The sequence below is a fragment of the Agrobacterium sp. El2ro-1b genome (assembly GCF_048298475.1).
GTDB classification, from domain to species: Bacteria; Pseudomonadota; Alphaproteobacteria; order Rhizobiales; family Rhizobiaceae; genus Agrobacterium; species Agrobacterium fabrum.
In genome coordinates, this window is the sequence record NZ_CP103459.1 from 1,115,001 (window position 1) to 1,576,373 (window position 461,373).

Consider the following 461,373-nt stretch of genomic DNA (forward strand, 5'->3'; position numbering starts at 1 on the left):
CGGCCGGGCGCCGGAAAAGGCGAGCGAATCCTCCACTTCCTTGGTCTGTTCCGCCACATGAATATGGATTGGTCCACCCTTTGCCAGCGGCTCGATGGCGGCCAGCTCGGCGCCGGTCACGGCGCGAAGGCTGTGCGGCGCGATACCAAGGACGGCACCCGGCAGCCTGTCAACCACGGCCTGCGCGCCCTGCATCAGCTTTCCGTAACTGTCGAGCGAATGGATGAAGCGTTTTTGCCCGTCAATTGGGGGCTGACCGCCGAAACCGGAATGGGCGTAAAAGACCGGCAGTAATGTGAGACCGATGCCCGTTTGCGAAGCGGCCGCGCCGATACGCTCGGCCATTTCGGCGATATTGCCGTAATGCGAGCCGTCCCTGTCATGATGCAGATAGTGGAATTCGCCGACCCGGCCAAAACCGGCCTCGAGCATTTCCATATAAAGCTGGGCGGCAACCGCCTCGACATGGTCAGGCGTCATGGAGAGCGCGAATTTATACATGACCGTGCGCCAGCTCCAGAAACTATCATCACCGGGACCGCGAATTTCGGCAAGTCCGGCCATGGCGCGCTGAAAGGCGTGGCTGTGGAGATTGGGCATGGCCGGAACGATGACGGCGTGGCGCTCATCCTGCGGCTGCGGGGAAACGCCGGTTTCGACGGATGAAATAATGCCGTCTTCGCAGATGATGCGAACATCCTTCGCCCATCCACCAGCCAGAAGCGCCGCGCCCGCGTGAATTGCCGTCATGCCACCCTCTCCTTTGGTTCCTCCCGGCAAGGCCATTTCAAACCCGAAATTGCAGCTTGCCAAGCCGATTATTATGTATATACATTTAACTCACAAAGGAAAGGCGAAAAGCAATGCCAGGGAACAATTCTACGACGGGAACGGCGACGAATAACGCCTCGGCTTTGTGGCGCAACGCCCGACTGGCGACCCTCAATCCTGCTATGGATGGCATCGGCGCTTTCGAAAACGCCGTTATTGCCGTGCGGAACGGCCGCATTGCCTTTGCCGGCCCGGAAAGCGATCTGCCCACCGATCTCTCGACAGCCGATGAGACGACCGATTGCGGCGGCCGCTGGATCACACCGGCCTTGATCGACTGCCACACCCATCTCGTCTTTGGCGGCAATCGCGCCATGGAATTCGAGATGCGGCTGAATGGCGCCACCTACGAAGAGATCGCCAAAGCGGGCGGCGGCATCGTTTCTTCGGTTCGCGACACGCGCGCGCTTTCGGAAGATGCTCTTTTGGCGCAGGCTCTGCCGCGTCTCGACACGCTTCTTTACGAAGGTGTTTCCACCATCGAAATCAAATCCGGTTACGGTCTCGACATCGAAACCGAGCTGAAGATGCTGCGCGTCGCCCGCAGGCTCGAGACGCTGCGGCCCGTGCGCATCGTCACCAGCTACCTCGCCGCACACGCCACACCCGCAGACTATAAGGGTCGCAATGCCGATTACATCACCGACGTCGTTCTGCCCGGGCTGGAAAAAGCCCATGCGGAAGGACTGGCGGATGCCGTGGACGGTTTTTGCGAAGGCATCGCCTTCTCCGTCGAAGAGATCGACCGGGTTTTTGCGGCAGCAAAGCAGCGGGGGCTCCCCGTCAAACTGCATGCCGAGCAGCTTTCCAATCTCGGCGGCGCAGAGCTCGCGGCCTCCTACAACGCGCTTTCGGCCGATCATCTGGAATATCTCGATGAGGCCGGTGCGAAGGCTCTTGCAAAAGCAGGAACCGTGGCCGTGCTTCTGCCCGGCGCCTTTTATGCGCTCAGGGAGAAGCAACTGCCGCCGGTTCAGGCGTTGCGTGATGCCGGAGCCGAGATCGCGCTCGCAACGGATTGCAACCCCGGCACCTCGCCGCTTACCTCGCTGCTGCTGACCATGAATATGGGCGCCACGCTTTTCCGCATGACCGTGGAGGAGTGCCTGACGGCAACGACACGCAATGCGGCAAAGGCGCTCGGACTGCTTGCGGAAACCGGCACGCTGGAAGCCGGAAAATCCGCCGATTTCGCCATCTGGGACATCGAGCGCCCGGCTGAGCTTGTCTACCGCATCGGCTTCAACCCGCTCCATGCCCGTATTTTCAAGGGACAGAAGGTTTCTCCATGACCATGAAGACCATCACGCTTCATCCCGGCGCCGTGACGCTTGCCGACCTTGCCGCCATCTACTGGGAAAACGCCACGGCAAAACTCGACCGTTCCTTCGATGCCGGCATTGAAAAAGCCGCCGCTCGCATCGCCGAAATCGCCGCCGGCAATGCGCCGGTCTATGGCATCAATACCGGTTTCGGAAAGCTTGCTTCCATCAAGATCGACGCCGCCGATGTGGCGACGTTGCAGCGCAATCTCATCCTGTCGCATTGCTGCGGAGTTGGGACACCGCTGCCAGAAAATGTCGTGCGGCTGATCATGGCGTTGAAGCTGGTTTCGCTCGGCCGCGGCGCATCCGGCGTGCGGCTGGAACTGGTTCGGCTGATCGAGGCCATGCTGGAAAAGGGTGTCATCCCCGTCATTCCCGAAAAGGGTTCGGTCGGCGCCTCCGGCGATCTTGCGCCGCTTGCCCATATGGCGGCCGTGATGATGGGCGAAGGCGAGGCCTTTTATGAGGGTGCGCTTGTTACAGCCGGCGAAGCGCTGGCGAAAGCAGGGCTGACCCCGGTGGTGCTTGCGGCAAAAGAAGGGCTGGCGCTGATTAACGGCACGCAGACCTCGACTGCTCTGGCGCTGGCCGGCCTGTTCCGCGCCCATCGCGCCGCACAGGCGGCGCTCATTACCGGTGCGCTTTCAACGGACGCCGCCATGGGCTCATCCGCGCCCTTCCATCCCGATATTCACACCCTGCGCGGCCACAAGGGCCAGATCGATGCGGGAGCGGCGCTTCGTAACCTGCTGGAAGGTTCGGAAATCCGCGTCAGCCATATCGAGGGCGACGAGCGCGTGCAGGATCCCTATTGCATTCGCTGCCAGCCGCAGGTCGACGGCGCCTGCCTCGATCTTCTGCGCCAGGTGGCCCGCACGCTGGAAATCGAAGCCAATGCGGTGACCGACAATCCCTTGGTGCTCTCGGATAATTCCGTCGTTTCCGGCGGCAATTTTCATGCCGAGCCGGTCGCCTTTGCCGCCGACCAGACGGCGCTCGCCATCTGCGAAATCGGTGCGATTGCCCAGCGCCGTGTGGCGCTGCTGGTTGATCCGGCACTTTCTTATGGCCTGCCGGCCTTTCTTTCCAAAAAGCCGGGGCTTAATTCCGGCCTGATGATCGCCGAAGTCACCTCCGCCGCGCTGATGAGCGAGAACAAGCAGATGGCGCATCCGGCCTCGGTCGATTCGACGCCGACCTCGGCCAATCAGGAAGACCATGTCTCCATGGCCTGCCACGGCGCGCGGCGACTGCTGCCGATGACCGACAATCTCTTTGCCATCCTTGGAATCGAGGCGCTTTGCGCCGTTCAGGGTGTGGAACTGCGCGGGCCGCTGAAAACCAGCCCTGAATTGCAAAAGGTGATTGCTGTGCTGCGCGCTGTAGTCCCGTCGCTGGAAGAGGACCGCTATATGGCGCCGGATTTGAAGGCAGCGGCGGAACTGATTGCTTCCGGGGCTTTGGTCTCGTCGATTTCGGGCGGCATTCTGCCGAGGCTGGAGGCTTGAGATGATGGGCATGTTTTCCTCGTCCAACTCCGTGAGTGCCTTGGGGCTACCCCCCACGACAGAGAGGCGCGATCGATGAACACGCCCTTCACGCTTCACCAGGGCACATCGCCGGTCATTCTGGCTTTTCCGCATACCGGAACCGAGGTTCCGCCCGCGATATGGGAACGCCTCAACGACAACGGCAAAATTCTCGCGGATACGGATTGGCATATCCATACGCTTTATGCCGGTCTGCTGGATAATGCGACAACCGTGCGGGCTACATTCCACCGCTACGTGATCGATGCAAACCGCGATCCGGCAGGCGTCAGCCTTTATCCGGGCCAGAACACGACCGGCCTTGTCCCGGAAACGGATTTCGACGGAAAGCCCATCTGGAAAGAAGGAGCGGAACCGAACGAAGCCGACATCGCCCATCGATTGGAGACGTTCCACGCGACCTATCACGCGGCCCTTGCGGCGGAAATCGAACGGGTGAAATCCATCCATGGCCTCGCCATTCTCTATGATTGCCATTCGATCCGCTCGCATATCCCCTTCCTGTTCGAGGGAAAGCTGCCGGATTTCAACATCGGCACGGATATGGGCAAGACCTGCGATCCGGAGATCGAGACAATCGCCGTCGAGGCAACCGCCGCGGCGCAGGGCTATGACAGCATTCTGAACGGCCGCTTCAAAGGCGGCTGGACGACGCGCCATTACGGAAAACCGCAGACCGGCGTGCATGCCATTCAGATGGAGCTGGCGCAGTCCACCCATCTTCAAAACGAGCACCCGCCTTTTGCCTATGACACGGGCAAAGCCGAACGGCTTCGCACCCATCTCAAGACCATTCTCACGCGCATGGAAAAATTTGCGCTCGAAACGAAATGATAAGGGGAAAGCATATGAACAATCCACGCCACAATATTCGCGACGTCCGCGCACCGCAGGGCACTGAACTCAATGCCAAAAGCTGGATGACGGAAGCGCCGCTGCGCATGCTGATGAACAATCTCGATCCTGATGTCGCCGAACGGCCGCACGAACTGGTGGTTTATGGCGGCATCGGCCGCGCCGCCCGCACCTGGGACGATTTCGACCGGATCGTCGCGACGCTGAAGGACCTGAACGAGGATGAAACCCTCATCGTGCAGTCCGGCAAGCCGGTCGGCGTGTTCCGCACCCACAAGGATGCACCGCGTGTGCTGATCGCCAATTCCAATCTCGTGCCGCATTGGGCGAACTGGGATCATTTCAACGAGCTGGATAAGAAGGGCCTTGCGATGTACGGCCAGATGACGGCCGGTTCGTGGATTTACATCGGCACGCAGGGCATCGTGCAGGGCACCTATGAAACCTTCGTCGAGGCCGGCCGCCAGCATTATGACGGCAACCTTAAGGGCAAATGGATCCTCACCGGCGGTCTCGGCGGCATGGGCGGCGCACAGCCGCTGGCAGCCGTCATGGCCGGCGCCTGCTGCCTCGCCGTCGAATGCGACGAGACCCGCGTCGATTTCCGCCTGCGCACCCGTTATGTCGATGCGAAGGCGCATACGCTTGATGAGGCGCTGTCGCTGATCGAGCAATGGACCAAGGCAGGCGAGGCGAAATCCGTCGGCCTGATCGGCAATGCCGCGGAAATCTTCCCGGAACTTTTCCGCCGCGGCGTCCGCCCTGACATCGTCACCGACCAGACCTCGGCGCACGATCCCATCCATGGTTATCTTCCCGCCGGATGGACCGTTGCCGAATGGCGCGTCAAGCAGGAAAGCGATCCGAAGGCCGTTGCCGCTGCCGCCCGCGCCTCGATGAAGGTGCATGTTCAGGCCATGGTCGATTTCTGGAATGCAGGCGTTCCGACACTGGACTACGGCAACAATATCCGCCAGGTCGCCAAGGATGAGGGACTGGAAAACGCCTTCGCCTTCCCGGGCTTCGTGCCGGCCTACATCCGCCCGCTCTTTTGCCGCGGCGTCGGCCCGTTCCGCTGGGCGGCACTGTCAGGCGATCCGGAAGACATCTACAAGACCGACGCCAAGGTGAAGGAACTGCTGCCCGACAACAAGCACCTGCATAACTGGCTGGACATGGCGCGCGAGCGCATCGCGTTCCAGGGTCTGCCGGCGCGCATCTGCTGGGTCGGGCTTGGCGACCGCCATCGCCTCGGGCTTGCATTCAATGAAATGGTCAGGAACGGTGAACTGAAGGCGCCTGTCGTCATCGGCCGCGACCATCTCGACAGTGGCTCCGTCGCTTCACCGAACCGCGAGACAGAGTCCATGAAGGACGGCTCGGACGCCGTTTCCGACTGGCCGCTCCTCAATGCGCTGCTCAACACCGCATCCGGCGCCACCTGGGTTTCGCTGCATCACGGTGGCGGCGTTGGCATGGGCTTTTCGCAGCATTCCGGCATGGTCATCTGCGCCGACGGCACCGACGATGCCGCTCGCCGGCTGGAGCGCGTGCTGTGGAACGACCCAGCAACCGGCGTCATGCGCCACGCCGATGCCGGTTACGACATTGCTGTTGAATGCGCCAAAGAGCAGGGCCTGCGCCTGCCCGGCATTCTCGGCAATTGATTATCGTGCCGCGCGGTCTATCGCCGCGCGGCTTTCCACCCTTTCCGGAGCAGAGGCGGACGTCATTATCCAGACCGCTCCTTATCTGAAGCTTCCGGCATCTGAAACTTCCGGCTCGATTTTCTCGTTGTTAGCTGTTGATCAGGCATACGGATCATTTTTCGCGCCTGATAATGACACGGCAAGCTTTGATGGAGTGTGGACGACAGCATGGCACCACGGCGTATTTCACTTGCCCTCACCTTTTTGATTGGTGCAATTTCTCCCGCTTTTTCTTTGACCGTCCCTGCAGCCGCCCAAGGCCAAAACGCCGTGCCGGTGAGAATCGATGTCGGCGGATACAAGCTCAACAGCCTGTTGATCGAACCACAAAAACATGCAGACCTGCCGCCGATCGTTTTCCTGCATGGCGCGAGCGCAAGTCTTTATGACCCACTGTTTTCCTTTGGGGAAAAACTTCGCGGCCGCGCAAGACTGCTATTCATCGACAGGCCGGGCCATGGCGGCTCCGACATTGGCGGCAAGGACAACATACTGCCAGATGGGCAGGCCGATGCGGTGGCCGAGCTGATGAAAAAGCGCGGCATCCGAAAGGCCATCATCGTCGGCCATTCTTTTGGCGGCGCCATCACCGCGGCATTTGCGCTTCGCCATCCTGACATGGTGTCCGGCCTGGTGTTTCTTTCTCCTGCCGTCTACCCCTGGCCGGGAGGCATCGCGTGGTACTACACGGCAGCAAACGCTCCCGTGACAGGCCCGCTCTTTTCGACTTTCATAGCCCCGCCAGCAGGTCTTTTTGCGCTCGATCAGGCGACACGTGGGGTGTTTGCGCCCAATGAACGTCCCTCTGGCTATGTGCAGGCGACCCATGCATGGGCGGCGTTGAGGCCGCAGGCTTTTCGCCACAACGCGCAGGAAGTCGCAGCGCTGAACGCGTGGGCGCAGAACGCCGCACCGAATTATTCCAGAATAAAGGCACCCACCATTATTATCACCGGCGATACCGACAATATCGTTTCACCGGCGATTCATTCGCGCCAGCTTGCACGCGACATCGACAAATCAACCTTGATCGTTGTGAAAAATCTCGGACACAAATCAGACTATGTCGCGCGTGGCCTTGTTGTGGAAGCGATCGAAAAACTCGCCGGTAAAAGGGTCGATCTACACGCGGCGCAAAAAGAGCTTGAACACCTTATCGCCGGCGACGGCATCAAGTAGTGCCATTCTATCCCGCTGAATGCCCAAGGAATGCAGAAGATGAGACACCTTCAAAATAGTAACTACACATCAATGCCCTGGAAAAATGGCGGCGGCATAACGACTGAGATCATCGTCCATCCCGCAGAAGCCTCGATGGCGGATTTCGACTGGCGCATGAGCATGGCTGACGTGGCGCAGGACGGGCCCTTTTCCATATTTCCCGGGATTGACCGCACGCTCTGCATCCTGGAAGGGGCCGGACTGAGCCTCAGTATCGACGAACGTCAACCGGTGGTGTTGGCGATGGATAGCGATCCCCTACCCTTCCCGGCCGATGTTCCGGTCAACGCCGTTTTGACGGGTGGTCCCATCGTTGATCTCAATATCATGTCCCGTCGCGGACACTACGCACATCGCGTCAAGAGACATCGCGGCGCCCTCACTGTTCGTTCAGCGGCGTCAACGATGACGATCATTTTTGCAACAGAACCTGTCACTGTCTCATCGGGCGGCGAAATCATGCATTTGCAGCGACGCGACAGCCTCCTGCTTGAACGCGGTACCGGATTTACCGCGCAGGCCATTGAAAAAGATGGTCGTTTCTTTGTCGTAACGTTTGATCAGGTCTAAAACTACTTCTTCTCAATCCAGACCCAGTGGATCGGCCACCCGGGGCCAGAGTTCAAGGCTCGCCTTGCGATAGGGCGTTTTAGCGGGATCGGTGGGATAGGACGTCGGTGCCGCGATATAAACGATCTCGGATGCGACCGGTGCAAAGCCCGCATGGAAGTGGTTGGTCGACTTGACCAGAAGCACATCCTTCTTCGCGAAATCGATGCCCAGATTGGAAAAGATATCCGGCTCATAAGTCTGCGTCCGGCTGGTGATGAGGATGATATCGATGTCAGTGCCGAGTGGGCGGACGACTGCGGCCCGACCCAGCGTCACCCGGCTGTTGCGGAAACTCTGCCAGCCTGCCTCGGCCGTGCGCATCACCTTGATGCGGAAATCGAGCGGCTCGCCGCCCTCGGGGCTGGATTTTCCGCCGATGCGCAGATCGATCTCGGCCCCCTCGCCTGCTGCGTGACAGAAAGACACCGCAATCGGATCCCAGATCGTCGCGACGGCAAAATTGTCCATGCCGCGCGCCACCATGCGCCGTAAAATATGAGTGGCGTCGCCGGCGACACCGCCGCCGGGATTATCCCATATATCTGACACAACGACCGGCTTTCCCGCATTGTTGCTGCGGATAGTGAAAACGAGGTCGAGGCCCGATTCCGTATCCAGCATCGGCATCGCGGTCAGCTTGCGCATGGCATAAAGCTCATGGCCAAGTTTTTCGGCCAGCGCATCACCCTTTGCCTTGTCATTGTCGGTGACGACGACGATCCGCGTTCCCATATCCGGCACGTCGCCAGCCATGAAACCATGAATGACGGAAATCGACAGGATGCCGTCCTTACCCTCCATCGCCTTCAATCGGTCGACATAAGAACGCATCGGCTCACGACTGGTCGGATATATGGTAATCATGCGGCAATCAAAAGTGGAGATGACCGGGTTGATCTCTCCGCGAAGCGTGCGCAGCGCCATTTCCACGACATGCTCGCCGCGCTCTTCGAAATCCGTATGCGGAAATTCCAGAAACGTCGCCATGATATCGAGATTTTTGACCCGAAGCGCCGTCAGATGACTGTGGGGATCAAATTCCGCCGCGACGAGCACATCCGGCCCGACCATGGCCCGGACGAGCGACAGGAAATCCCCTTCCGGGTCGTCATAACCCTGCGCCACCATGGCGCCGTGCAGTCCAAACACCACCGCATCCACCGGCAGGGCAGCAGCAAGCTCGGCAAGAATGGTATCCCGCAGCGTTTCATAGGTCTGGCGCTGGATGAGGCCCGCCGGTTCCGCCCAGCAGGACGTCCCTTCGATCACCGTAAACCCTTCCGCCTTGCCGCGGCGGCGCAGAATAGGCACCGGCGAGGAGCAGAGCGTCGGCGTTTCCGGATGCTCGCCCGGGCCGGCATAAAAGGCGGCGCGAAATGCGTCCATATCCGTTGGGACAGGCGAAAACGTATTGGTTTCAGTGGCGAGCGACGCCGTGAAGATGCGCATGTTTTTCGATTCTCGTTGCCGGTATCCGCATTCGCGCAGCTTCCGATTCATAATTTAATTAGCCGGGTAATTTTACCAGACTGTTCCCCGAGCCGCGACCTCTTCAACCCGCGTTACAACGCCGTTTCGATGGAACACCATCCGGTCGAAAAGATTGCTGACGACGCAGGTGTGGTTCGGTACGACCTGGACCACATCGCCGATTTCAGGTCGGGGCCCGCTGCAGCCTGACAGATCGACAACCGCATGTTCTTCCGAAAGCGAGATGATTTTTGCGCCCTCATAACCCTCGATCAACCCATAATCACTGAAACCCAGAAGATCCGAGGTCAGGGCCTTCGAGCCGCTATCAAGCACGGCCCGGTCGGCCGTCGGTTTTGAGACGACGGTCGCGAGAACATGCATGGCGAGATCGCCAGCGCTGCAATGCCCTGCACGCAGCATCGATCGGTCATTATAGACATAAGTACCCGCCCGATGTTCGGTGGCGGAGGATACAAGATGGGCGGAATAGAAATCCGGCGAGCCGCCGCTGGATCGTACCGGGCAATCTATGCTCTTTGTCTCGAGTAACGCTATGGTCTCGCGAATGAACTTCTCCACCGTCTCGGCGCCACCCGGTGCCGGATAGGTCAAAATGCCCCTGAATATGAGGCCCGATGCCGCGACGATCTGTTCCGCAAGCGCCAAGGCCGCTTCCGGCGTCTGCACACCGCAGCGTTTGCCGCCCGTGTCGCACTCAACCAAAACGGCGAGCGGCCTTGCCGCATCAAATGTATCGGCAAGGCCAGCAATCGTCACGGCGCTATCGGCCACGACGCTCAGCCTGCCGATGCGTGCATTTAGCGCCTTCAGCCGCGAAAGCTTTGCCGCACCGAGAATATTGTAGGTGATCAGGATGTCCTCGAAACCGGCATCCGCGAAAACCTCCGCCTCGCTGACCTTCTGGCAGTTGATGCCGATCGCACCCGCCTGAAGCTGCTGTTTGGCAATGGCTGGTATCTTGTGTGTCTTGATATGCGGCCGAAAGGCTTTGCTGTGCTCATCCAGATAGGATTGTGCCCGGAGGATATTGGCGGCGAGCCTGTCCTCATCAATGACGGGCATTGGCGTCGAAAGCGCATTAAGGGCTGTGCCCGCATCAGGCCAGGGATAGCTCATTATCTACTCGCAGAGTTCAAAAAATCAGAGGCTTAAGCCAGCGGCTTATAAGCGATAACGTCCATTTCCACTTTGGCATCAACCATCAGCGGTGATTGCACGGTCGAACGCGCCGGCGGATGATCGATGAAATATTTCTGGAAAACAGCGTTGAAGCTCGAGAAATCCCGGGCATCGTCCAGCCAGACATTGACCTTGACGACATCGGCCAGCGTACAACCGGCGAGCGCCAGGACATCCCTGATATTCGCGACGACCTGCTCGGTCTGTGCCACGATCCCGCCGGTCACGACCTCGCCGTCGACGGTTGGCACCTGGCCCGAGACGTAAACGAAATCGCCCGCACGCACGGCTTTGGCGAAGGGTCGACGCTGTCCACCAGCCTGATTATCCGCCGTCTCGTATCTTACCAGCTTTTGATTTTCCACGCGCCCTCGCAAATTATTTTCATAGAGACCAAATATTTGGAGCTTTATAGCCGCTTTGGCGACGTATTTCCACAAGCGATGTAAATTATTTAGCAAATAGGCTTCGTATACGCTATTCTAACACCGACGCGGGCCCCTCATTTGCAGTCATGGAATACGGCGGTACGCCTGCTGCAAGCGGGCTCTATCTCAAGGGAATGAGACTTTTTGCAGCGCGCAGCCTGCCTGATATCTTCGCGTGCCGCTCTCTATTCCCCGACCGGTATCTTGCCGGTATCCATAAGCACGAAAAGTTTGCCGCGGCTAACAGGGTGCGAGATACTATTCGGTCGTCGCCGGCGCATATATGTTCAAGCTGACCCTTAAGCCACTCAACCCCGCGCGGAAATTCGATCAATTGTTGAGGCGACTCTTTCGGTCACGATCTGCGCAATCTTTTGCGCCTGCACGCGAATATCCGGAACAGCGGTTATTTCCCAGAAGCGGCCCGCGGTCAGCGCACCGGCAGCGAAAAGACCGGGCCAGCTTTCCCCATCCTTCCGTAACAAATGGGACCGCTCATCCACCTCGACGCCCAATCCGAAGGAATCGAGCAAAAGAACCCCATCATCACGCATGGTTTCGAGAAGCCGCGAATGGCCGATACCTGCCCGCTCCATTCCCGTGCAGTTAATGACCCAATCGACCTGCAGCTCTTTCAGTATCTGTGTATGCCTGCGGCGATAACGCACCACCATGCCCTCTTCCTGTTTGTCGATGGAACGAAGGTAGCCAGCATGGATTTCCAGAATACCGTCCGAAAGCAGTTTTGCGAAAGCACCGGAAACTTCGGGCGCGATGCGGTGCCGGTGGATATTCCACCATGGCAAGGCATGTCGAAGGAAGCGGCTACGCTGCGCAGGGGTAAGGCTGTGCCAAAGAACCTGCGTTTTTGGCCGCAAACCATCCATCACAGCGCGCCACTGCGTACCCTCTCTCACCAGCCTGCGCAGGGTCTGCAATATTGCGCTGATTTCCATTGCACCGTTGGGCAAGTTCGGATCCGCAGGAGGTGTTGGTGGGCTGATATGTGGGTGCGGCACCAGTCCACGACGGGACAGGACATGGATCGGCCCCTGATGCCCCTTCCCGCGCAGGGTCAGAACCTGATCGATCATCGTCAGGCCCGAACCCAGAATACAGATGCGATCACCCGCTTTCACTTTGGAGAGCCATCCCGGCTGCCAGCAATGGCTGACGATACGGTGTGCCTCACCTTCGTCCTTCGCGACAGTTTGCACCGGCAAACTGGCCGAGCCCAGGCCGAGACATAAAATTACATTCTTCGCATGCAGCTGCCCGTCATTTTCCAGGACAAAAGAAAAGCCACCAGCACCATCGGGCCGACAGCCAGAAGCTCTGGCCCTGATGAAATCCACTCTAGCCCGCTGCTCCCTGCTTCGCAGCAGGTTTGCCAGCCTGTCTCGGAGATAGAGGCCGTAGTCGCCGCGCGAGGCGAAAGCCAGGGGGTCCGTGGTGATACCGTTCTCCGTCAGCCAGTCGATGAAGTCATTGGGTCGATCAGGGAAAACACTCATTTTTCCCGCTGGCACATTTAGCCGGTGATAGGGCAATTCCGTGCGATAGGCAGTGCCACGCCCAAAATCCGATTCATCACCGACGATGGCAATCGAAGCCTCTGCCGGCAAAGACGATAAAAGATGGGCGGCGGTACAGATGGCCGAGAAACCCGACCCGACAAGAGCGACATCATAGGACATCCATTCCTCCAACCTGCGACAGTTTAAGACAACCGGGCGGCGGGCGCCCAACCGAACAATACCCTAGTCAACAAGTAGAGATTAAACGCCTCCCAATGTCTACCCCGCACTTTCCGCCATTATGATTCTTGGGGCTGGCAGACAGTTGGACCTGAAGTTAGCCGCGGCTAACTTTAAAAAAGGACGCGGAGAGCGTCCTCGAAATGGTTCTATTTTCACTCCTCCATATGCTCAAAAAAGAGGAGTTAGCCGCGGCTAACCGTCAAACCGTCACAAAAAGCAAATGTGATTCTTCCACAATGCTTTAGCGGCGGTTTTGCACCTGAGAAAAAAGCCTATTGCACCAAAAAGAGAATCGGCGCTTATATCTCAGTTGCGGAAAAAACCGCCTTTTTCGAAAAAAAACGCTACTGCAATTTCGAGCGAAAGAAGACCGATGACACAGAGTGCCGATTTAAGACGTGCCGCGGGAGCACCCGACCTGACGAGTCTTATACAACAGCATTCGGCTGCGTTGTCAGCCCAATTGCAGGCTCATAACGCAAATACATTTTCCCCGCACACCGAAAAGAGCATGCGGCATTTTTCGCCGGCGGAAACCGCGCGGTTGATCGGCATTGGCGAGGCCTATCTTCGCCAGATCGCCGCAGAGCGTCCGGAGCTCGATGCCGCGCAGGCCTCCGGTCGTCGTTCTTATTCGGTCGAGGATATGGATGAGATCAGGAAATTCCTGGATCAGGGCGCCCGTGGCACCCGCCGCTATTTGCCCCACCGCCGGGAAGGCGAAGAGTTGCAGGTCATCGCAGTCATGAACTTCAAGGGCGGTTCGGGCAAAACCACGACCTCGGCGCATCTGGCGCAATATCTGGCGCTGCGCGGTTATCGCGTACTCGCCATCGATCTCGATCCGCAGGCCAGTCTCTCCGCCCTCTTCGGCCACCAGCCTGAAATAGATGTCGGACCGAATGAAACGCTCTATGGTGCGATCCGTTACGACGACGAGCGTCGGCCGATCGCCGAGATCGTTCGTGGCACCTATATTCCCAATCTCCATATCGTTCCCGGCAATCTGGAACTGATGGAGTTTGAACATGATACGCCGCGCGCGCTAATGCGCCGCGCCCCTGGCGATACGCTGTTTTTCGCCCGCATTGGCCAGGCCATCGCCCAAGCGCAGAACTTCTACGATGTCGTCGTCATCGATTGCCCGCCGCAGCTCGGTTATTTGACGCTTTCGGCACTGACGGCGGCTACATCGGTTCTCGTCACCGTTCACCCGCAAATGCTCGACGTGATGTCGATGAACCAGTTTCTTGCCATGACCGGCGATCTTCTCGCCGAAATTGGCAGGGCCGGGGCGCGTTCCGATTACAACTGGATGCGTTACCTGATTACCCGCTTCGAACCGAGCGACGGGCCACAGAACCAGATGGTCGCCTTTCTGCGCTCCATCTTCGGCGAAAACGTCCTCATCCACCCCATGCTGAAAAGCACGGCGGTTTCGGATGCCGGATTGACCAACCAGACACTTTTCGAAGTGGAAAGAACCCAGTTCACCAGGTCCACCTATGACCGTGCGCTGGAAGCCATGAACAACGTAAACGCTGAAATCGAAGGACTGATTAAAAAAGCGTGGGGTAGGGCAGCATGAGCAGAAAACAGATCTTCGCCAATCTTGGCACTCCCGCCGCCGACAGCAATGAGACTGGCTCCGAGCGGTCACGTCCGCGTATCAGGCCCATCCTTGGCTCTCCGGACCTTGTCACGGATGTTCTGAATTCCCCTGTTGGTATGATCGGCCAGTCGCTCAGCGAAGTATCGGAACGCGCCAAGCGGGCGGAAGAGATCGAAAGACAGCTCGCGGAAGGTCTGACGATCGTTTCCCTGAACCCTTCCGATATCGATCCATCCTTCATACCGGATCGCATGCCAGCCTCCGAAGAAGCGGATGCGGGCCTTGTCGAGGCCATTCGCGAACAGGGCCAGCAGGTTCCCATTCTGGTGCGCCCGCATCCTGATTTTCAGGGCCGTTATCAGGTCGCTTTCGGCCATCGTCGTCTGCGTGCCGTGTCAAACCTTGGTATTCCGGTCAAGGCAGTCGTTCGTGACCTCAGTGACGAGCAGCTGGTGGTCGCCCAGGGCCAGGAAAACAACGAGCGCCGCGACCTTACCTATATCGAGAAGGCGCGTTTTGCCCAGAAACTGCAAATGCGGTTCCCACGCGATACGATCATGGCCGCCATGTCTCTCCACAAGGGCGATCTCTCCAATATGCTGTCGGTTGTTGGCCGCATTCCGGAGGATCTCGTCGATCTCATCGGCCCGGCCCCAGGCGTTGGCCGTCGCAACTGGATGGATCTTGCCGATCAGCTTTCCTCCTCTCAGGTCAAGGAAGCGGCCCGCGCCTATGTGAAGGATACATCCGTTGCCGCCCTCACATCGGAAGAACGGTTCAAATCGCTGCTCGATTTTCTAAAGCCCAAGGCACAGGCCAAAAAAGCCGGCGTCTGGTCATCGGAAACCGGCGGGCGACTGGCAAAGGTGGTCGAGAGCGACCGCAAGCTGGATATTTCTATCGACAAGAACGAAGCACCGGAATTTGCCGAATTCGTTCTCGAACATCTTCAAACACTGTTTGCCGAATACCGGTCCAAGCAGTGAGTTTTAACGCGAACCACTAACAGGAGACGCATCACAAAAGAAAAAAGCCCCCGAACGTTGCCGCACGGAAGCCTTTCTTTGATCTAAGCAACCAAAGAATCTCATTTCCGCGAATCATAGTCAAGAGTCTTGGCATCGAATTTTTCGGTGAGCGATTTTCTTTTGCCTTGTGAAAGGTGAAAGACATGGACAGCACATGTGTAACGACGCCCTTTGGGCGGCGAGCGATGTCGTTTGGCGTACTCGCAACTCAGTTTGCCGCGCAGAAGACCAGAAAGGTCGAAGCGGTCGACAAATGGAAACTCTATCGTTCGGTCTGTGAAGCCCGGCCTTTGCTCGGCGTGACCGATCGCTCCCTTGCGGTTTTGAACGCACTTTTGAGTTTTTATCCGAAGAATGAGCTTTCCAGCGAAGCCGGTCTGGTGGTGTTCCCATCAAACACGCAATTGTCGCTGCGCGCGCATGGCATGGCCGAACAGACATTGCGCCGGCATCTTTCGGCGCTTGTCGAGGCCGGTCTCATCATTCGCAAGGATAGCCCGAACGGAAAACGTTACGCCCGCAAACACAGGGGAGGCGAGATCAGCGAAGCCTATGGTTTCTCACTGGCTCCGCTTCTTGCCCGCAAAACTGAAATCGAGGAACTGGCTGAGCGTATCATCACCGAAAGGCTCGATCTTCAGCGTCTTCGTGAGAGCATCAGCCTTTGCCGCCGCGATATCCAGAAACTTTGCGAAATGATCGCCGCGCGTGGTGATGTCAAAACCTTCGACGGGTTTCAGACCCGATACAATGCCATCGCAAACTCTCTTGGTCGCAATTCGAAGGCCGCGGAACTCAAGGAAATCGCCGGATTTCTGGCCTCTTTGCGTGCAGAAGTGACCAACTATCTGGAAAATATTGAAAAATCGGAAAAATCGGGCGGCAATGACTGCCAAAATGAGCGCCTCATAAAGAATTCAGAATCCGAATCCATATCTGAACGGCAGGATTTGCGTGACGCGGTTACCGTTGCACCTGCCAGCACCGCCATCGCCCAACCGGCATATGTGGCGCCCATCAGTGCGAAACCTGTACCGCCATCGCCAAAGGCTGTTCTTCATAAGCAATTTTTTGTTCCTGATATTGTTTTGGTTTTGAAGGCTTGCCCTGACATTTCGCTCTACGCACCGGGTGGAGCCATCACCGGCTGGCGTGATCTCGAAGTCGCGACCTCCGTGATCAAAACCATGTTCAACATCAGCCAGTCCGCCTATCAGGAGGCACTCACCGCCTTCGGCCGGCAGGGAACGGCGGCCATCCTCGCCTGCCTCCTGCAGAAGGCCGACCAGATAAGCTCGCTCGGCGGATATCTGCGCAATCTGACGCGTAAGGCCCAGGAAGGTGGTTTCGATTTACAGACCATGCTTCTGGCGCAGCTGCGCGGGCGTCAGGACAAGATGGAGGCCGGCATGGCGGGGTAGCTTGCGGAAAAACCGGTCCGACGGTACATTGACGCTGCTTCGGCAATTACCGCGAGAATCGCTTGAGGCCGCTGATATCTAACGTCAAACGGGCTTCCTATGGTTAATGCAAAGTAATGAAAGTTAAACGCTAGTTAGCTTTCGTTTGCATTTTTCCGTGATTGGTTTCAATCGTTTGAGTCCGCTTGGTTTTTTCCAGCAATCGCGCCGTCAGTGGCAAAAAAAGCAGTGTGCGGTATCGATCGCAATCTCGAACTCGCACATGATTCCGGTTGAAGCGTAGGCCGACCGCCATAAGCACCCGGATTTGATCGTCGGAAAACAGCCCTTCAATATGAAGGTAATTTGCTTTTCGTCCCAGCAGGCTGGTTGAACCTTCTACAAGGTTTCGCGTTTGCCTTGATTGTTTCGAAGGATCGCTGAGCTGATGATTTTTCCGGATGATGTGGAACTGGCTATTGCTCTTTACATGGCGGACCACGCTTTGCCACGGCATGGGGCCATTGAAAAACTCGTGAGAGCTGAGCTTGAAAAGACTGGCCATCTGCCGGGTGGTGAGGGTCGTCCTCCGGAAATCATCGACGGGAGGCCGAGCGCGGACTATGTCCAATATAGATCCTATCTTGAGGGAGACGGTTGAGAGGCGTCGGAACCAAAGCAGCGGCAGGCTGTTTATGCGCAAATTAATGTGCCCGGATATTTGCCCATGCGTCTCAAATCATCTCTTCTCGTCCCCGCTTTCGCCCTTGCGACGGCTATGCCGGTAGAAGCCCAGCCAATCGAGGTCAGCACGCTCGAAGCGTCGAAAACCCCGAGCAGCCAGATCGTCGCCACAGTGGCTGGCCCGAACTACATCACCGATGTTTCCGGAAAGAAAATCCGTCTGGTAGGACCGCGCTTTTATCCCGACAGTGCGCGGGCGCTGGAATTTCCGGGACGACGGGTGCAGTCCTCCGCATCAGCAAGCGAAGAAGCACTGTCGCAACGATGAGGGATGGTAGTGAGGAAACGGTTCTCACCGACCGGCATCAGATGGCAGGTGCGGAATGAACACGGGAAGCAAGACGTCCAGAGCCAAACGGGAGGCCGACAGCTGGATAAGGCAGGAGGGGGAGGATGCCGAAAAGGCGAGCTTTCCCGAACTATTCTTCGACCTCGTTTTTGTCTTTGCGCTCATCCAGCTTTCCCACGCGCTTGCCAAGGATTTTGGGCCGACAGCGGCGCTTGAGGCCGGCATCCTGATCCTGTCGCTGTGGTGGTTATGGATACACACTACCTGGATCACCAATCTCCTGAATACCGAGAAGGAGCCGGTCCGGCTGCTTTTGTTCGCCCTGATGTTCGGCGGGGTTCTGCTGGCCATCGCCTTGCCAAAAGCCTTTGCGGAACAGGGGCTCGTCTTTGCGCTGATCTACAGCGCAATGCAGGTGGGCAGGAGCCTTTTTGCGCTCTACGCCTTCAGGGGTGAAGATCGGCAGTCCTTTCTGGTATTGGTGCGAGTGACGATCTGGCTCACCCTATCAAGCCTGTTCTGGCTGGCTGGCGGTCTGGTCGATCTGGCGGATCGCATTCTGCTCTGGGGCATCGCCCTTGCCATCGAATATGCCGGTCCCGCTTGCCGTTACGTCGTGCCGGGCGTGGCCTCGAGCAGTGAGGACAGGCTTCATGTTTCCGGCGAACATCTGGCGGAGCGCTGCGCGCTCTTTGTCATCATCTGCCTGGGGGAAACAATCCTCACCACGGGCCGCACGGCGACCGAATATATGAATTCGGCTTTGACCTTTCTTGTCTTTTGCTCTGCTTTCGTCAGCACCGTGGTGATGTGGTGGATCTATTTTCACCACGGGCAGGAAGAAGCGTCCCGAAAGGCCGAGAATGCCGAAGAAAACACGAAGATCGCGCAGAACCTTTTCAACTATGGGCATCTGCCCATCGTCGCCGGCATCATCCTGACGGCAGTGGGAGAGGATTTCAGCCTTTCTCACGCGCGTGAGGGTGCAACGATGCGGGAGGCGATCGCCATTCTTGGCGGCCCGGTTCTGTTTCTGGCCGGCAATATTGGCGTCAAGATCGCCGCCGCCTATCAGCGACCCGTTTCACATTTCGCCGGCGTTGCGGCGCTGTGCCTGCTTTTGCTGGTGCCGGGCATCCCGCTTTTCATGCTGCAACTGGCCAGCACGGCAATTCTGCTCGCCGTCGCCCTGTGGGAATATCTGGCGCTGAAAAGGGCAGTTGCCAATGCCTGATCAGGATCAGGCGTGGGCCAGATTGCGCGCCCTGTCGTTCCAGAGCTGCAGGCTGCGGGCATAAGCCTCTTCGATAGACAGGGCCATATCACTGACCAGCATCAGCGCGATGGCGGCCGTGGAAATGACGATGGTTTCCGCCCGCTCGTCCCTGGCCGCACCCGTCCAGACGGCGCGCCAATATTCGAAGGTGGTGAACATGGTCGGCATTTCGGCGGGCGGGGTTTCGCGGGCGGGAATGAGTAATTCGACATCCCTGCCTTTTGAAAGACCGAAAATCCGGGTGGTGCGGAACGGCGTGAACTGCGCAAAATCCCGAGTATTGCCGAGAATGGCGAGGTTCTCCACCGAAAGCAGCCGTGCGGTATCGCGGTGAAGTTCTTGATAGGAGGGGCGGGCCACACCGATCATGGTGCTTCTGGCGCGAAGCGGATTGAGAAGATGGACGACCGTGTTGAGCGGCAGGCGCATTTCCAGAATGCCATGCAAGCCAAGCAAGCTCTGGAATTGCGGAGATAAGCCGCCGATTGGCAGATAGGTGATGCGCTGCGAAGAGGTGGCCTCCATCGCTTCGGAAAGAGAATGGCAAAGGGGAATGCCGCAGGCCCGTGCGGCGAGTTCCAGCTTGCCGCCATTGTCTCCCTCACCGACATGGCCGTGCAACAGGACACTATGGCCCGCCATGGTAACCAGACGGGCGGAATGCAGGAACCACGGCGCATCACGATGTTTCGGCGACATATAGGCCGGCCAATCGAGATCGACGGATGCGGGGCGCTGCCGATCCCTGTCGATATGCTGCCACATGGCTTCGATGAAACCCGCAAGTTCCGCCGCGGTCACGCCGCGATAATGCATGGTGGCGAGCAGCGCGCCGACCTGTATGGGGTCGGCTTCGCCCTCGAGAATGATCGACAGCGCATCCATCGCCTCCTCCTGGGCGAGTGGGCGGCTGTTGCCGATGCCCATTGCCGATGTCGCGATATATTTTGCGAGCCGGTGCCGTGGATCTGCATTGTGGCCGATGCGGGCGAGCCGGTCGGCAATATGCTCCGGTGTCGGCTGGCCTTCCAGAAGAACGCTGGGACGGAGAGAGAGCGGCGGTGCTTTCATCAGCACCGGCTGTTCCCAACCGCTTTTATCCGGGGCGGCTGGTCCTTCCGGTTTGTGCTGCGAATAATCCATCAGATTTTCGGCTTCCGCCGCCAGCGAGCGAATGCGCAACCGCATGTTTTCGGCAAAGGGGGTGGGGCGCAGGCCCTGGCCGGTGCGCAGGAAAAGCTGGTCGCCATATTTTTCCCGGAGCTGCTGCAATATCCGGCTCATGGACGATGTCGGCAGTCCCATGCCGGCCGCAGCCCGGCTGACGCTGCCTTCCCGCAACAACGCATCGAAAGCGACAAGTAATTTCAGCTGTCCAAGCCTGTCGGGTTTTGTCGTGGAGGCTGGTTCTTCTTTTCTCTTACCGGTTGTCATCTTGCGATTTTTTACTCCCCCGGAGCATTCGGGAAGCCCTTTTTGCAATTTCTGGAATTTAGAACTGTTCGAAAACAAACGCGTTGCGCCCGCACCCCCTCCTAAATAAGTGGTGCATAATTCTCAAGTTAAATGCGGGGGCGTAACATGGAATTGAAGTACCGCGGCCAGAACAGGACTGCGACAATAATAAAGGCCGGCGTTTCGGCAGCAATGGCGGGAACGGCGTTGGGCTTTGCTGCGCCGGCTTCCGCGCAGCAGGCCTCCGAGGGAAACACGGTTCTTCAGCAGATCGTTGTCACAGCATCCGGCTTCGAGCAGAATGTGAAGGACGCGCCTGCCAGCATCACGGTGGTCACGCGCGAGGATCTGGAAAAGGGGTCTTATCGCGATCTGACGGATGCCCTGCGGGAAGTGCAGGGCGTGTCCGTCACCGGCATCGCCAATGAAAGGGATGTTTTCATTCGTGGCCTGCCCGGCGCTTACACGCTGATCCTCGTTGACGGCAAAAGACAGAGCACGCGCGATGCCCGCACCAATGGCAATTCCGGTTTCGAACAGAGTTTCGTGCCGCCGGTCTCGGCAATCGAACGCATCGAAGTGGTGCGCGGTCCAATGTCCTCGCTTTATGGTTCGGATGCCATGGGCGGCGTCATCAACATCATCACCCGCAAGGTCGGCGATGTCTGGTCCGGTTCCGTCACCACCGAGGGTACGGTTCAGCAGCATTCCAAGTTCGGCAATAGCGGTCAGGTCTCTTGGTATGCCAACGGGCCGATCCTGAAGGATCAGCTCGGTCTGCAGCTCTGGGGCAGGGGTTTCACGCGGGGTGAAGACCGTATTCTGAACGGTACCACGGGCGCCAAGGAATATGATTTCAACGGCCGCCTGACATTTACGCCGACTGAAGACCACGATATTTATCTCGAAGGCGGCAAGACCCGCCTGCGCCGCGATGCCGAACCCGGCGATACGCTGGCGGCGACGGATGCCAACAGCACCTACAACACCAATACCCGGGATCACTGGTCGCTGTCGCATACCGGCCGCTGGGGGCCGACCACGTCCGAATTCTCGTTCCAGCAGGAATGGGCGGAGCGTACCACCTTCACCAGAAACACCCGCACTGGCAGGGTTACCGAAAATCCACGCTCGCCGGAGGTCCGCAACACCGTTCTCGACGGCAAGTTCACCACGCCTTTTGAGCTTTTCGGCAACCACACGCTGGTAACGGGTGGGCAATATTTCGAGGCCCGTCTGACGGACCAGAACCCGGGCCGCCGTACCGGTCTCGACGAAACCTTCTCCGCAACGCAATGGGCGCTTTTCCTCGAAGATGAATGGCGCATCGTCGATGATTTCGCGCTGACGGGCGGTCTCCGTCTCGATAATCACGAGAAATACGGCAATCATTTCAGTCCGCGGCTTTATGGCGTCTGGAGCGCCACCGAAGAGCTGACCATCAAGGGTGGTGTTTCCACCGGTTTCCGCGCCCCGGAAATCCGCCAGGTCGCGCCGGGTTACGCCTATACCACGGGTGGTGGGGGTTGCAGCTATGGCCCGAGCGGCACCTGCGGCGTGATCATCGGTGATCCCAATCTGGAGGCGGAAAAAAGCACGAGTTACGAAATAGCTGCCCTTTGGGAGAATGGCGACATTGCCCTCGGCGCCACCTATTTCTACACCGATTTCAAGGACAAGATTTCCAATGCGCTGGTGCTCAATCCGGATGGAACGCCGGCCCGCTGGAGCGAGGACCGTAATTATCGTCTCTGGTACAACTACAATATCGACGATGCGATCATTCAGGGCGTGGAGCTGACGGCGACCTGGTATGCGACGTCGGAACTAACGCTGCGCGGTAATTACACCTATACACATTCTGAACAGAAGACCGGTGATTATGAAGGTTTCCCGCTGGCGCGGACGCCCGAACATATGGCCAATCTGCGCGGCGACTGGGTAACCCCGATCGATGGGCTGGAAGCCTGGGTTTCACTGAATTACCACGGATCGGAAACAAATGCCGGCCCGCGCATCGGCACCAACGGCACGCCGGTGACGATCAACGGCAAGTCCGGCCGTAAATACGATGCCTACACCACGCTGGATATTGGCGCGAAATATTCGGTTGCCGAGAACGTCGACCTCAATGCCGCAGTCTATAATGTCTTCGACAAGGACGTCGGCACCGACGATTTCAACACGGTCATGGAAGGCCGTCGTTTCTGGATCAGCATGACGGCAAAGTTCTGACTTAGCCTTAATGACTGGGCCTTAGTAGCAGAATTTCAGGGGCGCCTGCCGGGCGCCTCTTTTTTTGCCCATACGCCTATTGACCTCAACTATAGTTGAGGAATTATACCGGCTGCTCTTCGACGCTTTTCCGCATTTTCCGAGCGGAAATCGTTCCGGAAGCAGGAGCCAGAATGGAAAATACCATCTTCAAACACAGCCTGTCCGTGGGCGATGTTGCGCGCCGCAGCGGTATTGCCGTTTCAACCATCCATTTTTACGAGGCGAAGGGGCTGATCGAAGGCTGGCGCACCGCCGGCAACCAGCGTCGTTATCATCGTGCCGTCCTGCGGCGCATCGCCATCATCCGCATCGCGCAACGCGCCGGCATCCAGCTCAGCATCATCAGGGACGCGATGGCTGATCTGCCGCAGGACCGGGTGGCGACGACCACGGACTGGCGCAGGTTCTCCCAGTCCTGGCGGGAAATGCTCCAGACGCGTATCAACAATCTGGTCATGCTAAGGGATCAGTTGACCGGCTGCATCGGTTGCGGTTGCCTGTCGCTAGATGATTGTCCGCTGCGTAATCCGAACGATGTTCTGGCCGATGACGGCGCCGGTCCGCGCCGCCTCGTATCCGCAGAATGAGCGGCTGAGCCGCCCCTTATTCGGAATCGGCGGGAACCCAGACGCTGACGCTGCCGCCATTTGTCGGGAAGGTGCCTTTGCCGCTCTCATCGAGGGTGATGTGTTCCTCGCGGTGACCGAGAAAATCGCGCCAGACCGATCCCGCACGCTCGGGGCCGAGGTCAGCCTGTTTTTCGCCCGGCTCGCCATTCGACATCACCACCACGCAGCCCGGCGCATCGGCAGTGCCGTGGCGGATAAAGGCGATGCAGCTGGCGTCGTCGAAAATATCCGTCTGGTGACCGTTGGCAAAGTGGCTGCGAGCCTCGATGAGCTTCGGCAGGCATTCGATGGCGGGCATATCGATCTTATACTCGTTGCCGTCATTGCCGGTGTCGGTATAGCTCGTGCCGAACAGATCGGGATAAAAGACGCAGGGAACGCCCTCTTCGCGCAGCAGGATGATCGCGTAGGCGAGAGGTTTGAACCATGGCTCGACCGGCGCTTCCAGCGATTGCAGCGGCTGCGTGTCATGATTGTCGACCAGCGTCACGGCATGATCCGGAACGGCCGACACAAGCGAGCCGTCGAAGATGCTGCGCATGTCGAAATCGCCGCCCTGTTTTGAGGCGTCATGGAAACTGTGGTGAAGCGCGACGTCAAAGAGCATCAACTGTTTGTCGACCAGCTCGAGATAACTTTTCAGCGCCTCAAGGTCGGGGTGCCAATATTCCGCCACGACGAAAAGATCGGGATCGACCGTCTCGCGCATATGCCCGACCCAATCGCGGAAGAACCATGCCGGAATATGTTTGGCAGCATCCAGGCGGAAGCCGTCCACCTGCACCTGCTCGGAGAGCCAGCGGCCCCAATATTTGAGTTCCTCGTAAACCGCCCGGTTTCTGAACTCGACATCAGCGCCCATCAGATAGTCGAAATTGCCGTTTTCCTGATCGACTTCCCCATTCCATTCACCATCGCCATATTCATTGACGAGGCGGAATATGCCGTCTTCGGTCGGCTCCTCAATGTGGTCGACGCCGCTGAAACACTTGAGGTCCCAGATAAATTTGGAATGTTTGCCGTTGCGGCCGGGAAAGGTGAAGCGCGTATAGGCGAGCGCCGGGAAATCCTCATCGTCAATATCGGTGCGATCGTCTGGATTGACGCGGCGAACCCGCACTTTTTCCTTCTCGTCGGCACCCATCTTGTGATTGAGAACCACGTCATGGATGACGCGGACGCCATTGTCTTTCAGCGTCTTGCCCGCATGTTCGAGCGCGGCGCGATCACCATATTTGGTCGCGACCGTGCCCTTCTGTTCGAATTCGCCGAGATCAAAAAGGTCGTAAGTGTCGTATCCCACCGAATAACCACCGGCGGCGCCCTTGTAGGCCGGCGGCAGCCAGACGTCGGTGATTCCCATTTTGGCAAGGCTTTCGGCCTTTTCGGCCACCTCGCTCCATAATTTCCCTCCGTCCAGATAATACCAATGGAAGAATTGAAGCAAGGTGCGTCCGGCCATATTTCCCTCACGATGGTTAGCAGGTCGCGCCATAAACGGCCCGGCGGCGAAAGGGTTCCGCCGCCGGCGCCGCGCGATCTGCGATTGTGAGGCCGGCGCGCCGGCTGTATATTAGCCGGCTATATCGATAAGGGTTGCTCCCGCCTGCAGATAGTCGCCTTCCTTGACGATCAGGCGGACCTTGCCGGCTCTGGTGGAGACAATCTGCGTCTCCATTTTCATGGCTTCCATGACCGCCAGAAGATCACCTTCGGAAACCGTGTCTCCGTCCTTCACCTTGAAAGATTGCAGGGTGCCGGAAACGGGGGCGGTAATTTCGCCTTCCTTTTTCTCGACCGCAGCACCCGAAGTGGACGCATTGCCACCGCTGACAGTGCCGAGGCTGGAGAGCAGAATGCTGGGCAGGCCAACCGAAACACGCTTGCCATCGATCTCGAGATAGGTGCGGGTGATAGAAGGGTCGTCGGCCGGTGCCGGTCGTTCCATCGCATCCGGCATGGCAGCGAAATCGGTCTCGATCCACCGGGTGTGAACCTTGAACCCGTCAGTGCCGATGAAATCATCCGTCTCGATCGCGGCGCGATGGAACGGCAAAACCGTGGCGATGCCCTCGATGCGGAATTCCCTCAGCGCGCGGCGGGCACGGCGCAGGACCTGATCGCGGTCTACGCCAGTGACGATGAGTTTTGCCATCAGCGAGTCAAACACTCCCGGCACGGTGGAGCCGCTGACGACGCCGCTATCCATGCGAATGCCGGGGCCGGAAGGCGCATCGAAAACAGAGATCGAACCGGGCGTTGGCAGAAAGCCGCGGCCCGGATCTTCGGCATTGATACGGAATTCCATCGAATGGCCACGCGGCTCCGGCGTTTCAAGCACACGAAGCTTATGGCCTTCGGCAATACGAAACTGCTCGATGACGAGATCAATGCCGGTGGTTTCTTCGGTAACGGGATGTTCGACCTGCAGGCGGGTGTTGACCTCGAGGAAGGAAATCGTGCCATCGACACCGAGCAGGAATTCGACGGTGCCGGCACCGGAATAATTGGCTGCGGCGCAGATCGCCTTGGCGGCATCATGGATTTTCTGCCGCTGTTCATCTGACAGAAAGGGGGCGGGCGCCTCTTCGATCAGCTTCTGGTTCCGGCGTTGCAGCGAGCAATCGCGGGTGCCGAGCACCAGCACATTGCCATGTTTGTCAGCGATAACCTGCGCCTCGATATGACGCGGCCGGTCGAGGAAACGTTCCAGAAAGCACTCGCCCCGGCCGAAGGCGGCGGTCGCCTCGCGCACGGCGGATTCGTAGAGATCTGCGATCTCTTCCATCTTCCACGCGACTTTCAGGCCGCGTCCACCGCCGCCATGGGCCGCCTTGATGGCGACGGGCAGGCCGTGCTGTTCGGCAAAGGCGGTGACTTCAGCGGCGGAAGAGACGGGGCCATCGCTGCCCGCAACCAGCGGTGCGCCGACGCCGGTGGCGATGCGCCGTGCCTCGACCTTGTCGCCCAATGCCTCGATGACATCAGGGTCGGGGCCGATCCAGATCAGTCCGGCATCGATGACAGCCTGGGCAAATTCGGCACGTTCGGAGAGGAAACCATAACCGGGATGCACGGCATCAGCACCGGCGCGCTTGGCAGTCGCGATCAACTTGCTGATATCGAGATAGGTCTCGGCGGGACGCACGCCCTCCAGCGCATAGGCCTCATCCGCCAGCCGGACGAAAACCGCGTCCTGATCGGGGTCGGCATAAACGGCGACCGATTGCAGGCCGTAATCGCGACAGGCGCGGATGATGCGCACCGCGATCTCGCCGCGATTGGCAATCAGCACTTTTTTCATCGCTCTTCTCCTCCGAATTCTGTGTTTTTGGCCGCGATTTCGGCAAAGGGGCCGATCGGGCGGAATTTAATTTTGGCGTTGACCGGGATTTGACCGGCAAGATCGAGATGATATTCCGCTACCGCGCCGATGACGGGATAACCGCCGGTCAGCGGGTGATCGGCAAGGAAAAGAACCGGCTGGCCGCTGTGCGGAATCTGGATCGCCCCCGTCGCCGTGCCTTCGCTCGGCAATTCGGCGCTGTCTTTGCGTTCCACCGGCACGTCTCCGGCAAGGCGGATGCCGACGCGGTTCGATTGCGGGGTGACCTGCCAGAGCTGGCCGGTCAGCGTCTCGATACCCTTTTGCGTAAACCAGTCGGCTCGGGGGCCGAGGACGACGTCCAGTGTCACGACCTCGCCGGTTGCCGGCGGTTGAAAAGCCGGAACCTCGTCGATCGATACGCTGGATAGACCGGATTTCTCACCCTTGAGCGGCAGAATGGTGCCTGCACCCACCGGATCGGGGCCGACGACAGCCAGTGTATCCGTCGCAAAACTGCCGAGCACCGGCTCGATATCGAACCCGCCACGGACGGCAAGATAACAGCGCATGCCCTTCGGCGGCTGGCCGAAAGTGACGACATCACCAGCCTCAAGGGAGACCGGTCCATCAGTCTTTGCGACGAAGCTGCGATCCGCCGTCTTGATCGTGACGCGGCAGGGGGCGCCGGTTATGCCGATGACGGCGCGGCTTGTGCTTTTAAAGGAGAAGCCGCCGAGGGTCAGTTCAAGGCACGGCGTATTGACCGGATTGCCGACGATGCGGTTGGCGGCGTTGAACGCGCCGCGATCCAGCGCGCCGGAGGCGGAAACACCCTGACCGGTCTGGCCGAAACGGCCGAGATCCTGAAAGATGGCGGGCATCGGCGCGGCGAGCACCTCGAAATGCGGGCCGTCCTTTTTCGGTTCTTTTTTCTCCGGTGCCGGTGCGGGGACATCGACCGGTCTGCCGGCCTTGTCCATGTCTAAGAAGCGCACCCGATAGCCCGGCTGGAACAGCGCGCCGGGATCGCGGTCGATATCCCACATCTTCACCGGCGTGGTGCCGATGATCTGCCAGCCGCCGGGGCTGTTTTGCGGATAGACGCCGCTGAAGGCGCCGGCCAGCGCCACGGAACCGGCTGGAATGCGGGTGCGCGGGCTTTGCCGGCGCGGCACATGCAATGCGGGATCGCCGCCGGCCAGATAACCGAAACCGGGTGCGAAACCGCAGAAGGCCACGGTGAATTCGCTTTCGGTATGGCGGCGGATGACCTCTTCGACGCTCATGCCGGTCAGTTCGGCGACGTCGGCGAGATCCTCGCCATTATAATGGACGGGGATTTCCACAAGGTTGTCCGAAGGAGCGATCTTTGCCGAGAGATCGCGGCTTGCCAGTTGTGCGACCAGTGCTTGAACATTGATCTTCTCAGGGCGGAAACGGATCATCAGGGTGCGGGCAGCCGGCACCGTTTCTTCGATGCCCTCGACGGGATCACTCTGAAGCGAGGCGAACAACGCCAGCGTTTCATCGAGATCGGCGAGTTCGACAAGAATGGTGGTGAGGCTGACTGGGAGAAAACGCATCATATCCTCACGCGTGATAGGCGGAATCGGGAATATCGGTGATGAACATGTGGCCCGGCGCATGGGTGATGGCAAAGGGTACGCCGGATGCCATCACGGCCGCCTGTGGAGTGACGCCGCAGGCCCAGAAGACAGGAACTTCACCCGGCTCGATCCGCACCGCATCGCCGAAATCAGGCTTGGAAAGATCGGCAATGCCGATCTCTTCGGGATCCCCCACATGCACGGGCGCACCGTGCACCGCCGGAAAACGCCCGGAAATCGTCGCTGCATCGGCGACGCGTGAAGCCGGGATCGGCCGCATGGAAACGACCATATTGCCCTTCAGCCGTCCGGCCGGGCGGCAGGGCCGGTTGGTGAGGTACATCGGAACGTTGCTCTTGTCGGTCATGTGGCGGATTTCGATGCCCGCCTCCACCATCGGCGTCTCGAAGGTGAAGCTGCAACCGATGAGGAAAGCGACGAGATCATCACGCTCCGCCCACGCAGACGTCGCATCCGCGGTTTCCTCGGAAAGCTTGCCGTCCCGCCAGATGCGGTAAAGCGGCAGATCGGTTCTGAGATCGGCACCGGGCGCCAGAAGCGTGGTGGGCGAGCCGGGATCGGAGACATCAAGCACCGGGCAGGGTTTTGGATTGCGTTGCGCATAAAGCAGGAAATCGAAGGCCCAGTCACGCGGCAGCACGATCATGTTCGCCTGCGTGAAGCCGGGTGCAATTCCGGACGTGGGGGCGACAAGGCCATCGCGATAGGTCGCACGGGCCTTTCGTGCGGCCTCGGCATCGGTGTGGTTGAGATAGGATGTTGGTATCGTCATCGGCTACCCTTTCAGCGATCGGATGCGAAGGAGCGGATTGCGATACCGTCAGCTTCGAAACGGCGGCGGATTTCCTGGGCGATGGCGACCGCACCGGGGCTGTCGCCATGCACGCAGATGGATTGCGCCTCGATTTTTATGATGCTGCCATCGATCGCCTCCAGCGTGCCTTCGCGGGCAAGCTGCACCATGCGGTCGGCGATTTTTGCTGCATCATGCAGCACGGCACCGGCTTCGCGGCGGGAGACGAGCTGGCCTTCAGGCGTATAGGCGCGGTCGGCAAAGGCTTCGGCAACGACGGCAAGACCGGCCTTGCGGGCAAGATCGAGAATGGGCGCGTTGGCAAGGCCCATCAGCACCAGTGAAGGATCGATGGCCTTGATGCCGTCGATGACGGCCTGCCCCTGTTTCGCGTCATTGGCGATGCGATTATAAAGCGCGCCATGTGGCTTGACGTAACGCACCGTGGTGCCGGCAGCAGCGGCAACGCCTTTCAGCGCGCCGATCTGGTAAATGACATCGGCGATCAGTTCTTCCGAGGTGACGTCCAGATCGCGACGGCCGAAGCCGACGCGATCAGGATAGGAAACATGGGCGCCGACGACCACGCCTTTTTCGGCAGCGGCCTTGACGGTGCGGTAGATGCCGGCCGGGTCGCCTGCGTGAAATCCGCAGGCAATGTTGGCGCTGGAAACGATGGCGAGCATCGCCTCATCATCTCCCATGCGCCACGCGCCGTAACTTTCGCCAAGATCACTGTTGAGATCGATAGCGGCCATGTTTGCCTCCCTTTGGTGTTTACAGGCCGAGCAGGCCGAAGATGGTACCGGCGGACTTGTAGCCCATGTACCATGTCAGTGCGCAGGTCAGAACGCCAAGCCCGAGCAGAATGCGCGAGTAGCGATGGCCCCCCATCAGGTCTTCGCGTTTCCACGCGGCAAACAGGAAAATGCTGAGGCCGATGGGCAGGATAAGACCGTTCAGGCCGCCGACGAAGACCAGCATTGCCGCGGGCGGGGTGGTGATCAACAGGTAGCAGACGAGCGAGACGGCGATGAAGATGACAGTCGCCATATTGCGGGCCCGCTCGCTCATGTCCTGCTTGAAGACGGGCAGGAACGAGACGGAGGTATAGGCCGCGCCGATGACGCTGGTGATGGCCGCAGCCCAGAAGATGATGCCGAAGAGGCGGAAGCCGAGATCGCCCGCAGCCGACCGGAAAGCCTGTGCGGCCGGATTAGCGGCCTGGCCCGATGTATCGATGACGACGCCGCTGGCGACGACACCGAGAATGGCGAGGAACAGCACGTAACGCATGATGCCGGTGACGGCGATGCCGGTCAGCGCGGCGCGGTTGACGGCTGGCAGGTTTTCAATGCCGACCATTCCACGGTCCAGCAGGCGGTGCGCACCGGAATAGGTGATGTAGCCGCCAACGGTGCCGCCGACGATGGTGGTGATGGTCGCGAAATTGATCGTATCGGGCAAGAAGGTCTGGCGGAAGGCATCACCCACCGGCGGGGCCGAAACGAATGCCACATAGAGCGTCAGCACGATCATCAGGATGCCGGCGAAGATGATGAACCGGTCGACTGCCAGCCCTGCGCGCTTGGAAACGAAGATGGCGATGGAGAATATCGCGCTGATGGCGCCGCCTATTTTCGGGTCCAGCCCGAAAATGGCGTTCAGGCCAAGCCCGGTGCCGCCGATATTGCCGATGTTGAAGAACAGGCCGCCGATGATGACGAGAATGGCCAGGAAATAACCGGCGCCGGGAATGGCGGCATTGGCGATATCGGATGCGCGCATACGCGTCAGCGTCACAATGCGCCAGATATTCAGCTGCACGACGAAGTCGATGAGGATGGAGGCGAGAATGCCGAAGGCAAAGGCTGCGCCAAGCTGGGTGGTGAATGTCGCCGTCTGAGTTATGAAGCCGGGACCGATGGCGGATGTCGCCATCAGGAAGATCGCTCCCAGAAGAGATGCGCGTTTTGACATTTTGAGATCGGCAGTCGGGGTGAGCTTTTTCTGCTCCATGGATTTTCTCCGCTCCACTCGCTATCCGCCCCTCGCGGATGCTTTATGCGAAGAAGTTTGTCCTGTTCCGTGAAATTGTCAATATTGTTCAACAATAAATAATAATCGTTCTCTTATTTTGTTCATTTGTTGGACGTTATGCGCATGAATTCATCACGTTTTTTTCGTGCTTTGCTAATGCTTTGTGCTATGGGCAGAACATGCCGTGTCCGAACATGCCTGTCACGGAATTCCCGATGCTGCATTGCTCTTCAGAAAGGAGCGCCATGACGGAAACGATAGAGGGTCTGCCGCTTGCGGATAGATTGGCCAAGGGTATCCGCACCCTGCTGATATCAGGTGAGCTGGCGCCGGGGCAGCGCCTTTCCGAGGCAGCCTTCAGCGAGCGTTTCGACGTCTCCCGCAACTCTCTGCGCGAAGCCTTCCGGCTTCTGACCAAGGATGGGTTGCTGCGCCATGAAGCCAATCGTGGCGTGTTCGTCGCCGTGCCCACCATGTCTTCGGTCATCGATATCTATCGCGTGCGGCGCATGGTGGAATGTGGTGCGCTGCGTCAGGCCTGGCACAAGCACCCCGCCATCAAGGCGATGCGCGCAGCCGTCGAGGATGCAAAGATCAGGCGTGAAGAGGCCGACTGGCTGGGCGTGGGAAGCGCTAACATGAAATTTCATGCAGCGGTTGTCGATCTTCAGGACAGCGCCCGGATCAGCGATTTTTATGAGCGTATCGCCGCGGAACTCAGGCTTTGTTTCGGGCTCTTGAAAGATCCTGAACAGCTTCATTCGCCCTTCGTGGACATGAACAGCAAGATTCTATCGCTGATGGAAGAAGGCAAGGCAGCCGAGGCTGGCAGCGAGATGGAAATCTATCTCAATCTCTCGGAGCGGACGGTTTTGAAGGCGCTCGAACGCGCCGTCGAACACGCATCCTGATAGGGCTGGCGGCAGGGGATACAACGTCCCTTGTTGCTCCATCCATTTTTGCATCGGTAGCCGATTGCCAAGTTTGCTGCGCTGCGTCATCAATGCTCACATGACGCTTCGTGACCTCACCATTCTTGTCATAGACGAAAACGCCATCCGCGCCTCCATCATCGAGGAGGGGCTGCGCGAGGCCGGCTATCAGCGCGTCACCGTCATCCACGAAGTGATCGGGGTGGCGCGCACTATCGAGACGCTGCAGCCCGACGTTATCTTCATCGACCTTGAAAATCCCAACCGTGACATGATGGAGCATCTGTTCCAGCTCACCCGTACGGTCGGACGCCCCATCGCCATGTTTGTCGATCGCTCCGATACGGCCTCCATCGAGGCGGCCGTCGAGGCAGGCGTTTCCGCCTATGTCGTCGACGGGCTGAAGAAAGAGCGGGTGAAACCCATTCTCGATATGGCGGTCAGCCGCTTCAACGCTTTCAGCCGTCTGCAGCGGGAACTTGCCGATGCCAAATCGGCGCTGGAGGAGCGCAAGGTCATCGAGCGGGCCAAGGGCATTCTGATGAAGATGCGCGGTCTTTCCGAAGAGGAGGCCTTTGCGCTTCTGCGGCAGACGGCGATGAACGAGAAAAAGAAGATTTCCGAGATCGCGCAAAGCGTGGTCACCGCGGCGGGTCTGTTGATGTAACGACACCGCCGGCCGGACAGTGTGGAGTGTAAGATATGGCGGCACCGGAAAAAACCGCAGGATCGAAGGGCGAAGCAACGCAAATGCGCGACGCACCCGCACTGGTGGGCAGCGACCGGCAGAAGATTCTGCGTGCGGGCTTCATTCCGCTTGTCGATGCATCCGTGCTGATTGCCGCTGCCGAATTTGGTTTTGCCGAACGCGAAGGGCTGGTGCTCGATCTCGTCAAGGATGTGTCCTGGGCCAATGTGCGCGACCGGCTGGCCTTCCGGCAATTCGATATCGCCCATATGCTGTCGCCGATGCCGGTTGCCTCCATGCTCGGACTGGGTTCCAATCCGTCACCGACGATCACACCCTTTTCGCTCGGGCGCGGCGGCAATGCGATTACGCTTTCGACCCGGCTTTTTGCGCGGATGAAGGCATTGACAGGGCTTTCGGAGACGGCGGGTGCACTCGAAAATGCCAGGGCCCTGAAGCTTGTGCTTGACGATATGCGGGCGCGCGGCGAAGCGCCGCCGACGCTCGGTATGACCTATCCGTTTTCCTCGCATAATTACGAGTTCCGCTATTGGCTCGCCGCCGGTGGCATTCACCCTGAACATGACGTCAAACTGGTGGTGGTGCCGCCGCCCATGACCTCGGATGCCCTGGCCGCAGGCGCCATCGATGGCTTCTGCGTCGGTGCGCCATGGAACATCGTCGCTGCCGAGCGTGGTGTCGGCCGGATCGTCGCCGCCAAGCAGGATTTATGGCCTTCTGCCCCCGAAAAAGTCATCGGCATGCGGCCCGAATGGGCGGAAAGCCAGCAGGAAACGGTGGGAAGACTGCTGACGGCACTCGATGCCGCGGCAAGCTGGTGTGATCTCGCGGATAATCACGACGCGCTGAGTGGCGCACTGGCGGATCCACGTTATATCGGCGCGCCGCAAAGCATCATCCGCCGCGTGCTTGCGGGAGAATTCAGCATCGACAGCCAGGGCAACCGCCGGGTCATCGACAAATATTTCACCTTCCATGGCGACCACGCCAATTATCCGCGCCAGAGCCAGGCCTTGTGGATTTACAGCCAGATGATCCGCTGGGGGCAGGCGGAATTGTCTGAGACCGGCGTGAACGCCGCTCTCTCCGCCTATCGGCCGGATATTTATCGGGCGGCCTTAGGCGACGGGAAAGCGCCTGGTGATGCCGATATCCGCATCGAGGGGCGGGACGAGGGAGACCGTTTCGTGGATGGCGTCGTGTTCGACCCTGCCGATATCGCCGGTTATGTGAACAGCTTTGCCGTGCGCACATCTGTACCCATTTCCGCTCCTTCGGGTGAGGCATGATTGGCTTTCCGCCTTTCAGACTGCGCAAAATTCAAGCGCGAATTTTTCCGCTCTGCACAAAAGAAAGACGAAGAAACGGCTGATTAAAATTTAATCGGGCGCTTTATTTTTGTGAATTAGTTTTTATTTTCAATAGTTTATATTTGTTTTTGTTAACTGGCACGTCTCTTGCCTCCTATTTTTTGCACCGGTCAACGGCGATCGGGGCAAGCAGGGCGCGGCATAGGCGCTTTCAGAGACATAGACGTCGCAAGGTTTTGCTGCCCGGAACACCTCCTGTTCCGAAGGCGCAAACACCGAGCGGCGTTTTTTTATTTTCAGGTTTTTTCGCAAGCGAAGACGTCATCCAAAGCGGTGGCTCAATAAGGGGAACATGCGAATGAAGAAGATATTTTTCGGCACCGTCAGCCGCCGCACGATACTGAAGACGACAGCCACCGCAGCTCTCGTCACTGCCGTTCGCACCGCGTTTCCGTCAGGCGCTTTCGCGGCCACCGCAGAGCCGGAAGTGAAGGGTGCAAAACTCGGTTTCATCGCGCTCACCGACGCCGCGCCGCTCATCATTGCGGCCGAGAAGGGACTTTTCGCCAAGCACGGCATGCCTGAGGTCGAGGTTCTGAAACAGGCCTCATGGGGGGCGACACGCGACAATCTCGTGCTCGGCGGCGCCTCGAACGGCATCGATGGCGCGCATATCCTGACACCGATGCCCTATCTCATGCATACGGGCAAGGTGACGCAGAACAACGTGCCGGTGCCGATGACGATCCTCGCGCGCCTCAATCTCGACAGCCAGGGCATTTCCGTCGCCAAGGAATATGCAGAGACCGGCGTCCAGCTCGATGCTTCCAAGCTGAAGGCGGCTTTCGAGAAAAAGAAGGCCGAAGGCAAGGAAATCAAGGCCGCCATGACCTTCCCCGGCGGCACGCATGATCTCTGGATCCGCTACTGGTTGGCTGCTGGTGGCATCGATCCGGACAAGGACGTCTCCACCATCGTCGTTCCGCCGCCGCAAATGGTCGCAAACATGAAGGTCGGCAATATGGACGTCTTCTGCGTAGGCGAGCCGTGGAACGAGCAACTCGTCAATCAGGGCATCGGTTTTACCGCCTGTACCACCGGCGAACTCTGGAAGGGCCATCCGGAAAAGGCGCTCGGCATGCGCGCCGACTGGGTGGAAAAGAACCCCAACGCCACCAAGGCTTTGCTGATGGCCGTGATGGAAGCGCAGCAATGGTGCGACGAGATGGCGAACAAGGAGGAGATGTCCACCATTCTCGGTAAACGCCAGTGGTTCAACGTGCCGCCGAAGGATGTTCTCGGTCGCCTCAAGGGCAATATCAATTACGGCAACGGCCGGGTGCTGGAAAACACCGGCCTGCAGATGAAGTTCTGGCAGGACCACGCCTCCTATCCCTTCCACAGCCATGACAGCTGGTTCATCACCGAAAACATCCGCTGGGGCAAATTTGCGCCCGATACCGACGTGAAGGCGCTGGTTGCGAAGGTCAACCGCGAGGATATCTGGCGCGAAGCGGCCAAAGATCTCGGCGTTGCCGATCTTCCTGCCTCCACCTCGCGCGGCAAGGAAACCTTCTTCGACGGCAAGGTCTTCGACCCTGAAAACCCGTCCGCCTATCTCGAAAGCCTTTCCATCAAGGCGGCCTCCTGAGGAGGAGACCGGGTATCGCCCCTCATCCGCCAGTTGCCGCCGTCCACCGGCTGAGACTGAAGACCGGATGAGGGGTGAGCCCAGACCGCAACCGACATCAAGAGGAAATGCCCATGTCCGCATTGGCCCGAAAATTCAACGAAGAGCCGCAGCAGCAGGCGGTGCAGAAGGCAAACGTCGTGGCACTTTCGCCCAAACATCTGCCGCGGATCGATCTGCGCAAATGGGGTGCTGCGGTGGCCCGCAACACCATACCGCCGCTTGTCGTCCTTGCCGTCCTGCTCGGCGTCTGGCAGCTGCTCTGTTCCGCCCCCGGCTCATCGCTGCCGCCGCCGAGCCAGGTTTTTGAGGAAAGCTACGATCTCATCGTATCACCGTTTTTCCATAATGGTTCCCAGGATATCGGCCTTGGCCTGCGTGTGCTGGTCTCGCTCGAACGGGTGGCTTACGGTTTCGGTCTTGCCGCCATCGCGGGCATCATCCTTGGTGCTGTGATCGGCCAGTCGGTCTGGGCGATGCGCGGTCTCGACCCTATCTTTCAGGTGCTGCGCACTGTGCCGCCGCTTGCCTGGCTGCCGCTGTCGCTCGCCGCCTTTCAGGACAGCAACCCGTCGGCCATTTTCGTGATCTTCATCACCTCCATCTGGCCGGTCATCATCAACACGGCGGTCGGCGTGCGCAACATCCCGCAGGATTATCGCAATGTCGCGAAGGTGCTGCGGCTGAACCAGCTCGAATTCTTCTTCAAGATCATGCTGCCATCGGCAGCGCCCTATATCTTCACCGGCCTGCGTATCGGCATCGGCCTCTCCTGGCTCGCCATTGTGGCCGCGGAAATGCTGACTGGCGGCGTCGGCATCGGCTTCTTCATCTGGGATGCGTGGAATTCCTCGCGCCTGCCCGACATCATCGTAGCGCTCGCTTACATCGGCGTTGTCGGCTTCATGCTCGACAAGCTGGTAGCGGCGCTCGGCAAGGTCATCACCCGCGGCGCTGCGGCCAACTAAAAGGGCGACCATCATGAACGCTTATCTGAAGCTCGATCATATCGACAAATATTTCGACAAGGGCGGTTCGCGCGCCGAGGTGCTGAAAGGCATCAACCTGACCATCGAGAAAGGCGAATTCGTCTCCGTCATCGGCCATTCCGGCTGTGGCAAGTCCACCATGCTCAACCTCATCGCCGGGCTGACGAAGGTTTCGGCCGGTGCCGTTCTGCTCGAAAACCGTGAGGTTAACGAGCCGGGTCCGGAGCGCGCCGTCGTGTTCCAGAACCACAGTCTGCTGCCGTGGCTTTCGGTTTACGAAAACGTCAATCTTGCCGTCGCCAAAGTCTTCCGCAACACCAAGACGCGGACTGAGCGGCACGACTGGGTCATGCGCAATCTCGACCTCGTGCAGATGGCCCACGCCAAGGACAAGAAACCGTCCGAAATTTCCGGCGGCATGAAGCAGCGTGTCGGCATTGCCCGCGCGCTCGCCATGGAACCGAAGATTTTGCTGCTGGACGAGCCTTTCGGGGCGCTGGACGCCCTGACCCGCGCCCACCTTCAGGATGCGGTGATGGAAATCCACGCCCGGCTTGGCAATACCATGGTGATGATCACCCATGATGTGGACGAGGCGGTGCTGCTTTCCGACCGCATCGTGATGATGACCAACGGTCCCGCCGCCCACATTGGCGAAGTGCTTGACGTGCCGCTGCCGCGCCCGCGCAACCGCATCGAGCTTGCATCCGACAAGATCTACCTTAAATGCCGCGAGGCCGTGCTGAAGTTCCTTTACGAACGTCACCGCTTCGTCGAAGCCGCGGAGTAATCACCATGACGCAAAAACTCGTCATCATCGGTAATGGCATGGCGCCGGGGCGCATGCTGGAAAACCTGTTCGAAACCGCACCCGGCCTCTACGACGTCACCATTTTCAACGCCGAACCGCGCGTCAATTACGACCGCATCATGCTCTCGCCGGTGCTCTCGGGCGAAAAGAGCTATGAAGACATCGTTATCCATAATGACGAATGGTACGCGGCCAATAATGTGACGCTGCACAAGGGCGCAAAGGTCACCGGCATCGATCGTGACAGGAAGACCGTCACCAGCGAAAACGGCATCACGGCTTCCTACGACAGACTGGTGATCGCCACCGGCTCTCTTCCCTTCATCATCCCCGTTCCCGGCCATCAACTGCCGGGCGTGCTCGCCTATCGCGATCTCGACGATGTGACGAAGATGCTGGAGATCGCCAAAGGCAAGGGCCGCGCCATCGTTATCGGTGCCGGGCTTCTCGGGCTGGAAGCCGCCTATGGCCTGAAACGGCAGGGCATGGATGTCACCGTCATCCATCTGATGCCGACAATCATGGAGCGCCAGCTCGATCCGGCGGCCGCCTATCTTCTGGAAAAGGCGCTGAACGAGCGCGGCATCGACATCATCACCAAGGCCAATACCAAGTGCATTCTTGGTGAGGAGAAGGTAGAGGGCATCGAGCTGGAGGACGGCCGGATCATCAAGGGTGATATGGTGGTGATGGCGGTCGGCATTCGCCCCGCCTCCGGCCTCGCAAAGGAGGCAGGCATCGCCGTCAATCGCGGTATCGTCGTGGATGACGGCATGATGACCTCGGACGCCTCGATCTACGCTCTCGGCGAATGCGCTGAACATCGCGGCATGTGCTACGGGCTGGTTGCGCCGCTTTATGAATCGGCGCGGGTGCTGGCCGACCGGCTTTGCGGCGGTTCTGCCGAATATCACGGCTCCGTCACCAACACGAAACTGAAGGTCACCGGCATCAATCTGTTTTCCGCCGGTGATTTCGCGGAGGGCGACGACCGCGAGGAAATCGTGCTGCGCGACGCCACCGCTGGCGTCTACAAGCGCCTGATCCTCAAGGAAAACCGCATCATCGGCGCGGTTCTTTACGGCGAGACGGCTGATGGCTCGTGGTTCTTCGACCTGATGAAGAAATCGACCGACATTTCCGCCATGCGCGAAACCCTTATCTTCGGCCAGGCCTATCAGGGAGGGTCCCCATTGGACCCTATGGCGGCCGTTGCAGCCTTGCCGGATGATGCGGAAATCTGCGGCTGCAACGGCGTTTGCAAGGGTAAGATCACCTCGGCCATCACCTCCAAGGGGCTGACCTCGCTGGATGATGTGCGCGCCCACACCAAGGCGTCCGCCTCCTGCGGCAATTGCACCGGCCTTGTCGAGCAGTTGATGACGCTGACGCTCGGTGATACCTACAACCCCGCCGCCGTGCAGCCCATGTGCAAATGCACCGATCTCGGCCACGACGATGTGCGTCGTCTCATCAAGGCCAAGGGCTTAAAGACCATTCCCGCCGTGATGCAGGAACTGGAATGGAAAACCTCCTGCGGCTGCGCCAAGTGCCGTCCGGCACTCAATTATTACCTCGTCTGCGATTTCCCGGACGAATATGCCGACGACTACCAGTCGCGTTACATCAATGAGCGCGTTCACGCCAATATCCAGAAGGACGGCACCTATTCGGTCGTTCCGCGCATGTGGGGCGGCGTCACGAACGCCGACGAGCTTCGCGCCATCGCCGATGTCGTCGACAAGTTCGAGATTCCCCTGGTGAAAGTCACCGGCGGCCAGCGCATCGACCTCCTCGGCATCGAGAAGGAAGACCTGCCAGCTGTCTGGGCTGATCTCGGCAAGGCCGGCTTCATCTCCGGTCAGGCTTATGCCAAGGGCTTGCGTACAGTGAAGACCTGCGTCGGCGAACAATGGTGCCGGTTCGGCACGCAGGATTCCACCGGGCTTGGCATCCGCATCGAAAAATTCATGTGGGGCTCGTGGACGCCGGCCAAGCTGAAGCTCGCGGTTTCCGGCTGTCCGCGCAACTGCGCCGAGGCCACCTGTAAGGATATTGGTGTCATCTGCGTCGATTCCGGTTTTGAGATCCACTTCGCCGGTGCCGCCGGTCTCGATATCAAGGGCACGGAAGTGCTGGGGCTCGTCCACACCGAGGATGAGGCGCTGGAGCATATCGTCGCGTTGACCCAGATGTACCGTGAGCAGGCGCGGTATCTTGAGCGCATCTACAAATGGGCCAAGCGCATCGGTTACGACGAGGTTCGCCGCCAGATCATGGGCGATACTGACAAGCGCAGGGCCTATTTCGAGCGCTTCGTCTTCAGCCAGAAATTCGCGCAGGTCGATCCCTGGTCGGAACGTGTGTCCGGCCACGACAAGCACGAGTTCAGGCCCATGGCGGCAATCGGTTTCAGCGAGGCAGCGGAATGAGAACGATGGACAGCAACTGGATCGATATTGGCGATATTTCCGACATCCCGCTGCGCGGTGCGCGCTGCGTAAAAACGCCGATGGGCAAGATTGCGGTGTTCCGCACGGCAGAAAATCAGGTCTTCGCGATTGAGGATCATTGCCCGCACAAGGGCGGGCCGCTCTCCCAGGGCATCGTGCATGGGGCGTCGGTGACGTGTCCGCTGCACAATTGGGTCATCTCGCTGGAAACCGGCAAGGCGCTGGGGGCGGATGAGGGGGAGGTGCGGACGATTCCCGTGCGTAATCTGGATGGGCGGCTGTCCATTGCGCTTGAAACTCTGATGATTGCGGCGGAGTGAATGGCGATGGCGGCGAAGATACCCCCCTCTGCCCTGCCGGACATCTCCCCCTCAAGGGGGGAGATCAATTGCGGCACGGACTTCGTTTCACAGTTTAGGTCGCCGACCGTAGAGATGAAGCGGAAAGCCCGCCGCTTGTCGATCTCCCCCCTTGAGGGGGAGATGTCCGGCAGGACAGAGGGGGTAAACGCCACGCCCCGAGAGGGCAAATAAGAAGGCAAACCCATGCCCGCTGAAACCAAAACCACCTGCCCCTATTGCGGCGTCGGCTGCGGCGTCATCGCCACCGTCAATGATTCCGGCGTCGTTTCCGTCAAGGGCGACCCGGACCACCCCGCCAATTTCGGTCGGCTATGCTCCAAGGGTTCGGCTCTCGCCGAAACCATCGACCTCGAAGGACGTCTGCTTCACCCCGAGATTAATGGCAAACGGGCGGCATGGGACGAGGCGCTCGATCTCGTCGCTTCCCGTTTTTCCGAAATCATTGCCGAGCACGGCCCGGATTCGGTCGCCTTTTACGTTTCCGGCCAGTTGCTGACGGAAGATTATTACCTGGCGAACAAGCTGATGAAGGGTTTCATCGGCTCGGCCAATATCGACACCAATTCAAGGCTCTGCATGTCGTCCTCCGTCGCCGGTCACCGCCGCGCCTTCGGCGCGGATACGGTGCCGGGAACCTACGAGGATATGGAGCTTGCCGATCTGGTGATCCTCAGCGGTTCCAATCTCGCCTGGTGTCATCCTGTTCTTTATCAAAGGCTGGCGGCGGCGAAGGCGGCGCGGCCGAGGATGAAGGTCGTCGTCATCGATCCGCGCCGGACGATGAGCGCTGATATTGCCGATATGCACCTTGCGATCCGCCCGGATGGAGATGTGGCGCTGTTTACCGGCCTGCTGGCGCATCTTTTCGCCGGCAGCGCAATAGACCGCGGTTACGTTGAAAACCATACGGCCGGTTTCGAGGCCGCCACGCAGGCCGCAAGTGAGCATAGCCTGCCGGAAATTGCCGAGGCCACCGGCCTGACCATCGCCGAACTGATTTCCTTTTATGAATTGTTCGAGCGCACGGAAAAAACCGTCACCTGTTACAGTCAGGGCGTCAACCAGTCTGAAAGCGGCACCGACAAGGTCAACGCCATCATCAATTGCCACCTCGCCACCGGCCGCATCGGCCGGCCGGGCATGGGGCCGTTTTCGCTAACCGGTCAGCCGAACGCCATGGGCGGGCGCGAGGTTGGCGGGCTGGCAAACATGCTGGCCGCCCATATGTCCATCGAAAATGCTAAAGATCGCGACCGCGTGCAGCGCTTCTGGGCCTCGCCCGCCATCGCGCAGAAACCCGGCCTCAAGGCGGTGGATATGTTCCGGGCGGTGGCTGATGGCCGCATCAAGGCGCTGTGGATCATGGCCACAAACCCAGTCGTCTCCATGCCGGATGCCGGTGTCGTCGAGGCAGCGATCAAGGCCTGTCCTTTCGTCGTCGTTTCCGATGTCATGGCTAATACAGACACGGCCCGCCATGCTCATGTTCTTCTGCCATCGCTTGGCTGGGGCGAAAAGGACGGCACGGTTACCAATTCCGAACGACGCATTTCCCGTCAGCGCAGCTTTCTCGATGCACCCGGCGAAGCGAAAGCCGACTGGTGGCAGATGGCGGAAGTAGCCCGGCGCATGGGCTTCGACGCTGCTTTTGCTTACCAGCAGCCCTCGGAGATTTTTGCAGAACACGCGGCCCTTTCGGGTTTCGAGAATGCGGGCCGTCGGGATTTTGATATCGGCGGAATCGAACGCGATTCCTACGAGACGATGGCACCCGTCCAGTGGCCGAAAGCCGGGGCCGGCGAGGCCGAGGTGACGCGCTTTTTTGCAAATGGCCGGTTTTATCATGCCGATGGCAAGGCACGCTTCATCGCCACCGCCCTGCCGGAGACGGACAGAACATCGGCGGACTATCCGCTGACGCTGAATACCGGCCGCATTCGCGATCAATGGCACACGATGACCCGCACCGGCAAAAGCGCGCGCCTCACCGCCCATATTGCCGAACCTTTCGCAGAGCTTCACCCGCGCGACGCACAGGCACTAGGAATAGAAAGCGCCGATCTGGTGGAACTGGAAAGCCCGCACGGCAAGGTACTGCTGCGGGCCCTGATCAGTGAAAGGCAGGCGCGCGGGTCGGTTTTCGCGCCGATGCACTGGAACGATCAGTTCGCCTCGCGGGCGCGGATCGACGTCGTTGTCGCGCCGGTCACGGACCCGCATTCCGGCCAGCCCGCTTCGAAAAACGTGGGCGTGAGGGCAAGGCGCTTCGAGGCGAGCGCCTATGGTTTCGCCATCTGCCGCAGCCGGCCGGATGCGCCGGATTGCGCCTATTGGGCCATCGCCAAGGCCGAGGGCGGCTATCGCATGGAGCTTGCCTTCGCGGAAGCGCCTAAAGACTGGACGCTCTGGGCGCGGCGGGTCTTCGGCATCGATGTCCGGATCGAGCCGCTGGGCTATAGCGACCGGCAGACGGCTGATCTGCGCCTTGGCTTTTTCGACGGCGATACGCTGCTTGCAGCGCTGTTCATCGCGCGGGAGCCGGTGGCGGTCGCCCGCAACTGGGCGATATTGCAGCTTTCCGAACGGCATGAGGATTTGCGCATGCGTTTTGCGCTGGTCGCCGGTCGTCCGGGGGCCGGGCGGGCCGATCCGGGCGCCACGGTCTGCTCTTGCTTTAATGTCGGGGTGAACCAGATCACCGCTGCCATTCGTGATGGTTGCCACAGCGTCGAAGCCATCGGCAAGACGCTGAACGCCGGAACCAATTGCGGCTCCTGCCGCGCCGAAATCAGGGGAATCATCGATGGATGCCTTAAAACCGCAGCGGAATGAACCGGCCCGCATGGAAAAGCTTGCCAAATTGCCGGTCTTCTGGGGGCTCGAGGGTAAGCGCGTCGTTCTGGCAGGCGGGTCGGACGGAGCCGCCTGGAAGGCGGAACTGCTGTTGGCCTGCGGGGCGCAACTTGATCTTTATTGCGAGGAAAGCGGGCTTTCGGAAAGCCTCGCGACGCTCGTCGCAAAAAGCCCGATGCTGACATGGTATGACCGTTGCTGGGATGCAGATATTTTCAAAGGGGCGGAACTGGCGCTGGCAGATTGCGAAGCTGAAGAGGAAGCCGGAAGATTTTATCATGCCGCGCGCGCAGCAGGCGTGCCGGTCAATGTCATCGACAAGCCTGAATTCTGCCAGTTCCAGTTCGGCTCCATCGTCAATCGCTCGCCGGTGGTGGTGTCGATCTCCACCGATGGCGCCGCGCCCATTCTGGCGCAGGCCATCCGCCGGCGCGTCGAGACATTGCTGCCGCTTTCGCTGAAGGATTGGGGCGTGCTTGCCCAGGCGATCCGCGAGCGTGTTAATCTGCGGCTTGCGCCTGGCGCGCCGCGGCGGTCTTTCTGGGAAAAATTCGTCGACCGGGCTTTTACCGAAAGACTGGACGAGGGTAGCGAAGAACGGCTGCTGAAAGATGTAGCGACGCGGACGGGGCTGGCAGAATCGGGACGCGGACTTGTGACGCTCGTGGGCGCGGGACCGGGTGATGCCGAGCTTTTGACCCTGAAAGCAGTGCGTGCCCTGCAGGCGGCCGATGTCATCCTGTTTGATGATCTCGTCTCGGCAGACGTGCTGGAATTGGCGCGGCGGGAGGCCAAGCGCATGCTGGTCGGAAAGCGCGGCGGACGGGAAAGCTGCAAACAGGAACACATCAACGAAATGATGATCCGCTTCGCCAAGGCCGGCAAACGGGTGGTACGGCTGAAATCCGGTGATCCGATGATTTTTGGACGCGCCGGCGAGGAGATCGCGGCGCTGGAAGCCGAAAATATCCCGGTCGAGGTCGTGCCCGGCATCACCGCCGCAAGCGCCATGGCCTCACGCCTCGGCGTTTCCCTGACCCATCGCGACCATGCCCAGTCGGTCCGGTTCGTCACCGGACATTCGCGGCAGGGAAAGCTGCCGGAAAATATCGACTGGCAATCCCTGTCGAATTCTTCGGTGACCACCGTGTTTTATATGGGCGGGCGAACCGCCGCGGACATCCAGTCTTGCCTGCTCGCCCACGGCATGCCCGCGTCGACCCCCGTGGTGGTGATGATTTCCGTCAGCCGGGTGAATGAACAACGCTGGTGCGGTTCGCTCGCGCAACTGGCTGCGGCAGTCGAGAGGTTGGGCGTGAACGAACCCGTGCTGATCGGTGTCGGGGATGCGTTCCGTTCCGCTTCGGTCAACCGTGGAGAGCAGACCGCTGCTGCGCCTTTTCAAAAAGCCGGCTAATTAGCTTTTTGATCGGACCCATGCATTCTTCAAGCAAATCAGCAAAGTGGTTGCCATCGCCGCTATAACCTTCCCTTGACATTGGTTTTTCGTTCGCTCTTCAATAAAACGAAAAAATTGGAAGAGGAGGGAGGCTGGAATGCTGCTCACACCGCGTCAGGATGAAATCGTTACGCTGGCGAAAGCGAACGGCCGGGTGCTGGTCGACGAACTGGCGGCGCGGTTTTCGGTGACCCCCCAGACGATCCGCAAAGACCTGAACGATCTCTGCGATACGCGGGTGCTGACCCGCATTCATGGCGGCGCGCTTTTTCCGAGCGGCAATGAAAACGTCAAATACGAGGCGCGGCGGGCGATTGCTTCTGTCGAAAAACAGGCGATCGGGGCCGCCGCCGCTGCCCTCATCCCCAATAATTCGTCGCTTTTCATCAATATCGGCACGACCACCGAAGCGGTGGGTGAAGCGCTGGCGGATCATCATGAATTGATGGTGATCACCAATAATATAAACGTCGCCAACAGGTTAAGGGTGTTCCCGGGCATCGAGGTGGTGATTGCCGGCGGCGTGGTGCGTGGTTCCGATGGCGGTATCGTCGGTGAGGCGGCGGTGGATTTCATCCGTCAATTCAAGGTCGATTTCGCCGTCATCGGTGTTTCGGCGATCGATGAGGACGGGGCTCTGCTGGACTTCGACTTCCGCGAGGTCAAGGTGGCGCAAGCGATCATCTCTAACGCACGCCATGTCATTCTGGTGTCGGATTCACTGAAATTCGAACGCACCGCCCCGGTGCGCATCGGCCATCTTTCGCAGGTTCACACCTTCATCACCGATCATTGTCCGGTTGATTCCATCCGCAGCATCTGTGCCGATCATGATGTCCGGCTGATCGAAACCGAGGCCCGTAACGCCTGATTGAGCGGTGGCGGAATTTCGTTTGACATTCGTTTTGTCTTCGAATTAGATGGCCGTGCTTTCAATATATCGATGGGGAGAGCGTCGATGAAAGCGCGGGAGGGTGCATGTCTGACGAGGCAATTCACGATATTTTCGTGATCGGCGGCGGTATCAATGGCTGCGGTATTGCGCGCGACGCCGTCGGCAGAGGCTATTCCGTCGCACTTGCGGAAATGAACGATTTCGCCTCCGGTACATCATCCGCCGCCACCAAGCTCATCCATGGCGGTTTGCGGTATCTCGAACATTATGAATTTCGTCTGGTGCGCGAAGCCTTGATGGAACGCGAGGTGCTGTGGGCCATGGCGCCGCACATCATTTGGCCCATGCGGTTCGTGCTGCCGTTCCAGAAGGGCGGGGTGCGCCCGGCCTGGCTCGTGCGTCTCGGGCTTTTCCTTTACGATCATCTCGGCGGCCGCAAGCTTTTGCCGGCCACCCGCTCGCTCGACCTGCGCCGCGATCCCGCCGGAAAACCGCTGAAGCCGATTTTTGCCCGCGCCTTCGAATATTCCGATGGCTGGGTGGATGATGCCCGTCTGGTGGTGTTGAACGCCCGCGATGCGGCCGATCGTGGCGCCCTGATCCTTAACCGCACGCAGGTGGTTTCCGCGCGGCGGGAAGGCGCCTTCTGGCGGGTCGAAACGAAAAATGCCGCCGGCGAAAGCAAGACCTACCGGGCGCGCATGCTGGTAAATGCCGCCGGCCCTTGGGTCGACAAGGTTCTGGCTGCGACATTCGGCAAGAACAATGTCCACAATGTCCGCCTCGTGCAGGGCAGCCACATCATCGTGCGCAAGAAGTTCGCCGATCCGCGCGCTTATTTTTTCCAGAATCCGGACGGTCGCATCATCTTCGCCATTCCCTATGAGCAGGATTTTACCCTGATCGGCACGACGGATCGCGACTATACCGCCGATCCCCGGGCTGTTAAGATCAGCGATGAGGAAATCAGCTATCTCTGCAATGCCGCGAGTGAATATTTCGCCGAACAGGTAAAGCCCGCCGATATCGTCTGGACCTATTCCGGCGTGCGGCCGCTTTTTGATGACGGCGCATCGAAAGCACAGGAAGCGACCCGCGACTATGTGCTGAAAACCGAAGGGGCGGAAGGCGAAGCGCCGCTCCTCAATATCTTCGGCGGCAAGCTCACCACCTATCGGCGGCTTGCCGAACATGCTCTTGAAAAAATCGGCGATGCGCTGGGTGAAAAGGGTGCGCCGTGGACGGCGGGTTCGCATTTGCCGGGCGGAAATTTCGGTGCCGAGGCCTATGCGGAAGAGGTCAAGGCCTTACGGTCGCGCTATCCCTTCCTCGATGAGCGTCATGCCGAGCGGCTCGTTCGTTGTTATGGAACGGATGCGATGGCGATAATCGGCTCCGCTGCGGATACGACGGCGTTGGGCCGGCATTTCGGCGGCACGCTTTACGAGCCCGAGGTTCGGTGGCTAATGGCGCGGGAGTGGGCGCTGACGGCGGAAGATATTCTGTGGCGCCGCACCAAACAGGGGCTTTTCCTGACGCCTGAAGAGGTGTTTGGGCTGACGGCTTATATCGATGACATTGCAGGTGAACGCTTGAAGGCAATCTGACGATCCGATCAAAAAGCGGAGGAGGCTTTGGATCACCATGCTTGAATTGCGAAACGTCTCGAAGATGGTGGGTGGTGACTATCATATTCACCCGACCGATCTGACGTTGCAGCGCGGAAGCCTGAACGTCCTGCTTGGACCGACGCTTTCGGGCAAGACGACGCTGATGCGGCTGATGGCCGGGCTGGACAAGCCGAGCGGCGGCTCGATCCTTTTCAACGGCGAGGATGTGACCGGCTGGCCGGTGCAGAAGCGCAACGTCGCCATGGTCTACCAGCAATTCATCAATTATCCGGCGCTTTCCGTTTATGAGAACATCGCTTCGCCGATGCGGGTCGCCGGCAAGGACCAGTCGACCATCGACCGGGAGGTGAAGAAGGCGGCCGAGCTTCTGAGGCTGACGCCCTATCTCGACCGCACACCGCTCAATCTTTCCGGCGGCCAGCAGCAGCGCACGGCGCTTGCCCGCGCCATCGTCAAGAACGCCAATCTGGTACTGCTCGATGAGCCACTCGCCAATCTCGATTACAAGCTGCGTGAGGAACTGCGCGAGGAGCTGCCACGCATCTTCGCCGAGTCCGGCGCGATCTTCGTTTATGCCACGACGGAACCTTCAGAGGCGCTGCTTCTAGGTGGTAATACGGCGACGCTCAACGAAGGAAGGGTTACGCAGTTCAACCGCACGATCGAGGTTTACCGGCAGCCGGTGGATATCGTGACCGCGGAAATCTTTGCCGATCCGCCGCTCAACACCCTCGAGGTCATCAAGACGGGTAACGCTTTCACGCGCGCCGACAAGGCGGTGGTTGCGGTGCCGGCGCATCTTGCCGCCGTGCCGGATGGACCTCTGACCATTGCCTTCCAGCCGCATCATCTTTTCCCCTATGCGAAAGGTGAGGCGCGGCAATCCATCCGGGCGCGGACGCTGATTTCGGAAATCGCGGGATCGGAAAGTTTCGTGCATGTGGAATTTTCCGGCCGGCGCTGGGTCATGCTGGCACATGGTATCCACGACATCGAACCCGACAGGGATATCGAGCTGTTTCTTGATACAAAACACCTGATGGCCTTTGACGCGAATGGTCGCGCCATCGGCAAAGCGGCCTGAGGGGAGATCGGTCATGGCACGCATCACGCTCGATCATATCCGCCACGCCTATAACGCCAAGGCGCAGGCTGCCGGCGATTATGCGCTGAAAGAAGTGCATCACGAATGGGAGGATGGCGGCGCCTATGCGCTGCTCGGCCCCTCCGGCTGCGGCAAGACCACGCTGCTCAACATCATTTCCGGCCTGCTGCGCCCCTCCGAAGGCCGCATCGCCTTTGATGGAACCGACGTGACAGATTTCGCCACCGAGGACCGAAATATCGCTCAGGTGTTCCAGTTCCCGGTCGTTTACGACACGATGACGGTTTACGACAATCTCGCCTTTCCGCTGCGAAACCGGCAGGTGCCGGAGGCCGAAGTGGATCGTCGGGTGCGGGAAATTCTCGAAATGACCGATCTTTCCGGCATGGCCAAACGCCATGCCCGCGGATTGACGGCAGACCAGAAGCAGAAGATTTCGCTGGCGCGCGGTCTTGTGCGCTCCGACGTCAACGCCATTCTCTTCGACGAGCCGCTGACGGTTATCGACCCGCATATGAAATGGGTGCTGCGCTCGCAGCTGAAGCGCCTGCACCGCCAGTCCGGTTTTACCATGGTCTATGTCACGCATGACCAGACCGAGGCACTGACCTTCGCCGACAAGGTGGTGGTCATGTATGACGGGCAGATCGTTCAGATCGGCACGCCCGCCGAGCTTTTCGAGCGGCCGGGACACACATTCGTCGGTTATTTCATCGGTTCGCCGGGCATGAATGTGCTGCCCGCCAACATCGAGGGGACGACGGCTGTGGTCGGCGGTCTTGGTGTACCGCTGGCAGGTGCGCCGAAACTTGATTTGGGTCAGCGCATAGAGATCGGCATCCGCCCGGAATTCATCCGGCTGGAGCGCGGCGGCATGCCGATCAGCATCGACAAGGTTGAGGATATCGGCCGGCAGAAGATCGTCCGTGCCCGGTTTGCCGGCCAGAAGCTGGCGATCGTTGTTGCCGAAGACGAGGAAATTCCGGCGGAAGCGGGTGTCCGTTTCGACCCGGCTGCGGTCGGCGTTTTCGCCGATTCCTGGCGCGTGAAGATGGGAGCCTGACCATGGAAAAAAGCTGGAATAACAAGGCGTGGTTCATGGTGCTGCCGGTGCTGGTGCTGGTCGCCTTTTCCGCCGTCATTCCGCTGATGACCGTCGTGAATTATTCGGTGCAGGACACCTTCGGCAACAACCAGTTCTTCTGGGCAGGAACACAGTGGTTTCAGGAAATTCTGGCATCGGACCGCTTCTGGAACGCTCTGGGGCGCAATCTGGTCTTTTCCGGCATCATCCTGGCAATCGAAATTCCGCTCGGCATCTTCATCGCACTCAAAATGCCGAAATCCGGCATCGGCGTGCCGGTCTGCCTCGTGACGATGGCGCTGCCGCTTCTGGTGCCGTGGAATGTCGTCGGCACCATCTGGCAGGTGTTCGGCCGCAGCGATATCGGGCTGCTCGGTTATTATGCCAATCAGCTCGGGCTTGATTATAACTATGTCAACGATCCCGTCGATGCGTGGATTACGGTCGTCATCATGGATGTCTGGCATTGGACGAGCCTTGTCGTGCTCCTGTGCTACGCCAGCCTCGTTTCCATTCCGGATGCCTATTATCAGGCGGCACGGATCGACGGCGCGTCGCGTTTTGCAGTGTTCCGCTATATCCAGCTGCCGAAGATGAAGCGGGTGCTGCTCATCGCCTTCCTGCTGCGTTTCATGGACAGTTTCATGATCTATACCGAGCCCTTCGTCGTCACCGGCGGCGGCCCGGGTAACTCCACTACTTTCCTGTCCATCGATCTCGTGAAGATGGCGCTCGGCCAGTTCGACCTCGGCCCGGCGGCGGCCATGTCGCTGATCTACTTCCTCATCATCCTGCTGTTGTCTTGGGTGTTCTACACCGTGATGACCAGCCACGACGCGGAGACCTGAGACATGAGCGCCTCCAATGTCACCACCGGCGTGGAACGGAATGGCTTCGGCACTGGCTCAGCGAACGTTGCGGCGTCGGCACGGCCCAGCTTTGCCGGAACAGCACGGTCACGCCGCCACCATGGGCCATCCAGGTTTTCCTGGCTGGTGCCGACGATCTACATCATCCTTCTGCTGGTGCCGATCTATTGGCTTATCAATATGAGCTTCAAGACGAATGCGGAAATCGTTTCGTCGATGACGCTTTATCCGCACCAGCCGACATTGCAGAACTACCGGACGATCTTCACCGATTCCTCCTGGTATTCGGGCTATATCAATTCGATCATCTATGTCGTCATGAACATGGTGATTTCCGTCGCGGCCGCGCTTCCGGCAGCCTATGCCTTCTCGCGTTACCGTTTCCTGGGCGACAAACATCTGTTCTTCTGGCTCTTGACCAACCGCATGGCGCCGCCGGCCGTCTTCGCATTGCCGTTCTTCCAGCTCTATTCGGCGTTCGGGCTGATCGACACGCATATCGCGGTCGCGCTGGCGCATTGCCTGTTCAACGTGCCGCTGGCGGTGTGGATCCTTGAAGGTTTCATGTCCGGCGTGCCGAAGGAAATCGACGAAACAGCCTATATTGACGGTTATTCCTTCCCGAAATTCTTCGTGAAGATTTTCATGCCGCTCATCGCCTCCGGCATCGGTGTCGCCTGCTTCTTCAGCTTCATGTTCTCATGGGTCGAGCTTCTGATCGCCCGCACGCTGACGACGACGGACGCAAAGCCTATTGCCGCGACGATGACACGCACCGTTTCCGCCGCCGGCATGGACTGGGGTCTGCTTGCCGCTGCCGGTGTGCTGACGCTAATACCGGGTGCGCTGGTGATCTGGTTCGTGCGCAATTACATCGCCAAGGGCTTTGCGCTGGGGAGGGTTTGACCATGATGAAGATGCCCGATTTTACCTGGATGGCATGGACTTGGGCTACGGCGGCCTTTTTCGCTGCCATTGCTGTGCTGCTGGTCGGCATGTGGGTCTGGGAACGTCTCTCGCCTGGCGGCAATCCCCGCTTCGGCCTGTTGCGCTTCGAAACGACGCGCGGTGACAGGCTGTTCATTTCGCTGCTCGGCAGCGCCTTCATTCATCTCGCATGGCTCGGGCTGGTCGGCCCGAACCTGTGGTGGGCTCTCGCTCTATCCTTGGTCTACGCCATCGGCGTTTTCCGTTTTGTCTAGAGCAGGAAAAAGGTGCGGCGGAGGAAAACCGCACCCGCAGACTTCATGCAATCGCAACCCTTGGGAGGACTGATATGCGACGGCATCTGATGACGACGACGGCAGCCATGCTGCTGGCAATGACAGGCTCCGCTTTCGCCGGAATGGAGGAGGCAAAGCAGTTTCTGGACAAGGAAATCGGCGACATGTCGTCGCTTTCCCGTGCGGAGCAGGAAAAGGAACTGCAATGGTTTGTCGATGCGGCAAAACCCTTTTCGGGCATGGAAATCAAGGTGGTTTCCGAATCCCTGACCACGCATGAATATGAATCCAAGGTTCTGGCTCCGGCCTTTACCGCCATTACCGGCATCAAGGTCACGCATGACATCATCCAGGAAGGTGACGTCGTCGAAAAGATCCAGACCCAGATGCAGACCGGCCAGAACCTCTACGACGGCTGGGTCAATGACAGCGACCTTATCGGCACCCATTGGCGTTACCAGCAGGTGCGCAACCTGACGGACTTCATGGCCAATGAAGGCAAGGACGTCACCAATCCCGGTCTCGACCTGAAGGACTTCATCGGCAGCGCCTTTACCACTGCGCCGGACAAGAAGCTCTACCAGCTTCCCGACCAGCAATTCGCAAACCTTTACTGGTTCCGTTACGACTGGTTTAACGACGACAAGAACAAGGCCGATTTCAAAGCCAAATACGGCTACGACCTCCGTGTTCCCGTCAACTGGTCGGCTTATGAAGATATTGCCGAATTCTTCACCGGCCGCGATGTCGGCGGCAAGAAGGTCTTCGGCCATATGGACTACGGCAAGAAGGACCCGTCGCTCGGCTGGCGCTTCACCGATGCCTGGCTTTCCATGGCCGGCAACGGCGACAAGGGTCTGCCAAACGGCCTGCCGGTCGACGAATGGGGCATCAAGGTCAATGACAAATCGCAGCCGGTCGGCTCATGCGTCGCGCGCGGCGGCGATACCAATGGTCCCGCTTCGGTCTATTCCATTGAGAAATATCTCGAATGGCTGAAGAAATACGCGCCGCCGGAAGCACAGGGCATGACCTTCTCCGAGTCAGGTCCGGTGCCGGCGCAGGGCAACGTCGCCCAGCAGATATTCTGGTACACGGCCTTCACTGCCGATATGGCCAAGCCGGGCTTGCCTGTCGTGAACGAGGACGGTTCGCCGAAATGGCGCGTCGCACCTTCCCCGCATGGCGTCTACTGGAAGGACGGCATGAAGCTCGGTTATCAGGATGTGGGTTCGTGGACACTGATGAAATCCACCCCCGACGACCGCGCCAAGGCCGCATGGCTTTATGCGCAGTTCGTGACTTCCAAGACAGTGGATGTGAAGAAGAGCCACGTCGGTCTCACCTTCATTCGTGACACCACCATCCATCACAAGAGCTTCACGGACCGGGCTTCCAAGCTCGGTGGTTTGATCGAGTTCTACCGTTCGCCGGCCCGCGTACAATGGTCACCGACCGGCACCAACGTTCCTGATTATCCGAAGCTGGCACAGCTATGGTGGCAGGCAATCGGCGATGCGTCGTCGGGTGCCAAAACCGCTCAGGCTGCAATGGACTCACTCTGCGCCGAGCAGGAAAAGGTCATGGCCCGTATCGAGCGCGCCGGTGTGCAGGGCGATATCGGCCCGAAACTGGCGGAAGAACATGATATCGACTACTGGAACAAGGACGCCGTTTCGAAGGGCAATCTGGCACCACAGCTGAAGATCGCCAACGAAAAGGAAAAGCCGGTCACCGTCAATTACGACGAACTGGTCAAAAGTTGGCAGAAGTAATTTCTGCATCAAATCTGAACAAACCGGGGCGGCTTTGCCGCCCCGTCATTGCGTCTGAAAGGGAGTGACATAATGGGCGGTTATATTCTGGCGATCGATCAGGGGACGACATCGACGAGGTCGATGGTCTTTGATCGCGACATGCGGGTGATCGGTGTCGGCCAGCGAGAATTTCCGCAGCATTTCCCGGCCTCGGGCTGGGTCGAACACGATGCCGAAGATATCTGGAAAAGCGTGCTCGAAACCATCCGGCTGGCGCTTGCCGATGCCGGCATCGCCGCTTCCGATATTGCGGCAATCGGCATCACCAACCAGCGTGAAACGACCGTGCTCTGGGACCGCAACACCGGCGAGGCCGTGCATCGCGCCGTGGTCTGGCAGGATAGGCGCGCCGCGCCGGTCTGCGAGGACCTGAAGCGCCGAGGGCTGGAGCCGCTGTTTTCGAAAAAGACCGGGCTGCTGCTCGATCCCTATTTTTCCGGCACCAAGCTGAAATGGCTTCTCGATAGCGTCAGCGGCCTTCGCGAAAAAGCCGTGAAGGGAGAAATCTGCTTCGGCACCGTCGACAGTTTCCTGATCTTTCGCCTGACTGGCGGCCGGCGTCATGTGACTGATGCCACCAATGCCTCCCGTACCTTGATCTACAATATCGAAGACAACGCCTGGGATGACGAATTGCTGTCTATCCTCGACATTCCCCGCGCCATGCTGCCGGAGGTGCTGGACTGCGCTGCCGATTTCGGCGTGACGGATAAGGCGCTTCTCGGTGCGGAAATTCCGATCCTCGGTGTGGCCGGCGATCAGCAGGCCGCCGTCATCGGCAATGCCTGCTTTGAGCCGGGCATGATGAAATCCACCTATGGCACCGGCTGCTTTGCCCTTCTCAATACCGGCACAGACCGGGTGGCATCCACCAACCGGTTGCTGACGACGATTGCTTACCGTCTCGATGGCGTGACGACCTATGCGCTTGAAGGTTCGATCTTCATCGCCGGTGCCGCCGTGCAATGGCTGCGGGATGAACTCGGTTTCATTTCGGTTGCGTCGGAAGTCAGCGCGCTTGCCGAAAAGGCCGATCCCAAGCAGCGTGTCTATCTGGTGCCGGCCTTTACCGGCCTTGGTGCGCCTTATTGGGATGCCGAGGCCCGCGGAGCGATTTTCGGCCTGACGCGCGGTACGGGACCTGCGGAATTTGCCCGCGCGGCGCTGGAAAGCGTTGCTTACCAGACCTTTGATCTTCTTGATGCCATGCGCAAGGACTGGGCGGGTGACAATGGCAAGACGGTGCTGAGGGTCGATGGCGGTATGGTTGCTTCCGATTGGACCATGCAGCGGCTGGCGGATATTCTTGCCGCCCCGGTCGATCGTCCGGTCTTTCTGGAAACGACCATTCTGGGCGCAGCCTGGCTTGCGGCCTCCCGCGCCGGCATCTGGCCGGACCGCAAGGCCTTTGCCGACCACTGGCGCCGTGACCGCCGCTTTAGCCCCGACATGGAAGAAGGCGAGCGGAAGAACGCGATCGCGGGCTGGCGTGACAGCGTTGGCCGTTGCCTCTCGAAACGGGACAATTGAGACGCGTTAGACGAAGCTGCCGGGTGCGATGCTCTTGCTGGACACGAGATCGGAAAGGGCGCGCACCAGCTTCGTATCCGTACCCTTGCTCGGCTGAAGCACGAATTCCACATCTTCCAGAGCTGGCAGCACACCCGCCGCAATTTCCTTGAGACCGGCGGGCGCCATGCTGCGGGGCTGCACCAGAATGCCCATGCCCGCTCTTGCCGCAGCGGTCAGTCCACTCAGACTGCCGCAGGTGCAGACGATCCGCCAGGAGAGGCCGGCCCGGTCCAATGCTTCCTGCGCCGCCTTTCTGGTAATGCTCGGCGGCGGAAAGGCGATGAGCGGCAGGGCATCCGGCTGGTTCAGCATGCGTTCTGGGTCGCGCGCCAGCCACACCAGCGGTTCGCGGTAGAGGAAATGGCCGAGCTTGTCGCCAAGACGGCGTTTGGCTAGCACCACATCCAGCTCGCCATTGTCCTGCATCTGGTAGAGTACGCCGCTCAGCGAAACCGTCAGTTCCAGATCCACCAGCGGATAAAGGCGGATGAATTCCTCCAGAATGGCTGTCAGCCGGCTGGCAACAAAATCTTCCGACACACCAAGCCTTAAGCGTCCGCGGAGGCGGTTTTCGCTGAACAGCGATGAAACCTTGCTGTCGATATCAAGCATGTTGCGGGCGTAACCGAGGAGCGCCTCACCCTCGCCGGTCAGTTTCACCTGATGGGTGCTTCGTGCGATCAACCGGCGGCCAAGAGTGGCCTCAAGCCTTTGGATATGCTGGCTGACGGTGGATTGGCCAATGCCGAGCCGCTCGGCAGCAAGCGTGAAACTGCCGGTTTGCTGAAGCATGACGAAGCTGGCAAGATGTTGAAGGTTCAGCATTATCTCAAATCATGATAACTGTTAATCTTTGCATCGGAAATCATGATGAGCGATAGTGACGCGCGTTTCAAGCAAAACCGATGCCGGAAAGACCTCCAATGACCCGCTTTTTGCCCGACCGTTTCACCATGATGCTGGTGGCCACCGTGATTTTGGCTTCCATTCTGCCGATCAGCGGCGAGCCAGCGGTGTATTTCGGACTTGCGACAAAACTCGCGATCGCTTTGCTGTTCTTCCTGCACGGCGCGCGGCTTTCGCGGGATGTGGTGATTGCAGGCATCTTGCACTGGCGGCTGCATCTGGCGATCCTTCTCGTCACCTTCGGGCTTTTCCCACTTCTCGGCGTAGCGATCGGTTTCATTCCCGAAAGCATCCTGCCGGCCCCGCTTTATATGGGTGTGCTGTTTCTCTGTGTGCTGCCGTCAACAGTGCAGTCCTCCATCGCCTTCACCTCCATGGCGGGCGGGAATGTTCCGGCGGCGATCTGTTCGGCCTCGGCTTCGAATATTTTCGGCATGTTCCTGACACCATTGCTGGTCGGCCTGCTGTTTACGGTCGGCGGCCATGGCGGCGGATTTTCGCTGGATGCATTCCTGCAAATCTTCCTGCAGCTGCTTTTGCCCTTCATTATTGGCCAGGCGCTGCAGCCGTGGATCGGCGAGTGGATCCGAGCGCGCAAGAAGCTTTTGTCGCCCGTCGATCGCGGTTCGATCCTGATGGTTGTTTATCTGGCATTTTCCGATGCCGTCATCGAGGGTATCTGGCACACGTTTTCTCTCCGCGATATCGGCGTGGTCATCCTCATCAACATCGTGCTGCTGGCGATTGTTCTCTGCGTGACGATGTTCGGCAGCCGTCTGCTCGGTTTCGACAAGGCGGATGAAATCACCATCACCTTCTGCGGCTCGAAGAAGAGCCTTGCCAGCGGTGTGCCCATGGCGGGTGCCATTTTCGCCGGCCAGAGCATTGGCGCGATCGTGCTGCCGATCATGCTCTTCCACCAGATCCAGCTGATGGTCTGCGCGGTGCTGGCCCAGCGTTATGCCCGCAAGGCGCATGAAAAGGCGGCGATCGCGGAAACGGCGGCTGCGGAAGGTGCGGCGGCGTCTGCTCGCTGATATGATCTCCGCAAACAAAAACGGCCCCGTAAAGGGGCCGTTCGTTTTACATGTCAGAAAGCTTAGTTGACCTGAGCCGGGGTAATCTGGGCTTCGATCGTCTTCGGCGCCTCGGCGCTGTCGGACGAGATCGCGATGCGGCGTGGTTTCATCGCTTCCGGAATATTGCGGACGAGGTCGATGTGAAGCAGGCCGTTCTTTAAGGAAGCGGTCTGGACTTCGACGTGATCGGCAAGCTGGAAGCGGCGTTCAAAGGCGCGGGTGGCGATGCCGCGATACAGGAATTCGCCCTCGGTCGTTTTTTCGTCCGTAGCCTTCTCGGCCTTCACCGTCAGTGCATTGGCGCGGGATTCGATGCTGAGTTCGGTTTCATCGAAACCGGCAACCGCCATGGTGATACGATAGGTGTTTTCACCTGTTCGTTCGATATTATAGGGCGGATAAGACTGCGCCTGTTCAGGCTGGCCGAGGCCGTCGAGCATCGAAAAAAGACGGTCGAAGCCGACGGTGGAGCGATAGAGGGGGGAAAAATCAACGTGACGCATGGTGTCCTCCTTGAGAAGCGACTGTTTGCGGTTAAGTCCGGCATCCCATTCTGGCGATGGCCGGACATTTCATGCGGTCCCGTTCTGGCGACCGCATGAAGAAAATGGGAATGGTCATGCGCGGCGTCAAGGGGCATGAAAAGACGAAGGCAACATGAACCATGGCTGAACATCCGGTTCCGGCATCGTTCAGTTTGAGAGCCATAAAACTGCGGTCATCGGAGGCATTCTCCGCCGGCAGAAGCAATAACGTCCCTTCTTCTTCTGTCTTATTCGCCGGAACCGCGACTGCTTTAACCGACGGTTCCGGCAATTTTTTCTTTGACCTTCCCGCGCCGCCGACCTATCCCGAAAGGGCAGAAAAGCCGGAAAAGACCGATGATTGAAGCCACATTGCGCGCCAGCGAAGACAACCCGGTTCCCGGCAACCACACCGTCGGATATTTTACCGGCCACGGCGGCAAACAGCTTCGTTATGCGATCTTTCGCGCCACCCGCTCCATTGCCCGGGGAACAGTGGTTCTGCTTCACGGCAGGAACGAATGTATCGAGAAATATTTCGAAACGGTCGCCGATCTGACGGCCATGGGCTTCTGGGTCGCGACATTCGACACGCGCGGGCAGGGCGGTTCCGAAAGGCTCCTGAAAAAGCCGGGCGTCGGGCATGTGCGGCGCTTTTCCGATTATCAGCGCGATATCAGCCTGTTTCTCGAGCAGGTGGTGCTGCCGGATACGCGGCTGCCATTCTTCATGATCGCGCATTCGACCGGTGCGCTTGCGGCCCTTGCGGCCGCGCCGGGCCTGTCGAACCGGATTGACCGTCTGGCGCTGTGTTCACCTTTCATCGAGCTGGATAGCCAGCAATCGGTTCCACCGTCCGTCATCCGGCTGGTTGCGAAGGCCTTGAGCCTTGTCGGTCTCGGCAGGGTTCAGCTTGGCAGGGACCAGCGCGAGCGGGATTTCGATGGCAATCCATTGACCTCGGACGCGAGGCGTTTTGCCAGGAATCTCGCTTTGCACCGGCAGTTTCCGGAACTGTTCATCGGCGCGCCGACGGCGCGCTGGGTCTATGAAGCGCTGAAGACCATGGGCCGCGTGACCCGTCAGGATCACCTGACGAATATTACCGTTCCAACCCTCATACTGGCGCCGATGCTGGATACGATTACGCCCTATAAGGCGCAGGAAGAGCTTTCGCGCAATTTCCGGGCAGCACAGCTTCTTCCGATAACCGGCGCGCGCCACGAATTGCTGCATGAGCGCGACGTTTTCCGCAAACAGGCGCTGGCGGCCATCGACGCGTTTTTCGCGCCGGAGTGATGGCCGCTTGAGCCAAGCTGCCTAGAGTTTCGAGAGAATGGCTAGGGCTTCTTCGTGCACGGCCTTGGAACCGGCGGCCAGAATGCGCCCACCATTTTCCGGGCGCCCGCCATCCCAGGTAGTCATGATGCCGCCCGCCTGTTCGATCACCGGGATCAACGCACCGACATCATAGGGCTTCAGTCCGGATTCGATCACCAGATCAACATGGCCGGCCGCGAGCAGGCAATAGGCGTAACAATCCACGCCGTAACGGAAAAGGCGGACCTGATCCTGCACCTTTTCATAAAGGGGCTTTTCTTCCGTGGTGAAGATATGCGGGGTGGTGGTGAACAGCACCGCATCCGAGAGAGACGCGCAATCACGCGTGCGGATTTTCTTTTCACCGTCGGGTCCGAAATACCAGGCGGCTTCGCCATCGGCGAAATAACGCTCTTTCGTAAAGGGCTGGTCCATGATGCCCATCGTGGCGCGGCCGGCCGACTGGAAGCCGATCAGCGTGCCCCAGACCGGCACGCCGGAAATGAAGGCGCGGGTGCCGTCGATCGGGTCGATGACCCAGATATGGTCGCGGTCGAGACCGACATTGCCGTGTTCTTCGCCAAGAATGCCGTGCTGCGGAAACCGTTCTTCGATGAGCGCGCGGATCGCGGTTTCCGCTGCCTGATCGCCTTCCGTCACCGGATCATAACCACCATCTTGCTTATTGGTGACGGCAATGCCCGTGCGGAAGCGAGGAAGCGTCTCGGCGCTGGCGGCATCGGCAAGTTTGAAGAAGAAATCCCGGTCGGGCAGCATGCGAAACCTCATCGCGTGGAATGGTGGCCTGAATTCTGTGGGCAATGCATAGACTGGAATCACATCCGCCGTCCACTCATACGCATACCGGAGCCCGCGTTTCCATATTTTCGGCATAAGCCTAAAAAATATGCAAATAATAAAATGATTGACAATTGTGCAGTTACTGCGTAGCGTGACCCTGCAGTCTTTGACTGTAAATACCCTCCTTGGGTGTTTCCTCCCTAGACTTGACCGCGCTCAGGCGCGGTTTTTTTTGCCCGGCGCGCGGCCAGGCACTCCAGGGAAGGTGTTGAAATAGCGCATAATTCGAGGTGCTATTCGGCGGCGAGCGAGGTTTCGATCGCGTATTCCGAAACGAAGGCGCCGAGCTGGCGCATGAAGATTTCCAGCGATGCCTGAATGGCGGGGAAATCGGCTTTTTTCAAAAGCGTCTTTTCATCCACGTAAAGCGCCCGGTTGACCTCGATCTGCAGCGCATGCAGCGAACGGATCGGCCGGCCATAATGCTCGGTGATGAAGCCGCCGGCATAGGGCTTGTTGCAGACGGCGACGAAACCCAGTTCCTCGAGAAAATGCAGGGCGGCGCGGGATACTTCCTGGGAAGCGCTGGTGCCGTAGCGATCGCCGATGATCACATCGGGCTTCAGGTTCGATCCGGCGACGCGGATATTGCCGGGCATGGAATGGCAGTCGATCAGCACCGCCATGCCGAAATGGGCGTGGGTGCGCGAAAGCAGTCGGCGCAGGCAGGCGTGATACGGCTTGTAGATCGTCTCGATCCGCGCCAACGCCTCGTCCACCGGCAGGCGGTGGGCATAGATATCCATATTCTCCGCAACGATCCGCGGCACGGTTCCAAGTCCGCCGGCAACACGCATGGAGCCGATATTGGCATAAGGCGGCAACGTGCCCTCGAACATGCGGGGATCGAGCTCATAAGGCTCGCGATTGACGTCAAGATAGGCCCGCGGAAAATTGGCCTTCAGAAGCGGCGCGCCGATCTCGGGCGCTGCGGCGAACAGCTCATCGACGAAATGATCCTCGGAGCGGCGAATCTCATGCGAATCGAGCCGTGCCGATTCCAGGAAGGAGATGGGATAGCAGCGGCCGCTATGTGGGGAATTATAGACAAATGGCAGGGTTTGAACGGCAGGTTCCGTTACTTCGAACAGCTCATATTCACCCGTCACCCAGTCCATTCAGTGCTATTTACCATGTCGCAAACTATCAGGATGTTCATGTTGCCAGTTACGGTGCGGCAAGTCCATACTATCGCCCAAACAGCGCTATACCGATTCACGCGTTCACAGGATATTTACCGTGAAAATCCTATAATCGGGCTAGGATATTCCAAACATTGAGCAGTTACGGTCACTTATGATGAATCAGAAAATTCTTCTCGCTGAAGACGACAACGATATGCGCCGCTTTCTCGTGAAAGCGCTGGAAAAAGCCGGTTACAAGGTTTCTTCCTTCGACAACGGCGCCAGTGCCTATGACCGGCTTCGCGAAGAGCCTTTTTCGCTGCTGCTAACCGATATCGTCATGCCTGAAATGGATGGCATCGAGCTTGCGCGGCGCGCCACCGAACTCGACCCGGACCTGAAGGTGATGTTCATCACCGGCTTCGCAGCCGTTGCGCTCAACGCCGATTCGAAGGCTCCGAAGGATGCCAAGGTGCTTTCCAAGCCGTTCCATCTGCGCGATCTTGTGGATGAAGTGAACAAACTCCTTGTGGCGTAAGGCCTCTCAAAAAACCTTCACAAAACCGAAAAAAAGCAGTTGACGCATGAACCGGTTTTGTGGTCTATCCGCCGCCACGGAGGGCGTGTAGCTCAGCGGGAGAGCACTACGTTGACATCGTAGGGGTCACAGGTTCAATCCCTGTCACGCCCACCATCCGAATTCATGAAAAGGGTTTCTGAGCAATCAGAAACCCTTTTCTCGTTTCTGGTTCAGCCATGGCCCAGACTGTCATATCCCTGAGCTATTCAAGTCATCGATTGCGCATGTCGTCATTTCCGCGGCCAGTGTCTGTAGCGGGTAGCCCGGTGCACTCCGTGTACCGCAATAAATTTCATCACTAAAAATAAAATTCAAAGCTGTTGACGCAGCCGGGTTTTCCGGCTACCTCAAGTGACATGCAATAAATTACGAACATCGAAATTTATTGCGATTAAGTCATTGTCCTTGGGAGGGGAATATGTTGGCTTTTCTGAAATCGACCGCTGCTGCGAGTGTTCTGGCCGTAGCGATGAGCGCTGCTGCAACAGCGCCGGCCACCGCTGCAGGTAAACTCGCCTGCGAGCCGGGTGAGACCTATGTGATGAACGTCATGGTTTCCAGCCACCCCTATTGGGTGCCGGTCTTCGAGGGGTTCAAGCAGGCCGCCAAGGCGCTGGGCTGCGAGGCTGTCTTCACCGGTACGCCGGAATATGACATCACCAAGCAGATCGCGTCCTTCGAGCAGGAACTGGTGAAGAAACCGAAAGGCATTCTGCTGCACCCGATGCAGGCTGATCCCTTCATCGAGCCCATCAACAAGGCAATTGCATCAGGTGTTTCCGTGACGACCTTCGCGGCGGATTCTCCGAAGTCGAAGCGCACCGCCTATATCACTTCTGATAATGTTGCCGAGGCGAAATTTGCGGCTGACGAGATCGTCAAGAAGCTCGGCGAAAAGGGTGAATATGCAGTTCTGGAAAATCCGGGCCAGAGCAATCATGATCTGCGCGTCACCGCCCTTGTCGACTATATGGGGCGCACCTATCCTCAGATGAAGCTGGTCGGCCGGCAGGCGACGAACCAGGACGCCAACGTCGCCTATCAGGCGGTCGGCGCTCTCCTGCAGGCAAACCCCAATCTGGGCGCGCTCTGGATTCCTGAGGCCGGCTCCGCCGAAGGTGCGACGACTGCGGTTCTGGAAGCGAAAAAGAAGGTCCTGATCCTGCACGCGGATATTACGCCGGCAACGCTGGAACACATCAAGCAGGGCAATATCTATATGTCCATCAATCCCAACCAGGGGGTTCAGGGTTTCATGGGTTTCATGAACACGTTTCTGGGCGCCCATTCGGACCTGATCGACCCGTTCAACGACTATAAGGTCTCCGGCTTCAACCCGATGCAGGTACCATCGATGGATAATGGTTTCGCTGTCATCACCAAAGCGAACGCCGCTTCCTTCGATCTCAATGAGTATATGAAAGGACGCTGAGGCGTCGCTCAAAAAAACCGGCGAGGTTTTGGCCTCGCCGGTCACGAGGGAAGCAGGTTCGGGAGGGCGTTATGGGTGAGGTCATTCTCAGCATGACGAATATTCACAAGGCGTTCGGGCCTGTGCGGGCATTGCGGAGTGCCGCACTCGAACTGCGGCGCGGCGAAATCCACGCGCTTGCTGGTGAAAACGGTGCGGGTAAGTCGACGCTGATGCATATTATCGACGGCATTCTGCAGCCGGATGGCGGGGAAATCCTGCTGGATGGCAAGCCGGTTCGCATATCGTCGCCAAATGCGGCAAACAGGCTCGGCATCGGTTTTGTGCATCAGGAGATTGCACTCTGCCCGGAGATTTCGGTTGCCGAAAATATGTACATGTCGGAGACCGGCCAGAGCCGCTCCTGGTTCATGAATTATCGCGATCTGGAAAAACGGGCGGCAACGGTGCTGCGGGAGATCGGCGATATCGATCCTGCCCGCCGAGCCGGTGACCTGTCGATTTCGCAGCAGCAGATCGTCGAGATCGCCAAGGCACTGACGCTCGATTGCCGTATCCTGATCCTCGATGAGCCGACGGCGGCGCTGACCGAGACCGAGGCCCAGACGCTTTTCAAGATCATGCGCCGGCTGGCGGCGCGCGGCATCGCCATCATCTATATCTCCCACCGCATGGCGGAGATTTTCGAACATTGCGACCGCATCACGGTCATGCGCGACGGCTGCCATATCAGGACGGAAAATATTGCCGAAATCTCTCCCGAAGAGGTCGTCAACAGCATGGTGGGGCGCGTGCTCGACAAGCTCTATCCGGCGAAACTGGCGGATGATGAAAAATCGGATGAGGTCATTCTTTCGGTTCGGGGACTGAACGAAGGAAAGCGTGTTTTCGACGTCGATTTCGATCTGCGGCGGGGCGAGATCCTAGGGTTTGCCGGGCTGATCGGTGCGGGCCGCAGCGAGATTGCACGTGCCGTCTGCCGGCTGGAAGGAAAGCCGAAAGGTGAAGTCGCGCTGCGCGGCCGGTCGCTGAAGCTCAGGGATTATCGCGACAGCATCCGCGAGGGGATCGTTTATCTCTCCGAGGATCGCAAGGGCGACGGATTGTTCCTCAACATGTCCATCGCTGCCAATGTCTCGGCGCTCGATATTGGCAGGATATCGAACGGCATGGGTTTCATCGAGCGGCGTAAGGAAATGAAGCGCGCCGATGAGTTGGGACGCCGGCTGAAACTGCGGGCGAACAGCGTCGGTGACGCGGTATCGACCTTGAGCGGCGGTAACCAGCAGAAGGTAGCGCTGGCCAAGATGCTGTCGGTGGAACCCCAGGTCATCTTTCTGGATGAGCCAACCCGCGGGGTGGATGTGGGCGCCAAGGCGGAAATCCACCGTCAGATCCGGGAGCTGGCGCGTGAAGGCGTTGGCGTGGTTGTCATCTCCTCGGAGCTGCCGGAACTCATCGGTGTCAGCGATCGTGTGCTTGTCGTGCGCGAGGGGCGCATCACCGGCGAGGTCGAAGGGGACGACATGACGGAGGAAAAGATCATGCAGTTCGCATCGATCACTATCATGCAGAATGCGGCGGAAGCCTGAGGGAGCGGGAAAATGGCAACATCGGAAACACCTTCAAGCCTTGCCGAGACGGCGGTTCGCCGCACGGCCTGGTGGGAGCCGGCGATCAAGGCGCGCGAAACCGGGCTGATCGTCATCATTCTCGCCCTTTTTACAGTGATGTCGTTCATATCGCCCTACTTCCTGACGGTGGACAATCTGCGGGCCATGGCCATGGTCTTCGCCATCGAAAGCATCGTCGTGGTGGGCATGACGATCCTGCTGATCTCGGGTGGTATCGATCTTTCCGTGGGGTCCGTTACAGCACTTGCGATGGTGGCGGCCGGCTGGCTGTTCCTCAACGGTGTCGATCCCTGGGTCGCGGCAGGTCTTGCAATCTGCCTCACGACATTGGTCGGCATGGCAATGGGATTTCTGACCACCGTCGTTGGCCTGCATCATTTCATCGTTTCGCTCGGCGTCATGGTGATTGCGCGCGGTGTTTGCCTCCTGGCAACCGGCGGGCGGCCGCTGGGGCTCTATTCCCTGCCGCCGGAATTCAAGTTCATCGGCCAGGGCGCGCTTGGCGGCATTCCGCTGGTGCTCATCATCTTCTTGGTTGTGGTCGTTGTCTTCGACCTGCTGCTGCGGCGCACGACCGCCTTCCGCAAGGTGTTCTATACCGGCAGCAATCCCAAGGCAGCGGCCTATTCCGGCATTTGCGTCGGCCGGGTGGTGTTTGCCACGACCACGCTTTGCTCGATGTTGTGCGGCGTTGCCGGCGTCATCTACATGGCCCGCTTCGGGTCCGCCCAGCCGAGCTTCGGCGTCGGCATGGAACTGAATGTCATTGCAGCGGCGGTCATCGGCGGCGCGAGCCTTTCCGGTGGCTCGGGCACCATTCTAGGTGCCATCCTCGGCGCGATCCTTTTGTCCGTCGTTTCCAGTTCGCTTGCCTTGCTCAACGTGTCTGTCTACTGGCAGGACATCATCAGGGGAAGCATATTGCTGGCCGCGGTCCTGTTCGACCACTATCTGGTCAGGCGCCGCCGTTGAGCGCCCTTCGTGCACCCGAGGGTAACTGGAGAAAGACGATCATGCTGGATATCAAGGACGACTTCGACCAACAGCGGCAGATGTATTCCGTCCTGGTGCTGCATTTCATCGAGGGGGTGAAGCAGTCGGAGATCGCCGAGCGTATGAATCTTTCCCATACCAAGGTGAACCGCATGATCGCGGCGGGCCGTAAGGCGGGCATGGTGAAGATCACCATCGCCAGTCCCTATCAGCGGCTGGTGGACCTCGAAAACGAGATCAGCCGCCGTTTTGGCCTCACGCAGTCGGTGGTGACGCCAACCGTCTCCGACAATCCGGAAACCGTCTTGCAGATGGTTGGCCGGGTGGCCGCGAACCATTTACTGGAGACAATCCGGGATGGGGACGTGATCGCGATTACCGGCGGCAAGGCGGTCAGCGCCGTCGTTGATAATCTGGAGGCGGAGCGGCGCTTCGACGTGCGGGTGGTGCCGCTGACCGGCGGCGTGCAGGGCAAGCATTATACCGATGTCAATCATCTCGCCACGCAGCTTGCGGAAAAGCTCGGCGGCAGCGCCTCTCTCCTGCATGCGCCGCTGTTTGCAGAGGATGAGGAACAGCGCGATCTGCTGATGAATGTCGCGTCGATCCGCGAAGTGTTCGACTTAGCGCGGCAGGCGCAGGTCGCACTGGTCGGTATTGGTTCGGTGGAGGCGCCTGGCTCTGGGTATTACGATCTTCTGCCGGATGCGGCCCGTGGCGGGCAGGCGCTGATGGATGTGGGCATTGCCGGTGAATTCCTCGCTCATCTCACCATGGCGGACGGGCAACTGGCGCGGATCGATCTCAATTCGCGTGTGGTGGCGCTGGACCCCAGGCAGCTTGCCCGGTGCCCGAACATCATCGGCGTGGCGGCTGGCGCCATCAAGGCCGGACCGGTGGCGGCCACGCTTGCCGGTCGTTATCTGACCTCGCTCGTCGTGGATGAGGCGATTGCCAGTTATTTATTGAATCAAGGGGAAGGGGAAACGTCGTGACGGAGAACGCAATATTGACCCGGACGATCGGCGGCAGCGGCATCAGCGCATCCGCCGTGGGGCTTGGCACCTGGGCCATTGGCGGCTGGATGTGGGGCGGCACCGATGAGCGGCAATCCATTGCCGCCATCCAGGCCTCCATCGATGCCGGCATTTCCCTGATCGATACCGCCCCGGCCTATGGCATGGGGCTTGCGGAAACCATCGTAGGCAAAGCGATTGCCGGCCGGCGCGACAAGGTGGTGCTGGTCACCAAATGTGGTCTCGTCTGGCATGTGAACGAGGGTGCCTATTTCTTCCATCAGGATGGCAAACCTGTTCACCGTTATCTCGGTGCTGCTTCGATCCGTTACGAGGTCGAAGAAAGCCTGAAGCGGCTCGGAACCGATTACATCGACCATTACGTCACCCATTGGCAGGACGCCACGACGCCCGTTGCCGAGACGGTCGAGGCTTTGGTACGGCTGAAGGAGGAGGGGAAGATCCGCTCCATCGGCGCCAGCAATGTCTCGCCTGATGATCTGGAGGCCTATATTTCCACCGGCGCGCTGGATGCCATTCAGGAAGAATATTCCATGGTGAAGCGTGATATCGAGAAGACGCTTCTGCCGCTTTGCCGGAAGAATTCTGTCTCCGTCCTCAGCTATTCGTCGCTGGCACTCGGCCTTCTCTCAGGCAAGGTCGGGCCGGAACGGGTGTTTGCAGAAAATGATCAGCGCCATGGCAATCCCCGTTTCAGCCAGGCGAACCGTCAGAAGATCGCGCGGTTGATGGCGGTGCTGGAACCACTGGCGGCCACGCATGGAGCGTCGGTCGCGCAGGTGGTGATTGCCTGGACGATTGCCCAGCCGGGCATAACCTTCTCGCTGTGCGGCGCGCGCGATCCGGCGCAGGCTGTGGAAAACGCCGCCGCCGCCCGCCTGCGACTTAAAGAGAGTGAGCTGGCCCTCATCAGCGCTGGCGTTACCGAACATCTTGTCGGGCTCGATAGCTGAAACATCCCGGTAAGGCGGGGCTCCTGGCGAACAGCACATAATTTTCGCCTCCCGTCTTCTCCGTCGCACTAAACGATCAACACCATTGGGACGCTGGTCATTAGCCAGCGAACGGTATTCCTATGCCCAGTTTTCGCGAGGACGCTCTTAGCCGTATCCGGCACGACGGTGATTTCGACGCCGTCGTCATCGGTGGCGGTATCAACGGCATTGCCGCCTATCGCGATCTCGCCCTGCAGGGGTTGCGGGTGCTGCTGGTCGAGCGCAATGATTTTTCCTCCGGCTGTAGCGCAGCGCCCTCGCGCATGATCCATGGAGGCCTGCGTTATCTCGAAAATGGCGAATTTGGCCTCGTGGCGGAATCCCTGCGTGAGCGCGATGCTCTTTTGATACTGGCGCCGCATATGGTGCAGCCGCTGCCGACGACGATCCCGATTTTTTCGATGTTCAGCGGCCTGTTCAACGCGGCGGCCACATTTTTCGGCTCCGGCGGCAAACCCGCTAGCCGGGGAGCGCTCGCCATCAAGGCGGGCCTTACCCTCTATGACTTCGTTACCCGGAAGAACCGCCTCCTGCCCCGCCACGAGTTTCGCGGCGCCGGCAAGACGTTGAAGCGCTGGCCGGGCCTGACGCCTGACATCAGATATTCGGCCACCTATTACGATGCGTGGATAAGCCAGCCGGAGCGGCTTGCCCTGGAACTGCTGATCGATACCTCGGCCGACGCGCCGCAAAGCATCGCGCTCAACTATGCGGAGCTTATCCGCAACGGCGACGAATATCATCTCCGGGCAGAGGAAACGGACGAAACACTGCCCATCCGGCCGCGCATCATCGTGAATGCCACGGGCGCATGGATTGACGAAACGATCGGCACGCTCTCCGCCGCCCCGGCTGCGGAAAAGCAGAAACCAACCGTTTCCGGCACCAAGGGATCACATCTCATCATCGCCAATGATGCGCTCCTCAAAGTGTTAAACGGTCATATGATTTTCTTTGAGAACGCGGATAACCGCGTCTGCATTCTCTTTCCTTATCTCGGCCGTGTGCTCGCGGGGTCGACCGATATCAAGGTGGATCGCCCCGAGCGGGTGCGATGCGAACCGGAAGAGCGGGATTACATTCTGGACGCGATCCGACAGGTCTTTCCGGATATCACCGTCGATCCCTCGGACATTGTCTTCAGCTTCAGCGGCATACGCCCGCTGCCGCGCAGCGATGCCGCTTTTACCGGGAGAATTTCCCGCAGCCATTTCATTCACCGTGTCGCCGGTGATCCACCGCAGCTTTGCATGATCGGCGGCAAGTGGACGACCTTCAGGGCCTTCGGCGAACAGGTGAGCGATGAGGTTCTGACGTTCTTCGGGCGCAAGCGGTTGACCGGCACGATGAACCGCCCGATCGGCGGCGGCAGGAATTTCCCCATCGGTGCAGGACGCCTGCCCGCTTTGCTGTCGGAGCAGTTTTCAATCGACCGGCCCCGGGCGGAGCATCTGGCCCTGGCTTATGGCACTCGTGCCTTCGAATTGATGGGTTTTTGCCGGGGACGGGTGGATGACGCGCCGCTTTCGGAAAAATCGCCGATAACGGTCGCTGAAATCCTCTGGCTGATCCGCTGCGAACATGTGCGGTACCTGACGGACCTCATTCTACGACGCACGACACTCGCTATCACCGGCCTCATCGATGCCGATCTGATCGACGCTATCCTGGGCGTCGCCGCGCGCGAATTGGGCTGGACATCCACCCGGGCCGCCGTGGAACGGCAGCAGCTCACTCAGGAGCTGGAAACTTTTTACGGGGTCACCCCGGCAATGCTTCAAAACAGATGCAAGGAGAATGCATGATGATGCGGATTTCGAAAAAGGCGCGCATGAACCGGCTGTTCCGCAATGGCGGTTGCCTTGATGTGGCGATCGATCACGGGGTTTGCAACGAACCGAGCTTCCTTGTCGGGCTGGAGGATATGGCGCAGACGGTAGAGAAGCTGGTGGAGGCTGGTCCCGATGCGATCCAGATGACCTACGGGCAGGCCGATCTGTTGCAGCAGAGACCGGAGCGCGACAAGCCGGCTCTCGTCATGCGCATCGATATGGGCAATCCCTATAATTCCACCCGTCACAGAACCATGTGGTCGCAGCTTCAGAACTATCATGATCCGATTATCGGTGCGCTGGAAATGGATGCAGCCTGCGTCGTCGTCAATCTGTTCATGCTGCCCGACGAGCCGGAACTGTTTCGCCAATGCGTCGAGAATATCAGCCGGGTGCGGGCCGATTGCCATCGTTTCGGCATGCCGTTGATGATCGAACCGCTGGTGATGCTGCCCAACGACGTGCGCGGTGGTTATCAGGTGGATGGCGACGCCGAGAAGATCGTCACGCTGGTACGCCTTGCCTCGGAAATGGGAGCCGATATCATCAAGGCCGATCCGACCAGCAACCCGGAGGATTTCCACAGGGTGATCGAGGCGGCGCGCTGCCCGGTGCTGGTGCGGGGCGGAGGACGTGAGGACTTGCGCAATGTGCTGGCAAAATCGGCGGCCTTGATGGCACAGGGTGCAAACGGCATGGTCTATGGCCGCAACATCTATCAGCATGACAATCCCAAGGCCGTGGTGGCGGCCTTGATGGGCATCATCCATCAGGGTGCGAGCGGCGAAGAGGCATGGGATATCTATAATCGTGGCTGAGAAAAATCTTATATTGGGTCTCGATGTCGGCAACACGGTCATCAAGGCTGTGCTGTTTGACATGGCGGGCCGGCAGATCGCCCAGCACGCCATCGACGGGCATTCGACATTTCCGCAGCCCGGCTACGTCGAGCGCAATCTCGAGGAATTGTGGCGCAACGGCTGTGAGGCGATCCGCCAGCTTCTGGTCAAATCGGCGGTAGATCCCCACAGCATTGCGGGCGTGGGCTGCGCCGGCCATGGCAATGGTCTCTATCTTCTGGATAAAGAACAGCAGCCGCTGCTCGGCATTCAGTCGCTGGACAGCCGCGCCGCCGATATGGCGACCGAGCTTGACCGGAAAAGCGGAGACCTGCTGCAGGCGCGTTGCCTGCAGCGCCCTTGGCCCGCGCAGACGCCCACGCTTCTCGCTTGGGTGAAACGGCACGCGCCCGATCTTTATGCGCAGACCGGCACAGTGCTGTTCTGCAAGGACTTCGTCAATTTCCGCCTGACGGGCTGCCTTGCCAATGATATTTCCGACCTCAGCGGTGCGGGGCTGCTTGCCCTGCCGGAAGTGCTGCTCGACCGCGAGCTTCTGTCACTCTATGGCCTTGAGGATGCCTTGGCGTTCTTCCCCCGTCTCGTGGAATCGGCTGACATTGTCGGCGAGGTGACGCGGGAGGCTGCCGGCCTGACCGGGCTTTCGGAAGGCACACCGGTCATTGGGGGTTTCTTCGATGTCGTTTCCAGCGCCATGGGTTCGGGGGTTATCAATGCGGGTGAAGCCTCCGTCATTGCCGGCACCTGGAGCATCAATCAGGTATTTGCGAACAAACCGGTGATCAGCCCCGATGTCTTCATGGTCACGACATTCGGTCGCGACCGCTATGTGAATATCGAATCCAGCGCCACCTCTGCCGCCAATCTGGAATGGTACGTGCATCGTGTCCGCGCCGACCATGGCGACCATGCCTTCGAGCGCTGCAACGAACTGGTCGGTTCCGTGACTCCGCAGGCAGACGATCCGTTCTTTCACCCCTTCATCTTTGGCTCACGGCTCGGAGCGGAGTTTCGTGGCGGGTTTTATGGTCTCGCCGGCTGGCATGGTGAAGGCCACATGGTGCGGGCCCTGTTCGAGGGCGTGTGTTTCGAGCACCGCCGCCACATCGGCGTGCTGCGGGAGGCGGGGCTACCTGTTGAAAGCGCTGTTATGTCCGGCGGCGGTTCCCGTAGCCAGCACTGGCCGCAGATCATGGCGGATGTTCTGGAGATTCCCCTTCGCGTCGCCGAGGCCAAGGAAACGGGCGCGCTCGGTGCGGCGATCGGCGCAGCCGTGGCGACGGGGCTCTATCCGAATTACGAGGAGGCCGTTGCTGCGATGACGCGGGTTCAGAGTGCCTATCAGCCCGATACAGCGCAGGTCTCGCACTACAGACGGCGCTACGGTCTCTATCAGGAATTGACCGGACAGTTGCGGAGCTTCTGGAGCGCTTTGCGGTTACCTCAACAACGAGATTCGGCATCATCGGGATGATCGGCGTGATAGCCTTCCAGAGGAATTTGATGGCGCTCAACGCTGGGGTAGAAACGGCGCGGGCCGACGAGGCGGGCAACGGTTTTTCCGCCGTGGCGCAGGGGACGTGATTGCGGATGCATATCACCGCTTGAGGGAGAAATCTCGCGAGAGTGCCCTATATGCTGCATGCCGCCGGCCGCCTCCGAGCCAATGACTGGTCCATTCGGGCGGCTATCACCTCTGGAGGGTCATTCGGGCCGTGGCCGGATAAAGCGCTGTTCCAGAACCTCGCTTCCCCATTGGCTGCCCGGATATTCCTCGGTGCATGTGAAGCCATGGGTTTCGTAAAGATGCCGTGCGGCCAAAAGGCCGTTGAATGTCCACAGATGGGTTTCGGCAAAGCCCGCCTGGTCGGCGAAGGCGAGGGCGGTTGCGAGTAGCCTGCGTCCGACACCGCCGCCACGGATGCCGTCATCGACGATGAACCAGCGCAGATGGGCAATATCCGCTCCGAGATCTTCACCGTCGATGGCGACAGAACCGATGATTTCCTGTCCGCGCATGGCGACCCAGATCGCATTTCTCGGGTTTTCAAGCCGGTTGCAGAAAGCGGCGAGGCCTTCGGCCACGACGGATTCGAAACGCTGGCCGAAGCCGGATGTCCGGGCATAATAAAGTGCGTGTATCTGGGTGATACGGGCAATGATGCCAGGCCTGTATCCCTGTTTGATGTCGATGGCGGGAACCGGCGTGTCGGCCCTCGCTCCCAACGCATCGGCATAAAGACGGAGCCCTTCGAGAATGGTATGAGCATCCTTCGACGTCAGTTGCGCCAAAGCGCCCGATACCTGACGGTTCGCAAAGCCATTGATTGCACTGACCTTCTCCCGGCCCTGTCCCGTGAGACGCAGCCGCTTGATACGGCTATCCACATCGTCCGTTTGTTCGACAATATCGCCGGACAGGATGAGTTTGCGCAACATGCGGCTGACGCTCGATTTCTCGAGCCGCAACAGCTTTCCAAGATCCTTTGCGGTGATGCCGGGGCATGACTCGATCTCGATCAGCGCATGCACCGACGAGGGTGGCAAATCGGTGCCGGCAAAATCGCCACCCATGAAACCAAGCTCGCGAACAAGCTGGCGTGAGGTGGAGCGGATGTCACTTATGGGCGGAAATTGTTCGGGCACGTTCGATCCATTATGGTTGCATCTTGCAACCATAACCTTATTGCCCCTGCCTTGCCAAGATTGCGGCCGGCGTAAAAAGCTGGCTTTCTGCGCAAAAGCGGGCAATCTGCTGGCCGGGACACTGACAATGGCGGCGAAACCGACCTTGTTAGTAAGGTGGGTGTTCTCCGAGGTCGTGCCGTGGAGCTCTCCTGCGGTATTCGCGAGCGTTTATTATCCGGCTATGGAGAAGTCATGCCTGATACGCCTCGATTTTTCCGCTACGCGGTTTTGGCCGCCATGTTTCCCATCGCGGTTCTCGGCCTGGTGGGAACACCGAATGAATATCGGGCGATCGGTATCGATGCCGTCGATTGCGACGGGCCGATATCTGTCCTGATTGCCGCCGCGCCGGCATTTGTCGCCTATGCGGCCATCGGCTCGATGTTCATTTCCGGGGCCAAGCATCACCGCTCACGTGTCGCAGCCATTTTCTGCGGACTTGTCTGCCTGGCACTCGCCTGGAATATCGGCATGGCGCTTCGGGAGAATCAAAGGAACGCGGCGGAGACGGTGTGCGGTTCCAGCAGTCGATTATGACCGGACACCGCCCTTTGCCGTTCGGTGTGCTTAGTGGAAGCGCAGATTTCGTCGCGTGAGCTGATCGACGGTGGTGCAGCCCATCAGTTTCATGCCGCGCTCGATTTCGATCCGCATTGTTTCCAGCGCCCGTTCCACACCCGGCTGCCCGGCGGCGGCAAGTGGGAAAAGGTAATAACGGCCAAGGCCCACGGCTTTTGCGCCGAGGGATAGTGCTTTCAGAACGTGGGTGCCACGCTGCACGCCGCCGTCCATCATCACGTCGATCCGGTCGCCGACCGCATCGACGATTTCGGCCAACTGGTCGAAGGCGCTGCGGGAGCCATCGAGCTGACGGCCACCGTGATTGGAAAGCACGATGCCGCTGCAGCCGATCTCGACCGCGCGGCGGGCGTCGTCCACGGACATGATCCCCTTCAGGCAGAAAGGCCCACCCCATTCGCGCACCATCTGCGCCACATCGTCCCAATTCATCGAAGGGTCGAGCATCTCGGTGAAATAACGGCTGATGGAAAGAGCGCCGCCGTCCATTTTGATATGGTCGTCGAGTTGTGGCAGGCTGAAGCGCTCATGCGTCAGGTAATTGATGCCCCAGGCGGGCTTCATGGCAAATTGCGCGATGCCGGAAAGATTGAGCTTGAAGGGAATGGCAAAGCCGGTGCGCTTGTCACGTTCGCGGTTCCCGCCGGTGATGCTGTCCACCGTCAGCATCATGGTCTCGACGCCGGCGCTTTTCGCCCGGGCCATCATATCGCGGTTGAGGCCGCGATCTTTGTGGAAATAGAATTGATAGACCTGCGGGCCGCCGCTGATCCGGCGTGCTTCCTCAAGGCTGGTGGTGCCGAGTGAGGAAACGCCGAACATGGTGCCGAATTTCCCCGCGGCGGCAGCGACCGCCTTCTCACCCTGATGGTGAAAGAGGCGTTGCAGCGCGGTCGGGGAACAATAGACCGGCATCGCCAGCTTCTGCCCCATGACCGTGACCGACATATCCACATCGGCCACACCCTGCAGCACATCGGGAACGAGATCGCAGTTTTCGAAGGCGGCCGTGTTTCGACGATAGGTCACCTCGTCATCGGCAGCGCCGTCTATGTAATTGAAGATCGGTCCGGGAAGGCGCTGTTTGGCCATGCGGCGGAAATCGTGGAAATTATAGCAGTCTTTGAGTTGCATCTGTCGCTCGGCCAGTCCGGTTTGAAAGCTCGAAAAAGATGGATTGAAACCTATACCGGGGATTGGGGCCGGGCAATTCTATCACCGGCGATTTTTACCGTTCTCAGCTACGAAACTGCGCCGGCAAGCTGCTCCGTGGAGACGGCGTGCAGGGCTTTGCCGGTATCGACAAAACTCTCGATATTGCCGATCGTCGTGTCCGCAATGTTCTTCAGCGCTTCCTGCGTGAAGAAACCCTGATGGCCGGTGACAAGAACATTGGGGAAAGTCAGCAGTCGCGCGAAGACATCGTCGCGCAGCACGTCATTGGAAAGATCTTCGAAAAAGAGGTCGGCTTCCTCTTCATAGACATCGATGCCGAGAGAGCCGATCGTGCCGTCCTTCAGACCCGTGATCGCGGCCCGGGTATCGATGATGGCGCCGCGGCTGGTATTGATGAGCATCACGCCCTTTTTCAAAAGCGGCAAAGTCTCCCTGCGAATAAGGTGCCGGGTCTCGCGCGTGAGCGGACACATCAGCGCGACGATATCCGATGTCCGGAACAGCTCCTCCCGCGTTACATATGTCATGCCCAGCGCCTCGCAATCGGGATTGGGATGAAGATCGTGACCGATGAGACGGCAGCCGAAGCCGGCCGCAATGCGTGCAAAAATCGCGCCGATCTTGCCCGTGCCGACGATGCCCATCGTCTTGCCATACAGATCGAAGCCGAGCAGGCCATCAAGGGCGAAGTTTCCTTCGCGGACGCGGTTATAGGCCCGGTGAATCTTGCGGTTGAGCGACAGGATGAGCGCCATTGTGTGTTCTGCGACCGCATAGGGTGAATAGGCCGGCACGCGGGCAATGGTGAGACCAAGTTTTTCGGCAGTGGCGAGATCGACCTGATTGAACCCGGCGCAGCGAAGAGCAACCAGCTTCACGCCCATCCCCGCCAGTTTCTCGAACACCGGCCGCGACAGATCGTCATTAACGAAGGCGCAGATCGCCATCGCTCCATCCGCCAAAGCGACCGTTTCAGGCGACAGGCGGGCTTCGCAATATTGCAGGCGCATGCCCGGCCTGGCGGCCTCGTCGAGAAACTGCCTGTCATAGGGTTTGGCGCTATAGACAACGATCCGCATCTGTCTCTCCAGTTTCGAAACGAAAGCTGCCGTTACAGGGCGATGTGTCCGGCAGGCATCTTAGCTGCGAAGGCCCGGCGCTTCCTGTCCGGTGCTTTCGACATATTCGGTATATCCGCCGCCAAACTGATGGATACCATCAGGCGTCAGTTCCAGCACCCGGTTCGAGAGCGCGGCCAGGAAATGGCGATCGTGCGAAACGAACAGCATGGTGCCTTCATAATCAGACAGGGCTTTGATCAGCATTTCCTTGGTGTCGAGATCGAGATGGTTCGTCGGCTCGTCCAGCACCAGGAAATTCGGCGGATCGAACAGCATGGCCGCCATGACGAGGCGGGCTTTTTCACCACCGGAAAGAACACGGCAGCGTTTTTCCACGTCATCGCCCGAGAAACCGAAACAGCCGGATAGGGCGCGCAGCGGCGCCTGGCCCGCCTTCGGAAAACGCTCTTCCAGCCATTCCAGAATGGTGCTGTCACCGTCAAGAACATCCATGGCGTGTTGGGCGAAATAACCCAGCTTGACGCTGGCGCCGAGGGTGACATTACCGGAATCCGGCGCAGTCGTGCCGGTCACGAGTTTCAGCAAGGTCGATTTTCCGGCGCCATTGACGCCCATGATGCACCAGCGCTCCTTGCGGCGTACCATGAAGTCCAGTTCGCCATAGATCGTGCGGCTGCCATAGGCCTTGTTGACTTTCTTCAGCGCAACGACGTCCTCCCCTGATCGGGGTGCCGGGGCGAATTCGAAAGCCACCGTCTGGCGCCGTTTGGGCGGCTCGACGCGGTCGATCTTTTCAAGTTTCTTGACGCGGCTCTGCACCTGCGAGGCATGCGAGGCGCGCGCCTTGAAACGTTCGATGAACTTGATTTCCTTGGCAAGCATGGCCTGCTGGCGCTCGAACTGTGCCTGCTGCTGCTTTTCGTTCTGTGCCCGCTGCTGTTCGTAAAAGCCATAATCGCCGGAATAGGTGGTGAGGCTGCCGGCATCGATCTCGATGATCTTGGTGACGATGCGGTTCATGAATTCGCGGTCATGCGACGTCATGAGCAATGCGCCGTCATAATTCTTCAGGAAGTCTTCGAGCCAGATCAGGCTTTCAAGATCGAGATGGTTCGACGGTTCGTCGAGCAGCATCACATCCGGGCGCATCAACAGGATGCGGGCGAGCGCCACGCGCATCTTCCAGCCGCCGGACAGTTTCGAAACGTCGCCGTCCATCATTTCCTGGCTGAAGCTCAGCCCGTCCAGCACCTCACGGGCGCGGCCTTCCAGCGCGTAACCGTCCAGCTCTTCGTACCGCGCCTGCACTTCGCCGTAACGTTCGATGATGGCGTCCATCTCGTCCATCCGGTCGGGATCGGACATGGCGGCTTCCAACTCGCGAAGTTCCGCTGCCACTTCGCTGACCGGGCCTGCGCCCTCCATGACTTCGGCCACGGCGGAGTGGCCGGACATTTCACCGACATCCTGATCGAAATAACCGACCGTCATGCCCTTTTCGACGACGACCTGTCCCTCATCGGGCTGGTCTTCCCCCGTTATCATCCGGAACAGCGTGGTCTTGCCGGCGCCGTTCGGGCCGACAAGGCCAATCTTTTCCCCACGATTGAGCGCGGCGGAGGCCTCGATATAGAGAATGCGGTGACTGTTCGACTTGCTGATATTTTCGATGCGGATCATGACAGGGCCTGTGAATGGGAGCGGCCCTCCTATGCCACGGGCCGCCGCCGCTGTCACCTGCCGTGCTTGTCCTGCCAGCCATGCAGGGAGGACAAGCTTCGCTCCGAAGCCAGACAATCCGGAGAAAGGAGGATTCCGGCCTTAGCCGTCAGTTGGTGAGCGTGGCTACACTGCCGGCGGCCTTGCGGGCGATTTCACCAAAGGCTGTCACGATCTGCTCCATATTTTCAGGCGCATAATAATTATCGGCGCTGGAAGCGCAATATTGCAGCAGCGACTTGCCCTTGTCCGGGGCCATGAAGGCGACGCTGAAAATCTTGATGCCGTCTTTCTTGGCAGTCTCGCAGGTGGTGCGCACCGACTGGTCGATGCTGGAATTCCAAGCGGCGCTATTTCCCGTCATTTCACCATCGGTCATGAGGACGATATAGCGTTCGAAGGATTCACTGCCTTTCTCTTTGTGGTATTTCGCTTCGTCGGGATTGGATTTTTTAAGGGCATTATAGGCGGCGGTGAGGCTGCTGCGAGCATCCGTGCCGCCGGATGGAAATTCCGGGATCTGCTTATCTACATAGCTGACGACGCTGCTCGTACCCCAGCTGATGGGCTGAGCGGCGTAGGTCTCGTGTGTATAAACGGAGGCACCGGTACGGACGAGTTCTGAACCGCCATTGGCGGTGTAGGTCGGATCAGCCTTGTTCAACGTCGCGACGAGGAAGCCGACGGCAGTTTTGAGCGATGTGGCCTTGTTGACGTAGCAAGGGCTAGATGTGGCCTTCGCTTCGCTGTTACCCCAATTGGCGGCTGTGTAGACCGGGCAGGATTTTTTTGCCGTATTGATTGTGTCGGTCTTGAAGGACATCGAACCCGAGCGGTCGAGCGCGAGATACATGGAGATCGGCGCGCCCTTGTTGACGGTGCTTTTTGCGGTGCCGGTTACCGAAAGGTCAAGCGTTTTTGCGCCGATAAAACCGAGCATCGGATTGAGCTGTATCTGGTGTTTGATCGTGGTTTCAACGGAGTAGGTCTTGCCGCGTGCATTTTCCGTGGCCGTGACACGGGTTGGAGAATTCTTCTCCAGTTCGATTTTCTCTTCCGCGGTCAGATTCTTTTCCATCTGGGCCGCAATGAAGTTCTTGGCAATTTCCTTGATCTGTTCGTCGCTGAGCTTGCCCTCTCTCAGACGCGCTTCGGTGGCGGCCGCGAGTGCTGCAGAATCCGCAGTATTCTGCATATCCGCTTTTACCTGCATGACATTCGCAAGCTCCATGCCGGCACCGGCGACACCCAGCAAGACCGGCAGCAATATGGCCGTCATCATGCCGAAATTGCCGCTGGTATCGGCAAGGAAACGGCGCTTGGGTTTGTGAGGTGCGGATACGGTCATTGGAGGCTCACCGATTAGAATATTCTACTAAGCGCAGGAAACCCGCAAACGATGTAGAATACGCTAACGCGATCGGTTCAAATTTATGCAGCGTTCAAATTGACGCAGTTTTCGAAGTATTTTCAAGAATTGTTTGGCGCGAGGGTCGCAATAATACACATCGTGTCATTATTGGACGGGAATGACGTCGACGGCCTGTTTTATCTGCTGGTTACCGTAACTCTTCAAGACGCCGATAACAGGCGCGACATCGGAGTAGTCCCGCCCATAACCAACGACGATGTGGTCACTTCCGGCGACGATATCGTTTGTCGGGTCGAGTTCCAGATAACCGGTTGCCTCGCCGCACCAGATGCGAACCCAGGCATGCATGGCATCGGCGCCTTCCAGCCGCTCCTTGCCCGGCGGGGGAATGGTGCGCAGGAAGCCGCTGACGTAACCGGCGGGAATGCCGAGGCTGCGCAGCGCCATGATCATGATGTGCGAAAAATCCTGGCACACGCCGCTCTTCAGCTTGAAGGCTTCCGACGGTGTCGTATCCACTGTCGTCGCCTCGGCATCATAGGTGAAATCCCCATGGATGCGTTTGCACGTCGCCATTGCGATTTCGCGAATGGTCATTCCCGGCTTCAGCAACTCCCGGGCATAGGCTGATATCGCCGCGTCCGTGCCTATTCTGGGACTGGTGCCAACGAAATGGTGCGGCGACTGGAAATCGAGCGACCAGACCTCGGCAAGCTCCTGTGGCAGGCGGGAAAGCTCGGGCGAAAAATCGGCCGTCAAAGCCGGCGCCTCCACCATCACGCGGGCCTGCATGCGGATGTCGAGTTTCTCATGCGGGGCGCGCAGATGCACCGAGGTGGCCGACTGGTGAAAGAAATCCTCGAAACCGACACGTTCTTCGGGCGCGGGTAAAACGTCGATGGAACCGGCAACAAGCCGCTGCCGCCCGGGGATGGAGAGCGGCAGAACGCGGATGATGTGGCGCGCGCCGTGGGCCGGCGTGTCGTAGGTGTAACCCATATGCAGGGAAAGATCATAAAGCATAGGATTATCCGAGATAGGTTCGGGCCAGGACATCGGAGAGATGTTCCATGTCGGTTTCCAGCTGGCGATAGATCGCGCCGTTCATGTTTTCCGGCGTCATCACGGCGAGCCCGGAATGCAGACGCATCGCCTCGCGATAGAAGGGAGACATCTGGCCGTTGACGAAGGCATTCGGAAGCTGCTCCACCTCGGTGCGGATTTCGTTTAGCTGAAACAGGATCGAGCGGGGATTGAGCGGATCGAGCGCTAGAAGGTCGGTTACGGTCAGACCCGCCGTATTGACGTTGTAGCGGCGGCGATGGGTCATGACGCTGTCGCCGATTTCAAGCAGCATGTCATAGGAACCATCAGGTGCATCCGGCCCGGTCATATGGCCGAGAAGCCGTGTCATATGCAGGCCGCGTTCGAGATAACGGCCTATCGACAGGAAACGCCAACCGGTGAAGCGATACATGTTTTCGTGCACAAGACCGGCAAAACCGGCAAGCTTGCGCAACAGGATCGTCATGGCATGGGTGGCGTCATCACCCGGCGCCACCTTGGCATGGAAACGGCGGGCGGTCTTGGCAAGATCGTTCAGCGCCAGCCATCCGTCCGGCGAAAAGCGGTCGCGAATGTTGCTGGCGGAGTAGAGCGCGCTGTTGATGTTGTTGAGCAGGCTTTCCGGCACGGCATCGTTCATCTCCACGTCGAGCGCTTCGAGATAGCCCGTCACATGGGCGAGCAGCGGCTGGCGCGGATCGGCGGATTCCGCATAACGTCCATGCCAGGCGCGCAGGATGCGCAGCGCGCCTTCCGAACGTTCGATATAACGCCCGAGCCAGAAGAGATTGTCGGCAGCCCTGCTTGGCAGGCTGCCCGGCATGTTGCGGATAAAGCTTTCTTCCGCCGGCAGAAGCGTAGTGCGTTCCACGGGTTTGTCGCTGACGATCCAGACATCCGCCGCGCTGCCGCCTGATTGCATGGCGATGGCGGACACATCGTCACCGCTGCCGATGCGGGCAAAACCGCCGGGCATGATCTGCCAGCCATCCTGGGTACGGGCGGCAAATACACGAAGGCTCATCGGCCGCGGCACGAGCTTGTTGTCAATGTAGGCCGGCGTGGTTGAAAGCTTCACGACTTCCTGGCCCACCAGCCTGTGGCCGTCGGAGGCAAGCCAGTCGCTGATCGATTCCTTTGCCGTTTCGCGAAGCGAGGAGCCAAGCACGGATTGGCCGTTATCGTCAAAGAAAGGCAGCCGCGAATAGGCCGGGCCGATGACCATGCCTTCAATATTACCGGCAACGTGGCGGCGTTCGGATTCCTGTCCGCACCACCAGGTGGCGATGGAGGGCAGTTTCAGTTCCTCGCCCAAAATGTGGCGGCAGACGCGTGGCATGAAGGCGAGCAGCGCCCGTGTTTCGAGAATGCCGCTGCCAAGCGCGTTGACGACGGTGAGCGCCTCATTGCGCAGCGCCTGCACCATGCCCGGCGTGCCAATATGGGAGTGCTGGTTGAGTTCCAGCGGATCGGAATAGGAGGCGTCGAGACGTCGCCACAACACGCCGATCGGTTTCAGTCCGGCCACGGTTCTAACCATGACGCGGCCGTTGACCACGGTCAGGTCCTCGCCTTCCAGCAACATGAAACCGAGATAACGGGCGATATAGGCGTGTTCGAAATAGGTCTCGTTGGCGGGGCCGGGCGTCAGAACGGCGATCCGTTCGTCGGGATGTTTCCTGTGCGCCTGCAGTGCATCGCGGAAAGCGCCGAAAAATGAAGCGAGACGATGGACATGGGTTTCCGCGTAGATATCGGACAGCGCGCGGGTGGTCGCTACCCGGTTTTCAAGCGCAAAACCCGCGCCGGAAGGTGCCTGCGTGCGGTCGGCCAGCACCCACCAGTTGCCGTCAGGTCCGCGGCCGATTTCAAACGAACAGAAATGCAGATAATGCCCGCTTGCCGGCTTCACCCCGACCATTGGCCGCAGATATTCCGGATTGGAGGCGATCAGCGCCGGCGGCACGTAACCTTCCTTCACCAGCCGGTTCTCGCCGTAAAAATCGGCAACCATGGCTTCGAGAAGATTGGCGCGCTGCTTCAGCCCTTCGGAAAGAACCGTCCATTCCCGGTCGTCGATCAGGACAGGAATATGCGAGATAGGCCAGTTTCTTTCGCTGCTGCCCTTGCCGTAGTCGCGGTAGAACACGCCTGCATCGCGCAGATAACGGTCGGTGCGGGCAAAACGCTCGTGCAGTTCCCGCTCCGACATGCGTGACAGGGCGGCTAGCAGGGTCTTCCAGACCGGCCTCACCTCACCGTTGGTGTCGAGCATTTCGTCGGCAACGCCAGGCAAGGTAGAGTAATCCAGCCCGCGCGGTCGCGCGGTCGTTTCCGTCTTGCGTTCCGTTGCCGGGGCTTTGGACAATTTACACTCCGTATGGCCGGCGCAGATCGAGCGTCAGCGGAAATTCTGGCGACACGGTTTCCGCCATCAGCGGATATTGCCCGGCCGTATGTCCCCATGGTTCGAAACGGGCGAGGCGGCGTGCCTCGGCCTCATTGCCGTTGACGGGAAACGTCTCGTAATTGCGCCCGCCCGGATGAGCAACATGATAGATGCACCCGCCGATCGATCGCCTCGACCATGTATCATAAATGTCAAAGGTCAAGGGTGAATTGACGGGCAGGACGGGATGCAGACCGGAAGAGGGCTGCCACGCCTTGAAGCGCACGCCGGCGACCGCGACACTGCGGTTTTCCGTCGGGGTCAGCGGTACGGCACGGCCGTTGCAGGCGACGGTGTAACGAGAAGGGTTGGAAGTTTCCAGCCGCACCTGCAGGCGCTCCACGGAGGAATCGACAAAACGGACGGTGCCGCCGATCGCGCCCTGTTCGCCCATCACATGCCAGGGCTCCAGCGCCTGGCGCAGCTCAAGCTTCGCACCCTCATATTCTACTTCGCCGAAGAAGGGGAAACGGAATTCCTGTTGGGCGGTGAACCATTCCGGTTTCACGTCGAAGCCGTTTTCCCTGAGGTCGGCGAGCACATCCTGGAAATCCGTCCAGATATAATGCGGCAGCATGAAACGGTCCGCGAGCGCGGTGCCCCAGCGCACGAATTTGCCGGCGGCCGGATTTTTCCAGAAGCGGGCGATCAGCGCGCGCACCAGCAATTGCTGGGCGAGCGACATGCGGGCATTCGGCGGCATTTCGAAACCACGGAATTCCACGAGACCAAGGCGGCCGGTCGGCCCGTCAGGTGAAAACAGCTTGTCGATGCAGATCTCGGCGCGGTGCGTATTGCCCGTCACATCCGTCAGCAGATTGCGGAACAGCCGGTCGACCAGCCATGGCAAAGGCGGAGCACCGTCGCCGGGGGCGGGCACCTGCGCCAGCGCAATTTCCAGCTCGTAGAGACTGTCGTGGCGGGCCTCGTCGATGCGCGGCGCCTGGCTTGTCGGGCCGATGAACAGGCCGGAGAAGAGGTAGGAGAGCGACGGATGCCGCTGCCAGTGCAGCACGAGGCTTTTCAGAAGATCGGGCCGGCGCAGGAAGGGGCTGTCATTCGGGTTCGCCCCACCCACGACCACATGGTTGCCGCCGCCGGTGCCGGTGTGGCGGCCGTCGATCATGAATTTGTCGGCGCCGAGACGCGTCTGGCGTGCCTCCTCATAAACTGCCGTGGTGATATCGACGCAATCCTCCCAGCTTGCGGCGGGGTGGATGTTGACCTCGATCACACCGGGATCGGGCGCGACGCGGATGACATTGATACGTTCGTCATGTGGCGGCGCATAACCTTCGATATGGACCGGCAGTCCAAGTTCGGTGGCAGCCGCTTCCGCTGCGGCGATCAGTTCGAGATAGTTCTCGATGCGCTCCACCGGCGGCATGAAAACGCAAAGTCTTCCGTCACGCGGTTCCACCGACAGGGCGGTCCGCACCGCGCCGCCGATTTCGCCGAGCGTCTGCTCGATGCGCTCTTGCCCGGCTCCTTCGTTTGCATGGAACGAGGCTTCGGGCATGGCGCGGCTGGACGGCGTTAAGACATCGGGAAGCGGCCCTCTCGGGATCGAAGGGTCGGCCTCATGGATATAGGGGTAAGCCGATGGCGGCACATAGGGCAGGTTTCCGAGCGGCAGGCGGTAACCGACCGGACTGTCGCCCGGAACGAGAAAAATCTTGCCGCGGCGCGTCTGCCATCTTTCGCTGATCCAGCGTTCGCCGGTGGCGCGCGCATTCCACGCCTGCACCGGCAGGATGTAGCCGGTAGGCGTTGTCAAACCGCGTTCGAAGACGCGGGCGATGCGGTTGCGCTCTTCTGGATCTTTCAGTCTGGAGTTTGACGGGTCGACATTATCGGGGAGGCTGCCTTCCTTGATGATCCATTCTGCAGGATCCTCATAGGCCGGCAGCACCAGATCAGGCTCAATGCCGAGCTGTGTGGCGATCCCACCCAACAGCTTCTGCGCATCCTCGGCCTTGACGCCGGTATTTGCGCCTTCCTCGGCTATCAGCTCCGGGTTCTGCCAGATCGGCAGGCCGTCTTTCCGCCAGTAGAGCGAAAAGGTCCAGCGCGGCAGAGTTTCACCCGGATACCATTTGCCCTGACCGTAATGCAGAAAGCCGCCGGGGGCGAAACGCTCGCGCAGACGGCGGATCAATTTGTCCGCCTTCTCTCGTTTCGTCGGCCCGACCGCGCTGGTGTTCCATTCATCGGCCTCGAAATCGTCGATGGAAACGAAAGTCGGCTCGCCGCCCATCGTCAGGCGGACGTCCTGCGCGGTCAGAACCCCGTCGACCTTTTCACCGAGGGCGTTGAGGCTCTCCCAGCTTTCATCCGAAAAGGGCTTGGTGATACGCGGTGTCTCGGCAACACGCCGGACCTGCATGTCAAAGGCGAATTCCGTATTGGCATGGCCGAAATAACCGCCGGAAATCGGTGCGGCATTGCGATAGTGCGGCGTTGCCGCCAGCGGAATATGGCTTTCACCCGTCAGGAGCCCGGAGGTCGGGTCAAGACCGATCCAGCCGGCGCCGGGCATGTAAAATTCGGCCCAGGCGTGCAGATCGGTAAAATCCACCTCGGTACCCGAGGGGCCGTCTAGCGCCTTGAGGTCGGGCGTCAGCTGGATGAGGTATCCCGACACGAAACGGGCGGCAAGGCCGAGATGCCGCAGCACCTGCACCAGCAGCCAGCTGGTGTCGCGGCAGGAGCCCTTGCCGGAAGCGAGCGTCTCCTCTGGCGTCTGGACGCCCGGCTCCATGCGGATGACGTAACCGATTTCCTGCTGCAGGCGGGCATTGAGGCCAACAACCATGTCTACCGTCGGCTGCTCCGGGGTCTGGTCGACGGTGGCCATGAAGGCGGCGAGCAAAGGGCCGGTCGGCTCCGGCTTCGTGTAGATGGAGAGATCGTCGCGCAGTTCCTGCGGATAATCGAAGGGCCATTTTGTCGCCTCTTCCTCCACAAAGAAGTCGAATGGATTGTAAACGGTCATATCGGCGACAAGATCAACCTCGATCTTGAACTCCGTTGCCGGCTCGGGAAAAACGAAGCGGGCGAGGTAATTGCCGTAGGGATCCTGCTGAAGGTTCACGAAGTGATTGGAGGGTGAAACCTTGAGCGAGTGGCTGATGACGTGGGTTCTGGAGTGCGAGGCGGGCTTTAATCTGATGATTTGTGGTCCAAGGCGGACCGGATTGTCATATTTATAATGCGTCAGATGATAGATGCTCGCTTTGATCGCCATTAATCTGCCTTGCCCGGTTTTCCGGTTTATGCGGTTGTCCGCCCCTCTGAAATTACCGGGATTTTGTGCAATGCAGGAAAAGAAAGCAAGGATCATTTCCGAGGGTAATACATTGTTGGTTGAGGCCGCGCTGTCTGCCCCAGGAAGAATGGTCCGGGCTTATCAATCATCGCCGCTGAGATTTCGCCGGGATTGTGGACAAGGTCGAACGGCGTGTTATTGCTTGGCATCGCAAGGCGCAGAATCGCGACCCGCTTTCTTTGCCGATTGACGTTTCGGAATGGAATGAATGGCAACAACGGTGACCGACGACCAGCGCAAGAGCGCGGCGAACCTTTCGGGTTTCGATCTCGATTTTCCGGCGCAGCTGCGGATGATGGGGAGTGCCTTCTGGACATCGCCGGTGCGCAACCGGCTGATCTTGCTGTCGTTTGCGCTGCTCACGGTGATATTGCTCACCGCCTACGGGCAGATCAGGCTCAATGAATGGAATGCGCCGTTTTACAACGCGCTCGAGCGGCGCGATCTCGATGCCTTCATTCATCAGCTCGAAGTTTTCGCAATCATCGCCGGGCTGCTGCTTCTCCTCAACGTCATCCAGACATGGCTCAACCAGATGACGGCGCTGAACATGCGCGAGGGTCTGGCCAAGGATATGGTCGATCAATGGCTGAAACCGGGTCGCGCCGCGCGTCTGGCCGGTTTCGGCACGATTTCGATCAATCCGGATCAGCGCCTGCATGACGATGTCCGCAATCTTGCGGAAAGCAGCACGGCGCTTTCGATCGGTCTGGTGAATGCGACTATTATTCTCGTCAGCTTTATTGGCGTCCTCTGGTCGCTCTCAGCCGGTTTTGCCATCACCATCAGCGGCGATACCTATGCGATCCCAGGCTATATGGTCTGGGCGGCGATCTTTTACGCCGGGTCCGCCTCGCTGCTCAGCAACCTCGTTGGTTACCGGCTGGTGGGGTTGAATGCCGAGCGTTATTCCAAAGAGGCGGAACTGCGCTTTTCCCTGATGCGGGCCAGCGAAAATCTCGCCGCCATTGCGCTTGCTCGCGGCGAAAAGAATGAAAGGCGGCGGATCGGCATCGATATCGATGCGGTGCTCGGCGTCATTCGCGGGCTTGCCATGGCGCTGACGCATCTCACATGGGTATCGGCGGGTTACGGTTGGCTGGCGGTGGTGGCGCCGATCCTGATTGCCGCGCCGGTCTATTTTTCCGGCAACCTCACCTTCGGCGGGCTGATGATGGCCGTCGGCGCTTTCAACCAGGTCAATACGGCGCTGCGCTGGTATATTGACAATTTCGGCCCGATCGCCAGCTGGAAGGCGACCCTGCAGCGTGTTTCGGTGTTTCGCAATGCGCTTATCCAGATGGACAGCGTGGAACAGCACGGCCTCGCGATCGACCTGCAGCGCAGCGTGGAGAATGAAAAAATCCGCCTGCAATCGGTGATCATCTGCCGTGATGCGGGCGGGCAGGATGTGGAGCGCGGCTTCCGGCTGCGGGAGAACGAGGTCGGGATCGGGCCTGGCGAACGGCTGATGATCAACGGCGAGCAGGGCGTGAACCGGCGGCTGCTGTTTGCCGCCTTGGCGGGCCTGTGGCCCTGGGGGCAGGGCAGGATCGAGATGCCCGAACAATCCGACACGCTGTTCATTGCCCAGCACGGCTATCTGCCGGCAGGTTCGCTGCGTGAGATCCTGGCCTATCCGCGTGCGCCCCAGCGTTTCACCGATGCGGATTACCTCGCTGCACTGACCGCATGCGGGCTCGGGGAAATGACCTCCCGTCTCGACGAAAATATCCGCTGGGACAAGAAACTCGATTCGGATGAGCAGGCCAGCATCCGCATTGCCAATGCCCTGCTTTTGAAGCCGAAATTCGTTGTGATCGACGATTTGCTGGAAGGTCTGGAAAAACAGACGCAGGATACGTTGGCGCAGGTTCTGAACGGGATGGAAGGCGCGGCGATCATCTATATCGGCCGGTCGGAGACTTTTCTTTCAGTCCTTGCTCCGGCTGTGGCCCATCTTGACCACGCCTCCCAGAAGGAAACCAGTCCGAAGCAGGACGACACGTTGCAATAGGCCGCGATGCCGGGGCTTTTAGTTCGGGTCATGGCTGCTGATCAGAGCCGCAAATGCCATTTTTCAGAGTTAAGCCGCGGCTGTTTGTCGAGGCTTACCGTGGTTGTCGGCTCCATCTGCGGTCGTAGCGCAAGGGTGCCTGTCGCCAGGCTGATGGCGAGGATGCCGGCGACCGCCAGGACAATCCGGTCGTAGCGCCGCTGTATCGTGTTATTTCCACTCCAGTCATAGGCCATTTGCACGCCCCCGCGTTTTTTGGAATCGTGCCCCATCATGGTTAACCGAAGCTTACGGTGGTGCTGTTATTCCTTGCTGTTTTGGAGGGGCTGCCGCGACAAATCGGCTATTGGCTGAAAGGACGGGGTTGTTTAAGCCCGGCAGCGGGAGGTTTGTGAAAGGAATTCGAGATATGGACCAGCAACCGCCCGCCGATATGGAACTTACGCTCAGAACGCTTGCCATGCCCGCCGATGCCAATCCGGCCGGCGATATTTTCGGCGGCTGGGTCATGTCGCAGATGGACCTTGCCGCTTTCGTCCGCGCCAATGATGTCGCCGGCGGCCGCACTGTCACCGTGGCGGTCCATGAAATCGTCTTCAAGAAGCCGGTCAAGATCGGCGATACGCTGTGTGTCTACACGCGGATCGAAAAGATCGGCCGCACGTCCGTCACGCTCAAGATCGAGGCATGGACCCGCAGGCACTATCAGGATTCACGCGACAAGGTCACGGAAGCCGTCTTCATTATGGTTGCCGTGGATGAGAATGGCGAGCCACGCCCGGTGCGCAAGGAGGCGTGAAGCCCCCGTTTCTTTTCAAAGCAAATTCCCAAGCGCCGGCTAAAAGACCGAAGAGCATGGCGCTTTTGCCTTCTCGAGAACGGATAATCATTCACTCTATACTTTAGAAATATCCAATTTATTTATCAATTTTTGCGATCAAGATGTGGAATAGGACGGGGATCAGGCTTTGACCATTCCAGGTGTTGTTATTATCGGCGGCGCTCACGGCACGCTTGCCCTTGCCCGTAGTCTCGGCGTCCTGAATGTGCCTGTCTATTACCTCACCCATGATTCACCGCTGCCGGGCTGGTCGCGCTTCGTGCGGGAAACAATCCGCTGGGTTGGTCCGCATGATGACGGGGCAATGGCATTTCTGCGTGAAATGGCTGAAAAACCGGGCCTGAAAGGCTGTCTGCTGGTGCCATCGGGCGATGGTGAGGTTCAGCTTGTTTCGCAGTATCGCGAGGAGCTTTCGGCGCTCTACAAAATCATTCTGCCCGAATGGACGAACCTGCAATGGCTGTGTGAAAAACCGCTGCTCTATAAACGTGCGGCGGAACTCGGCGTCAGCATCCCCCGAACCTATGCGCTGACGTCGGCTGCCGATATCGATGGGCTGGATGTGATGTTTCCCGTCATTCTCAAGCCGAATATGGGGGGCGGCAACACCTCGATCGCCCGCGCGAAAGTTATTCGCGCCGATGACCGCGAGGGGCTGAAAGCCGCTTTCGCCGATGCGAGTGGAGAGATCGGCCCCGACAATGTCGTCGTGCAGGAACTCATTCCGGGTGGAGGCGAAAGCCAGTTTTCCTATGCGGCCCTGTGGCTGAACGGGGAGCCGGTTGCCGAATTCACCGCGCGGCGCGCAAGGCAATATCCCGTCGATTTCGGTTATACCAGCACCCGTGTCGAGGTCGTTGATAACCGCCAAGCGATCGAGGCGGCCCGGAAAATATTAAAATCGGCCGGCCACAGCGGGCTGGTCGAAGTGGAATTCAAACTTGACGGCAGGGATGGGGCGCTGAAACTTCTCGATGTCAATCCACGCCCATGGTCGTGGTTCGGCCTCTGTTGGGCCGCCGGCATCGATCTTGGCGGGCTGCTATGGCGAGTGGTCAATGACATGCCCATCGGGCAGGCGATCACCGCGCGGCAGGGTACGTCCTGGTCCTATCTTGTCCGCGATGCCGTTGCCGCTTTCACATTGGCACGAAGAGGGCAGGCGGGACTTGGCGATTATCTCGCCTCCCTTGGCAAGATCCGCAGCTGGGCCGCTTTTGCGCCGAACGATCCTCTGCCGGGCTTGATCGACCTGCCGCTGACGGCCTTGCGGGTCTTAAAAAAACGTATCCTTCCCGGTCTGGCGTCGGGACAATCGGCAAGGACCATATTGCCGCTGGTCAAACGCTTTGTGAAATATGGGGCCATACGAGCAGGGCTGGAGGTGAGTTCTATTCCGGCTGTCCGTTCGGCATTTCCATCCCTTGCCGGGCGGGGTGTGATCTTCACGCTTCACCATGTGCGGCCGGGGCGGCCGGTTTCGGCTTTTGCGCCGAATGTTCAATTATCCGTCACGCCGCAATTTCTGGAAGAGGCCATAAAGGCCGCACTCGAATCCGGTCTCGTGCCCATCCATCTGCATGATCTGCCGGCTCTGCTTGCCGACACCAGCGAAGTCAGGTCGTTTTGCGCCTTCACGCTTGATGACGGCTATCGCAACAATGCCGAACATGCTGCGCCGATCTTCCGCAAATACGCCGTTCCCTACACAATTTTCATCACGCCGGGTTTTGTTGAGCGGAGCCGCAGTGTGTGGTGGGAAACGGCGGCGGCTCTGACGAAGAAGGTCACATCGTTCGAATTTGATTTTGGCGCAGGACCGGAGCAGGTGGAATGTGCCACGCCGTCGCAGAAGGTGGAGGCATTCGCCCGGCTGGAAAACTTCGTCCAGGAATCCGCAGAAGACGACGCGGTGGAAAGGATCGATCGCGTCGCGAGGCAGCATGGCATAGACCCCATCGCGATCGTGGACGAACTGGTCATGGATGCGGCCGAACTCAGAACGTTGTCGAACGATCCACTCGTGCATTTTGGCGCGCATACCATGACGCATGTGAATATGCGCAAGATCGACGCGGCGCGCCTCGCCCATGAGATCGAGGAATCGACGCGCCGCGTGGAAGCTTATGTCGGCAAGCGGCCGCAAACCTTCTCTTATCCCTATGGCTGGGTCAGGGCCGTGGGTGAGCGCGAAGCGAAAGCGGTTTCGGATGCGGGCTTTTCCGTGGCGGTCACCACGCAGGCCGGTGTTCTCGGTCCGCACAACCTCGAAAAGCCGGCGCAACTGCCGCGTGTTTCGTTGAACGGGCGCTTTCAGAAAAAGCGCTTCGTCAAGGCTCTCATCTCGGGCCTGCCTTTCCGTTTCATCTAGCAGCCAAATCCGCTTTTCTTCTTTCGTCCGCCCCATAGCGATGTGAGGCTGCGGTCGGTCTTTGCGTGCGTATGATATTTTTGTTATTCACATCCTTTTATCTATTGATTATAAATAAATTTATCGAGGTAAAACATTACAACTTTTTTGAAGGCTCCGCCCGTGCTGCTGATTTTCGCCGATGATCTGACCGGTGCGCTCGATGCCGCAGCCCCCTTCGCCGGGCGCGGGCTGGCGACCGAGGTTGCGATCGGGCTTGACGGTGTTGGCGAAGCGCTTGTGGCTGCGCCCGCGGTCCTCAGCGTCAATCTCGGCTGCCGCGATGGCGAAGCGGAGGAAGCCCATCGCCGCACGCGGGACCTGATGGCAATGGTTCCGGCCGGGACGATGTTTTTCAAGAAGATCGATTCCCGATTGAAGGGACATATTGCGGCGGAAATGGACGCGATTTCCTATCGGCAGGCGCTGGTCGCCCCCGCTATTCCCGATTTTGGGCGCATCGTCACCGGCGGGGCCGTTTCCGGTTTCGGCGTCCAAATCGCCATTCCGATTGCTGCGAAACTCGGAGTGCATGCCGCTCGTTGTACGATACCGGATACGCTGTCACAGGCCGATATACGGGGAGCGCTTGTCGCCGCGCAGGCAGACGGGGTTGACTTTCTGGTGGGTGCGCGCGGGCTCGCCGAAGCGCTGGCGGAGACGATGGTGGCTGAACGTCCTCCGCAGGCGGTGACCGTTCCACCCGGCAAGGGTGTTTTTGTCATCGGCTCGCGCGATCCGATTACGGTCGGGCAGATCGACGTTCTCAGGCGTGTCGGGAATGTCTCGATCATCGAGGCGCCCAATGGCACCGTGCCGCATCAAGCCAGCGGTGAGGCTGATCTGAACCTGGTTCAGGCAACGCAGGGGGCGGACGATCTCTCGCCGCTTGCGGTTTCCGATCATCTGGCGGAAAGCGTCGTGCCGCATTTCACCGCCGGGGCGAAACGACTGCTTCTGTCGGGCGGCGCGACTGCCGAAGCCGTATTGCGGGCCATGGGCATTTCGCGGCTGCGTCTTGCCGGCGAATGCCTGCCGGGTCTCGGTGTCGGCTGGGCCGGAGACCAATGCATCATTGCGAAGTCCGGTGGTTTTGGGCAAGCTGACACGTTGAAACGGATTGCGAAAATGATGCTTGGCGAAAACGACGCTGGAGAGAGCTGACCAGATGGGGCTGATGAAAGAAACGGCGCGCAAAGCACTTCCGGACATTATTTTCGAGAGAATGCACCGGGCGATCAAATCCGGTGCCTATAAGCCGGATGAGCGGCTGCCGACGGAACATGAACTCGCCATGGAATTCGAAGTCTCGCGCCCGGTCGTGCGCGAGGCGCTGCGGCGCTTGCGGGAACAGGGGTTCATCTATTCCCGCAGGGGTTCCGGCAGCTATGTCCGGGCGTTCGGCCTGCGCGAGCCGCTCGGTTTCGGCCAGCTGGAAAATGTTGCGGACCTTCTCAACTGTTATGAATTCAGGCTGACGCTGGAGCCGGCTGCGGCCGCTGCGGCGGCATTGCGGCACGATGCCGAAAGGCTGGCGGCGATCAGGAAGGCGCTTGAACTGATGCGGGACGCCACCAATCGCCAGTCCCACCGCGAGGACGCCGATTACCAGTTTCACCTCGCGATCGCGCGGGCGGCCAGGAACAGTTATTTCTCCACCGCCATGGAGGCACTTAAGGACCATATTGCGGTGGGCATGAAGTTTCACGGCATGTCGGTAAAGCGGGAGGCGTCCGGGCTGACGCGTGTTTTCGCCGAGCATGAGGCGATTGCAAAAGCTATCGCAGATGGGGATGCGGAAGCGGCCCGTCAGTTGATGCTCCAGCACCTGACGGGATCACGAGACCGCCTGTTCGAGTCGTCCCACGCGGATTAAGGCCGAGTCCCAGGGCCGGTGCGCCTGACCCGCGCACCGGTTTGTCCTCAAAAGGCGTGGCGGTAGATGCCGAGCACGTCCTCAAGGCTCATATCAACAGGGTTATTGTCCATCAGCCGGCGGATGGCATGGGCGTCCTCGGCATAACGGGGCAGATCGCCCTCCGTCGCGCCATGCCGCGCGAGTGACATTTCAATGCCGAGCCCGGCGCAGAAACCCGCCGCCGCCTTGCGAAGATCGTCCTGCGAGAGATGATCGCTCAGACCGAGCGCGCCGGCCACTTCCGCCGTCTTCTCCGAAACGGCGGGCTGGTTGAAGGCCAGAACATGCGGAAAAACGATGGCATTGGCCAGCCCGTGCGGCAGGTTGAGAAGCGTGCCGAGCGGATAGGCAATGGCGTGGCCGGCGGCGGTATTGACCGGGCCGAGGCAGATGCCGCCATAATAGGAGGCGAGCATCATGCCTTCCCGCGCTTGCATATCCGCGCCATCGCGAACCGCGCGTGCCAGATATTTGCCGACCAGCGCAAAGCCCATGCGGGCAAAACCGTCGATCATCGGATGGGCCTTACGGTTGGTGAAGGCCTCCACGCAATGGGCCATGGCATCCACCCCCGTCGCTGCGGTCACGGCCGGTGGTACGGAATAGGTGAGTTCCGGATCGAGAACGGCAAAATCGGCAATCAGATAAGGGCTTTCGACCGCGATCTTGCTACCCTTGACGGGGTCGGTGATGAGCGAGCGGATACCGGCTTCCGAACCGGTGCCGGCGGTGGTGGCAATCTGCACGAGACGTGTATCCCGTCCGGCAACCCTGTTCGGCCCGGCGACGTCTTCAAGCTTCTGGCCGGAGTTCCACAGCGCTGCGACAAGCTTTGCGACATCCATGACAGAACCGCCGCCGAGGCCGACAACAAGATCCGGTTGGGCCGCGCGCGCGGCAGCAAGTGCTGCATCGAGTGTAGTGGTATCCGGTTCGCCAGGGATGGCATCGAACACGGTGAAAGGGCCCTGCAATTGCAGCCGGTCGACAAATTTAGCTGTCAAAGGCGTGGCGATCACCAGGGTCGAGGCGTTTTTGCCGGCGAAGGCGCCGACCTGCGCAATCGTGCCAGCACCGACGGCAAGTCTGCGCGGCTGGTGGATGAGAATGGGAGCTGTGGACATGGTGCTCATCCCTTCCGGGCCTTGCCCGCCACGAGCTTGCGCGCATAGGCGATGGCCTCATTCATGTTGCCGTGATTGGCGATGCCCTTGCCGGCGATATCGAAGGCAGTACCGTGATCGACGGACGTGCGGTCAATCGGCAGGTCGACGGAGACGTTGACGGCGGTATCGAAGGCAACAAGCTTGATGGGGATATGGCCCTGATCGTGATATTGCGCGACGACGAGATCGAAAGCGCCGGAATAAGCCCTGTGAAACACGGTATCGGCGGAAATCGGCCCCTGCACCTCGATGCCTTCGGCGCGTGCGGCTGCGACCGCCGGTGCGATGTGATCGTCATCCTCGGTGCCGAATAGACCGTTTTCGCCGCAATGTGGATTAATGCCGGCAACGGCGATGCGCGGCCGTTCGTAACCGATGCGCTTCAGATGTGCATTGCCGGCGCGAATGGTCGCCAGCACCCGCTCCGTCGTCGCCCGGCGAATGGCGTCCTGCAGGGAAACATGGGTTGATACATGGATTACCTTCAGCCGTTCGGAAGCGAGCAGCATATAGGCGGCGGATGAGCCGGTCAGGCTGCGCAGCATGCCGGTGTGACCATCATAATGGTGGCCTGCCAGATTAAGCGCTTCCTTGTTGATCGGCGCGGTGACGATGCAGCCGATTGCGCCGGCTTCGGCATCGCGCACGGCTTTTTCGATGAAACGGAAGGCGGCGTCGCCCGCGACCGGCGACAGCGTGCCCCATGGGAGCGGCGCGCCTTCCACCGGCAGGTCGACCACATGGGAGGTGAGATCGATATCGACACCCAGCGCGTCCCGTGCGGCTTCCAGTGTGGGGAGGTTTCCGTAAATCCGCGTTGCGGCGCGATCCGCAGCGGACATGTCCGAAAGCGCCCGAACGGTGATCTCGGGGCCGACGCCGCACGGGTCACCCATGGTGATGCCAATGATGTTGCTCATCTTTTTCCCTCGTCCTTAACCTCGGCCCAGCCGGGCGCCAGCCGGACATATTTGATTGCGCGGCGATGATAGGTGTAGCTTGCGTGCAGCGTACCGTTCGGCGCTTCCAGAAGCCATGGATAGGACATTTCCAGATTGCGGCCATCCGTCGAATCGTTTGAAAGGCAGGTGCCCGGCCCATCCTCGATCAGGATGCGGGTGGGGAAGCTCAACCCGTCGTCGGTGGAAAGGCAGATGGAAACCGGAGCCCGCGGCACGCCCCAGATCGGCACGCATCCGCCGCTCGGATCGGCATCCGGCCTGTCGTCCTCCTCACCCAGCTCGTCATAGAGCGAGGCGCGCCGGTCGCTGGATTCCTGTGCGCTAACGGGATTGCAGATCATCGCCAGCCGGCCGTCAGCGAGCCTGATGACGGCAATGGACGAATTGTTGTTGGGCACGTCGGTCGGCTGCGGTTTCGACCAGGAGCGGCCGCCATCAGCACTCTCCGTGCGATAGACGAAATCCGCCTGGCGACGACGGAAGAAGGCGGCGTAGCGCTCCCCTTGTACCGCGACGGGGCTCATATGCACACAGCCGGTCGAGTCGGGCAGTTCCTGCAATGTCCATGTCGCGCCATTGTCCGTCGATATGCCAAGCGCGGCCATGTCGTGACTGCCGTTCCATTTCTGGCCGGGACGCTGGATGCAGCGGAAAATCGGCAGGAGCCAGGCACCGTCATCGCGGAGGCGAAGCGGCGCGCGGATGAAGCAGCCCTTGGGAAGATCAAGGAAGCGCCCTTCCTCGGATGTGAGTTTTTCCGCTTCCGCCGCGTCGCGGTGAATACGCGCCATGCGGATGCGGCATTCATCCTGATTGCCTGAAGGCTGGGAGGTGTGAAACAGCCATAACGCGCCATCCGGCGCGGTGAAGAACACCGGGTTCTGTTCGGAATGGGCAGGATCGTGGCTCAGACGCTGCGGAGCTCCCCAACTGGTCGCGCCTGATATGAGCAGGGAAGCGAAGATCGAAATATCCGACTTTCCTTCCAGTGTGCCGCCGAACCAGGCGCAGAGCAACGTGCCATCATCGAGAAGATGCAGGAAGCTCGCATGGTTCTGAATCATCGGCGATGGCAGGAACGCTTCCTGCCGGTTTTCCGACACGGCGTGCATGGCTCCGGTCATGGCGTGAGCGATGTCATCAGGGGTCATCGTGGTCTCCTCTTGTCCTGATGAAAATGACATATTCGAAAAGTTGTCAAGTTTATTTGATGGAAAAATAGAATGATTAGTTTTTGATTTTTAAGATTAAATAATTGTTTTTAAATGATAAAAATGAGAGCTTTGGTGTGAATAAAAAATGCCTTCGAAAAATAAATTGACAAAAAATACGATAACGCCGATGCTCTGTTCACGGGTGGAGGAGACAGTCATCCGCACGCCATGCTCCTCAATGCAGGAGACGGGGCTTTTCACAATGCCCCTTGCGGTGCGCCGCCATGTTGCTGAATTTCTGATCTGGGAGGAGAACGGAATGAAGAAGTCATTGATTGCGGGCGCCCTTGTTCTGGGTTCCCTCAGCGCCGCGGTTTCGCCGGTGCTTGCGGCATCGGGGCCGATCAAGATCGTGCTGGCGGAAGAAGCGGACCTGCTGGAGCCGTGCATGGCCACGCGGTCCAACATCGGTCGCATCATCATGGAAAATGTCAGCGAGACGCTGACCGAGCTTGATGTGCGCGGCAAGAATGGCGTGCAGCCGCGCCTTGCCGAAAAATGGGAACAGAACGCGGATGGTAGCTGGCGTTTCCATCTGCGTCAGGGCGTGAAGTTTTCCGATGGTACGGGTTTTGACGCCAAGGATGTGAAGCACAGCTTCGAGCGCATCATGAGCGACAAGAATGCCTGCGAGTCCCGCCGTTATTTCGGTGGCATGACAGTGACGCCTTCGATCGTTGACGATCACACGATCGACTTCAAGACCGACCCGGCGCAGCCCATTCTGCCTTTGCTGATGTCGCTGGTCACTATCGTTCCAGAAGAAACCAAGATGGAGTTCATCCGCGAACCTGTCGGCACCGGTCCTTACAAGCTGACCAACTGGACGCCGGGCCAGCAGATCGTTCTGACGGCGCGTGATGATTATTGGGGCAAGAAGCCGCAGGTAACGGAAGCGACCTATCTCTTCCGCGCCGATCCCTCGGTGCGCGCCGCCATGGTGCAGACGGGTGAGGCCGATCTGTCGCCTTCCATTTCCCAGCTCGATGCCACGAACCCGAAGACTGATTTTTCCTATCTCGACAGTGAAACGGTCTATATGCGCCTCGATCACAATATCGCGCCGCTGAACGATGTGCGGGTGCGCCGCGCACTCAACCTCGCCATCGACCGGCAGGCCTTCCTGGGCACGCTTGTGCCCGAAGGTGCGGTGCTGGCAACGGCGCTGGTTCCGCCGACCACTCTTGGCTGGAACCCCGACGTCAAGGTCTTCCCTTACGACCCTGATGGCGCAAAGAAGCTGCTCGAGGAAGCCAAGGCTGCCGGCGTGAAAGTGGATACGCCTATCACCATCATCGCGCGCACCGCGAATTTCCCCAATGTCACTGAGATCATGGAGGCTATCCAGCAGCAGCTGCAGGAAGTCGGCTTCAAGATCGATCTGAAATTCGTTGAAGTGGCCGAGCACGAGAGCTATTATTCCAAGCCTTTCAAGGAAGGTCGCGGGCCGCAGATCGTTGCCGCCATGCACGACAATTCCAAGGGCGACCCGTCCTTCACCATGTTCTTCAAATACGCCACCAAGGGCACGCAATCCGGCTTCTCTGACCCGAAGGTGGATGACCTGATCGAACGTGCTTCGGCTGCCGTCGGCGACGATCGCGCCAAGCTTTGGTCCGAACTCATCGCCTACCTGCATGATGACGTGGTGGCGGATGTGCTGCTGTTCCACATGGTCGGTTTTTCCCGCGTCGCAGAACGTCTGGATTTCAAGCCCACCATCGCCACCAACTCGATGCTGCAGCTTTCGGAAATCGGCATCAAGTAAAGCCTTTGTCCTATCAAGCGAAAAACGGCGGCGAAGCTGAAGTTTCGCCGCCGTGTTGAAAAACCGGAGGCAACCATGCTGAGCTTCATCCGAAAACGTTCCGTGGCGAGCCTGATCTCCCTGATCGGCCTCATCGTGATGGTTTTCTTCCTCTCCCGCCTGACGGGAGACCCGGCCGCGCTGTTTCTGCCGGTTGAGGCTTCGGAGGAATTGAAGCAGCAGTTTCGTGCGCTGCACGGCCTGAATGATCCGCTGATGGTGCAGTTCCTGCGTTATGCTGGCGATGTGATGACGGGGGATCTGGGAGAATCACTCCGAAAAGCCCGTCCGGCGCTGGATGTCGTGCTCGAAGCTTTCGTGTGGACGCTCTGGCTGGCGGTCATCACCATGGCGCTGGTCACCACCGCGGCCATCGTTGTCGGCTCGCTTGCCGCCTTCCGGTCGGGGGGCTTCTTCGACCGCATGGCCTCGACCATTTCACTAATCGGTGCATCGGTTCCGGATTTCTGGCTGGCGATCGTGGCGATCGTGGTCTTTTCCGTCAATCTGGCCTGGCTGCCCACATCGGGGACCGGCTCTGTGTTGCACTGGATCCTGCCGATTTCAGTACTTTTCGTGCGTCCCTTCGGCATCATCGTGCAGGTCGTGCGTGGTTCGATGATCGGCGCTTTGTCGTCGGCTTATGTCAAGACGGCGCGCGCCAAGGGCGTAAAATCCGGGCCGATCATCTTTATCCATGCTTTGCGCAACGCCATGCTGCCGGTCATCACCGTCATCGGGGATCAGGCAGCAAGTCTTCTCAACGGTGCGGTCATCGTCGAAACCATCTTCGGTTTTCCCGGTATCGGCAAGTTGATGATCGATTCCATCCTCCAGCGGGATTTCAATGTCGTGCTGGCCGCCATTCTTGTCACCGCGCTGGCCATCTTCCTGATGAACCTTCTGATCGATATTGCCTATGCGCTGCTCGATCCACGTATCCGGCACTGAGGAGGTCGTTCAGCCATGAGCCTTTTGAACGCCGATACCCAGATCATCGACGAGCCCTCCTTCGCAACACGCATGCTGCGCATGTTATGGGCGGATAAATTCGCGTTCTGCGCCGCGATCTTCCTCGTTATTGTCGTTGTCCTTGCCGTCGTTGGTCCGGCCTGGCTTGGTGATCTCGCGACGAAACAAAACCTGCGCGGACGCAACCTTGCGCCCTTTGACTGGCAGCGGGAATGGTATTTCTGGCTGGGGGCGGATGCGCTTGGCCGCTCGCTCTTGGCGCGCATCGTCGCCGCAACGCAAAATACGCTGATGATCGCTGCCGGCGCCGTCCTTCTCTCCGCCGTCACCGGCACCGTGCTTGGTCTAATCGCCGGTTTCTCCTCCAATCGCGTCGGTCAGATCATCATGCGGCTGGCGGATGTTATCATGTCGTTCCCCTCGCTGCTGATCGCGGTCATCGTGCTTTATCTGCTCGGTTCCTCCATCCTCAACCTGATGCTCGTCCTGGCGATTACCCGCATTCCCGTTTACATCCGCACCACAAGGGCGGAGGTGCTGGAGGTGCGCGAACGCATGTTCGTGCAGGCCGCCCGCGTCATGGGCGCATCCGGCAAACGCATCCTGTTTCGCCACATCCTGCCCGTGGTGCTGCCGACGCTGACGACACTTGCGACACTCGATTTCGCCTATGTAATGCTGGCGGAAAGCGCGTTGTCCTTCCTCGGTATCGGCATTCAGCCGCCGGAAATCACCTGGGGCCTGATGATTTCGCAGGGGCGGCAGTATCTCACCAATGCGTGGTGGCTGTCCTTCTGGCCGGGGCTTGCCATCATTCTCACCACCCTGTCGCTCAATCTGCTGTCCAACTGGCTGCGCATCGCGCTGGACCCCGTGCAGCGCTGGCGGCTGGAAATGAAGGGCCGCAAAAATGGCTGACCATCTTCTCGACGTGCGAAATCTCTCCGTGGAGTTCCACACCGCAAGCGGTGTCGTCCATGCGGTAAAGGACATTTCCTACCATATTGACCGCGCCGAAACACTGGCGATCCTCGGTGAAAGCGGTTCGGGCAAGTCGGTGTCCTCCTCGGCCATCATGAACCTCATCGACATGCCGCCCGGCCGCATCAGCGGCGGCCAGATATTGCTCGACGGCAAAGACCTGCTGACGATGCCGGATGAGGCCCGCCGGGAGATCAACGGCCGGCGCATCGCCATGATCTTTCAGGATCCGCTCAGCCATCTCAATCCCGTCTATACCGTTGGCTGGCAAATCCGCGAAGCGATGACCACCCACGGCATGGGCAAGACGGAAGCCGAGGCCGAGGCGAGGCGGCTCGTTGCACGCGTCGGCATTCCCGATCCCGACGGTGCCCTGAAGAAATATCCGCATGAATTTTCCGGTGGCCAGCGCCAGCGGGTGATGATCGCCATGGCGCTGGCACTCCGGCCCGATCTCCTGATCGCCGACGAGCCGACCACCGCGCTCGACGTGACGGTGCAGGCGGAAGTGCTTTCACTGCTCAAGGAATTGCAGCAGGAAACCGGCATGGCCGTACTCATCATTACCCACGATCTCGGCGTTGTCGCCGAAATTGCCGACCGGGTGGTGGTGATGGAAAAAGGCGTGCTGGTGGAAGCCGGCACGGTTCGCGAGGTTTACCGCAATCCGCAGCATCCCTATACGCGCAAGCTCATCAATGCTGCTCCCGGAAAGGGCGACATGCATCAGCCAGAAGCGACGGGCGAACCGCTGCTCAGCGTGCGCGATGTGCGAAAGCGTTACGGCGCATTCGAAGCGCTGAAGGGCGTTTCCTTCGACCTGATGGCAGGCGAGACGATCGCCGTCGTCGGCGAAAGCGGTTCCGGCAAATCGACGCTGGCGCGCATTCTGCTGCGGCTTGATGAGCCGGATGCGGGTAGCGCCGTCTGGAAGGGACGGGACCTGTTCAAGCTGTCGCCGGCGGAACTGTTTGCGCTCCGGCGTGATCTGCAAATGGTGTTTCAGGATCCCACCCAGTCGCTCAACCCCCGCATGACGGTGTTCCAGCTGATCTCCGAAGCCTGGGTCATCCATCCCGACATATTGCCGAAAGCGAAATGGCGCGAACGGGCCGGAGAATTGCTGCAGCAGGTGGGCCTTTCGCCGGAACATATGCGCCGCTATCCGCACCAGTTTTCCGGCGGCCAGCGCCAGAGGATCGCCATTGCCCGCGCGCTGGCGCTGGAGCCGAAGCTCATCATCTGCGACGAGGCGGTCTCGGCGCTCGATGTTTCGGTTCAGGCGCAGGTCATCGCGCTCCTGGACAGGCTGCGCCGCGACATGGGTCTCTCCTTCATCTTCATTGCCCATGATCTGCCGGTAGTTCGGGATTTTGCCGATCACGTCATGGTCATGCAGCGCGGAGAGGTGGTGGAATTCGGTACGGTGCGGCAGGTGTTCGAGGCCCCGCGTGAGGCCTATACCCGCGCGCTGCTTGCCGCCAGCCTCGATCCCGACCCCGATATGCAATCCCGGCATCAAGAGACAGCCGGCCACACCATTGAAAATTCCAGCGGAGTTCTCCCATGAGCAAACAAGCTTTCGTCGCGCTCGTCACCTGTTTCAACGAGGACGAAACCATCAATTACGAGGCGACCCGCGCGCAGGTGCGCCGCCAGGTGGCGGCCGGCAACAACATCATGTGCGCCGGCACAAACGGCGATTTCACCGCACTGACGCACGAGGAAAAAATTCGGCTGACGGAAGAAGTGGTGGACGAGGTGGCCGGCCGCGCCAGGGTGATCGTTAATGCCGGCATGCCGGCCACGTTCGAAACCCTGCAACTTGCCAAAGCCTTCGACCGCATCGGCGTCGATGGCATTGCTGTCATTACGCCGTTCTTCATCGCCTGCACGCAGGACGGTTTGATCGGGCATTTCTCGACGGTGGCCGATGCCGTGGAAACGCCGGTCTATCTCTACGATATTCCCGCCCGCACCCAGAACCACATCGAGCCGGAAACCGCTCGCAAACTTGCAACTCATGGCAATATCGCCGGCATCAAGGATTCCGGCGGCGCGCAGCAGACGCTCGAGGCCTATCTCCAGGTGGCGAAGGACATGCCCGGTTTCGAGGTCTATTCCGGCCCAGATCACCTCGTGCTCTGGTCACTACAGAACGGTGCCGCAGGCTGCATCTCCGGCCTCGGCAACGCCCTGCCGGATGTGCTTGCCGGCATTCTCAACGCATTCAACGCCGGCGATATCGCCAAGGCTGAACGCCAGCAGGCGATCTATGCCAATTTCCGCACCGATCTCTACGCCCTCGGCTTCGCACCCGCCATGGTGAAGCGCTCGCTCTACCTGCAAGACCCCTCCGTCGGCGCCAGCCGCCAGCCGGCCCTTCTGCCGAATGAGGAACAGGACGGAAAGATTCTGGAAATCCTGCGGCATTATAAGCGGCTCTGAAAGTGCTGCATGAACGCGGCGTGCACCTGATAGTGCCGAGGCGCGCCACCTGAAAAATACTCACCAAACAGCCAGACTCACAAGCCTTCTTCCTGACCTCGTGCATGACGAATAATTTGTGACACAAACACCAAATTCCGCTTGTCAGCCCGGCCATTGATGTTTAAGAGGAGCGCGCAACGCAAGCGTTCGCGCATGCGGAGAGGTGGCAGAGTGGTCGAATGCACCGCACTCGAAATGCGGCATACCTGCAAGGGTATCGTGGGTTCGAATCCCACCCTCTCCGCCATAAATCTCAAGCTATTGAAAATAAAGCACTTTTAAAGCCGAGGTTGAGGCTGTGTGTACCACAATTGTGGGCCACGGTTTATCCGTAACATTCGGTACGACGCCTATTTTGAGGTGTCAACAATTTGGAATGCCTCGACGGAGGCAGTCGATCCCAGTCCCCGCCGAAACGGCGGCGCTATGCTGGACTTCCTGCGGCTGCCTCAGGAACCGACGAAGCATGCGCGAATTCCCGCCGTCCCGCTTCCAGCGGCGCTATGCTGACGGCTCCGATATGCTCATCGATTCACCTAATCCGGCACGGGTAGCCTCGCTCTCTTCCACGACGAATCTCCACCCCTTCGGATCGAGCCGCCTGTCTCGATCCGATCCCCTACGGCGACCGGGCTTCCCGATTAGTCGCGGAACCTTTTCGCTCGGTGACATCCGACCGGGCGGCTCTTCATGCCCTACGGGCACCGCCATGCCCATTCTGGCCAAGGCGGGACAAGAGCCTATGCCGCCCGGTCGAACGTCAACCCCTGCCTAGCCGTCGTGCCAATCTGAATCACGTTAACGACTTCGACGCCCTGTTTCCGGGAACCTGGAAATCATTTCCGATCGTCCTGGGCTCGACTCCCGAAATCTGCTATAAAATTCGTGTTTTCAATGAGTTATGGAGATTTCGGATGAAGACGACGACCACCGTAATTCGCGGGCTCGCGATCGATGTCCTCATCATCGAAACCGTACATACAGATGGTGTCGGCACTCTCTTTTACCGTGCTGAAATCCTGATCCGGGAGCGGAAGTCGGGCGCGCAACGCCTCGTCCGCCGCACTCGCATCCCCGGCACCGCGAAGGAACTGGCTCAGGTCGTCCAGCAGCGTGGCGTTCGTGCTCTGGAAACTTTTTCGCGGACTGCCTGAAATATTTTTCCAAGGACTCGCCAAGGACTCGTTTTGCCCTCGCAAGGATTCGATGCCCTTCGAGTCCTTTCCGGCAAGGATTCAAGACCGCTGCGAAGCCAGACTGGACACGCCTCAAGGATATGAAATTCCTCGATTAATCCCGAGAAATTCGCCACGCTCTCCAGCGTCATGGATGATCGACAGACAGAAAAGGAGACCGTCATGTCACATAATACGAACTGCATCATCGCCCACCACATCGTTGCCGAGTTCAAAGCGCTCAAGGAGACCTACGACCGCTACCTCGACCGGATGGATGACCTCGTATGCTCACTTGATGAGGATTGTGAGATCCGCAAGAAGGCGCGTTTTCTTGTCGTTGGCACCGACCATGTGACGCGCTTCACCCTCAGCGGTAGCCACGTTGTCAGTGCCATTGAGGCAATGCTGAAGAAGGAGGAGGCATGATGCAGGCTCCTCGACTTCTCCAATGGGAGCGCGACGACACCGTCGCCGGCAGCCATACTCACAGCACATGGACGAACCTCCTCATCGTCGGTGACGGCGAGGAGGACACCTACGACATGCTGGTGATTGGCGAGCCGGGGCGTACCGGACCGACGCACTACAGCGTCACAGGCACCCGCAATAGGACCGGCGTGACCTTTGCGGAGGGACGCTCATCATCATGGGATGAGGCTTGCCGCCTTGCTGTGATCGCAGCCCGTCGAGCGGCGATCAGGGCAGTTGAATGAATGAAAGGAAGAACATGACCGACATCACGAACATCCCGACAGCCGAGTTCCCACTGAACTTCGAACGCTACAATCGCCTGATGGATGAAATCCGGGACGCCGCCAGAGGATTCGAACGGCTGGGCGCACTTGGATGGCCCGGCGGGAAGGATCTCGATAAACGCCTCATGGAGATTCGGGCCGACTTGCTCGGCGTGTGGGAAACCATTCAGGAAACCGAGCGTGGGATGCGTGCCCGCAACATTCCGAATCAGGACGTCGAAACCACCCATCCAACGATCGCCGCCGCCCACATTCATGAGTTTGTGGGCTCCGACGGTTGGGACGACGACTTCGCGGAAAGAATGTCTGACCTCGCCGCTCGGGCTGGTGGCGACTCGGACTGGGGCGATGGCGAAATCCGATGATCGGCGCGGGGGCGGGTATAGATACCACCCAACGCGCTAGAAGCGCTGTACGACCCCTTAGAATGCATTAGAAAGTGGACATCGGGGCCGATGGGCCCCGTTTCCATGTCATCAGGTCACGACGATCACAATCTCCGCCGTTAGCGCCGTGCCGCTTGAATCCGTCGCGGACATCCATACCTCAAAGCTTCCCGCGATCAGTGCCCGTCCGGCGACCCTCCCTGTCGCAACGTCGAATGTCGCTCCGAGCGGCAGTCGGCCGTAATATGAATACGACACCAAGCCGGAAGCTCCGGATACGACCGGACGCAGATCGAGCGCCGCGCCCGCTGCCACAGATGTCTGACCAGTCATGGATAACAGGAAGCCCGCTGGAGACTCCGGCGGCAGCGGTGTCGTCGGCTCCTCAGGAGAAGGAACCGCGACCGGGGCGGCGATCACGCCCGTCGTCGACGAGCGCAGCACGAACGTCCCGGCCGACGCTTCGTTCGAGAGAGCCGCGAGAGCGGCGAGAATGACAACAGCCGTCCTCATACCTCGCCCTCCGGCAGTTCACATGCCGGGTAGCGAGAAAGCGTCTCGCTGTCACATGGCGGACAGACTTCCGGGAGCCCTGCGAACGCATTCATCGAAGCGCAAGCTTCTGGAGTCTGGATGCTCAGCGGATTCCAAACCTGCTCTCCGCCGCGCCGGATGCGCCATGTCCCGGGAGGGGGTGCGTGCAGGAAGCCGGATTCCAGGAGCCCGGTGAGAGCCGCCCCGTCATTGCCGAGGGACGACACGCGGCCGCCGTCCGTCTCGTAGAGATCGAGCGCCGCCGCAATCTGCTGCTGCTGTCCAACGACGGCCACAAACTCGGATCGGAGCCGTGCTCGCTCGTAGACCGCGCCGCCATACCAGACCCCGGCGACTGACAGCACGCCGAGGATGATGCCCGCGACCACTCCGATGACCAGATTATACATGGTCGGTCTCCTCCTCTTCCGGGTACTCGGTTGGATCGTCGTCGCCCCAGCCGGACCAGTCGAAGCCGAGCGGGCCGCCATATGCGATGAGGTCCGCCGCTTCCAAGACTAGGGACGCGCAGCCATCCGTGTCCGGGTGGTCGCTTTCAAGTTCGCGGGCAAGTTCCCGGTCGATGGCGATCACACGATCCCGAGCGGATGCGGGAAGTCCAACCCGATCCAGGAAGGCGACGAGGCTGGAGCTAATGATTTCGTTCGTCATGGGTTCGGTCCTTTCTTGTCGTCGGCTGTGTCCTCCGGGGGTTCCGTCTCTGGAGCCGCAGCGTGATGCCGTTCGGCCTTCCAAGCGTCGGATGCGTCCAGCGCGGCGACGGCGATTTCGGCATCCGTCGAGCCTTGCCGCCCGACCTTGTAGAGCTGCCAGTGTTCCCCGGTATCGATCGCCTCGCGCAGCCAGTCGAGCGCGGCCGGCGGCACTCTGGATTCGATTTCCGCACGCGCTTTTTCGGCGGCGCGAGGGCGCTTCAGGTCTCGCACCAACCGCGTCCAAGACGGACGTGGTTTCGGCCTTGGGCCTGTGGTCTCGTAGTATGCGGGGTCAATCCCGCGCTCCATAGCGTAGGCGGTCGGTCCCCTGTCCTCGTCGATCGACGAGGAGGGCTGCCGGACCGGACGGGAGGGAAACGAGAAAGCCGGCATCGGTGTCGGTGGGATCATGGCGAGCGCTCCCGACAGCAGCGTGACCAGTTGGAGCAAGACCTTGCCCGCCGGATCGCCACCCCGGCGTTGCCGCTGGCGTTCGGCCAGAGCGCGGCGCATCTCATCCAGACATGTCCGGCGACGGCGCTTTTTGTCATTCATCGGCGGCCTCGACATCACCCGGGCGGACTTTTTCCCGCCACCGTTTCGACATCGCCAGAAGTTCCCGCGTGCGATGCCACTCCTGCGCAGCCTGTGCAATCTGCTCCGCTGGCCAGCAGCTCTCGCAGGCATCGATCAGCACGCCTTCGGCGAGCCAGAGCGCGGACTGATAGACGTACTCGATACGCTCGTTGACTTCCGACATGCCCGGTCCTCCGTTGCCTTGTGCACCCTTTCAGGATGCGAGGCGGCGAGGACCGGCGCAAACGCGGAGCGGGCGCCGCGACTACCGGGAGCAGGATTCGACGTCGAAATCGGACGTGTCCGAATACGTCCGGACGCGCCGAACGCACTGTGCGGCCTTCTCTGACGCACGAATTTTAGGCAAATCGGGATTTTCGGAGGTTTCCGGAACAGAAAGGGGCAGCGCCGCCAGAAGCCCGGCGGTCGCCGCCTGTCGATGTGCAGCCGTTGCAGAGGCGAGCGTTAGGCCGCGAGCGGCAGCCCACGCATGCGCGTGAACTTCGCCGCGAGCGTTTCGCCCATGTTGGTCTGGACCTGAACATTGGCACTCGTGACGTTGTTCGGAAGGGTTGCCTTCGCGATCACAGTCCAGTCGAAGGGCTGGACGATGCCGCGGATGACGGAAGGGCTACCCGCAGGCATCTTCACGACGACTTCGACTTCGGTCGTACCCGGCTGCGCTCCTGCGCGGTAGTGGCCATCGTAGATGCCGCCGCCGAGATCAAAGCCGTAGACCTTGCCATCCTTGAAGGTGAGGGTCGCGCCGCCAACGCCAGCCGAACCCGCGAATTCAATTACGTACATGCCTTCCATATCTGAATGTCCTTTCACTTGAGATAGTTGGAGGGTTTGCAGAGACGACGGCAGGCTTTCAAAAAGCTTGATGAAGGCAACCACCGGCCCCGGAATAGCTCGCGTTTCCGCAAGCCATTGGGTGACCGCACCAGGTGAAACCTGGAGCCATTGCGCGAATTCCGTCTGAGAAAGATTCCAAGCGGAAACTTTCGCTCGAAGCTGACTGCCATTCATCACATTGAGTTCCTTATACCAATCGATGTGAATATTAACAGCTCATTGAGCTGTTGTAAACACTCATCGTGAATATGCGCTGGAACATCCGAAACGGCACATCACTGCCGCCGAAGAGCGGGCGTCGAAATCCCCGGCGCTCGTTCCGGCTCCGGCGGACGGAGCGCGGCAAGCTCACGTCTGGCCGTCGCCAGTTCGCGCCCGGTCTCTGTAAGGTTCTCCCGCAGGCTCTTCGCCCGCGTCTCAGCCGCCTGCTGCGCGGCGCTGGCGGCGCTAGCCCGATCGGCGGCATCGGCTACGGCTCGCCGTAGCGCTTCCATCTCGGATTCGACGGCAGCGCGAATGCGGGCCGCGACCTTCGACTTCCTGAAGCCGTCGAAGATGCTACGCAGCGCGCCCGGCAGCCGCTGGAGCCTTGCCTTCGCTTCGCGGACGCGAGCGGCCTCTTGACGCGCACGAGCCATCATGGAACGCGCCTTCCGCTGCTCGGCGACGGCCTTGTCCTGTGCCGCAAGGGCAGCCTCCCGGGCAATCTTCGCGGCCTCCATCTGACGGGCGGCCTCGGCCTGTGCCGCAGCCGCTTCAGCCTTCAGCGCGGCGACATCTTCCTTTGTCGCCGCGACAAAGGATTCGCCCTTGCGCTTCATCTCTCTGGCCCGATCGAGGGTGATGCGCAGCGCCTTGGCCTGGACTTGCTCGGCCTGCCATTCGACGCGCGACAGGCGACGGCGCTGTGGGCCGAGGCGCGTCAAACCGCAGGGGATAGCGACGGTTTCGTGATAGGAATCCTGCCATTCCCGCATCGCCTGCCTATATGCCGCATCGCCGCGCTTGTTCAGGGCCTTGGTGTCCTCGCCTTCGGCAGGACCGGCCGACATCACTGCGGCCTTGGCCACCTGCCCCGGGTGCAGTGCCGCTGCACGCATGGCCGGATCGTCTGGCACGACATAGGCGTGGATATGGAAATGCGACTCGTCTTCGTGGCGGATCACTGAGACGAGCTTCTCGTCGTACACTGACCGCAGCCACGCCACAGTTCGCCGCTCCCATTCCTCTGCCTCACGTCGCTTTTCCGGATCGGCGTAAACCTCTTCCATCGAGTACGGATGCGAGGCAACCACGGTCATGAGCGTGTGCTGGGTCTTCTGGATACGGCGGGGCTTGCCGCCCTTCGGGGTTGTCGTCGCGGCATCGGCGGTAGCATCGTGCAGCCGTTCCACCTCGTCGATCGTTGAGCCGAAAACAACGGCGGGCATCGCTGGATTCGCAACGTGGACGGAAGCAGATAGATCGCGCCTGGCTTCGGCGAGGACGAAGCCAGTAGAGCGGCCCTTGCCGTCGCCCTTGCGGGAGAATGCCTCAAGGTGAACGAACTGGAAGGACATCAGTCTTGCCCTGGCACTTCGCGCCATTCAGCGACGAGGTCGCGACCGTCTCGCGTGACAATCTCGATCCGCTTCGCCGTCAGGCTCTTCCGGACTATCTTTCCCGATCGTGGATGATAGACGAGAACACGATTGCGCCCGACGTGCTCAACAGTCGCGCCCTTGATCTGTTCGTAACTGACAAAGTGCGGCGGCCAAGCACGATAGAAAACGAAGCATTTCTGAACGACATCACCGTAGGCCATGACAACCCTCCCTGCTTCAGAAGATGGTCAGCGCCGGCGGAGCCGAAAACAACCCATTAGTGACCGACTAATGACTTTCGATTCTCTCAAGTCGTCGGCCCTTCGGGGAGGCTTCCGCCGGACCTAGCGGGGGCCTTGTCGTCGCCGGATGCGACGAGGCAGTCGGAGACTGCCGCTCGGTGACTTCGCCTCTGGACGCGGCTCGGGGGCGTTGCCCTTGGTGATGACGGGGCTACCCGACATCACGCCGCTGCGCGGCAATCGTGGGCGGCGGCAGATGCCCGCCATTCCGCCCAGCGGGCCTCGCTCCGGGCAAGGCTTTCCCGCACTGCGGCCTGTCGCTTCTCACGCTCCGGCGACTCGAACGGGATTTCGTCGTCTTCGGTCGGCGGTCGAGGCTTCAGCCGGACGACGGTGCCGCCGAATATCGCCGCAATCTCCTTCAAGTCGGTGTCGTCGATGTCATGCACGGTTTCGTCGGGCAGCTCCGCCTGTCCCGTTTGGACAGTTGAGCTACATGTGTGAACGATATAGGGTGCTGCTTCCGCAGCCGCCCTGATATCGTCCGCCGATGCGACCGCATCCATGGCCATCCTCGCCACGCGCAGCGCCTCTTCCGGCTCTGGCGCGAACGCGTCGTCCCACCATTCGCGCGCCTGCCTCTGCCACTCGCGGATGTCAGCCCCGTCTTCGGTGGACAGCCGTAGCGGGTCATAGTTCTGGACCATGATCATGGGCTCAGCCCACGGCGTGTGCCGCCACTGCGGCAGCGCGAGGCCGATGACGACGTTCGCCACTGGACCGCCGTCGCCCAGCCGCGTTGGCCTCTCCAGAGTCGACTCCGGAGCTTCGTCGGAACCCTTGTCCGTCGCTTCGTCGGCGGCCTGGTCGTCATCGCGCTCGATGACATTGCCATCCTCGTCGGCAGGGTTCTCGTCGGCACCGCCGCGCCTGCCCTTCTTAACACGCATCAACGTGCCGTCGCCGTGTCCGACATGGACTCGGACGGCCTTCTCGCGGCGATCCTTGAGCCCCTTCATCCATGTCTTGAACTCTCCCAGCGGCTGGCAGATTTTCAGCAGCCGCGTCTGTCTGTAGAGCCAGACGAGTTCGTCGTCCGTTGCCGCAAGCGTATCCGCTGGCTTGCTACAATATTTGACAATCTCCTCGACTTTCTCGACACGACCGTTGTCACGCCAGTGCGCGTCCATGAATTTTTCGGTGTAGCGAAGGAATTCCGGCCACAGCTTGGAGATGTTGCGCTTCGGCCAGTACAGGACGTTGGCGTGGACGTGATACAGCACCGTGTCCGCACCGTACCGTGCCGACAGGTCCGATGTCTTCCCGCGCTCAGCAGCGTCAGCATCGCGTTCGGCAGCGGTCGCGCGGGTGAATTCGATGCCGCGATACAGGACTTCGATGTCGTAGCACTCGCCGTTCTTGTCCGGCGTGCTCACTTCATAAGCCCACGACGATATACGACGTGACAGCTCCTGAATGGCTCCCCGAAGATCGCCGAAGGCGGGAACCGGCTCGGCGCACGTCATGACCGCGTAGCGGAAGTACCTCGCGCAAGGATGCTCGTGAATGAAAAGCTTCAGCCCGTTCACCGTTGGCCGTCTGTCGCGGGCGGCGACGACTGGCAGGAAACGGACGGCACGGAAGACACGCTGCGTCTCGATGACGTTCGTGACAGCGGAAATCAGCGTCACTCCGCCGGGCCGGATGACATCCTCGCCAGCGCGCTGCAGCGCCTCGGCGATGCGGTCGTTCTGCTCCATGAGTTTCGCCGTCGCCGCAGCACGCCGCGCCCAGGCGACTGGATCGATCGCCCAGCCCGAGTTGGACTTCAGCACCGAATTGTGCGTCTTCACACCGCGTCCAGACGCGGTCGCGGCCCTGGAAACGCCCGCCAGTGCGCGCGCAGCAATCCCGCCGGGATTGCAGCGTTCGATCTGCACAACCACGTTGTCAACAATTAGATTTTCAAAAGAGGAGCTTGCGAGGTCGTCCGGAGCGAATATTTCGCCCCCGGCCCTCAAGCCGTTGTCAACGGCGGCTTTACAATGTCAGCAATGTCGTTCAACATTTGAGAACATCTCCAAGAAAAACCGCCGGAGGGCTCGCAACCCATTGATGGCGGTTTTTCTATGCTCATCTGACGGCGGGTGCAGGTCAAGCCACCGGAATGCTCAGGCATGCAAATATCAAGAAAACAGCCTAGAGTCGTAGAACTGATTCGGGAACATGAACAAGATGCCGTTTGACCTATCCTTGCCTTTGCCTACCGGGCAGCCTTTAAGCTTCACTGTCGATGTCGGCCAGGTTCTCTACATCCTCGGCGCGAATGGCACCGGGAAGTCTAGCTTGCTGCAACGCTTCTACTCTACCCATCGGCAAAATGGTCGAAGGATTTCGGCGCATCGCCAGACCTGGTTTGAATCCAACGCGATCACCCTGTCAGCACACGACAAAAAGAACACTGAGTCGTATATCCTCAATGAGGACGCGAACCCACAGTCGCGATGGAAGGATCCTTACTCGGCACAGAGGGCGAGTGTTGCGATCTATGACCTCATTGATGCTGAGAATGTCAGAGCACGTTCAATCGCGGGAGCAGTCGACAACAAGGATGTGGACCTCGCGGTGGAGTTGTCGAAGAAGGACGCGCCGATCAAGATTATAAACGAGCTTCTTCGCCTCTCGAATATCCCGGTCGCGATATCTGTCCGGGAGGCGGAACAGGTCATGGCGTCACGAAATGGCGGGCCGCAATACAGTATCTCGGAACTCTCGGACGGGGAGCGAAATGCCCTTCTGATTGCGGCAAGCGTTCTTACGTGCAAGCCTGGATCTATCCTGTTTATCGATGAGCCTGAGCGCCATCTTCACCGTTCCATCATATCGCCTTTGCTCACGCTTCTCTTCTCGAAGCGAACTGACTGCGCCTTCGTCATCTCCACTCACGATGTCATGCTGCCTCTGGATAATCCGGAGGCAAGAACACTCCTGATTCGAGGATGCACATATCATGACTCGAATGTGGCGAACTGGGATGCAGATCTACTGGAAGCAAGCGACGAGATTGATGACCACTTGAAGCAGGATGTGCTTGGCAGTCGTCGAAAGTTGCTCTTCGTTGAGGGGACCGAAAGCAGCCTCGATAAGCCCCTCTATAGCCTGCTGTTTCCTCAGGTCTCGGTCATCCCTAAGTCGAGCTGCCGTGACGTTGAACACGCCGTGTCAAGCATCCGCGACGCGGACAATCTTCATTGGTTGCGGGCGTTTGGCATCGTGGACAATGATCGTCGGCCGGAAGACGTGATTGCCGAACTGAAAGCTAAGGGTGTCTACGCAGTACCAGTCTATGCTGTCGAATCCCTCTATTACCACGCCCTGGTTCTGGAATATCTTGCGATCCGGCAGCACGAGATGACCGGCGCAGACGCTGGTGAGTTGCTTGCACAGGCCAAGGAGGCCGCTGTTGATGCGGTTCGACCGCATATTCAACGCCTCTCAGAACGGGTGATCGAAGCCGCTGTTCGGCAGACCATGATGAGCAGGCTGCCGAAACGTTCTGACATTGCTCAGGCGCAGCCGATCGAAATCACGATCGACGTACAAGCGATTGTCGCAGAAGAGGTCGCGCGCTTGACGCAAGCATGCAACGACGGCGACCTTGAATCGATCATAGCAAGATATCCAGTGCGCGAGACGCCCGCACTGCGGGAGATCGCGATCCGGCTCGGGTTCCAAGGGCGAACACAGTACGAAAGCGCGGTCAGGAAACTGCTGATGGACGATGCCGAAGCACTGGGGCAGATTCAAGCCCTGTTCGGATCACTCGTCGCTGATATAGCTGCAGCATAGCGGGATTATCCGAGCTCAAACCGTGGCAGCTTGGCGATCTCTCGTGCCAGCGCCTCCGGAGGATACTCGCCATACCCTTCGCCCTCGGTTCGCGGCACATGTCCCTGCATGTAGTCGCGGATGCTGACATCCATTCCAACCGCGCGCGCCCGCGTCTTGAAGGTGTGCCGCCAGCCGTGATTGGGCTGGACGCGCTTATCCGTCACGCCGACCTCCTTGCTACGTATCCACTTGCATAGCTTCTCGCCGACCTTCTTGTGCTGCGGATGCGTAGGGTTCTGTGTGCGGGCCAACCCCTTGTCCCAGAAGAGAGGCCCAGCCTTATGGCGTTGGACGAATTCGACGAATCCTTGCTCGAAGAGATGAGGATGGAGTGCGGCGAAGCGAGGATTGCCGTCTTTTGTCGACCCGGCCTCTGGCGTGATCCATAGGAGCCAGTGTCCCTCGTGCAACTGCACGTCCTCCTTCCGGAGCTGCGAGATTTCGCCGACGCGAGCACCTGTGTAGGCACACAACCACGGCACCCATCTGTGCGCTGCGCGCATCGCGCTCGTCATCCGATCGGACATTGGTCGAAGCGTGGCCGCGAGGATGCTGGCGGCTTCCGGCGCTGTGAAGCTCTTGCTGCGCGTCACGATCCTGCGAGGAACCGAGACAGTCACCGTCGCGCATGGATTTTCCGACATACGCGCATTCGACACGCCCCATGTGCATACCGCTTTAAGCGCGGCGATGTGCCGATCCCTGATGGTCTTCTGTTGCAAGCCTTGCACAAGAAGCTTGTCTTTCCAGTCGATCACCCATTCCTTCGTGAGTTCGCGACAATCCGGAACCTCAGCAGCGATTTTTTCGATGATCGCCTTCCACTGGGAATATGTCGTCGGGGAGATCGACTTTTCCTTCGCATATCCCTCGAAAACTTGGACCAGATGGAACTTCGAATTCGAGTCGATTCGTGCTGGCTTAGATTGCGGTTGCTGCGGCATATCGAAATGCGGGAAGCGGTTCGCGTTTGGATCAGGGCTGTAGTCGCCGCCAGCCATTTTCCAGATATGCTCCCGCGCCTGAATTGCGGCCTGTGTCACGCGTGCCAGCACCATCTTCATGCTCGGCTCGTCAATGCGTAGTCCCTTGCCCGACAAGAAGTCGTCGGCGAACCTCCGCATTCGTTCGTCGCTGCGTTCCAGCATCGCCTGGAATGCCTGCCGGGTTTTCTCAGCATCGCTCCCCAGCAGTGTGACCTGCACCTTCTTCGGCTGATGTCGCGCCTGATCGAGCAGGAGCATCGATAGCGGCATTCTGGACGGATTGTCTTCGTGCTGCGCGACAAGGTGCCTGTATATCTCGCCACCGATCGCAGCCGCCTGCTTCTCGTTCAGGCTCTGTACTCCCGCGCGCAGCAGCCGCCACCGCTCCTCGACCTCCGCCAGCATCTGCGCATGGAGAATCTTCGCCTCGGCAGGGTCGCGAGTGCCGAGGCTGACTTTCTCCTCAATCTTGCCTACCAGAAGCTGGAGAGCATCTGGAACGCGCTTCCGGAACTGAAAGATACCTGTCTTGGGATGCTTAGATGGACGCGACATTGAAAGAACCATGTGTACTACCTTTGTGTACCCCTAGGCCCCTTAAAAAATGCTTTAATATCAATAACATTAGTATTTCCAGACGGTTACTAGATGGCCCCACCCCAAGTCCCACCCTCTCCGCCATTTGACCGAAACTCCTTTAATACACTAGCGTAGAAATGAGGCGGGGCCTCATGATTGGCCCGGGCAATAACAAGACCGATGCCACCTGATACGGGGAGACCGCGGGCGCTTGCCTGAATACAACCGCCTTCCTCCGTGCGTGGCTATAAACTTCAAGATCCTATCTCACGGCGAACCGGTTTGAGTTTTCGGCAGGCGTGGTGACGAGATGGCCAGCGGTATCGCGGTCACGACTACCGGCACGATCAGCGCTGACCATGCTGCACCATAGCCAAAACTGTCGGCCAGGAGCCCGAACAGATAGGGGCCAATTGCCATGACAGCCAGACAGATCGTGGATGCGAAGGCGATTGTAGAGGCTATCGAGCCTTTCGGCGCGCTCTCGGCGATCTGCAGAAGGTAAAGCGGAAACCAGCCTATCCCGAATATCCCCAATATGACGAGCACGAGCAGGATAACCGGTGATGGCGTGCCGATGGGAAGAAGCGCGAGCAGTGCTGCCGCGCCCGCAGCAATGATGGATACCTGTCCAAACGATTGGCCGCGAAGACCCGGCCGGAAGCGATCGCTGAGCCAGGGCAGGAGAATGCGGCCGGGAATGCCCGCAAGCTGTGTTGCGGCAAACATCGAGGAGGCGACAAAGAGACCAAGCCCCAGGCCGTCCGCCATGAAGCCGATGACGTGTGCGGTCAGGGTGAATTGAAACGCCGACATGGCAATACCAAGTCGCAAAACGGGCCAGAAGCTGCGATCCTGCCCGACGATGCGGGCGAGTTTCGCCAAGGGGAGCGGACGCTCTGTTTTGGCCGCAACGTCGCCTCCCTCGCGGTATAGCCCCCAGAAAAGTGCTGCGCCGACGATGGAAACACCGGCGCACAGCCATGCAGCCGCATGCCACCCGTAACGAACTGCCATGAATGGCAGGAGGGCCGCTGCGATCATCGTTCCGAAGGGAACCGCGGCCTGCCGAAACCCGGTGGCTATTCCGCGTTTGGCGGGCGGGAACCAGCGCATGATTGCCCGCGTGCCGCCCGGTTGGACAGCTGCATAGGTGCCGCCCAGAAATGCGATGCATACCAGCAGCGCGGGCAAACTGTTTGCGAATATTGCCGCGCAGGCCATGGCGATCGCCATACCGAGCATGGCAATGCCGACGATACGACGCTCGCCGTGAATGTCGATGGCACGGCCAAGCGTGAACATCGTTGCGATCTGGACACCGTTCATGACGGTGACGGCAAGCGACGCGGATGCTAGCGAAACGCCGAATGCTTCCCGCCAGAAGGGCACGAGAATGTAAATTCCCTGCGATACGAACGAGCCTGCGGTCTGCGTTCCGACCGCCACGGCAAGCACTGCCCATATGCGGGGGTCGGCGGCAGGGGCAGGGCCTGGCGACGACGAAGAAATCTGTGACGACACGAAAAACTCCTATCAAGATTTTCGTGGAATAGCGGTCCTGATGGGTCGATAGAATTAGGGGCTTGCAAGTTTCAGCGATAACAGTTTGTTATGAGCGCCATGCGCTCATTGGATCCCGAGGCCGTCGAGGCTTTTCTTCTTGTTGCCGAACTGCAGTCGTTCACGCAGGTTGCTGGCGTGATGAATACGTCGCAGGCGGCAATATCCCTGCGTCTACGCCGGCTCGAAGATATGCTGGGACATCGCCTGGTCGAACGGACGCCGCGTCGCGTGCGGTTGACGGCTGCAGGCGAACGCTTTCTGGAGCCCGCGCGCGCCTATGTCGCTGCCGGCCGCCGTGCGCTTGATGTCTTTGGTCAGGAGCCGACGCGGCTGGCGATCGGTGTCACGCATCATCTGATTGGGGCAGACCTGCCGCGGATACTTCGGGTGGTCAGCGAGCGCGTGACGAGCGTTACGCTTCATCTTCGCACCGCCGGCACCAGAACGCTGCTTGAACTCTATGATGCCGGAGAACTCGATGCGATCGTCGTGTTGCGGCACGATGATATCCGCCGGGATGGAGAGCCGTTGTTTCAGGAGAGCTTTGGCTGGTACGGCAGTGCGGATTTCGATCTGCGTTCAGACGTTCCCGTGCCTCTTGTGCTTCAGCCGGAACCTTGCAATTTGCGAGCCATGGCCCTTCGGGCGCTGGAGAGCGCGGATATCGCCTGGCGCGAGGTATTCGTCGGCACCGGGGCAACGGCAGTGGGAGCCGCTGTCGAAGCCGGAATTGGTGTCGGGCTTCTGGCACAAAGTGCTGCTCCCGCCAGCGTGCGGCAAGTCAGGAGCCGCTCGCTACCCGAACTTCCGAAGCTGGATGTCGTGATGATTTCCACGGTCACCGGCGACCATGCGAACGCCGTGCTTCGACGGATCACGGGGGCATTTCGTCCGTCCTGAAGCGCTGGGCGTTTTGCGGCCTGAGGCGAAACGGCTTCGACTAAAACACAAAGACATGTTTGTGTTTTATTGAATATCCTCATGGAGCGACTTCTCGAAATCCACACTCCTATCCATCCCCTTTGGTGACGGATAGGAGAACCGGCCGAACTCGCTGTATCCCTGGCTTCTCCAGAAGCGAAGGGTGTCAGGTGTTTCTGTATCTGCATGAAGATAGGATGTGATGTAGCCCAGTTCGCGTGCCCTAGTCTCCAAAGCTGCCACGACCAATGACCCCAGTCCTTTCCGCCGAGCACCTGGCTCCAGATAGACCCGGGCGATCTGGCACACCCCGTTCGCGTCGCGGTAGCGATCTTGCAAGCGCTCTCTCGTGGATGGCTTTTTTTCCAGACCGTAGAGACCTCCAGAGGCGATGATGTGTCCTGCGTCGTCCCGGACGAGAAGAAAACTTCCGCGCTCCACATTCGAAAACCAGTTTTCGGGTGCGGTTTTCAATAATGAGTCCAGATCCGAGTGCCAGGCTGGCGTGTAACCGATCCCATAGAATTCATTGATCATCCGTAGACAGAAAGCGCGCGCTTCTGCTTTTATCTCACTTGCAGTGTCATCTGCCAGCCATGCCGACGATGAGTTCTCAACATGCATATAGGTGCTTCCTCCTGCCAGGGCTGGCAAATCGATCGAAGTCGGCGCGTCAGGCTAATGTTTGACGCGACGTCTCAAGAAACCCGGCAATGAAATCGACAGTATCGTCACCCTCTCTTAAACCGAGATGGATGCTTTTCTGGATACCGCTCTGACCGATGCGGACGGCGCGGACACCCAGTGCCGCCGCTTCCCGTCGCACCAGCCAATCGGGAATGGCGCTGACCCCGCGGCCTGCCGCCACGAGCTGGAGCATCATTTCCGTCGTTTCGATATTGCGGTGATGACGCGGGCGGCAATTGGCAGGCACCAGGAATTGCGAGAACACATCCAGCCGCTCCGGCGGTACCGGATAGGTAAATAGCGTCTCATCCAGCAAATCCGTAGGCTCGGCATGGCGTTTCAGCGCCAGCGGATGAACGACTGGTACCGCAAGCACCAGTTCGTAGTCGAATACCGGCAAATAGTGGACTCCGGCCATCTCGATCGGATCCGGTGTGATCAGGATATCGATCTCATATCCAGCCAGCGCTGCCACGCCGCCGAAAGCGAACGAGGTCGTCAGTTCCAAGCCCACATCCGGCCATTCCATGAGGTAGGGTTTTGTGACACTCATCAGCCACTGGTGGCATGGATGGCATTCCATGCCGATCTTGAGCGAGCCTCGCTGCCCGTGGCGATAATCCGACAGAACATTTTCAGCCCTCTCGATCTGGGGCAGAACGCGCTGTGCCAGCGTCAGGATGTAGCGGCCTGCGTCGGTGAGACGAAGGTTGCGGCCATCCTTTTCCCACATCGCCACGCCGTACCGATCTTCCAGCTTGCGGATTGTGTGGCTGAGAGCAGACTGGGATACATTCAGCCGCTCGGCCGCGGCCGTGAGGCTGCCCATGCGATCGACTTCACGCAGGATCGAAAGATGTTGCCTGTCCAGCATGGCTATGCTCCTCCCTTGTCTAGGGAAACGACTTCGGCCGGGTCGCGAATGGGAGCCGGCCGGTGGTCCTTGTCGACCGCCACCATGGTGAAGTGTCCGGTGGCCGTGATGTTTCTCTCGCCGTTCAGAAGATTTTCGGACCAGAGTTTTGTCTGGATAGACATGGAACTGCGGCCCACGCGTTCGACGTGTGCCTGCGCCTCGACAATTTCGCCGATCTCGATTGCCCTTGCAAAATCGATGCGCTCAGATGAGGCCAGCACCACCAGCTTGCCGCAATAGCGCGACGCTGCAACAAAAGCGGCTTTGGTCATATAGGCAATTGCTTCGCCGCCGAACATCCGGCCGGCGCTGTTTGCCTGATCCGGAAACACGATTTCGACCATGGTAACGGCATCGCTTGGATCGGGCGTCTTTTCTGGGAGGAGTTCGGGCAGGGCATAAGACGCGGCATCCTCACCTTCCGGTGTGGCCACCATATGGAAGATGCCCCGCGTACAGGTGTGCCGCTCACGACCGACAATGGTTTCCGCCACCATTTCGACCTCGACCGTCAGGGAACGGCGTCCAGCCTTCACGGGTCTCGCCGTGAATTCGACGATATGCCCGATGCGTGCGGGTTGTCTGAAATCGATACGTTCGCAGGAGGCAGTCACGAAAGGCGTCCGTCCGAAGCGGGTCGCTGCAATGAAGGCGACGCGATCCATAAGGGCAAGGCCGGTCCCCCCGAAGAGAGTGCCGTGATGGTTGGTATCTCCAGGAAAGACGATATCGATAAGACGGGTTGTCGCGCCGCGCTGGGCAGGCTTTTCCATCGTTGCGGTGTCTGTCATCGGCTCTGCCTCAGGTTGCGGCAGGGCGGGACATGACGCAGAGGCAAAGGCACGGGAATGCCTATCGCGAAAGCGGCACTCCGGGACACCCCGCCCGTGGACGTTATCTATCGCGGCAGGTCTCCTGGCTTGCGGGTCATAGCTTTGGTCCGTCTTCCCGAGGCAGGCCTCAGTGACATGATGGACTTTCGCTCGTCGCTTACAGTTGCGGGGGCAGCTTCGGATTCAGGCTGTGATTAAAGCCCTCACCGAATTCCCTCTTAGCTCCGGACCTTCGTCCGCAGAACCACGATGGCTAACCAATGTCGCATGTCGTTGAAGTGGTCAAGGCGTCTGTCACTGGAACGTCATGGAAGCGCTGAGGGGTTCGCAGGGATGATCTTCAGTCTGGCGCTACGCCAAATCATGAACGTGGCTCATGCTCCAATGAGATAAAACCATTGTTACTCAATCAATGTCTCAGGCATATATCACGCACCGTCTCAAGTATGGGCAGCATGAATGTTGCAGGCTGGAGATAATCGAAGATAATATTCCGTATATCCTGAAGCATAAGTCAGAAATTTCAGGTTTATATCGGGAGACAGGACGTCGGACCGCAATGAGTAGAGACTTTAATTTTGATATTAAGAGAGTTTCTTTTAATGAGGATTATCATCCTTCAGAAAACACGCGTGTTACGACCAACTTCGCCAATCTGGCTAGGGGAGAGAACCGTCAGGAGAACCTGCGCAATGCCCTGAAGATGATTGACAATCGTTTCAACACCCTGGCGCATTGGGATAACCCTGAAGGCGACCGCTATTCTGTCGAGCTCGAAATCATATCCGTCGAAATGAATATTGGTGCTGAAGGCAGGAATGATGCTTTTCCGCTGATTGAAATCCTGAAAACGAACATCGTTGATCGAAAAACCAACGAGCGCATTGATGGCATTGTCGGCAATAATTTTTCTTCCTATGTCCGCGATTACGACTTCAGCGTCTTGCTGCCGGAGCACAACAGGGACCGGCCCCAATTCAGCACGCCAGACAAATTTGGCGATCTGCACGGAAACCTGTTCAAGTGTTTCCTGAACTCGGCTGCTTACAAAGAGAATTTCAACAAGCCGCCAGTCATATGCCTGAGTGCATCAAGCAGCAAAACCTATCATCGGACTGACAATCGACATCCCGTATTGGGTGTCGAATACCAGCAGAATGAGTTGTCTTCGACCGACCAATATTTCAAAAAAATGGGGTTGCGGGTCCGCTATTTCATGCCTCCGAATAGCGTTGCACCATTGGCCTTTTATTTTGTTAGTGACTTGCTTGGCGACTACACCAATCTTGAGCTCATCAGCACCGTCAGCACGATGGAGACTTTTCAAAAGATTTATCGGCCAGAGATTTATAACGCCAATTCTGCGGCGGGTGCACGCTATCGGCCGGACCTGAAACACCAGGATTATTCACTCACTCGAATTGTCTATGATCGGGAAGAACGTAGCCGGCTAGCTATCGAGCAGGGCAGGTTTGCTGAGCAGCATTTCATCAGACCATATAGGTCCATTCTCGAGAGATTATCTTCTGATTGCGCCCGTTGACGACCAAAACACAAGGTAACCTATCATGAAAACACTGTTGCCCACGTCAACCGCCGGCAGCCTGCCAAAACCCTCTTGGCTTGCACAACCTGAAAAACTCTGGTCACCCTGGAAATTGCAGGATGAGGAATTGATTGAGGGTAAAAGAGATGCCCTGCGTTTGTCCCTCAACGACCAGCAACAGGCTGGCATAGATATTGTCAGTGACGGCGAGCAGACGCGCCAACATTTTGTCACGACGTTTATCGAGCACCTCAGCGGCGTTGATTTTGAAAAACGTGAGACCGTCAGAATTCGTAATCGCTACGATGCCAGTGTGCCGACGGTCGTTGGCGCAGTGTCTCGCGAAAAGCCGGTTTTTGTTGAAGACGCCAAATTCTTGCGTCAGCAAACCAGGCAGCCCATCAAATGGGCCCTGCCAGGTCCGATGACCATGATCGATACGCTTTATGACAGCCACTATAAAAGTCGCGAAAAACTGGCCTGGGAATTTGCCAAAATCCTCAATCAGGAAGCCAGGGAACTGGAGGCTGCTGGCGTCGACATCATTCAGTTCGACGAGCCCGCATTTAATGTCTTTTTTGACGAGGTGAATGATTGGGGCGTTGCCACTTTGGAAAAGGCAATCGAAGGGCTCAAGTGCGAGACTGCCGTGCATATTTGCTATGGTTACGGCATCAAGGCCAATACGGACTGGAAAAAGACTCTCGGGTCGGAGTGGCGGCAATATGAGGAAGCTTTCCCCAAACTGCAGAAGTCCAATATCGATCTGATCTCGCTGGAATGCCACAACTCCCGTGTTCCGATGGATCTCATCGAGCTCATTCGCGGTAAAAAAGTGATGGTTGGCGCCATTGATGTGGCAACCAGTGCAATCGAGACCCCCGAGGAAGTCGCGGATACCCTACGAAAAGCGCTTCGGTTTGTGGATGCCGACAAGCTTTATCCCTGCACCAATTGCGGCATGGCCCCCCTGTCGCGTCAGGTCGCAAGAGGCAAGCTGAATGCTTTGGTTGCAGGAGCGGACATCATCCGCAGGGAGCTTTCGGCCTAGTGTTCGCTGATGCAGGCCAGCTCACCCCTTAGGGGCGAAGACCAAATTGGAGGACTGAGGGAATGCCGGTAAGTGCGGGGTCATATCCGCCATTGCCTCTCACGGCAGAGGCGTTATCATGGTCGTGCTGTAAGATGGTAGGCTTTGGGAGGAGCGATACGTGAGACGGATGTGGCCAGACGAATTTGCCTTTCTGCTTGATGATGCGGAAGAGGTAGACCTTCATATTCCACCGGTAGAACATGACGATGGTTCGCCCGGCAAAGCGGTATCCAGAAGGGCCCTGAAAGCCCGTATCAGCCAGCAGGATTTTGAGAAAATCTGGCCTCTCGCAGAGGTTCGCTATCGGTTGAACGGCAGGTTTACGGGCAAGGCGATTACGCTGATCGCCAACAACCCTCATTACCAGAAATGGCACCCCTCCGATGGTGGCAGCGTCGAGAACGTGTCCGATAGCGGCCAGAAACACACGACGCCCTATGTGATCGTGCACTTTCTTCTGGATGATGTTCGCGAACATGCTGAAGCTTGAAGTCCGCGGAGCGGTTTCTTGGCGATGACGATGGAATAAGCCGCGCAACCCAGATAGTTGCGCGGCCTGCTTTACATGCCGGCGTGTGACGCCAGCTTACGTCCGATGCTCCATCGTTCAGAAGGCGGGCTTTTCCTTGTCCACATTTGCCTTCGTCACAACCGTCAGCGGAATGGGCAGACGGGCCTCGATTGTCTTGCCGTTCAGGACATCCGCCATGGCGTTGATTGCCAGCAGGCCATCCTCGATCGGGGATTGCACGATGGTGGCGTACATCTCACCGTTCCTGATCGATTCGAAGGCGTCTTTCTGGCCGTTGATGCCGACGACCGGTGGTGTCGCCTTGCCGGATTTTGCTTCTTTCCAGGCGTCGATGAAGCCGCGCGCCATGGTGTCGTCATTGGCATAAACGCCGGCGATCTTGTCGCCGAAACGGGTGATCAGGTCACGGCTGGCGACGAGCGCCTTCTGCTGGTCGAAATCCGCATTGACGGTATCGAGAACTTCGATCTTGCTGCCGAGCGCCTTCAGCTTCGCGTTGAAGCCGTCGACGCGGCCGATGGTGGTGCCGTTGCCGGCCTGGCCGGCGATGATGACGATGGCGCCCTTGCCGTCCAGCGCCTTTTGAAGCGCCTCGGCCGCCATTTCACCTTCGGAATAGACGTCCGGGCCGGTAAAGGAGGTGATGAAGGGTTTGGCCGCATCATTCATCGGCGAATTGATGAGATTGACGGGAATGCCGGCCGCCTTGGCTTTTGCAAGACCGGGAATATAGGCCTGCGGATCGAGCGGCCATAAAATGATGCCGGCCGCCTTGCGGGCAATGCAGGTGTTGATCTGCTGCACGCCGGTCTGGACATCAAAATTCTGGCTGAGGCTGAGAACTTCAACGCCGAGTTCCTTGGCCCGCGCATCGATGGCCTTGTTGGCCGGCGTGACATAGGCGTGGGAATCGGCGGCCGTGACGTAACATACCGTCTTGGCCTCGGCGAAGCCGGCCGAGGCGATAAGCGCTGCCATGCATGCAAACAGGGTCTTTTTATTCATGATCACAAACTCCTCCTTAAGTGACATGTCTGGTTAAAGGGATTTCAGTATCGGCATTGCCGGGCGTGGACTTGCGCGCACGGTACGGTCGAGCACGACCAGCAGGATCAGGATTAGGCCGTTGACGATTTGCTGGACGTAAGCCGGCACGGACTGGAACTCCATTGCCGTGGTCAGTGCCGCAATCGTGAGAACACCGCCAAGCGTGCCCAGCGCCGACCCGCGGCCGCCTTCCAGCCGGGTGCCTCCCACCACGACGGCGGCAATGATGACGACGGTGATTTCCGCACCGAAGACCGGCGAACCCGTATTGGTCGTCAGGCTTTCGAAAACACCTGCCAGGCCGGAGAGCGCACCCGCGAAAACGAAGCCGAGGAACAAGGTTCTGCCCGATGATATGCCGCTTGCCTCGGCGGCAACGGGGTTCGATCCGACTGCGAAGAGGTTGCGGCCTGAAACGGTGCGTCGCAGCCAGAAATCGAGCATCACGATGCCGGCCAGAAACAGGGCGCTGCGGGCCGTGAAAATTTCCGCATAGACCTGCGACAGGGTGACGGCGAAGGTAATGTCGGTGCCGGACACCGGCTGGCTGCCGGTGACCCAATGCGCCAGGGAGCGGAAGATCAGCATACTGGCGAGCGTCGCGACCAGCGCATTGATCTTGAGGACAACGGTAAGAAAGCCGTTGAAGACACCTGCGGCGATACCGGTCAGCACTCCGAGAGCTGCTGCCGGCCATATGCCAAGCTCCGCCTGCAATGAGATCGCCACGATACCGGAGAGGGCGAAGACCGCGCCAACGGAAAGATCGATCTGCCCGGCGATGAGCAGCACCGTCAGGCCGATGGCGACGATGCCGATCGATGCGCCGCGATCGAGACCGAGGCTTGCGGTGGTGAGGCTGACAAAGCCGGGAACGGTCAGCGCGGCAATGGCCAGCGTCGCTCCCAATATGATCGTCACGCGATAGCGCGACAGTGCAGATAATAATTTGTTCATGCCACGGCTCTCCGGCGAAGCGCGACGTCGAGGGCGACCGCAAAGGCGATGAGCAGCCCGAGGACGAAACCCTGGATCGGGGTGGGAACACCCTGCAGCACCATGACATTGGTCAAGAGCTGGACGAGGACGAGGCCGGCGATGGCGCGCGGCACCGAGCCGAAGCCGCCCATGATCGAGATGCCACCAACCACGACGGCGGTGATGGCGCTGAATTCATACCCCGTTCCAACCAGTGGACGTGCGCTTTGCAGGGTGAGGCCGAGCAGGCCGCCGCTGAGGCCGGACGCCAGCCCGGTGATGACGAAAGCGCCGGCCTTGACTGCCCGGACCGGCACGGTGCTGGCCCGCGCCGCTCGGTAATTGCCGCCGGTGGCGAGTGTCCACCGGCCCCAGACGGTGCTCGACAGGACGAAATGGCCTGCCACCGCGACGGCGAGAAACACCAGCACGACCAGCGGAATGCCGAGAATGCGGCTTTTGACGAAGGCAGCGATGGTCGGATCAGTCCCATAAACGATCACGCCGCCGACCACCGCCTGCACGATGCCGAGAATGATGGTGCCGAGGCCAAGGGTCGCGATAATCGGATTGACGCCGATATAGCCAATGAGCAATCCGTTGATGAGACCGCAGGTTCCCGCAAGTGCGATAGCGACCAGAAAGGCCGGAACCGCACCGATCTCCGGCTGCAACGCCAGAGACAGGATCGCGCCGCAGGCGATGGTCGCCGGCACGGAGAGATCCGCGAGCCCGCCGGTGACGAGGACGAAGGTCATGCCGACGACCACGATGCCGACAATGGCCATGGATGTCAGGATATTGATGAAATTGCCTGTCGTGAAGAAGACCGGGCTTGAAAACGAGCCGTATAGGATCACGAGAAGAATGGCCAGCAAAAGGCCGCCTTTGGCGAACAGGCCGGCCAGTCGCCCGCCGCGATGAAAACGCGGGGAGACATTGTGCTTTTCGGTGATAGCGGTGATGTCGCTCACGCGGGTTCTTCCCCTGTTGCAAGCGCCATGATGCGCTCTTCCGTCAAGTCTCCGCGTGCAATCGGGGAGGAGGCGCGCCCATCGCGCATGACCACCACCCGGTCGCAGACCCCCATCACTTCAGGCAGTTCCGACGAGATCATCACCACCGCCATGCCGCCGGCCACGAGTTCGCCGATGATGCGGTGTATTTCCGCCTTCGCGCCGACATCGACGCCGCGTGTCGGTTCGTCGAGGATCAGCACCTTCGGCCCCGCCGCCAGCCAGCGCGAAATGATCGCCTTCTGCTGGTTGCCGCCCGAAAGCAGGTTGATGCGCCGCTCCGGATCGGGCGGGACGATGGAAAAATCGCGCGTATATTTCGCCGCCAGCCCCCGATCCCTACTCATGCCGATGCGGCCAAGACGACTGAGACGCCGCAACACCGGCAGGCTGATGTTTTCGCGCACGCTCATGGACGGCACGATGCCATCGCCTTTCCGATCTTCGGGAACATAGGCGATGCCCGCCTTGACGGCCGCTGCCGGTGAACCAATCCTAACGGCCTTGCCGTTTATCTCGATCCTGCCCGTGGCCAGCGGCGCAAGGCCGAAAATCGCCTGGGCGACTTCGGTGCGGCCGGCGCCCACCAGGCCGGTCAGCCCAAGGATTTCGCCCGATCGGACATCGAAACCGATGTCATGGAATTTTTCGCCGTCGCTCAGCCCCGTGACCCTGAAAGCCACCGGGCCGATCTTCGATGGTGTTTTGGGAAAGACATTGGCAACTTCGCGGCCGACCATGAGGCGGATCATTTCGGCGGCGGTGATGCCGGCAGCCGGTCGGGTGTCGATCATGCTACCATCGCGCAGGATGGTCACGTCATCAGCGATATCAAGCACTTCTTTCAACCGATGGCTGATATAGATGATGGCGATGCCCTGGCTTTTCATCTTGCGCAGGATAGAAAACAGTGCCGCGGTCTCATGCTCGCTCAGGCTGGATGTCGGCTCGTCAAGGACGATGATACGCGGATCGGCGGAATATGATTTGGCAATCTCGACGAGCTGCTGCTGACTGATCGTCAGATCACCGAGCCGCGCCTTCGGGTCGATCGCCGCTTCCAGTTCTTTCAAAACCGCAGCCGCTTTGCGCAACATGGCCTGCCTGTCGACCAGGAAGCGGCGGCGCGGCATGCGGCCGAGATAGATATTTTCCGCAACGGTAAGGTCCGGAACAAGGTTCAACTCCTGATGCACCATACGGATGCCGAGTTTCTGGGCGTCGGCCGGTCGGCGCATCTGCACCTCCACGCCGGCGATTTCCGTCGTGCCGGTGGTGGGAGCATAGCTGCCGCTCAGGATTTTCATCAGCGTCGATTTACCAGCGCCGTTTTCGCCGACGACGGCGTGGATGCGACCGTATTCGACCGTGAAATTGACGTTGGACAGCGCTTTTACACCGGGAAATATCTTGCTGATCCCCCGCATGCGCAGCGCGCTCGCCGTTGCTGTCATATTCTCCTCCCAGAGCACTCCAAGTTTTGTTACATTAATATAATAGTTGTGGCAAGCGAATGCCCCTTGTGTCTTTCCTTGCTGCGAGGCCTTTGGCTCAGGCGTTTCCCGAAACCCCGGGCCGGTCGCTTACATCGTCGCGCCGATGGACCATGGGACGAATTCATTGTCGCCATAACCCAGAAGCTCGGATTTCGTGCGCTCGCCGGAGGCGACGGCTAGGATTCTGGTGAAGATTTCCTCGCCCTTCTGCTGCAGCGTCGTTCCGTCCAGTACGTCACCACAATTGATGTCCATATCCTCTCCCATTTTCTCGAAGATGTAGGAATTGGAAGCGAGCTTGATCGAAGGGGTGGGCTTGCAGCCGAAAGCGGAGCCCCGCCCGGTGGTGAAACAGAGAATATTGGCGCCACCCGCCACCTGGCCCGTGGCCGAAACGGGGTCGTAACCGGGCGTATCCATGAAGACCAGTCCCCTGGTGTCCACCTGTTCAGCGTAATTGAATACTGCCGTCAGATTGGTCGAGCCGCCCTTCATCGCCGCTCCCAGCGATTTTTCGAGAATGGTCGTCAGGCCGCCCGCCTTGTTGCCGGGGGACGGGTTGTTGTTCATCTCCATGTCGTGCCGCCGGGTATAGTTTTCCCACCAGCGGATGCGTTCGGCCAGCTTCTCGCCGACCTCAGGCCGCTCCGCCCTGCGGATCAAAAGATGCTCCGCGCCGTATATTTCAGGGGTTTCCGAGAGGATCGCGGTTCCGCCTTCGGCGATCAATATATCGGCGGCAATGCCGAGCGCCGGATTGGCAGTTATGCCGGAATAACCGTCCGAGCCGCCGCATTGCAATGCCAGCACTAGCTCAGAGGCGGGGGCGGGGACGCGAATGGCCTTATTGACCACCGGCAGCATCTCGCGGATGGCCGCGACGCCGGCCTCCACTGTTTTGCGCGTGCCGCCAAGCTCCTGAATGGTAAGCGTGCGAAAGGTCTCGCTTTCCCTCAATCCATAAGCATCCATCCATCGCGGAATCTGAAACGCCTCGCAGCCTAGCCCCACCATCAACACGCCGCCGACATTCGGGTTCTGTGCCACGCCCCATTGGGTGCGCTTCAACAATTCGTAGGCCTCGCCATGGATATCCAATCCACATCCGGTGCCGTGGACGAGCGATATGACACCGTCCACATTCGGGAACCCGCCGAGAATGCCGGAGCGGTTGATCTCATCGGCGATAAAGCGCGAGGCGGTGGCGGAACAGTTCACCGAGGTGAGAACGGCGATGTAATTACGGGTGCCGAAGCGTCCGCTGGCGCGCCTGAAACCGTTGAAGCTGTGGCGCTTCTCCGGCTCGACATAGCGCGTCGGCCTTGCTTCTTCGCCACTTGCATAACCGCGTTCGAAGCTCTGCATCGTCACGTTATGTTCGTGGACCCATTGCCCCGGCTCGATGTCCTGCGTGGAAAAGCCGATGATCTGCCCATATTTGACGATCGGCGTCCCGTTTACGATCGCCCGCAGGGCCATTTTGTGACCGCGCGGAATACGTTCGCTAGCCGCAACCTCTGCCACGGTCTCGCCCGGCGCGATCGGTTCGACGGCGACGATGATGTTATCGGTTTCAGTCAGTTTGATGTAGCGAGCCATGATTTCTCTGCGTGAAACAGGCGGAAGCCAGAAATTCGTTGTTTGCTGTATATTGGAATACTAGTATAATGAATCGTGGTCAAGGGACTTGAAGAGTGTTTGATTGCGAGCATTTCAGGAAATGGAAGTTGGGCTCCGCATCTCAAAATGTGTGAAACCATGAGAGCGAAATTTGCGCCGGAGGAAGGCTCAATCCGCCCGGGGGGCATGCTGGACCGGTTCCCAATAAAGGGCTGTCCAACAATCTTGATTGATCATTATATTAGTGTAATTGTCGGCGAATGCAGGGGAGATTGCGATGCGGGCAGGAGATAAACGACGTCTGGGAACTACAAATCTGTCGGTAACGGCGCTCAGCATGGGCTGCGCGTCGCTTGGCGGGCTTTATACGCCGGTGAGTGCCGCAGACGCGCTGGCGACGCTTCAGGCGGCATGGGATAGCTGCATCCGTTATTTCGATGTGGCGCCGATGTACGGGCTTACCCGGGCCGAGCATCTGCTCGGGCAGTTTCTGCGCGAAGAACCGCAGTGCCATGAGGCCGTCGTCAGCACCAAGGTCGGCAGGCTTTTCAGCAATGACCGTCCGGGTCACCGCCTGCCGCCGGAGCCGCCGAAAAACCCGTTGGATCCGGGCTGGCAGAATGGGCTACCGTTTCGCGAAACCTTTGACTACAGCTATGACGGCATCATGCGCAGCTTCGACGACAGCCAGCAGCGCATGGGTACCAACAGGCTGGATATTCTCTTCATCCATGATATCGGCGTCCTCACCCATGGTGAAAGAAATGCCGCGCTCTGGCGGCAATTGACGTCGGGCGGCTTCAGGGCACTCTCGGAATTGCGTGAGGCTGGCCTGATCGCCGGTTTCGGGCTGGGCGTCAACGAGGCGGAGGCGATCGCCGCCGCCATGGATGAGGTTCATCTCGATTGCTGCCTGCTGGCTGGCCGGCACAGCCTGCTGGAACAGGATGCGGTGCCGTTGCTTGACCGCGCCCATCGGCAGGGCACGGCCATCGTCATTGGTGGCGTCTTCAATTCCGGCATTCTTGCCACGGGCACGGCTTCTAACGCCAAGTTCAATTACAAGGATGCGCCCGCCGAAATCGTACGGCGCACGGAGGAGCTGGCGCGGGTCTGCGCTGCCTTTGACGTGCCGCTGGGGGCTGCGGCGGTGCAGTTCCCGCTGTTTCATCCAGCGGTCGCTTCGGTCCTGGTGGGAGCCAAACATCCCGATAAGCTGCTGCAGTCGGTTGGATGGTTCGAGGCGGGCATACCGGAAGAATTGTGGCAGGCCTTGCAGGAAAAGGATCTGCTGGCGCCGATGCCGGTTTTGATGGAAACATGAGGATCATTAAAGCGAGTAGTCGTAACCGAGCCGCACAGCTCTGCGACGATGGTGGCGGCGAAAGTCAAAAGCCGTCGATTGACTGGCTCTTTCATGTCCGGCTTGCTTCGAAATCGTGCGGGAGGTTGGTTGCGGGCCAGAAACCGGCTAAAGAAATTTCTGCCGGTGAGTCCGGTTTTTGATGGGAGAATACGGACGTGTCAAAAGAAGCGGCGAGTGCCGGCCATTCCGCGCAGGACAAATCCGATCTGACTGGATTTCTCAAGGGCGTGACGATCACGCGGAATATGCCGCTTCGCGACCAGATCTACCAGCTCGTGCGCCGTGCCATCGTGACCGGCAGGCTGGCGCCCGGCTCGCCGGTCAACGAGATCGAGATCGCCGAGCGTCTCGGCACCTCCCGCACGCCGGTGCGCGAGGCCGTCAAACGTGTTGAAGACGAAGGACTGATCGACGTGCGGGCGCAGGCAGGAACCTTCGTCACACCCATCAGCCGCAGGCAGGTGCAGGAAGCCTATATCATCCGAATAGCGCTGGAGCGGGAAAGCGTTCGCCATGCGGCGGAAACGATCAGCGCGGATGGAGTGCAGCGCCTGCGCGACATCATCGATCTTCATGCCCTTTCGGTCAAAAGAAGCCGCTTCGAGGATGCGATCGATCACGATGACGCTTTTCACAGGGTCATTGCCGAGGTCAATGGTTACTCCATGCTGTGGCGCGTGGTGGACATTACCAAGGCGCAGATGGATCGCTGCCGCCTTCTGTCGCTGCCGTCGCCGGGTGCGGGTGAAACGACGATCGAGCAGCACAGCGCCATTGTTGACGCTCTGGAGGCGCATGACCCGGAAGCGGCCGAAAGGGCGATCAAGGAGCACCTGGAGACGTCGCTCAGCAATACGCTGAAACTGCTCGGCAGTATCGAAGCCAGCGGATTTGCCGGCGTTTAAAGCGCCCGGCTAGGGAAGGACCAGCGCGGTCACTCCAGGTGGAACACCTCGGTCATCCGCGCCCACCACTCGTCCGGCCCGCGGGTCGGGAAGGGCAATTGCAGAGGTTCGCAGATTGCCCACCATCGCCGCATCCGCTCGCTCTTGGCCATCTCCGCCATATCGGCGGAGAAATCTTCTCCCGTATATTCCCAATAACCAAAGAGCAGGTTTTCCGGCTCTTTCAGGAAAATTGAATAATTGGTGATGTTGGCGCGGGCGATGGCGTCGAGCACCTCCGGCCACACATTGGCGTGCAGCCTTTTATATTCCTCGACCGCGCCGGGCCTGAGCTTAAGGCAGAATCCCATGCGTGTCATCGGACTGCTCCTCAATAGGTCGTCCGGCCACCGGAAAGGTCGAAAACCGAGGCGGTGGTGAAGCTGTTTTCGCGGCTCACCAGCCATGCGACCATTGCCGCAGCCTCTTCGACCTCAAGAAAACGGCCACGCGGAATACGTGTCAGCATGTAATCGATAAATTCCGGCGTCAGGGTTTCGAGGATCCGGGTGCGTGCCGTCGCCGGCGTAATCGCGTTGACGGCAATATCGTGTGCCGCGAGTTCCTTGCCGAGCGATTTGGTCAAGCCGATCACGCCCGCCTTGGCTGCGGAATAGGCTGAGAGCTTGGGATTGCCCTCTTTGCCGGCAACCGAGGAGATATTGACGATCCTGCCATAATTCCTCGCCTTCATGGAGGGGATCACTGTCTTGTTGACATAAAAGGTGCCGTTCAGATTAATCTCGACGACGCGCCGCCATTCCTCGATGTCATAATCCTCAAGGGTCGCATTGCCGCCCGCAATTCCGGCGGAATTGACGAGGATCGACACGGGTCCCGTCTCGGCTTCGACCTCGGCGTGAACACGGGCGAGGCCGGCAAAATCGGTGACGTCAACGACCTTGCCGCTGGCGCCGTCGCCAAGCACGCCGCAGGCCTGCTCAATCGCCGTCTCGCTCATATCCCAAAGGCTGACTTTCGCACCGGATTCAATAAGCCGCCTTGCGATGGCGAGGCCAATTCCCTGTGCGCCGCCGGTCACCACTGCAACCTCTCCGTCGAGATCAATCCTGTTCATGTCATTCCTCCGTCTGAGTTTCGATACACTATTATACTAGTATTTCTATTCTCAAAAGAGGAAATAGCAATCGCGCTCTGATGAAAGATCCGAGGTGATTTCTGTCTGGCATGGCGTGGAAATGAGCGGGACAGCGGCTTGGCTTGGCTTGGCATGGCGATGGCGTGCCGTCTGTTCCGAGCGGATGGGGCATACTTTCGTCACGACCGGGCAGTTGGTCCTCTACGATCCGGGCCGGCAGTATCCGGCGCGGCATAGCCTGTGTTTCGGAACCGACGGCTCTTTCCCCCGAAACTGTGGAGACTTCATCCGCCGATCGCCGCAAGCGCGGTCATGGCACTGTCCGGAAGATCAAGAGATGCAGCCGCAAGGTTCTGGCGCAGATGTGCGCGCGAAGACGTTCCGGGAATAACCAGAATATTGCTGGATCGCTTCAGGAGCCAGGCGAGAGCCACCTGCAGCGGCGAGGCGTCCAGCTGCGTTGCGACGTCTGAGAGCACTGTCGATTGCAGGGGAGAAAAGCCACCGAGCGGAAAGAATGGAACATAGGCGGTGCCCTGTGCTGCGAGCGTGTCTATCAGGGCATCATCCTGTCGATGCGCCAGATTGTATTGGTTCTGCACGCAGACGATCTCCACGATTTCACCGGCTTCCGCGATCTGCCGCGGCGTCACGTTCGATACGCCGATATGCCGGATCAACCCCTGCCGTTGCAGGTCTGCCAGAACTTCAAGCGGTGCCGCGAGCGATCCCTCGGCGGGGCCGTGAACGTTGAACATGGCCCGGAGATTGACGACATCGAGTACCTCCTTACCCAGATTACCAAGATTGTCGTGAACGGCCTGGGTCAGCTCTTCCTTCGAGAAAGCCGCATTCCAGGAGGCATCGTCACCACGGGTCGCACCGACCTTTGTGACGATCAGAAGGTCGTCCGCATAGGGATGCAATGCCTCGCGAATAATCTGATTGGTAATGTGGGGGCCGTAGAAATCGCTCGTATCGATATGATTGACGCCGCTATCCACGGCCTCCCGCAGTACCGCGATCGCTTCCTCGCGATCTTTCGGAGGGCCGAAGACGCCTTTACCGGCTAACTGCATCGCGCCATAGCCCAGCCGCCTGATATTGCGGCCTGCAAGGTGAAAAGTTCCAGACTGATCGAGTGTCGACATTTGAGGTTTCTCCGCTGTGTCTGTCACCACTATAGAGGCGATATCATTGAAGCCACAATTCGCTATAATCGGGACAGCCTGTCCGTCATTTCGGACAATACACCTGCTGCAGAGGGGTAAAGTCATGCCGGACTTCAACGATATCGGCGCATTCCTGCTGGTCGCCCGCGCCAGTGGTTTCCGCCAGGCTGCCCGTGCGAGTGGTATGAGTTCGTCGGCGCTGAGCGATGCGATTAAGCGTCTTGAAAACGAACTCGGGGTGCGCCTCCTCAACCGCACGACCCGCAGCGTTCTGCCAACCGAAGCCGGCGCAGAACTGCTTCGCCGGGTGGATCCCGCCTTTGCCGAAATCCGCTCGGCGCTCGACCAGATAAGTGGCGACCGGGACCAGGTGGCCGGCTCACTGAAGCTCAACGTTCCCGTCAGTGCCGCCCGGCTGGTTCTGCCTGACATCGTGCCGCCTTTTCTGGCAGCCTATCCGGATATTCGCCTGGAAATTGCCACCGACGAAAATTTTGTCGACATCATTTCCGCCGGCTGCGACGCCGGTATCCGCTACGATGAGCGGCTTGAGCAGGACATGATTGCCGTGCCGATTGGTCCGCGCACACAGCGCTTCGCCCTTGCCGCAGCACCGGGCTACATTGCAACGCGAGGGCGCCCCACCCATCCGCGGGAACTGCTTGAGCACGCGTGCATCCGGGGCCGTTTCGCCGGCCGGGCCATCCCGCCGTGGGAATTCGAGCGCGACGGCGAGACGATGATCATCGATCCGCCGGGGCAGCTTCTCGTGCAATCGGGTGGAGGCACGGATCTCGGCGTCAGCGCCGCCATTGCTGGCATGGGCGTCATCTATCTCTTCGAGGACTGGCTGGAACCGCATCTGGCGAGCGGCGCACTTGAGCCATTGCTGGAGCCCTGGTGGCTGAGCTTTTCGGGTCCCTATCTCTATTACCCCGGTCGCCGCCTGGTGCCCGCACCTCTTCGCGCCTTCATTGATTTCGTCAAAAGCGGAAGAAAGGTAGAATAAGGATCGGTTCAGCAGCCGTAGTGATACGTTTCACATTTGCCAAGCCGGAGCGCCGGAGATCGGCGTCAGATGCGACGCGCCTTAATCGTGTTCATCACGAAGCTGGTCTCAATCGTGTCGACGCATTTCAGCTTTGCGATCTTTTCCTTGATGAAACGCTCGTAATCATCAAGCCCGCCGCACATGATCTTGAGCATGTAATCCCTCGAGCCCGTGACCAGATGACATTCGAGAACCTCCGCCCAGTCAAGAACGGCCGCCTCAAACATCCGGATTTCGTCATCGTGCTGGCGGCTGAGGCGGACGGACGCGAGAGCCGTCATGGTCCATCCCTCGAACGCCGGATCGATGATGGCGGAATAACCCTTGATAATCCCGAGTTCCTCCAGCCGCCGAAGCCGTCGCAAACATGCCGATGCTGACAGGCCGACCCGCTCGGCGAGTTCGTTGTTTGTGATTCTCGCGTCAGCTGACAATTCCCTCACTATCCGCCTGTCAATCGGATCTGCAATTTTCTGCGACATAAACGTTCATTCTCCGCAATATCTTGCTTCAGGAGACATTTTCACGCTCCAGAATGCAAGATATTTTGGTTCTACCGCGTGTAACCTGCAAATAGTCCAACGCCAGCTAAGGGATCATCGGAAATGACCGCGCCGCATCCGTCCAAAACCCATATCGGCAACCACGCCCTACATCCTGAAACCCAGATGCTCAATTACGGGTATGATCCGGAATTGTCGGAGGGTGCCGTCAAGCCGCCGGTATTCCTGACGTCGACCTTCGTCTTCAAATCGGCAGAGGACGGCCGTGACTTCTTCGACTACGTTTCCGGCCGCAGGGAGCCGCCGGCGGGCAGGGGTGCAGGTCTCGTCTACTCGCGTTTCAACCATCCCAACAGCGAGATTGTCGAGGATCGCCTTGCCGTTTACGAACGCACGGAGAGTTGTGCGCTTTTTTCATCCGGCATGTCCGCCATTTCCACGACGCTTTTCGCATTCGTCCGGCCCGGCGACACCGTGCTCCATTCCCAGCCGCTGTATGGTGGCACTGAGACGCTGCTGGCAAAGACCTTCCATAATTTTGGCGTCTCGGCGGTCGGTTTTGCCGACGGTGTCAGCGAGGCATCGGTCATGGCTGCGGCAGAGACGGCGATGGCGAAGGGCAGGGTATCGGTCATCCTGATCGAAACGCCGGCTAACCCGACAAACAGCATTGTCGATGTTGCGATGATGAGGCGTGTCGCTGACGTGATCGGCGAAAAACAAGGCCACAGGCCGATCATCGCCTGCGATAACACCCTTCTCGGCCCGGTTTTCCAGCAGCCCATCGAGCATGGCGCCGATATTTCGCTCTATTCGCTAACGAAATACGTCGGCGGGCATTCCGACCTCATCGCCGGGGCGGCGCTCGGGCGGAAGGATATCATGAAGCAGGTGAAGGCGCTGCGTGGAGCGATCGGCACGCAACTCGATCCGCACTCCTGCTGGATGCTCGGACGTTCCCTTGAGACGCTGCAAATCCGGATGGAGCGGGCAAACAGCAACGCGAAAATCGTTGCGGAATTCCTGAAAGCGCATCCGAAGGTCGAGAAAATTCATTATCTGCCGTTCAGCGATCCGGCATCCGCAGTCGGCAAGGTGTTTGCCGCTCAGTGTTCCGGTGCGGGATCGACCTTCTCGTTCGACATTGTTGGCGGGCAGCCGGCGTCTTTCAAATTCCTCAATGCGCTGAATATATTCAAGCTCGCCGTAAGCTTGGGCGGTACGGAATCCCTTGCGTCTCACCCCGCAACGATGACGCATTCGGGCGTTCCCGCCGATGTCCGCCAACGCATTGGTGTGCTCGATTCCACGATCCGCCTGTCAATCGGCATCGAACATCCCGACGACCTTATTGCCGACCTGACCCTCGCTCTGGACATGTCCTGACGGCGGGCCTTCAGCGCGCTGGCCATGACGGTGTCAGATGGTTGCCATCCGCCTGAAAAGAACAGGACGGCAACCGTTTAGCCTGTGCGCAATGTTATTTCTTCGCCGCTGTCATCTGCGATGAGGATAGGGCTTCTTTCACCGCCAGTTCCGCCATGGCCAAAATCGCCTCGCGGGTTTTGGCGGCGGCGATAAAGCGGCCATTGTGGCAGAAGCTCGCGCCTTCGACGCCACAAACCGCCTCCAGCTCTTTGCCCGTCAGGCCGGCCCAAGCCGCTGGCAGGTCGGCGCGCAGTTCAAAACCTTCATCCGCGCGGCGGATGCCGGTAAGGCACCAGTCGTTGTCCCGGGGATGGACGACAAAGAGCAGGTGGTCGGCGCCGGCTTTTACGATGGCGGACCGAAATGGCATGCCCATCGGCAGCTCAAGGATATGCCCTTCGCCAGTATCGGCGATCGCCTTCTGCACTAGAGCTTCGGCGCGCAGTTTGGCAGCGCCTGTGGCCAGTTTCGCCTCGACGAAGCTGCGGGCAACTGCCAGCGCGGCCATAAAACTGCGATCATCCGCTTCGGGATCGGTGTCATCGAAGACAGGCTTCAAAGTCTCCAGCAGGACGGGCAGCGTGAGCCCGGCAAGGGATCCGGCAATGGAGGGGCTGAGGGCGCCGTTATCGACCAGATCCACCGGCAATACAAATCCTGCATCGAAAGACGCGTGCAGAGTTTCGATATGGTCGCCAGGAATGCCTGATGCGGCAAGGTAGTCGCGTCCGAAATGCTTCCAGATCAGGCCGAACGAACTATAGGGCTGACCGTCCTCGCGCAGCGGCGCACCACGCTGATGGTGATCAAAAATGCCCTTTGACGCATCATAAGCGCCGCCTACGTCGTAGATGATGCGGTCTGCACCAGGCGTTATCCATTCGGGGGCTCTGCTGCGGACGAGCCGGGCCTGCGGAAAAAGCCGTGTCAACACGACGCTGGACAGCAGTTCGTCGGCGTGAAAGCCGCCGGAATGGGTGACGAGGAAGTCGGGGGTCATGTCAGGATGTACCTTGTTGCTTGCCGAAGGTCCGGCGAGGACCGGAGCACCTGATACCCTCTGCCGGACACCATCTCAAGCCGGCAGTAGCGCCTCGACATCCTTGTGGGAGAAAAAAGCAGCGGCTGGGCGATAGAATGTCGTTCGCCTGCCCGTGATGGCGCGAGAATATCCTGAATTCTCGCGCCATCACGGGCAGGCGTTGGACACTATACATTTCATCGGCGATCATCGCCGGGAGATCAGCGGCGCGGCTGCACCAATACAAGGGCAAGCGTTGCTGCAGCCAGAACCGCAGTCAGAGACAGCGGGGCGGTGGCGCCATAATAATCAACGATGTAACCACCGAAAACTGCACCAATACTGATGGCTACCTGAAAAGACACCACCATCAGGCTGCCTGCTGCTTCAAGCGCATCCGGCGCGCCGCGAGACAGGTTCGTCGGCAGGACCACCGGCGCCATGCCAAAGGCAAAACCCCAGAGTGCGACGAGCGCAAAAGCGGCACTGGTATGCGCGCCCCAGAAAACCAGGAAGAGCGCGGCAAAGCCCATCAGAGCGGCAGTGACCGCAAGTGCTAGACGAATGCTGTTGTCGGCCATCCGGCCGCCGGCGACATTGCCGAGCACCGAGGCCACGCCGAACCCGAGCAGGGCGAGGGCGATCGGCGTAGTATCGAGATGTGTGACCTGTTCGAGGAACGGACGGACATAGACGGAGCCGGCGAAATGGCCCGTCATCAGCAGCAGGATGGCAAGCATCCCAAGCTGAACGCTCGGCCGCCGCGTCAGCCGGAAAACATCGGCGAGACTGTTGCTTGTGCTTGCCGGCAGCGTTGGCAGGCTCAGGATCTGCAGCAGCATGGCAATGGCGGCAAGTCCCGCCGTCATCGACATGGCGACACGCCATCCCACCCAGTCGCTGATCAACGCCCCCATGGAAGGCGCCGCTATCGTGGCGAGCGAGACGCCGAGGGTGACGATGGCCATGCCGCGACCGGTTGCGTTCGCCCCGACGAGCCGCGCCACAACCGCAACCGAGAGCGCCCAGAAACCGCTCAGCGCGATGCCAAGTCCTGCCCGACCGACCAGCAATAGCCAGAAATCGGTCGCGAATGATGCAAGGATATTGGAGCCGATTGCCAGCGCGCTAAGACCGACAAGCACGGTTTTGCGGTTTAGTTTGCCGATGAGAACGTTGCTGAACAGGGCCGTCACGGCGCCTACCGAGGCCGTGGCCGTGACGACCTGCCCCGCCGTTCCCTCGGTAATTCCAAGATCGCGCGCCATGGGCGTCAGAAGGCCCGCCGGCAGGAACTCGGCCGATACAAGTGCAAAGCTGGTGGCCGCCATTGAAAGGACCGCGAACCATGTCGCTGCGGTCCATGCTGGCTCCTCGGCGGCCTCCAGCACGATCTCTGCCCCATCGAACTGTGATGTTGTGTCCGTCATGGTGTCTCTCCTTGAGTTGAGAGAGTTTTAGACGAATTTCTCTGGATGATATGTATCTAAAAATCCGAATTTCATGCCTATTCCTCCGAAATTTGTGCGGCGCACATTTTTCGTCAGGGACATCGGGCGCCTTTCACGGTGTGAAGACTGCTTTGAAAGCGGCCGTCACACTCCCATGGCACGCCCGTTGTCGGGAAGCCTCAAGAAGAATTAGGGGTGTGCCGGTAGAGTATTCAGCGAAAGATCGAGGATGCGATGGTCGCCTTCAGGGAAGGCTTTCAATCGCATCCGCTCTTTGCAGCATCTCCTGCACTGCTGCCACCATATCGTTGAGCGGGCGGTCGTCGCGGTAAAACGGCGTCGTCGTCCGGACGCGGTGGTAGAGTATGTCGGTGCCGGGCGCGCGGCCGCTCTCATCGGGCTGCATATCGTAAGCCTGTGCCGCACACATGATCTCGATCGCCAGAATGGTTTCCAGATTGCCGATAATCGACAGTGTCTTGTCGGCAGCGGCGGTGGCGTGCGTCAGTATATCCTCCTGTAATGCTGAGGTGATGCCGCCATCGAGGCTGGCGGGGGCGGCCAGGCGGCGGTTTTCCGCGACAAGCGCTGCCGCCGTATACTGGATGATCATGAAACCGGAGCAGATGCCGTCACCATCCGCGAGAAAAGCGGGCAGCCTGCTGACAAGCGGATTAACGAGCCGGTCGATACGACGCTCGGAAATCGCGGCGAGTTCGGCCGCCGCCGTTGCCAGCCCATCCATGGCGAGCCCAAGTGCCGCACCCACGGCATGGGCCTGGGAATGAACCTCGGGTGCCTGCGGTGTCCCGGCGACGACCGGGTTGTCGGTGACGCTTGCGAGCTCGCGGTTCACGACATCAGCACTCTGCGCCATGCTGTCGCGCACGGCGCCATGCACCTGTGGCACGGCGCGCAGGCTGAGCGGGTCCTGGGTGCGCGACCCGGCTGAGCGGGTGAGAAGCGGGCTTGCCGCTAAAAGGCGACGCAGGTTTTCGCCAACGGTCTGGATACCGGGCGAGACGCGCAGCGCCAGCGGCCCGGCGGCGAAGGGATCTGCCTGTGCGCCAAGGTTTTCATAGCTCATGGCCGCTGCCGCATCGGCCCAGTCAAGCAGGCGGGTCGTGCGGGCAAGCGCAAGGCTGGCAAGGCCGGTGGCGCAGGGTGTGCCATTGACGAGGCTGAGGCCTTCTTTCGCTCGCAGAACGATGGGTTCAAGGCCGAGTGCTTCGAGCCCCTGCCGGCCGCTGATCAATTCTCCCTGATGGCGGACCCGGCCTTCGCCAATCAGCACAAGGCCGATGGCCGCGGCATGGGTGAGGTAACCCACCGACCCCTTCGAGGGAATGACGGGAAGAATATTGCCATTCAGCAGGGCCAGCAGCGTTTTCACCGTCTCCACCGGCACGCCGGAGTAACCGTGCGCGAAGTTGTTGATCTGGGCGGCCATGATGGCGCGTGTTTCTTCACGCCCCAGCGGTTCGCCGACGCCGCAGGAATGGCTGAGCAGGATATTGCGGGAGAGAGCCTGCTGCTTGGGAATATCCACGATCACATCGCAGAGCGCACCCACACCGGTATTGATGCCATAACCGCGCACGCGCTTTTCGACGAGGGCATCGACAATGGCGCGCGCCCGGGCAATGCGTTGCCAGGCATTATCCGACAGGTAAAGCGTCGCACCCTTTGCGACGGCGGCGATTTGCTGCCAGGTGAGGGGGCGATCGATGGTGACCGTATCAGCCATGCCGGCTTTCTCCCGCCGCACCCGCGCGGCGTTCGACGAAACGGGCGACATAGTCGTTTGCGGGGCTGTTGAGAATCTGGTCCGGAGTTCCGACCTGAACCAGCTTGCCATCCTTCAGGATCGCGATCTGCGCGCCGATGCGAAGCGCCTCGTCGAGATCGTGGGTAATGAACATGATGGTCTTGTGCAGGTTCTTCTCAAGCTGCAGCAGCTGGTCCTGCATGTCGGCGCGGATCAACGGGTCGAGCGCCGAAAAGGCCTCATCCATCAGGATGACATCGGTATCGGCCGCGAGCGCCCGGGCGAGGCCGACACGCTGTTTCATACCGCCGGAAAGCTGGTGCGGAAACTTGTCCTCATAGCCGGAAAGGCCGACGGTCTCGATCCATTTCATCCCGATGGGCCGCGCATCCGCCTTGGTCAATCCGCGCACGCGCTGGCCATAAACCACGTTCTGCAACACGGTGCGGTGCGGCATCAGGCCGAAATTTTGGAACACCATGCTGACGCGACGGTTGCGGAAATCCCGCAGCTCCTTCGCCTTGAGGGCGAGAACATTGTCTCCGCCGACGAGAATCTCGCCGCTTGTCGGTTCGATCAAGCGGTTGATGTGACGGACCAGCGTCGACTTGCCCGAGCCGGACAGACCCATGATCACAAAAATGCGGCCGGCTTCGATGTCGAGGCTGACATTGTCGAGGCCGACACTGCATCCCGTCTTTGCCAGGATTGCACTTTTTTCTGCACCCTGCTGGGCCATGCTCAGCGCAGCTTTCCAGTTGCCGCCGAATATCTTGGACACGTTGCGGATATGGATATCAGTCATTGCCCATTTCCTTCCGGCTGGATTGGCCAAAACCCTGCGTGATGCGATCGAGTACGATTGCGAGAATAACGATGCCGATACCTGCTTCGAGGCCCTTACCGACATCGAGCGTCTGGATGCCGTTCAGCACTTGCTCGCCAAGGCCACGCGCGCCGATCATCGAGGCGACGACGACCATGGAGAGTGCCATCATGATCGTCTGGTTGAGACCGGCCATGATGGTCGGTGTGGCAAGCGGCAATTCGACACCGAAAAGGATCTGTCTCGGGCTGCCGCCAAAGGCGGTCGCGGCCTCCACCACTTCCCGGTCCACCTGCCGAATACCGAGATCGGTCAGGCGGATCAGTGGCGGCGCGGCATAAACGATGGTGGCAAGCACGGCCGGAACCTTACCGAGGCCGAACAGCATGATGGCGGGGATGAGATAGACGAAGCTCGGCATGGTCTGCATGACATCGAGGATCGGCAGGGTGATGCGCCGCGCCCATTCGCTTTTCGCAAGCAGGATGCCGATGGGCACGCCGATGACGATGGAGATGAGGCTGGCAATCAGCATCAGCGCCAGTGTCTGCATCGTCAGGTCCCAGAGGCCAAGCGCGCCGACGATGAACAGCATGATGGCGACCATGATGACCAGCGAAATCTTTTTCGCGGCAAACCAGGCGAGCACCAGAAAGACCAGAAAAATGGCCCACCACGGCAGCCCGCGCAGGGCCCATTCCACGAAGAGGATCGCCTGCAGGATCGTCTGCGAGATCGCCTTGAAAACGTAGCCGTAATTCACCACCAGCGAGCGCACGATTTCATTGATCGGGCCGCGGATGGAAATATGGAAAACTTCAGGAAACATCGGTGTAGTCCTCGCGCATGCCGGTCCCTGTTCCCGGAACTGGCCCCTGTCCTGACGGGAAAATGCGCGCCGGAAGCCCGGCGCGCCTGCCATCCTTACTTGACGGCGGCTTCGATACGCGCCTTGGCGTCGGCCGAAACCCAGCCACCCCAAATATCGGACTTGGTCTGCAGGAAGGTCTTGGCGGCGGCCGTCGCATCGACCTGCTTGTCCGTCATATAGGCGAGGCTGGCGTTGATTTCCGTCAGCGGGAAGGTCGCCTTTTCAAGGATCGCCATGATTTCCGGCGCGTCCTTCGCAAAGGTGCTATTCACGCCATAGGCCACCTCGACGGAGGGGAAGGCGCAGCCGGCATCGCGTTTTCCATCCGCACTTGTCAGCTCTTTCCAGCAAGCCTCGCTATAGGCGGGCTCCTGCAGCTGAATGAGCTTGTATTTGCCCATGATCGCCGTCGGGCTCCAGTAATAGAACAGCATCGGCTCACCCTGGAGGTAGCCAGCGGCGATTGCGGCATCAAGCGCTGTGCCGGTGCCGGGGCGGAAGTTCACATAATTTCCGTCAAGTTTGTAAGCCTGAAGCTTGGCCGTGTTGACGCCTTCGCAGGTCCAGCCCGACGGGCAATTGAGGAAGCGGCCCTTGGTCGGCTCTTCCGGATCCCTGAACAATTCGACTATCTTCGGATCGGAAAGCTGGTCGACGCTCTTCAGATCAGGGGCCTTCGCTTCGATACCTTTGGCGGGGTCGCCCTTGACCAGATATTCCGGCACGAACCAGCCTTCAGCCGCACCCACGAAGGTCTTGCCGACCGACGTCACCTGACCGGCTTCGGCGGCCTTGTTCCAGACATCGGAGCGGCCGATCCATTCTTCGGCGAAGATCTGCACGTCGTTATTGGCGGTCGCCTGTTCAAGCGTCACGGAATTGCCGGGAATGGAATCGACCTTGCAATCATAGCCCTTCGACAGGATCTCCTTCATGACCTCGGTTATGAAGGAGCCGCTTTCCCAGTCGATGCCGGCGAAGGTGATGGTCTTTCCAGCGCTGCAATAGCCTTCCGCCCTGGCGGCGCCGGCATATGCTCCCATGACAAGCGCGGTCGTGGCCAGCGCGATTTTCAGTTTTGAATTCAGCATTGCATTCCCCTTTTGGTTTGATGATTGGCAAATTGCTGGCATGCGTTTTTGAGATTTAGCAGGGCGCTCCGATCAGACGATTGTCGCGGAGGCCGCGCGTCATCGAATCAAGGTGTAATCCGCTGCTTGCATTGAAGCGGCTTGTTGAAAGTTCACTATACAACTTTGCGGTATTCGAGGTGCTCGGGTATTCAAGGAATGCCGCATCTGCGGCGCATGCGGCGGGCCGGCTTTGAAGAGAATGATCTTTGCGCGCGCGTCGACCCTGCTCGCCCTCTTGCGCCGCGCTGGCTTTGTCAGGAAAGCTCCTGCCAAGGCGCTGGGCAGGCGCGGGGTTATCGCCCCGACCGTCAGCGGCTGACTTGCGGCTGCTAGAGATCGAGTCTTCGCTCGCCATTATTTTCCCCTCAAGTTGTATATGTAACTTCACACATTTACAAAAGACAAGCAAGATAGGATGTGATAATTTTGTGCTCGTGCGGATTCTGGCTGCGTTTTGTGCAGTCGCCCGATTTTTAGGAGTTTCAATGCTGCCCGTCATCGAAAGCGAATTTCCTGTTTCGGGTGATCGCTCCTCCCTGCCGCTGTACGAGCGCGTGAAAGAACAGATCAAGGAAAAGATCGCCAGCGGACAGTGGTTGACGAACCATAGGATACCTTCGGAAAACGAAATCGTCGACATGCTGGGTGTCAGCCGCATGACGGCAAACCGCGCGTTGCGGGAGTTGGCAACCGAGGGAGTGATCGTTCGTGTTCAGGGGCGTGGATCCTTCGTCGCCCCGAAAAAACGAAGCGCCGGTATGATGGGTGTGCGCAACATCGCTGACGAGATCAAGGAGCGCGGGTCGACGCATCGGCCGAGCCTGATACTCGCCCAGACGGAAGTTTGCGGCCCCGATCTCGCAACGGCGCTGGAGATTGGTGTGGGAACGAAGGTCTTTCATTCCATCATCGTCCACCACGAGGACGACGTGCCGATCCAGTTGGAGGATCGCTTCGTGAATGCCGAGATCGCACCGGATTATCTGATGCAGGATTTCACGACGCTCACGCCCAATGCTTATCTGACGGCGGCGGCACCCATTTCCCGGACGGAGCAATTCATTGAGGCAGCGTCACCCCAGCCCTGGGAATGCAAATTGATGGCCATTAGCCGAAATGAGCCTTGCCTTCTCGTGCGCCGTCGAACCTGGTCGTCGAGCCGCGCAGTGACGTCGGTTCGGTTGCTGTATCCCGGTTCGCGATACCGGCTCGAAAGCCAGGAATAGCTCCAATACTGGGATGCGATGAACGGTTGTCGCGATCAGGCCAGTAGCCCGCGCATGATCAGCTCCAGATGGATCGTCAGGACGGCGCGCTTGTCCAGGCTGCGCCTGTCATCGAAGATCAGCCGGAATACTAATGTTCCGACCATGGGCGACATCACCACCTTTGCAAGTTCAGGGGGATTGGTCCGGAATCTTTTCTTCGCCACGCCTTCATCCAGGATCGTATTAATGCGCGCGAAGACCGGCGCCATCAGCGTGTCATGATGCTCATCGATAAGTTCAGGGAATTTTGCGCCTTCCGCGACGATCAGGCGGAACAGTTCGCGCATTTTTCGGTTGTCGACCAAGGCATCGAACAGGAATTCGAGCAGCGCGCGAAGTTCCTCGACGGGATCGTCGGATTTATGCGTATAGGCCTTGAAGGCCTCCTGAAACGGCACCGAGGCATGTCTGACCATCGCCTCGAACAGCGCCTCCTTGGTCTCGAAATAGACGTAGACCGTGCCCTTCGTAACTCCCACCCGTTCGGCAATGTCCTCCACCCGCGTCGCCGTGAAACCTCTTTTGGTGAATTCCTCGAATGCAGCGTCGAGAATTTGCAGCGGACGTTGTATCTTCTGTTCAGCGCGTGTCAGTTTTGCTTTCGCCATGGCCCCGGAATCCTTCTTTATTTTTGGCGCGTGCCTGTCTGTCCGTCGCGAGTGGCGGCAATGAGTGTTTGGTTGCCTATAGCACCGGCGCAAAAACCGGAACGGATTTTTGTGAAGGCGCACGCATGCTTCAATATGCCGGAACATTGCCGATACGCCCGCTGGGATGTGCCGGACGAACAGGGAATGATCACTTGGGGGAGCTGGCCCGATACCCCGGACAAATCCCCGATCAGCGGCATGAAAATTTCATTGACTATTCGGTTAGTCAAATATTATAGGATGAGGCGAAGATCAAGAGGTCACTATGAAAACCATCCTTATCGCGGCGGCGCTTGGCGGCATTTTCGCCCTGGCATCCTGCAGTAGTGAAGAACCGCCTGCCGAAAAGCCGCTGCGCACAGTCGATGTGGTGGCGGCCGAGAAAAAGCCCGTCGATCGCGGCAGCCTCATAACCGGCGAAGTGCGCGCAAGGGTCCAGACGGATCTGTCATTCCGGGTCAGCGGCAAGATCGTCGAACGGCTGGTGGACGTGGGTGCCCGGGTGAAGACCGGACAATTGCTCGCCCGTATCGATCCCGAAGAGCAGAAGGCCGACATTGATGTCGCCTTGGCAAACTTGCAATCGGCGGAAGCGCAGCAGACGCAGGCACAGCTGACGTTTGACCGTCAGCAGAACCTGTTCAAGACGCAGGTGACTTCGCGCTCGGCGGTCGACAAGGCTCAGGAAACCCTGCTTACCACGCAAGGGGCGGTGCGATCGGCGCAGGCCCAACTCGATACTGCGCGGGATGCGCTGTCCTATACCGAGCTCAGGGCCGATGCGGATGGCGTTATCACGGCGCGCAATGTCGAGGTTGGCCAGGTGGCGCAGGCCGCCCAGCTTGTTTTCACGCTGGCGCATGACGGGCCGCGCGATGCGGTCTTCGATGTCTACGAATCCCTCTTCCTCGAGCGCGATATCGACAATCTCGTCAATGTCAGCCTTCTGTCGGACCCTGCCCAAATCGTTGCGGCGCCCGTGCGCGAGATATCGCCGACGATCGATCCGGATAATGGAACGATACGGGTCAAGGTCGGTCTGAACGGCGACATGACCATGCCGCTCGGCGCGCCCGTCTCCGGCCATTTCCGCTTCAGGCAGATTGATGCTTTCGAGCTTCCGTGGTCCGCGATGACCTCGCAGGATGGCGCCCCCGCTGTCTGGCTGGTCGATCCGCGATCGTCGGAAGTCGCCATGCGCCCGGTTCAGGTCGCCGATTACGAGACCGGTCAATTCGTCGTCACGGAGGGGCTCAATCCGGGTGATCTCGTCGTCACCGTCGGGACCAAATTTCTCCGCACCGGCGAAAAGGTCGCCTATGAAAAGGGGCAGGCACAATAATGTTCAGGATAAACAGAAGCTTGTTTTTATTGCTCCCCGCCATCGCGCTTTCGTCCTGCCAGGAAAAGCAGGAGGCGGCGGCTGAAGCACGACGCCCGGTGCTTTCCGTTGTCGTGGAAGAAAAGTCGGCCGATGCATTACGGCTGACGGGCACGGTGGAATCGCGCATTAAGACCGATCTTGGTTTTCGCGTTCTCGGCCGCATCATCGCCCGTAATGTCGATGTGGCCGATCTTGTCAAGAAGGGCGACGTGGTGGCCTCGATTGATCCGCTGGCGCTGGAACTGTCGGTGAAAAGCGCGCAGTCCGAACTTTCCAACGCCGAGGCGCAGCTCGCCAATGCGGTGACGACGGAACAGCGCCAGCGTGTGCTGGCCGAAGCCCGCAGCGGCACGGAAGCGGCACTGGAAGAGGCGGAACAGGCCATGCGCACGGCCGATGCCTCCGTCGCCAAGGCCCGCGCCAATCTTGACAAGGCTGAGGAGCAGCTGGGTTATGCGCAGCTTCGAGCGGAATTTGACGGTGTGGTGACCGCCACCTCGGGCGAAATCGGCCAGGTCGTTTCCGCCGGCCAGACGGTGGTGACCATCGCCCGCCCGGAAGTGCGCGATGTGGTGGTGGATGTTCCGCAATTTGCGGCGCAGCGGCTGGAAATCGGCTCGACCTTCGAGATTGCCCTTCAGCTAGATCCGAAAATCCACATGACTGGCGTGGTGCGCGAGATCGCTCCGGAAGCCGAAACGGCAACGCGAACTCGCCGCACGAAGATCAGTCTGCAGGATGCGCCACAGGCATTCCGGCTCGGCTCCGTTGTCACGGCTCTGGCGCTTGCCGCCTCCGAACCGCAGATCACGCTTCCCGCCTCCGCACTGTTGAAAACCGATACTGGCTGGGGCGTCTGGATTGTTAATGCCGATACGGCAACGGTGACCTACCGCCCGGTCACGATAGACGGCGAGCCCGCCGAGGGCGCCAGCGTGCGCGTTACCGGCGGCGTCAAGCCCGGCGAGCGCGTTGTCAGCGCCGGTGTGCACAAGCTTAAGGATGGACAAGCCATCAGGATCGATCAGGAGGTCCGTCAGTGAAGAAATTCAATCTTTCCGACTGGGCGCTCGAACACCGTTCGCTCGTCTGGTACTTCATGCTGGTCTTCGTTCTCGCCGGCGTTTTTTCCTATCTCAACCTCGGCCGCGAGGAAGATCCGAATTTCACCATCAAGACCATGGTGATCAGCGCGCAATGGCCGGGCGCTTCCGCCGAGGAGGTGGCTCGTCAGGTAACCGACAGGATCGAGAAGAAGCTCGAGGAACTCGACAATCTCGATCATCTGCGCAGCCAGACGGTGGCCGGCCGCACCACGATTTTCGTGGAACTGGTGCCTGAAACCAAGGCGCGCAACGTCGAACCCACCTGGGTGCGGGTGCGCAACATGATCGGCGATATCAAGGGAGAGTTTCCCTCTGGCGTCGTCGGCCCCTTCTTCAACGACCGCTTCGGCGACGTCTATGGCAATATCTATGCCTTCACCAGCGACGGTCTCAGCCAGCGGCAATTGCGCGATCTGGTGGAAGATGCCCGCGCGAAGGTGCTGACCGTTGACGATATTGGCAAGGTCGATGTCATCGGCGCGCAGGATGAGGCAATCTATCTGGAATTTTCCACGCGTCAGATCGCGGCGCTCGGCATCGACCAGCAGTCGATCATCAAGACGCTGCAATCGCAGAACGCCGTCACGCAATCCGGTTTCGTTAATGCCGGGCCGGAGCGCGTGGCCCTGCGCGTCAGCGGCCAGTTCACCTCGGAAGACAGTCTGCGGTCCATCAATTTGCGCGTCAACAACCGCTTCTTCCCGCTGACGGAAGTGGCGACGATCCGGCGCGGTTATGTCGATCCGCCTTCCTCGCTGTTCCGTTTTAATGGCCAGCCGGCCATCGGTCTTGCAATCGGCATGAAAACCGGCGCGAACCTCCTGCATTTCGGCGAGGCGCTGGATGCGCAGATGAAACGCGTCGTGGCAGATTTGCCTGTTGGCGTCGATGTGCACCGGGTATCCGACCAGCCGGCCGTCGTCGATGAGGCTGTTTCCGGCTTTACCTCCGCGCTTTTCGAGGCCATCGCCATTGTTCTCGTCATCAGCTTCATCAGCCTTGGCCTCAGGGCCGGCATGGTGGTTGCAGTCTCGATCCCGCTCGTGCTGGCGATTACCTTCGTCTACATGGAATATACGGGCATTTCGCTGCAACGCATCTCGCTGGGTGCGCTCATCATCGCGCTTGGGCTTCTGGTCGACGATGCGATGATTGCGGTTGAGATGATGGTGGCGCGGCTCGAGGTGGGAGACGACCTGAGGAAAGCGGCAACCTATGTCTACACCTCCACCGCCTTTCCGATGCTGACCGGCACGCTGGTCACCGTCGCCGGCTTCATACCCGTTGGCCTCAACAACAGTGCGGCCGGCGAATTCACCTTCACGCTTTTTGTGGTGATCGCCGTTTCGCTAATCGTGTCATGGATCGTCGCGGTTTTGTTCACGCCATTGCTCGGGGTGACGATCCTGCCGAAGACGATGAAGTCTCATCATGAAAAGAAGGGGCGATTTGCCTCTGCCTTTTCCTGGCTTCTCGGCCGGGCGCTGCGCTGGCGCTGGGTGACGATTGTCGCCACGGTCGCGTTGTTTGCCCTGTCCATCAGCGGCATGAGCCTGGTGCAGCAGCAGTTCTTCCCGTCATCCGACCGCGTGGAACTTATCGTCGACTGGAACCTGCCGCAGAACAGCTCGATTGCCGAAACCAACCGGCAGATGGCACAGTTCGAACAGGAAATGCTGGCGAAAAATGCGGATATCGATCACTGGACGACCTATGTCGGTGAAGGCGCGCCGCGTTTCATCCTGTCCTTCGACGTGCAGACGCCTGACGTGACCTTTGGCCAGACGGTTATCGTCACCAAGGGGCTGGATGTGCGTGACAAGGTGCGTACCGAGTTGCAGGATTACCTGGACCGCACATTCATCGGTACCGACGCCTTCGTGAAATTGCTCGATATCGGCCCACCGGTCGGCAAACCGGTGCAATATCGCCTGAGCGGCCCCGACATCCAGAAAGTCCGTGAGCTCGGGCAGCAATTGTCGGGCATTGTCGGCGAACACCGGCTGCTGTCCAATCTGGTCATGGACTGGAACGAGCCGACGCGTGTGGTCAAGGTCGATGTTCTCCAGGACAAGGCCCGCCAGCTCGGCGTTTCCTCGGAAGATATCGCCAATGCCATGAACAGCATTGTCGAGGGCTCCACCGTTACCCAGGTTCGGGATGACATCTATCTCGTCAATGTGGTGGCGCGGGCGCAGCTGGGGGAGCGCGGTTCCATCGAGACCCTGCAGAACCTGCAATTGCCGGCGACCAACGGCAAGGCCGTGCCGCTCTCGGCAATTGCCAATTTCCGCTACGAGCTGGAACAGCCGACCATCTGGCGTCGCGACCGAATCCCGACGGTCACCGTCAAGGCCGCCATTATTGGCCCGACCCAGCCTGCGACGATTGTGGAACAGCTGAAGCCGAAACTCGAGGCTTTCGAGAAGATGCTTCCCGTGGGTTACAAGCTGGAAACGGGTGGCTCGGTTGAATCCAGCGCGGATTCACAAGCGCCGATCGTTGCGGTAGTGCCCCTGATGCTATTTGCAATGGCAACGATCCTCATGGTTCAGCTGCAAAGTTTCAGCCGGTTGTTCCTGGTCTTCGCCGTGGCGCCAACGGCCTTGATCGGCGTGGTGGTGGCGCTGCTCTTCTCCAATGCGCCGATGGGGTTCGTCGCCATTCTCGGCGTGCTGGCGTTGATCGGTATTCTCATCCGCAACTCGGTCATCCTCGTGGTCCAGATCGAGCATCTGAGAAGCGAAGGCGTCTCGGCCTGGCATGCCGTCATCGAGGCGACCGAGCACCGCATGCGGCCGATCATGCTGACGGCAGCGGCAGCCACACTTGCCCTCATTCCCATCTCCCGGGAAATTTTCTGGGGGCCGATGGCTTATGCCATGATGGGCGGTATTGTGGTGGGCACGGCGCTGACGCTGCTTTTCCTGCCGGCGCTCTATGTCGCATGGTTCCGTATTCCGCGTGAGGACGACAAGCCGGAAGGACACGACGTCACGGCCTGATATCGGAAACAGTGTGAGGGCGTCATGTCCTCACTCCCATAAAAATATCCGCCGTCGTTGTTCCCATGGGCAGGATAATGTTAGGAAAGTCGGCTTAGCTGCGAGAGCGGCGGCCGTCCTTTCGTTTTCGGACAGCCGCATGATCTTGTTTATCAAATCCGTATGTCGCCGATATTGCGGATCACATTGGGGTGCCGGAGGGTTTGAAGATGGGCGAGTTGTCGGATTGGCTAACGGAGGCACAGCCGATCAATCGCAAGAATGCCGCGGAAGCGGTGTTCGATGATATCCGTTCCGCCATCACCTCAGGTCAGCTTGCGGTCGGTACCCGATTGCCTGCCGAGTCCAATCTGGCAGTGCGATATGGTGTCAGCCGTCCGATCATCCGCGAGGCGTTGCGCTCGCTTCAGACCCTGGGCCTGACGCAGACACGCACCGGCAGCGGCACCTATGTGATGACGCCGACACCGCCTTCCGAATTGAGTTATGGCGCCTATTCCGCCCGCGATCTGATCGAGGCCCGGCCCTTTATCGAGGTGCCGGCCGCCGGCTGGGCGGCAGTGAGGCGCACGGATGCACAACTGGCCGCCCTGCTGCACCTCTGCGACCGGATGGACGCCGAAGAGAGGCCGCATCCCTGGGTGTTGCTCGACGGGCAATTTCACTGCGCTATCGCGGAAGCTTCGGCCAACGGACTATTCGCCAAGGTGGTGGCCGATGCCCGCGAGGCGCTTTCCCAGCAGTCGGAGATGGTCAATCTGATGGCGGGCCGCCGTGTCGCCTCGAATTTCGAGCACCGCCGGATCGTCGAGGCGATCCGGCGGAATTCAGCACCCGAGGCGCGTGAGGCGATGGAGCTTCACCTCGGCCAGGTGAAGCAGGTAGTGACGACGATCATCGGCGAAGATCGGCTTCGCCAGCCGTAGCTGTAAGGGCGGGCAGGTTGGCAAGATGACGCGGGCTCAGCGCCTGCTGCAATTGCGCTTCCGTCAGATAACCCCGTTCCAGAACCACCTGCGGCACGGTGCGGCCGCTGGCAAGCGCTTCCTTCGCCACTTCCGTCGCGGCGTAATAACCGATCAGCGGATTGAGCGCGGTGGCGAGACCGATCGATTCTTCCACGCGCTGCGCCATGATGCCGGGGTTTGCGACGATGCCCTCAACGCAGCGTTCCGCCAATGTGCGGCAGGCGGCGCTGAGCTGGCTGATGCTCTGCGACAATGCCCGCACGATGATGGGCTCGAAGGCGTTCAACTGCAGCTGCCCGGCTTCGGCCGCCATGGTTATGGTGATGTCGTTGCCGATCACCGCATAGGCGACCTGGTTGACCACTTCGGGAATGACCGGGTTGATCTTGCCCGGCATGATGCTGGAACCCGCCTGAACGGAGGGCAGGGTGATCTCGCCGATGCCGGCGCGCGGACCGGAGGAGAGCAGGCGAAGGTCATTGCAAGTCTTGGACAGCTTGACGGCAACGCGCTTCAGCACGCCGGAAAGGTGCACGAAGGCGCCGGGATCCTGTGTGGCTTCGATCAGGTCTGCTGCCGTGACGAGTGGCCGTCCGGTCAGCGCAGCCAGATGCTGGCAGGCAAGCTCGGCATAACCGCGCGGCGCATTGAGCCCGGTGCCGATGGCGGTGGCGCCGAGATTGATCTCGTGCAGCAATGCGGCGGACTCGATCAGGCGGGCCTGATCTTCGCCGAGCATCACCACAAAAGTGCGGAATTCTTGGCCGAGCGTCATCGGCACGGCATCCTGCAACTGCGTGCGGCCGATCTTGATGAAGCCGGCAAATTCCAGCGCCTTGCGGTCGAAGGCGTCTTTCAGCACGCCCATGGAGACCGCCAGATCGTCGATCGCCTCGATCAGCCCGACATTGATCGCAGTCGGATAGGCGTCGTTGGTTGATTGGCTGAGATTGACATGGTCATTCGGGTGAAGACGGGCATAATCGCCCTTTTTGTGACCCAGCAATTCAAGCGCGCGGTTGGCGATCACCTCATTGGCATTCATGTTCGTGGAGGTGCCGGCTCCGCCCTGGATTTCATCGACAACGAATTGCTCGTGCAGCGCGCCGGCGCGGATTTCGCGGCAGGCTTCCGCGATCGCTTCCATGCGCTCCTTGTCGAGCAGGCCGAGTTCGTGATTTGCGCGTGCGGCCGCCTCCTTCACATAGGCCAGTCCCCTGACGAGATAAGGGTTGTGGCCGATGGTTACCCCGGTGATCTTGAAGTTTTCCACGGCGCGCGCCGTGTGCACGCCCCAATAGACATCAGCCGGAATTTCCTTCGTTCCGAGCAAATCATGCTCCCTGCGCGTCACACTCACTTTTTCCTCCACTGGCTTTTAAGTGTTGTAATATCTGTAAAGCTGTCTTACAGATTTTTCGACCTTAATCTTGGTGGAGGAGAAGGTCAATCATATCGAATACCCTTGACGAACGGCATTATCTGCCATTATGAGGGCGAAAATCTGTCATGCAGCTTTACAGCACGCATGTATTCGCTGGCCATATTTCCAGCCTTGGGGACGACGCCAGTTCCACTTTGATTTCCGGCTTATTGCCGATTACAAGCGTTTTATCGGGAGGATAAATCCATGCATTCTGGAAAAACGGCACCCGCCGAACGTGAGGTCTTCGTCGAAGAGGATCTCGGTTATCATAAAGCCCTGAAGCCGCGCCAAATCCAGATGATCGCCATCGGTGGCGCCATCGGCACGGGGCTCTTTCTGGGTGCCGGTGGGCGTCTCGCGCAGGCAGGCCCGGCGCTGGTTTTCGTTTATGCGCTCTGCGGTTTCTTTGCGTTTCTGGTACTGCGCGCGCTCGGCGAGCTGATCATGCATCGCCCGAGCTCCGGTTCCTTCGTCTCATACGCCCGTGAATTCTACGGTGAGAAAATGGCCTTTGCGGCCGGCTGGATGTATTGGCTGAACTGGGCCATGACCTCGGTGGCCGACGTGACCGCCGTCGCGCTCTATATGAATTTCTTCAAGCAATATGTTCCGTGGCTCGCCGGTATCGACCAGTGGGTATTCGCGATGACGGCACTTCTGGTCGTGCTGGCGATGAACATGCTGTCGGTGAAGGTCTTCGGCGAACTGGAGTTCTGGTTCAGCCTGATCAAGGTTCTGGCTCTCGCCATTTTCCTCGTCGTTGGCGTCTATTTCGTTATTTTCGGCACACCCATCGAAGGCCATGTCACCGGCTTCAGCCTGATTACGGACAATGGCGGCTTTTTCCCGAACGGCATTCTACCGGCCTTCGTGATCATACAAGGTGTCGTCTTCGCTTATGCCTCGATCGAGCTGATCGGCACGGCGGCGGGTGAAACCGAAGACCCGCGCAAGGTCATGCCGCGCGCCATCCGCGCCGTGGTTCTGCGCCTCGTCGTCTTTTACGTCGGCTCCGTGCTACTTTTCACGCTGCTTCTGCCCTACACCGCCTACAAGGCCGGCGAGAGCCCCTTCGTCACCTTCTTCGGCTCCATCGGTGTAGAGGGTGCTGACGTGATCATGAACCTCGTGGTTCTGACCGCCGTATTGTCCTCGCTCAATGCCGGCCTTTATTCCACTGGTCGCATTCTCCACTCCATGGCGGTCTCCGGCTCGGCGCCGGCAGCGCTCGCGAAGATGAACAAGAACGGTGTGCCCTATGGCGGCATTGCGGTCACCGCCGTCGTCACGGTTCTCGGCGTGGCCTTGAACGCGGTCGTCCCATCCTCCGCCTTCGAGATCGCGCTCAACCTTTCGGCGCTCGGCATCATCTGCGCATGGGCCGTCATCGTGCTCTGCCAGCTGAAGCTCTGGCAGCTGTCGCAGCGCGGCGAGATCGTGCGTCCGGATTTCCGCATGTTCGGTGCGCCCTATACCGGCATCCTCACCCTCATCTTCCTGTTCGGCGTGCTGGTGCTGATGGCCTTCGATTATCCCGTCGGCTCATGGACGATCGCCTCGCTGATCGTCATCATCCCGGCTCTGGTCATCGGCTGGTATCTGCTACGCGACCGCATCTATCGACTGGCCGCCGAACGGGCAGGATCGGGAGTGTCGCATTGAGTGGGCAGGGTGCAGCCCCGCTGGTGGCGGTCATCGCCACCGGTGGCACCATCGCCAGCCGGCGGGGCGCCGATGGCGCCAGCACCCCCAGCCTTTCCGGCGAGGACCTGCTGGCGCTGGTTCCGCAGGTCAATGCACGGCTGAAGCCCGTCGATCTGATGGCGAAGGATTCGTCCAGCCTGACCTTGGCCGACATGCAGCGCATCAGCGATGCCGTTGGCATCGAACTCAACGATCCCGCCGTGGCGGGCATCGTCGTTCTGCATGGGACGGATGCGATGGAAGAATCCTCGCTTCTGGTCCATGTGCAGCACACCCTTGCCAAGCCCGTGATCTTCACCGGCGCGCAATTTACGGCGGACCACAGGCAAGCGGACGGACCGGCCAATCTGGCCCGGGCCATAGAAAGAGCGCTAGATCAGCGGAATGCAGAAAAGGGTGTGCTGCTTTCCTTCGGTGGCCGCTGTCTGCCGGCCTGGGGGCTTTACAAGCTGAGTGCGGATGCGGCGGATGCCTTCCGTTCGGCGCGACCGCAGGTCCAGGCCGTAGCGCCGAAACTTGCCGCTCCCGTCACGGACATCAGGGTTGATATCGTCGCCATTCATCCCGGCTGCGACGCGACCCATATCGATGCCAGCCTTGCAGCGGGTGCAAAAGGTATCGTGCTTGCTGCACTCGGTTCCGGCAATGCCAATCCTCTCATCGCTGAAGCGGTGAAGCGCTGCGCAGAGCGCCGCGTTCCGGTCGTGGTTTCCAGCCGTGTGCCGGAAGGCCTGCTGGTTGCAAGTTATGGCGGCGGTGGCGGTGGGCATGATCTCGTCGCTGTGGGTGCCGTGCATTCATCCACGCTTCGGCCGGGGCAGGCCCGCATTCTGCTGGCGGCGCTGCTCGCCGGTAACAGCTCGGCCGAAACCATCGTATCCGCCTTTGGCGAGCCGCTCTCTCAATAAGAAGCGGATTAAGACACGGAAACGGTGCCTGTCTTCGCGGGCATCAAAATTCCTATAGGATTCCTATTTTATTCCATCTGTGGCCGTCTCGAACCTTTATGCGGTTCGGGTGCATTCTTCTGTTCGGGAAGGGATGGTGTTCCCTTCTCAGCCAGAAAGATTGAAAAGCGACGTCCCACATGACGGCGCTTTTCTTCCTGTCCGGCTCCCAGAGGAAAAAGGAGTCCTATCGATGATGGACGTTATTCTGATTGGCGCAGCGACGGTATTTTTTGCTCTCTGCTTTGCCTATACCCGCGCCTGCGACCGGCTTTAGAAGGAGGCCGCGATGATATTCGATTATGTCCTGAGCGGTGCGGTTACCGTCTTTGTCGCCGCCTATCTCACTTACGCTCTCATTCGCCCCGAACGCTTCTGATCGGGAAGCGGCGGCTATTGAAAGTTAAATACCATGACCCTCAATGGATGGTTTCAGATTCTGCTTTTCTGCGGGATCGTTTTTGCGCTGGTGAAGCCGCTCGGCTTCTATATGGCGCGTGTCTTTAGTGGCGAACGCACCTTGCTGTCGCCGGTTCTCGCACCCGTCGAGCGGGGTCTCTACGCCCTTGCCGGCACCAGCGAGCACGAGGAGCAGCACTGGACGACCTATGCCTTCTCCATGCTTCTCTTCAACCTTCTCGGTTTTGCCCTGCTTTATGCGCTGATGCGCTTTCAGGCCGTGCTGCCCTATAATCCGCAGGCGATGCCGGCCGTCGGGCCAGAATTGTCCTTCAATACGGCGGTCAGCTTCGTTACCAATACCAACTGGCAGAATTACGGCGGGGAAAGCACCCTGTCCTATTTGACCCAGATGTCCGGTCTCACCGTGCAGAATTTCGTTTCGGCCGCCACGGGCATGGCGATCGCGATTGGCCTCATCCGCGCTTTCTCGCGTGCCTCCGGCAAGGCCATCGGCAATTTCTGGGTGGATATGGTCCGCTCCACCCTCTACGTGCTTCTGCCGCTCTGTATCCTGCTGACGCTCGTTTACGTGTGGATCGGCGTGCCCCAGACGCTTGGGCCCTATGTCACGGCGCAGACGCTGGAAGGCGCGCAGCAGACGATTGCCGTCGGCCCCGTGGCGTCGCAGCTGGCGATCAAGATGCTCGGCACCAATGGCGGCGGTTTCTTCAACACCAATTCCGCGCATCCCTTCGAGAACCCGGACGCCATCTCCAACATGATCCAGATGGTGTCGATCTTCGCGATCGGCGCAGCCTTCACCAATGTCTTCGGCCGCATGGTCGGTAACCAGCGCCAGGGCTGGGCGATCCTTGCCGCCATGGGTGTGCTGTTCATCGCCGGCGTCGCCGCCACCTATTGGGCGGAAGCGGCTGGAAACCCGCTGATGCACGGCTTTGGTCTCGCTGGTGGCAACATGGAGGGCAAGGAGGTCCGCTTCGGCGTGGCGCTCTCGTCGCTCTTTGCGGTGATCACCACGGCCGCATCCTGTGGCGCGGTCAACGCCATGCACGGCAGCTTCACGGCGCTCGGTGGTCTTGTCCCGCTCATCAACATGCAGCTGGGTGAGGTGATCGTGGGCGGTGTCGGCGCGGGTTTCTACGGCATTCTTCTGTTCATCGTCATCGCCATTTTCGTGGCGGGTCTGATGGTCGGCCGCACGCCGGAATATCTCGGCAAGAAGATCGAGGCCAAGGAAATGAAGATGGCGGTTCTGGCCATTCTCTGCCTGCCGCTCGCCATGCTGGCATTTACGGCAACGGCCACGGTGCTGCCCTCGGCGGTGGCATCGATCGGCACGGCCGGACCGCACGGCTTCTCCGAAATCCTCTATGCCTATACCTCGGCAGCCGCCAATAACGGCTCGGCATTCGGCGGTCTGACCGGCAATACCACCTGGTACAACATAACCCTGGGTTTCGGCATGCTGATGGGGCGTTTTCTGGTCATCATCCCGGCGCTCGCCATCGCCGGCTCGCTGGTCACCAAGAAAACCGTTCCCGCCTCGGCAGGCACCTTCCCGACGGATGGTCCGCTATTCGTCGGCCTGCTTGTCGGCACGATCCTGATTGTCGGCGGTCTCACCTTCCTGCCTGCACTCGCGCTCGGCCCCGTTGCCGAACACCTGGCCATGGCGGCAGGCCAGCTCTTCTGAGGTGATGCCATGAATGACGACGTATCTGGACGTAACCGCATCGTTCCCGCCCGCAAAGGCGCTCCCGTTAAAGGGAGCGCCACGCCCGGCGGCTGGTGCGCCTCCAATCTCATTCTTGCGATGATGGCGGCTCTGTTCGCCGCCGTTGTCGCTCTCGAAGTTATCACGGGCTGATCGACCTCCTCGGTCGCCCTGTTTCAAACGCTGGAGCCTCTTCATGAGCCAGTCCAAACAAGCGAGCATCCTTGATTCTCGCATTCTCGTGCCGGCCATTGCCGACGCATTCAAAAAGCTCAACCCGCGCACGCTTGCGCGCAACCCGGTCATGTTCGTGGTGGCGACGGTGTCGGTGCTGACAACGGTGCTGTTCATCCGCGATCTCATCACTGGCGGCACCAATCTCGCCTTTTCCTTCCAGATCAATCTCTGGCTCTGGTTCACCGTGCTGTTTGCCAATTTCGCCGAAGCCGTCGCCGAAGGGCGCGGCAAGGCGCAGGCGGATTCGCTACGCAAGACCCGCACGGAAACCCAGGCGAAACTTCTGAACGGCGATGATCGCAGCCAGTATAAAATGGTTGCGGGCGACAGCCTGAAGGTGAACGATGTCGTTCTTGTCGAGGCAGGCGATATCATCCCCTCCGACGGTGAAGTCATCGAGGGTGTCGCCTCCGTCAACGAGGCGGCGATCACGGGTGAATCCGCCCCCGTCATCCGCGAATCCGGCGGCGACCGCTCAGCGGTTACCGGCGGCACGCAGGTGCTGTCGGACTGGATAAGGGTTCGCATCACCGCCGCTGCCGGCTCCACCTTCCTCGACCGGATGATTTCACTCGTTGAAGGTGCCGAGCGCCAGAAGACGCCGAACGAGATCGCACTCAACATTCTGCTTGCGGGCATGACGCTGATCTTCGTTCTCGCCACAGCGACCATTCCAAGTTTCGCGGCCTATGCCGGCGGTTCTATCCCGATCATCGTGCTGGTGGCGCTGTTCGTCACGCTTATCCCGACCACCATCGGCGCGCTTCTGTCCGCCATCGGCATTGCCGGCATGGACCGTCTGGTGCGTTTCAACGTGCTCGCCATGTCCGGCCGCGCCGTCGAGGCGGCGGGTGATGTCGATACGCTGCTGCTCGACAAGACCGGCACGATCACGCTTGGCAACCGGCAGGCGACCGAGTTCCGCCCCATTCCCGGCGTTTCCGAGCAGGAACTTGCCGATGCCGCCCAACTCGCCTCGCTCGCCGACGAAACCCCGGAAGGCCGCTCCATCGTGGTTTTGGCCAAGGAAAAATACGGCATCCGTGCCCGGGATATGCAGAAGCTGCACGCCACTTTCGTGCCCTTCACAGCCCAGACGCGCATGAGCGGCGTCGATTTCGAAGGCGCCTCCATCCGCAAGGGCGCGGTTGATGCGGTTCTCACCTATGTCGATGGCGGCGCTCTGCAGCACGGCAATCAGGCGCTTGCCCTCAAGACCGAAACGGATGCCACACGGGCTATCCGCGCAATAGCGGAAGACATCGCCAAGGCCGGCGGCACACCGCTTGCGGTGGTGCGCGATGGCAAGCTGCTTGGCGTGGTGCAACTGAAGGATATCGTCAAGGGCGGTATTCGCGAACGTTTCGCCGAGCTTCGCCGCATGGGCATCCGCACCGTGATGATCACCGGCGACAATCCGATGACCGCCGCCGCCATCGCAGCGGAAGCAGGTGTGGATGATTTCCTCGCCCAGGCGACGCCGGAAAACAAGCTGGAGCTCATCCGCGAGGAGCAGGCCAAGGGCAAGCTTGTCGCCATGTGCGGCGACGGCACCAATGACGCGCCGGCGCTGGCGCAGGCCGATGTCGGGGTCGCCATGAACACCGGCACGGTCGCGGCGCGCGAAGCCGGCAACATGGTCGATCTCGACAGCGATCCGACCAAGCTCATCGAGATCGTCGAAATCGGCAAACAATTGCTGATGACCCGTGGTGCGCTGACGACCTTCTCCATCGCCAACGATATCGCCAAATATTTCGCCATCATCCCGGCGATGTTCCTGGCGCTCTATCCGCAGCTTGGCGTCCTCAATGTGATGGGGCTTTCGACACCGCAGAGCGCCATTTTGTCGGCGATCATCTTCAACGCACTCATCATCATCGCGCTCATCCCGCTGTCGCTGAAGGGCGTCAAATACCGTCCGATCGGCGCCGGCGCGCTTCTGTCGCGCAATCTGGTCATTTATGGCCTCGGCGGCATCATCGTTCCCTTCATCGGCATCAAGCTCATCGACCTCGCCGTCACGGCGCTCGGTCTCGCCTGAGGAGTAAAGACAATGTTTAGACAGCTTCGTCCCGCACTGGTGCTGATCCTCGCCACCACGGCCATTACCGGCCTTGCCTATCCGCTGGGCATGACGGGTCTCGCGCAGGCGCTGTTTCCTATTCAGGCCAATGGCAGCATGATCGAAAAGGACGGCAAGATCGTCGGCTCGCAATTGATCGGTCAGGCCTTCACCGGCGAGACCTATTTTCACGGGCGCCCCTCCGCCGCTGGCGACGGATATAACGCCGCCTCCTCGTCCGGATCCAATCTCGGCCCGACGAGCGCCAAGCTCATCGACCGCGTGAAGACGGATTATGAGGCCGCAAAGGCCGAAAACCCGGCGGCGGAAGTTCCGGCCGATCTGGTGACGGCATCGGGCAGCGGCCTTGATCCGCATGTCTCGCCCGAGGCTGCCTACTTCCAGGTGCCGCGCGTTGCCAAGGCAAGGGGCATGGATGAAACCGCACTGCGCGCCCTCGTCGAGCGTCATGTCGAAGCGCCGGAACTCGGCTTCATGGGTGAGCCCGTTGTAAATGTGTTGGCACTCAATATGGCACTTGACGCAGCCGGCTCATAAACTGAAATGGCTATGGCTTCTTCGGAAGCCATAGCCTCGACCACTGGTGGTTAAATGCCTGACGATATCAGCGATATGCCAAGCCGACCGTCGCCCGATGCGCTGCTGGAAAATGCCCGGCGCGAGGCAAGAGGCCGGCTGAAGATTTTTTTAGGCGCCGCACCCGGCGTCGGCAAGACCTATGAGATGCTGATGTCCGGCCGGGCGAAGCTCGCGGATGGTGTCGATACCGTTATCGGTGTCGTGGAAACCCACGGCCGCCGGGAAACCGAGGCGCTGGTCGAAGGGTTGAGCGTGATCCCGCGCAAGCGCATCGATTATCGCGGTCAGGTACTGGAGGAGATGGATATCGACGCCATCCTCGCCCGTCGCCCCGCTCTGGTCCTGGTCGATGAACTTGCCCACACCAATGCCGCCGGCAGCCGCCACCCCAAGCGCTATATGGATGTTCAGGAAATCCTCGCGCAGGGGATCGATGTCTATACGACCCTCAACATCCAGCACGTCGAAAGCCTGAACGATGTGGTGGCGCAAATCACTCGCATCCGCGTGCGTGAAACGGTCCCTGACAGCATCATCGACCGGGCCGACGATGTCGAAATCATCGATATCACCCCCGACGACCTGATCAAGCGGCTACAGGACGGCAAGGTCTACCTGCCGCGTACCGCCCGGCGTGCCATCGAGAATTATTTCTCCCGGGGCAACCTGACGGCACTGCGCGAACTCGCGCTGCGACGCACGGCGCAGCGGGTGGACGAGCAATTGCTCAACCACATGCAGTCCCATGCCATTTCCGGCCCGTGGGCGGCGGGGGACCGGGTTCTGGTCTGCCTCGACCATGGCCGCAACGGGCCGGGTCTCGTGCGTTATGCCCGAAGGCAGGCGGACCGACTGCGCGCCCCTTGGACCGCTTTGCATCTCGACACGCCGCGTTCGCAGCAATTGTCGGAGGTGGAGAAGGACCGGCTGGCGGGCACCTTGCGGCTCGCCCAGCAGCTTGGCGGCGAAACGGTAACCCTGCCGGCGCTTGATCTCACACGCGAAATCATCGCTTACGCCAATGCCAATAATTTCACCCACATCATCATCGGCCGCCCACGAAAATCCTGGTGGCAGCGGATTTTTCAGCGCTCGCTGACCCATGATCTGATCGATCACGCCGGCGATATCAGCGTGCACGTCATTTCGGGCGACAAGAACGAGGAAAAGCCGGGTCAGGCTGTGAAGCTCGCACCGGCACGGTCCCCACAGTCCTTCCGGTCCTATCTCAACAGCACTTTGTTCGTCGGGTTGGCGATCATCGTTGGCATCGTACTCGATCAGACGCTCGACGTTCAAAATCTTGCGCTCGTCTTCCTGATGGCCGTTCTGGCTGCCGCCGTGCGCGGGGGGCTCGGACCGGCGCTTTATGCCTCCTTGCTCGGCGCCCTTGCGTTCAATTTTTTCTTTCTGGAGCCGCGTTATACGCTGACGGTCAGTTCTCCGGACAGCCTTGTCGCCCTGCTGTTCTATTTCGGCGTGGCGCTGGTTGCTTCGAATCTCACTGTCGCGGTGCAGCGGCAGGCGGCCTCTGCACGCTCGAGGGCACGCACGACCGAAGACCTCTATCTGTTTTCGAAAAAGCTGGCTGGCACGGGTACGCTCGATGATGTGTTATGGGCAGCTGCATATCAGATGGCGTCAATGCTGAAGGTGAGGGTCGTCCTGCTCATGCCGGAAAACGGCGCCATTGCCGTCAAGGCGGGTTATCCGCCCGACGACACATTGGTGGATGCCGATATCGCCGCCGCACAATGGGCATGGGAACATAACAAGGCGGCAGGTCGTGGCGCGGATACTCTGCCGGGTGCCAAAAGGCTTTATCTCCCGCTTCGCACCGGCAGTGGTGCGGTGGGTGTGGTGGGCCTGGATGACGACCGAAGCGGACCGCTTTTGACGCCGGAACAGCAGCGGCTTTTTGATGCGCTGGCCGACCAGGCCGCGCTGGCGGTCGAACGTATCCAGCTTGCCTCCGATGTGGACCGGGCAAAGCTGGCGGCTGAAACCGACCGCCTGCGCACGGCACTTCTGACCTCCATTTCCCACGATCTTAAAACCCCGCTTGCCGCTATTCTGGGCTCGGCCGGAACGCTCAAGGATTTCGCCGATGACATTCCGCCTGATGCGCGCGCCGAACTGCTGTCGACGATCGTGGAGGAATCCGAACGGCTGAACCGTTTCATCTCCAATCTTCTCGATATGACAAGGATCGGGTCGGGCGCGATGGAGCCGAATTACGGGCTGCATTTCCTCGGCGACATGGTCGGAACGGCGCTGTCGCGCGCGGCGAAGATCGTTGTCCGCCATGAGGTCGTTCTCGATATCCCCTCCGACCTGCCGATGCTGAAGGTTGACCCCGTGCTTTTCGAACAGGTGCTGTTCAACCTGATCGACAATGCGGCCAAATACGCTCCCGAACACACGACCATTGCGATACGTGGCTGGCGGCAGGGAAAAAATATCTTCCTGTCGGTCGCCGATGAGGGGCCGGGCATTCCGCCCGATGATCTCGAGCGGGTCTTCGACAGTTTTTACCGGGTGCGCAAGGTTGATCATGTGCAGGCGGGAACGGGGCTCGGCCTGTCCATCTGCAAGGGGTTCATCGAGGCGATGGGGGGCTCGATCCGCGCGGAAAACAGATCGGATCGCGGCGGAGCGCAATTTACCATAGGCCTGCCCGTCGCCGTCGATACCCCGGTGCTGGATCATGATTAAGGCGCTATTGCCGGCGAGAGAGGGTTACGCATTGCGCCGTGCCGCTGAAGGAGATCGGGAATGACCAATTCCGCCGTTCGTATTCTGATCGTCGATGACGAGCCGCCGATCCGCAAGCTCCTGCGGGTGGGCCTGTCGACCCAGGGATATGCGGTGAGCGAGGCGATGAATGCGAAGGTGGCGATGGAGCTGGTCCGGGAAGACAAGCCGGATCTTGTGGTGCTTGATCTCGGGCTCCCGGATTTATCGGGACATGATCTTCTGGAGAAGTGGCGCAGCGAAGGTCTGGCGTTGCCGGTCATCATCCTCTCCAGCCGCACGGATGAGGCAGGTATCGTCAGGGCGCTGGAACTGGGGGCGGATGATTATATCAGCAAGCCGTTCGGCATGAACGAACTTGTCGCCCGCATCCGTGTGGCGCTGCGCCATCGCCTGCAAACACAGGGCGAGAAGCCAGTCTTCCAGACCGGCGATCTCTCGGTCGATCTTGTCCGGCGCATCGTGAAGGTGGAGGATCGCGAGGTGAAGCTCTCGCCGAAGGAATACGATATTCTGCGGGTTCTGGTGCAGCATGCCGGCAAGGTGCTGACACACCGTTTCCTGCTGGAACATGTCTGGGACGAGCTGACCGACGTGCAATATCTCAGGGTCTATGTGCGCCAGCTGCGCCAGAAGATCGAAAAAATCCCGGATCAGCCGCGTTATATCCTGACGGAAACCGGGGTCGGTTACCGGTTGCAGGAGGTTTGAGGGCACCGCAAGGCGACGCCCTCCGATCGGTGTCAGACGGCAGCGCAGATCGACAGGAATTCGTCCACATCGGCCTCGGTCGTCGCAAAGCTCGTGACCATACGGATCAGCACTTCGTCCTTGCCGACATTTTCCGGCATGTCACGCGGCTCCAGCCAGTCATAGAACTTCGCGCCTTTTTCCGTCGCCGCTTCGGCCGCTGCCTTGGGCAAAATGGCGAAAACTTCGTTGGCCTGTGTCGGCCATGCCAGGCGGGCGCTGTTCAGTGAGCCGAAACCGGCGCGCAGCCGGTTGGCCATGGCATTGGCGTGGCCGGCGAGACCGAGCCACAGATCGTCCTGCAGGTAGGCTTCGAATTGCGCAGCGATGAAACGTGATTTCGAAAAAAGCTGGGCGGTGCGCTTGCGCAGGAAGGAGAAGTCCCGGGCGAGCGAAGGATCGAAAAACACGATCGCTTCGGCACACCAGCAGCCGTTTTTCGTGCCGCCGAAAGACAGGACGTCGACGCCGCGTTTCCAGGTCATTTCAGCCGGGGTCGTGCCGAGTGCGGCAAGCGCATTGGCAAACCGCGCGCCATCCATATGCAGTGGCAGGCCGTTGTCTTTTGCGATTTTGGCGATGGCGTCGATTTCATCAAGCGTATAAACGGTGCCGGCTTCAGTCGCCTGCGTCATGGTGATGGCTGCGGCGCGCCCATGGTGCACGGCATCCTGCGGATAACGCGCAATGCGCTCGATCAGGTTTTCCGGCAGCATCTTGCCATCAGACCCCTCGACGGCGACCATACGCATGCCTGAAAAGAAATCCGGCGCGCCGCATTCGTCCTCGATCACATGCGCTTCCGAATGACAGAAGGTGAGGCCGCCGGGGCGGGCGATGCTTGCCAGCGAAAGCGAATTGGCCGCCGTGCCGGTGGCGACGAAAAATACCGCGACTTCGCGTTCGAAGATTTCGTTGAAGCGTTTTTCGATGGAGAGATCGAGTTCACTGGTGCCGTAAGCGGCGGCAAAACGCGTGGATTCCCGCGACAGCCGTTCATTGACGGCCGGATGGGCGCCAGCCCAATTGTCTGAAGCAAAAAACATCTCTGAAGGCTTTCCGATAGCTGAGGGTCTGTGTTGGGCTGCGTGAAGCTATGACGAAGAAAGTTCTAGGACCTAAGATTGCGATTGGCAAATCGGGCAATGAAAGCAATGGCGCAGCGGCTCTTTCGACAAGAAAGTTTCTCACAATAGGTCAGTATCGAAACTTCGCTGCAAACAGCGGTATTCACTAATTGGATTCGGACCCTTGCTAAATTCAGCCGTTTCTGCCAAAATCAGCAGGAATTGAGACAGTCTTGCTGTCCTAAATTTGATCCAGCCGGCCTGAATGCGGATTTTGCGGGAAGCAGAAATTTGTATCGAGCCGGATCTTCGCATGAAACCATGCAAGTAATTTTGCAGGAGGGACAAACATGACGCACAAGCCGCAGGCAGAGATCGCCGCCGCAACCCTGACCACAGACTGTCCCACCGCGGCTGCGGCCGCGCCCGTTTCTGCGAAAGCGCGTTTCGCGGGCGGCTTGCCGGAAAGGCAGGGTCTTTATAATCCCGCCAATGAACATGACGCCTGCGGCGTTGGCTTCGTCGCCCATATGAAGGGCGTCAAGTCGCACCAGATCGTCAGTGACGGCCTGTTCATCCTTGAGAACCTCACGCATCGTGGCGCGGTGGGCGCTGACCCGCTGATGGGCGATGGTGCTGGCATTCTCGTGCAGATTCCCGACCGTTTCTTCCGCGAGGAAATGGCGCTACAGGGCGTGACGTTGCCGAAGGCTGGCGAATACGCGGTCGGCCACATCTTCATGCCGCGCGATCCTTCCCGCATCGAGCATTACAAGAAGGTCATCGTCGATGTCATCGGCGAAGAGGGGCAGCAGTTCCTCGGCTTCCGCGACGTGCCGGTTGATAATTCCTCGCTGTCAAAGGCGCCGGATATTGCCGCCACCGAACCGCACCATGTGCAGGTTTTCATCGGCGCCGGCCGCGATGCCGCGACCAATCATGATTTCGAGCGCAAGCTGTTCCTGATCCGCAAGGTTCTCTCCAACCGCATCTATGATGAGGGCGGCGGTAAGGAAACGCAGGATTTCTATCCCGTTTCGCTGTCGTCTTCGACCATCGTCTACAAGGGCATGTTCCTCGCCTATCAGGTTGGCGCTTATTACAAGGATCTGGCGGACCCGCGTTTCGAATCCGCCGTTGCGCTGGTGCATCAGCGTTTCTCCACCAACACCTTCCCCTCCTGGAAGTTGGCGCATCCTTACCGCATGGTTGCGCATAACGGTGAAATCAACACGCTGCGCGGCAACGTCAACTGGATGGCGGCGCGTCAGGCGTCTGTTTCGTCCGCTCTGTTCGGCGATGACATTTCCAAGCTCTGGCCGATCTCCTACGAAGGCCAGTCAGATACCGCCTGTTTCGACAACGCGCTCGAATTCCTCGTGCGCGGCGGTTATTCCATGGCCCATGCCGTGATGATGCTGATCCCCGAAGCCTGGTCGGGCAACCTGTCCATGTCGGCGGAACGCAAGGCGTTTTACGAATATCATGCTGCGCTGATGGAGCCGTGGGACGGCCCCGCCGCCGTTGCCTTCACCGATGGCAAGCAGATCGGCGCGACGCTCGACCGTAACGGCCTGCGTCCGGCGCGTTATCTCGTCACCGATGACGACCGCGTCATCATGGCGTCTGAAGCCGGCACGCTGCCGGTGCCGGAAGAGCGCATCATCAAGAAGTGGCGTTTGCAGCCGGGCAAGATGCTGCTGATCGACATGGAAAAGGGCGCGATCATTTCCGACGAGGATGTGAAGCACGAGCTTGCCGCCAAGCATCCTTACCGCACCTGGCTCGACCGCACCCAGCTCATTCTTGAGGATCTGAAGCCGGTGGAGCCGCGCGCTCTGCGCCGTGACGTGTCGCTGCTCGACCGTCAGCAGGCCTTCGGTTACACCACCGAAGACACCAAGCTCCTGATGTCGCCGATGGCGACGACCGGCCAGGAAGCCATCGGCTCGATGGGCACCGATACGCCGATTTCGGCCATGTCGGACAAGTCGAAGCTGCTTTATACCTATTTCAAGCAGAACTTCGCGCAGGTCACCAACCCGCCGATCGACCCGATCCGCGAAGAACTTGTCATGAGCCTCGTCTCGTTCATCGGCCCGCGCCCGAACCTTCTCGATCACGAAGGGGCAGCCCGCGCCAAGCGTCTGGAAGTGCGCCAACCGATCCTGACCAATGGCGATCTGGAAAAGATCCGCTCCATCGGTCATACGGAAGACCGGTTCGACACCAAGACACTCGACTTCACCTATGATGTGGAGCGCGGTGCCGAAGGCATGCCCGAGATGCTCGACCGCCTGTGCGAGCGTGCGGAATCGGCCGTTCGCGGCGGTTACAACATCATCGTTCTTTCCGACCGTCAGCTTGGCCCTGATCGCATCGCGATCCCGGCGCTTCTGGCGACGGCCGCCGTGCATCACCACCTGATCCGCAAGGGTCTGCGCACTTCGGTCGGTCTCGTCGTCGAAACCGGTGAGCCGCGCGAAGTCCATCATTTCTGCCTGCTCGCCGGTTATGGTGCTGAGGCGATCAACCCCTATCTCGCCTTCGACACGCTGCTCGACATGCACAAGCACGGCGCCTTCCCGAAGGAAGTGTCCGACGATGAAGTTGTCTATCGCTACATCAAGGCGGTCGGTAAGGGCATCCTGAAGGTCATGTCCAAGATGGGCATTTCCACCTACCAGTCCTATTGCGGCGCGCAGATTTTCGACGCCATCGGCCTGTCTTCGCAATTCGTCGAGCAATATTTCTTTGGTACCGCCACCTCCATCGAAGGTGTGGGACTGACGGAGATCGCCGAAGAAACCGTAACACGCCATACCGCGGCTTTCGGTAAGGATCCGATCCTTGCCAATACGCTCGATATCGGCGGCGAATATGCCTATCGCATGCGCGGCGAAAGCCACGCCTGGACGCCGGATGCCGTCGCCTCGCTGCAACATGCGGTGCGCGGCAACAGCCAGGATCGCTACCGCGAATTCGCCGGCATGGTGAATGAGACGGCGCTGCGCATGAACACCATTCGTGGCCTGTTCAACATCAAGTCTGCGGAAGCGCTCGGCCGCAAGCCTGTTTCCATCGATGAGGTCGAGTCGGCCGCCGATATCGTCAAGCGGTTCTCCACGGGCGCCATGTCCTTCGGCTCGATCAGCCGCGAGGCGCATACGACGCTCGCCGTCGCCATGAACCGCATTGGTGGCAAGTCCAACACCGGTGAGGGCGGCGAAGAATCCGACCGTTATCTGCCGCTTCTGAACGGCAAGCCGAACCCGGAACGCTCCGCCATCAAGCAGATCGCGTCTGGCCGTTTCGGTGTGACGACGGAATATCTCGTCAATGCCGACATGTTGCAGATCAAGGTGGCGCAGGGCGCAAAGCCCGGCGAAGGTGGTCAGCTGCCCGGCCACAAGGTGGATGCGACGGTTGCCAAGACCCGTCACTCCACGCCGGGCGTCGGCCTCATCTCGCCGCCGCCGCATCACGATATCTATTCCATCGAAGATCTGGCGCAGCTCATCTACGACCTGAAGAACGTCAATCCGGAAGCCGATGTTTCGGTAAAGCTGGTGTCGGAAGTTGGCGTCGGTACGGTTGCGGCCGGCGTTGCCAAGGCACGTGCGGACCATATCACCGTTTCCGGTTTTGATGGCGGTACGGGCGCTTCGCCGCTCACCTCGCTGAAGCACGCCGGTTCGCCCTGGGAAATCGGCCTTGCCGAAACCCAGCAGACACTGGTGCTGAACGGCCTTCGCTCCCGCGTCGCGCTGCAGGTGGATGGCGGCCTGAAGACCGGTCGTGACGTCATCATCGGCGCGCTTCTGGGTGCGGATGAATTCGGCTTTGCCACCGCGCCGCTGATTGCGGCCGGCTGCATCATGATGCGCAAGTGCCACCTCAACACTTGTCCCGTCGGCGTTGCCACGCAGGACCCGGTTCTGCGCAAGCGCTTCAAGGGTACGCCGGAACACGTCATCAACTATTTCTTCTTCGTCGCCGAAGAAGTGCGCGAAATCCTTGCCTCGCTTGGTGTTACCAGGCTGGACGAGATCATCGGCGCTTCCGAACTGCTCGAAAAGGATGAGATGCTGGCGCACTGGAAGGCCAAGGGGCTGGATTTCAGCCGCATCTTCCACAAGGTCGAAGCACCCAAGGAAGCGACTTTCTGGACCGAACGTCAGAAGCATCCGATCGACGACATTCTCGATCGCAAACTGATCGAGAAGTCTCTGCCGTCGCTCGAAAACCGCGAGCCTGTCGTGTTCGAAGTGCCGATCAAGAACGTCGACCGCTCCGCCGGTGCCATGCTTTCGGGCGCGCTTGCCAAGCGTTGGGGCCACAAGGGGCTGAAGGACGACACGATCCATGTGACGCTGCGCGGCACGGCCGGGCAGTCCTTCGGTGCGTTCCTTGCCCGCGGCATCACCTTCGATCTGGTGGGTGACGGCAACGACTATGTTGGCAAGGGTCTTTCGGGTGGCCGCATCATCGTGCGCCCGCCGGAAAACACCCGAATCGTGGCGGAAAACTCGATCATTGTCGGCAACACCGTTCTTTACGGCGCCATCACCGGCGAGTGCTATTTCCGCGGTGTTGCGGGTGAGCGTTTCGCGGTTCGTAACTCTGGTGCCCTCGCTGTTGTCGAAGGTGTCGGCGATCACGGCTGTGAATATATGACCGGCGGCATCGTCGTTGTTCTCGGTGAGACGGGCCGTAACTTCGCGGCCGGCATGTCCGGTGGCGTGGCTTACGTTCTTGATGAGAAGGGCGATTTCGCCACCCGTTGCAACATGGCGATGGTCGAGCTGGAGCCGGTTCCGGAAGAAGACGACATGCTGGAAAAGCTGCACCATCACGGCGGCGACCTCATGCACAAGGGACGTGTCGACGTTTCCGAAGACATGACGCGCCACGACGAGGAACGCCTCTACCAGCTGATCTCCAACCACTTCCATTACACGAATTCGGCGCGCGCCAAGGATATACTCGATCGCTGGAGCGAGTTCCGTCCGAAGTTCCGCAAGGTCATGCCGGTCGAATACCGTCGTGCGCTTGAGGAAATGGAGCGCATGCGCATGGGTGTGGCGGCGGAGTAATCCGCCGCATGAGAACACTACACCAACTGGTCTCGCTGATAACAGCGGTCGCCGTTCCCACGGCAATCTACTGGACGAGCGGCGAGACCGGATTTGAGTTCATCGTGTTGGGGGCGGCTTTCGGTTTCGCCACCTGGTACTGGGGCCCGACAGGCGCTCCGCTTTGATGTGAGGACATAAACGTGGGCAAGGTTACAGGTTTTCTGGAAATCGACCGTCAGGTGGGCAAGTATCAGCCCGCATCGGATCGTATCCGCCATTTCCGCGAATTCACCATTCCGATGTCGGATGCCGAGGTGCAGAAGCAGGCGGCGCGCTGCATGGATTGCGGCATTCCCTACTGTCACGGCGATACGGGCTGTCCCGTGCACAACCAGATCCCCGACTGGAACGATCTGGTCTATAACAACAACTGGGAAGAGGCGATCCGCAACCTCCATTCCACCAACAACTTCCCGGAATTTACCGGCCGCGTCTGTCCGGCACCCTGCGAGGAAGCCTGCACGCTGAACCTCGAGGATGCGCCGGTCGCCATCAAGACGGTCGAACAGGCTATCGCCGACAAGGCCTATGAGCTGGGCTTCATCGTGCCGAAGCCGGCGACGATCCACACCGGCAAGAAGGTCGCTATCATCGGTTCCGGCCCCTCGGGCATGGCGGCTGCGCAGCAGCTTGGCCGCGCCGGCCACGAGGTTCACGTTTATGAGCGTGAATCGAAGGCTGGGGGCCTGCTGCGTTATGGCATTCCGGACTTCAAGATGGAGAAAAACTTCATCGACCGCCGCGTCGAGCAGATCAAGGGCGAAGGTGTCACCTTCCATTGCGGCGTCAATGTCGGTGTGGATGTGACGGTCGAAGCGCTTCTGGCCGATCACGATGCGGTTCTTTATTGCGGCGGTTCGGAAACCCCGCGCCCGGCCGGCATCGGTGGTGCCGATTTCAACGGCGTTTATGACGCCATGCCTTACCTCGTGCAGCAGAACCGCCGCGTCGGCCGTGAAAACATCGACAGCGTCGGTTGGCCGGCCGATCCGATCCTCGCCGGCGGCAAGCATGTCGTCGTCGTTGGCGGCGGCGATACGGCGTCGGACTGCGTCGGCACGGCGTTCCGTCAAGGTGCTGTGAAGGTCACCCAACTCGACATCCGCCCGATGCCGCCGGAAAAGGAAGACAAGCTCGCGGTCTGGCCTTTCTGGGCAACCAAGATGCGCACCTCGTCCTCGCAGGCCGAAGGAGCGGCGCGCGAGTTTCAGGTGGCGACGCTTGAATTCGTCGGCGAAGACGGTGTGCTGACAGGCGTGAAATGCTGTCAGGTGGATGATCGCCGCAAGCCGATCGCTGGCACGGAATTCATCATCAAGGCCGATCTCGCCTTCATCGCCATCGGCTTCTCCGGTCCCTTCACCGACGGCGTGCTGAAGGAAATGGAAGGCAAGCTGACGCTCAACACCGATCGTCGCGGCTCCACAAATGTTGTCGCCAACGAAACGGACTACAGGACCTCGGTCGACAAGCTGTGGACGGCGGGCGACGTTCGCCGTGGTCAGTCGCTGGTGGTCTGGGCGATCCGCGAAGGCCGCCAGGCTGCGCGGGCGATTGATGAGGCGCTGATGGGCGCCACGGTTCTGCCGCGCTGAGCAGGCGGAATCGATAGGAAGCGGAAAGGCCTGTTGCAGACGCAACAGGCCTTTTTTGTTTGACTGCCGGGGCCTCAGCAATAGGGAAGCGCGATGCGGAAGCAGGCGCCGCCGGTGGGGGAATCGCTGATGCTGATTTCGCCGCCGTGATAACGGACGATCTCCTGCACGAGGTTGAGCCCAAGGCCGGTGCCGCGATCCTTCGGTCTCATCCGGTGAAATGCATCGAAGACGAGCTCCCGTTCCGTCTCGGGAATACCATCGCCGTCATCGGCTATTTCGATCACCCGGTTTGAGGCCACCCTTATGGTGATGGTTCCGCGATTGCCGCCATGTTCGATGGCGTTCTGTACGATGTTCATCAAAGCGCGCTGCAGCGAGGCGTCATCGGCAAGGGCGAGGATCGGTTCTTCTTCCGGCTCGAAGGACAGATTATATCCTTGTGAGATCGCAAGCGGCGCCATATCCGCGACGACGGACCTGCACAGGCCGACGATATCAAGCGGAACAAGCGGTGCTTTCTGCCCTCCAAGGCGTTGCAGATCGAGCAATTGTTCGGCCAGCACGGCAATGCGGCTGGCATCCGCCAATATCCTGCTGCGGGCCGAGCCTTCCAGTAAGGTTTCAACGCGGGTCTGGAGAATGGCGACGGGGGTTCGCAATTCATGGGCGGCATCGAGAATGAAACGCTTGTGCCTTTCATAGCCATCATCCAGCCGCTGCAATGCGCCGTTGACGGCATGCACGAGCGGCTGCACCTCCCTTGGAATATTGCCATCCGGTAATCGATATCCTCGTTTGTCGATATCGATGGTTTCGGCCGTTCGGGCAATGGCGGAGAGCGCGCGAAATTCCCGGCGGATGATCCAGGGAATCGCCGCGATGGTCGCAATTGAAACAAGAGCGAGAACCGGCAGGATAAGAATGTTGGAGAATAGCAGAATTGGAAGGGTCATGCTGAAGGGACCACCGTGTCCGATCATCGCAAATTCTCCGGCTGGCCCGGATACGCGGCGGACGATCGCGACGTACAAAACGGCGAAATAAGAATAGGACATTCCCGCGTCGCGTATATTGGCGATTCTAACGTCGTTCAGCGTTTGACCCATATCGCTGAAGGCTTCGGGCACCGGTCCACCCTGGATAATATCGTCATTTTCAGTCAGCGCAACGAACCAGAAATCCGGAGTCTCCCTGCGCAATTTTGCGTATTCAGGCGTCTCCTTGAGCACAATTTTTCCATCTGGTTCGCGAATGAGAGCGTTTGCTGTTATTTGCGCCGCCTCAGAGCTGAGGAGCGCGCTTCCGGTGCCGTCGGACAGCATATAAACGAAGAATGCGAGTGTGACGATGACGATGCTGCCGATCTGGAACAGCAGCAGTTGAATGGTCAGGCGCCGTTTGAGTGATCTCCTTTTGGCCGGCTTCATACGGTCGTCCTCATAAGGTAACCAACGCCCCTGATACCGTGAACCTCGACACCCGCATCCGCGGCCGCCAGTTTGCGGCGCAAGCGGGAGATATGGGAATCGAGTGCATTGGACTGGATTTCATCATCGAAATTATAGACGGCTTCCTCGAGCATTGAGCGCAGCACCGTTCTGCCCTGTCGTCGCAACAGGGCCTCAAGGATTAGCAATTCCCGTCTCGTCAGCGGAAGAAATTCCCCCTTGATGCGCACTTCACGGGTTTCGAAGCAGAATTCCAGCCCGCCCAGTCTCGCCGTCATCTTTAAGGTGCCGGCCGGCCGGCGCATCAGGGCGCGGATGCGGGCAAGCAGCTCCTCAACGGCGAAAGGTTTGGCCAGATAATCGTCCGCGCCGAGGTTCAGGCCATTGATCCGGTCCGCAAGCCCCCCCTGCGCCGTCAGTACGATGACGGGTGGGGTGACGGGCAGGAGACGCAGATCCTCGATAAGCTGGAGGCCGTCGCCATCGGGCAATTGCCGGCCAAGCACGACGAGGTCGTGAACACCGTCCATGATGGCGTGACGGGCCAGATCGAGCGTGCCGACCGTATCCACGATAATATCGAACCGGTGGAGCGCGGCGGACAGGGCTGCTGCCATTTCGCGTTCGTCTTCAACAAGCAGCAGGCGCATGAAATCGTCTCGGTAATATCCGGCGCCGTCTCGCGGAGAGAAGAGCACACCTGAAATCAAAAAAGACGGCGCCGTTCACGCTCAAGGGAAGCGACGCGTCGCCGTCAAGTCAATACCGCCTTGCGAGGAGGGGGATCGGAGATGACTGATGGGGCCACCTTCGCATTCCTGCAAAGCGGCCTTCAACCTGTCATGGGGGGATTGCCTCAACATTACGCCGATCACGGCGTGGCATTTGCTGCCGTTTTCAGGTGTCTATTGTTTCGCCTGCACGGTAGCCGGCACAAGGCGATAGTCATCGATACGCCCCGCCGGGGCATCAGACATTTCTCCCCGCTTGGTCAGTCTTTCGCGGGGAGATTCCACCACGGAAACGCGTGAGGGTCCAGCCGCAAGAGGTGTATCGCCCAGCAGCTTGTCGCCACCATCGAGATTGGGATCGGTCAGGCTGATTGGCTGGGTGCGAACCAGACCTGCGTCAATGCCGAGCGCCGGCAGGGAGGTGAGGGCGGGCAGATTGCTGCCGTCCAGTTTCACAAGATCCGGCCCGGCGCTATCGAGGTGCCGGCGCACGAATTTCTCGACGTAAAAGGCGAGCTTGCGTTTGCCGGCCTGGGTCATGCCGATGCCGTCAGCCTCACGCAGACGGGCCTGCTGGCCGTTCATGTCGTAGCCGGTAATGACGAATTTCCCGGCCTCGTCGACGAAACCGTCCCACACATCCACGAATTCACCGCCATATTTTTCGACATGGCTGCGATAAAGCCGGTTGAAGCTGACGAGATCGGCTGAAAGTGAGGGCGACTGGAAGGCGGGCACGCCAACCCAAAGCACCGGCACCTTCGGGCGACCGGCAAGGGTCAAAAGCTCGTCGATCCGCCGTTCATATTCCTTGAACCAGACTTCCGTGCCGAATTTTTCCCTGACATCACCGATCTGCATCTGCTGGCGATCGTTCGACCCCATCATGATGACGATGGTGGCCGGATTGGTCTCGCTTATGAATTGCGGCAGATTGGCGAACCAGTCGTAATAATCCTTGCGGACGAGGCCGGAAGAACTGTTGGCACGTACATCGACGGTGATCGCCGGCGAGCTGGCAAAGGCATTGACCAGCTCTTCCCCCATCCCGCCGGCCAGGAAATCGCCGATGACCAGAACGCGTCTCGCATTTTCAAGCTTGGCGGCAGGTTCCGGTTTTGCGGTTCGCATCTGAACCACCGAGGGGGCTTTTCTTGTGGGCTGTGGGCGGGTGACCGATCTTTCCCGCGGAGCAACCGGAAAATCCCGGCGGCTGCGGGGCTGATATTCGCGGCCAGAGCTACCATCGCGGCCCACCGGCTTGCCAAACAGCATTTCGAAAAGGGTGCGCCGCTGCTCCTGTGCGAAGGTTTCTGAAGGAACGAGCGGCACACAGAGGACAGCGGAGAGAACAATGGCGCAGAAACGCCAACCCGTCTTTCCGTTTCTCGCCGCAGGTTTCCTACTCATCACATCAACCTTTCCGGATGCATCGGCGGCGTCCGTGACGTCGCCGAATTCGCCGGCACATTATCAATTGCGCAGGGCTCTCAGCAATCGCTGCGACGGCTCGCCGTCATTTTGCATGCCCATGCGGGACTGGATGGCGCTGATGGCAGCTTTCGAACCGGAACCGAAATTGCCATCGATCTCGCCATCGTAATAACCGAGTTCCTTCATACGCGTCTGGAGCTCGAATTTTTCGCGAATATCCAGCGTACCGTCCGGGCGCGGCCATTTCTGCTGCATGCCGCCATAACCGGCGATCTCATCCGCGAGCAGGCCAACGGCCAGGGCGTAGCTGTCGGAGGCGTTGTATTTCTTGATCGTGAAGAAGTTCTTCATCATCAGGAAACCAGGGCCGTTTGCGCCGCCCTGCAGTTTCAGCATGGCGCGATCGGAACCGCGGGTGAAAGTCTTGCCGTTGGGGCGGGTAAAGCCGAGCTTCGACCATTCCGCAATGGACTTTGTCTGCCCTTCGTAACGCGCGCCGCCACGCGGCACGGCGGTTTCGTAACCCCAGGTCCGGCCAGGTTCCCAGCCGTTCTTGGCCAGAAGATTGGCGGCCGTCGCCAGGGCGTCCGGAACAGAATGCCAGATGTCGCGCTTGCCATTGCCGTCAGCATCGACCGCATAGAGCAGGTAGCTCGTGGGAATGAACTGGGTGTGACCCATCGCGCCAGCCCAGGAGCCCGTCAGCTGTTTGGGGGTGACATCGCCGGACTGCAGAATCTTGAGCGCGGCGATCAGCTGCGTGCGCGCGAATTTCGCGCGTTTCGGATCGGAATAGGCGAGTGTCGCCAGCGCCTGCGGAATGTTGTGCAGTCGCTCCGGCTTTTCAAGAACCGCGCCGTAATTGGATTCCATCGACCAGATGGCAAGAATGATGTGTTTGTCGACGTTGAAGTTACGCTCGATCCAGTTGAGCGTCGTCGCATGTTTCATCTTCATTTCGCGACCGATCCGCACCGTATACGGATTGACGCGGGAATCGACATAATCCCAGATCTGGGTGGTGAATTCCGGCTGGAAGGTCGCCTTGCGCAGCGCGTCCGGATCCGGCTCGCTGACACCGGCAAAGGCCTTCTGGTAGGTCGCCTTGCTAATGCCTTCTTTGGCGGCTGTTGCGTAGAACTGGTTGATCCACTGCTTGAACCCCTGATCGGCCCGGGCCGAGACGGGGGAAAACGAGATCGCCAGGCCTGCAAACATCATGCAACCGAATTTGCGGACATTTGAAAGGGTCTTTGTCATCGTCAGTCTTTCGTTCTCTCGAATATCATTTCGATTGCGAAAACGCATCGGGCGTCGTCATGGATAACAAAAGAATGTCAACAAATTCTTTACCATTAATAGATGGTAGCGTCACCCTTTACAAAACGTTGTTATTTTTGAAATAACAACTGTGTGCGGGGATTGTGATCAAGTTTTATCTCTCAGGAGGGATATGTGGTAGAACAGAAAAAAATTCGGAAGGCCGTATTTCCGGTCGCAGGTCTCGGTACACGTTTCCTGCCCGCCACCAAGGCAGTTCCGAAAGAAATGCTCACTGTCGTTGACAAGCCGGTCATTCAATATGTCGTCGATGAGGCGGCAGAAGCGGGCATTGAGCATTTTGTGTTTGTCACCGGCCGCGGCAAGGCGGTGATCGAAGACTATTTTGATATTCAATTTGAACTCGAACAAATGCTGCGTGAGCGCAACAAGAATGCCGAGCTGACATTGCTGGCCGGCCTTCTGCCCAAAGCGGGCACAGCAAGTTTCACGCGCCAGCAGGTGCCGCTCGGCCTCGGCCATGCGGTCTGGTGCGCGCGTGATATCGTCGGCGATGAGCCTTTTGCCGTGCTTTTGCCCGACATGATCATGCATTCGCAAAAAAGCTGCCTGAAGGGCATGGTCGAACTTTACGATCAGACCCAGGGCAACGTCATCGCGGTGCAGGAATGCGCTCCCGACCAGACGCATAAATATGGCATTGTCGGCGTAGGAAATGCCGTCGGCGAAGGCTTCAAGATTACCGAAATGGTCGAAAAGCCAGCCAAGGGGACGGCGCCGTCGAATTTCTACATCAACGGTCGTTATATCCTGCAGCCGGAAATTTTCGATATTCTCGAAAATCAGGAACGCGGCGCCGGCAACGAGATCCAGTTGACGGATGGCATGCTGACGCTCGCCAAGTCGCAAGAATTCTCCGGCTATCATTTCCGCGGGCAGACCTTCGATTGCGGCGCCAAGGATGGTTTCATCCTGGCAAACGTCGCTTTCGCACTGGAACGCGGCGATATCCGTCCAGCGATCGAGGAGCCGATCAAGGCTCTGATCGAGGGTCTGAAATAATCGACCGGAATACACAAGGAAATCCCGGCCTTCGCGCCGGGATTTTTGTTTTGGGGCTCATTATCGTTTCAGGATGAGTCCCGCGCCGACACGCAGTTCATTGCTGTCATAAACCGGGGTCCACTGGTAGCTGACGTCTGCGGTCAGGTCGAGATAGCGGTTCAGCCCCCAGGTCAGGCCGGCGCCAGCCGTGTATTCCACGGCGTCTTCTATGTTGGAGGACGGGAATGTGCGATGCACGATCTGTCCTGTCAGGCGCGCGACCAGGTTGTTGCGCAATTCATGGGTCAGGCCGGCATCCAGGCGGTAGGAAATCCAGCCGCCCTGCGGACCGCCGGCAAAGTCCTCTATTGTCGTGCGCAGTCCGAGATTGACATTCGTGCCGCGCTGGGGAGACCAGTTGAGTTTGCCATCCAGCGTCAATGCGCCGATTGCGGCCAGGCGATCATCGTCATATTCCTTGCGCAGATAGCCGATCGCAGCCTCGCCGCGGGTCTTTTCGCCGAGGTCGACTTCTGCGCCGACCTTCGCTCCATAGGCATTGGAGGAACGGGCATAGCCCGAATTGTCGAGGCGACTATCATACTTGGTCGTCCCCACATTCAGTTCGAGGAACGGGATCAAAGCAGGCGACAGTTCATAACCGATGCGTCCGCGCAGGTTCGCCCCGTTCTGGTCGCGATCGCTGAGGCTGATCGGCCGGCCATCGAGGCCCTTTGCATCCGTATAGACGGTGCGTGATAGATCGAGCGCTGCAAGCCCGCGCAGCTTGCCGAAATCCCGCTCTATCGATGCGCCGGCGGTAAAGCGATGCTCGCCACCCTGCACGGCAGCACCGGTCAGAGCATTGGGGTCCGTGGTTCCTTCACGGCTGAATTCATAACCCGCCTTGAGATTGGCGGTCGTTTGCGCAGTGAGATCGAGGCGCAGATTGGCCTCAATATTTGCTCGGGGTTCTTCGCCATTCTTGTTGCCGCCGAAGTTTCTCTCCCAGGCGCCATCGCCGGTCACCGTCAGCGCGTGCCGGGACCAGTCGCTGGTGAGCGTACCGCGTATGCCCGTCGTCAAATAGTTGCGCCTGGAGGGGCCGCCCGTATTCGTCTGTTTTTCCGTATTTACCGTCTGGCTGATCGAAGGCCTGAGCACGAATGTGCCGAGCCGGATGCCGGGTGTCTGTCCGGGTTCGGTTGCTATCCGCGGATTTTCCCCGCCGTCCATTGTCGGTGCATAGGGGTTCTCAGCCTCGGCAGAGGTTTGGCCGGCTTCTTCCGGCTGTTCGTAGATCGGGTCGCCGGGATTGCTGGAGGGGCGCCAGAGTTGCGGAGCGGGAGCGGGTGTGGCCTGAGCCTTACCTGTGCCCGTCACGCCGTCGGTCGCCGGGATGGTTGAAAGCGTCTCGTCAGCAGCGGAAGCGGCGCCCGGCACCATTGGTGTGGCTGTCGCTGCAGTCTGCGCGAAGGCGCTTTCGTGTGGGTAAAAAATCGTGCAGGCAAGCAGCAGGGTTGCTGCTTTCCGCGACGTCGGCAGACGTGTGGCGGTGCCCTTCACGCTCATTCCTTTTCACCCGGCGAGTTTGGCCGATGCCGGATCGAAAGCCCACCAAGGCATCTCTTCAGACCCGATGATTGGCAGGCCGATGAAATGACGTGAAGAAACCAGGGACCAGACAGGCGACGCAAGTTTTAACATCGCTTTAACAATAGGTTTTTTATGGTTAACAGTTGATAAAGATCGGCGGAGATTTCGGCGTTGGGGCGTGGTTGAAAAATCAGCCGCGCCTGCCGAGCGAACTGGCACCCCGAATTGTGCCGATGCGGATCGCCGTGCGGACCCGCCGTAACAGCAAAATATTTCTAATATGCGAAGATTAAAACGTTTCAATTTGGCACGGAATTGTCCTATGCTTCCACAGAGCGCTCGTAAATCGTTCAACAAATCGTATTGAATTTTATTTTATGTGACAGCATCGTTTCATGACTCGCGTTTTGAACATCCGGAAAGTCGGTTTTTATTGTTGGGATATTACCAATGACCGCTTCTATCTCGATGAAATATGCGCGGAATTCTTCGGGGTTTCGCTGAAACAGGGGATGCAGGGCATCAGTATTTTTCAGATGCTTGAAAAAGTGGATATCGATCATCGAAACCGTGTGATCGAGACGGCGCTGCTCACCCTCAAGGCCGCGAGCTTTTACGACCAGGAATATGCCGTGCGCCGTAGCGATGGTTCCATCTTATGGGTAAGGACGCTCGGGCGATATCTGGTCGATGAGGAAAACATCCCCTTCAAGCGGCTTGGAACGATGGAAGAAATTTCCCCGCCCGATCTGCGTCACTAATAAAGAGGAGTGGATGGCGGGAGAGTGGACTTATCCCGGCTGAAAGAGTAACAGTCGGCCATGATTACGCGCGCCGTCAAACTGGTCGAAGACAATGCCATCGAATCCGCCGTGCGGACGATTTCGATGGAGCGGGCTGGCCTTGCCGCCCTTGAGGATGCCCTGAGAAACGGCCTTTCCGCGCCCTTCTGCAAGGCGATCGAGACCATCGGCCAGTCGAATGGCCGTCTCATCATTACCGGGGTTGGGAAAAGCGGCCATATAGGCGCAAAGCTTGCCGCCACCTTCGCCTCTACCGGAACGCCTGCTTTTTTTGTGCATGCGGCGGAGGCAAATCATGGCGATCTGGGCATGATCGGCGGCGATGATGTGGTGCTGGCTATTTCCAAAGGTGGTGAAAGTGCTGAATTGCGCAGCATCATCAATTATTCCCGCCGTTTCTCCATCCCGCTGATCGCGCTCACCTGTTCAAAAAATTCATCGCTGGCACAGGCCTCCGATATCGTGCTTCTGGTGCCCAATGAGCAGGAAGCCTGCCCGCTGGGCCTCGCACCCACCACCTCCACATTGATGCAACTGGCGCTGGGCGATGCCCTTGCCGTTGCTCTTCTGGAGGCGCGCAATTTCACCGCGGGTGACTTCAAGGTGTTCCATCCCGGCGGCAAGCTGGGTGCGAGCCTGACGCTGGTCAGCGATATCATGCATACCGGCGATCGTGTGCCATTGGTCAAAAAGGGAACGGCCATGCCCGAGGCGGTGGGCGTTCTCTCGCGCAAGCACTTCGGCTGCGTTGGCATTCTGGATGAGGATGGCCGTCTGTGCGGCATCGTCACCGAGGGCGACATGGCGCGCAACCTGTCGCGCAACCTCGCCGAGCTGGTGGTCGACGACATCATGACCCGCAGCCCGAAAACCGTCAAAAAGTCGGTGCTGGCGACCAGTGCGCTGGCGACGCTGGAAAAATTCCACATCGGCGCGCTGATCGTCGTTGATGACGACAACCGGCCGATCGGGCTGGTACATTTCCACGATCTCCTGCGGATCGGCGTCGCTTAAGCCCTTTTTTCGGAAACTGGACACCGGTTTTCCGTCTGGAAATGCGCCACCAATGCCGCCGACCAGCCTCCGCGCTTATCTGTCTATCGGTTCGATTGTCAGCGTGCGCCCGCGTGCCGAGGCAATCCTGACGCGGGTTCCGGCCGGCAGGTCTTCGCCATTCACCGGCCACCAGGTATCATCAAGCCTTATCCGGCCTCGACCCTCGACGATCGGTTCCTGCAGAGTTGCGGTGCGGCCGACAAGGCTTGCTTCGCGCTGGTTCAGGAAGGGCTCGTCGCTTACCGCGCGGTTTCGGCCGAAATATCTCCGGCCGAGCAGGGCGAACACCACGGAAAGTGCGGCAAACAGCACCAGCTGCAATTGCCAAGCCCAGAATGCCGCTTCCCAGAAAAACAGCGAAAACGCACCGATGACAAGTGCGGCAAGCCCGATCCATATCAGGAAAACGCCGGGCGCGATGAGTTCGGCGGCGAGCAGCACGAATCCGACGATCCACCAGCTCCAGGGTCCCAGCTCAGTGGCAAGCCGTTGCAACATCGTTACTTCTCCGATGAAGAGCCGAAGGGATTACCCGGGATGGTAACGTTGATGCTCTGGCCGGAAGACCGGGTCGGCGGCACGGAGCGTGATGAGGTGGAGGGGGCAGGCGCGCTCGGAGCATCGCCCTTGTCGCCGAACACTTCTCTCGCGATCGTGCCGATGCCGCCGAGAGAGCCGATCAGCGCCGAGGCTTCCATCGGCATCAGCACGATCTTGGAATTCTTGGCCGTGCCGATTTCGGCAAGCGCTTCGGTATATTTCTGGGCGACGAAATAGTTGATCGCGTGGATGTTACCGGCGGCAATGGCTTCCGAGACCATGCGGGTGGCGTTGGCTTCGGCCTCGGCCAGACGCTCGCGCGCTTCAGCATCGCGGAACGCCGCTTCGCGCTGGCCTTCCGCTTCCAGAATGGCGGATTGTTTTGCACCTTCCGCGCGCAGAATCTGGGCGTTACGGGCGCCCTCTGCCTCCAGCACCTGTGCGCGTTTTTCGCGCTCCGCCTTCATCTGCCGCGCCATGGAATCGACGAGGTCTTTCGGCGGCGCGATATCTTTGATCTCGATGCGGGTGACCTTGATGCCCCATGGTCCCACGGCCTCATCGACCACGCGCAGGAGGCGATCATTGATGGCATCGCGGTTCGACAGCAACTCGTCGAGGTCCATCGAACCCATCACCGAACGGATGTTGGTCATGGTGAGGTTCTCGATCGCCATTTGCAGATTGGATATCTGGTAAGCGGCCTGTGCGGCGTTCAATACCTGATAGAAAGTGACGGCATCGGCCGAGACGCTGGCATTGTCGCGGGTGATGACTTCCTGCGTCGGAATATGCAGCACCTGCTCCATCACGTTCATCTTCGAGCCGATGCTTTCGAAGAACGGTATGATGAGGTTCAGGCCGGGTTCGAGCGTGCGGGTGTAGCGCCCGAACCGTTCAACCGTGTAACGATGCCCCTGCGGCACGGTCTTGATGCCGGCAAACAGCACCAGAATAACCAGAACAACCGCCGCTATGACGACGATGTCGAAACCGCCCAATGCAATCATCACTTTCCTCCTAGGATCAGAACGTCCGGGTTTTATCCCAACAACCTTATGGCAAGATTACACCCAGCCTTGCAACTCCCGTCTTACAACCTTTTCGAGAACGTTCATGCCTTCGATGCTGTCGTTCAGACAGGGGATATGGGTGAATTTCTCTCCGCCATTATGCAGGAAAATCTCCCCGGCTTCACCGGCAATTTCTTCCAGCGTCTCAAGACAATCCGATACGAAGCCGGGATTCATGACGGCGATGCGCTTGATGCCCTCAGAGGCCAGTTTTTCCATGGTCTTGTCGGTATAGGGCTGTAGCCATTCTTCCGGCCCGAAGCGGGACTGGAAGGTGATCATGAAATTCTTCTCGGTCCGCCCCAGAGCCTCCCGCAGCAGGCGGGCGGTTTTCTGGCAATGGCAATGATAGGGATCACCCTTTTTGAAATAGGATTGCGGAATGCCGTGGAAGGAGGTGATCAGCATCTCCGGCTCCCAGTCCAGCGTCGCCAGATGGTTTTTCACGGAGGCGGCGAGCCCCTCGATATAGGCCGGATCGTCATGATAGGGCGGAACGGTGCGGATGGCCGGTTGCCAGCGCAGCTTCATCAGATGCTCGAAAGCCTTGTCGTTCACGGTTGCCGTGGTCGAGGCGGCATATTGCGGATAAAGCGGGAAGAGCACGATTTTTTCGCAACCTTGTTCCTTCAGCGCATCGATCTTGGAAGCGATGGAGGGCTGTCCGTAACGCATCGCCCAGTCGACCACGACATTGGGCAAGTCCTTCAGCGCCGCAGCCATCAGCTCGCCCTGGCTGCGGGTGTAGGTGCGCAGATAGCTTTCATTGCGCTCGTGGTTCCAGATTTCCTCATAGGCCTTGCCGACCTTCTGCGGGCGCTTGTTGAGGACGATGCCGTAAAGGATCGGATACCAGTAGAGACGAGACCATTCGATCACGCGCTTGTCGCTCAGAAACTCCGCCAGATAACGGCGCATCGGCCAATAATCCGTGCCGTCAGGCGTGCCGAGATTGACGAGCAGGACGCCGACCTTGCCAAAACTTACACGGGGATGGTTTGCGGGGAGTGCGGATAGTTCTGTCGCCATGAATGACACCCTGAAACTCGGACTGGTTATGTGAGGAGCGGTTCCGCCTCTGAAAGGCCTGAACACTCCATCTTCTGTTTAGCGCCCAAACACAAACCGTGACGTGGTTTGGCCGGAAACGGCCGAGCTATACGCCCGGGCCGCCATTTTGTTCACGTGTTCTAGACGAAATTCTTCAGGATTAAACCACCAGCGGAGGCTATTTCCGGGGCCGGCGCAGCCGTAAGCTGTCTTTTGGCAGAATTTGATCTGTAGGTACTTGTTTTCATAGGAAAAACAAGAAACCGGCCCCATTGTCCGGGGCCGGCGTTATGTGTGCGGCAAATTGCCCTGTCCGTTCCCGTCCGGCTTATTGAGCCGGCAGTTCCAGCTCTTCGCCGATCTCGATGTGGTTCGGCTGCTTCAGTGTGTTTGCCTTGGCAATTTTATGCCAGAGAGCGCCGTCGCCATATTTCTCGGCAGCGATCTTCCAGAGCGAATCGCCTTTTTCGACGACATATTTGCTAACGGCGGCAGAGGCCGCAGCAGGTGCCGGGGATGCCGGCGCCGTTGCAGCCGGTGCGGTAGCGGCGGGCGCTGCAGGAGCCGGAGCAGCCGCTGGGGCAGGTGCGGTTGCAGCGGGCGCGGGTGCCGCAGGTTTTGCCGGGGCTACGTAACCGGCAGGCGTCACTTCGCTGATGCGGCCGTCGGTATAGGGCTTATAGGGGCTGTTGGCGGTGATATAGGCCGCAACTGCGTCTTCGAGATTGGGGCCGAAGTCATAGGCGTTGATGGCGTTGGTCGCAAAGACCTTGAAGCCATCACCACCGGTGCGCACGTAATTATTGGCTGCGACGGTATAGGTCTTGGCGGGATCGAGGGGCACGAAGCCGTCGCCTTCCTTGACGTCGACCGAAACGATGCGGCTGCCGGCCGGCTTGGAACGGTCGAAGGAATATTTCATGCCGGAAACCTGCATGAAGCGGCCCGCGACATCATCGATCTGGCTGACGCCGTTTTCGAGGGCGGCGCGAATATCCTCGCCCTTGAGCTGGAAGGTCGCAATGGTGTTCTGGAACGGCAGAACCGTGAGCACTTCACCCATCGAGACATCGCCGCCATCGATGGAGGAGCGCAGGCCGCCGCTATTTGCAAAAGCGATGGTGACGCCCTGATCCTTGACGCGCGCCAGCGTCGCATCCGCAACCAGATTGCCCATGGAGCATTCTTTCACGCGGCAAACCTTGCGGTCGCCTTCGATCGGGCCTTCCGAGGTACCGACGACCTTGGATTTCAACGCCTCGATCGGCGCCTTCAGCTCATCGATGCGCTTCAGGGTGGCTTCGTCGGGTTTGAAGCTGGAGTCGATCAGGATTGGGTCGCCCTTGCTTTCCTTGACCACGCCACTGTCGTCGAAGACCACTTTGAGGTCACCGAGATATTTGCTGTACTGACCGGCCTGAACCACCGGAACCTTGTAACCGCCGGGATTGTCGACGAGGGTCGGGTAGGGGCCTTCGGCCTTCTGGTCGGTGTTGGACAGCAGCGTATGGCTGTGGCCGCCGACCACGACGTCGACATCAGGGATTTTGGCAATGAATTCGAGGTCACGCGGATAACCGACATGGGTGAGCGCGATGATCTTGTTGACGCCGTCCTGCTTCAGCTTCTGCACCTGTTCGCTGATCTTGGCGACATCTTCTGCGATGGTGATATTGGGACCGGGTGTTGCCAGTTCCGCCGTGTCGTTGGCGACGGCGCCGACGATGCCGATTTTCTGGCCGCCGACTTCAAGCACGATGGAGGGCTTGACGCGGTCGCCGATTTTCGAGGCGGCGGTCGCCACCACATTGGCGGTCACGACGGGGAACTGTACCTTGTCAAGGAAGCCGGCAAGGCCGTCTTCGCTATCGTCGAACTCGTGGTTGCCGACGGTCATGGCGTCGAACTTCATGGCGTTCAGCACTTCCGCTTCCACCGTACCCTTGTAGGTGGTGTAGAACAGCGAGCCCTGGAAATTGTCGCCGGCATTGAGCAGGAGAACATTTTTCCCGCCTGCCTTCAGCGCGTCACGCGTCTGGTTGATTGCGGTCAGCAGGCGCGCGGCACCGCCGAAGCACTCGTTTTTACCTTCCTCTTCCGCCGAGCAGGTCGAATCGAATTTGTTGATCGATTCAATACGGGAGTGAAAATCGTTGATGTGAAGAATGTTGAGCTCGTAATCGGCAAGAGCCGCTCCGGCCGAAAGCGTGATCGCCGAAACGCTCAGCATGCCCAGTCCCAATATTTTCTTCATGGTCCCTCTCTCCTGTTCAAAGCGGAAGCCCGTGCCGGTTGATCATCCGCCGGCCGTGCTCATTCTCTAATCCAAAATCATGTCAGTCTTTCAAAACGGGATGTTTCCATTTAGCGGCAGTTGCCGCAAGCGAAATATGACAGTGGTGCAATAAAGAAAAACGCACGCCGAAGGCGTGCGTTTCAGAAGGTCATCTCATTGAAAAGGCGAGGTTATCAGCCTTGGCGTGTCAGCGAGAACTGACTGTTTGTGTCCGTCGTGCAGTTCAATTGTGACGGGGAGACGAGCGCGCAGTTGACGCGCGACTGCGTGTTGCGCACCAGCGAGGTCATGTTGATTTCGTAAAGCGTCGGCGAAATCGTGACATAGGTGCCGGATGCCAGAAGCGTGTTGGTGTCGGTCGAACGGGTGGAGAAGGCGCCGTTCTGGAAGGTCGATATGATGCCGTTGCGGTCGATCCAGCGGCCGTCGACAGCCGGTCCGCGGGAAAGCGAAGGCGCCATTGAGGTCTGCTGCGAGGGTCCCGGTGCGACGCATGAAGACACCGCGATGGCGGCACTAAGCAATGCAGCGCTTGTCTTGAAGTTCATGAGCCTGTTCTCCTGCGATTCGATGAAACCTTCTATGCTTCGACCATGCCGTGAAGCGTTCTTTATTTCAAGGCAACGTTGTTCGCTCTCCCCGGTTCCTGTCGTCGCTTAAGGAAAGCCTCGGCGTGACAAATATGGAACGCCGATCCCTCAGCGCACCAAGATATTGCGGAACTGCCAGGGATCGGACATGTCGATATTGTCGGGGAACAGTCCCGGCCGGCCGTCAAGCGGTGTCCAGTCGGTGTAATGCCCCTCTACCGGGCCAAGATAGGGGCGCTGCACTTCGAGGCAACGGCGATAATCCATCTCATCCGCCTCGACGATGCCGGCCTCAGGGTTTTCGATCGCCCAGGCCATGCCGGCCAGAACCGCCGAACTAACCTGCAATCCGGTGGCATTCTGACTGGGGGCAAGCGAACGCGCCTCCGTGAGGCTCAACCGCGAACCGTACCAATAGGCATTCCTGTCATGGCCATAGAGCAGAACGCCCAACTCGTCCGCGCCGTCAACGAGTTCGTCTTCGGCAAGCACATGCTGGATCGGTTGCGGATTGCCGCCATTGCCGAAAAGTTCGTGCAGGGACAGAATGGCGTCGTTGCAGGGGTGGTAGGCATAGTGGCAGGTGGGCCGATAGGTCACGTCGCCATCATCGTTGCGGACTGTGAAGTAGTCCGAAATCGAGATCGCCTCATTGTGGGTGACGAGAAATCCATATTGTGCTCCAAGCCCCGGGCACCATGTGCGCACCCGCGTGTTGGCGCCGGGCTGGTCGAGATAGATCGCCGCCTTGTTTCCCTTCTTCTGCTTTTTCGCGTTTTTCGGCATCCAGTTTTCATGCGTTCCCCAGCCGAGTTCGGCCGGCTGAAAACCTTCGGCGATAAAACCTTCCACGGACCAGGTGTTCCAGAAAGCGCCGAAGGGTTTCGGCTCCTTCGCCCGCTGGGTATCGCGCTCGGCCACATGTACGCCCTTGACGCCAAGCTGCTGCATCAGCTTTGCCCAGCCTTCCCGGTCGTGCGACTGCGGTTCCTCGATGTCGAGGCCGGTATCCTTTGCGAGATTGACGAGTGCCTGCTTCACGAACCAGGACACCATGCCGGGATTGGCGCCACAGGTGGAAACCGCGGTCGTGCCGCCGGGCTTGCGCGCCCTTTCCTTCAGCATGGTCTCGCGCAGCGAATAATTGGTTCTGGCACGATTGTCGGCATCGGCGTCGAAATAGAAGCCGGGCCAAGGCTCCACGACGGTGTCGATGTAGAGCATGCCATGCTTGCGGCAGATCCGCATCAGATCGACCGAGGCGGCATCGACCGAAAGATTGACGCAGAAGCCCTTACCCTGCACGCCTTTGAGAAGCGGCTTGAGAACTTCCTTATAGTTCTCCTTGGTCAGATGTGTCTGGACGTGACGGATATTTCTCTCCGCCAGAAACGCAGCGATGTCCTCGCGCGGATCGATGACGACGAGCCGGGTTCTGTCGAAATTGAAATGACGCTCGATCAACGGAAGAGTGCCGCGCCCGATGGAGCCGAAGCCGATCATCATGATGGGGCCGTCAATATCGCCGTAAATCGGGTAGTTTGCGTCCGTCATTCGTCAATTTTCCTTTTTCAGCCAATAAGTAAGCTAGATCATAAAAGCGTGCCACAATAAAGGGCAGGTGGATGACGGACATATGACGGTGATGACGCCGAGATGGGTCTACAGATTCTTTCCACCATATTCTGCCCCTTCGCATTTTAGAGAGTACGGTTATAATTAAGCCCTTCTTTTCGTACAGGCATCCAAAGGCTTGGAGGCTTGGGCAGCATGACGACAGGGAAATTTTTAGCCATCGCAGGGGAGCTGCCTGTTGAATGATCTTGTAGAGCGTGTCGCAGCGCTTCAAAGTGCCACCCCCGTTCTTATCGCCCTTTACGATTCCAGCGACCGGCTGCGCCATGCCAATCCGTCGTTTCGGGAGAGCTTTCAGCTTGCCGATGATGATTTTCCGACCTGGGCGGAAATCATGCGGCTTAACCACCGGCTGCGCTCCGGTGTCGTCATCCGCAACGATGATTTCGAGGGATGGCTGCTCTCGGCACAGTCCCGGCGCGGCAAGCTGCCCTATCGTGCCTTCGAGATGGACCTTTACGACGGTCGCTGGTTCTGGATGACGGAAACGGTGCAGCAGGATGGCTGGATGCTCTGCGTCGCAAGCGACGTTACCGAATTGCGTCAGGGTTACAGGACGCTACGGCAGGACCGCGATCTGGCGGTGCGTGCCTCGCAGACGGATGAACTGACGGGCACGGCGAACCGTCGTTTCGTTTTCGCCAAGCTCGCCTTGCAGGTGGAACAGGTTTCCAAGGGGCTTGAAGCGCCCTTTTGCCTTTGCACGCTCGACATCGATTTTTTCAAGCAGATCAACGATCGTTTCGGCCACAAGTGCGGTGATGCGGTGCTGCGCGATTTTGTCGGTATCGCCCATTCCGTCATCCGGCGGGTGGATTGTTTCGGCAGGATCGGCGGGGAGGAATTCATGCTTATCCTGCCGCGCAGTTCGATTGCCGAAGGCCGGGAGATGGTCGAACGGCTGCTGCAGAAGGTGCGCTTTTCCAGACCGCTCTCGGAATTTCCGGATTTCTCCTATAGCTGTTCAGCCGGCATGACCGTTTTTCGGGTGATGGAAAGCGCCGACGATGTTTTCATGCGCGCCGATCAGGCTCTTTATGCTGCTAAGGAAAAAGGCCGCGACCGGCTTCTGGCGGTCACGGTTTAAATCAGTTCCGCTGCAATCAATCCCTGCAGCGAATTGCCGACGAAGAGCTTTCGGCCGGCAATATCCTCCGGCTTCAGCGTCTGTCCGCGTGCCCGGCGTTCGCGGATAAGATCAGCGCGCAGCACACCCGGCAGAATGCCGCTGTCGAGTGGCGGCGTCAGCATCGGCCCTTCAGGCATTTCGACGAAAATACTGGTCGACGATCCCTCGCACAATTCGCCGCGTTCGTTGAGCAGCAATACCTCGTCTACCTCCTCGGCTGAAAATTCGGCGCGGGCGGCATCATAGGGCTCCCGGCGAGACGACTTGTGGCGATAGAAGGTATCGGCGGAATCGAGTGTGGTCTGTCTGGCAATTCGGACGCGCCAAACGGCACTTTCCTGCAGCGGATGGAATTCCGTCGTATGGATATCCAGTTCGCCCTTGTAGTTCATGACCAGTCTGACGCAGAGCGGCGCGTCGCCGCCCACCTGTCTTTCCAGCACCTGAACCGCATTGACGGGCGCGCGAAAACCCAGCGCATCGGCGGAGCGCAATAGCCGGCGCATATGCTGGTCGATGCGCTGAAAGCCGGTTTGCGGCTCCCATCGCAGGGTTTCCCTCAAGGTCAAATCGGCGGGTTTGCGTTTCATGGCCTGTGCTCATCGCCTGGAAGGTTCACCGGTCTCTCCGCCGGCCGTATCGACCGGCAAAGCCTCCCAAATAGGATAGCTCTGCCGGTGGAAGAGATTAAGCCTGCTTCCTGTCCAGTTCTTCCAGCTCGTCGATCAGCCCCTCGATCATCGAAAGCCCCTTGTCCCAGAAGGAAGGATCGGTCGCATCGAGGCCGAAGGGTTTCAGAAGCTCGGAATGGTGTTTGGTGCCGCCGGCTTTGAGAAGTTCGAAATATTTCTCCTGAAAGCCCGCCTCGGCCTTCTGGTAAACCGCATAGAGGGAGTTCACCAGGCAATCGCCGAAGGCATAGGCGTAAACATAAAAGGGCGAGTGGATGAAATGGGGGATGTAGGTCCACCATGTCTCGTAACCTTCGGAAATCTGAATGGCCGGGCCGAGGCTTTCGGCCTGGACGGAGAGCCACAACTCGCCGATCTGTTCCGAGGTCAGCTCGCCCTCCTTGCGGGCGGTGTGTAGTTTGCGCTCGAATTCGTAAAAGGCGATCTGGCGCACGACCGTATTGATCATGTCCTCGACCTTGCGGGCGAGCATGGCTTTGCGCTCCCGGATATCTTTCGTGTCGTCGAGCAGCTTGCGGAAGGTCAGCATTTCGCCAAAGACGGACGCGGTCTCGGCAAGTGTCAGCGGCGTTGCGCACATCAGCGCGCCCTGCTGGCCGGCCAGCACCTGGTGCACGCCATGGCCAAGCTCATGGGCGAGCGTCATCACGTCGCGCGGTTTGCCGAGATAGTTGACGAGCACGTAAGGATGGGCTGAAGGAACGGTCGGATGGGCGAATGCGCCGGGCGCCTTGCCGGGGCGGGCGGGCGCGTCGATCCACTCTTCATCGAAGAATCTGCGGGCGATATCGGCCATTTCAGGGGCGAAATTGCCATAGGCGGAAAGTACGGTATCCTTTGCCTCATCCCAGGGGATGATCGTATTGGACGTATCGGGAAGCGGCGCGTTGCGGTCCCAATAATTCATCTGCTCCATGCCGAGCCACTTCGCCTTCATGGCATAATAACGATGCGAAAGGCGCGGATAAGCTTTTTTGACGGCCGCGGCCAAGGCATCGACCACGTCGCGCTCGACACGATTGGCGAGATGGCGGCTATCGGCAATATCCTCGAACTTGCGCCAGCGGTCGGAAATATCCTTGTCCTTGGCAAGCGTATTGGTGATGAGGGTGAAGACCCGCAGATTGTCCTTGAAGGTCGCGCTCAAGGCCTCTGCCGCTTTTCTGCGGGTTTCCGGCTCCGGCTCCTGCAGCATGTTGAGCGTCACTTCCAGCGGGAGGCTTGCGCCATCAATGTCGAAACGCAGATCGGCCATCGTTTCATCGAACAGGCGGTTGAATGCTGCCGCACTGGTCATCGATTTTTCAAGGAACAACTGCTCCAGCTGATCGTCCAGCTGGTGCGGTTTATCCTTGCGCAGGTCTACCAGCCAGGGACGGTAGTGGCCTGCTGCGGCATCGTTCGCCATACAGGCATCCATCACGGCATCGTCGATGCGGTTGAGCTCCAGCGTGAAGAACAGCAGGTGTGCGGAAATCTCAGTCAGTTTTGCCTGGGCATCACCGTATAGCTTGCCATTTGCCGGGTTCGACGTATCGGAAAAATAGGTAAGGCCGGCAAAGGAGCCGATGCGGCCGATCAGATCATCCAGCGCTTCATAGTCCTTGAGCGCCGCGCCGATACCGTCTTCGCCTTTGGCCTTTGCGGCGGACTCGAGCTTGCCCTTCCATTTTGCCTCGAAAGCCGCTGCCATCGAAGCCGCCTTTTCGAGATCGCCCTTATATTCCGGCGAATCCCCCGACGGATAGAGATCCGAGAGCTTCCAGCCGGGCAGATCGCCGAGCGCCGGGCCGGATGTTTCGGCAAGCGAGAATACGGGTTGCGGAGCGGGGCGGTCGAGGGTCATCGGACGTATCCTTCTGGTTATGCTTTCAAAGCATATGGGGACCCTGTTTCCCGCGGCAATGGATAAAATGCAAGCAATTCTCAAAACTGGATATTCAAATTTCCCGTGCCAGAGTGCGGCATAAGGGACCGCATGAAGCAGGTCCATAAACCGGAAACCGGAGCTAAAAATGACCGCGCATGTTCTCGTGATAGACGATGATCCCGTCCAGCGCCGCCTGCTCAAAAATGCGGTGGAACGTTATGGGCATCTGGCCTTGCTTGCTGAAAACGGCAAAGCGGGGCTGGAATTGCTCAAGCAATATAGTGGCGAGATCAACGTCATTGTCCTCGATCTGATGATGCCGGAAATGGACGGGCTTGCTTTCCTGAAGGCTGTCGGCGAACTCGGCACGGATGTTCCCGTCATCGTACAAACCGGTCAAGGCGGCATCGACACCGTCGTGCAGGCCATGCGCGCCGGCGCTTTCGATTTCGTCGTGAAGCCGGTTTCGCCTGAAAGGATCGGCGCCGCCATCTCCAATGCGCTCAAACTCGACAGGAGAGAGGCAAAGGCCCGCACGGGCAGGCGCGGACGGAGCAATGCAGTGAATTTTACCGATATCGTTTCCGCAAGCCCGGCAATGCTGAGGGTTATCGAACTGGCGCAGCGCGCCGCCCAGTCCAGCATTCCCGTGGTGCTGGAAGGCGAATCCGGCGTCGGCAAGGAAATGGTCGCCCGTGCCATCCAGTCGGGCGGCGACCGGGCGAACAAGCCGTTCATAACAGTCAATTGCGGTGCCATTCCCCATAATCTCGTGGAAAGCATCCTTTTCGGTCATGAGAAGGGCGCCTTCACGGGGGCGACGGAAAAACACGTCGGCAAGTTCATGGAAGCGGATGGCGGCACGCTGTTCCTCGATGAAATCGGCGATCTGCCGCTCGACGTACAGGTGAAGCTGCTCCGTGCCGTGCAGCAGGGCGAAATCGAAACCGTCGGCTCTGCGCGTGTTCAGAAGGTCAATGTGCGGCTGATTTCGGCCACCAACAAGAACCTTATCGAAGAGGTGAAGGAAGGCCGCTTCCGCGAGGACCTCTATTATCGCCTCAACGTCTTTCCGATCACCATTCCGGCGCTGCGCCGCCGCAAGGAAGATGTTCCCCATCTGGCGCGGGTTTTTGCCGAACGCTTTTCGGCGGAGCAGAAACTGCCCAATCCCGTCGGCCTCGATGCCAGCGCATTGGCGCTGCTGACGGCCTATGACTGGCCGGGCAACATCCGCCAGCTGGAAAACGCCGTTTTCCGCGCCGTGGTTCTGGCGCAGGGTGCGGAACTGTCGGATTCCGATTTTCCGCAGATCGCGCTGCAGCTGCCGGAGTTTGCGAACGGCGATGATGGGGACGATATCATCCGCTCGCCATCCGGATCGTCGTTGAAGCTTGCGGCCTATTCGCCACCGCCGGTTGCCGAAAGCCATGCCGTCATCGAGGAGCCGTCGGATATCTCCACCACGATCTATCGTGGCGGAAACCTGATTTCCAGCACGGACGATTCGGGCAATATCCGGAAACTGGCAGAGATCGAGGAGGAGCTCATCCGTTTCGCCCTGCGTTTTTATCGCGGTCAGATGAGCCAGGTCGCGAGAAAGCTCGGCATTGGCCGCTCGACGCTTTATCGCAAGCTCAAGGATTATGGCATCGATCCGGATGATCCGCTTCGAGACGTCGCATGAGGGTCCAAACAGTTTATTCCAAGGCAGATCGTAAAATTCGTTAACTTCTGAGCAAGGATATCCGCTTACCGTCTATAAACCTCTTGTTAGTGGCTGATTCACTATATAGAGGAAGGTTGCATCTGTGTGGTAATTTTGCCATCGTGTCACCGTATTTGACGTTCATTTGAGGCAATGTGACAGAAATTGTCTTCCAGGCGGGGATCGAATTGCCATATCTGCATCGGAATAACGCGCTTTCGACAAAGATCGCGCGCGGCTTGATCAAGGATATATGCACGAAGCTGTCGGCACGCGCTGTCACCTTTGCCTGCCTGATGCTCGCCGCTATGCCTTTCGTGGGTGTTTCGGCGACGGAAGCCGCCGCCGAAACGCGCAGCCTCAAACTGTATTACATCCATACACGCGAGAAGGCGGTCATCACCTTCAAGCGCAATGGCAAATACGACCAGAAGGGCCTGCAGGAACTGAACCGCTTCCTGCGTGACTGGCGCCGCAACCAGCCGACGCGGATGGACCCGCGACTTTTCGATCTTGTCTGGGAAGTCTATCGCCGTAGCGGCGCTACCGATTACATCAATGTCGTTTCGGCCTTCCGTTCGCCTGAGACCAATGGCCTGCTGCGCACGCGCACCAAGGGTGTAGCGGAAAAAAGCCAGCACATGCTCGGCAAGGCCATGGATTTTTACATTCCCGGCGTGAAGCTTGCCACCTTGCGTGAAATCGGTATGCAGATGCAGATCGGTGGTGTCGGCTTTTATCCTACCTCCGGTTCTCCGTTCGTGCACATGGATGTCGGCGGCGTTCGTGCCTGGCCACGCATGAGCCGTCAGGAACTCGTGCGCATCTTCCCGAAGGGCAATACACTGCATGTGCCCTCCGACGGTAAGCCGCTGCCCGGTTACGAGCAGGCGCTCGCTGACTACAAGAAGCGCGTTAACTCTTCGTCGATTCAGGTTGCTTCCAGCGCCGGTTCCGGCCCTGCTTCCTCCGGTGGTGGTGGCAAGCGCAAGACCCTGTTGCAGGCCCTCTTTGGTGGCGGTGACGAGGATGAAGATCCCGATAGCATCGCAGCGCCGGAGCCCGCAGAGCGTCCAGCTGTCGCTCGCCCGGCTCCGCAGCAGGCGGCTCCCGAGCCTGAACCCACCATCGCTGTTGCTTCGGCGCAGGCCCTTCCCGGCGTGACTGATGCGCCGCTGCCGACGGCTCGTCCCGCATTCGGCAACCAGCCTCCTGCCAATGCCGGCCTTGCGACCGCGCTTTATTCTCCGGCCCGCAATGCCGCGCAGGATGCCCTTCAGGCGGCGACGATGCCGACACCGACCTCAGCTCCGGCCGAGCGCCAGCAATTTGCCGATCTGGCCGAAGTTTCCGTGCCTGTACCAACACTTCTTGGCCCGCGTGGCATGAAGGGTGATGCGGAAGGATCGATCCTGACGGCTTCCGCCGATGGTGCGACACCGGCCGCGTCCGGCGAACTCGCTTCTATCCCGGTTCCGGCCAATCGCCCGGCCGTGGCGGAAGCCCTGCTGGCGGCAGCAAACGCTGATCAGGAAGGCGAAGACGATCTGGCCGAGGCGCAGCAGAATACGCTTTCGCCGACCGTGGTTGCGGCTCTCGAACAGAGCGGCCAGGCTGCCCGGTCGCAGGTTCAGTCCGCGGCTATGCCGACTGCGGCTCCATTCCCGGCTGCCGTCAACCACAAGGTTACCGTCGCGCCAGCTGAAACGGCCAAGGCCGCTCCGCAGCCTGGTTTTGGGGATGCTTTCGATCTGAAGCCCGCCATCAATGGTGGCCTCAGTGCCGGCCTTCCAACCAAGGGTTCGCGCCCGAGCAAGCAGGATGCGGTCGTTTCCGAGCAGGCCATGGTGGGTGGTGGACGTCTGACGCAGGATCTTATTTCGGATTGGGCGCTCAACCAGAACAAGGGCACGACCGGACGCTCGGTAAAGGCGCCACGCGTTGTCGCCAACCGTATGCTCAGCAAGGAGATGTCGGCTTCGGCCACCTCGGCGAGCTTCAAACCGGGTGCCGTGGCGATCGAATCCAGCCGCTTCAGCACGCCGGTGAAGATGCACTGAGCCAGTTTTATCAGACGGCCGAAAGGCCAACAAAAAACCCGCCGGTAACGGCGGTTTTTTTGTTGCTTGGTATTTGTATATCAGACGCCGCTTTGGCCGTCCGAGCCGATATAGGCGATGCGCACCATGTTGGTTGCGCCGGGGGTGCCGAGCGGCACGCCAGCGGAAATGATGATGCGATCACCCGGCTTGCCGAAACCTTCGGAAACAACGATGCGACAAGCGCGGTTCACCATGTCGTCCAGATCGCTGGCATCGCCGGTGACGACGCAGTGCAGGCCCCAGACGACCGACAGGCGGCGTGCGGTCTGGATGATCGGTGACAGCGCAATGATCGGCACCTGCGGCCGTTCGCGCGCAGCGCGCAGGCCGGTCGTGCCCGAAGAGGTATAGGTGACGATCGCCGCAAGCTTCAGCGTTTCGGCAATCTGGCGGGCGGCAAGCGAAATGGCGTCGGCACCGGTTGCTTCCGGCTGCGGACGCTGCGCGTAGATGATGTTGGAATAATAGGGGTCCTGTTCCACCGTGCTGGCGATAGACGCCATGGTCGATACGGCTTCGATCGGATAATCGCCGGAAGCGGACTCAGCCGAGAGCATGATGGCGTCGGCGCCTTCGAATACGGCCGTTGCAACGTCCGATACTTCCGCGCGGGTCGGAACCGGTGCTGTTATCATCGATTCCAGCATCTGGGTGGCAACGACGACGGGTTTGCCGGCGCGCCGGCAGGCACGGGTCAGCTGCTTCTGGATGCCTGGGACGGCTTCCAACGGCATTTCCACACCAAGATCGCCGCGCGCAACCATCAATGCATCGGAAAGCTCGATGATTTCCTCGATGCGTTCGATAGCCTGGGGCTTTTCGATCTTGGACATCAGCCCAACGCGGCCGCGGGAAATCTTGCGCACTTCGGCCAGGTCTTCAGGGCGCTGAACGAAGGAAAGGGCAACCCAGTCCACTTCGTTGGTCTCCAGAACGGCATCGAGGTCGACGCGGTCCTTGTCGGTCAGAACGCCGACGCCGAGCAGAGTGTCAGGCAGGCTGATGCCCTTGCGGTCGGAAATGCGGGTGCCGGAAACGACCGTGGTGACGATGCTCTTGCCGTCGCTTTTTTCAGCGCGCAGATGCAGCTTGCCGTCATCGATCAGCAGGCGGTGGCCGGGCTTGACCGCTTCGAGAATTTCGGGATGCGGCAGGAAAACGCGGGTGTTGTCGCCGGGGGTGTCGTTGTTATCAAGCGTGAAGGTCTGGCCGGGAACCAGATCGACCTTGGTTTCGGCGAATTTTCCGACGCGCAGCTTGGGACCCTGCAGGTCGGCCAGAATGCCGATGGGACGGCCGTTGCGGCTTTCGACAGAGCGGATACGCTGAATGAGCGTCCGCATCACGTCGTGGCTCGCATGGCTCATGTTGATCCGGAAAAGATCGGCGCCAGCAAGATGCAGCTTTTCGATCATGGCCTCGTCGGAAGAGGCCGGGCCGAGAGTTGCAAGAATTTTGACTTTGCGGTTACGCTTCATCAGTTTTGATTTCCCTGTGTGCCTGGCGTATCGGAAAGCTGGACCATCCAGCTGCCCTGTCTGCCCGTGTCATATTCCTTGAAACCCATTCTCTGGAAGCTGCGGGCAAAACAATCGTCCACGCCGTTGATCTTGAACTCGTTTTCCGCCACGCACATGTTGACGTCACCGGTCCAGCGGCCGCCATGGGCGGCATCTTCGGCATAAAGATAATAATAACGTGACTGCAGCTCACCCTCGATCAGCGTTGCGCAGGTCGAGGAGGGAACCTGCCACCAGCCTTCGCTGACCCAGCCATCCTGTGCGCGGTAGCCGATTGCGACCCCGACGAGATTCTGCGTGCTGTTGCACACGCGGAAATCCGCATGCGCGGACTCCACGAAAATGAACGGGGTCAGAAACAATGCCGCTGCGGAGAAAAGACGGGCGATATGCCTGAAGTGGCGAGGAAGAGCGAGAGATGACTGAGTCACAGCTTCCATCCGGATTCCATGGTTATAATGAACACACTTCTTGGCGTGGCCGCCAAAGAAAGTCAACGCGAGTTTAATCGATTATATTGTTCGTGGGATCGTGAGTGCGATGAGGTAGATGGCTGTTCTTCCGCCTGAACTTGCGCCCGGCCTCAAGCCATGCCATCAAGTTTCTCTCCTTAATCCTGCCCCAGAAAATCATCGATGAACGACTTCATACCCTATGAAATCATAGAAGGCGATTATGACAAAGGCATGGTTCTTCTGGCGGACCATGCCATGAACCTCCTGCCGGCACACTACGGCAATCTTGGCCTTCCGCAAACCGCTTTTCACCGCCATATCGCATTTGATATCGGTATAGAAGGGCTGACGCGCTCGCTGGCTGCACGGCTTGGCGTGCCGGCCGTGCTCGGGCGGTTCTCACGGCTGCTGATCGATCCGAATCGCGGCGAGGACGATCCGACCCTCATCATGAAGATTTCGGACGGGGCGATCATCCCCGGTAATCATCCGATTGCGGATGAGGAATGGCAAAGGCGGATCGAGATTTTTCATCGGCCCTATCACAATGCCGTAGACCGGGTGCTGAGCGGCGTTGCGAAGGCGTCCGAAGAAGCGCCGCTCGTCCTGTCGCTGCATTCTTACACCCCTTTCTGGAAGGAAACGCCGCGGCCATGGCATGCGGCGGTCCTGTGGGACACCGATCACCGCGCGGTCGATCCGCTTTTGGCCCATCTGCGCGCCACCGGCGACATCCTCGTTGGCGACAACGAACCCTATGACGGCGCGCTCAAGGGCGACACCATGTATCGGCATTGCATGATGAAAGGCATACCGCATGCGCTTCTGGAAGTTCGGCAGGATCTGATCGCGGATGAGAAGGGGATCGCCGAATGGTCGGACCGGCTTGCTCCCATTTTCGCCGCAATGAATGACGATCCCGTTCTGCACGAATATCAGCTGTTCGACTCTCGCACCGGCCCCTATTGAGCCTGGAGTTTTGCCATGACGAATGAGAACGACAACAGTCAGATAGAGTTCGAGGCCGCCGCCTTCCGGCGCCTCGTCCAGCATCTTCGTGAACGTCACGATGTGCAGAATATCGACCTGATGAATCTCGCGGGCTTCTGCCGCAATTGTCTTTCTAACTGGTATCGGGAGGCAGCCGAGGAAGCCGGGGTTCCGCTCAGCAAGGATCAATCCCGGGAAATCGTCTACGGCATGCCCTATGAGGATTGGAAAGAGAAATATCAGGCGGAGGCAAGTGATGCCCAGAAAACCGCCTTTGAGCAGAACCGGCCCAAGGAATAGCTGCCGATCGACGGAAACGACTTGACGGGACGCCTTTCAATGGGCAGTTCACAGGCCGGAATTTTGCTGCCCGCTGGCAGCGACCGGCGAGGACTTCGCCCAGATATAATGAACAGGGCTCAGATGCGGGCCGCCAATAAAGGATGATATGATGGACGAAACAAGCACCACCGAAACCGTCGCCGCCGCAGAACTGCGCCAGTTCATCGAGCGCGTCGAGCGTCTCGAAGAAGAAAAGGCTGCCATTCAGGGTGATATCAAGGATGTCATGGGCGAGGCGAAGGGCCGTGGTTACGACACCAAGGCGATCCGCACCATCATCCGCCTGCGCAAGAAGGATGCCAACGAGCGCATCGAGGAAGAAACCATTCTTCAGACCTATATGGCCGCGCTCGGTATGGAATGATCGGCTGAAAATGCCTCAATAAAAAATCGCCGCTTTTGCGGCGATTTTTGTTTGTGCTTTTATCAGATTCAGCCGCGCGTACCCGCCAGCTTTTCCGAGAGGTCGATTGCTTCCTTGCGGGCGTCCTTGTCTGCGGGGTAGACCGCCAGATATTGTTCCCAGGCCTTCAGTGCCAGATCGTCGCGGTCTGAGGCTTCGAGGATGTTGGCAAGGCTTGCCAGCGCCGGGAAATAGCGCGGTTCCTTCTCCAGGGTCAGGTTGATGTCCGCCATCGCCTTGCGGGTATCGCCATCGGCGAAATGCACCATGGCGCGGCGATAGGGGGCCTGAACATAGTTCGGGTCGAGCAAAATCACCTGGTCGAGAAAATCATAGGCGGCCGCGTTACGCTTTTCATCCGCCGCTTCACCTGCCCATTGCATCAGGAGATTGACGGTCGCGCTGCCGGAATCATTCCATTCGGCGGCGATCTGGTTGGCGATGCTGCGCGCTTTGACCGCGTTGCGCTCTTTCTTCAGCGATGCGAAAAGAGTGTCGATGGTTTTGGAGGGGGAAGGCGCGGCTCCTGCCGCAGCAGGCTGCTGTCCGTCCGCCGCATGACCAGGAGCGGCCATTCCGGGAATCAGGAGGCCGGCAAACAGGAAACCCTGAGCAAGAAGAATAGTCGTGCAAAAACGATTTGGGCGCATGGGTTAAAGCTTAACCCGGCTGCGCCCAATATCAAATGCAAACTTCTTCACTGTCAACAAAGTGATCCGCAAGTTCAATCGCGAACCGCAGTCGCGATCAATCAGCCCTGACGAGCCTTGAAACGCGGATTCTGCTTGTTGATGATGTAGACGCGGCCCTTGCGGCGAACCAGGCGGTTATCGCGATGACGGGCCTTAAGCGCTTTAAGCGAATTCTTGATTTTCATTTTACTGGTCCGCAGTTTTGCATGGCTTTTGCCGTGCTATTCAAACAATCAAAAGCGCGCAACGGGGCGCGCTCTTTTCGGTTGGCAGGCAGATACCTGTTTGAGCCCTGCCTGTCAACACTTGGCCGTGCCTTTGCCCTAAAAGACTAGGCTTTTCCTGTGTGCAGAAGCTCGGTCACATGGCCCATCTTACGGCCAGGCCTTGCTTCGGTCTTGCCATAGAGATGCACGAGACAGTCTTTTTTCGACAGCCATGCGGGCACGTCGTTGATGTCGTCGCCGATCAGGTTCGTCATCACGCAATCGGAATGGCGATCCGTTCTGCCGGGGGCAAGGCCAGACACGGCCCGAATATGCTGCTCGAACTGCGAGATCACGCAGGCGGCTTCCGTCCAGTGGCCGGTATTGTGGACACGCGGCGCCATTTCATTGGCAACCAGAGAACCATCCGGCAGGACGAAAAATTCGATGCCGATGACGCCGACATAATCGAGCGCGGCGAGAAGCTTTTCCGCCGATTGCACGGCGACAGCCTTTGCGGCATCCGAAAGTGCTGCCGGCACCGTCGATGTGTGCAGAATACCGTTCAGATGGACGTTCTCGGCTGGATCGTAACAGGTGACGGTGCCATCCTTGAAACGGGCGGCGATGATCGAAACTTCCCGCTCGAAGGCGACGAAACTTTCGAGGATCAGCGGCACGCCGCCGAGCGCCGCAAAGGCCCCTGTGAGGTCTTCGCCGCCACGGAAGAGACGCTGGCCCTTGCCGTCATAACCCATACGGCGGGTTTTCAGCACACCCTTGCCGCCGAAAGCGGCGAGAGCGGCTTCCAGCTCGTCCTGGCTGTCCACGGCGCGAAAATCGGCGGTCGGAATCCCGCAGCCGTTGAGGAAGCGTTTTTCCGTCAACCGGTCCTGGGAGGCGTTGAGCGCCTGCGCCGGCGGGTAGACGGGCACGGAGGCGCTGAGTTTTTCGGCGGCTGCGACAGGCACGTTTTCGAATTCGTAGGTCACGACATCGCAACGGCTTGCGAGTTCGGCAAGAGCCTTTTCGTCGTCATATTCCGCGACGATCTGGTCGTTGCAAACCTGCGCTGCCGGACAATCGGCCTGCGGCTCCAGCACGATGGTGCGGTGGTTGAGGCGGGCCGCGGCCATGGCCAGCATCCGGCCGAGCTGCCCGCCGCCGATGATGCCGATGGTCAGGTTATTCGTCTTTGCCATCTCGTTTTTCGTCACTGGGCGCTGTCCATCGGATATTCCGCGACGGCAGCCGACTGGCGGGTACGCCAGGCATCCAGCCGGTCGGCCAGGTCCTCGTCGCTGAGCGCCAGGACCGCAGCAGCCAGAAGGGCGGCATTGATGGCGCCGGCCTTGCCGATAGCGAGCGTGCCGACGGGAATGCCGGCGGGCATCTGCACGATGGAATAGAGGCTGTCCTGACCGGACATGGTCTTCGACTGAACCGGAACCCCGAAGACGGGAAGCGGGGTCATGGCGGCCGTCATGCCCGGCAGGTGGGCGGCACCGCCCGCACCGGCGATGATGACCTTGAAGCCCTCGTCCTTTGCGCCATTGGCAAAGTCATAAAGCCGGTCCGGGGTGCGGTGGGCGGAAATGATGCGGGCTTCATATTCCACGTCGAGCGCATCCAGCGTATCGGCGGCGTTCTTCATGGTTTCCCAGTCGGACTGGCTGCCCATGATGATGGCGACGGGGGGCGTTTCTGCTGTCACGTAATCTCTCCGGCTCAGGCGATGATATCGGGAATGACCTGATCTTCGATCTGGGTCATCTTGTCCTTGACGGCCAGCTTCTTCTTTTTCATGCGTTGTATTCTCAGCGCATCGCAGCTGGTCTGGATCATCGCGTTGATCGCCGCGTCATAATCCTCATGCTCCTGGCGCAACCGCGCCAGCGTGAGCCTGATGTCCGCCTGGTCCTGATCGGGCATCTCGTCATCCCCATTTTATGCCGCCGGATCAGCTCCGGCGCGTATGTGATCGTTCACGAGCCTCTATCATCAAATCGCGGTAACGGGAAGTTATCCGTTGCGACCAAATTGCCCACATATTGCCTTCATTTCGCCTTCGACAAGCGGCGCGATCCATGTCACATTGCCGTCGTAAACCTGAAACTCCAGCGATGGAGAGCTGGAGGTAGGTTCAAAAAGGAAGGACGTGCCGCATGACCATTCAGGCTCATATTGCATCGCTCGAAAAGAAACACGGTGCTCTGGAGGAGGAGCTCGAGAGTATTCTTGCTTCCCCGTCGTCTGACGACAAAGAGATCGCGGACCTTAAACGTCGAAAACTGCGCCTGAAGGATGAGCTGCAGAGGCTCAAGGCCTCAACGAGACATTGATTTATGTCAGATCGCCGGCCCTCGACAAATGAAGGGCCGGCGGTCTGAGCCTTTTGAGCTCTGGCGGCGAAAACCTGCTGCCAGAGCTTTTTATTGCCGGATTTAGAACGGCAATCCGTCCCACAGCAGTTTCAGCGCTGCAATCAGCGCCATGGAATACATTAACGGGTAGAACACGGCCGGTTTCAGATATTTCACCACCCTTGCACCGGCGAGCGTCGCCAGCATGGCCACCGGTAGCAGGCTGGCCGAGGTCTTGAGGTTCGTGGCGTCGAGCGCGCCGAGCGCGAAATAGGGGATGAGCTTGATCGCGTTCATGATGGCGAAGAAACGCACGCTCATGCCGGTATAGGTCTTTGGATCGAGCTTCAGCGGCAGAACGTAGATCTGGAAAGGCGGGCCGCCCGCATGGGCGACGAAGCTTGCGTAACCGGACAGGCTGGACCAGAGCGTCGCGGCAGCCGGTCTTTGCGGTTTGGCCGGGATTTCCTGGCCTCTTCGACTTTTGAAGCTCTCATAAAAATAACGTAGCACGAACAGTATCGTGACCGAGGCGACGACGAGTCGCATGGCGTTTGCGGAAATGAGGCTTGATGTCGCCCAGCCGAGCGCGATGCCGGCGATGGCGCCGGGCAGCATGATAAGCAGCGTTTCTCGGTGGTTGTGGTGTCGCCACGCCCAGAGAGCCACAAAATCCATGACGATCAGGATCGGGAGGAAGATCGCTGCCGCCTGCACGGGCGAAACGGCAAGCGCCATCAGCGGCACGCCCATCAGCGCCAGTGCACCGCCAAGCCCCCCCTTGGAAAGGCCGACAAGCACGACTGCGGGGATGGCGACGAGATAAAAATGAAAATCGGTCAGCATGGATGTATGGTTGATCCTTTCGCCGGTCCGGTTTATCGGATTTGTCATATGAAAACGAGTGCAGATCGCGCCATAAGCGTCCTCTGCCTGAAATGGACGAAACGATGAGCATTGTTGAAGACCGTTGCCGCCTTGTCCTGATCGTTCCGCAAAGGGACGATGCGCAAAAGCAGGTGACAGAGGTGGAAGACGCATTGCGGGGCGGCGATGTCGCTTCGGTCATCATTCCGCAATACGGTCTGGATGACGCCGCTTTCCAGAAATGGGCCGAATTGATTGTGCCGATCGTCCAGGCCGCCGGTGCGGCCGCCCTCATCGCCGGCGACAGCCGCACGGCTAGCCGGGTGAAGGCGGATGGCCTGCATGTGGGGGGCAATGCCGAGGCGCTTGCTGAGGCGGTGGAAAACTTCACGCCGAAGCTGATCGTCGGCGGCGGCAATGCCGATGATCGCCACAAGGCGCTGGAAATGGGTGAGTCCAATCCGGACTACGTCTTTTTTGGAAAGCTGGAAGGCGACATCAAGCCGGAGGCGCATCCCAAAAATCTGGCGCTCGGCGAGTGGTGGGCGTCGATGATCGAAATCCCGGCCATCGTCATGGGCGGCACGGATCCGTCGTCGGTGGTTGCCGTTTCCGAAACCGGCGTGGAATTCGTGGCAATGCGCAGCGGCGTTTTCGACAATGCGTCCGGCGCTGCCCAGGCCGTTTCCGAAATCAACGCTTTGCTTGACGAAAAAGCGCCACGGTTTGGCGGTTGATACAGGCGATGTTCATGCGCTCGGTTCCTCTCTGCCTTTCCGTTTCGCTGTTGGCGCTCGCTTTCGGCGCGCCTGCTGGTGTCGCCTTTGCCCAGTCGGGACCGCAGAGCGAAAGCAATGCCATGTCCCGCCAGCTGGAAAATGAGGCCCAGCCTACCCGACAGGGCCGGGTGCAATCGGAAGAGCAGAAGGATCTTGAGCCGTCTTCCGGCGTCAACGTTTATCAGCGCATGGGCGCGGATCTGCCGGCTCTGCCGCCGGAAAAGGAATTCAAAGGCCGGGTGGACGAAGCCTATGGCCATTTCCAGCGCGGTGAATATGTCCAGGCGCTGGACAAGGCGCTGACCCGCGCGCAGAACGGTGATGCGTCCGCACAGACTCTGGTGGCGGAAATGATGTCTCGTGGCCTCGGTATCGCCCGCGACGAAAAGACTGCCGCTTTCTGGTATCAGCAGGCGGCTGACGGCGGCGATCCCGTCGCCATGTTCAAATTTGCGCTGATCCTGATGGAAGGCAAGTTCGTCACCCGCGACAAGGCGAAGGCCGACGATTTCATGCGGCGTGCGGCGGAAGCAGGCAATGCCTCTGCCCAGTTCAACTGGGGCCAGATTCTGGTGTCGGAAAATCCCGGCGCCAAGGGGCTCTTGATGGCCTTGCCGTTTTATGAAAAATCCGCCGAGCAGGGCATTGCCGACGCGCAATATGCGGTGTCGCAGATTTACTGGTCGGTCAAGGATGTGCCCACTGACAAAAAGTCCAAGGCGCGGGACTGGCTGATGCGGGCGGCAAAGGCGGGTTATGATACGGCGCAGGTCGATCTCGGCATCTGGCTGATCAATGGTTTCGGCGGTGAGCGCAATCTGGATGAGGGCTTCCGCTGGCTGTATGGCGCGGCACAGCGCGGCAATGTCGTTGCGCAGAACAAGGTGGCGCATCTTTACGTTCAGGCGCTCGGCACCCGGCCGGATCCGGTGGAGGCGGCCAAGTGGTATGTGCTTTCCCGCCGCGCCGGTTTGAAGGATCCGAGGTTGGAAGACTTCTATCTCGGCATCACCGACGAGCAGCAGAAAAAGGCGATCGAAGCGGCAAATCGTTTCCGCCCGACGTGAAGAGCCGCCTTTCCTTCGCCGCCCACATTCTCATTCGGGCTTTTTGCCTTGAATTTCCGCGCGTTTTGTGGTCTTGAACCGCAAACTTTCAATTCAAGAAAATAATGACGTTCCTGCCCGGCAAGCTTGCGGGCGGTTCGCGAGCTTTCCAGGAAACAAATTCGATGGCCCGTTCAGCCCTTCTCAATGTCATGGTTCAGGCCGCCATCAAGGCGGGTAAGTCTTTGTCGCGTGACTTCGGTGAAGTGCAGAACCTTCAGGTTTCGGTCAAGGGACCGAGCGACTTCGTTTCTCAGGCAGACCTCAAAGCCGAAAAGATCGTGCGCGAGGAACTGATGAAGGCCCGCCCGACCTATGACTTCCTGGGCGAGGAAGGCGGCGAGGAAAAGGGCACCGACGGCGCACATCGCTGGATCGTCGATCCGCTCGATGGCACCACCAACTTCCTGCACGGCATTCCGCATTTCGCGGTTTCCATCGCGCTGGAGCGGAACGGCGAAATTGTTGCCGGCGTGATATTTAACCCGGCCACCGACGAACTCTACACCGCCGAGCGCGGCGGCGGCGCGTTCCTCAATGATCGTCGCATCCGCGTTGCCGCACGCAAGGCGCTGACCGATTGCGTCATCGGCTGCGGCGTGCCGCATCTTGGCCGTGGCAATCATGGCAAGTTCCTGGTCGAGCTTCGCCATGTCATGGGCGAAGCAGCCGGCATCCGCCGAATGGGCGCAGCGTCGCTCGATCTCGCTTATGTCGCGGCCGGCCGTTTCGACGGTTACTGGGAAGCAGACCTTTCGCCCTGGGACGTCGCCGCAGGTCTGGTGCTGATTCGTGAAGCCGGCGGCTTCGCGTCCGACGCAAAGGGCGGCACGGATATCTTCGGCACCGGCAGTGTTGCTGCAGGTAACGAATATATCCACAAGGCACTCGTCGAGGTCGCCAACCGTCCGATACCGGGTCGCTGATGCATTTTTGGCAGATAACCTGCCGTTTTTAGCAAGTTTTAGACGCCCGGTGAATTTTCGCCGGGCGTTTTCGTTTTCCGTTGCCGGGTACTCATTCATTTTCCTAAAATGCCTGTGACGAAAGACCGGCTTTTCGCTTCAAATCGTCGCAATTTTCAAATAGCTTCCGCTTGATACGTGACCAGAGGGAATGCGAACGTTATGGCGGATTCGGAGCTGCTCGATCTTGGTGTCGAGAAACCGGTGACCACGCGGCAATACAGCCACAAGCTGTCCAGCCCCACACCCTTTCTCTGGACGATGGTTCTGTTCCTGATCCTCGTCGGCTTTCTTGCGGCCATTCTCTATCGGCAGGCGCACACCGCCTTCATGACCAATCCGGGGCTCAACGGCTTCATTCTCGGCGTGCTCGTCATCGGCATCATCCTTGTTTTTACGCAGACCATGAGCCTGCGTTCGGAAGTTCGCTGGTTCAACGCCTTCCGCGCCGCCGGCAGCGTCGAAAAGGTCGGCCGTGCACCAAAACTGCTGGCGCCGATGAGCACGCTGATCGGCAAGCGCGGCGAAGTCCGGCTGTCCACCGTCACGCAGCGCACGATCCTCGATTCCATCGCGACACGACTTGATGAATCGCGTGACACATCGCGTTATCTCGTTGGCCTGCTGGTATTTCTCGGCCTGCTCGGCACCTTCTGGGGCCTGATCGGCACCATCGGCGCCATCAGCAATGTCATCCAGTCGCTCGATCCGAGTGCTGGCGACAGCAACGATATTCTGGGCTCCCTTAAGACCGGTCTTACCGCCCCGCTGGCGGGTATGGGAACAGCATTCTCCTCCTCGCTGCTTGGTCTTTCGGGTTCGCTTATTCTCGGTTTTCTCGATCTTCAGGCCGGCCGTGCCCAGAACCGTTTTTACACCCAGCTCGAAAACTGGCTGTCATCGGTAACGGATACCTCGGTCGAGGGGCCGAGGGAGTACAATGCCGCGGAGCCGGGCGCCGTGGTCAGCACCGAACGGTCGCTGGCGGCGATGACCAGCCTTGCCGAGGGCATTCAGGGCCTCGTCAAGAACATGCGCAGTGAACAGCAGATGCTGCGGGACTGGATCGAGGCGCAGCAGGAAGAGTCGAAATCGCTCCGCCGCACGCTCGACCGTCTGTCGGCGCGGATCGACGGTGACACGAAATCCCCCGGACGTACCCGGCACGATAACGGGAGCGAGTAGCCATGGCGCTTGCGCGCAATCGCCGCCGCGACAGGGGTGTGGACTATTGGCCGGGTTTCGTCGATGCGCTGTCGACGCTGCTCATGGCCATTATGTTTCTGCTGACGGTTTTCGTGCTGGCGCAATTCGTGCTGTCGCGGGAAATTACCGGCAAGGACGAGGTGCTGACCCGCCTTAATAGCCAGATTGCCGAATTGACCGAGCTTCTGGCGATGGAAAAAGGCAACAAGCAGGATGTTGAGGACGCGCTTGCGAGCCTGCAATCGACCCTTGCAGCGTCGGAAAACGAGCGTTCGCGCCTGCAGGCACTTCTCGATGCGGGTTCGGGCAATAATGCCAGCGCGAATGCCCGGATTGGCAGCCTGACCGGCGAACTTGACAACCAGAAACAGGCCAATGCGCGAGCCTCCTCGCAGATCGAATTGCTGAACCAGCAGATCGCGGCGCTGAGGGCGCAGATCGCTTCCGTCGAAGCCGCCCTGCAGGCATCGGAGGCCAAGGATACCTCGTCCCAGGTCAAGATCGCCGATCTCGGCCGCCGCCTTAATGTCGCGCTGGCGCAGCGCGTGCAGGAGTTGAACCGTTATCGCTCGGACTTCTTCGGGCGGCTGCGGGAAATCCTCTCTGACCGCGAAAACATCCGCATCGTCGGTGACCGTTTCGTATTCCAGTCGGAGGTGCTGTTCCCGTCCGGCGGCAATGACCTCAACCCGGAAGGGCAGGCGGAAATGGCGAAGCTGGCGACCGCGTTGCTCGATCTCGCCAAGGAAATTCCGGCGGAGATCAACTGGGTGCTGCGCGTGGATGGCCATACGGATAATGTCCAGCTTACCGGTTCCGGGCGTTACCGCGACAATTGGGAGCTTTCTTCTGCCCGCGCGACATCGGTGGTGAAATTCCTGATTTCCAAGGGCGTACCGGCAAACCGGCTGGTTGCCGCCGGTTTCGGCGAATATCAGCCGATCGCCGAAGGTGACTCGCCGGAAGCGCGCCAGCAGAACCGTCGCATCGAACTCAAGCTGACCGAGCGCTGAATTACGGGTCCGCATCGTGGCCGTTGCCTTCTGGCGAAAGTAAATTTACGTTCGCGTAAAAGTAATTCCGTCATATCTGGGAGGGGCTGATGGAACGCTATGATGTGATTGTCGTCGGCGCGGGACTTGCGGGGCTGGTGGCGGCCACCGAGGCGGCGGAGCGTGGTTTCAACGTCTGTGTTGTGGATCAGGAGGGCGAGCAAAATCTCGGAGGCCAGGCCTTCTGGTCGCTGGGCGGGCTGTTTTTCGTCGATAGTCCCGAGCAGCGCCGGATGCGGGTGCGCGACAGTCTCGATCTGGCCCGGCAGGACTGGTTCGGTTCGGCCGGTTTCGATCGCCCCGAGGATCATTGGCCGCGCCGTTGGGCTGAGAACTATCTCGATTTTGCCGCCGGTGAGAAACGCGAATGGCTGCACCGCATGGGCATGCGCTGGTTTCCCGTGGTCGGCTGGGCTGAGCGCGGCGGCTCTTTGGCGCACGGTCACGGCAATTCCGTTCCACGCTTTCATGTCACATGGGGCACCGGTCCCGGCGTGCTGGCGCCGTTCGTCAAGAAAGCGCAGGAGATAGTGGCGAGTGGTCGATTGACCTTCCGCTTCCGCCATCAGGTCGACCGTCTGGAAACGACCGACGGCCGGATTACCGGCATTTCCGGCGTCGTGCTCGCCGCTGATCTGGTTCTTCGTGGTCAAAAAAGCAGCCGTGAGCTTGAGGGCAACTTCCGTTTTTCTGCCTCCGCAGTCATCATCAGTTCCGGTGGCATCGGTGGTAATCGGGAACTGGTGCGGCGGAACTGGCCGGTGGAGCGGCTGGGCAGGCCGCCGGAAAATATGGTCTGTGGCGTGCCTGCCCATGTGGATGGCCGCATGATCGGCATCACCGAGGTGGCGGGTGGAGCCGTCATCAATCGGGATCGCATGTGGCACTATACCGAGGGCGTGAAGAATCACGATCCGATCTGGCCGAACCACGGTATCCGTATTCTGCCAGGCCCGTCATCCTTCTGGTGCGACGCGGATGGCAACCGGCTGGAAGCTCCCGCAATGCCGGGCTTCGATACGCTCGGTACGCTGAAGATGCTGGGCGAGCGTGGCAGCAGCCACAGCTGGTTCATTCTGACCAAGGCGATCATCAAGAAGGAATTCGCGCTTTCAGGCTCCGAGCAAAATCCTGATCTGACGGGCAAGGATGTGCGGCTGTTGTTGAAGCGGCTGGGCAAGGAGCCACCGGGGCCGGTGCGAGCTTTCATGGAGCGGGGCGAGGATTTTGTTGTTCGCGACACGCTGGAGGAGTTGGTGGCGGGAATGAATGCCATCGGCGGTAATCGGCTCAACATCGATCACATCCGACGGCAGATAGAAGCGCGGGACCGCGAAATTGAAAACGGCTTCAGCAAGGATGCGCAGGTAACGGCAATCCATGGCGCGCGCCGTTATCTCGGTGACCGGCTGATGCGGACGGCGAAACCGCACCGGCTGCTTGATCGGGCAAGGGGACCGTTGATTGCTGTGCGCCTGCATGTGCTGACGCGCAAGACGCTTGGAGGCCTGCACACCGACCTTGAGGCGCGGGTGCTGGATGCCGCCGGTCAACCGGTGCCGGGGCTTCATGCCGCCGGGGAGGTGGCCGGTTTCGGCGGCGGCGGTATGCATGGTTACAACGCGCTGGAGGGCACATTCCTTGGCGGCTGCCTGTTTTCAGGCCGCGTTGCGGGACGCAAAGTGCTGGGCTAGAGCAGTTCCGGTGAATAGCTTTTTCACCTCCATTGCTCTAACTCATTGTTTTTGCGCATTTCCGGACCCAAAACCGAGTACAGTTTTGATGGAAATGCTCTAGATCAGGCCTGGGCGCGCAATTCGTCCGGTCCGGTCTGGAATTGCAGCCGGGCGAGGCGGGCATAAAGGCCATTCTGGCGAATGAGGCTCTGATGCGTGCCTTCCTCGATGATACGGCCCTCATCCATCACCAGAATGCGATCCGCCTTCAGCACGGTGGCGAGGCGGTGGGCGATGACGATGGTGGTGCGGGTTTTCATCAGCTCATCAAGCGCCTTCTGCACCAGCGTCTCGCTTTCCGCATCCAGTGCCGAGGTCGCTTCATCAAGCAGCAGGATCGGTGCATCGCGCAGAATGGCGCGAGCGATGGCGATGCGCTGCCGCTGGCCGCCCGAGAGCGTCACACCGCGCTCACCCACCTGCGTATCGTAACCATCGCCGAGACGCTCGATGAAGCCGTCGGCCTGCGCGGCGATGGCGGCGGCGCGCACCTCCTCGCGTGTTGCTTCGGGCCGGCCAAAGGCGATATTGTCGTGGATGGAGGAGGCGAAGATCGCGACATCCTGCGGTACGATGGAGAGCCGTGCGCGCAGATCGGCAAGGCTGACGTTGCGGATATCCACGCCATCGATGGTGATGCGGCCCTGCTGGGGATCGTAAAACCGCATCAGCAGCGAAAAGACCGTGCTTTTTCCGGCACCGGAAGGGCCGACGATGGCGACGGTTTCGCCGGCGGCGACCTTCAAGGAGAGGCCGGAGACAATCGGCCGCCCTGTTGCGAGTGGATAGACGAAATCGACATTGTCGAATTCCGCCTCGCCTAGCGGTGGTTGCGGCATGGCGACGGGGACTGCAGGCTCTGCAACGGGTGAGCGTTCATTCAACAGCTCGGAAAGCCTTTCGGCCGCGCCGCCCGCCTGCGCGAGTTCACCCCAGACTTCCGAAAGCTGGCCGAGGCCACTGGCTGCGATGACGGAGTACAGCACGAACTGTCCAAGCGTACCCGCGGTCATGCTGCCCGCCAGAACATTCTGCGCGCCATACCAGAGAATGCCGACAACGCTGCCGAAAACAAGAGCGATGGCGACGGCAGTCAGGATGGAACGGGCGCCGATCGCCGCGCGTGCGCCCTGGTAAGCGGCTTCCACGGAGGCGCCGTAACGGGCATTCGCCAGCGCCTCGGCATTGAAGGACTGTACGGTGCGGCTTGCCGCGATCGTTTCCGAAGCATAGGCGGCGGAATTGGCCAAAGTATCCTGCGTATTGCGGGAGCGGGCGCGAACGGACCGGCCGAAGGCGATCAGCGGAAAAACGATGAAGGGAATGGCAAGCAGCGCAAGGCCGGAAAGGCCGGGGCTGGTATAGATCATCATCGCCACAGCACCACAGCACATGATGATGTTGCGCAGCGCGACCGAGGCGGAGGAACCAAAGGCGGAACGAATCTGCACCGTATCGGCGGTCAGCCGCGAAGTGAGCTCGCCGGATCGATTGCTATCGAAAAACTGCTGTGACAGCGTGGTGAGGTGGGCAAAGACATCGCGGCGCAGATCGGCGACGACCCTTTCGCCGATGGTCATCACGTAATAATACCGCATGGCGCTGGCGAGCGCGAGGACAACGGCAATTGCCAGAAGCATGGCGAAATAGCTGTTGATCATGCCGCCATCCGGCGTCTGGAAACCGTGATCGATGATACGGCGAACGGCAAGCGGCAGGGCCAATGTTGTGGCGGAGGAAAGTACAAGCGCAAAAAGGGCTGCCGCCATCAGGCCACGATAGCGCCTGAGATAGGGAAACAGGCCAAGAAGCGGCTTCAGGCTTCTCTGTTTCGCAGCTTTCTGCTCGTCAATGTCTGCCACGTCCTCTATGCTCCTCGTTCAGTGCCTTTTTTGGGCCTTTTGCGGGTGAATTTCCGGCATCCGGTAAAATTCCAGCCCCGGTGGCCATCTCCTTTCACAAGGGGATAGCAGGCTCTTGTTATCTGGGCGACCTTCATGTATAGGCTCCGCATCGAATTGGGAAGCCATAGCCCATCTGGTCTATGGCTTCATTTATTGAAATGGCTCAGTTGACGCAATTGCGGCAAATGGACCGCATGTCACTTAACCAGGAAGATTGTCATGAAGGCTGATATCCATCCCGCTTATCACACGATCAAGGTCGTCATGACCGATGGCACCGAATACGAAACCCGCTCTACCTGGGGTTCGGAAGGCGCAGTCATGAACCTTGAAATCGACCCCAAGTCCCATCCGGCATGGACGGGCGGCAACCAGCAGCTTATGGACCGTGGTGGTCGCGTTTCCAAGTTCAACAAGCGTTTCGGCGGCCTCGGCCTCTGATCCCTTGCGGACGGATCGTTTAAAAGAAGCCCGGTTTTACCGGGCTTTTTTGTTGCCCGCTTTTTGCGGCGGTATCCGTGACTGTGGCGGGAAAAACAAAAAAGCAGGCCGGTGAGCCTGCTTTTCAAATTGTCCGGATAGAGTCGTCTTTTCTCAGTTGATCGAGAAAGCCGTGCGGAGCAGGTTGAGCTGCGCCTGTACGCTGTTTTCGTTGTCCGGCACCTTGGTCGCTTCCGCCGGGCGATAGATTTCGCGGTCGAGCAGGGCAACGCGGTTCTGGAGGCGCAGCGACCGCTCGATAAGATCGCGGAAGGATTCCGGCAGGTCGTTCCAGCCGGGCGCGTTGCGGTCGACATTGAAGCTGTCGAGCCGCACCTTGTTCTTTTCGCTCAAAACCTGATCACGGGTCATTTCGCCATTGTTGACGGCCCGCTGCAAAAGCAGCCAGGATGCCATCTGCATCAGACGGGTGGTGAGGCGCATCGATTCCGCGGCGTAAAGGACGGACGCCATACGCGGCAGAACCTTTGAGGCAGTGCGGCCGGCGCCATCGAGATAGCTTGCCGTTTCCTCAACCAGGGTCATGCCTTCAGTATAGAGGGTCTTGAACTGGTTGGACGCAGCCGCGCGACCCGCAAAGCTTATGGTATTTAAAACCTGTTCCGACATTTTCTTTAAATCCCTGCTCACGCACCACACTGTCAGGCAACGACGACCGGGATATTTTGTTCCGGCCTTTAGTGTTTTCAGGATGGTATCTTTACCTGAAATGCGCAAGGCAATTATTAAAGAAGGGTTAATACCCACAGTTTTACGAATTGCGGCGACCAGCAAAAAAAGAGCCGCGAAAGCGGCTCTCAAGGTAAAACAGGGAGAAAAATCAGACCAATTCGCCGTATGGAGAAGATGCCTGAGGTCCAGAAGAACTGGACATGTATAGTAATCTCTCAGAAAGCTTAATTTTTGGTTAATGGTAAACGAAAGACTGCGCCAGAATCTTTAATCTGGTTAGCGTTTACGCTCCCAGCATGTCGCTCGGCTGGTCTTGCCGCAGTTTAATAAAGCCCAGGTCAGGAGCGAAACAGGTTCTCCGCCGCCTGCCTGCCCGCGGACTTCCTTTTTTTCTCTTCTTCAAGCCTGGCAATTTCCGCCTGCAAAAGTTCGATTCGATCGCTCAACTCGTCCACCGAAAGAAGGCTGAGATCGCTGCCGATTTCATGTCCGCGGGGCTTTTGCGGACGATCATCATCAAAGAGGCTCATATGCCTGCTCCTTTTTCCACATAGTCGCCGTCATCGTCTGGATATTGCGGCGCGCGCGGGTCAAGCGCAATACTCTCGGGCGTTACCAGCGGCGAGGGCGTCGTTGGCATCATCGTCGAGAAATTGTCCTTTTCCGCGGTCGAAAGGGCGGCACGCTGGCGGCTTCTGATGATGGCATAGGCCGTTATCAGCACATGGGCGACCGCCGTCACGAAGAAGAGCGCATAGGGGCCGGAATAGGTCATGACCGCGCCGCCAAGCGTCGGGCCGATGATGGTGCCGATGCCGTAAAGCAGCAGCAGGCCGCCGGATACCTTGACGAAGTCTTCCGACGCCGCAAAGTCGTTGGCATGGGCCACCGCAATGGGATAGAGCGCGTTAGCGGCGGCGCCGTAAATGGCGATCATGGGGATGAGCACATAGACATTATGCGGCTGCACGGCTGCAACGGCGAGGCCCGCGACCGCGCCTAACCCTGCCAGTCCGGCAAGGACATAACGACGGTCTATCCGGTCCGAAAGACGACCCGCCGGGAACTGGGCAAGCGCGCCGACGAAGATCGTGACGGAAACCATGATGGCGATCATGGTCGGGTCGAGCCCCGCCCTTGCGCCGAAGACAGCACCCAGCGTGCCGTAAGCGCCGTTGGCGATGCCGATCATCAGGATGCCGACGAAGGAGACCGGCGAGTTGCGATATAGGGCAGGTAGATCCAGCTTGACCTTCTGCAAGGGTTGCGGACTGGCAGCCTTGGAAAGCGTCGCTGGCAGAATGGCGACGCAATAGATGATGCCGCAGATCATGAACAGCGAGGTATTACTGACATCGCCCATCGGCACGATCATCTGTCCCGCCACGACGCCAAGCAGGGTGATGGCGATGTAGAGGGAAAAGATCATGCCGCGGCTCTCATTGGTCGCGCGTTCGTTCAGCCAGCTTTCGATGATCATGGAGGTGCCGGCCGTGCAGAAGCCGGTGAGGGCGCGCAGTGTGATCCACCAGACGTCATCGACGACGAGGCCGGTCATCAGCACCGTCAGGCAGACCAGCGCGACGAAGGAGCCAAACGCCCGCACATGCCCCGCACGGCGCACGATGGCGGGGGCGACGAAGCAGCCGATGACAAAGCCTGCCGCCCAGGAAGTACCGAGGAAGCCCAAAATCTCATTGGAGTAACCTTCCGCCGAGCCCCGCATCGGCAGGATGAGGCCCTGAAGGCCGTTGCCGAGAAAAAGAAACAGAGTGCTGGATAAAAGAGCGAATACGGGTAGAAGATTTCTGCTCATGAAGACACTCTCATGCGTTCGGACGGACGGTCGGACAGGCCATTGAACGGGGTTACCCGAATGAGTTGCACTCTTCTGGTGAACGGTAAAAATGTCCAGCCTGTGACGATGCAGAAATAAAGAAAAGGCTCAATAAATGACGAAGGCGATCGGCCTTTTTTTACTGCTGGCCATGGTGGTCCAGATCATCCGGCCTTTGGGCCTGCCGGGCCTCAAGAAAAGAGGCGATTGCTGGAAGATTGCGGTTGCCGCCTTTGTCATCTGGTCGGCGACACTGCTTCTGCGGCCCTAAAGAAAAAGCCGCCCATCGGGGCGGCTTCAATTGCACAATTTGCCTGTGAGCGATGGCTCAGGCTGCCTTTTCCAGTTCCTGTTTCCAGTTGCCCTTGGCGGCAAGGCTGTTCATGGCGGCGCGGTGCGTGAAGGCGCGCTGGCCGGCGGCGACATTCTCCGATTTGCCGCCCCAGGTCTTGAGAGCCGTATCCTGAAGGGCGCGGCCGTAGGAATAGGTCAGCGACCAGGGCAGGTCGTAACCGGCATTCATGGCGGAGAGGTGCGCCGTGGCTTCTTCGGAGGACTGGCCGCCGGAAAGGAAGGCGATGCCGGGTACGGCAGTCGGTACGGTTGCCTTCAGAACCTTGACGGTCTTTTCCGCCACTTCTTCGACGGGCGCCTTGCGAGCGTTCTTGCCGTCGATGATCATGTTCGGCTTGAGGATCATGCCTTCGAGGTTCACGCGGGCATCGAACAGATCCGCAAACACTGTCTGGAGAACCCATTGCGTGACTTCGGCACAGCGGTTGATGTCATGCGTGCCCGGCTCGCCGTCCATCAGCACTTCAGGCTCAACGATCGGCACGATATCCGCCTGCTGGCAGAGAGCGGCGTAACGGGCAAGCGACTGGGAGTTTGCCTTGATCGAACCCCAGCTCGGACGCTGCTCACCGATGGTGATGACACCGCGCCACTTGGCAAAGCGGGCGCCGGCCTCGTGGTACTTGCGAAGGCGCTCGTAAAGACCGTCGAGGCCTTCAGTGATGAATTCACTCGGATGGAAGGCCATCGGCTTGGCGCCGATATCCACCTTGATGCCCGGCAGGCTGCCGGCCGCCTTGATGATGTCAACGAAAGGCGTGCCGTCGGCCGCCTTCTGGAACAGGGTTTCTTCGTAAAGGATGACGCCGGAGATGTACTTCTTCATGGCGTCGTCGGAGCGGAACAGCATTTCGCGATAGTCGCGACGAGCGGTCTCGGTGGACTCCAGATTGATGCTGTCGAAACGCTTCTTGATCGTTCCTGTGGATTCGTCGGCTGCGAGCAGGCCCTTGCCGTCGGCAACCATTTTGATGGCGATGTCTTCGAGACGTTCGGTCATTTGCTATTCTCCCAAGGCACAATAAATTTCCGATAACAGAAGTTCCAGGGCAGGGAAATGGCACGCTAACTCATTGAAACGATTGAAATCATTTCAATCGTTTGAAACTTTTCCTCCCGGTGCCACTTACCAAAAAGCAAGGCCGGACAAGCAGGGCTTGTCCGGCCTTGTGTCAGGCAAGTGAAATGAGTTTACTTGGCAGCGGTCAGGATGGCAACGCCCGGCAATTCCTTGCCTTCCATCCATTCGAGGAAGGCGCCGCCAGCCGTCGAGATATAGGTGAAATCGTCCGAAACACCGGCGTGGTTCAGCGCCGCCACCGTGTCGCCGCCACCGGCGACGGAAACGAGCTTACCCGCTTTTGTGCATTCGGCGGCGTGTTTTGCCGCAGCTACGGTTGCCGCATCGAAGGGTTCGATTTCGAAGGCGCCGAGTGGCCCGTTCCAGACCAGCGTTTCCGCCCGTGAAATCCAGGCCTTGATGCTTTCGACCGATTTCGGGCCGACATCGAGAACCATGGCGTCGGCGGGAATGGCGTTGATATCGACAATTTCATTGGCCGCGCCGGCCTTGAATTCGCGGGCGACGACGCCGTCTTCCGGCAGGACGATGGCGCAGCCGGATGTCGCCGCCTCGATCATGATCTGCTTTGCGGTCTCTGCCAGATCGTGCTCGCAGAGCGACTTGCCGACATTCGTGCCGCGGGCGGCGAGGAAGGTGTTGGCCATACCACCGCCGATGACGAGGGCATCGACCTTCTTGACGAGGTTCATCAGGAGATCGATCTTGCTCGAAACCTTGGCGCCGCCGACGATGGCGACGACCGGGCGAACGGGCTGGCCGAGGCCCTTTTCCAGCGCCTCAAGCTCGGCCTGCATGGTGCGGCCGGCATAAGCGGGCAGATGCCGCGCGAGGCCCTCGGTGGAGGCGTGGGCACGGTGGGCGGCGGAGAAGGCGTCGTTCACATAGATATCGCCATTCGCGGCCAGGGCTTCGACGAAGGCAGGATCGTTCTTTTCCTCACCCTTGTGGAAGCGGGTGTTTTCCAAAAGCAGGATATCGCCATCATTCATTTTCGCAACCGCATCCGATGCCGGAGCGCCGATGCAGTCCGTTGCGAAGGAAATGGCGTGATCCAGCACGTCCTCGACGGCGGGGACGATCTGGGAAAGCGACATCTCAGCGACAGGTTCGCCCTTTGGGCGGCCGAAATGGGCGAGCAGAATGACTTTTGCGCCCTTTGAAGAGAGTTCCAGAATGGTCGGCGCAACACGTTCGATACGGGTTGCGTCCGTCACCTTGCCATCCGCGACCGGCACGTTGAGATCAACGCGGACGAGAACGCGCTTTCCGGCAATGTCGTTAAGGTCGTCGATGGTCTTGAAAGCGGGCATGGGTCGATCCTGATTTGTTGCGAGTTCGGGACGGACCATACTATGCCTGATTGCCGACGCAAGCCGGTCAGGTGTCATTTTCTGTCACGGTCTTCGCAGGTGCGGAAACACCCTCGCCGGCATCGGCTGAACGCAACTGACGCCGTTGTGCCAGATGCGTGCGCGCACGGTGGAGGATTTCCGAAAAGCCGATGAAAATCGGCAGGCCGATGGCCGGTTCGACAGGCTCGAGCGAGATGCCGACGCCGGTGATTGCCTCATGTTCGTCCAGGGCCCGGACGATAAGGACGATGGGGCCGAGGCGCACCCGATCGGCATAACCCGCCTTGCCGGCAAGGCGTGTCTCAATGAGTTCGGCGATGGTCATGGCGTGTTCGGCGGGCGAAATGAGGCCGGGGCCATAGGCTGCGTCCATTTCCTTCGCAGGACGGGAAGGCGTGATCGTGAAGATACCGAAGAAATCGGCGTCGTCATCGGCAACGGGCAAGGCGCTGGCGAACAGTCGGTCGATCAGGCGGGTGTAGTTCGGCGCGATGAACAGATAGACGAGATCGTTTTCGCGCAGACGTCCGGCATATTGATAGCGGATCGACTTGCCGTCGCGCACCACCAGGGATGGCATCGCCCAGCGGGGAATGCGCTCACCCTGCATGATGGCGCTGCCTTTGGCGACCCGGTAGGAAATCAGCTCGTGATTGGCGGTGCCGGGAAGATCGATCTCCAGCTTGTCCACCTCGCCCATGCGCGGCGGCACTATCAGCCCGAGCTTTGTCGCCACCGGCTTGATGGTCCAGCCCTGCACGAGAAGCGATACAAGAACGATGATGAAGGCGGCGTTGAAATAAATCTGCGCATCGTCCAGTCCGCCGAGGATGGGCATGATGGCGAGCAGGATGGAAACGGCGCCACGCAGGCCGACCCATGCCACGAAGGAGGTCTCCTGCTGGGTATAGTTGAACGGCATGAGGCTCAGCCACACCGCAAGCGGGCGGGCAACGAAGATCAGGAAAAGCGCAAGCAACACGGCCGGAATGGCGATTGCCGGAAATTGCGACGGGGTGGCGAGCAGGCCGAGCATCAGGAACATGATGATCTGGGCAAGCCAGGTCAGCCCTTCATGGAAACGGCGGATGGTTTCCTTGGCGAATATCCTGCGGTTGCCGGCAACGATGCCCGCCACATAGACCGCGAGAAATCCGCTGCCGCCGATCGCGCCGGTGAAGGAGAAAACGAGCAGCGCCAGCGCCAGCACGAAGATCGGCGCCAGCCCACGGTCGGCGGCGAAGCGATTGACGACGGTGGCGATCATGAGACCACCGAGCAGGCCGAAAATCACGCCGAGCCCCATTTCCTCGATGAAGAGCAGCAGGAAACCGCTGTCGATGCCGGCGAGACCCTGACCCTTGGCGATGATCTCGACCAGCGCAACGGTGAGGAATATGGCCATCGGATCGTTAGTGCCGGATTCCACTTCCAGCGTGGAGCGCACCTGATCGCGGATATGGATGCCGCCAATGCGCAGCAGGAAGAACACGGCCGCCGCATCCGTGGAGGCGACGATGGCGCCGAGCAGCAGGCCCTCCAGCCAGGAAAGCCCCAGCAGCAGGGCAGCGGCCCCTGCAAAGAACACGGATGTGAGGATGACGCCGACGGTTGCGAGCGCGACGGCGGGTGCCGCAGAAAGCCGGAAGGATTGCAGGGACGTGCCGAAGCCGGAATCGAAAAGGATGACGGCAAGTATGAGCGAGCCGAGCATATAGGCGAGCGGATTATTGGTGAATTCGATGCCAAGGCCATCCACACCCGCCGCAAGGCCGATAACAAGGAAGAGCAACAGCAGCGGCGCGCCGAAGCGGAAGGCGATGAGGCTGGAAAAGGCCGCGACGAGAACCAGAACAGTTGCGACCAGCAACAGAAGATAAAATGATTCCACGTCCACCGCCTCTTTCACACCGCGCTGGCCGCCGCAATGAATGCTCTGCACGCCAGCAGTCAATGCGCCACGGGTTGCGGTCTGTCAGCGCTGTCTGGGTGGCGTTGAAAGGCGACGCAAGGCGGGGTGTATCGAAAGATACGGCAGGGCCGAAGTGCATTGCGCACGACCGTTTTCCCTGTCCTTCTTGTCCGTTTCAAAATGGACCAGACGAAGGCAGGAAATTGAAAACTTGGCGGCAGAGGTGAGGAAAATCGAGAATAAAAAATCCGGCGGGATTGCTCCCGCCGGACCTCAATCGTCAAACTGTTTTAATTAGATGGTCTTCGCGAAGGCGACGGCCGTGTCCGACATGCGGTTGGAGAAGCCCCACTCGTTGTCGTACCAGGACAGAACGCGCACGAAATTGCCTTCCATGACCTTGGTCTGGTCGTTGGCGAAGATCGAGGAGTGGCTGTCATGGTTGAAGTCGCGGGAAACCAGCGGCTCGTCCGTGTAGCCGAGGATACCCTTCAGCTTGCCGTCGGCAGCCGACTTGATCGCTTCGTTGATTTCGGCAACCGTGGTGGCGCGCTTGGCAATGAACTTGAAGTCGACAACCGAAACGTTCGGGGTCGGAACGCGGATCGACGTGCCGTCCAGCTTGCCCTTGAGGTGCGGCAGAACGAGGCCAACGGCCTTGGCCGCACCGGTCGAGGTCGGGATCATGGACAGGGCTGCAGCGCGGGCGCGGTACAGATCCTTGTGCATGGTGTCGAGCGTCGGCTGGTCGCCCGTGTAGGAGTGGATCGTGGTCATGAAGCCATGATCGATGCCAACGACATCGTCGAGAACCTTCACCACCGGCACCAGGCAGTTGGTGGTGCAGGAGGCGTTGGAAATGACCAGATGGTCCTTCGTCAGCTGGTCGTCGTTGACGCCGAAGACGACGGTCAGGTCAGCGCCGTCAGCCGGTGCCGAAACGATGACGCGCTTGGCTCCGGCCGTCAGGTGGGCAGCAGCCTTGTCGCGGGCGGTGAAGATGCCGGTGCATTCGAGCGCGATATCGACGCCGAGTTCCTTGTGCGGCAGGGTTGCCGGATCGCGGACAGCCGTGACCTTGATCGGCTTGCCGCCGCCAACGATGATGGTGTCGCCTTCGACTTTGACGTCAGCCGGGAACTTGCCGTGGATAGAATCGTAGCGTAGCAGGTGGGCGTTGGTTTCAACCGGACCGAGGTCGTTGATGGCAACGACTTCGATATCGGTACGGCCGGATTCGACGATGGCGCGAAGAACATTGCGGCCGATGCGGCCGAAGCCGTTAATGGCAACTTTTACAGTCATTTACAGTCTCCCGAACAAGATATGTGCTTGGTCTATGCGGAATGTGAGGGCCTTGGGAGCCCTCATGCAAGTTTTGCCTCGACTGCGGCGACGACGGCTTCCGCCGTGATGCCGAAGTGCTTGAAGAGATCCTTCGCCGGCGCGGACGCACCAAAGGAATGCATGCCGACGAAAGCGCCGTCATTACCGATGAAGTAATCCCAGCCCTGGCGAATGGCGGCTTCCACCGCGATCTTGACCGGAGCCTTGCCGATGATGGCGTTGCGATAGGTTTCCGGCTGTTCCTTGAAGAGTTCGAAGCAGGGAACGGAAACGACGCGGGCGGAAACACCCTTGTCCTTCAGCGTTGCGGCGGCCTTGAGCGCCACTTCGACTTCCGAACCGGAAGCGAAGATCGAAACCTTGGCGTCGCTGGCGGAGACGAGTTCGTATGCGCCGTAAGCGGAAAGGTTCTTTTCTTCATATTCCTTGCGCGAAGGCGTGAGATTCTGGCGGGTAAGCGCCAGCGCAGACGGACGATGCTTCTGCTCGAGAGCAAGCTGCCAGCATTCCGCCGTCTCGGTTTCATCCGCCGGACGGAAGACGAGCAGGTTCGGAATGGCGCGCAGCGCTGCGATCTGTTCGACCGGCTGGTGGGTTGGACCGTCTTCGCCGACGCCGATGGAATCGTGCGTCAGAACGTGGACGACGCGGATGCCCATCAGTGCGGCAAGGCGGATCGACGGACGGCAATAATCCGAGAAGATCAGGAAGCCACCGGCATAAGGGATGAGACCGCCGTGGAGAGCGATACCGTTCATCGCCGCCGCCATGCCGTGCTCGCGGATGCCGTAATGCAGGTAACGGCCGGAGAAGTCCGTCGGCGTGATCGACTTCATCTGGCTGGTCTTGGTGTTGTTGGACGGCGTCAGGTCAGCCGAACCGCCGACCATTTCCGGCAGGATGCCATTGATGACTTCGAGCGAGTCTTCCGAGGCCTTGCGGGTGGCAACCGTCGGGTTGTTTTCGATGATCTTCTTCTTGAAGGCATCGATGGAGCTGTCGAAGTTGCCTGTCAGGTCACCGGCGAAACGGCGCTTGAACTCGGCCTTCTTGGCCGTCTCGGTGGCTTCGAGACGGGCTTCCCAGTCCTGGCGCGTCTTGGTGGAGCGCAGGCCGGCGAGGCGCCATGCATCAAGCACATCTTCCGGAATGACGAAGGCTTCGGCTTCCCAGTTCAGGCTCTTGCGGGCAGCGGCGATTTCTTCGGCGCCGAGCGGGTTGCCGTGCACCTTATGGGTGCCCTGCTTGTTGGGCGCGCCGAAACCGATGACGGTCTTGCAGGCGATGAAGGTCGGGCGGTCAGATTTCTGCGCCGCCTCAATGGCGGCGGCAATCGCGTCGGGATCATGGCCATCAACACGGATGGTATTCCAGTGAACGGCCTGGAAGCGGGCGATCTGGTCGGTGCTGTCGGACAGGCCAACTTCACCGTCGATGGTGATGTTGTTGTCGTCCCAGAACAGAACGAGCTTGTTGAGCTTCAGATGGCCGGCAAGCGCGATGGCTTCGTGGCTGATGCCTTCCATGAGGCAACCGTCGCCGCACAGCACATAGGTGAAGTGGCTCTGCAGGTCGGAGCCAAATTCCTCTTCCAGCTTGCGCTCAGCAATTGCCATGCCGACGGCGTTGGCAATGCCCTGGCCGAGCGGACCGGTGGTCGTTTCGATGCCGGTGGCGTGACCGTATTCGGGATGGCCGGCGGTCTTGGAGCCGAACTGACGGAACCGCTTGATCTCGTCGATTGTCATGTCCTCGTAGCCCGTCAAATAAAGCAGCGAGTAAAGCAGCATCGAACCGTGGCCCGCAGACAGCACGAAGCGGTCACGGTCCGCCCAGAGCGGCGCCTTCGGATCGAACTTCAGAAAGCGGGTGAAAAGAACCGTGGCGACATCAGCTGCGCCCATCGGCAGACCGGGATGGCCTGAATTGGCCTTCTCCACTGCATCCATGGCAAGAAAGCGGATCGCATTGGCCATCCGGTCGTGTTTGTCGCGAGAAATCATGGCTTTTCCGTCTGTTCCGGGTGAAAGGAGATAGTTTTACGCAACTATCCAAAAAGCGGGTTGATCCATAGCAGGTGAGGCAGGCAAGTCAATAAATCCGCGGGCAATTGCGGTTCGCCCAAGGATAAAAATCGTTTAGAAAATCGGCTGTCCCGACAAAAATCGTGCGATGGGGCCCGGCGCTTCTTCGTTCATCCACAGAGCAAAACGCCTCAATGCACTGGTTTGATTGACGGGATGGTAAATCGGGTAATAACCTCTTGGATGTTGGGAAGGCCTGAAACCGGACGATTCGGCCGGTAGCGTGCGAGTTGGAAAAAACGATGTCGGCTGAGAAGACCGTACAATCTGCGCTGACGGAGCTGAATGCTGCCATCACAAATCTCGAAAATGCCATCGATATGCGTATCGAGCGGCAAAGGGAGACGGGCGAGATCGATAATGAGGTCAAGCGGGTGCATGTCGACCGCGCCAGGCTCGCACACGAGCTTGATCAGGCCGAGTTTCGCGCCAACCGTCTTGAAGAAGTCAATCGCGAGGTGTCCCGCCGGCTGGTAACCGCCATGGAGACGATCCGCGCGGTGCTGGATCGATAGGAGCGGTTTCATGGCGCAAGTCACTGTTATGATCGACGGCAAGGCCTATCGCATGGCATGCGAAGCGGGGCAGGAAGACCACCTGACCGATCTCGCCACCCGTTTCGACCGTTATGTCGGGCATCTCAAGAGCCAGTTCGGCGAAATCGGCGATCTGCGGCTCACCGTCATGGCCGGCATCATGGTGATGGACGAGCTTTCCGAGATCAACCGCAAGATCGAGAGGCTTGAGGGGGAGGTTGCATCCCTTTCCCACAACCGCGACGGCATGGCCGAACACAAGGCGAAATCGGATGAAATGGTGGCTGTTGCCATCGGCGATCTGGCCGACCGGCTGAACGGCATTACCGAAAAATTGCTCGCACGCCCTAAACCCGCGGCCCATTGATCGGGCGGACTTTGCGCGCCGGCAAAATTCGCTGTCCGCCCTCTGGCGGTTTCCTCCAATTCGTCCTATATCTGGGGTGCGTTCTGCGCTTCCCGACAGGAACCACAATCCCTGGGGCCATACTCGATCCAAAGGGAGCTGTCCCTGGCCAGTCCCGTGGGACTGGACACACGGCGCCCACCTACTTTTGTAGGCACCCAGGATCGTAAATCTCCATCGGTCGCCGCGGATCGCACTTGAAGTTTCGGGTCAACCCCGGTCCTTCGCCTGATCATTTTTCGTCGACAGTTATTTTTCACTGCTGCCGGGCATGGCTTTTTTATATTGCTGTCATTGCAATGGCGGAACAATTGCCTATTATCCGGATTGGTATGTCTGTCATGCCCTTTCACATAAAGGGCGCTGCGGCCAAAACCGCGACGTGCCGTTCAACAGCCCAAAGAGCTAAACTTGTTTACTGAAATTATGATCGTGGTCCTGCTCACCGTATTGAACGGTGTGCTTGCCATGTCCGAGCTTGCCGTTGTCTCCTCCAGACCGGCGAGGCTCAAGGTGCTTGCCGCACAAGGCAGCAGGGGCGCCACCATGGCGCTCGGCCTTTCCGAAAATCCCGGACGTTTCCTTTCCACGGTGCAGATCGGCATCACGCTCGTCGGCGTTCTGTCCGGCGCTTTTTCCGGTGCCACGCTCGGCGCCCGGTTCACCGGGTGGCTTCTGGAGCAAGGTGTTCCCGATCGTGCCGCCGATGCCATCGGTGTCGGCTCCGTGGTCGTTGCCATTACCTATCTGTCGCTGATCGTCGGCGAACTGGTGCCGAAGCAGATCGCCCTGCGCGATCCTGAAAAGATTGCCGCCCGTGTCGCGCCTACCATGGTGATGCTTTCACGGGTCGGCGCGCCGCTCGTGTGGCTGCTGGATAAATCCGGCAAGGTCGTGCTGGCAATTCTCGGCCATAGCGGTGAGTCCAACGCTTCGGTGACGGACGATGAAATCCGCACGGTTCTGGCCGAAGCCCATAGTGCCGGCGTGATCGAGACCGAGGAATCGGCGATGATCACCAGCGTCATGCGCCTTGCCGACCGCAATGCACGCGGCCTGATGACGCCGCGTCGTGATGTGGAAGTGGTCGATATCGAAGACAGCGCCGAGGAAATCCGCGAGCAGCTTCGCCAGACGCAGCGTTCGCGCCTGCCGGTGCGCAATGGCGCTTCCGACGAAATTCTGGGCGTGCTTTTCGCCAAGGATGCCTTCGATGCGCTTGCCTCCGGCAAGGAGTTGGATGTCCGTGAGCTTCTGCGCGAGGTTCCCGTTGTTTCGGACCTGACGAGTGCGGTGGATGTCATCCAGTCGCTGCGCCGCTCCACCGTGCACATGGTGCTGGTCTATGACGAATACGGCCATTTCGAAGGTATTGTCAGCTCCGGCGACGTTCTGGAGGCCATCACCGGCGCCTTCCAGGAAGATAATGACGAAGAACCGGCCATGGTCGAGCGCGAGGATGGTTCGTTCCTCGTCGCCGGCTGGATGCCGGCCGATGAATTCGCCTATCGCATGGGATTCCAGATCGATGAGGATGCCGAGTTCGAGACCGTTGCCGGTCTGGTGCTCGACGAATTCCGCCGCCTGCCGGAACTGGGCGAGCACATCACCCGCAACGGCTGGCGTTTCGAAGTCATCGACCTTGATGGCCATCGTATCGACAAGGTGCTCGTGAGCCGGGCCGCCTGATGCAGGGCGATGCAGCGGAAAAAGCAAGGTTGCGCGGCGAAAGGCTCGTCGCGCGCGATGCGTTGACGCCAGCCGAGCGGCAGCAGAAGAGCCTGTCGATGACGGCTCATGGTGCCTCCGGCATTCCCTTTGCACCGGGCACCGTCATTTCCGGTTTTATGCCCATCCGCTCCGAGGTTGATACCAGGCCGTTGATGGAAGCGTTGCGTGCGCGAGGCGGGCGTCTCGTCCTTCCCGTGGTGCTTGACCGGGAAACCATCGTTTTTCGTGTCTTCGAAGTGGATACGCCGCTGGTAAAGACCGGTTTCGGCACGACTGGACCGTGTGAGGATGCCGAAGTTCTCGATCCGGATATCCTGCTCGTGCCACTCTCTGTTTTCGATGGGCGCGGCCAGCGGATCGGTTATGGCGCGGGGCACTATGACCGCGCTATCGCAAGATTGCACGCCAAGGGCCGTCAGCCTGTTCTCATCGGCATCGCCTTTGATTGTCAGGAAGTACCGTCCGTTCCGGCGGAGCCGCATGATGTGCCGCTTCACGCCATTCTGACGGAAAGCGGCCTGCGCTGGTTTTCCGCGCAGCCGCTGATGTCTGATAATGGGCACACGGCGTTTTAGCACTTTTTAAAACACGGATTACCCGCTAGAGGGACGCAATCCAAAGAACATACGCAAACGGGGCGGTGAATGAGACTTCTTTTTCTCGGGGATATGGTTGGCAAGACTGGACGCACGGCTGTCTGGGACAGGTTGCCGGGGCTGATTTCCGATCTGAAGCTCGACTTCGTTATCGTCAACGGTGAAAACGCCGCCGGCGGTTTCGGTATCACCGAGGATATCTATCTCGAAACCATCAATGCCGGTGCCGATGTCGTGACCACCGGCAACCATGTCTGGGACCAAAAAGAAGCGGTTTCCTTCTGTGAACGCCACGACCAGTTTCTGCGGCCGGCCAATTATCCCGATGGCACGCCGGGCAAGGGCTCGGGCATTTTTTATGCCCGCAACGGCGCGCGTATCCTCGTCGCTAACATCATGGGCCGGGTGTTCATGCATCCGGAACTGGACGATCCCTTCAAATCGGCGGAAACCATTCTTGCCGCCTGCCCGCTGAAGGAACAGGCCGACGCCATCATCTTCGATTTCCACGCCGAGGCGACCAGCGAAAAGCAGTGTTTCGGCCATTTCGTCGATGGCCGCGCAAGCTTCGTCGTTGGCACCCACACCCATGTTCCAACGGCTGACGCGCAGATATTGAATGGCGGCACAGCCTATATGTCTGATGCCGGCATGTGCGGGGATTATGACAGCTCGCTTGGCATGGAAAAGGAAGAGCCGATCAATCGCTTCATTTCCAAAATGCCGAAGGGCCGTTTCGAGGCGGCAAGCGGGCCGGCGACGATCTGCGGCGTCGGTGTTGAAATTTCCGATCGTACTGGACTTGCGGAAAAGATCGCGCCGCTGCGCATCGGCCCGCGTCTTTCGGAAACATTGCCCTCCTTCTGGGCCTGAACGTCCGCGGAAGCGTTCACAATGACGAGAGTCTGAGCCTTCCGCCGTTCTTGTAACTGGACGCCCTGCAAAACCTGCCTCATCCTCTCAACCTTCGCAAGTTCAGGGGGAGTGGCATGATGCTGCGCGTGCTAATGCTTGCAATGACAGGGCTGATTGCCTGTGCGGGAGCCGCCTTTTCTCAGACGGCAAGCCGGCTGCCCGTCAGCCAGTGCCAGGCGATTGCCCAAAATATCCCCGGAGTGATGTTCGCGAGCTTCAATACGCCGGGTGTCCAGCTGGCGCAGGCCACGGCGAAGGAAGAGGTGAAGATCAGCTTCATCGGCCATTCCACCTATCTCATCGAAAGTCCTGACGGGGTGACGATCGCCACCGATTATAACGGCGTCTACCGTCCGCCCGTGATGCCGACTGTCGTGACGATGAACCGGGCGCATTCCACCCACTTCACCCTCAGTCCGGACCCGGCCATTCAATATGTGCTGCATGGCTGGAGCGATACGCCGGGCGAAAAGGCCGAACACAAAGTTCTGGTGGGTGATGTCTATATCCGCAATGTCGCGACCGATATCCGCAACCGCTGGGGCGACTACGAGTCGTTTCAGGAAAACGGCAATTCCATCTTCATCTTCGAGGTTGCGGGGCTGTGTATCGGCCATCTCGGCCACCTGCATCACGAATTGACTGACACGCATTATGCCGAAATCGGTCGTCTGGATGTGCTGATGGTGCCGGTGGATGGCGGCCTGACCATGGGGGCTGACAGCATGAGCCGGGTGGTGAAGCGCCTGCGCTCCGCGTTGATCCTGCCGATGCACCGCACCGGTCCGCCGCTGGAGCAGTTCCTGACCATGTTCGGGGAGAGTTTCCGGATCGCTTATGCCACGGATCCGGTAATCCGGGTATCGATGAGAAACCTTCCCCGCCAGCCGCAGATACTGGTGCCGAAAGGCATGTAGCTGGCGGCAAGCGAGGAAGGGCGGGGGAGTTGTCGATCAGGCAAAGGTGAGGTGCTGGCGGACGCCGACATCAGGCGTCTTGTCGTCGGACATGTTAGCCTTGGCGATTTCCCAGCCGAATTTCAGCGTGCTATCGGTCGAGGCCCAGATGTCGGCATCGTCGACATGAAGCGCCAGCATCGTCAGCTGTGGGTCGCTCTTGCCATGTTCGTACCAAGCGGCGGTGACGGAATTCCAGTATTCGTCGATCTTCGCTTTGTCGTCGCGCGCCTCCAGAACGCCGGAGAGGCAGGCATGGTAATCATGGTCCTTGCCGACAAGGCAGAAATGGGCGCGCGAGCCTGATTTCAGTGATTTTGCGAGATCGGTGTCCTTTTTGGAGAAAAACCAGATCGTATTGGTCTTGGGGTCAGCATGAGGTGCCATGGGCTGCATATGCATGTGCAGGCCTTCGAGACCGAGCATGCCGGCATGTACCGAGTTGATCTCGTCCCAGAGCTGGCGGGCCGGGGCTTCTCTTGCTTCAGTCAGGCTGACCATCTGTTTTCTCCTTCCGGGTTTAACGCTGCGACGGAGAGACAACATAGGTTCTTCCGCCGTGTGCATGATCAGAACGAGGAGCGGATAAATCAGTTCCTTCTATTGTTTGCGGAAGAGAAAGTGCTTGCGGGCTTGAACGGCGGGCTTATCGCACTTATAAGGCCCGCAATCTCCAAATTAAGACAATCGGGTTTTCCATGGCTGGTCATTCACAGTTCAAGAACATCATGCACCGCAAGGGCAAGCAGGACTCCGTTCGGTCCAAAATGTTTTCCAAGCTTGCACGCGAAATCACCGTTGCGGCAAAGGCGGGCATGCCTGACCCGAACATGAACGCGCGTCTGCGCCTGGCAATCCAGAACGCCAAGGCCCAGTCCATGCCGAAGGACAATATCGAGCGGGCGATCAAGAAGGCTTCCGGTGCTGACAGTGAAAACTACGACGAAGTCCGTTACGAGGGTTACGGCCCGGGCGGTGTCGCCGTCGTCGTCGAGGCCCTGACTGACAACCGCAACCGCACCGCCTCCAACGTACGCTCCATCTTCACCAAGGCTGGCGGCGCACTCGGTGAAACCGGCTCGGTCTCCTTCTCCTTCGACCGCGTTGGCGAAATCACCTACAAGGCGGAAGTGGGCGATGCCGACAAGGTCATGGAAGCGGCTATTGAAGCCGGTGCCGATGATGTTGAATCGTCCGAAGACGGCCATACCATCATCTGCGGTTTCGAAGCGATGAACGAGGTTTCCAAGGCGCTGGAAGGCGTGCTCGGCGAAGCCGAAAGCGTCAAGGCCATCTGGAAGCCGCAGAACACGGTGCCGGTGGATGAAGAAAAGGCGCAGTCGCTGATGAAGCTGATCGACAATCTCGAGGATGATGATGACGTGCAGAACGTCTATTCCAATTTCGAAGTCTCAGAAGAAATCCTCGCCAAGCTTTCCGCCTGACGTTTGATCTTTCAAGAAAAAGCCCCGGCAGCGACATCGCTCCGGGGCTTTTTTGTTTAAAGTATTTCCAGGAAATGCCAGAAACTCTAGGCCGCCTTTCGGATGGCGGTCCGTACATCGGCGAAGATTTCCACGGAACGCAGCCGCTTTTCGATGTCATGGATCGGCATGGAAACGATCAGCTCATCCGCCTGTGTTTCAGCGAGAAAACCGTCGAGATGGCGCTCGATCGTTTCGGGTGAACCAACGGCGGCGAAACGCAGCGTGTGTTCGACGGAGAAACGTTCCATCTCATTCCAGTAATCGTCCATGCTGTGCACCGGTTTCGGAAACTGCGTGCGCACATTGCGCCGCAGATTGACGAATTGCTGCTGGGACGAGGTGAAGAGATGTTGTGCCTCTTCGTCCGTATCGGCGCCGACACCCATCACGCCGACCATCACATAGGGCTTGTCCAGCACTTCGGAGGGCTGGAAACGCTCGCGATAGATATGGATTGCCTCCATCAGCATATCAGGGGCAAAATGGGAGGCGAAGGAATAGGGCAGGCCGAGTGCTGCGGCGAGATGCGCGCTGTAGGTGCTGGAGCCGAGCAGCCAGAGCGGCACGTTGGAATTCATGCCGGGCACGGCGAGGATCGCCTGATCCGGCTGCGGCGGGCCGAGGTAACGCTGGAGTTCGACGATATCGTGCGGGAAATTTTCCGCGCCGGCATCGAGGTTGCGGCGCAGGGCTCGCGCTGTGCGCATATCGGTGCCCGGAGCACGGCCGAGACCGAGATCGACACGGCCAGGCAGAAGTGCGGCAAGCGTTCCGAACTGCTCGGCAATGACGAGCGGGGAGTGGTTGGGCAGCATGATGCCGCCGGAACCGACGCGGATGTGTTTGGTGGCAGCACCCACATGGGCGATGACGAGGGAGGTTGCAGCACTTGCAATGCCCGGCATGCCGTGATGTTCCGCCAGCCAGAGGCGGTTATAGCCGTGTTCTTCGGCCTTGATGGCCATGCGGCGGGAATTTTCGAGCGCCGCGCTGACGCTCTCGCCTTCGCCGATCGGCGAAAGGTCGAGAATGGAAAAGGGGATCATCGGACGCTCCTGCAGAAATTCAAATCTTTGCTGCGGATGTAAGGCGCGTGTCCCGATTTACCAGAGAAGTCGCATAGAATTGATGGATGGTTCAAAAAAATTGGGGCCTCAGGAGAGGCCCCAGCCTTCCGCCTGTCGGCCGGCTCAGCCCGCCCGCCGAAATTCCCTGTTCTCGCGATGCCGCGCCGTTTCCTGCTCTGTGGCCAATACGAACTCACCGAGCCTGCCATCCATTTCACCCGCTTCCGACGCGAGATTGTGAATGGCCGCCGTCGTCTCTTCCACCATGGCGGCATTCTGCTGGGTCATGGTATCGAGGCTGGTGACGGTGCTGTTGATTTCCGAGAGCGTATGCGCTTCCTCGCGGGTGGATTCCATGATCTCCTCGATGCGCGCGCTGATGGTCTGCACATGTTTGCCGATGCCGGTCAGCGAAGCGCCGGCTTTCTCCACCAGCACCACGCCGGCGGAAACCTCGTCGGTGGAGCGTTTCAAAAGGCTGCTGATTTCTTTCGCGGCGGCAGCCGAACGTTGCGCGAGTTCGCGCACTTCCTGCGCCACGACGGCAAAACCCCTACCTGCGTCGCCCGCGCGGGCGGCCTCCACGCCTGCGTTCAAAGCGAGCAGGTTGGTCTGGAAGGCGATTTCATCGATGACGCCGATGATCTGGTTGATCTGGCGCGACGAGGTCTGGATAGCCTCCATGGCGGCAATGGTCTGCTCCATCACGCGGCTCGATGCGGTTGCCTCCGTGCTGGCGTCGCGCGCGATCCGGGTTGCCTGCGCCGCGCGTTCGATCTGGTCGCGGACCGCTTCGGTAATTGCCTTGATGGCGCTGGCTGTTTCGGAGATGGAAGCTGCCTGCCGCTCGGTGCGTTCCGCCAACTGGTCCGCCCCCACACGCATTTCCTCGGAGCCGCCACGAACGGCGGCAGAGTTGCCGCCAATCGCTTCCATGGTCTCGCTGAGCCGGGCAAGTGCGGTATTGAAGTTCTGGCGCAGGCTTTCGAGATCATCGGGGAAAACGGGTTCTATGCGATAGGCGAGGTTGCCGTTCGCCAGTTGGTCCAGCCCCTCATCCAGTGACTGCACGACCATCTGCAGGGTGCCGGCCTCGGCCTCGCGCTCGGCAAGATGCGCGCGGCGCGCCGTTTCGGCTTCCTCGCGTGTACGCGATGCTGTTTCTTCCATGTCCCGCTGCAGGATGAGTTTTTCACGGAAACTGCCGAGCGCACGCGCCATCCTGCCGATCTCGTCGTTCCGGTCCTGATTGCTGATTTCGGCATCGAGACGGCCCGCGGCGACTTCGCCGGTCAGCCCAGCAAGTTTTTCCAGCGGGGCGAACAGGCGCCGTGCAAAAAATGCCGTCGCCGCACACATGGCGGCCAGCACACAAAGGCCGATAACGGCAAGAGTGCCGGCGATCGAGACGGAGCCTGCGTTCAACTCGCTGCGCAGCATGCTTTCCACCGCGAGATATTTCTCACCGGCGAAGGAAAAGGGGCGGGCATAGGCATTGGCTTCGCCATCCGCGCGGTTGATTTTGGCAATGGTCATGCCCGTCGCGTTCAGGGCTTCGCCATGGAAGCCGTAGATGGCCGGGTCGAGGCTGACGAGCTTTTCGCCGTCCACGCCGAGAACCTTGCCATCAGCCGCGATGATGGCGGATTGCTCCGAACTGCCGGACGCAATGCCTTTCGTCAGTATCTGGCCGAAAACGCCTTCCTTGACGCGGAAGAGAACGATGCCCTTGAACGCGCCAAACTTGACGACCGGGACGCCGAAATAAATCCCGGCCTCCTTTGTCGCAGCATCGATCCGCAGCCCGGAGACGCTGGTCTGCGCCACATCATTGACCGCTTTCTCGGCATTCGCCGCGCCGCGCGTGAAGGCTGCGCCAAGGCCACTTTCCGTCCAGGCGCCCGACGTTACGGTTTCTCCGAAAGCCGGTCCTTTGAGATAGGAATAATAGACCGCACCGGCGGGATCGATGAAGAGCACATCGCTGAACGGCGTTCCCTTGAGATAACCGGCGATATCCGTCTGGGTCTTTTCATGGGTGGAATAATAAAAGCCACTGGGGCTTTCCGGCTTGATCAGCTTTTCCCTGTCGCCGAAGGGGTTTTCCTTAACGAAAACGCGCTGCAATTCCGCCTTCGCGTCACCGGAGTTCTTCTGCACCGTGGTCCAGCCGCTACGCATGGAGACAACCGCCATCTGAAGGGATTCGATCTTGGCAATGGAATCCGCCTGCGTCTTCAGCTGCTCCAGGCGCTCCTGGAGCATGTCACCGCGGAAGACGAGAATGCTCTCCATGGATTTCGACGCCTGTTCCTCGAGAACGCCGCTGCTGCTCTGATAACCGAGAAGTGTCAGCGCCCCGGTCGAGATCGCCATCAGCGCCAGGAAAATGACGAGCACCTTGGTGGATATGGAATGAAAACGGTTCAGCATGGCCGATGCAGCCCTCAATGCCGGATCAGTTCCCACGCCATGCATGAATGGCGCCATCGGAAGGCTGATATGGCGAAACTATTGTGCTGCGGATCATCATGTCCGCAGCTCCCCTTTTTGATTTTGTGGAGAACAATGCGGTACGCGGTTTAAGCAGAGGTAAATGCTGCACTGCAAATTTGAGCAATGTTGTCGTTTTGTTCACTTATCGCTGGCAGGGTCGCAGCCGGAAAGATAAGGTAACTCATGCAAAAGACGATTCGAATCATCGGCATCGACCCCGGGCTGCGGCGCACTGGCTGGGGCGTCATCGATACCCTCGGCAACAGCCTGCGGTTTGTCGCCTCCGGCACGGTGACGTCGGATGGCGATATGGACCTCGCCTCCCGGCTCTGCCAGCTGCATGACGGGCTGGCGGAAATCGTGCATAGCCACCAGCCCGATGAGGCAGCCGTGGAGCAGACCTTCGTGAACAAGGATGCTGTCGCCACGCTGAAACTCGGCCAGGCACGCGGCATTGCCATGCTGGTTCCGGCACGGGCGGGATTGCCGGTCTTCGAATACGCACCGAATGCGGTCAAGAAGGCCGTCATCGGCGTTGGGCACGGTGAAAAGCAGCAGATTCACATGATGCTGAAAATCCTGATGCCGAAGGCCGAATTCAAGGGTAACGATGCGGCGGACGCGCTCGCCATCGCCATCTGCCACGCCCATAATCGCGGCGGTGACAGGATGCGGCGGCTCCTGGCGGCCGGTTAATTTCATTTTTAGTGAGCGGGCGGGCATCATGATCGGAAAACTCAAAGGCAGCATCGAGGAAATCGGCGCGGATTACGTGCTGGTGGATGTGCATGGCGTCTGTTACGTCGCCTATTGTTCGGCGCGCACCTTGTCGAAAATCGGCTCCGTCGGGGAGGCGGTTGTCCTGTTCATCGAAACCTATGTGCGTGAAGATCAACTGAAGCTGTTCGGCTTTGTCTCGGCGCTGGAGCGGGAATGGTTCAACCTTCTGCAGAGCGTGCAGGGCGTCGGTTCGAAAGTGGCGCTTGCCGTTCTTTCCACGCTGTCGCCTTCCGAGCTTGCCAATGCGATAGCGTTGCAAGACAAAACCATGATCTCACGCGCCCCGGGTGTTGGGCCGAAGGTGGCCGTTCGCCTCGTGACCGAGTTGCGCAACAAGGCGCCAGCCTTTGCAGGAGACGCTTCCGCCTCCATCGGGCTCAAGCAGGAGCTTGGAGAGGGTGTCGCCTCCGCGCCGGTTGCGGATGCTGTCTCAGCACTGACAAATCTCGGTTACTCGCGTGATCAGGCAGCGAATGCAGTTGCCGCCGCTCTGAAGAACGGCGGGGAGGGCGGCGATAGCGCAAAGCTCATCCGGCTTGGGCTGAAGGAGCTTTCGCAGTAAGGACTGCCTGCCCAGCGAGCTTTGAGCCCCCACATATGCTGAATTTCGTGACACGCGTTGTCGCGATAGTCATGATATAGCGGCTGCGGTCACCTAATTAACTCAAGCAGAATAATGGAATGCCCTGAATGAGCGATGCGGACAGACTGATTACGCCGGAAAAGCGCGGTGAGGATATCGACACCACGCTGCGTCCGCAGTCGCTGGATGATTTTACCGGCCAGGCGGAAGCCCGCGCTAATCTCAAGGTGTTTATCGAGGCTGCCAAGAACCGTGGCGAAGCGCTGGATCATGTGCTGTTCGTCGGTCCACCCGGCCTTGGCAAGACGACGCTGGCGCAGATCATGGCCAAGGAGCTTGGCGTCAATTTCAAGTCCACGTCCGGGCCGGTCATTGCCAAAGCAGGCGATCTTGCCGCGCTTCTCACCAATCTCGAGGAGCGCGACGTGCTCTTCATCGACGAAATCCACCGGCTCAACCCGGCGGTGGAGGAAATCCTCTATCCGGCCATGGAGGATTTCCAGCTCGATCTGATCATCGGTGAGGGACCGGCCGCGCGTTCGGTGAAGATCGATCTTTCCAAATTCACGCTTGTGGCCGCCACCACCCGTCTCGGCTTGCTGACGACGCCCCTGCGCGACCGTTTCGGCATTCCCGTCCGGCTGGCGTTCTACACCGTCGACGAACTGGAGCTGATCGTCCGGCGCGGGGCACGGTTGATGGGGCTCAATATGACGGATGGCGGCGCGCGGGAAATCGCCAGGCGCGCGCGCGGCACGCCGCGCATTGCCGGGCGGCTTTTGCGCCGGGTGCGGGATTTTGCCGAAGTGGCACGGGCTGAGGCTGTCACCCGCGAGATCGCCGACGAGGCTTTGACGCGACTTCTGGTCGACAATATGGGCCTCGACCAGCTGGACATGCGGTATCTCACCATGATCGCCGTCAATTTCGGCGGCGGTCCGGTCGGCATCGAAACCATCGCCGCCGGCCTTTCGGAGCCACGGGATGCCATTGAGGACATCATCGAACCTTATATGATCCAGCAGGGTTTCATCCAGCGCACGCCGCGCGGACGGATTCTTACCGCCACGGCGTGGAAACATCTCGGCCTGCAGCCGCCGAAGGATCTCGAGGCGGCGCAGTTTCGGCTGACGCTGGAGGATGATTGAGGGAACAGGCCCGGCACCTTCGCATTTGATTGTCTTTGATCAGGAGATGATGATGTCCGGATATCGAAAAGGTACGAAGGTTCGCTGGAAATGGGGCAACGGAACCGGCGAGGGAAAAATCGTCGAGACATTTACCGACGATGTCGAAAAAACGATCTCCGGTTCCAAGATAAAGCGCAAGGCGAGCAAGGACGAACCCGCTTACCTCATCGAGCAGGATGATGGTGGGAAGGTTCTGAAAAGCAAATCCGAGCTTGAACAAGCCGATTGAAAGGTGCCGTTTTCAGACGTCATAAAGGGACGCCGATGTCTTACGATCCGCTGCGGGTCTTCCGCAAACACGCTCGCAACAACCGGCTGGCCAATCTTCGGCTGCACAGGGCTTGCCTTCAGCTTTCGCAGGAGGCCTTCGGTGCTCGCCGCGTCAGTTTCTTCCCGACCATCAGGGCAACGCTGAACCACATCTATACCGTCGACCGTTTTTATATCGATGCCCTTCAGGGCGGAACACTCGGGTATACCGCCTTTGCCGAGGAAGAGCCTTTCGCCAGCATGGCGGTACTGCACGGCGCTCAGGCGGAACTGGACGAGGTGCTGATCGCCTTTGTCGATGGGCTCGATGAAGACGGTCTCGCCGCCCCCGTCAATATTCACCGCGGCGCGCGCATTCAGCAGGATCGCTGTGATGATATCCTCTCCCATCTCTTCCAGCATCAGACACATCATCGCGGCCAAGTGCATGCGATGTTATCAGGCACTGCGGTAAAACCGCCGCAACTGGATGAATTCATCGTGGGAGATGATGCGCAGGCGAGAAAAGACGAGATGGATGCGTTAGGGTGGACGGAAGACGATTTGATGTTTCCAGCCCGCAGGCCAGCATAATGACGCATGATAGCAAAACGCAGGACACCCGCATCCGCATGAAATTCAAGCCGAAGCGCATCTTCCAGATGCGGGTTGCGGGGCTTGCGTTTCGTGATGGCCATGTGCTGGTGCACCGGGCGTCGCATGAAAAATTCTGGACCTTTCCGGGCGGCCGCGCCGAAATGGGTGAGCGCTCCGAGGAAACGCTGGCGCGTGAAATGGTCGAGGAACTGGGTGTCGAGGCCAAGGTCGGGCGGCTTCTCTGGGCGGTGGAGAATTTCTTCCATTATGAAGGCAAGGACTGGCACGAACTCGGCTTTTATTACCTGATGGACCTGCCGCAGACGCTGGCCTTTCATCCAAGCGACATCATTCACCGCGTTCAGGACGGCGATAACGAGCTTGAGTTTCGCTGGGTCGCGGCAACCCGGCAGGCATTGACGGAGCTTGATATTCCGCCCTATTTCATCGCCGACGAAATAGAACACCTGCCGCAGACCACAAGACATCTCGTCTGGCATGACGGCGATCTGGACGATAAATGACTTCTGCGCCCGAACGCCACATGATCCGGCTGGACCGGAAACCGCAGCTTTTCAGTATGCGGGTCGCGGCGCTGATCTTTCAGAGTGATCACCTTCTCGTCCAGCGCGGCACCAAGGATAATTATTGGGCTTTGCCGGGGGGAAGGGCGGAAATCGGTGAAAGCTCCGAGGAGACTATCATCCGCGAGATCGGCGAGGAACTCGACCGGGATTGTTCGGTGGAGCGTCTTCTCTGGTCGGCCGAAAACTTTTTTGCCTATGACGACTATGCCGCGCATGAGCTGGCATTTTATTATCTGGTCACGCTTGCGCAGCCTTTTCGGTTTCATGCAAGCGATATCGTGCACCGGATTGTGGATGGCGTCGAGGTGGAGTTCCGCTGGCTGCCGGCTCAGCCTTCCGAGTTGCTGAAAAACGATCTCAGACCCCGGTTTGTCGCAGAGCGCATCGGGGCGCTGCCTTTGCGCCACGAGCACCTTATCGTTCGCGAAGGTCGTTCCCCTGCGGCCGATATTCTCAAGGAGACATTATGAGCGAGCTTGTGGTTTCGCTTTCGGGCGAACTCATCGACCATGGCCACCGCCTGACGCAACGCGTCTATTATGAGGACACGGATTTTTCCGGTCTCGTTTATCACGCCCGTTATCTGCACTTTCTCGAGCGTGGACGTACCGATTACCTGCGTTGCCTCGGCTGCGAACAGAGCGCGCTTCTCACCGCCGACGAGGAAGGTCTGGTCTTCGTCGTTCACCGCATGGAGATCGATTTCAAGACGCCGGCGCGGATGGATGACGTGTTGACCATCACCACCGTGACCGAGAAGGCGGGCGGCGCCAAAATGGTGCTCAATCAGGAGATCCGGCGCGGCGAAACGCTGCTTGTCGCCGCCAAGGTCATCATCGCCGTCATCAATGCCAAGGGCCGGCCAAGGCGGCTTCCGGAGACGGTTGCGGAAAAATTCCTGAAGTAATTGACTGCCCCATCCAGTAAATCCACCCGGCGTGGCCCGGCTGTAACACTCCTTTAACCATAATGGTGTCTTACTTTAGCAACTGGCATTTGTGCGGCGCACGCCTTCCTTTCACCAAATTTATTGGCAAGTAAGGCTTACTGGCAAGTATCGGGGTATGGCAAAGGGGTTAACGGCTGCGGCCGCATGGCTTCGAGCGTTAACACGCGTTTGAATCGCCCGGTCCCGTACCGGGCGTTTGGATTCGGGGATTGGATATTTATGGAACAGGCAGGTTTGGCAGCGGCGACGCACGATGTAAGTCTCTGGGCGCTGTTTATGCAGGCGGGCTTCATCGTGAAGTTCGTGATGATCGGACTTATCGCCGCCTCGGTCTGGACGTGGGCGATCGTCTTCGACAAATACGTTAGCTTCGGCAAGGCAAAGCGCCAGTTCGACCAGTTCGAACAGGTCTTCTGGTCTGGTCAGTCGCTCGAGGAGCTTTACCGCACGCTGGCAGAACGCCAGAATGTCGGTCTCGCGGCAATTTTCGTTTCCGCCATGCGGGAATGGAAGAAATCATTCGAACGCGGCGCACGTTCGCCCATCGGTCTGCAGATGCGTATCGACCGGGCAATGGACGTAACGATCGCCCGTGAAGGCGAACAATATGAGGCCCGCCTCGGTTCGCTCGCGACCATCGGTTCGGCTGGTCCGTTCATCGGTCTTTTCGGCACGGTCGTTGGTATCATGACCTCGTTCCAGGCGATCGCCGGCTCGAAGTCCACCAACCTTGCGGTTGTGGCACCGGGTATCGCCGAAGCGCTTCTGGCAACGGCCATCGGCCTTGTCGCGGCTATTCCGGCGGTTATCGCCTATAACAAGTTCACGGCCGACGCGCACAAGCTTTCTGCCCGCATGGAAGGTTTCGCCGACGAGTTCTCCGCGATCCTGTCGCGCCAGATCGATGAAAAACTTCAGACGCGGCAAGCCGCCCAATAAGCGGTCACGATGGAATGCCGGGCAGTAATTTGCCGCAAGGCAAAATGGAGTAGATGATATGGGTATGTCAGCAGGTGGCAGCGGCGGTTCCGGTGGACGCCGTGGTGGGCGCGGCGGACGGCGCAGAGGCGGCGCGATCAGCGAGATCAACGTGACGCCGCTGGTTGACGTCATGCTCGTGCTGCTCATCATCTTCATGGTGGCAGCGCCGATGATGACGGTCGGCGTGCCGATCGACCTGCCGCAGACCTCTGCCAACGCGCTAAACTCGGACACGCAGCCGATCACGATTTCCGTCAATGCCAATGGCCAGATCCATTTGCAGGAAACCGAAATCCAGGCGGCGGAAGTGGCCGACAAGCTGCAGGCGATCGCCACCACGGGTTATAACGAACGCATCTTCGTGCGGGCGGATTCCGTTGCCGCTTACGGCGTGGTTGCGGATGTGATGGCGCGTATCCAGGCGGCAGGCTTCAAGAACATTGGCCTCGTAACCCAGCAGAAACAGGACAATTGACGTAAAACGATGAAGGGCAGCCTTACCACATCCGCGATCGTGCACGTGTCGCTTCTGGCTTTCGCCCTCGTCTCCCTGGGCTCGCCGGAACCGCTTGACGTGTCGCAGGCCGAGGCGCTGCCGGTGGAGCTGGTGCCGATCGAGGAGCTGACCCAGATTCAGCAGGGCGACAAGAATGCGCCCAAGGCGGAGAAGTCCGCTCCCGTTCCGACCACGCGTCCTGATATCATCCCGAACGCCCAGAATATCGGCAACAACACCGCCGATATCGAAGCTCCTCCGACCCCGACCACCAAGCCCAACGACAATATCGCTGCAGCCGCTCCGCCCAAGCAGGAGAAGCCTCAGCCGGTCGTCGATACCAAGGCGAACGAGGTGAAGGAAATCGTCAAGGAAGAAACTTCGGCCCCCAAGCCGCAGGAAATGGCCGCCTTGCCGCAGACCAAGCCTGAAATAGCGCCGCAGCCGAAGCCGGAACCGCCGCCGCAGGAAACCAAGGCGGAAGAGCCGCCGCCGGCAACGCGGGAGCCGGCCGAAATTCCCGTGCCGCAGAACGTTCCGCGCCCGAATTCCCGCCCCGAACCACCGAAGCCGGAAGAGCCGAAGCAGGCCGAGACCAAGCCAGCCGAGCAGAAGCCGGCCGAAAAACCGGCTGAAAAGAAGCCGGACCAGGCAAAGTCCACGGACAAGCCTTCAGACAAGAAGCCGGGTGAGAAGAAGCAGGAGACTGCGAAATCCGCTTCGTCCAAGGAAAGCGATTTCAACGCCGACGATGTTGCTGCGCTGTTGAACAAGCAGGCGCCCTCCGGTGGCGGGGCGAAGCGATCGACACAGACGGCGTCGCTTGGTGGCAAAAAATCGACCGGTGGCTCGACCCTCAGCCAGACGGAAATGGATGCGCTTCGCGGCGCGATCCAGAAGAACTGGCAGATCATTCCCGGCATGGCGGATGCCTCGGACGTTCGCGTCCGCGTCACCATGAAGCTTGACCGTGATGGAACCATCATCGGCCGGCCCGAGATCGAGGCCACCGGCGGTTCCGAGGGAACGCGCCGTGCTCTTTCCGGCGGAGCTTATCGCGCCATCATGCGTTCTGCTCCGTTCACAAACCTTCCTGCCGACAAATATGATGCATGGAACGAAGTTGTCGTGAATTTCGATCCCAGTGAATTGCTATGAATGCTGAAAGGCCTGGCAACATGAAGATATTTTCGCCGATCCGGCTGGTGCTCGCTGTCGCGGCCCTCATGTCGGTTTTCTCTGCACCGGCTTTTGCGCGGGTGGAAATCAACATTAACAAGGGTAACGTTGAGCCGCTGCCCATTGCCATTACCGATTTCATATCAGGAGATGGCATCGGTGCGCAGGTTTCCGCGGTGATCGCGGCAGACTTGCAGCGCTCCGGCCTGTTCACACCGGTCAACAAGAGCGCCTTTATCGAAAAGATCACCAATCCGGATCAGCAGCCGCGTTTTGAGGACTGGAAGGTCATCAATGCACAGGCGCTTGTGACCGGCCGCGTAACGCGCGAAAGCGATGGTCGTCTGCGTGCCGAATTCCGTCTCTGGGATTCGTTCGAGGGCAAGCAGATCGCGGGCCAGCAATTCTTCACCCAGCCCGAAAACTGGCGTCGCGTCGCTCACATCATCGCTGACGCGATCTATGAGAGTATTACCGGTGAAAAGGGTTATTTCGACACCCGCGTCGTTTTCGTTTCCGAAAGCGGCCCGAAGACGGCCCGTAAGCGCCAGCTGTCGATCATGGACCAGGACGGTTTCAACGTCCGCAACCTCACCAATTCGAACGACATCGTTCTGACGCCGCGTTTTTCGCCGAACCGTCAGGAAGTCACCTACATGTCCTTCGAAGGCCAGCAGCCGCGCGTTTACCTGCTGCAGCTGGAAACCGGACAGCGTGAAGTTGTCGGCAACTTCCCCGGCATGACATTCTCGCCGCGCTTTTCGCCTGATGGCCAGAAGGTCATCATGAGCCTTCAGCAGGATGGCAATGCCAATATCTACACTATGGACCTGCGCTCGCGTACCACGACGCGCCTGACCAACACGGCGGCAATCGATACGGCACCGTCGTTTTCCCCTGATGGGCAGCGCGTTGCCTTCGAAAGCGACCGTGGCGGCCGCCAGCAGATTTACGTGATGAATGCCGATGGTTCCGGCCAGCAGCGCCTTTCTTTCGGCGACGGTTCTTACTCCACCCCGGTATGGTCGCCGCGCGGCGATCTCATCGCCTTCACCAAACAGTCGGGCGGCAAGTTCTCGATTGGCGTGATGAAGACCGACGGTTCGGGTGAGCGCATCCTCACCAGCGGTTTCCACAATGAAGGCCCCACCTGGGCGCCGAACGGCCGCGTGCTGATGTTCTTCCGCCAGAACGCCGGTGCTGGTGGTCCGCAGCTCTATTCGATCGACCTGACGGGCTACAATGAACAGCTCATCAAGACGCCGACCTTCGCTTCGGATCCGGCCTGGTCGCCGCTTCTGGACTGATATGACTGCCATGACGGCGCCGGCATGAACCGGCGCCGTCATGTTTTACTTGAAACCACAGGGACGTGCGCCTCTTTCTTGCCGCAAAGTGTTGTGAGGGAGCAAAAAAGCGGGACATTTCCTTTCTGTTAACCATAAGCGTTTGTCGGCTATTAACCGCGATCAGTTAGTGTCCAGCAACGTTATTGAAATCCTAAGGAGAGACCGGCGATGAGCCGTACAAACATTTCGGCACTCAGCCCGATGCAGAAACTGGCCCGTAACCCGGCTGTCATCGCCATGACGCTCGCGCTTGCTCTCGCAGGCTGCGCGAACAAGAAGAACATGCCGAACAGCGCCGGTGAACTCGGCCTTGGTGGCGCTGGCTCCGCAACGCCGGGCTCCCAGCAGGACTTCACGGTCAATGTCGGCGACCGCATCTTCTTCGACACCGACTCCACCTCGATCCGCGCCGACGCCCAGCAGACCCTGCAGCGCCAGGCCCAGTGGCTGGCCCGTTACCCGAATTATGCCATCACCGTCGAAGGCCATGCCGACGAACGTGGGACGCGTGAATACAACCTGGCGCTCGGCGCCCGTCGTGCCGCCGCAACCCGTGACTTCCTGGCTTCCCAGGGCGTTCCGGCCAGCCGCATGAAGACGATCTCCTACGGCAAGGAAAAGCCTGTCGCAGTTTGCGACGACATTTCCTGCTGGTCCCAGAACCGCCGCGCTGTGACGGTTCTCGGTGGCGCGGGCATGTAATTGCCTGACGTGATTGTGAACGAGAATGAAAGGCGGTCTTCGGGCCGCCTTTCGTTTTTTTCATAGTTTGGCCGAAGTTAAGTTGCTTTTTCGGTTGATATGGAAAAAATCCGGCTTGCGCCATTCCGGTGCAAATCAGTTAAGGCAGGACGAATGAGATGAAGAAACTTGTCGTGGCGGGAATGCTGGGGCTTGCAGCCTGCACCGGCTTGAGCGGCACAGCCGTTTCGGGTCCGCTGTTCGGTGCGGGGGGTAGCTTCGGCACGATCAACTCTCAGCAGCCCCCGATTGTGCGGGTTCAGGCCAATGAAGCCTATAAGGTTCAGCAGCTTGAAGAACAGATCCGGCAGCTTAACGGCCGTATCGAAGAAATGAGCTTCCAGCTTCTGCAGATGCAGGAAACGATCCGCAAGGCGCAGGAAGACAATGAGTTCCGCTTCCAGGAACTGGAAGGCGGCAATGCCGGCGGCAAGGGTGCAAGCCCGACCGCTGCACCGAAAAAGAAGGCGGAAGCCAGTCCGGTCAATCCGGCCACGCCGCCGACCGACGACGTTGCAACGATCATCGAAACGCCACCCCAGGGTGGCGCTTCCGTTTCTCCGCCCTCGTCCTCCAGCACCTCGACAGCCGCGCCGGGAGAAACGACGCTTGGCTCCATCGAGCTTGATTCCAAGGGAATGCCAGTGGGCGGCACGCTGAACCAGGGCGCCAACAATTCCTCCGGCAACCTTCCGGGCGTCACTACCGGTAACGGCACCCGCAAGACCGATCCGGTCAATACGGCGGCGCTGACCAGCGAAGGCGATATCTATCAGGCTGCTTATGGCCATGTGCTTTCTGGCGACTACAAACTGGCGGAACAGGGTTTCCAGCAGTATCTGCAGGGTTATCCCAAGGGTACGAAAGCCGCGGATGCGAGTTTCTGGCTGGGTGAGGCGCAATATTCGCAGGGCAAGTTCAATGAGGCGGCGAAGACCTTCCTCAACGGTCATCAGACCTATGGTAAATCTCCGAAGGCGCCGGAAATGCTGATGAAGCTCGGCATGTCGCTTGCTGCTCTCGACAATACCGAAACCGCCTGCGCCACGCTGCGCGAGGTGCCGAAGCGTTATCCCAATGCCTCGAAGACCGTACTGAGCAAGGTTGCCAGCGAACAGAAGCGGTTGAGCTGCTGATTTTTCCTGCGTCGCGGGTGTTCCATGCCGGTTGATGCCCGCACTCCCAATGAAAAGACAGTTGCGCCGCTTGCCGCGGCGAGGTCTTTTGTCGAAAGCCTCCGGAAACCCACACATATTCTCATTGCAATCTCAGGCGGCAGCGACTCCACCGGCCTGTTGCTGGCATTACAAGAAGCAAAAAAGGCTGATGACGACGGTTTGCGACTTTCCGCCGTCACGGTCGATCATGCGCTGAGACCGGAATCCGCCGATGAGGCACGCAAGGTTGCCATGCTTTGCGCCGAACTCGGAATTCCCCACAGCACACGCCGATGGGATGGGCCCAAACCGGCCTCCGGCCTTTCCGAGGCGTCCCGGCTTGCGCGTTATCGCCTGATTGCCGATGTTGCCCGTGAGACCGGCGTCGATCTTGTCGTGACCGGACACACTATTGGCGACCAGCGCGAAACCGTGGCGATGCGCGCCGCCCGCAGCGGCGGCAGTGACAATCTCGGCCTTTCAGGCATGGCGGATGCGGTCTTATACGATGCACATCTCTGGATCATGCGGCCATTCCTCGCCTGTGAGAGACAGGCGATCCGCGATTACGTGTCGTCACGCTCGCGGCATTGGCTGGATGATCCGAGCAATGAAAATATCAGATATGAGCGTGTCCTTGTGCGCCAGGCGCTGCCTCACGCTCCGATCGTGCTTGATGAGAGCGCTGCCGTCAGACGGCAGATACTCTCTGAAAGAACAGCCGTTTTCCTGCGCGAACGTGCGCAGGTTTTTCATGCCGCCCTTGCCAGATTGGCCGGCGACGACATCAATCCCGATCTTCCCGAGTTTCGGCATGGGCTGGCTGCATTGATCGCCACACTCGGCGGCAGGGCCTATTTCCCGGCAGCGAGCAGCATGGAGCGCGTTCTGCGCTTTCTCAAGACAGGTGAAAACGGGAGAATGACGGTTGGCCGGGTTCTGCTCGACCGCCGGCGGGATGGGCTTTATATTTTCCGCGAGCAGCGAAACCTGCCGGAGCTTCAGGTCGAGCCTTCAGGGCATGCCCTCTGGGATGATCGTTTCCTGGTTAAAAACGGATCGGATTTTCCAATTAACGTTGCGGCGGGCAGGGTGGGTACCGCTGCCCAGGCCGCAGCGCTGTTTCCATTGGCACCCGCTGGGGTGGCGAAACCGGCAATGGCGGGTCTGCCGCAAATTGCCGCAGCGGCCGAAGGATGGGTTTCCACGCAGGAGGTCACCGTCATCACGCCAAGACTTGCCCCTTTCGATCTTTTCCTGCCACGTTTCGACCTTGAGTTGGCGAATGCAATCGCCAATTTATTTGGACGGCCGCCCTATCCACAGCCCCCGGTTTAAATCCGGCCTCTTTTTCGTGAATTGCCAAGGAATAGTTTTTACACCAAAACGCATCAGATAATGCGCTTTGCCTTGGCAACGGCATATGTCGTCCTTATGTTAGGGGCACATAATGGCGGGCAGCAGATATGTCCGTGTGCGTTCGGGGAGTTCAATGAACCCAAATTTCAGAAATTTCGCCTTGTGGGCCGTGATCGCCCTGTTGCTGATCGCGCTGTTCAGCATGTTCCAGACGTCGCCGACGCAAACGGGTTCACGGGAGATTCCGTATTCCCAGTTTATTCGTGACGTGGATTCCGGGCGAGTTCGCGACGTGACCGTCACCGGTAACCGGGTTCTCGGAACCTATACCGAAAATGGCACGGCCTTTCAGACCTATTCCCCCGTCATTGACGACAGCCTGATGGAGCGCTTGCAGAGCAAGAACGTCACCATCGTGGCGCGTCCGGAAAGCGACGGTTCCTCGGGTTTCCTGAGCTATCTCGGCACGCTTCTGCCGATGTTCCTTATCCTCGGCGTCTGGCTGTTCTTCATGCGGCAGATGCAGGGCGGTTCGCGTGGTGCGATGGGCTTTGGCAAATCAAAGGCCAAGCTTTTGACGGAAGCCCACGGCCGCGTGACGTTTGACGACGTCGCAGGCGTGGACGAAGCCAAGCAGGATCTCGAGGAAATCGTGGAATTCCTGCGCGATCCGCAGAAGTTCCAGCGTCTCGGCGGTAAAATCCCGCGCGGCGTGCTGCTGGTAGGGCCTCCGGGCACCGGTAAGACCCTTCTCGCCCGCTCCGTCGCCGGCGAAGCCAATGTGCCGTTCTTCACGATTTCCGGTTCGGACTTCGTTGAAATGTTCGTCGGTGTCGGCGCAAGCCGCGTGCGTGACATGTTCGAGCAGGCCAAGAAGAACGCACCCTGCATCATCTTCATCGACGAAATCGACGCCGTCGGCCGCCATCGTGGCGCCGGTCTCGGCGGCGGTAACGACGAGCGCGAACAGACGCTGAACCAGCTGCTGGTCGAGATGGACGGTTTTGAGGCGAATGAAGGCATCATCCTTATCGCTGCGACCAACCGCCCTGACGTTCTTGACCCGGCGCTTCTGCGTCCCGGCCGTTTCGACCGTCAGGTCGTCGTGCCGAACCCGGATATTGTCGGCCGCGAGCGCATCCTCAAGGTTCACGTTCGCAACGTGCCGCTGGCTCCGAATGTCGATCTCAAGGTTCTCGCCCGCGGTACGCCCGGCTTCTCGGGTGCGGATCTGATGAACCTCGTCAATGAAGCTGCCCTCATGGCCGCCCGCCGCAACAAGCGCGTGGTCACCATGCAGGAATTCGAAGACGCCAAGGACAAGATCATGATGGGTGCGGAACGCCGCTCCTCCGCCATGACCGAAGCCGAAAAGAAGCTGACCGCCTATCATGAGGCCGGCCATGCGATTACTGCGCTGAAGGTTGCCGTGGCCGATCCGCTGCACAAGGCGACGATCATTCCGCGCGGCCGGGCACTCGGCATGGTGATGCAGTTGCCGGAAGGCGACCGCTATTCCATGAGCTACAAATGGATGGTATCGCGCCTCGTCATCATGATGGGTGGCCGTGTTGCCGAGGAACTGACTTTCGGCAAGGAAAACATCACGTCTGGCGCGTCTTCTGACATCGAGCAGGCCACCAAGCTTGCCCGCGCCATGGTTACGCAATGGGGCTTCTCCGATGCTCTCGGTCAGGTGGCCTATGGTGAAAACCAGCAGGAAGTCTTCCTTGGCCATTCCGTCTCGCAGTCGAAGAACGTCTCCGAGGCGACGGCCCAGACGATCGATACCGAAGTCCGCCGTCTGATCGACGAGGCTTACACCGAAGCACGGCGTATCCTCACGGACAACCACGATGGCTTTGTCGCAATTGCCGAGGGTCTTCTCGAATATGAGACCCTGACAGGTGAAGAGATCAAGGCATTGCTGCGGGGCGAGAAGCCCGCTCGCGATCTTGGTGACGATTCGCCCGGCAGCCGTGGTTCGGCTGTGCCGAAAGCCGGCGCCAAGAAGGACGGCCCAAGTGAAGCCAAGGGCGATGGCGAGGCCGAAGGCGGCATGGAGCCGCAGCCACATTGATCGCCTGCGTGAACGAATGATTGTAAAAGGCCATCCGGGTTTCCGGGTGGCCTTTTCATTTTGGTAACAAGATATAAGCCATTTTTGCGCTAATTTACGTGCTGTTTATCATGGTTTGTGGCATCTAGCCAAAACGCTTCCGGCTATTTTTATCTTTCGCCGGAATGCCCGAGAGATTTGGAGTTCAAATGGCACGCCGTTATTTCGGAACCGATGGTATCCGCGGACAATCGAACGTCTTTCCCATGACGCCGGACCTGGCGATGCGTGTCGGCATCGCTGTTGGCACGATTTTCCGCCGCGGCCATCATCGCCATCGTGTCGTGATCGGCAAGGATACGCGCCTTTCCGGTTATATGCTGGAAAACGCGCTGGTTGCCGGTTTCACCGCAGCCGGTCTCGATGTCTTCCTGCTCGGCCCCATCCCAACGCCGGCCGTTGCAATGCTCACGCGCTCGTTGCGCGCGGATATTGGTGTAATGATCTCCGCCTCGCATAACCCTTTCTCCGATAACGGCATCAAGCTTTTCGGTCCCGATGGCTACAAGCTCTCTGATGAGCTGGAGCTGGAGATCGAAGATCTTCTCGACAAGGATATTTATGCCCAGCTGGCCAAGCCGGCCGAAATCGGTCGCGCCAAGCGCGTCGATGGCGACATCTACCGGTATATCGAATTCGTCAAACGTACCCTGCCGCGTGATGTGACGCTGAGCGGACTCAGGATCGCCATCGACTGCGCCAATGGTGCTGCCTACAAGGTGGCACCCGCAGCGCTGTGGGAACTGGGCGCCGAAGTCGTCACCATCGGCAATGAGCCGAACGGCATCAATATCAATCTCGAATGTGGTTCCACCCACCCGGAAGCACTGCAGAAAAAGGTGCATGAGGTACGCGCTGATATCGGCATCGCGCTCGATGGCGATGCAGACCGCGTCATCATCGTTGATGAGCGCGGCGAGATCGTCGATGGCGACCAGTTGATGGCCGTTATCGCCGATAGCTGGGCCGCCGACAACACGTTGCGCGGTGGTGGCATCGTGGCGACCGTCATGTCCAATCTCGGTCTGGAACGTTTCCTCGGCGATAAGGGGCTTACCCTCGCCCGCACCAAGGTTGGCGACCGCTATGTCGTCGAGCATATGCGCAACCACAATTTCAACGTCGGTGGTGAGCAGTCCGGTCACATCGTGCTTTCGGATTACGGTACGACGGGTGATGGTCTCGTGGCGGCCTTGCAGGTTCTCGCCAAGGTCAAGCGCTCCGGCCTCACGGTCAGCGAAGTGTGTCGCAAGTTTGAGCCCGTGCCGCAGCTCTTGAAGAATGTTCGTATTTCCGGCGGCAAGCCGCTGGAAAATCCGATCGTACTGCAGGCGATTGCCGATGCGGAAAGCGCGCTGGCCAATAATGGCCGTCTCGTCATCCGTCCTTCCGGCACCGAGCCCCTGATCCGCGTCATGGCGGAAGGCGACGATAGCGCAAAGGTGGAAAAGATCGTCAACGATCTCGTCGGCGTCATCTCCAGTGCCCGCTCGGCCGCATGAGTTGCCGCGACAGTAACCAAATACAAAAGCCGGCCGTCGAGCCGGCTTTTCTTTGAGAGTTTGCTAATAAATATAGTGAATCATCGTGGTTAATCGGGACTTAACCATTTTACGCCACTCTCCAGAACTGAACAGTTCACTGGCAGCTGCCGCAACGCATGTGCCTCTTCTGGAGTGGAAGTCATGAAAAACGCCCTGGCCGGATTTCTGGCCGTTCTGCTGACCGGCACAAGCGCCGTCGGCGCCGACCTATATCAAGCCGAACCAGCACCCGCCTATGTCGATGCCCCTGAAGTGACCGTCACTCAGGCGAGCGGCTGGTATCTGCGCGGCGACGTCGGTTATTCCTTCAACAAGCTGCGCGGCGCCCATTATTATCAGGGCGGACCGGGTGGTTATCTTCAGGATTTTGAGACCGCGAAAATCAAGGATAGCTATAACATTGGCGCGGGTGTCGGTTATCAGTTCAACAACTATTTCCGCAGCGACGTGACCTTTGATTATATGGGCAAGTCGGATTTCCGTGGCTCCACCCGCGGTTATTGTGGCAATGGTGCCGAATGCGTCTCGACAGATCTGAGTTCGCTGAGGGCCTATACGCTGATGGCGAACGCCTATGTTGATCTCGGCACCTATGGTCGGGTCACGCCTTATGTCGGCGGCGGCGTCGGCGCGTCCTACGTCAAGTGGGACAAACTTCGCAACACCTCCTGTGCGACCGATGGATCGGGTTATTGCGATGAGACGACGGAACACGGCGGTCGCGGCAAGTGGCGCTTCGCCTACGCGCTGATGGCTGGTGCTTCCATCGACGTCACCTGTAATCTGAAGGCCGATATCGGCTATCGTTACCGCCACATCAACAAGGGCGACATGTTCGCTTACGAAAACAATGGCGGCCCCGGTCGTGACAAGGGCCTCTATTCGCATGAAGTGCGTCTCGGCGGCCGTTATGTCTTCAACGGTTGCGATACGGCACAATACATGCCGCCCGCCGATATTCCGCTGCAGCCAGCCGTTTACAAATAAACGTCACGGCCCCCTGGTATTTTCAGACCGCCCGCATCTCAACGATGCGGGCGGTTTCGTTTTGGGGGCACCTGAACCAAGGGTGTGACGCATATAGGCCAAGATTCTTCTGTGTAGCGACATATTCCGCTTGACTGAGGTCGATGACAGGCATAGCAACGACGGCAGGACACCTCTCCCTAACGAGAGGCGCCTATCTGAAAGGGTAGTCAAATGACAGATATAGTGAAGCCGGGCCTTCGTCCGGGCAATACGCATTTCTCTTCTGGTCCCTGCTCGAAGCGTCCCGGTTGGTCGCTAGATGCTCTCTCCGATGCACCGCTCGGTCGCTCGCATCGCGCCAAGGTTGGCAAAGCCAAGCTGAAGCAGGCCATCGATCTCACCCGTGAAATTCTTAATGTTCCCGCCGATTATCACATCGGCATCGTTCCTGCATCCGACACTGGCGCCGTTGAAATGGCGCTCTGGTCGCTGCTCGGTGAACGCGGCGTCGATATGCTCGCTTGGGAAAGCTTCGGTGCCGGCTGGGTCACCGACGTCGTCAAGCAGCTGAAACTGAAGGACGTCCGCAAGTTCGAGGCCGATTATGGCCTGCTGCCGAACCTCGCCGAGGTCGATTTCGACCGTGACGTGGTCTTCACCTGGAACGGCACGACTTCTGGCGTTCGCGTTGCCAATGCCGATTTCATTCCTGCTGACCGCAAGGGCCTGACGATCTGCGACGCCACCTCGGCGGCCTTCGCGCAGGACATGGACTTTACCAAACTCGACGTCGTCACCTTCTCCTGGCAGAAGGTTTTGGGCGGCGAGGGCGGCCATGGCGTCATCATCCTTTCGCCCCGCGCCGTCGAGCGCCTGCTGAGCTATTCGCCGGCATGGCCGTTGCCGAAAATCTTCCGCATGGTCTCCGGCGGCAAGCTGATCGAAGGCATCTTCACCGGCGAAACGATCAATACGCCCTCCATGCTCTGCGTTGAGGACTATATCGACGCCCTGCTCTGGGCGAAGAACCTCGGTGGTCTCAAAGCGCTGATCGGCCGTGCCGATGCCAATGCCAAGGTCATCTACGACTTCATCGAGAAGAACAACTGGATCGCCAATCTGGCCGTCAAGCCGGAAACCCGCTCCAACACCTCCGTCTGCCTGAAGATCGTCGATCCCGACGTACAGGCGCTGGACGCAGCCGCGCAGGCTGATTTCGCCAAGGGCATCGTTGCCCTGCTCGAAAAGGAAAATGTCGCCCTCGATATCGGCGCTTATCGTGACGCACCGTCCGGTCTGCGCATCTGGGCCGGCGCCACCATCGAGACGGCCGATATGGAAGCTGTCATGCCTTGGCTTGCCTGGGCTTACCAGACGCAGAAGGCAGCACTTTCCAAGGCTGCCGCCTGATTTTGATACCGGCCCTGCGCTGATGCAGGGCCGCATATTCCCCGCTTTCAAAACTGCACCGCTTTTCAAGGAGCCCGTAAACCATGGCACCTCGCGTACTCGTATCCGACGAACTGTCGGAAACCGCCGTCCAGATTTTCCGCGATCGTGGCGTCGAAGTCGATTTCCAGCCGAAGCTTGGCAAGGACAAGGACAAACTTGCCGAAATCATCGGCAATTATGATGGTCTGGCCATTCGTTCCGCCACCAAGGCGACCGAAAAGCTGATCGAGGCTGCGACCAATCTGAAGGTCATCGGCCGCGCCGGCATTGGCGTCGACAATGTCGATATTCCGGCTGCCTCGCGCCGCGGCATCATCGTCATGAACACGCCGTTCGGCAACTCCATCACCACTGCCGAACATGCTATCGCCCTGATGTTTGCCGTCGCGCGCCAGCTTCCGGCCGCCGATAGCTCCACGCAGGCCGGCAAGTGGGAAAAGTCGAAATTCATGGGTGTCGAAATCACCGGCAAGACGCTCGGCGTCATCGGTGCCGGCAATATCGGCGGCATCGTTTGCTCGCGCGCTCTTGGCCTCAAGATGCATGTTCTCGCCTACGATCCCTTCCTGTCGCCGGAGCGCGCGCAGGAAATGGGCGTTACCAAGGTAGAGCTGGACGAGTTGCTGGCGCAGGCCGATTTCATCACCCTGCACGTGCCGATGACCGACAAGACACGCGGCATCCTCAACGCTGAAAACCTTGCCAAAACCAAGAAGGGCGTTCGTATCGTCAACTGCGCCCGTGGTGGTCTGGTGGATGAGGCGGCCCTTGCCGAAGCCATCAAGTCCGGCCATGTCGCTGGCGCCGGTTTCGACGTGTTCGAAGTCGAACCTGCCACCGAGAGCCCGCTTTTCGGCCTGCCAAACGTTGTCTGCACGCCGCATCTTGGCGCTTCGACCACGGAAGCACAGGAAAATGTTGCCCTGCAGGTTGCCGAGCAGATGTCGGATTACCTCGTCAAGGGGGCCGTTTCCAACGCCATCAACATGCCGTCGATCACGGCTGAAGAAGCGCCGCGCCTGAAGCCCTTCATCCGTCTCGCGGATGTTCTCGGCTCCTTCGTCGGTCAGGTGCAGGAAAGCGCCACCAAGGAAATCGAAATCCTTTATGATGGCGCAACCGCCAACATGAACACCAAGGCATTGACCAGTGCATTGCTGGCCGGCCTCATCCGCAGCCAGGTTGCCGATGTGAACATGGTTTCCGCACCAGTCATGATCAAGGAAAAGGGTATCATCCTCTCCGAAGTCAAGCGCGACAAGACCGGCGTTTATGACGGCTACATCAAGCTGACGGTGAAGACGGAAAACCAGATCCGGTCGGTTGCCGGCACGGTGTTCTCGGATGGCAAGCCGCGCTTCATCCAGATCAAGAACATCAACATGGATGCCGATGTCGGTTCGCACATGATCTACATCACCAACACCGACGTTCCCGGCATGATCGGTTTCATGGGCACCACGCTCGGCGAGGCTGGCGTCAACATCGCCAACTTCCAGCTTGGCCGTGAAAAGGAAGCCGGCGATGCCATCGCGCTTCTTTATGTCGATGGTCCGGTTTCCGAAGAGGTGCTCGACAAGCTGCGCGCCAACCCGGCGATCCGCCAGGTCAAGCCGCTGACGTTTAACGTCGACTGATCTTATCGTTCCTCCCAAGGGGACAATAAGGCCCGGTGCAGGGGAAACCCTGTGCCGGGTTTTTTGGTTTTCCGGCCACCAGATTGATAACGTAACAAGCCGGTATCGCGCTTTGGTTGCATATCACAAAAAATTTAAGCCGGGTGGTCTAAAAATGATGATCATGAGTTGCTATATCGCCTGCTGAGATGCTGCTCATGGGAGGGCGGCCAACAGGAGATAGTGATGTTTGCTGCCTTTCGGCGCTTCAAGGGTTTGTTCGCAGTCGCCGCGCTTGGTATCGCGGTATCTTTCGTGGCGGTTGACATGGCAGAGGCACGCCGCGCCAGCGGCGGTTTCGGCAGCCGCGGCACGCGGACCTATTCCGCTCCGCCTTCGACAAGCACTGCGCCCGGCCAGACCGCGCCGATCAACCGCAGCATGACCCCCAATACCAACCAGGCAGCGCCCAATGCTGCTCAGCCGGCTCGTCCGGGTGCGCAGGCAGCGCCGCAGCAGAGCCGTGGCCTCTTCGGCGGCATGATGGGTGGTCTGATGGGCGGCCTGTTGATGGGCGGCCTCTTCGGCATGCTGATGGGCGGCGGTTTTGGCGGCATGGCCGGTTTCTTCGGCATGTTGTTGCAGGGGTTGCTTATCGGCGGTCTCATCATGCTCGCCATGCGTTTCTTCGCATCGCGTCGTCAGGGCCAGCCTGCTTATGGCTCGGCCGGCGGGTCACAGCGCACGGATCATTCCGGCTCGTCCTTTAATGGCGGTTCGCATGCCGGTCCGTCCGCATCCTCGTTCAAGATTCCGAAGATCGGCGCGCTTGCGGGTGCTGCGGGTGGTGCAGCCGCTGCGACTGCCGCCACAGCCAAGCCGGCACCGCACGCCAATGCCGTATCGGAAGGCGATGAAATCGGTATTACCCAGGGTGACCTCGAAACCTTCCAGAAGATGCTGCAAGACGTTCAGTCGGCTTATGGCGCCGAGGATTACGGCACATTGCGCAAGCTGACGACGCCGGAAGCGATGTCCTATCTGGCCGAGGAACTGAGCGACAATGCCACCAGCGGCGTGAAAAACGACGTAAGCGACGTGACGCTGCTGCAGGGCGATGTTGCCGAAGCCTGGCACGAAGAGGGCCAGGATTACGCGACGGTGGCCATGCGTTACTCCGCCATCGACATCATGCGTGATCGCACCTCTGGCAAGGTTATCGAGGGTGACGAGCACAAGCCTTCCGAAGCGGTGGAAATGTGGACCTTCGTTCGCCGCCCCGGCAACGACAACTGGCAGGTCGCCGCCATTCAGGCAGCCGCCTAAGAAATCGTCGTCGCCCTTTTTTAAAAATATGAGGCCCGGATCTTGATAGCTCCGGGCCTCTTTTATTTCCGCCTGGATTACCGTCTCGAATGGGCAAAAAAGGACGGCAAAATTTTACCGACGACATCTCGGCATCTGTCTGCCGCAATTTTTTGCTTCGCATTGCTATGCAAGGCTTTACACTCTCAAAGCCGAGGCATATCAACCGCGCATGGCTGCTTCGTTCCACGGAATCGCCTTTTTTCATTCATCTGTCATTCAGTCCAGGCGTCCTAACCACGGATCGTACACGTCAATGTGACTTTTCGCTTCGGTTCCAAACCGCTCTGGAAAGGGAACCTCAGCCGCAAAACAGCGTTGACAATCCAATTCCCGGCGCCTCGCAGGCCGGGCTGGGTGGCCGGGCAATGCACGGTCCGCGAGAACGGAGAGCTATCGATATGAAACGCTTTGACCTGATCGACGGGATGCGTGGTTACTTCCTCGTCTTCATGCTGATCAACCATCTGGTGTTTGCCGGCGGCTTCTGGCTGGTGGAAATCAATCACCGGCAGTTTGCCTTTGTCGAGGATGCGCAGGGCTTCGTGTTCCTGTCCGGTCTGCTGATCGGCATGGTTTATGCGCGCAAGATGATGAAGTACGGATACGATGCCGGCAAGCAGATGATCTGGAACCGGGCGATGGAGCTCTATCGTTATGCGATGGGCCTTGTGATCGCCGTGCTGTTCTTCCGCATGGTCATCCCGCATGCGCCTTACATCTGGTACAACTGGCTTGGCATGACGTCGTTTGACGATCCGCTGCGTCTGGCCGCCATTGCGACATTCCTCTTCCAGCCGACCTTCATGGATATTCTGCCGCAATATATCGTCTACATGCTGTTTGCGCCTGTTCTTGTTAAGCTCTGCCTTGATGGCAAGTGGGCTTATGTCATGGCCGGCTCCCTGCTGGTCTGGATGGCCGGTCAGCTTGGTCTTCAGCAGATCGTCACCACGCCGCTCAACGAACTCGTCAAGGGTGCGGACGAGCAGGGCATCCGTGTCAGCTTCAACCTGCTTGGCTGGCAGCTGGTGTTCTATTCGGCGCTGGTCATGGGCGCGATGACGGCGCAGAACCGCATCCCGTGGAAGAAGATTTTCTCGCCTGAGCATACCTGGCTGCCAAAGGCGGCGCTCCTCATCTGCATGTTCTTCCTGCCGCTGCGCATCGCCACGGCCTGGGGCCTGATGCCGGAATTCATGATGGGCAAATTCTCGACCATGGAAATCCGTGCCGACTTCGGCCCGGTCTACCTCATCAACTTCCTTGCCGTTGGTGTCGGCCTGACCTGGCTGGTGATCGCCGGTCCGCAGCACCATCGCCCGATCGTGCGCTCTATTGCGGATGGCGTGATCTGGGTGCTGTCGCTGAAGTTCCTGCAATTGCTTGGCCGCCATTCGTTGCAGGTCTATGTCTGGCATGTTGCTATCGTCTACGCCGTCTATTATCTCGACGGCCGCACGGCAGAGCTGTCGCAGCTCAACAAGACCCTGATCGCTTTCACAGCGATTGGACTGTTGGCCTTGCCCGCCCTGTGGCGGGAGCGCGACAAGTGGTTTGGCACCAGTGGCCAGAAGACCGCCGGCGCATAAATACCTGCCTTCATCGGAATCTGATGGCTTTACGGGGCGGTTTTCCGCCCCGTACTTGCGTGTGCGGCCATTCCTTTCTATATGCACCCCTTAAATCCGCAGGCAGGCTGGCCCGAATGACGGCCAGGATGACGCGCGGCGGATGACCGACAGGCGGCGGGGCCTTTACCCCCGTTATGACTGACGATGGGAAAAAACGTGAATACGCTCGATTTTGACAAGAGGCCGGAAGATACCCGGATCGTTGTCGCCATGTCCGGTGGCGTCGATTCTTCCGTGGTGGCCGGTATCCTCAAGCGCGAGGGCTATGATGTCCTCGGCATTACGCTTCAGCTTTACGACCATGGCGCCGCCGTGCACCGCGCCGGCTCCTGTTGTGCCGGTCAGGATATCGACGATGCGCGCCGGGTCTGCGAAACGCTCGGCATTCCGCATTATGTGCTGGATTACGAAGCGCGGTTCCGCGAAACCGTCATCAACCCCTTTGCCGAAGCCTATGCGATGGGTGAAACGCCGATCCCCTGCGTTGCCTGCAACCAGACGGTAAAATTCGCCGATCTGCTTGCCACCGCGCAGGAACTGGGTGCCGATGCATTGGCGACCGGCCATTATATCCGCTCGCGCCCCAATCCCGCTTCCGGCCAGCCGGGACGGCGTGCGCTTTACCGCCCGATCGACAGCGATCGTGACCAGAGCTGGTTCCTGTTTGCCACCACGCAGGAGCAGATCGATTACCTGCGCTTTCCGCTCGGCGGCCTCTCCAAGGCCGAAACGCGGGCGCTGGCGGAAGAGATGGGGCTTGTGGTGGCCAAGAAGGCCGACAGCCAGGACATCTGTTTCGTGCCGCAGGGCAAATATACCGATATCATCAACAAGCTGAAGCCGAATGCGGCCCTGGCGGGCGATATCGTGCATCTGGATGGCCGTGTGCTCGGCCGCCACGACGGTATCGTGCATTATACGATCGGCCAGCGCCGCGGCATCGGCGTCGCAACGGGCGAACCGCTTTACGTCGTGCATCTCGATGCACGGGGCCGCCGGGTTATAGTCGGCCCGCGTGAGGCGCTGGAAACTCGCCGCGTCTATCTGCGTGATATGAACTGGTTGGGTGATGGCGCGCTCGCGGCTGATGCCGGGCAGGGCTTTGCCTGTTTCGCCAAGGTGCGCTCCACCCGCCCGCCGACGGAAGCGGTGCTGCATGCGGATGAAAATGGCATCTATGTGGATCTGATGACCGGTGAGGCCGGTGTTGCCCCAGGCCAGGCCTGCGTGCTTTATTCCGCGCCGGGTGCCGATGCCCGCGTTTACGGCGGCGGCTTCATCGACCGTTCGGAACGCTCAGTGGATGCCGAGGCATCGCTGAAGGCGCTTCTGGAAAAGCCGGTTGCCGCCTGAAACAATTCGCTTTTTGCAGCTATGCGGAAAGCGAATTTTTTGCGCATCTTGCGCTTGACACTTTGGGGAGCGGCACCTTATAAGCCGCTCATCCTGATGGAGCGAGCCAGTCACATGACTGTCACGTTTCCTCTGTGGCGGGGTAGCTCAGGTGGTTAGAGCAGCGGAATCATAATCCGCGTGTCGGGGGTTCAAGTCCCTCTCCCGCTACCATTTCTCACATAAATACACATCAAATCGACCGGCAGCGTAGCGTTTGTGCGTCCCATCACAACGATCGCTGACGCGTATCTGCTGCAAGGTATCTGAGGGCTGCCCAAAAAAAGGGAAACCCGCTCACTGTGAAATACAGCCAGCGGGTCTCAACCTTTACCCCCTCCCACAAGGGCGGCTGCACAAAAGCACGTAAAATAAAATATGGCAAGATCATGGCCAGCATATTATTGCGATGATCGCCGCCTCTGGCTGATTTTAGATCAGAAGTTGAGCAGTACCGGGGTCAGTTCTTTGAGGCCGCGGTGAAGACCGCCAGTTGGGCGTCAAACGCGCGCTTGAAAGCTGGACGGGCCTTGCCTCGCTCGACATAGGCCAAAAGGTTCCAGTAGTCTTTTAATATGCCCGATGATTCCAGCCGGCGTAAGATGCAGATCATCAGAATATCTGCGGCGCTGAAAGAGCCTTCGAGCCATTCCCGGTCGCCAAGCCATGCGGACAATTCGTCAAGGCGTTTCAGGAGCTGTTCCTTGGTTCGGGCGAGGCGGGCTTCGTGCCACGGCTCGTTGCGCTCAAAGAGCCAGACCGTAGTGAAGTTGAGGATGGATGGTTCGATCGTGTTCAATGCAGCGAACATCCAGGCAACGGTCCGGGCTCGTCGCAACGCCTCCTCCGGCAGCAGGCCACTATGATGTTGCGCGATATGCATCACGATAGCGCCCGACTCGAACAGAATGAGATCGCCCTCCTCATAGGAGGGTATCTGGCCAAAAGGCTGGCAGGCGAGGTGCGAGGCCTCTTTCATCGCTTTGAACGACAGGCGCCGGACGTGATAGGGCTGGCCCACTTCCTCCAGTGCCCATCGCACCGGCATATCACGCGCGAGACCGCGGCCACCATCGGGAGAGCGTTCAAAAACGGTGATCGTCGGGTTCGGCTTCATCTCCATAGAAGCGGGGGCTGTTTCGATATTTGACATCCTGTGTCTCCATACGAGGTCCGTATTTCCCGGAGCAACCTCCGCCTTGCGGGGCGTTCAGTCAACGGTGCCGCTGCACAGGCAGTCAGTGTAGATATCGAGATGGTGATGGAGAGTGGTCTTCGGCAGCATGGAATGAGAACGCCGATCGCTAACCTAACCACGACCAAAATCGAGGCGTTTGAACGCCAACCGCCTAAATATCGATTTTTCTGGAGAAATTTGGAGCGGGCGAAGGGATTTGAACCCTCGACCCCAACCTTGGCAAGGTTGTGCTCTACCCCTGAGCTACACCCGCTCAAATCCACCGGTCCGGGGTAGTTCGCTGAACCGTGGGCCACCAAGCGGCGACGGGCGCTATATCGCTCAATCGATTTTGGAATGCAACAGGGAAATGACAAAAACGCGAAAATTTCTTTGAGAAATGCGACAAGCGGCGGAAATGATTGAGAGTTTTTCACTTCACCGGTTTTTCCTGCGTTGCCAAGCGCTGGTCGTCCCCTTAATCAGGAAAGAACGATAACGGAATCGGTGGAGGCGGGCGGCAGGATATGGCGGAAAATTCCCGGAAGACGGCAACGGAGCTGTTCGAGTTTCTCGACGGTCTTGGCATTTCGTACACCACGAAACAGCACGAGCCCGTGTTCACCGTCGCAGAATCCCAGTCGCTGCGCGATCTCATTCCCGGCGGTCATACAAAGAACCTCTTTGTGAAGGACAAGAAGGACCAGTATTTTGTTCTGACCGTCGAGGAAAATGCCACCGTGGACCTGAAAAGCGTCCACAAGACCATCGGTGCAGCAAGCCGCGTCTCTTTCGGCAGGCCGGAAAAAATGCTGGAATATCTGGGCGTCGTGCCGGGCTCCGTCACCGTGTTCGGGGCCATCAACGACACGGACAGGCAGGTCACTTTCGTGCTCGACAGCGATCTCCTGGAAAACGAACTGGTCAATGGCCATCCGCTTTCCAACGACCAGACGACAACGATCGCGTCCAAGGATCTTATTCGCTTTCTCGAGGCAACCGGACATGCACCGCTTGTCTTGAAAGTCAGCGAGTGAGATACGATCTTTGCTTCAACTGAGACATGCGACAGAGATTACGGGAGACCGGCATGAGCGACACGAATAACCCCTACGGCGGTTCTTATGGCGGGCAGATGACCGCAAGCGCGCATCATAATGGCGAGCTGAACGGCGCGGCCTCTGGTCACATCAAGGACACCACGACGGCGGGGTTTTCCAAGGACGTTCTCGAAGAGTCGCGCCGACAGCCGGTTCTGGTGGATTTCTGGGCGCCCTGGTGCGGCCCGTGCAAGCAACTGACGCCGGTGCTCGAAAAGGTCATCAACGAGGCGAATGGCCGCGTGAAGCTCGTGAAGATGAATATTGACGATCATCCGTCCATTCCCGGCCAGCTCGGCATCCAGTCCATTCCCGCCATCGTCGCTTTTGCCGACGGCCGGCCGGTGGATGGCTTTATGGGTGCCGTTCCGGAAAGCCAGATCAGGCAGTTCATCGACAAGATCGCCGGTCCGGATGCCGGCGATCCGAAAGCCGAGATCGAGGCGGCGCTCTCCGAGGGGAAGCAGCTTCTGGCCGATGGCGATTTTAACGGCGCGGCACAGCTCTTCGGCGCTGTCATGCAGGCCGATCCGGAAAACCCCGCGGCGATTGCCGGTATCGCCGAATGCATGATCGCTGCCGGTCAATATGAGCGGGCCAGCGAATTGCTTTCCCCCCTTCCTGCCGAACTCAATGACGATGCGGGCATTCAGCTCGTTTTGAAAAAGATCGCGCAATATGAAGAGGCCCGTAAAATCGGTGATCCGGTAGCCCTCGAGCAGGACCTCGCGCAAAATCCTGATCATCACGAGGCGCGGGTGAAGCTCGCCAAGGTGCTGAACGCGCAGGGGCGGCGTGATGAAGCGGCAGACCATCTGCTTTACGTCATGCGCAAGGACCGGACCTTCGATGATGACGGCGCGCGCCGCCAGCTTCTGGAGTTTTTCGAGTCCTGGGGTTTCAAGGATCCGGCAAGTATTGCCGGCCGCAGGAAGCTCTCGGCGATACTGTTTTCGTAATGCGGGCATATCCTGGTCGGGGCGGCTGAGCCGCCGGCCGGGCAGCAATGAACAGGGGGCTTGATCCCATGCATGTCGGAAATGCGAGATACGTGAAGAACGACGACCTGCCGAAAACCGTGCCGGTCTTTCCATTGCCGGGCGCGCTGCTTCTGCCCGAAGGGCATCTTCCGCTGAATATTTTCGAGCCGCGATATCTCGCCATGATCGACACGGCGCTCGCGAGCCACCGTCTCATCGGTATGGTGCAGCCGGCGCTTCATGTCATCGAGGCGGGGATCGAAGGCGGGCCTCTGAGCGCCGTCGGTTGCCTCGGCCGCATCACGTCTTTTTCCGAGACGGGTGATGGCCGTTACGTCATCTCGCTCACCGGTGTCTGCCGCTTCCGCCTGCTGGAGGAGGTTGCCGGCAGCGAGCCCTATCGCAGCTTCCGGCATGCGCCCTTCATCGCCGATCTTACCGGCGAATATGATGAAGAAGCGGTGGATCGCGAAAACCTGCTCAGGGTATTCCGCGCATTTCTGGATGCCAACCAGCTGGAGGCGGATTGGGAAAGCGTGGAAAGGGCGGGCAATCGTGTTCTCGTCAATTCCCTTTCGATGATGTCTCCTTTCGGTCCGGCCGAAAAGCAGGCGCTGCTGGAAGCGCCCGACCTGAAGACGCGGGCCGAAACATTAATCGCTATCACCGAGATCGTTCTTGCCCAGGGTTCGGGCGAGGGCGGTACCGTGCTGCAATAGGACCTCCGCCATGGACGACAGGATGAGCAATGTCGATCCGAAGCTGCTGGAGCTTTTGGTCTGCCCTTTGACGAAGGGCAGGCTTTCCTATGACCGGACCCACAACGAGCTCATCTCCGAAAGCGCGAGGCTCGCCTACCCGATCCGCGACGGCGTGCCGATCATGCTGATTTCAGAAGCGCGCAAAATAGAAGAATAGTCTCCCTTCTTCCGCTCTCCACAAATTGTCATGTCGCGAATTGACGAAGATGCGTTGACAACCATGCGTGGATTTGACCAGAGTCCCGCCCGACATGTCTGTTGCGGGGAGAATACTGATGTCGTTGCGCGCTCTTGTCCGGGTCTCGTTGGTTGCGGTCTCTACCGCCTTCATTTTTCTTCCAGCCACGGCAGCAGAACCTTCGCGGAAGGTGGTAACCACCCAGAACGGCGATTATTTCGGCTTTGATCTCCGGACGGAGCAGAATGTCTCGCTGGAGCAATGCGGCGAGATTTGCGTCGGCGATGCTGCCTGCAAGGCCTTCACCTACAATCCCAAGGTGAAATGGTGCTTCCTCAAATCCGATTTCAATCAGCTGAACGCCTTCCCCGGCGCTGTTGCCGGCAAGATCGTGCAAGTGGCGACGGAGGCCGATATCGGCGCGCCGCAGCGCCTCTCCTTCGTCACTGACAGCCTGCAGCAGGAAGCGCGCCGGCTGAAATCCGGCCTTGCGGTAAATGACGGTGAAGGTGAACAGGGTGTGGAAGCCCTCGTGCAGACGGCGCGGCAGCAGGCAGCCGCGGGTAATATTCCCGATGCGGTCACGACCTATAAACAGGCTCTTGCGATCACGCCTGAAGACGGCGCGCTCTGGGCGGAATTGTCGGAAAAGGCAGCGCAGGTCACCGACAATTATTCGATTGCCGGGCAGGCCGCGTCTGCCGCCATCAATGCCTATCAGCTGAGCCGCACGGTCAGCGCCCGTACCGAGGCCCTGAACCGGCTGGCGAAGGCTTTTGAGCGAACCCAGAATTATCGTGCGGCACTCAATGCCTATACGGAGAGCCTGGCGCTCACCGATGATGCACAGACAAAAGCGGCCTATGCCGATCTACGCACCCGCCAGGGCTTCCGTGTCATCAACAACACGGTGGATACGGATAGCGTCAGCCCGCGCGCCTGCGTGCAGTTTTCCGAACCGCTGGTGAAGAACGGCGTCGATTATTCCTCCTTCATCACGCTGGATGGGGCCGCCCCCAAGGCCATCGAAGCGAAGGGCAGCGAGATCTGTGTCGAAGGCCTGACCCATGGCCAGCGTTACAAGATCGCGTTTCGCGCCGGCCTGCCGTCTTCCGTGGAAGAGCCACTGGAAAAGCAGGTCAATCTCGATATTTACGTGCGCGACCGCGCAGCGACCGTGCGCTTTACGGGTGAGAATTTCGTGCTGCCGGGCACCGCGCGCCGCGGTATTCCGATCGTCTCTGTTAACGCTGACAAGGCCGACCTGAAACTCTATCGCGTCGGCGACCGCAACATCACCTCGCTTCTTTCCAACTCGCAGTTCCTGACGCAGATGGACGGCTACAATGCCGACCGTATCGAAAACGAGATCGGCGAACTCGTCTGGCAGGGTTCGATCGAGATCAAGCCCGACCTCAACAAGGATGTGGTGACGAGTTTTTCGGTGGATGAGGCCCTGCCGGAGCGCAAACCCGGCATCTATGTGCTGACTGCCGTGCCTCCGGGCGTAGCACCTGAAACATGGGATTCGCGCGCCACGCAATGGTTCCTGGTCTCCGATACCGGCATTACGACCTATGCCGGCACCGACGGGCTCAACGTCTTTGTCCGTGCACTCGGCAGCGCCAAGCCGCTTGCGGATGTGGATTTGCAGCTGCTCGCCAAGAATAACGAGGTGCTGGGCACGGCAAAGACCGACGCGGATGGCCGCGCGGTGTTCTCGGCCGGCCTGATGCGCGGCACCGCTGCGCAGGCGCCTGCAATCCTGACCGCGCGCAATGGCGACAAGGATTACGTCTTCCTCGACATGACCCGCGCCGGCTTCGATCTTTCAGATCGTGGCGTGACGGGACGTGCGGCACCCGGTGCCATCGATGTGTTCAGCTGGACGGAACGCGGTATCTACCGCGCCGGCGAGACCGTACATGCCGCAGCGCTTGCCCGTGATGTCGATGGCAAGGCAATCGAGGATCTGCCGCTTACCTTCATCTTCTCGCGTCCCGATGGCGTGGAAGACCGGCGCTTCGTCAGCGACGGCAAGGCGCTCGGCGGCCATGCGGTCGATCTGCCGTTGCAGGCAAATGCCATGCGCGGCACCTGGACTCTGCGCATCCATACCGATCCGAAGACGGCTGCCATCAGCGAAAAGAGTTTCCTCGTAGACGATTTCGTGCCTGACCGCACCGAGTTCGACCTTTCGAGCAAGGCAAAACAGATCGATCCGGGCGCGGAAACGGCAATTGACGTCGATGGCCGTTATCTCTATGGCGCCCCGGCCGCCGGCTTAACGCTGGAAGGCGAGATCGCAATCAAACCGACGCGTACGACCACGGATTTCGAAGGTTATTTCTTCGGTCTGGCGGATGAGGAAAGCGAAGAGGAAAACCGCACGACGCTTGCCGATCTGCCGGTGCTGGACGAAGAAGGCAAAGCAAGTTTCAACGTTGATCTGACCGATCTGCCTTCCACCACCCAGCTTCTTTCCGCCAACATCACAGTGCGTATGCAAGAGGCAGGTGGACGTGCCGTCGAGCGCTCGTTGACGCTGCCCATCAAGGCGGAAGCGCCTGTCATCGGCATCAAGCCGCAATTTTCCGGCGATCTCGCTCAGAATTCCGTTGGTCGTTTCCACATCATTGGCGTCAGCGCCGACGGCGCGAAGCAGGCGATGAACGGTCTCACCTGGAAGCTCATCAAGGTCGAGCGGAACTATCAATGGTATCGTCAGGGCAATTCCTGGCGTTATGAGCCGGTGGAATACACCAAGCAGCAGGAGACCGGCACCCTGTCCGTCGATGCCAATGGCGGCGAGATTTCCGTGCCCGTCACCTGGGGCCGTTACCGGCTGGAAGTGGAAGGTGCCGGCAATGGCGCGCCGGTTTCCAGCGTCGAATTTGATGCCGGTTTCTACGTCGAGGCAAGCTCGACGGAAACGCCGGATGCGCTGGAAATCGCGCTGGACAAACAGAGCTACAAGATTGGCGATACGGCCAAACTCAAGGTGTCCTCGCGTTTTGCCGGTGAGTTGATGGTGACATCAGGTTCGGAGAAGCTGATTTCCGTTCAGAATGCCGAGATCGGCGCGGATGGCGGCGAGATCGATATTCCGGTCACCGAGGAATGGGGTGCAGGTGCTTACGTCACGGCGACGCTGTTCCGTCCGGGCGACGCGCAGGAAAGCCGCATGCCGATGCGCGCCATCGGCATCAAATGGCTTGCCGTCGATCCGGCCGAGCGCAAGCTTGCCGTCACCCTCGGCGCGCCACAGAAGACGCTGCCGCGCCAGCCGCTTGAAATTCCCATCACCGTTGCGGGCGCTGGCGTCGGCGAAAAAGCCTATGCCATCGTTGCGGCGGTGGATGTCGGCATTCTGAACCTCACCCGCTATGAGCCGCCAAAGCCGGATGAATGGTATTTCGGCCAGCGCCGGCTGGGGCTCGAAATCCGCGACCTCTATGGCCGCCTGATCGACGGTTCGCTTGGCGCCACCGGCCGGTTGCGCACCGGCGGCGATGGCGCAGGGGCGGCCCTTCAGGGTAGCCCGCCCACCGAAAAGCTGGTGGCCTTCTTTGCCGGTCCGGTTGAACTCGACGGTGACGGCAAGGCGACAATCAGCTTTGATATTCCGCAGTTTAACGGCACGGCTCGCATCATGGCTGTGGCCTGGACGAAGACGGGTGTTGGCCATGCGGTCTCCGATGCCATCATTCGTGATCCCGTCGTGGTCATCGCCAGCGCGCCGAAATTCCTCGCCCCCGGCGATGTCTCGCAATTGCGCCTCGATATCGCCAATACCGATGGCGAGGCCGGCGATTACCGGCTGGACGTGACAAGCAACACGGCCTTGACGGTTGATCAGGGCGAGATGTCGCAGACATTGGCGCTTCAAAAGGGCGGCAAGTCGTCGCTGACCGTTCCGCTGACGGGCGAACAGCCCGGCAATGGTGCGATCACCATCAAGGTCTCCAACGCATCGGGTGTCTCGCTGGAGCAGGTGCTGAATGTTCCGGTGCGCCCGGCCGTTCTGCCGGTCACGACGCGGCGCGAAATCAAGATTGCGCCCAATAGCAGCCTGACAATCAATGGCGATCTGTTAGCCGACAGCATGCTGCTCGGCTCTTCCGTCGCGGTCAACGTCACGCGCTCGCCGGCCTTCGATATCCCGGCGCTGGTGATGATGCTGGATAAATACCCTTACGGCTGCGCCGAACAGACGACGAGCCGGGCGTTGCCGCTGCTCTACGTCTCGGAACTGACGAAGGATAGCGGCATGGCCGAGGACCCCGATACCCGCAAGCGGGTGCAGGAAGCGATCTACCGCGTGCTGTCCTTCCAGTCGAGTTCGGGTAGTTTCGGCCTCTGGTCGCCGGGTTACGGCGATCTGTGGCTCGATGCCTATATCACCGACTTCCTGACTCGCGCCCGCGAACAGAGCTACGACGTTCCCGAAGCGGCCATGGTGCAGGCGCTGAACAGCCTGCAGAACGGCCTGTCCTATGACAGTAATGTCAAGGATCGCGGCAACGAGATCGCCTATTCGCTTTATGTGTTGGCGCGTAACCGCAAGGCGGCCATCAACGATCTGCGTTATTATGCGGATACGGCACTCGCCGATTTCCCGACGCCGCTTGCCAAGGCGCAGGTTGCTGCCGCCCTATCGCTTTATGGTGATCAGGCCCGTTCGAAGGCCGTGTTCGGTGCGTCGCTCGACATGGCAAGCCGTGCCACCAATGTCAGCCTCGCGCGTGCGGATTATGGTTCGGCCCTGCGCGATGGTGCTGCGACGCTGGCGCTGGCAGCCGAGAGCCGGCCGGTTCCGGCCGTCGTGCCGCAGCTTGCCGGTGCCGTGGCGAAGGAATGGGAAAAGAAGCCTTATACCAGCACCCAGGAACAGGCCTGGATGCTGCTCGCCGCCCGCGCCGTCAAAGGCGAGGACAAGGATATCCGCCTCGATGTAAACGGCGATTTGCAGACCGGCGGTTTCGGCAAGCGAATGAGCGGTGACGAGTTGCTGGCCGCACCCTTGAAGATCGCCAATGCCTCGGCCGATCCGGTCACGGCTGTTGTCACCACCGTGGCGCCACCGGCGCAGCCGCTTGCCGCCGGTGGCGAGGGCTTCACCATCACCCGCACCTATTATTCCATGGATGGCGAGGAGGTGAACCCGAGCGAGGTCACGCAGAACGAGCGTTACGTTGTGGTGCTGAATGTGGTGCCGCAGAATAACTGGCAGTCGCGCATTCTGGTGACGGATCTCTTGCCCTCCGGTTTCGAAATCGACAATCCGAGCCTTGTCAATTCCGCCGAACTGTCGAATTTCGACTGGTTGCCGGAAACGGAAGCCGCGCATACCGAATTCCGCTACGACCGTTTCGTCGCGGCCTTCGACCGCTCGGCCGGTGACAGTTCGGAGATTGCGCTCGCATATGTTGTCCGCGCCGTCACGCCGGGCACCTATGACCATCCGGCAGCCTCGGTTGAGGATATGTACCGGCCGCAATTTGCCGCCCGCACGGCAACCGGCCGCATGGAGGTGCGCTCGGCGACCCCATGAGGCGGAAAAAGGCTGTCATCGCCAGCATCATGACGGCCGCGTTGCTTATCGGCGGCGCGGCCTTCGGTCTTGACGCGCTCGACAAGGCCTATCCGCCGCCGCTGGAAGCTGCGCGAGAGCGATCCTTCGAGGTGCTGGACCGCGATGGAAAACTATTGCGCGCCTTCGCTGCCCCGGATGGCCGCTGGCGGCTGAAGACCACGGCTGCGGAAGTCGATCCGCAATTCCTGCGCATGCTGGTCGCTTATGAGGATCAGCGCTTTTACGATCACCACGGCGTCGACCCCTGGGCATTACTGCGCTCCGTCTGGCAACTGGCCAGCAACGGCCGGATCGTCTCCGGCGCCTCGACGTTGTCCATGCAGGTGGCGCGGCTGATCGAGCCGCGCGCCGACCGATCTTTCTCGGCTAAATTCCTGCAGGCTGCGCGCGCGCTCCAGATCGAGAGACGGCTGGATAAGGCCGAGATTCTCGATCTTTATCTGAATATCGCCCCCTATGGCGGCAACCTCGAAGGCGTCAGAGCCGCAAGCCTCGCCTGGTTCGGCAAGGAACCGGGCCGGCTTGATACGGCGGAGGCGGCCCTTATGGTAGCGCTACCGCAATTGCCGGAAAAACGGCGCCCGGACCGTTTTCCGGAGGCGGCAAAGCAGGCACGCGAGCGAGTACTGCAACGGCTTGCCGTGGAGCGCGTGGTGGGTGAAGGAGAGGCGGAGCGGGCGGCATTGGCTGCGGTGCCGGTCAACCGGCGAGACTTGCCGTCCTATGCGCCACATATGGCGGTTGCCGCCCGCGCGAAATTTCAAAATGCCGGAGAGGTGCGTTCGACACTGAGATTGCCGATCCAGCGGGAACTGGAAGGTGTCGCGCGCCATGCGGCGGAAAAGCTTGGTGACAAGGTTTCCGTCGCCATCGTCATGGCTGATGCGCAGACCGGCGATATCCTCGCGGAGGTCGGTTCGGCGGATTATCTCGATACGGCACGGCGCGGTTTCGTGGAGATGAGCCGGGCGGTGCGCTCGCCGGGCTCCACCCTCAAGCCGTTCATCTATGGCCTTGCCTTCGAAGATGGTCTTGTCGGGCAGGAAACCATCATCGAGGATCGTCCGGCTGATTTTTCCGGTTACCGGCCACGCAATTTCGACATGCATTATCAGGGTGATGTCAGTATCCGCCAGGCACTGCAACTGTCCCTCAACGTGCCTGCGGTCAAGCTGCTTGATGCCATCAGCCCCTCGGCGCTGATGGTGCGGTTCCGGCGGGCGGGCGTAAAACTGGTGCTTCCGGCCAATGAGGCACCTGGGCTTGCCATTGCGCTCGGCGGTGCCGGCATTTCCCTGGTTGATCTGGTGCAGCTTTATGCCGGGCTTGCCGGCAGCGGGGATCCCGTGCGGCTGGGTGATGGTGTCCGCGACCTTCCCGAACGACTGGAGGGTGATCGGCTGTTTTCCGATGCCGCAATCTGGAACGTCACCGACATACTCTCCGGTGTTCTTCCGCCGCTCGGCATGAAACAGCGCGGCATCGCCTACAAAACCGGCACCAGCTATGGTTATCGCGACGCCTGGTCGGTGGGCTATGACGGGCGGCATGTTATCGGCATCTGGGTCGGCCGCGCCGATAACGGTGCGGTGCCGGGCATTGCCGGTTATGCGACGGCTGCTCCCATCCTGTTCGAGGCTTTCGCAAAATCCGGCGTGGCCGTGACGCCGATGCCTGGCCCACCCTCCGGTGTCGCGCGCGTTGCCGTAACCGACCTTCCCGCCAACCAGCGGCGCTTTACCACGACTGCAAACGGCCTGCTTTCGGCCTCAAGACGGGAAAGCGCCCCACGCATCGTTTACCCGCCGGAGGGCGCGCGGGTGGAACTTTCCAGCCAGTCCGGCATTTCGCCGCTGGTGCTGAAGCTGCAGGGCGGGCGCGCGCCGTTCCGCTGGCTCGCCAACGGCTTGCCTTTGCCGGATGCCTCTCATCGCCGCAATAGCGAATGGCGACCGGAGGGGCAGGGGTTTTCGACGCTCACGGTGATTGACGCTGATGGCCGCGCCTCAAGTGTGCGGGTTTTTGTCGAGTAAGGTCTGCCACCGAAACGCCAATGCTTGGCCGACGGATACGCTGGAAAACAGGAACCAGTTCGGCATACCACCTGTATCGAGGAAAACGACGAGGCCCAGCTAGTCTAACCTCCCGTTCTGCCGAAGTCAGGACGTGACGACGATGATGGGACCAATCTTGTATGTCTGGATGTTGAGGGCTGTGCGCAGGAAATTCAGCGCGCTTTCTGTATCGGTCACGAAAAGTGTGCCGCTGACGACCCGCCGTGCGGTCGCTTCGTTTCCTATGACAATGCGCCCGTGAAAATGCCGCTGTATTTCCTCGATCACGTAGGAGAGGGGCATGTTGTCCACGGTAAGCTGGCCCCGGCGCCAGGCCAGCGCGGTGTTGGCATCCGTTTTCCGGATCGTGCTTTTCCCTGTCTCGTTCAAGTGAAGCACTTCTTCGCCTTCCCCGACTTTCACCGGAAGGGCTCCCTGCGCTTTGAAATCGACGCGCACGGAATGTTCCGTAACGGCAATGCGGGTGTCCGTGGCGCTCTGGCGCACATCGAAGGCCGTGCCGAGAGCCGTGACCAGGGTGTCGTCCGCGCTGACGGCGAAAGGTCGCTTCGCATCCGGGCTTACCTGAAAGAATGCCTGTCCTCGCAGGAGCCGGACGGTCCGTCGCTCGCTGGTGAAATCGAGCGCGATTGCAGATGACGCGTTCAATTGAACCCGGGAGCCATCCTCCAGTGTCACTTCAGGCATCTCATCGGTGTCGGACATGATATCCGCACTCATGCGCATCGGGCCATCCAGAGCAATAAACAGTGTTCCGGCGGCGGCGATCGCGACGACCGAGGAGATGATCGCGTTGCGGCCGCGCGATGAGGATGAAACCGGCGCTTCACGAAGCCCGGCATCAGACCTTATCGCCGTTCTCGCTTCACCGAGAATGCGCTTCGCCGCCGTGTAGGCCCGACAGTTCTCCGGATCCAGTTCCATCCAGCGACGAAACTCCGCCAACTCCGTTTCCGGCTGGTCCGGGTCGCGGTTGCGAAACACCCAGTCGGCTGCCTCTCTGTTTCGTTTGCGCTGATCACGCGTCAGACGTCTACGTTGCACGGAACGCTCCAATTATGCTCTTCCATGTGTAGACGAATGAGCTGTGTTGATTAGGATGTTTACTCCATTTCAAAAAGCCGGTCGAGGCAATGGCTGAGCGCGCGCCGGAGGTGCCGGTCGACCATATTGCGTGAAATTTTAAGCTTGGACGCGATCTGGTCCGGTGAAAGATGATGAAGCCTGTGCAGGACGAAGGCCGTGCGCCGTTTTTCGGGCAGGTCGGCGATTGCCTGTTTCAGCACCGTCAGCCGCGCCTCGACAGCCAATCCCTGATCGGGTGCGTTATCCGCCGCAAATACTGCCCTGGCATCTTCATCCGAACCGGAAAAAAGTCTGGATTCGAACTGCTCCCGTCTTATCCGGTCGATCCGCATATTCGAAGCGGCGCGGCACAGGAACGCCTTTATGGACCGCTTGCCGGAGAGCGCATCGGGCTGCAAGGCGAGTTTGACGTAGAGATCGTGCACGATTTCCCGCGCGGCCCCGTCTGAGCGACTGCGTCCCCCCACGGCCTTGATGATGTCGCCGTAATGCTCGACGATCGCCCTGTTCAACAGGTCGGTTCCGTCATTTTCATTGAGGCTGGCCGTCGACGTCCGCATTGCTTTCCTGAACCTCCGCAATCTGCAAGGTGTGACAACTGAAGGCGGACACAGAGCGCAAACGAGGTGCTCTCCTGAGGGTCTGCCCGAACCAAGTCATCAGCCGGCATCGAAGTTCTGACCCTTCATTGCCGGTGGGGCAATTTCTAGTCACGGGAAAAAAGCGATGCAAGTGCAATGATTTAAGGTCGGAGCCGTAAAAAATCCCATTGCAGCTTAAAAGAGGACAATTTTTATCATGTTTATGTCTGGATTCATTGCATCTTTTGGCCTGCGGGCGAATGCGCGCAAAGGCGGGAGACAAATCTATCTTTTACGAAAAACCCCGGGAATGTTGCGTGGCAGCCACAGGTCACTTGCCTTGGGTCTGTGATGGAACGGGCACGCACATCGGTGTTCCCGAAATCGGATCCGGCATGATAACGGCGTTGACGCCAAAGACATCGAGGACATTTTTCGCCGTGATGACGGCACCTGGGGCGCCAGCGTCGAATATCCTGCCGTCCCTGACAAGAACGATTTCGTCGGCGTAACGGGCAGCCTGGTTAAGATCGTGGAGGACCGCAACGATGGTGCGGCCCTGATCATGAACAAGCAGCCTGATGAGATCGAGTATTTCGATCTGGTGGGCGAGATCAAGGAAAGTCGTGGGTTCATCCAGAAGAAGGATGTCCGTTTCCTGGGCGAGCGTCATCGCGATCCAGGCGCGCTGCCGCTGGCCGCCGGAGAGAGCCTCTACCGGACGGCTGGAAAGCGATGTCATATCGGTAAGGTCGAGAGCATGGGTGCACGCATCTTCGTCACGGCTGGACCAGCGCTCGAACAGTCTGCGATGGGGATAACGCCCTTGCCGGACCAGTTCGGCGACCGACAACCCCTCAGGAGCCTGTGGCCCCTGCGTGAGGACGCCGATGTGTTTTGCTCGTTCCCGCGATGGAATTTTCCGTGTCGATGTGCCGTCCAGAAATATCTCGCCTTTCATGGGGCTGAGAAGTCCGGCGAGTGCACGCAATATCGTGGATTTGCCGCATCCGTTTTTCCCGACGAGAACGGTGAAATGCCCGGACGGAATTTTCAGGTTAAGGTCTTCGACAATGACGGCGCCGTTATATCCAAGGGACAGATTGCGTGTCGCGAGGCGATAATCTTCATGCATGCCGGCGGCCCTTCAGAAGATAGGCAAAAAACGGAGCCCCCAGCAGGGCTGTGACGATACCGGCTGGCAGCTGCGCCGGTGCGATGACCGTGCGGCCGATAATATCGGCGACCAACAGCAAGAGGCTGCCTGTCAGAGCGGCAACCGGAATGAGGGCCCGATGGGCAGGGCCAACGATCCGCCGCGCAACGTGCGGGGCGATGAGGCCGACAGACCCCACCAGTCCCACCATCGCGACGGTGGCGCCTGATATCAGCGTGCAGAGCAATATCAGGAATGCACGCACGAGGTTGACCTTCTGTCCAAGCCCGGTCGCCACATCGTCGCCGAAACGGATGAGGTCCAGCTGCCGGCAGGAGAACCAGGTCAGAGCCAGCGGAACGGAAAGCCAGAGCAGAAGGCTTTTGACCTTGGTCCAGTCAGCGCCGTAGACGCTGCCCGAAAGCCAGATCATTGCGCGCTGCACATCCATGACATTGCCGAATGCGGTCAGAAAGCTGGTTCCCGCGCCGGCCATGGCGCTGAGGCCTATACCGACGAGGATGATCCGGAGAGAGGACGTGCCACGTTTCCAGGCGAGCGCGTAGACGGCCGCCGCCATCGTGACGGCCCCCGCAAAACCCGCCCAGGGCAGAACGGCTGGCGAAACATCTGCAAAAAGGATGATAACCACGCTTGCGACGAGCGCCGCCCCTGCATTGATACCCAGAACGCCGGGCTCTGCCAGCGGATTGCGCATGACGGTCTGCGAGATTGTGCCCGCAACGGCAAGGCCCGTGCCGGCGAGCAGAGCCAGCATTGCTCGTGAAAGCCGGAATTCGACAACGATCATGTGCAGATCGGCCGGCGCACTGCCGATGAGGGCATTGGCGACATCACGCCAGGCAATCGACTGGTCACCCCAGGTCATGGCGGCAATGACGGCCAGAAGGTTGAGAATGATCAGAACAGTTATTGCGCGTGTCACGGCCTGCCTGCCCCCGCGCGATAGCGCGCCAGCCAGAGGAAAAATGGCGCTCCGATCAGGGCCATCGTCACGCCGACGGGGAAACTCTGGTTGGCGAGGATGATCCGTCCGGCGAGATCGGCGATAACAACCAAGATCGCACCGATGACGGCGCTGAAGGGAATGACCCACCGGTAATCCACGCTGATGGCGAGGCGAACGATATGCGGTACGACAAGGCCGACGAAGCCGACAGGCCCGACAAGTGCGACGGCGCTGCCGGAGAGGAGAATGACGATCACGACTGACAGGCTGCGCCAAAGGGCAGGGTTCTGGCCGAGCGCCGTGGCGACATCCGTGCCAAGGCTGAGTGTCGTCAGATGACGGGCGAGCAGCAGCGATCCGAGCAGTCCTGCAAGCCAATATGGCACCACAGTGAAGACGTGCTCCATCGTCCGGCCGCTCAAGGAACCGACGGTCCATAGGCGCACGGCATCGAGTGTCGTCTGGTCGAAGATCAGAATTGCCGTGGTCAGGGATGTGAGGAATGTCGCGACCACCGCTCCGGCCAGCACCATGATCAGCGGGGTTGCGCCCGCATGGCCGACAGAACCGATGAAGAAAACGCAGAGCGCAGCAAAAGCCGCGCCGCCAAAGGCATACCAGACCAGCGCGTCGCCCGAAACACCCATGATCGACAGGCTGGCGACGACTGCAAAAGCCGCGCCGGCGTTGATGCCGAGGAGCCCCGGCGAAGCCAGAGGGTTTTTTGTCACCGCCTGCATGATTGCGCCTGAAACGGCCAGGCCCGCTCCTGCGATCATGGCCGCCGCGACGCGTGGCAAGCGCAGCAACGTCACGACGAGATGATCACGCGAGCCGTCAAAGCGGAAGATTGCAGAGAACACCGTCGACGGTGAAAGGGGCGCCGGGCCAGCCATTATTGCCAGCATTGCGCAAACCAGCAGGCCAGCAATGGCGAGCAAAAGCAGGACCGAGCAGAAAAATTCCTCCCGACGAGCATGTATCGGTCTTTCTGCCTTCGATAGTCCGCGAAACGATGTCACGGCTTGTCCAGCAGATATTGTTCGATGTCATCGAGAACTTTGTTGGCGGAGCCGATGCCGTTGAAGCTCATCCATGTTTCGCGCTTTACCCGGTGGGCGTTTCCGGATGCGACTGCCGGCAACATTTGCCAGAAGGGGTTGCTGGTCGTGCGGTCGGCAAGCGCATCGTCCATGGTCGTATCGTATCTGCCGGCAACGACGTAAAGCAGGATGTCTCCGTCGAGGAGGGAGAGGTCCTCCCATTCGGGCCGTTTGAAGACCGTGTTGTCCTCAGTCGTTTCGTAAGCGCTGCGTTTTACGCCGGCATCACGAAGAACCTCGTAGGGCGCATAAGCGGCCGGACCGTCAAGATAGACATGAAAACCGCTTGGCGTCACCCGTAGCACCGACACCTTATGGGAAGCAGTTTTATCTCTGATGGCGACAACACGTTTTTCGTAACCGGCCAGCATCTGCGTCGCCTCATCACTTTTTCCCGAAAGGAGCGCCAATGTGCGGAAATGGTCCTTCCAGTTCTTTGCATCGATGAGCGCGGTCGGCGCAATCTTGGCGAAGTTCTGGTAGGACTGGCCGTGCAGGGCTGCGTCCCCAACAATCAAGTCCGGCTTCAGGGCCACGATGCGCTCGAGACTGGGCTGCCGGGCCTCGCCAATATCGGAGACCGTAGCCTTGTCGGCTTTTTCCTTCAGTTCGTGGTCCTGAACGGACATAAGCGGCGCGCCGACCAAAGGCAGGCCGAGTTCAAGCGCCATTCCCAGATTGTAGAAGGGATCGAGCACGACGATCCTGCGGGGCGTGTCCGGCACGCAGATCGGTGCGCCATAAACCCCTGTCGTGAGGGAACGGCCCGAACATTGCGCCGAGGCGCCGGAGGCAAAAAGTCCTATCAGCAAGATGAGAAACGACCGCAGGATCATTCATTACTCCAGAAATGGAAGCCTGCGCGGCATGGAGCCGCGCAGGAAATGGATCAGAATTTGACCTTCATGTTCAGACCGACGCTGCGGCGCTCGCCGAGCGTGGCGGCAATATTGTTGTCGTTGTAGACAAAATATTTCTCGTCCAGCAGGTTCTGTGCGAAGGCGTTGATTTCCCACCGCTCTGTCTTGTAGCCCGCCTGCAGGTTCACGATCCAACGGCTGTCGAGATAATCATGCGGCAGGCTGCCCAGACGGGCCAGGTAGCTCGAGGTATATTTGGCGTCGGCACCGACATAAACGCCGTTATCGAAGGTGTAGCGAGCGCCAAGACCCAGCGACCACTCCGGCGCTTCCGGGAATGGCAGGCCGGACAGATTACCGTAGGTCAGATCGTTGAAGTTCTTGAACTCGGTATGGACGTATCCAAGCGATGCGAAGGTTTCGAGGTTGTCGGTGACCTTGAACGACGGCTCGAATTCGAAGCCCCATGCCTCCGACGAGGCCGCGTTGATGATGCGCCGGCTTAGCAGATCCGTCGGATCGAGCTGCATCAGAACCTGCTGATCGGAATATTTGGTGAGGAACACGTTTGAATTGACGGTCAGCCGGTCATCCATGAACGAGCCTTTGTAGAAAATCTCGTAGGTTGACGCCGTTTCGGGTTCGTAGTTGTAGGCCGTTCGCCGATAGGAATCGTAACTCGCGCCACCTGTCCGGAAACCCTGGGAATAGGTAATCCCGACAGTCTGTGTATCCGTCAGCTCTTTCGAAAGGCCGATTTTCGGTACGAAATTGACCTCGCTGAAGGACGCGGCGTAGTCCGTCAGAACGGTCTTCGCGCCGCCAAGAGGCTGGGTCCGCACCAGATTTTGGGTTATATCCTGATCCGTATAGTCCAGCCGGCCGCCGACGGTGATTTTCCATGTCGGAACGAACTCGTATGTCGCCTCTCCGAACAGGGCGGCATTGAACGATTTCTGCGTGTTGTGCTGAACTTGGTTGCGGTTGACAGTGGCTGTCAGCGGAATGGTACGATCGTAGAAATTCTTCTCATCTTCATAAGAAAAATAGACGCCACCGACCCAGTCCCATTTGTCACCTTCATAATTGAGGCGAACTTCCTGGGAGGCGATCCATTCCTTGTAGTAGCCGTGATAGGTGTTGATTTCGCCTGGGGTTCCGTAATTGACCGAGAGACGATCGGCATCGGAATAGCTGAAGGCCGAAAGTGACGTCAGCTTTAGCTCGTCTGAAAAGTCATGCGTTACTTCCAGTCCGACATTATGCACGTCGGTCGGGCGATATTCTATGTAGGCCGGAAGCAGATAATCGCCGCGTTTCTGGTCGAAGCTGAAAGGGATGGAGCCAGCGGGACCGCCGATATCGCGAACAGCGGGGTTGTCATGCGAAAACGAGTAGCTGAGAAGGGCGCGCGTCTCCGGCATTTCCGCCGGTTCAAATAGCACCTTGCCCCGGACCTGGTAATAAAAGTCGTGTGTGAACTCGTTATAGTTCTCATAACGCTCGAAGGTGGGGTAATTGATATCGTTCTTGCTACGCTGAATCTCGCCAGACATGCGAATGGCGATCTGATCGTCTACCAGCGGCGTATTGAACATGAAACCGGTGCCGTAGAGATTGCCGGTGGCGATCGTGGTCGAAAGTTCGGCCTCTTTTTCGAATGTGGGATCCTTGGTCTTGATGTAAATCGCACCCGCCATGGCAGCGCGCCCGGACAGGGTGGACTGTGGGCCGCGATAGACTTCGACCTGCTCGACGTCAAACAACCCGCGTGCCCCGCGACGCGCGCCACGCACCGTCTGCTGAACGCCGTCAATGTAAAGCGTGGCAAGAGGCGCGCCACCGGGAACAAGGCCCTCGGAGCTGACGCCACGAATGATGAAACCGGCATCCGCCCAGTCGCCATCCATGACGTTCCCCATGCGGCGGAAGCTGTCGCGGAAACTCCTTATCTGCCCGTCGGAGATCTGTTCCGCGTTGACGATACCGATGCTCGAGGATGTGCTGGCAAGCGTCGTGGCGTTGCGTGAGCCGTAAATCGTGATGGCCTGCAGCTGGGTTGTACCGTCGGCAGCGACGGCTGCGGCATTGGCAGGTGCCGCCGCAAGGCTGAGGGCGATCTGATTTTGGCCGGCAAACCGCGACTGGACACCAGTCCCTGCAAGCACCGCGGCGAGCGCCTGAGAGGGTGTGAGATTGCCGCTGGCGCCGCGAGACGTTTTGCCATTGGCAACGGACCCGTCAAAGAGAATCTGCAGGCCGGTTTGTGTGGCAAGCTGATTGAGCGCGGAGGTCAGCGGCCCGGCGGCAATGGAAATCTGCCGTGGCGCGGTGCTGGCCTGACCGGCCGTCTGTGCTGCGGCCGGCACATTTAAGGCCAGAGCAGAAAACGAAGTTGTGAGCAGCAGCGCTACCCATCCCGCCAGTCCGGTTCTAGCCGTTCTGCCGTTAATTCCCTTGCATTCCATTGAAGCCCCCGCTCCCGCGCACTTGATAAGCGTTTCAGACAAAAGGCGGCAATATCCGCCCACTCATGCTGAAGACGATCAAAGGCGGCGCTATGGGACTCCCGAGTAAAAAAAATTATTGAAAATAATAATCTTATTTTAGGCAGAAATGGGCGCGCATTTCCTGGAGAAGAATGTCGTCACGCTCTTCGTGCGACTTCAGCACGCATGTGGGGCACTTTTCCGCACCCTCTACGGTATAATACCGGCAGCATCCACCGCGCGCCCGAAACGTGTAGGTGAAGGGTTCTTTTAAGGCGCTGTCATGCAGGGTGAGGTCGAAATAACCCAGCTGGCGGTTGTTCAGCGGCGATCCCTGTACCTTGACGATCGCCATGGCCGAGGCCATCGCCTCGGTGAGACAGCCGAACCGTCTTCCGACATCGAGAAATCTGCCGGCCATCGCGTCTCCCACCAGCCGCCATTGCGCATTTTTCGAAAATCCGGTCCTTTTTGCCAGTGCTTCCACCAGCGGATGGAAATGTTGCTCAACGCCGATGCGGAACCTTTCGCAAAGGCCCGCATGGTCCGTGACCGTCGAAAAAGGTCCGGCATCCCGATCCGTAAAGATCTGCGGCGACAACAGCCGGACATGTGCCCGCCGCACCGTCATCGGTTCCCCGTCATGTTCACCATGATGGGTATAGAACTGCAATGAAACGGCTTCGGGCGACACATCAGGCACCACGCTGCGACCCACCAGCAGCGGAACCGTGGCCATGAAAAAAATGTAGCAATAGTCGCTCATCAGGAATGCGGCGCGGCTCTTGAGATCGACACCGGGATCGAAGGATCCCTCATAATCCAGGAATTCCTCCAGCGCCGATGGACTGGAGAACAGCGCTGCGGACGTTGTCCAGCCGGCAAGCATCGGGCCGGCGCTGCAGGGCACCTCCGGCCACATGGACTGCTGGAGGGCAGTCGCTTCCGTCAGACTATCGGCGGCGGAGACGCCGGCTGTCTCGTGATCTCTCATTGTCTGCCGTATCCATCAGTTTGGCATCGCAAATCAGGCTCATGCCGTTCTGGTTGAAACAGCGCAAGCCTGCACCTGATCGGTTTGCCATAATTGGCCCAGTTTTCCAATGAAGTGTGCGAAGGCCTGTGGCGCGAGCATATGCGACCCTTCGATCCGATGCATCGTGATGTCTTGGCCGATACAGTTTTCCCAGGCACCTGCCGCCTTCCAGCTGACGAGATGGTCGGCATCGGCAACGAAGACATGGACCGGAAATGTCACGGGCAGATGCGGCGGGGTAAATTGATAGGTCTCGCAAATGCGAAAATCATTGCGCAGAACCGGCTCGAACAGGGCCATGGCCTCCCTGTCGCGCAATATTTCGTCCGGCGTGCCGCCGATCTCGACCAGTGATTGATGAAAATCCTCGCGCGTCATGCTGTGGATAGGCTCACGTCCTTCAAGGACACGGTCGGGCGCGTTGGAGCCGAGAATGTAGAAGGCGTCGGGAAGCGGCAGGCGCCGGAGTGACAGGTGCCGTAACAGCTCATAGGCCACAACCGCGCCCATGGAATAACCGAACAGGGCATAAGGAGCCTGCAGCAGCCCGGTGATTTCGTTTGCGACATGGTCGGCAAGGCTCTGGATATCGTGCGGCAGCGGCTTGGTGAAATGCGCCTCGCGACCCGGCAGGGCGACCGGGACGACGTCAAAGACGCTCTGGGAATTCTGTACCCATGACCGGAACAGGCTCGGGCCGGCGCCGGCCGGCGGAAGGCAGATCAATCGGGGGCCAACTGTCATCGGGGCTCCTCTCATCATATTTCAATCGCATTGTGTTCGCCGACGGGCGCGGCGGTTGCCTTTAGCGCATCGATGAAAGCCGCAAATGCCGCAAGGACCGGACGGTCGAACAGGACTTTTACGGGAAAATTGATCGCAAATTCTCTCCGCACCCGGTTGACGACCCTGGCCGCCAGAAGCGAGTGGCCGCCGAGGTCGAAGAAATTATCGCTGTTGTGCTGGGCGTCAACTTTCAGAACCTCTGCCCAGATCCGGGCAATCCTTTCTTCCGTTTCTGTCCAGGCGGTCGCGGGAAGGGGTTGATCACGGTATGTTTCCGCCACCGAAGGCAGAGCAGGCTTGGCGACATCGACCGGCCTTGTGTCCGTAGCGGATACGTGCGGAACCGTCGGAGCGCCGCCGGCCATCTCGCCGATTGTCGCGCCAAGCTCATTCAGAAACTCCTCTATTTCCTGCTCAGCAATGCGGCGCCTGTCGTATCGAGCGGAAATCGAGATTTTCGTGGCGTCGGCAACGGCAAACAGGGTGAGGGGATAGTGGGTCCATTCATCGACCTCGACGCCGGTCACGGCGAATGCCGCCTCCGCCGTAATATCCTGCGGCACCGGATAGTTTTCAAAGACCAGCAGGCAGTCGAAAAGATCGCCCCGCCCGGCCTGTATCTCGCGTAGCGGAAGATAGTCGTGCTCCGCACAGGCGGACTGGCGTTGCTGCAATGTCTGCAACCACGGCGCAAGAGGGCCGTTTTCAACGTTGATGCAGACCGGCAGCGTGTTGATGAACAGGCCGACCATGTTTTCCACACCCTGGAGTTCGGGAGGTCGCGCGGCTGTCGTCGCGCCGAAGACGACGTGTCTGCTGCGGGTCTTGCGGGCGATGACGATGGCAAGCGCGGCCTGTAGCAGGGTATTGGGGGTAATCCCGATCTCCCTGCACAGCTTTGCCGCCTGCGTGGAAACCGCGGAAGCGCAGGTCAGGTGATGACTGGAGAAATCGGCCTCGCCTCCGGTGGCGTCGCGGGTCATCCTGCACGGCACCTCGATCTTCGCCGTGTAATCCGTCCAGAACGCACGTGTCGCCTCACGTTTCCTGCTTTTCAGCCAGGCAATATAATCCACATAAGGCCGCGGTGCGGGCAGTGGCGGACGTGATGAACCGCAGCGTCTCTGATAGGTCCGGAAGGCGTCTTCGACGATGCGGCCCGCCGACCATCCGTCGAGAATGATATGGTGGTACTGAAGCACGAGACGCGAATTTTCGCCGCCGTAATCGATCCATTGCAGGCGGATCAGGGGAGCCGTCTTCAGATCGAAAGCCTGCCGTCGGTTGGTGGATAAAAGTGTGGCGAGGCGTGCCTGCTGCTCCTCCACATCGATACCGGACCAATCCAGTTGCGACCAGGCAAGGCCGGCATCGCTGTGGACCACCTGAAACGGTTCGTCTCTTTCTTCCCAACGGAAGGTGGTGCGCAGAACCGCATGACGCGACACCATCTCGCTCCAGCAATCATGCATGATCTGCGGATCGACGGCGCCCCGTAGTTGAAGGACGATCTGCGGCACGTAGACGCCTTCGTCGGGGGTGGCGATGGAGTGGAACAGCAATCCTTCCTGCATGGGTGACAGCGGATAGATGTTTTCGATAGCCGAGCGGCGGCTGCTTTCAAGGGGGCGATTGTCCATAGTGTCACAAGCTCTTTAGCAGATTGTCGAGTTCGTCCTGGCCGAGATCCATCAGCGGGAAATCAGAAGGGCTGAAACCCGCACCTGAACCGGTGAGGCAATGCTGGATCAGCGTTTCAAGATTGTCCCGGAAATGGTCCGCCAGTGTCCTGATGGTGTCTTCGGAATGCAGTTGGGGCCCATAGACCCACTGCAATTGCAACTCACCGCGCACGACCATGGCGTTGATCTCGAGGATCGTATCACGCGGGTTGGCGGCACCGTACATCGCGCCGGATGTGATGCCGGAAGGCGCAAACAGGCTATCTGCTGCGAACATGGCATCCATCTGGCCGAGATAGTTGAAGCGGACCTGCGGTTTGCCGTAGTCCAAATGCTCAGCCTTGCGCAGATATTTCAGAACGCCGAAACCGACGCCGTTGTTGGGAATTCGCCGCAACGTGTCCTTGACGTCGAGAAGCAGGCGGTCCGGTGTTGCATCATCCGGCGTATCGAACAACACGGGATAAAGCGCGGTCAGCCATCCCACCGTTTCGGAAACGTCGATATCCTCGAACAGGTGCGGTCTGCCGTGGCTTTCCATTTCTAGGCGCAGGTGTGGCTGGCCGCTCCACTGCCGCAGCGCCAGATAAAGGGCTGCGACCAGGACCTCGTTCGAGGCAATGCTGAAGCATTCCGGTACATCCCGAAGCAGTTGCCTCGTCGTCTCGGCATCGATGGTCTGCCGGTAGGTCAAGGCATCCGATTGGTTATTGCTGCCGTTCCGATCGTCGAGCGGCATCGCCTGGACGTCTTCCTCGCAGATGCGGCGCCAATATTCCTCCTCGCTGTCGAAAAGCTCCGACCGCGAAAGCCGGCTGTTCCAGCTGCCAGCCGCAACTGCGCGGGAGCGAATGGTGCTGGCCTCGAGATAATGCCGCTCGATATCCGCAACGATCATTCGCCAGGACACGCCGTCGACGATGAGGTGATGGGCTGCGAGGATAAGGCGGTCGGAGCCATCGGGCAATGTCGTCAGGATCGCGCCGAAGAGAGGCCCGGCACCAAGATCGAAGCTGGCATGAAGCTTTCTAGCAAAATTCGTGACGTCGTCCTCATCCGCGGCGGCCAGTCGCTGCATCGGCGGCATTGCCGAAAGAGGGGCAAATTTCTGTTGCCATTGCCCATTTTCGCGCAAAAATCTGGCGCGCAGTGATCGATGCTCGTCGAGTACCCTGTAAATTGCCTTTTCCAGCCGGTCGGCATCGAGAGATCGGGTGGATTTCAGGATCAATCCCTGGTTCCAGTGGGCAAGATCGGGCAAGTTCTGATCCAGCAGCCAGTGCTGTATCGCCCCGAGCGTAGCTTCATCACCGGCATGACCGGTCCCGACAGTCGCAGTGCATTCCACGCGTGTCGCTTCCGCGAGCGATGCGAGCGTGGGATGCAGGAAGACGTCGCGCGGGGTCATCTTTAATCCCTTCTGGCGGGCCTGCGAAACCAGCTGGATGGCAAGGATGGAATCGCCGCCAAGCGAGAAGAAATTGTCGTTTCGCCGGATGTCTCGGCAGCCAAGCAAGCCTTGCCATATCTGCGCCAGCACGCCCTCCTGGTCATTGAGCGGACGTGCGGTTTCACGGGCGCGTTCGCCATAGGCTGCGGGATCGGGTAGCGCGGATCGGTCCAGCTTGCCGTTCGGCAGGCGCGGAAGCGCATCCAGCCTGGTTGCAAGGGTGGGAATGAAATGCTCGGGCAAACGTTGCCTGAGGGTTGCGACAAGTTTGGTGATCTCCAGTGCGGGATCGCCGGCAATCCACATCGCCAGCCGGGGATGATTGGCGGCGTCGCGCCAGAGCCCGGCAACGGCCTCATGTACCCCTTCCTGCTGCAGCAATACGGCCTCAATTTCACCCGGCTCGATGCGAAAACCGTTCAGCTTCAGCTGCCGGTCAGCGCGCCCCATATAATCGAGGCCGCCATCATCACGCCTGCGCACGATATCGCCGGTCTGGTACATGACGCGGTGCTGGCTGCAGTCGGCAAAGGGATTGGGCAGAAAACGCTCGGCGGTCTGGCCGGGCCGGTTCCAGTAGCCGCGCGCCAATCCGCTGCCGGAGAGGAACAGTTCGCCGGGCACCCCAACCGGCACCTCGTTCATTTCGCCGTCAAGCACATAGGCGCGGGTATTGGCAATCGGCACGCCGATCCCGAACCATTCCCCCGATGGAGGCACCGGCGCCACCGTCGAGTAAGTCGTATCCTCCGAGGGACCGTAGAGGTTGTAGAGGCCTTCCACCTGGTCGTTGGCGTAAATCCGCGCGACAAGTTCACGCGGCAGCGGCTCTCCCGCCAGGCACACCGTTTTCACGCTCTGCGGCAGAGGGCCGAGTTTGAGCAGTTCCGACATCGGCGTCGGAACGGTGTTCACCAGTGTCACGTCACCTGCAAATGGCGCGCTTGGGAAGGCGAAGAGATCGTCGACCATGAAGATGCGTCCGCCCGCTGCAAGCGTCGCAAATATTTCGAAGATCGAAAGATCAAAGCAGATCGACGTGGAGGCGAGCACGCCGGACAACTGATCGTCCGTGAAGGCGTGCAGGCACCATTGCACGAAAGCAACGGCGTTTCGATGTTCGATGGCAACGCCCTTAGGCCTGCCCGTCGAACCCGATGTGTAGATGATATAGGCAAGATCGGAGCCTGACGTCGCCGACGTCGGCACGGCCCCGCCTGCCAGACTTTCCACCATGCCCGGCGTCATGCAGCGGAAATTCTGTCCGACCGTTGAAATATCCTTCTCGGTCGTGACCAGAATGAGTGCCAGATCGGCGTCGGCGGCGATGAATTCTATGCGGTCCGCGGGGTAACGCGGGTCCAGCGGCACATAGGCCGCGCCGGTGCGAAGAACTGCCAATATGGCAACCACCAGCTCCACGCTCCTTTCAAGGCGGATACCGACCCGTTTTCCCCTGCTTATGCCGGCTGCGACGAGCCCGCTTGCAAGCCGGTCGGCTCTCTGGTCAAGTTCGGCGTAGGACAGGCTCTCGTCCTGATCGGTAACGGCTATCGCCTGTGGGCTGGTTTCGGCACTTGCTGTCACAAAGTCGTGCAGGCAGCGCCGCTGCGGCTGAAATTCCGCATCCGTCTCGTTCCATTGCCGCAGCCTTTTCTGATGGTTGCCCGATACCAGTGACTGCCTGTCGAGTGGCCGTTCAGGTCGCTCAACGATGTTTTCGAGCAGGGCGACGAGGGCTTCGCCAAGCGATTCCATGGTCGCCCGGCGGAAGAGATCGCTGCGATATTCGAGGCGGCACGACAGTTCCTCTGCCGTTTCATGGATGAACAATGTCAGGTCCACGCGCGACGAGGTGTCGGGCAGCGCCAGTCGGTCCCACTCCATGCCGGCGAGCGAGATGGCGCCGCGCCGGGTTTCGACGGTCGAGACGAGCATGGCCTGGAACAGCGGGTTGTGGCTCCATGTCCGGGGAAGCGACAGCGCATCCACCACTTTCTCAAATGGTGCGGCCTGGTTGGCGAAAGCGCTTAATGCCGTGTCGCGGGCTGCCTTCAGTGCTTGGTTGAAGTTTTCGCCGCCCTGCGTCTGCAACCGGATCGCCAGCGTATTGGCGAACATGCCGATGACGTTTTCCAGATCGGGATGGAACCGCTCGGAGACCGGCGTGCCGATGACGATATCGCGCATGCCGCTCACGCGCTGGAGCAGCGTCGAGAACGCTGTCAGCATTCCCATAAAAAGGGTAGCGCCTTGCTGGTCGCAGAGTTTGCGCAATCTTGCGAGCAAATCCGCATTGAGCGAGAAGCGGATGCTCTCGCCGGAGAAGCCCTGTATGGCGGGCCGGACAAAATCGGTAGGCAATTCCAGCAGTGGCGGAGCGCCGGCAAGCGTCCTTCGCCAGTAATCGACCTCCTTCGTCGTGTCCTGCTCCCGCTGCCAGATTGCAAAATCCGCATATTGCAGCGGCAGCGCCGCGTTTGGCGGCGCAACGTTCTTCGCGAGCGACGCGTAAAACGTCGCAACGTCGTTCAGCAGAATTTCGGCTGAAAGGGCGTCACCGATGATGTGGTGCAATATGAAAAGCAGGACATGATCCTGCGGGCCGGTGCGGAAGGCATGAATGCGCAGGAGCGGCGCAACGGCAAGATCGAATGGCCGGCGCGCGCAATCGAGCAGGGCAGCCTCGAGTTCCCGGTCACCGATCTCCTCCGGCGCGATCCGGAACGTCATCTCCGGCTCGGTCTCGACGAAGGGCTTGCCATCGATGGAAGCGAACCGGCTGCGCAGGATATCCTGTCTTTGCGCCGTCAGTTCCAGCGCATGCGAGAGGATTTCGAAATCGAGCGCTCCGCTGATCTTCAGGGCAAACGGGATGTTGTAGAGCGGGCTGTCCGGTTCCAGCTGCGCAAGCGCCCATTGTCTGTTCTGTGCATGGGACAGCGGTGTTGGGCCGGTATGCTCCCGCTTGGACAGTCCGGACAACTGTACTTCCGGCCTGCGTTCGGTCATGGCCACCAGCGCCTTGACAGCACCGGCAAAATCCGCAAGTCGGGGTCTCTCAAAAATGGTGCGCAGCGGCAGGTCGACGGCGAATGACGCCCGCAAACGCGCGAGCATCCGCGTCGCCAGCAGCGAATGGCCGCCCACCGTGAAGAAATTGTCGTCACGGCCGATCTTTTCGGCGCCGAGCAACTCACACCATATGGTGGCGACAATCTGTTCGGTCCCTTCGAGCGGAGCGGCGTAGGCGGCTGACGATACGATCTGTTTTGGTCGTTCAAGCCGCTTGCGATCGATCTTGCCATTGGCGTTTAATGGAAAGCGATCCATCCAGACATAGGCGGCGGGAAGCATGTAGGAGGGAAGCTGCGAGGCGAGCGCTGCGCGGATTGCGTCCTCGTCCGCCGGGCTTGTTCCGTGGCGGCAATAGGCGACGAGGGTGCCTGACCCTTCCTCGTCCTGAAAAAGCGCAACCACAGCCTGCTCGATGGATGGCTGTGCGGAAAGGATCGCCTCGATCTCGCTGAGTTCGATGCGGAACCCGCGAAGCTTGACCTGAAAATCGGCGCGGCCGACATAAAGAAGGTGCCCGGCGACGGAACGCCGCATCAGGTCACCGGTTCGGTAGAGCCTCGATCTCTCGCCTCCGCCGTTCGAGCCCGCGGCCGGCCCTTCGACGAATGCACGCGACGTCAGGTCGTCCCGGTTGAAATAGCCGGGGCTCAGACCTTCACCGCCGATATACAGCTCTCCGACAACGCCCGCCGGTACCGGCATCAGCGCGTCGTCGAGCAGATGAAGCTGCGTATTGGCGATCGGATCGCCGACCGGCAGGGCAGGAAGCTCCAGATGGTCAGTGCATATGCGGGTGCAGGTGGACCAGATGGTCGTCTCGGTCGGGCCGTAGAGGTTCCACAATTCGCCGCCGGTCGCCAGCAGGCGGCGGGCAAGGCCGGGCTCGAGCGCTTCGCCGCCGCAAAGCATCCTGAAACCCGCCGGAGCCTTCCAGTCGGCATCGGCCATCAGCCGCCATGTCGCGGGTGTCGCCTGCATCATCGTCGCGCCGTGGTTCCGGATGAGCTCCGAAAGCGGCATATCGTCATAGACGTCATCGGCTTCGGCGATAATCAGCAGGCCGCCGACCATAAGCGGCATCAGCAGCTCCAGGGTGGCGATATCAAAAGCCGGTGTGGTGACGGCAAGGAAACGATCTTCAGCCGACATGCCCGGCCGCCGCGCCATGCTGGTGAGAAGGTTGACCAGGCTTTTCTGCCTGATCGGGACGCCTTTTGGCCTGCCCGTCGAACCTGAGGTGTAGATGATATAGGCCAGGTCGTCAGGCAGCGTCTCGCGATGCGGGTTACCGAAGGAGCCGGTTATACGCAGCAGGGGTTCAATCGCGGTGCAGTCGCATGGATATGCCGCATCTTCACCCTCGCTATTGAGAATGATGTCGGGCTTGCAGTCCTCGAGAATGAGTGCGCGCCGCTCCGCCGGGTGTGTGGGGTCGAGAGGCACGTAATGGCCACCGAGTTTCAGCACCGCGAGGATGGCGATGACGAGGTTCTCAGAACGCGGCAGGCAGATGGCGATGCGGGGATGATCTTTGCCGCTGCCGATGCGATCACGCAAACCGGATGCCACCCGATTGGCGGCTTCGTTGAGATCGCCGTGGGAATATTGCCGGTCGCCGCAGCGCACGGCCGCAAACGAGCCGCGCGCCTGTGCCGTCTCTTCCAACAGCGATGCGACATCTCTCCGTGGGAAGGCAATGGTTGTCCGGTTCGCAGCCGCTATGGCCGCATGCTCCGTCTCGTCCAGCAGGTCGATTTCGGCGATGCGGCCACCGGGGTTCGATACGAGCTCACCGAGCAGTCTGACGAAATAGCCGGAGAAGCGCGACACCGTTTCAGGCAGGAAGAGTTCCGTATTGAACTCGAAAACGCCACTGAAACCTTCGTTTCCCCGTCCCTCGTGCATGTCCAGGCTGAGATCGAAACGCGAGGCGCCGGAATCGAGCGCGATCGGCGTAATTTTGATATCGCCGAGGTCGAAAGCTGCACCGGACGCATTGTGAAGCACGAAAGTCGACTGGAACAGGGCGTTATGGCCAATGTCACGCTCGACATTCAGCGCGTCCACCACCTGCTCAAACGGAACATCCTGGTTGGACAGCGCCTCAAGCGTCGTATCCCGAACCCTGTCGAGGAGTGTATCGAACGTGTCATTCGGCTGCAGGCGGGTTCGCATGACGAGATTGTTGACGAACAACCCGATGAGATTGCGGGTTTGAGCCCGGTTTCGGTTTGATGCGGTCGTGCCGATGCAGATATCGTCCGATCTCGAAAGGCGGGCGAGCAGAATCTGATAGGCTGCCAGCAGCACCATGAACGTCGTCAGTTTCCGGCTTTTCGCCAGATTCTTGACGGCGCTGGAGAGGTCCGGCCCAAGGCGGAATTTGTGCCGGGCGCCGTGGAGCGACTGTGTCATCGGCCGGGCGAAATCGAACGGGAGTTGAAGCAGCAACGGTGCGTCACGAAGCTGTTCGCGCCAGTAGTCGATCTGGCCTGAAAGTGCCGCGGTGCCGTTGCGCTGCCATTCGGCATAATCGCGGTACTGGATATCGAGTGCCGGCAGCTGGCCGATGGCTGGAGCGTCGGCTGCGCTATAGAGCCTGTAGACCTCATCGATCAGGATCTGCAACGAGGAATAGTCGGAAATGATGTGATGGATCACCATGACGAGAACATGCTCGTCAGGTGAGACGGAGAACAGGCCGACGCGAAACAGCGGACCCTGCGAGAGATTGAACGGTTGCCGCGCGAAGCGGCCTATGGCGGCGTCGCGTGCGGCTTCATCATTGCCCGGTTCGTGAAAACTGAAGTCTGCCGTTGTCTGTGAAGCCACGACCTGGAACGGCTCTCCGTCCCGAACCTCGAAAACCGTCCGCAGGCTTTCATGGCGCTGCACCGCGATATCGAAGCAGGTCTTTAGCCTGTCGCGGTCGAGCGAGCCTTCCAGCCTGATGGCCACGGGTATGGAATATGCGCCTGTGCCAGGCTGCATCTGCTCGACGAACCAGATACGTTCCTGGGCATGGCTCAGGCGGAAGTTCTTTTTTTCGGATGCCTGCTGTCCGGCCATCAAGCGCTGCAAAAGCTGGCGCTTTTCATCCGGGGTCAGTCGGGAAATATCCATTGTGTTCACGTCTACTGGTCCTTTTGGCCGGAGAGCAGCTGCTCCAGCATTTTATCCACGTCATCTTCGGAAAGGTCGTTCACGGATGTCTGCGGAATAATCGGGGAGATACCGGTTTCCGCTTCGTCCGGTAGGGACGGTGAAAGTGAGCCGAGCAATTCCGACTGGGCTTTGACGGTGGTGGCGCCAAAGAGCTGGGCGAGCGTCAGGTGAACCGAAAATTCCTGCCTGATGCGCGACAGCAGCTGCATGATCGTCAGTGAATCACCGCCGGCTTCGAAGAAGTTGTCCTCCACGCCGGCGTTGTCGCTGGACAGGAGTTCGTGCCAGATCGCCAGAAGTGCGGTCTCGTTTTCGGTTGCCGGGGCAACGGTATGGCGTGCCCTCGTGCCCGGCGCGGGCAGGGCCTGGCGGTCAACCTTGCCATTGGCGCTGAGAGGCAGCCGCTCCATGATCACGAATTCGCGCGGAACCATATAGGCGGGAAGTTTTCCGGCAAGAAAGGCGCGCAGCCGCTCCGAGAGGGTTTCGCCCCGCATTTGCGCGGCTGCCTGCCACTGTGTGCTCCAGGCGGGATCGATGGACCCGCCAGCCAGCACATAAAGCGGCTCCTCGTCTTTTTCTGTTGCCAGTGCCGATGCGATGGCGGTCAGATCGACGCCGCCCGCTGCGCAGAGGCCGATATCGAGACGCGGCGCATGCAGCATCATGGTCTGCGCCATATGACCGGCTTCCAGCAGGCAGAAGTCTCTGGATTTTTGCCCGTAGCTGCGCGCCATGGCTGCCGCGTGCCCGGTGAAAAGCACAAGGAAAGCGCATTGCCCGACGATATCGTCGCTCTTGCCGTCGATTGCCGCGATCTGTTCCTGCGAAGTGGTCGCCAGAAACTCCAGCCGGTGTTCGGCGGGATGATGACGATACCAGCCGCCAGACAATCCTTCGACCCGGCCGTCATGGACCAGAATATAGGTCTGAACCGGGTAAAGTCCGCCTGCGGACGGGTAGAGGGTCTTTTTCAGCGGTGTTCCTGATATGTCGAAGGCGCGCACGCTGGCCAGGAGATGGCCGATTTTCTGAAGCTCCGCTGGAGCTTTCAAAAACCGGCGATGACTTTGCCGGGTGATCGCTTCGTGGAACAGGCCGTCCGGCGTGGGCAAATCCACGCTCCTTCCGGCATTGCCTAACCCGCCATTGTCTGACCCGCCGGCCTTCGCTTCCAGTTTGCCGATGAGGCTGCCTTTGATATCCGGAACGATATAGGCGATGAGGGCAGGTGGCTGGCCCGTCGTGGTCACCACCGTTTCGGCGACATTTTCATTTTGCAGCAGCGCGGTCTCGATTTCGCCGAGCTCGATCCTGAAGCCGTTGACCTTCACCTGGAAATCTTCGCGCCCCAGAAACTCCAGCAATCCCTCCGGTCGCAGCCGTCCGAGATCGCCGGTGTCGTAAAGCAGAAGCGCGCCGTTTCCAGTCTCTTCTTCGTCCGCGAAACTGTCGGGGATGAAGCGTTCGGCGGTCAGTTGCGGCCGCCCCCAGTAACCACGCGCAACACCGATGCCGCCGATGAACAGCCGGCCCGTGACCCATGGCGGGCAGGGTCGCCCCTGATCGTCGAGGACGTACCAGCGCTGGTTCGCCAATGGCTGGCCATAGGGGATGCTCGTCCAGTCTCGCAGCGCTTCCCCGATCGGATGGAAAATCGACCAGATGGACGCCTCGGTGGCTCCGCCAAGGCTGATCAGGTCGGCATCTGGCAATTGTGTTTTCAGGGCGAGAGGCAGGCTGACAGGAATCCAGTCTCCGCTCATCATGATCACGCGCAGGGGTGGCTTTTCCCCGAGCGCCGGCAGTTCGGCCAGCAGCAATTGCGCAAGGGCCGGCACCGAGTTCCAGACCGTCACCCGATGTTGCAGCAAAAGATTCATCCAGCGGGCATTGTCGGACACTTCCTCGCGCACGGGAATGACGATTGCGCCGCCAACCGCAAGCGGACCGAATATATCGTAGACCGAAAGATCGAAGCTCTGAGACGAGAGCGCGAAAACCCGGTCCGCAGCGGAGACGGCAAAGCGGCGATTGATGTCGAGGATCGTATTTAGCGCACCGCGATGGTCGATCATCACGCCTTTCGGTTTGCCGGTCGAACCCGAGGTGAAGATGATGTAGGCGAGGTCCGATGGTTTGGTTGAAGACGGTGAAGGTCTTGCTCCGCCTTCTTCGGGAACCGCAATCACCCTTACCCGCTGCGGCCAGTCGCCTCCTTCGGCGATGACGAAATCGGCCGCCGTGTCTTCCACAAGCTCGAAACGCCGTTCCGCAGGCAGGTCGGGGTCAACAGGCACATAGGCCGCGCCGCTTGCCAGAATGCCGAGGCAGGCGATCACCTGGCCTGCGCCCTTCGGCAGTGAAACGGCAATCCGGTCGTTCGGGCCGGCACCGGCCTTCTGCAGGCTTGCCGCCAGCGCCAGCGCGCGTTCGGCCACCTGTCCGTAGGTCAGTTCGATACCCCCAGCGCAGACGGCGATCTTCTCAGGGCTTTCCGCGGCTCTCTGGAAAAACGCTTCATGCAGGAGCTGCGTGTTGCCAGGAAGCGCTATTTTCGCCCTGTTGTTGAGCGTCTCGAACGCCTGGCAATCCACGATATCAGGCTCGGTCTGCCATGCTGCATCGTCGTTCGCCAGTGCCCGCAGCAACGTCTCATAGGCGGCAAACATCATGTCCAGCATGGATGGCGGGAAAAGTTCCTCGACTGCATCCCAGTTATAGACCAGCTCGCCCTGATCTTCGGAAACCTGATGGTCGAGATAGACCTGCGGTGTCTGGCTGACGCTGTCCACCAGTCGCGTATCGAGACGCGGAGCGCTGTCGTCTTTCGATGCCTGACCCAGAACGCTGGTGAAAACCACGGGCATCAGGGCGCCGCCGGAGCGCCCGTTCTGTTTTGCCAGTTCGCGAAGCACGGAAACGCCGCTGAAAAGCCTGTGTTCCAGATCTTCCATCAGGCGCAACTGAACCTGACGGGCGCGTGTGGTGAAGTCGGCGCGGGCCGAAAAATCGAGCCCCAGCAGGAGCGATGCCGTGAAGTCGCCGACGATCTTTTCCACATCCTGATGAACCGGTTCGCGATTGAAGACGGTCAGATTGAGGGTGAAATCCTGACGTCTGCTCCAGCGCGCCAGAACCTCCGCAAAGATCGTCATGATCGCGGCTGTCGGGGTCAGGCCGGCGCTCTGGGCCATATCCTTGAAACGCGACCAGTCTTTCGCGGCAAGCCGGCCCCGGCGACGCGTGAACCGCGGATGCTCTATCTGCGATGGATTGCATGCCAGCGGCAGATCCGGTGAGGCTGGCAGGGTAGCCATACGGGCAGACCAGTGCTCCCGCGCCCGCTCATAGGCCGAACTGTTATGCGCGGATTTTTCGAACAGGACATAATCCCGAAATGTCAGTCCGATTTCGGGAAGCGCGCGTTTCTGCATGAGGGCGGCGAGCTCGGTGCCCATCAGTTTCAGCGACCAGGCGTCGCCGATGAGAACATCGAAACTAACGAACAGCCTCGTCGTCTTTTCATCGAGCCGGGCGGCCTCGATATGAAACAGCGGCCAGCGCTCCGCCTTGAAAATATTGTGCGACAGCCTGTTTCTGATGTCCGTCAGGCATGTAGCGCGATCGGCTGCATCACGCAGATCCGCCACCGGCAATGCATAGTGGGGAACGTCCGCCAGCACGCGCTGCCGCCCGTCGGCATCGACGATGGCGCGCAGCATGTCGTGGCGCGCGACAAGTGCGTTTATGGCGTTTTCGAGCGCATCGGTATCGAGGTTGTCGATATCGAATTCCCGATAGCCATGGGATCCGACGCTGCCGAGTTCGAAGCCCTGGTTACGGCCGATCCAGTAGGCGTGCTGGATATCCGTCAGCGGAAACGGCTCATGGCGATCGTCAGGATTATGGACCACCGCGAGGCCGTCAATGTTGAGGGCTTCCTCAGCCTCATTCTCAAGCCGGTTTGCCAGCCCAGCGATTGTCGGTGTCTCGAAAATTGCCTTTAGCGGCAGTGAAACCCCGAAATCGGCCTTGATGCGAGCAATAATCCTGATGGCGAGCAGAGAATGCCCACCCATCTTGAAGAAGCTGCGCTCGACGTCGATCATGCTCGTCTGAAGGACGTCCTGCCATATGGCGGCAAGCCTTTCCTCGATATGGTTTCGGGGTGCGATGCCGCTGCTATCAGGCGTTTTTATTTCAAGCGCGCGCAATGCGCTGCGGTCGATCTTGCCGTTCGGCAGATGTGGCATTGCCGGCAGGATGGTCCATAAGGCCGGGACGAGGTGGGAGGGCAGCTGCCTTGCCAGTGCAGAGCGGATGTGATCCGCCGTCAGTTGTCGGCCGGCATCCAGCGAAATATAGGCGGCCAGCTGGCGTTCCGGGCTTGCTTCGTCACCGATGACTGCGATGACCGCCTCGTTGACGCCATCGACATCCTCGAGCTGGTGCTCGATCTCGCCGATCTCGATCCGCAGGCCCCTGATCTTGACCTGATTGTCGAGACGTCCATGAAATTCCAGCGTGCCATCGGCGCGGCGCCTGACCCGGTCGCCGGTGCGGTAGAGATAGGAGGAGGACCGGCCGGAGAAAGCGTCCGGTACGAAACGCTCGGCGGTCTGGCCCGGGCGTCGCAGATACCCGCGCGTGATGCCGGCTCCGCCGAGATAAAGTTCGCCCGCAAGACCGTCAGGCCTGATACGTCCGGCCCGGTCGAGGACATACGCTTCCGTTCCCGGCAGGGGAACACCGATGGAAACTGTTTTCTCGCCGTCGCCGGCGCGAACCATCGCGCCCGTCGAATATGTCGTATCCTCAGAAGGTCCGTAGAGATTGTGTATGCGCGCCTGCGGCGCCTTCTTCGCTAGCTCTTCGAGCAGGACCGGCGGCAGCGGCTCTCCGGCAAGATTGACCGCGCTAACGGATGTCGGAAGCGCGTCGTGGCGCAGATATTCGCGCAGCAGACTCGGAACGGTGTTGATCAGGCTGACTTCTGCGACATGCTGCAAACGCGGCAAATCGAAGAGTGTGTTGGCCAGCACCACCTGGCCGCCGCAGGAAAGCGTGCCGAAAATCTCGAATATGGAAAGATCGAAGCAGACCGAGGTCGATGCCAGAACACCTGCTAGCTCGTCACAGGTGAAATTGCTGCCGGTCCATTGTATGCGGGCGGCGGCATTGCCATGCGTGATCGCCACGCCCTTCGGTTGTCCCGTCGAGCCTGATGTGTAGATGATGTAGGCAAGATCGGCCGGATCACAGGCGTGAGCGGCGGAAAAGTTCGCATCGGGCAGTTTACCCACCTCAAGGAGCGTCAGGTCATCCGTGGCATCGAATGCCAGCCGGTCGCTATCCGTCAGCACGACCCTGATGGCCGCATCCCGTGCAATGAAGGCAAGTCTCTCGGACGGATAGTCCGGGTCGAGCGGCACATAGGCCGCACCAGCCTTCAACACACCGAACAGGGCCGCAATGAGATCCGGCGTGCGCTGCATGCAGATGCCGACGATGGAGCCCCGGCCAAACCCGCTGGCGGCAAGCGCGGCGGCAATCGCATCGCTTCGCTGATCTAGCTCCCGATAGGTGAGCTTGCCATGTTCGCTGGCCACTGCGGATTTTTCCGGCGTGCGTGTCGCCTGCGCCGTCAGCATCTCGTGCAGGCACAGCCCGCTCTGTGTCAGCGCCTGGCCGGTGGACCGGCGGATTTGCTCCTGCTGCTCGTCGTCGCAAAGAAGAGAAAATTCCGACAGCCTGCGGGCGGAATCCTCAGCGATCGTGCGCAATACATGTTCGAAACGCCGCCAGATCGTGGCGACCGTCTCCTCATTGAAGAGATCGGTTGCATATTCGATCTTGCCGCCGATATCGGGGTCATTGTCCTCAAGGTTGAAACGGATTTCGTTTTTCGCGGCGCCGTCTGGCAGGCGCAGGGTCTCGATCGCGAGACCGTCGAGTTCAGGCAACCTTGCCAGATTGTGCTGGAGATCGAATTTTGCTTGAAACAGCGGCGTCATCTCGGACAGGGAGCGCTTCGGATTGAGAGCCTCGACGATCCGCTCATAAGGCACGTCCTGGTTTGCCAGGCCGGTGCGGACGGTCTCGCTGACACGCTGCAGCAGGCCGGAGAAATCCGGATTGCCCGCAAGATCGGTGCGCAGCACCAGCGTGTTGACCAGGGGGCCGATCATCGCCTGGGTTTCCGGCCTGTCGCGGTTTGCGACTTCACTGCCCACGACGATGTCGTCGCTGTCGCAATAGAGATGCAGCACCAGTTTGAAAGCGGAGAGCAGCAGGACGTAGAGGCTGACATTGTGCGCCCGTGCCAGCGCCCTCAGCTCTCCTGAAAGTGCCGGATCGACGGAAACGGCAAACTGCGCGCCGAGGAAACTTGCGATAGCCGGGCGCGGACGGTCGAATGGCAGGTCCAGAACCGGCAGATCCGTGCCGAGCGCCTTTTTCCAGTATGCGAGCTGGTTTTCGAGCACCGGGCCGCGCAGCATCTTTCCCTGCCAGATCGCCCAGTCGGCATATTGAACGCGAATGTCAGGCAGATGGTGTGACTGGCCTGTCCTGTCCTTGTAGAAGCCCGCGAGATCAAGGGCGAGAACAGTCATGGACCAACGGTCGCCGGCGATGTGGTGCAGCCCGACCGCCAGCAGATGATCTTCTGCGGAAAGGCGAACCAGCATCGCGCGCAATTGCGGATGGCTGAGGTCATAGGGCTCGGAAAGCCGCTTCAGGATGTGCTGACGGGCCGTGGCTTCCGCATCGCTGTCCTGCCCGAGGTCGAGGAATTCGATTTCCGCGTCGGCGGCGGCCAGAATATCCTGTTCCGGAAAGCCGTCTGCGCCGGGGACGAAGCGCGTTCGCAGCGGCTCATGCCGTTTTACGACATTCGCCAGCGCCTCTTCCAGTGCCGTCCTGTCCAGTTTTCCGCGAAACCGCAGGATGCTGCGCATGTTGTAAGCCGTGTTGTCAGGTTCAAGCTGTTGCATGAACCACAGGCGCTGCTGCGCAAAGGACAGGGGCCGATCACCATCGCCTTCCTCGCGTCCGGGAATGACGGTATCGAGAGCCGACTGATATCCCCGATCGGCAAGACGCTGCTCTATGAGGCGACGGCGCTCGGGAGAAAGGTTCGCGAGTTTGGCGTAAAATTCGTTCATCGTGCTTCTGCTCCTCCAAGCGCGCTCTGGACTTCACTGTCGGAAAGGCCCTCGATTTCCATCAACAGCGCTGCCATCTCGTCCAGATCGCCTTCATCAGGCATATGGGCGGTAATCATGCTGGCCACGCGGGCGACTGTCGGGTTCTCGAAGAGGAGTTCACGCATTTCGATCTTGACCGGGAATGTTTCCCGGAGCTTGGCGACAACGCGGATGGCCAGAAGCGAATGGCCGCCCAGCTCATAAAACCCGTCATCGACGCCGATCCCGCTCACGCCGATCAGTTCTTCGAAAATGCACGCCACCGTGGTTTCGATGTGGGTGCGTGGGGCGATGAAGGGTGTGGACATCGCGGGCCTTGCACGGCCCGAAACCGGCGCTTTCGACAGCTGCGCCTTCTTGCCCGCCGTCGGTGCCACGGTGATGTCGCTGCGCGAAAGCATCGTTGTGCCGGTAATGCCGTTCTCGATGATCTTTCTCGTCAGTTCCCAGGCATCATCAGAGGCAACCGCATAGGCGTTGGTATCGAGAGAGGAACGTTTGCCGGCGGCCAGCACATCGATGAGCGGATAACCAATGGCGAACCATGGCATTCTTGCGCTACGCGACTGGGCGGCCACAAGCAGCTCCACCACCTGATATCCCGATGTATAGGCGGCGAGCCCGACGCCACCGATGACGGTTGCAAGCGATGACTGGATGCAGCAGAAACCTGCCCGCCGTTGCTCCATCGCCTCTATCAGCGCCCGCAGCGGCGCGATGCGAACCGCTTCATTGTAGCTGAGATGTGTCTCGTCCATCATCGAAAGCGGCGCCGCCGCCTGCCGGTTCGCCTGCGGCATGCTCAGAAAAATTCCGTCGATCCGGCCATGCATCGACACCACCCCATCGAGTGCTGCGCCGATGGCAGCCGGATCATTGCAGTCGATCCGGCGCGTATCGATAGCTGCGTCTGACTGAAACGCGGTCTCCGCATCCTCGATGGGTTGCAGCACGGACAGGCGTGTGCCTGATATTTTCGCCAGATGATCCAGCCAGACGGTGCCGACACCTTCGGCGATATTGCCGATCACGACATAAACGCCGTTCTTTTTCAGCCGGGCCGATGCCTGCGGTGTAGGCAGGTCGAGCGGCGCAAAGCCATGCGACCACCGATGCGGGCCTCTTATGGCGACCACCGCGCCGGTTCCGTTGAATTCCGCCAGGAGGCGATCAGTGATCGCCTGATCCGCCATGTCCGGCGTGACCATGATATCGATGTGCCTGCAGGTCAGGTCTTCATATTCCTGAGCGGCAACTTTCAGGATGCCCGGCAGCTGGGACTGGAGGTCGTCGAGGCTCTCCATACCGGTAACATCCGTTGCTCCATTGGTCACCAGCGTCAGCTTGCCCTTATGCCCCTGTGCGGTGAGAGCCCGCACCAGATTGAGCAGGGCCTCAATTCCGTCCCGCCGGCCAGGCTTCAGGGGCCACAGATAAAGGATGTCCTGCGGCAAGGCCCCGCGCTCGCTCAGGGTCTCGAGCAGCTGGGCAAAGTCCGCTGCGGTATGTCCGGCAAGGCTGAAGCAGCGGAAATCGCACTCGTCGAACCTCTCGCCCGCAATGGCGCGATAGACTTGAGCGCCTGCGCCTTCCAGCCGTGCCGCGAGGGATTTGCCGATGCGTCCTTCATTGAGGATCAGTACACGGCGGTTTCTGCAATCCGACGGGGTTGCGGGTGAAAGGCGCTGCCATGTCGGACGATAGATTCTGGCGCTGTCGACGGGGGTGGTGATAGGCGCCTGATTTTCTGCCGTCCCAGCGGAAATCCAGTAACGCTGCCCCTGAAACGGATAGGTGGCGAGCGGCACGCGAGCGCCTTCGGGCGATACGGCCTGCCAGTCGAGCTGCCCGCCGGTCCGCCAGTAATCACCGAGTGCTGCAAGATACTGGCTCGTCTCGTTTTCCGGTCTGGAACGGCCAAGGCAGGGTATGATCCGGTCTGCCGCAATAGCCTGTTCGCTTATGAGACCCGACAGTGCCGAGCCGGGTCCGGCCTCGATGAAGACTGTATTGTCGATGCTGAGAAGGGTTCGCATCCCCTCGTCGAAACGCACGGTCTGTTCCAGATGTGCGGCCCAGTAATTCGGATCCGTCGCCTGCGATGCGCTCAGCCAGGTTCCCGTCACATTGGAGATCATCGCAATGGATGGCGGGGAAAACCTGACATGTCGCAATTCTTCCAGATAGCGCGCTGCGGCCTGCGCCATCATCGGCGAATGGAACGCGTGTCCGGTCTTCAGCCGCCGCGTCACGTAACGCGCCTGTTTGAGTTCCGTTTCGAGCCTTGCGATGGCGTCCATGCTGCCTGAAACGACACTGATGCCCGGCGCATTGCTGGCCGCCAAGGCAATGTCTGCGCCAAGCCACCTGTCGATCGGCGCGTCGGGATGAACGACCGCAAGCATGGCGCCGGGGGCGGCCTGTTGCATCAACCGACCGCGCGCCACCACAAGCGAAAGCGCCGTATCCAGATCGAAGACGCCCGCCAGGCAGGCGGCCACATATTCGCCGATGCTGTGGCCATGGAGCGCCTGCGGTATCACACCCTGCGCCATCCATGCCTTTGCAAGGGCATATTCCACGGCAAACAGCGCCGGCTGGGCAAATTCCGTATTCTGGATATCCTCATGTCCGGCAAAGAGGTCAGCACGGAAATCGCGTTGCATGATCTTCGAAAGACGATCCGCGCAGGCATCGAAAGGCGCACGGAAAAGCTCCACCCGCTCGTAGAGATCCTTGCTCATTCCGGCATATTGGCTTCCCTGTCCGGGAAACAGAAAAACCGGTGACGGCGTGCTGCCGACAATGGATGGTTTTTCCGCAGCAAGACGGTGCAGTTCCGCCGCGGCTGACGCCACATCATCGGCAACCAGCGACTGGCGATGGCTGAAAGCCTTTCGACCATGACGAAGCGTGAAGGCAACGTCGTTGATCGCAAGTTCCGGGTTCGCCTCGAACGCTTTCGCCTGTGCCGAAAGCAGTGCCGAGAGTGCCGCATCATTGCGCGCCGAAAATACCAGAAGCTGCGGCGATGCCGGTTGCGCCTTGGCGCGCGCGCCTGCGCTCGCCGTTGCCTCTTCCAGCACCACATGCGCATTCGTTCCGCCGATACCCAGAGAACTAATGCCGGCTCTCCGGGGGCTTTCCAAGGCTGTCCAGTCCCGCAGTGCCGTATTCACCGCAAAGGGGCTCGCCGGGAAGTCGATCTTCGCGTTTGCCTGTCTGAAATGAAGGCTTGCGGGAATTCTGCCGTGCTTGAGGCAAAGCACGGTCTTGATGAAGCCCGCAATGCCTGCGGCCGTATCAAGGTGGCCGATATTGGTTTTCAACGAGCCGATGGCGCAATATCCGCTGCGCGTCGTCGTCTTACGAAAAGCCTGCGTCAGCGCCGCAATCTCGATGGGGTCTCCCAGCGATGTTCCCGTGCCATGCGCCTCGATATAACCGATGGAATCGGCCGATATTCCCGCAGCCGCATGGGCCTCGCTGATGACCAAGGCCTGGCTGTCTACCTGCGGTGCGGTAAAGCTCGCTTTCAGCGCGCCGTCATTATTGATGGCCGAACCGATGATGACAGCGTCGATCGTATCGCCGTCTGCAAGCGCATCTTCAAGACGCTTGAGCACGACAACGCCGACGCCGCTGCCTGGAACGGTTCCGGCGGCATCGGCATCGAACGCCCGGCAATGCCCGTCAGGAGACAATATTCCACCTTCGCGCGCCACGTATCCATGCGAACGGGAAACCGTGACGCCGCCCGCGAGCGCAATATCGCATTCGCCCGCAATGAGGCTTTGCGCGGCGACATGAACGGCAACCAGCGATGAGGAGCAGGCCGTCTGCACTGTCATGGCCGGGCCACGCAGATTGAGCTTGTAAGCCGTGCGCGTCGCCAGGAAATCCTTGTCGTTGGCAACGAACAGTTCAAACGGGCTGATCGACTGACGCACCGCGGCATTGGCATGCAGGTTCAGAAGATAGGTATTGAAGCCGCTCGAGGCATAGACGCCTATGGAACCGTCGAAGGTGTCGCCCTGATATCCGGCGCGCTCCAGCGCCGACCAGGCGCATTCGAGAAACAGGCGCTGCTGCGGATCGAGAATCTCCGCCTCGCTGGGGCTGTAGCCGAAAAATTCGGCGTCGAACTGGTCGGTGCCCTCCAGCGGTGCCGAAGCCCGCACGAAATCGGGGTCCGCAAGCTGCTCGGGCGGCACACCCAGCGCGATGAGTTCCTCGTCGGTCCATTGCTTGACCGACTCCCGGCCGTGAACCAGATTATCCCAGAAGCTCTCAATGTCGGAGGCTCCCGGAAAGCGGCCTGCCATACCGATGACGGCGACCCGAAAGGCGTTCCGATCCTGGTTTGAAGCGCTGGTATAGTCGGACATAGGCAGTTCTCGCTGGATTAGAAATTGAACACGCACGTTACTTGTGGAACGGGCAGCCTTTTTTGGGGGGATCGATCATGCCGAGGCGACCGCGTTCAAAACGCTGGAGCGTATCGATCGCCTTCCGGTCGCCGTATCGCAGGCTGCCGGCATCGGAGCCGACGAAACGTGAGCAGACGCCGACATGCCCTTCCGCCAGATACTTGTAGGCTGCAACGAATTCCGCATGGGCGTCATGGAGTTCGACCGGCAGCGTGGCGAACACGTCCTTCATTTCACGCCAGACCTGGATGAGGACGGCATGATCGAAAGACATCAACCCGCTGAAATCGTCTGACTCCACTGAAGGCGGCGTCATGGAGACGCGGATGGTATTTTCGTAATCCGCCTTGCTGAAGCTGGCGGCGAGGTCCATGGAGCTGGCAGATGTACGCAGAAGCACCGCGGCGGCCCGCAATTCCCTGTCCGCTTCGGCATGGTTTCCCTCATGCACCTGCATATTGAAACGACGCAGGCACAGAACCAGCCCCTGCACGTTCATGAAAAACGCCCAGTGGAATTCGCGCCAGATCCGGGATGGCGACGGGAGAGCAATAGTCATCTTGCACACTCCACGCCAAAGCACCTTGCAAGAAGCCTTGCATGAACCCCGAAACCGTCAAACTGGGCTTTCGCGGCCTTTTCCGACAGGTGGGGCGCCCGGCAGAAAAGATCGGTAACGGACAGTGCGACCTGCAGGAAGCTGCGCAGCAGAACATGGGCGGGCTCAGCGGTGGTAATACGGTTCACGCGGAAATACCGGTCGTAGTCATTCGCGTGAAAAGACGTCAGCGGAAGGCCGCTGACATCCACGATGCCGGGATCGGACATCGGCTTTTCCATGTTGCCGAGGAGTGCGGCGATACGCGCGCGGCATTCGGGATAATGCAGCGTAAACGCCTCCAGTGCCTCGCAGATAATCTGCTGCAGGTGGGCTTTGTCGTGTTCTTCCGGTGCCATTACCGGTGCCAGCGCCTCCGGCACGAGCAGATCGAGAACGGCATCCTTCGCAAGCCAGTCCCTGTCCGGTCCGGCGTCCGCGCGGGGCACCGGGCTTGGCCATGGTTGGTCGTCCATGGTTTACGTCCTATTCTTGCGCGCTGGTGGTATTTGCTGCTTCGCCGTCCATCAACCGCCGTAAACTCAAGGGGCGCATGTCGGTCCACTCCACCTCGATATGATCGAGGCACGCCTGCTTCGATCCGGAAAAGCCGCTCAATCGCCACCCCGCCGGGACGGCCTTGTAGACCGGCCATATCGAGTATCGCTCTTCGTCGCTGATCACGACGTTGTAGTGCAGGTCTTCAGCCGGTGTCTGGGAACTCATGGTGGTCACTCCGATCAATGTCTGTCGAGAAGACGGTGGTCCGCCAGAGCCGTCAGGCTTTGCAGAACAGCGTCGTGAACAAAGGCGATGTCGTCATCGCTATGGGCGGTGGAAAGAAAACCGCCACGATCCCCGGCACGAAGGTGAACGCCGGAGGTCAGAAGAAGGAAGGAAAGCATGGTGGCAGCCTGCGGCGAGATGCGGCTGCGGGTAGCGGATATAGAGAAGAACGAACCGAAGCTCATGAACGCCACGGGCAACCCGGCATCCTTCAGCGCACCGTTCAGCCGTTCCACGAATGCCTGGGTCCTGACATTGAGGCCCTCTTGCAGGGCTGGACCGTCTTCCAGCAATCGCGTCGCGACCGCCTTTGCGGTTGCGAGCGCCAGCGGATGGCGGCAATAGGTTCCGGCAAAAAATGTCGGAGCCACTTTCGGGAAGGAGCTGTCGCCGTAAGCCCAGGCTCCGCCGTCCACGAAATCCATGAACCGCCCCTTGCCGGCGATGAGTGATAGCGGCAACCCGCCGCCGGCGATTTTGCCATAGGTGGCAATGTCAGCGTCTATGCCGAAATGGGACTGCGCGCCGCCGGGTGCGACGCGGAAGCCAGTGATCATCTCGTCGAATATCAGCGCGCTTCCGGTCTTTTCGGTCACGCTTCGCATCTCATGCAGAAATTCGCGGGGCTGCAGTTCCGGGTTTCGGCTCTGAACGGGTTCGACAAGCACGCCGGCAAGGCTGTCGCCGTGACGCCTGATGTAATCGATGGAGCGGGGATTGCCGTATTCCAGCAGCACGATATCGCAGGCGGAGGAAGGGGCGACGCCTGAAAAGCCGGGAACCGCTTTCGTCAGAACCATGCGCTTCAGAAGCGGTTTCAGCGCCACGAGCCATGCCGGATGAGACCGCAGCAACGCGCCCCTGCGGATATATTCGAGTTTGGTCGCCTTATGCAGGGCAGGGTCGGAATGGCCGTGATACGAGCCTGTAAACAGGACGATCTTGTCGCGCCCCGTCGCGGCACGGGCTATCCGCATGGCCGTCTGCACGGCTTCCGTGCCGGTATTGCTGAATGTGACGCGGTCTTTTCCGGTGATACGGCAAAACAGTTCCGCGGTCTCGCCGGCCAGATCGGATTGCGGCCCGAGCGCAAAACCTTTGGTCAGCTGGGCTTCGATTGCCGTACGGATGAAGGGCGGATTATGGCCGAAGAGATTGGTGCCGAGGCCCATGAGAATATCGACATATCTGTTGTTGTCGACGTCCTGTAAATAAGCCCCTTCGGCATGGGTGGCGACGATGGGATACAGCGCCTCCTTGGTCTGCATCGTGAAGGGAAGGCCGATCGAGCTTTTGTCCGAAAGGAAATCGCGGTTATAGGCGGCGGCGCGCTTCGAGCCCGGCGTCTTGAGGTTGAAGCCGGTAACGATGGCGGTGACAGGGTCACTCGCAGGGTGGGTAGCCGTGCCGGAATTATTTTGAATATTCATTCGACGGCCTCCTTTGTCACTTCCTGCCCCGTGGGATCGCCGGCAATCTTCGTGCAGAGGAAGTAGACTGCTCTCTCATCGGTCACCGGACCGCCATCGGTGCTTCGCATTTTGACCGAAAAGCCCGAGGCCCGGAGAAGCTCTGTTACGGTATCCAGATTGTGCCCCCACACAGGGTTGGTGACCGAGTGGCACTGCCAGTTATTGCCGGGAATGCCGAAGCGGGCGATGAGAGCAAGCCGCCGGCGATTGGAAAGCAGCCGGGCCGCAAGCCTGTATGCCGCCTCCGCCAGCGAGAAACGCGCCGCTTTGGGCCTCGTATGGATTTCCACCGTGAACGAACCCTCGTTCGATTGTGAATTATAGCGGGGCGTGATCAGCCAGGCGCAATCGTCGGTGAGTTCGCCCTCGGCCGGCACATCGCGCCAGTAGCGTGCCATCTGGCCGGGGTGATTGATGTCGAAAGCGAAAATTCCCTCATCCTTCAGGCCGCGGCGGACGCTGGAAAAGACCTTCCGCAGGTCTTCGGTATTCTGGATGTGGTTCAGCGATGCGCTGGTGCAGACCACGCCGTCAAAGGGCTGTTCAAAGGTGAAATCCCGTGCGTCACCCAGAACGAATTCAAGGCCCGGTGCATTGCCGCGGGCGTGGTTTATCATGTCCTGCGAACCATCCAGCCCGGTAACGGCATATCCGCGCTCAGCCATCAGCTTTGCAAGATGTCCCGTTCCGCAGCAGAGATCGAGAACCGAAGCGCCGTCGGGCAGGTGTGAAAGAACCGCCCGCGCCAGGGGGGCGATCTTCTGCTCGCTATAGCGAGGGCCAAGCGTGTGGTTGTAAAGCCAGGCCCAATGGTCGTAATTGCTGGCTTCGCTTGATATAACTGTACTCATCGTTCACCCTGCTTTCGCGCGTCATCGGACGCCGCGTTCAGAAAGTTGGCCTTGGCAAATGCGCGCAGATATGTTCGCAAGAGCTCGAATGTCAGGGCCGGTTCGCGGAATGGCGCGTCCGACAATGCCGCCTGCGTGAGGTGGCAATCGAAGTTGCGCGTCTGTTTCTCATCGCTCTTGCCGGCGGCGGAAGGGGAGCGCAGCAGTCCTAGCAGCGGATAGAGCGGGTGGTCGGGCGTTCCGCGCGCCACATCGCCCAGCATGTCCTGCCATTCCCGCTGCGAAACCCGTTTCAGTTTCATCCCCTCCAGTTCGCAGGCCTCAAACAGGCGGGCGCTTGAAACGGGGGAGGAATGAATGAGGTGGAAAACCTGTCCGGCCGAAGCCGGTTTGCCGGAGAGATGGACAATCGCCCGGGCCACATGGTCGACCGGCAGCATATCGAGCAGCCTTTCGCCTTCCGGCGCTGTCCCGGTGTAAAGATAGGCCTGCACCAGACGGCACAATATGTCCGATCCGTTGAAGGCGCCGGTAACGCTGTCGCCGGATATCGCGCCCGGCCGGTAGATCGTCACCGGCAATCCCCGCCTGCCGGCTTCGTTGACGAGATGCTCCGCGACCCATTTGCTCCGGTTGTAACCGCCCGCGGGCGGGGCAAACCCTTCCACGCCCTCCAGTTCGCAGACGGGCCGGGCATCGCTGCCGGAACCGCGGCGCGGCGTGAGCGCACTGAGTGTCGAGATGTAATGAACGTGCCGGCCGGCTCCGGCGCAGGCGAGTTGGAGAATTTCGCGGGTTCCGAGCACGTTGGTCTCGCGCAGCCGCTCGTACCGATGCAGGTGGTGGACTTCCGCGCCGTTGTGGAAAATGCAGTCGGCATTCCGGACAATGTTGTCGTAGTCCGGGGCGGCAAGCCCGAGGCCCGGTTTGGAAAGCTCGCCCGTCACTATCGTCACGCGTTCCGTCAGCACGGACTGCGGCAGGTCATATTGCCGGAAGGCCTGACGCAGGCGGCTCATTCCATCGTCGCCGCGCACGAGGCAGGTGACTTTTCTCTCGGGGTCGCGAAGCAGTTCGTGGAGAAGATAGGTTCCGAGAAAGCCGGTCGCGCCGGTGAGGAAAACGTGGTCGGTGCAGCGTGTGGCTCTTGCTGTCGCGCTCGGGCGAATTGCGTCGTCCAGTTTTACATCGCGCTTCAGCAGCCGTGTCTCATCGTCGCCGTCGCCGGTGCCTCTTGTCTGCAGGCGGTTCGCCAGCGCTTCCACCGTGGAGGCGTTGAAAAGATCGATAACGCCGATATCGAGTCCGAATTTTTCCTTTGCGACGGCGCAGAAACGGGTGGCCAGCAGCGAGTGACCGCCAAGCGTGAAGAAATCGTCGGTTGCGGCAACCTGATCGATGTTCAGAACATGTCCGAATGCGCTGGCTATCCGGGTTTCCATCTCGCCTTCAGGCGCCCGGCCATCGGGGTCCGTTTCGGCGCGGGGCGGGGGAAGCTTTAAGGGATCGATCTTGCCGTTGACAGTAAGCGGCAGCGCCTCAAGCCAGTCGAACGTGTCGGGCACAAGGAATTTCGGCAGGCGGTTTGCCAGCCATGCGCGGATTTCCGATGGCGTCGGTCTGGTTGCCGTGTCCTGATCGGTTTGAGGAACCGCATAGGCGGCGAGCCTTTTGCCGCCGCGCCCGTCGTCACGCACCGCCACCGTCGCCGAAACAATGGCCGGGTGGGCAAGCAGGCCCGCTTCTATTTCCCCGGGCTCGATCCGGTATCCACGGATCTTGACCTGGCTGTCCAGCCGCCCCGAAACGTGGACCCGGCCATCGGCCAGCAAGACGGCGCGATCGCCCGTGCGATAGAGCACGCCTGCGCGCCCATCTTTGACAAATGGATCGGGAACGAAACGTTCGGCGGTCATTGCCGCCCGGTCGTGATAACCGCGGGCAATGCCGCAGCCGCCGATATGAAGTTCTCCCGGCACACCGAAGGGCAACAGCTCGAGATTATCATCCAGCACATAGAGCTGCTTGTTTGCCGCGGGCCTCAGCACCGGCAGTCCGGCACGCCCGCCTCCGATGTCGACCATGCTGGCATTGACGGTGGTTTCGGTCGGGCCATAGGCATTGATGAAACGACGGTTCTTTCCCCATCTTTCGATGAGTTCAGGCATGGGAACCTCTCCCCCGACCAGAACGGTGCGCAGCGACGGCAGGTCGTCGACCGGCAGGGAGAGCAGGGCCGATGGCGTCATGGTCAGGTGCGTCACATGTCGCGCGCGCAGAATGTCGGCCAGTTCAGCGCCGGGAAGGGTCGCATATCGGGGCAGAAGGAGGAGTCTGGCGCCGGCGCCGAGGCTCATCACCAGTTCGGGAATGGAGGCGTCAAAACTGAAGCTGAAGAACTGCAGCACACAATCGTCAGCCGTGACGTCGCAGGCGCGGATCTTGTCCCGCGTCAGATTGATCAATCCGCTATGATCGACAAGGACGCCTTTTGCCTTGCCCGTCGAGCCTGACGTGTAGATCACATAAGCCAGCTGCGACGGATGGGTGACCGTTTCCAGGTTGTCGGCGCTTTCGTCGTCAGGGAAGTCCTCATCCAGATTGAGCCTGTCGGCTGTCTTTGGAAGATCGATCGAACTGTGGCTGACGACAAGCCGGGCACCCGCATCCGACAGCATGGCGCCGATGCGCTCTGCAGGGTACTCCGGATCGAGCGGCAGGTAGGCGCCGCCTGCTTTCCAGACCGCAAGCCAGGCCACGATCATGTCAAAGCTGCGTGGCAGCGAGATTGCGACGACGGTTTCCGCGCTAACGCCCTTACGGCGCAGCAGGCGCGCCAGCCTGTTTGCGCGCGCGTTAAGCTCGCCATATGTCATGATGTCATCGGCATCCGCCTGCGGCATGACGAGCGCCGCGGCCTGCGGCGCGCGTGCCGCCTGTGCTTCGAACAGTTCATGAAAATAGTACGGGCCAGCGTGTTCCTGCGCCGTGCTGTTGAAGTCGCAAATCCGCTGCCGTTGCTCTTCCTGCGTCAAAAGCGCAAGGGTTGCGACTGGCAGGCAGGGGTCGGCGGCGATGGATTTCAGCAGTTGATGGAAATGGCTGGCGAACAGGCCGATCGTCTCGGCGCGGAACAGCGCGGTCTTGTATTCGATCGTGCCGAAAAGCCCGGCCTCCGTCTCGCGCAGATCGAGGCACAGGTCCAGCCTTGAGACCTTGTCCTGGCGTGCAAGCCGGCGCATTTCGAGGCCGGGAAGTCGGATGCGCTCGCGTGGTGCGGCGTCGAGCTGGAATTTTATCTGGAACAGCGGGTGGCTGTCGGGATCGCGTTGCACACCGACCATATCGACAATGCGCTCGAACGGCATGTCCTGATGGCTGATGACCTGTTGCAGGGTAGCATGTGTTTCCCGCAGGGCCTTTTCAAAATTGCCGAAGGGATCAACACGCGATCTGACAGGAAGAGGATTGACGAACAGCCCGACCAGATCCTCCGTCTCCACATGGGGGCGGCTGGCGACGGGCGTGCCGATCACCAGATCGGTCTGCCCGGTATAGCGGTGGATCAGCAGGTTGAAGGCGGTAAAAAGCGCCGTGAACAGCGTCGTTCCGTGTGCGGCGGCAATCTTGCGCAGCGCATCGGCGGTCTCTTTTTCGATCGTGAAGTCATGCAGTTCACCCGCATGGCCGTGGCCCGCGGTGCGCGGCATGTCCGTGACCAGCTGTGTGGTCTGTAGAGGCTGCGAAAGGTGCTGCTTCCAGAAGGCGTCGAACGGTCCTGCGGTTTCCGCCTCCAGACGCTCACGTTGCCATGCGGCAAAGTCGCCATATTGTATCGGCAACGCAGTTTCCGGCGTCGCGCTGCCGGATACTTCTGCGCTGTAAAACGCACCGAGATCTTTCAGCAGAATTTCAGTAGACCAGCCATCGGCGCAGATGTGGTGCAACGTGAAAACGAGGACATGGCGGCCGTCATCGTACTTGACGACGAGCAGGCGAATGGGCGGCTCGGCGGCAAGATCGAAGGGCCTGGTTGTTTCCGCATGAATGACGTCTTCCATCGCCGCAGCTGCCGGCGAAATCTCCACGACGGAAAAAGGTGCGTCACCGGCAGCGGATATGGTTTGTTTCGGCATGCCCTTGTCGCTGTATATGCGGGCGCGAAGCACCGTATGGCGGCCCATGACGCCGGCGAGTGCCGCCTTCAGCGCATCGAGATCAAGGGCGCCACGAACCTCAAGTGCAATGCAGATATGGTGCAATGCCGAGCCTGGATAGATCTGGTCGATCAGCCACAGTCTTTCCTGTGCGAATGACAGCGGCGGGCAAGTCTCGTTGCGGGGCGGAATATCATTCTGGCCGGGCGTGGCGGTATCCGCATGCGCCATGTTGAGAAATGCCAGAATGTCGGTTTTTCTGGTCCGGATTTCGCTCATCACCTCATCGTTCAGGCGACCATCGGGGTCTGAACATTTCAGGCTCCCGGCATCGATCCAGACGCGGATATTGCTCTGGTGAAGCCGGGTTATGAGGGTTTCGACTGGCTCGATATAATTCATAAGCCGCCCCTTGGCTTTGTCAGCTTCACGCGATCCGGAGAATGAATGGTGAGCCCTTCCGGGTTGGCGTCGGGCAGCATCGTCCGCATTGCTGAAACAACTATCAATTGCATATTCGGCCGCCTGAAACCGGTCTTCAATTTCAATTTCTTATTCTTGACTAAGCGATTCAAGAATTATATGCAAGAGGTAATTGTTGTCATCGAGACGCAGCCGGCAGCGATGCATGCCGCTGACGATCGAGTGTGAGCAATCAGAACGATGAGCATCCTATGGTTGCTCTTCGCGAATAGTGATGGCCGGACGTCAGGAGTTTTTTCAGATGCAGATCATACCGATGTTCGCTCGAAAGCCATCTGGAGGACGCGATTTTATAACTATAATACATAGGCTTGAGGATATCGCCGCGGAACGGCCGGCAGACGAGGCGTTCCGTTTTTATCCCGATGACCCGGGAGCGATCGGTGAAAGCCGTAGTGACGGCTGGACATGGGGCGAATTGAATGCTCGCGTTAAGATTGTTTCCGATGAGGTTTCCAGGACGGGTCTCGTCGGGCAGGGCGGCCGGGTTCTCATCGTTTATCCGCCTGGTCTCGCCTTCATCGCAGCCTTCCTCGGATGCCTGCATGCCGGTGCCGTACCGGTGCCTGTCCCGGCGCCGCGACGAAATGAAGGTATACACCGTTGGTTGCATATTGCGAAAGACGCCGGCATCTCGGGAATCGTTTGCGCTGACGAATTGAAGGAGCTGCTCGAACCGCTCCAGAGGGCCGTCGGTCATGGATTTTGCCTTGCGCCTTCAGGCGCCGATCCGAATATTCCGCTGCGCGATCTTGCGCCTTCCTCAAGCGCGCCTGCGGTTCTCGACGGAAACCGGATTGCATTTCTGCAATATACGTCCGGTTCGACCAGTGATCCGAAAGGCGTCATGGTCACCCATGCCAACCTGATGGCCAACCTGCGGCAGATCAGCCTTGCGTTTCACTATGGTCCCGAGGATCGGTCCGCGACGTGGTTGCCCCATTATCACGATATGGGACTGATCGACGGCATCCTGTCGCCGATCTTCAACGGATTTCCGGTGTCGATCATGGCGCCTGCCAGCTTTCTGCGGCGGCCGCTGCGGTTTCTTGAGCTGGCGACGCAAAACAGGGCGACCATTATCGGCGGGCCGAATTTCGCCTATGAACATTGCGCCGACCGCTACAGTGCTGAAGGGGCAGCACAGCTTGATCTCTCCGCCGTCCGCATCGCCTATAATGGGGCGGAGCCCGTGCGCCCGCACACGCTGCGGCGCTTCAGCGCCCTGTTCGCCGACCATGGCTTCCGGCACGACGCTTTCTATTGCTGCTATGGCCAGGCCGAAGCCACGCTTTTCCTGACTGGAAACGCCCCATCCGATCCTCCGCAATTGCGGTGCTTCGAGCGCGAAACTCTGGCGAAACAGGGAACGGCGCTGCCGCTCCCGGCTGGAGCGGACGAGCATGATGCAATCGAACTGGCGGCCTGCGGACGTCCCGGGGCGGATATAGAGATTGTTGTCATGGAACCCGAGGAAAACCGGCTGCTCGATGATGGGCAGGTCGGCGAATTGTGGATCCGGGGTCCGAATATCACGCCCGGTTACTGGGCAAGGGCAAAAGCAAGCGCGGAAAGCTTCGACCAGAAAATTGCCGGTGAAGGTGGGTGGCGCCGAACGGGCGATCTCGGCTTTCGCCATGAAGGGCAATATTTCATTACCGGCCGCCTCAAGGACCTCATCATCATCAGGGGGCAGAACCATCATCCCGAGGACATAGAGCAGACAGCCTTCTCCTCGCATTCAGCACTTGCGCAGGGGCGAGCGGGCGCTTTCGCGCTTGATGTGGACGGGGAGGAGCAGGTCGGTCTCGTTTGTGAGCTTACGCGTGAGGGTTTGCGCAATCTGGATGCCGAAGCCGTGCTGCAAGCCATTCGTGGTTCCATTTCCCGTGTTCACAAGCTCAAGCTCGCCATCATCGTCCTCATCCGCCCCAGCAGCCTGCCGCGCACGCCAAGCGGCAAGGTGCGGCGTTTTGCCTGCCGCCAGGATTTGCTGAACGGCAATCTCAAGGTGGTCGAGCGTTGGGAGGCCGCCCCGCAGGCGAATTTCACGCCCGTTGCCGAGCCGGGTGCGGTTGCGGACTGGGCGCAACAATTGGCGCAGGTTGACCGATCCCGATATCCGGCTTTGCTTCGGCAGTGGATCAGGGAGGAAGTCTCATGGCTTTCCCGTCTTCCTGCTGGAACCTTGCCCGCTGCAAATGCCGGTTTTTTTGATCTCGGACTGGATTCCGTGGCGCTTGTCGGCCTTGCCGGAACGCTGGAGCGCGAACTGGGTGTCAGAACGCAGCCGACGCTGTTTTTCGAGCACGCGACGATCGATGCGCTGGTGGAGCATCTGTGCAACGATCTCCTCACCCCCGATGTAACGGTGCAGGTGCAAGAGCAGCCGACGCAGAATTCCCGGCCGGATGAACCGCCGGAAGAAACCGACCTGTCGTCCGAACTGGCTGCCCTGTCGTCACTTCTGCAGGCTGGAACAGGCCGAAAATAATCTCACGCTTTTCATGCAATCGATGATCGGAGCCATCGCCGATGAACGTAAAACAACAGGCCGGGGCCGGTAGTCAGCCCGATCAGGCGACATTGCTCGGAATATTGCGGGACGCGCGGGAGCGTCTGGAGATTTTCCAGACACGCCAGGATGAGCGCGTCGCCATCATCGGCCTTGCAGGACGGTTTCCCGGTGCCGATGACATTGATGTTTTCTGGCAATTGCTTGCCGATGGCGGCTCGGGATTGACGGCGGTCACGGATGCCGATCTCGAAAGCGCCGGCGTCGATCCGCAATTGTCGGGACAGCCCGACTATGTCCGGGTCTGGGGCGGGTTCAGCGACCCGACCGCTTTTGATGCCGGTTTTTTCGGTTATGCGCCAAGGGAAGCCCAGCTGCTTGATCCGCAGCAACGGGTGTTTCTGGAATGCGCCTGGAGCGCGCTGGAACATGCCGGTTACGGAAGCGGGAAGAGCCGGGGCCGCACGGGCGTTTATGCCGGCGGTTCGCTGAATTATCACTTCACCCATATCCATTCCGACCCCACCCTGCGCGACAGCGTGGCACCGCTGCAGGCGGGGCTCGGCAATGTTTCCGGCATGATCGCATCGCGTGTCGCTTACCATCTCGATCTTGATGGTCCGAGTGTGGGCGTCCAAGCAACCTGCGCCACCGGGCTGGTGTCGGTGCATCTCGCCGTTCAGGCATTGCTGTCGGGTGAATGCGAGATGGCGGTGGCAGGTGCTGTCTCTGTCGGCCAGCCCAAACCTGCCGGTTATCTTTATGAGCCGGGTGGCATCGGTGCTCCAGACGGTCAATGCCGGCCATTCGATGCGGCTGCGAATGGCACCATATTCACCAATGGCGTTGGCGCCGTGATCCTGAAGCGCCTCGGCGATGCGAAGGCGGCTGGCGATACGGTCTATGCCGTCATTGCCGGGTCGGCGATCGGTAACGACGGCAACTCCAAGGTCGGGTTGACGGCGCCGAGCGTCAAAGGTCAGGCTTCGGTTCTCAAGAAAGCGCTGGCCAATGCGGGCATCGCGCCATCGGCGGTGGATTATGTCGAGGCGCACGCGACCGCGACCGCGATAGGCGATCCTATCGAGCTGACCGCGCTGAACCGTATCTACGGGCCGTCGCTGCGGGCCGAGGGCCGGACTTGCCTCATCGGTTCGCTCAAGGGGAATGTCGGGCACATGGATGCCGCGGCCGGCATTGGCGGGCTCATCAAGACCGTCCTTGCGCTGCGGCACGAATGCCTGCCCGCAAGCGGCAACTTCACGACACCCAGCAGCGCCTGCGATTTTGAAAGCGGTCCCTTCCGGGTGGCCGCAGGCAAGTCCGACTGGAAAGCCGATGCCGACAGGCCGCGCCGTGCCGCCATCAGCGCTTTCGGCATGGGGGGCAGCAATGCCCATGTGATCATTGAGGAAGCACCCGCACGACAGGAATCGGCGCAAGGCGAGGCGGGCGCGCTGATGCTGCCGCTCTCGGCGCGTTCGGCCGCCTCGCTCGCCGCAATGCAATCTTCCCTTGCGGATACGCTCGCGAAAATCGGAGAAAATGAAGGGGTTTCCCTTGCCGATGTGGCCCATACGCTGCAGACGGGGCGCGAGACCTTCAACCACCGTTCCATCACGGTCGCGACGACATTATCCGATGCCTCCGAGAAACTGAAAGCCGCATCCGGACCCGGTTTCGCAACTGGCCAGATCTCGCAGCATGACCCAAGTCTGATATTCATGTTTCCGGGTCAGGGCAGCCAGCATGTAGGAATGGCCCGGTCGCTTTATGAGCGTGAGGAACACTTCCGGACCGCGCTGGATGAATGCCTGTCACTGATGCCGGACGATCTTGGAATCCGCCCACTGCTTCTTGCAGTGGCGGATGCCTCCGATACCGGGTTGGACCGCACCGACCGCGCCCAGCCCGCTTTATTCGCCGTTGAATATGCGCTGGCCAAAATGTGGATGCAGAAGGGTTTGCAGCCGCGGGCGATGATCGGCCACAGCGTCGGTGAATATGTGGCTGCCTGCGTGGCGGGGGTTTTCTCCCTCGAAGATGCCATGTTCCTCGTGCTGGCACGGGGGCGGTTGATGCAGGGTTGCGCAGCCGGCGCAATGCTGTCGGTGATGCTGCCCGAGGCCGATCTCAGCGCCCGGCTGGATGGGGGGCTGGAAATAGCCGCGGTGAACGGGCCGGGCAGCTGCGTCGTCGCTGGCGACACGGAGGTTCTGCATCGTTTTGCCGAACGTCTGGAGAAGGACGGGGTCGGGTGCCGGCTGCTCAGGACATCGCATGCGTTTCACAGCGCGGCGATGGAGCCGATTCTCGAGGAGTTTGCGGGCCTGTTCGACGGCATCGCTCTCTCTGCGCCGGCAATCGATGTGATGTCGAATCTTTCCGGAAACTGGCTGCGGGCCGACGAGGCCTGCGATCCACAATACTGGACCCAACATCTTCGCAGGGCGGTAAATTTCAGCGACGGCATAAGACATAGTCTCGAACTTTCCGCTCCCGTCCTGCTGGAGGTTGGGCCCGGCTCCACGCTTTCAAGGCTGGCGCGCCAGCAGGCAAATGATGATTGCCGCATCGTCACGTCATTGCCGGATGCAGCCGGAACGGCTGATGCTGCCGACCATGCGTTGCTGGCCTTCGGACAGCTGTGGCTGGCAGGCATCGATATCAGCTGGGAGGCGCTTCACGACGGCTTGCCGCGTCGCCGTGTTGGCTTGCCGGGCTATCATTTCGAGCGTATGTCATACTGGATCGCGCCGCCCGCTGGTGGGCAGGAAGTAGCCCCTCCCGCAACCTGCAGGCCGCTGGCCGAATGGTTCCATCAGCCGGTGTGGAAGACACGGCCGTTGAAAAACGGGGCGGCGTCAAGCGCTCGAGGCCGCTGGCTTGTTTTCGGTGCTGAGGCTCTTTTCGATATTCCGGACGGGATCGATGCGGTTGTGGTTCGTGAGGGCGTAACATTCAGCGTCTCCGAGAAAGCCTATACGATTGATCCGGCGAAAGCGGAGCATCTCATTTCCCTGTTCGATGATCTTGCCGAAAAGAACTGGACGCCGGATCAGATCGTCAGCGGGTTTGGGTTGGCGGAGACGGACCTGCCGGATGCCGCGTGGAATTTTGCGCTAGCTCTTGCCGGAACGCTTGGCCGTGGCAACCTGCGCCCGGATGTGACATTCATCGGCCGCTCCATGCATGGGATTTTCGCCGCCGACACCGTTGAGCCCGCAAGAGCCCGGATCAACGGGCTGGTGCGCATGCTGGGTCAGGAACTGCCGGGATTGTCGTGCCGCAGTATCGATTTTCAGGGTCTGCCGGACGCAAAAGCCGCAAGGGACCTTCGGGACGTGATTTCCTCGCCGTTTGTCGAAGGAGAGCGGATTTATGCTCTCCGCGACGGTATTTTGCTCTCGCTCTCCCATGAGCGTGTCGAACTCAGCGAGGCGGCAGATGGCGCTGTCGCAAAGCGCGGCGAAACCTATCTCGTCATCGGCGAACTTCTGGGAGGGCTGGGTCTTGTCTATGCCCGTGCCCTCATCAAAGCCGGGGCGAAAGTCATTCTGTCGGGTCGCGCGGGAATTCCGCTGGTGCCGGACTGGGAGCGCTGGCTTGCATCCCACAGCCCCCGCCATCCGGTCAGCCTTTTTATCCAGACGCTCCGGTCGCTCGGAACGCCCGGAAAGGACTATCTTCTCTTTTCCGGCGATGTCAGCGATGCCTCATGGCTTCGGTCTGCGCTGGAGGAGGGTGAGAAAAACCTTGGTCGGGTGAAAGGTGTTTTCCACACAGCCGCCATGGGCGACCAATATTTCGGCCTGCTCAGCAGTGACAATTTCGACATGAAAAGCCTTCAGACCGTAAAGTCCGGCGCTATCGATGCTCTTGATCATGTGGTCGGAACGCGCAGCGATATTTTCGTGCTCGTCCAGTCATCGCTGTCATCGATCGTTGGTGGCACCGGGCTTGGCCGATACGCCGCCGAAAACGCCTATCTGGATGCTTTCGTTTCCGCAAAACGGCGCGCGTCCGGTCCGGTCTGGAAATCCGTCAATTGGGATGCCTGCGCCTCGGTCCACGCGACGGAGGCTGACCATGCGGCCCACAGGGAAATAAACCCGGAGGAGGTCTGGCAAGTCACGGCGCAGGTCCTTTCGGAGGCTTCACAGGCGTCAGTCGTGGTCACGCCCTATGATCTCGAAAACCGCCCGGCAGCGGATGTTCAGGATGCCGACGGCGCTGTGGCGACCGGCCAGAAATCAGCCCGCAGCGGGGTATCGGCCGCCTATGCCGCGCCGCAGGGGCCGCTTGAAGAAGACGTCGTCGCCATCATGGCGGAGCTTCTCGGGATAAACGGTATCGGCGTCGCCGATAATTTCTTCGAACTCGGCGGTCACTCGTTGCTCGCCATTCAGGTCGTCGCGCGGCTTCGAAAACGCTTTGACGTTGAAATTCCGATGCGTGCCCTGCTTTTCGACGCGCCGACGGCCGCCGGCCTCGCCAGGGTCATTCAGGAGGGTCTCGACGCCCGCAACAAGGAGGCGGATATGCTCGCCTCGATGCTTGATGACGTCGAGGCCGGTCGTTGAAGACGCCGACAACGCTCACACACAATCGGGATCATTCTGATGAAATTCAGCCTTTTTTATTTTGACGGTGACGGATCGCGTCCGGGTCAGGAAAACTACCGTCTGCTGATGGATAGCGCGCAATTTGCGGACACAAACGACCTCGAAGCCCTGTGGGTGCCGGAACGGCATTTCCACGCATTTGGCGGTCTTTACCCCAATCCTTCGATTGTCAGTGCCGCGCTGGCCATGGTCACGCGCAAGGTGCAACTGAGAGCTGGCAGCGTTGTTGCGGCCCTGCATCATCCTTCCCGCGTGGCCGAGGAATGGGCGGTCGTCGATAATCTTTCCGGCGGCAGGGCAGGCATCGCGATTGCGGCCGGCTGGACGAAAGACGAGTTCGTCTTTTCGAAGGAGCCGCACGGCAACCGCCGCAGCACCATGTGGCGCTCCTATGAACAGATCACCCGGCTGCTTGCCGGCGAGGCGGTCTCGTTCGAGGATGCGGACGGCAATATCGTCGAGGCGAAAACCCTGCCACGGCCCGTGCAGTCGCGCATTCCCTTCTGGGTTGCTTGCCAGTCCACGGAAACTTTCATCGAAGCAGGCCGCCGGGGCCTCAACGTCCTGACGGCTTTGCTCGGCGAAACGACGGAGTCGCTTGCGCCCAAGATTGCGGCCTATCGCAAGTCTCGGGAAAAACATGGGCACGATCCGGCCGCGGGGACGGTCAGCATGATGGTCCACACCTTCCTGGGTGAGGATACCCGGAAAGTAAAATCCAATGTTTCCAAGCCGTTCGGGGATTATCTCCGCACGCACTATCACCTGCTTGAAGGCCTTGGGCGGAGCATGGGTGTCGACATAACGCTTGATAATTTCAGCGATGAGGATCTCGACAGCCTGATCGAATTCGGCATCGAGGGTTTCATGAAAGGCAGGTCGCTGATCGGTACGCCCGAAAGCTGCCAGTCGACGGTGGACACATTGGCGGAGATGGGCGTCGATGAAATCGCCTGCCTGATCGATTTCGTCCAGGACTACGACCTCGTCATGGGCAGCCTGCCATTCCTGCTGAAACTCGTGGAAGCAAACCGGCCGCCAATGCGCGTTGCCAGAGCGGTCTGAAGGATTTGCGATGATGTCGAATGCCGAGACGATCGCTCTATTGCGTAACCGCATCGCAAATCTTGACCCGGAACAGCGGGCACGGCTGCGCTCGCAGATAGAGGCGCGCGGCATGTCCTGGCACGATGTCGCACCGGAGGGCGACGATGCGGCTGGCGGAGCCGGGCGATTGCCGCTGACATCATCGCAGATGCATTTCTGGCTGCAGCAGAAGATTTTCCCTGAGAGCTCGGCCTATGTCATTCCGTTCAGATGGCATATCGACGGCCCGCTGGACCACGACGCGATCCTCCGCACGCTTGAGATTCTTGTTGCGCGGCACGAGCCGCTGCGAACGGCTTTTCCGCTTGAAGAGGGAAGACCCTGGCAGCAGGTTCTCGGTGATGTGGAGCCCGAACTTGTGGTTTCCGATTGCCGTAACAGGTCTGTTGCCGATTGCGACGAGGCCATAGGCCGGATCGCCCGCACAGCTTTCGACCTGTCCAAAGCGCCGCTGATGCGGACGCATCTTCTGCAGCTTGGAGAAAACGAGCATATTCTCGTCTTCGTCTTTCATCACACGGTTGCCGACGGATGGTCCCGCGGCATTCTGATGCGTGAATTTTCGTTGTGTTATGCCGCGGTCGCAAACGGTCAGGAACCGGTCCTCGATTCCTTGCCGCGATCCTATGGCGACTTTGTCCGCGCCAGGCAGAAATGGTCCGGCACGAGGGACTACGAGCGGCAAAAACAATATTGGGTCAACCGGCTGCAAAATCTCGAGCCGCAGGAATTTCCCGCCGATTATCCCCGCCATGAAACGACTGATATGGCCTGCGAGACGCTGGTGAAGGAGATTTCACAGGAGCTGATGGCGCAAGTGTCGGCTCTGGCCGCCAAACTTGGCACCACGACCTTTGTGGTGTTTGCCGCCATCTTCCAGCTTTTGCACCACCGTTATACCGGTCGCCGGGATCTTGCCGTGTGTGTGCCCGTTGCCGGGCGGGGTGATCCCGATATGGCAGGGTTGATCGGCCTGTTTACCAATACGGTCGTGTTGCGCAACGATCTCAGCCCCGCCATGTCATTCCGGGACTGGGCGAGACGTATACAGGAAGACTTCGCCAATGCCCTGGAGCATCAGGACTATCCCTTTGCGGAGTTGATGGATGTGCTGGGCAGTAACCGCGAAGGGGTGGAAAATTCACCGTTCCAGATTTCCCTTCAGGTCCAGACGCAGGGCTACAGGCAGCAGAATGCGCAGGGCTTCGATCTGGGCAATGCCAGCCTGCGGGTAAGGCAGGAAGCGATACCGGTTGCGGAAGCAAAGCTCGATATGAGCTGGATGATCATGGAGCGTGCGTCGGGTGCGCTCGTCACCGTCGAATACCGGTCCGGCCGGTTCGAGGCGGTGCGCATGGAGCGGCAGCTGGAGCATTTCGAAAACCTGCTGCGCTCGGTCGTTGCTTCCCCCGACGCGCTTTTGCCGACCTTCAACTATATTTCCGCCGGCGAGCGCGAAGCTCTTCTCTCATCGGGCGCGCTCGTGGCGCGGCCTCTCCCGGTCAAGGGTGTGCACGACCTGATAAGCGGCGCGGCACGTCTCCATCCCGAAAAGATTGCCGTCGAATGCATCGACCGGAGCTGGACATATAGTCAGCTCGAAGAGGCGTCGAATAATCTCGCAAGGGCACTTCTGACGCTGGAGAATCCGGTGAAACCGGGAATGCGGGTCGCGGTTTCGCTGCCGGGGCAGGCGAGCGGCATCATATCTTTCCTTGCGATCATAAAGGCTGGCGGGGTTTATGTGCCGATCGATCCGCGCCACCCGGCAGACAGGATCGGTTACGTGCTGGAGGATGCCGCAGCGGTTCTGGTGCTGACTGATAATGCGGGGCTTTTCCCCGGCATTACCTGCATCGATCCTGTTCATCATCTTGAGAACCAGCCGGATGCCGCGCTTCCGGCGATGCCTGATAACAGTGACATCTATATCCTCTACACCAGCGGCAGCACCGGGCGACCAAAGGGGGTGCCGATTACGCACCGGGGCCTGCTCAATCAATTCCAGTCAATGGCGCGCCAGCCCAGTATAGGGGCTGGAGACCGAATGCTTTCAGTAACGACGCCGGCATTCGATATTTCCGTTCTGGAGATGCTCTGGCCATTAAGCGTCGGCGCCACGGCCGTCATGCGTGAACCGGACCTTCTGCTTCAACCCGAGAGGCTGGGAAGGACACTGGATGAACATGATATTTCGCATTTCCAGGCGACCCCCGCCACCTGGCGAATGCTGCTGGACAGCGGCTGGCAGGGGAAAAAATCCCTCACCGGCCTTTGCGGCGGCGAGGCTCTCGATGCGCAGCTTGCCGGCCGGCTTATTCAAAAGATTGGCTCCCTCTGGAATGTCTACGGTCCGACCGAAACGACGATCTGGGCGGGCGCATTGCTGGTGGAGGAGGCCCATTCCAGAAGCGGCAAGGTGCCGATCGGTGGCCGTCTGGACAACACCTCGTTCCTCGTACTCGATGCCTATATGGATCCCGTTCCCGAAGGCGTGCCGGGAGAGCTGCACATTGGCGGCATAAGTCTCAGCCGGGGCTACTGGGATCGGCCGGCCCTTGCGGCCGAGAAATTCGTTCCCGATCCCTATGACCGGACATCCACGCCGGGTTCCCGCCTCTACAAAACGGGTGATCTCGTCGTGCGCAGGCCGGACGGCAATCTCGAATTCGTCGGACGAACCGACTTCCAGATCAAGTTGCGCGGCTATCGTATCGAGGTCGGAGAAATCGAGAGCCTGCTTCAGGAAGAGGACGGTGTCGATCAGGTACTGGTTCTGCTTGACGCGAACAAGCAGCAACTGCTGGCCTATGTTCTGCTCGAGGATCGCTCCGGCACGGTCGACAAGGGTGCCATGGGTATCAGGCTCAGCAGGGCGCTTTCGGCCCGGTTGCCGCGTTACATGGTGCCTTCGCATTTCATCCTTCTGGAAGAGTTTCCGATGAATGCGAATGGCAAAGTGGATCGCAAACGTCTGCCGCTGCCGGATCGCTCGGAACGGGCGGCTTCCGAAATCACCTCTCCGGCAAACAATGTCGAACAGGCCCTCCACGCCCTCTGGCAGAAGATGCTCAAGCGCGAGGATATTGGCGTCAACGACAATTTTTTCGAGCTGGGAGGCGATTCCCTGCTGATCGTCGCCATGCCTGCCAGGGTGCGGGATGCCCTTGGCATCGAGCTGGAAGTCACGGATTTCTTCCGTTTTCCGACACTGGAAACACTGGCCGGCCACATAATCGATCTGCAGCACGGCAAGACTGCGCCGCCAGAGAGTGCGCGTGGGCGAGGCGACACCAGGGGCAAGGGGCGTGAACGGCAATTGCAGCGGCGCATCAGGTCAGGCAATTTCGCCTGACCTGCCTATAAAGTCTGTCAGGATTACAGCCATGGAACAGGGCGCCGCAACCGCCGATAAAGAAGACTTAAATGCGCATGGTAAGCCCACCCTCTTCCAGCTGAGCTTTCCGCTCCTGCTTCATTCACTGCTGAGCTTCTTCGTTAATCTGGCCGATACCGCAATCATAAGTGCCTATTCGGCAGAAGCAGCGGCAGCCGTTGCCGTCGCCAAACAGGTGATGATGATCGCTTTCGAATTGTCCGGGCTGGTCGGCATCGGCGCGGTCATCGTCATTTCCCGGCACCTTGGCCGAGGAGAAGTGGAGGCGGCACGGCAAGTGGTGGCGGTGGCGCTCCTGACCAACACGCTTGTCGGGCTGGCGCTTGGCCTGTCATTGGTCGTTGCTGGCCCCTTCGTGCTTGAACAGCTGGCCGGGTCGACCTCCCTCAATGATGAGGCCGGCCTTTACCTGAACATCGTCGCGGTCGGCATGGTCTTTAACGGTTTCATAGCCGCCGGGCTTGCCTGTCTGCGCGCGTTCGGCCACAGCAGGTTGATCCTGGCATTCGGGGTGTGCGTGTCGGCTTTTTACCTTCTCGCCGAATGGGTTCTCATTCTGGGGGTTGGGCCTTTGCCGGGCATGGGCGTGACTGGTGCCGCACTTGGCACCTTTAGTATTCGCGTGCTGACGACAGCCGTTCTGACACCGGTTCTCATGCGGAAACTGGGGTTGCGTTTCTCATTTGCCGAGACGGTCGCGCGTCTTGCGACTGCACGCCGGATGATCGCAATCGCCTTGCCGAGTGTGACCGATTACATTGCCTACAGTTTTTACCAGATCATTCTTTTGGGGCTGGTTGCCAGATTCGGCGTCGAGGCTGTCCTGGGCCGCACCTATACGATGCTGGCCATGGCATTTCTGATCGTCGTCGTCATGGCAATCAGCCAGAGCAACGAGGTCCTGATCGGTTACCGTTTCGGTGAACGGCGGCTTGAGGCGGCGACCAGCCAGGCGCTCCGGTCCGCAAGCCTTGCCGCTGCCGCGACGACGTCCATCGCCACACTGATCTGGCTCGCAACGGTTCCTTATATCAGGCTATTCACCGACAATCCCGCGGTGATAGAATTATGCAGAAGCCTGCTGTTTCTGACAATATTCATTCAGCCGGGATTTGCCTTCAATACGATCCTGTTTCAATCGCTGCGGGCGGTGGGCGATGTCCGCTGGCCGGTTTTCGCCAGCCTGACCGTGACATGGGGTCTTGGCCTTTCCACGGCCTGGTTCTTCTGCCTTTACCTCAATCTCGGGGTGACGGGCGTATGGTTGTCGCTGATCATAGAGGAGACCGTAAAGGGCAGTCTTTTCCTGCACCGCTGGCTCTCACGCGGGGTTAGGCACGAGGCGGGCTGACGCATCCCTCATGCGGGATGGTCGGCATGGAACAATTGAATGACGCGATGTAACACGATAGTCTCAGCACCGGGTCGGCGATCCCTGCACTCGCCATGAGGACGTTCACAAGCAATGCATCTGAAACGGCAGACTGAAATCGCCTTTGGCATCCTTGCGGTATGCGCGCGGCAGGAGAGCGAAATCGTATCGGTTCAAAAGGTCGCGCAAGAAATCGGGGCGACGAAAGACCATACCTATCAGGTTGTCGCGTTGCTCGCGCGAAACGGTCTGCTGCAGAGCGAACGGGGCCCGGGCGGCGGCCTGAAACTGGCAAGGGAGCCACAGACGGTAAAGTTGACCGAGGTGCTGCGGCTGGTACAGCCCGAATTGCTTGGGGAGGGCGCAGACGCGCTTGCACCGCCTCAATCCGAAACAGAAGCATTCCTCGGCCGCATCGTCTCGACGACCTCGTCTTTTTTTGCCCGTCTTCTCGATCGCTTCACGATTGCCGATCTGATCGCTCCTGAAAGCAACTTGCGTGTCAGCTGTCTTGATTGTGGCCTGCTGGCTTCAAGCCAACAGGCCACGGTCTCCCTGACGGGCGATGTCCGGCCGGAACCTCTGATCGCCTGGCGGTCTGGCACCCGCAGCTAGGCGTTCCTCATTGACGGAACATCGGCGCGCTTTTCAGGCAATGGCGCGATCCGCAACGCTATCGTCTTCCATATCGGAGTTTTCTGCGTGCGGCAGGGTCTCGATAAAGAAATCGAAAGGGCGGCGCGCTGTTTCCTTAACGCGATAACGCAGAACGTCTTTCACATGGTTTTTCGGCGTGAACGTCAGCACCATCGGTGCGGTGTCATAAAGCGCCGTTTCCTCTACGTAAGACGACGAGCATATGATGACCTGATCGCCACGCTGGCAGGTGCGCGCCGCAGCGCCGTTCAGGATGCAGCATTTCGATCCGGCTTCGCCGAAAATCACATAGGTCGAAATTCTGGCGCCGCTCTGCTTGTTCCAGATGTCGACAAATTCCAGCGGTCTGATCCCGGCGAGATCACAATGCTCGGGATCCAGCGTGATGGATCCGTGATAATCGAGATCGGCTCCGGTTACGGTGATGCCGTGCAGCTTGGCTCTGACGATGCGTATCAAATGCGACTCTCCTCAACGTGATTTCAAATTGTCGCATTCGACCGGCTGACAGCCTCAGTCTCTCCCGGGGACTGGTGCTGGTGGCACCAATCGCCGGCTGCGACACTGTGAATTGCCGATCTTTGTCGGAACGACATCGGCAATCTTGCAGGAGTCCGCAAGTTCGATGAAATAGTCGGAGGTTGCTTCCGCCAGCATGTGGAAAACGCCCGTCGTGCCGGAAGGATTGGCATTGCGCGTGCGCGGTCGCCGGACGAGAACTGGCTGCGTTGCCCGCAGGATCATGCCGACGGAAAGACTTTCCGGGTCGACATTGAGAACGACCCCACCGGTCCGCCCCCGCCTGCTCTGCAGGAGACCGTTTCTGACGAGAATGGCAACCACCCTCGCGGCATGATCTTTGGTGACCCCAAGCCGATGAGCGAGCTTCCCCGTCGTATGGGCTTCCTCCGCTTCATGGACAAAGTTGGTCAGAATGCCGATTGCGATCTCAGATTCTCTGGTCAGATACATCAGATGTTCTCCTCACACCGAGAAACGGAACGTGCAAATTCCCTCTCGTAGTTTAGACGAGCAGCATCCGTCCTTTGGGACTTTGTCATATAAAAATATTGCGATGGACAGCGACGTCGTAAAGTCGGTTTCCTCCGTCGCGCCGGAAAATCAGTCTGGTATCAGGTCGGTAATTGCCCATGTGAAGCACCTGATACTGGACCGGTGAGGAAACGATCGCGGGTCTCGTAATGATTGTGAGGTAAGGAGCATGGCTTTCCTCGAAGAGCAAAATAATTTATATTTTACAGATATTAATGAAATTTTCTCAGGAAAATGGTGTCCACGAGAGGATTCGAACCTCCGACCCCAGGATTCATACCGCTTCGGCTTTCGCCGCCGCCCATCTCCATCGGATAAGGGCGTTCGTGGTCTGGACTGTCCCTTCACCGTGGACCTTGCGGCCTTTAGGTGCTGCCCATCCAGTCTCTACACCTTCACCGGATTTCTCCGGAGCTTGGCTCGGGATTGGCATGCTGGAAGACCAGCGAAGCTTTCCCCGACTTTGAGCAGATCGATTGCGTCGTTTCCGGGCGCAACCCCCAATTTACCTTAGGAATCCTGTGCTCTATCCTGCTGAGCTACGTGGACACTGAATTGCTCTTTAACCTGACGATGCCTGCGGATCAACCGCGTTCTTCATCGCGGTCGATCTCTTCCTCGGCTTTCTATGCGTTATCGGGCGGTCAGTTCGCCAGACGCTGTTCGGCCAGCTTTACCCAGTAGGAAATACCATAGGCGATGGCTTCGTCGTTGAAGTCGTAGCTGGGGTTGTGGAGCCCGGCCGAATCACCATTGCCGATGAAGATGAAGCAGCCCGGCCTTTCCTTCAGCATGAAGGAGAAATCCTCGCCCGCCATGGAAGGATCGACATCGGGATCGACATTATGCTCTCCCGCCACATCGCGGGCCACGCGGACGGCATAGTCGGTCTCGGCCGAATGGTTGAAGGTCACAGGGCAATAACGCTCATAAACGACCTCGGCTTCAGCGCCATTGGCAAGGGCTATGCCTTCCGCCATCTGCTTGATGCGGTCCTGCGCGAGATCGCGCACCGTTTCATCGAGACTGCGCACCGTGCCGGCGATCAGGGCCTCGTTGGGGATGATGTTGTGGCTGGAGCCGGCGTGGAAGCGGGTGACGGAGACCACCACCGAACGGATCGGATCGGCATTGCGCGAAGCGATCATCTGCAGGTTGCCGACGATCTGCGCGCCGATGGTGATCGGATCGACGGTGCGGTGCGGCTGTGCCGCATGGCCGCCACGGCCCTTGACGGTGATCGAGAATTTGTCAGGCGCCGCCATGATGCCGCCTTTGCGGATGGCGAAGGCGCCAAGCGGAATGCCCGGCATATTGTGCATGCCATAGACTTCATCGATGCCGAAACGCTCCATCAGGCCATCCTCGACCATTGCGAGCGCGCCAGCACCACCTTCTTCGGCGGGCTGGAAGATGACGGCGATCGAGCCGGCGAAATTGCGGGTCTCGGTGAGATATCTGGCAGCGCCGAGCAGCATGGCGGTGTGGCCGTCATGGCCGCAGGCATGCATGGCGCCGGCTGTTTTCGATGCCCAGGGTTTTCCGGTTTCCTCGAGAATGGGCAGGGCGTCCATGTCCGCGCGGAAGCCGATGGTGCGATTGCCGGGAACATTGCCCCTGATGATGCCGACCACGCCGGTGCGGCCAAGGCCGGTCACGATTTCGTCAACACCGAAGGATTTCAGCTTCGCCGCAACGAAGGCTGCGGTGTTGTCGACGTCATACAAGATTTCGGGATTTTCATGCAGGTGATGCCGCCATTCGCTGACTTCCTGCTGAAGTTCGGCGGCTCTGTTCAAAATCGGCATTCGCTCATTCCTGGGTTCATCGGTGCGGCATGTGGTAAAAGCCATCCTCCGTGGTGGATAGTGCGCCGCATAATTGACGTAATCAATGTACTTTGCCATTGCTAGGACATATATGGTGAATATTGCCATTCCCCGACTGAAGACGGGAATTCGAGGACTAGCCTTGCCAAACACAGTGAAATCGCCCAACGCCGCCCGCCGGCTTTCCGCAGCCATTGCCATCGTCACCGCAGGCGTCGTCGCCGTAGCGCCCGTGGCCAATGCCAATCCAAAAATGGTGGTGGATGTCAAAACCGGCAAGGTGATTTCCCATCAGGAAGCCTTCCGCAAATGGTATCCCGCTTCGCTGACCAAGCTGATGACCGCCTATATCGCCTTTTCGCAGATGAAGGCCGGCAAGATCAGCCCGCAGACGGAAGTGGTGATGAGCAAGAAGGCCGCCGACCAGCCGGCCTCCAAGATGTATTTCAAGCCCGGCCAGAAGCTGACCATGGACAGCGCGCTGAAGCTGCTGCTGATCAAATCCGCCAATGACATCGCCGTGGCCATCGCCGAAACCATCGGCGGCACCAGCGACAATTTCGTCGCGCAGATGAATGCGCAGGCGCAGCGTCTGGGCATGAGCTCCACGCATTACGTGAACCCCAACGGCCTGCCGGGCAAGGGGCAATATACGACGGCGCGTGACCTTGCATTGCTGGCATTGATCATCAAGCGGGAATTCCCGGAATATGCCCATTATTTCTCGCTGGAAGGTGTCACCACCGGCAAGAAGAATTATGCCAACTTCAACATGCTCGTCGGCCGTTTCGAAGGTGCCGATGGCATGAAGACCGGCTTCATCTGCGCCTCTGGTTTCAATCAGGTGGCATCGGCCGTGCGCAACGGTCGCTCCGTCATTACCGTGGTGCTGGGTGCCGATAGCCTAGCCGGGCGCACCGACCAGTCGGCCGATCTTTTGCAGATGGGGCTGACCGCGCCTTCCGGTCAGGGCGTTTCGCTCGCTTCGCTGGCGCCCTATGGCGATACCGCCGAGGTCAACGATATCAGCGCTGAAATCTGCAACCCGAAGGCCGCCAAGGTGCGCAGCGAAGGTCGCGACGAGGCGGGCCGGATGGTCATCCATTCGCCCTATGTGACGGAAATGACCCGCCCGCCGGAATATTCCTTCGCCGGCCTCATTCCCGGCAGCGAGACGGTGGCCGTCAACGCGCCCAAGGGTGCGGCCGGCAAGGGCCAGCTGGTCAATGTGCCAATCCCGATCCCGCGCCCGACATTCTGATCAGCGGAAACGGGCCTCGAGCCCGGTGCCGCAATGCGTTTATGTATTCGCAGCGTGATCATGTTATGATATTACAATGCCGCTCGTGGCTTCCAGCCACGGGCGATTTCTTTTCGTTCCGTGCGGCTCCAGGTCTTGTCTAGCATTATGTCATGCCGGGGGTAGCCATCACCATACAGGCAAGACATGTCTCGCGATCGCATCCCGGTTTCCATCATCACCGGCTTTCTTGGCGCCGGAAAATCGACCCTGCTCAACCGTCTTCTCAAAGATCCGGAGATGAGCGATGCCGCGATTATCATCAATGAATTCGGCGATGTCAGCATCGACCACATGCTGCTTGAAAGCGCCGGCGAAGGCATCATCGAGTTGGCCGAAGGTTGCCTCTGCTGCACTGTCAGGGGTGAACTGGTGGATACGCTGGCTGAACTGATGGATGGTATCCAGACCGGCAAGCTGAAGCCGGTCAAACGGGTGGTTATCGAGACGACTGGCCTTGCCGATCCCGCCCCCGTCATGCAGTCGGTCATGGGCAATCCTGTCATCGCGCAGAATTTCGTGCTGAACGGCATGATCACGGTGGTGGATGCCGTCAATGGCCTGTTCACACTCGACAATCACGAGGAAGCGGTGAAGCAGGCGGCCGTGGCCGACAGGCTGGTGATGACCAAGCGGACGCTCGCCGATGCTTCTGCGATTGCCGCCCTGATGGCGCGTCTTGAGACGCTGAACCCGCGTGCGACAATCGAGGATGGCGACAAGGCCGACTGGAGTGCTGCCTGGCTTCTCGACAATGGCCTTTACGATGTCTCCAGCAAAAATGCCGATGTCGGCCGCTGGCTGGGCGAAGAGTCCGGTCATGTTCATCATGACCATGACCATGACCATGATCATGAGCATGAGCACGATCACGCGCACGGTCATCACCACCATCATGGAGACCACGATCATCATCATGATGTGAACCGGCATGACGCCTCGATCCGCTCCATCTCGATCATTCATGACAAGCCGATCGAGCCGATGGCGATCGATATGTTCGTGGATCTGCTGCGCTCGGCCCATGGCGAAAAGCTCTTGCGCATGAAGGCGATCGTCAAACTGTCGGATAATCCGGGCCGGCCTTTGGTACTGCATGGGGTGCAGAGCATTTTCCACACGCCCGAGCGCCTCGCGGCCTGGCCGGACCCGGCCGATCAGCGCACGCGCATGGTGCTGATCACGAAGGATTTGCCGGAGGCTTTCGTGAAGGACCTGTTTGCTGCCTTCACCGGCACACCGGGTATTGACCGGCCAGACAGGCAGGCGATGACGGATAATCCGCTGGCGGTTTCGGGGTTGCGGTTTTAGGGCGTGCCATGATGGGCGAGGTCGGTGGGCGTGGTTACCCCCCCTCTGCCCTGCCGGGCATCTCCCCCACAAGGAGGGAGATCGACAAGCGACCTGCTCAGAATATCTTTATCGGACGGCTGAGACCGCAATAACCACGTTTGCGATTGACCGAGCGGCTGCGTCCCCCGATCTCCCCCCTTGTGGGGGAGATGTCCGGCAGGACAGAGGGGGGTATCCTCTGCGGCGCGCGAATTACCCGCCCTTCACAATCCGAAACCGATGACCCTTGTCCACCACGACGGTTTCAACCAGCCGATGCCCATCCTCATTGCACATATGAGCGATATCGATCACCGCCAGTGGATCGGTCGTCTCGACGGTCAGGATATCGCCGGCCTTGAGGGTGGCGAGCTTCTTGCGGCTTCTCAAAACTGGAAGGGGGCATCTAAGCCCCCTCAAATCATAAACGATATCGGTCGTGTCGCTCATTCCTTGGCCCAGAACTTCCAGAACGGCTTCTTTTCCGGCGCTTCCGGTGCCGGAGCAGGGGAATAGGCGAGCGGGTTCATCGCCGGGACCGGTATACCCTGGGCGGTAGCGCCGGTCTGGCCTGCTGTTGCGGGCGCCGCCGTTGCAACCATGGTCGGGGCTGCGGGCGCCGGGTTCGATTGCGGCGCCGTGGCGGGCTGGACCGCCGAAGGACGCGGGCCGCGCAGGGCGGAGGCGGTTGCGGTCGTCGCGGGTGAGGATGACGTGACCTGCTGCGCCTTCTTTTCCATCAGCGCGGCATATTCCGTTTCCTTCATCAGCTTGCCGGCCTTCAGCGCCGAGCCGGTCGGTGCATAGGCGGGTTCGCGGCCCTTGCGCTTTTCGGCAACCAGCGCCTTGCGCTCGGCCTCGCTCGGGTCGTACCAGGCCATGCCGTCATATTTCTTCATCGCCGTTGCATAAGCGAGATCGTAGGTCTTTTCATAGCTCGAAAGCGCGCTTGCCAATGCGGGCGGCGTGCTCATCGCCGGGCATTGGCCGGAGCCATTGAAGCTGCCGCCTTCCGTCTGCTGGTTGAAGACATATTTCTTCTCGCAGACATTCACGTCCGGCGGGCGTTTGGTGACTTCGAAATTATCGTAGCCCACCTTCAGCATCTTCCAGAATTCGAGATGCTCGCTCTTGCGGTGGCGGGCCATGTTTTCCGCCGTCATGCGGAAGGGGAAGGCCTGCAGCTGCACGGTTTTCTGACCGCCCTTGAAGGCGTCCCGTGCAAAACCATAAATTTCAAGAATCTGCGCATCCGTCATCGAATAGCAACCTGACGACGAGCAGGCGCCATGGATCATCAGATTGGTGCCGTTGCGACCATTGGCGGCATCATAACGGTTCGGAAAACCGGTATTGATGGCGAGATAATATTTGGAATTCGGGTTCAGGTGCGCGGGCGTCAGGTTGTAGAAACCTTCCGGCGCCTGCCGGTCGCCTTCCTTAACCTTGGGGCCGAGTTTGCCGGACCATGCGCAAATCTCGTATCCGGCGATCTTTTCGAAGCGATTGTCGCGCCTTGCCTTCCATATCTCCAGAGCACCCTCTTCCTTGAAGATGCGGATCATGATCGGCGAGTTGCGATCCATGCCCTTCTTGTCGATCTCGGCCAGAATGGACGGAGACAAGGGGTAATCGACCTTGTTCTTGACGTGAGAAACGTCGCGTTCGACGGTTTCAAGCGTATCGTTGCAGCCGGTGAGAATAAGCGCGGTGCAGGCGAGAAGGGCAAAATGTGTCAAACGCATGATCTGATCCGAAAGACGATGGCACGAAACGGTGGCAGTTCTATACCGTTCCGCGTGCAATTTAAATACGGTATTAACCGTTTACATCTTCTTAACTCAAATCGGATCCGCCCCGCGGCCGCCGATACATCTGTTGATGTGACCGGACTATGGCCGAGTTGGGGCGATCTTGCCGGAAATTAAGGCCGAACTTATATCACTTGGCCGTTCTTCGGACCGCCAAGTGATATAAGTTTTTCTTTGAACGCATTTTCCGGACGTAAAACCGCGACGCACTTTTACTGGAAATGCTCTAGAGGTTCCGGCCGATATCCAGGAACTTCTGGCGGCGTTCAGCGCGCAGCTGTGTGCCGGAACGCTGGGAAAGATCGGCCAGAGCCTTGGCGATAACATCGCCGGTCGCGCTGATGACGGTTTCCGGTGCGCGGTGCGCGCCGCCGATGGGTTCGGGAATGATGCCATCGATGACACCGAGCGATTTCAGATCTTCCGAGGTGATCTTCATGTTGGTCGCGGCTTCCTTGGCACGGGTCGAATCGCGCCAGAGAATCGATGCGGCACCTTCCGGCGAAATCACCGAATAGATCGAATGTTCGAGCATATAAACGCGGTTGCCGGTGGCAATGGCGATCGCGCCGCCCGAGCCGCCTTCGCCGATGACGACGGAGACGATCGGCACCTTGACGTTAAGGCACATTTCCGTGGAGCGGGCGATGGCTTCGGCCTGGCCGCGCTCTTCCGCGCCAACACCGGGATAAGCTCCGGCGGTATCGATGAGGGTGACGACCGGCAGCGAGAAACGGTCGGCCAGTTCGAGCACGCGGATCGCCTTGCGGTAACCTTCCGGGCGCGCACTGCCGAAATTGTGCTTCAGGCGACTTTTGGTGTCGTTACCTTTTTCCTGGCCGATAATGGCGACGGGCTGACCATTGAAGCGGGCAAGACCGGCCTGAATGGCGGCGTCTTCGGAAAATTTGCGGTCGCCGGCCAGCGGCGTGAAATCGGTGAACAGGGCCTTGGCATAATCGACGAAATGCGGGCGCTGCGGATGACGCGCGACCTGCGTTTTCTGCCAGGCGTTCAGCTTGGAATAGATGTCCTGCATCGCATCGTTGACGCGCGATTCCAGGCGGTTGATCTCCTCCGAGGTGTCTATGCTCTCGTCTTCATCGGCAAGCTTCTTCAGCTCGATGATCTTGCCTTCAAGGTCCGAGATAGGTTTTTCGAAGTCGAGATAATTGTGCATGAGATCCGTTTCCGATCGTTTTGCGCAAGGTTTGAGCCGGATTATCCGGCGGTTCCGGTCGCTCTAATCAAGGTTTTTGCCCTGTTTGGCAAGGGGGTGATGTGTTTGTACCAGCTCTTGCAAGCGTTCTTCCAGCACATGTGTATAGATTTGTGTCGTGGAAATGTCGGAATGGCCGAGCAGTTCCTGGACCGCGCGCAGATCCGCACCGTTCTGCAAGAGGTGGCTGGCAAAGGCGTGGCGCAGGACGTGCGGCGACACCGCCGACGCTGTCAGGCCTGCGCGGATGGCAATATCCTTCAGGTCGCGGGCGAAGACCTGGCGGGGCAGGTGACCTTCCTTACTGTTCGACGGAAACAGCCACGGGCTCTCAGCTGTGTCCGTTTTTTTCTGGGAAGCAGCGGCCTTGCTTTTTTCCGGCGAGAGCGCCTTTCGGGCGGCCTCGTATTTTTCCATCGCCTCGATGGCGGCGCGTGACAGAAGCACCATTCGGTCCTTGTTGCCCTTGCCGCGGATCATCAGGAAACGGCCTTCCTGGCGCAGCACCTTGACGGGCAGCGAAACGAGTTCGCTGACGCGCATGCCGGTTGCATAAAGCAGTTCGAGCAGCAGATGCATGCGGATGCGGGCAAGCTGGCCCGGGCCTTCGGTTGCCGCTTCCTGCGCCGCGAGACCAAGAAGCCGGTTCACATCGGCGACGCTCATGGTTTTCGGCAGGGCAAGGCCTTTCCTGGGTGCATCGATGATGCCGGTCGGGTCGTCGCCGCGCAGCCCTTCCGAATAAAGAAAGCGGTAAAACTGCCGCATGGAGGAGAGGCGGCGCGCCTGCGAGGTGGCGGCGAAACCCTGAGTGGCAAGATCGGTGAGATAAGCGGAAAGGTCGGGCGTCTGCGCCTCCGTCAGGGACTGGCCGCGACGGCCGAGAAATTCGCGCAGGTCGGCAAGGTCGTGCTCATAAGAAGAGAGCGTGTTGGCGGCGGCACCCCGCTCGGCGCTCATCATTTCCAGAAAACTTTCAAGCCGCGCGCCGTCGCGCCCTGCCATCGGTTGTGCGCTCATGGGGTGCGCCTTGCCGGTTCGGTGGCGGGCGGGTTCAGTCGCTCGGAGGGGATGCGCACGGTCACTTCGCGGTCGCGGGGCTGAACGAACATGACGAGCAGCACCATGCCGCCATAGATCAGCCCCGCGATGGTCGCCAGTATCATCGTGAAGCGGAAGAGGGTTGGCATGGCGGCTCCGTGGGGTGGCGGTCGAAATCTATATGCGGTGCGGCGAAAGCGGCGACAATATCAAAACGCCCGCTCCACCCCGCGCCGCATGCGGCGTTGATTGTGATTCACCACCATTCAGTCAGCAATTTGGCTTGACGCTTCGTAAACATTTGCAGATATCCATGCCAAACGGGCTTTCAAATTTATGAATGAAACGAATTTATCCGTCCCGGCCACACTCGGGGAGCAAGCACGGGCAAAGCTCGGACGGCGCAACATCGTCTTCGTCGGGCTGATGGGGGCTGGAAAGTCGGCGGTGGGCCGCATGGTCGCCCAGCAGCTCAAGGTTCCTTTCATTGATACGGATGTCGAAATCGAGCGCGTATCGCGCATGACGATATCGGAGCTTTTCGCCACCTATGGCGAGGAGGAATTCCGGGCGCTGGAAACGCGGGTCATCAAGCGGCTGATGCGCGGCGGTCCCAAGGTCGTCTCCACGGGCGGCGGCGCATTTATCAACGACACTACCCGAGGCCATATCAGGCGCGGTGGAATTTCGCTGTGGCTGAAGGCCGATCTCGAGGTTCTGTGGGAGAGGGTCAACAAGCGCGACCACCGCCCGCTTCTCAAGACTGAAAACCCCAAGGCAACGCTCGCTGCCCTGATGGAGAAACGTTATCCGATCTATGCGGAGGCGGACGTCACCATCGAATCCCGTGATGTCCGCAAGGAGATCATCGCGACCGAAGTGCTGACGGCTTTAGCCGGCCTTAAACAGAAAGACTGACCACCATGACGCCTTCCGAAATCCACGCCGATGAACGTCTTGTCCATGTGCCGCTCGGTGAGCGCGCTTATGACATTCTGATCGGGCCGGGATTGATCGGCAGGGCGGGTGGCGAAATCTCGGCTCGGCTGAAAGGTAAACGCGCGGCGATCATCACCGACGAGCATGTCGCACCGCTTTACCTCGAAGGCTTGATGGACGGCCTGCAGACCGATGGCATCGAGGCTGTTTCGCTGACGCTGCCGGCCGGAGAGAAGACCAAGAGCTTCGAGCATCTCGTCACCGTCTGTGACGCCGTTCTCTCCGCACGGGTGGAGCGCAACGATGCGGTGATCGCACTCGGCGGCGGCGTCATCGGCGATCTCGCCGGTTTTGCCGCAGGCATCGTGCGCCGCGGCGTGCGCTTCGTGCAGATACCGACTTCGCTTCTGTCGCAGGTTGATTCCTCCGTCGGCGGCAAGACCGGCATCAACACCCGCCACGGCAAGAACCTCATCGGTGTTTTCCATCAGCCGGATTTGGTGCTGGCAGATACGGCGGTGCTCGATACGCTGAGCCCGCGGGAATTCCGCGCCGGTTATGCCGAAGTGGTCAAATACGGTTTGATCGACAAGCCGGATTTCTTCTTCTGGCTGGAAAAGAACTGGGATGACATCCGCACTGGCGGCCCGGCCCGCATCGAGGCGATCGCCACGAGCTGCCAGGCCAAGGCCGATGTGGTGGTGGCCGACGAGAAGGAAAACGGCGTGCGCGCCCTTCTGAACCTCGGCCATACTTTCGGCCACGCGCTGGAGGCGGCGACGAATTACGACAGCAAGCGGCTGGTGCACGGCGAAGGTGTCGCTATCGGCATGGTGCTGGCACACCAGTTCTCCGCCCGCCTCAACCTCGCCAGCCCCGATGATGCCGCGCGCGTCGAGGCGCATCTGAAGGCCGTCGGCCTGCCGACCACGATGAAGGATATTCCCGGCGAATTGCCGCCGGTCGAGACGCTGATGGCGGCGATTGCGCAGGACAAGAAGGTCAAGGGTGGCAAGCTCACCTTCATCCTCACCCACGGCATCGGCCAGTCCTTCGTGGCTGATGATGTCGCGGCTTCGGAAGTGCAGTCTTTCCTGTCGGAGAAGCATCCGGGCTGAACTGCCAGATGATTCAATCAGAAGGCGCCAGTCTCAGTGGTCAGACGTCCTATCGTTTGCGGCGGCAGCGCAGCAACGTCTGCCCGGGTTTCAAGGCGGATTTTGCCGCCGCCGAAGGCCTCATAAAGCTGCAGATGCCCTGCAAAGGAGGATGACGTCGTTCGCGTCCAATAATCACCTGCCCATGCCAGAAGGGCCGCCTGATCGCTTTCGGTCTCGCCGTACTGCGCGCCACGTCGCAACAGGCCCTCTTGGCATTCCGCCCAGGGCAGGTCGAGCCACACCAGCACCTTCGCACGACGCAGCGCCGTTTCAACCAGCCAACCATAGACGCCTTCGATGATCCACTTTCTGGTATCGGTGTGCCGGGTTACCAGAAGTCTGGCCTCCGCCTCGTCCCGTTTGCGGCCGTCCTCCAGCCAGTGAAGGCGATCGAGATCGTAAACCGGCAATGTCAGTGCGGAGCCGACTTTTGACGCGAGACTGCTTTTGCCGGAGCCGCTATTGCCGATGATGGCGATGCGGAGCGAGGAATTGTCTGCTGTCGACATTCGGATTATCCGCCGAGTTGAGGTTCTCTCTAGGAATACATTTTGCACCAACTGAATTTCTTAACCTAGAAATACAAACGTAATGCTGCGTGATTAAAAGCGCACCGCTTCCCCCGGCACCGACGCCTCAATCGCCAGCGCATGCAGCCCGGCGTCGAGTTCCGGCTTCAAAACGGCGTTAATCGCCCGGTGACGCTCGATGCGAGACTTGCCTGAAAAGCTTTCAGACACTATCTGAACCCGCATATGCGTCTCGCCCGTGCCTGTCATATCCGGCTGGTGGCCCGCATGCATCTGGCTTTCATCGACAACCCTCAAGCGTTCCGGCGAAAAGCTCTGCCGAAGCTTCGTTTCTATGCGTTCTCGCAGGGACATGCAGAGGGCTCCAATCCTGTTGGCTGGTCTTTGAAAGGGGCTACCTAAAAGCCTGTAACATTCCGCTTTGTCAATTCTTGTTGTGCGGCTTTTCGCACCCCATAATCAGGGCATCATGAAACTGGATTCGAAATATTTCGATCGCATCCGCACGCGCCGGAAAAGGGAGCGGGAACCTGAGGTTCAGGCCCCAACCTGCCAGTGGGACGGATGTGACAAGCCGGGTATTCACCGGGCACCCGTCGGCCGCAATGCCGAGGGGCAATTCTTCCTGTTCTGTTTTGAGCATGTGAAGGAATACAACAAGGGCTATAATTACTTTTCCGGTCTCTCCGACAGCGAGATCGCCCGTTACCAGAAAGAAGCGATCACCGGCCATCGCCCCACCTGGACGGTGGGCGTGAACAAGACGGCGCGTGACGCCCCGCTGCATTCCACGCTGCGTTCCGGCACCGCCAGCGCGAATGCTCGTATCCGCGATCCTTTCGGCTTCACCGGCGGTTTTGCTGATGGCGCAAGGGCTGGTGGACAGCGCATGCAGCGGGACCGCAAACTGAAGACGCTCGAGGCAAAAGCCTTCGATACGCTCGGCCTTTCGTCCAGCGCAAAGCAGGAAGAGATAAAAAGGCGCTATAAGGAGCTTGTCAAAAAGCACCATCCTGATGCTAATGGTGGCGATCGTGGTTCGGAAGAGCGTTTTCGGGCTGTTGTTCAAGCATATCAATTGTTAAAGCAGTCAGGTTTCTGCTAAGCCAACGTTCGTGTTTACCGCCTGATTGATGATGTGGCCGGGTGGCTGCCGCCCGCCTTGGAGACGTGATGAGCAAAATCGACCTTGATATTTCCAACCTGCCCGACACGACAGTGTCCGTGCGGGAGGTTTTCGGCATTGATACGGATCTGCGGGTTCCCGCCTATTCCCAAGGCGACGCCTATGTGCCGGACCTCGATCCCGACTATCTTTTTGACCGCGATACGACGCTTGCGATCCTTGCCGGTTTTGCTCACAACCGACGCGTCATGGTTTCCGGTTTCCACGGTACGGGTAAATCCACCCATATCGAGCAGGTCGCCGCCCGCCTCAACTGGCCCTGCGTGCGCGTCAACCTCGACAGCCATGTCAGCCGTATCGACCTCGTGGGCAAGGACGCCATCGTTCTGAAGGACGGCAAGCAGGTCACCGAATTCAAGGACGGCATCCTGCCCTGGGCCTACCAGCACAATGTCGCGCTCGTTTTCGACGAGTACGATGCCGGCCGCCCGGACGTGATGTTCGTTATCCAGCGCGTACTGGAATCCTCCGGCCGCCTGACGTTGCTCGATCAGAGCCGCGTCATCCGTCCTCACCCCGCTTTCCGCATCTTTGCGACCGCCAACACGGTCGGCCTCGGCGATACGACGGGCCTCTACCACGGCACGCAGCAGATCAACCAGGCGCAGATGGACCGCTGGTCCATCGTTACCACGCTGAACTATCTGCCGCACGAGCAGGAAGTGAACATCATTGCCGCCAAGGTGAAGAGCTTCGATAATCCGAAGGGTCGCGAAACCGTTTCCAAGATGGTGCGCGTGGCCGATCTTACCCGTTCGGCCTTCATCAATGGCGATCTTTCCACCGTCATGAGCCCGCGTACTGTCATCACCTGGGCGGAAAATGCGGAAATCTTCGGCGATCTCGCTTTTGCCTTCCGTGTGACCTTCCTCAACAAATGCGACGAGCTTGAGCGCACGCTGGTGGCCGAGCAATATCAGCGGGCCTTCGGTGTCGAGCTGAAGGAAAGCGCTGCGAACATCGTTCTCAGCGCCTGATCATCCCCGGTCTGTCCGGAGAAGATCACCGATGACTTGAAGACGCCAGCCGGCCGCGCATCCTGAAGAGGATGGGCGTGCCGCAGGCGCCGACAAATGACAGGAAAGACTATGGCAGGGCGCGGCGACAATTCCAGAGCGAAACCGGGTACGGCGGTCGATACGGAACCGTTGCGTCAGGCGATTGCCGGCTGCGTGCGATCCGTTGCCGGCGATGCCGAGGTCGAGGTCGTTTTCGCCAATGAGCGGCCGGGCCTTGCCGGCGAGCGCATGCGACTGCCGGAAATCTCCAAAAAACCCACCGCACAGGAAATCGCCATTACGCGCGGCCTCGGCGATTCCATGGCGCTGCGTCTTGCCTGCCATGATGCGGATACCCATGCGGTGATGTCGCCGCACGGCGCCGAGGCGCAGCTGATTTTCGATGCCGTCGAACAGGCGCGCGTGGAATCCATCGGCGCGCTGCGCATGCCGGGCATGGCGTCCAACATTCAAGCCATGAATACGGAGAAATATGCCAAGGCCAATTTCTCCGGCATCAACAACAAGGATGACGCACCGCTCGCCGAGGCTGTGGCGCTTCTGGTGCGCGAGAAACTGACCGGCGAAAAACCACCGGCGAGCGCGGGTAAGGTGCTCGACCTCTGGCGCGACTTCATCGAAGAGAAGGCCGCAGGCGACCTCAACGATCTCTCGCGCGTTATCACCGACCAGAAGGCGTTTTCGCGGCTGGTGCGCAAGATGTTGACCTCCATGCAGATGGCGGAAGATTTCGGCGACGAGGATAACGACCCGGAGAGCCAGGAGGCGGAATCCAACGAGGACCAGCCGCGCACCAACGAGACCGAAGAAGAGCAGGTCGAGGAAGAGGCCGGCTCCGACGCGACGCCCGCCGATGAAAACGAAGCCTCTCAGGAGGAAATGGAAGAAGGCGAGATGGACGGCGCCGAGATGTCGGACGAAGAAATGTCCGACGATCTCGACGAGGATTCCGAAACGCCCGGCGAGACCCGCCGCCCCAACAGCCCCTTCGACGATTTCAACGAAAAGGTCGACTACCGCATCTTTACCGAGGAATTCGATGAGGAAATCCGCGCCGAGGAACTTTGCGACGAGGCCGAGCTTGACCGTCTGCGCGCCTTCCTCGACAAGCAGCTCGCGCATCTTCAGGGTGCCGTCGGACGGCTGGCGAACCGGCTGCAGCGCCGCCTGATGGCGCAGCAGAACCGCTCCTGGGATTTCGATCTGGAAGAGGGCTATCTCGATCCGGCCCGTCTCGTCAGGCTCATCATCGACCCGATGCAGCCGCTCTCCTTCAAGAAAGAACGCGACACCAAGTTCCGCGATACCGTCGTTTCTCTGGTAATCGACAATTCCGGTTCGATGCGCGGCCGTCCGATCACCGTTGCAGCCACCTGCGCCGATATTCTGGCGCGCACGCTGGAGCGGTCCGGCGTGAAGGTGGAAATCCTCGGTTTCACCACCAAGGCGTGGAAGGGCGGGCAGTCGCGCGAACAGTGGCTCGCCAATGGCAAGCCCGCTTCGCCGGGCCGCCTTAATGACCTGCGTCACATTATCTACAAGTCGGCGGACGCCCCATGGCGGCGTGCGCGGCGCAATCTCGGCCTGATGATGCGCGAGGGGCTGCTCAAGGAAAACATCGACGGCGAAGCACTGATGTGGGCGCATAACCGCCTGATCGGCCGCCCCGAGCAGCGCAAGATCATGATGATGATCTCGGACGGTGCGCCGGTCGATGATTCGACGCTGTCGGTCAATCCCGGCAACTATCTGGAACGGCATCTGCGCGCGGTCATCGAGCAGATCGAGACGCGGTCGCCGGTGGAATTGCTGGCAATCGGTATCGGCCATGACGTGACGCGGTATTATCGCCGTGCTGTCACCATCGTCGATGCGGATGAGCTGGCCGGCGCGATGACCGAGCAGCTCGCTGCCCTCTTCGAGGATACGAGCGGTGCTTCCGGTTCGTCCCGCAGGATCCGCCGTGCCGGATAAGCGGGGTCGGGCTTCCTCCGCCTGCAAGTCTTTTGCGCTGGCCGCCGTTCTTGCGGCGGCTTCGCTGTTTCCCGTTCCCATCGGCGCATCGACCATCGATGTGCCTGTCAGCGTTCGTCTGCTGTCGAGCTTCGAGGTCGGCACCAGCGCAAGACGTTTCGGCAAACTGGAATTTGTCGGCGGCATGGTGATAAGCGCCCCGGAAAAGCTGTTTGGGGCGATATCCTCCATCCGTTTCCGCCCCGATGGAGAAGAATTTATCGCGGTGCTGGATACCGGCCACTGGCTGACGGGCAGGATCACGCGTGATGCGGTTGGCGCGCTTTCCGGGCTTGCCGATGGCCGCATCAACGCCATGCTTGATATGAGCGGTCGTGAACCGCCGCGCAAAATGGAAATGGATGCGGAAGGGCTGGCGCTGCGCGGCGGCGAGGTGTTCGTCAGTTACGAGCAGCGCCACAGGATCGATATCTATCCCGATCCGGGCTTTGCCACCTCAAAGCCGCTCGACCGCCTGCCATATCTCATACCCAGTAACGAGCTGCGCCATAATGGCGGCATGGAGGCCCTGGCGGTTTCGCCAGCCGATTCGCCACTCGCCGGTGCTCTGGTCGTGGTGGCTGAAAAGAGCATCGATGCGGACGGCAATCTTCTCGCGGCCATATTGGAAGGCCCGCTGAAGGGCACATTCGCTGTTACCCATCATCCATCATTCGATGTGACTGACGGTGCTTTCCTGCCGAACGGCGATCTGCTGCTTCTCGAGCGGCGCTTCAACTTCGCCGAAGGCGTGGGCATGCGCATCCGCCGCATCCGTGGGGGCGACATCAAGCCGGGTGCCGTGGTGGATGGTGAAATCCTCATGGAAGCGGGCATGGCCTACCAGATCGACAATATGGAAGGCATGGATGTGGTGAAGGGGCCGGATGGCTCGACGCGCCTCATCATCGTGTCCGATGACAACCACTCGTTTCTCCAGCGCAACCTGATGCTTGAATTCAAGCTGGTGGAGTGAATATCAGGCCTGCTCCTGTGCCGCCTTGTAGGCAGCCAGCAGATCCTCGACCGGAATGCCGTCGATCTTCATGCCGGCCATTCGGCAGGCGGTTATCTGCGCGCCGGACAGGTTTGAATTGCTCAGCTTCAGTCCGGTAAAATTGACGTCATCGATCGACCAGCCGGACATGTGCCGGCCAGATTGACATTGTTGAAGACCGTCCCCGACAGATTGACGTTATCGAAACTGGAGCCCGAAAGCGTGGAGCTCGTCGCATCCACAATGTCGATAACGCCCTTGATCTGCATGTTGGTCTGCCTCCGCGCTGTGACACGGACGGCAGACTGCAATGCCGCCTATGGGTTTGCAAGCGCGATTTGATCACGCGTCTCGGCCTCAAATCCGGTTGCCTGAAAATGTCAGCTCGGTTTGACGGTGCCTGGCATCGGCTTCAGCGTGTTCATCAGAGCGCCGTAAGGCAGCAGCATGACGAGGCCGACGAGGACCTTCACTGAGAGATCACCCAGCGCCCAGGAAATCCACCGGGGGGCTTCCAGGGCGAATACGCCGAGCAGCGGCGCGCCTTCGATGGCGAAGGCATCATTGGGGCCGACAAAGGAGAAGCTCGCTGCAAAGGCGATGGAGAAGAACAGCGCCGTATCCAGCACCGAACCCAGCATGGAGCCGGCAAGCGGCGCATGCCACCAGCGCTGGCGGCGCAGGCGGTTGAACACCGAAATATCGAGCAGCTGGCCGATCAGATAGGCGGTACCGGAAGCGACGGCGATGCGGGGGATCGATGTCCAGAAGGACAACGTGACGCCGACGATGAAGCCGGCAAGCACCACGCGGCGCGCGACCGAGGGGCCGAACTGGCGATTCGTCAGGTCGGTGACGAGGAAGGCGACCGGATAGGTGAAGGCGCCCCAGGTCAGAAGATCACCGAAGTTGATACCAAACAGCGAGCCCGACAGCGGATATTGCACCAGAATATTGGAGGCGACGACGACGAGCGTCATCAGCAGAACGTAGATAATCGTAAAGCGCAGATAGGGCATTTTTTTATCCTGGGTGATGCCACCAGTTGGAGCCAAACATCGGAGCGAAACGTCTGAAACGATTTCCGCAAAACCCGATGCAATTAAAATCTGAAACAAACAAAAGGCTTGAGCGGCGAAAAGCCATTCAAGCCTTCTGAATATCAGATGATGTCGAAGCCGCTATTAAGCAGCTTCAGCAGTCTTCTTGGCGATCTGGCGGCGCAGGAGACGAGCGCGCATGCTCAGTTCGTTTTCGCCGGACTTCAGAAGGAAGGCATCGAGGCCACCACGGTGTTCAACGGAGCGCAGAGCGGCTGCGGAAACACGCAGGCGGAAACGCTGGCCGAGAGCATCGGAGATCAACGTGACCTGGCAGAGATTCGGAAGGAACCGGCGCTTGGTCTTGTTGTTGGCGTGGCTGACGTTGTTGCCCGTCTGGACGCCCTTGCCGGTCAATTCGCATACACGGGACATGGGTACACCTATTTCGTTTCGTCTGTTTCACCACTGGCTCGCCACCGGCAAAACCGGGGTGGCAATCCAACTGGCCATGATTGGAAAGTTGCGGTTCTATAGTCAGACGGGACTTAACAGTCAAGCCGCTCGCGGTCAAATCAAAGGAAATTCCGGCGTTTTCAACCGTCGTCCGCTTTTTTATTGCCACAAGTCAGCGTATATGATCGCCCGATAAGGCCGCTTCCGCGCCTCTTTTAAGGTGATATCGAAATGATTGCCAGAGGAAAAAGCATTTTCATGGCCGCTACTATGGCGTTTGCGGGCGTTTCTCCCTCGCTCGCCGCCGAAGCACGCCACACAAGCGAATACAGCATCAATCTCGGCATTTTGCCGATTGCGCGGGCAAGTTTTTCGACTCGCATGGATGGACCGAACTATTCGATCTCCGGCTCCTTCAGCGCCGCCGGCCTTGCCAGCATTCTGAAGGACATTTCCGGCAAGACCACGGTCTCCGGCGCCAAGCGTGGCCACCGGCTGCAGGCCAACGAATATTCGCTGGTCTACAAGGACGGCAAGCGCGTGCGCACCTATGACGTCGTCTATCGAAACGGCAATGTCACATCAACGACGGTAAAACCCGAACCCAAGGCCCGGCCGGACAACTGGGTGGATGTGAAAGACCGCGACCTGCGCTCGGTTCTCGACCCGATTTCCGGCCTCATCATTCCCGCAGGCGGACGCATCTGCCCGACTCGCCTGCCGATCTATGATGGTGAGTCGCGACTCGACCTCGTTTTGAGCCCCAGCGGCACAAAGCCGTTCAAGACGAACGGCTTCAGTGGTGACGCCATCGTCTGCAAGGCGCGATATGTTCCGAAGTCGGGTTACCGGCAGGGACGCAAGGATATCGAATATCTAAAATCGATCTCGATGGAGATCTGGTTCGCCAAGTCGAACAATATGGATGTTTATGCGCCTGTTTATGCGATCATCCCGACGCGGGTGGGGCAGGTTTATATTACCGCTACGAAATACGGCGGCTGACCGGGATTGATAGCAGGGCAAGTTATGCTGGGCGGTGCGGCGCATTTCTTCTCCCCGAGGGGGAGAAGGTGGCCCGAAGGGTCGGATGAGGGGCTAGCTCTCCGTATATCTCGACCGTCGCCCCCTCATCCCGCTGCCGCGGACTTCTCCCCGGCGAGGAGAAGAAACAAGGGGCACCCGCCCGCTTCAACGGCTCTAAGCTTCAGGGCGCATCCCCCGGCGACCAGCCGGGTTCCGCTATGACGAAGCTCGAAAAGGCAAAGCCCGGCGAGACGGTGCAGCCGACGAGCGTGAAATCACCGAGGCTTTCCGCCGATTGCCAGCAATTGGCCGGCACGATCACCTGTGGGCGTTCGCCCTTCAGAATGGCCGGACCGAGCGTGAAGGTCTGCACCTCCCGGGCGTCCTGCAAAAGATGCAGCGCGATCGGCGCACCGGCATAATAGTGCCAGACCTCCACCGCATCGGTGACCCGGTGCCAGTGCGAGCGCACGCCCTTTTCCAGCAGATAATAAATCGCCGTCGAATGCCCACGTTCGCCGCCGGCCTTGTCGCGGAACGTCTGGTGGTAGAACCCGCCCTCTGGATGCGGCTCCAGCCCAAGCTCGCGAATGATCGTCTGCGCCGACATATCCGTTGCCATCAGAAATTGTCCTTGCGCGTGCGGATTTCCGCGAAGACATCGGCATCGGTAGCGCCTTCGAGCCCCAGATGTCTGCGGATACCGGCATCCGCCACCCGCATATAGGGATTGGTCTGTTTTTCGAGCCCGATAGTGGTGGGAATGGTGAATTCATTGGCCTGCCGCGCGGTCTCGACACGTGCCGCGCGCTCGCGCAGCACAGCATTGTCTGGATCGACGGTCAGCGCAAAACGGGCATTCGAAAGCGTGTATTCGTGGCCGAAATAGACCCTCGTGTCATCCGGCAGGGCCATCAGCTTCTGGAAGGAATGCCACATATCCGCCGCCGGCCGCTCGAACAGCCGGCCGCAACCCATGGCAAACAGCGTATCGGCGGCAAACAGCAGCCCGTCATACGGCAGGTAATAACAGATATGCCCTGCAGTATGGCCGGGCGTGGCGATGACCTGAACGCGGCGACCGGCGAATTCGAATTCGTCGCCATCGGCCTGCGAACGGTCGAGGCCTGGTATCGCAATCGCCTCGTCGTAGGGGCCGTGCACCTCGCAACGGAACTTGTCCTTCAGCGCCAGATTGGCTTCCACATGGTCCTGATGGTGGTGGGTGGTGAAGATATGCGTGAGCTTCCAGCCGTGACCGTCAAGGGCGCGCAGGATAGGACCTTCTTCCGGCGCGTCTATGGCGGCCGTCGCCCCGCTTTCGGGGTCGTGCAACAAAACCCCGAAATTATCGCTGCGGCAAAGAAAGACGTCTATTTCCAAAGGTTTCATCGTATCCTCTCCATTTGCCGGCCAAAACCGGCGCATTCGCCCACCTGACGTTCCCGACTGGCTTTCAATGTAGGGGCAGACGCCTTGAAGTCCAACCGCCTGATGCTACATTCTCGCCCATGAATACCGATATCGTCGATCTGCGTGAATTCTATCATTCTCCGCTTGGCCGCTCGGCCGAGCAGGCGATCACCATGGCGCTTTCGACGCTGTGGCCGCCCTTGCCGGAAGAACGGCTGGTGGGCCTCGGTTATGCCGTGCCGTTTCTGGAGCGGTTCCGCCACGATACGGAGCGCACCTTCGCCTTCATGCCGGCGGGGCAGGGTGCCGTGAACTGGCCAGCGGGCGAGCTTTCCTCCACCGCGCTGGTGTTCGATGAGGAGCTGCCGCTGCCCGATTCGTCGATAGACCGGGTGTTGATGGTGCATGCGCTGGAATTTGCCGAAAATCCGCGTGAGAGTTTAAAGGAGCTATGGCGGGTGCTGGCGCCGGGCGGCCGCCTCGTCATTGTCGTGCCCAACCGCCGCGGTGTGTGGGCGCGCATGGAACATACGCCTTTCGGTTCCGGCCGGCCCTATTCGCGCGGGCAGCTGACGGCGCTTCTGCGCGAAACCAATTTTACGCCAGGCGCCAGCGCCGAGGCGCTGTTCTTTCCACCCACCACCAGCCGGCCGGTGCTGAAATTCCGCCGTTATCTCGAACGTACCGGCCGTCGCCTCTGGCCACTGTTTTCCGGTGTCATCGTGGTGGAAGCCCAGAAGCGTCTCTATCAGGGATTGCCCGTCACCCAGCGTGCCTCGCGCCGGGTTTTCGTGCCCGTGCTTGCGCCGCAGGGGGTGCCCACCACCCGCACTGCCGCAAGCCAAGGAAAGCCGCGCTGACCCTCGACAAAACGACCATTCCGGTCTAATGCCTCCGGCATTGCTTTTGCCGGGTTCTCCGGCGTTTTTCCAAAGGTCGATCAAATGAGTGCAGAGCTTAACCAACCTGTTCCGCGTCCGGGTATTCTGGATATCGCCGCTTATGTTCCCGGCAAGGAACATGTGGATGGCGTCGCGAAGGTTTATAAGCTCTCCTCCAATGAAACGCCGCTTGGCCCGAGCCCGAAGGCGATAGAGGCTTTCAGTGTCGCCGCCAGCCATCTGGAAATCTATCCGGACGGTCAGGCGATCGCGTTGCGTCAGGCGATTGCCGACGTGCATGGCCTCAACATCGCAAACATCCTGTGCGGCAACGGTTCGGACGAGCTTCTCGGTCTGCTTTGCCACGTCTATCTGGGTGCCGGCGATGAAGCGATCATCACCGAGCATGGTTTCCTCGTCTACAAGATCCAGATCATGGGTGCGGGTGCTACCCCGGTGACGGTGAAGGAAAAGGATTGCGCTGTCGATGTGGATGCGATCCTCGCCGCTGTGACGCCGAAGACCAAGATGGTTTTTCTCGCCAATCCGGGTAACCCCACCGGCACCTATGTTCCGGTTGCGGAAATCCGCCGCCTGCAGGCCGGCCTGCCGAAACATGTCGTGCTGGTGCTGGACGCCGCTTATGCCGAATATGTGCGCAAGAACGATTACGAAGCCGGGCTGGAGCTGGTCTCCGGCAACCGCAACGTGGTGATGACCCGCACCTTCTCCAAGGTTTACGGTCTGGCCGCACTGCGTGTGGGCTGGATGTATGCCCCGGTGGATATCATCGATGCGCTGAACCGTGTGCGCGGCCCGTTCAACATGAGCGCGCCGGCCATTGCGGCGGGTGCCGCTGCGATCCGTGATCAGGCATTCGTTCAAAAGGCTGTGGCACATAATGCCCTGTGGATGGAAAAGCTGGTCACGACCTTTACCGGCCTCGGCCTCACCGTCACACCATCCGTTGCCAACTTCATCCTCATCCATTTCCCGGATCAGGATGGCAAACGGGCGACGGATGCGGATGAGTTCCTGAGCCGCCGCGGTTATATTCTGCGTGCGGTGCGCGGTTACGGCTTCCCGAATGCGTTGAGAATGACCGTCGGTTCTGAGGAGGCCAATCTCGGCGTCATCGCTGCTCTCACCGAGTTCATGGGGCAGGCGTGATGGGTGAGGTGATGTTTGAACGCATCGCGCTGATCGGCATCGGCCTGATCGGCTCGTCAATTGCCCGTGATGTCCGGGAACTAGGGCTTGCCCGTCATGTGAGAATTTCCACCCGCAGCGAAGACACGCTGAAACGGGCGGAAGAACTGGCGCTCGGCACGGATTATACCGTTTCGGCGGCGGAGGCGGTGAAGGATACCGATCTCGTCATTGTTTCGGTGCCGGTCGGAGCCTCGGAAAGCGTGGCGCAACAGATCGCGCCACATCTGAAGCCGGGTGCGATCGTGACCGATGTCGGCTCCACCAAGGCCTCGGTCATCGCGCAGATGGCCCCGCATATGCCTGACAATGTGCATTTCATTCCCGGCCATCCGCTGGCAGGTACGGAAAAATCCGGCCCGGATGCCGGTTTTGCCGGCCTCTTCCGCGATCGCTGGTGCATCTTCACGCCGCTGCCGGGCACGGACACCGAGGCGCTGGAAAAGCTCAAGGATTTCTGGCGGGCGCTCGGTTCCCGCGTGGATGAAATGGATGCCGAGCACCACGACAAGGTTCTGGCGATCGTTTCGCACCTGCCGCATATCATCGCCTACAATATCGTCGGTACGGCCGATGACCTGCAGACGGTGACCGAATCGGAAGTCATCAAATATTCCGCTTCCGGTTTCCGTGACTTCACGCGTCTGGCGGCTTCCGACCCCACCATGTGGCGCGACGTCTGCCTGCACAATAAGGATGCCATCCTTGAGATGCTGGCGCGGTTTTCCGAAGACCTCGCCTCGCTGCAAAGGGCGATCCGCTGGGGGGAGGGCGACAAGCTTTTCGAACTCTTCTCCCGCACGCGCTCCATCCGCCGCTCCATCATCGAGGCCGGCCAGGACGTCGATACGCCTGACTTCGGGCGTCACGCGCTGGATCAGAAGAAGTAAATCGCCGCAAGTGACAGTCTTGGCCGGATTTGATCCGGCCATCAGACCGCTGGCAAAGTGTCAAAGCCCTGCTCCTTGGGCTTGTCCCAAGAATCTAAACACATCAACATAAACAATCGGTTGCAGATCCTCCGGACAAGCCCGAGGATGACGTCGAATAGGGGGTAACCCTCAGATCGGCGGAATCTTGCCGAGCGGGATGAAGCCGCTGACAGTGGCGCGGCCACGATCCACCACGAGGTCGACGGATGCGCGGTCACCGCCGCCGGCGAGCGCGCCGAGCAGCTTGCGGGCCGTATCGATGGTGGAACGCAGCTGTGGAAACGCCTGTTTGGCATTGTCCGACCAGGAGCCGAGCTTTTCGATTTCCAGCTTGAACTGGCCGGAGAGATAACCCTCATTATCAAAGGAGAAGGGGCCGCTGATGCGCATGGTGCGGCCCTCGCCAATATCGGCCACCAGACGGCGAAGCTCGCCGCTTGTGCCATAAAGGCCGGATTTGTCGCTGCCATCCACCATGCCCGCTTTGCCCGCGAGCGTGACATCCAAGATGGCGTCGAGGCGGGGAAGAACCTGCGGCCAGTCCTTGATGACGGTTGCCGAATCGGTGAGCGTGATAGCGCCGTCGAGATCGGCGCCGTTCTGGCGCAGATGCATTTCCGTCTTGACGGCATCGAAGTCGATGGTCTGGCCGGTGACGGAAGAAACCGCCTGCGCCTTCAGCCCGTCGATGACGAGCGAGCTGCGGTCAATGCCCTTCAGCTTGGTGACGATGCTGGACTGCATGTTCTTCCAGGCGGCCGAAATCGTCAGTCCGTGAGCCGAGCGGATTTCCGCGGGCGAATCGAGTTCCCAGACGATGTGGCCGGGATTATAGACCTGCGCTGCCGAGCGAAGTTCGCCGAAGGAAGCGGAAACGCCATTTTGGCTGTCGTCCACCGTTACCTTGGAGCAGAAAAGGCCGATGCGGAAGGGATAACCCTTGAAGGCGATATCGCCGCATTCGCCGCTGACGCTGCGGGCCTGCGAGGGGGAGATGACGTTCAGCACCGTCTGTTTCAGCCGCTCTGCGGCGTAAAACCACCCGGCGGTGTAAAGTCCGATAACCACCATGATGGCGACGGCGAGCCAGAGGAATTTTTTGGCCGTGCCGGATTGGCTTGACGCTGCCATATTGATCTCCGATGAACAGACTTCAGATATTTTTGATTTGGCTTGGGATATGGACGATTTTTGGGTCTTTGGCTACGGTTCGTTGATGTGGAACCCCGGCTTCGCTTTCGAGGAGAGGCAGCAGGCCCGGCTGCATGGCTATCGGCGCTCGCTCTGCATCAGCTCCAACTTTTACAGAGGCACGGAGGAGAAACCCGGCCTCGTTCTCGGCCTGGAGCGCGGCGGCTCCTGCCTCGGCGTCGCTTTCCGCGTGCGGGGCAAGGACCACGATCCCGTCATGGCCTATCTGCGCGAGCGCGAACTGGTGACGAATGTCTACAAGGAGCGGGTGGTTTCCATTGCGCTCGCCAATGGCCGGCGCGGCAGTGCCGTGACCTATGTGGCCGATCCCGCCCATGAGCAATATATCGGCGGTCTCGGTGTTGCCGAATCGGCTGTAATCATCGCAGCTGCGACCGGTCGCTCCGGACCGAACACGGATTATGTGTTCAACACCGTGCAGCATCTGCAGGAAATGGGCATTCGCGACTCGCTGCTGGAAAGCATCGCCGCAAGTGTTGGTACACTTTCGGCTCAGCCCGCCGTTGTTTCTTTGCCCTGAAGTTCGGCAATCCGCTTCACGGCGGTCGGTGGCAGCGGCAAATGCGGGTTGTTGCGCGCGGTTTCCAGCAACAGTTCGTCGCTCGCCTTTTCCGTCACTTCGATCAGGCGCTTGAAAAACACGTCGGGGTCGAGCCCCGGCTCGATGGCCGGCAGGATACGTACCTTGAAATGGCCGGGATAACGCATGGTGGACCGGCGTGGCCAGAAGAGGCCGGGATGCATGGCCACGGGAATGACCGGCACCTGAAGGTCTCGGTAGAGCCTTGCGATGCCGTAGCGATATTCAGGCTCCGCGCCCGGCGGGCGGCGTGTGCCTTCCGGATAGATGATGAGTTCGCGGCCTGCGGCCATTTCCTCTTTTGCCCGCTCCATCACTTTCAGCATGACCTTACCACGCGCGGCGCGGTTGACCGGGATCATCCGCTGTTTCATGGCGTACCAGCCGAACAGCGGAATCCACAGGAGTTCACGTTTCAGAATATAGACGGGGTCCGGCAGGTTGGGCAGCAGCGCATAGGTGTCCCAGAAGGACTGATGTTTGGGCGCAAAAATGCAGCCGGTTTCGGGGATGTTTTCGAGGCCCTCGATCTCGAAGGTGGTGCCGACGATGGTCTTCATCAGCCAATGATTGGACCGGGCCCAGTTCTTCGGGATTTCATAGGCGATCTTGCGGGGCAGAATGAAATAGATCGGCGTCAGCACGATCATGCGGACGATCAGATTGAGGTAAAACAGCGTATTGAAAAGAAAAGAGCGCAGCTTGAGCATCAACAGCCTTCCCGGGATGCAGCCGTTCCGAAACTTTGAGCGTCTCGGTGCCGGATGCCGATGCCAGACGCCTACACGAAAACAAGGGGCGGCAGCAAGCGTGTTTCTGGACGCTTACGACGAAGCCGCGGTAACTTTCGGCGGGGCGTGATCCGTGACGGCCTTGCGCAGACCGTCGCCCTTGCCGAAGCCGGTGAGGTCGCGTCCGGCCGCGGCCACGAACTTCAGATATTCGTAAAGCAGGGTTCGCACCACATCCGGCTCCACGAACCAGTTGGTGCGGACGAGATCGGCGCTGATGACGGGATAGGCGATGAATTCCGTCTGCGGGCTGGCGTTGCGCAATTCATGCAGGCTGCGGTGCATGTGATAATTATTGGTGACGACGACAATGGAGGAATAGTTGTGATCGCGTATCCAGCTTGCCGCCTCATTGGCGTTCCCGATCGTATCTATTGCCTTGTAGCCCATGTCCACGCAGCAGGTGAACATGTCGGAAGACCCTTGAGTCATCTTGCGGATCTGCGAGCGGGTGGTGGCCGGGTTGACGCCTGATATCAAAAGCCTCTTGCCCACGCCGTCCCTCAGCAGGCCGACAGCCTGCTCGATGCGCTGATAACCGCCGGTCAGAACGATGATGGCATCGCCTCTCGCCCCCTCGGGCGGGCGCATCGAGGCAACGGAATCGGCAAACCACAAAAAACCGCCGGAAAATGCGCCGAGTGCAATGACGCAAACTAGGATGAGGCCGCGGATAAAACGGCGCAGACGACCACGCCGCGACAACAGGCCCTTTTGGGCCGGCCGCGCCGTCGTCTGATCCTGGTCCATCCGACTCACAAACATTCCTCCTGAATACTCGCCGATTAAGGCAAGGAACAGGCATTTTTGTCCACCGTCCGCAGGTTACATCCGACGTGTGACGGTTTCAGTTTTCCGGCGAAATTCCGACCGTGATTTCACGATGCGAGGCCGTCGCTTTTCGACGGATCCGACCGGACGCGGTCAATATCGTCGATGGTGCGGATGACGGTCATGCGCGCCGTGATGGTGGTGAGAAGCGCGATGATGATCATCGTCAGGGCAATGCCGAGATAACCGCCGAGACCGACCGAAAACGAGCCAAAAAGCGCACTCGCCTGATCGCTCTGCGGCGTGGCGACCGTGCTCGACTGCCAGAAACCGGCGACGAGAAACACGGCGGCCGCCAGTGCGCTGCCCGCCGCGGCGCCCTTGAGGCTGATCTTCAGGAAGTGCTTCTGGAATTCACGGGCCACGAAGCTGCTTTCCGCACCGACGAAATGCAGCACTTCAACAATATGCCGGTTGCCGGAAAGCGCGCCGCGCGTGGCGAACACCACCGTCAACACCATGGCCGTGAAGACGAGGATGAGCACGCCGACGCCGATCATGACAGTGGTTCTGGCCATGGAGACCAGCCTGTCGACCCAGGTGCGGTGGTCGTCCAGAAAGGCCTGCGGGATTTCCGTCTTCAGCATGTCCCGCATGGCCTGGAAATCGGGCGGGTTGCTTTCATCGATGGTGATGACGACGAGCCGCGGTATGGGAAGTTCGGAAAGGTCCAGGCCGCTGCCGAGCCATGGCTCCAGCAGGCGCGATGTCGCCGCATCGTCGAGGATTGTGCCGTCGCGGGTACCGACGAAAGTCAGCGCCAGATTGCGCGCCTTGTTCAGCGCCGCTTCCATGTCCAGCCCGTCCTCGGGCTTGATCTGGATGGTGATCTCGCGGGAAATCTGGCTCTGCCAGGTGGCGGCGGTGGCGCGCACCATGGAGACTGCGCCGAGCGTCAGGCAGGCGAGAAAAGCCATGATGGCAATCACCACCATCAGCGCATTGCCCTGAATGTTGGAGGGCGGCAGGATGGGCGCCATGGGGCGGATGCGCATGGGCGGGCGCTTCGGCTGGGCCGCTTCGGGTTTCAAGGGCTTGCGGGTGATCTCATTCATAGATGTCGAGCCGCCCTTCGGTCAGGATCATCCGGCGCGCGTCGATCTGGTCCATCAGTGCGAAATCATGGGTGGCGATGACGACGGCCGTGCCCAGCCGGTTGAGTTCAAGGAAGAGGTTGAGAAGGCGTTTGGCCATCGGCGGATCGACGTTACCGGTCGGCTCGTCGGCCAGCAGGATTTCCGGCTGGTCCATCAGGGCGCGGGCAATGGCGGCGCGCTGTTTTTCGCCGCCGGACAGGATGGCCGGCAGCACATTGATGCGCTCGCCAAGCCCAACCCATTTCAGAAGCTCGATCACGTCGTTGCGATAGGCGCTTTCTTCCTTGCCGCGCACGCGCAGCGGCAGGGCGACGTTTTCATAGGTCGTCAGATGATCCAGCAGACGGAAATCCTGAAACACAATGCCGACACGGCGGCGCAGCATCGGCAGCTCGCTGCGCGGAATACGCGACACATCGCGGTTGAACATGCGGATATGGCCGCGCGTGGGCTGCAGCGACATTAAAAGCATGCGCAGGAGCGAGGTCTTGCCCGCACCCGAAGGGCCGGTCAGAAACTGGAACGAACCCTTGGGGATATCGAAGGTCATGTCCCTCAGGATCTCGGGTCCCATGCCGTAACGCAACCCGACATTTTCGAAATGGATCAACGGACTTCCAGTCTCTTCGTTTCGTGGTGGTTCGCAAACCGCTGGCGCTTGGGGGTGCCGGATGTCGCGGTGTAACCCGGTTCCGGTGGCCTGTGCGAGCCGTTTTTGCGAAGCATTAACCAATTAAATTTAAAACTTGGCAGGATTCGTTGCAATGCCCAGTTTTGCGGGCCGGAAAACCTCACCCAAGGAATTCTATGGCTATGTTCCGTTCATCTCGCCGGCAAGCGGCATTCGATTTTGATCTCCTGACGCCGGAAACACCGGCGCGCCGAACGGCGCGGGCGGCAAACCCCGACCGCGATTTGGTAGACGCGGAATTTGTCACCATCAAGGAAAACCGTGTCCGCCAGCCGGGAAATGACAATCGCGGCGCGGCGCGTCGGCAAATGGTAAAACCGTCCATCACCATCGGTGCGCTTGGCCTCGCCTTCATCGGCTGGCTGGATCGCAGATTGTCGCGCCTTTCGGCGGATTCCTATTCGGCGCTGGTGGCGGGGCTTGCGATTTTTGTTTTCGTCTGCTCCGGTGGCCTGTCTGTCGTGGTGCCGGAAACGTCGGCGGTCGCCGCCTCGGTCAACCCGCTCGCCATTTCCCATGTCACCATCACGCCGCAGGAAGCGGGCGGCATGGATATATTGCTCATCAATGGCATCGTGGAAAACCATGGCGGCAACCTGGAAGAGGTGCCGGCCCTTCGCGCCGATCTTTTCGCCGCCAAGGGGCAGCTGGTGGCAAGCATGGTCATCGAGCCGCCGGTCAAGGAGATGCAGCCCGGTTTTAGCCACGGTTTTTCAGCAAAACTGCGCCATCCCGGTGGAAAAACACCCGAGATCAAGCTTTCCTTTGTTGAGGCGGGTGCGTCCGCACGCTGACTGTGCTAACGCGTGGTCTTCGTATTTTTACTGGAAGGTAAAATCGGCAAGGCGCAGCACAGGAGTAAGAATGCCCGTCGTCCGTGGAAAAAACATCGAGCCGCTCTACACCGCCGAGCAGATCGCCGAGCGCAATCGCGATATGGCCAAGCACATTGCCGGTGGCCCGACCAAGGATTTGCTGGTCATTGCCGTACTCAAGGGATCGTTCATTTTCGCGGCCGATCTTATCCGCGCGCTGCATGATAGCGGCCTTGCTCCCGAAGTCGAATTCATCACGCTTTCGAGTTACGGCGCCGGCACGGTTTCCCAAGGGGTGCGGATCGTCAAGGATATCGACAGCGATGTGAAGGACCGCGATGTCCTGCTGATCGACGACATTCTCGAATCCGGCCGAACGCTGCGTTTCGCCAAGGAACTGCTTTACGAGCGCGGCGCGCGCAACGTCACCATTGCCGTGCTGCTCGACAAGAAGGTCAAGCGCAAGGAAGATCTGGAGGCCGACTATGTCGGTTTCGAATGTCCTGACTATTTCGTCGTGGGTTACGGCATGGACGTGGCCTATGCCTTCCGCGAACTGCCCTTCGTCGGTGTGGTGACCGGCGACGCCTGAGCATATCTGCCGTGCCGGAACGGCACAGGGCGGAGACGCCTCATTAACCATTCACCCAGCCAAAGGTTGGGTGTTTACCTCTTGAAAAGAGGAGCCTGCGATGTTGCCCATGGCTGGAAATGATGCCCAGGAGCAATGAGTAATGGCGAAAATTCTGATTACCGAAGACGAGGATGCATTGCGGGCTTTCGTCGCCCGCGCGCTGCGTCTCGACGGTCACGAGACCCATGAGGCGGCTGACGGCGAGCAGGGGCTGGAGAAGCTTCAGGAAACCAGTTTCGATCTTCTTCTTTCGGATATCCGCATGCCGGTCATGGATGGCATCGAGCTGGCGCACCGCGCCGCCGAGAGCTTCCCGGCGATGCGCATTTTGCTGATGACGGGTTATGCCGAGCAGCGCGAACGCGCTGATGATCTGGCGACGAAGATTGTGGACGTGGTTTCCAAGCCCTTCGCGCTGCCGGATATTCGCAAGGCTGTGGCGCGGGCGCTGGCGGCCTGAGCGATAGGATTGCAGAGATTAAAGGGCGGCCTGCGGGCCGCCTTTTTGTTGAGGAGTTGTCCGCTCACTCCTCCGTCATGCTCGGGCCTGTCCCGAGGATCTGCCAACGTATTGATTTTATTCGACGTGGTTAGATCCTCGGCACAAGGCCGAGGATGACGTTGAGTGAATGTTCACCCTTCATCACCGACTTCAAGGGACTGCGACCTGCCCGGAAATTTAAACCGGACAGCAGTGGCACAAGGCCGAGGATGACGCTGTGGGGATGGTTACCCTTCAGTAGAAATCTTTCCAATCCTTACCGTATATCCAGCAACCGTTCTAGATAACGCCGTTCTACTTCACCCGGCGGGTTATTGCCGAGTTTTTCGCGGATAGCGTCGAGAATCTCGCGGGCACGCTGCACGTCGATCTCGTCAGGCACTTTCACCTGATCGCCGAAATCTGGACCGGTGGTGCTGCGCGGCCGGCCAAGCGGGTCACGGCCGTTTTGTCCGCCCTGACCGGCCATGCCTTCCTGACCCTGCCCAGGCTGCTGGCCCTGCTGGCGCATGGCCTGCATGATCTGGCCCATCATGTCCTGCGCGCCCTGGCGCAGCGCATTCAGCGCATTGCCCTGTCCTTCGACGGCCTGTTCGCCCTGGCCCTTGCCCAGCGCTTCGCCGGCGCCCTGCATTTCCTGCTGCGCCTTGCCGAAGTTCTCGCCCGGTTCCATGCCAAGATCACGAAGGCCCTGCTGCAGCTCGCCGAGCTGCTTGCCGAGGGCATCCTGCTGCGCCCGCAGGTTTTTCAGCGCCTCGCGCAACTGTTCAGCGGTCATCTGGTCGCTCGGCTGTTGTCGGCCCTGCTGACCATTTTGACCCTGTTCGCCTTGCTGGCCCTGCTGCGGCGGCTGGCCATTCTCGCCCATCTGCTGCTCGTCTTCGCCTTCGCCGCCCTGCTGCGGGTCGCCGCGCTGCATGCGGTCTCGAAGTGCCTGGTCGAGCTTGAAGGTCTCGTCCATCAGCTTCTGCTGCTGTTGGAGAATTTCGCCCAGCTTGTCTATCTGCTGGCGCATCTTGCTGCTCTGCTGCTGCCCCTGCTGGCCCTGACGCTGCGGGCGGCCAGCCTGCAGATTGTTCATCATGCGCTGCAACTGCGAGAGCATTTCCTGCGCGGCGTCACGATTGCCGGAACGGGCAAGGTTCTCGATCTGGTTCATCATGTTTTCCAGATCGCGCTGGCGCAATACGTTCTGTGCTTGGCTGTTCATGTTGGTCTGCGGCGCGTTCTGCATGCGCTGCGCAAGCTCGCTCATGAACTGCTGCATCGCCTCGCGCAGCTCCTGCATCAGCTTGGCAACTTCCTCATCGGAAGCATTGCGTTGTAGCGCCTCGGAAAGCGCGGTCTGCGCATCGCGCAGGCGCTTTTCCGCCTGTGAAAGATCGCCGTCCTCGATGCCGAGCGCGATCTCCCAGAGATAATCGGCCGTGTCCTTCAGCATCTCGTTGTTGTAGGCGAGGCGCATCCGCGTCTGCGCCGATTGCAGCAGGAGATAATGCGTGGTGTTGGGAATTGTCTCTTCCGGGCGCAGGCCCACGGCCTCGTTATAGGCGATCGCCTTCGGCATCTGGCGCGTATCGAGTGAGAAAATCTGCCGCTGTTCGGCAATGGAAGCTGCCAGCGGTTCGGAGAAATTGCGGCCTGGCAGTACCATTTCATGCGCGGGGCTGCGGCCCGTTTGGCCCGCACCATCGGTGGCAACCAGCGTGATACGCACGCGTTTGCCAGCCATCGGATGTTCGGTCAGGTTGCGGCTGGTCAGGCCCTTGATCTCGCGATTGTTCTGACGCGGCAGATCGAGCTTGAATTCCGGCGGCGGGTAAAGCGCTGTCGCGCCTTCCGCCACGCCGATAGGCTCGATGATGGCATGGGCTTCCTTCAGGCCATAATCGTCCTTGGCGGTGAAGCCGATTTCCAGCGCGCCGTTAACGGCGCGGCGCGGCATGTTGTCGAAGGCGATGCTGGGCGGCTGGTCAGGAATGACGTTAAACACCCATTGTTCGCCGTTGGCACTGATCATGCCGCTTTCGGTGACATCCATCGCGAAGGTGCGCGGCGCAATGGGTTGATCCGCAGAGCGGGCTGGGGTCTGAACAGCGACGTCGCCGCTGGCGCTGTCGCCACGCGCAGCTTCTGGCGCAAGCTTCTGCAATGCGCCCGCCATTTCCGGCTCGAAGGTCACTTCCTCACCGCCATCGCCGCCGGTCATGCGGATCGTCAGCCTGGAGGATTGCGGCACGGAAACCGCGTCGCGGTTCGTTGCGTCACGTCCGGTCAGGAAAATCGGCGCGCGGCCGGTATAGGCGGGTGGGGTGACCCAGGCATCGAGTCGGATATCTGGGTTGAGCGGACCAACGGCCGGTCGGCTGCGGAAAGCATCGGCAACCGTGCCCGCGCCGTTCGAATAGGAAAAACCGAAAGCAGTGACCAGAAGCAGTGCCGGAATGGCGCGCAGCGCCAGACGGTCATGCCGGGCGATATCGGGTTTCGGCAAGCCGGCATTGAGCGCGGCAATGCGCTCCGCCATGCGGATCTGGTGTTCTTTCCAGAGGGCGCGGGAAAACGGCGTGTCGAAAGCAGGTTCGTCTTCCTGCACGCCGACCGGCTGGTGCGCCAGGCCGTTACGATCTTCAAGAAGACGTGAGGCTTCATCATCCGTCGGCCATTTCAGCCGAAGGATCGGCAAAAGCGTGGCGATGAAACTGAAAACCAGAACGAAAACGATGCCGAGCCGCAGGAAATCCGGCATATGCCGGTAAAGGCCAAACCATGACAGCGCCAGAAATACGGCGGCGATGGAGAGAGGCCAGAGCGTTTTCGGCGCGATCTTCTCCGAGAGCAGCACGATTTTCGCGAAGAACCGCTTGGCCGCAACCCGCCGGGCAAGGTCCGGCCGCTGCGCGAATGCGCCGGTCGGGCGCTTTCTGCCTGTGCTGTCCTTACCCGCTGTGGTCATCAATCCGTTCTCCCGGTTCTGGCCACGTCGAACGCCATTCCCGGAACGGCGAGCTGTTCATATCACAGGGGCAAGGATAACATTGTTTGTGGCGAAGACGAGGGCACCTAGGCCCTCACCCCCATTTTTTAGGCAGCTTCGCTTGATTGTGATCGATTGCGCAGAGTCAATCGAGCCAGGCGGGCACGGAATCGAGGGCGATCAGTTCCTCATAGGTGCCGCGGGGGCGGATGACGTGGAACCTCTCGCCCTTGACGAGCACCTCCGGCACCAGCAGACGCGAATTATAGGTGCCGGCCTGCACCGCGCCATAGGCGCCGGCGGAACTGACGGCGATGAGATCGCCCGGCTGCGGTGCCGCCATCTCGCGGTCGAGCGCCAGATAATCGCCGGTCTCGCAGACCGGGCCGACGATATCGGCCTTAATGCGCGGCGCGTCTTCGGAGGGCTGCACCACCGGGCGGATGCCGTGATAGGCCTCGTAGAGCGTCGGGCGGATAAGGTCGTTCATAGCACCATCGACGATCACGAAGGTTTTGTCGCCGCCATCTTTCACATAGAGCACTTCCGTCACCAGAATGCCGGCATTGCCGACAATCAGGCGGCCGGGCTCGGTGACGATCTTGCAGTTGAGGCTTTTGAGCTCGTTCTTGACGATATGAGCATAGGCATCCGGCAGCGGCGGCGGATTGTTGTCGTCGCGGTATGGAATGCCGAGACCGCCGCCAATATCGACGTGGCTGATCGCATGGCCATCGGTACGCAGCACTTCCACCAGTTCGCGCAGCAGCCGGAAGGCATCTTCGAAAGGCTGCAATTCGGTGATCTGGCTGCCGATATGCATGTCGATGCCGGTGACGTCGATGCCGGGCAGGGTGGCGGCATGGGCATAGACCGCACGCGCCCGCTCATAGGAAATGCCGAACTTGTTTTCTTTTTTACCGGTGGAAATCTTGGCGTGGGTGCGCGCATCCACATCCGGATTGATGCGGAAGGAGACATGCGCCCGTTTGCCGGCCTTGACGGCACGCAGGTTGAGGACTTCCAATTCCGGTTCGGATTCGATGTTGAAGCAATAGATGCCGGCTTCCAGCGCGTAATCCATTTCGGCAACGGTCTTGCCGACACCGGAGAACATGATGCGGCTTGCGGGCACGCCGGCAGCCAGTGCGCGGCGCAATTCACCGCCCGAGACGACATCGATGCCGGCGCCGAGCTTCGCCAGCGTCTTCAGCACCGCCTGGTTGGAATTGGCCTTCATGGCGTAACAGACCATGGCGTCCACATCCGCGAAAGCGCCTGAGAACACCTTGTAGTGGCGCTCCAGTGTCGCGGTGGAATAGACATAGAAGGGCGTGCCGACCGCCTTGGCGATCTCGGGCACGGGCACGTTTTCGGCGTGCAGCACGCCGTCGATATAGCCAAAATGGTTCACGGCTTTTTACCCGTCAGAGAAGCTTGTCGAGGATGAACGGCCGTTCCGCCGTCGCGGGCTTCGGCTCGCTGCCATCGGCGGCGCGTTTGTTGCGCATTTCGACCGGCGTGCTCGGCGGGTCGATGTCGCCCTTACGCCCGCAGGCGCTGAGAGCGAGGCTGACGGCGAGCGTCATGCCGATGGGAACGATGAGTTTGCGCGCGGTTTTTGAAAGCATGAGCCTGTCCAAAGGAAATATGTGCCTCTCTGATAACGAAAAACAGGGCGCTTGTGCACCCTGTTTCTTGTGATCGCAGCGTAACGTGAATTTATCAGTTGCGTCCACGCCACCAGGCGATCTGCTTCCTCACTTCCGAAGGAGCGGTGCCGCCAAAGCTTGTGCGGCTGGCGACCGATGCCTCGACCGAGAGAACGTCGAAAATACCGTTGGTGATGTCGGGGTGGATGGCCTGCAATTCTTCCAGCGAAAGATCGGCCAGATCGCAGCCTTTCTTTTCCGCCAGCGCCACGGCATTGCCGGTCACATGGTGGGCATCACGGAAGGGCAGGCCCGCCTCGCGCACCAGCCAGTCGGCGAGATCGGTGGCCGTGGAATAACCCGAACCGGCCGCCGCACGCATACGGTCCTTACGTACTTCAAGGTCGCGGATCATGCCGGTCATGGCGGCAATCGCCAGTTCAAGGCTTTCGGCGGAGTCGAAAACCTGTTCCTTGTCTTCCTGCATGTCCTTGGAATAGGCGAGCGGCAGGCCCTTCATGACAGTCAGAAGTGCGACCAGCGAGCCGTTGATGCGGCCGGTCTTGGCGCGCACCAGTTCGGCGGCGTCAGGGTTCTTCTTCTGCGGCATGATCGAGGAGCCGGTGGAGAAGGCATCCGACAGGCGAATGAAGCCGAATTGCGGGGTCGACCAGATGACGATCTCTTCGGCCAGCCGCGACAGATGCGTGGCGCAGATCGAGGCGATCGACAGGAACTCCAGCGCGAAATCGCGGTCGGATACGGTGTCGATGGAGTTGCGGGTCGGCTCGCGGAAACCGAGTGCCTTTGCTGTCATGTGGCGGTCGATAGGGTAGCCGGTGCCGGCGAGGGCGGCCGCGCCGATCGGGCTTTCGTCCATATGCTCGATGGCGTGGCGCACGCGGGCGCGGTCACGACCGAACATTTCCACATAGGCCATGCAATGGTGGCCGAAGGTGACGGGCTGGGCCGTCTGCAAATGGGTGAAGCCGGGCATCACGGTATCGGCATTTTCTTCGGCGCGGTCGAGGAAGGCGGCGATGAGGGCGGTCAACATGCCCTCGGTCTTCTGCAATTCTTCCTTCACCCACAGGCGGAAATCGAGCGCCACCTGGTCGTTGCGCGAGCGGGCGGTGTGCAGGCGGCCGGCTGCCGTGCCGATGAGGGTTGCAAGGCGCGCCTCGATGTTCATGTGAATATCTTCGAGCTTGCGCGAGAATTCGAAGGTGCCGGCTTCGATCTCTGACAGGATCGTGTTCAGCCCCTCGATGATCTTGTCTTTATCTTCCGTCGAAATAATGCCTTTAGATGCCAGCATGGTGGCATGCGCCATAGAGCCGCGGATGTCCTGGGCATAAAGCTTCTTGTCGAAGCCGATGGAGGCATTTATCTCTTCCATGATGGCTGATGGCCCGGAAGCAAAACGTCCGCCCCACATCTGGTTGGAGGATTTCTGATCTGTGCCGTCAGCCATGTTTAGTGCCCTGGAGTATTCGATGACAGAAAAAACGCCGTTCAGGCTTCCTTCCGCCAAGTTGGTTGCAATTGCTGCCGTTGCCGGTGTGCTCGCCGGTGCTGGCGCGGTCGGGTTCAGGCATATTGGGTCTGAGAGCCCGGTTCAAGGGGCTGCGGTGGCAGAGGGCGGTTTATGTGAGGGTGCGGCAAACCGCATCGGCTCGCTGAAGCCGTTTCTGAAGGGGCAGGTGGCTGCCATGTCGGCGGCGGACAGGCCGCGTGTCATCCCGCTGTCGTTCAAGGGGCCCGAGGCCAAGGACATGACGCTTGCCGATCTCAAGGGCAAGGCGGTTCTTCTCAATCTCTGGGCCACATGGTGTGTGCCCTGCCGCGAAGAGATGCCGGCTCTGAACGCGCTGGAAAAGGAAAAGGGCGGAGACAAGTTCGAGGTTGTGGCCGTCAATATCGATGTCGGCACGGATGAAAAGCCGAAAGCCTTCATGGATGAATATAAGATCGACGCGCTGAAGCATTACCGCGACAGTTCCATGGGCGTCTTCAACGTTCTGAAAAAGGAAGGTCTGGCTTTCGGCCTGCCGGCCACCCTGCTGTTGGATGAAAACGGCTGCCTGCTGGGCGCCATGAACGGCCCGGCCGCCTGGGACAGCGAGGATGCGAAAGCGTTGGTGACGGCTGCGACTGGAAAATAATGCGGTTGGCGGATATTTGGGGTTTGTGAGCTGCAACCTCCAACCTGCATCAAATCGGGCCTTTCCAGTGGACGGGTCGGTGCAGACAAGCCGCTGACGGCCACGTATGATGCTTGTGCCTTCCGCCATGATTGGGTGCCGATATGGATTGCTTATTCCCCGGCTCGGTCTTGCCCTCGCCATAGGCCTGCTGGTCGGCCTTGAGCGTGGCTGGCGGGAGCGTGATGCGCCGGCGGGCAGCCGCACCGCCGGGATCAGGACATATGGTATTGCCGGCTTACTGGGCGGCATCTTCGGCGTATTGGCCGCCGAGCAGAACAACACCTTCACATTTGCGGCGGGCTTTCTTGGATTCGCATTCAGTTTTTCGTGGTTCAAGCTGCGCGAGGCACGTCATGACGACGATTTCAGTGTCACCGGCGTTGCCGCAGCGCTCTGCGTCTTCGCTCTTGGGGGGCTTGCGGTAACAGCGCAATATCAGGCGGCGGCGGCCGGTGGCGCTACCCTTGCCGCACTGCTTGCAGGCAGGGACGTTCTTCACCGCATGTTAAAGCGGCTGACATGGATCGAACTGCGCTCCGCGCTGGTTCTTGCCGTGATGACCGCCGTCGGCCTGTCGCTCCTTCCGAATCGGGCAATGGATCCCTGGGGCGGGTTCAATCCTTGGGAAATATGGCTTTTCACCGTCCTCAGCGCCACGATTTCTTATTGCGGCTATATTGCCGTGCGCCTCCTCGGCTCAACGCGTGGGCTGGTGGTTACCGGGCTGGCTGGCGCGCTCGTCTCATCGACCGCCGTAACAGCGAGCTTCGGACAGAAGGCAAAAAACGGTGAAAACGTGTGGCCACTGGCCGGTGTGGCAGCATTGGCTGCGGCTGTATCGTTGCTGCGGGTTCTCGTTGTCGTTCTCGCTCTCTCGCTGACGACTTTTTCCCTCATTGCACCGACCGTGTCGACTGCTGCTTTTGTTCTCGCATTGATCGGAAGCGGCCTGATAAGGTTCGACAAAGCGCAGGCAAATCAGGAAGTCGACGCCAAAAATCCGTTTGACCTAGCGCCCCTTGCCATTTTCGCCATGCTTTTTGCCGTGACGAGAACGCTGAACGCCGTTCTACTCGTCTGGATAGGCACGGCCGGCTTCATTGCCCTCACGGCCTTATCGGCAATATTCGACGTCGATGTCGCGGTTTTCAGCGCGCTGAGAACCGACGCACAAAATCTTTCGCCCGATACCGTAGCGATCGCGATCCTTGCCGCTCTCGCTGCCAACGCCGCAGGGCGCGTATTCGTTGCCGCCGTTTCCGGAACGCTCTTTTATTACGGCTTGCTCACGGCTGCATCGATCATCGCTGCCGGTGCCGGAGCGATCACCTACCTGCTTATTGGCTGAAGGTCGCGTAAAGGGTTCAGCGTGTCGGAACCGGCGTCTCGCCGCGGTAATCGTAAAAGCCACGACCGGATTTGCGGCCGAGCCAGCCGGCCTCGACATATTTGACCAGCAGTGGGCACGGGCGGTACTTGCTGTCGGAGAGACCGTCATGCAGCACCTGCATGATCGACAAACAGGTATCGAGACCGATGAAATCGGCAAGCTGCAGAGGACCCATCGGGTGGTTTGCGCCGAGCCGCATGGCGGTGTCGATGGCTTCCACCGAACCGACGCCCTCATACAGCGTGTAGATCGCCTCGTTGATCATCGGCAGAAGGATGCGGTTGACGATGAAGGCGGGGAAATCCTCGGCGACGGTGATCGCCTTTTCGAGCGTCCGCACATAGGCCTTTGCCGCGTCGAAGGTCTTTTCGTTGGTAGCGATGCCGCGCACCAGCTCGACCAGTTTCATGACGGGCACCGGGTTCATGAAGTGAATGCCCATGAACTGTTCGGGACGGTCGGTGGCGGAAGCAAGCCGGGTGATGGAAAGTGAAGACGTATTGGTGGCGAGCAGCGCCTCGGGTTTCAGGACCGGGCAGACCTGCGCATAAATCTTGCGTTTGATTTCTTCATTTTCCGTGGCGGCCTCGATGACGATATCCATCGGCGCCAGATCATTGACGTCGGTCGATCCGCTGATGAGCGTCAGCGCCTGCTTGCGGACGTCGTCGGAAAGCTTGCCGTTGGTCACCTGGCGGGCGAGATTGCCGTTGATCGTGGCAAGGCCGGCCTCGATGCCTTCCTTCGAAAGATCGTAGATATGGACCCGGTAGCCGGCAATGGCGGAAACATGCGCAATGCCACATCCCATCTGACCGGCTCCGATGACACCGATGTTTTTAAAGGGGGCGGTCATATGCGGTTCTCCCATGTGATGCATCTGCAAATTCGCTGGCGATGTTACGCATATCGCCGAAAAAGAGAAGGCGGCGCGTTCAAAAAACGCGCCGCCTTCATCATGTATTTAAAATCAAAGGGCTTTTTGAAGTTCGGGCAGGGCCTCGAACAGGTCTGCGACGAGACCGTAATCGGCAACCTGGAAAATCGGCGCTTCTTCATCCTTGTTGATGGCGACGATGACCTTCGAATCCTTCATGCCGGCCAGATGCTGGATGGCGCCCGAAATACCGGCAGCGATGTAAAGCTGCGGGGCGACCACCTTGCCGGTCTGGCCCACCTGCCAGTCGTTCGGCGCGTAACCGGCATCGACGGCCGCGCGGCTCGCACCAACGGCGGCACCCAGCTTGTCGGCGACGGGAAGGATGACTTCCTTGAACTTTTCCGACGAGCCAAGCGCGCGGCCACCGGAGATGATGATCTTCGCAGAGGTCAGTTCCGGACGGTCGGAAGAAGCCAGAGCATCGGAAACGAAGCTGGAGACACCGGGATTTTCAGCAGCAGCGATCGTCTCGACGGATGCCGAACCACCTTCGGTCGCGGCCGCAAAGGCGGTCGGACGCACGGTGATGACCTTCTTGGCGTCGCTTGCCTGCACCGTCTGGATGGCGTTGCCGGCATAGATCGGGCGCTTGAAGGTGTCAGGCGATACGACCTCGATGATTTCCGAGACCTGCGCCACGTCGAGCAGCGCTGCCACGCGCGGCAGCACGTTCTTGGCAGATGCCGTCGCCGGCGCGATGATGACGTCATAGGAGGGGCTGAGCGAAACGACCAGCGCCGCCAGCGGCTCGGCAAGCGCGTTGGCATAGGAGGCGTCGTCGGCGAGCAGCACCTTGGAGACGCCCGTCAGCTTCGCGGCCGCGTCAGCAGCGCCCTTGGCGCCAGAACCGGCGACCAGCACATGCACGTCGCCGCCGATCTGCGTTGCCGCCGTCAGCGTCTTTGCCGTCAGGTCGGAAAGGGTTGCGTTGTCGTGTTCTGCCAGAAGAAGAATGGCCATAAGAATATCTCCCTTTTCCGAAACCTTAGAGGACGCCGTCGGCTTTGAGCTTTTCGACCAGTTCGGCAACCGAGCCGACCTTGATGCCGGCCTTGCGGCCTGCGGGCTCCTCGGTCTTCAGCACCTTCAGGCGCGGCGAAACATCGACGCCGAAATCTGCCGGAGCCTTTTTGTCGAGCGGCTTCTTTTTTGCCTTCATGATGTTCGGCAGCGAGGCGTAACGCGGCTCGTTCAGACGAAGATCGGTGGTGACGACGGCTGGCAGTTTCAGTTCGACAGTCTGCAGGCCGCCATCGACTTCGCGGGTGACCGCGACCTTGCCGTCAGCCGGTACGACCTTGGAGGCAAACGTGCCCTGGCCCCAGCCGAGCAGGGCTGCCAGCATCTGGCCGGTCTGGTTCGAATCGTCATCGATCGCCTGCTTGCCAACGATGACAAGACCGGGCTGCTCAGCCTCGGCCACGCCCTTCAGGAGCTTGGCGACGGCGAGCGGCTCGACGGTTTCGTCGGTCTCGATCAGGATGGCACGGTCGGCGCCCATGGCGAGCGCGGTGCGCAGCGTTTCTTCCGCCTTGGCCGGGCCGATGGAGACGACCACGACCTCTTCGGCCTTGCCGGCTTCCTTCAGGCGAAGGGCCTCTTCCACCGAGATTTCGTCGAACGGGTTCATCGACATCTTCACATTGGCAAGCTCAACGCCAGAACCATCCGACTTCACGCGGATCTTCACGTTGTAGTCGACGACTCGTTTAACGGGGACAAGGATTTTCATCGGCGGCTTTCCTCAAACTCCTGTCCGCGGGGCGGGTAAACCGCGCGGACCTCCAAAAACAGGTGGCGACATGGATAAGCATTTTTCCCGCAAATACAACGGAGCAATCTTCATTATCACATGCACGTAAGGCATATCTTACGTTGACGTTAACGTAAATACTGTATCTCTGAAGAGAGGTATCATCTGCCCCCGTCATAGCCCCGTTCGATTTGCGACAACCCTGCCGTTTGCGACGTATTCTTGAACTGCGCCGCCCTCGGCGCAACAATGGAGCGGTCAAACAGGGGAACACCCGGCCTGCGCATGAAAATCACCATGATCGCGCCCGCCAGGATGCCGCCCACATGCGCGCCCCAGGAAACGTTTTCCTCCAGCCCCAGCGCCAGCATCAGGAATTGCTGACCGATCCACAGCGCCAGCGGAATGAAGGCGGGCAGGGGAAGCGGAATGCGCATCAGGACCAGCACCCAGACACGTACCCTTGGATGCAGCAGGAAATAGGCCGCTACCACACCGGAAACCGCGCCCGATGCACCGATCAGCGGCCCTTCCGAAGTGGGGGCGACAAAGCCGTGAAACAGGGCGCCGGCAATCGCGCAGACGAGGTAGAAGATCAGGAACCGGAAGTGACCGAGCGCATCCTCGACATTGTCGCCGAAGACCCAGAGAAACAGCATGTTGCCGGCCAGATGCCAGAAATCGAGATGCATGAACGCATAGGTGACGACGGTGAGATCATCAGGCACCACCTGCAGGGCCGGTTCCAGCGTGGCGTAATCGAATACCACGGCAGGGATGAAACCGAGGCCGAGCGCTGCGGGGTTGGCTTGCACGTCGCTGGCAAGCACGCCGGTAAACAGCCAGACCAGCACATTGATCACGATCAGGCCGATGGTCACATATTGCAGCCGGATATGTTTGAGGGAATTCGCATCGTGCAGCGGGATGAACATCGAACGCCCTTCGTTTGCGCCATGGACAGGCTTTAGCGGTTCTTGCCCGGAACCCACAATATGTCGGCCCTACCTGCCTCATTGGCGAGGCGGGCGGCGACGAACAGGAAATCCGACAGGCGATTGGCATATTTCAGGGCCGCCGGACTAACGATCTCGTTGTCAGTGACGGAAAGTTCCACCATCAACCTCTCCGCTCGCCGGCAGACGGTGCGCGCCATGTGCAGATTGGCCGCTGCCGCGCTGCCGCCCGGCAGCACGAAGGAGGTGAGCGGTTCAAGGTCGGCATTAAGCTCATCGATCTCGTTTTCCAGCCGCGTGACCTGGCTTTCGACGATGCGCAACGGCTCGTAGGAAAGCGGCTCGCCATTATCAGGCGTGGCGAGATCGGCGCCGAGATCGAAAAGATCGTTCTGGATGCGGAACAGCATGGCATCCAATGTCTCCAGCCCGCCGGTATGGAGCCGCGCGATGCCGATGGCCGAATTGGTTTCGTCGACCGTGCCATAAGCCTCAACGCGAAGATCGTGCTTCAGGCGGCGCGGGCCGGAAACCAGCGCCGTCGTGCCCTTGTCGCCGGTGCGGGTGTAAATCTTGTTCAGCTTCACCATGTCAGCGGCCACCACCCGTGAGCCAGAGGGTGAGCATGATCAGCACGATGGCGATGGCCTGCAACAGCAGACGCAGCTGCATCAGCTTGTTGGAGCGGTTGGCGTCCTGTCCCTTCAGCATGTTGAAGAGGCCGCGTATCAGCACGATGACGACAAGGCCCATGGCGATAAGGGCCAGAACAGTGGTGAAGCCGGACATTTAGGGGTTACTCCTCCTCAATCGAATCTGCGCAGCAGACGATAGAACAGTCCGGCAGGCAAGAGCCGTTTCAGGATAAGCCCCTGTTTGGCTGGAACGGTGACGGGATAATGCGGTTTCGGTCTGGCGGCGGTCAGGGCATGTTTCAGTACGGCATAAACGGCCTCGGGGCCGAGCTTGTGGCGGTTGACGGGGCCTGAACCATCCATGCGCGCCAGCTGGCGTTTATATTCCGCCGCATGGGCCGAATTTTGCAGATCGATCTTGTCCTTGACGTGGGCAAGCGCCGTTGCCGTGAATTTCGAGGTAATCGGACCGGGTTCGATCAGGCTCACATGGATGCCGCTGCCCTGGAGCTCCATGCGCAGTGTGACGCCCAGGCCCTCGATGGCGAATTTCGATGCGGTGTAGGCGCCGCGATAGCGATAGGGCACGAGGCCGAGAATGGAGGAGCAATGCACGATACGGCCCGAACCACGCTTGCGCATGAAGGGAATGATCCGTCGTGTCAGATCGTGCCAGCCGAAGACATTGGTTTCGAACTGGGCTCTCAGCGCTTCGACAGGCAGGTCTTCCACCGCGCCCGGCTGGCCATAGGCGCCGTTATTGAAGAGCGCGTCAATGCGGCCGCCGGTCCGGGCTGCTACGGTAGCCACCAGCGCGGCGATGGTTTCGGGCTTGGTGTAATCCATGATCAGGGTTTCGATGCCCTGATTTTCGAGGGCGGCCATGTCGACGATGCGTCGTACGGTGGCAAAAACCCGCCAGCCGTCCCGCTGAAGCGCGCCGGCGCAATAGGCGCCGATGCCGGAAGAACATCCGGTGATGATGATGACCGGTTTTTCAGACATGTTCCGCTCCGCCAATGGTCTTTGCGCCAGGTTGCGCCCAGGTTTACAAAATTAAATTGCGCGAAATCCTTTTCGGCAATGGAACCGAAAGCCGGGCCTGCGCGCTGTACAAAGCGAAGCTGACTTCCCATATTCGGGGCGAAGTTACAAATGAAATGCCGATGAATGGAGGTGACATGGTTGCCGCAGTGCGCCTGGCAGGCAAGGTTGCCTTCGATGCCTATTCCCATTTCGCCGAGGATGACGGCTGGGCGATGGCGAGCCATATGGCGCTCTCCATCCTGCTGGCGCTTTTCCCGTTTCTGATCTTCGGCACGGCTCTGGCCGGTTTTCTCGGGGCCGACCAGTTTTCCGAAACCGCGGTGCATCTGATTTTCGATACCTGGCCGGCGGCGATCGCCGGGCCGTTGGCAGCGCAGGTGCAGCAGGTGCTGACCATTCCGCGCGGCGGGCTGCTGACGATCTCGGTGCTGGCCGCCGCCTACTTTGCCTCCAACGGTGTCGAGGCGCTGCGCATTTCGCTCAACCGCGCCTATCGTGTTACCGAGACGCGCTGGTGGTATGTTACCCGCCTGCTCAGCCTGCTTTATGTGCTGATCGCGGTGGTGGTTTTTACCGGCATCAGCATCGTGCTCGTCGCCGTGCCGGTCGCCACCTCCTTTGCCGAGGCGCGATTTCCGTGGCTGACGGATTTGCTGAACACCGTCTCCAGCCTCGGCCTCTATGGCACGATCGTGGTGCTGACGGCGGGGCTGGTGGCCGCGCATCTGTGGCTGCCCGCCGGCAAGCGCCGCATCTGGGATGTGTGGCCGGGTATCCTGCTGACGATGATCTTCTGGGTCATCGGTGCGGCGATCTTTGCCTATTATCTCTCCACCTTCGCCAATTATGCCGCCACCTATGCCGGTCTCGCCTCTGTCATGGTGGTTCTGGTCTTCCTTTATATGGTCGGCGTCATCTTCATGCTCGGCGCGGAGGTGAATGCGGCGCTGATGAAATACAAGGTTCGCCAGATCATCCGCCGCAATATCGGCAGCAACGGCGCGCGCCGCGAGCGGGCGCTAGATGAGGCCGACAAGCCTGCGGATATCTGAGGGCGCGGCACCTTCTGCACGGAGGGTGGAGAGCCCCGTGCTTCCTTCGCTTTTCGAAAGCTTGCGGCCGTCCGCACCGAGGAGCAGCCGGTGATGGTGATAGGTCGGTTGCGGCAGGTCCAGCAGATGCTGCAGCAGGCGGTGAATGGCGGTGGCGTGAAACAAATCCATGCCGCGCACCACGTGGGTGATGCCCTGCAGCGCATCATCCACCACGACGGAAAGATGATAGCTCGAAGGTGCGTCTGAGCGCGACAGCACGACATCGCCCCAAAGGGCGGGCTGGGCCTCGATTTTCCCCGTCTCGCCATCGCCGCTCTCCTGCCAGAACAGGGCATTGCCGGCGGCGCGGATCGCCTTTTCCATGTCGAGCCGCCAGGCGTGCTGCCGACCGGAGGCAAGCAGCGCTGCCCGTTCCGCGTCGGGCCTGTCGCGGTCCACCGATGGATAGAGCGGCGCGCCATCGGGATCGCGTGGCCAGAGCCCGCCGTCTGCCTCGAAGGCCTTGACGATGGCTTTTGTTTCTCCACGGCTGAGAAAGGCGGGATAGGCAAGGCCCATGTCAATCAGCCTGTCCAGCACCCCGCGGTAGGCGTCGAAATGTTCCGATTGCCGCCGCACCGGCTTTTCCCAGTCGAGACCCAGCCAGCCGAGATCGTCATAGATCGCCTGCTCCAATGCCGGTGTGCAGCGTGTCTGGTCGATATCCTCGATGCGCAGCAGAAAGCGGCCGCCATTGTCCCGCGCCATATCATGGTTCAGGAAGGCGGAAAGCGCGTGGCCGAGATGTAGCAGGCCGTTGGGGCTTGGCGCAAAACGGTAAACCGGTTTTTGACGGAGAGGCGAAGGCATGGTTTCTTCTGCCATGTTTTAAAGTGCCCCGCCAGCCGGCTGGCGGCTCAGGGAATGACCGATATGAAAATCATCACCGGGATGGATGACATCAGCGAAGGGCTGGACCATCTCGCCCGCCTCGATCCTGCGCTCAGCCCCGTCATCGAAAAAGCAGGCCCGCTGGAATTGCGCATTCACGAACCCGGCTTTGCAGGCCTTGCCCATATCGTCGTGTCGCAGATGGTCTCGCGCGCCAGTGCCAATGCCATATGGGTGCGTATACTTGCCGGCACCGGCGGCAAGGTGACGGCGGAAAACTACTTGGCCGTATCGGAGGAATTGCGTGCCACCTTCGGCCTTTCGCGTGCCAAGGCCACGACGCTGGAAGGGCTGGCGCGGGCCGTCACGCAAGGGCAGGTCGATCTGGACGGTGTGGTGCGCAAGGAGGCGGGTGCTGCCTTTTCGGAGCTGGTGGCGCTACGTGGTATCGGGCCATGGACGGCGGAGGTCTATCTGATGTTCTGCGGCGGGCACCCGGATATTTTTCCGGTCGGGGATGTGGCGCTGAGATCTGCGGTGGCGCATGCGCTTGATCTGGAGGTGAGGCCGGACGGGAAGTGGCTGGCGGAGCGGGCGACGCTCTGGTCGCCATGGCGTTCCGTCGCCGCCCGGCTTTTCTGGGGCTATTATGCCAATATCATGCGGCGCGCCATGGTGCCTTTGCCCTGAGCGGGCTGCCTAAAAATCTGCGATCTGGTAGGGCAATGCCCCGCGCGACAGATGATCGAAATGCAGTTTGCGTTTTAACGGCGGCACGGCGCGCTGCACGCAATCCACCCTCTCGCAGACCCGGCAGGATATGCCGATCGGTTTGAAGGATGCGGCATTGCCGAGATCAAGCGTATCGGCATAAACGAAGTTCTGCGCGTGGGAAATCTCGCAGCCGAGTGCGATGGCGTAACGCGGTCTCTCCGTATTGAAACCGGCGCCGGCCTTTTCGATCTGGGTGGCAATGGAAAGATAGCGCACGCCGTCAGGCGTTTCCGCCAGCTGCCGCACGATCCTGTCGGAGCTTTCGAAAGCCTGATGGATATTCCACAGCGGACAGGCCGCGCCGAAACGGGCAAATTGCAGCCGCGTGGCGCTGTGGCGTTTGGTGATGTTGCCGGCGCGGTCGATCTTGGCGAAAAAGATCGGCACGCCCTTCATGCCTGGCCGTTGCAGCGTACTCAACCGGTGGGCCACCTGTTCGAGGCTCGCACCGAACCGCACGGCCAGAAGTTCGAGATCGTGACGCAGTTCCTGAGCCGCCCGATGAAATTGGCCATAGGGCAGGATGAGGGCTGCGGCGAAATAATTATGCAGCCCGATACGACAGATTTCTGCGGCTTCAGCATTGCGGAAACCTGCACCGGAAAGCACCCTGTCCACCGTCGCGCCAGCATGAAGCTGGGCGATCTGCAATGCCAGCTGAAAACAGCGGGTCGGCGCGGCCATGTAGGAACTGAGAGTGAGCGTCTTGCCGGCGGGATCGAAATGCCGGATCAGCCCACCCGCCGCCTCCGTTCTTGTGATGTGGATGCCGTAACGGCTGCGCAGATGCGCCGCGAGAATTCCGTAGGTCTCGCCGCCTTCGATCTCCAGTTCCTGCGCCAGCTCCTCGGCCAGAAGATCGATCTCTGCGACGTAATTGTCGACGAAGTGGAAGAAGTCGCGAACCTCCTCATAGGGTGTTCTCTCCACCTGCGCGGTGCCGCGGCCCAGCCGGTCATCCAGCTGCACCAGCTGCTCGCTGTTCTGGCGATAGGCTTGATGGGCGCGCAGCAGCGCATGGGCAAAACCCGGCGCGTTCTGGGCGATCAACTTCAATTCCTGAAGCCCCGGCTCGTAATTCATAAATAGCGGGTCTTTCAACGCTTCGCGCACGGCGGAGACCAGCCGGTCGTTTTCGCCGGTCGCCAGTTCGGCCATGTCGAGCTGGAATTTTTCCACCAGCGTCACCAGAACGCTGGCCGAAACCGGGCGCTGGTTGTTTTCGATCTGGTTCAGATAGCTCGCCGAGATGCCCAGCCGTTCGGCAAATTGCGCCTGCGTGGCGCGGGCATTTTCGCGAAGGCCACGCACCTTGCGGCCGATGAAGAGTTTTTCCGTCGCCATGTTGCAACTTTGCAAAATTTAATATTGCAAATATTTATGGCACGCATACGCGCACGATCAAGGCTTCTAGGCGAATGTTTTCTAAGCTATTGATTTTGAGGAAACGCATGGAGGAAACATGCCCGGCATTCTGGAGCAATTGGAAACGCGGCGGGAAGAAGCGCGGCTGGGCGGTGGCGTCAAGCGCATCGAGGCGCAGCATGCCAAGGGCAAGCTGACGGCGCGCGAGCGCATCGATGTAATGCTGGATGAAGGCTCCTTCGAAGAATACGATATGTATGTCACCCACCGGGCGGTGGATTTCGGCATGGCGGAGCAGAAGGTGGCGGGCGACGGTGTCGTCACCGGCTGGGGCACCATCAATGGCCGGCAGGTTTATGTGTTTTCCCAGGATTTCACCGTGCTCGGCGGTTCGCTGTCTGAAACCCATGCGCAGAAAATCTGCAAGATCATGGATATGGCGGTGCGCAACGGCGCGCCTGTAATCGGCCTCAACGACAGCGGCGGTGCGCGTATTCAGGAGGGGGTCGCCTCGCTCGGCGGTTATGCCGACGTCTTCAAGCGCAATGTCATCGCCTCCGGTGTCGTGCCGCAAATCTCCGTCATCATGGGGCCTTGTGCCGGCGGTGCGGTCTATTCGCCTGCCATGACCGATTTTATCTTCATGGTGCGCGACACCTCTTACATGTTCGTGACCGGGCCGGATGTGGTGAAGACGGTCACCAACGAGATCGTCACTGCCGAAGAGCTGGGTGGGGCCTCTACCCATACGAAAAAATCCTCGGTTGCCGATGGCGCTTATGAAAACGACATCGAGACGCTGGAACATGTGCGGCTGCTGTTCGATTTCCTGCCGCTCAACAATCGCGAAAAACCGCCGGTCCGGCCGTTCCATGACGACCCGGCGCGGCTGGAAGCGCGGCTCGACACGCTGATCCCCGACAGTTCCAACAAGCCCTATGACATGAAGGAACTGATCCACGCGCTGGCCGATGAGGGCGATTTCTTCGAGTTGCAGGAAGCCTTTGCCCGCAACATCATCACCGGCTTCATCCGTCTCGAAGGCCAGACGGTGGGTGTCGTCGCCAACCAGCCGATGGTGCTGGCCGGCTGCCTCGATATCGACAGTTCGCGCAAGGCCGCCCGTTTCGTGCGCTTCTGCGATGCCTTCAACATTCCGCTGCTGTCGCTGGTGGATGTGCCGGGCTTTCTGCCGGGAACGGCACAGGAATATGGCGGCGTCATCAAGCACGGCGCGAAACTGCTGTTTGCCTATTCCGAGGCGACGGTGCCGATGGTGACGCTGATCACCCGCAAGGCCTATGGCGGCGCTTATGACGTGATGGCCTCCAAGCACATTGGCGCGGATGTGAATTACGCTTGGCCGACGGCGGAAATCGCCGTCATGGGCGCCAAGGGGGCAGCGGAAATCCTTTACCGTTCCGAGCTTGCTGATCCGGACAAGATCGCGGCGCGCACGAAGGAATATGAGGAGCGTTTCGCCAATCCCTTCGTGGCGGCAGAGCGCGGTTTCATCGATGAGGTGATCATGCCGCATTCCTCGCGCCGTCGCATCGCCCGTGCGTTTGCCTCACTGCGGGGCAAGAGCGTCGAAACCCGCTGGAAGAAACACGATACTATTCCGCTCTGATCCCGCTGCGGGGCTGGAAAAATGCTTCGGCCACCTTACTATATTGATGTTCAGGCGCCCGGATGTCCGGATGTCCTCCCGAAACGAACAAGGACACATTTTCATGGCCGAAAATTCCTCCGCCGATAATTTCCCCGCCGGATATGAACCGCCCAAGGTCTGGACCTGGGACAAGGGCAATGGCGGCCAGTTCGCCAATATCAACCGCCCGATCGCCGGTCCCACCCATGACAAGGAACTGCCCGTCGGCAAGCACCCGCTGCAGCTTTATTCGCTGGCGACGCCGAATGGCCAGAAGGTCTCGATCATGCTGGAAGAATTGCTGGCCGCCGGCCACAAGGGCGCAGACTATGATGCGTGGCTGATCAAGATCGGCGAAGGCGACCAGTTTGGCTCCGGTTTCGTCGGCGTCAATCCGAACTCCAAAATCCCGGCGCTGATGGATCATTCGACGCCTGAGCCGACGCGGGTTTTCGAGAGCGGCTCCATCCTTGTTTATCTCGCGGAAAAATTCGGTGCTTTCCTGCCGAAAGAGGGCAATGCCCGCACGCAGGCGCTGAACTGGCTGTTCTGGCAGATGGGCTCGGCCCCGTTCCTCGGCGGCGGTTTCGGCCATTTTTACGCCTATGCGCCGATCAAGATCAAATATGCGATCGACCGCTACGCCATGGAAGTTAAACGCCAGCTTGATGTGCTGGATCGGCATCTCGCCGAAAACCGCTATCTGGCCGGTGATCAGTATACGATCGCCGACATGGCCGTCTGGCCGTGGTATGGCAAGATCGCGCTCGGCCAGGCCTATGGCGATGCCGGTGCTTTCCTTGAAGCCGATGGCTATAAGAACCTCATGCGCTGGACGCTTGAAATCGGCGAACGCCCGGCGGTCAAGCGTGGCGTGATCGTCAACAAAACCTCGGGCGATCCGTCCGAACAACTGCATGAACGCCACGATGCTTCTGACTTCGACACGAAGACACAGGACAAGATCGGTAAGGCATAACGACAAGACTAGAGCGCTTCTGGTTTTAATGGGACCATGGAAGCGCTCTAATCATTTGAACTACGCATTTTCCGCAGGTAAAGGCGAAGCCGCTTTTAATGGAAATACTTCTCGAAGGATAAAACATGGCGAACCTGCCCGAAATGACCAAACACAAGGGGTTTCCCTCCGGCATGCCGAGCACGGGCATCCAGTTCACCATCCGCCGGGCCAACCCCAAAGGGGTGACGCCCATCAAGATGATACCCCGTAGGGCGCGCGACGATTCCAAGGAGCATCGTATCGATGCCGCCTTCCTGCATTCGCTCTGGCACCATTTCGGTCCGGAACCGTTCGAGCGCGGCAATCTGGACGCTGCCCGCTTAAGCCTGCTGTTCGGCCGTGAGGTCGTGGCGGCGGAAAAGAATTTCGATCCGCTTTCCTATCAGGCGATGCTTGTCATCGACGAGCGCGTCGCCCGGCAGAACTTCCCGGAATCCTTCGAGAATTTTTTCGAGATTTGAGGGCAGGCGACGGGATTTTTCCTGAGGGGAGGAGGAACATGATTGTCGACATACTCCATATGGACCTGCAATGGCTGCGGCGCTGGCTAAGGCAACGGCACGGCGGTGACGGACGCAGGATATCCGGCAATCATGATCTGAAACCCAGGATGACGCCGGAGGCCGCCCGGCTCGATCACCGGCAGATGCTGCGTTTCATGGCGCTCAATGCGGCCATCGGCGTGCTGATCGGCATCGGTGTCGGTGCGGCGCTGCTTTTTCTCGACATTGGCGGTTTGGGTGCCCGCATCGGCCGGGCCGCAAATCCGGTCGTGCCGGTGCTGCTGGTCGTCGTGCCCATCGCGTCGCTGTTCGGCGCGGCTGCCGCCGCCTCGGCCATCCTGATGATGCCCTATGAAAAGAAGTTCCGCGACGATGATGACGATGCGAGGGGAGAATAACCGCATGATCAAGAAAATCCTCATCGCCAATCGCGGCGAGATCGCCTGCCGGGTCATCAAGACGGCGAAGAAGATGGGCATTGCAACGGTTGCAGTCTATTCGGATGCGGATGCCAATGCACTGCATGTGAAAATGGCTGACGAGGCTGTTCATATCGGTCCGACGCCCTCGTCGCAGTCCTATATCGTCATCGATAAAATCCTTGAGGCGATCCAGAAGACCGGGGCGGATGCGGTCCATCCCGGTTATGGCTTCCTGTCTGAAAATGCCGCCTTCGCCAAGGCGCTGGAAAAGGTGGGCGTTGTCTTCATCGGCCCACCCGTCGGTGCGATCGAGGCCATGGGTGACAAGATCACTTCGAAGAAACTGGCTGCAAAAGCCGGCGTTTCCACCGTGCCCGGCCATATGGGGCTGATCGAGGATGCCGATGAGGCGGTGAAGATCGCCTCGCAGATCGGTTATCCCGTGATGATAAAAGCCTCGGCTGGCGGCGGCGGCAAGGGTATGCGCATCGCCTTCAACGATGCCGAGGCGCGGGAAGGCTTCCAGTCCTCGAAAAACGAGGCGAAATCCTCCTTTGGCGATGACCGTATCTTCATCGAGAAATTCGTCACCCAGCCGCGCCATATTGAAATTCAGGTGTTGGGCGACAAGCACGGCAACATTCTTTATCTCGGCGAGCGCGAATGCTCGATCCAGCGCCGCAACCAGAAAGTCATCGAGGAAGCACCGTCACCGTTTCTGGATGAGGCAACACGAAAAGCCATGGGCGAAGAGGCCGTGGCGCTGGCAAGAGCGGTTGGTTACCATTCGGCCGGAACGGTGGAATTCATCGTTGATGGCAGCCGCAATTTCTACTTTCTGGAAATGAACACCCGCCTGCAGGTGGAGCATCCAGTAACGGAACTCATCACTGGCATCGATCTGGTTGAGCAGATGATCCGTGTCGCCGCTGGGGAAAAGCTTTCGTTCGCACAGGCGGATGTGAAGCTGAACGGCTGGGCGGTTGAAAGCCGGCTTTATGCCGAAGACCCCTATCGCAACTTCCTGCCCTCCATCGGCCGGCTGACGCGTTATCGTCCGCCGGTAGAAGGTGCACAGGACGGTGGCACCGTCATTCGCAACGATACCGGTGTTTTCGAAGGTGGTGAAATCTCGATGTATTACGATCCGATGATTGCCAAGCTGTGCAGCTGGGGCAAGGATCGGGTGACCGCCATCGATGCCATGGGAGAGGCGCTGGATCGTTTTGAGGTTGAGGGCATCGGCCACAATCTGCCGTTCCTGTCGGCCGTCATGCAGCATGAGCGTTTTCGCTCTGGCAGGCTGACGACGGGCTTTATCGCGGAAGAATTTCCGGAAGGCTTTTCCGGGGTCGAGCCGGATGAGGCGGCCGCGCGCAAGCTTTCCGCCATTGCCGCCATCGTCAATCAGCGTTTGCAGAGCCGGGCGGTCGAAATTTCCGGCACCATCGGCAATCATCGCCGCATCGTCGGCCATGACTGGGTGGTTTCGTTTGGCGCATTCCGCCACGGGATCAGCGTTGAAACCAGTGCGGATGGCACGGCGGTCCGTTTTGAGGACGGGACGGCCTTGACCATCGATACCGGCTGGCGTCCCGGCCAGAGCCTTGGCTTCTTTACGGTGGCGGGCGAGGTCATCGCCGCCAAGGTCGATCTTGCCGGCTCGGCCGTTCGCCTGCGCTGGCGCGGCATGGATATTCTCGCCCGGGTGCGCAGCCCGCGCGTGGCGGAACTGGCGCTCTTGATGCCGGAAAAACTGCCGCCGGACACCTCGAAACTGCTGCTCTGCCCCATGCCGGGCGTCATTACCGGCATCTCGGTCGGGGAAGGTGAAGAGGTGGAGGCCGGGCAGGCGCTGGCGACGGTGGAGGCCATGAAGATGGAAAACATCCTGCGCGCAGAAAAACGCGGCCGCGTTGTAAGAGTGGCGGCAAAACCGGGCGATAGTCTCGCTGTGGATGAGGTCATCCTCGAATTCGAGTGACGGCTCCGCCGTTTCTTCGGAACGCATACGGGCCGCAGCGGTTTACGGGCAGTGGGTGGATCGTTCGATTTTTGTCATGATCACCCGCCACAATGCCGAAATGAAATGCAGAAGGGGAGAGATGCATGTCGGGTGAAAAAACGGTGCGGGATTGGCTGCAGCTTGCCGAAAAGGAGCTGAAGCGTTCACCGGATACACTCGTCTGGCACACGCCTGAAGGCATCGACGTCAAGCCGCTCTACACCGCTGACGATCTGCAAGATATTTCGCATCTGAACAGCCTGCCGGGCTTTGCGCCGTTCACGCGCGGCCCGCGCGCCACCATGTATGCCGGGCGACCCTGGACCATCCGCCAATATGCCGGTTTTTCCACCGCCGAAGCCTCCAACGCCTTTTATCGCAAGGCGCTGGCCGCTGGCCAGCAGGGTGTTTCCGTCGCCTTCGATCTCGCCACCCATCGCGGTTATGACAGCGACCATCCGCGCGTGGAGGGCGATGTCGGCAAGGCGGGTGTGGCGATCGACAGCGTCGAGGACATGAAAATCCTCTTCGACGGCATCCCGCTCGAAAAAGTCTCGGTATCGATGACCATGAATGGCGCCGTCATTCCGGTGCTCGCCAATTTCATCGTTGCAGGCGAGGAGCAGGGCGTTCCGCGCGCCGCGCTTTCCGGCACCATTCAGAACGACATTCTCAAGGAGTTCATGGTCCGCAATACCTATATCTATCCGCCCGAACCCTCGATGCGGATCATCGCCGACATCATCGAATATACGGCAAAAGAGATGCCGAAATTCAACTCCATCTCGATCTCCGGCTATCACATGCAGGAAGCCGGCGCGACGCTGGTGCAGGAGCTTGCCTTCACCCTGGCGGACGGTCGGGAATATGTGCGGGCCGCGCTGGCCAAGGGGCTGAATGTCGATGATTTTGCCGGCCGCCTGTCGTTCTTTTTCGCCATCGGCATGAATTTCTTCATGGAGGCTGCCAAGCTGCGCGCCGCGCGCCTGCTGTGGTCGCGCATCATGGAGGAATTCAAGCCGCAGAAGGCCTCGTCGCTGATGCTGCGCACCCATTGCCAGACCTCCGGCGTGTCCTTGCAGGAACAGGATCCCTATAACAACATCGTCCGCACCGCCTTCGAGGCCATGTCCGCCGTGCTTGGCGGCACGCAGTCGCTGCACACCAATTCCTTCGATGAGGCGATTGCCCTGCCAACGGAGTTTTCCGCCCGCATCGCCCGCAATACCCAGCTGATCCTCCAGCATGAGACCGGCGTCACGAAGGTCGTCGATCCCTTGGCAGGTTCCTATTATGTCGAAAGCCTGACCGATGAGCTGGCTGAAAAGGCCTGGGCGTTGATCGAGGAAGTCGAGGCGCTTGGCGGCATGACCAAGGCGGTGGCGGACGGCCTGCCGAAACGGCTGATCGAAGAGGCCGCGACACGCCGGCAGGCGGCTGTGGACAAGGGCGAGGAGGTCATCGTCGGCGTCAACCGTTACCGGCTGGAGACGGAAGAGGATATCGATGTTCTCGACATCGATAATGCCGCCGTACGCGCGGCACAGATCCGCCGCATCGAGGAGACGCGTCGTCGCCGCGACGGCAAGGAAGCGACCGCCGCTTTGGAGGCGCTTTCCGAAATCGCCCGCAGCGGCAAGGGCAATATTCTCGAAGCCGCCGTCGTCGCTTCCCGTGCCCGCGCCACTGTAGGCGAGATTTCCGACGCGCTGCGCGTGGCCTTCGGCGACCATGCCGCCGTGCCGGAGGTGGTGAGCGATATCTATGGCGAGGCCTATAAGGATGAACCGGAGCTTGCCACGCTCGCCGCCCGGCTCTCCGGCGTCGCGGAAAGGATTGGCAACAAGCCGCGCATCATGGTCGCCAAGCTTGGGCAGGATGGGCATGATCGTGGCGCGAAGGTCATCGCCTCCGCCTTCGGTGATATCGGGTTCGATGTGCTGGCGGGGCCGCTGTTTCAGACGCCGGCGGAGGCGGCCGATCTCGCCGTTCAGAACAAGGTGCATGTGGTCGGCATGTCGTCGCTCGCTGCGGGTCACAAGACGCTTGCGCCGCAGCTGGTCGAGGCGCTGAAACAGAAGGGTGCGGAAGATATCATCGTCGTTGTCGGTGGCGTTATTCCGCGTCAGGATTATCAGTTCCTGCTCGATCACGGTGTGTCGGCCATTTTCGGCCCCGGCACCAATGTCATGGATGCGGCCAACAAGGTGCTCGACCTGCTCGAGGGCATCAGGCGAAATGCGTGAGGGATTGGCAAGCATGTTCGGAAGATTGAACCACGTCGCCCTTGCCGTACCTGATCTCGATGCCGCCGTTTCGCGATACAGGGCGCTCGGCGCACAGGTTTCCGAGCCGCAAGCGTTGCCGGAACATGGTGTGACGGTGGTGTTCATTGCGGCTGATAACACCAAGATCGAACTGCTTCATCCGCTCGGCGAGAATTCGCCGATTGCCGCTTTTCTCGAGCGGAATCCGGGCGGCGGCACGCATCATCTCTGCTTCGAGGTGCCGGATATTCTGGCAGCGCGCGATGATCTCCTCAAAAAAGGCGTCCGTATCTTGGGCGATGGCGAACCGAAGATCGGTGCGCATGGCAATCCAGTCCTTTTCCTGCATCCGAAGGATATGGGCGGCGTGCTTTACGAACTTGAGCAGGTTTCGCATACACACGGCTGAAACATAAATCTCCTAGGAGACTGACCCTGTGAGGCACCGCTCACGGCGGCGCTTTCACTTGCGCCTTTCTAGTTCGTTTATTTTCTTTTGACATTCGTTTTGTTTTCGCTTTTATGTAATTGTCTTTCCATAAAGGGGTTTTCCCTTGCATTGTCGCGGAGGCTTCATGTCCGGCGAAAACATTTTCGATCTTTTTGTCATCGGCGGCGGCATCAATGGCTGCGGCATTGCCCGCGATGCGGTGGGCAGGGGTTATTCCGTGGCGCTTGCCGAAAAAGGCGATTTTGCCTCCGGCACCTCGTCAGCGGCCACCAAGCTTATCCATGGCGGTCTGCGTTACCTCGAACATTATGAATTCCGCCTCGTGCGCGAGGCGCTGATGGAACGGGAAATCCTCTGGTCCATGGCGCCGCATGTCATCTGGCCCATGCGTTTCGTTCTGCCCATTCAGAAGGGCGGTGTGCGTCCGTCATGGATGGTGCGGCTCGGCCTGTTTCTTTATGACAATCTCGGCGGCCGCAAGCTCTTGCCACCGACGCGCACGCTCGATCTTCGCAAGGACCCGGCTGGCAAACCGCTGAAGCCTGTTTTCGCCAAGGCTTTCGAATATTCCGACGGCTGGGTGGATGATGCCCGTTTCGTGGTTCTTAATGCACGCGACGCGGCGGATCGCGGCGCGACGATCATGAACCGCACGCGGGTCGTTTCGGCGCGGCGCGAAGGCGGGCTGTGGCTCATCGAGACGCTGGATGAAAAAACCGGCCGGCCGGCCACGCACAGGGCCCGCATGCTGGTCAATGCCGCCGGTCCGTGGGTGGACAATGTGCTGTCAGGCGTGTTCGGCCGCAATGACGTGCACAATGTCCGCCTGGTGCAGGGCAGCCACATCATCGTGCGCCGGAAATTCTCCGATCCGCGCGCCTATTTCTTCCAGAACCCTGACAATCGCATCATCTTCGCCATTCCTTATGAACAGGATTTCACCCTGATCGGCACCACCGATCGCGACTACAAGGGCGATCCGGCCAAGGTGCGCATCTCCGAGGAGGAAATCTCCTATCTCTGCAATGCGGCCAGCGACTATTTCAGCGAGCCGGTGTGCCCCGAAGATATCGTCTGGACCTATTCCGGCGTGCGGCCGCTCTTTGACGATGGCGCCTCGAAAGCGCAGGAAGCTACCCGCGATTACGTGCTGAAGGTGGAACAGGCCGAAGGCGAAGCACCGCTCCTCAATATTTTCGGCGGCAAGCTCACGACCTACCGGCGGCTGGCGGAACACGCGCTGGAAAAGATCTGCACGGCAATCGGTGAAAAAGGCAAGCCGTGGACAGCGGGCTCCCACCTGCCGGGCGGCGATTTCGGCGTTCAACGATTTGACGCGCAGGTGAAGACGCTTCTCTTGCGTTATCCCTTCCTGGACGAACGCCATGCCGATCGGCTCGTCAAAAACTACGGCACGAAGGCAGCGAACCTGCTCGGTGCCGCCACCGATATTTCCGGCCTCGGCCGGCATTTCGGCGGCACCGTCTACGAATGTGAAGTGCGCTGGCTGGTGGAGAATGAATGGGCCTTTTCGGCCGAGGATATTCTCTGGCGCCGCACGAAACAGGGCCTGCGTTTGAGCAAGGACGAAGCCGCCGCTCTCGACGAATTCGTGGCTGTGCTGACAGGTATCAGGGAAAAGCCGGAAGCCATGGCACAGCGGGCCTGAGCACCCCCGGTCGGCATCTCATGCTCCCGAATTCCGCACGGGCTTCTGAGCGCCCTCGGCGCTCAGAATATAGTCATCAGCGGCGGAAAGCGCGTGTTCCATGTGGCCTTCGAACACCAGTTCCGGCTCGTTGGGGGCGATGGCGATTTTGGGCATGCCGCCGAAACGGACGGCCTGTGATTGGGCAAGCCCGTCGCGCAGGCCGCTTTCCAGAAGGTCGAAATAACGTGTGCCAGGTCCGGTGATGAAGACCGGCATATGGCCATGCAGGCTGAACAGGCGTGAAAGGCCGTTGCCGAGCGCAAGTCCGGCGGTGCGGAAGGCGAAGCGGGCCATGCGCGCGCCGGCGCGGGCTGAAGCGGCGATCTTGTCCACCTCTGCGACAGGTACGAATTTTGCCGGCTCCGCCTGTGGCGGTGCTTCGAAAGCCGAGCGCAGGATGGCGTAGAAGCCCGAATAGGCCTCGATACAGCCTCTGGTGCCGCAGCGGCATAAAGCGCCATCGGCGAGATGCAGCATATGGCCGAAATTGGGGGCGCTGACCTCGATTGTGCCGGCTCCGGAGCGGGCAATGCCGAGACCGATGCTATGGCCGAGCGACAGGGTGACGAGCGCTTCCGGTTTTGGGCCGTCTTTTGCCTGCTCCCGCATCCAGATGGCTTTTGCGGCAAGCAGCGTTTCGTTGTTCAGCGTCACGCGGATGCGACCGTCCTGCGAAATGAGCTGCTGGAAATCTATCTTTTCGGTGCCGAGCACCGGAGACCAGACGAGCACTGCCGCTGCCGCGTCCACAAGCCCCTTGCTGCTGATCGACACCTGAAGAATATCGTGCCGGTCGATGCGCGAGCGGTCTGCAAGCCTTGCGAGGCCGGAGAGGATCGCGCCGCCGAATGCGCCTTTTTCAGCCGTGATCCTCTGCTCGGTGAAACGGTCCACCAGCTTGCCGGCATAATCGACCAGTGAATATTGCACGCTGTCGGACGAGATGATGATGATGGCGACGTGGCAGAAGGCGCCGTTAGGTGCAAAGAGGATGCGCGGCCGTCCGCGGCCGGCAGCGGCGATCTGTTCCTTGCGCAGGATGAGGCCGGTTCGTTCCAGATCGGTGGTTATGACGGAGACGGTGGCGGAGGCAAGCCCGGTGAAGGACGACATGTCCGTATGGGACAGGCTGCCATGCAGGCGCAGCGCCGCCATCACCGACAGGCTGTTTTTCTGGCGCACCAGTTCCGTGCTTGCAATGGCGGACATGGGCTGGGGCATGCTCCCTGAACGGCTTTTTTCCTGTCGTGCTTATCCCCTCTGATGGCGCATGCCACGAGCAAGATCAAGGCACCCGGATGCTGCCCGCAGCCGTTGTTGACAGCATGGGGAATCTCTGACATTAATTTTCTCGACTGTCGAGAAAATTGTGAAACCACAGAGACCGACAGCTTTTTCCGGGCGTTTTCCCTGCATGGAGGTGCGGGGCTTCGCCCCTACCGGGAGGACATCATGAATTCGTTTGCCAAGCTTTTGGCGGGTACTGCCGTACTCGTTTCCCTGCACACTGCCGCCATCGCGGCTGATCTCGTCGTTGGCGTTTCCTGGTCGAATTTCCAGGAAGAACGTTGGAAGACGGATGAGGCGGCCATCAAGGCAGCACTCGACAAGGCCGGTGCGAAGTATATTTCCGCCGATGCGCAGTCGTCCGCCGCAAAGCAGCTGACCGACGTGGAATCGCTGATTTCCCAGGGCGCCAACGCGCTGATCATCCTGGCGCAGGACAGCGACGCGATTGGCCCGGCCGTTGAAAAGGCCGTTGCCGAGGGTATTCCGGTCGTGGGTTATGATCGCCTGATCGAAAACAAGAGCGCCTTCTACATCACCTTCGACAACAAGGAAGTCGGTCGCCTGCAGGCCGCCGAAGTGTTCAAGGTCAAGCCGGAAGGCAACTACGTCTTCATCAAGGGCTCGTCTTCCGATCCGAATGCGGACTTCCTTTTTGCCGGCCAGCAGGAAGTGCTGAAGGCCGCCATGTCGTCGGGCAAGATCAAGAATGTCGGCGAAGCCTATACCGATGGCTGGAAGCCGGAAAATGCCCAGAAGAACATGGAGCAGTTCCTGACCAAGAATAACAACAAGGTCGATGCGGTCGTCGCCTCGAACGATGGCACGGCCGGTGGTGCAATCGCCGCTCTCGCCGCGCAGGGCATGGCGGGTTCGGTTCCGGTCTCCGGTCAGGACGCTGACTTCGCCGCGCTCAACCGCGTTGCGCTCGGCACACAGACGGTATCCGTCTGGAAGGACAGCCGCGAACTCGGCAAGGAAGCGGCCGGCATCGCGCTTGCATTGGCCGGCGGCAAGAAGATGACCGAGATCAAGGGCGTCACCGCGTTTGATGGCGGGCCGAAGAAGGTCACGATGCAGTCGGTCTTCCTCAAGCCGATCGCCATCACCAAGGACAATCTCGGCACTGTCATCGACGCCGGCTGGATCAAGAAGGAAACGGCCTGCCAGGGTGTGAAGGCCGGATCCGTCAAGGCCTGCAACTGAGACCGCTAGGTTGATGTTTGGGCGCCGCGTCACCACCAAGTGGCGCGGCGCCTTTCAGATGTAAGGAGGACCGGCAGTCCATGGCCGACATGACACAATCCAATTCCACGACGTCCCCCAAGACGGAAAAGACGGGCTCTATTTCGCGTTTCATCAGCGCCACGGAACTTGATACCCGGCTGCTCGGCATGGTCGGCGCGCTTCTTCTGATCTGGATTGGATTTCATATCCTGTCCGGCGGCCTGTTCCTGACGCCGCGAAATCTCTGGAACCTTTCGGTACAGACTGCGTCCGTGGCTGTCATGGCGACGGGCATGGTGCTCGTCATCGTTACCCGCAACATCGATCTGTCGGTCGGATCGATCCTCGGCTTTTCCGGCATGATCATGGGTGTCATGCAGGCGGAAATCCTGCCGCAGCTCCTCGGCTTCGAACATTGGGCGACATGGATTGTCACGCTTCTGGTCGGCATTCTCGTCGGCGGCGCAATTGGCATGCTGCAGGGCTCGATCATCGCCTTCCTCAACGTGCCGTCCTTCATCGTCACGCTCGGCGGTCTGCTGGTCTGGCGCGGTGGCACATGGTTCGTCACTAGCGGTCGCACCGTGGCGCCGATGGATTCTACCTTCCGCCTGATGGGCGGCGGCACCAGCGGCTCAATCGGTGCGACATGGAGCTGGATCGCTGCCGTCATCGCCTGTGTCGCCATTGTCGCGGCAATCCTCAATTCCCGCCACCAGCGTCGCCGTTTCGGTTTCCCGCTGCGGCCTGTCTGGGCGGAATATTTCCTGGTGGCGCTTGGCTGCTTTATCGTTGTGGGTTTTGTGGCTGTCGTCAACAGCTACCCCTGGCCGATCAACATCGCCCGCAACTATGCCGACGCCAATGGCATAGCCTGGCCGGATGGCGGCCTGTTCATTCCGCACGGCATTGCCATTCCCGTGCTGATGGCGCTCGCCGTCGGTGCTGTCATGACCTTCATCGCGACGAGGCTTCGCTTCGGACGGTACGTCTTCGCCATCGGCGGTAACCCGGAAGCGGCGGAGCTCGCCGGCATCAAGACCCGATGGGTTACGGTGAAGATTTTTACGCTGATGGGCGTTCTGTGTGCCATCGCTGCGGCGATCTCGACCGCACGCCTCAACGCGGCCACCAATGCCCAAGGTGAACTCGACGAACTTTATACGATCGCGGCCGCGGTCATCGGCGGCACCTCGCTTGCCGGCGGTGTCGGCACCATAGCGGGCGCGATGCTCGGCGCGCTCGTCATGCAATCGCTGCAATCCGGCATGGTGCTGGTGGGCATCGATACGCCCTTCCAGCGCATCGTCGTCGGTGTGGTCCTGGTCGTCGCCGTCTGGCTCGACACCATCTACCGCTCCCGCGCCAAGTAAGAACCGAGGAGAATCCCAATGACGGAACAAGTCACGCCCCTCGTGGAAATGCGCAATATTTCCATTTCCTTTGGCGGTATCCATGCGGTGGAAAACGCCTCAGTCGATCTTTTCCCCGGCGAGGTGGTCGCTCTTCTCGGCCACAACGGCGCGGGCAAATCGACGCTCATCAAGATATTGTCCGGCGCATATAGACGCGACGGTGGCGAAATCCTCATCAATGGCGAGGATGTGGATATCCGCAATCCCCGCGACGCCAAGAAATACGGCATCGAAACCATCTACCAGACGCTGGCGGTGGCGGATAATGTCGATGCGGCGGCCAATCTCTATCTCGGCCGCGAGCTGAAGACGAAATGGGGCACGCTTGATGATGTCGCCATGGAGGCCTCGGCTCGCGAGGTGATGGGACGCCTCAACCCCAATTTCCGGCGGTTCAAGGAACCGGTAAAGGCGCTCTCGGGCGGCCAGCGCCAGTCGGTCGCCATTGCCCGCGCCATTCTGTTCGATGCCCGTATCCTCATCATGGATGAGCCGACGGCAGCGCTCGGGCCGCAGGAAACGGCGCAGGTGGGGGATCTCGTCAAGGAACTGAAACGGCAGGGCATCGGCATCTTCCTCATCAGCCACGATATCCATGACGTCTTCGATCTCGCTGACCGGGTGTTCGTCATGAAAAACGGCAAGGTTGTCGGTCATGCGCGGACTGAGGATGTCACCAAGGACGAGGTTCTCGGCATGATCATTCTGGGCAAGGTGCCTGCGGGCGCGGTGGCGGGGCCGGGCGCAGTCGTCTCCTGACGACAGGATCTGGCAGTCTTTACGTCCGATATAATCGAGGCCCGGTAAAAACCGGGCCTCGACAAACGCTGGGAACAAAAGTTCTTGGGGTAGACTCTAAAATATATTGCGTCCGGTGTGTTTCAGCCCAGCCGGAACCGCAGACGAAAAATGTCTGCGGCTCTGCGCAATTGCAGACGCGGTCGTTAAAAATGGATTGGTTTTAATGTAGTTCGGCGTGTGCGAAGCCGCTGCCGTTCATCTCTGCGCCGGCATGTGGCAAGCCATGCTGATTGATGTCCTGGGCTAGCGATAACAATGCCATTTCCAGAAAATAGGTCGACATGCCCAGTTCCAGAGATTTGGAGCGCTGGCAAAGATAGGAAACCATGCGCCCGAGCGCCAGAATCTCGTCTGCATTGTCCTGTTCAAGTATTGCTGCGGTAGACGCCACCATGATTCCCTCTCGACAGTCGACAGTATGAAAACGCGTTGATCTCGCGTTATTCATTTTCGACCATATCGAGCGTCACGCGAGCGTCACACCTGCATCAATCCTCGCTTTTGTCCGTCGGCCTGGCGGCATTTTCAGCTGTTTCGCTCGCGGCGAGCGATGTCACGAGGGCAACGATGCTTCTGCGCACGGTCGAACTCTTGATACGCGAAAACGCCTGGTTGAGCGAGAAGCCCTCATTCGAAGCCACGAAGCTCTGCATGGCATTGATCGTGCCAAGCGCCGGGTTGGCGGGGTCGCCATCGGGCGTCGCATTGGCGAACAGGGAGCTGACATCCACGCCGAGGATCGACGCGATGGCCTGCAGACGGGAAGCGCCGACGCGGTTGGCGCCCTTTTCATACTTCTGGACCTGCTGGAAGGTGATGCCCAGTCGCCCGGCCAGCGCACTCTGGCTCATGCCAAGCGATTTGCGGCGCATTCTGATCTGCGTGCCCACATGGACATCGATCGGGCTGGGTAGTTTGGCTTGCATTACAAAATCCTCCTGTTGAGGTTATTAAATTCGATGGCCGTCAATTAATATTGTTGAAGGTGTATATTCAATACAATTTCCACGGGTATTGTGAACCTTTATTGACAAAACGCCAGGGTTTTCCATTCATAATCTTGTGTCCGGATCGCGATCTACAATCTTTATTGCACAGCGCAACGCGCCGTTGCGACTCGAAAGGTGGCTCCATCCGACTACACCGACAGGCTGAAAGCCCAGCCCGTCCCAGATTTTTCGGTTCACCGTGTCGAACTCCTCAAGCGTTTCAGTGTCGCCGAAATGCGGAATCCAGACGAATGGCCGTTTCTGACCGGAACGTGTGACATTTTCAAGAACGACATTGTTGTAAAGTCTGGGCAGGCACTTATTGGTATCGATAGCAGGCGCAACCGGAATGGGGTTACGTTCAATCGCAAAACCCTGCCGTGCAAGCGCGAGGGCCGAGGCGTCCAGTTTTCGTTTCAGCTCGGTTGCGGCGTGGACATTGCATCCGCCGTGCGCGACAGGATCGGCGACGAGCAGGAGCGGACGGCCACCGTGTTCGAGACCGGTAACGGAAACGAACTGATCGACGTGGAAACCGCACTGGTGCATCTTTCCCTCGAGTGCTGCCGGGTCGAGCGGTATCGCCGGAAGATCGAAAGGGACATTGCCGAGGTCTTGCGGCCGATATCCGAAACTGTGCACGCTTCTGCCGTCGAGACCTTCAATTTTCCGCCGCCGATGTGCGGGAGCGGCCGCCCGCCGTCCGATCACGCTGTTTTCAACAAGGCTGGAATGGCCCACCAGCCGAAAATCCGCGCCGACAAGCTGGTTGCCGCCTGCCAGGGTTACATCCGTATGCGTGACAGCCGCGCCGAGATGCTCGGCCAGAACAGGGCCGATAGTATTTTCCGCCGCCAGGACAAGTTCCGGTGCAACTTCCCGCCCTCGATCACTTGTCCGCACATGGAACATGTCCTGTATCCACGGATGCGGGATGTTGTCGGTTCCAGAGAGGGGCACAACTTCGAGGATGCAGCGGATTGGCAGGCTCGCGAGCCAGTTTCGTGCCGAGGTCAGAGAGGCACTATCGATGGCGATAATGGCGATGATATCAGAAGGCAGGGTAGACAGCAGGTTTCCGATTGGGATGAGCGGTGAAACGGTGTCGTCCACCCCGCTTTTAGCAAAAAAAGCTGCCGGCAATGCCAGCGCGACCGTGCGGATCAAACCGCCGCAATCGGGCACCAGCGGCAGGGGATTGGCGGCGGTCAAGACGCTTCTTCTCCCGCTACCCGTCGTGCAGCCAATTGCTGGAAAAACAGGGTGTTCTGCAGTTTCCACGATTGCGGCGACTGGGATGGCAATGGCTCAGCCTTAAGCGCCGCCAGAAGTCTGGCCGCATCGTTTCGTTTGGTGGATGCCGCATGGGCGGCGAGCAGATTTGCCGTTGCGGGGCCAAGACCCGCTTCAGCGGTGATGGTGCGCCAGGTCCTGCGGGTAAAATGCAGGGTGCGGGCGGCAGAGGCGATCGCGTCGTGTTCCTCGGGCGTGATGGCATCACCGCAGACGGCGAGCGTGGCCTCGGCATCGACCAGAGCGATCGTCAGCGGGCGGTAGCCGAGTTCACGGGGCGCGTGGCTCACCGCCACGTCCGCATCGGAAACACGGTGTCCGTCGCGATAGGCTTCGAAGATATCGCCCATGCCGATCATGCCGAAGGCTTCACATTCCGCCGCCCGCAGCGCCCCCATGCTGGCGGCGCCGAAAACCGCGATACCGCTCGACAGTGCAAACAGGATTTCCTTGTGCCACACGGCGGCGCAATCGCCGTAAAGACCGTCGATCAGCCCGATCGCCCGCGCACCTTGCCGCACCGCGTCGAAAATATCACCGCAGGCCGCCGGTCCGCGACGTTCGAGGCCGGAGAGATGTTCGTCTGGAATGCCGTGGATGGACGGTCCTGCAAAAACCACCGGCTTCATCAGGTACCTCCGAGATTCAACAGGTGATCGAGCGTGCGCGGCGAGATGTGTTGCAGGCCACCGCCGACCGGGGTGAGGCCGCTTGCGAGAACCCGGACGACATGCAGGCCGGAGACCTCCGTTTCCAGCGGAAAGACATGGATATCCTCGATCCCGCCGGCGAAGAGGTACTCCGCCAGCTGGCGCCATGGCGGCAGAGATAGATCGCTTTGTGAAAAATTGAGATCGGCTGGCATCTGAGGGAGCGACCGCGCACCGGAGGCCGTGTGGCCCGATGTTGACGGGTCGCGTTGATAGCGCAGTGGGGAGAGGTCATCCCTTGCGCCGCTGATATCGGTCAGCCGCGACTGGATCGCCTCCAGCAGTGCGGCCATGGCGGCGGCATGGGCGCTTGGTCGGCAGGCGGCACCCGCGGCGCTGCGGGTGGCCGGCCCGTCCTCAGCCTGAAGCGAGCGGGGCAGGCTCGCCATCACCACCGGCACGCCGAGCGCATTCGTCAGATCGAAGAAGGACGGCGGCAGGCCGATATTCGAAAGATGTTGAACGAGATCATCGAGGAGCGAGTCCATTCCTGCCGAAAGGAGAAACGGTTGCGGCGTTATGGCGCGCGTTTCGAACGTATCGACGAGAAAGCTGGCGTCGTTTTCAATGAGTTCAAGCAGGGCATGGAGAACCGCATGATCATGGTCGAACCCGGCAGCGAGCCCTTGCGAGCTCATGCGGAAGGCCTGCCGGTCCCATGGGAAGTCCGCACGGAAGTCCATGCCGATGAGTTCGTAAGGGGCAAAGACCTCCTGTTGCCGGCGAATCGAGGTTCCCTTCACCCAGGCGCGTTCCCTGCGCAGATCGAGAGCGTCCGGATCGATCCGGCCGACGGTTTCGAAGGGAATGAGCGGAATGCCTTTGTTCCGCATCTCCTCGATGGAGCCGAAAGCCGCAACGTGTCTGCGGGTTTCTTCGGCAACCGCGCCTTCGATCGCTTCCATGATCGCCGATAGCCGGGCCTGGTCGGCTAAAAGCCCCTTGCCCTGCGAGACGGAGAGGCCGCGCGAATTGGGCCGGGCCGCAAACCAGACGGGGATACCGATAATATCGAGGCCTGTCACATCGCCGACGCGGGTAATCCCGAACCGCCGAAGCAGTCCGGGATCGAAGAATGAAGCGTCTGCTTGCCCTGAAGCCGCGGTCGCTGACATGGGAGCATCGGCGCCGTTCAAGGCAAGAGGGCCGCCATCAGCGCGCCGTGTTGCTGTCGTCGGCAAGGATGGCGTCGAACAGTTCGCCGGTGACGGAACCCGCCGGGCCGACGGCCTTCAGGGCCGCTTCGATCGGTGCCTGCACCATGCGGTTGAAGTCCCAGCCGGCATCGACGACTTCGCCGATGAAAGCGAAATCGGCTTCGGAAACCACGGCGCCGCCGGCGACGAGGGCTTCGATGCCTTGAATCTGCACCTGATCCAGTTCCGTTTCCGGCTCGCCGTCCTGACGAACGAGCATGGACTTTGCGGCAGCAGCCACGCGGGCATAACCGTCCACGCCCGGATGGCCGGCTTCATAAGCGGCAATCGTCTCATGCGATACGGACGCAACCCGAAGCGGCGCCGTGCGAATGAAAAGAACGCCAAAACCCTTTTTTCCGACAATAAAGAAATGCGAGGACATAATATCTCCTATTTGATCCCGGCTAATCGAAGTGCGTTATAGAATTTTTCATTCGCTATCGGGTCACGGTCCGGAGACAGGCTGCTGATCTCCCTTGCCGTCATACCCGGATAGTTTTCCTGAAGCCTGCTGCCGGTTTCCCGGGCAGCGAGCAAATCGCCATGGAGCGCGTGGCTCGCGGTCAAGACGCGCAATGCCGGCTCGTCATTTTCCATCCGCCCGCACAGTTCCACCGCGGCGCCGTAATCCTCGCGCTTGAACGCGATGCTGGCGCCTGCCCACCAATAGATGTCCGGGGCCAGCGGGTTGAGGTCGATGGCCTGCTGAAACTTCTCCCACGCGGTCTCGGCATCGCCGAAATGGGCGAGCGCATCGGCATGCTGCAAAAGGAGATCGGCGGAGTTGGGCGCCAGCGCCTCCGCCTCGAAGAATTTTTCGGCGGATATGTCAAAATCCCGCTGGTAAAGCGCCACGACGGCGCACATCCAGTGCCCGACGCCAAGTGCCGGATCGATCTCGACAGAAGCATCGGCCTCCGCCTTGGCGCGATGCAGCAGGTGGGGGTCATTGCCGCCCAGCATCAGCCATTCCAGCTGCAGGCTCTGCGCCACCCGGGCGCGGGCAACCGCCAGGCTGTGATCGAGATCGACCGCCTTGCGGAACAGGGAGCGGGCTCTCCTGAGAAGCGGCAGGTCGCATTTGCCGCGCATAAGCTGCTGCCCCTCCAGCAATTGCCGGTAGGCTTCGCCGCTATGGTTACGGTCGGGCTCCACCTGCAGCCGCTCGATTTCGCGGGCAAGTGCTGCCGCCACCTGTTTGGTAAGCAGCCGGAAGGCGGCGTGGATATGCCGCTCGGTCAGGACCGCCTCCAGCGACCAGACGATTTCGCCGCTCGCATCCTCGATCAGCGCAACGGACATGCGGCTGTCATCGAAGACCGTGGAGATGATGCGGTAATCCGCCCGCAGCATGGCGTAGCTGTCGTCAACCCGGTCATGGGCCAGCGCAAAGGTGCTGTGCGGCGAAAGCACGGTGAAGGTGCGGTATCGGACGAGGCTGTTGGCGACATCCTCAACAAAGGCATGCATAACCGCCGGGACCGGCTGCCCGTCGACCCGGGCCGGGCGAACGAATGCGACACGCGGTTTTGCCAGTGCTTTTCGGCGGCTGCCCTCTTCGGGCTCCGCCGGGCCTGTTATCGTTGCCGCGAGGCTCTGTATCCGCCGTTTCAGAGCCACGGTTTCCGCTTCAGGCGAGCGATCCTCCTGGCGTAGTTGTTCCAGCAGAAGCTGATACATGCCTTCGCAGGCGCTGATGTTGCCCCCGCGCGCATAGGCTGCCATGGCGGCGCGGTAAGTTTCCTCGCGCTCCGGTTCGATCTTGCAGGCGCATTCGGCCAGTCTGGCGATGTCGTTGGAACTCGCACGCCCAAACCGCGTCAATTCCTCCAGAAGCTGGGTATAGCTCGAAAAGAACAGGTCCTTGAGGCGGCGGCGCTCCGAAAGCAGCCACAGGTAGAGATGATCCTGCCCGGCCTCCAGCCCCTCCAGCAGATCGCCGCCGAATTCAAGCAGGGCATTGAGCCGCCGCATCGGGTCTTCGGCTCTTGCACCGGCCAGGAAGATGGCAAGATCGGTGCGCTGCGCCAGTGCCCCGGCCTTCAAATCGTTCCCTTCGGTCAGAAGGATGGCATCATCCTCATTGGGAAGTTTCTGCAGGCGCAGGATGAGCTGCCGTAAATTGCCAAGCGCCCGTTTCTGCTCGACATTTTCCCACAGCAGCGATGCGGCATACTGGCGGGAAAGCGACTGGTTCGGCGCAAGGATGAGGGCGGCGGTGAGGGCAAAGCCCTTGGACGGAAAAAATGCGTCCCGCACCGCTTCACAGCGCGGGGTGCCAAATAGCCGAATCGGTATCAGTTCAGCGTTCCCAGCCACGTTCATCCCCTCATGAAACATCATCTAACAATGTGCTCGGGAAATTGAAAGTCATCATAGCGTTCCATTTGACGCTGGTGTGACGCGGCCTGCCTATTGTCGGAAACAGAAGAATGAATGACGGGCGGAAAACAGCGGATATGCGGCGGGCAGGCATCGGGAATTTTCGACAGTGATCGCGTTTAACGGAAGCTACATGGCGTTCGAGCCGCGTACCGAACCTTACCAGCGTGCCGACGATGTCGGTTATGCGGTCAGTGAATTCATGTGGTTCAAGGGCCGGCCTTTTTATCCGGTTTCGGCGCTTGTTCATGCGAAGGTCGCCCATGCCAGACTGTCGGTGGAAAAAGGCGACGAAGAAGACGAGGATAATCTCGATATTCTCTTTCGCATGCCGCTGGTGGCAGGCGGGCATTTTTTCGAGATCGTGCTGCGGTCGAATGAAGGAACGTCTTACGGCGGCTGGGTGTGGGGAGAAGAACTGGAAATCCTGAATGAATTCGTCAACGGCTATCGCGTTCTGGCGGGGAAGTTCGACGACAGGCTCATCCGGTTTGAATATTCCAGGCGGTTTCAGCGTTATCGGACGCTCGAGCCGCTGCCGGTGGAAAAGTCCGTCTTCCTGATCCAGCGTGAGGCAAAACCTTACGCAGGCGGGCGTGGCCTGCCGGAAAAGCTGGCGCCCTGATCGTGGGGACGCTTTGCCTCAAGGGCGCGCAAGGCGTGGAGAAAGAGGGGCGATTGACGCGGCGGGGGTCGTGCACATCGCAGCATGCCCGGTAAAGCGCTGCTTTACCTGATGTCACCGGAATATTTTTATTTTTATTGTGTGGAACATTATGATGCCCAATAGAGGTAATGTGCGTAACAGGGGGATATCACCGCAGCTTGTGGCGGTGGGCTGTGCTTCCGGCGACAGTGCGCTTTCCGATGCGGAGAGCGTTGAGGATGTGTCGCGTCCACTTCTGCGCAGCGACATGCTTTATGTTGTCAGTGAGCCGATCTCCCAGACGCCGCCATCTTCCGCTTTGGATGATCGGTCCGAGGGTGCGCCGGGCGGGCTCGAGATACGAAATACGGTTGTCGATGCCGATATCAGGGTCGCAAAATGGGCGTGGGCGATATTAGCGATCGCGCATTGCTGGCTGATCTATTTCATGGTCCATAATCTCGGTTGATAGCTCTCTCCCGAAGACCGCTGTCTTCGGTCCGCGGATCGCTCAGGGCCACCACCGCCACGCCGCGTGGGCGCCTGGTTATCCCAGATTTACAGCCTTCGCGGCCACAGGTGCCGTTTCATCAACCGGGCACCGGTTTCAGCCTTTCCCAACAGTCTCTTGCGCGCTCTTTCCCGATGACGCCGCGTGTCTATTCGCGGATATCCCGCTCATCACGCCCGGAAATGTCATAAAGCTGTAAATGAAGAAACTTAATTGAATGATCGGTTTCAACGCAAACCGATCACCATGTTCCCGTCGCTTTCCACCGAGCGGCGGCGACCGTGGACTTTTCTGACGACATCGCGTCGGTCGGCATGGACGACGTCAAAATAGACCGGCCGGACCTGTTTCCATGCGGCACGGCGCGTTGCGCTGTCGCACGGCCCCGTATGACCTTTTTTACCCCTGGAGATGACGACGTGAGCAATCTTATAGGTACCGGCTTCAATGCCGGCTCGGACGACGGCGAACTGGCCACACTCGAAAGCGATCTGCGCGCGCTTGCCGATATCGGCTGCGATACCGTCGAGATCGCGGTGACAAGCCTCGACCTGATCGCCGGCGGCCGCATCATCGAGGAACGCGCCGGGCGTTTCGTGGCGCTCGCAAAGCAGTTCGGCTTCCGCTACACCGTGCATGGTCTGGTGTCGTCCAATTTCATGGATCCGGTGACATGCCGTTACCAGATCGACGCCGCCAAGGCGCTCGCCGTTCTCTGCGATCGTATCGGTGCGGGTATCCTCGTTCAGCACAGCGGCGCGCTGCGTGCCGACCAGATTGCCGAACGGGCCGATGCCGATGCCCGTGAACGGGAAGCGCTTTTCGAACTGGCGGAATTCTGCAAGCCCTATGGCGTGCGTATTGCCCTTGAAAACATCTTTTCCACCGAACCCGGCCAATATCGCCAGACGCCCACCGAGGTGGCCGCGACCGTGAAGGCTCTCGGTCACGACAATGTCGTGGCGCTGATCGATTTCAGCCATGCCTATCTCGAATCCACCTATCGTGGCCTCGACTTCCGCGCGGAGCTTCGCGCCATGGCGCCGGTTGCCGGTCACCTGCATGTGCACGATTCCTTCGGCCGCCCGCAGGGTTTTTATGAGCCCTATTTCCCGCAGGAGAGCACGGCGTTGGGCATCGGCGACCTGCATATGCCACTCGGCTGGGGTGATATCGACTGGCAGGACATTTTCTCGGAACTCACCTTCCTGCCGGACACCGTGCTGATGATGGAAATCGGCCGCCGTTACCGTGCCGAGCAGCCGGCAAGCCTCGAAACGGCGCGGCATCTGATGTCGCTGAATGCTGCACGCACCCAGCTCGCTGCCGAGTGATGCACTCGCATAGGGCTCAGTCGCGACGAGCTGATATGTGAAACACCGGCAGTCAATACGATTGCGGGTGTTTTAAGTCATGCCGCCCAGTCGGAGAGCGAATAGGCCCTGATGTAATCGATCATCATCTGTGAGCCGTCGCTGAAGTCGCTGGCCGATGGTGTTCCCGCCATTCCGCCAACGGCCAGGTTGACGACCATATAGATGGGGTCATGCATATCGTCAGGCGTATCCGTCTGAGCAACGGCGACATCGTCGAAATACCAGGTGATATGTTCGGCATCCCACAGGACGCCGTAAGTGTGAAACCCATCCGTGCTCGGCACGCTGACATTGTTGATGACCGATGTCTGCTCGCCCGTGGCATTGGAATGGGTGGACATGATGAGCGTGTTGGGATTCTGGCCGCGCATTTCGATGACATCGAGTTCCGGCGGCCAGGATCCGTCCTCCGGCAGGAGCCAGAAGGCCGGCCATGCGCCCCGGTCGGTCGGCATATCCGCCCGGATTTCAAAATAACCATAGGTCTGGCTGAAGGAGGAATAGGTGTTCAGCATGCCGGACGTATAGTCGTAACCCTCGACTTCATCGGCGATCGACTGCGCGGTTTCCGCGGCGGTGATGGTCAGGACGCCGTTTTGAACGCTGAACGGATTGACCTCCGCCGTGCCGGCATAAGTGGGGTTGACGTACCATTGCGCCTCGCCATTGGCCGTCAGTGAGCTTCCCTTTTCCGGCGCCCACCAATATTTGGCATCCCAGATACCTTGACCGCCACTGCGCAGCGACAGCGCGTCGAATTCATCGGCAAAGGTCTGGGTAAAGGACGATCGGTCGAGGCTGAGTTCGAACTGATCGGCCTGAAGATCGTCGACGGTGGTCCCGGCAAGAACGATGGCTTCGCCATTCGAAAAATTGAGCCAGAGGTCGTTGCCCTGCTGTGTAGCATTGCCAACAAGCTGGTCGAAAGACGTGATGCCGTAACCATTGAGACGGATCGTGTCATTGGCGCTGAAATCCATGATGAGATCCGTGCCGTTGCCGCTCGTGAAAACGAAGGTGTCTGCACCGCCGCCGCCGATCAGCACGTCGTTGCCGGCCCCGCCGTCGATCGTTTGGCTGCCCGATCCGCCGGTGATAATATTATCGAGCGAATTGCCGAAGGCATAACGCCCGTCGCCGGTTACCCGCAGGTTTTCGAAATTCTCGGGCAGGGTATAGCTCATCCAGGTGTCGATGGTGTCGATGCCTTCACCGGCATTTTCCACGGCGCGATTGATGCTGGAATAGAGATAATAAATATCGTCGCCGGTGCCGCCCGCCATCGTCACGTTTACGGAACTGTCGCCCCACATGGAATCATTGCCGGCAGTGCCGCCGAGCAGGGGGCCGGAACCCGTGGCGGAGAAAAATCCGGTGGAACTGCCGCTGTAATAGAGTGTGTCTCCAAGCGCATTCACTACTGTGCGGGCCATGAACCGTCTCCTGTCCGTTCGCGTTGGTGTCCTCACTCCTCCCTGGTGCACACCCTAACAGGGCAAAAAGCCTCTCGTTAGGCCGAATTATGAGGGGTATGTTTCCTTTTGGTTGCATCGCGCTGTTGAACGTCCGCGTTGTCATCAGCCGGTTCCGCCTGCTACATGTCCGTTTTTGAACCAACGGCGTGGTCTTGCCGTGCCCCTACGGGCGATGGCAAGATTGGATCGGAAGATGCCCGCGCGGCATCTCGGCAGTGGAGTGTCAGGATTGAGCGTCGCTTTTACCAAGGAAGACAGTGCGGAAACCGCAGCCGAAACCGTTCTGCCGGATCGGGTGATCTCGCCTCATCTCAATCTGGTGACGCAGGCCGGGCTGAAGGCCCTGGAACAGCAATTGCAGCTGGCGCGGCAAGCCTGCGAGGCTGCCAATGCAATTGAGGACATCAATGAAAGGCGGCGCCTTTCGGCCAGTCCCCTGCGGGATATGCGATATTTCGCGGAGCGGGTGCGCACCGCGCAACTGATGCCTGATCCGCAGGCGGATGGCGTCGTCGCCTTCGGTAGTCTGGTTACCTTCAGTCGCGATGACGGTCGAACGCAACGGTTCCGGATCGTCGGTGAGGATGAGGCCGATCCCGCTGCGGGCACGATGTCCTATGTCTCCCCGGTTGCAAAGGTGCTGATGGGGAAAACGGTCGGGGAAGTCGTCAGCCTGGCCGGCAGGGAGATCGAAATCATCGACGTGGCCTGACGCCTGTGCCGGAACGGACATAGGAGGCCCTCAACCTGGGAGCCTCTTTATCGCTATCTGCTGTCAGACAATAACGGGCTCAGACCCGGATTGCCCATGACGCGTGCTTCTTCTCGGTGGCGCGCGTCATCTGCAGTTCCCAGCATCCGCATCATGGTGTTTTTCAGGAAAAGCCTGAAGTCCAGATCTAGGGCGGCGTAGGCGAGGGCGAGCCCCACATGGGCCATGAAGACGGGATTGAAATTCAGCTCTTCGAACTGATAGCCGATAATGATCCCGATTGCCGAATAGACGAAAAAGCCAATCTTACGTTTCCGGAAAATCGCATAAAACAGCGCAAAGGCGCTCATCACGCAAAATCCCATGCCGGAAGCGTAGGCGGTAGCCATAAAGCCGTTATGGGGGGTACCGATTTTTGCGATACGGGCAAGCTCTTCATATCGCGCGGTAAATCCTATGCCCAGAGGGTGCTGGAACATGACCTGAAAACCGCCGGTGATCGTCTCCCACCGCTCATGCAGGTTGTTGCTGCTATTGCTGTCCTCGAGAAACCGTTTTGAAAAAACGTCTTCCGCAAAATCGAAAGCGCCAAGCGGCAGAATGGCCGCGATGACGAGGGCACATAAAGCAAAGCCGAAATAGGTGCTGAGCAGCATCTTGATCGAAAAATTCCGGACGTAGAAATAAAGTCCGACGGCGAGAACGGCAAATACGCCCGACCGGTTGAGCGTGAGCGTGAAGCTCGCCAGATATATGAGCAGAAACACGGCAAACAGCGCAGGTCGCCTTTGCCTTTCGGCGAGATAGGCGGCCGCGGCTCCGGCCAGCGCGAAGACTGGCCCCGCCGTGTTGCCCACGGGCCAGATTCCCCCTGCCTTTTCGACGCGTAAAAGCAGCGGGGTTATCTCACCTTTAGCCGCAAGCTCCAGGACACCAGCCTCATCGAACATGAAAGATAATCCGAGGGAGGCAAGCTGGTCATGGATGACGATATCCAGAAAAAGCAGGATCGTCACCGCGATGAAGCCGGCAAATATGCCCCAGCAGAACAGTTCGAGGAGGTTTTCCTTGAACAGCATATAGGTAAAGAACAAAAAATAGACCGCATAAAAATAGGTCATCGCCGTCGTATAAAATTCGCCGTCACCACGCGCGTCGGCGAAGAGGGCAGTGAGGACGAAAAGAACAGTTAGCGGCAGCAGATAGAACAGCACGATGGAAGGTGTCAGGCAGCGAATGTAGAGCAGCGCAATGACAGGCAGTGTCATCAGCACCAGCATGTCGGTGATGTTGAGGAAACGCAGGCCAATATTGCTGGTGAGCACATTACATTGAATGAAGAAGCCGATGGAGAAAACGAATATTGCGAGAAAAATAGCGGGAATATTGAATGTCTTTAAAGGATAAAGCGGCATTGCCAAAACGAAACCTGGCAGAGCAGGGCGATTTGATGCCGCAAGATTTGCTTGTCGTTTCATTCGCGGCCTTATCTCTTATGGGCGGTCGTCATCGGTCTCGTAAGGAGAGCGCTACCGCGCGGCAATAAATATAATATGGCGACCATTAGTGGGCTTGATGACGTCGTCGCGCAAGATATTTTATCTTTTTCTTCATGAGATCAGACCGCCTCTCGGCAGATCTCCTTCCACGGCAATGACCCGTTGAATGTGAACGGGTTCATTTGAGGCGGGAGCATTGGTGCCGAACGCCGGAAGGATCCGCAGGTAGAAATTATATCCGGTTGGACTGATATCCGCATCGACGGCTATTCCGTTGGCGATGGCCCACATCCAGCCGCTGTTGCCGAACATGTTTGCGCCCCCGAATTGCAGGGCGGAGCATGAGATCGTCCTGGTTGCGCCGCCGCTTTTGACGACCAAAGTCATGTAGGGGAGACGTTGTTTTTCGTTGTTTTTGTAAAGTACGACGAAAGAAATCGTCTTGCCGATCATCGATATGGCTTCCGCATTACGGAAATAGCGTGTGACCCCGGCGGTCTGGCTGCCATTCGCGTAGAGAGCGAGGCTGCTGGTGAAAGATGAGGAAAAGATCACCTCCGTGGTTTTGATGGCGGAACCCGGCGCAGTCGGGCCCCAACCCGTTGGCGCGGAGTCGGACCAATCAGAAAAATCGCCATTGCTGATGAGATTGGCGGCAGGAAGTTTTGGCCAGCAAGGCGTCTCAAAGCCGCTATTGGATGCCGAAGCCAGATAGGCATCAAACAGGGTTCGCGCAACAAGCCGGGATCCTGCCTCGTTTGGGTGGATATTGTCCCTGTAGAGGGCTGTGTCTTTTCCCTTCGCCAGAAACGCGGCGTGCGTATCCACCAGCGTGAGGTTCGGGTGCGCTCGGGCCAGTTCGATCATTGCCTGATAAACCTTGTCGTAACCGGTCCCGTCACGCCAGGGGTTCTGCGTGGTGATGGCCTGTGGTGTGCCCGGCCAGTGCCATTCGGTCATGCCCAGCGGACCGAGCAGGCTGGCTCGCCCGGAACTGAGGATGCCACCCGGCACTTCGAAGGTCTGCATGTTGTGGCCATGATGCATGATACACAGATCGGGCCGGGGAATTTTCAGCGCCGCGGCGCGCTGCTCCGCCAGCATATAGCCCGCCATGCCGCCGGGCAGAGTTGCGAGATAGAGCGTCAGCGTTGCTCCCTTGCTGGTGCGCAGGGTGACTGGATCCGCATAGGCCTTCGGCCCGGTGGCGGCGTTCGTCTCCCATTCCGCCCAGCGGTATAATACCACCTTCGCATCGTGCAGATCGCCGAGCATCACGGCAAATTGCTGAAACGGACCCGCTTCGGCATGGGCGGTGCTGTCGCCGTTCACGAAGATCGTGGCGTTCCGGCCTGCCGTCAGCAGGGCGCGCAAGGGAGAAAGTGCGGACGCCGAAAAGCCGGTGACGCCGATGTTCTGCGGGCGGAGACCGAGCGTTACACCGATCATGCCGCCACCTCTTCCGTTCGCGCCATATATATGCATAAGTTGTCTTTGAGCGGTGTCATCGGTCGTTCTCCTGGTCTGGCCTCAGGATAAGCCGGTCTCGAAGGGCAGGGAAAAGATACAGGTAGCGAAACGCCGAACAGTAAAGAAAACTGATCGCAGCTGAGTGTTTTTAATTTTTGGCGTAAATCTAAAAATAGAATATTTGACTTCTATATTTGTTGTTATTGAATTTTATTATGAATAAAGGTCTGAATGCTGGTATTTTTATCTAGCGGCGTGCAATTTTGTGCGGGTTCCCTTGAAAATATTTTCGTCGCGCTCCGACAGGTGATTTCTTGTTGCGGAGCGGCCGCTCATTCCCGCAATCCAGGGCCAAGTCACTGCGCGCGGCTGCATTCGACAGGGGAAATGCGATGACGTCGGCTCTTTTTGTCAGCCATACCGGAGAGAAGGGCGGGGCCGAGCTTTTCCTGGCGGACCTCGTCAAGGCTGGGCCGCATTCCTGGCGCGCCTGTTTTCTCAGTGGCGGTGCTACAGCAGAAGATCTGGCCGAGGCCGGGCGACCGCCGGTGATGTTGTCGGCCGGAGAGAAAATGCTGTCGATCCGTCGTAATTCGTCCTTCGGCGCGCTGGCGCGCGGAGCGGCTGATGTGATGGCGGTTGCCTGGCAATTGAGCCGGGAGGCGAAACATTTTGATGTGATCTGCGCCAATTCGCAAAAGGCGCTTTTTGTCTGTGCTGTGGCGGCAAAGCTTAGCCGTCGGCCGCTCGTCTGGATATTACATGACATCGTCACCGATCCGGCTTTCAGCGCCACCAACCGCCGGGCTTCGCTGGCATTTGCGCGCATTTTTGCCAGGCTGGTGGCGGTCAATTCCGAGGAAACGGGCCGGGCGTTCATCGAGGCTGGCGGCGAGGCGGAAAAGGTTCGCATCGTTTACAACGGCTTCGACCCTGCAAAAGCGAAGCTTCATGACCTCGGTGTGGCTGCGCGGCTGCGGGCGGAGCTTGGTCTTGGCCCGCAACCGCTTGTCGGCCTGTTTGGCCGTTTGAGCGAATGGAAAGGGCAGCATGTGTTTCTGGACGCTCTTGCGGCGATGGAGGGTGTCCAGGCCGTCATCGTCGGTGGTGCCCTTTTCGGACAGGAAGCCTATGAGGCGCGCATTCGCGAACAGGCGTCGCGTCTGGGGCTGGATGATCGCGTCCGCTTCCTTGGTTTCCGTTCGGATGTGCCGGAACTGATGGCGTCGATGGATGTGGTTGCCCATACCTCGATCGTTGCCGAACCCTTCGGCCGGGTGGTGGTTGAGGCGATGATGTGCGGGCGGCCCGTCGTCGCCACGCGTGGTGGCGGGGTTACCGAAATCATTCGTGACGGAGAAACGGGTCTTCTTGTGCCGCCGGGGGATGCAGCGGCGCTGGCGGCGGCGCTTGGTACGATCCTGTCTGATCCTGCTCTGGCGCAAAGGCTGGGGCAAAGCGGGCGGGAGGATGTGAGCGACCGTTTCTCGCTGGAAGAAACGTGCCGATCCGTCTCCGCATTGCTGACAGAGGCCGCGTAGTCTCGCCCCGTGATTGACAGAAGTAGCCAATGCCGGCAGGCGGAAGGGCCAGAATGCGCATTCTCGTAAACATGCCCAGTCAATACGGCGGCAAGGCCTCCGGTGTGGCGCGCGTAACCTTCAGCCTGCTGGAGCGGCTGCTGGAGCAAACGGGCGACGACTACATTCTGCGCTCGCCATGGACGAGGGAGCAGCTGCCGGAAAGCCTGCGTGACAGCCGGCTGGAGCTCATGGAGACGCCACGGCCGCGCATCATGGTTTTTGACGTGGTGCGTCAGGCCGCCATGCTGCCTGTGCTGTGCCGCCGGCATGGCATCGATGTGCTGTTTAATGTCGATCCATTTGGAAGTCCTCTGGGCGGCAAACGGCGCCTCACCCTCGTTCATGATCTCTATTTCAAGACCATTCCGGAGCAGATCGGCTGGCGGGCGACCCTGACGACGGATTTCATCTTCAGGCTGATGATGGCCGGCTCGAACCGGGTCGTCTGTGTGTCCGAGGCGACGCGGAAAGATCTGGCGCGCTTTTATCCTGCTGCTGCGGCCAAAAGCCTCACCATTCATTCCGACAGCACCCTGAGTGTCGATCCCGATGCTGTCGATACGGGCTCCCCCATTGCCGGTCGCTACATATTGGCGGTCGGAAACGCGACGTCGAACAAGAATTTCGCTCTCCTCGGCAAAGCCTTTGCCATGATCGGCAAAAAATGGCCGAACCTGCATATCGTGCATGTGGGTCGTGACGAGGCGGAGGAAATCGCCGGCATGCTTGATGATCCGGGCCTGAAGGCCCGGCTGATCCGGCTTTCGGGCATAGACGACCGTCAACTGGCCGAACTTTACCGCCACGCCGCCTGCCTTTGTGTCCCTTCCACCTATGAAGGGTTTTGCCTGCCCGTGCTGGAGGCGCAGCAACTTGGATGCCCGGTCGTGTGCTCCAATCGCTCCGCGACGCCGGAGATCGCTGGCGAGGGGGCGCTGACGTTCGATCCAGCCGATGCCCAAAGCCTTGTTGCTGCCCTCAAGCGACTTTTGGAAAATCCCGAACTGGCAGGGAAGCTTCGCCAGGCGGGTTATGAAAACCGCAAATTATATTCGTGGCAGAAAGCGGCCGAAAGCTATGCACGGCTTTTTCAGGCTAAGGCCTGACGATTGGCGTGATGAACTCTGAGCAAGGTCTCCCCATTCGCTTCTTTGATTTCCCTTGCGGAAAAACTGTTCCGATTGAGGTTGAAGAGGCCGCTTCCTGGCCCACCGTTTACGGCCTTAGGCTTGAGTGCCACCGCGTACGTCCGAATAGAGCTTTTCGTAAGCCGCGACGACTGTTTCAGGCGCGACGCCTTGACGAATTCGCTCCTGCGTTTCAGGCGTTTCCGTGAGCATGGCAGGATTGCGCATCGCTTCCGCCATGCGTGCGGCGAGTTCGGCGGCATTGCCCGGTGCGAAAAGACGTTCCTGTCTTTCCGGGCCGATCTGCTCGGCAATACCGGCGAGATTGGCGCCGATGACTGGCACGCCGCGCAGAATGGCTTCGGCGACGGTGCGGCCGAAGGCTTCTGGCCACAAAGGTGGAACAATGAGGCAATCGATGCCGGTGAAGAAATTGTTAGCCTCGACATAACCCGGAAACTCGACCGGGAGCCCGGCTGCTTTTTGCTGATAAGCTTCGATACCATCGGGCGCACGGCCCGCCATGACCAGTCGCCAGCCTTGTGAAGGCAGGAACCGTAAAGCCTCGATCAACAGGTCCGCTCCCTTCGCCGCTTCGATACGTCCCAGATAACCGAAGACCAGCGGCGCTCCTGGCGCGCGGGCAGTGCGCGGTTTTGGCACGTCCGGCGGTGAAATCGCGTTCCAGATCACAGTACGGCGGCTCTCAGGCACATGGGTGAAAAACCCGGCCCGCACGTGGCGCTCGACGATATCGCGACCGACGCCGGCAACGGCGTCGACCGCACATTGGCAACGCCGGTGGAGATAGGAAAAGGCACGGCATTTTTTGCTGCTGCCATCACAGATATGCCCGTCATGAAACAGAGAACCATTGGTGCACATGCTGGTGAAATCATGCAGCGAGTGGACGAGGGGAATGCCGCGCTTGCGGATCATCGGCCAGATCAATGGTGTCAGCTCCGACAGCGAATGGGTATTGACCACATCCGGCCGGAACTCATCGATGACGCGCGCAAGCCGGCGAACGAGGCGTGGGTCCAGTTGCACGGCGATTTTGTAATATTTCCGCTTCCATTCCGGTTGTTGCCCCCAGTCGCCGATGAAGAAGGGCGTGGTATGCCCGAGGCGATGAATGGCGAAACCATCGCGTTCTTCCGGCATCTGTCGTTCCCGGGAGATGGCGGCTACCGCGACGGTGTGGCCTTTGTCGGCAAGCCCACGCGCAAGGTCTTCCACGAATATTTCCGCACCGCCCACCCGGTCCGGAGAAAACAGCGAGGTTATCTGCAATATCCGCATGCTCAAATTCCTGCGCTCATTCTGAAATCACGACGGCTGAAGATTGCCTCTGCCTTTTGCGCGCGTCGCGCTCCACCCCGGGCGGGTTCAGGCAAAGTGTGACGACGGGGGCGAGAAAAACCGCGTAAGCCATGGCGAAGCCGGGGATTTGCAGTGAAAAATCAAGGATCGAATGCAGCAGGACAAGCAGCAGCGCTGCAAGGCCGAGATGAGATGCGTAACGATAATTCCGGCGCTTGCGGGCCCCGCGAATGAAAATTGTGAGTTGGACCAGCACGAAAAAAGCCACGTAAAACGGAAAAGCGGCGCCCAGCGTCAAAAGGCCCTCGGCATAGACATTGTGGGCATGGGTGACGACGGCTTCCACCCCACATCGCGCGGCATGATAGGGGGCATAGATTTCGGCAAAGCTCGAAAGACCTGATCCCAGCGGCCAATTGTCGGTGATGGCGCGCGCGATGCCGGGCATGTAGCAGAAGCGCATGTCGTCTTCCAGACGCGTTTCCATGCGTATTGCCACCCGATTGGCGAAAAGCGCAAACAGGGCGATGGCGACAGCGATCACAAGTGCGGCGCGACGTCTCGACCCGCGCTGTTTTCGCCGACTGGAAGCGCCGTTGCGACCGGTTTTCGGCGCGGAATTGAAGACGGTCAAAAGGATCAGGAAAATCAGTGCGGCGAGGCTGGAGGCTATTCCCGCACGCGATCCCGTCAGCATCAAAGCGATGAAAGAGAAGCCGGCGAGTACGCCGATAAAGACAGACTTGCGTATCAGTTTTTTCTGATCGGCCGGCACGGTCAGGCGATTGGCGACGAGTGCTTTCACCATTGCCCAGTCTGGCGCCAGAAGGCTTTTGTGCAGCAGCATGGCGAGGGTAAGAAGGATGAGGCCGAAGAAGGTTGCGGCGGTATTGCGGTTGACGAAGAGACCGGTCAGACTGCCGAGATAGAAGCGTTTCTGGATGAAGCCGAGCGCGTCGGGAAAAAGCGCGAATTGCACGATGGAAAACAGCGCCAGCCAGCCGCCGGCGATTGCGAACCATCGCAGGGTTTTGGCGGCGCGTTCATCGGTGTTGAAAATCACCAGACCGGTCATGAAGGCGCCGAAGGGCAGGGCGGCGCTCATGAGGCCGAGCCAGTCATCCGCGGGTGTGAGCGAGATGGTTGCGGCCGGTGCAAGCTGCGTGAACAGGGCGGCGGTTGACCAGGCCGGGTTGGGACGCGCCATCGCGGGCATGGCCGATGTTTGCAGCAGCATCTGCACGATGAGCGCGCCCAATAGAAAGCAGGCGGCAAGAAGCACCTTGTCCGCACCGGCGCTGGGCGGTCCGAACACAAGGATCGCCGGCACGAGCAGCAGATAGATGGCAGCCGTAACAACGATGCGGCTTTCGATGTCCGTGGCACCCTGATTGAGCAGCGTCAGCAGAAAAATTGCCCAGAATGCGACGATCGCGACCGGCCGGGCATAGTTTGGAAATGCCATCGGTTGAGGCTGCGAGGAGACTTGTTCTGATCGGGCTTCGGTAAACGACATTATGGCGGCTTTATCGGTGGGTTTGGTGGTGGCTGAATCTCAATGAGTGGCGGGGCTTCGCCCTTTTGCCGTTTTGGGTCATGGCAGCGTGGTCGGGCGTTTCGTGCCGCTCGGCGGCGGCTTCGGGCAGACAGCGGCGAGAGTCCATCGCAGGATTTCCCCTTCCTTGCTGCAGACGACGGCTGTGTCCGCATCGCGCGCCGCTACGGCCTGGGGCAATGCATCCCTCTGAAATTTCTGCCACATCACGAAACGTCCGCGGATGAGATTGGCATCGGCGGGTCCATAAAGCTGCGAAAAATTCATCAATACGGCGACTTCCATCGGCGAGGCGTTGCGCAGGGAACGGACCATGGCAAGACGCAGCCAGACATCGCCATTTGCGGGCAGGCAAAAGAGCGAATGGCGAATAAAGCTCTCGGCAAAATCGAGCCGCGCCATGCCGGAAGCGGATGCTGGGTCGGCACCATTTGCATCGAGATCGGCGAGGACGAGCCGCAGCCCGGCCTTGACGATATCCGACCGGCAGATTTTTTCTGTGACGACAGAGCTGAGTTCAGGGACCGTTGCGGCAAGGAGAGCCGGCGCGAGGCCGTTATTGTCATCGGCGATTTTCGCCATTGCGACAATGTCTGAGAAGCGCCGGCTTTGCGAAAATGCTTCAGCCGCGAGGGACAGCACAAAAACGGAAATGACGAGGACTGGCACGACCGCGAGGACTTTCCGCAGGCGCATCACGCCGTCACGCCTAGTCATGGTAATATCGTGTGTATCGCGAATGATAATATTCGCTGGAACCATAGGCGCGATAGAGCTTCAGCTTTTCGGTGTCCACCTTGTTGAGGATGACGCCGAGACATTTCTTGCGGATGTGGACCTCGTTCTCCATGGTGTTGCGTACCGCCCTGCGTGCGGTTTTGCCCCATTCCGTGACGAAGATGAAACCGTCAATCCGTCCCGCCATCGCACGGGCATCCACCACCGGCCCGAGCGGCGGCAGGTCGACGATGATGTAGTCGAAAGCGCTGCTGGCTTCGGCCAGCAGCTTGTGCATCTGCGCCGAGGTCAAGAGTTCGGAGGAATGGGGCACCCGCTGTTTGACCACCGTGGGCAGGAAAGCAAGCCGGGTCTTTTCGTCGCGAAGCACCACATCCTGCAGGCTGTGACCTTCCAGCAAGACTTCGAGCAGGCCTTCACCGGCGTGACGCGCCATGGCGCGCGTGGCGCCGGGATTGCGGATATCCGCATCCAGCAACAGAACCCGCGCGCCCTGTCCGGCCAGCAGCTGGGCGAGATTGATCGAGATCGTCGATTTTCCTTCGCTCGGCAAGGACGAGACAACGCCGACAATCCGTGCACCGCTCTTGGTGGGGATGCCGAGATCAATGGCCAGTCTGGTGCTGCGCAGCGTTTCCGCAAAGGAGGAAAGCGGATGATCGACCGCATATCGGGCGACGCTGGTGGGGCGCGTCAGGCCGGGATGGCCGTTTTCCTGAGCCTCTGTCGTGGGCTGGTTCGGGATGAGCGGGGTGTTGCCGAGGAACTCCAGCCCGAGCACATCGCGGACCTGGTCGCCGGTGCGGAAAAACCGATCGCGGAATTCGCGGAAAATCGCGATGCCGCCGCCGGCCGCTGCGCCCATGACCATAAACAGAACCAGAATCATTGGCTTGTTTGGTTTGCTTGGCATGTAGGGCGGCATCGCCTTGGAAATCACGCGCGCCTCCGTCACGGGGAAGGATTGCTGCTGCATCGCTTCCTGATAACGCTGCAGGAAGGTCTGATACATGTTCTTGTAGGTTTCGGCTTCGCGCTGCAATTCGCGCATCTGAACCTGTGTTTCGCTGGCTGAATTGCTGACATCGGTTGCTTTGGCGACGCTCTCGGCAAGGGATCTTTCCTTCGCCTCCGAAACCTCGAGATCACTTTTGTAACTCTGTGCAATGCGGCTGATTTCCTGGAACATCAACCGCCGGTATTCCTGCATCTCATTGCGCAGACGCACGGCCTGAATATGGTTGCTGCCGAGGCGTCTGGTAATTTCCGCCTCGATTTTCGAGGATTCCAGGTATTTTTTGCGCAGATCGTTTGCGACGGAACTGTCGAGAATATCGGTGACGACCCCGTCTACATCGTCGGTGGCGAGAATGTGCTCGATACGCTGCACCCGCGCCCGCGCCTTTGCCGTTTCCGACTGGGCTAGAATGAGGGCGCTGTTGGATTCGGCCAGCTGCTGATCGGAAAGCAGGCCATTATTACCGGTCGTGATCAGATTATGTTCGGCACGGAATTTCTGCACGGCAAGATCGGTATCGAGCGCCCGCTGGCGCAACTCGGCAATACGGTCGGACAGCCAGTCGCTGGCCCGCCGCGTCGCTTCATATTTGGAATTCAGCTTATCCAGCAGATAGGCCGATGCCACCGCATTGACGATCTGCGCGGCGAGAACCGGCGATGTCGAGTTATAGGTGAGTTCCAGCGCGTAGGTGCGGCCGATGCGCTTGACGCTGAGGTCGTTGAGCAGGCGATCCGACAGGGATCGCTTCAGCGTTCCATCGTCGATGACAGCTTCTTTTTTCGTCGGCGAGAACCATTGCGATACGTTGACGAGCGAGCGGATCGTGCCGAAAATCGAGCTCAGAAGCGAGGCGCGCGTTGCCCTGAATTCCTGGTTTTCCGTGAGTTTGAGACTGTCGACGACGGCAAGCCCGATGGTTTCCGATTGCAGCACCTCGACCTGGCTGAGAATGGAGGCCTCGTCCTCCACAACGCCGCCGATCGTCGAAAGCTGTTCGACAATCTGGCTGTTGTTGCGGTCGATCAACAGGGTGGCCGTGGCCGAATAGATCGGAACGGCTGTTGCGGCAAAAGCGAGGCCGATTGCCCCGGCCACCGCGATGGCGGCAAGCACGACGCGCCACTGCCGGCGGATAATCGCAAGCGCGGCATCAATGTCGATAAACTCGGCCGTGAGACCGCTTTTATCGTAATCGGACATTGTGAGTGGATCGTGCCTTTGCAACAACTATCAGCCTCGCTCATTTCGGCGGGCGCAGGGCCCACCAAGTCACGGTTGCATCACAGAACGGGTGGCAGCCTTCCCATTTTGGAAAGGCAACTAAGCCAAACTCAAACGGGACTTGTGCTCACCGGCGTGGTGGTATTGCCGGTCGAGAAGAAGTTATTGATTGTCGTGAAATTATTGGTCGTGGTGGATGGGGATGTACTACCACCGCTGGTCGTTCCACCAACGCTACCGCCGCCACCTACGGGGGCAGCGCCACCACCCGCCTGGGCGGTGCCACCTTCTGTACCCGCGGTTCCCGAACCGCCGATGCTGTTGGCGCTGGCCGGTGAGGAACCGGCGCCGCCGATCGGCGATGCCGCTGCAGGCGCCGCGGCCGCTGCCGCCGGGCCGGCTGCCGTTCCCTGGATATTTTCGCTAAAGGCAATCAGGAGATCGGAAGGCACGCCGGGGCCTTTTGTCTGCAGCTGGATGGCGGCTGCAAGGATCGTGTTGCCGTTGCGCATCGCAGTGGCATGGGCCAGCGCCAGGCCTTCGCCGACAACTTCGGAGAAGTCCTTGTTGCCGACCTTCTGGGCCAGCGCGACGACGGTGGGCAACTGGCCGGAATCACTGAGGATCAGGGCGGAAAGCTGTTCGGAGAACTGTGCTGCGCTGGTGGAGACGGCGATGATCGGAAAACCGCTCGTCACTTTTCCGGTGACGTCTGCCGTTGCCGCATCCGTGCTGGACGCGATGGTGACGAGATCCTTGACGATTGCCTGCGTCGGAGACTGCTTGAACAGTTCCGCAGCGCTGATGGAAACGCTGTCCGGATTGGTGGTGTTGACGCGGGCCAGAAATGCAGCGGTTGATTCATCGGCTGCCTTGACGGGTGCGCCTGTAGCAGCGCTCTCCACCGCAGGTGTCTGCTGCGGGGCGGCGGGCGGAAGGGTTTCCACGGTCTGTGCGCTGGCGACTGAGGAAAAAACACCAAGGCTGGCGACGAACATCGCACCAACGAGCATCGAGCCGTTATGAATGCGGGGCATCCAACTCTCCAAATCTTTAAAATACGACTTTAAATACATTCAATGCTGAATATGGTTATCCAACATCTAAAATTTCTTTTTAAATCGCACAGGGCAAGCAAAGGATCAAGCGCTAAAATAAGACCGCGGCGGAAACCCTCAGCTATTGTTAACGGGTCGCTCCGCGCCTGTCCTGCATTCTTCAGGACACGGCGACTTTTCGTGGTGATGTTATCAGTCTGTCACGAAGCCAGAGATTGGCCGGTGTTTCGACGAAGACGTGGAATGCGTGGGCGATGGCGACTGTGCTGATGACGATGACGAGATAGACGAGGTTGCTCCATTCCGGCGGGAAGGTGACGCCGCCGAGCACGGTTTTGAAGCCCCTGAAAATAAACGGGTGCAACAGATAAAGCGCGTAGGACGAATCGCCGAGCTTTGCCAGCGGCTGTGCGAAGCGGGGCAGAGAGATGTTTCGCGTCAGGGTCGCAGCCGCCATCAGCAGGATGGCGCCGCCACCGAAGACCAGCAGTCGCGAAAAGGAATAACATCCCGGATTGCACTGGAAGCCGATGCTGTTCAGATCCGTCAGCATCCAGATCGCGAGGCCGCACAGGGCCGTGGCAATGCCGAGCAGGGGCGGCAGGCGAACGCCCCGCAGGAAAAGCGTGGCGATCAGCATTCCCGCGACGAATTCGAGAATGATCGGCTGAAACCAGAAGCTGAAGGGCAGGGCGAGATCGACACTCGCGCCAATCAGGACGGCCACCAGCAGCACGCCGGCTGTCGTGAGGACGGCGCGCTCCAGCGGCAGGAATATGAACACGGCGAAAACGAGATAAAAAAACATCTCGTAATTCAGGGTCCAGCCCAGATCGATCAGCGGAAATGGATAGGCGTCGCCATAACCCATGCTGTCATAAGGAATGAAAAGATAAGAGGTCACGATCGACTGCAACGGCGGGAAGGCCTTCGCGCCGATAATGGTTGCGACGGCGGCCATGGCAAGCCGCACGGTCAGCACAAACCAGTAAAGCGGAACGATACGGAGAAACCGGCGCAGCAGAAAGGCGGAACGGCCGCCGGCAGCGGCGAAATAAGGCCGGGAGGCATAAACGATGACGAAGCCGGAAATGACGAAAAACAGGTCGACGCCACCACCCAGCCGCAACGCGCGGAGCGGGAAAAGCGTAAATTCCCAGTTCACATCGGCGTGCAACGCGACAATCATGACCGCCGCCACGGCTCGCATCACCTGAAGAACATCGAGACGTTGCGCCCTGGTTGCGGGCGCTTTCGTAAAGTTTTTCATCATCGTCAATCTATAAAAATAAAGATATATTTGGTAATATATTGCACCCGCTTTCGCGGAGCCGAAGTTCATTATTCAGTCAAGCTAACACGCCACAGGCGGACGCGATACACACAATTTTGCGATGCGGCATTTCCTCCGCACCATTCAGAAAACTTCCAGAACCGTGAGCTGGTCGCTGACAGAAAGCCGGTATTGTCCACCTTCCGGTGCAATCGTCTGCTGGCTCACCGAACCGTCATCACGAAAACGGTGTGCGACAACGCGACTATGCTGGCCGGCCACCGAAAATGCCGCAACCCGTTCCGCAGGTGGCTTTTCAATCCGGGCGGGCCATTGCCAGCCTGAAATAGCAAGCCAGACCGGCACGAGCAAAGCGCCATCCTGTCTCGTGAGGGGCATGGACAGTCTTTGGGCGTCGGCATCGAGGAAAGCGACCTGCCGTTCTGCAGGTGTGGTCTGGCGGTTTGCCTTGCAGAGCGAAAGAAGGCCACGAACGGCCTCATAGGCGGGTGTGCGGCTCAGATCATGACGCAGGAGGCCGAAGGAGGATTCCGGGTTTGTCGCATCGGCGGCGAAGCTTGAAACCAGTTCATAAATATAAGACCGGCGGATGCCGCTGATGAAACTCCAGAGCAGCATGCGTGGCATGTACCGTGCCTTGATGCCCTCGGTAACGGGAAAATGGAAGGTCTTCGTCTGCAGCGAGGTATGGTAGCCCATTTCCGTGGCGAGCACCGGCTTGCCGGCCGCTATATGCGCTGAAGCCGCGACGGATTTCGAGAGCGCTCCCGGACCGGTTGTTTCGGGATGTTCCATCCCGGCATAGGGATGAATATTGCCATAGTCGCAGGCATCCTTCAGGTCCAATGCCAGTGCCCTGTGCGTCAGGACATAGCTTGGCGCCGCGACGGGTACCGCGCTCAGTTGCGGGTTCGAATTGATGGCATTGTAGAGGGCCGCCTGATGCTCTGCCGAAATGCGCGGGGCATTTTGCGGATCCTTCGTCAGGTTCGGTTCATTGCTGCCTTCGAAAATATCGATCCCCCCGTCACACCACGCGTAAAAATCCGCGAGCCTGTCGAGCGGTGTGGAGACATAGGGGTTGAGATTGTCGTAACAGATGATGGTGAGGCGAATATCCGATGCCACGATCCGGCGCAGCCTCTGGAAGACGGGACTGTCGCGACTGTCTTTCGGCGTGATGAGGCCGTCATCCCGCAGATGTTGCACGCCGAGTGCTTCGAACTCCGGCATGATCCGGTCGAATTGTTCCGTATAGATACCGTTAGGGCGGGTGAAGTGGCCACACACGCCAACGCTGTCCAGAAAGGCGTCGGTCGTGGCGGAGGCAACCGTCTGGGCCCGTGCGGAAACGGGCCGCAGACCCGAGGCGGCGACCAATGCAAGGGGGGCGGCTGAAAGCAGGTTGCGCCGCGTCAGACTGCCCCAGGCGATAGGCTGTTTTCCATTCATATGCGTCTCCCGGCCGGTGCGGAAAGAAATACGGGGCAGGCATCATCCGATCGACATCGCCGTCTCAATGGCAAGGACGCCACCTCACATGTCGATATCAGAATGTGCTTGATGTTTCTGGCATCTGCAGACGCTCCAAAATCCATGTCTTTGAAATAAAATAAATATTATCGATCAGAATAGCATTGTCGGCGAGAATGAAGCCTATTGCTTCCCTTCGCCGTCATTTAAAACTGCTTAAAACGGTAACACGGGAGAGGTTCTTTTCGCAACACCGCATGACTTTTACCGCGCCGCGAAAAAAATCACTTGAAATGCCGCCGGTTCCCGTGCTTTTTGAAAAGTAGATTTTGGTAATTCATATTTTCAAACATTAGATCCGCTCCGGTGCCTTTATTTTTTAAAGATATCTCACTGATCTCCAGCATTACGGGGAGACAAACGAGCCGGGATGGACGCCATACATTTTCGATGAAGGAAAATAGAGCGTATCCGTATGAGAATTCTCCATCTTAGCAGTCTTTATCCGCCGCATATCGTTGGTGGATGCGAACGCTCGGTCGAACATCTCGCCGAGGAACTCGTTTCCATGGGCCACACGGTCGGCGCCGCCTGTATCGAGCGGCAGGCCGAACCGAGAACGGTGCGCAACGGCGTCACCGTCTACCGCATGTTCCATAACAACGACTTCTGGCTTGAGGACTGGCCGCAATATTCGCCGCAGCAGAGGCGTATGCAGAAGCTCAAGCAGCAGTGGAATTTCGACGTCGAAAAGCAGTTCGAGGCCGTTCTCGACGATTTCAAGCCTGACGTTCTCAACACCCATTCGCTGCTGGATGTGACGACGCTGGTGTGGCGGGCGGCGCAAAAACGCGGCATTCCGATTGTTCATACGATCTGCGAATATGATCTTCTCTGCGGCAATGCCGCCATGTTCAAGGACGGCAAGCCCTGCGAGCATATCCATCTCGGCTGTCAGGTGGTGAATTTCTCCAAGAAATTCACGCAGCGTTCCATCAGCGCGGTGGCAAGTGTCGGCACCGAAATCCTCAAGACGCATGTCAATCACGGGCTTTTCCATCACATTCCGGAAAGCCTGCGCCGCGTCATCTTTTATTCCTGCACGGTGCCGGGCGGCGACCCTGTCGCACGCCGGCAGATCGACCGGACGGGCCGACCGCTGACCTTCGGTTACATCGGCCGCATCAACACCGAAAAAGGTGTCGGCAACATGGTCGATGCCTTCAAGGAAATCGGCCACGGCAACTGGCGCTGTCTGGTCGCCGGCCACGCCATGGACGATTCCATCGAGCGTTTCACGGCACAGGCCGGCGATCTGCCGATCGAGTTCGTCGGCTGGGCAAAGCCGAAGAAGTTTTTCGAAGAGATCGATGTGCTCATCGTCCCTTCCTTTTGGGCCGAGCCTTCGCCGCGCACCATCTACGAGGCCTATGCCATGGGCGTTCCGGTCATTGGCGCAGCCTCGGGCGGTATTCCCGAACTGATCGGCGAGACGAACCATGACTGGCTGTTCGAACCGGGCAATGTTGCCGAGCTTGCGGACCGTATCCGCCGGGTTTTGACGCTGTCGCGCGAGGAGCTGCCGACGGAAGCCGATTTCGGAAACATCGTCGAGGAATCCACCTCGCGGCGCGTCGGCGAAAATTACGTGAAACTTTATGAGGACGTGCTGGCGAAAAGCAGGGAAGGCCGAACCTTACGCGCATCCTAGACCGGCAACGGACCCGATCCGTTGCAAGCGTTTCTTCCAAGGAGAAAGCACATGGTAGAAGGCAATATCGGCGCCGTCCGTTTTCCCATGCCGGACTTCGGTCGTTTTTCTGCCGCTGAAATCGTCGCCCTGCCGCGACCGGCCTTTCAGGCGGTGGGTTGATGGCGGAGCAACATTCGATAGGCAGCGCTGCCGTTACCGGAGTCTTCTGGTCCATCGTCCAGAACTGGGGCGGCAAGCTTTTCACCTCCATCCTCTTCATCGTCCTCGCCCGTTTCCTCAGCCCCACCGATTACGGCATGGTCGCGACCGCCGGGCTGGTGCTGATGCTGATCCAGATGATATCTGAATTCGGTTTCGGTGATGCGATCGTGCAGAAGCGCGATCTGGAGCCTAGTGACGTCAATCTGCCATTTTACGCGTCGGTTGCGGTTGCGACGCTGCTGGCCATAACCGTCTGCGTATTTTCATCGGAATTGGAACGCTGGTTCGACGTCGAGGGGCTGGCGCCGATCATCGTGGCAATCTGCATATTGCTGCCGCTGAACACGGCTTCGCTGTTTCAGGAGGTGAATTATCGCCGCGCACTCGCTTTCAAGCCGCTGGCGATCCGAACCTTCATTTCGAACATCGTCGGTGGCGGTGTGGCGATTGCTTTCGCAATCATGGGCCTCGGCGTCTGGAGCCTGGTGGTTCAGACCTATGTCGCAACCATCGTCACGTTGATCTGGCTCTGGCGAAAACCGCACTGGCTGCCGGGCACCACGCTCAATCCCCGCAGCTTTGTCGAACTGCTTCGCTTCGGCACATCGGCCCTCGGCCTTCGTATCGTGGATTTCGGCGCCACCCGGCTGATCGATTTCATGATCCTCGGGCGCTACGGGGTTGCGCTTTTTGGTCTCTATACCGTCGGCAGCAGGCTCTACCAGCTTCTCATGCAATTGCTCCAGGCGGCGCTTTACGATGTTTCGCTAACTGTGCTTTCGCGCATCTCGCACGAGCGCGAGCGGATGGCGGCGCTCTACAAACAATCGATCACCATGTCGGCGATCTTCTCTACACCGATCTTCGTGCTTTCGGCAGCGCTTGCGCCGGAAATATGCAAAGTGCTGTTCGGTGCCAGGTGGCAGGGTGCCGACGGGGTGGCGCAACCGCTGCTGCTGCTTGGCGCGCTGCAATGCGTCCAGTTTCAAAACGCGCCGTTTCTGTCTGCGCGCGGCAAGCCTGACAAGGTGCTGATCGCCGGAAGCGTAAAGGCGATTTGCACGATCCTGCTCATCCTGCTGGTGCCGACAGACAGCATCCGGGAAATCGTCATCGTTTATGCCTTCGGACAGCTGACCTCGACACCCTTCACATTTTTCTTCGTCGCACGCGAACTGGGCATCTCGCTGTGGAGGATATTCCTGCTGCTCCTGCCGAGCTTTGCCTCCAGCGGCTTCTGCTTCCTGCTCGTTCAGTGGATGCGCCCGGAGATCAAGCTGCTGGGTGCCGGCGATTTCATATCCGGCATCCTGCTCGGGTCCATTTTCGGCGTGGCATATCTCCTCCTTCTGGCCCTGACGGCAAGGGGCGAGGCCCGGTCCGCCATCGCGCTCATCACGGGCAAAATCATGTCCCGAAAGGAAAGCAAATGCGCAAGCTGATCAAAAAAATGCTGCCGGCCCCGCTGCGCCAGAGAGTGGTGAGCTATATCGAGCGGCGCAACCGGGATATCGCCTTCCGGCAACTCTTTGACGATCTGCAGGCATTGAAGGCTGGCATGAAGCCCATCGCTGCCGGCGGTCCGTTGCGCCGGCTTTTGATCGTGGCCGGTGATCCCATCACCCTTTTCGGGTCGCTGGGCGATGATGCGATGATCACCGCGACGCTGCAACATGCCCGTGCCAGCAATCCCGATGTCGAGATCGATATCCTTGTCGATGGCATGGCTTATGCCGATGCCGCCTATCAAAGAGGCTTCCTCCCCGTCGATATCTTCAGCAAGCCCGATTTCATCAAGGCCCTGGCCCAGCAGTTCCAGACCCGGCAATATGATTGCGTGGTCGTCGTCGGTGCGGATGTCATGGATGGATATTACCATCCGCTGGTCAGCGCGAAACTTCTGGCAAGTGCTGATCTGGCCGCGGCTGCCGGCATCAAAAACGTCATCCTCGGCTTCAGTTTCAATGAAACGCCGCATCCTGATCTGGCCATGTTCTATCGGTCGCTTCACCCGGAATGCTCGCTGAAGGTGCGTGACGTTATCTCGCTCGAGCGCCTGCAATCCTTCGCAAAGACCAATGCGGCGCTTGTTGCCGATTCCGCCTTCAGCCTTGTGCCTTCCGAGCCCGATGAGGACACGCGGTCCTGGATCGCGCGAAAAAAGGCGGAGGGATACAGGGTTATGGGTTTCAACCTGCATCCCATGCTGTTCAAGAACGCGGATCGCGCGCAGACCGAGGCGATCATCAGGCATGCGGCGGAGGCATTGCAATATGCAGCCGATGCGCGGCCCGTGTGCTGGCTGCTTATCCCGCATGACTACCGCGACAATGTTGGCGATCAGGCCTATCTCAAAGCCATAACCGAACTGGTCCCGGGAGCGCGAGCCGACAGGGTCCGATATCTCGATGGCAAACGGTCGGCACCCGTTTTGAAGGGGATAGCAGGCCAGCTTGATGGCCTCGTCAGCGGGCGCATGCATCTTGCCATCGCCGCGCTCGGCAAGGGTGTTCCTGCAATCTGCGTCGCCTATCAGGGCAAGTTCGAAGGGCTGTATCGGCATTTTGGCCTGTCTGCAGCCAATCTGCTTTCACCTGCCGCATTCCTGACCCAGGATGGGATAAAGAAGGCGCTGGTGGAGTTTATCGATCAATCCGACGAGATTCGTGAACGTGTCGGGAAAAAGCTGCCGGATATTCTTGCGATGTCCAAGGGCAATTTTCAGGTGTTCGAGACCTTCACGGCACGGGCCTGAGTTCGTTCATGAAGGTCGCTTTTGTCTCGGCATTTCCGGTCGTTCCTGCCAATGAAGGCGCGCGGAGCAGGATTCTCCAGCTGACGCGTGCCGTGCGCAGCCTCGGCCACGAGGTGCATTTTGTCCATGTCGATGGCACGATTGTTGCCGATTTCGATCGGGCGGGGCACGAGGCGGAATTCGGGCCGGATCACCTGCACCTTGTTTCCCGGCAGGCAGGCGGCTTGAAGAGCAGGCTTGCCGGTGATTTTGGTTTCGACATCGGCTTGACGGCGTTTCGCGCCGTCCGAAAGGTCCACCGGCTGCTTGGCCGCGAGAGTGGCTTTTATAACCACCTTGACGAGTTCTATTACCCGGAAATCGGCAGGCAGGTTCGGGATATTCAGCGTCAGCTTGGCATCGATGCCGTCATTGTCGAATATGCCTTTCATTCGCGGGCATTTCTGGGCTTGCCGGATGATGTGCTACGTATTCTCGACACCCATGATTCCTTCGCCGACCGACATAAGGCCTTCATCAACACCGCGAACAAATACGGCTATTGGTTTTCGGTTCCGCCCAAGATGGAATGCAAGGCTTTCCGCCGTGCGGATGTGGTGATCGCCATCCAGGAAGACGAGGAGCGGACGTTCAGGCAGCGGCTGGGCACAGAGCCGCCGGATGTTGCAACCGTCAGTCATATTCTCGATCTTGACGGAAGAGTGGAAGACCTCAGTTCGAGCGACTTCCTGTTTCTTGGTTCCAGCAATGACGCCAACATCATTTCCCTGACGGGCTTCCTTGACAACGTCCTGCCGATCGTCAGGGCGACACGGCCGGATATTCGCATGGTAGTAGCTGGCAGTATATGTGGCAAGATCGGGGAAAGGGAGGGTGTAGTCAAACTCGGCCGCGTGGACAGCCTGAAGGAAGCCTTCACCCGCGCGCCACTGTCGATCAATCCCATCACGCTTGGAACGGGTATCAACATAAAATTGCTCGACGCTCTCGCCGCAGGGGTTCCCACGATCAGCACCCGGACAGGCGCGAGGGGGCTTTCGGACCGATATCGGCGTGGCGTGGTCATTGTCGGCGATGATGACCATCAGGCATTCGCCGACGCAATCCTGCAGATGGCCGCGAGCCGGGATCAGCGGCAGGAACTGGGAAACAAGGCCTTCGAGGACGCCATTGAGTGGAATCGTCGGCAGATGGCGGTCCTTGATGATATTCTGACCGGCAGGAAGCCCGGATAAGGTATGAGTTTTCCCGTTCGACGTCGTCCCCGCCGAGGGGACTGATAATCGGTGATGCCATGCCGGGTGCGCCGAGGGTTGTTCTCGGTGGGCGGATCGATGTATTCAGGGGCCGGATCGTCATTTGAACCCGCTGGTATATGGAAACGTCGCTTTATCTGCCCGTCAAAGGCTTTCTCGAAAAGGCTGGTTACACCGTCAAGGGTGAAGTTGGTGGTTGCGACCTCGTTGGCCTCAGCGACGACGACCCGTCTGTTGTCGTGATCTGCGAGCTGAAACTGAGCTTTAATCTGGAACTTATCCTGCAGGCCGTCGATCGCGCGGCTATCGCAGACGAGGTCTGGATCGCGGCGCGGGTTTCGGCCAAGGGCAGGGGCCGTGAGGCCGACAAACGCTACCGCGATCTCTGCCGCAGGCTCGGGATCGGCATGCTCGGTATTTCCGATACCGGCGATGTGAGCATTCTCGTCGGCTCCGTGACCCCCATGCCGCGCACCAATCCGAAACGGCGCTCCCGGCTTATGCGCGAACACCAGAGGCGGCGCGGCGATCCGGCGGTTGGCGGCAGCACACGCGCACCGATCATGACCGCCTACCGCCAGCAGGCTCTCGGCTGTGCGGTCGCGCTGGTGTCTGGCCCCCTGCGCGTGCGTCAGATCAGGTCCAGCGTACCGGATGCCGGCAAAATTCTGCTTGCGAATGTCTATGGCTGGTTCGAACGGCTCGATCGGGGAGTCTATGGCCTGACCGAGGCGGGGCAGGAAGCCCTGCAGCGATGGCCGCAACATGCAACATGACGCGTAACCGCGTGTGCCATAAACCGGAAGGCCTTCTCGGCCTTCCGGGCCTTGTCGAACGGCAGCGGCTTATTCAGCCGTTGCCTGAATGTCGACCTTGTCGAGCAGAAGCATCGGATTGTCGGAGGCGGCAACGAGATCCAGAAGGCCGAGGCCGTTTGCACCTGTTGACTTGACCATAACCGTCAGCGTTCCCGGGGTGCTGATGAAGCGGCCGAGCGCCTCCACCGCATTTTGCAGCTTCGGCTGTTCAGCCGCGACCTGCTGCAGCAGGGCACTTGCCACCAATGTCAGGGTGGCGCGAACCTCTGCCTCGGTCATGTCGTTCTGCAGGGCATAGAGCTTGACCGCCTTGGCCATCAAACCCTCGTCCTTGATTGTGAGTTTCACTTCGCGACCGGCCAGCCCGAAGAGCGCGGCCTGGGCCCGACCAATGTCGAAGGAGAAGAACTCTTCCGTAAATCCGCTCGCCAGACCGGAGAAATTGACGCTGCCAATATCCTTGCCACTGAAGAAGATTTCTCGGATCATCAGGTTGTTGTTCGGTTCGTCCCAACCTGCGGAGAGGCCATAAGACAGGGCGAGCGACTCGATCCCCAGCTTGCGCGCCTCAACGAAAACCTCCTCCGACGAGTCTGCCGGGATGGGGAGGGTAAGATCGTCCTGCCGGATTTTGATATCCGTCGGGATGCCGTTGAAGGGCTTCGTCAGTCCCATCTCGAAGTTCTTGAGCGTGAACTTGATGCGCTCCGGCGTGCCTTTCGTTTCCTCGTCGGTCTCTTCGTCCAACTTTTCGGGCGCAGCCACGTCGACATTGATGCCGCCGACGCGGATCGTTCCGAGTTGCGGTATCAGACGGTTGAACGGGAAGGTTTCAATCTCGGTATCATCGAGCCCGGCAAGCTCAGAAATTGCCTCGATCGACGAACTCCAGTCAAAGCCCTTGAGGCTTGCCTCATCGACTTTGATCGTGTCTTCGCCATTTCCCATCGACATGCCGTTCATACCGAAATCGATTTTGCGGCTGTCCATCTGCATGTCGATACGATCGACGGTGGCCTTAACCCTCTTGCCGGCCGCGCCCTCGCTTTCGTCGGGCGCATCCACCTTCAACCCGAGCATCTGCATATCGCTCTTGCCGATCATATCGATAATGGACAAGGCCTTCTTGAAGTAAGCCTGACGCTCCTCCGGTGAAAGCTCCTCGGGCTTTTTATCCGCCGTCAGGGCCTTCAGGGTGTCAATGAGCGGCTCCTGCGGCATGCGGGCGGTAAATCCATCGCTGCGGATTTCATCGTAGCTGAAATGAGCATCGCCTTCGGAAAAGGAAACCTTGTTGACCGAGACAGGTCCGTATAGCGGTTTTGCGTCCTTGTCGTCCGGACCGGCTTTGTCGGTATAGAGCCGGGCGAGATAAGCGACGTCGATATCCTGACCGGCGATGGCACCCGTCGACACGACCATATGCTTCTTTTCCATCGCGCCGCTGTTGTTCGGCAGATCCATCTGGATGTCGAAATTGGCATTGTCGATGGAATAACGGGCGATCCGGCCGCCGGCGATATCAGAGAAAGCCACGTTCTTGTAAACGGTTTTCTGCTCGCTGGTCGTGATGGACTGTGTAAGGGTCAGTTCCGGCGTGGAGATGCGCGATGCCGCGAAGCGCTCGATGCGCTTTGCCAGAGAATTGGCATTGCCATCGACGGCTGCCGCGGGTTTTTCAAAGGCGGCATTTTCGACGCGCGCATGCGCCATCGAGACTTTCCCGGCGGGCATATCGATATTGATGTCATTCATGTCCAGCGCGCCGTCCAGGAACGGCAATTTCGGACGTCCGTCGATGGCCGCAATCTTGATGTTTTTGCCGTCTTCAAGCGGCAATGTCAGATCGCGAACATGGATTTTCCCGAGGAAATCGACTTCCACGGAACCCGCCGTGGCACCGCTGCGGGCAACGATCTCGTTGACCTTGGCCTGGTAGAAGCTTTTGCCTCCCACGACACCTGCTGCAGCGACAGCAATGATCGCAACCGCCGCCCATAGAACCTTGCGCCGGCCCTTGCCGGTCTGGGTAGTTGTCTGTTCCAAGAATTCGTCCTCTGTGACGCCAAATGAGCTATGCGCCTTTTAAGCACGCAAAAGTTGCTTCGCAAGCCGCTGTTAAGGGAAAACCAGCGCGTATTTCGCGTAAATTCTAACCGACCATCGTGTCGACGAGACAGCCCCCAATAATCGAGAATTATTTTTTGCAGTCGGCAACTGAGGGGGCGTGAGGCCGTTTTCTCTGCGTTGTCCAACTCAAGAGGCCCATCCTCATGAAAAAGCTGATCATTGCAGGCGCTGCGATACTCCTCGCAGCGGGAACCGCCTTTGCCCAACAGCCGCCACCGCCGCCGCCCGGTCCAGCGGATGGCATGGCCCGCCCAGATGCACCACCACCGCCTCCACCCCCGCCCCATCCCGGTCCGAAGGATGCCGGTCCCGGTGAAGACGGACCACGCGGCCATATGCCGCCGCCGCCTCCCTCGAAAGGCGCACATTTCCGCCTTGAGCAGGGTGACATCAAGATTGATGTCAAATGTGCCGATGACGAGCCGATGAAGGCGTGCTCGGACATCCTCATGCAGCTGATCGACAAGATCAACGAATAGTCGACCTGAGACCGAAGCGGCGCAAATAGCGCCGCTTCATGCCACTCTCACAACGTCCTGAGCGTGTCAGAGAAGCAACGTTGCTAGCGACGCCAGCAAGGCCGGTGTCATGACAAGGGCGCCCAGTTTGAGGAAGTCGAGCGCGCTCACATGCAGGCCTTCGCGGCGGAGCGCGGAAAGCCACAGGATGGTTGCAAGCGACCCCGTGACCGACAGGTTCGGCCCGAGATCCACGCCGATCAGGATGGCGGCGGTGACATTGTCCGGCACCTGTGCAGCCTGAACGGCACTTGCGGCGAAAAGACCAGCCGGCAGGTTGTTGACGAGGTTTGAAAAAAGCGCGACGGCAACACCGCCGATCCCGATGGCCTGTGCCTCGGAATGCACACTCAGCGCCTTCAACTGTTCGGCGACGACGGCGGTAATGCCCGTATGGCTGACGGCTTCCACGATGACGAACAGGCCCGCAACGAGCGGCAGCACACCCCAGCTCACATCCTTGATAATCTCCACCGGGTTCTGCCGCACGATAGCAAGAACGAGGATAGTCGTGATCACGCCGGCAAGGAAGGTCGGAAGGCCGAGATCCATGTGGAATGCAGAGGCTGACAGCAGCACGGCGGCGGTTGCCAGCAGGCCGACGCCCGCCAATTTCGCTGGCAGGCTGAGGGTCGGGCGTTCCACCCGATCCGCGACGGTGTCTTCCGCCAGAACACGCCGCTGCGACCAGTAAAGCGCGAGAAAGGTGACAACGATTGCCGCAATCGACGGAAGCAGGAAGGTGTCCAGCCAGCGGGACAGCGGCGGCATCTCGCCGCCGGCGAAAATGACGAGGTTGGCCGGATTGGAGATCGGCAGCACGAAACTCGCCGCATTGGCAATGAAGGCGCAGATATAAAGGTAAGGAAGCGGGTCCTTGACCCTGGCAGCGCGGCAGGCCGCATAAACGGCGGGCGTCAGGACGACGGCGGTTGCATCGTTGGAGAGAAGCGCGGTGACGATGACGCCGATCAGGTAGATCAGCACGAAGAGGCGTCGCGACGACCCTCTGGCGTAAGAGATCGCAACGGCGGCGACCCAGTCGAACAGACCTTCGCGCCGGGCTAGCTCGGATAGCAGCATCATGCCGGTCAGGAACAGGTAGACGTCGAGACCTTTGATCACCCCCGACCAGACTTCCGCAGGCGTCAGAATGCCCAGGGCGAGGATCAGCAGCGCTCCAGCGACTGCCCATACGGCCTCGGGCCACCGGAACGGCCTGATAACCACCCCTGCCGCAGTCGCGACCGCAATGGCCGACGTGTAATACGCAGCGCTCATGTGTTTCCTTGATGCTGGTTGTTGAGGTTGATCCGGTGGCGGGTTGCGTCTTGTTATTTCAGTATTGTTCTTCGCGACCGGGCGGCCTGTCGAGAAGAAAGGAGATCACCGGCGTCCTATACAATGTTGGAGGCTGGCTGACCAGAAGTCTGCCGACAATTACACAGCCGGGAAGGCTGGTACTGTTCCGCGCTTGAGGCTTCTGCATGTATGTCCAGCGGTTGCAATCGGTGGGGAGATCGTGCTTGTTCACTGTTCAAACGGCATCTGCGTTCTCCAGCGTGAGCAAATGCCGGTACCGCCCGCCAGCTGGCTCACTGCATCGAGGAGTAAGGCATGAAAAAGCTTATCAACGATCCATCCACCGTTGTCCGGGACATGCTGGAGGGCGTCGTGGCGCTCAGCCCGGAAACCATTCTGCTTCAGGATGAGAACGTGGTCATATGCTCCGGCCTGCCCGAGGCGGAAAAGCGCAAGGTGGCGGTGCTTTCCGGCGGCGGCAGCGGACACGAGCCGGCTCATGCCGGTTATGTCGGTGCGGGCATGTTGACGGTGGCGGTGGCGGGCGATGTCTTCACCTCGCCAAGCACCGATGCGGTTCTCGCCGGCATCAGGGCCGCGGCCGGCCCTGCCGGTGCGCTCGTCATCGTGAAGAATTATACCGGCGACCGGCTGAATTTCGGACTGGCGGCGGAGCTGGCGAGGGCTGAGGGAATCCCTGTCGAGATTGTTGTCGTCGCCGACGACGTTGCCTTGAAGGATACGGTTCCCGCCGATCGCCGCCGCGGGATTGCGGGGACCGTGCTGGTGCACAAGCTCGCCGGGGCCGCAGCGGAAAAGGGGCTTCCTCTTCAAGAGGTGGCCCGCATCGCCCGGGACGCTGCCGCCACGCTATCTTCCATGGGTGTCTCGCTGGGCTCCTGCACGCTGCCGGCTGTCGGCAAGCCGGGCTTCGTGCTGGGCGAGACCGAAATCGAAGTCGGGCTCGGTATCCATGGTGAGCAGGGCGTGCAACGGATGCCCATCGCCTCGGCTGACGCGCTGGTGCAGCTGGTGATCGAAATGATCGAAGCCGACGGCAAGCTCGCTGGCGGCGATCGCGTCGCGCTGCTGGTCAACGGCCTGGGGGCAACGCCGCCGATGGAACTCGCCATCGTCGCACGGTCGGCGGTCGCGCGGCTGGAGGCGAAAGGCATCGTCGTGGAACGTGCCTGGGCCGGCACCTTCCTTTCAGCCCTCGATATGCCCGGGTTTTCGTTGTCGGTCATGCAGGTTGACGACGCGGCGCTCAGCCTCATCGATGCGCCTACCGAGGCTGGCGCATGGCCGCGCGGCGGTGCGGTGAACCGCGAACGGGTTCTGCCCTCGGCAAACGCCGAAAAAACCGTGGTTTCCGCAAACAAGATGACGGCGGCTGGCGAGCGGCTGCGTTCGGGCGCAGAACGGGCCGCGAGAGCCTTGATCGCTGCGGAGCCCAGGCTGACGCAACTCGATAGCGTCGCGGGTGACGGCGACCTTGGCGCCAGCATGGTGCGTGGCGGCGAGGCGATCCTTGCGCTGCCGAAAGAAAGCTTCGGCGACGTCTCCGATGGATTGATGGCGATGGCCAATGCGATGCGCAAAGCCATCGGCGGAAGCTCGGGCCCCTTCTATGCGACAGGCCTCATGCGCGCGTCGCGCCAGCTGGCAGGGGTCGATGAGCCAACGGCACGGCAGATGGCGGAAGCATTCGTGGCGGCCGTTGCGGCGGTCTCGGAACTTGGCGGTGCGAAACCGGGCGATCGCACGATGATCGATACGCTTTATCCGGCAGCGGAAACCTTCAGGGATAAGCTTGCGACAGGCATCTCGGCAGAAGAGGCCTGGCAATCCGCCGTGGCGGCTGGCGAGGTGGGCGCAGAGGCGACGGCTTCGATGAAGCCACGGCTCGGGCGCGCAAGTTACCTCGGTGAGCGGGCCGTCGGCCATCCCGATGGGGGCGCGGTCGCCGTCGGCATCTGGCTCAAAGCTATCGAGGGCGCGATCTCGTGAAAATCTGACGGCTCAGCCGATCAGGTGCAGGCCTGCATCCGAGAGCCTGAGAATGGTGAGCCTGCCCGTGGTATAAGCGCCGGTGTCGATGCCGATACGCTGCGGGCCGGTCTCCGGTTGCTCCACTGTCGTGTGCCCGTGGACGACGAGGAGGTCCAGTCCGGCTCCCTGTGAAAGGAAAGGTTCACGGATCCAGAGCATGTCCTCATCGGTCTGCGCCTCCAGCGGCAATCCCGGTCTGAAGCCAGCATGCACGAAGATATAGGAGCCAATGCGGGCATAGACGGGCAGGCTGGACAAAAGCTGGCGATGGGGCTGCGGGATCGCGCCGAGCAGCGCATCCCTGAATGGCTGCTGCCTGAGACGGCCCTTGTGCACGAAATAGTCGATATCGACCCCGTAAGACAGAAGCGTCTGGCGACCGCCGAAGTCGAGCCAGTGCATATTCTCCTGCGGATTTTTGAGAAAGTCGTGGAAGAGCTGCTCATGGTTGCCGCAAAGGGCGATACGGCGAAGCGGCGCGGGCGGCGCTTGCAGCAGATGTTCGAGAACGCCGCGGGAATCGGGCCCGCGATCGACATAGTCACCCAGCAGGATGACCAGCGCGGGGGAGGGTTCTGGCTCCAGATCGGCAAGGATTTTCCGCTCCGCCTGCAAGAGCAGGTCGAGGCTGCCGTGCACGTCGCCAATGGCGTAAATGGGGAAGGTGGCCGGCTTTTCGCCAAGGTCTATTCTGCGCCGCCTCCGGTCGTCCCGGGGGGCTGGTTGCTTACGACCGCGAATCCAGTTGAATACCTTGGGCATAGCTGCGGATACTGTCTCTCCAGCACAAGGTCAAGGGCGTTGGAAACGGCTGCCGCATCCTGCGCCTAAGCTACGTCGCAGCCTCCTCGAATGAAGCCCACAAGCATGGATCCGGCGGTCTAGAGTTTCAGCCAGATGCGCGGGTTTTCGTGTGACTGGATCTTGATCCATTTCAGATCAACCGCTTTCCAAGGTTTGACGACATTGGTGCGGTTATCGAGCACGAGATCGCCCTGGCTGGTGCTGACGACCAGGACGGCATGGCCGATGCCATCCGTCGTGCGCGCCGTTGCGATGCGCAACGCGCCGGAGGGCCAGCCGGCGCGCAGGAGGCGCTGCCGCTTGGTCACCGCGAAATCATCGCAGTCGCCGCTTGCCGGGTTCAGCTTCCAGTCGTCTTCGCCGTCCTGCTCGCTGGCGTAAATGATCGATGTGTTGATCTCGGCGTTGACGCGCTGGAGTTCCACGCGTTTCTGTTTTGTCAGTTCCACCATGTCGCCATCACCGATCCGGACGCATTGGTCGGCGGCGCTGTCGCAGAATTTCGCAAAGGCAATAGGCGCGATGGTCGGGCGGCTTGTTGGCATGAACTGGCCGGGACGCGCGGCACCCGGCTTCTGGGCGAGGCCGAGCGGTGCGGCCGATGCCGTTGTCGCAATGGTTGCCGCCACGCCGGCAGCGACGGCAAAAATCTTTGCCAGATGGATTTTTTTCATCGCCATGTCCTTGCCCCTGCACAATTGTCTTCTCTTGTGCCTGGCACCATAGCGGCCCATTCTTGCAGGCCGTTTAAGTCGATGGATTGCATTTTAACGAAATCAAATTTTCTCAACGCTGGCTGAAATCGGTCGGTAAGGAGGGGGGCGGCGCTCACTTGCAGCGCGTTCGGCCTTCGCTGTCGACGATACAGGTCTGTTGCGGGACGGCCTGCCTCAGGTCGCGCCGTGTCTCGGGTGAGGCGCCGCCTGCCGGCGGCCGGTCATAATTTCGCTCAACCTTGAAATTGCGTCCGCCGATTGTTCCCTGCGCGCCGCCGCGCCCATCCGGCGTTACTTCGAAATTCTGGTATTGCTGGGCGTGGGCGCCAGCTGCCAGGCCAACCATGACGGAGAATGCCGTCACCGCCAGGCTGCCACGCATTATCGTCGCTTGCCGCATACGCAACATCATGAGCGTTTCCTCGAGCGAAGAAATTATGAATGCCAGCGGCGCCGCACATTTGCCACGGCAGGCGCGCATTGATTTCCCGTTGAAGGTCATCATACCACCGATATTGCGTCCGCCGTGAGAAGGATTTGTGTCTGGCCGAATCGCCGTCCTGCCGCATCGGCCAAAGATACCCCATGGCGATGGATCGCCGGTCTTCAGGAATGCGAAAAACGGCCTTTCCGGGGCTTAAAAATTAAGCTCTTTGCCGCTGCATTTATAGGCTTCACAATCCTGTAACAACGGACCTAATATACAGGTGCAGATGCCGAATCGATCAGGAGAAGCCCTTGACGATTGCAGTTTCACCACAGGCCCTGCCGGCGCTCGTTCTGAACGCAGACTACAGGCCACTGAGTTATTACCCCTTGTCGTTATGGTCCTGGCAGGACGCGATCAAGGCTGTCTTTCTAGACCGTGTGAACATCATTGCAGAATATGATCACGCCGTGTCGTCACCAAGCTTTTCCATGCGGCTGCCGAGCGTCGTCAGCCTCAAGACCTATGTACAGCCCACCCGCAACCCCGCCTTCACACGCTTCAACGTTTTCCTTCGGGACAAGTTCGAATGCCAGTATTGCGGCACGCGGGACGAATTGACCTTCGACCATGTCATTCCCCGCGCGCATGGCGGTGAAACGACGTGGCACAATGTCGTGGCGGCGTGCTCTCCCTGCAACCTTAGAAAAGGCAGCAAGCTTCCCAAGCAGGCGGGCATGTTTCCGGCACAGAAGCCCTTCCAGCCAACGGTTCAGGATCTGCACAATAACGGACGGTTGTTCCCGCCCAACTATCTGCACGAAAGCTGGATGGACTATCTTTACTGGGATACCGAACTGCAGCCCTGACCCTTCAGGACTGCCACGCGGTTTTTCCGCTTACCGGCTTTGACGGCTCGCGCCAAAAAAGGCGACTGCCGCAAGCGCAATGCTTGCGATGACATTCCAGCCCGCAAAGGAAAGGCCGAGCACCCGCAATGCGGCGTCGTTGCAGGAGGGTGCCTTGATGGCGTTCAGATTGCCCAGGAGATCGCCGGCATTGGTGGTGATGGAAGGAGCGCCGGTCGCGCAGGTGATCGGGCCTGCCCAGAAACCCCATTCCACGCCGGCATGATAGACGCCAAGCCCTGCGCCGATCAGCATCGCCACGCCAATTAGCGCAAGAAGCAGCCGGGTGATCTGGGTCGGCAGTTTGAAGATGCTGGTCGCAATGGCCAATATGCCCAGCGGAATGGCGTAATAATAGGGATCGCGCTGCAACAGGCAGAGCGCGCAGGGCGTGTAACCGCCAATATGCTGGAAACCGAGGGCGGAGCCGACGGTGAAGATCATTCCCGCCGTGACGCCGAGAGCGGCGAGCGTGCGGCTGTTGTCGGCGGTGGTCGCATTGGCCATGTTGTTTTCCTCAAACTTCGCAAAGAAGCAGATATCCCGGACGGGCTTTCAAAAAGGCGGGCGTGATGGCGAAATTAAGTCGCCGGTTTCCACGGTGTAACGGGATTCGTCTAATCCAGTCCGCTGCGTCTGGCAAATGAAAGCTCGGCAATGTTGGCGGGATGTGCAAGCAAAGTTTCGTGAGTGCGCCGACGGTAAAATGGCACTCCAGGCCAGACATGCGCCTTTACGGCGACCGCAGTCGCCGCTGGAAGGCAGTCTCACCTTGCAATGATGAGACATGCCATCAGCATTCGGGCAGGCGGAAGCTCGGAGTGATGAGACCTATGCCTGGTGGAGGCGGGCTTCGCTCTCTTCAGAGTGATGGATGAGAGTCATGATATCGTGGCTCATATCGGCATAGACGCCATTGTTTTCCACGATGCCTTTCACCCTGTATTGGTCCATCACGACGATGCGATCGGCCAGTGCCACCATTTCCGGCATGTCGCTGGTAATGACGAGAATGGCGGTGCCGTTATCTGCCAGTTCGCGCAGCAGATCATGCAGATAGGCCTTGGTTTTGATGTCGATGCCGACGGAGGGTTCGTCGACGATCAGCAGTTTGACATCGGCGGCGAGCCATTTGGCGACACTGATTTTCTGCTGATTGCCGCCGGATAGATTGCCGACGGTCTGGCTGAGGCTTGGTGTCTTCACCTCCAGCTTTTTCAGGAAAGGTGTTACCGCCGCACGGATGCGCCCATCCGAAAGCACGCCGAACGTATTCGAGAGTTTACGCCAGATGGGGACGCCCGCATTGGCAAGAACCGAGTGCTGAAGAATGAGGCCATCGCCTTTGCGGTCTTCGCTGACATAACCGACGCCGTAGTCGTGGATGGCTTCGGCAACGGAGCGGATGCGGGCTGGTCGGCCCGAAATACGCAGGTCGCCAGAGGTGACCGCGAATTTGCCCATGATCGATTTTGCAAGTTCGGTGCGCCCGGCGCCGACCAGCCCGTAAAGGCCGACGATCTCGCCCTTGCGCACGGACAGGCTGATATTGTGGTGACCGATCGCGGTCGATACGTCCTCAAGTTCCAGCACCATCGGATGGTGTTCGACCGCGCGTTTGCGCCAGCCGCCGCCGCTTTCGGCGCGTCCGATCATCAGGCGGACGAGATCCTGACGTCCAAGGCCTTCCATCGAGCGGCTTTCGCAGGCATTTTCACCATCCCGCAGAACCGTTACCCGGTCGCAGATGTCGAGAACTTCCTCAAGCTTGTGGCTGACGAAGACGAGACTTGCGCCATCATCGCGCAGGCGGCGCAGAATGCGGAAGAGATTGTCCGTTTCGCTTGGCGTCAGCGATGTCGTCGGCTCATCGAGGAGCAGTACACGGCTCTGCAGAGAAAGCGCCTTGGCGATTTCCACCAGCTGCATCTGTGCGACGGAAAGCTCCGATACCGGCGTTGCCGGATCGATTTCCAGATTGAGCGCCTCAAGCCAGCGGCGCGCATCGCGGTTCAGCGCGGCGTAGTCGATGGGTTTGAGATAATGGGCGCCGAGCTTTTCCATGTGGATGTTCTCGGCAATCGAGAAGCGCGGAATAAGGTTGCGCTCCTGATGGACGACACCGATGCCGCGGGCAATCGCCTCGCGCGGATTGCTGAAACGCACTTCCTGCCCATCAACAAGGATCTGGCCGCTGCTTTGATGATGGACACCGGTGATGACCTTGATCAGGGTCGATTTGCCGGCGCCGTTCTCTCCAAGCAGGGCGTGGATCGAGGCGGGTTGCAGCGAAAGATTGACGCCCTTGAGCGCCCGAACGCCGGGAAAGACTTTTTCGATGTTTCGTGCCTGAAAAACGGGTTGCTTGTCCATGATGTCAGGCCTTCCCTGTCTTTTTGCCGAGATGCGTTTCGCGCAGGCGGTTGATGCCGACGGCGGCGAGGATCATCGCGCCCAGCACCACCTGCACGAGGAACGGATCGATGGAGAACAGCACCAGCGCCTGGGTGATGATGGCGACGATGACGACGCCGAGCAGGGTTGCCCCGACACTGACATGGCCGCCCGCCAGTACCGCGCCGCCGATGACGGGGGCGGCAAAGGAGAGGATGAGCCAGTCGTCGCCGATGGAAGGCTGGCCGATCTGCAGGCGGGAGACGAGCAGGATGCCCGCTACCGATGCCAGAAAGCCGGAAATGCCATGCGCCACGATCACCGTCATGCGCACCGAAATGCCGGAAAGCTCCGCCGCATGGCTGTTGCCGCCGATGGCAAGGATGAAGCGGCCTATCGGCTGGCGTCGCAGCATGAACCACAGGGCGAATGCGATGACGATGGTCGGGACTGCGAGCCACGGAATAGGCCCGGCAATGAGGGCCGAACCGAAGTCTTTCACCGCTTCGGGTATGCCATAGAAAGGCTCCGCCCGTGTGATGCCGAGGTTGATGCCCTTGTAGATAGATAGTGTCGCAAGCGTGATGACGAAGGCGGATATGCCGGTGATGGCGATCAGCAGGCCGTTGAGCATGCCGCAGACAATGCCGATCAGCACTGCGGCTATGGCAGCCACCGGCGCCGGAAGCCCCCAGACCTGCATCAGGCCCGCAAAGGAAATTGCCGCAAGGCCGCCGATAGCACCCACGGAGAGGTTCATCTGGCCGATGGCGATAATGATCATCTGCGAAAAGGCGATGAGCGCATTGACCGAGATGGCCAGAAGCAAAATCTGAATGTTGAAGGACGACAGGAAGTTGGGGCTGAAGCCACGGATCACTACTATTGCCAGCACCGTGACCAGCAGGGGGCCGAACCAGTCGGTTCTGGCAAGGCGTAGAAGGGTGTTGTCGGTTGTCATCGTCCAGTCCTCAAGCCAGATTGCGCCGGGCGAGATAGCTTCGCCGCGCCTTGTCCATCAAAACCGCCAGCAACAGCAGCAGGCCGAGAAATGTCTGGACCCAGAATTCACCGAGCTGGAGCAGCAGCAGGCCGCTGGTCAGCATGGTGACCAGAAGTGCGCCGAGGCAGGTGCCGAGCACCGAAACCTTGCCGCCCTGCAACAGCGTGCCACCGAGGACGGGGCCGAGAAAGGCTGGCAACAGCCAGTCCTGCCCGAGCTGGCCGGCCATGGAAGGAATGGCCGCTCCCGTGCGCGTCACCAGCATCAGGGCAGCGAGTGCGGCAAGCAGGCCCGACAGCATATGACAGGCAATGAAGATGCGGTCGACGCGGATGCCTGATAGTTCGGCTGCTTCCGGGCGCGCACCTGCCGCCAGCATTTCGCGGCCGAGAACCGTGCGCCGGTAGAGAAAGGAAAGCGCAAGGGCGGTTGCCAGCGTCACGAGAAGCAGCGGCGAGAAATAGGTCGCGAGCTTCATTTTTCCGAAGGCAGCAAAGATCGGCGGCAGGCCACGATAGGCTTCGGCCCGCGTCAGGAAGATCATCACCCCAAAAAAGATGCTCATGGTGGCGAGTGTGATGATGAAGCTGTGCAATCCCGTGCGGATGACGGTCCAGCCGTTGATGAAACCGAGCGCTGCGCCTGTGGCGAGGCCGCCGATGAGCGCGAGCGGCCAGGGCACGCCAAGCACCTCGATGAGATAACCGCAGGCCATGGCCGCCGATACGCCGATCGCGCCAACGGCGAGATTGAGACCGCCGGTCACGATCACCGCCATCATCGACAGGCCGATCATGATGTTGATCGCCGCACTTCGGCCGAGCGTGAACAGGTTGAAAGGCGAAAGGAAGCCGCCGGCCGCCACGCCGAAAATAACGGCGAAGACGACGATCAGCAGAATAAGGCCGAATTCATTGGTGAGGAAAAAACGGCCCTGCGAAAGGCTGGACCCCATTCGTTCCTCGGCCTCCTGCACGCCTTTTGTGAGCAAACTATCGTTCACGGTCATGAAACTGTTCCGGTATTGGTTCGGCCTGAGGCACCTCTCCGGGTGGCCTCGACGTGATGCTACCGCCGGAAGACGTTTTTCCGGCGGAGCTGGTTGCCGGGCGTGGTCGTCAACCGCCCGGCAACCGCCAAAGGCTTGCTTATTTGCAGCTCAGATACGTCGTATCGAAGTTTGCGAGCAGCTTTTTGGTCTCGGCGCGCATGGCGTCCACGTAGTTGTCGACCTTGGTGGCATCGACATAGGCGGTGCCGGAATCGATGAACTTGGTCGTCAGTGCATTGGACTTGAACGGTGCATCTTCCTTCACCTTGCAGCCGGACTGCAATTTGCTCAAAGCGAAGGAGCCGACATAACCCTGGCCATAGGGGTTTTGCAGCATCGTGCCATCGACGAAACCGTCCTTGATCGCCTTCAGCACCACTTCGTCGTGGTCGATGCCGACCATGTGGATGCGCTTGTCGCCGATCTTGCGCAGCGCGTTGGAGGCGACAACTGCCGGAACCCAGGCCGTGGTGACGATGCCGTCCACTTCCGAGGCGTGAGCGGCGAGGTAGGCATTGATCTTTTCTTCGGCCGGCTCCGGCGCGTCGATATCGGCGATGACCTGCACGACCTCGGCGCCCGCTTCATCAGCCGCCTTCTTCACGGCATCGATGCGCAGCTGGGTGTTGGGGTCGACAAGGAAGCCGGTGAAATGGGCGATGCGTTTTTTGCCCGTTCCCATTGCCTTGATCAGTTCCTTGGTGCCGAGATAAGCGGAATTGCCGGTGTCGGTGCCGAGGCAGAAGGCGGCGGGTGAGGGGTCTTTGAAGCAGCCGGCGCCGGCAATCACGTTCGCGCCGTTGCCGGTCAATTCTTCCGCTGTCGAGACCGCGCCGACGGGATCGCCGGGGAAAATCAGGAAGCCGTTATAACCCTGGCTCAGAAGGCTTTCGAGAAGCTGGTTCTGCTGCGCCAGCTCCCATTTCTGCGGCACCTTGTAATCCGCGCCCGCCAGACCAAAGTCCTTGGCGGCGTCTTTTCCGGCCTCTTCCCAGGCGGCGAAATAGGGATGTGGACCACCCGGAACGAGGGCGACCTTGCTGGCGTCCGCTGCCTGCGCAACACCGCAGGCTCCAGCGCCGATGATTGCGGCAGCGACGAGGCTGCGCATGAAATGCGTCATGTTTTTCTCCTCCATGAAACGGTCTGTTCCTTTAAAAAGCGACTGGAACCTCCCTTAATCGCTCTTTCTCCCAACAGCCGGCTTGCGTAAGCACTATGGACCCTAGTATACTTGTATCCAAGTAGCAATCGGATTTTCACGACGGCCTTTCAAAAGGGGAGCGTTCATGACGAAAAATACCAGTGCCGGCTTTGCCGGACGCGGCGGCCATCAGGAGGCCTCGGGCCCGGGGATCGAAAGTGTGGAGCTTGTGGTCAATCGCTATGGCTCGATGGCCGATCAGGTTCATGCGGCCCTGCGTCAGGCCATTGTCGAGGTGCGGCTGGCGCCGGGTGCGCCGATCAGCGAGAACTCGATCTGCCGTCAGTTTTCCGTCTCACGCACGCCGGTGCGCGCCGCCATCCAGCGCCTGTCGGAAGAGGGGCTTGTGGATGTCTATCCGCAGCTCGGCAGCTTCGTCGCGCCGATCAGGCTCGGCGAAATTCAGGACAGCCATTTCATCCGCCGTTCGCTCGAAGTGGCTCTGCTGCGAGAGGTTGCGCCGCGATGGACGAAAGAAATGAGCCGGACGATGCGGGATGTCATCGCCGAGCAGGAAAGGGTGATCGCCGCCCATGACGCCAACGGCTTTTTCCATGCGGACGAGGCATTTCATCGGCTGCTCGGCACGTTTTCCGGCCGCGAAGGCGTCTGGCAGGCAATCCTTGCCGCCAAGGTGACGCTCTCGCGGTTTCATCGTTACTGGGCGAAACCGGAGCGCCTGCCCGCCGTGATCGAGGAGCATCTCGCGGTTGTCGACGCTCTCGACCAGGGCGATGCCGACGGCGCTGAAAAGGCGCTGGTGACACATCTGGATATGGTTTTCGTGATCTACGAACAGCTGCCCGAAGAAGAGCGCAAGCATTTGTCCATTTGATAATGGACGTGGAGGAGGCAGAATGGAACTGAAACACAAGACCGCGCTCGTGACGGGCGCGTGCGGCGGCATCGGCCGCGCCGTGGTTGCGGCGCTGGTGGCGCAAGGGGCAAGGGTGATTGCCTTCGATCGCGATATCGAGGCCGTGACGGCACTCGCGGAGGGCTTTGGCGGTGCCTGCGATCCCATTGCCGTCGATCTCGGTGATGCGGCGGCGCTACAGGCCGTCATGAAGGACATAGCCGGTCGTTTCGAGGTCATCGACATTCTCGTCAACAATGCCGGTGTGCTGTCTCCGCACAAGCTGGCCGCGACCACGCTTGACGAATGGCACAAGCTGATGGCCGTCAATCTCGATGCCGCGCTGCTGCTGACGCAGGCCGTCGTTCCCGCCATGAAGGAAAACCGCTGGGGGCGACTGATCAACATCTCCTCCTACGCCTGGAAATCCGGCGGACTGACGGCGGGTACGGCCTATTCGGTGTCGAAATCGGCAATGGTCGGCCTCACCTATTCCTCGGCGCGTGAGCTCGCTCCCTTCGGCGTCACCGCCAATGCGGTGGCGCCCGCCTATGTGGTTTCGCCGATGATCATGGAGCAATTGTCGGAGGAAGACCGCCAGCGCCAGCTTGCAGCCATTCCCGTCGGCCGTTTCTGCCAGCCCGAAGAAGTGGCGCATGCCGTGCGTTTCCTCGCCTCACCGTTGTCCGGCTTCATGACGGGCACTGTCGTTGACATGAATGGTGGCCTGCAATTCGGCTGAGATACGGAGATAACAACGTGACCAATCGACTTTCTTCCCTTGCACTCTCCCATCTGCCGCAAGACGTGCTTTTACCCACCTATGACCGTAAAGCGGTGACGCCGGGCATCGTCCATCTCGGCGTCGGCGCTTTCCACCGCGCCCATCAGGCCGTCTTCATCGATGATTGCCTGGCGCGCGGCGAAACCGGCTGGGGCATTGTCGCGGCCTCGCTGCGCAGCCCCGATACGCGCGATGCCATCGCGCCGCAGGACAATCTCTACACTTTCTGCCTGCGCGACGGTGAAAACGAGACGCTGCGGGTCGTCGGTTCCATCCTTGAGACCATCGTCGCTCCTGAGGATCCAGAGCGCCTGTTGCAGGCCATGACCGATCCGCGGGTCAGGATCGTCACTTTGACAGTGACAGAAAAGGGTTATCTCGCCGATCTGTCGGCGGGTACGCTTCTTCGTGATCATCCCGATGTCGTCCATGATCTGGAACATCCGCAAAGGCCGCGCTCCGCGCTCGGTTTTCTGCTGGAAGCGACAAGGCGCAGGCGCGCCGATGGCGGCGTGCCGCTCACTCTGCTCTCCTGTGACAATCTTCCGTCCAACGGTCGCATCCTGCACCGGCTTCTGGTGGAGATGGCTGGTCTCACCGATCAGGATCTCGCCGCCTTCATCACGGAAAACCTTTCCTGCCCCTGCGTCATGGTTGACCGCATCGTGCCCGCTACGACCGCCGCCGACCGCGAACGCGTGACGGCGCGTCTCGGCTGCGAGGATGCCTGGCCGGTGATTGCCGAACCCTATTTCCGCTGGGTGATCGAGGATCGCTTTCCGCACGGTCGCCCCGGCATTGAGCTTTCGGGTGCCGAAATCGTCGATGATGTCGAGCCCTATGAGCATATGAAGCTCAGAATGCTGAATGGCGCCCACACCGCCATGGCGGCCATCGGTCAGTGCAGCGGGCTTGAGACGATCGCCGATATCTATGCCGATCCGCGTGTGCGCGGGTACATCGATCGTTACTGGCGGGAGGTGGGTTCCACATTGAGCCCGGCCGTCAGCGGCCCGGATTATGTCGCCGGTCTGCGCCAGCGTTTTGCCAACCCCGCACTTCGCCACCGCGCCGCCCAGATAGCTTCGGACGCTTCCCAGAAAGTGCCGCAACGCATTCTCGCACCACTTGCGGAGCTGCGTGCTGCGGGCGCGGCGAATTCGGTGGCTCTTTTTGCTGTCGCCCTTTGGATACGGTCGTGCGCGGCGCTGAACGAGCGCGGCGAGCCCATCCTCATGGCCGATCCGGCTTTTGCCGAATGGAGTGCACCAACCGGCACTGGTGAGGACCCGGATACGGTCGTCGAGCGGTTTTTAACATTCCGTCGCGTCTTCGGTCCTGAATGGCTGGCGGACGAGGCATTCGTCACGGCGCTTCGGGCGGCTTATCGCGACATCGTCCAATACGGCGCGCTCGGCGCCATCGAACGGCATTTTTCGGAGGAGTAGACTATGAAGGAAACCTGGCGCTGGTTCGGAGAATCGGACCCGATCACCCTTGAGCATGTGCGGCAGACGGGCGCCAGCGGCGTTGTGACAGCGCTGCACCAGATCCCCGACGGCACGGCGTGGCCGGCGGAAGAGATCGCCAAACGCAAGGCGATGATCGAAGCGGCCGGTCTGGAATGGAGCGTCTGCGAATCCATTCCGATGGAACAGTCCGTTAAGCGCGGCGACGCCGATGCCCCGAAAGCGATTGCGCGCTGGAAGGATACGCTCGCCCGCCTCGGCCGCGCGGGTGTTCCCGTCGTCTGCTACAATTTCATGCCTGTCGTGGACTGGACGCGCACGAACCTGCGCTGGCAATCCCGCAATACCGGATTGGCACTGCGCTTCGAAATGGCGGATTTCGTCGCTTATGACGTCTTCATCCTGAAGCGTGCCCGTGCGGCGGAAAATTATGAGCCCTCGCTGGTGGCGCAGGCTGAAGCCCGTTTCGCGAAGATGAGCGAAGAGGAGCAGTCGCTTCTGGAGCGTAACATCATCGCCGGCCTTCCGGGCGGCGCATTGGTGCAGACGCGAGAGTCCATCGCTGCGCTGATCGCTTCGTTCGATGGCATCGACAGCGCGACCATGCAGGGCAATCTTCTCGCCTTTCTGCGGGAGGTCGTGCCCGTCGCTGAAGAAGTGGGCGTGCTTATGGGCATCCATCCGGACGATCCGCCATTCTCTCTGTTTGGCCTGCCGCGCGTGGTCTCGACGCCTTCGGATATTCGCGCCATCCTGTCGGCCGTTGAAAGCCCCAACAACGGCATCACCCTTTGCACCGGCTCCTACGGTGCCCGCAGCGACAACGATCTTGTGGCGATGGCACAGGAATTCGCATCCCGCATCAATTTCGCCCATCTGCGAAATGTCACCGTCGAGGCGGATGGTTCCTTCTTCGAGGACGATCATCTGGATGGCGGAACGGACATGATCGGCGTCATAGAGGCTCTGTTGCGCGAAGAGCAGGCCGCAGCCAAGGCCGGACGCCGGACCAATATTCCGATGCGGCCGGACCACGGCCATCTGCTGGGTGACGACATCACCAAAAAGACCAACCCCGGCTATTCCTATATCGGCCGCATGAAGGGTCTCGGCGAACTTCGTGGTGTCATCCGTACCGTCGAGCGCCAGCTTCGCCGAGAGGAGGGGGCCGCATGAAAACCCGCAAACTCGGACGCACGGCACTGTCGCTGAGTGAGCTTTCCTTCGGCGCTGCCGGTATCGGCAATCTCTATCGCAGCGTCAGCCGCGAGGATGCGATGGCGACGTTGCAAGCCGCCTGGGACGCCGGTATCCGCTATTTCGATACAGCACCCTATTACGGGCAGGGCCTTTCCGAACGACGCGTCGGCGATTTTCTTCAGGGGAAACCAAGCGATGCATTCGTGCTGTCCACCAAGGTAGGGCGGATCCTGAAAGCGGCGGAAGACGGCGTCACACCGGATTATGGTTTTGTCGATGCGCTGCCTTTCGTGGCGGAATACGACTACAGCTATGATGGCATCATGCGCTCGTATGAGCAGAGCCTTGCCCGGCTTGGTCTCGGTTCCGTGGATATTCTCTATGTCCACGATCTTGAGGCGGCCACGCTTGGAGAGGAAGCCTATCGCCATCATTTCGGGATATTCACCGAAAGCGGTATCGAGGCGCTGCACGAGTTGAAGGCTAAAGGCCTGATCGGCGCATTCGGCCTTGGCGTGAATGAGGTTCCGGCCTGCCTGAACCTCATGGAGATAGACGAAATCGACTGCATCCTTCTGGCAGGCCGTTATACGCTGCTTGACCGTTCGGCTGCAGCGCGGCTGCTTGGCCGTTGCGCGGAAACCGGCACCTCGCTCATCATCGGCGGTGTCTTCAACTCGGGCATTCTTGCAACTGGCGCAAGGCCAGGCGCGACCTTCAATTACGCTGAGGCTGCACCTGAAGTCATGGAGCGGGTGCGCGCCATGGAGACCCACGCCGCCGGCCATGGCGTCGCGCTCGCGGCCGCCGCTATGCATTTTCCGCTGCAAAACGCCGATGTCGCCAGCGTGCTGATCGGCACGGCGAAACCGGACAGTCTCCGGCGCAATCTATCCATTTTCGAAACTGCGGTGCCGGACGCCGCCTGGGCGGGTTTTGACACGCTCGCGCTTGAAGAATGACCGACACGACATGGAGGAGGACGCCATGGACCTGATTGATACTCACCAGCATCTGATCTTGCGGGGCAAACTCGGTTACGCCTGGACGCGCGGCGAGCCGAGCCTTGCGGGAAGCTTCACCCGGGCGGATTATGCAACCCTTGTCGAGGGCAGCGGTGTCATCGGCACGATCTTCATGGAAACCGGGGTCGATGACGGTGATTATCGGGCGGAAGCCCGGCTTGTCGCCGGAATGGTAGGGGAAGGCACCTTGCCGATGTTCGGCCAGATCGCCAGCTGCCGGCCGGAAACGAACCAGGGCTTCGACGCCTGGCTGGAGGAGTGCCGCCACCTCAAAGTGGTCGGCTTCCGGCGTATCCTCCAGGTCATGCCCGACGATACCAGCCGTGTGGAAAATTACCGGCGAAACGTGCGCAACATCGGCAAGGCCGGATGGCCGGTCGATCTGTGTTTTCATTCGCGCCAGCTCGCCATTGCCGCCGAACTTGTCCGGGCCTGCCCCGACGTCCGCTTCATGCTCGACCATTGCGGCACGCCTGACATCGTCGGAAACGATTTCCCCGCCTGGAGCGAGCGCATGGCCGATCTGGCCAGCTTGCCCAATCTTTCCGTCAAGCTCTCCGGTGTCACCGCCTATTGTGCGCCGGGGCAAGCGACGCTGGAAAGCGTAAGGCCTTATGTGGAAACCGTATTGAACCTGTTCGGCCCGGCAAGAATGGTCTGGGGCGGTGACTGGCCGGTGGTCGATCTCGGCTCGGGCCTGCCGGAATGGATCGCCATGACGAGAGAGCTTCTGTCGACGCTTTCCCCGGATGAGCAGGCATCGATCGGCCATGGCAACGCCAGACGATTTTATCTGGCGACATAGGATGATCCTCAACCGGATAGGGTCTCGTTCATGCCGATGATGTCGCGCAAATTATCAGAGGTGGTGCGGGTGGTCGGGGTCGAACCGACACTCCTTGCGGAACCGGATTTTGAGTCCGGCGCGTCTACCAATTCCACCACACCCGCATTCGCTGCCGATTGTGTTTCAGTTCACTGAGGCAATGCCACGGCGTCTATCACGGGCGAGACCGTGCGTGCAAGCCCAAAAGCGGGAAATTTGCCTTGCGAACGGGATGTCCACACGCTGTAAGGCAGGGCAAAATCCCGGGCCGTTATTTTGAAAAAAATCGGCATAATTGCCGCGGCGCAGGCAATTCGATTGGCCGCAACTGTTTCAAAACGATACACCTATGATTGAATCATTCGGATAATTTTAGATATCTCTAATAAATTAGTATATACGCAATTGCTAATTGAAACTATAATGCCGAGGTGGAGTTTTCCACGCGGGGCGGGAGTAGCCAACTCATAGGGAGGAAATTATGAGGGCTCTTTCTCGCAATTTGTTACTGTCTGCCTGTCTTATCCTGCCGGTCAATGCCCACGCACTGGATATCGGGATCGGTGGAGAGAACGGGGTAAATGCTAGCGTGGGTGGTAATGGCAGCGGCGGTCTCGGCGTCGGCGCTTCCGTTGGCGGCAGTGGCGGGGTTAATGCAAGTGCCGATGTCGGTGGGCGCAGCGGCGGCGGCTTGGGTGCCGACGTTGGTGCTTCCGTTGGCGGCAGCAATGGGGTCAATGCGGGTGCAAACGCATCCGTCGGCGGTTCGAGCGGCGTCAATGCTGGCGTGAATGCGTCTGTTGGCGGCTCCAACGGCATCAATGCCAATGTCGGAGCCAATGTCGGCGGATCACGCGGGCTCGGTGTTGATGTTGGACTGGGCATTGGTGGCTCGGGTTCGCCCGGTAACCCTGGCAATCCGGGTAACCCGGGAAATCCTGGAAATCCGGGCAACATCGGAAATCCGAACAATCCCGGCCGGCCGATGACGCCTCGCGCCATGCGTCAGGTCATCCAGTCCTACAACGACATGTCGCGTACGGAGCAGATCAAGCTCGCTCGCCGCTGTGTCGATATTCTGGGTGGCGGATACGATGCGGCCCTGACGCAATTGTGCAAGATGATCCGGACGGCCTCGCGCTGAAGCCGGCCTCATTTGCCGAACATATCCGAAGGGCGCCCCCGGCGTCCTTCGGATTAGTTGCCTTTGCGTCCGAAGGACAGGATCTTCTGCCGCAGGCTGCGGGCGAGGTTGCGGGTATTGCGGTACATGTCCACCTGCGTGGAAACCTGCCGCACGTCGCGGTCGCTGTTGTGGGTCAGGCCGACGACCAGAGTGCCCATTTCCTGCCGTTCCTGCCAGAAGCGGCTCATGATCGGATGATCGGGCACGGCGCAACTGTCGCTGCGCAGAATATTGGCGTCGTCCAGATGCCAGTCGGTCAGTTTTTGCACCAGCAGCTTGCCGGGTGAATATTGCGAATAGTTTTCGTCGAAGGCGGTTTTCCACGTATAGGCTTCGCCGGCGGTGATGAAGACCACCATGGATGCGATGGCGCTGCCATTGAGATCGATGGTGTGGATACGAACGGCATCTGCTTCGGCCAGATTGGTGATGGCCTCGCGGGCGAAGGCAGCTCGATACCGGTCGTTGACCAGCGCGGTGCGTTTGCGGCCCTTCCAGCCACTCGCTTCCAGCGCCAGAAATTCCTCCATGCGGTAGCGCACATCCTTCGGCTGGCGGGTCACGCTGTAGGAGAGGGACCCGAGTTTTTCGAGCTGGCGCCACTGCCTGCTCATTTCGCGCAGATGGTGTGGTGCAAGGGTGTTGCGCAGATAGGCCTTGCCATCAAGGAGACTTTCCAGCATCGGCCGTTGATAATTGCCCGTCATCGTCACCGGCAGGTTGCGGCTGAGCGCAATCGCCCTGAACATGCGCGCAAACGGCCCTTCCAGCCGTACATCCGGCAGGACAAGAACATTCGGCAGACGCATGTTCCGGTCGGAAAGGGCGTCGAAAAGATTGTCGAGGGTTTCGGCTGCCCCTTCGGTATCGACCAGCGGTGTGCCGAGCGGCCCGAATGGATTGGCCCAGACGCGAATGATGGACGGACCCATGGAAAAACCCGGCTTTTCCACGGTAAAGGGCATCAGGAAGCGCATACGGCTTCTGGCGCCGTTCTCGTCGCGAATGAGGGCGAAGCGCACGGACTTGTCTTCGATACGTGGCATGGCGGGCGCAAGAAGCCGCCCGGTGAAGAAGACATTCGCCTCCATGACACGATTGGACAGGAAGTCGAGTTCTTCCTGCATGTCGTAACCGAGTTGACCCGGATAGATGCAGAATTCCCGGCCGTCGCGTCCCACGCGCCGGCTGCTGTCTGCCGCTGGACGGTCACGCTCCGCAGACGCCAATAGCGCCGCGATGCGCGGGTCCTGAAAATCCGGATTCTTTGGATCGCTGGACATGCTTGTTGTTATACCGCCTTCCCAGTGTCTTGACCTGCCCGGGGATCGTTGAAAGCAAAAAGGACGATCCCGAGTGTGCGGCGAATGGCAATATGCAATAACACAGCTTCTATGCACATGGCTATCGCCACCGCTGCCGCGGCCCCTGCCAGACCATAGACCGGAATGAGCGCCATGTTGAGTGCAATGTTGCAACCAAAGATAATAATATAAAGCACAACGCAAAGTTTTTGTTTGCCGGCCATATTCAACAGCGTTTCTCCCGGGCCGATCATCGCTTTGGCGAGGAAACCGGCAAACAGGAAGAACATCAGCTGGTAACCCTGGACGAAGCCCGGGCCGAACAGCGACAGCAGGAACGGACCTGCCAGAAGCACCACGCTGCCGACGGCGAGCGATGGCCAGAAGGCCCAGCGAGCGGCCTGGCCGGCAAAACCCGCAAGCCCCTGACGATCATTGGCCGACATCAGGGCGGCAAGACGTGGCGCGGCGGCCGCCTGCACGGAGAAAAACACGAATTGCATCAGCACGATGGTTTTTGCCGCCGCAAAATAGATGCCGACCTGATCGGGTGGCAGGTAAAGGCCGACAATCACCACGTCGGAATTGGTCATCAGGAAACCGATGCCGTCGATGAGGAACATCGGGAAGGCGAACCTTATCCAGTGACGGAAATGAACCTTGCGGGCTGTGCTGCGGAAATGCCGGTTGAGCCGGCGGTTCATAAAGGCGAAGTGGAAGAGCGTGGTGACATAGGTGGCCAGAAGGGCCATGAGCATGGCGGTGGTTGCTGTTTTTTCCGCGCCGAAACGGATCGCCGTCAGCATGAACAGCAGGATCAGCACCGGGCGGACGATATAGGTGGGGCTGAGCGCGGAGACGGCCCAGCCATTGGCGCGCGCGGTGCCGTTCAGCACATCGCCCAACGCCACCATCGGCAGGGTGAAAAGCGCCAGCGCAACGGGAATGAGATAATAGGAAGCGATGCGCTCGCCGAAGAAATACAGGAAAACAAAACCGAAAATTGCAAGCGCGCTGGCTGCAAGCATCGCGAAGACGCGTGCCGTCGACGTCAGCCCCATGATCTTGTCATGGGCTTCCTCTAGACGGTAGCCGGGTAAAAAACGGATCACGGTCGTATGGAAACCGAGACAGGAAAGGTTCCCGAACAGGATCACCAGAACCCAGACAAAGGCGAAGAGGCCATATTCGAATTCGCCCATCAGGCGGGCAAGGATGATCTGGGAAATGAAGGCGATGCCGGCGCTGACGATGCGCACTGCAAAGGCGACGAGCGCCATGCGTTGTGCGCGCGAAACCTCATCTCTTCCGGAAAGAAGGACGGCGACTTTCGCCCCCAGCGGCGCAAGCTTTGCGCGCAGGCTTGCGGGTAAGGCTTTTTCCGCCGTGTTGAGGATAGCCATGATCCACACGCCATCATTTCCAGTTGAATAGGCAGTTCGACTGTAAGCGCTTATCCTTAACGAAGGGTTTGGGAGGCACCAGCCTGTGTGCCGATATCATCCAACTCGCGTGGCCTGCGAATACCGTTGAACAGGAAAAGTGCAAGCGGGCTCCGGCGTATCGCCTGATGCAGCAAATAGGCCGTTGCCGTGGTGGCTGCGACGATGATCGCGAATTCCAGGACCGGCGGCAGCGCGATCAGGATGAAGAGGATTCCAAAGATGTAAATCAGCGGATGATGAAACAGGTAAATGGTGAAGGACGCATCCGTCATGCGTCTCGCAAGCGGGCTTGGCCTGTCGAAATAGCGGCAGGCGAGGTCGATCAACAGACGGCTTGCCGCCACCGCCGCAATTGCGGAAACAAGCACCAAAAGTGCCGAAGTCGAAAACGGATGTTGAAGGCGCAATGTCACCGCCGCACCAATAGCGCCCGCAGCGATGACAACGGTGGGAAAACCCGTCTGACGGAATTGGTGAAAAAGAGCGCGATTGCAATGCAGCAGGGTGCCGATCAGGAAGAAGGGCAGGTAGCGCGCATACGGGTCGGAAGCACGCTCATAAAGAAGGAAAAGCCTGCTTCCACTCCGTGCCGCAAGCAGTCCGGAACCATAGACCATCAACTCCCACAGGACCGGGAGGGCGCAGAGTGCCGCGAAGAACAGGGTGGCGTGCCGCTGCTGCAAGCTTTCGAACCCGTTTTTGATCTGGGTAAATGGCGGGTGTTCCGCCAAGAACAGAAGGGCTGCCAGCAGGACCGAATAGGCAATGAGGGCCGGCAGGAACCACAGATGCATGATCCACTGTTCGCTCGGGCGCAGCAAGCTGGGCAGGCTCTCAAGCAGACGGTCAGCGGGAATATCGCCTTTGGCGACGCCGGCCAGTTGCAGCAGGAACAGTTGCAATGGCCCGAGCAGAAGCACGGCCACGATGAAGGGCACGCCGAGGCGCAGGAAACGCTGCCTCAGCCAGCGCATCTTGCCCTTCTTGCCGATGACCATGGTGGAAAAATACCCCGCCACCAGGAAGAATGTCGGCATGCGGAAGGTGACGAGCGCAGCACCTAATGCGCTCAGAAGCGGGCTGGTCTCGAAATCCTTGATGTCCCAGGGCAAGACATGGCTGTAGAGCAGGGAGGCGTGATAGGGAATGCCGAGCATCATCAGGAGAGCCCTGAGGGAGTCCCAGTAATGCTCATAGTCTGACTTGCCCGGTTGCATTTTTCCCCCGCGCCGAAACGCGATCCCGCGTGCTCCGTGACGACCAACACGACTATTGGTGGAAAACGCTAATAAACCCTTCACGCGCCCGAAGGGGTAGGCGGCGCCTTTTTCTTGGGCAGAAGGTCGAGCACCAGCGCGCAGCCGAAAATGATGATGCCGGCGCCGAAAAGCTGGGGAAGCGACAGGGGTTCATCGAGCACCAGGGCGCCGACAAGCACGGCCACGACGGTGACGGCAAATTCCACGCTGATCGCCTTCGTTGCGCCGATCGAGGAGACGAGCTTGAAATAGGTGATGTAGGTCAGGCCGCTCATGACGACCGCCTGTATCAGAAGATAACCGTAGTCAACGAGATCAGGCGTTCCGGGCAGGGGCACCGCGAAAAGAAGCGGCAGGGTCATCAGGCCGCCTGTTAGGAAGGAACCGATGGTGATTTCCCAGGATCCAACCCCTTTGAGGTGCAGGCTGGCAAAATTGCTGCCATAGGCCGCACAGATGCAGGCGGCGACAGCGGCAGCACAGCCGATGATAAAGCCTGAAGTGACGGGAACAGCGGGAAAACCGACAAGCAGAACGATACCGGCAAAGCCGATGACGAGACCGGCAATGCCCTGCCGCGTCAGGCGTTCCAGACCCCATATCTGCGAGATGAGCATCGAGAAAAGCGGAATGGTCGCCACCAATATGGCTGCCATCGCGGTGCCGATCTGAGGCGTCGCGTAGGAAAGGCCGATCAGTTGCCCGGCGACCGTCGTTGCGCCGACGATTGCGAAAGCGCGCCAGCTGGCGGAAAATGCCAGCTTCCGGCGGGCCGCCCGCGCAATGAGATAAAGGGCGACAGCGGTTATGAGCGAGCGAAGCGTGACTGCGCCAATCCAGCCGAAGGCTGCGACGACATGGAGAAGCAGCAGGAAAGACACGCCCCACGTAATCGCGAGAAAAATATAGGCGGCAAGATCGCGAGGGGCCATGAAAGCAGTTTCCGCAAGATGATCCGGCTCCCATATGGAAAGTGCCGATACCAGTCAACACCCCGGCTGGCGGCAACGATCCGGCGCAAACAAAATCGCCCGTAACGCAGGTTACGGGCGACCGATTTCTGGCAGAAAGCCCTGACTTTTTACGCCTGCTCGTAAACGCCGTGGCAGTGCTTGTATTTCTTGCCGGAGCCGCAGGGGCACATTTCATTGCGCCCGATACGGCCCCAGGTGGCGGGGTTATTCGGATCGCGCTCCTCGGCAGGCACGAAAGCGGCAGGCACGCCCTGCGCCATCTCGTCTTCGCCGGTGACGGGGTCGAGGTGATGGGCGGTCATTTCCGGAAGCTCAGGCTGCTGCGGTTCCTGTTGCACCAGTTCCACGCGCATCAGCTGGGCAGTAACCGCCTCGCGCAGATTGGTGAGCAGCGCCTGGAACAGTTCGAAGGCTTCCGCCTTGTATTCCTGCAGCGGATCGCGCTGGGCGTAACCGCGGAAACCGACGACAGAGCGCAGATGGTCGAGATTGACGATATGTTCGCGCCACAGATGGTCGATCGTCTGGAGAATGACCGAGCGTTCCACATAGGTCATGATCTCGGGGCCGAAACGTTCGGCGCGCTCGGCGGCGTATGTGTCGGCCGCTTCGGTGACGCGCTGGAGAATATCGTCCTCGGCGATGCCTTCTTCCTTTGCCCATTCCTCCACCGGCAGGTCGAGGTTCAGGAACTGCGCGATACCAGCTTTCAGGCCGGCGATATCCCACTGTTCGGCATAGGCATTTTCAGGAATATGCTTGGTGACGAGCGCTTCGATGACCTCGTGGCGCATGTCGGCGGCGGTTTCACCAATATTGTCGGCTTCCATCAGCTCGAGACGCTGATCGAAGATGACCTTGCGCTGGTCGTTCAAGACGTCGTCATATTTCAGAAGGTTCTTGCGGGTCTCGAAGTTGCGGGCTTCGACCTTCTTCTGGGCGCGTTCCAGCGCCTTGTTGATCCACGGATGGACGATGGCTTCGCCGTCCTTCAGGCCGAGCTTCTGGAGCATCGAGTCCATGCGCTCGGAGCCGAAGATGCGCATCAGATCATCCTGAAGCGACAGGTAGAATTTCGAGCGGCCCGGGTCGCCCTGACGGCCCGAACGGCCGCGCAGCTGGTTGTCGATACGGCGGCTTTCGTGGCGTTCGGTGGCGATAACGTAGAGACCGCCGGCGGCGAGCGCCTTTTCCTTCAGCACCTTGATCTCGGCGCGGATAGCCGCTTCCTTGGCATCAAGCTCCGGCCCCGGTTCCATGCCTTCCAGTTCGCGCTCGAGGCGCATGTCGACGTTGCCGCCGAGCTGGATGTCGGTGCCGCGGCCAGCCATGTTGGTGGCGATGGTGACGGCGCCGGGAACGCCGGCCTGCGAAACGATATAGGCTTCCTGCTCGTGATAACGCGCGTTCAGAACCTGGAAATCGGTAAAGCCGGACTGGCGCAGCATATGGGCCAGAAGTTCGGACTTTTCGATGGAGGTCGTGCCGACGAGAACCGGCTGGTTGCGTTCATGCGCCGCCTTGATCTCGGTTATGATGGCAAGGAACTTCTCTTCGCCGGTGCGGTAGACCTCGTCGTCCTCGTCGATACGCTGGATCGGCAGGTTGGTCGGCACTTCGATGACGTCGAGGGCGTAGATGTTGCCAAATTCTTCGGCTTCCGTCGACGCCGTACCGGTCATGCCGGCCAGCTTTCCATACATGCGGAAATAGTTCTGGAAGGTGACGGAGGAGAGTGTTTGGTTTTCCGGCTGGATCTGCACCTTTTCCTTGGCTTCCAGAGCCTGGTGCTGACCTTCGGAATAACGGCGGCCCGGCATCATGCGGCCGGTGAATTCGTCGATGATGACGATTTCGTCGTTACGGACGATGTAGTCCTTGTCGCGGGTGAAAAGCTTGTGGGCCTTCAGCGCATTGTTGATGTGGTGAACGATGGCGACATTTTCGATGTCGTAAAGCGATTCGCCCTTCAGCAGACCTGCCTGACGCAGCAGGTTTTCGAGCTTCTCGGTGCCGTCCTCGGAGAAGTTGGCCGAGCGCTGCTTCTCATCGATTTCGTAATCTTCCGGCGACAGAAGCGGGATGAAGGCGTCGATTGTGTTGTAGAGGTCGGAACGGTCGTCCAGTGGGCCGGAGATGATAAGCGGCGTGCGCGCTTCATCGACGAGGATCGAGTCGACTTCGTCGACGATCGCGTAGTTGTGGCCGCGCTGCACCATCTGGGCGCGATCGTATTTCATGTTATCGCGCAGATAATCGAAGCCGAGTTCGTTATTCGTCGCGTAGGTGATGTCGCAGGCATAGGCCTCGCGGCGCTGGTCGTCGTCCAAACCGTGGACGATGACGCCGGTCGTCAGCCCGAGGAAGCCGTAGAGCTTGCTCATCGTGGCGGCGTCGCGCTTGGCGAGATAGTCGTTGACGGTGACGACATGCACGCCCTTGCCGGCGAGTGCGTTGAGGTAGACCGCAAGGGTCGCCACCAGCGTCTTGCCCTCACCGGTCTTCATTTCGGCAATGGCGCCGCCATGCAGAATCATGGCGCCGGTCAGCTGCACGTCGAAGGGGCGCATGTGCAGAACGCGGCGCGATGCCTCGCGAGCGACGGCGAAGGCCGGGATCAGCAGATCGTCCAGCGTCTTGCCGTCGGCAAGCTGTTGGCGGAATTCCGCGGTCTTGGCCGCCAGCGCTTCGTCGGAAAGTGCCTTGGTGGCTTCTTCCAGCGCATTGATGGCTGCGATCTTGCTTTTATAGGAGCGGACGCGGCGTTCATTTGCCGAACCGAACAACTTGCGGGCTATTCCGCCGAGACTGACCATCTTACTGGCCCTTTCTGAAATTCCGTTTTGCCGGGCGCTTTTCTCCGTCACGCTGATTTCAGCACAAATGACGGACTTCGCCCTTCAACGTATCTGGACGCGAGGTTGCGTGACAGATAAGAGGGGGGGCAAATGATGTCAACGGTTCTGCCCGTTACAGAATGGCCACAATCAGGTGTTTGGAAGTTTTTTCAGAGCCGGAAACCATGTCTGGAGCCGGCATTGTCCCCGAAAGGTTCAAAATGTTGCGCTATAATAAAATTGCGGCTGCGGTGATTGTGGCCACGCTCGGCCTCCAGCTTCCGGCTTTTGCACAGGAAGACAAGGTCGTTGCCAAGGTTGGCGATCTGGAGATTCACCAGTCCGAACTCGATCTGGCCATGGGCAACCTCGATCCGCAGCTCGCGCAGCTTCCCGACGAGCAGAAGAAGGTCGCAGCCTTGTCCGGCGCGATCGACGTCAAGCTTCTCGTGAAGAATGCCGACGCGGAAGGTCTGGAAAAGACTGAAGATTTCAAGAAGCGCATGGAATTCATCAAGGATCGTGAGCTGCACAACGCTTACTTCCGCAAGCATGTGGTCGATGCCGTCACCAATGACGAAGTGAAGGCCCGCTACGACAAGGAAGTCGCAGCCCTGCCGCAGGAAGAGGAAATCAAGGCTGCCCACATCCTCGTCGCCAGCGAGGACGAAGCCAAGGACATCATCAAGCAGCTTGATTCGGGCAAGGATTTCGCAGCGCTCGCCAAGGAAAAGTCGACCGATTCCAACAAGGATGACGGCGGCGATCTCGGCTGGTTCGGCAAGGGCCGCATGGTGCCGGAATTCGAAGAAGCCGCTTTCGGCCTCGAAAAGGGCGCCTACACCAAGACCCCTGTGAAGACGCAGTTCGGCTTCCACGTCATCAAGCTGGAAGACAAGCGCATCGCCCCGCCGCCGGCTTTCGAGCAGGTCGAGCCTCAGGTTCGTCAGCTTGTCATGCGCGACAAATACGTTGCCCTCATCGAGAAGGCAAAGGCTGAGCAGAAGATCGAAATCATGGATGAGACGCTGAAGAAGGGCTACGACGAAGCCACGAAGGAACAGCAGGCTCAGCCGCCGCAGCAGTAATAAATACCAATGTTACGGGGCGGCTTTGAGGCCGCCCCGTTTCATCTCAGGCTTTCCCAGACCCTCCCTTTCCAGAATTTCAGGCGCTTCCCATGTCCGTTGCCGTTTCCCCGCTCGCTCCCAAATCCTATCCCGACATGCCCGCGCTGCGCGGGGTTCGCATGGCGACGGCTGCTGCCGGCATCAAGTACAAGAACCGCACCGACGTTCTCTTGATGGTGTTCGACAAGCCGGCAAGTGTGGCCGGCGTCTTCACCAAATCGAAATGCCCCTCGGCTCCGGTTGATTTCTGCCGCGCCAATCTCGGTGGCGGCGCGGCGCGTGCCGTGGTGGTCAATTCCGGCAATGCCAATGCGTTTACGGGCGTCAAGGGCAAGGCTGCGACCGAACTGACGGCGAAATCCGCCGCCGCTGCCGTCGGCTGCTCCGAAGGCGAAGTATTCCTGGCGTCAACTGGCGTGATCGGCGAGCCGCTGGACGCCTCGAAATTTGCCGGTGTTCTCGGTGATATGAATGTCAGGGCGGAAGCCGATTTCTGGCAGGAAGCCGCCAAGGCGATCATGACGACCGATACCTATCCCAAGGTTTCGACCCGGACCGCCGAGATCGGCGGCGTGATCGTCACGATCAATGGTATTTCCAAGGGCGCCGGCATGATCGCGCCCGATATGGCGACGATGCTCTCCTTCGTGGTGACGGATGCCGACATTGAGCCCGCCGCCCTGCAATCCCTGCTGTCCGCCGGTGTCGGCCCGACCTTCAATTCCGTGACGGTCGATAGCGACACGTCCACGTCGGACACGCTGATGCTGTTTGCCACGGGTGCGGCGGCAGAAGACGGTCAGGCGAAGGTGACGAGCGCCGATGACGAGCGCCTGTCCTCCTTCCGCGCCGCGCTCAACGATCTCCTGAAGGATTTGGCGCTGCAGGTGGTTCGCGACGGCGAAGGCGCGCGAAAGATGGTGGAAGTCACCGTGACAGGTGCGGAGAACGATGCCGCTGCCAAGAAGATTGCCCTTTCCATCGCCAATTCGCCGCTGGTGAAGACCGCCGTTGCAGGTGAAGATGCCAATTGGGGCCGCGTCGTCATGGCTGTCGGTAAATCAGGCGAAATGGCTGACCGTGACCGCCTGGCCATCTGGTTTGGCGGCGTGCGCGTGGCCGTGAATGGTGAGCGCGATCCTGACTATTCGGAGGCGGAGACCACAGCCGTGATGCGGCTGGAAGATATCACGGTGAAGGTGGATATTGGTCTCGGTGAGGGTACGGCCACGGTCTGGACCTGCGATCTGACCAAGGAATATGTTGCGATCAACGGCGACTACCGGAGCTGACCGTTGGAGCCGAAGAGAATGCAGGACAACAAAGCCGTTAATCTGCCGCTGGTTCGCCGTCTGGAAGCCGTCAGCTTCCGGGCATGGCCGGCCTCGTCGGTGATTTATGATGGCAGCTGGCAAATCCGCCTCACGGGTTCGCATCCCTCCAAGCGTATCAATTGCGTGGTGCCGCTCGATCCTTCCGATTACGGCAACTGCGCGGTGCGACTGGAAAAGGCGCGCAAGCGTTTCGAGGATTTCGGCCGGCCGCTGGTGGTGCGCGAAACGACGCTGATGCCGCCGCAACTCGTGGATTTTCTGATTGGCGATGGCTGGTCCGTCTTCGAAGAGGTGCTGGTCATGACGGCCGATCTCGCCAGCATGGAGCTGCCGGAAACGCTGGTCAGCCTGCCCAGCCATGATATCGGTCGTTTTGTCGAAGCGAGCATCAAGGTCAGCGATGGCGATCCGGCGCTGCGCCCGGCAATCGCGGAAATCGTCAGTTCCATCAAGCCGACGCTCGGCCTCTTCATCAACGAGGAGGTAGAGGGCAACCCGCTCGCCACCATGATTTGCGTGCAGGATAACGATCTTGCCGGCGTCATCTCGCTCGATGTCGAAAAGTCGCAGCGTAAAAAGGGTCTCGGTACGCAGCTTCTGTCGTCGGCACTGCGCTGGGCCAGAATTAGCGGCGCTAAAACCGCTTGGCTGCAGGTGATTTCCACCAATGCGCCGGCGATCGCGCTTTATGAAAAATTCGGCTTCTCCGAGGCTTATCGTTATCGCTACTGGCAGAAGGGCACCGGCGAATGAGTGAGGCGGGCAAAAAAATCCTGCTGGTCGCCGCCTGCGCGCTTCTCGATCAGGATGGACGCATTCTTCTGGCGCAGCGGCCGGAAGGCAAGTCGCTTGCGGGGCTGTGGGAATTTCCCGGCGGCAAGGTGGAGCAGGGCGAAACACCGGAAGAAACCCTTGTCCGTGAACTGGACGAGGAGCTGGGCGTCAAAACCAAGGTCGCCTGTCTCGCACCGCTGACATTTGCCAGCCATACCTACGAGACCTTTCACCTTCTGATGCCGCTTTACGTGTGCCGCCGTTATGAAGGCATCGCCCATGGCCGGGAAGGACAGGCGCTGAAGTGGGTCAAACCCCAGGCGCTGCGTGGTTATCCCATGCCGCCGGCCGATGAGCCGCTCATCCCCTTCCTTCAGGATTTGCTGTAAGGATCGAGCGGCCTCTGAGGCCCCCTCTGCCTTATCCCGTCACAGCTTCGTGAAAACGCCCTCTGTTCACTGCTTTGCCGTGCCAAAACGGGGCTTCGTTAAGAGATCGTTCAGCACCCTCTGGCAGATTGTTAAGCTAAAGAAGCGGTAAACTGCGCGAGACGAGGTTGGTCATGAACGAGGATTTCTGGAAGACGGTGGAAGGTCGTCATTCGTATTCCAACAAATCCCGTCGCACCGGCGTACTCAATGTGGCGCTGTTGTTCGGCACGGCGGTCATCGCGCTCTCGCTGATCATTACCCCCATGCTTGCCGGAAAATCTCCCACGCGCGTGGCGCAGTTCCCCGACAATTACGACATGATCAGCACCGGCTCCATCAAGAAGACCGATGTGGGCAAGACCTATTCCATCCGCCGCAGTGTCACCCAGCCGATGCCGGAGATGCCCTGCGTGGTCACGGGTTACAGCAACGAGGGCGGTTGCTGATCATTTACCATCAACGGTAACGGATTCCTCATGTCGCCGACCTAGGATGGTGCTGAATTTCAACAGGGCGTGTGCCGGTTGTCGAAACGCACCGGATGGTGGATGGGGAATATCCTGTGCTGCATTTTTTTATCAATTTTTGCAAAAATGAAAACGGCGCTACAGCGGTTGAATATGGCCTGATCGCAGGGATAATTTCCGCAGCGCTCATCGCCGGCCTCGGCAACATCAGCAGCGGTATCAATGCCGTGTTTCAGTTCATCGTCGACGCTTTTCCCAAGGGTTGAAAGCTCGCGCCGATCATTCAGGACAGTTTTACTTCTGTTGTCTTCAAGGCGTCAGCAAGGCGCATCTTGGCGGAGCCGGGCTTCAGGGGCTTTTGCTGGCTCTCATGCGGTGCCCAACCTGATACATAGATGATGGAAAATGTCGCCCTTATCCGCCCATCGGGATCGGAATAGCGCTCGGCATAGAGTTCCGCCGCCCGCACAAAAAAGGCGCGGTTGAGCGGCTTTCGGCTTCTGCTTGCCAGCGGGTTGGCCATGCCCATGGCGCGCAGGTCGCGCATCAGCGGGAAAATTGAATCGTAACGCACCGTGTAGGTCTCTGCGTCGGTGACGGGAAGCGCAAAACCGGCACGTTGCAGGAGCGCACCGACATCCCGCACATCGGCAAAGGGAATGACGCGTGGGCTTGCACCTCCGGTCAGCTCCGCTTCCGCCGTCAGCAAGACGTCGCGCAACTCATGCAGGGTGCCGCTGCCGGGAATGGCGCCGAGAAACAGGCCGTCGGGCTTCAATGCCCGCCGGATCTGGATCAGCGCACCGGGGGTGTCGTTGGTGAGGTGCAGGGCAAGCGGCGAAACGATGAGATTGGCGGAGGCTTCCGCAAGCGGCAGATGCTCCATCGACGCCATCTCGGGAATGTTTCCGTCCGTCGCGAATACGCTTTCGGTTTCGACGCGGCGAATGTTGTCTACTTTTCCCGTCTCGGCCAGCCGGCGGGCCGTGACGCCCGTTCCGCCGTGCAGTTCGATGGCCGTCTCGAACTTGCGCTCGACGATGGCAAGCCTGCCGGCCAGCTCTTCGGCTGCCATGTCGAGAAGAAACAGGGCCTTGTCGTCACGCCGGGTCCACGCCCGGCGGCGGTTTTGTTCGATCAGGGTCTGGTCAAAGAGAATATCCATCGTCTTGCCTGCTTGGCCTTCAACGCCTTCTGGATCGGCGGGCCGTATCGTTGCTGTCATGCCGCTTCGGGCATCATTTCCGGTGTCGCGCCGGAGCGTATCGCTCTCGCAAAGGCACCCGTTCGGCGCTAAAGTCAACCTCATGGGTGCTGGTGACGATCTGTTTTCGGGATTGCTGTCGAAGTCCGCCGTCGTGCCTTCCGCGGCACGCGAGGTGGCGCGTTCGTTCTTCCGCCTCGTCTATCCGCCCACCTGCGCTGGCTGCAATCGCATGACCGGTGGCGAAGGGGCGTTATGCCCCGATTGCTGGAGGGATGTCGGCTTTATCGATCGCCCTTTCTGCGAGGTTCTGGGCATTCCCTTCGCGCGGGACCATGGAGAAGGTGTTGTCAGCGGGCGGGCAATCGCCGATCCGCCGCCATTTGATCGCCTGCGTAGCGTCGCCAGCCATGAGGGCACGGCCCGCAAGCTGGTCCACCGGTTGAAATATCAGGATCGCACCGATCTCGCCCGGTTGATGGCGCTGTGGATGCTGCGGGCAAGTGACGGGACGGTTGAATCCTGCGATTGCATCGTGCCGGTTCCGCTGCATCGCCGCCGCTTCCTGCGCCGCCGTTTCAACCAGTCCGCCGAGTTGGCCCGGCATCTTGCCAAGGCTGCCGGCAAACCTCTGCTCGCCGGTACGCTGCTGCGCGTGAAGCCGACCGAGCGGCAGGTGGGGCTTTCCGCGCTTGCCCGTCGGGATAATGTGCGGGGTGCGTTTTCCCTCGCGCCCGGCCGGGAGGCCGATATTTTCGGCAAGCGCGTGGTGCTGGTGGATGACGTCTATACGACAGGCGCGACGGTGGGGGCGGCAAGCCGCGCCCTGCGCAAGGCGGGTGCCGTGGATGTGACAGTTTTGACCTTTGCAATGGCCATTTCCGGCCCTATATGAAGTCTGAACGACGTGACTTTATCGTGCGTTTTGCCGCACGTTTGCGAGGCTCTGAAGAACATGGCACCGGTGACGATCTATACGCGGGATTTTTGTGGTTATTGTGCGCGCGCCAAGGCGTTGCTGGACATGAAGGGCGTCGATTACGCCGAATATAACGCCACCACGACGCCGGAATACCGGCAGGAAATGATCGAGAAATCCGGCGGCACGACCTTTCCGCAAATCTTCATCAATGGCCAGCATGTCGGCGGTTGTGACGACCTGCATGCGCTGGAACGTGCCGGCAAGCTGGATGCCATGCTGGCTGCCTGATTAGCAGGTTTTTGGAGGACGTGATGAGTTTCAAGGCTGCCGCCATCCAGATGCGCTCCGGTGTCGATCCGGTAAGGAACGCCGCCGATATGGAACGGCTGGTGCGCGCCGCCGCGGCGGAAGGGGCTGTTTATGTACAGACCCCGGAAATGACGGGCGCAATCCAGAAGGACAGGCAGGCACTTCGTGCCCAGCTGCGTGATGACGATGGCGACATCATCGTAGCGTCAGCCGCACGGCTGGCACGCGAACTCGGCATTCACGTCCATGTCGGCTCCACGGCCATTGCCCGTCCGGATGGCAAAATCGCCAATCGCGGTTTTCTCTTCGCGCCGGATGGTTCGCGCATCTGCAGCTACGACAAGATCCACATGTTCGATGTCGATCTCGACAATGGCGAAAGCTGGCGTGAAAGTGCCGCTTACCAACCCGGTGAAGTGGCGCGTATCGCCGATCTTCCGTTGGCGAAATTCGGGTTTGCGATTTGTTATGACGTCAGGTTTCCCCAACTTTTCCGGGCCGAAGCGCTAGCTGGTGCCGAGGTTCTGACGGTTCCGGCGGCCTTCACACGCCAGACGGGGGAAGCCCATTGGGAAATCCTGCTGCGTGCCCGCGCTATCGAAAACGGTGCTTTCGTCATCGCCGCCGCGCAGGCCGGCGTGCATGAGGACGGTCGCGAGACCTTCGGCCATTCCATCATCATCGACCCCTGGGGCAAGGTACAGGCCATGGCCGGCGGTGCGGGGGAAGAGATCATTTTTGCCGAGATCGACACGTCGCTGGTTGCGGCTGCGCGCGGCAAAATTCCCAATCTGCGCAATGCCCGCGAGTTCGGGCTGGACACCGTCATTCCCCTTAAACCTGCCGGAGGTGAGGCGGCGTGATCCGTTATGCGCTGGCCTGTGAAAAGGGTCATGAGTTCGAAGGCTGGTTTGCCGGTAGCGACGATTTCGACAATCAGTTGCAGCGCGGTTTTTTGTCCTGCCCGGTCTGCAATTCCGTGCAGGTCTCCAAGCTCTTGATGGCGCCTTCGGTTTCCACTGCCCGCAAGAGGGATGAACGCCAGACGCTTGCGATGGATTCCGCCAGGAAAGAGGCGATTGCGAAAATCCGGGAAGCCGTCGCCAATATTCGTGCGAATGCCGAAGACGTTGGCGACAAATTTCCTGAGGAAGCCCGCAAGATTCATTATGGTGAGGCGGATGAGCGCGGCATCATCGGAAATGCCTCCATGCAGGACGTTGAGGCACTACTAGACGAGGGCATAGAGATCGCGCCGCTGCCGGCGCTGCCTGACGACGTCAATTGAGTTTATTCAGCCCGATATTGATGCACCTAATACCCTTCACGAGATAGCCGGCCCTATGCCGGCCATGAAAGCAGGTGGATTGTTTCACGCAGCCGCCGGGCGTTTCGCCAGCATCATATAATTGACTTCCATGTCCGGCGAGAGATTCCACCGATCCTGCAGCACGTTGTAGAACACGCCGGTGCGATGGATGATATCCATGCCGCTCGCCACCATCGGCCGCTCCAGTTCTTCCGGGCGGACCAGCTTCTCATACTGGTGCGTGCCGCGCGGTAGCCAGCGCAGCACGTTTTCGGCGGCGAAGATTGCCAGCGCCCGGGCCTTCAGCGTGCGGTTGATAGTGGCGGCGAACATCAGCCCACCGGGGCGCACCATTTTCGCGCAGGTGGTGACGAAGAAATCGACATTGGCCACATGCTCCACCACCTCCATGTTGAGGATGACGTCGAAAGTCTCGCCCGCCTCCTGCAACTGTTCCGCGGTCACGGCGCGGTAATCGACGCTGACGCCGCTTTCCCGCGCATGGGTGGAGGCGATGCCGATATTCTTCTCCGAGGGATCGGCGCCCACCACGGTGGCACCCATGCGTGCCACGGGTTCGGACAGAAGGCCGCCGCCGCAGCCGATATCCAGCACGCGCAGCCCTTCCAGCGGGCGATGCGCCTTCGGGTCGCGGCCAAAATTCTCGCAGACGCGGTTGCGGATATATTCCAGCCGAACCGGATTGAACTTGTGCAGCGGGCGGAACTTTCCTGTCGGGCTCCACCATTCCGCAGCCATTGCGGAGAAACGATCCACTTCGCTCTGGTCGACGGTCGTCTGTGCGGTCTCGCTCATGGTTCTGCTCCATATTGCCGTTGCACTGAAGTCGGATGATTGACCCCCGAAGTCAAGACCAGCGGGCTATTGCGCGGGCAAATTGTCGGGGCGCGCATTGCCGCAGATGGAACTGATGGGACACCTTATTTGTTTCATGCTGCGTTCATGGAGGAGCGCGTATTTTCCGATCGTGGCAGTATGCGGAACGCATGCTCGTCCATCGAATATGATGGATGCCGACAAGGGCAAAGCGGGCCTTTGCTTGAGGAGAAAGAAGTGAAGAGAAAACTGTTTAGCGCAATTGCGCTGGTGGCCATGTTTGCCGCGCCGGCACTTGCCGAAGCCGCGACACGCGGTTTTGCCACAGCGAATGTGAATATGCGTTCCGGCCCGAGCACCGCCTACCCGGCTGTTGTCGTGATCCCGGTTGGCGCGCCATTGACGGTGCACGGCTGCCTGTCGGATACGCCGTGGTGTGACGTCTCTTTTGTCAATGGTCGTGGTTGGGTCGCCGGTCGTTATATCCAGACGACATTCCGGCAAAACCGGGTCTACGTCGAGCCGCGGTATTATCGCGATCTCGGTGTTCCCGTGATCACCTTTGAAGCCGGCCGTTATTGGGACCGTTATTATCGCGACCGCGACTTTTACCGCGAGCGTGACCGCTGGCGTCGTCCGCCGCCATCAGGCGGTTACTGGAACGCGCCACCTCCGAGTGCCGGCTGGGATCGCCCGCGTCCGCGTGACGAATGGCGTGATGGCCGCCGGGAAGACTGGCGCGATGGTCGCCGTGATGAATCCCGTGATCCGCGCCAGGGAGGCCCGAACGACGGGCGCTGGGAACGCCGTTATGGCGACTGGAACCAGGGTGACCGAAATCAGGACAGGCCGCGTCGCGACGACGACCGCCGCCGTTGGGAAGATGAGAACCGCGACCGCAATCGTGATCGTGATCGCCAGCAGAATCAGACTGAAGGTGGTCAGCTTCCTCCAGAGCGTCGTCAGTGGGATGACCCGCGTCGCGCGCCAGCTTCGGAAAATTTTCGGGACGGCTGCCGGATCGGTGATCCCGCTTGCGCCCAGCGCTAACAGACAAAGCCCGGCGAGATTTCGTCGGGCTTTTTTCATTTGGGGCTTTGCTGGATGTATTCGTGCGGCGTTATTTCGCGGCAGTAGCCTTGCGGGCACGGCTCTTGGGTTTTGCCGGTGCTTCCGCGTCCAGTGCGGCAACGTCAACAATCGCCGTGGGAGCGGCTTTTTTGCGGGTTGCCGGTTTTGTCGCTTCCGATGTCTTCAGCAGCGAAAATTCATGCCTGGCCTGTTCCCAATGCTGGGCGTCGCGGCCATGGGGATGGCCTTCCTTTTCCCAGAGTGTATATGCCCGTTTACTGATCCATTCGTTTTCCGAAACCTGCATGCTCGTCTCCCGTTGCTGTTTACAGCGCCTTTGAGAAGGCGACAATCCGCTTGGTCCGGCACACGCTCGACAGCAATCAATGCCGGCATTTCCAGAGCCCATTACATGCCATGATCTTCCGGGCGTCAAGCAAACATGCTGCATTGCGAAAGAGGATTTTCGGCATTTTCTCACCCTGCAAAGCGGTTTCGGCGAAAGACGTTCCCGCAGGACAAGATCAACGTTGCGTGATCGCGCCAAGGCAGCCAAGATGGGCGGATGCATGGCGGCGGAGGAGGCGGTCTTGGAACTGGCAAGGCAAGTGGAAGCAGAGGTCATCGTCGAGACAAAAGGAGCGGCCGGCATCATCAGCCTCAATCGCCCGAAGGCCATCAACAGCCTGACGCTGCCGATGGTGCGCGCCCTGTTTCAGGCACT

392 protein-coding genes, 5 tRNA genes, 1 other RNA gene, 2 pseudogenes and 1 riboswitch (2 of these 401 running past the window's edge) are annotated in these 461,373 nt (G+C 59.6%); of the genes and pseudogenes, 216 read left to right on the forward strand and 184 right to left on the reverse strand.

Annotated elements, in window-relative coordinates; genetic code table 11:
* Nucleotides 1-750, reverse strand: partial view of a formimidoylglutamate deiminase gene (locus NYR50_RS19360; protein ID WP_418137916.1) — the 5' portion only. 597 nt of this gene lie to the left of the window's left edge; 750 of the gene's 1,347 nt are visible here — the first part of the coding sequence; its start codon is at nt 748-750; its stop codon lies beyond the left edge, outside the window.
* A 113-nt stretch (nt 751-863) separates the two neighbouring features.
* Here NYR50_RS19360 and hutI point away from each other — a divergent pair, with 113 nt between their 5' ends.
* From hutI to NYR50_RS19390, 6 genes are all read left to right on the forward strand, one after another.
* Complete coding sequence (gene hutI / locus NYR50_RS19365) at nt 864-2,123, forward strand: imidazolonepropionase (protein ID WP_418137917.1); 1,260 nt, start codon at nt 864-866, stop codon at nt 2,121-2,123.
* Nucleotides 2,120-3,664 (forward strand): histidine ammonia-lyase, encoded by a 1,545-nt coding sequence (hutH, locus tag NYR50_RS19370; RefSeq protein ID WP_418137918.1) that lies wholly within the window; start codon nt 2,120-2,122, stop codon nt 3,662-3,664. The genes hutI and hutH overlap by 4 nt, the downstream gene beginning before the upstream one ends.
* A 75-nt stretch (nt 3,665-3,739) precedes the next feature.
* Nucleotides 3,740-4,540, forward strand: a complete 801-nt coding sequence (gene hutG / locus NYR50_RS19375) for an N-formylglutamate deformylase (RefSeq protein WP_418137919.1) — start codon at nt 3,740-3,742, stop codon at nt 4,538-4,540.
* Nucleotides 4,541-4,554: 14 nt separating this feature from the next.
* Entirely contained in the window at nt 4,555-6,228 is a 1,674-nt protein-coding gene (hutU, locus tag NYR50_RS19380; protein WP_418137920.1) for a urocanate hydratase, read from the forward strand.
* A gap of 210 nt (nt 6,229-6,438) precedes the next feature.
* A complete protein-coding gene (locus tag NYR50_RS19385; protein ID WP_418137921.1) occupies nt 6,439-7,449 on the forward strand; it encodes an alpha/beta fold hydrolase in 1,011 nt (336 codons plus the stop codon).
* 30 nt (nt 7,450-7,479) lie between these two features.
* Nucleotides 7,480-8,061, forward strand: coding sequence for a HutD family protein (locus NYR50_RS19390; RefSeq protein ID WP_418137922.1), 582 nt, complete (start codon nt 7,480-7,482; stop codon nt 8,059-8,061).
* Nucleotides 8,062-8,073: 12 nt separating this feature from the next.
* Here NYR50_RS19390 and NYR50_RS19395 read toward each other — a convergent pair whose 3' ends face one another.
* The 4 genes from NYR50_RS19395 to NYR50_RS19410 form a co-directional block, all read right to left on the reverse strand.
* Nucleotides 8,074-9,552 carry a M81 family metallopeptidase gene (locus tag NYR50_RS19395; protein ID WP_418137923.1) on the reverse strand — a complete coding sequence of 493 codons (1,479 nt, stop codon included), beginning with the start codon at nt 9,550-9,552 and terminating at the stop codon, nt 8,074-8,076.
* 72 nt (nt 9,553-9,624) lie between these two features.
* Nucleotides 9,625-10,713, reverse strand: coding sequence for a D-TA family PLP-dependent enzyme (locus NYR50_RS19400; protein ID WP_418137924.1), 1,089 nt, complete (start codon nt 10,711-10,713; stop codon nt 9,625-9,627).
* Nucleotides 10,714-10,745: 32 nt separating this feature from the next.
* Nucleotides 10,746-11,141: a RidA family protein gene (locus NYR50_RS19405; RefSeq protein WP_010973436.1), complete on the reverse strand. Its 396-nt coding sequence runs from the start codon at nt 11,139-11,141 to the stop codon at nt 10,746-10,748.
* Between the two features lie 371 nt (nt 11,142-11,512).
* Entirely contained in the window at nt 11,513-12,901 is a 1,389-nt protein-coding gene (locus NYR50_RS19410) for an FAD/NAD(P)-binding protein (RefSeq protein ID WP_418137925.1), read from the reverse strand.
* A gap of 436 nt (nt 12,902-13,337) precedes the next feature.
* Here NYR50_RS19410 and repA point away from each other — a divergent pair, with 436 nt between their 5' ends.
* The 6 genes from repA (at nt 13,338) to NYR50_RS19440 (ending at nt 19,271) form a co-directional block, all read left to right on the forward strand.
* Complete coding sequence (gene repA, locus NYR50_RS19415; RefSeq protein WP_080813418.1) at nt 13,338-14,552, forward strand: plasmid partitioning protein RepA; 1,215 nt, start codon at nt 13,338-13,340, stop codon at nt 14,550-14,552.
* Nucleotides 14,549-15,562 (forward strand): plasmid partitioning protein RepB, encoded by a 1,014-nt coding sequence (gene repB, locus NYR50_RS19420; protein WP_174010732.1) that lies wholly within the window; start codon nt 14,549-14,551, stop codon nt 15,560-15,562. Before repA ends, repB begins: the two co-directional genes overlap by 4 nt.
* Nucleotides 15,563-15,747: 185 nt before the next feature.
* Nucleotides 15,748-17,025 (forward strand): plasmid replication protein RepC, encoded by a 1,278-nt coding sequence (repC, locus tag NYR50_RS19425; protein ID WP_418137926.1) that lies wholly within the window; start codon nt 15,748-15,750, stop codon nt 17,023-17,025.
* A 427-nt stretch (nt 17,026-17,452) separates the two neighbouring features.
* Complete coding sequence (locus tag NYR50_RS19430) at nt 17,453-17,665, forward strand: hypothetical protein (RefSeq protein ID WP_418137927.1); 213 nt, start codon at nt 17,453-17,455, stop codon at nt 17,663-17,665.
* A gap of 66 nt (nt 17,666-17,731) precedes the next feature.
* Nucleotides 17,732-18,016: a hypothetical protein gene (locus NYR50_RS19435; protein WP_418137928.1), complete on the forward strand. Its 285-nt coding sequence runs from the start codon at nt 17,732-17,734 to the stop codon at nt 18,014-18,016.
* Nucleotides 18,017-18,071: 55 nt separating this feature from the next.
* Nucleotides 18,072-19,271 (forward strand): low temperature requirement protein A, encoded by a 1,200-nt coding sequence (locus NYR50_RS19440; protein ID WP_418137929.1) that lies wholly within the window; start codon nt 18,072-18,074, stop codon nt 19,269-19,271.
* A 6-nt stretch (nt 19,272-19,277) separates the two neighbouring features.
* Here NYR50_RS19440 and NYR50_RS19445 read toward each other — a convergent pair whose 3' ends face one another.
* Complete coding sequence (locus NYR50_RS19445) at nt 19,278-20,747, reverse strand: glycosyl transferase family protein (RefSeq protein ID WP_418137930.1); 1,470 nt, start codon at nt 20,745-20,747, stop codon at nt 19,278-19,280.
* Between the two features lie 147 nt (nt 20,748-20,894).
* Here NYR50_RS19445 and NYR50_RS19450 point away from each other — a divergent pair, with 147 nt between their 5' ends.
* Together NYR50_RS19450 and soxR are read left to right on the forward strand one after the other, a co-directional pair.
* Nucleotides 20,895-23,003, forward strand: a complete 2,109-nt coding sequence (locus NYR50_RS19450; RefSeq protein WP_418137931.1) for a TonB-dependent receptor domain-containing protein — start codon at nt 20,895-20,897, stop codon at nt 23,001-23,003.
* Between the two features lie 173 nt (nt 23,004-23,176).
* On the forward strand, nt 23,177-23,632 hold the full coding sequence (gene soxR / locus NYR50_RS19455) for a redox-sensitive transcriptional activator SoxR (RefSeq protein WP_418137932.1): 456 nt from the start codon (nt 23,177-23,179) through the stop codon (nt 23,630-23,632).
* Between the two features lie 16 nt (nt 23,633-23,648).
* On the opposite strand, the gene amyA is transcribed toward soxR, so the two are convergent.
* The 6 genes from amyA to NYR50_RS19485 form a co-directional block, all read right to left on the reverse strand.
* Nucleotides 23,649-25,136, reverse strand: a complete 1,488-nt coding sequence (gene amyA, locus NYR50_RS19460) for an alpha-amylase (RefSeq protein WP_418137933.1) — start codon at nt 25,134-25,136, stop codon at nt 23,649-23,651.
* A 111-nt stretch (nt 25,137-25,247) separates the two neighbouring features.
* Nucleotides 25,248-26,978 carry a biotin carboxylase N-terminal domain-containing protein gene (locus NYR50_RS19465; protein ID WP_418137934.1) on the reverse strand — a complete coding sequence of 577 codons (1,731 nt, stop codon included), beginning with the start codon at nt 26,976-26,978 and terminating at the stop codon, nt 25,248-25,250.
* On the reverse strand, nt 26,975-28,585 hold the full coding sequence (locus tag NYR50_RS19470; protein WP_418137935.1) for a 5-oxoprolinase/urea amidolyase family protein: 1,611 nt from the start codon (nt 28,583-28,585) through the stop codon (nt 26,975-26,977). The genes NYR50_RS19465 and NYR50_RS19470 overlap by 4 nt, the downstream gene beginning before the upstream one ends.
* 7 nt (nt 28,586-28,592) lie before the next feature.
* Nucleotides 28,593-29,402 carry a putative hydro-lyase gene (locus tag NYR50_RS19475; protein WP_418137936.1) on the reverse strand — a complete coding sequence of 270 codons (810 nt, stop codon included), beginning with the start codon at nt 29,400-29,402 and terminating at the stop codon, nt 28,593-28,595.
* An 11-nt stretch (nt 29,403-29,413) separates the two neighbouring features.
* Nucleotides 29,414-30,181 (reverse strand): LamB/YcsF family protein, encoded by a 768-nt coding sequence (locus tag NYR50_RS19480; protein ID WP_418137937.1) that lies wholly within the window; start codon nt 30,179-30,181, stop codon nt 29,414-29,416.
* 19 nt (nt 30,182-30,200) lie between these two features.
* Complete coding sequence (locus tag NYR50_RS19485) at nt 30,201-31,442, reverse strand: NRAMP family divalent metal transporter (RefSeq protein ID WP_174010708.1); 1,242 nt, start codon at nt 31,440-31,442, stop codon at nt 30,201-30,203.
* 266 nt (nt 31,443-31,708) lie between these two features.
* Here NYR50_RS19485 and NYR50_RS19490 point away from each other — a divergent pair, with 266 nt between their 5' ends.
* The 19 genes from NYR50_RS19490 to glpK all read left to right on the forward strand — a co-directional run bounded on the left by NYR50_RS19490 (nt 31,709) and on the right by glpK (nt 55,185).
* Nucleotides 31,709-32,374 (forward strand): GntR family transcriptional regulator, encoded by a 666-nt coding sequence (locus NYR50_RS19490; protein ID WP_306018942.1) that lies wholly within the window; start codon nt 31,709-31,711, stop codon nt 32,372-32,374.
* A gap of 100 nt (nt 32,375-32,474) precedes the next feature.
* The gene (locus NYR50_RS19495) at nt 32,475-33,062 is read left to right on the forward strand and encodes an ANTAR domain-containing response regulator (protein WP_174010772.1); all 588 of its coding nucleotides are present in this window, start codon (nt 32,475-32,477) and stop codon (nt 33,060-33,062) included.
* 35 nt (nt 33,063-33,097) lie between these two features.
* Nucleotides 33,098-34,393 (forward strand): CmpA/NrtA family ABC transporter substrate-binding protein, encoded by a 1,296-nt coding sequence (locus tag NYR50_RS19500; protein WP_418137938.1) that lies wholly within the window; start codon nt 33,098-33,100, stop codon nt 34,391-34,393.
* Nucleotides 34,394-34,772: 379 nt separating this feature from the next.
* A complete protein-coding gene (locus tag NYR50_RS19505; RefSeq protein WP_418137939.1) occupies nt 34,773-36,065 on the forward strand; it encodes a CmpA/NrtA family ABC transporter substrate-binding protein in 1,293 nt (430 codons plus the stop codon).
* A 113-nt stretch (nt 36,066-36,178) separates the two neighbouring features.
* Complete coding sequence (gene ntrB, locus NYR50_RS19510; protein ID WP_092772167.1) at nt 36,179-37,072, forward strand: nitrate ABC transporter permease; 894 nt, start codon at nt 36,179-36,181, stop codon at nt 37,070-37,072.
* Between the two features lie 13 nt (nt 37,073-37,085).
* Nucleotides 37,086-37,883: an ABC transporter ATP-binding protein gene (locus NYR50_RS19515; protein WP_418137940.1), complete on the forward strand. Its 798-nt coding sequence runs from the start codon at nt 37,086-37,088 to the stop codon at nt 37,881-37,883.
* A 5-nt stretch (nt 37,884-37,888) separates the two neighbouring features.
* Nucleotides 37,889-40,336 carry a nitrite reductase large subunit NirB gene (gene nirB / locus NYR50_RS19520; protein WP_418137941.1) on the forward strand — a complete coding sequence of 816 codons (2,448 nt, stop codon included), beginning with the start codon at nt 37,889-37,891 and terminating at the stop codon, nt 40,334-40,336.
* A gap of 5 nt (nt 40,337-40,341) precedes the next feature.
* On the forward strand, nt 40,342-40,677 hold the full coding sequence (gene nirD / locus NYR50_RS19525) for a nitrite reductase small subunit NirD (RefSeq protein WP_003519747.1): 336 nt from the start codon (nt 40,342-40,344) through the stop codon (nt 40,675-40,677).
* A gap of 225 nt (nt 40,678-40,902) precedes the next feature.
* Nucleotides 40,903-43,551 (forward strand): molybdopterin-dependent oxidoreductase, encoded by a 2,649-nt coding sequence (locus NYR50_RS19530; RefSeq protein ID WP_418137942.1) that lies wholly within the window; start codon nt 40,903-40,905, stop codon nt 43,549-43,551.
* On the forward strand, nt 43,523-44,989 hold the full coding sequence (gene cysG / locus NYR50_RS19535) for a siroheme synthase CysG (protein ID WP_418137943.1): 1,467 nt from the start codon (nt 43,523-43,525) through the stop codon (nt 44,987-44,989). The genes NYR50_RS19530 and cysG overlap by 29 nt, the downstream gene beginning before the upstream one ends.
* Nucleotides 44,990-45,128: 139 nt before the next feature.
* Nucleotides 45,129-45,902 (forward strand): DeoR/GlpR family DNA-binding transcription regulator, encoded by a 774-nt coding sequence (locus NYR50_RS19540; protein WP_418137944.1) that lies wholly within the window; start codon nt 45,129-45,131, stop codon nt 45,900-45,902.
* A gap of 107 nt (nt 45,903-46,009) precedes the next feature.
* Nucleotides 46,010-47,533, forward strand: a complete 1,524-nt coding sequence (locus NYR50_RS19545) for a glycerol-3-phosphate dehydrogenase (RefSeq protein WP_418137945.1) — start codon at nt 46,010-46,012, stop codon at nt 47,531-47,533.
* 37 nt (nt 47,534-47,570) lie between these two features.
* Nucleotides 47,571-48,641 (forward strand): ABC transporter ATP-binding protein, encoded by a 1,071-nt coding sequence (locus NYR50_RS19550; protein WP_418137946.1) that lies wholly within the window; start codon nt 47,571-47,573, stop codon nt 48,639-48,641.
* Nucleotides 48,642-48,654: 13 nt separating this feature from the next.
* Complete coding sequence (locus tag NYR50_RS19555) at nt 48,655-49,725, forward strand: ABC transporter ATP-binding protein (RefSeq protein ID WP_418137947.1); 1,071 nt, start codon at nt 48,655-48,657, stop codon at nt 49,723-49,725.
* A 2-nt stretch (nt 49,726-49,727) separates the two neighbouring features.
* Nucleotides 49,728-50,594 (forward strand): carbohydrate ABC transporter permease, encoded by an 867-nt coding sequence (locus NYR50_RS19560; RefSeq protein ID WP_418137948.1) that lies wholly within the window; start codon nt 49,728-49,730, stop codon nt 50,592-50,594.
* Between the two features lie 3 nt (nt 50,595-50,597).
* Nucleotides 50,598-51,521, forward strand: coding sequence for a carbohydrate ABC transporter permease (locus NYR50_RS19565; protein ID WP_418137949.1), 924 nt, complete (start codon nt 50,598-50,600; stop codon nt 51,519-51,521).
* Nucleotides 51,522-51,523: 2 nt separating this feature from the next.
* On the forward strand, nt 51,524-51,817 hold the full coding sequence (locus tag NYR50_RS19570) for a DUF2160 domain-containing protein (RefSeq protein ID WP_418137950.1): 294 nt from the start codon (nt 51,524-51,526) through the stop codon (nt 51,815-51,817).
* A 74-nt stretch (nt 51,818-51,891) separates the two neighbouring features.
* Nucleotides 51,892-53,613, forward strand: coding sequence for an extracellular solute-binding protein (locus NYR50_RS19575; protein WP_418137951.1), 1,722 nt, complete (start codon nt 51,892-51,894; stop codon nt 53,611-53,613).
* Between the two features lie 72 nt (nt 53,614-53,685).
* The gene (glpK, locus tag NYR50_RS19580) at nt 53,686-55,185 is read left to right on the forward strand and encodes a glycerol kinase GlpK (RefSeq protein WP_418137952.1); all 1,500 of its coding nucleotides are present in this window, start codon (nt 53,686-53,688) and stop codon (nt 55,183-55,185) included.
* A gap of 6 nt (nt 55,186-55,191) precedes the next feature.
* Here glpK and NYR50_RS19585 read toward each other — a convergent pair whose 3' ends face one another.
* Nucleotides 55,192-56,052 carry a LysR family transcriptional regulator gene (locus tag NYR50_RS19585; protein ID WP_174010682.1) on the reverse strand — a complete coding sequence of 287 codons (861 nt, stop codon included), beginning with the start codon at nt 56,050-56,052 and terminating at the stop codon, nt 55,192-55,194.
* A gap of 98 nt (nt 56,053-56,150) precedes the next feature.
* Here NYR50_RS19585 and NYR50_RS19590 point away from each other — a divergent pair, with 98 nt between their 5' ends.
* Nucleotides 56,151-57,170 carry a bile acid:sodium symporter family protein gene (locus NYR50_RS19590; RefSeq protein WP_174010680.1) on the forward strand — a complete coding sequence of 340 codons (1,020 nt, stop codon included), beginning with the start codon at nt 56,151-56,153 and terminating at the stop codon, nt 57,168-57,170.
* Nucleotides 57,171-57,232: 62 nt separating this feature from the next.
* On the opposite strand, the gene hspL is transcribed toward NYR50_RS19590, so the two are convergent.
* Entirely contained in the window at nt 57,233-57,715 is a 483-nt protein-coding gene (gene hspL, locus NYR50_RS19595; protein WP_006312908.1) for a heat shock protein HspL, read from the reverse strand.
* A gap of 161 nt (nt 57,716-57,876) precedes the next feature.
* Here hspL and NYR50_RS19600 point away from each other — a divergent pair, with 161 nt between their 5' ends.
* Together NYR50_RS19600 and NYR50_RS19605 are read left to right on the forward strand one after the other, a co-directional pair.
* On the forward strand, nt 57,877-58,101 hold the full coding sequence (locus tag NYR50_RS19600; protein ID WP_174010678.1) for a hypothetical protein: 225 nt from the start codon (nt 57,877-57,879) through the stop codon (nt 58,099-58,101).
* Complete coding sequence (locus NYR50_RS19605; protein ID WP_174010676.1) at nt 58,094-59,035, forward strand: alpha/beta fold hydrolase; 942 nt, start codon at nt 58,094-58,096, stop codon at nt 59,033-59,035. Before NYR50_RS19600 ends, NYR50_RS19605 begins: the two co-directional genes overlap by 8 nt.
* A gap of 21 nt (nt 59,036-59,056) precedes the next feature.
* Here NYR50_RS19605 and hisN read toward each other — a convergent pair whose 3' ends face one another.
* Together hisN and NYR50_RS19615 are read right to left on the reverse strand one after the other, a co-directional pair.
* The gene (hisN, locus tag NYR50_RS19610; RefSeq protein ID WP_174010674.1) at nt 59,057-59,833 is read right to left on the reverse strand and encodes a histidinol-phosphatase; all 777 of its coding nucleotides are present in this window, start codon (nt 59,831-59,833) and stop codon (nt 59,057-59,059) included.
* Nucleotides 59,834-60,150: 317 nt separating this feature from the next.
* The gene (locus NYR50_RS19615; RefSeq protein ID WP_006312898.1) at nt 60,151-61,035 is read right to left on the reverse strand and encodes an N-formylglutamate amidohydrolase; all 885 of its coding nucleotides are present in this window, start codon (nt 61,033-61,035) and stop codon (nt 60,151-60,153) included.
* Nucleotides 61,036-61,216: 181 nt separating this feature from the next.
* Here NYR50_RS19615 and cpdR point away from each other — a divergent pair, with 181 nt between their 5' ends.
* From cpdR to NYR50_RS19670, 11 genes are all read left to right on the forward strand, one after another.
* Nucleotides 61,217-61,579, forward strand: a complete 363-nt coding sequence (gene cpdR, locus NYR50_RS19620) for a cell cycle two-component system response regulator CpdR (protein ID WP_003497910.1) — start codon at nt 61,217-61,219, stop codon at nt 61,577-61,579.
* 81 nt (nt 61,580-61,660) lie between these two features.
* Nucleotides 61,661-61,735 (forward strand) — tRNA-Val (locus NYR50_RS19625).
* 304 nt (nt 61,736-62,039) lie between these two features.
* The gene (locus NYR50_RS19630) at nt 62,040-63,053 is read left to right on the forward strand and encodes a substrate-binding domain-containing protein (RefSeq protein ID WP_418137953.1); all 1,014 of its coding nucleotides are present in this window, start codon (nt 62,040-62,042) and stop codon (nt 63,051-63,053) included.
* A gap of 71 nt (nt 63,054-63,124) precedes the next feature.
* Nucleotides 63,125-64,645 (forward strand): sugar ABC transporter ATP-binding protein, encoded by a 1,521-nt coding sequence (locus tag NYR50_RS19635; protein ID WP_418137954.1) that lies wholly within the window; start codon nt 63,125-63,127, stop codon nt 64,643-64,645.
* Nucleotides 64,646-64,657: 12 nt separating this feature from the next.
* Nucleotides 64,658-65,659, forward strand: coding sequence for an ABC transporter permease (locus NYR50_RS19640; protein WP_418137955.1), 1,002 nt, complete (start codon nt 64,658-64,660; stop codon nt 65,657-65,659).
* 41 nt (nt 65,660-65,700) lie between these two features.
* The gene (locus NYR50_RS19645) at nt 65,701-66,675 is read left to right on the forward strand and encodes a sugar-binding transcriptional regulator (RefSeq protein WP_006312892.1); all 975 of its coding nucleotides are present in this window, start codon (nt 65,701-65,703) and stop codon (nt 66,673-66,675) included.
* Nucleotides 66,672-67,670: an aldo/keto reductase gene (locus tag NYR50_RS19650; RefSeq protein WP_418137956.1), complete on the forward strand. Its 999-nt coding sequence runs from the start codon at nt 66,672-66,674 to the stop codon at nt 67,668-67,670. Before NYR50_RS19645 ends, NYR50_RS19650 begins: the two co-directional genes overlap by 4 nt.
* 122 nt (nt 67,671-67,792) lie before the next feature.
* Complete coding sequence (locus NYR50_RS19655) at nt 67,793-69,517, forward strand: FAD-dependent oxidoreductase (protein WP_418137957.1); 1,725 nt, start codon at nt 67,793-67,795, stop codon at nt 69,515-69,517.
* Nucleotides 69,518-69,519: 2 nt separating this feature from the next.
* Nucleotides 69,520-70,362 carry a class I fructose-bisphosphate aldolase gene (locus tag NYR50_RS19660; protein ID WP_418138279.1) on the forward strand — a complete coding sequence of 281 codons (843 nt, stop codon included), beginning with the start codon at nt 69,520-69,522 and terminating at the stop codon, nt 70,360-70,362.
* Nucleotides 70,355-71,878, forward strand: a complete 1,524-nt coding sequence (locus NYR50_RS19665) for an FGGY-family carbohydrate kinase (RefSeq protein ID WP_418137958.1) — start codon at nt 70,355-70,357, stop codon at nt 71,876-71,878. Before NYR50_RS19660 ends, NYR50_RS19665 begins: the two co-directional genes overlap by 8 nt.
* Complete coding sequence (locus NYR50_RS19670) at nt 71,827-71,988, forward strand: methyl-accepting chemotaxis protein (RefSeq protein WP_418138280.1); 162 nt, start codon at nt 71,827-71,829, stop codon at nt 71,986-71,988. Before NYR50_RS19665 ends, NYR50_RS19670 begins: the two co-directional genes overlap by 52 nt.
* A 120-nt stretch (nt 71,989-72,108) precedes the next feature.
* On the opposite strand, the gene NYR50_RS19675 is transcribed toward NYR50_RS19670, so the two are convergent.
* Nucleotides 72,109-73,083, reverse strand: a complete 975-nt coding sequence (locus tag NYR50_RS19675) for a bifunctional helix-turn-helix transcriptional regulator/GNAT family N-acetyltransferase (RefSeq protein WP_418137959.1) — start codon at nt 73,081-73,083, stop codon at nt 72,109-72,111.
* A gap of 147 nt (nt 73,084-73,230) precedes the next feature.
* Between NYR50_RS19675 and NYR50_RS19680 the strand changes: the two genes are divergently transcribed.
* Entirely contained in the window at nt 73,231-73,629 is a 399-nt protein-coding gene (locus NYR50_RS19680; protein WP_418137960.1) for a hypothetical protein, read from the forward strand.
* A 30-nt stretch (nt 73,630-73,659) separates the two neighbouring features.
* On the opposite strand, the gene NYR50_RS19685 is transcribed toward NYR50_RS19680, so the two are convergent.
* The 7 genes from NYR50_RS19685 to NYR50_RS19715 form a co-directional block, all read right to left on the reverse strand.
* Nucleotides 73,660-74,805: an alpha-hydroxy acid oxidase gene (locus NYR50_RS19685; protein ID WP_174010558.1), complete on the reverse strand. Its 1,146-nt coding sequence runs from the start codon at nt 74,803-74,805 to the stop codon at nt 73,660-73,662.
* Nucleotides 74,806-74,912: 107 nt separating this feature from the next.
* The gene (locus NYR50_RS19690; RefSeq protein WP_418137961.1) at nt 74,913-75,926 is read right to left on the reverse strand and encodes a 2-hydroxyacid dehydrogenase; all 1,014 of its coding nucleotides are present in this window, start codon (nt 75,924-75,926) and stop codon (nt 74,913-74,915) included.
* Between the two features lie 60 nt (nt 75,927-75,986).
* On the reverse strand, nt 75,987-77,609 hold the full coding sequence (locus NYR50_RS19695; RefSeq protein WP_010973389.1) for an ABC-F family ATP-binding cassette domain-containing protein: 1,623 nt from the start codon (nt 77,607-77,609) through the stop codon (nt 75,987-75,989).
* A gap of 148 nt (nt 77,610-77,757) precedes the next feature.
* Nucleotides 77,758-78,996, reverse strand: a complete 1,239-nt coding sequence (locus NYR50_RS19700) for a vWA domain-containing protein (RefSeq protein ID WP_174010553.1) — start codon at nt 78,994-78,996, stop codon at nt 77,758-77,760.
* A gap of 168 nt (nt 78,997-79,164) precedes the next feature.
* The gene (locus NYR50_RS19705) at nt 79,165-80,043 is read right to left on the reverse strand and encodes a transglutaminase family protein (protein WP_174010551.1); all 879 of its coding nucleotides are present in this window, start codon (nt 80,041-80,043) and stop codon (nt 79,165-79,167) included.
* Between the two features lie 4 nt (nt 80,044-80,047).
* On the reverse strand, nt 80,048-82,453 hold the full coding sequence (locus tag NYR50_RS19710; RefSeq protein ID WP_006313465.1) for a circularly permuted type 2 ATP-grasp protein: 2,406 nt from the start codon (nt 82,451-82,453) through the stop codon (nt 80,048-80,050).
* Between the two features lies 1 nt (nt 82,454).
* Nucleotides 82,455-85,781 carry a DUF2126 domain-containing protein gene (locus NYR50_RS19715; RefSeq protein ID WP_418137962.1) on the reverse strand — a complete coding sequence of 1,109 codons (3,327 nt, stop codon included), beginning with the start codon at nt 85,779-85,781 and terminating at the stop codon, nt 82,455-82,457.
* 289 nt (nt 85,782-86,070) lie between these two features.
* On the opposite strand from NYR50_RS19715, the gene NYR50_RS19720 reads away from it, so the two are divergent.
* Complete coding sequence (locus NYR50_RS19720) at nt 86,071-87,879, forward strand: ABC transporter ATP-binding protein/permease (RefSeq protein WP_418137963.1); 1,809 nt, start codon at nt 86,071-86,073, stop codon at nt 87,877-87,879.
* 41 nt (nt 87,880-87,920) lie between these two features.
* On the opposite strand, the gene NYR50_RS19725 is transcribed toward NYR50_RS19720, so the two are convergent.
* Nucleotides 87,921-88,115, reverse strand: coding sequence for a hypothetical protein (locus tag NYR50_RS19725; RefSeq protein ID WP_236777175.1), 195 nt, complete (start codon nt 88,113-88,115; stop codon nt 87,921-87,923).
* 173 nt (nt 88,116-88,288) lie between these two features.
* Between NYR50_RS19725 and NYR50_RS19730 the strand changes: the two genes are divergently transcribed.
* The 4 genes from NYR50_RS19730 (at nt 88,289) to NYR50_RS19745 (ending at nt 93,006) form a co-directional block, all read left to right on the forward strand.
* The gene (locus NYR50_RS19730) at nt 88,289-88,678 is read left to right on the forward strand and encodes an acyl-CoA thioesterase (protein WP_006313469.1); all 390 of its coding nucleotides are present in this window, start codon (nt 88,289-88,291) and stop codon (nt 88,676-88,678) included.
* Nucleotides 88,679-88,847: 169 nt separating this feature from the next.
* Complete coding sequence (locus NYR50_RS19735; protein WP_174010543.1) at nt 88,848-91,091, forward strand: polysaccharide deacetylase family protein; 2,244 nt, start codon at nt 88,848-88,850, stop codon at nt 91,089-91,091.
* Nucleotides 91,092-91,253: 162 nt separating this feature from the next.
* Nucleotides 91,254-92,294 carry a four-carbon acid sugar kinase family protein gene (locus NYR50_RS19740; protein WP_174010541.1) on the forward strand — a complete coding sequence of 347 codons (1,041 nt, stop codon included), beginning with the start codon at nt 91,254-91,256 and terminating at the stop codon, nt 92,292-92,294.
* Between the two features lie 4 nt (nt 92,295-92,298).
* Complete coding sequence (locus NYR50_RS19745) at nt 92,299-93,006, forward strand: FadR/GntR family transcriptional regulator (RefSeq protein WP_174010760.1); 708 nt, start codon at nt 92,299-92,301, stop codon at nt 93,004-93,006.
* A 47-nt stretch (nt 93,007-93,053) separates the two neighbouring features.
* Here the strand turns inward: NYR50_RS19745 and NYR50_RS19750 are convergent, their stop codons facing one another.
* From NYR50_RS19750 to NYR50_RS19760, 3 genes are read right to left on the reverse strand one after another with little or no spacing between them, the layout of a single operon-like run.
* Nucleotides 93,054-94,181, reverse strand: coding sequence for an iron-containing alcohol dehydrogenase (locus NYR50_RS19750; protein ID WP_174010540.1), 1,128 nt, complete (start codon nt 94,179-94,181; stop codon nt 93,054-93,056).
* Nucleotides 94,178-95,134, reverse strand: coding sequence for a 4-hydroxythreonine-4-phosphate dehydrogenase PdxA (gene pdxA, locus NYR50_RS19755; RefSeq protein ID WP_174010539.1), 957 nt, complete (start codon nt 95,132-95,134; stop codon nt 94,178-94,180). Before pdxA ends, NYR50_RS19750 begins: the two co-directional genes overlap by 4 nt.
* Complete coding sequence (locus tag NYR50_RS19760) at nt 95,131-96,327, reverse strand: sialidase family protein (RefSeq protein WP_174010538.1); 1,197 nt, start codon at nt 96,325-96,327, stop codon at nt 95,131-95,133. Before NYR50_RS19760 ends, pdxA begins: the two co-directional genes overlap by 4 nt.
* 322 nt (nt 96,328-96,649) lie before the next feature.
* Between NYR50_RS19760 and NYR50_RS19765 the strand changes: the two genes are divergently transcribed.
* The 10 genes from NYR50_RS19765 to NYR50_RS19810 all read left to right on the forward strand — a co-directional run bounded on the left by NYR50_RS19765 (nt 96,650) and on the right by NYR50_RS19810 (nt 104,938).
* Nucleotides 96,650-98,158, forward strand: coding sequence for an ABC transporter substrate-binding protein (locus tag NYR50_RS19765; protein WP_174010537.1), 1,509 nt, complete (start codon nt 96,650-96,652; stop codon nt 98,156-98,158).
* Nucleotides 98,159-98,233: 75 nt separating this feature from the next.
* The gene (locus tag NYR50_RS19770; protein WP_174010536.1) at nt 98,234-99,148 is read left to right on the forward strand and encodes an ABC transporter permease; all 915 of its coding nucleotides are present in this window, start codon (nt 98,234-98,236) and stop codon (nt 99,146-99,148) included.
* 15 nt (nt 99,149-99,163) lie between these two features.
* Nucleotides 99,164-100,087 carry an ABC transporter permease gene (locus tag NYR50_RS19775; protein ID WP_174010534.1) on the forward strand — a complete coding sequence of 308 codons (924 nt, stop codon included), beginning with the start codon at nt 99,164-99,166 and terminating at the stop codon, nt 100,085-100,087.
* Nucleotides 100,080-101,720, forward strand: coding sequence for an ABC transporter ATP-binding protein (locus NYR50_RS19780; RefSeq protein WP_174010532.1), 1,641 nt, complete (start codon nt 100,080-100,082; stop codon nt 101,718-101,720). Before NYR50_RS19775 ends, NYR50_RS19780 begins: the two co-directional genes overlap by 8 nt.
* Nucleotides 101,717-102,598, forward strand: coding sequence for a dihydrodipicolinate synthase family protein (locus NYR50_RS19785; RefSeq protein ID WP_174010530.1), 882 nt, complete (start codon nt 101,717-101,719; stop codon nt 102,596-102,598). The genes NYR50_RS19780 and NYR50_RS19785 overlap by 4 nt, the downstream gene beginning before the upstream one ends.
* A gap of 199 nt (nt 102,599-102,797) precedes the next feature.
* Nucleotides 102,798-102,887 (forward strand) — tRNA-Ser (locus tag NYR50_RS19790).
* A gap of 667 nt (nt 102,888-103,554) precedes the next feature.
* Nucleotides 103,555-103,794 (forward strand): hypothetical protein, encoded by a 240-nt coding sequence (locus NYR50_RS19795; protein ID WP_418137964.1) that lies wholly within the window; start codon nt 103,555-103,557, stop codon nt 103,792-103,794.
* A 204-nt stretch (nt 103,795-103,998) separates the two neighbouring features.
* A complete protein-coding gene (locus NYR50_RS19800; RefSeq protein ID WP_418137965.1) occupies nt 103,999-104,244 on the forward strand; it encodes a hypothetical protein in 246 nt (81 codons plus the stop codon).
* The gene (locus NYR50_RS19805; protein ID WP_418137966.1) at nt 104,241-104,531 is read left to right on the forward strand and encodes a hypothetical protein; all 291 of its coding nucleotides are present in this window, start codon (nt 104,241-104,243) and stop codon (nt 104,529-104,531) included. Before NYR50_RS19800 ends, NYR50_RS19805 begins: the two co-directional genes overlap by 4 nt.
* A gap of 14 nt (nt 104,532-104,545) precedes the next feature.
* Entirely contained in the window at nt 104,546-104,938 is a 393-nt protein-coding gene (locus tag NYR50_RS19810) for a hypothetical protein (protein ID WP_418137967.1), read from the forward strand.
* 111 nt (nt 104,939-105,049) lie between these two features.
* Here NYR50_RS19810 and NYR50_RS19815 read toward each other — a convergent pair whose 3' ends face one another.
* The 9 genes from NYR50_RS19815 to NYR50_RS19855 form a co-directional block, all read right to left on the reverse strand.
* Nucleotides 105,050-105,472, reverse strand: a complete 423-nt coding sequence (locus tag NYR50_RS19815; RefSeq protein ID WP_418137968.1) for a hypothetical protein — start codon at nt 105,470-105,472, stop codon at nt 105,050-105,052.
* Nucleotides 105,469-105,903 carry a hypothetical protein gene (locus NYR50_RS19820; protein WP_418137969.1) on the reverse strand — a complete coding sequence of 145 codons (435 nt, stop codon included), beginning with the start codon at nt 105,901-105,903 and terminating at the stop codon, nt 105,469-105,471. Before NYR50_RS19820 ends, NYR50_RS19815 begins: the two co-directional genes overlap by 4 nt.
* On the reverse strand, nt 105,896-106,165 hold the full coding sequence (locus tag NYR50_RS19825; RefSeq protein WP_418137970.1) for a hypothetical protein: 270 nt from the start codon (nt 106,163-106,165) through the stop codon (nt 105,896-105,898). Before NYR50_RS19825 ends, NYR50_RS19820 begins: the two co-directional genes overlap by 8 nt.
* The gene (locus tag NYR50_RS19830; RefSeq protein WP_418137971.1) at nt 106,162-106,764 is read right to left on the reverse strand and encodes a hypothetical protein; all 603 of its coding nucleotides are present in this window, start codon (nt 106,762-106,764) and stop codon (nt 106,162-106,164) included. The genes NYR50_RS19825 and NYR50_RS19830 overlap by 4 nt, the downstream gene beginning before the upstream one ends.
* Nucleotides 106,757-106,969 carry a hypothetical protein gene (locus tag NYR50_RS19835; protein WP_113048387.1) on the reverse strand — a complete coding sequence of 71 codons (213 nt, stop codon included), beginning with the start codon at nt 106,967-106,969 and terminating at the stop codon, nt 106,757-106,759. The genes NYR50_RS19830 and NYR50_RS19835 overlap by 8 nt, the downstream gene beginning before the upstream one ends.
* A gap of 281 nt (nt 106,970-107,250) precedes the next feature.
* Entirely contained in the window at nt 107,251-107,592 is a 342-nt protein-coding gene (locus tag NYR50_RS19840; RefSeq protein ID WP_418137972.1) for a hypothetical protein, read from the reverse strand.
* A gap of 326 nt (nt 107,593-107,918) precedes the next feature.
* Nucleotides 107,919-109,202: a hypothetical protein gene (locus NYR50_RS19845; RefSeq protein WP_418137973.1), complete on the reverse strand. Its 1,284-nt coding sequence runs from the start codon at nt 109,200-109,202 to the stop codon at nt 107,919-107,921.
* Entirely contained in the window at nt 109,202-109,447 is a 246-nt protein-coding gene (locus NYR50_RS19850) for a hypothetical protein (protein WP_418137974.1), read from the reverse strand. The genes NYR50_RS19845 and NYR50_RS19850 overlap by 1 nt, the downstream gene beginning before the upstream one ends.
* Before the next feature lie 242 nt (nt 109,448-109,689).
* The gene (locus NYR50_RS19855) at nt 109,690-111,408 is read right to left on the reverse strand and encodes a hypothetical protein (RefSeq protein WP_418137975.1); all 1,719 of its coding nucleotides are present in this window, start codon (nt 111,406-111,408) and stop codon (nt 109,690-109,692) included.
* A 286-nt stretch (nt 111,409-111,694) separates the two neighbouring features.
* Between NYR50_RS19855 and NYR50_RS19860 the strand changes: the two genes are divergently transcribed.
* Nucleotides 111,695-113,317: an AAA family ATPase gene (locus NYR50_RS19860; RefSeq protein ID WP_418137976.1), complete on the forward strand. Its 1,623-nt coding sequence runs from the start codon at nt 111,695-111,697 to the stop codon at nt 113,315-113,317.
* A 5-nt stretch (nt 113,318-113,322) separates the two neighbouring features.
* Here NYR50_RS19860 and NYR50_RS19865 read toward each other — a convergent pair whose 3' ends face one another.
* Together NYR50_RS19865 and NYR50_RS19870 are read right to left on the reverse strand one after the other, a co-directional pair.
* The gene (locus NYR50_RS19865; protein WP_418137977.1) at nt 113,323-114,912 is read right to left on the reverse strand and encodes a DUF6538 domain-containing protein; all 1,590 of its coding nucleotides are present in this window, start codon (nt 114,910-114,912) and stop codon (nt 113,323-113,325) included.
* A 279-nt stretch (nt 114,913-115,191) separates the two neighbouring features.
* A complete protein-coding gene (locus tag NYR50_RS19870) occupies nt 115,192-116,448 on the reverse strand; it encodes an MFS transporter (protein WP_174010377.1) in 1,257 nt (418 codons plus the stop codon).
* A 90-nt stretch (nt 116,449-116,538) separates the two neighbouring features.
* Here NYR50_RS19870 and NYR50_RS19875 point away from each other — a divergent pair, with 90 nt between their 5' ends.
* Nucleotides 116,539-117,390 (forward strand): LysR family transcriptional regulator, encoded by an 852-nt coding sequence (locus tag NYR50_RS19875; protein WP_010973354.1) that lies wholly within the window; start codon nt 116,539-116,541, stop codon nt 117,388-117,390.
* A gap of 66 nt (nt 117,391-117,456) precedes the next feature.
* Here the strand turns inward: NYR50_RS19875 and NYR50_RS19880 are convergent, their stop codons facing one another.
* From NYR50_RS19880 to NYR50_RS19890, 3 genes are read right to left on the reverse strand one after another with little or no spacing between them, the layout of a single operon-like run.
* Entirely contained in the window at nt 117,457-118,035 is a 579-nt protein-coding gene (locus tag NYR50_RS19880) for a GNAT family N-acetyltransferase (RefSeq protein ID WP_174010375.1), read from the reverse strand.
* Nucleotides 118,036-118,084: 49 nt separating this feature from the next.
* The gene (locus NYR50_RS19885; protein WP_174010373.1) at nt 118,085-118,972 is read right to left on the reverse strand and encodes a LysR family transcriptional regulator; all 888 of its coding nucleotides are present in this window, start codon (nt 118,970-118,972) and stop codon (nt 118,085-118,087) included.
* 2 nt (nt 118,973-118,974) lie between these two features.
* On the reverse strand, nt 118,975-119,805 hold the full coding sequence (locus tag NYR50_RS19890; protein ID WP_174010371.1) for an acyl-CoA thioesterase: 831 nt from the start codon (nt 119,803-119,805) through the stop codon (nt 118,975-118,977).
* 96 nt (nt 119,806-119,901) lie between these two features.
* Nucleotides 119,902-120,111: riboswitch (cobalamin riboswitch) on the reverse strand.
* A 295-nt stretch (nt 120,112-120,406) separates the two neighbouring features.
* Between NYR50_RS19890 and NYR50_RS19895 the strand changes: the two genes are divergently transcribed.
* The 3 genes from NYR50_RS19895 (at nt 120,407) to NYR50_RS19905 (ending at nt 122,976) form a co-directional block, all read left to right on the forward strand.
* Nucleotides 120,407-121,390, forward strand: coding sequence for a DUF1852 domain-containing protein (locus NYR50_RS19895; RefSeq protein WP_174010369.1), 984 nt, complete (start codon nt 120,407-120,409; stop codon nt 121,388-121,390).
* 25 nt (nt 121,391-121,415) lie between these two features.
* Nucleotides 121,416-122,444: a methionine synthase gene (locus NYR50_RS19900; protein WP_174010367.1), complete on the forward strand. Its 1,029-nt coding sequence runs from the start codon at nt 121,416-121,418 to the stop codon at nt 122,442-122,444.
* A 169-nt stretch (nt 122,445-122,613) separates the two neighbouring features.
* Entirely contained in the window at nt 122,614-122,976 is a 363-nt protein-coding gene (locus NYR50_RS19905; RefSeq protein ID WP_174010434.1) for a hypothetical protein, read from the forward strand.
* A 117-nt stretch (nt 122,977-123,093) separates the two neighbouring features.
* Here the strand turns inward: NYR50_RS19905 and NYR50_RS19910 are convergent, their stop codons facing one another.
* The 5 genes from NYR50_RS19910 to NYR50_RS19930 all read right to left on the reverse strand — a co-directional run bounded on the left by NYR50_RS19910 (nt 123,094) and on the right by NYR50_RS19930 (nt 129,154).
* Entirely contained in the window at nt 123,094-124,023 is a 930-nt protein-coding gene (locus tag NYR50_RS19910) for a sugar ABC transporter substrate-binding protein (RefSeq protein WP_174010365.1), read from the reverse strand.
* A gap of 33 nt (nt 124,024-124,056) precedes the next feature.
* Nucleotides 124,057-125,022: an ABC transporter permease gene (locus NYR50_RS19915; protein WP_174010363.1), complete on the reverse strand. Its 966-nt coding sequence runs from the start codon at nt 125,020-125,022 to the stop codon at nt 124,057-124,059.
* Complete coding sequence (locus NYR50_RS19920) at nt 125,019-126,017, reverse strand: ABC transporter permease (protein WP_174010362.1); 999 nt, start codon at nt 126,015-126,017, stop codon at nt 125,019-125,021. The genes NYR50_RS19915 and NYR50_RS19920 overlap by 4 nt, the downstream gene beginning before the upstream one ends.
* Nucleotides 126,014-127,513, reverse strand: a complete 1,500-nt coding sequence (locus NYR50_RS19925) for a sugar ABC transporter ATP-binding protein (RefSeq protein WP_174010360.1) — start codon at nt 127,511-127,513, stop codon at nt 126,014-126,016. The genes NYR50_RS19920 and NYR50_RS19925 overlap by 4 nt, the downstream gene beginning before the upstream one ends.
* Nucleotides 127,514-127,642: 129 nt before the next feature.
* Nucleotides 127,643-129,154 carry a UxaA family hydrolase gene (locus NYR50_RS19930; RefSeq protein WP_418137978.1) on the reverse strand — a complete coding sequence of 504 codons (1,512 nt, stop codon included), beginning with the start codon at nt 129,152-129,154 and terminating at the stop codon, nt 127,643-127,645.
* A 292-nt stretch (nt 129,155-129,446) separates the two neighbouring features.
* Here NYR50_RS19930 and NYR50_RS19935 point away from each other — a divergent pair, with 292 nt between their 5' ends.
* Entirely contained in the window at nt 129,447-130,499 is a 1,053-nt protein-coding gene (locus NYR50_RS19935; protein WP_174010432.1) for an aldo/keto reductase, read from the forward strand.
* 197 nt (nt 130,500-130,696) lie between these two features.
* Nucleotides 130,697-131,446 carry a GntR family transcriptional regulator gene (locus NYR50_RS19940; RefSeq protein WP_418137979.1) on the forward strand — a complete coding sequence of 250 codons (750 nt, stop codon included), beginning with the start codon at nt 130,697-130,699 and terminating at the stop codon, nt 131,444-131,446.
* A gap of 29 nt (nt 131,447-131,475) precedes the next feature.
* On the opposite strand, the gene NYR50_RS19945 is transcribed toward NYR50_RS19940, so the two are convergent.
* The 3 genes from NYR50_RS19945 to NYR50_RS19955 form a co-directional block, all read right to left on the reverse strand.
* The gene (locus NYR50_RS19945) at nt 131,476-131,805 is read right to left on the reverse strand and encodes an L-rhamnose mutarotase (protein ID WP_174010356.1); all 330 of its coding nucleotides are present in this window, start codon (nt 131,803-131,805) and stop codon (nt 131,476-131,478) included.
* Between the two features lie 11 nt (nt 131,806-131,816).
* Nucleotides 131,817-132,563 (reverse strand): SDR family NAD(P)-dependent oxidoreductase, encoded by a 747-nt coding sequence (locus NYR50_RS19950; protein ID WP_418137980.1) that lies wholly within the window; start codon nt 132,561-132,563, stop codon nt 131,817-131,819.
* A gap of 305 nt (nt 132,564-132,868) precedes the next feature.
* A complete protein-coding gene (locus tag NYR50_RS19955; protein ID WP_174010351.1) occupies nt 132,869-133,735 on the reverse strand; it encodes an aldo/keto reductase family oxidoreductase in 867 nt (288 codons plus the stop codon).
* 124 nt (nt 133,736-133,859) lie between these two features.
* Between NYR50_RS19955 and NYR50_RS19960 the strand changes: the two genes are divergently transcribed.
* Complete coding sequence (locus NYR50_RS19960; protein ID WP_174010349.1) at nt 133,860-134,765, forward strand: LysR family transcriptional regulator; 906 nt, start codon at nt 133,860-133,862, stop codon at nt 134,763-134,765.
* A 65-nt stretch (nt 134,766-134,830) separates the two neighbouring features.
* Here the strand turns inward: NYR50_RS19960 and NYR50_RS19965 are convergent, their stop codons facing one another.
* Nucleotides 134,831-135,289, reverse strand: a complete 459-nt coding sequence (locus NYR50_RS19965; protein ID WP_174010347.1) for an Lrp/AsnC family transcriptional regulator — start codon at nt 135,287-135,289, stop codon at nt 134,831-134,833.
* Between the two features lie 123 nt (nt 135,290-135,412).
* On the opposite strand from NYR50_RS19965, the gene NYR50_RS19970 reads away from it, so the two are divergent.
* Nucleotides 135,413-136,696, forward strand: coding sequence for a cystathionine gamma-synthase family protein (locus tag NYR50_RS19970; protein WP_174010345.1), 1,284 nt, complete (start codon nt 135,413-135,415; stop codon nt 136,694-136,696).
* Nucleotides 136,697-136,790: 94 nt separating this feature from the next.
* On the opposite strand, the gene NYR50_RS19975 is transcribed toward NYR50_RS19970, so the two are convergent.
* From NYR50_RS19975 to NYR50_RS20000, 6 genes are all read right to left on the reverse strand, one after another.
* Nucleotides 136,791-137,738 (reverse strand): MYG1 family protein, encoded by a 948-nt coding sequence (locus NYR50_RS19975; RefSeq protein WP_174010344.1) that lies wholly within the window; start codon nt 137,736-137,738, stop codon nt 136,791-136,793.
* Between the two features lie 242 nt (nt 137,739-137,980).
* Nucleotides 137,981-139,189 (reverse strand): MFS transporter, encoded by a 1,209-nt coding sequence (locus NYR50_RS19980; protein WP_306018980.1) that lies wholly within the window; start codon nt 139,187-139,189, stop codon nt 137,981-137,983.
* A gap of 265 nt (nt 139,190-139,454) precedes the next feature.
* Nucleotides 139,455-140,957 carry an HAL/PAL/TAL family ammonia-lyase gene (locus NYR50_RS19985; protein ID WP_174010340.1) on the reverse strand — a complete coding sequence of 501 codons (1,503 nt, stop codon included), beginning with the start codon at nt 140,955-140,957 and terminating at the stop codon, nt 139,455-139,457.
* Entirely contained in the window at nt 140,950-141,783 is an 834-nt protein-coding gene (locus tag NYR50_RS19990; protein WP_418137981.1) for a quaternary amine ABC transporter ATP-binding protein, read from the reverse strand. Before NYR50_RS19990 ends, NYR50_RS19985 begins: the two co-directional genes overlap by 8 nt.
* Nucleotides 141,776-142,633, reverse strand: coding sequence for an ABC transporter permease (locus NYR50_RS19995; RefSeq protein ID WP_174010336.1), 858 nt, complete (start codon nt 142,631-142,633; stop codon nt 141,776-141,778). The genes NYR50_RS19990 and NYR50_RS19995 overlap by 8 nt, the downstream gene beginning before the upstream one ends.
* A 95-nt stretch (nt 142,634-142,728) precedes the next feature.
* Entirely contained in the window at nt 142,729-143,766 is a 1,038-nt protein-coding gene (locus NYR50_RS20000; protein ID WP_174010334.1) for an ABC transporter substrate-binding protein, read from the reverse strand.
* A gap of 527 nt (nt 143,767-144,293) precedes the next feature.
* Here NYR50_RS20000 and hutC point away from each other — a divergent pair.
* Nucleotides 144,294-145,034, forward strand: a complete 741-nt coding sequence (hutC, locus tag NYR50_RS20005; RefSeq protein ID WP_174010427.1) for a histidine utilization repressor — start codon at nt 144,294-144,296, stop codon at nt 145,032-145,034.
* A 35-nt stretch (nt 145,035-145,069) separates the two neighbouring features.
* On the opposite strand, the gene NYR50_RS20010 is transcribed toward hutC, so the two are convergent.
* Entirely contained in the window at nt 145,070-145,684 is a 615-nt protein-coding gene (locus NYR50_RS20010; RefSeq protein WP_174010332.1) for a TetR/AcrR family transcriptional regulator, read from the reverse strand.
* Nucleotides 145,685-145,991: 307 nt separating this feature from the next.
* Here NYR50_RS20010 and NYR50_RS20015 point away from each other — a divergent pair, with 307 nt between their 5' ends.
* The 4 genes from NYR50_RS20015 to NYR50_RS20030 all read left to right on the forward strand — a co-directional run bounded on the left by NYR50_RS20015 (nt 145,992) and on the right by NYR50_RS20030 (nt 152,147).
* On the forward strand, nt 145,992-147,068 hold the full coding sequence (locus tag NYR50_RS20015; RefSeq protein ID WP_174010331.1) for an efflux RND transporter periplasmic adaptor subunit: 1,077 nt from the start codon (nt 145,992-145,994) through the stop codon (nt 147,066-147,068).
* Entirely contained in the window at nt 147,068-148,153 is a 1,086-nt protein-coding gene (locus NYR50_RS20020; RefSeq protein ID WP_174010330.1) for an efflux RND transporter periplasmic adaptor subunit, read from the forward strand. Before NYR50_RS20015 ends, NYR50_RS20020 begins: the two co-directional genes overlap by 1 nt.
* Nucleotides 148,150-151,221 (forward strand): efflux RND transporter permease subunit, encoded by a 3,072-nt coding sequence (locus NYR50_RS20025; protein ID WP_174010328.1) that lies wholly within the window; start codon nt 148,150-148,152, stop codon nt 151,219-151,221. Before NYR50_RS20020 ends, NYR50_RS20025 begins: the two co-directional genes overlap by 4 nt.
* Nucleotides 151,222-151,430: 209 nt before the next feature.
* On the forward strand, nt 151,431-152,147 hold the full coding sequence (locus tag NYR50_RS20030) for a FadR/GntR family transcriptional regulator (RefSeq protein ID WP_174010326.1): 717 nt from the start codon (nt 151,431-151,433) through the stop codon (nt 152,145-152,147).
* On the opposite strand, the gene NYR50_RS20035 is transcribed toward NYR50_RS20030, so the two are convergent.
* A complete protein-coding gene (locus NYR50_RS20035) occupies nt 152,116-153,549 on the reverse strand; it encodes an aspartate ammonia-lyase (protein WP_272447984.1) in 1,434 nt (477 codons plus the stop codon). The two genes, NYR50_RS20030 and NYR50_RS20035, sit on opposite strands and share 32 nt — an antisense overlap.
* Nucleotides 153,550-153,819: 270 nt before the next feature.
* Here NYR50_RS20035 and NYR50_RS20040 point away from each other — a divergent pair, with 270 nt between their 5' ends.
* The 9 genes from NYR50_RS20040 (at nt 153,820) to NYR50_RS20080 (ending at nt 164,770) form a co-directional block, all read left to right on the forward strand.
* Nucleotides 153,820-155,277 carry an amino acid permease gene (locus NYR50_RS20040; RefSeq protein ID WP_174010322.1) on the forward strand — a complete coding sequence of 486 codons (1,458 nt, stop codon included), beginning with the start codon at nt 153,820-153,822 and terminating at the stop codon, nt 155,275-155,277.
* Nucleotides 155,274-156,227, forward strand: coding sequence for an asparaginase (locus NYR50_RS20045; RefSeq protein WP_174010320.1), 954 nt, complete (start codon nt 155,274-155,276; stop codon nt 156,225-156,227). The genes NYR50_RS20040 and NYR50_RS20045 overlap by 4 nt, the downstream gene beginning before the upstream one ends.
* Nucleotides 156,228-156,555: 328 nt before the next feature.
* On the forward strand, nt 156,556-156,645 hold the full coding sequence (gene kdpF, locus NYR50_RS20050; protein WP_006313429.1) for a K(+)-transporting ATPase subunit F: 90 nt from the start codon (nt 156,556-156,558) through the stop codon (nt 156,643-156,645).
* Between the two features lie 33 nt (nt 156,646-156,678).
* Complete coding sequence (gene kdpA, locus NYR50_RS20055) at nt 156,679-158,382, forward strand: potassium-transporting ATPase subunit KdpA (RefSeq protein WP_174010318.1); 1,704 nt, start codon at nt 156,679-156,681, stop codon at nt 158,380-158,382.
* Nucleotides 158,383-158,391: 9 nt separating this feature from the next.
* The gene (locus tag NYR50_RS20060) at nt 158,392-158,556 is read left to right on the forward strand and encodes a hypothetical protein (RefSeq protein ID WP_174010316.1); all 165 of its coding nucleotides are present in this window, start codon (nt 158,392-158,394) and stop codon (nt 158,554-158,556) included.
* 43 nt (nt 158,557-158,599) lie between these two features.
* Nucleotides 158,600-160,684, forward strand: coding sequence for a potassium-transporting ATPase subunit KdpB (kdpB, locus tag NYR50_RS20065; RefSeq protein ID WP_174010314.1), 2,085 nt, complete (start codon nt 158,600-158,602; stop codon nt 160,682-160,684).
* A 12-nt stretch (nt 160,685-160,696) separates the two neighbouring features.
* Nucleotides 160,697-161,263: a potassium-transporting ATPase subunit KdpC gene (gene kdpC, locus NYR50_RS20070; RefSeq protein ID WP_174010312.1), complete on the forward strand. Its 567-nt coding sequence runs from the start codon at nt 160,697-160,699 to the stop codon at nt 161,261-161,263.
* Nucleotides 161,264-161,317: 54 nt separating this feature from the next.
* Complete coding sequence (locus NYR50_RS20075; RefSeq protein WP_174010309.1) at nt 161,318-164,020, forward strand: sensor histidine kinase; 2,703 nt, start codon at nt 161,318-161,320, stop codon at nt 164,018-164,020.
* Nucleotides 164,021-164,080: 60 nt separating this feature from the next.
* Nucleotides 164,081-164,770 carry a response regulator transcription factor gene (locus NYR50_RS20080; protein WP_174010307.1) on the forward strand — a complete coding sequence of 230 codons (690 nt, stop codon included), beginning with the start codon at nt 164,081-164,083 and terminating at the stop codon, nt 164,768-164,770.
* Between the two features lie 32 nt (nt 164,771-164,802).
* On the opposite strand, the gene NYR50_RS20085 is transcribed toward NYR50_RS20080, so the two are convergent.
* On the reverse strand, nt 164,803-165,855 hold the full coding sequence (locus tag NYR50_RS20085) for a low specificity L-threonine aldolase (protein ID WP_174010305.1): 1,053 nt from the start codon (nt 165,853-165,855) through the stop codon (nt 164,803-164,805).
* Nucleotides 165,856-166,226: 371 nt separating this feature from the next.
* On the opposite strand from NYR50_RS20085, the gene gltB reads away from it, so the two are divergent.
* The 3 genes from gltB to NYR50_RS20100 are packed head-to-tail and all read left to right on the forward strand — an operon-like array spanning nt 166,227 to nt 172,609.
* Nucleotides 166,227-170,972, forward strand: a complete 4,746-nt coding sequence (gene gltB / locus NYR50_RS20090; protein WP_174010303.1) for a glutamate synthase large subunit — start codon at nt 166,227-166,229, stop codon at nt 170,970-170,972.
* Between the two features lie 8 nt (nt 170,973-170,980).
* Nucleotides 170,981-171,139, forward strand: coding sequence for a hypothetical protein (locus NYR50_RS20095; protein ID WP_174010302.1), 159 nt, complete (start codon nt 170,981-170,983; stop codon nt 171,137-171,139).
* 15 nt (nt 171,140-171,154) lie between these two features.
* Entirely contained in the window at nt 171,155-172,609 is a 1,455-nt protein-coding gene (locus NYR50_RS20100) for a glutamate synthase subunit beta (protein ID WP_174010301.1), read from the forward strand.
* 74 nt (nt 172,610-172,683) lie between these two features.
* Here NYR50_RS20100 and NYR50_RS20105 read toward each other — a convergent pair whose 3' ends face one another.
* From NYR50_RS20105 to NYR50_RS20120, 4 genes are all read right to left on the reverse strand, one after another.
* The gene (locus NYR50_RS20105) at nt 172,684-174,039 is read right to left on the reverse strand and encodes a sensor histidine kinase (protein ID WP_174010298.1); all 1,356 of its coding nucleotides are present in this window, start codon (nt 174,037-174,039) and stop codon (nt 172,684-172,686) included.
* On the reverse strand, nt 174,036-174,710 hold the full coding sequence (locus tag NYR50_RS20110; protein WP_174010296.1) for a response regulator transcription factor: 675 nt from the start codon (nt 174,708-174,710) through the stop codon (nt 174,036-174,038). The genes NYR50_RS20105 and NYR50_RS20110 overlap by 4 nt, the downstream gene beginning before the upstream one ends.
* A gap of 255 nt (nt 174,711-174,965) precedes the next feature.
* Nucleotides 174,966-176,201: an SGNH family hydrolase gene (locus NYR50_RS20115; protein WP_418137982.1), complete on the reverse strand. Its 1,236-nt coding sequence runs from the start codon at nt 176,199-176,201 to the stop codon at nt 174,966-174,968.
* A gap of 63 nt (nt 176,202-176,264) precedes the next feature.
* Complete coding sequence (locus NYR50_RS20120; RefSeq protein ID WP_174010292.1) at nt 176,265-177,485, reverse strand: lytic murein transglycosylase; 1,221 nt, start codon at nt 177,483-177,485, stop codon at nt 176,265-176,267.
* Nucleotides 177,486-177,680: 195 nt separating this feature from the next.
* Here NYR50_RS20120 and galU point away from each other — a divergent pair, with 195 nt between their 5' ends.
* Nucleotides 177,681-178,568, forward strand: a complete 888-nt coding sequence (gene galU / locus NYR50_RS20125; RefSeq protein WP_006313444.1) for a UTP--glucose-1-phosphate uridylyltransferase GalU — start codon at nt 177,681-177,683, stop codon at nt 178,566-178,568.
* A gap of 60 nt (nt 178,569-178,628) precedes the next feature.
* Here the strand turns inward: galU and uppP are convergent, their stop codons facing one another.
* On the reverse strand, nt 178,629-180,122 hold the full coding sequence (gene uppP / locus NYR50_RS20130; RefSeq protein WP_174010290.1) for a polysaccharide biosynthesis protein UppP: 1,494 nt from the start codon (nt 180,120-180,122) through the stop codon (nt 178,629-178,631).
* Nucleotides 180,123-180,541: 419 nt separating this feature from the next.
* Here uppP and NYR50_RS20135 point away from each other — a divergent pair, with 419 nt between their 5' ends.
* Together NYR50_RS20135 and NYR50_RS20140 are read left to right on the forward strand one after the other, a co-directional pair.
* The gene (locus NYR50_RS20135; protein ID WP_418137983.1) at nt 180,542-180,907 is read left to right on the forward strand and encodes a PAS domain-containing protein; all 366 of its coding nucleotides are present in this window, start codon (nt 180,542-180,544) and stop codon (nt 180,905-180,907) included.
* A 60-nt stretch (nt 180,908-180,967) separates the two neighbouring features.
* Complete coding sequence (locus NYR50_RS20140) at nt 180,968-181,963, forward strand: KpsF/GutQ family sugar-phosphate isomerase (RefSeq protein WP_418137984.1); 996 nt, start codon at nt 180,968-180,970, stop codon at nt 181,961-181,963.
* Nucleotides 181,964-182,038: 75 nt separating this feature from the next.
* On the opposite strand, the gene NYR50_RS20145 is transcribed toward NYR50_RS20140, so the two are convergent.
* The 6 genes and pseudogenes from NYR50_RS20145 to NYR50_RS20170 form a co-directional block, all read right to left on the reverse strand.
* Nucleotides 182,039-182,503, reverse strand: coding sequence for an NfeD family protein (locus tag NYR50_RS20145; RefSeq protein WP_174010282.1), 465 nt, complete (start codon nt 182,501-182,503; stop codon nt 182,039-182,041).
* A gap of 431 nt (nt 182,504-182,934) precedes the next feature.
* A pseudogene (locus NYR50_RS20150) lies at nt 182,935-183,555 on the reverse strand (SPFH domain-containing protein); the annotation flags it as partial.
* A 57-nt stretch (nt 183,556-183,612) separates the two neighbouring features.
* The gene (gene hemH / locus NYR50_RS20155) at nt 183,613-184,647 is read right to left on the reverse strand and encodes a ferrochelatase (RefSeq protein WP_174010279.1); all 1,035 of its coding nucleotides are present in this window, start codon (nt 184,645-184,647) and stop codon (nt 183,613-183,615) included.
* Between the two features lie 349 nt (nt 184,648-184,996).
* Nucleotides 184,997-186,922 (reverse strand): 5'-nucleotidase C-terminal domain-containing protein, encoded by a 1,926-nt coding sequence (locus tag NYR50_RS20160; protein WP_174010277.1) that lies wholly within the window; start codon nt 186,920-186,922, stop codon nt 184,997-184,999.
* 215 nt (nt 186,923-187,137) lie between these two features.
* Nucleotides 187,138-187,512 (reverse strand): outer membrane lipoprotein Omp10, encoded by a 375-nt coding sequence (gene omp10, locus NYR50_RS20165; RefSeq protein WP_174010275.1) that lies wholly within the window; start codon nt 187,510-187,512, stop codon nt 187,138-187,140.
* A gap of 150 nt (nt 187,513-187,662) precedes the next feature.
* Entirely contained in the window at nt 187,663-189,108 is a 1,446-nt protein-coding gene (locus tag NYR50_RS20170) for a homospermidine synthase (RefSeq protein WP_174010272.1), read from the reverse strand.
* Nucleotides 189,109-189,367: 259 nt separating this feature from the next.
* Between NYR50_RS20170 and NYR50_RS20175 the strand changes: the two genes are divergently transcribed.
* Nucleotides 189,368-190,276, forward strand: a complete 909-nt coding sequence (locus NYR50_RS20175) for a GGDEF domain-containing protein (protein WP_174010270.1) — start codon at nt 189,368-189,370, stop codon at nt 190,274-190,276.
* Here the strand turns inward: NYR50_RS20175 and NYR50_RS20180 are convergent.
* Nucleotides 190,273-190,908 carry an aminotransferase class IV family protein gene (locus NYR50_RS20180; RefSeq protein ID WP_174010268.1) on the reverse strand — a complete coding sequence of 212 codons (636 nt, stop codon included), beginning with the start codon at nt 190,906-190,908 and terminating at the stop codon, nt 190,273-190,275. The two genes, NYR50_RS20175 and NYR50_RS20180, sit on opposite strands and share 4 nt — an antisense overlap.
* Nucleotides 190,909-191,005: 97 nt before the next feature.
* Nucleotides 191,006-192,856, reverse strand: a complete 1,851-nt coding sequence (locus NYR50_RS20185; RefSeq protein WP_418137985.1) for a M3 family oligoendopeptidase — start codon at nt 192,854-192,856, stop codon at nt 191,006-191,008.
* 169 nt (nt 192,857-193,025) lie between these two features.
* On the opposite strand from NYR50_RS20185, the gene NYR50_RS20190 reads away from it, so the two are divergent.
* Nucleotides 193,026-194,567: a sigma-54-dependent transcriptional regulator gene (locus NYR50_RS20190; RefSeq protein WP_174010266.1), complete on the forward strand. Its 1,542-nt coding sequence runs from the start codon at nt 193,026-193,028 to the stop codon at nt 194,565-194,567.
* Between the two features lie 176 nt (nt 194,568-194,743).
* On the forward strand, nt 194,744-196,648 hold the full coding sequence (locus NYR50_RS20195; RefSeq protein WP_174010265.1) for a DUF882 domain-containing protein: 1,905 nt from the start codon (nt 194,744-194,746) through the stop codon (nt 196,646-196,648).
* A gap of 80 nt (nt 196,649-196,728) precedes the next feature.
* Here NYR50_RS20195 and pyk read toward each other — a convergent pair whose 3' ends face one another.
* Nucleotides 196,729-198,168, reverse strand: coding sequence for a pyruvate kinase (gene pyk, locus NYR50_RS20200; protein ID WP_174010263.1), 1,440 nt, complete (start codon nt 198,166-198,168; stop codon nt 196,729-196,731).
* Nucleotides 198,168-198,599 (reverse strand): DUF1036 domain-containing protein, encoded by a 432-nt coding sequence (locus NYR50_RS20205; protein ID WP_405049065.1) that lies wholly within the window; start codon nt 198,597-198,599, stop codon nt 198,168-198,170. Before NYR50_RS20205 ends, pyk begins: the two co-directional genes overlap by 1 nt.
* A 246-nt stretch (nt 198,600-198,845) precedes the next feature.
* On the opposite strand from NYR50_RS20205, the gene NYR50_RS20210 reads away from it, so the two are divergent.
* The 3 genes from NYR50_RS20210 (at nt 198,846) to NYR50_RS20220 (ending at nt 200,361) form a co-directional block, all read left to right on the forward strand.
* Nucleotides 198,846-199,634 (forward strand): N-formylglutamate amidohydrolase, encoded by a 789-nt coding sequence (locus NYR50_RS20210; protein WP_418137986.1) that lies wholly within the window; start codon nt 198,846-198,848, stop codon nt 199,632-199,634.
* 15 nt (nt 199,635-199,649) lie between these two features.
* Complete coding sequence (locus NYR50_RS20215) at nt 199,650-199,955, forward strand: DUF1244 domain-containing protein (protein WP_006314681.1); 306 nt, start codon at nt 199,650-199,652, stop codon at nt 199,953-199,955.
* Nucleotides 199,956-200,103: 148 nt separating this feature from the next.
* Nucleotides 200,104-200,361 carry a DUF2312 domain-containing protein gene (locus tag NYR50_RS20220; protein ID WP_006314683.1) on the forward strand — a complete coding sequence of 86 codons (258 nt, stop codon included), beginning with the start codon at nt 200,104-200,106 and terminating at the stop codon, nt 200,359-200,361.
* 68 nt (nt 200,362-200,429) lie between these two features.
* On the opposite strand, the gene NYR50_RS20225 is transcribed toward NYR50_RS20220, so the two are convergent.
* The 5 genes from NYR50_RS20225 to NYR50_RS20245 all read right to left on the reverse strand — a co-directional run bounded on the left by NYR50_RS20225 (nt 200,430) and on the right by NYR50_RS20245 (nt 203,230).
* Nucleotides 200,430-201,050: a hypothetical protein gene (locus NYR50_RS20225; protein WP_418137987.1), complete on the reverse strand. Its 621-nt coding sequence runs from the start codon at nt 201,048-201,050 to the stop codon at nt 200,430-200,432.
* Between the two features lie 101 nt (nt 201,051-201,151).
* Complete coding sequence (gene ykgO / locus NYR50_RS20230; protein WP_003497670.1) at nt 201,152-201,277, reverse strand: type B 50S ribosomal protein L36; 126 nt, start codon at nt 201,275-201,277, stop codon at nt 201,152-201,154.
* A gap of 146 nt (nt 201,278-201,423) precedes the next feature.
* Nucleotides 201,424-202,500 carry a 5-(carboxyamino)imidazole ribonucleotide synthase gene (locus tag NYR50_RS20235; RefSeq protein ID WP_418137988.1) on the reverse strand — a complete coding sequence of 359 codons (1,077 nt, stop codon included), beginning with the start codon at nt 202,498-202,500 and terminating at the stop codon, nt 201,424-201,426.
* Between the two features lie 11 nt (nt 202,501-202,511).
* Nucleotides 202,512-202,979 (reverse strand): 5-(carboxyamino)imidazole ribonucleotide mutase, encoded by a 468-nt coding sequence (gene purE / locus NYR50_RS20240; RefSeq protein WP_418138281.1) that lies wholly within the window; start codon nt 202,977-202,979, stop codon nt 202,512-202,514.
* Nucleotides 202,980-203,026: 47 nt separating this feature from the next.
* Nucleotides 203,027-203,230 (reverse strand): YdcH family protein, encoded by a 204-nt coding sequence (locus NYR50_RS20245; RefSeq protein ID WP_006314698.1) that lies wholly within the window; start codon nt 203,228-203,230, stop codon nt 203,027-203,029.
* Between the two features lie 233 nt (nt 203,231-203,463).
* Here NYR50_RS20245 and NYR50_RS20250 point away from each other — a divergent pair, with 233 nt between their 5' ends.
* On the forward strand, nt 203,464-203,640 hold the full coding sequence (locus NYR50_RS20250) for a YdcH family protein (protein ID WP_006314700.1): 177 nt from the start codon (nt 203,464-203,466) through the stop codon (nt 203,638-203,640).
* Between the two features lie 102 nt (nt 203,641-203,742).
* On the opposite strand, the gene NYR50_RS20255 is transcribed toward NYR50_RS20250, so the two are convergent.
* Nucleotides 203,743-204,507: a sulfite exporter TauE/SafE family protein gene (locus tag NYR50_RS20255; protein WP_418137989.1), complete on the reverse strand. Its 765-nt coding sequence runs from the start codon at nt 204,505-204,507 to the stop codon at nt 203,743-203,745.
* A 104-nt stretch (nt 204,508-204,611) separates the two neighbouring features.
* Here NYR50_RS20255 and NYR50_RS20260 point away from each other — a divergent pair, with 104 nt between their 5' ends.
* The 6 genes from NYR50_RS20260 to NYR50_RS20285 all read left to right on the forward strand — a co-directional run bounded on the left by NYR50_RS20260 (nt 204,612) and on the right by NYR50_RS20285 (nt 211,330).
* On the forward strand, nt 204,612-205,265 hold the full coding sequence (locus NYR50_RS20260) for a thiamine phosphate synthase (protein ID WP_174010253.1): 654 nt from the start codon (nt 204,612-204,614) through the stop codon (nt 205,263-205,265).
* 8 nt (nt 205,266-205,273) lie between these two features.
* Nucleotides 205,274-206,374, forward strand: a complete 1,101-nt coding sequence (locus NYR50_RS20265; RefSeq protein ID WP_174010252.1) for a tetratricopeptide repeat protein — start codon at nt 205,274-205,276, stop codon at nt 206,372-206,374.
* 164 nt (nt 206,375-206,538) lie between these two features.
* Nucleotides 206,539-207,339 (forward strand): inositol monophosphatase family protein, encoded by an 801-nt coding sequence (locus tag NYR50_RS20270; RefSeq protein ID WP_006314713.1) that lies wholly within the window; start codon nt 206,539-206,541, stop codon nt 207,337-207,339.
* 201 nt (nt 207,340-207,540) lie between these two features.
* Nucleotides 207,541-208,563 carry a flagellar motor protein MotA gene (locus tag NYR50_RS20275; protein ID WP_174010249.1) on the forward strand — a complete coding sequence of 341 codons (1,023 nt, stop codon included), beginning with the start codon at nt 207,541-207,543 and terminating at the stop codon, nt 208,561-208,563.
* 2 nt (nt 208,564-208,565) lie between these two features.
* Nucleotides 208,566-209,597: a peptidoglycan -binding protein gene (locus NYR50_RS20280; protein WP_418137990.1), complete on the forward strand. Its 1,032-nt coding sequence runs from the start codon at nt 208,566-208,568 to the stop codon at nt 209,595-209,597.
* A gap of 89 nt (nt 209,598-209,686) precedes the next feature.
* Nucleotides 209,687-211,330 carry an FAD-binding dehydrogenase gene (locus NYR50_RS20285; RefSeq protein ID WP_418137991.1) on the forward strand — a complete coding sequence of 548 codons (1,644 nt, stop codon included), beginning with the start codon at nt 209,687-209,689 and terminating at the stop codon, nt 211,328-211,330.
* 104 nt (nt 211,331-211,434) lie between these two features.
* Here NYR50_RS20285 and NYR50_RS20290 read toward each other — a convergent pair whose 3' ends face one another.
* Complete coding sequence (locus tag NYR50_RS20290; RefSeq protein WP_174010244.1) at nt 211,435-213,234, reverse strand: ABC transporter transmembrane domain-containing protein; 1,800 nt, start codon at nt 213,232-213,234, stop codon at nt 211,435-211,437.
* A gap of 261 nt (nt 213,235-213,495) precedes the next feature.
* Between NYR50_RS20290 and rpmE the strand changes: the two genes are divergently transcribed.
* Complete coding sequence (rpmE, locus tag NYR50_RS20295; RefSeq protein WP_003506183.1) at nt 213,496-213,717, forward strand: 50S ribosomal protein L31; 222 nt, start codon at nt 213,496-213,498, stop codon at nt 213,715-213,717.
* Nucleotides 213,718-213,870: 153 nt separating this feature from the next.
* On the opposite strand, the gene NYR50_RS20300 is transcribed toward rpmE, so the two are convergent.
* From NYR50_RS20300 to NYR50_RS20310, 3 genes are all read right to left on the reverse strand, one after another.
* On the reverse strand, nt 213,871-214,386 hold the full coding sequence (locus tag NYR50_RS20300; protein WP_006314720.1) for a DUF1465 family protein: 516 nt from the start codon (nt 214,384-214,386) through the stop codon (nt 213,871-213,873).
* A 401-nt stretch (nt 214,387-214,787) separates the two neighbouring features.
* Entirely contained in the window at nt 214,788-214,979 is a 192-nt protein-coding gene (locus NYR50_RS20305) for a DUF1192 domain-containing protein (RefSeq protein ID WP_174010242.1), read from the reverse strand.
* A complete protein-coding gene (locus NYR50_RS20310; protein WP_174010240.1) occupies nt 214,976-216,265 on the reverse strand; it encodes an MFS transporter in 1,290 nt (429 codons plus the stop codon). Before NYR50_RS20310 ends, NYR50_RS20305 begins: the two co-directional genes overlap by 4 nt.
* Before the next feature lie 136 nt (nt 216,266-216,401).
* On the opposite strand from NYR50_RS20310, the gene NYR50_RS20315 reads away from it, so the two are divergent.
* Nucleotides 216,402-216,557: a hypothetical protein gene (locus NYR50_RS20315; protein ID WP_003497629.1), complete on the forward strand. Its 156-nt coding sequence runs from the start codon at nt 216,402-216,404 to the stop codon at nt 216,555-216,557.
* 57 nt (nt 216,558-216,614) lie between these two features.
* On the opposite strand, the gene NYR50_RS20320 is transcribed toward NYR50_RS20315, so the two are convergent.
* The 5 genes from NYR50_RS20320 to tkt form a co-directional block, all read right to left on the reverse strand.
* Nucleotides 216,615-217,640, reverse strand: coding sequence for a class I fructose-bisphosphate aldolase (locus NYR50_RS20320; RefSeq protein WP_174010238.1), 1,026 nt, complete (start codon nt 217,638-217,640; stop codon nt 216,615-216,617).
* Nucleotides 217,641-217,831: 191 nt separating this feature from the next.
* Nucleotides 217,832-219,034: a phosphoglycerate kinase gene (locus NYR50_RS20325; RefSeq protein ID WP_174010237.1), complete on the reverse strand. Its 1,203-nt coding sequence runs from the start codon at nt 219,032-219,034 to the stop codon at nt 217,832-217,834.
* 67 nt (nt 219,035-219,101) lie between these two features.
* The gene (locus NYR50_RS20330) at nt 219,102-220,967 is read right to left on the reverse strand and encodes a potassium/proton antiporter (RefSeq protein ID WP_418138282.1); all 1,866 of its coding nucleotides are present in this window, start codon (nt 220,965-220,967) and stop codon (nt 219,102-219,104) included.
* Between the two features lie 315 nt (nt 220,968-221,282).
* On the reverse strand, nt 221,283-222,293 hold the full coding sequence (gene gap, locus NYR50_RS20335; protein WP_174010234.1) for a type I glyceraldehyde-3-phosphate dehydrogenase: 1,011 nt from the start codon (nt 222,291-222,293) through the stop codon (nt 221,283-221,285).
* Between the two features lie 62 nt (nt 222,294-222,355).
* Nucleotides 222,356-224,338 carry a transketolase gene (gene tkt, locus NYR50_RS20340; RefSeq protein WP_174010232.1) on the reverse strand — a complete coding sequence of 661 codons (1,983 nt, stop codon included), beginning with the start codon at nt 224,336-224,338 and terminating at the stop codon, nt 222,356-222,358.
* A 323-nt stretch (nt 224,339-224,661) separates the two neighbouring features.
* On the opposite strand from tkt, the gene NYR50_RS20345 reads away from it, so the two are divergent.
* The 7 genes from NYR50_RS20345 (at nt 224,662) to NYR50_RS20375 (ending at nt 229,520) form a co-directional block, all read left to right on the forward strand.
* Entirely contained in the window at nt 224,662-224,934 is a 273-nt protein-coding gene (locus NYR50_RS20345; protein ID WP_003506205.1) for a DUF4164 domain-containing protein, read from the forward strand.
* A gap of 10 nt (nt 224,935-224,944) precedes the next feature.
* Complete coding sequence (locus NYR50_RS20350) at nt 224,945-225,322, forward strand: cell division protein ZapA (protein ID WP_080813650.1); 378 nt, start codon at nt 224,945-224,947, stop codon at nt 225,320-225,322.
* 77 nt (nt 225,323-225,399) lie between these two features.
* Nucleotides 225,400-225,558: non-coding RNA, 6S RNA (gene ssrS, locus NYR50_RS20355), on the forward strand.
* Nucleotides 225,559-225,787: 229 nt separating this feature from the next.
* A complete protein-coding gene (locus tag NYR50_RS20360) occupies nt 225,788-227,050 on the forward strand; it encodes a hemolysin family protein (protein WP_174010422.1) in 1,263 nt (420 codons plus the stop codon).
* A complete protein-coding gene (locus NYR50_RS20365) occupies nt 227,050-227,667 on the forward strand; it encodes a 5-formyltetrahydrofolate cyclo-ligase (protein WP_174010230.1) in 618 nt (205 codons plus the stop codon). The genes NYR50_RS20360 and NYR50_RS20365 overlap by 1 nt, the downstream gene beginning before the upstream one ends.
* Nucleotides 227,668-227,736: 69 nt before the next feature.
* Nucleotides 227,737-228,561, forward strand: a complete 825-nt coding sequence (locus NYR50_RS20370) for a TIGR00282 family metallophosphoesterase (protein WP_080813654.1) — start codon at nt 227,737-227,739, stop codon at nt 228,559-228,561.
* A gap of 116 nt (nt 228,562-228,677) precedes the next feature.
* On the forward strand, nt 228,678-229,520 hold the full coding sequence (locus NYR50_RS20375) for an MBL fold metallo-hydrolase (protein WP_174010228.1): 843 nt from the start codon (nt 228,678-228,680) through the stop codon (nt 229,518-229,520).
* Between the two features lie 36 nt (nt 229,521-229,556).
* On the opposite strand, the gene NYR50_RS20380 is transcribed toward NYR50_RS20375, so the two are convergent.
* Nucleotides 229,557-230,060 carry a pyridoxamine 5'-phosphate oxidase family protein gene (locus tag NYR50_RS20380; RefSeq protein WP_174010226.1) on the reverse strand — a complete coding sequence of 168 codons (504 nt, stop codon included), beginning with the start codon at nt 230,058-230,060 and terminating at the stop codon, nt 229,557-229,559.
* 197 nt (nt 230,061-230,257) lie between these two features.
* Here NYR50_RS20380 and NYR50_RS20385 point away from each other — a divergent pair, with 197 nt between their 5' ends.
* Entirely contained in the window at nt 230,258-231,004 is a 747-nt protein-coding gene (locus NYR50_RS20385) for a YebC/PmpR family DNA-binding transcriptional regulator (protein ID WP_080813659.1), read from the forward strand.
* A gap of 86 nt (nt 231,005-231,090) precedes the next feature.
* Here the strand turns inward: NYR50_RS20385 and NYR50_RS20390 are convergent, their stop codons facing one another.
* Both NYR50_RS20390 and NYR50_RS20395 read right to left on the reverse strand, forming a co-directional pair.
* Nucleotides 231,091-232,092: an LLM class flavin-dependent oxidoreductase gene (locus NYR50_RS20390; RefSeq protein ID WP_006314735.1), complete on the reverse strand. Its 1,002-nt coding sequence runs from the start codon at nt 232,090-232,092 to the stop codon at nt 231,091-231,093.
* Between the two features lie 144 nt (nt 232,093-232,236).
* Nucleotides 232,237-234,546 (reverse strand): methyl-accepting chemotaxis protein, encoded by a 2,310-nt coding sequence (locus tag NYR50_RS20395; protein ID WP_174010224.1) that lies wholly within the window; start codon nt 234,544-234,546, stop codon nt 232,237-232,239.
* Nucleotides 234,547-234,792: 246 nt separating this feature from the next.
* On the opposite strand from NYR50_RS20395, the gene ruvC reads away from it, so the two are divergent.
* The 24 genes from ruvC to NYR50_RS20515 all read left to right on the forward strand — a co-directional run bounded on the left by ruvC (nt 234,793) and on the right by NYR50_RS20515 (nt 259,071).
* Nucleotides 234,793-235,305 (forward strand): crossover junction endodeoxyribonuclease RuvC, encoded by a 513-nt coding sequence (ruvC, locus tag NYR50_RS20400; RefSeq protein WP_004445748.1) that lies wholly within the window; start codon nt 234,793-234,795, stop codon nt 235,303-235,305.
* A 28-nt stretch (nt 235,306-235,333) separates the two neighbouring features.
* A complete protein-coding gene (ruvA, locus tag NYR50_RS20405; protein ID WP_174010222.1) occupies nt 235,334-235,951 on the forward strand; it encodes a Holliday junction branch migration protein RuvA in 618 nt (205 codons plus the stop codon).
* Nucleotides 235,952-236,079: 128 nt separating this feature from the next.
* Complete coding sequence (gene ruvB / locus NYR50_RS20410; protein ID WP_006314740.1) at nt 236,080-237,120, forward strand: Holliday junction branch migration DNA helicase RuvB; 1,041 nt, start codon at nt 236,080-236,082, stop codon at nt 237,118-237,120.
* A 52-nt stretch (nt 237,121-237,172) separates the two neighbouring features.
* The gene (locus NYR50_RS20415; RefSeq protein WP_174010220.1) at nt 237,173-237,391 is read left to right on the forward strand and encodes a DUF2945 domain-containing protein; all 219 of its coding nucleotides are present in this window, start codon (nt 237,173-237,175) and stop codon (nt 237,389-237,391) included.
* Between the two features lie 35 nt (nt 237,392-237,426).
* Nucleotides 237,427-238,005 (forward strand): DinB family protein, encoded by a 579-nt coding sequence (locus NYR50_RS20420; RefSeq protein ID WP_174010218.1) that lies wholly within the window; start codon nt 237,427-237,429, stop codon nt 238,003-238,005.
* Complete coding sequence (locus NYR50_RS20425) at nt 238,005-238,532, forward strand: NUDIX hydrolase (RefSeq protein ID WP_080813668.1); 528 nt, start codon at nt 238,005-238,007, stop codon at nt 238,530-238,532. Before NYR50_RS20420 ends, NYR50_RS20425 begins: the two co-directional genes overlap by 1 nt.
* Complete coding sequence (locus tag NYR50_RS20430; RefSeq protein WP_174010216.1) at nt 238,529-239,065, forward strand: NUDIX hydrolase; 537 nt, start codon at nt 238,529-238,531, stop codon at nt 239,063-239,065. The genes NYR50_RS20425 and NYR50_RS20430 overlap by 4 nt, the downstream gene beginning before the upstream one ends.
* On the forward strand, nt 239,062-239,502 hold the full coding sequence (ybgC, locus tag NYR50_RS20435) for a tol-pal system-associated acyl-CoA thioesterase (protein ID WP_111806390.1): 441 nt from the start codon (nt 239,062-239,064) through the stop codon (nt 239,500-239,502). Before NYR50_RS20430 ends, ybgC begins: the two co-directional genes overlap by 4 nt.
* A gap of 261 nt (nt 239,503-239,763) precedes the next feature.
* Complete coding sequence (gene tolQ / locus NYR50_RS20440) at nt 239,764-240,483, forward strand: protein TolQ (protein WP_006310274.1); 720 nt, start codon at nt 239,764-239,766, stop codon at nt 240,481-240,483.
* A gap of 58 nt (nt 240,484-240,541) precedes the next feature.
* The gene (gene tolR, locus NYR50_RS20445; protein ID WP_006310275.1) at nt 240,542-241,000 is read left to right on the forward strand and encodes a protein TolR; all 459 of its coding nucleotides are present in this window, start codon (nt 240,542-240,544) and stop codon (nt 240,998-241,000) included.
* A 9-nt stretch (nt 241,001-241,009) separates the two neighbouring features.
* On the forward strand, nt 241,010-242,179 hold the full coding sequence (locus NYR50_RS20450) for a cell envelope integrity protein TolA (protein ID WP_174010214.1): 1,170 nt from the start codon (nt 241,010-241,012) through the stop codon (nt 242,177-242,179).
* A 20-nt stretch (nt 242,180-242,199) separates the two neighbouring features.
* Entirely contained in the window at nt 242,200-243,507 is a 1,308-nt protein-coding gene (gene tolB, locus NYR50_RS20455; RefSeq protein ID WP_174010212.1) for a Tol-Pal system beta propeller repeat protein TolB, read from the forward strand.
* A gap of 210 nt (nt 243,508-243,717) precedes the next feature.
* Nucleotides 243,718-244,251, forward strand: coding sequence for a peptidoglycan-associated lipoprotein Pal (pal, locus tag NYR50_RS20460; RefSeq protein ID WP_174010210.1), 534 nt, complete (start codon nt 243,718-243,720; stop codon nt 244,249-244,251).
* Between the two features lie 158 nt (nt 244,252-244,409).
* Nucleotides 244,410-245,426 (forward strand): tol-pal system protein YbgF, encoded by a 1,017-nt coding sequence (gene ybgF / locus NYR50_RS20465; RefSeq protein WP_174010208.1) that lies wholly within the window; start codon nt 244,410-244,412, stop codon nt 245,424-245,426.
* Nucleotides 245,427-245,450: 24 nt separating this feature from the next.
* Nucleotides 245,451-246,785, forward strand: coding sequence for a tRNA lysidine(34) synthetase TilS (gene tilS, locus NYR50_RS20470; RefSeq protein WP_174010206.1), 1,335 nt, complete (start codon nt 245,451-245,453; stop codon nt 246,783-246,785).
* 154 nt (nt 246,786-246,939) lie between these two features.
* Nucleotides 246,940-248,886 carry an ATP-dependent zinc metalloprotease FtsH gene (ftsH, locus tag NYR50_RS20475; protein WP_174010198.1) on the forward strand — a complete coding sequence of 649 codons (1,947 nt, stop codon included), beginning with the start codon at nt 246,940-246,942 and terminating at the stop codon, nt 248,884-248,886.
* Between the two features lie 188 nt (nt 248,887-249,074).
* Nucleotides 249,075-250,427, forward strand: coding sequence for a phosphoglucosamine mutase (gene glmM / locus NYR50_RS20480; RefSeq protein WP_006310287.1), 1,353 nt, complete (start codon nt 249,075-249,077; stop codon nt 250,425-250,427).
* 183 nt (nt 250,428-250,610) lie between these two features.
* Nucleotides 250,611-251,456, forward strand: coding sequence for an outer membrane protein (locus tag NYR50_RS20485; protein WP_035214599.1), 846 nt, complete (start codon nt 250,611-250,613; stop codon nt 251,454-251,456).
* A 213-nt stretch (nt 251,457-251,669) separates the two neighbouring features.
* Nucleotides 251,670-252,848, forward strand: a complete 1,179-nt coding sequence (locus tag NYR50_RS20490) for a phosphoserine transaminase (RefSeq protein ID WP_174010196.1) — start codon at nt 251,670-251,672, stop codon at nt 252,846-252,848.
* Nucleotides 252,849-252,931: 83 nt separating this feature from the next.
* Nucleotides 252,932-254,527 (forward strand): phosphoglycerate dehydrogenase, encoded by a 1,596-nt coding sequence (gene serA, locus NYR50_RS20495; RefSeq protein ID WP_174010194.1) that lies wholly within the window; start codon nt 252,932-252,934, stop codon nt 254,525-254,527.
* A gap of 225 nt (nt 254,528-254,752) precedes the next feature.
* Nucleotides 254,753-255,832 carry a Tim44 domain-containing protein gene (locus tag NYR50_RS20500; protein WP_174010192.1) on the forward strand — a complete coding sequence of 360 codons (1,080 nt, stop codon included), beginning with the start codon at nt 254,753-254,755 and terminating at the stop codon, nt 255,830-255,832.
* Nucleotides 255,833-256,272: 440 nt separating this feature from the next.
* Nucleotides 256,273-257,463, forward strand: a complete 1,191-nt coding sequence (locus NYR50_RS20505) for an OpgC family protein (RefSeq protein WP_174010190.1) — start codon at nt 256,273-256,275, stop codon at nt 257,461-257,463.
* Between the two features lie 198 nt (nt 257,464-257,661).
* Nucleotides 257,662-258,858: a tRNA 2-thiouridine(34) synthase MnmA gene (gene mnmA, locus NYR50_RS20510; protein WP_418137992.1), complete on the forward strand. Its 1,197-nt coding sequence runs from the start codon at nt 257,662-257,664 to the stop codon at nt 258,856-258,858.
* 136 nt (nt 258,859-258,994) lie between these two features.
* Nucleotides 258,995-259,071, forward strand: a tRNA-Met gene (locus tag NYR50_RS20515).
* 286 nt (nt 259,072-259,357) lie between these two features.
* Here NYR50_RS20515 and NYR50_RS20520 read toward each other — a convergent pair.
* Together NYR50_RS20520 and NYR50_RS20525 are read right to left on the reverse strand one after the other, a co-directional pair.
* Complete coding sequence (locus NYR50_RS20520; RefSeq protein ID WP_418137993.1) at nt 259,358-260,050, reverse strand: glutathione S-transferase family protein; 693 nt, start codon at nt 260,048-260,050, stop codon at nt 259,358-259,360.
* Nucleotides 260,051-260,273: 223 nt separating this feature from the next.
* A tRNA-Gly gene (locus NYR50_RS20525) sits at nt 260,274-260,348 on the reverse strand.
* A gap of 253 nt (nt 260,349-260,601) precedes the next feature.
* Here NYR50_RS20525 and NYR50_RS20530 point away from each other — a divergent pair.
* The 6 genes from NYR50_RS20530 to pbpC all read left to right on the forward strand — a co-directional run bounded on the left by NYR50_RS20530 (nt 260,602) and on the right by pbpC (nt 270,722).
* Entirely contained in the window at nt 260,602-261,111 is a 510-nt protein-coding gene (locus NYR50_RS20530; protein WP_418137994.1) for a prolyl-tRNA synthetase associated domain-containing protein, read from the forward strand.
* A gap of 53 nt (nt 261,112-261,164) precedes the next feature.
* Nucleotides 261,165-262,133, forward strand: a complete 969-nt coding sequence (gene trxA / locus NYR50_RS20535) for a thioredoxin (RefSeq protein WP_418137995.1) — start codon at nt 261,165-261,167, stop codon at nt 262,131-262,133.
* A gap of 68 nt (nt 262,134-262,201) precedes the next feature.
* Nucleotides 262,202-262,873: an LON peptidase substrate-binding domain-containing protein gene (locus NYR50_RS20540; protein ID WP_006310302.1), complete on the forward strand. Its 672-nt coding sequence runs from the start codon at nt 262,202-262,204 to the stop codon at nt 262,871-262,873.
* A gap of 10 nt (nt 262,874-262,883) precedes the next feature.
* Nucleotides 262,884-263,072, forward strand: coding sequence for a Trm112 family protein (locus NYR50_RS20545; protein WP_010973261.1), 189 nt, complete (start codon nt 262,884-262,886; stop codon nt 263,070-263,072).
* A gap of 118 nt (nt 263,073-263,190) precedes the next feature.
* On the forward strand, nt 263,191-268,647 hold the full coding sequence (locus NYR50_RS20550) for an MG2 domain-containing protein (RefSeq protein ID WP_418137996.1): 5,457 nt from the start codon (nt 263,191-263,193) through the stop codon (nt 268,645-268,647).
* Nucleotides 268,644-270,722, forward strand: a complete 2,079-nt coding sequence (pbpC, locus tag NYR50_RS20555) for a penicillin-binding protein 1C (protein WP_418137997.1) — start codon at nt 268,644-268,646, stop codon at nt 270,720-270,722. Before NYR50_RS20550 ends, pbpC begins: the two co-directional genes overlap by 4 nt.
* A 126-nt stretch (nt 270,723-270,848) precedes the next feature.
* On the opposite strand, the gene NYR50_RS20560 is transcribed toward pbpC, so the two are convergent.
* The 19 genes from NYR50_RS20560 to NYR50_RS20650 all read right to left on the reverse strand — a co-directional run bounded on the left by NYR50_RS20560 (nt 270,849) and on the right by NYR50_RS20650 (nt 310,113).
* The gene (locus NYR50_RS20560) at nt 270,849-271,820 is read right to left on the reverse strand and encodes a FecR family protein (protein ID WP_174010176.1); all 972 of its coding nucleotides are present in this window, start codon (nt 271,818-271,820) and stop codon (nt 270,849-270,851) included.
* Nucleotides 271,821-271,867: 47 nt separating this feature from the next.
* Nucleotides 271,868-272,410: an RNA polymerase sigma factor gene (locus NYR50_RS20565; RefSeq protein WP_174010174.1), complete on the reverse strand. Its 543-nt coding sequence runs from the start codon at nt 272,408-272,410 to the stop codon at nt 271,868-271,870.
* Between the two features lie 352 nt (nt 272,411-272,762).
* The gene (locus tag NYR50_RS20570; RefSeq protein ID WP_174010172.1) at nt 272,763-273,566 is read right to left on the reverse strand and encodes an ABC transporter ATP-binding protein; all 804 of its coding nucleotides are present in this window, start codon (nt 273,564-273,566) and stop codon (nt 272,763-272,765) included.
* Complete coding sequence (locus NYR50_RS20575) at nt 273,559-274,533, reverse strand: FecCD family ABC transporter permease (protein WP_174010169.1); 975 nt, start codon at nt 274,531-274,533, stop codon at nt 273,559-273,561. Before NYR50_RS20575 ends, NYR50_RS20570 begins: the two co-directional genes overlap by 8 nt.
* A complete protein-coding gene (locus NYR50_RS20580) occupies nt 274,530-275,579 on the reverse strand; it encodes an iron ABC transporter permease (protein ID WP_174010167.1) in 1,050 nt (349 codons plus the stop codon). Before NYR50_RS20580 ends, NYR50_RS20575 begins: the two co-directional genes overlap by 4 nt.
* Complete coding sequence (locus NYR50_RS20585; RefSeq protein WP_174010165.1) at nt 275,576-276,496, reverse strand: iron-siderophore ABC transporter substrate-binding protein; 921 nt, start codon at nt 276,494-276,496, stop codon at nt 275,576-275,578. The genes NYR50_RS20580 and NYR50_RS20585 overlap by 4 nt, the downstream gene beginning before the upstream one ends.
* A 53-nt stretch (nt 276,497-276,549) precedes the next feature.
* Nucleotides 276,550-278,889 carry a TonB-dependent receptor domain-containing protein gene (locus tag NYR50_RS20590; RefSeq protein WP_272447985.1) on the reverse strand — a complete coding sequence of 780 codons (2,340 nt, stop codon included), beginning with the start codon at nt 278,887-278,889 and terminating at the stop codon, nt 276,550-276,552.
* A gap of 232 nt (nt 278,890-279,121) precedes the next feature.
* Nucleotides 279,122-280,003: a (2Fe-2S)-binding protein gene (locus NYR50_RS20595; RefSeq protein WP_174010161.1), complete on the reverse strand. Its 882-nt coding sequence runs from the start codon at nt 280,001-280,003 to the stop codon at nt 279,122-279,124.
* 39 nt (nt 280,004-280,042) lie between these two features.
* A complete protein-coding gene (locus tag NYR50_RS20600) occupies nt 280,043-280,789 on the reverse strand; it encodes a thioesterase II family protein (RefSeq protein ID WP_174010159.1) in 747 nt (248 codons plus the stop codon).
* Nucleotides 280,790-280,803: 14 nt separating this feature from the next.
* Entirely contained in the window at nt 280,804-282,471 is a 1,668-nt protein-coding gene (locus tag NYR50_RS20605; protein WP_174010157.1) for a condensation domain-containing protein, read from the reverse strand.
* A gap of 4 nt (nt 282,472-282,475) precedes the next feature.
* On the reverse strand, nt 282,476-290,164 hold the full coding sequence (locus NYR50_RS20610) for an amino acid adenylation domain-containing protein (RefSeq protein ID WP_418138283.1): 7,689 nt from the start codon (nt 290,162-290,164) through the stop codon (nt 282,476-282,478).
* Between the two features lie 11 nt (nt 290,165-290,175).
* Nucleotides 290,176-297,375: an amino acid adenylation domain-containing protein gene (locus tag NYR50_RS20615; protein ID WP_418137998.1), complete on the reverse strand. Its 7,200-nt coding sequence runs from the start codon at nt 297,373-297,375 to the stop codon at nt 290,176-290,178.
* Nucleotides 297,372-301,805 (reverse strand): beta-ketoacyl synthase N-terminal-like domain-containing protein, encoded by a 4,434-nt coding sequence (locus NYR50_RS20620; RefSeq protein ID WP_418137999.1) that lies wholly within the window; start codon nt 301,803-301,805, stop codon nt 297,372-297,374. Before NYR50_RS20620 ends, NYR50_RS20615 begins: the two co-directional genes overlap by 4 nt.
* A gap of 37 nt (nt 301,806-301,842) precedes the next feature.
* Entirely contained in the window at nt 301,843-302,406 is a 564-nt protein-coding gene (locus tag NYR50_RS20625; protein WP_174010150.1) for a siderophore biosynthesis protein, read from the reverse strand.
* Nucleotides 302,403-302,921, reverse strand: a complete 519-nt coding sequence (locus NYR50_RS20630) for a siderophore biosynthesis protein (protein ID WP_174010148.1) — start codon at nt 302,919-302,921, stop codon at nt 302,403-302,405. The genes NYR50_RS20625 and NYR50_RS20630 overlap by 4 nt, the downstream gene beginning before the upstream one ends.
* 10 nt (nt 302,922-302,931) lie before the next feature.
* The gene (locus NYR50_RS20635; protein WP_092732404.1) at nt 302,932-303,171 is read right to left on the reverse strand and encodes an MbtH family protein; all 240 of its coding nucleotides are present in this window, start codon (nt 303,169-303,171) and stop codon (nt 302,932-302,934) included.
* A gap of 14 nt (nt 303,172-303,185) precedes the next feature.
* Nucleotides 303,186-304,661, reverse strand: a complete 1,476-nt coding sequence (locus tag NYR50_RS20640; protein ID WP_418138000.1) for an aspartate aminotransferase family protein — start codon at nt 304,659-304,661, stop codon at nt 303,186-303,188.
* Nucleotides 304,658-305,554 (reverse strand): class I SAM-dependent DNA methyltransferase, encoded by an 897-nt coding sequence (locus NYR50_RS20645; protein ID WP_418138001.1) that lies wholly within the window; start codon nt 305,552-305,554, stop codon nt 304,658-304,660. Before NYR50_RS20645 ends, NYR50_RS20640 begins: the two co-directional genes overlap by 4 nt.
* On the reverse strand, nt 305,551-310,113 hold the full coding sequence (locus tag NYR50_RS20650; RefSeq protein WP_174010140.1) for a non-ribosomal peptide synthetase: 4,563 nt from the start codon (nt 310,111-310,113) through the stop codon (nt 305,551-305,553). The genes NYR50_RS20645 and NYR50_RS20650 overlap by 4 nt, the downstream gene beginning before the upstream one ends.
* 45 nt (nt 310,114-310,158) lie before the next feature.
* Between NYR50_RS20650 and NYR50_RS20655 the strand changes: the two genes are divergently transcribed.
* The 7 genes from NYR50_RS20655 to NYR50_RS20685 all read left to right on the forward strand — a co-directional run bounded on the left by NYR50_RS20655 (nt 310,159) and on the right by NYR50_RS20685 (nt 323,825).
* Nucleotides 310,159-310,362 carry a hypothetical protein gene (locus tag NYR50_RS20655; RefSeq protein WP_174010131.1) on the forward strand — a complete coding sequence of 68 codons (204 nt, stop codon included), beginning with the start codon at nt 310,159-310,161 and terminating at the stop codon, nt 310,360-310,362.
* Between the two features lie 88 nt (nt 310,363-310,450).
* Nucleotides 310,451-312,688, forward strand: coding sequence for an AMP-binding protein (locus NYR50_RS20660; protein WP_272448010.1), 2,238 nt, complete (start codon nt 310,451-310,453; stop codon nt 312,686-312,688).
* 41 nt (nt 312,689-312,729) lie between these two features.
* Nucleotides 312,730-317,292 carry a beta-ketoacyl synthase N-terminal-like domain-containing protein gene (locus NYR50_RS20665; protein ID WP_418138002.1) on the forward strand — a complete coding sequence of 1,521 codons (4,563 nt, stop codon included), beginning with the start codon at nt 312,730-312,732 and terminating at the stop codon, nt 317,290-317,292.
* A gap of 39 nt (nt 317,293-317,331) precedes the next feature.
* On the forward strand, nt 317,332-318,399 hold the full coding sequence (locus NYR50_RS20670) for an LLM class flavin-dependent oxidoreductase (protein ID WP_174010125.1): 1,068 nt from the start codon (nt 317,332-317,334) through the stop codon (nt 318,397-318,399).
* A 10-nt stretch (nt 318,400-318,409) separates the two neighbouring features.
* The gene (locus NYR50_RS20675) at nt 318,410-321,796 is read left to right on the forward strand and encodes a non-ribosomal peptide synthetase (protein ID WP_174010124.1); all 3,387 of its coding nucleotides are present in this window, start codon (nt 318,410-318,412) and stop codon (nt 321,794-321,796) included.
* Nucleotides 321,797-321,827: 31 nt separating this feature from the next.
* A complete protein-coding gene (locus NYR50_RS20680) occupies nt 321,828-323,189 on the forward strand; it encodes an MATE family efflux transporter (RefSeq protein WP_418138003.1) in 1,362 nt (453 codons plus the stop codon).
* A 114-nt stretch (nt 323,190-323,303) separates the two neighbouring features.
* Complete coding sequence (locus tag NYR50_RS20685; protein WP_174010120.1) at nt 323,304-323,825, forward strand: Rrf2 family transcriptional regulator; 522 nt, start codon at nt 323,304-323,306, stop codon at nt 323,823-323,825.
* A 33-nt stretch (nt 323,826-323,858) separates the two neighbouring features.
* Here NYR50_RS20685 and NYR50_RS20690 read toward each other — a convergent pair whose 3' ends face one another.
* The 3 genes from NYR50_RS20690 to NYR50_RS20700 all read right to left on the reverse strand — a co-directional run bounded on the left by NYR50_RS20690 (nt 323,859) and on the right by NYR50_RS20700 (nt 326,728).
* Nucleotides 323,859-324,326, reverse strand: coding sequence for an aspartate 1-decarboxylase (locus NYR50_RS20690; protein WP_174010105.1), 468 nt, complete (start codon nt 324,324-324,326; stop codon nt 323,859-323,861).
* A gap of 54 nt (nt 324,327-324,380) precedes the next feature.
* A complete protein-coding gene (locus NYR50_RS20695; RefSeq protein WP_174010103.1) occupies nt 324,381-324,839 on the reverse strand; it encodes an Rrf2 family transcriptional regulator in 459 nt (152 codons plus the stop codon).
* Nucleotides 324,840-325,564: 725 nt separating this feature from the next.
* The gene (locus tag NYR50_RS20700) at nt 325,565-326,728 is read right to left on the reverse strand and encodes a M20 aminoacylase family protein (protein WP_174010101.1); all 1,164 of its coding nucleotides are present in this window, start codon (nt 326,726-326,728) and stop codon (nt 325,565-325,567) included.
* A gap of 163 nt (nt 326,729-326,891) precedes the next feature.
* On the opposite strand from NYR50_RS20700, the gene NYR50_RS20705 reads away from it, so the two are divergent.
* Both NYR50_RS20705 and NYR50_RS20710 read left to right on the forward strand, forming a co-directional pair.
* Entirely contained in the window at nt 326,892-328,010 is a 1,119-nt protein-coding gene (locus tag NYR50_RS20705) for a D-alanyl-D-alanine carboxypeptidase family protein (RefSeq protein WP_174010100.1), read from the forward strand.
* A 186-nt stretch (nt 328,011-328,196) separates the two neighbouring features.
* Complete coding sequence (locus tag NYR50_RS20710) at nt 328,197-329,360, forward strand: CobW family GTP-binding protein (RefSeq protein ID WP_418138004.1); 1,164 nt, start codon at nt 328,197-328,199, stop codon at nt 329,358-329,360.
* 234 nt (nt 329,361-329,594) lie between these two features.
* Here the strand turns inward: NYR50_RS20710 and NYR50_RS20715 are convergent, their stop codons facing one another.
* The 5 genes from NYR50_RS20715 to NYR50_RS20735 form a co-directional block, all read right to left on the reverse strand.
* Nucleotides 329,595-329,831: a sulfurtransferase TusA family protein gene (locus tag NYR50_RS20715; RefSeq protein WP_174010095.1), complete on the reverse strand. Its 237-nt coding sequence runs from the start codon at nt 329,829-329,831 to the stop codon at nt 329,595-329,597.
* Nucleotides 329,828-331,126 (reverse strand): L,D-transpeptidase family protein, encoded by a 1,299-nt coding sequence (locus tag NYR50_RS20720; RefSeq protein WP_174010093.1) that lies wholly within the window; start codon nt 331,124-331,126, stop codon nt 329,828-329,830. The genes NYR50_RS20715 and NYR50_RS20720 overlap by 4 nt, the downstream gene beginning before the upstream one ends.
* A 292-nt stretch (nt 331,127-331,418) precedes the next feature.
* Nucleotides 331,419-332,372 (reverse strand): acetyl-CoA carboxylase carboxyltransferase subunit alpha, encoded by a 954-nt coding sequence (locus NYR50_RS20725; protein ID WP_080829361.1) that lies wholly within the window; start codon nt 332,370-332,372, stop codon nt 331,419-331,421.
* Between the two features lie 63 nt (nt 332,373-332,435).
* A complete protein-coding gene (locus NYR50_RS20730) occupies nt 332,436-333,431 on the reverse strand; it encodes a site-specific tyrosine recombinase XerD (RefSeq protein WP_174010090.1) in 996 nt (331 codons plus the stop codon).
* Nucleotides 333,428-333,601 carry a hypothetical protein gene (locus tag NYR50_RS20735; protein ID WP_006310359.1) on the reverse strand — a complete coding sequence of 58 codons (174 nt, stop codon included), beginning with the start codon at nt 333,599-333,601 and terminating at the stop codon, nt 333,428-333,430. The genes NYR50_RS20730 and NYR50_RS20735 overlap by 4 nt, the downstream gene beginning before the upstream one ends.
* A gap of 187 nt (nt 333,602-333,788) precedes the next feature.
* Here NYR50_RS20735 and NYR50_RS20740 point away from each other — a divergent pair, with 187 nt between their 5' ends.
* Together NYR50_RS20740 and aroB are read left to right on the forward strand one after the other, a co-directional pair.
* Entirely contained in the window at nt 333,789-334,370 is a 582-nt protein-coding gene (locus tag NYR50_RS20740; RefSeq protein ID WP_006310360.1) for a shikimate kinase, read from the forward strand.
* A 5-nt stretch (nt 334,371-334,375) separates the two neighbouring features.
* Entirely contained in the window at nt 334,376-335,509 is a 1,134-nt protein-coding gene (aroB, locus tag NYR50_RS20745) for a 3-dehydroquinate synthase (RefSeq protein WP_174010088.1), read from the forward strand.
* Nucleotides 335,510-335,526: 17 nt separating this feature from the next.
* Here the strand turns inward: aroB and NYR50_RS20750 are convergent, their stop codons facing one another.
* Complete coding sequence (locus NYR50_RS20750) at nt 335,527-336,060, reverse strand: adenylate kinase (RefSeq protein WP_174010086.1); 534 nt, start codon at nt 336,058-336,060, stop codon at nt 335,527-335,529.
* Nucleotides 336,061-336,153: 93 nt separating this feature from the next.
* Nucleotides 336,154-336,435, reverse strand: coding sequence for a BolA family protein (locus NYR50_RS20755; protein ID WP_174010084.1), 282 nt, complete (start codon nt 336,433-336,435; stop codon nt 336,154-336,156).
* 115 nt (nt 336,436-336,550) lie between these two features.
* Here NYR50_RS20755 and NYR50_RS20760 point away from each other — a divergent pair, with 115 nt between their 5' ends.
* From NYR50_RS20760 to NYR50_RS20775, 4 genes are all read left to right on the forward strand, one after another.
* Nucleotides 336,551-337,186 (forward strand): J domain-containing protein, encoded by a 636-nt coding sequence (locus NYR50_RS20760; RefSeq protein ID WP_010973195.1) that lies wholly within the window; start codon nt 336,551-336,553, stop codon nt 337,184-337,186.
* A gap of 68 nt (nt 337,187-337,254) precedes the next feature.
* On the forward strand, nt 337,255-338,244 hold the full coding sequence (gene cobS, locus NYR50_RS20765; protein WP_003523293.1) for a cobaltochelatase subunit CobS: 990 nt from the start codon (nt 337,255-337,257) through the stop codon (nt 338,242-338,244).
* A gap of 111 nt (nt 338,245-338,355) precedes the next feature.
* The gene (gene cobT / locus NYR50_RS20770; protein ID WP_174010418.1) at nt 338,356-340,260 is read left to right on the forward strand and encodes a cobaltochelatase subunit CobT; all 1,905 of its coding nucleotides are present in this window, start codon (nt 338,356-338,358) and stop codon (nt 340,258-340,260) included.
* A complete protein-coding gene (locus NYR50_RS20775; protein WP_418138005.1) occupies nt 340,250-341,275 on the forward strand; it encodes an esterase-like activity of phytase family protein in 1,026 nt (341 codons plus the stop codon). The genes cobT and NYR50_RS20775 overlap by 11 nt, the downstream gene beginning before the upstream one ends.
* Nucleotides 341,276-341,278: 3 nt before the next feature.
* On the opposite strand, the pseudogene NYR50_RS20780 reads toward NYR50_RS20775, so the two are convergent.
* The 3 genes and pseudogenes from NYR50_RS20780 to rpmB all read right to left on the reverse strand — a co-directional run bounded on the left by NYR50_RS20780 (nt 341,279) and on the right by rpmB (nt 342,771).
* Nucleotides 341,279-341,565: pseudogene (locus tag NYR50_RS20780) on the reverse strand (pentapeptide repeat-containing protein).
* A gap of 111 nt (nt 341,566-341,676) precedes the next feature.
* Nucleotides 341,677-342,315, reverse strand: a complete 639-nt coding sequence (locus NYR50_RS20785) for a queuosine precursor transporter (protein ID WP_418138006.1) — start codon at nt 342,313-342,315, stop codon at nt 341,677-341,679.
* Between the two features lie 165 nt (nt 342,316-342,480).
* Nucleotides 342,481-342,771 carry a 50S ribosomal protein L28 gene (gene rpmB, locus NYR50_RS20790; protein WP_003509888.1) on the reverse strand — a complete coding sequence of 97 codons (291 nt, stop codon included), beginning with the start codon at nt 342,769-342,771 and terminating at the stop codon, nt 342,481-342,483.
* Nucleotides 342,772-343,023: 252 nt separating this feature from the next.
* On the opposite strand from rpmB, the gene NYR50_RS20795 reads away from it, so the two are divergent.
* Nucleotides 343,024-343,797 carry a DUF3108 domain-containing protein gene (locus NYR50_RS20795; protein WP_035214610.1) on the forward strand — a complete coding sequence of 258 codons (774 nt, stop codon included), beginning with the start codon at nt 343,024-343,026 and terminating at the stop codon, nt 343,795-343,797.
* A gap of 202 nt (nt 343,798-343,999) precedes the next feature.
* Here the strand turns inward: NYR50_RS20795 and NYR50_RS20800 are convergent, their stop codons facing one another.
* Together NYR50_RS20800 and gloB are read right to left on the reverse strand one after the other, a co-directional pair.
* Entirely contained in the window at nt 344,000-344,440 is a 441-nt protein-coding gene (locus tag NYR50_RS20800; RefSeq protein WP_174010075.1) for a cupin domain-containing protein, read from the reverse strand.
* The gene (gene gloB, locus NYR50_RS20805; protein ID WP_174010073.1) at nt 344,440-345,210 is read right to left on the reverse strand and encodes a hydroxyacylglutathione hydrolase; all 771 of its coding nucleotides are present in this window, start codon (nt 345,208-345,210) and stop codon (nt 344,440-344,442) included. Before gloB ends, NYR50_RS20800 begins: the two co-directional genes overlap by 1 nt.
* Before the next feature lie 119 nt (nt 345,211-345,329).
* Here gloB and NYR50_RS20810 point away from each other — a divergent pair, with 119 nt between their 5' ends.
* From NYR50_RS20810 to NYR50_RS20820, 3 genes are all read left to right on the forward strand, one after another.
* Entirely contained in the window at nt 345,330-346,091 is a 762-nt protein-coding gene (locus tag NYR50_RS20810) for a class I SAM-dependent methyltransferase (RefSeq protein ID WP_174010071.1), read from the forward strand.
* Between the two features lie 84 nt (nt 346,092-346,175).
* Nucleotides 346,176-347,282 carry a histidinol-phosphate transaminase gene (gene hisC / locus NYR50_RS20815; RefSeq protein WP_174010070.1) on the forward strand — a complete coding sequence of 369 codons (1,107 nt, stop codon included), beginning with the start codon at nt 346,176-346,178 and terminating at the stop codon, nt 347,280-347,282.
* Entirely contained in the window at nt 347,282-348,211 is a 930-nt protein-coding gene (locus tag NYR50_RS20820) for a prephenate/arogenate dehydrogenase family protein (RefSeq protein WP_174010069.1), read from the forward strand. Before hisC ends, NYR50_RS20820 begins: the two co-directional genes overlap by 1 nt.
* A 171-nt stretch (nt 348,212-348,382) precedes the next feature.
* Here NYR50_RS20820 and NYR50_RS20825 read toward each other — a convergent pair whose 3' ends face one another.
* The gene (locus NYR50_RS20825) at nt 348,383-349,384 is read right to left on the reverse strand and encodes a DUF2125 domain-containing protein (RefSeq protein ID WP_174010068.1); all 1,002 of its coding nucleotides are present in this window, start codon (nt 349,382-349,384) and stop codon (nt 348,383-348,385) included.
* A 49-nt stretch (nt 349,385-349,433) separates the two neighbouring features.
* Between NYR50_RS20825 and NYR50_RS20830 the strand changes: the two genes are divergently transcribed.
* Nucleotides 349,434-349,985 (forward strand): gamma-glutamylcyclotransferase, encoded by a 552-nt coding sequence (locus tag NYR50_RS20830; protein WP_035214615.1) that lies wholly within the window; start codon nt 349,434-349,436, stop codon nt 349,983-349,985.
* Here the strand turns inward: NYR50_RS20830 and NYR50_RS20835 are convergent.
* From NYR50_RS20835 to ftsE, 4 genes are all read right to left on the reverse strand, one after another.
* A complete protein-coding gene (locus tag NYR50_RS20835; protein ID WP_080813761.1) occupies nt 349,958-350,755 on the reverse strand; it encodes a lysophospholipid acyltransferase family protein in 798 nt (265 codons plus the stop codon). The genes NYR50_RS20830 and NYR50_RS20835 overlap by 28 nt on opposite strands.
* Before the next feature lie 114 nt (nt 350,756-350,869).
* Nucleotides 350,870-351,586: a YdcF family protein gene (locus tag NYR50_RS20840; RefSeq protein WP_162688091.1), complete on the reverse strand. Its 717-nt coding sequence runs from the start codon at nt 351,584-351,586 to the stop codon at nt 350,870-350,872.
* Nucleotides 351,587-351,714: 128 nt separating this feature from the next.
* Nucleotides 351,715-352,722 carry a cell division protein FtsX gene (locus tag NYR50_RS20845; RefSeq protein ID WP_006310380.1) on the reverse strand — a complete coding sequence of 336 codons (1,008 nt, stop codon included), beginning with the start codon at nt 352,720-352,722 and terminating at the stop codon, nt 351,715-351,717.
* On the reverse strand, nt 352,715-353,374 hold the full coding sequence (gene ftsE / locus NYR50_RS20850; protein ID WP_006310381.1) for a cell division ATP-binding protein FtsE: 660 nt from the start codon (nt 353,372-353,374) through the stop codon (nt 352,715-352,717). The genes NYR50_RS20845 and ftsE overlap by 8 nt, the downstream gene beginning before the upstream one ends.
* 203 nt (nt 353,375-353,577) lie before the next feature.
* Between ftsE and NYR50_RS20855 the strand changes: the two genes are divergently transcribed.
* From NYR50_RS20855 to NYR50_RS20865, 3 genes are all read left to right on the forward strand, one after another.
* Nucleotides 353,578-354,249 (forward strand): hypothetical protein, encoded by a 672-nt coding sequence (locus NYR50_RS20855; RefSeq protein ID WP_418138007.1) that lies wholly within the window; start codon nt 353,578-353,580, stop codon nt 354,247-354,249.
* Between the two features lie 70 nt (nt 354,250-354,319).
* On the forward strand, nt 354,320-354,862 hold the full coding sequence (gene hpt / locus NYR50_RS20860; protein WP_003497442.1) for a hypoxanthine phosphoribosyltransferase: 543 nt from the start codon (nt 354,320-354,322) through the stop codon (nt 354,860-354,862).
* Between the two features lie 142 nt (nt 354,863-355,004).
* A complete protein-coding gene (locus tag NYR50_RS20865) occupies nt 355,005-355,364 on the forward strand; it encodes a response regulator (RefSeq protein WP_006310388.1) in 360 nt (119 codons plus the stop codon).
* 298 nt (nt 355,365-355,662) lie between these two features.
* On the opposite strand, the gene NYR50_RS20870 is transcribed toward NYR50_RS20865, so the two are convergent.
* The 4 genes from NYR50_RS20870 to argH form a co-directional block, all read right to left on the reverse strand.
* Nucleotides 355,663-358,362 carry a TIGR02302 family protein gene (locus NYR50_RS20870; RefSeq protein ID WP_174010065.1) on the reverse strand — a complete coding sequence of 900 codons (2,700 nt, stop codon included), beginning with the start codon at nt 358,360-358,362 and terminating at the stop codon, nt 355,663-355,665.
* Between the two features lie 166 nt (nt 358,363-358,528).
* Entirely contained in the window at nt 358,529-359,797 is a 1,269-nt protein-coding gene (gene lysA, locus NYR50_RS20875; protein WP_418138008.1) for a diaminopimelate decarboxylase, read from the reverse strand.
* A gap of 13 nt (nt 359,798-359,810) precedes the next feature.
* Nucleotides 359,811-360,014 carry an LPS translocon maturation chaperone LptM gene (gene lptM, locus NYR50_RS20880; RefSeq protein WP_003509930.1) on the reverse strand — a complete coding sequence of 68 codons (204 nt, stop codon included), beginning with the start codon at nt 360,012-360,014 and terminating at the stop codon, nt 359,811-359,813.
* A 94-nt stretch (nt 360,015-360,108) separates the two neighbouring features.
* A complete protein-coding gene (argH, locus tag NYR50_RS20885; RefSeq protein ID WP_174010063.1) occupies nt 360,109-361,509 on the reverse strand; it encodes an argininosuccinate lyase in 1,401 nt (466 codons plus the stop codon).
* A 22-nt stretch (nt 361,510-361,531) separates the two neighbouring features.
* On the opposite strand from argH, the gene tlpA reads away from it, so the two are divergent.
* Both tlpA and NYR50_RS20895 read left to right on the forward strand, forming a co-directional pair.
* Complete coding sequence (tlpA, locus tag NYR50_RS20890) at nt 361,532-362,200, forward strand: thiol:disulfide interchange protein TlpA (protein ID WP_174010062.1); 669 nt, start codon at nt 361,532-361,534, stop codon at nt 362,198-362,200.
* 148 nt (nt 362,201-362,348) lie between these two features.
* On the forward strand, nt 362,349-363,590 hold the full coding sequence (locus NYR50_RS20895; protein WP_236777134.1) for an MgtC/SapB family protein: 1,242 nt from the start codon (nt 362,349-362,351) through the stop codon (nt 363,588-363,590).
* A gap of 16 nt (nt 363,591-363,606) precedes the next feature.
* Here NYR50_RS20895 and NYR50_RS20900 read toward each other — a convergent pair whose 3' ends face one another.
* The 7 genes from NYR50_RS20900 to NYR50_RS20930 form a co-directional block, all read right to left on the reverse strand.
* Entirely contained in the window at nt 363,607-364,488 is an 882-nt protein-coding gene (locus NYR50_RS20900) for a 3-hydroxybutyryl-CoA dehydrogenase (RefSeq protein ID WP_174010061.1), read from the reverse strand.
* A gap of 114 nt (nt 364,489-364,602) precedes the next feature.
* Nucleotides 364,603-365,532 (reverse strand): electron transfer flavoprotein subunit alpha/FixB family protein, encoded by a 930-nt coding sequence (locus tag NYR50_RS20905; RefSeq protein ID WP_174010060.1) that lies wholly within the window; start codon nt 365,530-365,532, stop codon nt 364,603-364,605.
* 25 nt (nt 365,533-365,557) lie between these two features.
* Nucleotides 365,558-366,304, reverse strand: a complete 747-nt coding sequence (locus NYR50_RS20910; RefSeq protein WP_010973172.1) for an electron transfer flavoprotein subunit beta/FixA family protein — start codon at nt 366,302-366,304, stop codon at nt 365,558-365,560.
* 182 nt (nt 366,305-366,486) lie between these two features.
* A complete protein-coding gene (locus NYR50_RS20915) occupies nt 366,487-367,260 on the reverse strand; it encodes a rhomboid family intramembrane serine protease (RefSeq protein ID WP_174010059.1) in 774 nt (257 codons plus the stop codon).
* Between the two features lie 32 nt (nt 367,261-367,292).
* On the reverse strand, nt 367,293-367,871 hold the full coding sequence (locus NYR50_RS20920) for a cob(I)yrinic acid a,c-diamide adenosyltransferase (RefSeq protein WP_174010058.1): 579 nt from the start codon (nt 367,869-367,871) through the stop codon (nt 367,293-367,295).
* Nucleotide 367,872: 1 nt separating this feature from the next.
* Nucleotides 367,873-368,070 carry a twin transmembrane helix small protein gene (locus NYR50_RS20925; protein ID WP_006315578.1) on the reverse strand — a complete coding sequence of 66 codons (198 nt, stop codon included), beginning with the start codon at nt 368,068-368,070 and terminating at the stop codon, nt 367,873-367,875.
* A 17-nt stretch (nt 368,071-368,087) separates the two neighbouring features.
* A complete protein-coding gene (locus tag NYR50_RS20930; protein WP_174010057.1) occupies nt 368,088-368,921 on the reverse strand; it encodes an SDR family oxidoreductase in 834 nt (277 codons plus the stop codon).
* 176 nt (nt 368,922-369,097) lie between these two features.
* Here NYR50_RS20930 and NYR50_RS20935 point away from each other — a divergent pair, with 176 nt between their 5' ends.
* On the forward strand, nt 369,098-370,015 hold the full coding sequence (locus NYR50_RS20935; protein ID WP_174010056.1) for a YihY/virulence factor BrkB family protein: 918 nt from the start codon (nt 369,098-369,100) through the stop codon (nt 370,013-370,015).
* On the opposite strand, the gene gluQRS is transcribed toward NYR50_RS20935, so the two are convergent.
* Nucleotides 369,983-370,882, reverse strand: a complete 900-nt coding sequence (gluQRS, locus tag NYR50_RS20940) for a tRNA glutamyl-Q(34) synthetase GluQRS (protein WP_418138009.1) — start codon at nt 370,880-370,882, stop codon at nt 369,983-369,985. The genes NYR50_RS20935 and gluQRS overlap by 33 nt on opposite strands.
* Nucleotides 370,883-370,921: 39 nt before the next feature.
* On the opposite strand from gluQRS, the gene NYR50_RS20945 reads away from it, so the two are divergent.
* Nucleotides 370,922-371,578 carry a DNA-3-methyladenine glycosylase family protein gene (locus NYR50_RS20945; protein WP_236777133.1) on the forward strand — a complete coding sequence of 219 codons (657 nt, stop codon included), beginning with the start codon at nt 370,922-370,924 and terminating at the stop codon, nt 371,576-371,578.
* Between the two features lie 9 nt (nt 371,579-371,587).
* Here the strand turns inward: NYR50_RS20945 and NYR50_RS20950 are convergent, their stop codons facing one another.
* Nucleotides 371,588-373,006 carry a helix-turn-helix domain-containing protein gene (locus tag NYR50_RS20950; RefSeq protein WP_418138010.1) on the reverse strand — a complete coding sequence of 473 codons (1,419 nt, stop codon included), beginning with the start codon at nt 373,004-373,006 and terminating at the stop codon, nt 371,588-371,590.
* Nucleotides 373,007-373,124: 118 nt separating this feature from the next.
* Between NYR50_RS20950 and NYR50_RS20955 the strand changes: the two genes are divergently transcribed.
* From NYR50_RS20955 to NYR50_RS20990, 8 genes are all read left to right on the forward strand, one after another.
* Nucleotides 373,125-374,657 carry an acyl-CoA carboxylase subunit beta gene (locus NYR50_RS20955; RefSeq protein ID WP_174010053.1) on the forward strand — a complete coding sequence of 511 codons (1,533 nt, stop codon included), beginning with the start codon at nt 373,125-373,127 and terminating at the stop codon, nt 374,655-374,657.
* Between the two features lie 103 nt (nt 374,658-374,760).
* Entirely contained in the window at nt 374,761-375,657 is an 897-nt protein-coding gene (gene yghU, locus NYR50_RS20960; protein ID WP_010973164.1) for a glutathione-dependent disulfide-bond oxidoreductase, read from the forward strand.
* A 125-nt stretch (nt 375,658-375,782) separates the two neighbouring features.
* A complete protein-coding gene (locus NYR50_RS20965) occupies nt 375,783-376,160 on the forward strand; it encodes a hypothetical protein (protein WP_174010052.1) in 378 nt (125 codons plus the stop codon).
* A 38-nt stretch (nt 376,161-376,198) separates the two neighbouring features.
* Nucleotides 376,199-376,600 (forward strand): hypothetical protein, encoded by a 402-nt coding sequence (locus NYR50_RS20970; protein ID WP_174010051.1) that lies wholly within the window; start codon nt 376,199-376,201, stop codon nt 376,598-376,600.
* Nucleotides 376,601-376,604: 4 nt separating this feature from the next.
* Nucleotides 376,605-378,608, forward strand: a complete 2,004-nt coding sequence (locus NYR50_RS20975) for an acetyl-CoA carboxylase biotin carboxylase subunit (protein WP_174010050.1) — start codon at nt 376,605-376,607, stop codon at nt 378,606-378,608.
* Between the two features lie 125 nt (nt 378,609-378,733).
* Nucleotides 378,734-380,875: a methylmalonyl-CoA mutase gene (gene scpA, locus NYR50_RS20980; protein WP_418138011.1), complete on the forward strand. Its 2,142-nt coding sequence runs from the start codon at nt 378,734-378,736 to the stop codon at nt 380,873-380,875.
* Between the two features lie 13 nt (nt 380,876-380,888).
* Nucleotides 380,889-381,305 carry a methylmalonyl-CoA epimerase gene (mce, locus tag NYR50_RS20985; RefSeq protein WP_418138012.1) on the forward strand — a complete coding sequence of 139 codons (417 nt, stop codon included), beginning with the start codon at nt 380,889-380,891 and terminating at the stop codon, nt 381,303-381,305.
* Between the two features lie 166 nt (nt 381,306-381,471).
* A complete protein-coding gene (locus NYR50_RS20990; protein ID WP_174010048.1) occupies nt 381,472-383,016 on the forward strand; it encodes a glycerol-3-phosphate dehydrogenase in 1,545 nt (514 codons plus the stop codon).
* Between the two features lie 18 nt (nt 383,017-383,034).
* Here the strand turns inward: NYR50_RS20990 and NYR50_RS20995 are convergent, their stop codons facing one another.
* Nucleotides 383,035-384,267, reverse strand: coding sequence for an ROK family transcriptional regulator (locus tag NYR50_RS20995; RefSeq protein WP_174010047.1), 1,233 nt, complete (start codon nt 384,265-384,267; stop codon nt 383,035-383,037).
* Nucleotides 384,268-384,510: 243 nt separating this feature from the next.
* Between NYR50_RS20995 and xylF the strand changes: the two genes are divergently transcribed.
* The 3 genes from xylF (at nt 384,511) to NYR50_RS21010 (ending at nt 387,746) form a co-directional block, all read left to right on the forward strand.
* Entirely contained in the window at nt 384,511-385,551 is a 1,041-nt protein-coding gene (gene xylF, locus NYR50_RS21000) for a D-xylose ABC transporter substrate-binding protein (RefSeq protein ID WP_006315595.1), read from the forward strand.
* An 80-nt stretch (nt 385,552-385,631) separates the two neighbouring features.
* Complete coding sequence (locus tag NYR50_RS21005) at nt 385,632-386,945, forward strand: sugar ABC transporter permease (protein WP_174010046.1); 1,314 nt, start codon at nt 385,632-385,634, stop codon at nt 386,943-386,945.
* Nucleotides 386,946-386,963: 18 nt separating this feature from the next.
* Nucleotides 386,964-387,746, forward strand: a complete 783-nt coding sequence (locus tag NYR50_RS21010) for an ATP-binding cassette domain-containing protein (RefSeq protein WP_174010045.1) — start codon at nt 386,964-386,966, stop codon at nt 387,744-387,746.
* Nucleotides 387,747-387,948: 202 nt separating this feature from the next.
* Here the strand turns inward: NYR50_RS21010 and NYR50_RS21015 are convergent, their stop codons facing one another.
* The 7 genes from NYR50_RS21015 to NYR50_RS21045 all read right to left on the reverse strand — a co-directional run bounded on the left by NYR50_RS21015 (nt 387,949) and on the right by NYR50_RS21045 (nt 394,322).
* Entirely contained in the window at nt 387,949-388,182 is a 234-nt protein-coding gene (locus NYR50_RS21015; RefSeq protein ID WP_174010044.1) for a hypothetical protein, read from the reverse strand.
* Nucleotides 388,183-388,276: 94 nt separating this feature from the next.
* Nucleotides 388,277-388,714 (reverse strand): helix-turn-helix domain-containing protein, encoded by a 438-nt coding sequence (locus NYR50_RS21020; protein ID WP_174010043.1) that lies wholly within the window; start codon nt 388,712-388,714, stop codon nt 388,277-388,279.
* A gap of 126 nt (nt 388,715-388,840) precedes the next feature.
* Nucleotides 388,841-389,989: a hypothetical protein gene (locus NYR50_RS21025; protein ID WP_174010412.1), complete on the reverse strand. Its 1,149-nt coding sequence runs from the start codon at nt 389,987-389,989 to the stop codon at nt 388,841-388,843.
* Nucleotides 389,986-390,699: a TfuA-like protein gene (locus NYR50_RS21030; protein ID WP_418138013.1), complete on the reverse strand. Its 714-nt coding sequence runs from the start codon at nt 390,697-390,699 to the stop codon at nt 389,986-389,988. Before NYR50_RS21030 ends, NYR50_RS21025 begins: the two co-directional genes overlap by 4 nt.
* Nucleotides 390,699-391,895, reverse strand: coding sequence for a YcaO-like family protein (locus NYR50_RS21035; protein WP_418138014.1), 1,197 nt, complete (start codon nt 391,893-391,895; stop codon nt 390,699-390,701). Before NYR50_RS21035 ends, NYR50_RS21030 begins: the two co-directional genes overlap by 1 nt.
* A gap of 37 nt (nt 391,896-391,932) precedes the next feature.
* Nucleotides 391,933-392,361: a hypothetical protein gene (locus NYR50_RS21040; RefSeq protein ID WP_174010040.1), complete on the reverse strand. Its 429-nt coding sequence runs from the start codon at nt 392,359-392,361 to the stop codon at nt 391,933-391,935.
* An 8-nt stretch (nt 392,362-392,369) separates the two neighbouring features.
* A complete protein-coding gene (locus NYR50_RS21045) occupies nt 392,370-394,322 on the reverse strand; it encodes a BTAD domain-containing putative transcriptional regulator (RefSeq protein ID WP_418138015.1) in 1,953 nt (650 codons plus the stop codon).
* Nucleotides 394,323-394,494: 172 nt separating this feature from the next.
* On the opposite strand from NYR50_RS21045, the gene NYR50_RS21050 reads away from it, so the two are divergent.
* The 3 genes from NYR50_RS21050 (at nt 394,495) to NYR50_RS21060 (ending at nt 396,852) form a co-directional block, all read left to right on the forward strand.
* Complete coding sequence (locus NYR50_RS21050) at nt 394,495-394,986, forward strand: hypothetical protein (protein ID WP_006315606.1); 492 nt, start codon at nt 394,495-394,497, stop codon at nt 394,984-394,986.
* A gap of 154 nt (nt 394,987-395,140) precedes the next feature.
* Nucleotides 395,141-395,476: a hypothetical protein gene (locus NYR50_RS21055; RefSeq protein ID WP_174010038.1), complete on the forward strand. Its 336-nt coding sequence runs from the start codon at nt 395,141-395,143 to the stop codon at nt 395,474-395,476.
* Nucleotides 395,477-395,937: 461 nt separating this feature from the next.
* Entirely contained in the window at nt 395,938-396,852 is a 915-nt protein-coding gene (locus NYR50_RS21060) for a TIM barrel protein (RefSeq protein WP_174010037.1), read from the forward strand.
* A gap of 77 nt (nt 396,853-396,929) precedes the next feature.
* On the opposite strand, the gene NYR50_RS21065 is transcribed toward NYR50_RS21060, so the two are convergent.
* A complete protein-coding gene (locus tag NYR50_RS21065; protein WP_174010036.1) occupies nt 396,930-398,327 on the reverse strand; it encodes a family 16 glycosylhydrolase in 1,398 nt (465 codons plus the stop codon).
* Between the two features lie 271 nt (nt 398,328-398,598).
* Between NYR50_RS21065 and greA the strand changes: the two genes are divergently transcribed.
* Nucleotides 398,599-399,081, forward strand: coding sequence for a transcription elongation factor GreA (gene greA / locus NYR50_RS21070; RefSeq protein WP_174010035.1), 483 nt, complete (start codon nt 398,599-398,601; stop codon nt 399,079-399,081).
* 53 nt (nt 399,082-399,134) lie between these two features.
* On the opposite strand, the gene NYR50_RS21075 is transcribed toward greA, so the two are convergent.
* The gene (locus tag NYR50_RS21075) at nt 399,135-400,559 is read right to left on the reverse strand and encodes an O-antigen ligase family protein (RefSeq protein WP_418138016.1); all 1,425 of its coding nucleotides are present in this window, start codon (nt 400,557-400,559) and stop codon (nt 399,135-399,137) included.
* A gap of 132 nt (nt 400,560-400,691) precedes the next feature.
* Nucleotides 400,692-402,029, reverse strand: coding sequence for an SGNH/GDSL hydrolase family protein (locus tag NYR50_RS21080; RefSeq protein WP_418138017.1), 1,338 nt, complete (start codon nt 402,027-402,029; stop codon nt 400,692-400,694).
* A gap of 413 nt (nt 402,030-402,442) precedes the next feature.
* Here NYR50_RS21080 and NYR50_RS21085 point away from each other — a divergent pair, with 413 nt between their 5' ends.
* Nucleotides 402,443-403,591, forward strand: coding sequence for a glycosyltransferase family 4 protein (locus NYR50_RS21085; protein WP_174010032.1), 1,149 nt, complete (start codon nt 402,443-402,445; stop codon nt 403,589-403,591).
* 53 nt (nt 403,592-403,644) lie between these two features.
* A complete protein-coding gene (locus NYR50_RS21090; RefSeq protein WP_418138018.1) occupies nt 403,645-404,739 on the forward strand; it encodes a glycosyltransferase family 4 protein in 1,095 nt (364 codons plus the stop codon).
* A gap of 117 nt (nt 404,740-404,856) precedes the next feature.
* Here the strand turns inward: NYR50_RS21090 and NYR50_RS21095 are convergent, their stop codons facing one another.
* From NYR50_RS21095 to NYR50_RS21125, 7 genes are all read right to left on the reverse strand, one after another.
* Entirely contained in the window at nt 404,857-406,062 is a 1,206-nt protein-coding gene (locus NYR50_RS21095; RefSeq protein WP_174010030.1) for a glycosyltransferase family 4 protein, read from the reverse strand.
* A gap of 16 nt (nt 406,063-406,078) precedes the next feature.
* Nucleotides 406,079-407,599: an O-antigen ligase family protein gene (locus NYR50_RS21100; protein WP_174010029.1), complete on the reverse strand. Its 1,521-nt coding sequence runs from the start codon at nt 407,597-407,599 to the stop codon at nt 406,079-406,081.
* A 78-nt stretch (nt 407,600-407,677) separates the two neighbouring features.
* Nucleotides 407,678-408,355, reverse strand: coding sequence for a hypothetical protein (locus NYR50_RS21105; RefSeq protein ID WP_236777132.1), 678 nt, complete (start codon nt 408,353-408,355; stop codon nt 407,678-407,680).
* The gene (locus NYR50_RS21110; protein ID WP_174010028.1) at nt 408,348-410,597 is read right to left on the reverse strand and encodes a polysaccharide biosynthesis tyrosine autokinase; all 2,250 of its coding nucleotides are present in this window, start codon (nt 410,595-410,597) and stop codon (nt 408,348-408,350) included. The genes NYR50_RS21105 and NYR50_RS21110 overlap by 8 nt, the downstream gene beginning before the upstream one ends.
* A 131-nt stretch (nt 410,598-410,728) precedes the next feature.
* A complete protein-coding gene (locus NYR50_RS21115) occupies nt 410,729-411,655 on the reverse strand; it encodes a hypothetical protein (RefSeq protein WP_418138019.1) in 927 nt (308 codons plus the stop codon).
* Between the two features lie 181 nt (nt 411,656-411,836).
* Nucleotides 411,837-412,949, reverse strand: coding sequence for an acyltransferase family protein (locus NYR50_RS21120; protein ID WP_174010026.1), 1,113 nt, complete (start codon nt 412,947-412,949; stop codon nt 411,837-411,839).
* 144 nt (nt 412,950-413,093) lie between these two features.
* Entirely contained in the window at nt 413,094-414,422 is a 1,329-nt protein-coding gene (locus NYR50_RS21125) for a hypothetical protein (protein WP_174010025.1), read from the reverse strand.
* 496 nt (nt 414,423-414,918) lie between these two features.
* On the opposite strand from NYR50_RS21125, the gene NYR50_RS21130 reads away from it, so the two are divergent.
* From NYR50_RS21130 to NYR50_RS21150, 5 genes are all read left to right on the forward strand, one after another.
* Complete coding sequence (locus tag NYR50_RS21130; RefSeq protein ID WP_174010024.1) at nt 414,919-416,154, forward strand: glycosyltransferase family 4 protein; 1,236 nt, start codon at nt 414,919-414,921, stop codon at nt 416,152-416,154.
* Nucleotides 416,155-416,315: 161 nt separating this feature from the next.
* Nucleotides 416,316-417,800 (forward strand): lipopolysaccharide biosynthesis protein, encoded by a 1,485-nt coding sequence (locus NYR50_RS21135; protein ID WP_418138020.1) that lies wholly within the window; start codon nt 416,316-416,318, stop codon nt 417,798-417,800.
* Nucleotides 417,788-419,113 (forward strand): polysaccharide pyruvyl transferase family protein, encoded by a 1,326-nt coding sequence (locus NYR50_RS21140; protein WP_418138021.1) that lies wholly within the window; start codon nt 417,788-417,790, stop codon nt 419,111-419,113. Before NYR50_RS21135 ends, NYR50_RS21140 begins: the two co-directional genes overlap by 13 nt.
* A gap of 8 nt (nt 419,114-419,121) precedes the next feature.
* Nucleotides 419,122-420,348, forward strand: coding sequence for a glycosyltransferase family 4 protein (locus NYR50_RS21145; protein ID WP_174010021.1), 1,227 nt, complete (start codon nt 419,122-419,124; stop codon nt 420,346-420,348).
* Between the two features lie 140 nt (nt 420,349-420,488).
* Nucleotides 420,489-421,145: a DUF2161 domain-containing phosphodiesterase gene (locus NYR50_RS21150; RefSeq protein WP_174010020.1), complete on the forward strand. Its 657-nt coding sequence runs from the start codon at nt 420,489-420,491 to the stop codon at nt 421,143-421,145.
* Nucleotides 421,146-421,214: 69 nt separating this feature from the next.
* Here NYR50_RS21150 and NYR50_RS21155 read toward each other — a convergent pair whose 3' ends face one another.
* Nucleotides 421,215-423,233: a hypothetical protein gene (locus tag NYR50_RS21155; protein ID WP_174010019.1), complete on the reverse strand. Its 2,019-nt coding sequence runs from the start codon at nt 423,231-423,233 to the stop codon at nt 421,215-421,217.
* A gap of 227 nt (nt 423,234-423,460) precedes the next feature.
* Here NYR50_RS21155 and NYR50_RS21160 point away from each other — a divergent pair, with 227 nt between their 5' ends.
* Complete coding sequence (locus tag NYR50_RS21160; protein WP_092771578.1) at nt 423,461-423,796, forward strand: hypothetical protein; 336 nt, start codon at nt 423,461-423,463, stop codon at nt 423,794-423,796.
* Between the two features lie 66 nt (nt 423,797-423,862).
* Here the strand turns inward: NYR50_RS21160 and NYR50_RS21165 are convergent, their stop codons facing one another.
* Nucleotides 423,863-425,116 (reverse strand): arsenic transporter, encoded by a 1,254-nt coding sequence (locus NYR50_RS21165; protein ID WP_418138022.1) that lies wholly within the window; start codon nt 425,114-425,116, stop codon nt 423,863-423,865.
* Nucleotides 425,117-425,452: 336 nt separating this feature from the next.
* On the opposite strand from NYR50_RS21165, the gene NYR50_RS21170 reads away from it, so the two are divergent.
* On the forward strand, nt 425,453-427,147 hold the full coding sequence (locus NYR50_RS21170) for a dihydroxyacetone kinase family protein (protein ID WP_174010016.1): 1,695 nt from the start codon (nt 425,453-425,455) through the stop codon (nt 427,145-427,147).
* A gap of 12 nt (nt 427,148-427,159) precedes the next feature.
* On the opposite strand, the gene NYR50_RS21175 is transcribed toward NYR50_RS21170, so the two are convergent.
* The 3 genes from NYR50_RS21175 to NYR50_RS21185 all read right to left on the reverse strand — a co-directional run bounded on the left by NYR50_RS21175 (nt 427,160) and on the right by NYR50_RS21185 (nt 429,121).
* Entirely contained in the window at nt 427,160-427,951 is a 792-nt protein-coding gene (locus NYR50_RS21175; protein WP_174010015.1) for a metallophosphoesterase family protein, read from the reverse strand.
* A 119-nt stretch (nt 427,952-428,070) separates the two neighbouring features.
* Entirely contained in the window at nt 428,071-428,673 is a 603-nt protein-coding gene (locus NYR50_RS21180; RefSeq protein ID WP_174010014.1) for a transglutaminase-like cysteine peptidase, read from the reverse strand.
* 148 nt (nt 428,674-428,821) lie between these two features.
* Nucleotides 428,822-429,121: a hypothetical protein gene (locus NYR50_RS21185; RefSeq protein WP_418138023.1), complete on the reverse strand. Its 300-nt coding sequence runs from the start codon at nt 429,119-429,121 to the stop codon at nt 428,822-428,824.
* A 326-nt stretch (nt 429,122-429,447) separates the two neighbouring features.
* Between NYR50_RS21185 and NYR50_RS21190 the strand changes: the two genes are divergently transcribed.
* The gene (locus NYR50_RS21190) at nt 429,448-430,005 is read left to right on the forward strand and encodes an HNH endonuclease (RefSeq protein WP_080813864.1); all 558 of its coding nucleotides are present in this window, start codon (nt 429,448-429,450) and stop codon (nt 430,003-430,005) included.
* A 30-nt stretch (nt 430,006-430,035) separates the two neighbouring features.
* Here NYR50_RS21190 and NYR50_RS21195 read toward each other — a convergent pair whose 3' ends face one another.
* The 5 genes from NYR50_RS21195 to NYR50_RS21215 all read right to left on the reverse strand — a co-directional run bounded on the left by NYR50_RS21195 (nt 430,036) and on the right by NYR50_RS21215 (nt 435,630).
* Nucleotides 430,036-430,551 (reverse strand): disulfide bond formation protein B, encoded by a 516-nt coding sequence (locus NYR50_RS21195; RefSeq protein ID WP_174010013.1) that lies wholly within the window; start codon nt 430,549-430,551, stop codon nt 430,036-430,038.
* 324 nt (nt 430,552-430,875) lie between these two features.
* Nucleotides 430,876-432,417 (reverse strand): sugar ABC transporter ATP-binding protein, encoded by a 1,542-nt coding sequence (locus NYR50_RS21200; protein ID WP_418138024.1) that lies wholly within the window; start codon nt 432,415-432,417, stop codon nt 430,876-430,878.
* A gap of 4 nt (nt 432,418-432,421) precedes the next feature.
* Complete coding sequence (locus tag NYR50_RS21205) at nt 432,422-433,399, reverse strand: ABC transporter permease (protein WP_174010011.1); 978 nt, start codon at nt 433,397-433,399, stop codon at nt 432,422-432,424.
* A 10-nt stretch (nt 433,400-433,409) separates the two neighbouring features.
* Entirely contained in the window at nt 433,410-434,450 is a 1,041-nt protein-coding gene (locus NYR50_RS21210) for an ABC transporter permease (protein WP_174010010.1), read from the reverse strand.
* Between the two features lie 139 nt (nt 434,451-434,589).
* Nucleotides 434,590-435,630 carry a sugar ABC transporter substrate-binding protein gene (locus NYR50_RS21215; protein ID WP_174010009.1) on the reverse strand — a complete coding sequence of 347 codons (1,041 nt, stop codon included), beginning with the start codon at nt 435,628-435,630 and terminating at the stop codon, nt 434,590-434,592.
* Between the two features lie 151 nt (nt 435,631-435,781).
* On the opposite strand from NYR50_RS21215, the gene NYR50_RS21220 reads away from it, so the two are divergent.
* The 6 genes from NYR50_RS21220 to NYR50_RS21245 are packed head-to-tail and all read left to right on the forward strand — an operon-like array spanning nt 435,782 to nt 441,835.
* Entirely contained in the window at nt 435,782-436,531 is a 750-nt protein-coding gene (locus NYR50_RS21220; protein ID WP_174010008.1) for a GntR family transcriptional regulator, read from the forward strand.
* 22 nt (nt 436,532-436,553) lie between these two features.
* Nucleotides 436,554-437,294, forward strand: a complete 741-nt coding sequence (locus tag NYR50_RS21225) for an SDR family NAD(P)-dependent oxidoreductase (RefSeq protein ID WP_174010007.1) — start codon at nt 436,554-436,556, stop codon at nt 437,292-437,294.
* Between the two features lie 17 nt (nt 437,295-437,311).
* Nucleotides 437,312-438,784 carry a mannitol dehydrogenase family protein gene (locus NYR50_RS21230; protein WP_174010006.1) on the forward strand — a complete coding sequence of 491 codons (1,473 nt, stop codon included), beginning with the start codon at nt 437,312-437,314 and terminating at the stop codon, nt 438,782-438,784.
* 3 nt (nt 438,785-438,787) lie between these two features.
* Nucleotides 438,788-439,981 carry a mannonate dehydratase gene (gene uxuA / locus NYR50_RS21235; RefSeq protein ID WP_174010005.1) on the forward strand — a complete coding sequence of 398 codons (1,194 nt, stop codon included), beginning with the start codon at nt 438,788-438,790 and terminating at the stop codon, nt 439,979-439,981.
* Entirely contained in the window at nt 439,978-440,967 is a 990-nt protein-coding gene (locus NYR50_RS21240; RefSeq protein WP_174010004.1) for an aldo/keto reductase, read from the forward strand. Before uxuA ends, NYR50_RS21240 begins: the two co-directional genes overlap by 4 nt.
* Nucleotides 440,968-440,992: 25 nt before the next feature.
* Entirely contained in the window at nt 440,993-441,835 is an 843-nt protein-coding gene (locus NYR50_RS21245) for an amidohydrolase family protein (RefSeq protein ID WP_174010003.1), read from the forward strand.
* A gap of 61 nt (nt 441,836-441,896) precedes the next feature.
* Here the strand turns inward: NYR50_RS21245 and NYR50_RS21250 are convergent.
* Nucleotides 441,897-441,981, reverse strand: a tRNA-Leu gene (locus NYR50_RS21250).
* A 356-nt stretch (nt 441,982-442,337) separates the two neighbouring features.
* On the opposite strand from NYR50_RS21250, the gene uppQ reads away from it, so the two are divergent.
* Nucleotides 442,338-443,000 (forward strand): polysaccharide biosynthesis GNAT family N-acetyltransferase UppQ, encoded by a 663-nt coding sequence (uppQ, locus tag NYR50_RS21255; RefSeq protein WP_174010002.1) that lies wholly within the window; start codon nt 442,338-442,340, stop codon nt 442,998-443,000.
* Nucleotides 443,001-443,053: 53 nt separating this feature from the next.
* Here the strand turns inward: uppQ and NYR50_RS21260 are convergent, their stop codons facing one another.
* The 5 genes from NYR50_RS21260 to secA form a co-directional block, all read right to left on the reverse strand.
* Nucleotides 443,054-444,325 (reverse strand): GNAT family N-acetyltransferase, encoded by a 1,272-nt coding sequence (locus NYR50_RS21260; RefSeq protein ID WP_174010001.1) that lies wholly within the window; start codon nt 444,323-444,325, stop codon nt 443,054-443,056.
* An 8-nt stretch (nt 444,326-444,333) separates the two neighbouring features.
* Nucleotides 444,334-445,749 (reverse strand): Wzx-type polysaccharide biosynthesis protein UppV, encoded by a 1,416-nt coding sequence (gene uppV / locus NYR50_RS21265; protein ID WP_174010000.1) that lies wholly within the window; start codon nt 445,747-445,749, stop codon nt 444,334-444,336.
* Nucleotides 445,750-445,805: 56 nt separating this feature from the next.
* On the reverse strand, nt 445,806-447,008 hold the full coding sequence (gene mdoC / locus NYR50_RS21270) for a glucans biosynthesis protein MdoC (RefSeq protein ID WP_418138025.1): 1,203 nt from the start codon (nt 447,006-447,008) through the stop codon (nt 445,806-445,808).
* 80 nt (nt 447,009-447,088) lie between these two features.
* The gene (locus tag NYR50_RS21275) at nt 447,089-447,982 is read right to left on the reverse strand and encodes a DMT family transporter (RefSeq protein ID WP_006315723.1); all 894 of its coding nucleotides are present in this window, start codon (nt 447,980-447,982) and stop codon (nt 447,089-447,091) included.
* 149 nt (nt 447,983-448,131) lie between these two features.
* Nucleotides 448,132-450,840, reverse strand: a complete 2,709-nt coding sequence (gene secA, locus NYR50_RS21280; protein WP_418138026.1) for a preprotein translocase subunit SecA — start codon at nt 450,838-450,840, stop codon at nt 448,132-448,134.
* A gap of 242 nt (nt 450,841-451,082) precedes the next feature.
* Between secA and NYR50_RS21285 the strand changes: the two genes are divergently transcribed.
* The 6 genes from NYR50_RS21285 (at nt 451,083) to NYR50_RS21310 (ending at nt 455,263) form a co-directional block, all read left to right on the forward strand.
* Nucleotides 451,083-451,949, forward strand: coding sequence for a peptidylprolyl isomerase (locus NYR50_RS21285; protein ID WP_174009997.1), 867 nt, complete (start codon nt 451,083-451,085; stop codon nt 451,947-451,949).
* 92 nt (nt 451,950-452,041) lie between these two features.
* Nucleotides 452,042-453,283, forward strand: a complete 1,242-nt coding sequence (gene argJ, locus NYR50_RS21290) for a bifunctional glutamate N-acetyltransferase/amino-acid acetyltransferase ArgJ (protein WP_174009996.1) — start codon at nt 452,042-452,044, stop codon at nt 453,281-453,283.
* 18 nt (nt 453,284-453,301) lie between these two features.
* The gene (locus tag NYR50_RS21295; RefSeq protein ID WP_174009995.1) at nt 453,302-454,078 is read left to right on the forward strand and encodes a GNAT family N-acetyltransferase; all 777 of its coding nucleotides are present in this window, start codon (nt 453,302-453,304) and stop codon (nt 454,076-454,078) included.
* The gene (gene mutT / locus NYR50_RS21300; protein WP_174009994.1) at nt 454,075-454,488 is read left to right on the forward strand and encodes an 8-oxo-dGTP diphosphatase MutT; all 414 of its coding nucleotides are present in this window, start codon (nt 454,075-454,077) and stop codon (nt 454,486-454,488) included. The genes NYR50_RS21295 and mutT overlap by 4 nt, the downstream gene beginning before the upstream one ends.
* Nucleotides 454,489-454,661: 173 nt before the next feature.
* Nucleotides 454,662-454,976: a hypothetical protein gene (locus NYR50_RS21305; protein WP_006315743.1), complete on the forward strand. Its 315-nt coding sequence runs from the start codon at nt 454,662-454,664 to the stop codon at nt 454,974-454,976.
* Between the two features lie 95 nt (nt 454,977-455,071).
* Nucleotides 455,072-455,263, forward strand: coding sequence for a Flp family type IVb pilin (locus tag NYR50_RS21310; protein WP_174010407.1), 192 nt, complete (start codon nt 455,072-455,074; stop codon nt 455,261-455,263).
* Nucleotides 455,264-455,280: 17 nt separating this feature from the next.
* Here NYR50_RS21310 and NYR50_RS21315 read toward each other — a convergent pair whose 3' ends face one another.
* The gene (locus tag NYR50_RS21315; protein ID WP_418138284.1) at nt 455,281-456,162 is read right to left on the reverse strand and encodes a methyltransferase domain-containing protein; all 882 of its coding nucleotides are present in this window, start codon (nt 456,160-456,162) and stop codon (nt 455,281-455,283) included.
* Nucleotides 456,163-456,304: 142 nt separating this feature from the next.
* On the opposite strand from NYR50_RS21315, the gene NYR50_RS21320 reads away from it, so the two are divergent.
* Genes NYR50_RS21320 through NYR50_RS21335 form a run of 4 tightly spaced genes read left to right on the forward strand, consistent with a single transcriptional unit; the run spans nt 456,305 to nt 458,720 of the window.
* Entirely contained in the window at nt 456,305-457,096 is a 792-nt protein-coding gene (locus NYR50_RS21320) for a ComF family protein (RefSeq protein ID WP_174009993.1), read from the forward strand.
* Nucleotides 457,097-457,156: 60 nt separating this feature from the next.
* Entirely contained in the window at nt 457,157-457,411 is a 255-nt protein-coding gene (gene grxC, locus NYR50_RS21325; RefSeq protein WP_162688067.1) for a glutaredoxin 3, read from the forward strand.
* Nucleotides 457,412-457,434: 23 nt separating this feature from the next.
* Entirely contained in the window at nt 457,435-458,295 is an 861-nt protein-coding gene (locus tag NYR50_RS21330) for a carbon-nitrogen hydrolase family protein (RefSeq protein WP_174009992.1), read from the forward strand.
* Nucleotides 458,292-458,720: a DUF1178 family protein gene (locus tag NYR50_RS21335; RefSeq protein ID WP_174009991.1), complete on the forward strand. Its 429-nt coding sequence runs from the start codon at nt 458,292-458,294 to the stop codon at nt 458,718-458,720. The genes NYR50_RS21330 and NYR50_RS21335 overlap by 4 nt, the downstream gene beginning before the upstream one ends.
* A gap of 84 nt (nt 458,721-458,804) precedes the next feature.
* Here the strand turns inward: NYR50_RS21335 and ubiG are convergent, their stop codons facing one another.
* A complete protein-coding gene (gene ubiG, locus NYR50_RS21340) occupies nt 458,805-459,557 on the reverse strand; it encodes a bifunctional 2-polyprenyl-6-hydroxyphenol methylase/3-demethylubiquinol 3-O-methyltransferase UbiG (protein WP_174009990.1) in 753 nt (250 codons plus the stop codon).
* A 258-nt stretch (nt 459,558-459,815) separates the two neighbouring features.
* Here ubiG and NYR50_RS21345 point away from each other — a divergent pair, with 258 nt between their 5' ends.
* Entirely contained in the window at nt 459,816-460,628 is an 813-nt protein-coding gene (locus NYR50_RS21345) for an SH3 domain-containing protein (protein WP_418138027.1), read from the forward strand.
* Between the two features lie 70 nt (nt 460,629-460,698).
* On the opposite strand, the gene NYR50_RS21350 is transcribed toward NYR50_RS21345, so the two are convergent.
* A complete protein-coding gene (locus tag NYR50_RS21350; RefSeq protein WP_162688066.1) occupies nt 460,699-460,956 on the reverse strand; it encodes a DUF2934 domain-containing protein in 258 nt (85 codons plus the stop codon).
* A 262-nt stretch (nt 460,957-461,218) separates the two neighbouring features.
* Here NYR50_RS21350 and NYR50_RS21355 point away from each other — a divergent pair, with 262 nt between their 5' ends.
* Nucleotides 461,219-461,373, forward strand: the beginning of a protein-coding gene (locus NYR50_RS21355; RefSeq protein WP_418138285.1) for an enoyl-CoA hydratase/isomerase family protein. The gene runs 937 nt beyond the window's last position; 155 of the gene's 1,092 nt are visible here — the first part of the coding sequence; its start codon is at nt 461,219-461,221; its stop codon lies off the right edge, out of view.

Coding starts and splice junctions, on each gene's coding strand:
- NYR50_RS21105 (WP_236777132.1), bottom strand. CDS start 408,355: ATGACTAGGCGTGACGGCGTGATGCGCCTGCGGAAAGTCCTCGCGGTC.
- NYR50_RS19960 (WP_174010349.1), top strand. CDS start 133,860: ATGCCGGACTTCAACGATATCGGCGCATTCCTGCTGGTCGCCCGCGCC.
- NYR50_RS20965 (WP_174010052.1), top strand. CDS start 375,783: ATGGCGAACCTGCCCGAAATGACCAAACACAAGGGGTTTCCCTCCGGC.
- NYR50_RS20210 (WP_418137986.1), top strand. CDS start 198,846: ATGAACGACTTCATACCCTATGAAATCATAGAAGGCGATTATGACAAA.
- NYR50_RS19440 (WP_418137929.1), top strand. CDS start 18,072: ATGAACACGGGAAGCAAGACGTCCAGAGCCAAACGGGAGGCCGACAGC.
- NYR50_RS19885 (WP_174010373.1), bottom strand. CDS start 118,972: ATGCTGGACAGGCAACATCTTTCGATCCTGCGTGAAGTCGATCGCATG.
- NYR50_RS20395 (WP_174010224.1), bottom strand. CDS start 234,546: ATGCTGAACCGTTTTCATTCCATATCCACCAAGGTGCTCGTCATTTTC.
- NYR50_RS20505 (WP_174010190.1), top strand. CDS start 256,273: ATGAAACGCTTTGACCTGATCGACGGGATGCGTGGTTACTTCCTCGTC.
- NYR50_RS19475 (WP_418137936.1), bottom strand. CDS start 29,402: ATGACGATACCAACATCCTATCTCAACCACACCGATGCCGAGGCCGCA.
- NYR50_RS21210 (WP_174010010.1), bottom strand. CDS start 434,450: ATGACCGTGAACGATAGTTTGCTCACAAAAGGCGTGCAGGAGGCCGAG.
- ubiG (WP_174009990.1), bottom strand. CDS start 459,557: ATGAGCGAGACCGCACAGACGACCGTCGACCAGAGCGAAGTGGATCGT.
- NYR50_RS19505 (WP_418137939.1), top strand. CDS start 34,773: ATGAAGAAGATATTTTTCGGCACCGTCAGCCGCCGCACGATACTGAAG.
- NYR50_RS20315 (WP_003497629.1), top strand. CDS start 216,402: ATGACGAAGGCGATCGGCCTTTTTTTACTGCTGGCCATGGTGGTCCAG.
- cysG (WP_418137943.1), top strand. CDS start 43,523: ATGGATGCCTTAAAACCGCAGCGGAATGAACCGGCCCGCATGGAAAAG.
- hutH (WP_418137918.1), top strand. CDS start 2,120: ATGACCATGAAGACCATCACGCTTCATCCCGGCGCCGTGACGCTTGCC.
- NYR50_RS20630 (WP_174010148.1), bottom strand. CDS start 302,921: ATGGACGACCAACCATGGCCAAGCCCGGTGCCCCGCGCGGACGCCGGA.
- NYR50_RS21075 (WP_418138016.1), bottom strand. CDS start 400,559: ATGAAACGACAAGCAAATCTTGCGGCATCAAATCGCCCTGCTCTGCCA.
- NYR50_RS19390 (WP_418137922.1), top strand. CDS start 7,480: ATGCAGAAGATGAGACACCTTCAAAATAGTAACTACACATCAATGCCC.
- NYR50_RS19925 (WP_174010360.1), bottom strand. CDS start 127,513: ATGACAGCAACGGCGAGCGCGCTGCGCATGCGGGGGATCAGCAAGATA.
- NYR50_RS20800 (WP_174010075.1), bottom strand. CDS start 344,440: ATGGCAACGGATATGTCGGCGCAGACGATCATTCGCGAGCTTGGGCTG.
- NYR50_RS20645 (WP_418138001.1), bottom strand. CDS start 305,554: ATGAGTACAGTTATATCAAGCGAAGCCAGCAATTACGACCATTGGGCC.
- NYR50_RS20075 (WP_174010309.1), top strand. CDS start 161,318: ATGCCTGACGATATCAGCGATATGCCAAGCCGACCGTCGCCCGATGCG.
- NYR50_RS20450 (WP_174010214.1), top strand. CDS start 241,010: ATGAAGGGCAGCCTTACCACATCCGCGATCGTGCACGTGTCGCTTCTG.
- gap (WP_174010234.1), bottom strand. CDS start 222,293: ATGACTGTAAAAGTTGCCATTAACGGCTTCGGCCGCATCGGCCGCAAT.
- NYR50_RS19485 (WP_174010708.1), bottom strand. CDS start 31,442: ATGGAGCAGAAAAAGCTCACCCCGACTGCCGATCTCAAAATGTCAAAA.
- NYR50_RS20635 (WP_092732404.1), bottom strand. CDS start 303,171: ATGAGTTCCCAGACACCGGCTGAAGACCTGCACTACAACGTCGTGATC.
- NYR50_RS20310 (WP_174010240.1), bottom strand. CDS start 216,265: ATGAGCAGAAATCTTCTACCCGTATTCGCTCTTTTATCCAGCACTCTG.
- NYR50_RS19720 (WP_418137963.1), top strand. CDS start 86,071: ATGGCAACAACGGTGACCGACGACCAGCGCAAGAGCGCGGCGAACCTT.
- NYR50_RS20170 (WP_174010272.1), bottom strand. CDS start 189,108: ATGACGGACGCAAACTACCCGATTTACGGCGATATTGACGGCCCCATC.
- pyk (WP_174010263.1), bottom strand. CDS start 198,168: ATGAAGCGTAACCGCAAAGTCAAAATTCTTGCAACTCTCGGCCCGGCC.
- uxuA (WP_174010005.1), top strand. CDS start 438,788: ATGAAGGAAACCTGGCGCTGGTTCGGAGAATCGGACCCGATCACCCTT.
- trxA (WP_418137995.1), top strand. CDS start 261,165: ATGAGCGACACGAATAACCCCTACGGCGGTTCTTATGGCGGGCAGATG.
- NYR50_RS19775 (WP_174010534.1), top strand. CDS start 99,164: ATGAGCCTTTTGAACGCCGATACCCAGATCATCGACGAGCCCTCCTTC.
- NYR50_RS19585 (WP_174010682.1), bottom strand. CDS start 56,052: ATGCTGAACCTTCAACATCTTGCCAGCTTCGTCATGCTTCAGCAAACC.
- NYR50_RS20615 (WP_418137998.1), bottom strand. CDS start 297,375: ATGAACGAATTTTACGCCAAACTCGCGAACCTTTCTCCCGAGCGCCGT.
- NYR50_RS20370 (WP_080813654.1), top strand. CDS start 227,737: ATGAGACTTCTTTTTCTCGGGGATATGGTTGGCAAGACTGGACGCACG.
- repB (WP_174010732.1), top strand. CDS start 14,549: ATGAGCAGAAAACAGATCTTCGCCAATCTTGGCACTCCCGCCGCCGAC.
- NYR50_RS20190 (WP_174010266.1), top strand. CDS start 193,026: ATGACCGCGCATGTTCTCGTGATAGACGATGATCCCGTCCAGCGCCGC.
- NYR50_RS20750 (WP_174010086.1), bottom strand. CDS start 336,060: ATGTCGACAGCAGACAATTCCTCGCTCCGCATCGCCATCATCGGCAAT.
- NYR50_RS19555 (WP_418137947.1), top strand. CDS start 48,655: ATGGCACGCATCACGCTCGATCATATCCGCCACGCCTATAACGCCAAG.
- NYR50_RS21030 (WP_418138013.1), bottom strand. CDS start 390,699: ATGAAGCCGGTGGTTTTTGCAGGACCGTCCATCCACGGCATTCCAGAC.
- NYR50_RS21065 (WP_174010036.1), bottom strand. CDS start 398,327: ATGGCCCGCACAGTAGTGAATGCGCTTGGAGACACACTCTATTACAGC.
- NYR50_RS20975 (WP_174010050.1), top strand. CDS start 376,605: ATGATCAAGAAAATCCTCATCGCCAATCGCGGCGAGATCGCCTGCCGG.
- NYR50_RS20285 (WP_418137991.1), top strand. CDS start 209,687: ATGGAACGCTATGATGTGATTGTCGTCGGCGCGGGACTTGCGGGGCTG.
- nirD (WP_003519747.1), top strand. CDS start 40,342: ATGGACAGCAACTGGATCGATATTGGCGATATTTCCGACATCCCGCTG.
- aroB (WP_174010088.1), top strand. CDS start 334,376: ATGACGCCTTCCGAAATCCACGCCGATGAACGTCTTGTCCATGTGCCG.
- NYR50_RS20000 (WP_174010334.1), bottom strand. CDS start 143,766: ATGCTGAATTCAAAACTGAAAATCGCGCTGGCCACGACCGCGCTTGTC.
- NYR50_RS19575 (WP_418137951.1), top strand. CDS start 51,892: ATGCGACGGCATCTGATGACGACGACGGCAGCCATGCTGCTGGCAATG.
- NYR50_RS19730 (WP_006313469.1), top strand. CDS start 88,289: ATGGACCAGCAACCGCCCGCCGATATGGAACTTACGCTCAGAACGCTT.
- tolB (WP_174010212.1), top strand. CDS start 242,200: ATGAAGATATTTTCGCCGATCCGGCTGGTGCTCGCTGTCGCGGCCCTC.
- NYR50_RS19570 (WP_418137950.1), top strand. CDS start 51,524: ATGATGAAGATGCCCGATTTTACCTGGATGGCATGGACTTGGGCTACG.
- NYR50_RS20105 (WP_174010298.1), bottom strand. CDS start 174,039: ATGAAGCCGGCCAAAAGGAGATCACTCAAACGGCGCCTGACCATTCAA.
- NYR50_RS20725 (WP_080829361.1), bottom strand. CDS start 332,372: ATGCACAATTATCTCGACTTCGAAAAACCTATCTCGGACCTTGAAGGC.
- serA (WP_174010194.1), top strand. CDS start 252,932: ATGGCACCTCGCGTACTCGTATCCGACGAACTGTCGGAAACCGCCGTC.
- NYR50_RS20485 (WP_035214599.1), top strand. CDS start 250,611: ATGAAAAACGCCCTGGCCGGATTTCTGGCCGTTCTGCTGACCGGCACA.
- lptM (WP_003509930.1), bottom strand. CDS start 360,014: ATGCTTTCAAAAACCGCGCGCAAACTCATCGTTCCCATCGGCATGACG.
- NYR50_RS21315 (WP_418138284.1), bottom strand. CDS start 456,162: ATGGATATTCTCTTTGACCAGACCCTGATCGAACAAAACCGCCGCCGG.
- NYR50_RS19860 (WP_418137976.1), top strand. CDS start 111,695: ATGAACAAGATGCCGTTTGACCTATCCTTGCCTTTGCCTACCGGGCAG.
- NYR50_RS20760 (WP_010973195.1), top strand. CDS start 336,551: ATGAAACTGGATTCGAAATATTTCGATCGCATCCGCACGCGCCGGAAA.
- NYR50_RS19865 (WP_418137977.1), bottom strand. CDS start 114,912: ATGGTTCTTTCAATGTCGCGTCCATCTAAGCATCCCAAGACAGGTATC.
- gltB (WP_174010303.1), top strand. CDS start 166,227: ATGACGCACAAGCCGCAGGCAGAGATCGCCGCCGCAACCCTGACCACA.
- NYR50_RS21350 (WP_162688066.1), bottom strand. CDS start 460,956: ATGCAGGTTTCGGAAAACGAATGGATCAGTAAACGGGCATATACACTC.
- NYR50_RS20855 (WP_418138007.1), top strand. CDS start 353,578: ATGTTCCGTTCATCTCGCCGGCAAGCGGCATTCGATTTTGATCTCCTG.
- argJ (WP_174009996.1), top strand. CDS start 452,042: ATGTCCGTTGCCGTTTCCCCGCTCGCTCCCAAATCCTATCCCGACATG.
- NYR50_RS19385 (WP_418137921.1), top strand. CDS start 6,439: ATGGCACCACGGCGTATTTCACTTGCCCTCACCTTTTTGATTGGTGCA.
- NYR50_RS19600 (WP_174010678.1), top strand. CDS start 57,877: ATGGCTGAACATCCGGTTCCGGCATCGTTCAGTTTGAGAGCCATAAAA.
- NYR50_RS19675 (WP_418137959.1), bottom strand. CDS start 73,083: ATGGTTGCAAGATGCAACCATAATGGATCGAACGTGCCCGAACAATTT.
- NYR50_RS19410 (WP_418137925.1), bottom strand. CDS start 12,901: ATGTCCTATGATGTCGCTCTTGTCGGGTCGGGTTTCTCGGCCATCTGT.
- gloB (WP_174010073.1), bottom strand. CDS start 345,210: ATGAAACCTTTGGAAATAGACGTCTTTCTTTGCCGCAGCGATAATTTC.
- NYR50_RS19725 (WP_236777175.1), bottom strand. CDS start 88,115: ATGGCCTATGACTGGAGTGGAAATAACACGATACAGCGGCGCTACGAC.
- ruvC (WP_004445748.1), top strand. CDS start 234,793: ATGCAAAAGACGATTCGAATCATCGGCATCGACCCCGGGCTGCGGCGC.
- mdoC (WP_418138025.1), bottom strand. CDS start 447,008: ATGCAACCGGGCAAGTCAGACTATGAGCATTACTGGGACTCCCTCAGG.
- NYR50_RS20030 (WP_174010326.1), top strand. CDS start 151,431: ATGGGCGAGTTGTCGGATTGGCTAACGGAGGCACAGCCGATCAATCGC.
- NYR50_RS21035 (WP_418138014.1), bottom strand. CDS start 391,895: ATGTCAGCGACCGCGGCTTCAGGGCAAGCAGACGCTTCATTCTTCGAT.
- NYR50_RS20265 (WP_174010252.1), top strand. CDS start 205,274: ATGTTCATGCGCTCGGTTCCTCTCTGCCTTTCCGTTTCGCTGTTGGCG.
- rpmB (WP_003509888.1), bottom strand. CDS start 342,771: ATGTCCCGTGTATGCGAATTGACCGGCAAGGGCGTCCAGACGGGCAAC.
- NYR50_RS21085 (WP_174010032.1), top strand. CDS start 402,443: ATGACGTCGGCTCTTTTTGTCAGCCATACCGGAGAGAAGGGCGGGGCC.
- NYR50_RS19875 (WP_010973354.1), top strand. CDS start 116,539: ATGAGCGCCATGCGCTCATTGGATCCCGAGGCCGTCGAGGCTTTTCTT.
- NYR50_RS19840 (WP_418137972.1), bottom strand. CDS start 107,592: ATGTACGTAATTGAATTCGCGGGTTCGGCTGGCGTTGGCGGCGCGACC.
- ruvA (WP_174010222.1), top strand. CDS start 235,334: ATGATCGGAAAACTCAAAGGCAGCATCGAGGAAATCGGCGCGGATTAC.
- NYR50_RS20550 (WP_418137996.1), top strand. CDS start 263,191: ATGTCGTTGCGCGCTCTTGTCCGGGTCTCGTTGGTTGCGGTCTCTACC.
- tilS (WP_174010206.1), top strand. CDS start 245,451: ATGCCGGTTGATGCCCGCACTCCCAATGAAAAGACAGTTGCGCCGCTT.
- ykgO (WP_003497670.1), bottom strand. CDS start 201,277: ATGAAAATCAAGAATTCGCTTAAAGCGCTTAAGGCCCGTCATCGCGAT.
- NYR50_RS19895 (WP_174010369.1), top strand. CDS start 120,407: ATGAGTAGAGACTTTAATTTTGATATTAAGAGAGTTTCTTTTAATGAG.
- NYR50_RS21260 (WP_174010001.1), bottom strand. CDS start 444,325: ATGTCCAGCGATCCAAAGAATCCGGATTTTCAGGACCCGCGCATCGCG.
- NYR50_RS19915 (WP_174010363.1), bottom strand. CDS start 125,022: ATGAACAAATTATTATCTGCACTGTCGCGCTATCGCGTGACGATCATA.
- NYR50_RS19515 (WP_418137940.1), top strand. CDS start 37,086: ATGAACGCTTATCTGAAGCTCGATCATATCGACAAATATTTCGACAAG.
- NYR50_RS19590 (WP_174010680.1), top strand. CDS start 56,151: ATGACCCGCTTTTTGCCCGACCGTTTCACCATGATGCTGGTGGCCACC.
- NYR50_RS20685 (WP_174010120.1), top strand. CDS start 323,304: ATGCATCTGAAACGGCAGACTGAAATCGCCTTTGGCATCCTTGCGGTA.
- hutG (WP_418137919.1), top strand. CDS start 3,740: ATGAACACGCCCTTCACGCTTCACCAGGGCACATCGCCGGTCATTCTG.
- NYR50_RS20910 (WP_010973172.1), bottom strand. CDS start 366,304: ATGAAAATCCTTGTCCCCGTTAAACGAGTCGTCGACTACAACGTGAAG.
- NYR50_RS20955 (WP_174010053.1), top strand. CDS start 373,125: ATGCCCGGCATTCTGGAGCAATTGGAAACGCGGCGGGAAGAAGCGCGG.
- NYR50_RS20380 (WP_174010226.1), bottom strand. CDS start 230,060: ATGGTCAGCCTGACTGAAGCAAGAGAAGCCCCGGCCCGCCAGCTCTGG.
- NYR50_RS21160 (WP_092771578.1), top strand. CDS start 423,461: ATGAAAAAGCTGATCATTGCAGGCGCTGCGATACTCCTCGCAGCGGGA.
- NYR50_RS21225 (WP_174010007.1), top strand. CDS start 436,554: ATGGAACTGAAACACAAGACCGCGCTCGTGACGGGCGCGTGCGGCGGC.
- NYR50_RS20640 (WP_418138000.1), bottom strand. CDS start 304,661: ATGAATATTCAAAATAATTCCGGCACGGCTACCCACCCTGCGAGTGAC.
- glmM (WP_006310287.1), top strand. CDS start 249,075: ATGGCACGCCGTTATTTCGGAACCGATGGTATCCGCGGACAATCGAAC.
- NYR50_RS19815 (WP_418137968.1), bottom strand. CDS start 105,472: ATGAGGACGGCTGTTGTCATTCTCGCCGCTCTCGCGGCTCTCTCGAAC.
- amyA (WP_418137933.1), bottom strand. CDS start 25,136: ATGGCCGGACGCACCTTGCTTCAATTCTTCCATTGGTATTATCTGGAC.
- NYR50_RS20250 (WP_006314700.1), top strand. CDS start 203,464: ATGACCATTCAGGCTCATATTGCATCGCTCGAAAAGAAACACGGTGCT.
- NYR50_RS20545 (WP_010973261.1), top strand. CDS start 262,884: ATGGACGACAGGATGAGCAATGTCGATCCGAAGCTGCTGGAGCTTTTG.
- NYR50_RS20970 (WP_174010051.1), top strand. CDS start 376,199: ATGATTGTCGACATACTCCATATGGACCTGCAATGGCTGCGGCGCTGG.
- NYR50_RS21180 (WP_174010014.1), bottom strand. CDS start 428,673: ATGGCGATGAAAAAAATCCATCTGGCAAAGATTTTTGCCGTCGCTGCC.
- NYR50_RS21120 (WP_174010026.1), bottom strand. CDS start 412,949: ATGATGAAAAACTTTACGAAAGCGCCCGCAACCAGGGCGCAACGTCTC.
- NYR50_RS20660 (WP_272448010.1), top strand. CDS start 310,451: ATGTTCGCTCGAAAGCCATCTGGAGGACGCGATTTTATAACTATAATA.
- NYR50_RS19545 (WP_418137945.1), top strand. CDS start 46,010: ATGTCTGACGAGGCAATTCACGATATTTTCGTGATCGGCGGCGGTATC.
- NYR50_RS19465 (WP_418137934.1), bottom strand. CDS start 26,978: ATGAAAAAAGTGCTGATTGCCAATCGCGGCGAGATCGCGGTGCGCATC.
- NYR50_RS20015 (WP_174010331.1), top strand. CDS start 145,992: ATGAAAACCATCCTTATCGCGGCGGCGCTTGGCGGCATTTTCGCCCTG.
- NYR50_RS19450 (WP_418137931.1), top strand. CDS start 20,895: ATGGAATTGAAGTACCGCGGCCAGAACAGGACTGCGACAATAATAAAG.
- NYR50_RS19975 (WP_174010344.1), bottom strand. CDS start 137,738: ATGACCCCCGACTTCCTCGTCACCCATTCCGGCGGCTTTCACGCCGAC.
- NYR50_RS19800 (WP_418137965.1), top strand. CDS start 103,999: ATGTCACATAATACGAACTGCATCATCGCCCACCACATCGTTGCCGAG.
- NYR50_RS20830 (WP_035214615.1), top strand. CDS start 349,434: ATGGACGATTTTTGGGTCTTTGGCTACGGTTCGTTGATGTGGAACCCC.
- NYR50_RS20080 (WP_174010307.1), top strand. CDS start 164,081: ATGACCAATTCCGCCGTTCGTATTCTGATCGTCGATGACGAGCCGCCG.
- NYR50_RS19645 (WP_006312892.1), top strand. CDS start 65,701: ATGCTGGATATCAAGGACGACTTCGACCAACAGCGGCAGATGTATTCC.
- NYR50_RS19615 (WP_006312898.1), bottom strand. CDS start 61,035: ATGGACTGGGTGACGGGTGAATATGAGCTGTTCGAAGTAACGGAACCT.
- pdxA (WP_174010539.1), bottom strand. CDS start 95,134: ATGAGCAACATCATTGGCATCACCATGGGTGACCCGTGCGGCGTCGGC.
- NYR50_RS20500 (WP_174010192.1), top strand. CDS start 254,753: ATGTTTGCTGCCTTTCGGCGCTTCAAGGGTTTGTTCGCAGTCGCCGCG.
- NYR50_RS19700 (WP_174010553.1), bottom strand. CDS start 78,996: ATGACCGTATCCGCACCTCACAAACCCAAGCGCCGTTTCCTTGCCGAT.
- NYR50_RS20710 (WP_418138004.1), top strand. CDS start 328,197: ATGTCTCGCGATCGCATCCCGGTTTCCATCATCACCGGCTTTCTTGGC.
- NYR50_RS20420 (WP_174010218.1), top strand. CDS start 237,427: ATGTCTTACGATCCGCTGCGGGTCTTCCGCAAACACGCTCGCAACAAC.
- NYR50_RS20085 (WP_174010305.1), bottom strand. CDS start 165,855: ATGTTTTTTGCTTCAGACAATTGGGCTGGCGCCCATCCGGCCGTCAAT.
- NYR50_RS21200 (WP_418138024.1), bottom strand. CDS start 432,417: ATGGACAAGCAACCCGTTTTTCAGGCACGAAACATCGAAAAAGTCTTT.
- NYR50_RS19445 (WP_418137930.1), bottom strand. CDS start 20,747: ATGACAACCGGTAAGAGAAAAGAAGAACCAGCCTCCACGACAAAACCC.
- NYR50_RS20185 (WP_418137985.1), bottom strand. CDS start 192,856: ATGACCCTCGACCGCCCCGCTCCGCAACCCGTATTCTCGCTTGCCGAA.
- pal (WP_174010210.1), top strand. CDS start 243,718: ATGAGCCGTACAAACATTTCGGCACTCAGCCCGATGCAGAAACTGGCC.
- NYR50_RS19630 (WP_418137953.1), top strand. CDS start 62,040: ATGTTGGCTTTTCTGAAATCGACCGCTGCTGCGAGTGTTCTGGCCGTA.
- NYR50_RS20215 (WP_006314681.1), top strand. CDS start 199,650: ATGACGAATGAGAACGACAACAGTCAGATAGAGTTCGAGGCCGCCGCC.
- NYR50_RS19490 (WP_306018942.1), top strand. CDS start 31,709: ATGACGGAAACGATAGAGGGTCTGCCGCTTGCGGATAGATTGGCCAAG.
- mutT (WP_174009994.1), top strand. CDS start 454,075: ATGAGTGAGGCGGGCAAAAAAATCCTGCTGGTCGCCGCCTGCGCGCTT.
- NYR50_RS20795 (WP_035214610.1), top strand. CDS start 343,024: ATGATTGCCAGAGGAAAAAGCATTTTCATGGCCGCTACTATGGCGTTT.
- NYR50_RS19965 (WP_174010347.1), bottom strand. CDS start 135,289: ATGTCGCAGAAAATTGCAGATCCGATTGACAGGCGGATAGTGAGGGAA.
- NYR50_RS20325 (WP_174010237.1), bottom strand. CDS start 219,034: ATGCCCGCTTTCAAGACCATCGACGACCTTAACGACATTGCCGGAAAG.
- gluQRS (WP_418138009.1), bottom strand. CDS start 370,882: ATGGCAGAAGAAACCATGCCTTCGCCTCTCCGTCAAAAACCGGTTTAC.
- NYR50_RS20950 (WP_418138010.1), bottom strand. CDS start 373,006: ATGGCGACGGAAAAACTCTTCATCGGCCGCAAGGTGCGTGGCCTTCGC.
- NYR50_RS20375 (WP_174010228.1), top strand. CDS start 228,678: ATGATGCTGCGCGTGCTAATGCTTGCAATGACAGGGCTGATTGCCTGT.
- NYR50_RS19995 (WP_174010336.1), bottom strand. CDS start 142,633: ATGTTTCCTGAAGTTTTCCATATTTCCATCCGCGGCCCGATCAATGAA.
- NYR50_RS20680 (WP_418138003.1), top strand. CDS start 321,828: ATGGAACAGGGCGCCGCAACCGCCGATAAAGAAGACTTAAATGCGCAT.
- NYR50_RS21240 (WP_174010004.1), top strand. CDS start 439,978: ATGAAAACCCGCAAACTCGGACGCACGGCACTGTCGCTGAGTGAGCTT.
- soxR (WP_418137932.1), top strand. CDS start 23,177: ATGGAAAATACCATCTTCAAACACAGCCTGTCCGTGGGCGATGTTGCG.
- NYR50_RS21115 (WP_418138019.1), bottom strand. CDS start 411,655: ATGCCCCGCATTCATAACGGCTCGATGCTCGTTGGTGCGATGTTCGTC.
- NYR50_RS20350 (WP_080813650.1), top strand. CDS start 224,945: ATGGCGCAAGTCACTGTTATGATCGACGGCAAGGCCTATCGCATGGCA.
- NYR50_RS21040 (WP_174010040.1), bottom strand. CDS start 392,361: ATGTCCTCGCATTTCTTTATTGTCGGAAAAAAGGGTTTTGGCGTTCTT.
- hisN (WP_174010674.1), bottom strand. CDS start 59,833: ATGCTGCCCGACCGGGATTTCTTCTTCAAACTTGCCGATGCCGCCAGC.
- NYR50_RS21150 (WP_174010020.1), top strand. CDS start 420,489: ATGGAAACGTCGCTTTATCTGCCCGTCAAAGGCTTTCTCGAAAAGGCT.
- tolQ (WP_006310274.1), top strand. CDS start 239,764: ATGGAACAGGCAGGTTTGGCAGCGGCGACGCACGATGTAAGTCTCTGG.
- NYR50_RS20625 (WP_174010150.1), bottom strand. CDS start 302,406: ATGACTATTGCTCTCCCGTCGCCATCCCGGATCTGGCGCGAATTCCAC.
- NYR50_RS21245 (WP_174010003.1), top strand. CDS start 440,993: ATGGACCTGATTGATACTCACCAGCATCTGATCTTGCGGGGCAAACTC.
- NYR50_RS19605 (WP_174010676.1), top strand. CDS start 58,094: ATGATTGAAGCCACATTGCGCGCCAGCGAAGACAACCCGGTTCCCGGC.
- NYR50_RS19635 (WP_418137954.1), top strand. CDS start 63,125: ATGGGTGAGGTCATTCTCAGCATGACGAATATTCACAAGGCGTTCGGG.
- NYR50_RS20865 (WP_006310388.1), top strand. CDS start 355,005: ATGGCGAAAATTCTGATTACCGAAGACGAGGATGCATTGCGGGCTTTC.
- NYR50_RS21010 (WP_174010045.1), top strand. CDS start 386,964: ATGACGGAACAAGTCACGCCCCTCGTGGAAATGCGCAATATTTCCATT.
- NYR50_RS20610 (WP_418138283.1), bottom strand. CDS start 290,164: ATGGATATTTCCCGACTGACCCCGGATGAAAAGCGCCAGCTTTTGCAG.
- glpK (WP_418137952.1), top strand. CDS start 53,686: ATGGGCGGTTATATTCTGGCGATCGATCAGGGGACGACATCGACGAGG.
- NYR50_RS19400 (WP_418137924.1), bottom strand. CDS start 10,713: ATGAGCTATCCCTGGCCTGATGCGGGCACAGCCCTTAATGCGCTTTCG.
- NYR50_RS19980 (WP_306018980.1), bottom strand. CDS start 139,189: ATGACGGACACAACATCACAGTTCGATGGGGCAGAGATCGTGCTGGAG.
- NYR50_RS20675 (WP_174010124.1), top strand. CDS start 318,410: ATGATGTCGAATGCCGAGACGATCGCTCTATTGCGTAACCGCATCGCA.
- NYR50_RS19495 (WP_174010772.1), top strand. CDS start 32,475: ATGACGCTTCGTGACCTCACCATTCTTGTCATAGACGAAAACGCCATC.
- NYR50_RS19845 (WP_418137973.1), bottom strand. CDS start 109,202: ATGTCCTTCCAGTTCGTTCACCTTGAGGCATTCTCCCGCAAGGGCGAC.
- NYR50_RS20605 (WP_174010157.1), bottom strand. CDS start 282,471: ATGGACAATCGCCCCCTTGAAAGCAGCCGCCGCTCGGCTATCGAAAAC.
- NYR50_RS20145 (WP_174010282.1), bottom strand. CDS start 182,503: ATGTTGCAACGGCTTGCCACTGAGCTGGGACCCTGGAGCTGGTGGATC.
- NYR50_RS21195 (WP_174010013.1), bottom strand. CDS start 430,551: ATGGCCAATGCGACCACCGCCGACAACAGCCGCACGCTCGCCGCTCTC.
- NYR50_RS21090 (WP_418138018.1), top strand. CDS start 403,645: ATGCGCATTCTCGTAAACATGCCCAGTCAATACGGCGGCAAGGCCTCC.
- purE (WP_418138281.1), bottom strand. CDS start 202,979: ATGGGCAGCCAGTCCGACTGGGAAACCATGAAGAACGCCGCCGATACG.
- NYR50_RS20120 (WP_174010292.1), bottom strand. CDS start 177,485: ATGACAAAGACCCTTTCAAATGTCCGCAAATTCGGTTGCATGATGTTT.
- NYR50_RS21080 (WP_418138017.1), bottom strand. CDS start 402,029: ATGATCGGTGTAACGCTCGGTCTCCGCCCGCAGAACATCGGCGTCACC.
- NYR50_RS21050 (WP_006315606.1), top strand. CDS start 394,495: ATGGCGTTCGAGCCGCGTACCGAACCTTACCAGCGTGCCGACGATGTC.
- kdpC (WP_174010312.1), top strand. CDS start 160,697: ATGTTTAGACAGCTTCGTCCCGCACTGGTGCTGATCCTCGCCACCACG.
- NYR50_RS19640 (WP_418137955.1), top strand. CDS start 64,658: ATGGCAACATCGGAAACACCTTCAAGCCTTGCCGAGACGGCGGTTCGC.
- NYR50_RS19765 (WP_174010537.1), top strand. CDS start 96,650: ATGAAGAAGTCATTGATTGCGGGCGCCCTTGTTCTGGGTTCCCTCAGC.
- NYR50_RS19985 (WP_174010340.1), bottom strand. CDS start 140,957: ATGGCTGATACGGTCACCATCGATCGCCCCCTCACCTGGCAGCAAATC.
- NYR50_RS19395 (WP_418137923.1), bottom strand. CDS start 9,552: ATGCGCATCTTCACGGCGTCGCTCGCCACTGAAACCAATACGTTTTCG.
- NYR50_RS19750 (WP_174010540.1), bottom strand. CDS start 94,181: ATGAGCACCATGTCCACAGCTCCCATTCTCATCCACCAGCCGCGCAGA.
- NYR50_RS19930 (WP_418137978.1), bottom strand. CDS start 129,154: ATGGCTCGCTACATCAAACTGACTGAAACCGATAACATCATCGTCGCC.
- NYR50_RS19745 (WP_174010760.1), top strand. CDS start 92,299: ATGGGGCTGATGAAAGAAACGGCGCGCAAAGCACTTCCGGACATTATT.
- NYR50_RS20695 (WP_174010103.1), bottom strand. CDS start 324,839: ATGTATCTGACCAGAGAATCTGAGATCGCAATCGGCATTCTGACCAAC.
- NYR50_RS21005 (WP_174010046.1), top strand. CDS start 385,632: ATGGCCGACATGACACAATCCAATTCCACGACGTCCCCCAAGACGGAA.
- NYR50_RS19785 (WP_174010530.1), top strand. CDS start 101,717: ATGAGCAAACAAGCTTTCGTCGCGCTCGTCACCTGTTTCAACGAGGAC.
- NYR50_RS21285 (WP_174009997.1), top strand. CDS start 451,083: ATGTTGCGCTATAATAAAATTGCGGCTGCGGTGATTGTGGCCACGCTC.
- NYR50_RS21170 (WP_174010016.1), top strand. CDS start 425,453: ATGAAAAAGCTTATCAACGATCCATCCACCGTTGTCCGGGACATGCTG.
- ftsH (WP_174010198.1), top strand. CDS start 246,940: ATGAACCCAAATTTCAGAAATTTCGCCTTGTGGGCCGTGATCGCCCTG.
- NYR50_RS20060 (WP_174010316.1), top strand. CDS start 158,392: ATGAATGACGACGTATCTGGACGTAACCGCATCGTTCCCGCCCGCAAA.
- NYR50_RS20785 (WP_418138006.1), bottom strand. CDS start 342,315: ATGCCCTATCTGCGCTTTACGATTATCTACGTTCTGCTGATGACGCTC.
- uppV (WP_174010000.1), bottom strand. CDS start 445,749: ATGGCTATCCTCAACACGGCGGAAAAAGCCTTACCCGCAAGCCTGCGC.
- NYR50_RS20280 (WP_418137990.1), top strand. CDS start 208,566: ATGGCGCTTGCGCGCAATCGCCGCCGCGACAGGGGTGTGGACTATTGG.
- NYR50_RS20235 (WP_418137988.1), bottom strand. CDS start 202,500: ATGGCAAAGACGAATAACCTGACCATCGGCATCATCGGCGGCGGGCAG.
- kdpA (WP_174010318.1), top strand. CDS start 156,679: ATGACCCTCAATGGATGGTTTCAGATTCTGCTTTTCTGCGGGATCGTT.
- NYR50_RS20825 (WP_174010068.1), bottom strand. CDS start 349,384: ATGGCAGCGTCAAGCCAATCCGGCACGGCCAAAAAATTCCTCTGGCTC.
- NYR50_RS20945 (WP_236777133.1), top strand. CDS start 370,922: ATGACCGATATGAAAATCATCACCGGGATGGATGACATCAGCGAAGGG.
- tolR (WP_006310275.1), top strand. CDS start 240,542: ATGGGTATGTCAGCAGGTGGCAGCGGCGGTTCCGGTGGACGCCGTGGT.
- NYR50_RS20490 (WP_174010196.1), top strand. CDS start 251,670: ATGACAGATATAGTGAAGCCGGGCCTTCGTCCGGGCAATACGCATTTC.
- NYR50_RS19540 (WP_418137944.1), top strand. CDS start 45,129: ATGCTGCTCACACCGCGTCAGGATGAAATCGTTACGCTGGCGAAAGCG.
- NYR50_RS20345 (WP_003506205.1), top strand. CDS start 224,662: ATGTCGGCTGAGAAGACCGTACAATCTGCGCTGACGGAGCTGAATGCT.
- NYR50_RS21205 (WP_174010011.1), bottom strand. CDS start 433,399: ATGACAACCGACAACACCCTTCTACGCCTTGCCAGAACCGACTGGTTC.
- argH (WP_174010063.1), bottom strand. CDS start 361,509: ATGGCTGACGGCACAGATCAGAAATCCTCCAACCAGATGTGGGGCGGA.
- ybgF (WP_174010208.1), top strand. CDS start 244,410: ATGAAGAAACTTGTCGTGGCGGGAATGCTGGGGCTTGCAGCCTGCACC.
- NYR50_RS20225 (WP_418137987.1), bottom strand. CDS start 201,050: ATGCGCCCAAATCGTTTTTGCACGACTATTCTTCTTGCTCAGGGTTTC.
- mce (WP_418138012.1), top strand. CDS start 380,889: ATGTTCGGAAGATTGAACCACGTCGCCCTTGCCGTACCTGATCTCGAT.
- NYR50_RS20840 (WP_162688091.1), bottom strand. CDS start 351,586: ATGGACCAGGATCAGACGACGGCGCGGCCGGCCCAAAAGGGCCTGTTG.
- NYR50_RS20530 (WP_418137994.1), top strand. CDS start 260,602: ATGGCGGAAAATTCCCGGAAGACGGCAACGGAGCTGTTCGAGTTTCTC.
- NYR50_RS20925 (WP_006315578.1), bottom strand. CDS start 368,070: ATGTCCGGCTTCACCACTGTTCTGGCCCTTATCGCCATGGGCCTTGTC.
- NYR50_RS21130 (WP_174010024.1), top strand. CDS start 414,919: ATGAGAATTCTCCATCTTAGCAGTCTTTATCCGCCGCATATCGTTGGT.
- NYR50_RS19470 (WP_418137935.1), bottom strand. CDS start 28,585: ATGCGTTTTCTCCCAGTCAGCCTCACCACCATTCTTGTCGAACTCGCC.
- NYR50_RS20900 (WP_174010061.1), bottom strand. CDS start 364,488: ATGACCGCCCCCTTTAAAAACATCGGTGTCATCGGAGCCGGTCAGATG.
- tkt (WP_174010232.1), bottom strand. CDS start 224,338: ATGATTTCTCGCGACAAACACGACCGGATGGCCAATGCGATCCGCTTT.
- kdpB (WP_174010314.1), top strand. CDS start 158,600: ATGAGCCAGTCCAAACAAGCGAGCATCCTTGATTCTCGCATTCTCGTG.
- NYR50_RS20260 (WP_174010253.1), top strand. CDS start 204,612: ATGAGCATTGTTGAAGACCGTTGCCGCCTTGTCCTGATCGTTCCGCAA.
- NYR50_RS20670 (WP_174010125.1), top strand. CDS start 317,332: ATGAAATTCAGCCTTTTTTATTTTGACGGTGACGGATCGCGTCCGGGT.
- NYR50_RS19850 (WP_418137974.1), bottom strand. CDS start 109,447: ATGGCCTACGGTGATGTCGTTCAGAAATGCTTCGTTTTCTATCGTGCT.
- NYR50_RS20735 (WP_006310359.1), bottom strand. CDS start 333,601: ATGCCAACCCTCTTCCGCTTCACGATGATACTGGCGACCATCGCGGGG.
- tlpA (WP_174010062.1), top strand. CDS start 361,532: ATGACAGAAAAAACGCCGTTCAGGCTTCCTTCCGCCAAGTTGGTTGCA.
- hpt (WP_003497442.1), top strand. CDS start 354,320: ATGCCCGTCGTCCGTGGAAAAAACATCGAGCCGCTCTACACCGCCGAG.
- NYR50_RS20220 (WP_006314683.1), top strand. CDS start 200,104: ATGATGGACGAAACAAGCACCACCGAAACCGTCGCCGCCGCAGAACTG.
- NYR50_RS20995 (WP_174010047.1), bottom strand. CDS start 384,267: ATGTCCGCCATTGCAAGCACGGAACTGGTGCGCCAGAAAAACAGCCTG.
- NYR50_RS19435 (WP_418137928.1), top strand. CDS start 17,732: ATGCGTCTCAAATCATCTCTTCTCGTCCCCGCTTTCGCCCTTGCGACG.
- yghU (WP_010973164.1), top strand. CDS start 374,761: ATGGCCGAAAATTCCTCCGCCGATAATTTCCCCGCCGGATATGAACCG.
- NYR50_RS21215 (WP_174010009.1), bottom strand. CDS start 435,630: ATGGAGGAGAAAAACATGACGCATTTCATGCGCAGCCTCGTCGCTGCC.
- NYR50_RS21220 (WP_174010008.1), top strand. CDS start 435,782: ATGACGAAAAATACCAGTGCCGGCTTTGCCGGACGCGGCGGCCATCAG.
- NYR50_RS20585 (WP_174010165.1), bottom strand. CDS start 276,496: ATGATCCTGCGGTCGTTTCTCATCTTGCTGATAGGACTTTTTGCCTCC.
- NYR50_RS20565 (WP_174010174.1), bottom strand. CDS start 272,410: ATGCGGACGTCGACGGCCAGCCTCAATGAAAATGACGGAACCGACCTG.
- grxC (WP_162688067.1), top strand. CDS start 457,157: ATGGCACCGGTGACGATCTATACGCGGGATTTTTGTGGTTATTGTGCG.
- NYR50_RS19905 (WP_174010434.1), top strand. CDS start 122,614: ATGTGGCCAGACGAATTTGCCTTTCTGCTTGATGATGCGGAAGAGGTA.
- NYR50_RS20990 (WP_174010048.1), top strand. CDS start 381,472: ATGTCCGGCGAAAACATTTTCGATCTTTTTGTCATCGGCGGCGGCATC.
- NYR50_RS20755 (WP_174010084.1), bottom strand. CDS start 336,435: ATGTCCCTGCGAGAACGCATAGAAACGAAGCTTCGGCAGAGCTTTTCG.
- NYR50_RS20385 (WP_080813659.1), top strand. CDS start 230,258: ATGGCTGGTCATTCACAGTTCAAGAACATCATGCACCGCAAGGGCAAG.
- NYR50_RS20820 (WP_174010069.1), top strand. CDS start 347,282: ATGGGTGAGGTGATGTTTGAACGCATCGCGCTGATCGGCATCGGCCTG.
- ruvB (WP_006314740.1), top strand. CDS start 236,080: ATGAGCGATGCGGACAGACTGATTACGCCGGAAAAGCGCGGTGAGGAT.
- ntrB (WP_092772167.1), top strand. CDS start 36,179: ATGTCCGCATTGGCCCGAAAATTCAACGAAGAGCCGCAGCAGCAGGCG.
- NYR50_RS19530 (WP_418137942.1), top strand. CDS start 40,903: ATGCCCGCTGAAACCAAAACCACCTGCCCCTATTGCGGCGTCGGCTGC.
- NYR50_RS20700 (WP_174010101.1), bottom strand. CDS start 326,728: ATGCCGATTTTGAACAGAGCCGCCGAACTTCAGCAGGAAGTCAGCGAA.
- NYR50_RS20300 (WP_006314720.1), bottom strand. CDS start 214,386: ATGTCGGAACAGGTTTTAAATACCATAAGCTTTGCGGGTCGCGCGGCT.
- NYR50_RS20600 (WP_174010159.1), bottom strand. CDS start 280,789: ATGACAGTTGGCCCCCGATTGATCTGCCTTCCGCCGGCCGGCGCCGGC.
- hspL (WP_006312908.1), bottom strand. CDS start 57,715: ATGCGTCACGTTGATTTTTCCCCCCTCTATCGCTCCACCGTCGGCTTC.
- uppP (WP_174010290.1), bottom strand. CDS start 180,122: ATGAGCGTGAAGGGCACCGCCACACGTCTGCCGACGTCGCGGAAAGCA.
- NYR50_RS19715 (WP_418137962.1), bottom strand. CDS start 85,781: ATGGCGATCAAAGCGAGCATCTATCATCTGACGCATTATAAATATGAC.
- NYR50_RS20390 (WP_006314735.1), bottom strand. CDS start 232,092: ATGATCCCCTTTTCCATTCTCGACCTTTCGCCGATCGGCGAAGGCGAG.
- NYR50_RS20520 (WP_418137993.1), bottom strand. CDS start 260,050: ATGTCAAATATCGAAACAGCCCCCGCTTCTATGGAGATGAAGCCGAAC.
- NYR50_RS21330 (WP_174009992.1), top strand. CDS start 457,435: ATGAGTTTCAAGGCTGCCGCCATCCAGATGCGCTCCGGTGTCGATCCG.
- NYR50_RS20845 (WP_006310380.1), bottom strand. CDS start 352,722: ATGAATGAGATCACCCGCAAGCCCTTGAAACCCGAAGCGGCCCAGCCG.
- rpmE (WP_003506183.1), top strand. CDS start 213,496: ATGAAGGCTGATATCCATCCCGCTTATCACACGATCAAGGTCGTCATG.
- NYR50_RS21320 (WP_174009993.1), top strand. CDS start 456,305: ATGGGTGCTGGTGACGATCTGTTTTCGGGATTGCTGTCGAAGTCCGCC.
- NYR50_RS21175 (WP_174010015.1), bottom strand. CDS start 427,951: ATGCCCAAGGTATTCAACTGGATTCGCGGTCGTAAGCAACCAGCCCCC.
- NYR50_RS20665 (WP_418138002.1), top strand. CDS start 312,730: ATGAACGTAAAACAACAGGCCGGGGCCGGTAGTCAGCCCGATCAGGCG.
- NYR50_RS19760 (WP_174010538.1), bottom strand. CDS start 96,327: ATGACCCCTGATGACATCGCTCACGCCATGACCGGAGCCATGCACGCC.
- NYR50_RS20570 (WP_174010172.1), bottom strand. CDS start 273,566: ATGCATGAAGATTATCGCCTCGCGACACGCAATCTGTCCCTTGGATAT.
- NYR50_RS20095 (WP_174010302.1), top strand. CDS start 170,981: ATGAGAACACTACACCAACTGGTCTCGCTGATAACAGCGGTCGCCGTT.
- NYR50_RS19820 (WP_418137969.1), bottom strand. CDS start 105,903: ATGTATAATCTGGTCATCGGAGTGGTCGCGGGCATCATCCTCGGCGTG.
- NYR50_RS20135 (WP_418137983.1), top strand. CDS start 180,542: ATGACTCGCGTTTTGAACATCCGGAAAGTCGGTTTTTATTGTTGGGAT.
- NYR50_RS21165 (WP_418138022.1), bottom strand. CDS start 425,116: ATGAGCGCTGCGTATTACACGTCGGCCATTGCGGTCGCGACTGCGGCA.
- NYR50_RS21135 (WP_418138020.1), top strand. CDS start 416,316: ATGGCGGAGCAACATTCGATAGGCAGCGCTGCCGTTACCGGAGTCTTC.
- NYR50_RS20930 (WP_174010057.1), bottom strand. CDS start 368,921: ATGTCTGAAAAACCGGTCATCATCATCACCGGATGTTCTTCCGGCATC.
- NYR50_RS20040 (WP_174010322.1), top strand. CDS start 153,820: ATGCATTCTGGAAAAACGGCACCCGCCGAACGTGAGGTCTTCGTCGAA.
- NYR50_RS19500 (WP_418137938.1), top strand. CDS start 33,098: ATGGCGGCACCGGAAAAAACCGCAGGATCGAAGGGCGAAGCAACGCAA.
- NYR50_RS19560 (WP_418137948.1), top strand. CDS start 49,728: ATGGAAAAAAGCTGGAATAACAAGGCGTGGTTCATGGTGCTGCCGGTG.
- NYR50_RS19945 (WP_174010356.1), bottom strand. CDS start 131,805: ATGACACGCATGGGATTCTGCCTTAAGCTCAGGCCCGGCGCGGTCGAG.
- NYR50_RS20020 (WP_174010330.1), top strand. CDS start 147,068: ATGTTCAGGATAAACAGAAGCTTGTTTTTATTGCTCCCCGCCATCGCG.
- NYR50_RS19480 (WP_418137937.1), bottom strand. CDS start 30,181: ATGGCCGCTATCGATCTCAACAGTGATCTTGGCGAAAGTTACGGCGCG.
- cobS (WP_003523293.1), top strand. CDS start 337,255: ATGAGCAAAATCGACCTTGATATTTCCAACCTGCCCGACACGACAGTG.
- NYR50_RS21095 (WP_174010030.1), bottom strand. CDS start 406,062: ATGCGGATATTGCAGATAACCTCGCTGTTTTCTCCGGACCGGGTGGGC.
- NYR50_RS19780 (WP_174010532.1), top strand. CDS start 100,080: ATGGCTGACCATCTTCTCGACGTGCGAAATCTCTCCGTGGAGTTCCAC.
- NYR50_RS20245 (WP_006314698.1), bottom strand. CDS start 203,230: ATGCCCGATCAGGACCAGGCGGACATCAGGCTCACGCTGGCGCGGTTG.
- cobT (WP_174010418.1), top strand. CDS start 338,356: ATGGCAGGGCGCGGCGACAATTCCAGAGCGAAACCGGGTACGGCGGTC.
- NYR50_RS19690 (WP_418137961.1), bottom strand. CDS start 75,926: ATGCGGATCGTTGTCTATAGCGCCAAACCCTATGACAGGCAGTTTCTC.
- NYR50_RS21275 (WP_006315723.1), bottom strand. CDS start 447,982: ATGGCCCCTCGCGATCTTGCCGCCTATATTTTTCTCGCGATTACGTGG.
- uppQ (WP_174010002.1), top strand. CDS start 442,338: ATGAGGGCTCTTTCTCGCAATTTGTTACTGTCTGCCTGTCTTATCCTG.
- NYR50_RS19825 (WP_418137970.1), bottom strand. CDS start 106,165: ATGACGAACGAAATCATTAGCTCCAGCCTCGTCGCCTTCCTGGATCGG.
- NYR50_RS20425 (WP_080813668.1), top strand. CDS start 238,005: ATGACGCATGATAGCAAAACGCAGGACACCCGCATCCGCATGAAATTC.
- NYR50_RS20730 (WP_174010090.1), bottom strand. CDS start 333,431: ATGAGCGCACAACCGATGGCAGGGCGCGACGGCGCGCGGCTTGAAAGT.
- NYR50_RS20620 (WP_418137999.1), bottom strand. CDS start 301,805: ATGTCCGACTATACCAGCGCTTCAAACCAGGATCGGAACGCCTTTCGG.
- cpdR (WP_003497910.1), top strand. CDS start 61,217: ATGAATCAGAAAATTCTTCTCGCTGAAGACGACAACGATATGCGCCGC.
- NYR50_RS19805 (WP_418137966.1), top strand. CDS start 104,241: ATGATGCAGGCTCCTCGACTTCTCCAATGGGAGCGCGACGACACCGTC.
- NYR50_RS19910 (WP_174010365.1), bottom strand. CDS start 124,023: ATGAATAAAAAGACCCTGTTTGCATGCATGGCAGCGCTTATCGCCTCG.
- NYR50_RS19990 (WP_418137981.1), bottom strand. CDS start 141,783: ATGACTGATATCCATATCCGCAACGTGTCCAAGATATTCGGCGGCAAC.
- NYR50_RS21140 (WP_418138021.1), top strand. CDS start 417,788: ATGCGCAAGCTGATCAAAAAAATGCTGCCGGCCCCGCTGCGCCAGAGA.
- hutU (WP_418137920.1), top strand. CDS start 4,555: ATGAACAATCCACGCCACAATATTCGCGACGTCCGCGCACCGCAGGGC.
- hutC (WP_174010427.1), top strand. CDS start 144,294: ATGCTGCCCGTCATCGAAAGCGAATTTCCTGTTTCGGGTGATCGCTCC.
- xylF (WP_006315595.1), top strand. CDS start 384,511: ATGAATTCGTTTGCCAAGCTTTTGGCGGGTACTGCCGTACTCGTTTCC.
- NYR50_RS19835 (WP_113048387.1), bottom strand. CDS start 106,969: ATGTCGGAAGTCAACGAGCGTATCGAGTACGTCTATCAGTCCGCGCTC.
- NYR50_RS20595 (WP_174010161.1), bottom strand. CDS start 280,003: ATGAGAGATCACGAGACAGCCGGCGTCTCCGCCGCCGATAGTCTGACG.
- NYR50_RS20740 (WP_006310360.1), top strand. CDS start 333,789: ATGAATGAAACGAATTTATCCGTCCCGGCCACACTCGGGGAGCAAGCA.
- NYR50_RS20275 (WP_174010249.1), top strand. CDS start 207,541: ATGGCGGATTCGGAGCTGCTCGATCTTGGTGTCGAGAAACCGGTGACC.
- secA (WP_418138026.1), bottom strand. CDS start 450,840: ATGGTCAGTCTCGGCGGAATAGCCCGCAAGTTGTTCGGTTCGGCAAAT.
- NYR50_RS20360 (WP_174010422.1), top strand. CDS start 225,788: ATGATCGTGGTCCTGCTCACCGTATTGAACGGTGTGCTTGCCATGTCC.
- NYR50_RS21020 (WP_174010043.1), bottom strand. CDS start 388,714: ATGCAAGCCAAACTACCCAGCCCGATCGATGTCCATGTGGGCACGCAG.
- NYR50_RS20365 (WP_174010230.1), top strand. CDS start 227,050: ATGCAGGGCGATGCAGCGGAAAAAGCAAGGTTGCGCGGCGAAAGGCTC.
- NYR50_RS19970 (WP_174010345.1), top strand. CDS start 135,413: ATGACCGCGCCGCATCCGTCCAAAACCCATATCGGCAACCACGCCCTA.
- NYR50_RS21100 (WP_174010029.1), bottom strand. CDS start 407,599: ATGTCGTTTACCGAAGCCCGATCAGAACAAGTCTCCTCGCAGCCTCAA.
- NYR50_RS21295 (WP_174009995.1), top strand. CDS start 453,302: ATGCAGGACAACAAAGCCGTTAATCTGCCGCTGGTTCGCCGTCTGGAA.
- kdpF (WP_006313429.1), top strand. CDS start 156,556: ATGATATTCGATTATGTCCTGAGCGGTGCGGTTACCGTCTTTGTCGCC.
- NYR50_RS20915 (WP_174010059.1), bottom strand. CDS start 367,260: ATGTTCATCCCGCTGCACGATGCGAATTCCCTCAAACATATCCGGCTG.
- NYR50_RS20935 (WP_174010056.1), top strand. CDS start 369,098: ATGGTTGCCGCAGTGCGCCTGGCAGGCAAGGTTGCCTTCGATGCCTAT.
- NYR50_RS19770 (WP_174010536.1), top strand. CDS start 98,234: ATGCTGAGCTTCATCCGAAAACGTTCCGTGGCGAGCCTGATCTCCCTG.
- NYR50_RS20110 (WP_174010296.1), bottom strand. CDS start 174,710: ATGCGCCTGCTGCTTGTTGAAGACGAACGCGAAATGGCAGCAGCCCTG.
- NYR50_RS19890 (WP_174010371.1), bottom strand. CDS start 119,805: ATGACAGACACCGCAACGATGGAAAAGCCTGCCCAGCGCGGCGCGACA.
- NYR50_RS19830 (WP_418137971.1), bottom strand. CDS start 106,764: ATGAATGACAAAAAGCGCCGTCGCCGGACATGTCTGGATGAGATGCGC.
- NYR50_RS20415 (WP_174010220.1), top strand. CDS start 237,173: ATGTCCGGATATCGAAAAGGTACGAAGGTTCGCTGGAAATGGGGCAAC.
- NYR50_RS19900 (WP_174010367.1), top strand. CDS start 121,416: ATGAAAACACTGTTGCCCACGTCAACCGCCGGCAGCCTGCCAAAACCC.
- scpA (WP_418138011.1), top strand. CDS start 378,734: ATGTCGGGTGAAAAAACGGTGCGGGATTGGCTGCAGCTTGCCGAAAAG.
- ybgC (WP_111806390.1), top strand. CDS start 239,062: ATGAGCGAGCTTGTGGTTTCGCTTTCGGGCGAACTCATCGACCATGGC.
- NYR50_RS20180 (WP_174010268.1), bottom strand. CDS start 190,908: ATGAAACGCAAACCCGCCGATTTGACCTTGAGGGAAACCCTGCGATGG.
- NYR50_RS20160 (WP_174010277.1), bottom strand. CDS start 186,922: ATGAAGAAAATATTGGGACTGGGCATGCTGAGCGTTTCGGCGATCACG.
- NYR50_RS20835 (WP_080813761.1), bottom strand. CDS start 350,755: ATGCTCAAGCTGCGCTCTTTTCTTTTCAATACGCTGTTTTACCTCAAT.
- NYR50_RS19955 (WP_174010351.1), bottom strand. CDS start 133,735: ATGTCGACACTCGATCAGTCTGGAACTTTTCACCTTGCAGGCCGCAAT.
- NYR50_RS21310 (WP_174010407.1), top strand. CDS start 455,072: ATGGTGGATGGGGAATATCCTGTGCTGCATTTTTTTATCAATTTTTGC.
- NYR50_RS19810 (WP_418137967.1), top strand. CDS start 104,546: ATGACCGACATCACGAACATCCCGACAGCCGAGTTCCCACTGAACTTC.
- NYR50_RS20715 (WP_174010095.1), bottom strand. CDS start 329,831: ATGAGCGACACGACCGATATCGTTTATGATTTGAGGGGGCTTAGATGC.
- NYR50_RS20140 (WP_418137984.1), top strand. CDS start 180,968: ATGATTACGCGCGCCGTCAAACTGGTCGAAGACAATGCCATCGAATCC.
- NYR50_RS21110 (WP_174010028.1), bottom strand. CDS start 410,597: ATGTCCGATTACGATAAAAGCGGTCTCACGGCCGAGTTTATCGACATT.
- NYR50_RS20270 (WP_006314713.1), top strand. CDS start 206,539: ATGGCCCGTTCAGCCCTTCTCAATGTCATGGTTCAGGCCGCCATCAAG.
- NYR50_RS19695 (WP_010973389.1), bottom strand. CDS start 77,609: ATGATCCGCATCGAAAATATCAGCAAGTCGAACAGTCACCGCATTCTC.
- NYR50_RS19685 (WP_174010558.1), bottom strand. CDS start 74,805: ATGCAACTCAAAGACTGCTATAATTTCCACGATTTCCGCCGCATGGCC.
- NYR50_RS19705 (WP_174010551.1), bottom strand. CDS start 80,043: ATGCTTTATGATCTTTCCCTGCATATGGGTTACACCTACGACACGCCG.
- NYR50_RS20115 (WP_418137982.1), bottom strand. CDS start 176,201: ATGAGTAGGAAACCTGCGGCGAGAAACGGAAAGACGGGTTGGCGTTTC.
- hemH (WP_174010279.1), bottom strand. CDS start 184,647: ATGGCGACAGAACTATCCGCACTCCCCGCAAACCATCCCCGTGTAAGT.
- nirB (WP_418137941.1), top strand. CDS start 37,889: ATGACGCAAAAACTCGTCATCATCGGTAATGGCATGGCGCCGGGGCGC.
- omp10 (WP_174010275.1), bottom strand. CDS start 187,512: ATGAACTTCAAGACAAGCGCTGCATTGCTTAGTGCCGCCATCGCGGTG.
- NYR50_RS21015 (WP_174010044.1), bottom strand. CDS start 388,182: ATGGTGGCGTCTACCGCAGCAATACTTGAACAGGACAATGCAGACGAG.
- hisC (WP_174010070.1), top strand. CDS start 346,176: ATGAGTGCAGAGCTTAACCAACCTGTTCCGCGTCCGGGTATTCTGGAT.
- NYR50_RS20870 (WP_174010065.1), bottom strand. CDS start 358,362: ATGACCACAGCGGGTAAGGACAGCACAGGCAGAAAGCGCCCGACCGGC.
- hutI (WP_418137917.1), top strand. CDS start 864: ATGCCAGGGAACAATTCTACGACGGGAACGGCGACGAATAACGCCTCG.
- NYR50_RS20810 (WP_174010071.1), top strand. CDS start 345,330: ATGAATACCGATATCGTCGATCTGCGTGAATTCTATCATTCTCCGCTT.
- NYR50_RS20255 (WP_418137989.1), bottom strand. CDS start 204,507: ATGCTGACCGATTTTCATTTTTATCTCGTCGCCATCCCCGCAGTCGTG.
- NYR50_RS20920 (WP_174010058.1), bottom strand. CDS start 367,871: ATGGTGAAGCTGAACAAGATTTACACCCGCACCGGCGACAAGGGCACG.
- NYR50_RS19950 (WP_418137980.1), bottom strand. CDS start 132,563: ATGAACAGGATTGATCTCGACGGAGAGGTTGCAGTGGTGACCGGCGGC.
- NYR50_RS20540 (WP_006310302.1), top strand. CDS start 262,202: ATGCATGTCGGAAATGCGAGATACGTGAAGAACGACGACCTGCCGAAA.
- NYR50_RS21055 (WP_174010038.1), top strand. CDS start 395,141: ATGCCCAATAGAGGTAATGTGCGTAACAGGGGGATATCACCGCAGCTT.
- NYR50_RS19660 (WP_418138279.1), top strand. CDS start 69,520: ATGCGGATTTCGAAAAAGGCGCGCATGAACCGGCTGTTCCGCAATGGC.
- NYR50_RS20430 (WP_174010216.1), top strand. CDS start 238,529: ATGACTTCTGCGCCCGAACGCCACATGATCCGGCTGGACCGGAAACCG.
- NYR50_RS21145 (WP_174010021.1), top strand. CDS start 419,122: ATGAAGGTCGCTTTTGTCTCGGCATTTCCGGTCGTTCCTGCCAATGAA.
- repC (WP_418137926.1), top strand. CDS start 15,748: ATGGACAGCACATGTGTAACGACGCCCTTTGGGCGGCGAGCGATGTCG.
- NYR50_RS19880 (WP_174010375.1), bottom strand. CDS start 118,035: ATGCATGTTGAGAACTCATCGTCGGCATGGCTGGCAGATGACACTGCA.
- NYR50_RS21185 (WP_418138023.1), bottom strand. CDS start 429,121: ATGATGTTGCGTATGCGGCAAGCGACGATAATGCGTGGCAGCCTGGCG.
- NYR50_RS21045 (WP_418138015.1), bottom strand. CDS start 394,322: ATGATGTTTCATGAGGGGATGAACGTGGCTGGGAACGCTGAACTGATA.
- NYR50_RS19550 (WP_418137946.1), top strand. CDS start 47,571: ATGCTTGAATTGCGAAACGTCTCGAAGATGGTGGGTGGTGACTATCAT.
- NYR50_RS20905 (WP_174010060.1), bottom strand. CDS start 365,532: ATGGCCATTCTTCTTCTGGCAGAACACGACAACGCAACCCTTTCCGAC.
- NYR50_RS19430 (WP_418137927.1), top strand. CDS start 17,453: ATGATTTTTCCGGATGATGTGGAACTGGCTATTGCTCTTTACATGGCG.
- pbpC (WP_418137997.1), top strand. CDS start 268,644: ATGAGGCGGAAAAAGGCTGTCATCGCCAGCATCATGACGGCCGCGTTG.
- NYR50_RS21125 (WP_174010025.1), bottom strand. CDS start 414,422: ATGAATGGAAAACAGCCTATCGCCTGGGGCAGTCTGACGCGGCGCAAC.
- NYR50_RS19565 (WP_418137949.1), top strand. CDS start 50,598: ATGAGCGCCTCCAATGTCACCACCGGCGTGGAACGGAATGGCTTCGGC.
- repA (WP_080813418.1), top strand. CDS start 13,338: ATGACACAGAGTGCCGATTTAAGACGTGCCGCGGGAGCACCCGACCTG.
- NYR50_RS20655 (WP_174010131.1), top strand. CDS start 310,159: ATGGTGAGCCCTTCCGGGTTGGCGTCGGGCAGCATCGTCCGCATTGCT.
- NYR50_RS19655 (WP_418137957.1), top strand. CDS start 67,793: ATGCCCAGTTTTCGCGAGGACGCTCTTAGCCGTATCCGGCACGACGGT.
- NYR50_RS20010 (WP_174010332.1), bottom strand. CDS start 145,684: ATGGCGAAAGCAAAACTGACACGCGCTGAACAGAAGATACAACGTCCG.
- NYR50_RS20305 (WP_174010242.1), bottom strand. CDS start 214,979: ATGAGCCTCTTTGATGATGATCGTCCGCAAAAGCCCCGCGGACATGAA.
- NYR50_RS19795 (WP_418137964.1), top strand. CDS start 103,555: ATGAAGACGACGACCACCGTAATTCGCGGGCTCGCGATCGATGTCCTC.
- NYR50_RS21305 (WP_006315743.1), top strand. CDS start 454,662: ATGAACGAGGATTTCTGGAAGACGGTGGAAGGTCGTCATTCGTATTCC.
- NYR50_RS20650 (WP_174010140.1), bottom strand. CDS start 310,113: ATGAATTATATCGAGCCAGTCGAAACCCTCATAACCCGGCTTCACCAG.
- NYR50_RS20720 (WP_174010093.1), bottom strand. CDS start 331,126: ATGCGTTTGACACATTTTGCCCTTCTCGCCTGCACCGCGCTTATTCTC.
- NYR50_RS20320 (WP_174010238.1), bottom strand. CDS start 217,640: ATGACCGAACGTCTCGAAGACATCGCCATCAAAATGGTTGCCGACGGC.